The following is a 461373-nucleotide window of genomic DNA, read 5'->3' on the forward strand; positions in this document are numbered from 1 at the left end:
TATGTATACAGGCGCGTAGCGCTTCATGAAACCGACCATCAGTACGACACCCGCTGCTTCTGCCGCATCTGCAATTTGGGCTGCTTCCTCGGCATTCCAGCCCAGTGGCTTGTCTACAAAAACATGTTTTCCAGCCTTAATGCAGTCCAGTACGAGCGAAGGATGATCTGCCGCTTGTGCAATCACGACAACTCCATCACAGTCTTCCTGCTCCAGCATAGCCTTGTAATTGTCATAAGGTGTGCCGCTGCTTCCAAACTGCTGAAGTGCTGTCTTCGATCTGCTTAGATCTCTAGTCGCAATCGCCTGAATTTCAGCACCTGCCCCAATGACAGCAGGATATATATTCGTTGAAGCGTGAAAGCCCGCCCCGATAAAACACAGCTTCGCCTTGCTCATGTTAGTCCCTCCCATGTACACACTAAAATAATCCGATCCCATCGTACCATATTGCCGAAGTATATATACAGTGGCATAAAGATAAAGGACATGATTCTTAAGGAGAACAAGATAAAAAAACCTTAACAAAGATAATCCCTTATCCTTGTTAAGGCTCTGTCTGTATCACCAGCAACAATCCTTAAAAATACATTCAATTACAGGGTTCAGACATTATCTTGTGGATAACGAAGCCCATTTTTGCTCCAGCCACTGATCAAATTCAGCACCCTTGTCACCTTCATAGATGTCATAAATATCGACTCTCATCTTGTGCAGCTTCTCGCGAAAATCGTTATAGGTATGGTCGGCTGGTAAGCTTTTTTTAATCCGCACCAGAATCTTCGTCAGGCCCTTAACAAGCTCACCCTCTTTGCGCACAGGCGGCTGTACATTCTCGCCCCATTCCTGAAGTCTGCGGTAAGCGGCTTCCTGAACGGCATATACCGTATCATTATTCAAACGGTGTGTCAGCAAGTCAATCGTCTGCTGGTTCTTCCATGCACCCAGATCATTTACCGCGGCTAGGCGTGTTTTCCAATCGGAGGTTCGGTTTGCAGCTACTTTAAGCTGCTCATATACATCTGCAAATTCTTGCTGAGTTTCGTTGTTTTCCAAAATCATCTCATCCTTTTCTAAAAATCACTATATTATTGTTCATCACGATTGCCGTTTGTTAAATATAACATACTTGCAGGTCTTCTTCTAAAAAAAGATAAAAAGAAATGTATCGGACATAACATGGTCAGAAGGCATTCATTCGCCTCTGTTGTCTGCCGCTGAAAGGCATCGTAAATTCCTCCAGATATCGGGGTAGATAAACCGTATTTGGAAAAGGGGAATTTACAGAAAATCTGCACGTGCTGGTGTAAATGCATCTAGCAGAATACCGCCATCCTCCAGTGGGATACAGCCATGAAGAGTATCGGATGGAAAATGGATGCTGTCTCCTTCTTTGACAGTCTGCACTTCCTTTGTTTCGCCATTATCGATCATGAACTTAAAGCTTCCCTTTATTACATAAGTGACTTGTTCATGGACATGCTTATGCAACAGGATCTCCCCTGTTTGGGCTTTAGCAAACATCACTTTGACATACATAAGCTGGTCACTGTGGGCCAGCACTTTCCGGGTGGTATTACTGTCAACGATATCAATTTGAATATCTTGATCGTTAAAAAACATGGATAATTCCTCCTCTTTTTAAGGCACAAATGATTTAGATAAGTTATTTTGGAAAAACTCATAAATCGATTTAGTTTAAAACCAGCGAAAAATAAGCCAAAGTACTCCAGAAAGAGTAGTAAAGTCGGGATCGGCGAACGTTACCCCTTCGGCACCCAAAAAAGAAAAGAGCGGCAAGGTGAGAGCCGGCAGCAGACAGAGCAAGAATCCATTAAGACAACTGGAAATAACAGCTCCTCTGAAACCACCGCTGGAATTGCCGAATATCGCGGCTGCACCACCAGCGAGGAAGCAGGCCATGATCCCTGGCACAATGACAGGCAATCCGATAAACGGGAAAAGAAAGACGCAGGCAACGCCTGTGAAGAAGCTGACCAAGAAGCCTACCAACGCGGAATTGGGTGATTTGTCGAACAGTACCAGAACATCCACACCAGGGATTGCTCCAGGTGCGAACACTTGGGAGAAACCTTTGAAAGCGGGTACAATTTCAGTTGTGAACAGCTTAACACCTGCTTTTGCGATATACAAGCCGGCAGCAAAAATAGCTGACTGTTCGAGGATGAAGACGATATATTCTTTGCCATCAGATAATTTGCTGACATAATCAGAACCAGCAACCAGTCCAGATACCAGTAAAAGCACAAGCATCGTCAAGGTCGTTGCAACATTGGGGTCGCGCAAAAAACTGATGCGGTCATTAATTTTTACATTTTCGGTGTCATTTTCACGGTTGCCAAAAACTTTCCCTAAATAGGTACCTAGAATGTAAGAGGTCATGGAAGCATGAGCAATCGTATATTCATCCGATTTAATAATGTTTTTGCTGGCATTCCGGAGTAGGTAAGGAAACACCGCCATATAGCTCCCAATTACCAAAGAACCGACGATAATCGTAGTTAGCGAACTCAGACCCAGACCTTTCATAACGGCTGTAGCGGCAAAGCTCATAAACAAAATCAAGTGAAGAGACAAATAAATGTACTTGAACTTGGTCAGGCGTGCAAGCACGATGTTAAGGATCATGGAAAAGAGCAGAATGAGTGCAGCATCCGCCCCGATCTGATCAATGGTCAGTGCCATAATGGCTTCATTGCTTGGTACGACACCTTTAAGGTTGAAGGCATAAGAAAAAATTTGGCTGAAGTTAGTGAGAACGCCACCTAAAATTCCGCCGCCGACCTTGATCATGGTGAAGCCCATAAAAGAAAGGGTAGTTCCCGTAATGATCTCTGATACTTTCTTCCTCTGGAATATAAGGCCGAGTAATGTCACAATCGCGATAATGATGGATGGCTCCCTGATAATGCTCATAAACATTTCCATAGTGATCTCCGACTTTCTTTTATTTATTTTCCATTCTTACTAAATCGATTTAGTAATACTCGAAAAAAATTTCCCTCTCGGGAATGTAAAAAGAAGCAGAATCATTTTTTTGTGAATTAATTCACAACTCACTCCATACATTATTCGTTTAAGTTTCCATTCCTCCCCTCTCTTCAATCGCAATCATCACTAAAATCAGGACATACATAAATGAAAGGGTATTCATGACTCGAATCATAAGATCATTATAGCTCTTTATTTTCTTTTTACAATAGAATTTATAAAAACGTTTTCAAAAAGATGAAAAGGACTTATTCAATCATTCAGTTCAGTTTTTGGACAGATTCTCTGTGGTTAATGACCGGATTCATTCGGATGATTTCTGACAGCTCCTCATGATCCTGTTCTTTTTGATCAATTTTCTCCAGCAGTAGCCTGGCACTTCTTTTCCCCATTTCAAAACTCGGCTGGGAAACGGTTGTGATCGGCGGATTATAAAAAGATGCAAAGGATACATCATCTATGCCAATCAAGGAAAAATCATTAGGTATGGTCAGATGATTATTTTTTGCATAAATCAGCACCTGCTCCAAAATCATGTCATTCGTAGCAATGATTGCGGTGGGCGGATGCTCCATATGGAATAGTTGTCCAATCAGATTAGGCATTTCATCCAACCTGCCGCTTTTGATATAGTTTTCATTCACTGATATGTCATGTTTGCCCAACGTATTTCGATAACCTGACAGCCGCTCACTTCGTGTGGTGATCGCTTTTTTGCCTAAGGGGAACGTGATAATCCCAATGTTGTTATGACCATGCTCAATGAGTGCTTCAACCGCAAGCTCGCTGGCCTTTTCATTATTCAACAGCACTGTGTCTACACTGATTTCATCGATTTTTCGGTCCACAAACACGAAAGGATAGCCATTCTTGGCAAGGGAAACATATAATTTCTTGTTCTCTTCCGTCGGGAAAATGATAAGTCCATCCACTTGCCGAGCAATCATCGACTGGACATACTTTTTCTCTTTGAGCGAATCATCATCGGTATTGCAGACAATGACCTGGACATTTTCCAGTTGGCATTCATCTTCAATTGCACGCACGACTTCTGTTGTAAATCTCGATAAAATGGTTGAAGAAATAACCCCCACAATGAAGGTCTTCTTCTGCTTGAGACTACGTGCCACCTCATTAGGTATATAACTGAGATCCTCAATCGCTTGCTCGATCTTCTTCTTAGTGTTTTCACTCATATAGTTGTATCTCTTTTGCAGAAACTGCGAAACTGTACTCTTCGACACCCCGGCACGTTCTGCAACTTCCTTCATCGTTGTTACCATAATTACCCTCCTTTCTTTTTCTGCATGTCAGGCGTATTAATTTTCAAATATATATATTCTGCAACCTGTATGTAAAGTGAATTTCACTTTATTATATACCTTCTTTTACAGCAGGAAAATATAATAAATGAGGAGTTAGAGCGTGCCCTCCACCTCATATATAACCGCCCCCACAAATGCTGGACACTTAGCTTAACCATCCGTTGTTACGAATCTATTGAATTCGAACGAAATCTTAGAAATATACGAATTTTATGAACTTGTTTGATGGAAGATTTGAACATAAAATGAGAATGTAATCGGTTACAATTTCTTTTAAATAAAGGAGGAAGCAGAATTATGAAGAAAAAAGGACTGAAAAAAACATTTTTCATCATTACCTCCCTCGTAATGGGCTTCACACTGTATGGCTATACTCCCGCTTCAGTAGATGCAGCCAGTGTGAAAGGATATTATCACACCCAAGGAAACAAGATTGTAGACGAATCCGGGAAAGAAGCGGCATTTAATGGCCTGAACTGGTTCGGTCTGGAAACTCCTAATTACACCTTGCATGGACTGTGGAGCCGCTCAATGGACGACATGCTGGATCAGGTGAAGAAAGAAGGCTACAATCTGATTCGTCTGCCTTACAGCAATCAGTTATTCGATTCCAGTTCCCGTCCAGACAGTATTGATTATCACAAAAACCCTGACCTGGTCGGATTAACTCCGATTCAAATTATGGACAAGCTGATCGAAAAAGCTGGACAACGCGGTATTCAGATTATCCTTGACCGTCACCGTCCAAGCTCAGGTGGGCAATCCGAGCTGTGGTACACATCCCAGTACCCTGAGTCTCGCTGGATTAGCGACTGGAAAATGTTGGCTGATCGTTATAAAAACAATCCTACCGTCATTGGTGCGGATTTACACAATGAGCCACACGGTCAAGCAAGCTGGGGCACAGGCAATGCCTCCACAGACTGGCGTCTGGCGGCACAACGTGCAGGGAATGCGATTCTGTCCGTGAATCCGAATTGGCTGATTCTCGTAGAAGGTGTAGACCACAATGTACAAGGCAACAATAGCCAATACTGGTGGGGTGGCAACCTGACAGGTGTAGCCAACTATCCTGTCGTTCTGGACGTACCGAATCGTGTCGTATATTCTCCTCATGATTACGGCCCTGGTGTGTCTTCGCAGCCATGGTTCAACGACCCGGCCTTCCCGTCCAACCTGCCAGCGATCTGGGATCAAACCTGGGGCTACATCAGCAAGCAAAACATAGCTCCGGTGCTGGTCGGTGAATTCGGCGGTCGTAATGTTGATTTGTCTACTACTGAGGGGAAATGGCAAAATGCACTCGTAGACTATATTGGTGCCAACAACCTGTACTTTACGTACTGGTCCCTGAATCCGAATAGCGGCGACACAGGCGGTCTGCTGCTGGACGACTGGGTTACCTGGAATCGTCCGAAGCAGGATATGCTGAGCCGGATTATGAAGCCTGTTGTTTTCGTAGCAGAACAAGTGAAAGCAACCGCCGAATAGGCACAGGGCTTCACTTCACTTATTGAAAAAGCCGATTTTCCTCCTTCAGGCCAGATTATGCTGGGCTATGAAGATGTGGAGAAACGGCTTTTTTTTGTGATACCTGCAAACCTCCAGGATTACACTCCACGTGTGTACATGTTTTCCTCCCCTTCTTGACGCCTTCTATCCAGTTTTATACATTGTAAATTTCCCATCGAATGGGGCATTTTGTAAACTAAATCTCTCTTTTAACCGATAAATACATATGTTGGATTTGAACTCAGGAAGGAAGATTTCATGTGATTGTTTGGAAGGGTTTTGGTATTTTAAACATCGTTGTTCCAGGGATTTTATTTGTTATAGTCGGGAGTTTAGTATCCGCTCTAGGGCTTGACTCCATAGATTCCCGGCTACCGATGGCTTTTGTGTTCATTATGTCGGGGGTTATTATCTGGTACTTGGGAAAAGCGCTTAACGCCGACTCGGACAAAGTGCTAGTTGATATGGAAACGGGGCAACGCTATCGAATGGGAACCCAGCACAGTCTGTTTTTTATCCCCATGCATTATTGGGGCCCTGCCGGTCTAGCGATCGGATTTATTTTAATCGTTGCATCGATATTTATATAACGTTGATTGCAAACATGGGCTATCCCGAACACCACAATGCGAGTCAGTTGCTCCCATTGTGGTCTTTTTCCTTTTCGCAGGTCAATTATGATCAGATACCACCATGATTTACCTGTAGGCCAATGAATTTGGGGCAGGCAGGTGAAAACCTAGCTCATATTTCGCCCCAGCTGCTCCACCTTGCTCAGCCAATCGTTGCGCTGCTGATCCGATAATTTATTCATGAGATCAATCGCAGTAGAATGCACCGGTTTGACACCACATAGATGCAGCGTGGAATCCTTCATCATCCGATGTCCAGGCTGTCCCTGGAAAAATCGGTAGTACCAATGCGGACCGTCCATCGTTGTAATGAGGCGGGCCGTTCTTCCTTTTAGAAGCTTGTCAGGCAGGGGTTTTCCTTTTTGATACTTAAACGCAAATCCCGGCATAAAGGTACGGTCAATGAATCCTTTCATTAATGCAGGCAAGCTGCCCCACCAGATCGGAAAGACAAAAACGAGATGTTCTGCCCATTTAATCGACTCCTGTGCTTGGATCAAATCAGGTTCCAGCGGTAATTTATTACGATATCCACCTAGTAGATTTGGATTAAAGTCCAACGCGGATAGCTGCAACAAACGAACCTCGGCCCCTGCAGCCTTCGCTCCTTTTACATAGGATTGAGCCAGCGCTTCCCCATAACTGCCAGCGACCGGATTCCCTTGAATCACCAATATTTTTTTAGACATATAAACCACTTCCTACCTTCATATTATGATTTTAGTTAGAAAACACTAACTTTATATTTAAAAAGAAAAGGTCACTACTGACCTTTACTTAATAAAGCAGTTAAACGTTGTTTGACCTCTGTTGCAAATGGAACCAACTGCTGTGGAAGTTCACCTTCCAGGCTGGACACGGACAAGCGTGTAATGGCTCCAATGATGAGCACACCGGATAGCAGAGCATCCTGCTTCGGCAGTTCACCTTGTTGAATCCCCTGTTCGATGAATTCAGTCAACGCCTCCAGCGGCTGACGCACATTCTGGCTCTGACTTGCTTCAACATACAGCTCATGGTGCTGTGATAGTAGAAGCAAACCATACTGGTCCTCATCATGCATATCCAGCACTTCATCCACCAGTTGATGGAAACGACTAACGAAGTTCCCACTCTGCTTGCGATAGAAGTCAATTAATGTGGTGTAGCTATTACAATATTGCCCGAATACTTCCAAGGCCATCGCATCTTTACTCTTAAAATGCTTATAAATCGCGGCATCCGTCACACCAGCAGCCTCTCCAATTTCTTTGACTGAAATCCCGTCAATTCCTTTGGTTGCAAATAAGCACATTGCTGCCTGCAGAATATCTTTCTTTTTGCTGTCTACATGTGTTTTCTTATTCATAAGATTATAGTAAGTGATAACTAACTAAAATGCAAATTATATTTATGCAGGCTCATTCTGTCTTCATACTTTCATTTGAAATATATTGAATTAAACCTAAAAACCATGTTTTATAAGCGATTAATCATAAATACCCTAAATAATACGTGCATCATCCCATTTTATTCATATAAAAAAGATATGTAACCGAATAAAACGGGCGCTAGGACAGGTGGGACTAATTATGCTTGAGGTGCATGCAGTCACCCAGCAGGGAAAAGACTCAGGCAGTCTTGGATATGGAGCGACGAGCACATTTCCCCGCTGCAAAAAGTCGTGCAAGCCATCCATGACCAAGGCCCCAAAGCCGATCTTCAGCTTTGGCGTGTCGGTCGCAAAGGCTCGTTGCCCCAAGAAACAGCTGTATCTGCCTCTGGGTTGCCTCACCGCAAACAGTATCATCCACTGGATCGCACACTAAATTGGACAATTTCCACAATAATAGGTGTGCCGGAGAGAATTGCCTCTCCTTCGTTAAGACGAATCGTCAGCGATGAAGGTGTTAGGCTATACAATGTGCTTTCTTGTATCATTCCATTAATGTATAGATTGGCATAACTGTTACTTCCGACATTAAACCGCTGAAAAGCCTCCTGCACACCATCTACAGAAAATTGATCCGCCATAATCGTGACTGAAGAATCAATCTGGTCAGGAGCAAAATAAAAATACCGCTCAGCCGTAGGAACAATTTCAATATTTGAAATGTCAGCTGCCGGGCCGGTTGGCCCTGTTATACCTCGGGCTCCAGTAGGACCAGCTATGCCCTGCGCTCCAGTAGGGCCGGGTACTCCTGTTGCACCTGGACTTCCTTGGACTCCAGCCGGACCTGGCACTCCTGGCGCTCCCTGTGTTCCTGCTGGACCCTGTATTCCTGGTATTCCTTGGATTCCCGGTGTTCCCGCAGTTCCCGGTATGCCTTGTGCTCCTGCTAAACCTGGAATACCTTGTACCCCTGTCAAACCGGGAATGCCTTGTGCTCCTGCCGAACCCGGTGCAGCTCGCTTTACCGTCTGGCCCATTCTTCTCCTCCGCTTGCTAGGAGTATTTCTATACCGACGTTGCATGATTAGCTTTGAATGCTTTTTGGCATGGAACCCCGTTTTTGTTCTACCTTTGAATGGATAATTTGTTTTACATTTTTTACGTTTGTTGATCTTGTAATGTACGGTCCTCTTTCCTAGCCTCCTTAGTGATGAATCGCGTCTCCTCATACCAGCTGTATACACCTCCTTCTCACATGCTTATTTATGTAGTGTATGCACATCCCCCTTTAGGGTTTTAGGCATTCGTACCATATAGAGATTTGCAAGTATTCTATTCCATCTATGTTTGTAGCAGAATAAGGCCTTCTCCTTTTACCCTATTATTAACAAAAAGGTTAATATGCCGTTACCGAATAGGTTAAAAAATCATTTATTAATTAAGAGCCAGTAAAATGGTTCATACCACAAAGAAAGGAGATAAGAACCATGCCAATCATAAAACCTGTATATACAGCAGTAGCTACTGCTCCCGTAGCAACTGGTGGTGCCGTAACCACGACTGTAACCCCAGCCGTGACTCGTTTTTTTGCAACAATTACAGCCGGGATGATCGGCGCAACAACAACAACTGTTCCTGCCGCAAGCTTTGTTGATGACGCAGATGCTCCAGTTGTTGCTCTGCCGACATTAGCGGCTACGGATTCTGCTAATTATTATATTAATGGAGTGATTCAGCAGAGTTCCTTATTCACCCTAAGCACGGCAAGTCTGGTCATTGACTCCGTAGATATTACACCAGGTGTCCCTGTTGTCATAGAAATATCCGACTTTAGCGGCACGACCTCTACTATCACAACTCAGCCTACCATCTCTGCGCCTACGGTCACTATTATCACTTAACACTTTTCATATTTTTGATTCAAGATGGACTGAACGGTCATTCACGCTGTACATTACCCCGTATAAGCTAGAAAAGACCGATTCAGATGTCGATATCTGAATCGGTCTTTTAAATTATATAATCGTTTTCAAATGACTGGCTACTGTATGATTAAGGCAAAATAGCAAAGGAGCGCACCGGAAATCCGGGGGAATCTTGAATGCTCGGAACGATATTATATATGACCGCGCCCGTCGGGGATAGCTTGTCCAAATTCGTCAGCACCTCAACCTGATAACGATCTTGCTCCAATATGTAATATTCCCCTACCAGCTTGCCAGCTTTGCGATAGGCTACAGAGGAATCGGTATCTAGCGTTTCATGCCCAATGGCAGCCACATTCCGTTCTTCTACCAAAAAGCGCAGCGCCTCCAGCGACCAGCCCGGGCAGTGTGCATCTCCGGCGTCGTCCTTGTTCGAGAAGGCATCGGAATCAGGCCATCGTTTGCTCCAATCACTGCGAAAAGCGACAAAGGACTGATCAGCAATGCGTCCATGCTCTTTCTCAAAGTCCAAAATATCCGCAACCGTAAGTTCATAATCAGAATTGGCTGCAACGGCTGCTGAACGGTCAATGACAACTAGCGGCAAAACCAGCTCCTTCAACGAAAGCTCATGCAAGTACCGTTTGCCCTTCACAAAATGAACGGGTGCGTCAATATGAGTCCCATACTGACCGGGAAAGCAGTATTGTTTTACAAAAAAGCCATCATCGTGGGTAAACAGGGTATCCACCTGAACATTATCGAATACTGGAAAATGAGGGATTTCAGGATAAAAAGCGTGGGACAAATCCACCCACTCTTTTTGCTTCAACAACTTCAAGATATCTGCTAAATGCTCTGCCATGATGCCCATTCCTCCTCAGCTTTATTACAAGCCATTTTACCTGAGGATTCTTCAAAAATCTATAAATCGAAATGCAATCGTTAACATTATGGCAAAAATACAAAAACAATTCCATATATTCATATATACATTTCCTATTCCATGTGATTGTTAACGTTTTCATTATTACATACACGTCTTGATTGGAAAAAGAAGGGGTCTATTGAATTATATAAAAAATTCGACAAAAATTTTAGTATGTAACTTTTATTATATTAACAAATACTGGAACACAAAGTATGATAGAAAATGTAGAAACCACAGGAGCACCCGGGACTCCCTTCGTTCATCTACTCTATTAATCCAATATACGGAGGTATTTTATGAAAAAGAGATTTTCACTCGGAATCGCGGCAGCTCTGCTGTTCACTACCCTGTCCCCTCTTGGTGCACCTGCTCATGCAGCCAGCGATATTGGTAAAGAAACGCTTGGCAGCAAAAACGGTTGGGCAGCCTTTTCTACAGGCACAACAGGTGGAGCTACGGCGACTACCTCCAATATTTTCACCGTAACGAATCGCAAGCAACTTGTCGATGCTTTGGGCAAAAACAGCAATAGTACGCCTAAAATCATTTATGTCAAAGGCACGATCAACGCCAACGTCGATGACAATAATAAACCGTTGGGATTGAACGACTACAAGGACTCTAAATATGAGTTTGACGCCTACCTCAAAGCGTATGACCCGTCCACATGGGGTAAAAAGGCCCCGTCTGGCACATTGGAAAAGGCACGTGAGGCTTCACAAAAAAATCAGGCCAGTCGTGTCGTCATTGAAATTCCGTCCAATACTACGATTGTCGGTCTGGGAAGCGACGCGGTCATTAATGGCGCAAACTTCCAACTAAAAAAAGGGACAGACAACGTTATTATCCGTAATATCGAATTCCAGGATGCCTACGATTATTTTCCTCAGTGGGACCCAACGGACGGCAGTACAGGCAATTGGAATTCGGAATATGACAGCATTACAGTTAACGGCGCCACACATGTATGGGTAGACCACAATACCTTCAATGATGGGTCTCACCCCGATAGCCAAAATGGCACCTTTTACGGCCAAGAATACCAGCATCATGATGGACTTCTCGATGTGATTAACCAAGGCGATCTGGTTACTGTTTCTTACAATCATTTTTACGATCATGATAAATCATCGATTATTGGCAACAGCGACAGTAAAACAGCAGATGAAGGGGCTTTACGTGTAACTCTGCATCACAACTATTATGAAAACACGGTACAACGCACACCACGCGTGCGGTATGGACAAGTCCATCTGTACAACAATTACTATACTGGTGATGTAAAACGCTCCGAATATCCTTCACTGTATATATGGGGCGCAGGTAAATCCTCCAAAATCTTCGCCGAAAACAATGTCATTGACGTTGCCGGTTTAACTGCAGCTAAAATCGTGACTGTCTTTGGAGGAACTGCCCTGTCAGATACGGGCACAATCCTGAATGGACAAGCTGTTAACGCAGGCTCCAGCGCGGGTCTTAGCTCCTCTGTAGGCTGGAAACCATCGCTGAACGATAAAATCTCCCCATCCGCCAGTGTGAAGGCAGAAGTCACTTCCCAAGCCGGTTCCGGTAAGCTGTAAGCACTGCCCGCTAACACAAATAACCACAGGCGCCTACAGCCTGCGATTTTACACCAAAAAGGCTGTTTCCTCCGTAGAATGATTCCACACGGAGAGAACAGCCCTTTTTTTATTTTTCATTTGTTTAATTACAAATATAACACGCCTTAACTGCCGTATTGTTCTACCAAAACCGGCTTTTCAAATGCGTTATCCAGCTTGCGAAGTTTAGCCTTTACCGCTTCTGGTGGCTCAACCTCAGGCGCATCTGGATGCAGCAACCATGATTTCACAAAGTGCGTATCGGATAATTGAAAGAGTGGAGGCTCTTTCTCAAAGTCAATTTTCATAGCATAAGAACTGCGGGCTGCAAAAGCATCCCCTACAGGTGGGTGAAGCAGATCCGGAGGTGTTCCCGGAATAGCTGCCAGCTTCTGACCATGGCTGTCCAAACTTGGCATAGAAGCGAGAAGGCCCCATGTATATGGATGTTTCGGGTTATAGAAAATTTCATTAACCGTACCTGTTTCCACGATTTGTCCTGCGTACATAACGGCAACGCGATCAGCCATCTTCGCCACAACACCGAGGTCATGAGTAATAAAGATGATGGAAGTATCGATCTTTTTCTGAAGATCCTTCATCAGCTCCAAAATTTGAGCTTGAATCGTTACGTCCAACGCAGTCGTCGGCTCATCGGCGATCAGAAGTTTCGGATTAGCAGCCAATGCCATCGCAATGACGACACGCTGACGCATACCACCACTAAATTCATGCGGATATTGGTTAAAACGCTGTTCAGGATGTGGAATACCTACCAGATTCAGCAACTCAATACCCCGCTTGTGAGCAGCATCCTTGGATATTTTTTCATGCTTGAAAAGCACTTCCGTGATCTGCTTGCCCACTTTCATCGTCGGGTTAAGCGAAGTCATTGGGTCCTGAGAAATCAGGCCAATTTCCTTACCACGAATTTTTTGCATCTGCTTCTCTGTTTTATTAATCAGTTCTTGTCCGTCAAACATAATTTGACCCTTTTGATAAATGCCCGGAGGGGTCGGAATCAACTTCATAACAGCTTGTGAGGTTACGCTTTTGCCTGAGCCGGATTCGCCCACAATCGCCAGCGTCTCTCCTTTATTGACATGAAAGTTTACGCCACGAATGGCCTGCACTAGTCCCTGACGGGTCTTGAAAGATATCGTTAAGTCCTTCACTTCCAAAAGGCGGTTCATCTCATCACTCTTTCATTTATTATTCATCACTATTATTGACCACTATCTAAAAAAACGACGTCCATGAGTCAAGGTATATACGATTAATTTTACTCAGTTTAGTACCTACCAGTCAAGCTATATCTAAAATATCATCAAAAACCTTTCACACAATGTTATATAAATGGAATGTTTGTCCGAAAAAACGATCATTTTTAACCATTTCTGTACTCATTTATAACATGCGCTGGATATAGCTGAAGCGTGCTCCACCCCATGGCGAACGTGTGCAGAGTAGTTCTCCGTTCAATCGGGTAGCAATTTGACGACAAATAGCCAATCCAAGACCTGTGGCACCATTCGAGCCCGCATAGAATCTTCCAAATACCTCGGCTGCCTCTTGTTCAGTCAGCCCTTCCCCATCATCATCCACATGCATAACCCATACAACCTCCGGTGTTGTCCCTGTCTCCAAATGAATGACAACCTCCGTAGAGGTGTGCCGAACTGCATTTTGCAACAAATTCAATATCATACGGAACAATTGCTCGGCCGGAACGGCCACATGCAGGCCCTCTCCCTCCACTCGAAGCGAGATAGAACGTTCAGCAGCCACCGGCATTAATAGATGAACAGCATCCTCCGCCATGCTTCTAAGATCAACCAGAGAGACAGGCCATTCTTCATTCAGCGCCTCCAACCTCGATAGCTGCAGCAGCTTTTCCACCATATCAATTAACCGCTGGGACTGCACTTTGATGATACTTAGCCCCTCGTCCTGGGATACCACTTGATCCTGAATGGCATATACATAGCCTTGAATCGACATTAACGGTGTCCTTAGCTCGTGAGATACATTTTGCAGGAATTCAATTTGACCGTGGTGATGGTGCTGAATACGGGCGGACATGGAATGAAAGGTACCGATCAGCTCGCAAATCTCACTTTTATCCGCCTGCGGAAAATCACTATCCTGCGGCTGATTCGGTTCGTAGTTGCCTACCGCCTCCTTCAATCGTTTGAGCGGACGCACCAGACGTGAGACAACCATCAGACCAATGACGAGAATCACCAAAAAACCCGCGATGATAGACAGTAATGTGGTTCTCATTAACGGTACATACAGTGCTCGTAAAGAAGATAAGGGTGAGTATACAAAAATACGAAAAGGTTGTCCGGGCAATTCTTCATTCGTAAACAGTACCTTTTTACCTTGAAGCACAGCCACCCCTTCATGTGTAGCGGTCAGATCCTGGGCAGACGGATGAACCGATGCAAAAAATCCTTGGCGGATCAAAAGCAAATGCTCTATCTTTTTGCCTTCCATTCCAGAGACGCTTGAGTCGATGATGCGGTTATCCGTGCTTAAAATAAAGTAATCAGCAGATAAAAGCACGCCCTTGATAACATAGTTAAATTCAGCATTATCCAGTCGATCAAAGCCTCCGTCGCTCATAATATGGACGGCTTTGCGCGCCTGCTCATGAAGCTTGGATTTGGCCTGATTCACCAGAATGTCGTCGATAAGCCTGATGAATAAGACCACCGTAATACAGACGGTAATAAGCATGGCGATGGTCAGGGAAAGCAGTATTTTAGCTCTCATCGTACGCATGGTTACAACTCCTGAACCGTTGCTTTATATCCGAAACCCCATACGGTGTTAATGACGAGCGTAGAGTGATATTCAGCTAACTTTTTACGAATCCGCTTGACCAAATCATCCACGACTCTCACATCACCTATAAAATCATAGCTCCACACCTGCTGAATCAGATGTTCCCTGCCGAAAGGTCTTTCCAGATGATTCGCAAGAAACAACAGCAGGTCGAATTCACGTGAGGTCAAATTTAGCTCTTGTCCGTCCACTGTGACTTTACGAAAGTCAGCAAAAATACACAGATTGCCCGCATGGCATATATCTGCGCTTTCTGCCGCTTGCCTATCGTCTGATGCAGACATTCCGGCCTTGCTCAGTCTCAGCATCGCTTTGACCCTTCCTACCAACTCCCTTGGATTAAAGGGTTTGGTCAAAAAATCGCTGCATCCCAGCTCCAGCCCGTGAATACGGTCGTTTTCTTCTCCACGGGCAGAGATCATAATGATCGGCATTTCCGTAAACTCGCGAAGCTGAGTCAGTAGAGAAAGCCCATCAATGCCAGGCATCATAATATCAAGAACGAGACAATCCGGACGGTTCGTACGGATATGCTCTACCAGTGTTTTACCACTGGAAAAGGAAGTGACCTCGTAGGATTCTTTTTTCAAATATTCAGATATTAATTGCAGAATGAACACATCGTCATCCACTACTACTATTTTTGTCATGACCTTAACCCCTTGCCGTTGTTCTGGATGCTTCCATCCTCTCTTTAAGCTTAACAGAAGCCCAGCAGAATAGACAAAAGACGGGTATACCGTTCCCGGTCCCGTCTTTCTTATCATGAATCGCTGCTGTATATGCCAGGCGAGCTGAATGCTAACTACATATCAGTCTTATTTCTTGGTTGTTACTGTTTTTGGAGCTGTTTTGACTGTTTTTGGAGCTGCTTTGGCTGGAACTGCTTTTTTAACTGGAGCTTTGTGGGTCACTTTTTTAGCTACGACATGATGTGCACGAGTTTTATGAGTTGTTGCTTTGTGTTTAACAACATTATGTTTTTTTGCATGATGTTTAACTGTACGATGCTGCACTTTCACTGCTTTTGTTTTGTGGCTTGCCACTTTTTTCGCAACGGATTTTTTGGCAGGGGCTTTCTTCGCTTTGGTTGTTGTTTTATGAGCTGTTGTAGCTTTTTTAACGGGTGCTTTCACCACAGGTGTTTTCGTCACAGGTGATTTTGCCGGTGTTTTGGTAGCCGGAGTCGTAACCGCAGGAGCTTTGATTGCTGGTGCAGTGCTCGCTGGAGTCGTTGTTGCTGTAGCGGCGAATGCGCTGCTTGCTCCTCCCAATACACTTACTACGGTTAATACGGCTGCTGCATTTTTAGTCCATTTTTTCATGATTGAATCAACTCTCCTTTAAAGTATCTTTAGCTTATCAGGAGAATTCGGGATAATTGTGGAGCAAATGTGTGAAAAGTATATGAAAAAGCGTGCAGCCCTGTATTTAGAAAATACATGAGTCTGCACGCTATGAGTTTTACAATAACCATCTTCACTAACCAATGGCGATCCAGGAAATAATACCGTAGTTATGCGCGGTTTCGTTCCACTTGGTTACGACGATCACTGCTCCATTCGGCGTCTGAGATTTCAGCGTCGCATGAAAGAGAGGGTGGTTCGTCATCGCTACCAACGTGTAGTCCGGGTTTACAAAAGGCTCCCCGAATACAATGGTCACTTCCGTCTCTCCTTCACTGCCTTTCAAAAGAAACGGCGCTCTGCCAAACTGCTGCAATGCTGGCTGATTCGCACAAGTACGGACCGGAGTGATGCTCAAATGCTCCGGCTTCACTGCGTTCAGCTCCAGCTCACGTGAGCCTACCGAGCCTTCCACCAGATGATGACCTTCAATGCTCTGCTCTGCCACATGATGGCTTTGTACCGCAGCCGCTTGCAGATGCTCTGGTCCCACGGCTTCTGGGCTCAGCACCTCGCTGTCGACGGCCTGAGCTTTCAGATGGCTGCGAGATACACTGTTTGCCTGAAGTCTGTCGCCACTGACGCCTTCCTCTGGCAAAAGTCCCGAGAGATGTATATCTGTGGACAGCTGAGCCAGTGTCACCGAGCCCGGCTTTAGGTGATGCGAATCAATAACTTCCTCTCCAATGTGGTGGCTTGCAATAGCCTCCTCAGCCACATGGCGGGACTGTACCGTTCCATCTGCCAGCTTGCTGGACGTCACCGCTCCTTCCTGTATAGCATCCTCAGCCACTGCCTGCCAGCCTACATGCTGTGGCTGAATAGCCCCTGCCTGCAGATGCTCCGACTGGACTGAATCCAGCGCGATATGCCTGGACTGCACCACGCCTTCTGCCAGTGCGGACCCTTGGATCGCCCCATCGGCCAAATGCTGAGCGTGTACGGCATGCTCCGTCAAATGGACGGAGTTTACGCTGGCTTCTGCCAGATTCGAAGCACGCACCGCCCGAAGCGCAAGCTTCTCAGCGTTCACGCTGCCTGCCTGGAGCGCGTGAACCGATACACTCCCGGGCGCAATATGCCGGGTCATCACTGCCGAAGCCTGCAAATGAGCAGAGGTGACGGATTCCGGAGCCAGATGGCTCGACTGGACGGCCTCTTCTGCCAAATGATTGGCTTGCACCGCTTCGTCCGTAATATGCCACGGCTGGACCGAATGAGGAGATATTTTGGCAGCAGTCACGCCATCATCCGCCAGTTTGCCGGACGTAACCGACTCATCCTGCAAAGCATCAGTTGATATTGCTTGGGATGCGATATGCACACCCTGAATGGTTCCAAGGTGTAGATGGTGCGGCTGAATGGACTCCGGTGCGATATGCACGGACTTCACTGCCCCCTCTGCCAGCGCTCTGTCCTGTACTGCGCCAGGTGCCAAATGTCGGGGGTATACGGCATGCTCAGACAACTGTGAAGGACCGACGCTTCCTTCCGCGAGATTCGTCGCTTGCACCGAGCGTGCCGCCAGCTTTTCCGAGGTGATGCTTTCTGCTTGAAGCGCGCGACCTGACACACTGTCAACGGCCAGATGTCTCGCAAACACCGAGGAAGCCTGTAAATGATCAGAGGTGACGGATTCCGGAGCCAAATGGTTCGACTGGATGGACTCTTCTGCCAAATGATTGGCTTGCACCGCTTCGTCTGTAATGTGCCACGGCTGGACCGAGTGGGCAGACAGCTTGGCGGCAGTCACGCTCTCATCCGCCAATTTGTCGGACGTAACAGATTCATTCTGCAAAGCATCGGTCGATATCGCCTGTGAGGCGATATGCACACCCTGAATGGTTCCCATTTGCAGATGATGCGACTGGATGGACTCCGGTGCGATATGCACGGACTTTACTACCCCTTCTGCTAGCGCTCTGTCCTGTACTGCGCCAGGTGCCAAATGCCGGGGGTGTACGGCATGCTCAGACAACTGTGAAGGACCGACGCTTCCTTCCGCGAGATTCGTCGCTTGCACCGAGCGTGCCGCCAGCTTTTCCGAGGTGATGCTTTCTGCTTGAAGCGCACGACCTGACACACTGTCAACGGCCAGATGTCTCGCAAACACCGAGGAAGCCTGTAAATGATCAGAGGTGACGGATTCCGAGGCCAAATGGTTCGACTGGACGGCCTCTTCTGCCAAATGATTGGCTTGCACCGCTTCGTCTGTAATGTGCCACGGCTGGACCGAGTGGGCAGACAGCTTGGCGGCAGTCACGCCCTCATCCGCCAATTTGTCGGACGTAACGGACTCATCCTGCAAAGCATCGGTCGATATCGCCTGTGAGGCGATATGCACACCCTGAATGGTCCCCGTTTGCAGATGATGCGACTGGATGGACTCCGGTGCGATATGCACAGACTTTACTGCCCCTTCTGCCAGCGCTCTGTCCTGTACTGCGCCGGGTGCCAAATGCCGGGGGTGTATCGCCTGCGTGGACAGATGTGAAGGGCCGACGCTTCCTTCCGCGAGATTTAACGCTCGCACCGAGTGTGCCGCCAGCTTTTCCGAGGTGACGCTTTCTGTTTGAAGCGCACTACTGGATACGCTATCCGAGGCCAGATGGCTCGCAAGCACCGCCGAAGCCTGCAAATGGGCAGAGCTGACGGATTCCAGGGCCAAATGGTTGGACTGGACAGCCTCTTCTGCCAAATGATTGGCTTGCACCGCTTCGTCTGTGATGTGCCACGACTGGACTGAGTGGGCAGACAGTTTGGCGGCAGTCACGCCTTCATCCGCCAATTTGTCGGACGTAACGGACTCATTCTGCAAAGCATCAGTCGATATCGCCTGTGAGGAGATATGCAAATCCTGAATGGTTCCCGTTTGCAGATGATGCGACTGGATGGACTCCGGTGCGATATGCACGGATTTCACTGCCCCTTCTGCCAGCGCTCTGTCCTGTACTGCACCCGTTGCCAAGTGCCGGGTGTGTATCGCTTGCGTGGACAGATGTGGAGGGCCAACGCTGCCTTCCGCGAGATGCGTCGCTTGCACCGAGTGTGCCGCCAGCTTTTCTGAGGTGATGCTTTCTGCTTGAAGCGCACTACTGGATACGCTATCCGGGGCCAGATGGCTCGCAAGCACCGCTGAAGCCTGCAAATGGGCAGAGGTGACCGATTCCTGGGCCAGATGATTGGACTGAACGGCTTCTTCTGCCAAATGTTTGGCTTGCACCGCTTCGTCTGTAATGTGCCACGGCTGGACCGAGTGGGCAGACAGCTTGGCGGCAGTCACGCCCTTATCCGCCAGTTTGTCGGACGTAACGGACTCATCCTGCAAAGCATCGGTCGATATGGACTGTGATGCGATGTGCTCTCCCTGAATGGTTCCAATTTGCAGATGATGTGGCTGGATGGATTCCGGTGCGATGTGCACGGACTTCACTGCACCCTCTGCCAGTGCTCTATCCTGTACTGCTCCAGCTGCCAGATGCCGAGTGTGCACCGTTTGCGCAGAAAGATGTGAAGGGCCGATGCTGCCTTCCGCGAGGTTCATTCCTTGTACCGAGCGCGCTGCCAGCTTTTCCGAGGTGACGCTTTCCGCTTGAAGCGCACGACCTGACACACTATCCGGGGCCAAATGTCTCGTGAGCACCGAGGAAGCCTGTAGATGCACCGAGGTGACCGCTCCTGCAGCCAGATGTGCCGAATCCACGGCCGCCACAGCCAAATGGTTGCTTTGTACAGCTTCGTCCATAATATGTCCGGACTGCACGGCATGGGCAGACAGTTTCGTGGGAGTTACGCTTCCCTCCGACAGTTTGGCAGAGGTGACCGATTCATCCTGTAAAGCCGGAGTCGCTATAGCCTGCAATGCGATATGCTCTCCCTGAATGACCCCGCTTTGCAAGTGCTCCGATTGGATGGATTCGGGCGCAAGATGTGCAGACTTCACAGCATTCTGGGCTAATTCCGTCTCCTGTACTGCTCCTGCTGCCAAATGCCGAGTGTGTACGGCTTGCGCAGCCAAATGTCCGGGACCCACGCTATTTTCCGCCAGATTGGGAGCCTGCACAGCACGGGCTGCTAGCTTCTCAGAGGTGACACTTTCCGACTGAAGCGCATGACCGGATACACTATTGGGGGCGAGGTGTTTGGTTTGGACCGATGCAGATTGCAAATGATTAGAGGTGACGGATTCCGGAGCGAGATGATTCGCCTCCACCGCTTCAACAGCCAGATGGTTACTCTGCACTGCTTTATCCGTAATATGCCACGGCTGCACGGAGCGAGCAGACAACTTAGAGGAAGTGACACTACCCTCAGCTAACTTAGGAGCCGTAATCGCCAAATCATTGATTTTATCCGTGGCCACACTTTCCGGCGATAGTTTCAGCGAAGTAACAGCATGATCCTGCAAATGATGGGAGTACACCGCTCCGCTGGCCAAATGCGCGGTTTGAACAGCGCCTTCACCTAGTATTTCCGCGGTAACGGACTGTTCTTGCAAAGCCGAGGTTCCAACACTGTCTTCCCCAAGATGTTTGCTCAAAACAGAACTCTGGGCCAGATGGGCCGAATCGACGGATTGAGCCTGCAATGCCTTTCCACCCACACTGTTGTCGGCAAGGTGGTTTTCACGAATTCCCCCCGTTGCAATGTGTACGTGTGTAATGGCTTGAGAGGCAATCTTATTTCCGGTTACCGCCCCTGTGGCAATTTTAGGTTCTGTCACTGCTTCGTCAGCGATTTTGTCAGACTTAATCGCGCTCGAAGCAATGTGATTTTCCTTGACAGCCTGATTCGCCACATGGTGTTCCAGAACTGCTCCCTTCCCTAATTTCTCGCTCGTCACAGCCCCGGAATGCAAATGTTGCTCCGTAACCGCCTCCGATGCAATATGATCCTTTCGAATGATTTCGGACTGGAGGTGTACGGAAGAGACTGCCTCCGGAGAAATTTGTGGACCTTGTATGGCAGCTGTAGCAATATGTCTGGTAAGTACCGCCTCATCGGCAATTTTGTGTGGTAATATGCTCTGATCCGATATCTTGGATGAAGTGACGGATTGATCGACAATTTGCAATGAGCCTACAGACTGATCTGCCAGTTTATTGGACTGAATACTCCGATCCGCCAGGTGACGGGCTGTTACTTGGCCCGTTCCAAGCTGCTCTTCCCCAATGGAGCCAGGACTCAGATGCTTTCTTTCAATCGCTCCAGCCTGAATATGCGAACTGGTAACTGCCTCCGACTCCAGATGACGCCCGCTGACAACACCTTCCTCCAATTGTTCCTTGCCCACAATTCCATTGGATAGCTGCTTGCGATTAATCGAACCGGGGGCCAGATGCCTTGCATGAACGGCATGCTCGGTCAGGTGTGCACTCTCAATGCTGCCAGCTTGGATTTTAGCCGCATCCACAGCCCCATCCCGCAGTTTGGAAGTGGTCACAGATTGATCGCCCAGCTTGGAGCTATCGACAGCTTCATTAGCCAAATTGTTCGATTGAATCGTACCACTGCGAATTTTATCAGATGTAACCGCCTGATCTTGAAGCATATCTGAAGACACGATCCATTGCTTGAAGTGACGGCTCTCAATGGAGCCATTCGCAATATGATCGCCGCTGATAATCTTATCAGCCAGCTTTTCTGGAGTGATGCTGCCATCTCGCAGTTTTTCACCACCGATGGAGCGATCCTGCAATTTACTGCCTGCCACCGATGCGTCCGACAGATGTTCCACCGTAATGGAGTCCGGGGCAATCTTTGAAGAAGTCACAGCACCGTCGGCTATCTTAATCGTTTGAACGGCATAATCCGCCAGAGATTCCGTGTGGATACTCTCTTGCTTCAGCTTGCTGGAATCTATGGAAGCGGGAGCGATCTTCTCACCCGTTACAGCGAGATCGCTCAAATCGTCTGTATAAATGAAAGCGTTGTTTATATGCGGAGCCTTCTTATTGCTCAGAATTTCCTCCACATCAATTGGATCAGGTTCTGGCTCTGGCTCTGGCTCCGGCTCTGCTTCTAGCTCTGGGGGTTCCTCCATCGACACTTGAGTCTCCTCTGCATCCGCAAATTCAACCTCCGTCTCATGCGAAGCCTCGACTTCAGGTTCGACAACAGTCTGTAACTCCGGCTCCTCTTTGGTTGGGGGAGGCGGAGAAGCAACTTGATGAAGTCTTGCTTCTGTCTCCCTCTCCGCAGGCTGTGGCTTCACGCGATGTATCATACTTAATTCATTCATATCCGGGTCAATTACACTATAGAGCGGCTTTTTGTTTCTTATGGTTTTGCGGCTCTTATTCTTCAAGCAACTCTCTCCCTTCTCATATTTATCGTTACAGCATCATATGCAGGCACTTAGGCACTTGCCACCCCGTGCAAGGATACACTTTTGGGTAAAAAGGATACTTACTAAAATCCACGTTTGAAAAAAAATAGTTAAAAGTTAAAATAGTAAGGGTGAAGATCGCTACAAGAAGAGAGGAATTACAATAACATGATTATCAAACCAAGAACACGTGGCTTTATCTGCACCACTGCTCATCCGGTGGGCTGTGCCCAACATGTTCAGGAGCAAATTGACTATGTACAGGCCCGTCCTGCTATCCAGGGACCCCGTAATGTACTTGTGATTGGGGCATCTGCCGGATATGGGTTGGCTTCTCGCATTACTGCCGCCTTCGGTGCGCGTGCCAATACAATTGGTGTATATCGCCCTAGTAATGCTACCGCCACACGTACAGCATCGGCAGGGTGGTACAATTCTGCTGCATTTGAAAAAGCTGCTCAGGAAGCTGGGCTTAAATCCTTAAGCGTGACGGGAGATGCCTTCTCAGATGAGGTCAAAGCCAAAACGGTGGAAGCCATTCGCGAAGAACTGGGACAAGTCGATCTGGTGGTTTACAGTGTCGCTTCAGGTCGCCGTACAAATCCCCGCACAGGCGAAACGTTTAATTCCGTGCTCAAACCTATTGGTAAGCCTTACACAAACAAGACCGTTAACTTCCACACCGGGGAAGTCAGCAGCGTGACGCTCGAGCCCGCAACAGAAGAAGAAGTACAAGGAACTGTAGAGGTTATGGGCGGTGAGGACTGGAAATTGTGGATTGACGCCTTGCGTGCCGGCGGTGTACTCGCCGATACTGCAACAACCTTCTCTTTTTCGTACATCGGGTCAGATATTACACAAGCCATCTACAGAGAGGGCAGTATCGGAAGTGCAAAGGATCATCTGGAGGAGACAGCACGTCAGCTGAACGATCAGCTGAAAGTTACAGGCGGACGCGCCTTCGTCGCAGTCACCAAAGGACTCGTTACCCAATCTAGCTCCGCTATCCCTGTCGTTCCTCTGTATATTTCTGCTTTATATAAGGTAATGAAGGAAAAAGGGCTGCATGAAGGGTGCGTAGAACAGAGCTACCGCCTGTTTGCTGAGCGTTTGTATGCACCAGAAATCCCTGTAGATGAAGAAGGACGTATTCGCATTGATGATTGGGAACTGCGCGAAGACGTACAGGCAGAGGTTGAGAAAATATGGGAGGCGCTGACAACCAACAATATCTACGAATTGTCAGATCTTGAAGGATATCGTCACGAATTTTTCCAACTGTTCGGCTTTGAGTTCGAGGGTGTAGACTATGATGCTGACATTGATCCCATCGTAAATATTCCCAACGTGCGCTAAGCCTTTAATACCGTCATTATGTCAGAAAAACAAACAAAAGCTGTTCTCCAACAGAGAAACATTTCGTTCTGCTTGGAGGACAGCTTTTGTTTTTTAATTAAAAGGGACACTTGTGTCCGCTCTGAATTGCAAAATGAAGCAAACATTGCAATTTTAAAATTCATTTGATATTGTACAAGTAGGCATAGCAAAGTCCCTCTTCCTAACAAGAGGGTAAACACAGTTGGACAAGTCCTACCTTGACTGACCGTGATTTTATTTGCTCAGCCCACCACATCCATATAAGGAGGTGTACAACATGGCAAAAGACGTTCTGTGTGAAGTCAATTCATGTACGCACTGGGCCCAAGAGAATAAATGCAGCGCTAGCTCCATTTACATCGTAAGCAACAGACCTGAAGACACTCACAAGTCTGAAGAAACAGACTGCAAAACCTTCGAAGCCAAGTAAATCTTTGATTTCAAGCCTAGTTTTATAATGAAGGAGCCCATGCCCGGGTTCCTTCTTTCTTATGATATTCTAACAATAATGATAATTATTATCAAGTCCTTTTTCGGTACAGAAAAACGCTATTCGCTTGTATACAATCATTTCTCTGCTACTTTATAAATCCAAGCCGACAAGGACACTGCTGTTCTCTCTAAAGACAAAAAAAAAGAAGCGTCGCTCTGAACGATTCGCTTCTTGTGCTTGACCTTTTGTAATTGTTCTTGCTTGGTCGGCTTCACTCGTATGTGCTGTGAAATCTCGCCATAATGGTCATTCGTTTTGCGGCTTTGTGCCGCGCAATAGATTCCAGCGCGTTTTGCCTTGCTCAGCGCTTTTTGTGTTTGAGTACGTGCCATACGGCTTCACTCTCCTTCATTGGACTCCTTTTATCATAGCATCCAATCGTCAAATCGTGAATGGTTTGTCTGACTCAAGCATTCTTCAATTGATTAAATGTCTGAAAAAATATCCGGATCGCCACTGGAGGCCGCTACAATAAAAACAATAACTATAAAAATGATGATCAGTGTATAAATCAGTGTACCGATAATACTACATACCAATCCAGCAATGGCCATACCTCTGCCTTGCTCGCCATGACGGTTAATTTCCTTCAAGGAAAGACTGGACAAAATAATACCCACAATTCCGATAATCAACCCGATATAGGGAATGACAACAGATAAAATCCCGAGCACCATCGAGGCAACAGCTTTACTATTCGTAGGTGGAACTACTGGGGGCGGGTTAAATGGGGCGTTATAATCGTTCGTCTCCTGAAAAGGATCGGAAGATCGAGGCTCCTTGTACAAATCACTCATCTGTTAAATTCAACTCCAATAAGTAAAATAGCAATTATATAAGTTCTAGGGTACCACAATCTTACAAATCAGGACAGTACTTATTTGGAATTTTTAAATTAGAACGTTAAAAAGAAGAAACCTAGCGATATTAGCACTTTTTGAGGTAACCGGGCATACAGTATTTTACCTGTTACAGATCAATTGCGCTCCATGAGAGCATCCTACCAAGGAGGTCGGAGCTATGCTATATCGTGCAACATCCCGCAGAAAGGGCTCGCCTCACAAACGTTTAAATGCAAACACACTTAGGATAATATCCGCTGCCATGCTGCCATTTTACAAAGCTATTGCAACTCGCCGTGCTTTTGCAGTTCAATGGTCACGAGCTGTCGTTCAGGGCAACTTGGATCGGATGAAATCCCTTCTCTGCTCAGTAGCGCCATTTGCCGCCAAACAAGGCTTAGGCACGAATGGCATCGGCTACTTTATTTCCTTTTTAGCTCAGCCACCGATGCTCTATTATACGAATGGAACGACGATTCCACCGGGGACTGTGCAGTTTACGTTTGAGCCGAGAGTTCATCGCGCCATTGCAAAAGCCGTTTTTCCGCTGTATCGCGAATTGGCACGCAATCCATGTTTTGCTTCTGCCATTGCCAAAGCGATCAACAGACAAGACCAGCGTGCAGTTCATGTCATGATCCGTAGTTTGATTCCATCCTCTGCGCTGAAATCCGTACAAATTGAGGATGATGGCTTTGCATTGCTTTTTAAGTATCCCTTTAGTAAGTACCCATATCGCAATCTGCTCTTTCGGGAGTTCACTTAAAAAGGTCGCTACTAGCGTTCTTGCTTGAGTTCTCCAATGAGCTCTTTCCCCAGTTGTATAGCCATATCTGTCAGCACTCGGATTTCATCCTTGGTTGCATGATCCAAATGTGCCCCGCAGCAAATGGCAAAATTGCCTGCAAACTCTTTTCGCAAGCGAACTGCAATTTCTTCGGTAATATAAAACTCCTTGTGATTTTGCAATTGCACAGTTTGAATAGGCTCGAGTCTGGCCCCTGCTGTAATCGTTCCCAAATGAGGCTGATCACCGCCTGAAATGAGTACAATGATATCTTCCCCCATAAAATAGGCATCCAGCACAAGACGGATACGTCCGCTTTCTTTTTGCAAATGAATCAATAGGATCCTCTCCTGCTAAAAAAATATTATTGTGAAACGATTCACTTTATAGAGTTCTACTCATTGTACCGCTTCTTGAACGGTTCGACAATTTAAAAATGGCCCACAGCAGCCTCTATAAACCGTGGCTTGCTGTGGGCCTTCATTGTTATTCTAAAAGAAGCATTTCCTTTCCTACTGGCTGTTAACGGATCGTGATCGTATGCACAGTCTTACCACTTGCGCCGTCATTATCCGTTACCGTTAGCTCTACGGTATACGTTCCAGCTGTGGTGAATTTATGCTTCACCTTGGAACCGACCGCCGTATCGCCATCGCCAAAATTCCAGCTGTAACTAACGATCTCACCGTCTACATCACGGGAAGCTTTGGCGTTAAATTGTACATTTTTGTTCTTCTTAGCTGATTCATTAGCCTGAATAATGGCTACCGGCTTCTCATTGGATGGATTCGGATCAGGGTTCTGTCCTCCACCATTGGCTACATACAATCTTCCCAGTGCCTCCGTCTCCACTTCATTTCCCGCTGCATCCCTTACCCGGATCACGATGACTCCGCCTTCCAGATTCAGAGAAGATGAAGTGAAATAAGTACCTTCATAGTGGCCTGACGAAGTTTCATTTAATGGAATATCGTTGCGGCCCAAAGTGGACAGGTTGAAAGGCAGCTCCACATGGAAGGACGCCTCCAAACCGGATGCACTGTCAAAGGATACTCGTACCGGCTGCCCTGGAGTAATACGCACATCCTCAGCAGGGCTAATGTTTTCAAGCTTCGGCAGAGCTGTATCGACATACACCGAGCGCGTAACACTTGTTTCGTTTTCGGCAAGATCCTTGGCCGTCACCGTAATTTGATTTTCACCTTCGTTGATAAGCAACCGCTTGTTAAAGCTGCCGTCACTTCCAAATTCAGCGGGCTCACCATTAATCGTCAATTCGGTGAGGAACTCGTCATACACGGTACCGACTACACTGACTACACCCGCGTTTGTACGGGCCCCTTCATCAGGTGAAGTCAGGATCAGACCCGGTTTAGTCTGATCGAGTGTCACAACCACCGTTTCGGAACGATCCGTTAATTTGCCGTATACCGCTGCTTGAACACTTAGCGGATTAGCTCCTGGTTGAAGATCAACCGACAAACTGAAGTGGCGATCCTTCACTTTCGTTGTGCCAGCCAGCTCCTTACCGTTAAAGAGCTGAATATCGGCTCCTTCTGCCGGGGAAGTTCCTGTTACGGTAATCGACTCTTCCTGCGTATACGTAGCCTTCGTAGGAGTCGTAATCGTTGGAGCATTCACCGGATATCTGACGATAGCCCGGATCATGTAATTCCCTTCCTCCTCAGGTGATTGGCTCCATGCGCCACTTACACCTTGCCAGCTGCGAAGTGCATTCGGGCCACTCTCATCTGTAGCAAGACCCGGCGACTGTGTGCCTACAGCAGACTGTGTATATACGATGTAGAAGTCACCTTGAACCGTCACCGGTTCTGGAAGCTGCACTGTCGTCCATTGTGACTCATCCCGCACGGCAGTCCCGTCGAATGGACCAGCCAATAATCGTCCAGGCGCTCCTGCCGCACCAGAGGCGTCATAGACAGAATATTGGAATGCCGTTCCTCCCGGATTCGGGAAGGCAGAGTTCCAGAACAAAAGCGATGCTCCTGTCACTTGAGCCACTTCCGATTCAGGCGTCATTCTGACTGCCCATGAATTGCCTGCCGCGTTAAAGGCTCTGGCATTTTCTCCTGTCCCGTCATCGTAGGCGATGCCTCCCTGGAACCCGATGAAAGGTTTCAACGTGACATCCGCTTCCACGCTACCATTCGGAGGAGCAATAACGGATACACTGTCGCTATAATAATTCTCAGCTGAAATGGACAATGTGTATGTTCCTTCCAGCACGTCTAGCGTAAATTCTCCAGCCTCATTCGTCTCTACCGGAGCAATACGTGCATCCTCCAGCACCAACACTTTCGCTTTTTGGATCGGTTCACCGGATTGCTTGTCGGTAATGACCCCGTGAATCGTACCGTGAGGTATGGCCTGAAGGCTAAAGTTTGCTCTAATGACTTTGTTATTCTCAATCGTGACTGCTTTCGTTTGAGGCACATAACCATAGGCTTCAGCCTTCAGCGTATAGTCGCCCGCTACATGGGTGAAGCTGTATTTGCCCGTGGTCGGATCCGTTTTCACCGAACGTCCGGTTTCCAATACCGTAACCGTAGCGCTGGCTGGAAGACTGTCGAGCCCGATACGTCCACTATCCACCGTTGTTTCTGCCGGCTTCACTTTCTCCTGGAATTCACTCTTTTCAGTGCTTGTAATTTTGTACAGTGGGAATTGTTCTTCCGCCTTTTCCAGCTTGATATTCGACTCAGGTACGATGTCCTTGGTCACTGTCGCAGCTGGAATACCCAACACACGGAAATCGTCAATGTACCAGCCGTTCTTGTTCACACTGTTATCCGATTTCAAACGGAAGCGAATTTGGATCTCATTGCCGGTGTAGCTATCCAGATTGTAATAAACCGGAGTCCACTTTTTCCCATTCGTATTGTGAGAGAACTTGCCCAGCTCGCTCCACGTGTCGCCATTGTTTTTGGACACTTCCACATAACCGTAATCATAGCCGGCCTCAATTTCAAACCAGTGATTGAAGGTCAGTGTTGCATTGCGTACAGCCTGTAAATTAATTTTTGGAGAAACCAGCGAAAATTCAGCTCCGTTCTCATAATTGCTATCAAGATCGGTTGCCCATACATTTGGTCTGGACACTGCGCTTTCTGGTCCTACTTCCTTCGGAATGCCACGTTCCCACTCATCCTTGGTACCGGAATGAGTCCAGCCATTATCCGAGCTGCCGTCAAAATGATCGCTATACAGCGTATCCGGCACGTCTACTCTCAGAGAAGCCTCATTCGACTTGATTCCTTCATTGCCACTATAATCCTCAGCCGCCACTGCATAATGATAGGTCGCTCCACCGACCGTGATGGTATCTGTGAGTGTCAGTGCTGAGGTTGTACCGATGGAAGTATAATTTTTGCCTGATTGGGTAGAACGATACACCTTGTACTGCTTCACATCATCATCGGAGGAAGCATTCCAGGCCAGTGTGACGTTGCCCACAGTATCGGCTTCAGCAGTCAAATTGCTCGGCGCAGCAGGTGCAACGGTGTCTGGCTCCTGAATTGACAGATCGTCAATATACCAGCCATCTTTCACAACCGTATTGTCACTCGTAAAGTTGAAGAGGAGGTATACCTTTTGACCCGCGAATGCCCGCAAATCAAGATATTGTGTTTTCCAGCCGTTGCTGGTGCCAGTAAACGATAATACCTGCTCAAACGCATTCTGATTGTTTGTGGTTGCTACGTATACTTTGCCGAAATCAGAATTGTTTTCAAGATCGTACCAATGCTTGAAGCTGACCAGTGCCCCTTTTGAGCTCTCGGTCAGATCAATCGGAGGGGCCATAAAATAACTGTTGGAGTTGGCCTGATATTGGCCTTCGAGATTAGTCGCGATGACCTTTGTACCCGAATGTGCGCTTTTAGGGCCGCTTGTCGGAGTTCCCCATTTCCAAACACTGCCCTGTCCACCGATATTAATACCGGCAATGTCTTTTTCAAAGTCTTGTGTGTAGCCTGGTTTTACGCCTTTGGAGATTTTAACCTTGTATACTTCAGTTTCAAATCCGTTATTACCGTAATCATTTACACGAATATAGTATTCCAGACCAGCGCTGTCCACCAAAAAAGTCGGGATGGACGCTTGATATGTACCATCTTTGCTGTCGCCGGAGGTCCGTTCCAACGGAATATATACATAGTTTGACGTACCTGCTGTTTTGGCAAATGCCTCAACGGCCGTCACGCCGACATCATCCGTTACATGAGCAGTCAGAGGTATATCAATACCCTCGAATGCCGCTGCGGGCGGTGTATGCTCGAGAACAGGTGCTTCCAGATCGTCGCCACCCGTTACAACTTTACCAGACACGGAGCCCAGACCTTGCATGACCGAACCGACTGCATCCAGCGCATTAATGACACCATGTCCGTAGCCATTGTTTGGCGAAGTAGGATATGTGCTGTCCGTGCGCGGTGTAGCTGTGTTCATCAAAATTTCCTCAAGCTGGTCTACGGTAAGAGAATGATTCGCTTGCAGCAACAGAGCTGCAAGGGCCGCAACATGAGGTCCGGCCATAGAAGTACCGTTATATCCGCCTTTATAGCCGCCACCAGCGACAGATGACCGGATATTAACACCCGGTGCGGAAACTTCGGGCTTCACCTCACCATAAGGTGATGGTCCTAACAAGGAGAAGCTGGCTAGATTATCATTGATATCGGTGGCTCCAGTAGCGAAGGATTCCGGATAGTTCGCCGGATTGGCTACCGAAGCAGGTCCGCCCGGATTGGAAAGAGAGGTATTACCTGCGGAGAATTCAGGGAAGATTTGAGCATCCCGCCATGCCTGAACCACAGGCCGGAACCATTCATCAAGACCCGGTCCGCCTCCCCACGAGTTGTTCACTACGTCTGGAGCAAGCTCGGGATGAAGATTCCCTTGGGCATCTTTTGGCGCAAGCAGCCATTGACCGCCATCCAGTATAATCGCATCCGTCGTTTCCGGATTAAAAATCCGAACCGCAATCCACTTCGCACCAGGTGCAACGCCAACTCGGTTCGTTCCGTTTTCCTCAGAGCCGACCATCGTGCCCATCGTATGTGTACCATGGGAATCGTCTTCCTGATCGACCGGAAGCGTTGCATGACTATGCGGATCGTACCAGCTCAGCTCGGGATTCACGACATTGCCTGCCGCGTCCAGACCCCGCCATTTGCGATGAAGGGCCGGATGTGTATAATCTACACCTGTATCCAGATTGGCGACCACGATTCCGGTTCCGTCGATTCCTTTTTCCCACACTTGTGGTGCGTTAATATGGGATATGTTCCATTCCACCGTAGATGGGTCTACATCGTTCTTACCTGCATTGCCAGGCTTAGCCGATGTTTTGCCATCGTCCTTCTCCAGCTCTACAGCTTTCTCTACCGTCGTAGACTTCGCTGCGGCTGCTGTCACTGTTTTAGCTGTTTCAGCCGTTTTGGCATTTGCTCCCTCTGCTTGCTTGTCAACCGTCACCTTTTGCAGATAACGCGTTTCATTCGGCAAGACTTTATCGACCTCAGGCAGCTGCGAAATATGATCCAGCACCTCCTTGGTGCTTGTTACAGCCAATGCATTGACAATAAAAAAGCTTTTATATTCCTTCACTCCGCCGCTCTCTGATTGCTTATCCAAATAATTTTCAAGCCCATATTGGGTTCTTGAAGCCGTTTCACGCAGAGAACTGATCACATGGCTGCGTGCAGCCATTTTGGCAGCGGAAGGTGTTATTTTCTCAAGTGAGGCCTTTTGAAGAGCATTTTTGGAAACCTTGTTGGTGTCTACCTGTTCTTTTAATTTGACCAGATAGGTAACATAGTTATTCTCCTCAAACTGTTTGGTCAGTTTCGGGGATACCTTCGCGGTCGTGACCTTATGCGAGGCGGATTTCAGCTCCAGCTTGGAGCCATCTGGTGTGTTATTCGCCAAAGCGGGTTGAACAAAGGAAAAGGCCATTAGCAAAGATAGTCCGATAGATAGTGGTTTCTTGAATCGTTTAGGTTTAATCAATTACTTCTCCACTCCTTTTACTAGGTTTAATGTTTCTGGAATAACCTGTACAGAGTAAGACCTCATACCTTACACATCAAACACACGGGTTGCGCAACACGATGTGGTTGGCGACCACCTCCTTCATAGAATATAGAGGCACAAAAATATTTGGCTGTTCATAGGTAGCAGTACTTCATAGGTGAGTTTGCAATCCCAATAGAAAAGCGATGAATTCAGTAGAAACCAAGGAGAAAAAGCAGGAGAAATTCGAAGAAAAACATGTTATATCATTACATTTTATATTAAAAATTGATATATAATCATATATTATGGAATAGTATAAAGTTATCAAAACAGATATACAAGTCATTTTTTTGCATTTTTCTTGAAATTCTATGACTTTTATATTCTTTTATGTACGAAAACCCCTTTTTGCGGCTACGTAATAGTGCATTACACGGTTAATAGGTGTATGCAATCTCTGTACAAGCCGCTCAAAGGGATATTCGGGGGTCTTTCTTAATCCTATCTTTCGCTCTATATCTTGTTCATTGGAAGTCGCTTATAGGATTTTTGCAAAATCCTCACTTAAGTACGGAGTTCACCGCAGCAAGCGCGTCGATCAGACCATATCCGTAACCATTGTTCGGTGAAGTCCGATACTGGCTATCTGTCAGCGGCGTCGCTGTTTTTGAAATAACATCCTCCAGTTGATCCACAGTCAAAGATGGCTTGGCCTGAAGCAGTAATGCCGCTAATCCAGCAGTATGCGGGCCTGCCATAGAAGTACCGTTCCATCCCCCCTCATACACTCCGCCCGGTACAGAAGAACGGATGTTTACACCAGGAGCCGAAATTTCAGGCTTCACTTCGCCATAAGGAGAAGGACCGCGCAGCGAGAAGCTGGCTAGCTTGTTGTTTACGTCCGTGGCTCCTGTCGCATAAGCTTCCGGTAGATTCGCCGGATTGGCTACAGACCCAGGTCCGCCCGGATTGGACAATGTTGTGTTGCCAGCGGAGAACTCAGGGAAAATCTGAGCCGCTCTCCACGCCTTGGTGACTGGACGATACCATTCATCCAGGCCAGGTCCACCGCCCCAAGAGTTATTCACCACATCCGGTGCAAGCTCAGGGTGCTTTTTACCGTTTTTATCTACAGGAGCAAGAATCCACTGTCCACCGTCCAGTAAGATGGAGTCGGTGGTATCTGGATTGAATACTCGAACCGCAATCCATTTGGCGCCGGGAGCAACACCGATTTCATTCGTACCGTTGCTGTCCGAGCCAACGCTCGTCCCCATCGTATGTGTACCATGTCCATTTGAATCAGTTGGCAGCGATGCTCCATTAACCGCATCATACCAGCTCAGTTCTGGATTAACGACCTGGCCGGAAGCGTTCAGACCACGCCATTTTCTTTTCAGTGCCGGATGAGTATATTCAACGCCTGTATCCAGATTGGCGACAACAATGCCTTTGCCGTCAATGCCTTTGGCCCAAACCTGTGGTGCTTTGATTTTAGAAATATTCCACTCGACACGGCTTGGCGTTACAGCATCCTTATACACGGATTCTTCCACCGATTTTTGCGCATTCTCTTCCGTCACAGCCGTATCTACAGCGGCTTGATCTGCAACCGCTTGGTCAGCTGTAGATTCCTCAACTACGGGCTGGGCATCCTTATCTATTTCTACCTTTTGCAGTTCCCGCTTTTCATCCGGTAAAATTTTGTCGATCTCAGGAAGTGTGGCGAGATTATCCATGACCTCTTTGGTGCTGGTTACCGTAAATGCGTTCACGATAAAGTAACTCTTGTATTTTTTGACGTTTCCGTTATTGACTTCCTTCTTTAAGTATTCTTCCACGGATTGTTGCGTTTTTTCTGCTGTATCCATGAGAGAGTTCACAACCGTTGTACGTACAGAAAGCTTAGCAGCAGCGGGTGAAATTTGCTCTGCAGAGGCCTTTTGGAAAGCATGCTTGGCAACTGACTCCGTATCCACCTGATCCTTCAATTTAACCAGATAGGTGACATACTCACTGGCACTGAATTGTTGGTTCAGCTTGGCTGAAACCTTGGCGGAAATGGTTGATCCTCCTGCTGAGGTGGTTGTGCTGGAATCTCCATATACCGGAGAAATTAGAGAAAAAGCAAGAAGAGCGGTAAAACTGACCGACAGCGTCTTTTTGATATTTTTCGACTTAATCAATACTTTCCATCTCCCTTTACTTGGTTTTTTTAATTCTCAAGGACAGCCTCCGAGGAGCTACGTCAAAAGCTCACAAAATAGCCTCTGGTACTCACCTCCTTTAAAAAATATAGATTCCGCTGGGGTGAAATCCATAGGTCATCATTCTGAGGTGAATAACCCTTGGTGCAGACCGCAAAGAACGAGCATCGGGTAGGAACAGGTGGACAAGTTTGAAAATAGTAAGTGAAAAAAATGAAGAAAAAGGTAGGGTAAGAAACTAGAAGTGATCGAGGAGGTTGATAAGCAAGTATTAAAATACAATTTAAAACAAAAGAATGAAACATATGGTATCTTTTGAATCTAGTATAGTGTCATAAAATCAGATATTCAAGCATTTTTTTGAATTTTATTCCTTTTTTTCTTTAAGAAGAGAAAAATCTCTTCCATTTTCGAAGCAAATGCAAGTCTTCATTGTGCACTTGGTTTCGGAGATTAGAAGAGATTTTTCGGCATTCAGCAACAAATTTAAAAGAGTGTTATCTGCCGCTATTTACTGGTAAGGGAACCGAAATGGCTCCGTCTGGAAAGGAAGATTTGGTTTGCTGCGATCTGCGGCACAGACTCGTACATTCTCGGAAAGCCATTTGCCTGCATCCACAGCAATGATCCTGATTCACCAGCGCAAGGGCAGCCGTAAGGGCCTCTCCTGTATGTTCGAAAAAATGCTTTTGTCCAATCATGTCGTAGCATCCGGTTTTCTGTAGTAATGCCAGCGGTTGAGGCTGGAGTCCGGAAACAAGCACCGTCCCGCCAGACTTCCGGTATTTCTGAATTAATGCGGTAAAGTTACCTTCTCCCGTCATATCCATAAAAGGGACCTTTCCCATACGCAACAACAAAATCCCTTGTAGGTGGTCAGTCTGACCTCCCACACCTGAGTTTTCCAATACCGAAGCTGCACCGAAAAATAGAGGGCCTTCCACATTGTAAATAGCCACCTGTGGACAATCATGCTGATCTGTGACCATATGCGCGCCTACTTTTTCATGTTTTACAGAAGGATCAGGAAGCACCTTGTCTACTGAAAGTGTATTGCTCATACGTTTAACAAACAATACAACCGCCAGAATTAAACCCACCTCCACAGCCGTTGTCAGCGTCGTAAAAACCGTCAGCAAAAAGGTGACAACCAGTACGATAGAATCCGCTGTCCGCGTTTTGAGAATGTGCGCAAAATGCTTGCGCTCACTCATATTCCACGCTACTACCATCAGCACCGGAGCCATACTGGCCAACGGAATATTAGATGCATAAGGTGCAAAAAGCACCAGAATGAGGAGCACCACGAACCCATGTACGATGCCTGACATAGGAGAAACAGCACCGTTACGGATATTTGTGGCAGTGCGGGCAATTGCACCTGTCGCAGGAATACCGCCGAACAGCGGTGTCAGCAAATTAGCAATCCCTTGTCCAACCAGTTCACGATTGCTGTTATGCCGAGCTCCCGTCATACCGTCAGCTACCACCGCTGAAAGCAGAGATTCAATAGCTCCCAGCATTGCAATAACAAGTGCTGGCGGCAAGAGTTTCACGATCAAATCCCACGTCATCACAGGAATATGTAGCTCAGGTAAAGATGCTGGAATTGCGCCATACGCAGATCCAATGGTAGCCACCTGCCCTGGAAAAAGTAAAGCTGCCACCAGCGTTGACAAGAGTAGGCCAACCAGTGAGCCGGGTATCTTGGGCCATTTTTTTGGCACCAAAATAAGCGCGGCAAGACAGATACAAGCCGTCAGGATACTATATACATTCAGTGAAGGAAGTCGATGGATGAGCTCTGCCATGGAAGGCAGAAAAGTTTCATGCCGCTCTACCCCGCGCAAGCCGAGAAAGTTAGCAATCTGACCGCTAAATATCGTCACGGCAATTCCGGCCGTAAAGCCAATTGTTACTGGCTTAGGAATAAACTTAATCAGTGCCCCCAGCCTTAGCACACCCATTAAAATGAGCATAATGCCCGCCATAAAACCGGCTATGAGTAGGTTCTCATAACCGTATTGCATGACAATAGCCAGCAAAATCGGAATAAATGCACCTGTAGGTCCTCCGATCTGGAATTTGGACCCTCCCAGCAGCGAAACCAAAATTCCCGCAACAATGGTCGTATACAGCCCATATTCCGGCTTTACTCCTGATGCAATGGCAAACGCCATACCGAGCGGAATCGCCACAATCGCTACAATACTTCCGGAAATTAGATCCTTTCGCAAAGCCCCTGCGTTATAGCCTTCGAACCTTCCTATCCACTTCATTCCTATAACCCTTCTTTTCTGTAATAGCATTACTTCTCGTTACGTATACCTTCCAGCAACGAGATAGCTTCGACCAAATGATTGTCAAAAATCCGCCGCGCCACCGCAAGCAGCTCCGTCAAAAGCGGATCACGTAGTGAATACACAACCGATGTACCTTCCTTGAAGCTGTTCACCAAATTTTTGGCCCGTAAAACGGCCAATTGCTGCGATACGGCAGAACCTTCGGAACCGAGCGCAGTCTGCAGCTCGTTCACATTCCGTTCTCCTTCACTCAGCACCTCCAAAATGCGGATGCGCAGAGGGTGAGCCAATGCTTTGAAAAAGTCGGCCTTAAATTTCTGGAGATCTCCTTCCATGCCTGCTCCGTCCCCCTCACAGAATTGTCCTATAAACGATCAACAATATCTGAATATTTGAATATTCAGTACAATAACAGCTTTGGGCCAATTGAACTATGATGTTACTCACACTTCACCATGAGTAAAGTCACATTCTCCCACACTTCTACCTTTCAGGGGTTGACAGCTTCCACAGGTTTCCATTAACATAGCAATTAACTTTAAGAAAAGGGGGCCGACAGACATGACCGAGCTTTATATGATAACGACAGACAGGCAGCACGATACAACCACATATTTGAGTTTTTGTCTCATCGGCCCCGTTCGGGCGACATGATGGGCGATATCACGCTGTCTGACGGCGTGATTAGCCAGGCTTTTTTATTTTCTTATGCTATTGGAAGAACAAGTTATTTTACGTATTTATGATGTGTTGATCATAAAATGTAATGACACTTTCGGTGCAGGAAGCCGTAGACGACAAGTCTGCGGTTTTTTTTGTTTTTTAAATCTTTTTATGCAAGTATTTATGAATTTACATGAAGAAGGGAACTCCCCATTTATATGAATATACAACATACAACCAACTCGTCCTTGCATGAAGGACCATACAGCCATCTGATGAAGCTTCCAGCAGGTGATCTAACCGTATATGCTTCTCAGCAACTTTTCTCCTCACTAGATTACAAGGTGTTCGAGATGGCTAATAACAATTTACAAATTCCAGGTATCCGCTATATGGGATACACACCAGATGTACATGTAGGCGTCGGAACCTGCATCGGTACGACTGCTGTATGGGGAATGGAGGACGGCTATGTATCTCCCTCCATCGTTGGCAGTGATATTGGCTGCGGCATGCGCGTACACCTGACCAATCTGCACAAGGATGCTTTGAAGGAAACCAAGCTACGCCGCAAGCTGGTCAAAACCATCGACAAATACTTGCCCATGGAAGCCCACCAGCGCGGGCATTATTCGGATATCCGACTGGAGCATATTGTACGCAAGGGTCTACACGGCTTACCCAACAAATATATTCCGGACAGCTACACTCCTAAGAAATCCACCTCACTCACCCATGTAGAGCACAGTAAGTTCTCCTTTGACGAGGAGGTGCTGAATCTTGTCGAAGACCGTACATGGCATCGGGCTCACCGACAGCTCGGCACACTGGGTGGAGGCAATCATTTCGTCGAAATTCAGGCGATTGAAATCGCGGAGGAAAACCGCGAAACAGCTGAAGCGTGGGGTATGTTCGACGGTCAGGTGGCTGTGATGATTCATTCTGGATCGCGGGCTTGGGGTGGAGCAGTCAGCCAGGCAAGTTCATCTGCTATTGCCAAGACGATGAGCCGTCTCGGACTCGGTACCTCCGATCCAAGACTGGTATTCGCACCGCTGGACCATCCCGAGGCTGCACATTATGTCGATATGATGTATTCGGCGCTAAATTATGCCGTGGTGAACCGACATCTCATCGCATACTCGGTGCGTGAAGCCTTCCGCGATGTCTTTGGTACAAAGTGCGAGTTGCGTACTTTATACGATCTAATGCACAATTATGCTTGGAAGGAATCCCATCCGGATCACGGCAGCGTGTTTGTGCATCGTAAAGGTGCTACGCGTGCTCTTCCAGCAGGACACCCCGACAATCCGCGGCCTTATCAGGCGACAGGGCATCCGGCCCTGATCCCCGGCTCTATGGGGACAGCCTCTTATATTATGGTAGGTTTACCGGGCGGTCAGGATAACTTCCACTCCATTTGTCATGGAGCAGGCCGTATTCGTTCGCGTTCTGCGACCAAACGACTCGTCAGTGTGGACGATTTTGCAGGGGCCCTGGGTGTAGGGACAGACGACGAAATTGTGGTCAATCAGGCATCACTGGAAAGCATTATCGACGAATCTCCGCAAGCCTACAAAAATGTAGATGATATTATCGAAAGTGTCACCGGGGCAGGACTCGCAGCAGTTGTAGCCAAATGCAAGCCGCTAGCCGCCCTGAAAGGAGCCAAATAATTTGAGTATAGACATCCCAGCTATTTACGAATTTGATGAACGTACAGATGGGCGCATTACCGGTTATGCCGCTTATGCCCGTCTGATCGACGGTATCAGTGAAGCACTCTATAACCGCTACGGCGTAAAATACGTGCTGTATGCCAGCGATGATCCCAATATTGAGTATTGGGATTTACTGGAGGAGGACATTCGTGCAGGCAGTCCCGATCTGGAGCATGTAGCACGGGTCTTCGATCGTCTGGAGGAACGCACCATCCAGTATGACGATGACGGGCCGACTCCTGAATATGGCGTGCATCTGTCGATGCGTAATAATGTATTCGCCTATCCCAAGTGGGGCATCGCGCTGGCGCGAGTTCCCTTTTTCCGTGAGAATGGCGTGTACAATGAAGATTACGTATTTGCGATAGGCGACCAAGAGCTGCAAGGCTTCCTCGCGGGAGTACGCGGTCGTGAACGTAAGCAGAATATGAAGCGTGTCACCGTTTTTACCGACACAAGCCGTGGACTTTCTCGGCAGGCAGAGCCGATAACCCGCGCAATTACGCGGGATGACGTGATTTTGAAAGCGGAAATAAAACGGGATATTTTCCGATCACTCGATCAGTTTTTTGAAGCGGATCGTACCTTCTATCAGACTTATAACATTCCTTACAAGCGTGGTATTCTGCTATACGGCCATCCGGGCAACGGTAAAACAACACTTGTAAAATCAATTGCCAGCAGTGTACCGGGTCCGGCAGCCTACTGGCAAATTACGGAGTATACAACCAGTGAATCGGTCAAAGAGGTGTTCGAGGCGGCTACTCGCCTGGCTCCGATGGTACTGGTTATTGAGGACATTGATTCCATGCCTCAGGAGGTGCGTTCTTTTTTCCTGAATACCCTCGACGGTGCTACATCCAAGGAGGGCATCTTCCTGATCGGAACGACCAATTATCCCGAAAAAATCGACCCAGGTCTGATGAACCGGGCAGGGCGTTTCGACCGGGCTTATGAAATCAGTTTGCCTGACGAAGCGCTGCGACTGGCGTATCTCAAGCTGCGCAACTTCCTTGTTTTTGCAGGGGAAACAGGTACACAGAAGGCGGCAGCCATGACTGACGGGTTTTCGCTGGCACAGCTCGGAGAACTGTATGTCAGCACTGCTCTGGAGTGGCATGAGCAGGGAAAAGCCGATATTGAACTGATTATCAAAGGTATGCGAGGCGAGCTCGATAAGAGCCGTAAGCAGGACTGGTTAAAAAATGTGGCCGAAGGACGAGTCGGGTTCTTCTGAGTTATCCTTTCATTGCCTTATCAAGAAATTTATGTTACGTTGATAAATAATAAAGTATCGAAAGGGTGACCTTAAGCCAATGATCTACTAATCCTATTCTACCGAAGAAAAAAATCGTAATCTTACGAATTTTCTGGATAGGATTAGTGTAGGCTTTGGGTATTAACGATAAGAGCATTGCTTCTTTGACGGGAGCAGTGTATCTTCTTGTTCGTATGCCTACCTCCTATCCAGAAACCAATGGATAAGGAGGTTTTTTGCATGAAAAGAATACTTGGAATTCTAATGATTAATATCTTCATCGTTATGGTGGGCGTTGGTTTAATTACCCCCATCCTGCCAGAACTGATCATTGAGTTTGGAGCCAGTGGACGGGCGATCGGTTTATTGGTAGCAGCCTATGGCATGACACAATTCCTGCTCTCTCCCCTGACTGGACAGCTGTCTGATCGATATGGGAGAAAGGCATTCATCGTCGTAGGTGTCATTGTTTTTGCTGTGGCTAAATTTATCTTTGCTATTGGAGATGAGCTGTGGATGCTGTATACCTCAAGACTTCTGGAAGGAATGGCAGCAGCCCTGATTGTTCCACCCATGATGGCATATGTAGCGGATATTACAACAACCGAAGAACGCGCCAAAGGAAATAGCCTGCTAGCCGCAGCCATGTCATTCGGATTTGTTATTGGACCTGGACTGGGTGGTCTTCTTGCAGGATATGGAACGAGAGTGCCGCTTTACGCAGCGACAGGTGCTGCTATGGTTGCTGTTATTTTTTCAGTGTTTTGTTTGCCTGAAAGTTTATCGAAAGAGCAAATGAAAGCAGCACGGGCAAGAATGATTCAGAAAGAATCTATTTACAAACAATACGCGAGATCGTTGAAGTCAAAATATACGATGCTCTTTGTACTTGTCCTGGTGATGACCTTTGGACTCGCTAATTTTGAATCTGTTCTTGGTTTATATGTAACGAACCGCTTCCAATTCTCACCTCAAAATATTGCTGTCATTCTGACCGCAGGTGCTGTGATCGGAGTCGGTATGCAAGCATTAGTTGTTGCTAAAATAATCAATAAGTTTGGTGAACAAAGGGTGATCAAAGGATCGCTTCTTTTCACCTCAGTTGCTTATATTTTATTTCTCTTAGCCAAAAATTTTTGGAGTATCTTCCTTGTCACTTCCCTTATTTTCTTTGCCACAGCTATGCTTCGTCCAGCTCTTAATACACAATTATCGAAGATGGCCGGGAATGAGCAAGGATATGTAGCGGGTATGAATAATGCCTATATGAGTGTCGGGAATATTTTAGGCCCTACTCTTGCGGGATTTTTGTTTGATGCAAATCTGTTCGCTCCATTCATAGCAGGCTGTTGTATTCTGTTGATTACTTTTTTGCTTACATTAAAATTGAAATAAAAGAGGACAACTGATGAGCAAAAGGCAGCTACGGGTGCGAGGCTTATTTTTCAATGCCCGGCTGTAGCTGCCTTTTTATTCAGTCTAAACGCTTATTTTAATAAATACTGTAATTCCCTTTATTCCGCTTCCCCGCTCAGACGATTCAAAAACTGAATAGCCCGTGGACTGGTGGGCTGCTCCAGAACCTCATGCGGCGTACCCTGCTCAACGATTACACCCTGATCCATCAAAATCACATGGTCCGCGACCTCAGCTGCAAATTTCATTTCGTGGGTGACAATGACCATGGTCATCCCTTCGGCAGCCAGTTGCTTCATGACCTTAAGCACCTCGCCTACCAACTCGGGATCAAGCGCAGAGGTCGGCTCGTCGAACAATAGTACCTCAGGTTCGACCGCCATTGCCCGGGCAATACCGACCCGTTGCTGCTGTCCTCCCGATAACTGATGCGGATAAGATTCCGCTTTATCAGCCAACCCCACTTTTTTAAGCAACTCCAATGCACGTTTGCGCGCCTCATCCTTGCTCTTTTTCTGAACCGTGACTTGGCCCTCCATCACATTTTGTACTGCTGTCATATGCGGGAAGAGATTGTAGGCTTGAAATACCATCCCTGTCCGCTTGCGCAGCGCCAAAATGTTTTCTTGCCGGAGCTTCGTTCCTTTCGCAAAATTCAGTACAATATCCCCTACTTGGATCTCTCCTTGGTCAGGAATTTCCAGCAAATTCAAGCAGCGTAAAAGCGTTGTTTTACCAGAACCTGAAGGACCGATGATAACAAGCACTTTCCCCTTACCCAACGTCACGTCAACACCCTTAAGCACTTCCAGCGAGCCGAACGATTTGTGTATATTCCGAATTTGGATCACCGGTACAATCTCCTTTATCTGACGGAAAAACGGCCTAGTCGCTTCTCCAGGTAATTTTGCAGCACAGTCAAAATGGTGCTAAACAGTAGGTAAATAATCCCCGCCTCGGTATACACCAATAGCGGTTCGTATGTGGTAGCTACAATCTGGTTAGCCGTTCTGAACATTTCCACATAAGTGATGGTCGCAGCCAGTGAGGTATCCTTCACTAAGCTGATGAATGAATTAGCCAACGGAGGTACGGACACACGGGATGCTTGCGGAAGCACGATACGCCGCAATACTTGCCAGCGCGTCATACCCAGAGAGTATCCCGCCTCCCATTGGCCTTCCTGAATGGATATGATAGCCGCACGCATAATTTCAGAGCTATAAGCCCCTACGCTGAGGGTAAAGCCGATCACTGAAGCAATAAACGGGTCCAGTGTAATACCCACGGAAGGTAAACCATAGAAAATAATATACAATTGCACCAGCAAAGGAGTTCCTCGAATCACCCAGACATAGAAGCCGAAAATCAGCTTGAGTATTCTCCATTTGGACAGCCGGGCCAACGCTGTAATCAGCGCCAGCACGAGTCCCAGAGCAAAGGAGATAAGCGTGAGCGGAATCGTAAAAGAAACCCCTGCTTTTAGCAGAGGCAATAATGAATCGATAATGATTTGTATTTGACGATCATCCATTGTACAGACATCCTTTGAAAAGATAGGTTTGAGAAGATTCGGTTCGACTTGGCGAACGTTTGGTCTTCATTTATTATTTGGATACGTCAGCTCCAAAATATTTCTCGGAAATTTTCAGGTACGTACCATCAGCCTTCATATCAGCCAGCGCTTTGTTTACTTCCTTGATCAAATCTTCGCTGCCTTTATTGAATACAGCTGCGCTGTGTGAAGCATCTGGAGATTCGTCCACCTTTTTGATGGGTGCGTCAGGCTTTTGCTTTTTCAGATCGAGATAGGATAATCCATCATTGACGGTCGCATCCACCCGTTTGGAAGTGAGGAGGTCGATGGCTTGGTTGAATCCCTCTGTTGCCACAATTTCCGCACCGTTGCTTTTCGCGATTTGAGTCAGGTTACTGGTCAGGGACTGCCCAGCCTTTTTTCCTTTTAGATCAGCAAATTTCTGGATGTCTGTATTGTCTTCGCTTACGATCAGAACTGCCTTGGAGACAATGTACGGATCGGAAAAATCATATTTTTGCTTACGCTCATCTGTAATGGATACTTCATTAAAAACCGTGTCAAACCGCTTGGAGTTCAACCCTGCGAATATGCCATCCCATTGCGTCTCGATAAACTCCGGTTGCACCCCCAGGCGTTTACTCACTTCAGTCGCAATATCGACATCGAAGCCTGTCAGCTTACCAGCAGCATCATGGTAGGTAAACGGAGCATAGGTACCTTCCGTGCCAATTCTTAGCTTGCCGCTTGCTTTTACAGATTCAAGAGTAGCTGTAGCAGTAGTATCTGCTTTTCCATTATTAGATCCGTTATCTCCGGTAGATGCATTATTGGTACTGGCGCCTTTATCGTTGTTACCGCAGGCCGAAACCAGCAATGCCATCACGATGAGTACAATCGGCAAAAAACTAAATTTTTTCATGGTATCCACACTCTTTCCCTTTTTCTTGATAACCTAGCACGCGGCTGGTCATTGAATAGTACATCATTCATTTTCACGCGTCAATGCTTTTATCCAATAATCCCTATGCAAAAGGTAAGTTATATATCTTTGCAGCCTAAAGTTATTCTAGGTTGACTCTTTCATTGGCAGGCTATTCATTACAACTCCCCTCACAGCAACTTTTTTTCTGTACCCTTACGTTAGAGATTTCGTATAATAGGTTTTAATATGCAGTTAAATATTTACCGGAGTGTGATCATGGATACCCAAAATTCAACCTTATCCTCTACATCACCTGAAGGAAGTCACTCGGCCTGGGCTACCTTCACTTCACCTTTAAAACAATCCAAAGCGTTCACCTTGTTGTGGCTTGGACATTGGATCGCAATGTTGGGGAGCTCAGTCACCACAGTCATTTTGCCACTGGTTATCTATTCCCTAACAGGCTCGACTACTATCATGGGACTGGCGATGACTGTTTATATGCTGCCTAACGTACTTATTCTGCCTTTCGCAGGAATGATCGTGGACAGAATTGACCGAATTCGTCTCCTTCTGTTTACGAATATCGCCCGGTTTGGACTGATGTTCATTGCGGCGGTGCTGATGTTTACAGGCGGGATGAAATTGCCGGTTCTATTCGTTGGCCTAGCGTTGTACGGATTGATGGACGGTATCTTTAATCCTGCTTATTCTGCCTTACGCGCACAGGTGTTCACACCGGACATACGTAATGCAGCTAACGCGCTTAGTCAGATCAGTATACAAGCCGTCCGTCTACTTGGCCCTCCGTTAGGAGGCTTCATTGTATCTTTTTCCTCACCGGGTGTCGGCTTTGGACTGGATTCCATCGCTTATCTGATATCTTTTGCCTGTTTTTGGATGCTGAGCGCTCATTTGGCCTCCATCATCGGCAAAGGTCAGGTAGATCCAGAACAGCAAGATCAGGGTGGACAGCATTTTCTCAAGGATTTTATCGCAGGCTTTATCATTCTCAAAAGCCACCCCTGGCTATGGATTACGATTCTTGCCTTTTCCTTCATTAATATTTGTTATTCAGGCATTATCGCTGTACTCATTCCGTGGCTGTTCAAGGTTCATCATGGCTACAATCCAGTCGTATACGGCATTGCGATGGCAAGTAGCGGCATTGGCGCCATGCTAGGGGCCTTTGTGTATGGATCACGCAAACATTGGAAGCATCGCGGTCTGCTCGCATACTTAGGAGCTTTTGTCAGCGGCCTTGCTTTACTACTGTTGTCTGTAGTCACTTGGATGCCAGGACTGATTATGAGCATGATGCTCGAAGGATTTGGCATTATGATATTTGCGATTATCTGGGAGACAAGCCTTCAGGAATTAGTCCCAGCCGAGTCTTTTGGACGTGTAGCTAGTCTGGATCTAATGTTTTCCTTTGCCCTGCTCCCTGTCGGCTATCTGGCCGTAGGTGCTGTAGCGGATAAGCTTGGTGGTATGTTCACAATTGGCATGTTTGCAACCATCGGCATGTGTATCGTGCTTGGCGTTCTAAGTGTTCCTCATATCAGGCGTTTTCAATAGGAAAAATTCGTCACTTTTCCTCAAAAAAAGCTGCTCCCACAGGTTCATTTTCGAACCTTGCGGAAGCAGCTTCTTTCCATTTTTAGCCTTGTGCCCCATAGGGGCTAGTCTATTCAATAATTCGTAAAGTTACCCTCTACTCCGTCCAACGGAACGGAAGATCAAGCTTACAATCACGACCAGCACAATCGCACCAATTAATGCAGGAACGATGTAGAACGATCCGATTTCAGGACCCCAGTTTCCCAGAATCAAGCTACCCAACCATGCGCCGATAAAACCAGCGATGATGTTACCTATCACGCCACCCGGAACATCACGACCTGCAATAATTCCTGCCAACCAACCAATAATACCACCAACAATCAATGCCCATAACCAACTCATTTTGCGTCACCTCGTTTAAGTTTTTATCGTTGTGTTCTATTATTAACCACTCGAACTCCTTTTGAACACACAAAAGACGATTGGTTAATATTACCACATAACGGAACACTGATTTAGGGACTTGATACCATCTTACGTGCCTCTACGACTATTTATACCCCTTGTGTGAAAAGTGTGTCTCATATGCGTTTATCCTTGTATTCCTGCTTTTTTTGTGCCATCCTCACATTATGGCTTCATTAATGTCACTTCATGCATAAGTTACAAAAATAACAGATTTTAAGGAGTGACCCCAACTGGAGTGTCGAGTAGGATGTGCCGCGTGCTGTATTGCCATTACGATTTCTTCCCCTATTCCCGGCATGCCAGATGGAAAACCAGCTGGTGTTCCTTGCCCTCAGCTCACTTCCGATTACCGTTGCCGATTGTTTGGCAAACCCGAGCGCCCAGTTGTATGCAGTGGATTCCATGCTGATGAGGATACGTGTGGAAGCACTAATGAAAGAGCATTTGAACTGCTGAGAAAGCTGGAGGAGTCAACTTTACCGGGTAAAGCTTAAGGAGAAGTTCATTCTATATGAAGGAGAATTTTAATTATGAATGTTATTGAAAAAAGAATTGCCGAATTAAAGCAATATCGGCCCGATCTTACCGCCCCGAAGGATATCGATTTATTCTGGGCCAAAACATTGGAAGAAGTACACACCAAACCTGTACGTGCGTTCAAAGCTCCCGTAGAAACACCTTATCCTCATATCCTTGCCTACCGGGTTACTTTTGAGGGTGTCGATGATACGCCTCTGCATGCCTGGTATGTACGCCCCCGATTTGCCGGAGATCAAAAGCTGCCGTGTATCGTTCTGTTTCATGGCTATACAGGCGGAAAAGGCTATCCTGAAGATTATTCCTCTTGGCTCATGCTTGGCTTTGCTGTATTGGCAGTAGATGTACGTGGTCAGGGAGGAGAAACGGGAGACCGTCTGGGTGATCCTCACGGTACGGTTAAAGGCTGGGTAACGAAAGGAATATTGGACAAGGATACCTGCTACTACAAAACGATTACAACCGATGCCCTTAGAGCCGTAGATTGGGTAGCGGAGCAGTCGGATGTTGATTCGGCTAAAATCGCAATCAGTGGCGCCAGTCAGGGCGGCGGACTTTCATTAATGGTGGCTGCGCTCAGCGATAAAGCTGCCATTACGGTCGCGGATATCCCCAATATGTGTCATATGGATTTTGGTATGATGAATTCTACCAGTTCACTGACGGAAGCAGCTGAATTCGTCAACCGATTTCCGGAGCATTTGGAGCAGGTACTACATACATTAAGTTATTTTGATGTGATGAATCTTGCTCATCGCATTCGTACCCCGATCATGGTATCGGTAGGGTTCAAGGATACTGTGTGTATGCCAGAGACGATTTTCGCCGCTTATAACCGTATTGAATCACCGAAAACGATTGAAATTTATCCGTTTACCGGACATTGGGTTGAAGGCTTTCAAAGACGCAAAACGGCAGAATTTTTAGTTCAGCATTTTTCATAATTCCTCCGGTGCACAAAAAAAGAACACCACGCATCAAACTGCGTAATGTTCTTTTCTACTGTATCGGGGCCAGTTCCGCTTACGCTAGACAAACTCCTCGACACTTCACACTAAAAAATCTTCTAAGATTACGATGCAGCTCGCTGTTCTGCTGCCGAATCCCCTGTCCATTTTCGCACCCAAACAAAATCCATAATCATCAGACCAAACGGGATGAAGGAGGCAAACATAATAAAAAGAGGCCGCCGTATAGACCAGTGCAGTGCTGTTTTTCCATAGATTAAAGCAACGAGGAGCAACAAAAAGCTCACCCGGTATATGTTACCAATCACCATAACCGCCTGAGTCATGCCCGCAGCTTGCAGCGGCTGGTGGGTGAATAGTATCGCCAAATAAGCTATAGCTTGAAGCCAAAGCATGAGTCGGACACGCCCCAAAGGTGTTCTTAACACAAATTCAATCCCCTCTCCATAAGCAAGGATGTTCTCTCATCCTTTACACATCCTTTATTATAACGAAAAGGTCCCCAAACTCCAACCTATCCATTTTTGAATTTTGACCTAATGAGTTGTGTCTGATACAGTTGTGTAAGAGGTGATTATAAATGCTTAAACTGGGTATACTGGACCAGTCTCATATTCCTGAAGGCGGTACTGCTCAGGATGCATTATCCAATACAACAGATTTAGCGCGTGAAGCTGATCAACTGGGATATAGCCGTTATTGGGTATCCGAACATCATGCGTCCAAAACACTAGCGCACTCCAGCCCTGAGGTGCTGATTGCGCATTTGGCTGCTCACACATCACACATTCGTGTGGGTTCAGGCGGTATTATGCTGCCACACTACAGCGCGTATAAAGTCGCCGAAAACTTCCGCTTGCTGGAGGCACTCCATCCAGGACGCATCGACCTGGGAATAGGGCGTGCTCCCGGTAGTTTACCGCTGGCTACTCGTGCCCTGCAGGAAGGCAAGTACCAATCTGTCGAACAATATCCACAGCAGATTCTCGATTTAATCGACTACTTTCATGATTCGGTGCCTGACAATCATCGATTTGCCGGTCTTCATGCCTCCCCGATGATATCGACCGTCCCTGAATTATGGTTGCTCGGCTCCAGTGGAGAAAGCGCTAGATTGGCTGCGATGATGGGTGCCTCCTATGCCTTTGCCCAATTTTTTGGGACTCCAGGTGGTGTAGAAGCTACCGCACGTTACCACGAGCAATTCCAGCCTTCGATCCTGGGTGATAAGCCCCATTCCATGGCGGCAGTTACGGTGGCCTGCGCGGAAACCGAAGAGGAAGCTGAGCAGCTGGCGTCCAGTGCTAGTTTGTATTTCCTTTTGCTCATGCAAGGTAAAGAAATGAGTTCTCTTCCGTCAGTGAAAACAGCAATGTCCTATCCGTACACGGAGTTGGATCGTGAGCGGCTGCGTCAATCCGCAGCATGGCGTGTTGTTGGTACCCCTGAACAGTGTAAGGAACAGCTGCTAAGACTGGCTGAGCAGTATCGTACCGATGAGTTGCTGATCGTTTCATCCATACATGACTTTGATAAACGTGTTCAGTCCTACCGTCTGCTGGCCAAAGCTTTTGATTTGGTATAGACACAGTTGAACGGAGGCTGAGCTTCAGAAACATAAAAACCCCCGCCTGCCTATAATGGCAACAGCGGGGGTTTGTCGTATGAGAGGGGTTCATTGGAACCACCCACTCTGCACTATGGAAGTAATTCAAGCACCACAAAAGTCGAACATCGTCTGGTACTTTGGTAGTATATATACCGAAACTAAAGTGTTAGTCGTTACCTTCTAAAGTTCCAGTCCTCATATACCAAAGGCGCATATTCTATACTCCAAACCTGGGAAATCTTCCACCCAAAAGTCCCATATCTTTACTCGTTCCGATAAAGTTAGTAACGATTAAATTCTAAGGCTCTATCCCCCAAACCAGCTTACCCTGCTGATATACAGTGCCATGGTCCCAGTCTGCGAATGCTGTTTGGGTAGCACCATAGGAGTAATCGTTGGTCTCATCAAAATTGCTCCAATTTGCAGCATGAATCCGGGGTTGAATTTCTCCGCTTTCCCCTCCGGGCTGAATCGTTCCCGCTCCATCTGTGAAAGAGATCTCCATATATTTATCAGCCTTAGCCTTTGGATTCGGCAATGTTACAAATGTTGCTTTTACCTTTTCATTGCCAATCCTGGCCCAGTCTACAAAAAACTGCTGAGCTTGTTTGCTTTCATCTGTGTAATAGTAGCGAATTTTTAGATCACTCAACTTCACAGCTGTTTTCCCTGTATTTTTGATATTAAATTCAGGACGGATTGCGTTATCCTTGGCGTTCGTGTCACCGGTGCGATACTGAAGCACAATCCCTTGATCGTTACTGCCTGGTGTACTTCCTCCGTTACCGTTATCGCCGCCGTTGTTGCCACCACCGTTATTACCGCCAGTGTTGCCGCCATCTCCGCCGTTATTCCCACCGTTGTTTCCGCCTCCACCATTGTTGCTGGAGCCTTCCAGAATCGCCTGTTTTACGAATTTGCCGGAAGCGGACAATTGTGAATCAGGCCATCCGCCCTTACGGTCAGCACCAGGCAACAGCGCAGCAGAGGTCTCATTTTTATCTGCCAGCGACCAGTTAGCCCAACTGATTCCACGGCTTGCCAGAAAATCAGTCCATACTTTGGATTCATTCAGGAACGGACCACCGTTACCCGAAGCATCGCTTGTACCCCACTCGGTAGCAAATATGCCCACGCCTTTGTTCAGCGCATAATCGACCCGATCGCGCAAGTACTGTCCATGCGTACCCGCATAGAAATGTACGGTATACATTGTATTCTTGTCTGGAAGTGGATGGTCTGCTGCATCATGTACATCCTGACTCCATGTGCCTGTTCCTACAATAATAATATTGTCCGGGTCCTTAGCACGAATAACCTGAGATACCTCAGACGCATAAGGTCGGATTTGATTGTTCCAGTTCACATTCCCATTCGGCTCATTGGCAAGCTCATAGATTACATTAGGCAAATGGCCGTACTGAGTCGAAAATTCATTAAAGAAAGCTTTGGCTTCATTTTTATGAATGTTCGGATCGCCATCTGAGAGAATGTGCCAGTCAATAATGACGTACAAGCCCAGTTTCTGTGCTGCCTCAATCGCTTCCTTCACTTTATTTTTCAAAGAAGGATTGGCGATATAACCATCTTCTTCAGTGTACAGTGCAACCCGGAATACGGAAATGCCCCAATCGTCCCGTAGCCATTTCATAGAGTCCTGATTTACCAGATCCCCAAACCATTGGACGCCGTGAGAGCTAATACCTTTGAGTTGTACAGGTTTACCGTTTTTATCCACCAGTTTACCATTCTTTACTGAAAGTTGTCCGTAACGTTCCACAGGGGTCGTCCCAGCAGCCTCTGCTGTTTGCGTATTCCAGTTGAATCCGTTCGTTAACGTTAACAGTAATACTGCTGTTAGCATCACCGCTACTCTTTTTGCGATCCTTGGCAGGATCCATTGCCCATTCATCATTTACACATTCCTTCCTTTTTAAAAAGTAGATGAGACTTATCAGTACGTTGTTCTCCGCTCTTTTGCCCCCTCCTTCATACAACAAGAGGATCAGGTCCAAACATAGATGTCACTTACCTGTATATGGATGATACTACTATTATAGTTAGTTTCATGTTACATTTCGACTTTATGATAGAAAATGAACAGGAAGTCACGGTTTTGGGATGAGTTCTGCTTAGTTGGCTACTATGGAGTACTAAAGGGACAAAAGACTCATTTGCCAATTGAAAAATTTGGAGAATTTTAGTTGTTTAATAAAAAAAGACTGCTTCCCGATGCTTTAGCTCGGTATAGCAGTCTTATAGATGATCTTATATGTGATCGAATAATGTTACAAATATCGTCTTAACGTATGATCTCCCTATTACCCCTGAGCGGTTGCTTGAGGTTCTTTGGTCGTCTGATCTTCCTTCATATCGCCGCCATCCGTCGCTTGATCTGTCAGTACAGTCTCAGATGAGTTACCTATTACCTTGTCTATAAGTTGCAGCCAAGGTTCTTCACTACCTCCACAGCTCTCAATATCACCGAGCAGGGACTCTAGCGTGGTTCCTTCTTCTGGCAAATCAATAACTAAACTGTCTTCGTCAACTTGGATGGTGCAGCAGGTTTTCATTGTAAATCCCTCGCTTAATTCATATTTGAGCATGCAGTAAGCTAGCTCAGATGGGATGAACTCCCATGGATTCCGGGATAAGCCCTTTGAATCCGTCTGAAATTATAAACCTAATGCACATCAATTGCAATGAACAAACCTTGAATTTTTAAGAATTAGCGAGTGTTACAGAATGGATATCTAAATGAAGTGTTCGCGACAGTAATTTTGGATATATAGAGAATCATTTCAAACACTCAGCGAGCTCCGTAAATATCACCCCAAGCGCATAAGCCCCCGCATCTGGATAACCGAGGCTTCTCTCTCCGACCGTTCCGGCACGACCCATGCGCGCCACGATGTCTTCCGTCTTTTTGGCCCCTGATACAGCGGCTTGAGCACCACTTACAAAGGCTGCCTTCACATCAAAATCTAATTTTACGCTCTCCAACCAGCTATCCGCACATGGCACTAATGCATCTATAAGCGTTTTATCGCCAACGACGGCTCCTCTGCCGAAAGAACGTTCGCCTGTCGATTGTATGCCTTGCACCGCAGCCTGCATCATATCCGCGAATTCGGAAACGGTGAGTTCGGTTCGTTCGCCCGCAGATCGTGCCGCTGCGCGAAATGCTGAACCCCAGATCGGACCCGAAGCGCCACCGCAATATTCCATGATGACGAGCGAGCATGAATGAAGAAAGGCTCCCATCGTCAAAGAATCTTGATTCAGGATGTCTCTCCATTCCCGTTTCAGCTGACGAAATCCCTTAGCAACGCTCATGCCAAAGTCGCCGTCGCCTGCATGAGAGTCAAGATCGCAGAAAGGTACCTCATTCTTGATGATAACCTCGCTCATCTTATCGACTAAATAGATAAGATTGTTCAACGTAACTTTGTTGTTCTCAATAACCGCGAAGGCAGGGTCCGTTTCCACCTCAAAGGGTACTTGCCGCTTTTCGTCTGCTACAGTTGAAATATCCGTGAATACGACATGATCAACAGGTCCAGCCACCTTGAACGCAGGTGCGTTGCTTTCATGGGAAAGGAGCGTTTTCAGTTCGTTGTCCAGCTTCATGATGGAAACCGAGATGCCTGCCATATCGATACTCGTCATATAATTGTTGACAAAAGTGCGATCAATCTTAATCCCCTTCGCTGCTAGTTCGCGAGTGACCGAATGGTTGAAGAGGTACAGTTCTTGCAGAGGCGTACCGCCGAAACCATTGATCAACAGGGCGATTTCTCCGCTGAATCCAGTTTCAATCTGCATGTCTCGAAGGAGATCGGTTACCATTCTGCCTGCCAACGTATCCGCATCCGTCAGCTTCTCACGGCTGGTCCCAGGCTCGCCGTGAATGCCGACGCCGTACTCGATTTCATCATGCCCGAGCTCTAATGTTGGCGTGCCCTTCGCCGGCACGGTACACGAAGTCAATGCGAATCCGATACTGCGTACATTCGCAGCGGCTTTCTCGGCCACTGCTTTAACTTCCGCCAGACTCCGGCCCTCTTCCGCCGCTGCACCCGCGATCTTATGGACGAGTACCGTTCCCGCCACCCCGCGCCGTCCGACCGTATATAGGCTGTCTTCTACAGCGATGTCGTCTTCAACCTTTACATAGTCCACTTCCAGACCGTCTTCAGTGGCCAGATGGGCGCCGTTTCTAAAGTTCATAATATCGCCGCTGTAATTTTTAATAATCAGCAGCGCACCTTTTTTCCCGGTTGTCGCTCGGATGGCCTGATATACTTGAATTTGTGAGGGAGAGGCGAAGACATCACCGCAGACCGCGGCATCGAGCATCCCTTTTCCAACAAAGCCGGCGTGGGCGGGCTCATGACCACTGCCACCGCCGCTGATGAGCGTTACTTTCTCCGCGTTCAATTCCTTTTTTTTGAGCACTTTGTATTTTGGCAGAAATTCCAGCTCGGGATGCGCGAGCGCAATACCGCTGCACATCTCAAGGACCAAATTTTCCGCACGGTTGATGACCTTTTTCATGCTACTTTACCTCCGCTTTGTACTGGCTCCCGATACGGTCGGCCGCAGCGATTGCCGCTGCAACCTGCTCCACTGTGACCGGAAACGGCATGGAATGAATCGATTCCTCCAGAATGCAGGCCTTTACAGCTACTTCCATGAGTTCTTCCTGGCTGATATGATCGACGCCAATATCGGCCAAGCAGACCGGTAAACCGACGGCTAAACAGAAATCAAGTACCTGATGTAATTCTTCCGTCGGTGCGTTTTCGAGCACCAGCTGTGCGATCGTGCCGAATGCAACTTTCTCTCCATGATAATAATGATGCGTGCCTTCCAAAATCGTGAGTCCATCATGAATCGCATGGGCCGCCGCAAGTCCGCCGCTCTCGAATCCGAGGCCTGAGAGTAAAATATTAGTTTCAATGATATTTTCGAGTGCTTGCGTAACTTGGTTTTCATCACATGCCGCTTTTGCTTTGGTACCGTCTTTCAACAGCATTTCATAACATAGCGTTGCAAGTGCAATCGCCGCATTTGTACCTACTGCTGGCGCACACTGTCCTTCGCGTACTCCGTTAGGCAGTCCGGCATTGACCCTGGAGTAAGAACGGGAGGTCGCACGGGCTTCAAAGTAAGTCGACAGTGCATCACCCATGCCTGATACGAGAAATCGGGTTGGTGCATTAGAGATTACGGTGGTGTCGACTAATACGACATTCGGACTTTGCTTAAAATAGGCGTAATCGTCGAAAGCACCTTCCGGGGTGTAAAGAACGGCCGAGTGACTTGTCGGTGCATCCGTCGCAGCAATCGTCGGACAGATGATAAGCGCTTCCCCTTGGGCCACGCATTTCGCCGCGTCGATCGCTTTCCCACCGCCGAGACCTACGATACAATCGCATCCATTCGCAGTAGCAATTTCCTGAAGTCTAGACACTTCCTGTCTGGAACACTCACCCATAAAACCGCTTTCAATAAAGGTCACGTTATATTTATCCAAAGTGGAATCAAGCTTATCTTTTACCCGCGCCACATCGGCAGGATGCGCAATCAGTAAAGCGGATTTGCCGAAGGTGCTCACATAGTAACCCAAATTCAACAATTCGTTTTCACCTTGTACATATTTGCTTGGGCTGATAAAAGCTTTTCTCATCTATAATTCCTCCTTATGATTGTGTTGGCTTCGTTCTGATTAAAACTATAACCGAACCATGTAAACTTTACATTGGAGGAATCAAGGAATATATTATAATCTACAATCGTATTTTTTTGCACTGAAGATCACAAATTGTACTTTTTTGTTATCGCTTACAGGATAATTTACCATTAAGGGATGAGAATCTTGATACGTGAACATTTGAGCATCCAGAAAATCTTTGATTTGAAAAAGTGGGAGCAGTTGCAGGATTCATTAGCATCCGTTACCAAATTAGCCATTCTCACCGTCGATTATAAAGGGAATCCCGTAACTAGCCACAGCCAATGCCAATCGTTCTGCAAGAAGGTTCGCCAGGATGAGAGTCTCCTTCCCTACTGCCAAAAATGTGACTCTCGCGGTGGACTTGAAGCGGTGCGTTCCAACAAACCTTATATTTATCTCTGTCATTATGACATCGTCGACATCGCGGTACCGATCATTATTGACGATAAGTACATCGGCGCCGTCATGGCAGGTCAGGTCCGCTTAGCCGATCCTTCGAGCGCCTTACAGCTGGAGCAAATCCTCACGTCAAAAAATGAAAAACTGTACAGTTCCAAATGGGAGGAACTTAAGAACGACTACGCCGATCTGCCATCCATGACCTATCAGGAAATTCAGACGATCTCCAACATGTTATCCTTATTGTGTAATTATATTGTTGAAGAAGCCATGAACAAAAATCTTCTCGCAGAAATGTTCGAGAAGGCGTCGGCCACACAGTCCACTCTGCAGTTGTCCGAGATCCTTCCTGGCTACTCGCTGGAGCATATCGAAAGCCTTAAGAAAGAAATGAATAATTTCTTAGCAGATGCCTATCTGAATTCCTCAGGAGATGTGAATATTCCGTGCGGAAATCCCGTACTAAAACCCGCCTTTGAATATATTTTTCAGCACAAGGGTGAAACTTTTTCTCTCAAAGCCATGGCTGACTTGTGCCACATTAGCCCAAGCTATTTTAGTCGGCTGTTTGCCAAGGAAACGGGGGAGAACTTTTCCAGCTATCTTTCCCGCCTGAAGATTAAATGGGCGAAGCAATTGCTTGAAGCTACAGATATTCCTGTATCTCAGATCAGTAGCGAGCTCGGCTTCAATGAGCCAGGGTATTTCATTAAAATATTCAAAAAGTATGAAGGCACAACGCCCGCGGTGTACCGAAAGTATTACAAGGGATAAAATAAACGAAAAACAGATGATTCACGGGTCTAAGGTCACCATGATCATCTGTTCATGTAAATTAGTTCTGCTCAGCTACTTATGTCCTGGTGTGCTTCTCAAGCTGCAAGAGATGGTGATTTGCGCTCAATCACCATACCCTTTTTATCAGCAATTTTATGTTGGATTGTTTTTTTATCTTTACTGTAGTGTTTCTGACTGATCCTGAACGTTCGTTTCATTGTGCACGGATTCCGATTTTTTCTTGCGAAATAATTTGGCGAAAAACTTGCCTATTACACCAAACATACCTGCACAAGCAGCACCAATAAGTATGATAACCTTAATTCCTGCGCCCTTAAAAAAAGCAATGAGTAATGCCAACAAGCCTACCTTTTTAGCTACTGCCAAGCCTGCTCCTCCCAAAATCAATCCGGTCAGGCCGTATTCGGAAATTTTGTCCGTTGAAGCATTAAAATCCTCGTACCGCTCACCTGATTTGACTGTCAGCTTGGGTAATATGTTCTCATTCAAAAACTTCTTATCTGCGTCCAAATGCGCAGGATCGGACACTAATATTGCAGAGATATAACCCTGACGAGTGAGCAAGCGAACATTATAATTGATCAGCTTTTCCTTGTTCCCATCCTCCGCCAGCATAGACCAGGTTAGATTATGGGTCGCTTCATTATAAAAAGGCTCCACATCCCAACCCGTAACATACAGGCGATCACTTTCCGCTTTTTCCTTGTTACTCTCTTCCGTACCCTCTTTATAATTATCTAGAATGGCATCCGCATCGATGTCTTCTTTTTCATAGTAATCCCCATAAGTTTCCTCTGTAATTGTATGAAATGAGTCTTTAGCTCCATTAAGTCGATTAAAGCTATACTTTATCCCTCCAAATTCCCTTAAAAAGTTAGCCGCACAAGGGAAAAGTCGGTAAATTTAACCATATGTTTATTGTAAATCGTTAATGAAATCTAAAAAGGTCTGCTGTCCAGCTACTTGAGATTGAGCACAATTACTTCTACTATCGCCATTTCTTCTCCATGTAGTTGCTCTCCACTTTTATTTTGGGCATACAGAAAAAAAGCTTATTCCTTCATTGATTCATAACGGAATAAGCTTTAAAAGTTTATTAAAACTGAAGTTATTTGTTGCTTAGTTGACTTTGTTAAACACTTAGCTTTATTCCTCACTAATTACCTTTAGCTCTTTACTCTCACATAAATTATTCATAGCTTCATATATATTATTGCCAAATTTCCAAATATAATAATCGTCCATGATACCGTATACTTTCCCAGTCTTAGACATAAACATAGTTGCATTATCGTCATATGCCAATCCGATCACAACTAGCTCTTCTCCAATTATCGTTTCATGCCTGCTATAGTGTTTCCTTTCAATTCCTTCCCTTAAAAATTCAGGACCTATCTGAAAGTCATCTGATTCGTCACTAGGCACTGAATACTCTAGTCCTCCGAAATGTTCAAATGCCTCTTTAGCAGGATTAAATACTTCAAATCCTTTTTTTTCTAAAAAGTTTATTGTTGAGCTGATCTCTACTTTTCTTTCGGGATACCAACCAGCATCCTTTAAAATAACAATAGTTCTTTGTGAAAAAGTCATATGTTAACCTCACTCAGTTTATTTATCATTTAAATTACCATTATCAACCATAAAGTCCTTGAATGTTTCCTTGCATTTTTTAAGTATCTAGTGCTTAATAAATGTTATCTCCGAACTCATAAAATGAATATTCATTTTCCCTACATAAAACACTATAATTAGAAATAAATATTATTAATTTTGTACTATGCGCCTTGTCTAACTACAAGTTTTGTTTATACTGTATATTTACTGACAACTCTCGCAGCAACACTCTAAAAGCCTCAGTCTATGAAAGTATGCCTTTATCCATTTTCGCAACTTTCGCTACTAAATTGTAATCGATTATTTCTCTGCTACTTCTAGCTTTTGATACGGTTTGCAAAAAAAGACTTACCTCAACTCAAATTTCGAGTGGAGTAAGTCTGTGGCTAAGTTATTAGCTTTTATTAATCGTATTAATTCAGTATATTCTACTTTCGTGGTAGTACGTAGGCTATTTTATATTTGATCTACAGTACTATAAATTAATCCTCAGGAAATAAATTAGGGAATTTATCTTGGTCTAGATATTCCTTGTTAAAATAAACTTCTAACATTTCATAAAAATCGAAACCTATAAAAACAATATACATAAATTCATATGAACCAGCAAAATAAAATTTATCTGAGTCTGAAATATAAATATCGAGTGTACTTCTAGGAAAGAAACCTAAAGGTGTCAACTTATTTCTTCAAATTCTTTTAACTCTTCGAATTCTTTTAACTCTTCGAATGTTACCTCGCCTTCACTTGGATCAAGTATTAAAGATGTATAATAATTCGAGCCTTTGGATGGTAATTTCAAATTTATACCTCCAAATTCCCCCAATATATTTAATGCTAAGGGATTTGGCGTAATATTGTACTTTTGATACATGTCCTTATAAAGTGATATATCAATTTTCCTTCCTTCATACCAACCATTTTCCTTGAAGTAATTTTTAATCTTTTCGCTCTTAAACATGTTTCCCTCCATTATTTATTTTTCCCCTATTTATTTTTCCCCAAAATACAATTCAAATAAATCATCCATAGTGCCTTCAAACGGCACTATTCTTGATCTTGGTTCATACAACTCTCCACAATTATCGCAAGGCGGTTTAAATTTATATAGGCTTTCTACACCTTTCTTACCTGAAACCTTATTAGAAAATGTTGAAATATGCAAATCCTCTAGATTTGATCCCTTTACCATCAGATGATTGGCTGTATTAAACTCAGCGCAGTTCTTATCTATCTTACGTAGTAGGTTAGCACAGGAATTTCTTTCCTCAGCCTTTCTGCCCCGATTTCCCACTAAATCTAATATCATTGCTGCCTATTCTTCTATCAAGAGCAACAACTGAACAATCGAATTTATTTCCATTGCTTTCTTTAGAGCCTTACTTTGAATCTATATGAACTTTGACAAGATTTTTTTAGCAAGCTCATTCGCTTCTCCTTGCAAAATTTATAATTTATGACCTTGTATAAGTCTTCTGCACATCCGTCTGTGCGCGTGGTCCTGTGCATATCATTAACGTGTGGAACCGATGGAACAGAAGCCCCGTTTGCCATTTAAATTACTGACCAAATTTACTATCAGCCTACTCCTGTATATATTGTTGCAGTTTTATTTAATAAACTGCAACAAAGCGAACATAACAAAAAACAGGCCAATCATGGTTGTATCTGACCATATGACCTGTCCAACGTAACGCTATAGCGTAAAATAGGGTATACTTTTTTTCAGCTTTTCTGTGCGTATATCTAAATTCGTGATTAATTGGGTTATGTTGTAAACAACATAAGGTTAAGCGGTTCATTGAGCACCGAATAACCTTTTCTCGTGCTGCCAAAGTCTTTCATAGATGACTGATCTTTATTATTCTATTTCTTCCGGTTTCCTAGATAAACAAAGAGTGTCTAGCGCCTCCAAAATGTTATCTCCGAACTTAAATAATGAATACCCGTTTTTTCCAAAGACCTTCCCTGATTTCGAGATAAACATTATTAAATTCCCACGGTATGCCTCTCCAACTACAACAAGTGGCTCTTTCACTCGCGCCTCAAATTCCTCAAAGTCTTCTTTTTCATAGTAATCCCCAACAGCTTCTTCAGGGCTAAAATGAAAGGTTTCCAAACTTCCATCCGGATGCTTAAATTTATATTCAACTCCACCAAATAGACTTAATGCTTCAATAACTGGATTAAATACTTGATACCCCATTGCCTCTAAAAATTTTACTGTCTCGGTTAAATCAACCTTATTATTTGGATTCCATCCTGCTTGTAGCAGTATTTCTCTCGTTTCATCTGATAAGTTCCACATAAGCAGCCTCCTATTTATTCAAAAATACTATTCATGAAAGTCATTAATAAAATCGAAAAATGTCTTCTGACAGTTTCTACATGGCGGTTTGTAGTAGCTTTTGTCTGCTAGCATCACCAGTCCCATCAACCTTTTTGGCCGCACTCTCTTCCATTTCCTTCATGACCTTGTTGTAATTCTTCTGCATATCCGTCTGTGGAAGTGGTCTGCTGTCCATCTTATTAACGTGCGGAACTGGCGCTCCGTTGGCTGTGGCCAACTTCCCGGGGCTGAGGCCGTCTCCCATTTTACTCAGTTGCTCATTGAACTTCTGACCCAGTTTACTGCCGGTCTGCTCCAGTTTGGTTACAGCTTTGCCAAAGCCTGCCCCGACTGCATCTACACCTTTGCTAATCCATTGCGGTGTAACTTTGCTGCCTACTTTTTCAGCGAATCCGCCAATGGCCTTGCCTACTTTGGAATCCAGTACGCCCACGGTGACAAAGCCCAGTCCTGCGTCTTTTGCTACTGAGCCCCAGTTGATCTTTTCACCACTTAGCACCTGACTCGCAAGATTTTCCGCGGCATTTGTTACACCGCCGATCGCTGCTTTTCTTAGCAACGTTCCTCCTACACCGAGTGGACCAAAGATCGCTCCAGACACTGCCCCGATTCCCGCTTCTTTTAAGCCGGTCAGGGCATAGTCACTAAAGTCGCTCACTTCCCCTCGGGCGATATCCGATGCCGCTAAACTCGCTACGCCCAAGCCGCCCGCCAGTAGCGCTCCTCCAGCTACCGCCGCAATGACCACCGTACCCGCTCCAAGCGTCGCTACCGTAATGGTTGCTACCACGTCCACGGCTGCCAGCCAAGCCTCTCAAAATATTCATCCCCAGCTTGCCCCAATTAAACGGCTCAGGGGGTGGCTCGCCTTCCTTCGGTTCATCATCAAACGGCGGGTATGCAGTTCGGTCGCTTCCGTCCGCCCAGACATTTCTTCCCAGCACATGGTATTCGTTTTCTACCGAAAGCCCCGTGCTTCCTCCCGTCTGGTACGCCCTGAGCGTTGCAATTCTGCTGCTTGTTTACGCAACTCCCTGGCTTGCTGACAGTAACCACGAATTCCCTCCATAATTTGCTCGTATGCTGCTCGTGCCTGAGTAGTCAGTCCTACCTGTTTAACTTCTTGTTCACGTTTTGCCATTCTATTCAGCTCCTTATCTCATTCTCTGCATAGAAAAAAGCTCAGTCCTACTCATATTTCAAGTGGGAAAGAGCTTTTGAAAGTTTATTAAGTATGTTTGTCAAGTTGTTTAGTGTTTGGTTTGTTGGTTGTATTGTACGATGTTGTTGTTAGGTCTGTAAATGAGTTTATACATCACCACATTTCTTCATATTCTTCAACCTTAATAGACCAATACCCTTCGTTATTTTCCATTGCTTCGGGATCAATTTTCTCAAACTTATTCCGTACCGCTGATCCATACGTATTACATTCTTCTACTACTTTCAAATTATACTTTTTAGCTTCTTGAAAAAAAATCAGATGGAACAAGAAAAAGGTTTTTAAATCACGATTCAGAAGAACTATACCATTTTCTGATTCTTTCACTACCTTTCCACTACCTAAATGCACATAAATTCCATTACTCGTATAATCATGTGGTCTAAAAATACCTACTTGAATGTATGTTTCATCAGAAAAAACATAAGTTTTAAATTCTTCTAAGTCAAAAAAAGTAAAACCTAGAAAATTATACGGAACACCTATCTCACTCATAAAAAGGGCATCACTCTTTATAATACCTCGCTTAATAAGACCATCGTAGTCATATATACGGAAATCATTATAATATTTTTTAATATTCTCCACATTATATTCCATAGTTGCTTCCCTCACTAACTAATCCCAAATAGTTGTTTTAGTGCCTGCTTAAGTTTTTTATTTCCTTTATTCCGAGATTTTTGATCTCCATATTCAAAACTATATGTCACTTCCGCATTCGGGTACTCTTTAGATAACAATTGCTTGCAGTTATGTCCATCCAAGATACACGGCTCCCTTTCCGAATAAATCCGTTTAACTTGGTCAGGGCTTATTCCCTCTTTCTTCATTATGTCATCAAATATTTTCTCTGAATGTGTGATCTTTTCAATTGTCTCTTCTCCTACAACAATTTCTTCTCGTGTACTAACAATTTGGTATCTCTTGACTGCTACGTTCACTTCAACTTCAGCTATTAATACATTCTGCCCACCTGTAATATTATTGTCAATACGAAATTGCTGAGCAGCTTTACTTAAATCATCACTTCCATATTCAACTTGTTTAACATTGAGTACACCTGTAATTCCACTCGAACCATCTTTACCCGTCCCATCAACCTTTTTCGCCGCGCTCTCTTCCATTTCCTTCATGACCTTGTTGTAATTCTTCTGCACATCCGTCTGTGGAAGTGGTCCGCTGTCCATCTTATTAACGTGCGGAACTGGCGCTCCGTTGGCTGTGGCCAACTTCCCGGGGCTGAGGCCGTCTGCCATTTTACTTAGTTGCTCATTGAACTTCTGACCCAGTTTACTGCCGGACTGCTCCAGCTTGGTTAGAGCTTTGCCAAAGCCTGCCCCGACTGCATCTACACCTTTGCTAATCCATTGCGGTGTAACCTTGCTGCCTACCTTTTCCGCGAATCCGCCGATGGCCTTGCCTACTTTGGAATCCAGTACGCCTACGGTGACAAAACCTAGTCCTGCGTCTTTTGCTACTGAGCCCCAGTTGATCTTTTCACCACTTAGCACCTGACTCGCCAGATTTTCCGCGGCATTTGTCACACCGCCGATCGCTGCTTTTCTCAGCAACGTTCCTCCTACACCGAGTGGACCAAAGATCGCTCCAGACACTGCCCCGATCCCCGCTTCTTTTAAGCCGGTCAGGGCATAGTCACTAAAGTCGCTCACTTCCCCTCGGGCGATATCCGATGCCGCCAAACTCGCTACGCCCAAACCACCCGCCAGCAGTGCTCCTCCGGCTACCGCCGCAATGACCACTGTACCTGCTCCAAGCGTCGCTACCGTAATGGCTGCTACCACGGCTACGGCTGCGACAACCGCCAAACCGCCCAAAATATTCATCCCCAGCTTGCCCCAGTTAAACGGTTCAGGGGGTGGCGGCGGTGGAGGTGGCTGCCCTTCCTTCGGCTCATCGTCGAACGGCGGGTACGCGGTTCGGTCGCTACCGTCCGCCCATACATTTCCTCCCAACACGTGGTATTCGTTCTCTACCGAAAGTCCCGTGCTTCCTCCCGTCTGGTACGCCATGACCTGACTGGTTCCGTCAATAATGATTTTCTTCGGCGTATTCAGAATGATTTCCTGCTCTGCTTCTAGTGTTAGCTTTTTGGGACTAGTTATTTCAATCCCAGTAGCATCGTCCAGACTCATCTGCAATGTCCCACCCGGATCACCCATGATATGGATGCGACCCGGTGCCATTTTCAGCTCACTTCCATGCTCCGTACCAAAATATCGATCATTGGGATTACTCGTTTTCGCGCAACCGTCTCCATTTGTACGAACCGCACCCAAAATCATTGCTCTGGAACCAGACGCATCTGGAAAATACAGACTTGCCTGTGTTCCCACCTTCGGCATACTGTACATCGCACTTCCCGTTGGGGGAGCGAATGGATACCAATGCGGCTCGGATACCCCATCATCCTTATCAATCGTCAGCCGCAGCTTCACTTCCTCTCCCCGAACCGCGAGAACCTCTCCTTCCAGTGAAATCCCGATTGTTTTGGGATTGGGGATGAAATCACTGCGAATGCCCTCCGCGCGGGCCAACACATAACTGAATAGCAAATGCCCCTTTTCCATGCGGCTTCGCAATTCAGTTACAATCATTGTTTTCTGGCGAAATTGCACCTCGTCTCCAAGAGCATACCGTTCTCCGCTTTCGATCTCGTATTTGAAAAAGTCGGTATCATGTAGCCCGGCTGACGTTCCGCCTGCCCACTGATAGCCCTTTAAATCTTTACTTGCCGTATAAGGCGTATCCTTCCGAATCGTTCGTTGGGTGCCAGCAGGCATGCCGAAATACAGCTTCGGCGCTGCGGACTCCCATATGTCGCTGACCACCACTGTATGTAAACGGCTCGCCATCCGTTTCATAAGCTCCCAGTCGGTTTCATCATATTGTAAAATGGCTTCGCCTACCGACTGCTCTCCGGTCTGGAACAAGACATCACTTTGCTCATAGCCTTGAGCAAGCTTGTGCACTAACTGTCTATATGTTTGTTTTTCCTCAGGAAAAGACCGCTTTCTTTTGACAATATCCAGCTCAAATGAGCCACTGATTCCTTCCAGTGTAAGTGTATATACTCCATTATGGTTCTCAACTTCCACCGTATGGACGACACCCTTAAACAAGCTGATTTCTTCTTGTCCATTCTGCGCATACACATGTAGCTGATCCTCTGAGGTCGCATCTAGCGCAGCCGTGGCATGACTCGACTCCTTACAAATGCCTGTGAGTGTAATACGCCCATGCTCACTCGGCTTCCACTCGATCTGAACATCCTTTAAGACCTGAATGGGGTAGGGGGAATCTATTCGAATCTGATCATATCCTATCATGTTTTCAAACCTCCCTTCCAGCTACTCCTCCTGCTGGCCATTCGTATGAAATTCGATAAATCCATGATATAAACAAGTCTGAAATGAAGAGGTCGTCAAGGCTGGCTGGCCTTCCACCTTTGTCTGTTCTTTTGTGTTTTTCCACTTATCCGTCAGCATCGGCAGGCATGGCTTTCCTGAGATTGTGGAGCCATCTTCGGCGATCAGATATATAGTTTCGGCACTCGGCTGTTCCGGACTGTTACAAATTCCAAAATGAGGGACATTTTCAGGAGAATAATCTCCTTCATTCATCATGGGTTTACCATTAACAAAAGCCCCGTGGCTGTTCGGCAAGTTGATCTTTCGAGGATGGGTCCCGCAAGTGCAACGCATACAGGCCCCCCGTACGACATAATACTCATTGTCTGACATGTGCCCTTTCCCTCCCTATTTCACCTCGACTTGCTCCAAAGCGATCCCTGTGTAATCACGCCGCAATATACTTTCCGCCACGTCTAAACGGACGATGATCATCGGGATAGCACTCTCCTGGATTGTAAATATCTTGTGGCTCCGAATAGCATCTGCTTGTAATACCAGCTTTCGAAACACACTTTGATCCAAATTCCATTCACTTTCCGGATGTACAGCTGTGAGCCGCTCCACAAAAGGAATATAGTAATTCTTCTGTATCCTCTGTTCGATCTGAGTAAGTATCGTTAATTTCATAGGCAGCTCCGGCACATAGGCCTGGACAAGACGCTTTAAAGCATCTGAAATAAGAGGAATGGGACCTTCTAGATAATCAATAAAAATACTTTCTGCATCTGCCTTCACGTGAAACATCAATGGCTTGACAATATCCTCCGGCTGCAAATCATACAGCTTCCACGGATCAATCGTTTCCATCACCTTTTGTAGCGTAGGAACATTGGTATACCGCACATCCTGCTTTAAGAGGAAATAATCCATGAAGATTCCCCCTCTCGTGTCTCGGCTCCCTCACTATGCGTAAAACGGCACAATATTTCGCTATCATCTCGATACTCTCCGGCAAATATCGTGCATATGTCAGCTTTCGGCAACCTTTCTAGTGAAGGGGAAGCAACGAAGGCGGGCATCTGACTTTTCAGAAACTCAACGGTGAGCAGATGGTATTTAACCGCTTCAATTTGTTGAATTTGCTCAATATCCATCGTCGTAATCTTACGGGCATAATCGGACTTGAGCTTTTCCAGCTTAGCCATGCGATTGAACAGAGGCTCGAAAACAAAGTTTGCCGACCATTCCACAGCGCATTCAGCCTCATCCAGAAACCAATTCTCATCATAGGCGTCTATACGATAAACCGCTCTATTTTTCATAACACGGGTTCTGAGCAAGGAGATATAAATATATCGAATATCCCCCTTGCGACCTTGCTCGTGCTGAAGGGTAGCGAGCTGGCATAGCGACTCTAAAGCTGCTAAAAGCTCCTCTTCAATGGCTTGCTGCCGTGCCAGAAAGTTGTTTTCAATAAGTGCCAAATCATGTAGCCATTCCGTAAATACGTGCTTTTCCAGCAAATCCTGCAACGCAGCATCCCGATCCATGAGCTTCATTCAATGTTCACCTTACCCCCGGTTAATCTCACATCGTCCATGATGTCGAGTTTGGCTCCGGATTGAATAAAACTTACGCCTTCTTTCCCCTCCATAATAATTTTCGCTCCCCCTGTAATTTGGATATCTTCCTGAGCAGACAGGGTTATTTTTTTGTTACTATTAATTTCAATCCCGCCTTCATCCGTGAGACGCATGAGCATTTGCCCACTGTTGATAATTTCTACTGCACCAGGCTTGAAAACGACTTGTTTGCCGTACTTGGTGCTGATACTTTTGACCGCAGGATCACTCCTTTTAACCGGATCAGAGGAGGCAAGATCGACAGAACTGGCGGCAAAAGCATGCTGCTCCCGTTCATCCGGAAAGTACAGACGAATTTGATCCCCTGCTTCTGGCATAACATACCAGCCGCTGCCATCAGGAGAAGAATAAACCGTAGAATAGGGAAACCACATAGCCCCGGATGCAGTCGAGTCTTGATCAATTTCCAGCTTGATTTTCACTTTTTCTTTGGAAATATCAATCACCTTGCCAAACAGAGAGGCTCCTGACAGATCATAGGCATAGACGGTTGGGCATTTTAACCCATGTGCATCTCGTAAAATGTAACGATTCACGATCAGATTTCCTTCTGTGGTCGTTTCCGCCTTGGCTATGTAAAGAGTTCTTTTATGAAAAATGACGGAACTACCGAGTTCTAGCACTTTGTTGCTGGTCACTTCATAGCTCAAGCTGTTAGACTCGCCATATTCCGGCAGTCCGTTGCGGGACATGAGCTTGTGCTCCTTCAAGTCTTTTTTTATGGAATAGTTATGTTCGTTCAGCGGTTGAGGGGCACTAGAATGGGGGACACCAATCACATATTTCAGTCCTTGTTGCATCGTAATTGGAATTAAAGCAGCATGTAGCCGAGAAGCAATTCTTTTGACAAAAGCCCAGTCCGTTTCATTGTATTGCACTAATAATTCACCGATAGCTGCGCCATGAGAAGCCTCATCAATCACTTCTGCATCAGTATATGAACTTGTAACATGCGAAAACAGTTTGTTATACGACTCTCCTGTTTTTTGGAATGAACGACGTTTAGGGCGAATGTCCATCATTAAGGTTTCACTGCTAGCCTCAATCGTAAGCTCGCGTACTCCGTTTACAGCTTTTACAGCAATATTCGTGACAATTCCCTGAAAAAACCGGATCTCCTTGCCTTCACTCTTTAAAAAGACTTCGATGTGCTCATCTTCATCCGCTTTTTCTACGTATTGATCCAGCTTGTCCTCCGAAACAATTCCACGTATGCAGAAGCTCACATGTTCGTTTAACTGTTTAATGAGATGGATACTTAATACACGCTGAAACTGATAAGGGGCCACCTGAACATCTGCTGTGGTGTAAATGGGGTTACTCATTCATATCCCTCCTTTTCTGCCTCGTCAACCGTTTGAATGGTACGAATCATCTGTAGGGCGACATCCCGCCATTCAGCATACTGCTTATACGGACAACAAAATGTTCCCATGACCGTCTTTCCTTCCAGCTCAAAGTAGAACATATTGTGGTAGATCGGCTGGTCCAGCGCAGGACTTTTAAAGTCAAAATAGCCAATCTGCTTACCATGTATCTCTTCTATTTTTTCTTCATAAAATACGTGGGCAGGATTCATATTTTTCATCATGGCCTTCATGCCAGAAGTGAGCTGCTCCACCCATTCATCTTGTAACGTCTGGTCCACCCGATTCAGGGTAACATCCACACTGCCCAAGTCATTCGTCAAAATCATTTCTGGACGTTGCTCATGAGGATATTTGATCTTTTGTAAATGCTTGGGCATTGGAGTAAAGATAGAGGGGACATGCATTTTCAGCCGATCCTCAAAAAAAGATCGCTCTTCAAACACATAGGATTGACCGTTAATGATTATGGGTCCTGCTAAAATATTGTTAGACCTCTTCAGCTTCTCCATCTCACGGAGCCGATCCAAAATCTTTTCATCCTCATATTTCATAATGCACACTCCTCTACCTGATTTTCTAATCCACAATCATCCGTCCTGCTCCGCCGCCCTGCCAACGGCCTGCTGTTCGTTTTCCACGTCCGGCGCCTTCTAGAATAAGAACTAGCTGTCTATGCAACTGAGCATGAGAATAATCTCTGTATTCCGCACCATTTCGGTTTGCAATGTAATGCTGGATAGATTCTCTGTCCACGGCTTCCAGGTTCAGGCACATAAGCGCAAACATACAATCCATCGGATCTGTGGCACCACTTTTAAGCAGTTCGGATGCGAAGTAGCGCATCGTTTCCGGGCGCAATGTACTCTGCTTCAAACCCGCAAAAGGAGCATAAATATCGCTCCATGTATTGAATTCGGTAGCCATGTCAGCAAAATCCTGATAATCCGAGCGAAGCACGGCTCCATCTTTGAGCTTGAATCGGCCTAGCTCCATCTCATCCAGACCGATCTCTGCCTCATCCTCCAGCACGATATCTGCATGATGGGCTGTGAAATCCGGGCGATCTGTTTGTTCCAAAAAAAGCAGCTTCAACACCGATAGCCGCCCCGTGGCCGTATACGGTACTTCCTGCTCCTGCTCCAGCAGATATAGTCTGTCCTTGTGCTTCACGATGCCTCTACCAATGGTCAGCGTGTATTCCCCGACAGTCACGTTCATTCCGGTAATAATGCCATCCGAAAAATCCTGATACCGGATATCCAGAAAACTGCGCGGGTAATCTCGCAGGTTCTCTAGCATCTCGGTTTTAAGAATACGGCCCTTCTCAAACTTCGGAACGATATGCGTTAACATGGTGCTCCCCTCCTTTCTCTATTCTTCTTTATTTAGGGGAACAGATAGCCGATTCACACCGGGTGCAGGAGGCGGAACAGGAACTGCATCATCGATGGGTTGAGCTTTACTTACTCCAAGTAATCCAGTAAATAGGCGAATATTCTTTTCTAAAAATCTGCGTATATCCATCGTGCTCCCCCTGATTGAAAACTACGGTTCATAATAATCTTAGAATCTATTTATCCACCTTTACATCCCGGCTCCCCGTTGAGCCTGCTCACGAAGGATATAGTCCAGCTCGCGTTTGTCCACAACATAGGTACGGGCGATTAGATCGTGGAGGGCCTGTTTTCTCGCCGTAAAGGCTGCCATGATAAAGCCGACGAACAAAATGATGACCGATATAAGCTTACTCCAGTAGCGGGCACTTGCACGTCCAAAGCTGAGCTTGTGATTAAACTCATCTACCACAACGATGCCGAGAGCCAGCTTGCCCACCGTGGCTTTGCATTTGGATGATTCCATAAGCGCATAATATAGCCATATAGCCCCCCAATTCAGCAAGGTCTGTCCTATTGTTTTCATTGTAAAAATATAAGGCGATCCGTCTGAGACCAAAGAGCTTTCTGCTGGAGAGGGTACCCAATCCCCTAAGGCCCGAATTACAATCCAGATCAATCCAATTATTAAAAATACAAACCAAAGAATAAGACTATCGATGATATAAGCTAAGGTGCGTTTCCAAAAACCCGCATACAGCATGCTGTCCCCTCCAAATGTGTTTACTTTTCTTATTCAATTATTTCGTGCCGTCAAAGAAATCCAGCTCGGAGAGATCATTTTCGAAGGCAAAAAAGCGTTTGGGTCCTAGATGCAGCAATTCATCTCGACGGGTAATCGGGACTACATAAAAGCCCCATCGGCTATCCCCGACAAAAACAAAATATTTCGTTTCCTCATTGCGGATGGAGTCCGTATCATCTTGCGGGATATCCCGCCCATACAACACGGCAATTTCCTCATACGGCATGGGTTCAAAAGCTTCTGGCCGACTACGATACACATGGCGCTGACGCAGCTTGCCACCGTCGGCCGTCAGGAAGAACTCCACCTCAGCCGCATGGGACGGCCGGGAAATAGAACCGCGTACCCGGTTGCTCTCCAAACTCGCAATCAGCTCCTTCTCGCGTCCCGTATGTGTCCATGCGCTGACCGTATACGGAATAGCCGGAATATGATTGGTAATGACAGGCTCAATCGTGCCCATTTTTTTAGCGTTCAGGTAACGGATAGCCCCGCGCAGACAGGCCATTTTCAACTCAGGTACCCGGCTGAGGTCCTCTGCCTTTTGACGAAACTCAATACTGCGCCCTGGTACAAATTCCTTGAGTGCTTCGCGAAATACGTCAATCCGGCAGGACTGCCCGGTTAGCTTGATAATCGAATAATCCTGCAAGCGCCCCTCCAGATAAAAATCATCCAGAAACTTGCGCACAATATTGTAGATGTCTGCCTTAAGAAGTTGCTGTATCTCCCGAATGTTAAACACCACATCAGGCAAACCATATTCATCACGAAACCGTCCGTTCTCGATGACTGAAACCAGCCAACGATCCATCACTGCAATGTTCAGGTCGCTTTCAGCAGATAATACCTGCTCGGATTCGAAGCGGCTGCGCAAGATCCCCGTACGTAGAAAAAATTCCTTTTTCATATTTTCTGCCGCGCTCCACAACAGATGAAAATTACTCAGTACCCGCTGATATTCATCCCGTGTAGCATGCTCATACTGTTTGAACGCGGTAGGCAAGATGGCCTCTGCCTCACGGTAGCGTTCCTCCAGTCCCGCATATACAGCATCTACACCAAACTCATCCACATGACGGTACAAATCTCCCGAAGGAATACCGATCAGGGCATCAATATCGGTGTCAGGCAAACGAGTCTCCGCAGCATAATAACCTGCAAATACAATTTTCATAAACTGCATAATCCGATACGTCAGATTGTTTCCGCCAAAATTGGTATCCCCATTTTCATACGTTGTGTGAATATCCAGCTTGTAAGCAATACGTCCGTCCTCAATTCGGAATCGGCAGGAAGACAAATCTGTCGTGCCTCCACCACAATCAATGACAAGTGCCTGGTACTCCTCACCGTCCGCAAAAGTCCCTCGTTCCATCTGGTCTGCCAGCGTGTTGTACAGCACCGCCAGCCCTTCGTCCAACGCATCCTCCGCTTCAATCCGGTAATCAGGCAAAATATCGCTAAACATCTCTATAAACTGGGGCTGCAGCTTGACCGGAGCAGAAAAGTGCAGATTGCGGAACCGACACTTAAATTGCTGCTCGGCTGTAGCAATCACATAACGGATAAAAGCAGCTAAAATTTCGCTGCGGGAGGCAGTTGCTGTATTCCCCTCGGAATCCATTAATTCCTCGATTCGCTTGTAGTCGTTGACCCAACGCTTGATTCCCCGTAATACTGTCGCACGGCTGCCTGCCACGTCAGATCCACGTAGTGCATCCTCCCCAAATACATAAAGGATATGTTCTGGATTGGAGCAGTCTGCGACGCGAATAGCAGTCGGCAATACTTCGATCCAGTCGCCTTCTGCCCCTTCTGGGCCGGGGAATGACACATAATTGATGGCGTTCAGCCTTACCGTGCTGCTCATACCTGTATCAGGGGCCGTAACGTAGGAACTATCCAAATAAGCACCTGCTGTGGTGTTAGAGGTGCCAAAATCAATCGCAAGTACCGCATCTGTAGTTTCCGTGCCTCGAATGATCAGCTCTGCCACCGGAACCCGGTGACCTTGAAGCTTCAGCGGCAGCATTGGCTTATCTCCATAGTAGAGGTTATAAAAATATTCTGATTCCTGTCTTCGCAGAAATAGCAGGCTATAACTATGATTGGACGTCTCTCGCAGTTCAACGTCGCGATGACGAGAAAGATAATATACGCCTGTTCGTCCCTCATCCTTCACCAAATTCAAAACACCGCACAGTTCTCCTGTCGCATTCACCAGCAGCACATTAGATGAGCTCAGCCAGGGCAAATCGGATTCGATCCGGTAGTTGTCCATGCGACCTGTGCGTACACCCTGATACAGCGTGATTTTAGCGGGAACCCGGATACCGCTGCTCTCCTGCCGACGGTCGTTCCAGTTTCGCTGTAGAGCCGATTCCATGCGTTCAAAACCGCCAGGGTTCGGCCTTGTGATGAGTAAATGCTCTTCCGCGCTCCGAAAACGCAAAATCACGCGAATCAATTCTTCACGTGCCAGGCGATTGGCAAAGCCCTCGACCAGTCGTTCCTTATCGCATATTCCGCGTAACTGAAAGGTCGTCATTTGTTCCAATTCCGCCCGCGTGTATTTCGCCGTGAAGCGTATGCTTTTTCGATCGGTGAGCGGGTCTAGCAACCTGTATGTATAGGGTCCGTTCATCGTTCACATGTCCTTTCTTAGCCATTTAGCCTTAATAGAGGGCGATAGCGTCTATTTTCATCGTAGGATCTTCCTCTAAAATGCCGAAATGACTTGTCCAATACAATTCCGTCGTAAAACGTGCCGGAAGAAACAAATCCAGAATCAAATCCACTTTAATCCGTGACAACGGTGTCTCCTCTTGGCCGATATAGATGAGCAGTTCGTCTTTTTCCTCACAATTGGTGTAAATGATTGAGCGATGAAAGACGCGCCGCATCGTTTCTTTTAGCAGATGTACGGCTTCTCCCGTCTCATACAGGCGCAGCAGTCCTTCAGCAATCGCGTCCTGATCCTCACGGTTTAATTGTCCAAAGCCTTCCTTTACCTTCGGGCCAAAAATGCCCTCTGCAATATCACGCCGAACAAACCGGATATGGTACTCCCGCCGATTCATCCCTTGATACAAGTCCATTTCCGCCAGAAAATGCATCATAATATCAAATAGCGATTCTCTCAGCTCCAGATACTCTTCAGCATCCGGTGGAAACAGATCCCGAAAAATAGAATAAAAGCGGTAGTACGGATTTATTTCCACTACCTGCTCCAAATGGGAAGTATTCAACTCTGCCAGACTAAGCTCCATATACGGAGAGTAGCTGACAGCGGGTACGAAGCGGAATTTATCTACATCCAGCCCCTGTTCCCTCGCGCGCATGAGCAAATCCCAGACGTAATTCACACCCATTCTCCTTCACACTTGTACTCCGGAAAATACATCTGCACTTCCGATACCAGAAAGCTCATTAAATCGGATAAAATATAAGCAGGCGCGGTGGGCAAAACATCGTCAGAACCACGCCTGAACCCCAAACGCATGATCTGCTTGCCTTCCTCTGTCCGTACGTTATCGCTGACAAACGGATTTAATGGATACGTCTGGGTTTTGGTTAACAGGTTGCTTACATCATTTCTCCCTGCACCTCCCCAGATGTCCACACGTTCCAGCTCCAGCCCCTGCGCTGCTTCAAACGAGTTTACGATGCGCATGATTTCCGCTTTGGCACGGACAATCACGGCCTGTTTTCCTGCATAGCGGCCCAAAAAGCTGTCCTGTCGCCGATTGGACAATAACGGATAAGTCAGACGACTAAGTCTCGTTGTAACAGGCTTCGTAACCTTCAACACATTCCATTCGCCAGACTTATCACGTGGTGTGACAATCGTCAGTTCCTCTTCTGTACGCTTGATATACCGGATATCACCTTCAGTCCCGTCAATCAAATAACCATGCTCAGGACCTGTTTTTCGCAAAGGCAGCACATGCTCATAATTCACACGATCCATAGCGGGTATAGGAAAACCGCTGTTCTTTAGAGATAGCCTTTCAATGTTCCAAAGAGGAAAAACGTCGCCCTTCTTAAAAACATCGAATTCCTCCAATGAAATTGTAATTTCATGAATTTCTTCATGGGCAGCCGGCTCGCCGTCTCCACCAATCAATACACAGTCCACAAACTTATAAGCGTATGGGTGATTAATTGTTTTCCACGGCATGCCATTTTGCATAAAGGTATGATATAACTGCTCAATCTCCAAAATATAAGAACGGTTATGCTCCAAACGAAAACGAATCGGATAATTGCCGGTTTCCGTGACCAACATTCCTGAGAAAATTCGCTTGCTGCGCACCAGCGCTGAGATTCGTTCTGTCTCCATCTCAAGAAAAAGCGTAAACAGCGGCATCGCACCGCCTTCGCGTACCACCTCTGCCACACGGCTGATGTCCATCTGCTTTTCTTCCGTATCAGACGGTAACACAGGATATAAAAATTCATGAATCGGGTCATAGTCCTCACGCGATGTCAATGACACGTACACATCAATCTTTTCTTCCGTATTCTCAATTTCCTCAAATACCCGCCGTTCTAGCTGGCGGGTCATTTCTTCCTGATATTCGACGAGGTTCATAAATACCCCCGCCATCATATTTTTCAGTAAACGTCTCTGCTCTAAATCGTCCATCTTGCTCAAACGGTCTTGTACCAGCTCTTTCACGACGTCTCACTCCTTTCCGGCTCCAGCTTCATTGAACATGAAAAACTTAACTTCCGTTCGCAGCAGCCCGATCTTGGTTCTCTGAATCAGACGCCCCTGCTGCTTTAGAAGCAGAATCAGCAGTTCCTTGCTCTTTGTTGGTATCCACCTTGGCCGAAGGGGCAGTTCCATCGCCTGTGCTCATGCTCTTTGCAGCCGAAGAGGCTTCCTTCTTCGCAGGTGTAGTTCCCGCTGAAGCCGTTGGCGCAGCCTTCGTTTGCGATTCTGCAGCAGGGATTGCAGCAGCGGAAGATGAAGCTCCACCCGCTGCGTCCCCTGCGTCCGTGTCGTTCAACGCTCCGTCAGACAATCCCAATGCAGCAGGAAGCTGACCGTTTTTCTGCTGCTCCGCGCTCTGCTTTTCTTCCGCCTTGGCTATGCTCCGCTCCAATGCCAGAACACTTTCGAGCTTATCGATCTCCTGATAAATTTCCTGTGCCCCGCTATAGGCATCAATGGCCCCTTCATAATCGAGATCCTTCATCATCCGATCCCCTTTGGCCTGAAGTTTTCCAGCTTGAATCTCCTTGAGCTGCTGCTGAATAGCTGTCAATTTATCGTTGGCCTCGGTAATTTTCTTCTCCAGTTCTTTTTGCGCGGACGTATAACCGGATTCCATCGCAGCCTTGTTTGCTTTCTTGTATAGCTTAAGCGCATTCGTGTAATCGCCGCCCTGAAATTTTAAATCTCCGTCCTTCATCCAGCTCGCTGTCTCGGTATAGCTGTCCAATTGATCGATTTTATGCTCAATATCCTTCACATTAAACGGTGGATATAGCCCGGCGCTTTTCCGTGCTTTCTCGTAACTGGCTTCAGCTTTGGTAAAGTCCGCCTTTTCCACGTAGCCGTCTCCGTCCACCAGCAATTGAGATAGTTTCTGTTCGGCTGTATACAGTCGCTTATGAATCTTATCGTTAATTTTAACCGCCGCGTTTTTCGCTTCGCTGTAGGACTTAAGCGCCTTCGCATAATCTCCTGTCCTTGCATAATCGTCTGCGGCTTGGGCTGATTCGATCATCGTTTCCAGTGCAGCTGCCTTATTCGCAGCCATACGAGCCAGCGTAATCCATGCTCCCCCGCCCACAACAATAAAGACAAGCAACGCAATCAAAATCCGTTTGATCAGCTTACGGCGGTTTTTAGGCTTTTCCTGAAAAACTTTATTTACATAAATGGCCGCTGCCGTGTAATTATTCACCGTCCGGTGCTGTTTGCTTAGCAGAACCTCTTCCAATGTATCCGTCAGCATGACCGGGTCCTTCGCTTCCTCTAGTGCTCCCAGCATTTCCGCCAACTCGACGTCCTCCCACATCCCTGACGTAGCGAGCAGGATTACATCTCCATCTGCAAGCTGCGTCTTTTTGGCGTAATGGGCATGAACTCCATTGGGATTTCCCAAGTATTCCAGCAGATTGCCTCGTTCCTCATGTGTGCTGGTCGCTTCGTCTGGAATGCGTCCATCATCTGCCAATGACTGAGCCAGGCTATGATCCTTACTGCGAAAATTAAGCCTTCCATTGCGAAAATGATATAGTCGCACATTACCGCACGAAACATACACCATTTTGTTGTAGTTGGTCACTACCATCAGCAGACTGGCTTTGAGCCGAACACGACGGCTTTCAAATTGCAGCCAATCCTGCGCTTCACGCAGATCTCTCATCAAGCGCCGTTTGGACATGGAAGGCTTCTCCATGAAGTTTTCCAGCACCGTTTTGACAACCATTTCTGCGCTGCGCAGCTCCTGATCCGAATCCAGACCGTCTGCGAGGACATAACAGGCCATGTCGTCCGTCTCCATGAATGCAAAATAGTCCCGGTTGTCTATGTAAGAGCCCGCTTCCGACACAAAGGCGGTACTAAAATCGCTGTTGTCCTTGCGCATCGCTACCCCCGTCTTTCTTGTTTCATCCTATCGCCAAAATAAGTACTGTTGCATTATCCTGACTTTTAAAGCCCTTATCATTAATGGCGTCGATCATGGCATCCGCTGTTTCCTGTGGTGTTCCACCCTTGCGCATAATCTCTTCCAGTTCAATCTCCGTCAGCGCCTCCTGAATGCCATCGCTGCACAGCAGCACATGATCGCCCGAATACAGACGAATCGGTGCACTACCCAGCTCCATGCTCTCAAAGCCCTCATAGCCCAAGTAGTTGACCAGTTGATTACGCACTGGACTCGTTTTGGCTTCCTCCGAGGTCATTTGTCCAGCAAGCACTCGTTCCTCCAGCAGTGTTTCCGCTGTATGCTTGGAATTGACTGTTTGGAAATGACCATTACGGTAAATCGTAATCAGGCTGTCGCCCACCGCTCCGTAATACAGCTGATAACCGCACACAATGACCGCAGCCAGCGTCGTTCCTCCGCCCTGTCCATTCAAATTTTGCAAAATGCCGCGATTGCTTTGAGTTGCCGCCTCTGCAAAATATCCGTTCAAATTCGTTGCATCTTCCAGCTTGGCAAACGCCTTCGTAAAAGTCGTCACAGCCAAGGTACTGGACATACGTCCATTGGCCAGTCCGCTAATACCGTCTGCGACAACAGCCAGCGTACCGACAGGTGTCGTCATACTGGAGAAATAATCATCCTGCTCGCTCCGGCTCCCGATCGTTTGACCATTTCCGATCTCAATTCCACTCACGGTACGGCTGCCGGAAATTCGCGTCAGTCGTATACGGATCATGAGCAGAACAGCGAATAGTACCGCAGCTCCACTTACAACAAAATAAGGCTGCATATCGTTACCTCCCTGCACCATTGCCCAATTCCGTCCTAGTTTTCGTTATCCCACTCAAAATGGGCGCCACACAGCGGGATAAAGATAAATTTGCTGTGTCCCAGCTGAATCACGTCATAGGCAGCCAGCTCTGCTGGTGAATATACCGCCTCGTTATTGTGGTACGCCAAACCTGATGAATCGCCTGGCAGCAAGTAAAAGTTACGTTTCTTCGGATCATAAACAATAACCGCATGATTTCTGCGGGAAATCGTGTTGTCCCCGATAATGCGGACATGCATTTCCTCTGCGCGCCCGATAAAGTTTTTCTCCGCCATAATGCGATAGTCCTGACCCACCTGTGCTCCTTCGATACATACCAGCCATCCAGTTACCGGATGAATGCCCACCGTCTCACCCAAATACGGCATTGTTTTGTCATTATCTCCTGCGACGTTTGTTTTCGCCGCTGGCTCCGCGCTCTTGGGTGCAGCTATATTTACTACCGTGTTGCAATAAGGACACGTATTTCCGTGCTTTCGTGTACTGAACATGTGTCCGTTCGGGCATCTTGTCAAACTCATAGTCGGTTCCTTCCCCCATTGTCATAATTGTCTTTTCAGCGATCTAAGGATTTTGCAGCATCCTCATCTATTTAACGAGCAGTCTCGTATTGGCAATATATAATAAGTCACCTGAGTAAATCCGGTATGGCTCACCGCTTTCCAACTTCTTGGTTACACTTTCGTTGGCAGACCGCAAGCCTGTACCATTACCGGAATCCACATCCTCCACAAACCAGTCGCTGTTCACCCGGTTAAGTACCGCATGCTCCACACTTACCAGGGAGGCATAGTCTGTACCTACCAAATCAATATCCGCCTCTGAACGTGACGTTGTTTTACCGATTAAGAGCGACGTTTCGCCTTCGATATACCATTCTTTAATGGACTCGCCCTCTTCATCAATCAACACCAGCTTGGCAATCCGATGACGTTGTGCCTTTGGCTTGGCCACGGGTACAACGGACACCAGATTGCGCAATATGTATACAAGCACGCCGATTCCAATACCTATCGCGACCACGGTTTTCAAACCGCTGTAGCCTGTACGATTAAACACATAAAAGGCGATCGCCAGCATCAGCCCGAACATGGCAACATCTATGATGAAAACCCATCTGTTCTGCGCCGTTTTCACTGCTTGCTTCCCCCATTTCTATCCTGAAATCATCACTTTTTACGAATACCGAAAAATTGGTTAAACATCGCTGAGGTATCCGTCGGATCACCGGTTTTTTTCGTTTTTTTCCCTGGTGAGCCCTCCTTCGTTTTCGGATGAAAACCAAAAAATTGCTCAAAATCAGTTCCTATATCAGCTGGATTGAATCCTTTGGCTGCCGTACGCGCACCGCCGGAGGATGCAGCCCCTCTGCCTCTCTCTCGCTGTTCCCCGCCAGCTCCCTCAGTTTTTCGGATGAGCTCGGCATCGTATGCCTGCCGCAATGCTTCGTCACGCAAGGTATTGTAAGCCTCGTGAATTAGCTTGAACTTGCGCGTTGCTTCCTCGCTTCCCTGGTTGGTATCAGGATGATACTTTTTGGCCAGTTTACGGTAAGCCTGCTTAATCTCTGCCTCCGAAGCATCCCGGCTGACACCGAGCAGCTCATAGTAGTTGGTCATTGTGTGATGTTCCCCTCTCCGAAAAAAATAAATATTAAGAGACCCGTAGGCCTCTTAATATTTATCCACCCTGCACTTGTGTGCCGGGTGAGTGTGTGTTTAAGCTGCACTTAACGTGAAGACGTTAAGCTTAAACCGGATATCCGCCGTCGATTGTAGCCAGCTCGGTTTTGTCTTTCTTTTGTTTGATGTAGAGTGTAAATGCACCTACACCTTCTGTGTCGCCGAAGTGCTCGTTGTAGTCTACAACGAAAGCATTCGGGAAGTGGATTTTACGCACAACTTGATCAGCTGCGATAACTTCCAGTGTTACTTTACGGTAGCTGTCTGCTTTTTCAGCAGGAACCAGAGACCACAGAGCCAGTTTCAGCGTGTCATCCGCGCTGTCACCGTCTACTGCTGTGATGATTTTGCCGCTGATGCGCAGCGTGGAGCCTACGTCAGTGGAGCGTGCATTGGAATCGTCCGGTGTATCGGTGTCATAAATAACCGTTTGGATGTTATCCAAGCCCAGCTCGATTGTTTCTTGTCCTTCTACTTTCAATCTGAATCCCATGTGTGTTGCCTCCTTGAAATTAGGTAATATGATGGCGGGAGATGCAGAGCTTCTCCGCGATTTATGTATAAAGGCGGTTCTGGATAGAAACGCCTCTAACATCTTTCGTAGTGCTCGGATCATGATTTGACCGAGCTGGTTCCCTTAGTGATCATGACTTCCAGGTTCTTCACATTACCGTTGAAGACCAGATCGATATGGCACATATTGCTTTTCTCATCAATAATGAAGCTCATATCGTCTCCGTCCTGAATGATCGAGTTAACAGATCCTCTGCTGCTCAGCCACTTGCTCTTCTGACTGCTCGGATTGTTACTGAAGAAGCGGACGATATTTTCGTGTTTGAAGTCCCCTGTCTGGTAGCGCAAAATACGTTCAATGTACGTGCTGACCAGCGTCTTGTAGATGGAGTCAAAGCCGTCCTCGGACATCGCCATGCTTCTCGCCTTGTAGACGGTAATCCGGCGGATATCCTTGTCCTGAATCTGAGCATTCTCCGACGAGAATACAAAGCCGAAGTTTTTACGGTTGATGGCATCCTTGATCGTGTTGGTGAAACCGGTGATTTCCTTGGCCATCGTCGTCACCGTGCGCAGACTGTTGTCTCCCGCTTCAATGTCGAAGCGTACGCCAGGGAAGTTCTTATTGACCGTTTTGAACGTCTCACGCAGGTATTCAGGACACTGATAGGAAGCGACCAAGCCGGCGGCAACATAGGCTGCACCCACATAAACGCCCTCGATCCACAGCTTGAGAATATCCTCTTTCTCCTTAGAGAGCTGTACACCGTCTTCGGTCTGTAGCATTTTGCTGTCGATAATGACACCCGATTTGTCCTTCGGAATAATCGTAAAGTTCGGTACACAAGGAATGGCAAATTCGCTATATTCTCTGCGAACGAGACTGGCACATTTATCGACATATTTGTCGATACCTGCTGTCGCCATACTGTTGAAAGTCGTTTCTTCACCGGATTCAAAGTTAAAGAACATTTGAATTTTGTAATCCTTCACGACTTGCAGCAGCATCGAGAGCGATTCCATAGAATTTCCGCCCTGCTTAACGACCTTCTCGTTACCCTTGAAGCGTTCACGTGAAACTTTTACCTTACCGGCTGCTTCCAGCTCGACGGATGGAACGATACCGAACCAGATCGTGTCGCTGAATTCATTCTTAGCATTCACAGTGTTCAGGTATGTTTCCAGGCGCGGGATATTGCTGCTTTTCACCAGCATGTCCAGCTTGTTGTTCGCCACCAGCATTGTCGGCAGCATGCCTTTGCTCTTCGTTGCATATTGATCGAAGAACATTTTGACACCGAGAATTTTCTCCACAAGCGGCTTAACCGCCTTTACGAAATCGTCCTTGGCATTTTTATAGAACTCCAGATACGTGTTGTAGTTTTGAACTTCAACCGCTGTATCCACCTTGGTCTGAACTGCCGGCAGTGGCACAAACGTGCGAACCACCAAATCCTTGACATAGTCAGAAGGCGTATCTGTGATGGAGTTATAATCCTCTTCGAATACTTGGGAGAGATCGCCAGTGCTGTTCTCATCCAATAACATCAGCTCAGTACTGTCGCTCTTCGGCGCTTCAATAATTTTCAGTTCGCCGCTTTCCCCAATGGAGAGCATACCCACCTGAATCAGCTCGCCGGAGTTTTCCTCTTGGGCGCCACCGAGCAGAAGGCGGGTTTTGATGTCCTCAATTGCCAGTGGGAGCATAGCCATAACATTGTTATAGTTCTGACTCGCTTCCTCGAACATTCCATTCAGCTTGTCACCCATGTCGAGTTTCTTTGGATCGCCATCATCCAGCTTGTCGTATTCACCATACATATAGTGAATCTCTTTGCGGACTTGACGAATATCATCCATGACCTTTTTCGGTGAAATCATATCCAGCAGATTTTCAAATTTGAAATCTACATTGGTGATTCCTTGACTGCGCTTGGTATCGATGAGCGTAAACAACATTTTCAGAAAGTCATTACTTTGATTTACACGAATTTCAGAAATGCTATCCTCATCAATTCCCTCTGGCTTTTTAAGGGTGTAGACGACTTTTTGATTGGCCGCGTTAAAAAACGAATACACGGTTGGTGAAAACTTATCCAAAAATTCGTCAAAGCTGCGCACCAGAAGGTGCTGATTAATTTCCTTGATCTTTTCATCGCTCAAGCTGTCAATACCCTTCACATCACCTACAATGGTGATCAGGTCCAGCTTTTCCGGGTTAATCTCTTCAAAAAGCATTGTACGGTTGGTTTGATAAATGATTTCCATCGCTGTCGGCAAATGAATAAAGTATGAGTTATAGGTCCATTGCTCCATATACGGACACGGGATGTCCAATTTGAAACGGACGAATACTCATTTTTAGTTCTTTTGCCTCCTCCCCCCTACTTAACATTTAAATTCGTCAAAGGATTGAGCTTATACCACATTTACGGTACAGGCATGTAACCTCGAAAATCGGTCCGAAGCGTTATTCGGCTTTTAACGGCAAAGCATACAAATGAGATGTTTTTCAAATTCAAAAGTCAGATAACACAGAAATTTTAAATTTATGATTTCGTATTCCTAACTTCAATCCCAATTTTTGCCGTTGATACGAGAGCTATCATACAAAGTACCCTTCAGTTTTGTCAATTTCTGTAGTCTCAGATTGAAACAGGGCATTTTGACTCATTTTATGCGTGAATACGTAATTTTCATGATATGTTAGACCTGTTTCTTCAGGGAAATATTCACAAATGGAACTCAATTACCGATAGAAGTCCATTGGATATTTCTGATAAGCGTAAAAGAATCAAATTCATGGCTAATGTGAGGGTTATCAGCTGTTTTGATCCTTTATCCCTTATATCCCAAGGATTAGGAGAGTTGATCCCCCCATGTTGGTCTCGACGATGGAGGAGCTTATGTTCAGAATAAGGAAACTAGGGATTATCGTTTTTATGACTTTTGTACTATTTTTACAAATGGGCTTAAACGGGGTCATTTGCACTGTAAATCAGGCTAATGCAGCATCTTTAGGTGCTGTTCCGATCGAGGGTTATGATGCCGTTTTTGTATTGGATACCAGTTATTCCATGAGGGATACTGACCCTGAGGGCATTGCTGCCGAAGTCATCAATATGTTTATGGATTTGAGTGATGCAGACCGTACGCGCGTCGGATTTGTTGCCTACAATCACCATGTGGTCGCCTCAAAACCACTGACCTCGATTGCCGTGGCAGCGCAAAAATCCCAGATCCAGCAGGAAATCAGAATGCTAAACCGTTCCGGTTATACGGATTTGGGACTTGGGTTGCGCAAAGGCTCGGAGCTACTAGCGGCAGGAGCATCCCAAGGGCGTCAGCCTTTTATGATTCTATTGTCAGATGGAGAGACTGATTTTGGTGCCTCCTCTGGTTCCCGATCTAAAGGTGACTCCAATAACGATGTGTCCTCTGTCATCAAATCTGCACAGACCAAGGGATATCCGGTGTACACGATTGGTCTGAACCATGATGGCACAGTGAACCGACAAGAACTCGAACGGATCGCTTCTCAAACGGGTGGAGCTTCTTTTATTACGAGTAGTGCCGAGGATCTGCCGGAAATTCTGAACCGTATTTTCGCCAGTCAAATTCGCTCCAAGCTCGTTCCAATTGCTGCAATTACGACCACTGGCGAGATGCAAGAATTAACTGTAACTCTACCCGATTCTAGTATGGAGGAAGCCAATCTGGTGCTTTTGTCGGAGCATCCCCTTCTGGAAACACAGCTATATTCCAATTCAGAAAATGTCCGCAGGTACAAGTCGAGCCGATATGCGATTTTAAAAATCGAGCATCCACAGGCAGGTAAAGTGAAGTTGAAACTACGGGGCATACGCGGGGATTTGGTAAAAATCAATTTACTTGGCAGCTATCGACTGGAAGCCGAAGCTACCATGGGAGGAAAGCAAGCAACGGCAACTCATGGCGACAAGCCTGTGCAGTTGCTGAAAGGTCAAGCCACACCGTTTCAAGCTCAGCTCCTGTTACCCGACAGTCAAAAGCTTACGGATGAAGCCGTATATACGTCTCTCCAAGCCCATATTATAGTTACTCCAAAGGGGGGCACAGCCAAAAAGGTGCCTATGACCTATAAGTCAGGAGCCTTCCATACCGAATATGCGTTCCCTCAAACCGGGGATTATACATGGCAGCTATCCCTGGATAGTCCGCAATGGTACCGTAAGGGAACTGTACATAAAGTTCACGCGGCCAATGCAGCGCCACAAGTCTTGAAAGACCTGACGATTCGCCTGGTAAAAGAAGACGGCGATTCCCGTCGAAGTTTATCGGATTTTATCATTGACCCGAATCATGACAAGCTGAACTATAAGCTGGATTCAGAAGCCTCTGGGGATGCGGTCCATGCTGAGATTAACGGTAATGATCTGCTGCTATCCGAGCTCCACACAGGTGACACTCAGCTAAAGATTACCGCTACCGATCCGGAAGGCGCATCCAGCAGCGCTACACTAACCGTTTCCGTACAATCCCGGTATACAGCCATTAAATGGACGGTAGCCATCAGTATCGTGGTAGCCGCTCTTCTGTATTGGTTCTTGCGGCCGAAGCCGCAGTTTGCCGGAAGAATCGAAGGATATTTTCTCGCAACAGCAAGCGGACAGGAGATTCCGGTAAAATCTTGGCCGCTCACCTCCTTTCCGGGTCGTAAGGTCAGCTTACAGGAGTTGTTCCGTACGCTTGACGTTCACGAACCGTTGCCAGAAGCGGAACGGATTCTATTTTCCGCAGGCAAAAAAGGGAGCCTAATCGTGAAACATGATACACGCTGTGCCTTACAGCATGGAAAGATCAGATTAGCCCGCAACAAAAAAGCGGTCATGGAGTACAGCGACAAACTGTACATTACATTCGAGGATGGTGTGACTGAAATCGAGCTGCGATACAAAGCGATTAAACCGAATACTTCAGTGTACACCGACCATATCCAAGCTCCGACAGGATAATGTCCGTCACAACGTAAAAAAAGAGAAGCACCGTCTCTTACGATTAACGAACCGTAAGAGTAGGGCGCTTCCCTTTTTTTATCCAATATTCCGCACGTAGTGCGGCTTTAAACCATCGAAGTGAGCGGCAACGCTTGTTAGCCTGTACCTCCAGACCACGCCGAATGACATACGGCAGCAGAGAAAGTCCCGCATTTTCAATCTGAATCCGCTCGGAATGATCTGCAAACAATCGGCCTGGCACATCTGGCGGAGGTGTTCCTTTTCGGCAATAATACAGCGTGGCGGCCAAACTATAGATATCCGATACAGGCCCCTGCTGCGAACGATTAGAGTAAAATTCCAGCGGAGAATAGCCCGCCGTGGTGAAGATCGGATGCTCTTTACCTTCAAAATGCACAGCCGAACCAAAATCAATCAGCTTGATGTTGCCATTTTCCCCAATCATAATGTTGCCCGGCTTAATATCCCGATGAATAATTCCTTTGTCATGAATGTACTCCATGGCATCAATTAAAGGTAGCAGCGTATGGTACAAAAAAGTGGGATCATACGTTGGCACAGCCTCTTCTTTCATCATTCGATCCAGTGTCTTGCCTGCACAGTATTCCATGACCAGATAGGCAGTTCCATTTTCCTCAAAGTGATCTATATAACCGACAATTCCCGGATGACTTAACTCCTTCAACATTTGCCCTTCACGCAAAAAATAATGCATAAACTCCACGTATTTGGATTGCATAGAAGCACCGCAAGTGACCGTTTTTCGATCCATCCCCCGCAAAGCCAGTGCATTCGGAAAAAATTCCTTCACAATGACCTTTTCTCGGTTATCCAACAGCCTTGCCGTATACACGATGGCCAGCTCACTGCGGGACAAGGCGCTTCGAATTTGATATGTATTTCGCAGCTTCGTATTGCGGGCAAGCAGATTCCCGCTTGTATCCACGATCATGACTCGTCCTCCTGTCAGGTTCTTAGCTTATGTCTTTTGTATATATCGGCTTATTACACATCTTTTTATTATACCGTAAAATAGATTATTGGAAAAACAAATAACCTGCCATAATCTCCCTTAGAGAAATGATGACAGGTCTTTTGGCATTCATCTGGTTCTTTTTTCTCAAATCGTTTAACCCAGTTTCGTTCCAGGCTTCATGCTGCGCACACTGTTGGTATTTTTCTTCCGTTCACTGCGCAGTTTGCCTTTGCCTTGTTCTGGAGTGCGAATGGTGAGGGCAATCAGGAACGATACGACACACAGCACAGCAATCGTGGTAAAGGTCGGGATGAATCCACCGAGCAAGGCTGCGATAAATGACCCCGCCAGCGCACCGAGGCCAAAGCCTTGATACACAATACCATAGTTTTTGCTTTGATTTTTCAGGCCGAAGAAATCAGCTACGATGGCAGGAAAGACTGTAATGTTGCCGCCGAAGCAAAAAGCAATTCCTGCTACACAGGCAAAGAACAAACCATAATTCAGCGGTACCAGACTCAGCACTGTAACTGCGACCGCCGTTGTTAATAGAGCACCCGCTACTACTTTCAGACGACCTACTTTATCCGATAGCGCACCTAAAATGATCCGACCCGCCGTGTTGAAAATAGCGACCATAGCGACCGCATTAGCGGCTGTTGCTACATCTAGACCAGCCATCCGTACGCCGATATCCTTGACTACTCCAATCAGGTATAGACCACTCATACAAGCGGTAAAGAACATTACGAACAGCAGGTATGCCTGCTTGGTGCGCAGCATTTCTTTAACGGTGTAGTCCCGCTGTACAACCCCATTTTGTACCGAAGGCTTGTTCACGACTACAGCTTCTCTTACCAGGAAAGAACCACCCACAATCATGATCAGCACGATCATTCCCCAATATAAAAACGCTTGTGATACGCCAACGGACTGAATCAACGAACCATTAATATACTTGAATATAAGACTGCCTGTTCCATATGCACCAACCGAAATACCGGAAATAAGTCCTTTTTTCTCAGGAAACCACTTAATCAGATTCGACAATGATGTAATATATGCCGTTCCATCCGCAAAACCTACGACAATACCCGCCAAAATGTAAAGCAGGGACAGCGATGTTACCTGCGAACTGAGCATAAGCCCTGCTCCTAACACGACACCTGCACACAAAATCAAACGACGTAGTCCCCATTTATCCTGTAGTTTGCCTGCGAATAATGTAGCAAACGCCAGTGCAAAACTGGTAATTGAAAATGTAATGGCAACCGAACTGAGGTTCCAGCCAAAGCGGTCCACCAACGGTTGATTAAATAAACTCCATGTGTAAATGGTTCCTAATCCCATCTGGACAATTATCGTTCCAAGCACGACAAGCCAACGATTTCCGCTGTTTTTTTTCATATAAATCTCCTCTTTTCATTCCGGCTCTACAGCGTCAGTTTGTTATCATGATAACCGGGAATCCAGTACGCTTTGCGCCTGTGGAGGAGCAAGTCTGTAAGGATTCTCTCTACATCGATTATTATAACCCTGCATGTTAGCCAGAAATCGTTTGAGGAATGAAATGCACATATAGCGGAATGAAATGCCTTTAAAGTCGCATAATTTGCCGAAATTCCTTGGCTTTACTACGGCTCACCGGAATCTCTGCTTCTAGTCCACGCAAACGCAGGAGATACGTATGGTTGAACCAAGGTACAATTTCACGGATCTGCGATAGATTCACCGTGTATGAACGGTGACAGCGGAAAAAGTCCTGCTGCGGCAGCCGGGCATGAAATTCCGAAATGCTCATCGGCATCGTATATTCTTCGTGCCTTGTAAAGACACGGGTCACCTTTTCCTGCGCACACGCATAGTAAATATCGTTCGCATCCGTTACGATGATTTTGTCATTTTTCAGCAGATTAATACGACCTGGCGCAGCAACTGTGCTGGCTTCAGCAGCTCGGGGTTGCGCCGTCTGGACAGGCTCCTGTATTGGAACGTTCTGCTGCTCATAAGCATTTTCCAGCTTACGCAGCATAGATGCGATCCTTTTTTCATCATATGGTTTGAGGATGTAATCGAACGCCTCCAGCTCAAAGGCTTGCGCCGCATGTTCTTTATAGGCGGTCGTAAAAATAATATAGGGCTTTTTGGCAAATTTGCTAATGTTCTGTGCCAGTAGCATCCCGTCCAATGAAGGAATGTTAATGTCCAGAAAGATCGCGTCCGTCTCCTGATCTTGCAGAAACCGAAACACATCTAGCCCATCCTCGAAACTATCGGTCACCTCAATGTTGCTATGAGTCTGAATAAGATACTCCAGCTCTTCACGCGCCGGAAGCTCGTCTTCTACAATTATGGCCTTCATGACTTCTCCTTTGGTATGTCAAAATAAACTTTGGTGCCCGGTTCATGCTTCAGAATAATAACTCCTTCACCGTACATAAGCTTGAGTCGTCTGTGCACATTGTACAAGCCGATCTGTTTAGCCGGAACCCGATCATGATACAGGTTATCCACAACATCATCCCGTATACCTACCCCGGTATCTGCTACAGAAATGCGCACCTTTTCTCCACGATCCTTTACAGAAATGGTTACTGTACCTGATCCTTTTTTCTTGAGAATTCCATGATTAATCGCATTCTCAACCAGGGGCTGGATAATAAGACTTGGAATACGCACAGACACCTCATCCATTACATACTCTACCTGAAGTCGGTTGCCGAAGCGTGCTTTTTCAATTTCTACGTAATCAGACACCTGCTGAAGCTCCTTATGAATTTCGATCAAATCATCATTCAGTTCCAAATTATAGCGCAGATAGCCCGATAAATTAATGATCAGCTCTCGTGCCTTATCCGGCTTGGTGCGTGTCGTAGAGGCAATGGCGTTCAGCGCGTTAAACAGAAAATGGGGATTAATTTTCGTTTGGAGCGCCTTTAGCTCGGCTTTATTCGCGGCTTCCTTAATTTGCTCCACACGTGACACTTCCATTAACGTGGAAATGATTTGAGACAAGCCAATCGCCATCGTCTGCAACGGATACGTGATTTTATAAGCTTTGCGATAATAAATCTTCAACGTGCCGGTTACTTCTCCGCGCTCCTCTAACGGGATAATGAGCAGAGACTGGATTTGGGGTGTTTTATCGTCTGCAATATGGTTGCGGATCGTGATTTTACCGCTGCGGATCGTCGTTTTAGTCACATCGCTAATGATCTCATCTCCGATGTGATAACGCTCTTCGCCAAAACCGACATAGGCCAGCACATCTCTGGTATCCGTAATCGCCACCGCGTCTGCCTTGATATCTTCTTTTATGATCGAACAAATGGTGTGTAAGGATTCCGCATTAATGGAGCGGAAATAAGGCAACGTCTTATTGGCAATGTCCAGTGCCAGCTTGGCCTGTCTGGCCGCGATATTCTCCTTTTCCCCCTCCACACTCTGGATCAACAGAACGATTAAACCGATACTGACTTCTCCGATAATCATCGGTAGACCAATCTTGGAAACGATGTCCACTCCAAGGTTATGGGGTTGTGCCATCACCAGAATGAGCAGCATCGTCAATGCTTCGCAGACCATACCTGCGGCGATACCGACTAGCCATCTCTTGGAACGGTTGACCCGGCGGCCGATGTATCCTGACACCACACCTGCCAAAATACTCGTAATCAGACACGGAATCGAGGTCACTCCCCCGATATCAATTAGATAACGATGGATACCTGATACAATACCTGTAACGATCCCAACCCATGGTCCGAACAAAATACCGCCCGCCATAATTGCAATGATTCGAACGTTAACAAGCGAACCTTCTACTTCAATCCCGGTGTAGGTGCCGAACAGCGCAAACATACAAAAGATCAATGTTAATATGGCCAGCTCTGCCGGAGAATGGCTGTTCTTTTGCAAGGTTTCCTTAAACCGCGGGATACGTGTAATAAAAAATAAACAAATCAGTAACAACGCTGCGCGCTCAAATAGCTGCATCAGCATTTCCAACAAGGCGTTCACCTGCGTTCCTCCCAAATAAAAACGGATATGCCTACATAAGTTGTGTTAATTATTCACATATTTCAGTACTCACCCTGCCATTACGGGCATGGATGCTAGCCTTCCCACCAATCGGATATGTAAACTGCGGCGTAGTATGACCAAAATCAGCATCTGCAATCACTGGAATGGAGGCCAATTCTCTTTTCGAGCTAATGATTTGCCGCAGCAATTCTTCTGTCATATGCAACGCCTGCTGAAATCGTCCTATGATGATCCCCTTAACCTGATCAAATCCAGGCTGGTGCAACAGTGATTGCAAATCCCGGTCAAACGTAGCGGGAGAGCTTTCGTAATCATCCTCAACAAATAGAATGCTTCCTTCCAGACTCGGCATATACGGAGTCCCCTGCAACAAATTCAGGGTACACAAGTTTCCCCCCACAATCGTACCCGTTGCTTCACCTTCATGAATCGCATACGGACCCGCATTGCGGTAAAAGCTTCTTTGATCCTGATCTAGATACCAAGTATCGTCACTCCACTCCGACGAAGACTGGATTTGAATGCTGCCCTCTTCCAACATCAACCTTTGAAAATACGCCGTCGTATAATCATTTCCTCGCAACATGGCAAACGTCAAAAAATGAGGTCCTGCATACGTGATAAGCCCCGTTTTTGCATAAATCGCATGGCTTAACGCTGTTATATCCGAATAACCACATAATCGTTTAGGATGAGCTCCAATCAGTTCATAGTCAAGATGGGTAAGGAGCTGATTGGCATTATAGCCCCCAATTGAAGTCAGGATGCCCTTTACCTTTGGATCGACAAAAGCTTCGTGCAAGTCTGCGACTCTGGACTCTATCGAGGAAGATGTAAAATCATCATTTTCCAGCACATGTTGCGAAAAACTCACTTTAAACCCTAGCTCCTCCAGTCGTTGCTGGGCAATCAAGCGATTTTCCTCAGAAACGATCGACAAGCTTCTGGACGGCGAAAGAATACGTATCTCGTCTCCAACTTTTAATTTGGGTGCTTGCTTTCCTATGATCATGGTCATCCCCCCTTAGTTACAAAGCATTTAAACTGCCACAAATTATACCATCAACTTCCATCTAATTATAGCTTCTAGAAATCCCATCTTCATTTCCCTTCTTCAAACACAGTAAAAAACCGGAGAGTACCGCTAGATAGCGATAATCCCCGGATCTCTAGTTCGATAATGAAGCATTTCGGTTATTTGCTTTTGCTGATTTCGGTAGGAATGTTGTCCTCCTTCTGATCATGTACCAATTCTTTTAATTGGATAATCAACGCCTCCAGCTCACTAAACCCGGTCACCATATTGGAGGTTATATTTCGTTGCTCCTCTACTCCAGCCAAAATTTGTTCTGACGCTGCACTCGCTTGTTCCGTTACACTTGAAAATTCCGTCATTTCTTGAACAACCTGAGATGAGTATTGCTGCATGCTATTCGTACTGTTTTCCACATCTACGGCCTGCTGCAACACTTTATTGGCATTTTGCAGGATATCCTCCAGTACAATTTCGGTCGAATGTGCCGATTCCATACTTTGCTGTAGCCTTTGCTGTCCCATGTCAAATTGACTTACGACAGAATCCATCTGAGTTCTCAGTTGAGCCAAGATACCTTCCATCGCTACCGAGGTGTTCCCTACCATTTCAGCCAAATTACGCACTTCTCCAGCTACGATGGCAAATCCTTTTCCATGCTCTCCCGCTCTGGCGGCCTCAATGGATGCATTCAAGGACAGCAAATTAGTTTGTTTTGAGATTTGAGTAATATCTTTAAGCATGGCAGACATGCTATCACTTTGTACTTTAAACTCGTCCAGTTCTTCTTTGGTACGACTCATGACCTGACCCAAATCCTTGATTTGAGACGTTAATGCCAGCAGTTGACTACTCCCTCTGTCCCCGGCATTTTTCGTATCTTCGGAAAGCTGCTTCAGTTCTCGGGAATGATCAGCTACCTCTCGCACGTGCTGGTCAGATTGGGCCAAGTTATCCGTAACCTCGGTGATATTCGAAGCTTGCATTTCTACCCCTTTGGCAACCTCCTGAAACCCGATAGCGACTTCATTCGTCACGCTGCCCGTAGCATCCACTTGATTCCTGAATCGTTCTGTAAAGCTATGCAATCCAGCCACTGCTTGTTTAACTTGCTCAAACAGAAATTCAATTCGTTGCCTTGTAGCATCGATATCTTTATTTTGCTCTTCACTTTTCTTAAACTGCTTTTGATTTAATACCGATACCACTAACAGTAGCAAACCAATGAGTAAAACAATAATAAACTCATGCACATAGCGCAAAGAACCGGTAGCTGGGGGAACTGGGGGCGTACCGATTGTTATTTGCACAAAAATATTACAGAGATTTAAGGTCATAGCTACCAGAAAATATCGGTAAGACGGATACAGCAAAAACAAAGAGCAAATTAATATGGTGGTCACTACCTCGACGCTAGATAAGTTCAAAAATATACACATTAATACGCTAAAAAACGTAGTAATCCACGGAATAAGGCGGATTCCTTTCTTTTTCATATTCAGGATCGTTAAAACTGCCGCGACTACAAATCCTACACCATTAGATACCCACATCGAGGGATTAGATAATGCCGGGACGATGCCGCTCAAGGCCATAATCCAAAAAATAATGATCACCAATTTGTTTCTTTGCCACAACAATTCACTCGTTCTGTCCATGATTGTGTACGCGCTCCTTAGATATATATTAGGTATTTATAAAATAAAAATGTAAATGCCATACTTTATATATCGTCATATCAGAACACGTAGTGAATGAAAATCGTACAAACACTCCACATTCCCTTTAATCGCCAAATTACAACAGGACAACTTTTAAAGGGAAAGAGTATGTAATCGTAAATAAATGAATGAATGCAAAAAATCGCCCCCTAGCAGGGAGCGATTTTGAATTCATTTTTGATGATCTTCGCAATTGGAAAAGGTTCATATACCAACTGACAACATTAGGATTCCTTGTTTTCGGAAGCCTCTTTAGCGCCTTCGGTTGCCGCTGCATCACCTTCCACAGCAGCATTTTCCACTTCAACTGCACGCGGAACGATAATAGAAGCAAGCAGTTCTTCTTCAGGGACGTGCAGTGTTACTCCTTTAGGGAGTTTCAAGTCGCTAGCGCTCAGCTTGTCGCCAACATCCAGTGCGGATACATCCACCTCAATGGTAGATGGTAAATCAGCCGGAAGACCTTCGACTTCTACTTCCGTTTCCTGAACTTGCAGAATACCGCCTGTTTTTGTACCTACAGGTGTACCCTGATAATCAATAGAAACACGCACGCGAAGCGGTTTGTTTTTGGCAATTTTCAAAAAATCGGCATGCAACCACTGATTGTCACGCTGTTGATAATCTTTAATAATAACTGGAATGGTTTCTCCACCCTCTACAGTGAGGTTAAACACCTCTGAACGTCCGGTTCTGACTACTTTATTAAATTCCTTGGCATCGACATGTACAGGGGTTCCTTCAAGCTCAGAGCCGTAAACCACAGCTGGAATCCGTCCTTTTAACCTCAATTCACGAATAGCCGAACCCTTCTTCTCTGTTCTCGGCTGGGCGGTCAGTTGAATACTTCCTCCATTAGAACTCATGATATACAACCTCCTTCAGGTTACCTTACAAATGATTTTCCTCCAAGAAACTTGCCTGTTTACCAGTCGTACTACAGGATATAAGCCAGCAAGCTGGCAAAACTAAACAAGTCCATAATTCTATTTTACCCCTTTTTTCTGAAACTGACACACGTTTGCATAAAAAAGTAGCATTTCTCGAAATGATCGAAAAATGCTACTTTCGTGTATATAGCGACCAAGCATACAAGTCTATCCGGCCCGATTATCATTTACCAGTAGCAAATATTCTTCTCTGCCACTATGAATCAATACCTGCATCACAGACTGGTTCGGGTCTATATCAATATATCGATCTGCCTCAACATCCTTGGCATCCCAGTGATTAAGCCGGACAATGTAGCCGATTCGCTGTATATCAGGAGCCACCTGAATACGCGCTACTGCACGACCATCATCCAAATCACGGAATTCGACATGTCCGTCGCGGTGCCCCGTTCCCCATACCCATACGTTCCAGCCAGTGTATTGCCGATCCGCACGCTCGTAGATCAGTTCAATCGTGCGAAATGGGGCGACTTCACTATCTTTTCCAAGCTGGACATCTGTCAACGCTATGGCTGTACCTGCAATTTCTTGATCTGTCCCTTCATCCGAGTCTTCCAATTCGTTCTCCGCCTGACGATTAGCCTGATCTTGTTCAGTCACAAATGAGACTCGTGCAGGTTCTTCCTGATCATATAACACCATCATCGACCAGCGTGATACGGTTACACGATGGCCTACGACTTCATACCGTGTCTCATTACCAGCCCCGTGTGCGTCCACGACCACATGCCAACGATCCGATTCCGCAGGCAATGCTATCGTCTGCTCTGCATCCGAGCCGTTATAAATCACCACAATATGATTCCAGGCATCACCGTTAGCATGGTGCCTCAAAGCAAAAGCCACCACATGCCCACTGCTTTGCAGCACTTCCATGTGCTGCTCCACCAGCTCACGATGATCCATTCGGAATGCCGGGTGGCTGCGTCGCAAAGCAATTAAGCCTTGGTAGTAATCAAACACTGGGCGAAACCTCGCCTTGTTATCCCAACGGATGGCATTGACTACATCTGAGCTTCGGTAGCTATTATGGTCTCCACATTTGGAGCGCAGCAGTTCATCCCCTGCATGAATAAAAGGAATACCTTGAGATGTGAGTACCATGCCGTTAGCTAACAGGGACTTGCGTACGGTTTCGTCCTCTAGCAAGTTATTTTCATCCAGTTCCCAATACGGGTCTGCTTCGGCAACAGCTTGTTCAGGTGTCCTCCCATCCTGTGGCTTCCCCTGCTCCCATTGTGGAAAACGACAGTGCTCCCGCAATTTTCTTACCGTCAAAATTTTATCCCACAGATTGAGATTATCGTGGGCAGTTACATAATTGACGGTCTCCGATGGCTGAGCTGTGAAATCATGAATCGCCCCAAAAGCACCTTTGAGCACCTGTTCCTCCTGATGTTCTGCACCTGTGGCAAACCCGCTCCCAGTACCGTCGCTATCCCCCTTAATAGCAGAACGGTAGTTGTCGTTAAAAACAGCAAAGCCTTTGTCCCGTTGCGTTCCTTTTAGCGTAAGCAAGGGTTGCGGAGATTCTCCTCCCGTCCAAGGCTCACCATAGATAAGCAGATCCGAACGCACTTCAGAGCGAAGTTCTTGCGTAAGCTGCACCACGGTTGGGGTATCAATCAGACCCATCAGATCAAATCGAAAGCCGTCTATATGATATTCCTCTGCCCAATAGCGTAGTGAATCCTTGATATACTTGCGCACCATCGGACGTTCGGTTGCCACCTCATTACCTACCCCTGATCCATTGGTGAGCTGCCCTTGTTCATCTGTACGGTAATAATATCCAGGTACAACAGGCTCAAATGGCCCCTGTTCCACCGAATAAGTATGGTTGTACACAACGTCCATAATGACACCGATGCCGGCAGTATGCAAAGACTGTACCAGCAGTTTCAGCTCTCGTATGCGTGTCTTCGGATCAGCCGGATTGGAAGAATAAGACCCCTCCGGCACATTATAATGCTGCGGATCATAGCCCCAGTTATATTCAGTATCTAATTCCGCAAAGTCATTTACCGTATGAAAATCAGCTACTGGAAGCAAATGAACATGTGTAATGCCCAGCTCCAGCAGATGATCCAGCCCGATGCTGTTCCCCTCAGTATCCTTCAATCCCGTATACGTAAAGGCCTCAAACCGTCCCTGAGCAGCAAATAAGTCTTTTTTCCCCGTATTAAAATGGGTATCCATCGAAAAATCACGTACATGAAGCTCATAGAGAATGGCATCTGTCGGCCGCTTAAGTGTAGGCCCCACATCCAATTCCCATCCGTCCGGGTTGGTTTGAGCCAAATCAATGATCGCTGTACGCTGCCCGTTGGCTGATACCCCTGTGGCATATGGATCGGCAGCATAATGAATGGTGTTGTCCGCCCACTCCAGCCTGTACATGTAATAATATTTGTTCCAGTTCCCTTCCAGCTCTATAGACCATACACCTTGATCATCACGGCTCATGAGAAATTCCTGACCACCGCTGTGCTCCTGAACGTTCCCCTCCTGATCGTACACCCCCGCATCGTTATACAACGCTATATGGACCTGCTGCGCAGTCGGTGCCCATACCTTGAACTTGCTGCCCACAGGCGTATAAGTAAGACCCAAATCATAGCCTTCATATATGGGATATGTTGTGTGCTCAAGCTCTTTGAGCTGATTGAAATCTGACATTCCTGTTCACCACCCATTTCTGTACATCGGCATACAGCCTCTGTTCATCCATCATTTATGATGTTTATGACTTGTCAATATACCTCAGGATTTTGTAAAATCTTCACCTAATAGGCTATCAAAATAAGACAAGCTTGAAAAGCTGGATGATTTAAATAAGGATGACGCTTCCATTTCAACGCACACTCCATTTTATGACAAAACCATGAACAGGCTACAGCTTTTGCCCTCAAGCATAACAATAATTTCCTAGATTTCATCACTTATCGCTAAATAAGTACGTTAAAAAACACGTTAGAAAAGTCAGGACAATCTACGGTTATCCATTTCAAAAATATCGTCTGCAATCCGCATGGTAGAACTTCGGTGCGAAACAAGGACAACCGTTTTATCTTGCTGCTGTTCCTTTAACGATTTTAAAATAATCGCCTCGTTCAGGCTGTCCAAATTGCTGGTAGGCTCGTCGAGCAGTAAGAGAGGCGCATTATGGACAAAGGCTCTCGCCAACCCCAAGCGTTGGCGTTCTCCACCGGACAGCCTGTCCCCCAATTCTCCAACTCGGCTGTCATACCCTTGAGGCAAGGTCATAATAAAATCGTGCACTGATGCCTTACGTGCTGCTTCCACAACCTGCTCATGCGTTGCATCAGGCTTTCCGATTTTGATATTAGCTGCAATTGAATCATCAAACAGGAACGTATGCTGGTCTACATAGCTCTGTAAGCCTCTCAAATGTCGGGTTCCAATTTCCTTCAAATCGTGCCCGGATAGCAAAATTCCACCTTGCTGCGGGTCCCTAAATCGCATCAGCAACTTTAGCAGCGTAGACTTGCCAGAGCCGCTTTTACCCTGAATGCCTAAAATCCGCTTATGCGGTATCGTGAGACTTACATCATTCAGCACCGTTTGACCATCGTATGCAAAAGTCACCTTGTCTACTTGTGCCCCAGTAAAGGCAACACTCATCCCTTCGATATTTTCCTCTACCTCCGGGGTTTCCTCCAATAGACTCAACACTCGTTCCCCGCTAGCCAGCGTTTGAAGCAAATTGTTGGACAAATTGCTCAGTGCGACGACAGGACCAAATGAACTAAACAGGGCAATGACAGAAATTAGCATACCTGTAAAGTCAACGTGACCATTAGACATACCGTACAATCCAGCCAGCAGCATCAAGAATGAGAATCCAACTACAGCCGCATCTGTGATGGCTCTTGTGATACCTTCATGATGCTTCAAGTCCTTCTGCTTGGCATCCAATTGATCCGTACGACGGTTAATCTCATTCAAACGTTGTTCTCCTTGCCCATATTGCACAATTTCCTTCATACCCCGTAAGCTGTCCAAAAAATAACTGCTCAGCTTGCCAAAGCTACTTCGGTATTCCATCCCCTGACGTTTGCCCATACGTGACGTGAGTAAAGGAATAAATAAACCGACAGTTAGGTAAGCAAGCGCAGCAAGCCAGCCTAATAGAGGCTCATAAGAACCGATAAAAAACACCATGAGTAGTGAAGTGATGATGCCGATCATAACAGGCGCTATCGTATGCGCATAAAATACTTCCAGTAGCTCAATATCACTCGTAATGAGTGAAATCAGATTCCCCTTGTCCTTGCCTTCCAATTTGGCTGGAGCGAGTCTGCGCAGGGCTTGAAGTACCTTATCACGCAGTACAGCCAGCAGCTTGAAAGCGAGATAATGACCACTCATTTGCTCGCCATAACGAAATACGCCGCGTAGTACGGCACAAACCACGATCGCCGTCAGCAAAAACGACATGGTGTAGCCTGTCGTGATGCCCGTTGCTGTAAGCAGAGCTAGGGCTCCAAACACTATAATGCCAATAGCACAAACAAAACCAAGCACTCCTGTAACAATCGTGATGAGTAGCACAGGTAAAAGAGGTCCCGCCAATACCAATAATTGGCCCATGATCCGTAATCCATGTCTACGCATATACAGCCCCTCCTTTTACAAACTGCTCTACCCGGTGTTGACTGAGATACATCTCCGCATAATGTCCCTGCTGGCTCAACAGCTCATGATGCGTTCCCGATTCTGCCACCAAACCGTTTTGCAGCACATAGATACAGTCGGATTGAACTACATTTTCCAGTCTGTGAGAGATAAGAATCACTGTTTTTTGACCTGCCAGCGCATGTATAACCTCCATAATGCCTTCCTCACTTTCACTGTCAATGTTAGAGGTGGCCTCGTCAAAAATGTACACACGACTATCATGCAGCAATGCTCTGGCTAGTGCTAGCCGTTGGCGCTGTCCTCCTGACAGATTTGCCCCTTGCTCCTCCAGTTCTGCTTCCAGTCCTCCTTCTGAAAGGATAAAATCATACAGCTTCACTTGTCGCAAAGCTTCCAGCATTTGTTGCTCATCCGCGTGCTCATTGCCCATTTTTAAATTTGCTTCCACTGTGCCTTTAAAAATATAGCTGTTAAAACCGATCCAGGTCATGTGACGCATGCGGCTTCCTTCTGAAATATCGGTAAGCTCTTTTTCTCCAATCGTCAGACTTCCTCGATACCCCTCGTGATGCCCAACGATCAATCCGGCTACCGTACTTTTACCAGAGCCTGATTCCCCAACAATTGAAACAAAGCTGCCCTGGGGAATATCCATGGATATATTTCGTAAGGTATCTCTTTCGTCGTAGGCGAAACTCACCTGTTCCAGTCGAATATCTGTGTTTTCTATGCTTTCTTGTCCTTGTATAAGATCCTCAGTACTCAACATTTGAAATATTTTGTCGCTTGCTGCCATTCCGTTCATAGCGATATGAAAGTAAGAACCCAGCAGACGCAGAGGAATGAAAAATTCTGCCGACAGCAAAACAATGATGATTGCTCCCGCCAAGCCAATATGGCCTGAAGAATATTCGCTTACCGCGACCAGTACACCCGCAGCGGCACCACCAAATGCGATAAGATCCATAATGGCCACGGAGTTAAGCTGCATAGTCAGCACTTTCATCGTCATTTTGCGAAAATCCTCCGCTGCTGTGTTCATTTCCTGATGTTTATCCTGGTCTGTTCCGTACATTTTGAGCGTAGTCAGACCTTGTACATTCTCCAAAAAGCTGTGGCCCAGATTGACGTAACTGCCCCAATATTTCCGAAAAAGCTTTTTAGCCATCCTCATAATGACAATGATCGACACTGGAATTAAGGGAACGCAGATCAACAGTATAATGGCTGCTTTGAAGCTGACAAAAGAGAGGGTGATGAATAACGTTACGGGGGCAAGCAGACTGTAAAATAGCTGAGGCATGTATCTACCGAAATAGGTTTCAAGCTGCTCTACCCCTTCTACAGCAACCTGTATAACCCCCGAGGTGGAGGTATGATCTGTATATGCGGGTCCCATTTTGAGCAACTTGCCGTAAATTTGCGAGCGCAGCGTTTTTTTAGCATTTACCGAAGCACGATAGGATAACATACTGGCTGCATAATTGCTCAGACAGCGAACTGCAATAGCAGTAATAACAATGACCGTCATAGATAGAATCAGCTTGCGAGTCACTTGTCCTTCCCATGCCTGCTGCATAACAAAGGCCATAGACAACACAGCGGCTATACTCCCCAAAAGACCGATCCACTGCACAAGCACACCCAAGACGATATATTTCCGAGAATGTTCCACTAGACCGAGCAGACGGCTGTCGACCATTTTAGACCTTTTTTTCGGAGTAGGGGCAAGTGAAGATGAAGGCGTTATTTCTGCTGCAGCGTTTCTCACTGTTCCGATTCGGAATATAAAGTAATAATATTTAAAAAGGATGACCAAGACGATGAGCGTTCTGCCCCACACATTAGGGGTGAAAATAAAGCCTGTAATCAGCATCGCTGACGCTAAGCCCAATGTGGTGATTTTCGTAGACAGCTTCAACGACCTTGTTTGAACAAAACTCTCTAGATGCTTTTGGTACAGAGCGGTATTCGAAAACCACTGGTGAATCCTTTCGGACCCCCGCATAAAGAAAAAGGTCGCTAGCAGCAGAAACGGTGTAGTCGGTAGCAACGGTAGCACTACACCAATAACTCCAAGCGCCAAAAATAAAAACCCTAAGGTAATATAGATCGGTTTCACTATAATCCTCCCTAATAGTTATAATAGTAATGATTTCATTTTATAGATAATGATAATCATTATCAATATAAACAATTTAAGCAGGTTGTTATGTGATGTAAATCACGCATATAAAAATCCTCTTGAAGCACATCTCTACAGAACACGTTAGTGTTGATGTCGATGCTTTGTCTTCAAGAGGATTTCCGAGAATAGATGTTGATAATTCGTTGTTTTATGAATTTATAATATCATATTGCTCCAATATCTGCCGATGTAACGGGTGATCTGCGGTTATGGAAGTATAACGTGTCAGCGCCACACCCAGTCCTTCAATGCGGATCACCTGCTGAAGCTCGACTGCCTCGGGGTCCTCCGTAATATCAAATTTACAGGCAGCAGCCATTCCTAACGCCAGATGATCCGTCGGGATGCCATACTCCTGCGCTTGCAGCGCGGGACGTACAAGACGGTCATTGGGAGACAGCTTGCGCAACGGTGAACGTCCGACCCGAGTAACATCGTCTGTCAGATTAGGGTTGCGGAAGCGATCCAAAATTTTAGAGATGTACTTCTTATGCTCCCCTTGATCCAAACCGAAGCGCTTCACAAGCACTGCTCCTGTCTCCTCCAGTGACCCTTGTATCGAATCCACCACCTTGCTATCCTTCATGGCCTCCTGGATGGTAGCATAACCTGCGGTATAACCAAGATAGGCTGCCACGCAATGCCCCGTATTCACCGTGAACAGCTTTCGTTCAATGTAAGGCTCTAGATCCTGCACGTACAGGATGCCTTCGATTTCTTCATGCTCAGGTGCCATTTGTGAACGATCCACCACCCACTCGTAAAAAGGCTCTACCTGCACATGTAACGGGTCCTCGTGGTGTTGGATCGGCACAATCCGGTCTACAGCAGCATTGGGGAAATATACCGAAGCCTCTGCCTTGGCACGAGTCGCCTCATCCAGTAGCGCAAAAACATGCTCTTTCAGTTGGGCGCTGCCTCCGATTGCATTTTCGCAAGCAATCACATGCAGCGGGCCTGCCCCTCGCTCCACCCGCCGCGCTATTCCCTCGGCAATACCTGCTGCAATATGCCTGAGGATGCTAACCCCTACCGCGGTCGTTACCAGATCAGCATGGTCTACCGCATCCGCTACAGCGGATGCATCTCTGCCGTCAATCGCCGTTACATTCGTGACCAGCTCCGTATCCTTTGTATCATTGGCTAGCTCTACGGTGTATTGTTTACGACGACGTAACTCGGATACAAGGGTGTCGTTGACATCTGAAAAGACAACCTCATAGCCTGCACGCGACAGAATCAATCCGATAAAGCCGCGACCAATATTTCCTGCTCCAAAGTGGACGGCTCTCATAGCTCCATCTCACTTTCGAACAGATCTATAATTTCCTGTGGGGTCACCGCGTTGCGAAGTTTATCCATATTTTCTTCCTCCGCACACACCACAGCGATACTCGTCAAAATCTCCATATGATCGCCGCCTTGTGCTGCAATGCCGATTACCATGTATGCTTTTTCTTCCCCAAAATCTATGCCTTGTGGAAACTGAACGATGGAGATGCCTGTGGATTGAATAAGCATCTTGGATTCCTTGGTGCCATGTGGAATAGCCAACCCGTTCCCGATATAGGTGGACACGATCTCCTCGCGTTCCAGCATCTTGTCAATGTACTCACTTGAAATATGTCCTGCATCCAGCAGGATTTGTCCAGCCATACGAATCGCCTCATATTTGTCTTTGGCGGTTGCGTTCATTTTTACTTTGTCTATCGTCATAATACTCACGGTAGGTTCCTCCCTGTCCCTAATTTACTGTGGAAAAATTCAGCTAGCTCACTCGATATATAATTGACAATATGATCCCTGCTACCGTGTTCCAGTAGCGTAACCATGTCTTCCTGCAAGAGTAATGCACTAATCTCGCTCAATACCTCCAAGCTTTCTCTCGGCAGCTCACGAGGTCCCAACATGAGCAGCACGCATTCTACCTGTTCGCCTGTATCCGCCAACAGCGGCTCTGCCAGCTTATACAAGGTAAGCGAAGGCTTGCGAATATAGTGGCTGCGCGTATGAACTAAAGCAATGGAGGTATCAGAGATCACCTGACTACCTTGGCGCTCTCTTTCCATGAGCTGTGCAGCAACCGCAGAAGGCTCTGTCACATTCCCCCGCCCCGCCTCCAACATGCATATAGCCTCTACGGTCGCCGCCATATCCATCCCCTGATTTTCCAGCGGATACACTTGAAATTGCTGTACAATGTGTACAATTTCCTCAAGACTTTTCCGCAGACCGGTAAGCCACTCTATATCCTGACCAGGCTGAACAGCCTGTTCCTGCTGATGGTCATTGGGATGATTGAGTGTAATATGCTGGATGAATTGACGCAGGCGATCACTCTCCTCCTGCGTCAGCAACGGGCTGATCTTAAGATACCGATCCGGTTCAAGCGGTAGCTCTACTGTCGAAATGATCAGATCATAATCCTCCTTGGGAATCCGCGCCGCCTCGTACCATGAAGCCCTATCCACAATTTTGATCTGTGGGAGCTCTTTGGCGAGCCTTGTTGCCAAAAGTCTGGATGATCCAATACCGCTCGTGCAGACTACGATGGCCCGCACCTCCCGCCGCAATTGTCGTAGCCGCTCCAGCGAAGCGCCAAAATGCATGACGAGAAATCCGATCTCTTCATCTGGTACTTTCATTTCTGTCATGTCCGCCGCAGCCTTTTTCACTGAGTCGAATAAGCTGCTGTAATCCTTGCGGATTTGCTGAAGGAGGGGGTTACGAATCGACCTGCCTTCCTTCAAACGTTTGAACACCGGGGCCATATGGGCAATCAGTCCTTCACGCAGAACACGGTCCTCTTCCAATGGCGTGCCTGTCTCTTCCTCCACACGACGAATCAACTCATGAACCGACTCCAACAGTACGAGATCATCCAACGGCAGTAGTCGGGTAGAGTGATCCTCGGCATCACGAAATAGCAGCTTGAGATAAGATCGTTCCGGCTCTGGAAATTCAATATCCAGCGCCTCTGACAACTCCGTGCATATGCGTTCCACCATAGCTGTGCGAAGCATGATATTTTCATCTGAATCTGTTTTTAAATACGAGAGAAGAGGATCTATAACATACCCGAGTCGCAGACGTACCAGCGAAACGCAAATTTGAATCAGCAGCTCCATGTATTTGCTTTCCACCATGTTTTCCAACCATTTTTCATGGGGCTGCCAGAGGGCCTTTTCCACAATCAGCAGGTTATCTCTGCCAATCATCTCCAGCAACTTGTCGGCGACACGGGTTACAGAACGAAGTTCTTCCCGGGCTGAAAACAGATCGGATTCATCCAAATATTCGAGAGCCAGCTCGGAAATCGCCCGTCTTTTGTCTGTCTCCCGTCCTGTAATCTCGACCCCGTACCCCCGTCTGCGCACAAGCATGAGTCCACGTTCCTCAATCCAGTCTTGCAATTCGTCTAGATCATGACTGACCGTAGTTACCGCGACTTTCAGATCTGAAGCCAGTGCCAACAGCTTGATCGGCTCCCGTGTATCCAGCAGCATGCAGAGAACCACGATCTTTCTCTCCTCAGCCGAATATTCGTCTGACTTCGTATGCAGCAATTGTTTTCGCAGGCATACAAGCTGAGCTGGATCAGCATCTATACAGATACCGATCCCTGACTTTTTCTCCAGCTTCACCTCATGAGCTGCCAGCCAATGCTCGACTGCGCCCAGTTCCCGATGAACCGTCCTTGTGCTGACATTGATCTTCGTGGCAATTTCTCCGGCTGTAACCTCTTTGGACTGCTCCAGAAGATATTCCACGATGTCACGTTGTCGTTTCGTAATATTCATAAGCGCATACCGTTCCTTCCCAAGCTCATCCCTCCAGCAGGAGACGTACATTGCATACAGTCCGCCTGACTTCGATGGGGATTAAGAATCGGATTTCAGACGTTCAACCAGCGCTTCGTATTCAGGACTCTTCAGAAAATTGTCAATGGAAATGTGCTCAGCTTTCGGAGCTACTGTTTTAGCCCGGTCTGTCAACGTTTTTTGCGTAATGACAATATCCGCATCCTGTGGAATTTCACTGATTGCCGTATTCGTAACTGTTACGCCTACACCCGCCTGCTTCATTTTTTTGCGTAAAATCGAGGCGCCCATAGCGCTTGAGCCCATACCTGCATCACAGGAAAAGACGATCTTGTTCACTTCGGATTTATCCTTGAGCGTTCGAGCTGCGGCAATCTCAGCAGCACGTTCAGATTCGTGATTATCTTCCATTACAGTGGCGTTAGCACTTGCACTCTTGCTTTGATTTTTCATATCTTTCAGGCGGGATGCAGCTTCCTCCAGCCCCTCTTCTTTTTGCTTACTAGTCTTGAGTAACACTGCGGCAACAGCAAAGGATACGACCGCAGCAGCGATCACCCCGCTCAGCATTGGCAAATATCCGCCTTTTGGCGTCATTAGAAAATAGGCGATGATGCTGCCCGGTGAAGGAGCAGCAACCAGTCCGGCACCTGTCAACATAAAACAGAAGGTTCCCACAACGCCCCCAGCTATAGCAGCAAGAATCAAAATCGGCTTCATCAAAATATAAGGGAAATAAATTTCATGAATCCCGCCGAAAAAATGAATGATGACCGCTCCAGGAGCCGATGACTTCGCAGAGCCTTTGCCGAACAGGCAGTAGGCTAGCAAAATACCGAGCCCCGGCCCAGGGTTGGATTCCAGCATAAACAGTACGGATTTTCCTGTTCTTGCAGCTTCCTCTAACGCAATCGGACTCAATACTCCGTGATTCAGCGCGTTGTTTAAAAATAATACTTTTCCGGGCTCAATAATGAGGTTGACAAGCGGCAATAGCCCTGCGTTCACGAGGAACTGTACCCCTGCCGACAACACTTGACTGATCATTTGTACAATCGGGCCAATCGCCACATGGGCAAGCAGCGCTAGAATGGCACCGATAATTCCGGCCGAAAAGTTATTGACCAGCATTTCAAAGCCTGATCTGACTTTGCCTTCAATGGCCTTGTCGAACTTCTTCAATATCCACGCAGCCAGCGGACCAGCTACCATCGCGCCCAGGAACATCGGGATATCGGCTCCCACTATGACACCCATCGTCATAATGGCACCAATCACACCTCCACGCTGTCCGTGAATCATCGTGCCCCCTGTATAACCGATCAGTAACGGCAACAAATAATTTTTCATCGGGTCAACCAATTGTGCAAAACCTTCATTCGGGAACCATCCGGTCGGAATAAAGAGTGCCGTAATCAGCCCCCACGCAATAAATGCTCCCATATTGGGCATAACCATACCGCTAAGAAAACGGCCAAAACGCTGTACGGCGACACGAGTGCCTCCTTTTGAACTTGGCTTTGCGTCCAATGTACTCATATTCAAATCCTCCTTGTAGGTAAGCATCACTACCTTTTCTTAAAATTCATACTAAATGACAGCGCTATCTTCATCAACGAAATGAAAACGTACTTTCGTCATGAACGTTGATGACAACATTTAAATTTAAATTATCCGGGAAGGTATTATACCTGCATAATTCTTCTTAATATGACCTGTAGCTATAGAAATTAGTCGAAAAACCGTGCTGGATTATGTATGATTCTTATATGGGGACAACCCTCTAAATCAGAATAAAACACGTAATTACGTTTGCAAAAAGACAAAAAAATAGCCGCTACGTCAAATCATAGCGACTATTTTATACAAAAATCGAGCAGACAAATAACCCTCTTACTCCATACTACAATGCTCCATTATTGCTCATCGGAAATCAACTGCTCATACTGATCCGCAGACAGTAGCTTGCCCAAGGCTTCCTCCACATCTTTATCCATCTCTACTTCGATCATCCAACCTTTTTCATAGGGAGATTCATTCACTAGCTCAGGTGTACTTTCCAGCGTTTCATTCACTTTTAGTATGGTTCCCGTCACCGGAGCAAAAAGGTCGGATACTGTCTTCACCGATTCAATCGTACCGATCTCCGCTCCCTGCTCAATCGTTGCTCCCGCCTCAGGTAATTCTACAAAAACAATATCACCCAGTTGATGCTGTGCAAAGTCTGTAATACCAATTCGTACCGTTCCATTCTCTGTCCGCTGAACCCACTCATGTTCGTCTGTATACCAAAGTTGCTGCTTTACTTCACCCATTCTGTTCCCCTCACTTCCATATGAATAAAATCGCTTTTGCTCACCTGTATTAGACAGGTTAAGATTATGACAACAAGAACACTCATGTCAATAATACTAACAAAAATACTTCATATCACCTCATATAGCGTACTATATAAAAAATTATAACTTATAACAAACGCTTACATATCCTTATTTATATATTAAATGTTTTTTCTATTGTTTTAGATGACATTTTTATTGACATTTTGAATGAATTTGCGTATTAATGGGTTATAGCAAATGCTTTGGGAAACACCCCGACAACTGCAAACGCGGATGAACGCGGAGGGAGAGACTGCCAAAAAGATTCGCATAGCTGTTGCCGCTTGTGAGACATAAGTGCACGCGAATCGGATCAGGTTGTTATCTGCAAAGCCAGGTAATATACCGTTGATCCCGAAGGTAGCGCCGAAGGAGTAAACCTGCATTGCAGGTGAATCTCTCAGGCAAAAGGACCTCTGCCGGACGCATCTCTGGAGAGCATTCGCTATTGGAGCGGATCACCCAAGGGGAAACCCGGTACATACCGGGGTAACTTTCTGGTATCAAGGACAGAGCTGAAAAAAAGAGTGTAGACTGCCGTCTATACGTTTTTTTCGGCCTGTCTTTTTTTGTTTAGCCGATCACACCGGATAGGAGTGGAATAATGACTAATTTGCGAAAAACACCGCTATATTCGTCCTACGGGACGCAGTCTGGGGTTCGTTGCATTGACTTTGGCGGCTGGGAGCTCCCGGTTCAGTTTAGCGGCATTCAAAAGGAGCATGAGGCCGTCCGGCAACGTGCGGGTTTATTCGATGTATCGCATATGGGCGAATTTTTGGTTGAAGGCAAAGAAGCCGAAGCTTTTCTGCAAAGGGTGACCACGAATGATGTCAGCCAGTTGGAACCAGGTCAGGCACAATATTCACTCCTGTGTTACCCCGATGGAGGGGTAGTAGACGACCTACTTGTTTACTGCAAAGGACCGGAACGCTACATGCTCGTTGTGAACGCATCCAACATCGATAAGGATTGGGATTGGCTAATTCGCCATATGCCTGCATCCGTTCACATGGAGAATGTGTCTGATGCGATAGCATTGCTAGCGTTGCAAGGACCGGAGGCAGCACGTATTGCCGCAGCCGTGGCAGATACGGACATTACGAATCTGGCATCTTTCCGCTTCCATGAGAATGTGCCATTGTTCGGAGCAAAAGCACTGGTCTCACGAACCGGATATACGGGCGAAGACGGTTTTGAATTTTATATACCTGCTGCGGAAGCACCAGCCGTATGGGAGGGTTTGCTTCGTTCCGGTGAGTCGTATGGGCTGATTCCCGCTGGACTTGGTGCTCGGGATACACTACGCTTTGAGGCACGATTGCCGCTGTACGGTCAGGAGTTATCTGCCACGATTTCACCACTCGAAGCTAGTCTAGGTTTCTTCGTCAAGCTGAATAAAGGAGATTTTATCGGTAGAGAAGCACTGCAACGTCAGAAAGAACAAGGGATTCCTCGCAAATTGATCGGGCTGGAAATGATTGATCGCGGTATCCCTCGCGCCCATTACCCGGTATTCGCAGAAGGACAACGCATCGGTGAGGTCACAACGGGGACTCAGTCGCCCACCTTGAAGCGTAATCTGGGCCTCGCCTTGGTGGACAGTCGTTTTAGCGCCCTCTCCACACCGTTGGAGGTTGAGATTCGTGGCAAACGCCTGCGTGCCGAGGTGGTGGCAGCACCCTTTTATAAACGCCCGCGCTGATCTTAAACTCTTTTTATTTCTATAAAGCAAATATGTCAGATATGAACTTCTTGGTTTTTCATCTCACACACTTTTTTATTAGCTAATTTACGATCTAAAATCTTGCTTTTCGAAAGGAGTCAGAACCTATGAAGCAGCATCGTTATCTCCCTATGACTGAACAGGATCAAACCGAAATGCTGCGTGTGGTGGGTGTATCATCTATTGATGATTTATTCAGTGACATTCCAGAGGCCATTCGATATCAAGGGGAACTGCCTCTCTCTTCTCGACTCGATGAGAAAGCCTTAACCCGCCACTTGGCCGAGCTGGCCGGACACAACGCCAATACAGACACACATGCCAGCTTCCTTGGCGCAGGAATTTATGATCATCATATTCCGTCCGTCATCCAGCACATCACTTCACGCTCGGAATTCTATACAGCCTACACCCCCTATCAGCCGGAAGTAAGCCAAGGCGAGCTACAAGCCATTTTCGAGTTTCAGTCGTATATTTGCGAATTGACGGGCATGGCTGTAGCTAATGCCAGCATGTACGACGGAGCGACTGCACTGGCGGAAGCGGGCTCACTGTCCGCCGCAGCTACCCGCCGTAAACAGCTTATCGTATCAAGGTCCGTCCATCCGGAGGCACGTCAGGTATTGGCAGCCTATGCACGCGGATTGGATTTGGACATCGTGGAAATCGGCTGTTCGGACGGCGTAACGGATGCTGATGCGCTAGCGGCGGCCGTATCGGAACAGACCGCGGCTGTTTTGGTCCAAAGCCCCAACTTTTTCGGAGCCGTGGAAAACCTGAAGCCGATGGCTGACCTCATCCATGCGCACAAAGGTCTTTTGGTCGTCAGTGCCAATCCACTGGCACTTGGCTTGCTGGAAACACCCGGCAAACAGGGCGCGGATATTGTGGTAGGAGATGCGCAGCCACTTGGCATCTCCTCTTCTCTCGGCGGTCCGACCTGTGGATACTTTGCCGTTTCTCAGGCCCATATGCGCCGTATCCCCGGCCGTATTGTGGGTCAGACCACAGACCGCAACGGTAAACGCGGCTTCGTGCTGACCTTGCAAGCGCGGGAACAGCATATCCGCCGCGAAAAGGCCACCTCTAACATTTGCTCCAACCAAGCGTTGCTAGCTTTATCTGCATCTGTATACTTGTCTGTCATGGGTAGACAGGGGATCAAGGAAGTAGCCGAGCTAAATTTGCATAAAAGCCGTTATGCTTTAGAGCAATTGCTGAGCTTGAAGGGCGTAACTGCCTCGTTTAACGCACCAACCTTTAATGAGTTTGCCCTTAGACTGCCTGAGGGTACGGATATGAGCAAACTCCAGGCCGAGCTGCTAGCTGCTGGATTTATCGCTGGCTACGATTTGGGCCGGGACTATGAGGAACTTGCTGGTCACATGTTGATTGCCGTGACGGAGCAAAGGACCAAAGAAGAGATTGACCAATTTGTACACACCTTGGGGGGATTGCTATGACACGCACCGGACAGGATCAGAAACAAGGGCTGTTGAAGGAACACGATCAAGCGCTCATTTTTGAATTGAGCCGTCCGGGTCGCATCGCCTATTCCCTTCCCGAGTGCGACGTTCCCCGTCGCCCGGTGGCAGAGCTTTTGCCAGATTATGCGCTGCGCAGCGAACCTGCGGCATTACCCGAGGTATACGAAGTAGACGTTATTCGGCATTATACTGCCTTGTCCCGGCGCAATTTCGGCGTGGACAACGGATTTTATCCGCTCGGCTCCTGTACGATGAAATACAATCCGAAAGTGAATGAGGATGTCGCCCGATATACAGGCTTCGCCAAAATCCATCCATATCAGCCCGAGGAGAGCATCCAGGGTGCCATGGAGCTGCTGTATACGCTCCAAAATGATTTGGCTGCGTTAACTGGCATGGATGCCGTCACGCTTCAGCCCGCCGCGGGCGCCCATGGCGAATGGACCGGGCTGATGATGATTCGCTCATACCACGAAGCACGTGGTGAGCGACGTACCAAGGTGCTCGTGCCGGATTCCTCGCACGGAACGAACCCCGCCAGCGCAACCGTCGCGGGCTTCGAAACAGTCACCCTTCCCTCCACCCCTGAGGGGCTGGTGGATCTGGATGCGTTACGTCAAGCCGTAGGCAACGACACCGCGGCGCTCATGCTGACCAATCCGAACACGCTTGGGCTGTTCGAGAAGCAAATCACTGACATTGCTGCCATCGTGCATGAAGCGGGTGGTCTGGTTTACTATGACGGGGCAAACTCCAACGCCATCATGGGGATTACCCGTCCCGGAGATATGGGCTTCGATGTAGTGCATCTCAATTTGCACAAAACGATGAGTACCCCGCACGGCGGCGGTGGCCCCGGCGCTGGGCCTGTCGGCGTAAAGCAACGGCTCATCCCTTATTTGCCCAAGCCGCTTGTCGTACGGGATCCGCAGGGGGTGTACCACTGGGACCGGGAACAGGGAGATTCTATTGGACGGGTTAAAGCCTTTTACGGCAACTTCGGTATTCTCGTTCGTGCCTATGCCTATATCCGTAGCTACGGTCCTGACGGCTTAAAGCGTGTATCGGAATGCGCTGTGCTCAATGCCAATTACATGATGCATCGGCTCGCTCCACATTTTGACCTGCCCTACCCTGGACATTGCAAACACGAATTTGTCATGTCAGGGCGAGGCTTGAAAAAATTTGGAGTGCGTACGCTTGATGTAGCCAAACGGCTGCTTGATTTCGGCTACCATCCGCCTACAATTTATTTCCCTCTGAATGTAGAGGAATGCATCATGATCGAGCCCACGGAGACGGAAAGTAAGGAAACACTTGATGCTTTTGTCGACACTATGATTCATATTGCGCGGGAAGCAGAAGAGAACCCTGAGCTGGTGCTCAATGCACCATATACTACTCCAGTCACACGATTGGACGAAACTACCGCAGCTCGCAAACCTGTACTGAATTGCTCATGCAGTTAAAAACAAATTCTACTTAAAGCATGCAAAAAAGCCGGTATCTATTAGATACCGGCTGCTGTATGTACACAGCAATTTTTTTGTTGGAAAAAGATATAACCTTTGAAATGTAATACCCTTCCTTAACCTTCGATGCTTTGAACCAATTCAACAACCTGTTCTGCTGTTTGCATGTCCAGAGCTTTTGTAGCCAGTTTTTCCATGTCCGCACGGGACAACTTGGAGATTTGACTACGTGCTGGCAGAATGGAAGTTGCACTCATACTGAACTCATCAAGTCCCAGACCCAGCAGCAACGGAATTGCTGTTGTATCTCCTGCCATTTCGCCACACATACCAACCCAACGCCCTTCACGGTGAGCGGCATCAATAACCATTTTCACCAGACGCAGAATGGATGGATTGTATGGTTGATACAGGTAAGAAACCCGCTCGTTCATGCGATCCGCTGCCATTGTGTATTGAATCAGATCGTTTGTACCGATACTGAAGAAATCCACTTCTTTTGCGAATTGGTCAGCCAATACCGCTGTAGAAGGAATTTCTACCATGATGCCCAGCTGAATTTCTTCAGATACGGATACACCCTCGGTTACCAACTTTTCCTTTTCTTCCAACAAAACAGCTTTAGCTTCACGGAATTCGTTCAGCGTAGCAATCATTGGGAACATGATGCGCAGGTTACCATGCACACTCGCACGCAACAAAGCACGCAATTGAGTGCGGAAAATATCCTGGCGATCCAGACACAGACGAATAGCACGGAATCCAAGGAACGGATTCATTTCTTTTGGCAGGTCCAGATAAGGAAGTTCTTTGTCGCCACCGATATCCAAAGTACGGACTACAACCGGTTTACCTTCCATTCTTTCCAGAACGGTTTTGTACGCCGTATACTGTACTTCTTCGGATGGAAGCTTATCGCGTCCCATGTACAAGAACTCCGTACGGTACAAGCCAACGCCTTCACCACCGTTGTCCAGAACACCAGCTACATCATTAGGCGTACCAATATTGGCTGCCAGTTCGACATGGACACCATCGACAGAAACCGTAGCTTCGCCGCGCAGCTTACGCCACTCTTCGCGTTGCTTGTCGTATGCCACCTGTTTAGCACGGTATTCCGCAACAATCTCTTCGGTAGGGTTCACGAATACGTGACCATCCAAACCATCAACGATAATCAAATCACCGCTTTTAGCTTGAGACAATATATTTTTCGTTCCCACAACTGCAGGAATTTCAAGTGAGCGAGCCATAATAGCCGAATGCGAAGTACGTCCGCCGATGTTCGTTGCAAAACCTTTAACAAATTCACGGTTCAGCTGAGCTGTGTCGGAAGGTGTCAAATCTTCTGCAAGCACAATCGTTTCTTCGGCAATTTCTGCAGGACTAACAAAATGAACACCAAGCAGGTGATTCAGGATCCGCTTGGTTACATCACGCATGTCCGATGCGCGTTCTTGCAAATAGGCACTTTTCATGTTTTCAAACATGGAAATGAACTGTGTAGCTACTTCATTCAAAGCATAGTCAGCATTAAGCTGCTCGTCTCTGATTTTAGCTTTAACCGGATCGATCAATTCAGGATCATTCAGGATGAGCAGGTGAGATGCAAAAATTTCTGCTTTTTTCTCTCCCAGCTCCTGAAGCGTTTTCTCCTTAATCGATTCCAATTCGGTTTGAGATTGTGCCAAAGCCGCATCCAATCTCGCGATTTCAGCTTCAACATCACCAACCGCGCGTCTCTCTACAGCGTAATTCGGATGCTCCAAGATAAACGCCCGGGCAATGGCTATGCCTGCCGAAGCGGCAATCCCGGAAATTTTAAGCATGAACTTCGCCCAGCCCTTCGTTAACGATTACATTTTCAAGAGCTTTCAGTGCTTCGGCAGCTTCAGCGCCTTCGCAGATAATGTTAATAGTATCGCCTTGTTCCAGACCCAGGGACAATACACCCAGAATGGATTTCAAAGTTACTTTTTTACCGTTAGCTTCGGCAAAAGATTCAGCACCGCTGAATTTGTTAGCTGTATTTACCAGCGCAGTTGCAGGACGTGCATGGATACCGTCTTCATCCGTAATTCTAAAAGTTGTTTGCATAATTTGTTCCTCCCACTTTCCTAAAGATAATATTTGTTTACACGCAGTATACCAGATCATTGATCAGACGGCCTAAGCCGCCTAATCAACTAATCCGAAACACATAGAGTTTATTTTATCGTAATTATACCATCTTCGCCAGCCTTCAATACTCCAGTTTTGTTTAAAGTTACCGAAGAACCTTCTGGAAGGTTAGTAAAAATGACAGGTGAGATGATGGATTTAGCGTTTGCCTTCACGTATTCCAGGTCTACTTTCATAATAGGCTGGCCAGCTGACACAAGATCGCCTTCGTTCACCAAAACGTCAAATCCTTGGCCTTTAAGCTTCACAGTATTCACCCCGATATGAACAAGCACTTCTTTACCGCCATCGGATTGAATACCAATCGCATGCTTGCTTGGGAATACATTGAATACTTTACCATAAACAGGGGACACAATCGTTCCATCATTTGGCACGACCGCAAAACCGTCACCTGTCATACGTTCTGCAAATACCGGATCGGGAACCGTCGAGATATCAACCAATTCGCCGTTAACAGGCATTACAATATCTTCTACAATAATGGTTTGTTGTTCTTCTCCAGCTTCCTTCTCCTCTTGTGGAGCAGGTTGCGCCGGAGCTGGTGCAGGTGTACGTCCAGCCATGATATCAGCCATTTGAGATTTAATGGTGTCGGAACGTGTACCGAAAATTGCCTGTACGTTGTTACCGACTTCAAGGACACCCGATGCGCCAAGTTGTTTCAGACGAGCTTTGTCAACGTTCGATTTCTCATTAACCTCGATCCGAAGACGTGTGATACAAGCATCCAGATGCTTGATATTCGATGAACCACCGAAAGCTGCCAAAATGTTGTGCGGGAGCTCATCACTACTACCGACTGCTGCGCCATCCACATTATCTGTAGCTTCTTCACGTCCTGGTGTTTTCAAGTTGAACTTCCGTATGATGAACCGGAATCCGAAGTAGTAAATAACTGCCAAAATCAGACCGACGATAATTACATACCACCAAGGCGTACGGGTTGGAATAATCCCGAAAATCAGGAAGTCAATAAATCCGCCTGAGAAGGTCATACCGATTTTGACATGTAAAATTTGCATGGTCATAAATGACAGACCTGCGAATATACAGTGTACTGCAAACAGCAGTGGAGCTACGAACAGGAAGGAAAATTCCAGTGGCTCCGTAATACCTGTCAAGAACGAAGTCAATGCTGCTGAACCCATAATACCTGCTACATATTTTTTGTGTTCTGGTCTTGCTTCATGGTACATTGCAAGCGCTGCTGCCGGCAAACCGAACATCATGAATGGGAATTTACCCACTTGGAACGTACTTGCTGTCAACGCCACTCCGTCGCGAAGCTGGCTGAAGAAGATCTGCTGGTCACCGTGAACGGTTTGACCTGCCTTGTTAACATATTCACCAAACTCAAACCAGAACGGTGAATACCAGATGTGATGCAAACCAAATGGAATCAGCGCGCGTTCGATAACACCGAACAGGAACGCCGACAAAGTCGGGTTGGAATACACCATAAAGTGAGATACTGCGTTAAGTCCTTGTTGAACTGGAGGCCAGATCAGAACCAGTGCAAGTCCGACAATCAGTGAGGATACCGCCGTTGCAATTGGAACGAAACGCTTACCCGCGAAAAAGCCCAGATACGATGGAAGCTCAATTTTGAAAAAGCGGTTGTACATGGCCGCGGCCAGTATACCGATGATTATCCCGCCGAACACCCCGGTTTGAAGCGTTGGAATCCCCAACACGTTTGCATAACCCGGTATTTTTTGAGCAATCAGACCAGGTGTGACACCCACGGCTGTACCCAGAGTAATGTTCATAACGAGGTAACCGATGATGGCAGCCAAACCTGCTACACCCTCACCGCCCGCCAGACCGACGGCTACGCCGACTGCGAACAACAGTGCCAGATTATCAAAAACGATTTGTCCGGCATTCATCATGATCGTCGCTACCGATTGAACCCAGCCCGCATTTAATGCCGGAATGTACTGGAGAAAATCAGGATTGACCAGCATGTTACCGATACCCAATAAAAGCCCCGCAGCTGGCAAAATCGCTACAGGAAGCATTAATGCTTTACCGACACGCTGTAAAACGCCGAAAAGCTTTTTAAACATACCTTCCACATCCTTCTCTGAAATTTAGAACAGAGGCAAAACAACAAAAAAGGCATGAGCCGATTTAAGTATGTTTGAAAACAACCTTGGGATATAGCTTGCCCCAGTAGGCTGTAAACAATCATAACTTAAAACAACTCATGCCTGATCGAATCAGTAACACGTTTAATGTTCAGTTGTTGTCTTCCTCATTGCAAAATTGATTATAGCACCCCGCTAAATGCGAGGCAATACTTTTTTATTCCGGTTTTATCACTTTTGTTGCTCCCCCTGCTCTTTGCGTTGGGACAACCGCTGCAGATGCATTGTCAAATAACTAACTTCAGCTGGATACACAGATTTACGGAGTCTTTTCTCCATAATTTTCGTGAGCTTCCAGGCCAGCATATACATTTCCGGGTACTCCTCATTCAAAAGCTTGTCCAATCGATAAATCTCCTGCACAATTTCTCCCCGGCGCACACGTTCAATCGCAAACCTCAGATGAGTCAGCAGTCGAGAATAATCAAGAGATTGGAGAGGAATACGATAATCCAGTGTGGTCTCGACAACCTGAACCATATCCGCAATCAGACGAGAATCCTTCCTCACCTCGGAGATATGCTGGTTTGTCATGGCGCTATAAATATGCAGGGCCACGAATCCGATTTCATCTTCTCCCAGATCTACATCCATCTTATCCCTGATTAGAGCAACAGCCTGCTCAGCCATCTTGTACTCCTGAGGATATATTTCCCTAGTCTCATACAAAAACGGATTATGAATCGTAATTCCCTGTTTATGACGGTTGATGGAAAAAGCGATATGGTCAGTTAAAGCAATCAGTATGTGCTCATTTAGAGGCTTCTTTGCTTGAAGCTGAACAAGATGAAGTACCTCACCGATGACCTCAATGAGCTTTTCATCCAGCTCAGGAAGCAACCGTTTGTATTGCTCCTGTTCTTCATGGCTTTTTAATATAAATAATTTTTCAACTGAATCCAACGGCATAAGATCACCGGGTCTGCGATTGAAACCGATTCCTTTTCCAATCACAACAACCTCATCATGCTCGGGATGCATCCCTATAATCACATTGTTATTCAGCGCTTTGGCCACTTTTAGGCTGCTCACATCCGCACCTCTTTTATCAGAACCTTGATCCTAAGAATTATAGCATGAAGCTCAGAGGAATCCACGTTAAAGTACCAAATATTCGGCTAAAGGTCAATAAAAAGAAAACGCTTTTCATCACATTGCCGGGAAATGCTGTGATGAAAAGCGGTCTTTTGGTTAGGGGTAGATGCTCCCTAAAGACTTACCGTTATTCTTTATCTGTTAGTGCTGCCTCCACCGAGGCTGGAAGATGCTGCTTATTCCCTTCACCGGAGGACGGCACGGAATGAAGGCCTTTTTTCCCAGTCGTCAGCCCCTTGATTAACTGCTCCACATCAATGCCGGATACACTCTTCAGCATCTCAGGTGCCGTAGCCATCAGTTCGGTGACATAATTGCTGACACGCGCTGCTCCTTCTCCTTTTCCCGTATCAACTACGGTGAGTTTATCAATGGACGCAATCGGTTCGGCAATACGTCCAGCCAGATCAGGCAACATTTTTACGATAATATCGAGCACGGCGGCCTCTCCAAACTTCTGGAACGCCTCCGCCAGTTTTTCCTTGGCCTCCGCTTCTGCAAGTCCACGCAAACGGATGACATCTGCGTCTGCCGTACCTTTGGCGCGTTCGGCATCCGCTTCTGCTTGCCCGTTTAGACGTTTTTGTTCAGCTGACGCTTTAGCCTGTGTCTCAATCGAGTATTGCAGCGATTCAGCCTCACGCATTTTACGCGATTTATCTGCTTCCGCCGCTTGCTCGACCGCATACCGATCAGCTTCTGCCTTCTTTTTCACTTCCGCATCATATTGCTTTTCACGTACCTGTATTTCCTTGGATTGAAGATCAATTTCCCGTTCTTTGCGCACCAGCTCGACTTTCATCTGCTCCTCGACAGCAGTCTGCTTGGCACGGGCCTCCTGAATGTGATAAGCCTGATCGGCTTCTGCCTTCGCTGTATCCTGTTCTTTCTTAAACGAAGCCACTTTCAGTTCCTTCTCCTTGGCTGCCTCCGCAATGTTGGTATCCCGCAGCAGTTCGGCCTTCTGGCCTTCCTGTTCCGCACGCGCCTTCTGAATCCGGGCATCCCGCACAGCCTCGGCTTCTGCAATCTCAGCATCCCGTTTCACAGCGGCAATTCTCGGCTTACCAAGCGCATCCAGATATCCGTGCTTATCACGCACATCTTTGATGGTGAATGAAACGATTTGCAAGCCCATCTTTTTCAGATCACGAGCAGCCACGCCCTGTACTTCCTGCGCAAACCGATCCCGATTACGATAAACTTCTTCCACTGTCATCGAACCGAGGATTGCGCGCAAATGTCCCTCCAGCACTTCCTGAGCCTCTCCCCTAAGAGCCTCCAGTGGCTTCCCGATGAACTGCTCGGCTGCTGTAGCTACATCCTCAATAGAACTGCCGACCTTGATGATCGCCACACCATCCGCAATCACAGGAACTCCTTGTTCCGTATACACTTCCGGTGTGGTTACGTCCAGTTTATGGGACAACAGAGAGATGAATTCGGACTGCTGAAAAATAGGCCAAATGAAGGCCCCCCCGCCGCGTACAATTTTAATTTTTCGTCCAGAGTCATCCTCGGAAATATTTTTATTTCCTAGAAAAGAACCCGTCACGATCATTCCTTCATCCGGCCCTACCGTTTTGTAACGGGCCCAAAAAGCGATCCCTAATATAACGATAACGATGACAACAATCCCAGGGACCAACACAATATCTTGCAAATTTGACACTCCCGATCACGCTCCCTTCAAGTTAAGCGAATGCGCCGTCTATGTGTCCAGGTACGCTACGCGGACGACGCCCTCTGCGACCTCAACCACGACGATACGGGTTCCCGCAGCAAGCGGTTTGTGATCGAAGCTAGATGCTGTATGTATGGTGTTGCCTGCACCCAAACGGATCATAACCTCCCCGTAACCAACCTCAGGTACAGGAATGGTGACCTCACCGATCCGGCCAGTCAGCTCACGCATGGAGAAGCCGCTGGATACCTCCGAATTCGCCATGGGTTTGATAAACGCAAAGAACACGAGTATTCCGATGACAAACGCAATCCCTAAAGCAAGCACGACGACCCACCCCATGCTCAGCCCAGTATACTTTGTCAGCAGTACTCCAGCTCCGCCAAAAGCGGTCATGGCTCCAAGTAAAACGACAGGTCTGAACCAATCGAGGCCCGGTAGCTCCAATGCACCATCCAGCCAACCACCGAGTACATCTCCAATCAGCACACTGACTACGGTAAAGATAGCGCCCCCTGCCAATAACCACCAAAATATGGTTTCCATGCGACTCCTCCTTCCATGTACCTTTTCAGTCTGGTTTCCAGTCTATAACTATGTTTACGTATTCAACCTTAAAAAGTTTCAAAATTTTCCTCCAAAATCCCAAATCAAACCCAAAAAAGCACGTTCGTACGTCTAATGACGCACAAACGTGCTTAAAATGATACAAATGTCAGTTTACAGAGATGCTTTGTAAATTTCGACTACATCTTCGCGATTGAGCTTATTAAAGCCACCAAAAGATCCAAATTTCACAGCTTTATCAGCCATAACATCGATTTGGGACGCATCAATATCGTAATCAGCCAGACGGCTTGGTGCACCAATCGAGTTCCAGAAATCACGCAGCGCCTGAATACCTTCCAGCGCCACTTCTTCATCACTCTTGCCTTCTGGGTTTACATGGAACACATTGACGGCCAGTTGTTTGAAGCGTTCAGGCTTCACATGCAGATTGTGTTTCATCCAGTTCGGGAACAGAATAGCCAGTCCTCCACCATGTGGAATATCATAAACAGCAGACACAGCATGTTCGATATTGTGAGTAGCCCAGTCACCTGTCAGCCCCATGTTTAGGAAGCCGTTCAGCGCCATCGTACCACAATACATAATCGTTTCACGTAGCTCGTAGTTTTCCAGATCGTTGACCAGACCTGGAGCCGCATCCATGACCGTACGCAAAATCGTTTCGCACCAGCCAAGTTGGACCGGAGTATTGGATTCCAAATGGAAATAATGCTCCAGTGTATGTGACATCATATCTACGATTCCGTAAACGGTTTGATTTTGTGGCAGTGAGTATGTGTTCACAGGATCAAGAATAGAAAACGCAGGGAACGCAAATACGCTGCCCCAGCCCAATTTTTCCTGTGTTTTTTCATTTGTAATAACAGAACCCGCATTCATTTCAGAACCGGTAGCTGCCATGGTCAAAACCGTACCTAGTGGCAATGCTGCCTGTGGTGCCGCTTTACGCTCTGCAAAATCCCACATGTCGCCATCATATTTTGCACCAACAGCAATGGCTTTGGAGCAATCCAGCACACTACCACCGCCTACAGCCAGAACGAGGTCGATTTGATGTGTTTTACACAATTCAACGCCTTTATGTACTGTAGATAAGCGAGGATTCGGTTCTACACCAGCCAGTTCCGTTACCTCTGCACCGATTTCACCAAGCAAACTTATTACATTATCGTACAAACCGCTGCGCTTAATGCTGCCGCCGCCATATACAAGCAGTACACGTTTACCATATTTAGGAACTTCACGCTTGAGAGCCTCCAATTGTCCTTTACCGAAGATCAATTGTGTAGGATTATAAAATTCGAATGCTTTCATCGCAAACGCTCGCCTCCAATAGTTCTAAAGTTTAATGTTAAGAAACTACTCTATTATAACCTTTTCGGTTACAGGAAACAAATCTGCTTTATTTTCAGAAAAAAACCACACTCCTTGAGGAGCATGGTTCCATGTCATATCTTGGGAGGGTTCTCGTAGAGTATTATGTGCTGCGCAAGCAATTTTATTCTCCCAAAGTATATCCCAATTGTTTCATAAAACGACCAAAGGCCTGATGACCGGACGGATTTCGTTTATACACTCCTGCATGCTCTAAAATTTCACTGAATTTCAGTCCAACCTCATTTTGTACGGTACGAACAGCCGTCTCCTTGTCAGGCAAACGACCGAACCGGGTGTTTAACTGATAAATCCAGTCTGCATGCTTAAACAGTGGATGTCCTTCCTGCTGCATAGCCACAGCCAGCTTGTCATCCCCACACAAAATATCTGCAATTCCATCCAGTTCATCCTTGAGCCGCCCCGGTAATATGGCAAGTCCCATAACTTCGATCAGACCGATATTTTCCTTCTTGATGTGATGCATCTCGCGGTGAGGATGGAAAATACCTTCCGGATACTCTTCACTCGTTCGGTTGTTACGCAGTACGAGATCCATCTGGTACCTGCCTTCGGCATCACGGCGCACAATCGGCGTCACGGTATTATGCGGAATCGTTTCCCCTTCCTGCTCTGTATGAGAGAGGACATCAGCTACAGGATCACTATAAGCTTTCCAGGCTTCAAAAGCAGCATTTCCCGCTTCCAACAACGCCTCGGCATCTGTTGACGTAAAACGGATGACCGACATCGGCCAGTTTACAATCCCTGCTGTAACCTGCGGGAACGCTTCATTATGGTATTCGCCATCCACACCCGCTTTTTCAATTGGGAATGTATGACGACCACCCTGAAAATGATCATGGGTCAGAATCGATCCGCCGACAATCGGCAGATCCGCATTGGAGCCAATAAAATAATGCGGAAACGCTTTCGTAAAGGCCAGCAATCGGCGCAGTGTATCCTTCGTAAGCTTCATCGGTACATGATCATGATGGAACACAATGCAGTGCTCGTTGTAATACACATAGGGTGAATATTGAAAAAACCACGGTTCCCCATTCAATTCCACCGGAATGATGCGCAAATTTTGACGGGACGGATGATTTACTCTTCCTGCATATCCGACGTTTTCACGGCATAATTGACACTTGGGATAAACAGGCGGCGGCAAAAGCTTCGCCATCGCAATTTCCTTGGGACTTTTTTCTGGCTTGGACAAATTAATCGTGATTTCCATATCTCCGTAAGATGTCGACTGATTCCAGTACACATTGCTGGCAACCCGATCCATTCGAATGTAGTTCGAATCGATGGATAATTGATAAAAAGCATCTGTCGCCGCCTCTATGCCACGTTCAGCCTCCGTTTGATGAAAGTCACGGATGACTTCAGACGGTCTCGCCATCAGCAGTCCCATGATTTTGGAATCAAGCAAATCGCGATACGTATCTGTGTTTTCAGGGATAAGTCCTATGGCAAAACCATAATCTATCAATACATTAAGCACAGGCTGGAGAGCTTCGGGGGCCATAACGCCCCCTGCTTCCCCACCTGAATAAGGCTCCGAAAACCCAAACTGCTCCAACAGCAGATTACGGCTGTAATCTGTATCTTGCGGACCGATCAAGCCCTTGTTTTGTGCGAATGCAACCAGTTGCTCCACCGCATATAGAGCCGATTGCTGCACAGTTTCGTCGATGTCATGGGCCAGATGCCGGGAAAGTTCCCGGCCTTGGCCTTTATCTGCGGATTGGCGCTCGCTCATATGTCATCGTCTCCCGTCTATTCGTCGCCGTAGCCGTGAGGGTGCGACTGATGCCATCCCCATGCTCCGCTAATAATATCCTCTAGTTGGGTACGTGCTGGACTCCAGCCCAACACCGAACGAGCCTTGTCAGAAGATGCAACCAATATCGCTGGATCGCCTGCGCGGCGTGGCTCTGTCACAACTGGAATGTCGAGTCCAGTGACCTTGCGTGCCGTCTCAATAACTTCTTTCACAGAGAAGCCCTGTCCATTGCCCAAGTTGAATACGTTGCTGTCATTGCCTTCGCGCAAGTAATTTACTGCACGCACATGAGCATCCGCCAGGTCACTCACGTGAATGTAATCCCGAACACACGTGCCGTCAGGTGTCGCATAATCCTCACCAAACACAGCGATGTGTGGACGCTGTTTCAAGGCTGTCTGGAGCACTAACGGGATCAGATGGCTTTCTGGTCGGTGATCTTCACCGATCTTGCCGCTCTCATGCGCACCAGCCGCATTAAAATACCGTAAAGACACATATTTGATGCCTAAAACTTTGTCAAACCACGACATCATGCGCTCCATCATCAGCTTTGTTTCACCATACACGTTGGTTGGCTCTGTACGGTCACCCTCTTCAATCGGCACCTTTTCCGGTTCGCCGTAGGTAGCCGCAGTAGAGGAAAACACGATTCGGCGCACTCCAGCATCCTTCATTGCCTCCAGCAAGCTCAGCGTGCCAAATACATTGTTGTCGTAATATTTACCAGGATTTTGCATACTTTCTCCAACCAGCGAGTTGGCTGCAAAATGGATAACTGCATCGATACTATTTTCTGAGAACAATTTGGACAGTAGTTCTTTATCCCTCAAATCCCCTTCATACAACTTGCCTCCAAGCAATGCTGCTTTGTGCCCGGTTTGCAAATTATCCAGTACCACAACTTCTTCTCCCAGATCCAACAGTTCTGCTACGGTATGTGAACCGATATATCCAGCTCCACCTGTGACTAAAATGGCCATGTTATTCGTCCTCCTTCAGTTCTTTAACTCCGTCTCCTGCCTTGCATACATAAAAGCTGGCTTCCAGCCCTGTGCGGGTCTGATAAGCTTCGCCGACTTCCTTCACAAAACGTTCCACATCGTTCTCATGAACCAATGAAACCGTACAACCTCCAAATCCGGCTCCTGTCATACGAGCACCCAGCGTGCCAGGAATGCGCCGTGCTTCTTCAACCATGACGTCCAGCTCCGTGCAGCTGACCTCATACAAATCGCGTAATGAATCATGAGAAGCATTCATTAACTGACCAAAAGCTGCAAGTTCATTCGCCGCGAGAGCATCAACAGAGGCCAACACACGAGCGTTTTCCTCCACCACATGCTGTGCCCGCCGACGCACTGTTTGGTCCGCGATGTGATGCTGGAGCTCTCCGAAACGTGCCTCATCCAGCTGAGCGAGGTATTCCAGTGACGGCTCCTGCTGCTGCAAAATGGACAGTGCTTCGGCACATTGACTACGACGCTCGTTATAGGCCGAGTCCACCAAACCGCGACGCTTGTTTGTATTGCCGATCACCAACTTGTAATCTCCCGTGCGGAATGGCACTTTACGGTAATCCAACGTATCGCACATCAGTAGAATTGCATGATCAGCTGCTCCGTTCGCTACAGCGAACTGGTCCATAATGCCGCAATTGACACCTACATAATTGTTTTCTGCCCGCTGGGACAACAAAGCGATTTCGACCGTATCTGTTTTCTGTTTTTCGATCGTGAGGAACGCGTATCCTGTAACAACCTCAATGGAGGCTGAGGAGGATAATCCAGCGCCATTGGGTATTTCTCCGTGAAAGAGCAGGTCATATCCGTTAGACGGATAAACTCCCTTATCAGCTAGCTCCACCAGCACACCCACCGGATAGTCCACCCACTCATCCGTTTTTGTTTTACCTATTTCTCCGCGGGAGATAGATACTTCATACGACAGGTTTGTTGAAGCAAAATGAATTTCATCATCATTGCGCGCACGAAGGATTAGCGTCGTTCCGAATTCCAGCGCAGCCGGGAGTACATAACCACCGTTATAGTCGATATGCTCTCCAATCAGATTGACACGTCCAGGTGCATGAAATATCCGCAGTTCATTGCTGCTTTCACCATATTTTTCAATAAAATGTTTCTTTAATTCAGTAGAGTTCATATCCGCATCCACCTCATATACCGTTAGTAAAGGCCCTCCTGATTTCCCTGTAACATCTTAATCAGGTTGACATCTCTTATGATTTCAGTATAAATGAAAGCGTCACACGATGTAATGCATCCATGTGTTTAAGCTATGGATAAATGTGACTTGGATATGTACAATGTAAGTATACCGCATCCGCTAAACCATTCACAAATGCAGGAAGGATGACCCTATTTTGCAAGCGCATTCATATAGTTATGCCGTTGCCTCTAATCCGGTGTTTTATGAAAATAGCCCGCTGCATGTGCTTTTTGCAGGAGAGAGCCAAACCAAATCCGGTCATGCCGTGGGGCCGAAAATCTATGATTACTATCTGCTACACTTTGTAGAATCGGGCAGAGGTATCTTCCGAACGGAACAGCACACATATCAGCTTGAAGAAAACGATTTTTTCCTTATTCATCCCGGTCAGCTGGTGAGCTATACCTCTGATGAAGAGAAACCGTGGCGTTATCGTTGGTCTGCGTTTACCGGGCACCATACTGAGCAGGTGGTGCAGGAGGCCGGGCTACGTGTTCACCAGCCTGTCTTTCATGCTTCCGATCAAAGTCCCATCCCCGGTTATTTGGAGCAAATGCAATTGGCCTTTTATAGCAGAAAATCTAGTTCTCATCTATCAGCCTTGGGCTATTTGTATCTGATTATGGGGGAAGCAGGCAATTACCTGAGTGACTGGACTGATCCGTCCGGGGCGGATTCGCAAATTCAACGTACAGTCAAGCAGATGGTGCAATATATGTCCACTCAGTACGCACATCCCGTTTCCATTGAGCAAATGTCTGAAGGACTTGGTTATAATCGTGCATATTTGTCACGGATATTCAAAAAGGAAACGGGCATCTCCCCCGTCACCTATCTGCTTAAGCTAAGAATCGACAAATCACGTCAACTGCTGCGTGAGCGTCCTGAATTATCGGTAGAGCAAGTGGCCGCTTCGGTCGGACTAACCGATGCCTTATATTTCTCACGTCAATTCAAGCGCTTCTGCGGTCAGTCTCCAACCGAGTACCGAAGCAAGGTTAAGCAATACCCACAGTCGTAAAGCAGGCTTAAACAGCCCGCATCCTTCAAACGGATGCGGGCTGTTGGTTATATATTGTATAAAAGGATTCGAAATTAGGCCGATGACTACAGATTAACTTTCACCATTAGGCTGTGCCGCCGTCCTGTCAGTTCCCGGCATTCAGAATCGAATCAATTCGATCCAGTTCCTCCTGAGAAAAGTCCAGATTGGATAAGGTAGCAACATTTTCTTCAATTTGGCTTACACGGCTTGCCCCAATCAAGACAGAGGTCAGACGTTCGCCGCGCAGAGCCCAGGCCAGCGAGAATTGAGCCAAACTTTGTCCGCGTGCAGCAGCCATCTGATTCAAGGCGCGTACCTTGCGAAGTGTCTCTGGCGTTACATGGTTCTCATTCAGGAAAACCGATGTACTCGCTGCACGTGAATCCTCGGGGATTCCGTTCAAATATTTATTGGTCAGCAATCCCTGAGCCAGCGGGCAAAAGGCAATGCTGCCTACCCCGTTTTCGTCCAGTACATCTTGTAATCCGCTTTCAATCCAGCGGTCGAGCAAGGAGTATTTCGGCTGATGAATCAGAAGCGGTGTTCCCAGCTCCTTCAGAATGCGAGCTGCTTCTGCTGTTTGCTCCGCACTATAATTGGACACACCCACATACAGCGCTTTGCCGGATCGTACGATATGATCCAGTGCTCCCATCGTTTCTTCCAGCGGCGTATTAGGATCAAATCGGTGAGAGTAGAATATATCGACATAGTCCAGCCCCATCCGCTTCAGGCTCTGATCCAGACTGGATATCATATACTTGCGAGATCCCCAGTCACCATAAGGCCCTGCCCACATATTGTAGCCCGCTTTGGTGGAGATGACCAACTCATCCCGGTACGGTTTCATATCACTGGCTAAGACTTGTCCAAAAAATTCCTCAGCTGATCCCGCAGGAGGGCCATAGTTATTAGCTAAATCAAAATGCGTAATTCCTAGATCAAAGGAGCGGGTAATCATGCTACGGCCATTCTCCGCGTTGTTAATCCCGCCAAAATTGTGCCACAAGCCCAGCGAAATAGCCGGCAGTTTTAGACCTGATCTCCCTGTACGGTTATATTTCATACTTTCATAACGATCTTCGCCAGCTAAATAAACCATGCTATCCCAGCCTCTCTCGAAACATTGTAATGTCCATCACAACATCATCATAGCGCTTTTATCCAGGCGTTGACAAGAAAACGATTACAGACCTAATTGATGAGCAATTTTTTCCATAACTTTACCGATTGGATCGGTGATCAAAAGATCCGCCTTATGATCATACGAGGTGGGATCTGTATTCAGCAGCACCGTATGTTTACCACGAAAATAAGTAATCAAGCCCGCAGCAGGATGTACTGTCAGCGACGTTCCTCCAATTAACAGCAAATCAGCCTGCGAAATAGCCTGAACGGATTGAATAATGGTATCCTGATTCAGCTCCTCCTCATATAAAACGACATCCGGTTTGATAATTCCTCCATCTATCGGACATTTGGGTACAACCTCAGAGCTGTTCATCACTTCATCTAGATTGTAAAAGCGTCCGCATTCCATACAGTGGTTGCGATGCACCGAGCCATGAAGTTCTAGTACATTCACACTACCTGCCGCCTGATGTAATCCGTCAATATTTTGTGTCACAACCGCTTTTAGACGGCCTTGCTTTTCCAATGACGCGAGGAAATGATGACAACCATTCGGCTCCGCATCGGGATGCAGCATTTTGCTACGATAGAAGTCGAAGAACACTTCAGGATGCTTCACAAAAAATGAACGGCTAAGCATAACCTCAGGGGAATAAGGCAATTTCTCCTCACTTTGATACAGGCCTGCTGCCGAACGAAAATCCGGAATACCGCTTTCCGTCGATGTCCCTGCTCCGCCGAAAAAAACAATATTCTGCGATTGCTGTATCCATTCCGCCAACGTATTAACTTTCATACCCTACGCACCTCCAGCTCTTCATATCCACGAACAACCTTATCCGCATCCAGCAAATGACCAGAACGTTCTGCTTCTGGCGCAAATCCAATAGTGAGCCGTACTCCGGCACGCTTGCCCATCTGCATATCCCCATTGCTGTCTCCGATGACTACCACGTCCGCCGGCGACAATCCTAGTAACGCGCAGGCTTTTTCAGCCATTTCCGGGTCAGGCTTGCCGTATGTAACCCTATCATGTCCGATAATCTCGTCAAAATAGGATGTCAGCCCCATCCACTCCAAATGCTCCTGTGCAGCCTCTGTACTGTCAGAGGTCACAACCGCCAGCTTCAGCCCGGCATGGCGGCTTTGCTCAAGCAACGTCCGCAACCCTGGAAACACCTTCGCTGCCCGATGTCGCCGAATATCAGCCATCGCCGTTTTATTAAAGTCGCGGACAAGCCGCACAGCTTCATTCCACGGTACACCAGCATTATAAAGCTGCCAAGCCAGTACCCCCGTACTTTCGTCCACCGTCCCCATGGCCAGCGGGCCAGAAGGGTCGTAACCGATCACACGTCCCTCTTGATCGTGAACAGTACCTAGAACGGTACCTTTTTCCACCGTAAAACCGGCACCCGCCACGGTAAGATGCTGCTCCATCATATCCAGTATAGAACGAGCCCAGGGGCCCCACAACTGAATAAAATCCAGCAACGTTCCATCTTTATCCAATAAAATACCACGGCATGGGTACCGCTCCCCCTGCACGATCAGCTCAGACATGCAGCACACCTCCTTTACTGATTCTTAGAAGCCACATCCACACTCTCTTTCATCCAGTCCTGTAAAGCCGTTACCGTCTGATTCCATTGCTCGGCAGCGCTAATTTTTGCAGGATTATCCCCTTTTTGGACACCATAACTGCCGAATTGGGCATGATTTCCCCCTTCGACTGTAAAATACAGCGTGTTGGCTGGTAAATAAGTTCTTCCACTTTGGACATTTTCCATCTGGACGACTCCATCATCACTTCCCAGTAGAGAAATAACGGGCAGATTTTTATCCTTTAAATTACCCTTGTTATCCGGGTAGGAGGCGAGGAAAAATACACCTTTGACCTGATCAGGATGTGCAGCTGCATATCGGGCCGCCATCACACCGCCTAACGAATGGCCTCCAATAACAAACGCTTCTTTCGGATATGCCTTTAGCACTTCATTCGCTAAATCCGGGGAGATCAATGCAAGGTTCAGTGGCATTTTTGCAATGATCACATGATGACCCTTTTCCGCCAGACGGCGTGCCAAGGGCGCATAACTTTCGGGCTTCACCAACGCCCCTGGATACAAAATGACTCCGGCTCCGCTTCTTTTTACAGGCTCAAAACCAACCCAATGTTCTTGTTCATTTACTTTCACAGCATCCGCTACTTCAGCTAATGCAGCAGCAGCCGTCTCGTCAGGCTGATAAGGCGTAAATACCTTCCATGCTCCCCACCCTGCGATCAGTACAATGACAATCAGGATGCCTAAGAGAATTTTCCATATTTTCCGAGGACCACGTGTCCCATATGAATTGTATGATCTTCTTGTTCTTCTTCTCATTGTAAAAGTTCCTTTCGCCTTTCGTACCTCGTAATTCGTAATTTGAATATAAAATGTACCGCTGTATTCATCAGCGTAACTAGCCTTGTTAGGGTAACATCGTTGCACATACAGGGTCAAATCAGCATACATTTCCACGTCTTAGCCCATCTTTGTCCGGTGTTCAAGCTTTCGCCACACAATAAGGTTATGATAACGCTTACTATTGTGAATAAAATCACAATGATAAAGTCCAGAGTATCGTACCTTGTTCCTTGTAAAGAATTATTTTTTAAATAGTTTAGTCGGCAGAAGCCGTTCGGAGGGAAACACATGACGACAAGCCATGATGTACAAGGGGAAAGCTTCTTTCTCAATTTGCGATTTCTGTTGATCATATGCGTATTTGCAGGGAATGCTCTGGAGCCTCTAGTCGGTTCACTTCATATTGCCCAACAATGGTTCAGCTGGATATTCATGTTTCATATGCCGTTGTTTGTACTCGTTACAGGCTACTTTGCCCAAACTTCTTTGACCGGATCAGCAGGCCGAAAAGTTCTGCTTCAGATCGGTATGCAATATCTTATTTTTCAATCGCTCTATTCGATCTTGGATGTTGCACTCTTCCACGTTCCCCATATCCATCATTCGTTCTTTGCTCCTTATCTGCTACTCTGGTTCCTTGCCAGCCATATCTGTTGGAGACTGCTGATGCTGTCTTTTCAGAAAATACCACCTGTCCTCCAATTGGGTATATCCGTGCTGCTGGGTATCCTCGTCGGGTATCTCCCTGTGGATGGTATATGGCTGAGCGTATGCAGAACCTTTGTTTATTTGCCTTACTTTGTAGCAGGTTATCATTTGAATTATGCAGACGTTCGACGGTTCTTCACAGCTCCAGTCCGCATAATCGCTGGCGTTGTATCTCTTCTGCTTATGGTACTGGCGGGAACGTCGTATTTCGGCATCCCAGCAGGCTGGCTGTATGGCAACATGACTTACGGTGAATTGGGCCATACCGAATGGTACGCAGGAATTTACCGCATCGGCATTTATGGAGTTCAATGGATAGCATCCATGGCGTTCCTAAGCTTTGTTCCAGCTGTCACAGGACGTATAACCGAGATGGGGAGACGGACACTATATGTCTTTTTACTCCATGGTTTGATCGTCCGTACCGTCGTTGCAAAGGGAGTCTACGAATATATAGATACTCCAGTGGAAGTCATGTTGATTGTAGTGTGTGCTGCAGGTCTGTGCTGTATGTTGACCATGCCTTGGGTTCGAACTGCAACACGACCTCTGATTGAGCCACAGGTAGAGTGGATGCTAAAGCCAGCTCCTTATCCTTTTAGACGGTCCGCGTAATCTTTTTATCCATTTTTTATTTAACATTGAACACGCGACAACCCACTCACAGACGAACATGTAAGCGAGTCTACCCCCTCTTTACTCCACTTGGAGCCTGTTTCATACAGGCGTGATGTGGTAAGTAAAGGATGCGCGCAACAAAAAACAACTTTTTTATTAAGGAGTGATTTGTAATGGCACGTAATCAAAATCAGGGGAAAATGAGTCGCGAAGAAGCAGGTCGTATGGGTGGAGAAGCTACTTCCAAGAAGCACAATAAGGAATTTTATCAGGAGATTGGTAAAAAGGGCGGGGAAGCAACCGCAAACTCTCACGATAAAGAATTTTATCAGGAAATCGGCAAAAAAGGCGGCGATGCTACAGCTGAGTCGCATGACAAAAATTTCTACAGAGACATCGGTCGTAAAGGCGGCAGAAATTAAGGTGTAATATCATATTCCGCCCTCCTTTAACATAAAACAAGCTTGAGCCCATCCGCTTTATTGCAGAATGGGCTCTTTCATATTTTAACTGATACGCAAACATGTCAGTATACATATTTCTAATAGAATCAAATTCTAACTCTTCTAAATGCAATATATAGACAAATAAAACTGCTCATGTCTATATATTGTTGATTACAGAACCCTACTATTACTTTTTCAAAATCTTCATATATGTAGAAAAAAGCTCACATCTATGATAGACTCTTTAGAAAACATCTGCGCTATTACGGCGTCCATTGAACGCCATACTATTTTTATACTTTGGGGGGAAACCAGCATCATGACAGCTAAGACGAAAATGCGTTCCGATATGATTAAAAAAGGCTTTGACCGCGCTCCTCACCGCAGCTTGCTGCGCGCAGCGGGTGTCAAGGAAGAAGATTTTGACAAACCGTTTATTGCGGTATGCAACTCGTATATTGATATCGTACCGGGCCACGTCCATTTGCAGGAATTTGGCAAAATTGTCAAGCAAGCCATTCGTGAAGCAGGCGGTGTACCTTTCGAGTTTAACACCATCGGTGTAGATGACGGCATTGCTATGGGACACATCGGTATGCGTTATTCTCTGCCAAGCCGCGAAATTATAGCTGACTCTCTGGAAACTGTCGTTTCCGCTCACTGGTTTGACGGCATGGTTTGTATTCCTAACTGTGATAAAATTACCCCTGGCATGATGATGGGCGCATTGCGCGTTAACATTCCAACTATTTTCGTCAGCGGCGGTCCTATGAAAGCTGGTAAAGACAAGAACGGACGCTCTATTTCCCTGACCTCCGTCTTCGAAGGCGTAGGTGCATATCAGGCTGGTAAAATCGACGATCAAAGCTTGCTTGAATTAGAACAATATGGCTGTCCGACATGTGGCTCCTGTTCAGGGATGTTCACAGCGAATTCCATGAACTGTCTCGCAGAAGCAATGGGTCTGGCTATGCCGGGTAACGGCACCATTCTCGCAGTAGCAGAAGAACGTAAAGAATTCGTTAAACAATCTGCACGCCAATTAATGGAATTGATTAAGTTGGATCTTAAACCACGTGATATCGTGACTAAAGAGGCTATTGATAATGCATTTGCATTGGATATGGCAATGGGCGGTTCCACGAATACAGTATTGCATACATTGGCACTTGCCCATGAAGCAGAAGTTGACTACCCTATCGAACGTATTAATGAAGTCGCAAACCGCGTACCTCATTTGTCCAAATTGGCACCTGCTTCCGACTATCATATTGAGGATGTCCATAATGCAGGCGGCGTAAGCGCAGTGCTGAATGAATTGTTGAAGAAACCGGGCGCACTGCATGGAGACTGTATTACTGTGACCGGAAAAACCATTCGTGAAAACGTAGAAGGTCAGGAAATTCTGGATACTAACGTCATCCATAAACTGGACAACCCTTATTCTGAACGTGGCGGCCTAGCTGTATTATTCGGTAATCTGGCACCGCAAGGCTCCATCATTAAAGTCGGTGCAGTTGATCCTTCGGTTGGTGGTTATCACAAAGGTCCTGCTATCTGCTTTGATTCACAGGAAGATGCACTGGCAGGTATCGCCAACGGTAAAATTAATGAAGGACACGTTGTTGTTATCCGTTATGAAGGTCCAAAGGGCGGACCTGGTATGCCTGAAATGCTCGCTCCAACTTCACAAATCGTGGGCATGGGGCTTGGTGCCAAGGTGGGTCTGATTACAGACGGACGATTCTCAGGTGCTTCCCGCGGTATCTCCATCGGTCATATTTCCCCTGAAGCCGCAGAAGGCGGACCTATCGCTTTTGTTGAGGACGGCGATATCATCGAGCTGGACTTAAACAATCGTAAGATTGAGCTCCACATTACGGACGAAGAATTTGAACGTCGTCGCGCCAACTGGAAAGGCTTTGAGCCGAAGGTAAAAACGGGTTACCTGGCACGTTATTCCAAGCTGGTAACGAACGCAAGTAACGGCGGAATTATGAAAATCTAAATGCGTTGCCAAGATAGGATTACTTTATAAACAGCTAAAAGTCCTCTCGACCCTAACAAAGGATCGAGAGGATTTTTTTATTAGGTCATTAGGTTTAGCCTATTCAGTCATTTCGCTGTTGAGTGTATGGACATCATCTCGCTGTGCTGTTTGCTCAAGAGCTTCGTCTGAGCGGTGTAAGCCTCCCTGATGAAAACGGTCAAACAAGGTATCCATTGGCATCACAATCAGTTTCGGTACCATTACATCTTTTTTTTCACTCAATTGCTCTGAACCCAAAGGATGGATAACACGAAATAACAGCTTTAGATATACAGTGGACACATGCTTAAACAGTCCTTTGGGAAGCTCCCGAACTTGAAATCCCAACTTCTCTGGTCCCCGATGAATCATACTTACTGCGTATATCGCCTTTACACCCTTCATTTCAGAATCATGTACAATGCGTTGGGCCAGATCAGGAAGTTGTTTTTTTACAATCCGAATTAATTGAATAGCTAGATGTACCATCGACTTTGCCGTCGAACCCAATTGAAATAACTTTCTATTATCAAAATGAAGCTCAATTATCGGGTCCCCTTTTTCTAACCACCTGCTGTTCTCCATATTTACATTTGGCCCATGATAGATACGGCGACGATAATAAAAGATCGTATCCTCCTTGCTTACGGGACGAAGACGAAACAAAACATGGAATAGCCGCTCATACTGGAGCCATCCAAATACCAGCGTTCTTTTTAACCAGCCCGTACTGGACATCTCGGAGGCAGTAGGTTTATTGACAGACTGACGGCAAAACAATGTATCCACCCGTACGCTGCGTAATTGTCGTTCTTGGGCGACCCTCAGCAACTTCTCCAGTGCGATTAGCATATTCTGGGGCGCTTCCACGTCTGCCCCCAATGTCGTACCACAGTCATGGAGCAGCATCACCTCGCCACCCCTCAGCTTTTTGAGCATTCTCTCCGCTAATTGTTTCGCTCCGATGCTGGCCTTCCAGTCCCCGAACATGGAGGACCATAATACGATTCGACGACCATGGGTGTTGGAAATATCAAAAAAGTTCACTATCCCCCAAGGTGGGCGATAAAAGGTCGTTCCCTCGCCAGTTACTCGACGAATGACTGACTCTGTCTGAGCAATTTGTCTTCTGACGGTAACAGGCCTCATAAGCCAATTCGATTTGTGCACATAATTATGAATACCGATTAGATGACCTTCATCATGCATGCGTTTCAGAAGCTCAGGGTGTTTTTCTGCATTTATCCCAACAACAAAAAAAGTAGCCTTGGCATCAAAACGCTTCAGTAAATCAAGCAGCTGTGATGTATACACTGGATCAGGGCCATCATCAAAGGTGAGTGCATATTCTTGCTCACTTTTGCCGCGCCTGAACACCCGGAAACCAAATATACGACTAACCAGCGCCGGAATAAAAGCATAAAAAGTTGAAATGTAAAACATCCATAACAGCAAAGTCTGCACGTTTTATCCCCACTTTTCTATTCTGAACTCCCCAAGCAGGCTTCCTGAGGAAAACTCACTTACTTATATATTATCACAATGAAGCAAACATGCCGAGATTTCGCTATTGCATATGGTCAGCATTGAGGTCCAATTTAGTGTACAATAAATAAAAATCTAAAAGGAGTCGTTGTATACATATGCTTCCCTTGTACAAAAAATATTGGCGTACCGTTTTTGATATCGGTTTGATCGTATTAACCGTGTATTTAATTATGTTCGTATCCAGCAAACTGTATCAACTTGCCGCACCTGTGTTCCTTTCGTTCGTCGTGTTCTGGTGCATTGAACCTGCTGCCCGTTATTTTCATCGGAAAGGAATGAAAAAGCCTTTTGCCTCCGCACTCTCCGTATTGCTATTTATCATCCTCTTACTTGCTATTTTTTTCGGATTGGGCCTGATTCTGGTTACGCAATTTACGAAAGTCGCGCAAAACCTCCCACAATATACTCAGATTATCCAAGCGGAATTCACGCGATATCTTCATCTTTCTCAAGATAAAATCGCTGCTTTACCTCCGAGTGTTACTGAACGTGTGAATGATTATTTTGCGACTGCCACCACCATTGCTACGAAGTGGGCACAGCTAGGATTATCCTTTTTCATACAGTTCCTCAGTTCTTTCACTGTTTTTATGGGCAACTTTGCCATTGCCATCATTTTAGCGTTCTTTTTAAGTATGGAAATTAATCTTTGGAAGGGCATTGCTCGTAGTAAAACACCCAAGACACTAAAAACTGCTTACCTTTTTCTAAAAAATCACGTACTTAAAGCTATCTCCGCTTTTCTCAAGGCTCAAGCTCTACTGGTAGGGATTACCTTTGTTCTCGTATTTATAGGTTTACTCATTTTGCAAGTGGATAATGCCCTCTCATTGGCGCTCGTGGCAGCTTTGTTTGATATTCTGCCCTTGCTGGGTGTGCCTGTTATTTTTATTCCGTGGGCCGTGTATCTGTTCATCACAGGCAATACCGGCCTGGCTGTAGGCCTGCTTATTGTCATGGCTGTGACGGTGATCGTCCGCCAGCTGGCAGAGCCTAAAATCACTGGTAATTCCATCGGTGTTTCATCTGCCTATCTGATGCTTTCCTTTGCCATTATATCGTTGTCCATCTTTGGACTGGCCGGATTAATCCTGTCTCCCATTCTGATCATTTTGCTCAAGGAATTGTGGCAGCAAGGCTATCTGCAGAAATGGATTCGGTTTCCGACAGAGGAATTTGACGAGCCCCCGTTTATCGTAAAAATCCAGGAGGAAGATCGTGAAGCTACTCGTGGTACTCAAGAGGATTGAGCTAACAGATCCATTACTTGACCAAACAGTGCTGTAGCTTGATTTGCAGAATGTGTTGAAGCATTTTGCACAAGGACGGCGACCGCATAACGAGGCCGCTCTATCGGACCATAGCCTATAAACCACTGGTGATTGATAGGTTGACCGTTCTTTAAAGCTTGGGCCGTACCCGATTTGCCGGCCAGAATCCATGATTTATTACGCAAGGAGGCACCAGTTCCCTGTGTCACAACCTTTTCCATTGCTTCACGAAGCGTGCGAGCCGTCGATGTGTGAATCGAGCGGCTGCCCTCGGGTGAAGATGCAGCATGAGCAGGTAGTTCCAGTAAGGTGCTACCGTCTGCGTAGCTAATGCGTTTGACAATGCGTGGTGCATGTACTTGACCCTCGTGCAGCAAGGTGACGATGAGATTGGCAGCTTGGAGAGGCGTTACCAGCACATCGCGCTGACCGATAGCTGTCTGTACACGTACGCCCGGATCATACGCGTTCGTATGGGAGCCGAATACGGCTCCCTTTTCTTCTTGATCCAGCGGTCTGAATTGAGGTAGTCCTGCAAGATTCCGCTCCTGCCAGCCCACAGTTCGGCTCAATCCCAGTGCAGAGGCTGTGGCCTGAATTTGCTCAGGATTAAGCCGTTCGCCGAGATGAGCGAATACACTATTACAGGATACGGCAAGCCCTTCCTCCAGGTTCAGGGTACCGTGTCCTTCTTTTTTCCAGCAAGCCAAACCGTACTTGCCATAAGTTCCATGACAATGGAATTGTTCCTGCGGTTGGACAACACCTGATTCAAGTGCAGCAGCAGCCGTAACCAACTTAAAAATGGATCCAGGCGTTATCGCCTTGAGGGCACGATTAGACCAGTCTGTTTTTTTCTGCGGATCAACATGCCCGGGATTATAAAAAGGGCGAGACACCATCGCCAGTACATCCGCGTTGCCTGCATCGAGCACTACCACCGCCCCTTCTGCCAAATGACTAGATTCCGTCAGCTTTTCAATCTGTTCCTGTATAGGTAGATCAATTGTAGTCTGCACTTGTAAAGGATAGTGACCATTGGATGGAGCACTGACACGCAACGGTATATGAGTCAATGGACGACGCTGCGCATCTACAAATCGGGAGACGAACGTTTCACCGACGCCGCTCAGCAGCGGCTCCAGCGTTCTTTCCAGCCCGGCTGCCCCCATCGGCAGTTCACTCGCTCGGTCGGCACGTTCATACAGAAAGCCAAGCCATTGCCTGCCATTGGGCAAATCCCTGTAACGTTTCGCATAAGGTACAAGCTCAATAAGCGAAGGGGCTAGCTTCAGCAGCTTGCCTGCTTCATTCGGATTGATTTGTACGGGCTCTCCGCGCCCATCTCGCCATATGAGCGGGGATTGCAGCCCTTTCCATCGTGTCAGTAGTTGCTTTTTATTCGTACGCAGTAGCTTGGCCAGTTCTTCGCCATGTAAAGCCGCTTTGCCATCTACATCGGGAAAAAGCACTGGCGCCCATACGACTCCGCCAGTCAAGGGTTGCCCATGCCGGTCCGTAAACTGTCCACGTCCAGAGTCGATAGAAATGCCCTCCTGTCGCTGACGTGCTGACATTTCCTTAAGCGAATGCCCCCCATAGACGGACATATGAATGCCCGCTGTCCCCTGAATCCAAGCCAGTCGGAATAATAAAATCAGCAGTAGCGCCATCACCCCCAAGCCCATATATGCAATTCGACGTTTTCGTATGAAACTGCTACCACGCCTCGGCACACCCATCCTTCTTTCATCTTTTTTCCAGTAGTATGTCCTGTAGTTGAAAAAGAAAACCCACTCAACTTTTAACGTGAATGGGTTTCCGAATTTATTTGTATCTTGTGATGTCTGCTTCTGGGCTCCAATTTAAAAACTCGTCTAACGAATAAAAAACCGTAATAAAAATGGTAATGGCCAGTACAACCCAAGCTACCTTTGTGTTTGTATTCATCTTTTGCTTTCCTTCTTGAGGGATTTTTAAGCACATCTACTAATAAAAAGTACAAAACCACGGAGATCAGTGACAATCCTGATTTCCATGGTTTTGTTATATCTACACCGTAAACCGCGAAAGCTGTTCCTTCAAGTTCACTGATACTCCTTCCAGCTTATCCGACAAACCTACCAGTTGATTACCAATATTAGCCTGTTCAGTGCTGAGCGAAGCGACTTCCTGCGAAGTAGCTGAGGATTGCTCGGCTACCGCACTTACATTGGTCATTGCCTCGGACAAAGTGGTCTGCGATTCACTCAGATGATGAATGGAGGCAGTGACCGTTCCCAATCGTAGCGCGAACTCTCCCATTTGCTGCTGAACCGATTGGAAAATGTCCGTTGTTTCCTGCACGGCTCCCATCTGTTCCCGGAACAGCGGGTACACCTCAGATAATGCCTGTACCGTTTCATTCATTTCATTGACGATGTTGTTAGTAATGCCTGTAGCCGTACGAATAGCTTGACGTGATTGTTCAGCCAACTGCCGAACCTCATTAGCTACCACCATAAAACCACGCCCAGCCGTCCCCGCTCGTGCTGCTTCAATCGTCGCATTCAGTGATAGAATGTTCGTTTGTTTAGCAATATCCTGTAATACGTCCAGCACCTTAAAGACATCGGAAGTTGTCTTCTTCAGTTCATCTACTTTGCCCACCAGAGCATGCGTAGTTTCTTCCGTAACCTTAGTCTTGCTCAATAGATTTTTCAGCTGAATGGTCCCTTGTTCACTGGATTGTTCAACTTCTTGTGCGACCAGACTCATTTCATGATTGGAAGCCATAACCGTATCCATTTGCTGAGATATATTCCCGGTAAGTCCGCTGCCACGTTCAGCCTCTGTTGCCAAACTGGCGGCGCCATGAGCAATCTCTTCCGTTGCTGCTGCAATTTCTTTGGCTGAAATGGCTGTCTTCTTCGAGGCATCGCCTAGTTCCGTCGCTGTATTCAGAACCTCCTGAGCTGAGGCATTCGTCTGTTCTACCAGCAATGTAATTTGCTCCATCATCGTATCAAAGCTTTCTGACAACTGCCCAATTTCATCCTGAGCCTTATAGTTCGTTCGGATTTGCAAGTTGCCTTTGGCGCCTTCGACCATTAAATCCTTCAGATGTGTCAATGGACGAGCCACGAGACGCACGATCCACAGGCCAATGAACAATGCAATGAGTGCAGCCACTGCGGCAAATATCCAGGTTGTAGTTAGTATCCCCTTAGCGTCTTTCACCAGCTCAGATACAGGTACTACACCCACGAGAATCCACTTGGAAGTTCCCAGTGTATTATGAACCGCAAGCACACTTTGCTTTTTGCCGTCTGCTTCCTGCTCCATAATTTGATTTCCTTCGATCCCTTCAAGCTTGGACACGTAATCCAGCTTTGTCTTTCCTCCTGCCAAGCCCTCATTGTTAGAACCTACAAACTCACCCTTGTCTGTCACAAGACTAATCATACTGCCTGAACCCAAATTAATACCTTTTAACTCGTCCTCCACCGCACTGGACTTTAAATCCATAACCAGAACATAAGTCCCTCCCAACCCGGACATGCTGTTCATGGAGCGTGCCAGACGAAAGGTCTTGCTACCATTGTCATTCACCTGCGTAGGTAGCCAAACAATTCCTTTGTTTTTCAAAATATCCTTAAACCACTCTTCCTGCCGTACATCCTTTTGTGTTCCGGTGCCCATAGCAGCTAAATTGGTTTCTTCCGGGTACAAGTACATTGAATCAATCGCTTTATTCGTAAAAGCAAGATTCGTTAGCTTCTTATTCACTTCGCCCATAGCAACAAAAGATGCAAAGGGATTTTTATCTTGCTTTACTGCCTTTTGCAACTGATCACTTAATTCAGTATCGAAAAATACCTGTGTCGACGTGTCTTGAAAGCGCTCTAGAATAATATCAAGCTTTTCTGAAGTTTGCTGGACGGTCTGCTGATAAGCCGTAGCTGCATTTTGCTCAATCGTACTTTTAGCCTTGTAGTATGAGAGCATCCCCAAGCTGACCACAAATAACATAATTGCCGCAAAAAAGATCAGAAACAACTTCATTCCAACCGAACGTATCGGATTATAGTTTTTGACCAAATGCATGAAATCTTTACTGTACCTTTCCGGCTTAAGTAAACGCTTTAAATTGTGTGTACCTTTACGAGTTGCCTTAGCTACCCAGGGGGCAACCTTCGAAGACACCGCAACCTTTTGTTCCTCTTTATCCGTTGTCACTTTACTGCCTTTCAAACCCTGCATTTGATCCGTTTTCTTGGGTTGCCTTTTTGCTGTATTCCCCTCTTTTTTCCGTAAACCCATTTCTCTCACCTACCACCATATAATTAGTTTCTAATTCCACGTCATCCATTATGTATCTATTATCTATATAACTTCTATCGGAACTATTCGACAAGGAATGTAGCTTTCCTTTGAGTATCAACTAAATTTTGTGAAACTTTTTTCCTAGAAAACTATTCAAAAAAAAGCCTCTCCAACCGATAGGAGAGGCTTTTGAATCTTTTCACCTGTGACTTAAGGCTTATTTACTTCTTTTTACGCATCATATCAAAATACGATACGGGCTGATCTACCTTCATTCTAATTCGTTGAAGCGGGTGACGAGCAGCATCCAATTCGTTGCCTTCCTCATCCCAGATCGTTCCGACCGTTTGTTTAAAGAATGTTCCGTTCGGACCGAAAAATTCGATTTCATGCCCTGGTTTAAAATGGTTCCGTTGTTGAATGGTTGCAATGCCACTCGCGGCATCGTAGTCCATGACCAGTCCGGCAAAATCATAAGGGACTGCCTTTTCTTCCGGCTCATAAATATGATCTTCATGATCCGGTGTATCGTAGAAAAACCCTGTATTCAACGGACGATTGGCTGCCTTGTTAATTTCTTCAATCCATTCTGGTTTGAGCACATAATTTTCAGGATCTGCCATGTAGGAATCAATCGCTTGACGATAGACATTCACGACGGTAGCCACATAGTGAATGGACTTCATACGTCCCTCCACTTTAAAGCTGTCTACACCTACATCAATCAGATCAGGGACATTTTCAATCATACACAGATCCTTGGAACCCATAGAAAAGGCATTATCGCTCTCTTCGAACAGTGGAAGCTGGTTAACACCAAGCTGGAACTGTTTCAGTGCATTGCTCTCCTGTGCCTCTTCCTCAGATATCCAAACCTCACCTGGGCGGGCATCCTCAAACAAATCGTATTTCCAGCGGCAAGACTGACAACATCCTCCACGATTGGAATCACGGTCTGTAAAGTGATTGGACAACACGCAGCGGCCGGAAAATGAAGAGCACATCGCACCATGGACGAATGCTTCGATTTCGATGTCCACATGCTTTTTAATTTCTTCGATTTCCTCCAGACTGGTCTCACGTCCCAGTACCACACGCGGTAGTCCCTCGTTTTTCCAAAACTTTACCGCTTGCCAGTTCAGTGTGGACTGCTGTGTACTCAAATGCACTTCCAATCCAGGAACAGCACGCAATGCCACGGATACAATAGCCGGATCAGCGACGATAACGGCATGAATTCCTGCCTCGTACAGATTGCGCAAGTATTCTTCGATTCCGGCAATATCCTCATTGTGGGCATAGATATTGGTGGCTACAAGCACCTTAGCACCGTACTTGTTAGCAAATTCTACACCTTCGCGCATTTCTTCAAAACTGAAATTATCGGCGTTAGAACGCAGACCATATTTTTGTCCACCAATATATACAGCATCCGCACCATAGTGAACGGCAAACTTCAGCTTTTCCAGATTTCCGGCAGGAGCCAATAGCTCCGGCTTATCCAGACGATTCCGTTTACCTATATATTTTCTCGTTTTGGTTATCGTCCCCATGACGTTCCCCCCTCTGTGAATTCATTTTAAAATTAATAAACCTGCTCTTTATAGAAAAATCCGAAGGAAAGTTCCCGTTCCGGATCTTGAAGACGGCGAACTTCATCCAGCCAGCTTTCATCATAAGCATAAGCATCCGGGTCAGCTGTATAATTATCTATGGCTTTACGATAAGCACGAACAACCGCCTCATTGTAAGCCGTAGGTTTCAATAAGCCCTCGATCTTAAAACTATGCACGCCCGCCTCCATCAGAATATGCAGGTCCTCCATGATACAAAAATCATCTGAACTCATAATATGTGTCCCATTAATATCCTCGTAGATGGGGAACTTCTCTTCCTTCCGCTCTGCTTCAATCAGAAACAAGCCGCGCCCTCTACCCAAATCGCCTTCCACATTACGTCCCTGGTGCAGCATATAACTTTGAACAAGCTTACGCTTGGAGTGATAAATATTGGTCATGCCATGTACCTGAACCTGTGCTTCTATGTTCAACTTTGGTATCATTTCGGTAATTTCATCCATACTGAGCTCACGAGCCAAAATGACCCGAGAAGCTCCTTTTTCACCCCAATAGTTGGCGGTTGCGAAGTTGGTGGAGATCATCTCACCGTTCCAGAACAGCTTAAGATGCGGGGCGTACTCCTTCACGGCCATGAGCACTGCGGGATCATTAAACTCAATGGCGTCTATGCCGCATCCAGCTAGGGTCTGCACATATTCGGGAAGGAGCGGCAATAGCTCGTTCGTCATCAAATTCGTCATGGATACGTATACCTGCGCCGTATGCTTCCGTGCCTCTTCCACCACTTCACGGATTTGGTCCGGTGTAAAATGTCCCGGCAGCCGCATTCCAAAGCGGTCATCTCCAATAAGTAATGCAGTAGCTCCAGCCTCCAGCATATGGCGGGCATCCTCCGGAGAGCTGGCAGTTGCCAGTAGTTCGGGTTTGTAAGCCATAGGCTCACCTCCTAATTTGTCTTACGGTTACTTACCTGAATGTTATGCAAATGTTCTTTATACGTTTTGGCAAACAAATGTTCATGTGTCCCATCTTTTTTGGTCACGTAAAACAAATAATCTGTAGCTTTCGGCTGTAAAGCCGCTATCACTGATTTCAGACTGGGACTTGCAATCGGCCCTGGTGGAAGTCCCTGATGCATATACGTATTATAAGGGCTTTCCACAGCCAAATCCTTGTAATACAGCCGTTCCTTTTGCTTATCCAGCATATATTGAACTGTAGCATCAATTTCCAGCTTCTTATCCTGTTTGAGTCGGTTATAAATGACGCCAGCTACTACAGACCGCTCATCTTCCACAACCACTTCGCGCTCTACGAGAGAAGCAACTGTCAGCAGTTGATGCAGCGTTTCACCCCGTTGTTTTAGCTTGGCATCCAAATCAGAAACAGTCTCCAGCCGTTTTTGCGTCTGTTCTAGCATCGCCTGTATAATATCTTTGGCCGTACTACCCTTTTTCAGCTCATAGGTTTCCGGGAAAAGATAGCCCTCCAGCGCATAGCGAAGCCCCGCCTGCTTTGGAATGTCCCGCACTAGCGCGACGTCAAAAGCGGACGGATCGTTGGCCAGCTGCAAAAATTGCTGCCGGTCTGCCAGTCCTTCCTTTTGCAGCTTATCAGCCATCTGTCTAATCGTAAAACCTTCCGGGATTGTAAAACGAATCATTTCCTCTTTGACAACATCTCCAGCCGATAACTTAGTAATCAACTGATCAAAGGTTGCGCCAGGCTTCGCCTCATATTTTCCGGCCTGAAATCCGCTTCCTTGCTGTTTGAATTTTACATAAGCCTTAAACACGAGCGCATTACGTATAAGTCCCTTTTGCTCCAGCGTATCTGCAATAGCCGATGTTCCTGTTCCCTGCACCACCGTAAAAGCAACGGGTTGTGTTTGGGGCTGAACAGGCTGCATGGCATTCCAGATATAGAGGGCTGCACCTCCTGCTATAATGATAAGCAGTAGAAATAACGTAAACATCCTTGTCCTTCGCTTCACATCCACCCAACTCCTTCACAGCCAAAAAGGGCGGACTGGTCCGCCCTTTCAGGTTTGATCTCATCGTTATCCAGACTTACAGTTCTTCCGGCAACGTACATTCGTCGTACAGCTCGGAAATATCTTCCCACTCATCATCATCTTCAATGGTGGTGATGGAGATTTCGCCGTCTGTGGATGAGCTTACATGGTAAAGTTCATGTTCGCCAACAGCAGCCCCAGGTCTACGCAATACGGCGTACCGTTGCTCACCTACCTTGAACTCTGCTTCCAATTCCATGCGAATCGCATGGCCCTGTTCATCCTGCAGCTCTACATCGCCGTCGAACGTTTCCTTCAAATCAGAGGTCCAACTCAGGTCTTCACGTGAATAGCTCGTCATTTCCCGTCTTCCTCTTCATCTTCTTCTACAAATGTATTAAAGGTCTCTTCGACGATTTCCCATTCGGCATCGTCTTGGATCACAAACAATTTAATATCATCGCCTTCTTCCTCGTAACGGAAGGCGTACACATCGGACTCATCAGCTTCAGGGTCCACTGGCGCAACCATCATGTACTTCGCTTCGGAACCATCTACCTCAAACTTCATAATGACCTCGAACTCTTCCTCGTTGCCCTCGTCATCGGCAATATAAATAATTTCCGGCTCTTCTTCCATACCCACTTGATTTTCAGCCATTACGAAATCCCCCTCACCTTGTACTGTGTGCGTCCAAATAGTTTTGCAAGATCAGGCTTGCGGCCAGTTTATCTACCACCTGCTTGCGTTTTTTTCGGCTGACGTCGGCCTCCAGAAGCGTACGCTCCGCCGAACGCGTCGTCAGCCGTTCATCCCAAAGGTGAACGGGTAAACCCAGTAACTCCTTGAGTCGGTTCGCAAACTCGATGCAAATCTCACCGCGTGGACCCACGGTTCCGTTCATGTTTTTTGGCAAACCTACAACAACCTCGCCCACCTCATTGTCACGAACTAAATTTGCAATTTTACCGAACTCACTGTCGTCACCGCGTCGTTCTATGACTTCCAATCCTTGGGCGGTCCAGCCGAAGGCATCACTTACGGCGACCCCAATTCGGCGATCCCCGTAATCCAATCCCATTACTTTCATGCCTGTCTCCTAACGGTGCTTGGCGAGATAGAAACGAACCAACTCTTCAATCAACTCATCGCGCTCTTTTTTACGTACCAGGCTTCTGGCATTATTATGCCGTGGCACATAAGCCGGATCACCGGATAGCAAATAGCCGACGATTTGATTGATCGGATTGTATTCTTTTTCCACCAGCGCATCATATACGGTCAACAAAATCTCCTGAGCAGAAGCTTCCTTCTCATCTGCCTTGACATTAAATTTGACCGTTTTGTCCATGGAATCCATTGTTGACACCTCGCTTCCACAAAACATGTGTACATGTTTATGCCAGCTTATTCTTTTACATCATACCATAAGCAAAGCCCTACAAGGAAATATCTAAGCCCGTTTTTTCCCAAAAATCCGCAAAAATTATCGAACTTTATCCTTGTGAGGCTGCCGACACCAGTTCATGCGCACGTTGAAGTGCTTCGTCCAGCTTGCTGGCATCCTTACCACCGGCTTGCGCCATGTCAGGTCGTCCGCCACCACCGCCACCGCATACGGCAGCAATTTCTTTCACGAGCTTGCCTGCATGAAGTCCAGCCTTGGTATGCTCTGCCGGAACTGCTACGACAAAATTAACTTTGTCGTCCATTGCAGCGCCGAGCACCAGCACAGCAGCCGGAAGTTTCCCTTTCAGTTCATCAGCAATCGCACGCAACGCATCCATGCTGGAAGCCTGCACGCGTGCAGCCAACAGCTGCACCCCGCCTACTTGCACGACCTGATCGGTCAGCTGGCCCGCCTCAATAACGCTCAGCTTGCTTTGCAGCGATTCATTTTCACGACTGAGGTCTTTAATTTGTTGCTGCAAAGATTCGATACGCTTTGGCACCTCAGACAGCTTGGATTTTACAAGCCCAGCCGAAACCTTCAACAGCTCTAATTGACCTTCCATATATTCAAAGCCAAAACGTCCGGTCACCGCTTCGATACGACGTACACCTGATCCAATGCCGCTCTCGCTGACAAGCTTGAACAAGCCAATTTGCGAAGTATTGCTGACATGACAGCCACCGCATAGTTCAATGCTGTAATCGCCTACCTTAACGACCCGTACGATATCTCCATACTTTTCACCGAACAGCGCCATTGCTCCGAGAGCCTTGGCTTCATCAATCGGTTTCAATTCAATATTAACGTCCAGTTGGCTCCAGATGGCACGGTTTACACGCAGTTCAATATCCGCCAGCTCTTCTGGTGTAATGCTTCCAAAATGGGAGAAGTCAAAACGCAGACGCCCAGGCTCAACCAAAGAACCCGCCTGATTGACATGGTCACCCAGCACTTCTTTAAGCGCTTTGTGAAGCAAATGTGTAGCCGTATGGTTTTTCTCAATTTCTCCACGTGAAGCTTGATCTACTTCTGCTTTCACCGTATCGCCCACGTTCAACTCACCGGCTTCTACAACAACCTGATGCACATGCTGACCTTGTGGCGCCTTAAACAGCCCTTCGACCTTCGCAGTTACCGTACCTCCACGCAGCAAGCCTTGGTCACTGACTTGTCCTCCGCTTTCGGCATAGAAAGGAGTCACATCCAGCACGACCTGACAAGACTGCCCTTCACTAACACTGTCCACCAGTACATCTTCATATACAATCGCCACTATTTTAGACTCAGTTACGAGGTCATTATATCCAACAAATTCACTTTTAACCGCCAGATCGGACAAAGCTCCGCCCTGAATCTTCATGCTCGCGCTGTCCTGATGAGCATCACGGGCACGTTTTCGTTGCTCCTGCATCGCTTCATCAAAGCCCTCACGGTCTACTTTCAAGCCCTGCTCGTTCGCATAATCCTCTGTGAGATCGAATGGGAACCCGTACGTATCATACAGTTTGAAAGCATCTGCTCCGCTAATGACATTGCGACCTTCGGCCTTCGCCTGAGCACTGATATCGGACAAAATTGCCAATCCATCTGTCAGTGTTTCATGGAAGCGTTCCTCTTCCGTTTTGATCACTTTGATGATGAAATCACGCTTGTCCACTACCTCAGGGTAATACACACCCATGACATCCCCAACGGTTTCCACCAGCTCAAACATAAATGGACGGTTCATGCCCAGCATTTTTCCATAGCGCACAGCCCGGCGCAGCAAACGGCGAATCACGTAACCCCGTCCTTCATTAGAAGGCAGCACACCGTCACCAATTGCAAAAGCTACGGTGCGGACATGGTCAGCAATAACCTTAAGAGCCACGTCACTGTCCACATTTTCGTTATATTTTACTCCCGCCATCGCCGCTGTTTTTTGGATTAGTGGCTGGAAGATATCCGTATCAAAGTTGGAATCCACATTTTGCAAAATGGATGCAAAACGCTCTAATCCAGCCCCTGTATCAATATTTTTGTTTGGAAGCGGCGTATAGCTACCGTCTTTGTTATGGTTGAATTGTGAGAATACGAGGTTCCACACTTCCAGATAACGCTCATTTTCTCCCCCCGGATACATTCCAGGGTCCGTCATGTCGCTGCCGTAGGCTTCGCCACGATCATAAAAGATTTCCGTACAAGGTCCACAAGGGCCTTCACCGATATCCCAGAAGTTATCTTCCAATTTGATGATACGCTCGGCAGGAAGTCCAACTTTTTCGTTCCACAGCTTGTACGCTTCCTCATCCTCAGGATACACAGTTACAGCCAGACGTTCCGGATCAAAACCAATCCATTTTGGATCCGTCAGAAACTCCCATGCCCATGTAATGACTTCTTCCTTAAAATAGTCACCAATGGAAAAGTTGCCGAGCATTTCGAAAAAAGTGTGATGACGGCGCGTTTTGCCGACATTCTCAATGTCGTTCGTCCGGATACATTTTTGCGAATTGGCAATACGTGGATTTTCTGGCTTCACACGTCCGTCAAAATAAGGCTTAAGCGGTGCCATACCCGCATTAATCCACAGCAGGGAAGGATCTTTATGTGGAACAAGCGGCGCGCTTGGTTCAATCACATGTCCCTTGCTTTCAAAAAACTCCAGCCATTTGGAGCGGATTTCACTAGCTTTCATATAAGTAGCCTCCTAATTATGGTGTCACTGGTTCCTGGCACAGGCCATAAAAAAACAGAAAAACGCCCCTGAACGGATCAGGGACGATTGTATCGCGGTACCACCCTGGTTAACGCCGTCCCCTCTGTACGAAATGCCCATGCGCAAGCTGCACACCAACATTTGCTTAACGGACGATCGATCGCCTTGTTTTCACTGGTAACGGGAGCATCCCGGCGGGTTCAGCCCGCACTTCGAAATGAGCTTTCCCTACTGGATAAACACATTTAAACATACTCAACTCAGTATATCCGTGTCATTTAGCCGTGTCAACGCGATTTCAGACAAGATACATACGGTGTATGGACAAAATCAGATTGTTTTCCGCTTCACGTAATAAGCAAAAAAATGCTGAAGTCCTACCTTTAAAACTGCCATCACGGGAACCGCTAAAATCAAGCCGGTAATTCCCGCAATTTCCCCACCCACTAGCAGAGCGAAAATAATGGCTATCGGATGCAGATGCAACGTTCGTCCCACCACCTGGGGAGAAATGACATTGCTCTCCAACACTTGAATACAGGTGTTAACGACCACGACCAAAAGCACCATTTTTAAGGAGACCGTAGAAGCCATGACTACTGCCGGAGCGGCTCCCAAAAAGGGGCCCAAATACGGAACGATGTTAAAAATCGCAACCACTCCTGCCAGCAACAGCGCATAAGGCATGCCAATGAGCATATATCCGAGATAAGCCATCACTCCAATAATGACGCATACCAGTAATTGTCCCCTGACATAGTTGCCAAGCGCCTGATCAATTTCCTTAAGTACCGTTACAATCGCCTTGCGACGAGAACGCGGGAGGTAAGACACAATCGTCCGCTCGAACACATCAAAATCCTTCAAAATATAAAAAATGAGAAACGGTACAATGAACACATTGAACAGCATATTGATCATCCCGCCGATGTTATCCATAAAGTTAGAAATCCCTGTTGCCATCCGATTCTCTAGTTGGAAAAACCATTGATTCATACCCGTTCGCACCCCTTGGGGCAAAATGCCGCTATCCATATTCGTCATTAATCCTTGTGCATGCATGGTCAGCTCAGGCAGATGCTCATTCAGCTCATCCAGTTGTTCAATGAACATCGGAATCAGGTTCATCAGAATCACAACGAGACTGGCTAAAAACACAGCATAGATGAGCAGCACAGCTACGCTTCGAGGCACCTTGCGACCGCCCAGCATACTGACAACCGGATTAAGTACATAGGAGATGATCATCGCTACCGCAAACGGAGCAATGATTGTTTTCAGAAATTCATACAAATGCAAAAACAAAGGTCGCAGCAGCCAGATAAAATATAGAATGACAAGTCCCAGCAGCGTCCATATTCCGTACCGGAACAGTCTACTTTTCGTTAATTGCTCCATTTCGTGCCCCCTTACTGGACTAGCCTCCTTTAAGTATATGCCTGTACCTCTACTTTAATCCTTCCCGCGAGTCTGGAATGCCCCATAGATTACCATTGTAAAAAAATGATGAAAACGGATGAAAACAATTAACAAAGTCATTCCATCTGACGATATAAGTACAAAGCACTACTTTAAGTTTTCACATTTCTGAAACATCGGGGGTCGTTACATGAACTTAAAAATCAAGCTTATTCTCCTTTTCACTTGCATTGTTATCGTTGCAGCTGGGCCATTGTCGATCATTAGCATGACAAGCGTTAAAAATCAGGCCAATCATGATATCCAAGAGCTTATGAACAGCAAAACCTCCGAAACCGTCAATCAGCTCGACGGATGGATAGGTGGTAATGCCAAAATTATTGAAACATTGGCTGCAGGTCTGGAATCCAGCGATATTTCATCAGATGCCAAAGCCGTATCTCTGAAGGCAGCTTTTCAAAACTATAAAGATCAAAATATTTCCAATATTTACGCAGGCTTTGAAGATGGAGCCTACTGGGATGGATCTGGCTGGTTTGAAGCAGGTTATGATCCTCGCGCTCGACCGTGGTACAAGGATGCCAAAACCAAGGGAGAAATGTATTACTCGTCCCCATACATTGATGCAAATAGTACGAATTTCACCATTTCTATTGCGAAGCCTCTCAAAAATTCGAATGGCTCCGTCACTGGTGTGGTCAGCGAGGATATAATGCTCAACGATATGACAAAAATAATTAAAAGCATAGACTTGAACGGATTGGGCTACGCATTTTTGATTGACCAAAATGGAGCCGTGATCGCGCACCCAGACAACAAGCTGGCTGGCAAAAACCTCAAGGACAATCCCGAGTTGGGTTCATCAACCGCGGCCCTGCTGAGCGCAGCTTCGGGAGAAACAGACTATAGCTATAATGGTAGTGACCGTCAGCTTTATTTTAAAAAGATGCCTAGCACAGGCTGGATTGTAGGGTTGTCCATTTCCAAAGATATTGCTTTTCAGGAGTATTACTCCACTCGTAATATGTTGATTATAACGGTTGCTATCATCTTGGTTGTCGCTATGCTGCTGGCGATCTGGGCGGCAAACAACTTTATTAAGCCGATTCGCAGACTCCAAGCGAATGTCAAACGTATAGCTGAAGGCGATATGACCGCTCGTGTGGATGTTAAAGGTAAAGATGAAATTGCCAGCCTGGGGACAGATTTTAATATCATGTCTGATAATCTCTCTCACCTGTTGCGCAAGGTATCAGATACGGCGGGCGATGTCAGCTCAGCTTCCCATGATATGCATCAGCACGCTAAGGATACTGGAACCATCGCGTCACAAATCTCCAGTGCAGTTCAGGAGCTTGCCCAAGGAGCGAGCGATCAGGCTGAAGCTGTATATTCCGGCTCTGAGAAGCTGACTCACATGACAGGCTCCATCGACCAGATTGGCGAAAGTGTTAAACGGACCCAAACTGCCGTTTTCGAAACAGATTCTGCCGTGCTTGCAGGGTATGAAACAGCAGAACGTCAAGCGAAACTGGCCGCCGAGTCCAGACAAACGACGACTGCGGCAGGAGAAGCCGTAGATTCGCTCGCGCTGAAAACTCAGGATATTGAGCGGCTGGCCGGGGCCATCCACGATATCGCCGCACAAACAAACCTGCTGGCCCTCAATGCATCCATCGAAGCGGCACGGGCCGGAGAACACGGACGAGGTTTTGCCGTCGTCGCGGGAGAAGTGAGAAAGCTGGCTGAGCAAGCGGGCAGTTCCAGTGACAGTATCATGAGTAAGCTGGAAGAAATTAAAATTGCAGGAGTACAAAGCGCGGAGGAAATGAAGAAGGCTCTTGCTGTAACTGTAGAACAGGAGCATGCTGCCATTGCAACGAGACAGGCGTTTGAATCCATTCGTGGGGCTTCTCAGCATATGCTTGCCCAAATTGAGGACGTTACCGCCGCTACAGATCATCTCCGTGTGAATGCTGGACATATTTCCGATGTCATTTCCAGCGTTGTCGCTGTTTCTGAACAAAGTGCAGCATCTACAGAGGAAGTGGCTTCCTCTGTGCAAGAACAAGGTCATGCCATGAACAATATTGCCGACCTTTCTGCCAAACTCGATTCTCATGCAGATCTTTTATTGGAAGAGGTCAAACGCTTTAAATTGTAGAACTAACCATCTTCACAAAAACGGTATACAAAAGAGGGTGCCCCAGCCAATATGGCCGTTCGGGGCACCCTCTTCGTTGTTTTTATCAAGCATTATCCAACCTACTAAGCGTATGTAGATCACACCTCTTAGCAAGCAGCCTGTCCACTTTCGGTGTCAAGCTTAGGAAGAAGCATGAATTTGCGGCAAGTCCTGTTGTGCCATCTCATCTCCAAAGAATAGGTCGTCCAGCGAACTGAGCGTTCCATCCTCTTCCACTTGGTAGACAGACATTTTTTCACCATTCACCTGAAGTTCGATAAAGCATCCCCAGCAATAAAATTGATGGGAGCCGATTTTGCCGATATCTTTGGAATTACAATTCGGACATCTCAATAAACTCACCCTATCCATTAACAGAATATATGGCTTTTTCCAGACGCTGCTCGCTTAACGGGGGAACCATAACAGCATTTTCCCCGATGGACATATCTTCGGTGCAGGGCAGCCATTTCCGCCCCTCTATAATATCCGATACAAAACCATCGCTGATTTCCAAGCCTATTATGTTATTGCCCATTTCCTGGTCAAAATAAACATCCGAGATGTGCCCGAGCATAAGCCCTTCCTCTGTTAGCACGGATAGATCCTTCAGTTTACCGGGTCCAAGCAAGTACGTATGTTGTATATCATGGGCCTCCGTTTTACGGACAGCCTGCTGATTGCGAATCATGATCGCATCCTCACCGTAAGCAACGATGTCATCCCAAGCAACCATTTTCACGTGAGAAGAAAAAAGCCCTTTTCCTTCCAACTCGATCCCTGTGATCCGCCAATCAGCTGTCACCATAAAGTCATGTATTTTACCAATCTGCTTCCCGTCCTCCACATCGAAAACGGCAAGTCCGATCATATCTTGAAGCTTCATATATAGGGTACCTCCTCATTCTGCAATCCGAACGAAGGTGCGGTCCTTTTCCTACATGCCTGTCAGACCTTGCTTCCGTTCATGCAATGAAATGGAAAACCGCCCCTCCCTTCTTATTAAAATGCGGAGAAATCCCTAGTACCTAGTACGCAGCCGCTTCCATATGGTTTCAATTTTCTTGGCCGTGTATTCCATTTCTTCCGTAGTATTACCCAAACCGAAGCTAAACCGAATCGCTGAATGTAAAACATCTTCAGGAAGATCCATCGCCTGCAATACATGCGATAGCTCTAGAGATCCGGAAGTACAGGCTGATCCGCTTGCTACTGCGATTCCTTCCATGTCAAGGTTCATCAGCATGGTCTCTGTACCAATGGCCGGAAAGCTAACATTAAGGACATTAGGTAAAGAATGATCAGGATCACCGTTAATTACAAAATTTTGGCTACCCAGAGTGTCTTCCAACCCTTTAAGCAGTGTCTGGCGAAGAACCGTATCGTGCACCCCACGCTCCTCAATGGAAGCATTAGCTAGAGTTGCGGCTTTAGCCAGACCCGCAATACCGGCGATGTTTTCTGTCCCGGCACGGCGTTTCTTTTCCTGAAGTCCCCCATGCATTAGCGGCTGAATGCGTGTACCTTGGCGGATATATAATGCACCCACGCCTTGCGGTCCGTTAATCTTATGACCCGATACACTAAGTAAGTCAATCGGGAGATTCCGGCAGTCGATGGATATATGACCGTAAGCTTGAACCGCATCTACATGGAATACAATGCCATGTTCTCTCGCAATCTGCCCTACTTCTGAGATCGGCTGAATGACGCCAACCTCATTGTTGGCATACATCATGCTGATCAAAAAAGTGTCCGGACGAATGGCAGCCTCGATATCCGCAGGGTTCACGCGTCCAAAACCGTTGACCGGGACATAAGTCACCTCATACCCCGCTTTTTCCAGCTCATCACAAGCATGAAGCACTGCGTGATGTTCAACCGCGGTTGTAATCATATGCCCGGAAGTACGGCCGTCTGCCGTAGCCGTCCCAAACAGGGCCAGATTATCGCTTTCTGTCCCTCCGCTCGTAAATATAATTTCTTCAGGCTTGCAGCCCAAAGAGGCCGCAACGGCATCCCGAGCAGCGCTGACGGTGCGCTTGGCATCGCGGCCAAAGGCATGAACGCTCGAAGCGTTGCCATATTGGCCGGTCATGATGTCCATCATAGTCTGCGCAACCTCAGGATGCATAGGAGTCGATGCGGCATGATCCAGATAAATTCTGTTCATGTTAATCCACCTCAAATATAGAACATGTAATTGTCCAATTCATCATGTTCTTGGTATGTGATCAAGTCCTTAAGTGTAGTAGAATCCAACACTTCAGCGATGCTGTCACGAATCCGCAGCCACAGCTGACGTTTTGCCGGATCGTCTTCTTCCGTGAAATCTACCGGAGATATCGGACCTTCCAGTACACGAATGATGTCTCCCGCTGTTACTCCTGCCGGTTCATTCGCCAAAATATAACCGCCGTAAGCACCACGGATACTTTTTACCAAACCTGCATTACGCAAAGGCGCGATGAGCTGTTCCAGATAATGCTCTGACAACTGATTTTTTTCGGCAATACTTTTCAAAGAAGTTGGACCTTCGCCAAACCTGGCTGCAAGTTCCATCATAATGGTCAGGCCATAACGGCCCTTCGTTGATATTTTCAATTGTGCCACCTCACTTATAGTAACAATTCCGTTAAACACGCGGAATAACTGGTGTTGTAAACCTCTCTATTCCGATCCTAACCCTCAGCTTATGTTAACATATTAGGGCAGGTAAAGGGAAACATTACGGTAACAATCTTAAAAAAAGTTGCTTTCGAGCGATTTGGAACAGCTTTAGCCCATTTTATATAGCTTTCTTCCATCGTTCGCCGTGTCGTTTGATCGTCCAAACATCGTATCTTATTATCGTTTATGTTACAATAGGTGGGTTCTACAACAATATTGAAAGAATTGGGTGATGACCATGGCTAAAGCCAATCATGAAACCCGTGTCGTCGTCGGGATGTCCGGTGGCGTCGACTCATCCGTTACCGCGCTGCTGCTGAAGGAGCAGGGCTATGACGTAATCGGCATCTTCATGAAAAACTGGGATGACACGGATGAATTTGGCCGTTGTACGGCTGAGGAGGATGCGGAGGATGTGCGCCGTGTCTGTGAACAGATCGACATTCCTTACTATACCGTCAATTTTGAGAAAGAATACTTCGATAAAGTATTCTCCTATTTTCTTGATGAATATAAAGCTGGACGCACACCCAACCCGGATGTCATGTGTAACCGTGAAATTAAATTCGGCGAGTTTCTAAATAAAGCGCTGGATTTGGGAGCAGATTATGTTGCTACTGGACATTATGCACGGGTTGTGGAAGAAGACGGCCACTTTACTTTGCTGCGAGGTGTGGATAGCAACAAGGATCAGACTTATTTCCTAAATGCATTAAGCCAAACACAGTTGTCCCGAGCGATGTTTCCCATCGGTCATCTGCCGAAACCAGAAGTACGTAAAATTGCGGAAGCTGCGGGACTGTATACGGCCAAGAAGAAAGACAGCACAGGCGTATGCTTTATCGGCGAGCGTAATTTCAAGGAGTTTCTGAGTGGATATCTGCCTGCAAAAGGTGGAGACATGGTGGATATCGCTACTGGTGAAGTCAAAGGACGTCACGATGGTCTGATGTACTATACACTGGGTCAACGACAAGGCTTGGGCATTGGCGGATCGGGTTCAGGCGAACCGTGGTTTGTAGCGGATAAGGATCTGGAGAAGAATATTCTGTATGTGGTACAAGGTGATCGTCACCACAGTCTGTATTCTACCAGCCTGATTGCAACGGACGTGAACTGGATTGAAGGCGCAGATACTCGTCCGACCAGCGAATTCCGTTGCACAGCCAAGTTCCGTTATCGCCAACCTGATCAGCAAGTAACTTTACAATGGCTTGCGGATGGAACCGTGCATGTCATATTCGATGTACATCAAAAGGCCATTACGCCTGGACAAGCTGTTGTATTTTACGACGGGGAACGCTGTCTGGGTGGCGGAACCATTGATAAGGTTGAAAAACTTCAGCCTGAAACAGTTTAAATAAAATGACCATTTTGCATTGATATAGCAGGGAATTAAAAAAGTCGTCTCTCCAGATTTGGGAGGCGACTTTTTTAATGAAAGATGTTTTTAGTAATGGCTTGTAAAGAATTGATAATCTGCTCTTTATGATGTCTGTCATGCTGGACAAACATTCCTTGCAAAAAATTTTCCATGGTGTATGCACGTCCCTTTTTTAATCCATTGGTATGCTTCCCATTTAAAATAGGAACCGTCATATTTAAATAAGATCGCTACAATGGACTTCTAACTTCTTCCCTATGTAATCCTTTTCGAATTAACTTGAAAGACCATTAATACATAAGGAACTTTTGATAACATCCTCATTTGGGTATATGATGTAGACAAGATCATACTTCAATTGAAAAGGAGCGTGCCTTTATGTCTGATTCATTAGGAATGCTGACACCGGGTAAAAAAGTTTCTTTGAAAGAATGGGACCCCAAGGATACGAAGAATATCAAAAATAAAGAAGAAATCCGACTGGAAACAGATCAATTGAAGGAACGCTTCACGGAATTACAAAGCAAATTATTTACAGAGAAAAAACAATCCGTTTTGTTTGTATTTCAGGGTATGGATTGCAGCGGCAAAGATGGCGTCATCAAACAGGTATTTTCCAACCTTAACCCTGCGGGGGTGACTGTCCACAGCTTTAAATCACCTACGGCTGAGGAATTAAGTCATGATTTCTTGTGGCGTGCTCATAGCGTTACCCCAGGACGTGGATATATTGCAGCATTTAACCGTTCTTATTACGAGGATGTGCTGATTACACGTGTTCACGGACAGATATCCGATAAGCAGGCCAAACGGAATATTAAGCATATCAAGCATTTTGAACAGTTGTTGCTGGATAATGGTGTAAAGGTGGTTAAAATCTTTTTACATATTTCAAAGCAATTTCAGTTAGAAAAGCTGATCGACCGAATTGAAAAGCCTCACAAAAACTGGAAACTCGATCCAAGTGACTTGCAGGAACGAAAATTTTGGAAGCAATATACCCAGTATTATGAGGATGTATTAGAGCTAAGCGCAACCAAACAAGCTCCTTGGTATGTCGTTCCTTCAGACAACCGTTGGTATAGGGATTATACTGTGCTACGGATTGCCGTCCAAACGCTGGAGGAAATGAAGTTGTCTGATCCTGATCCAAGACCTGAACTTGAATCCCTTTTACCTGAATTGTACAAAGAACGAGATAAAAAATAGCTGTATAGGTACAGCACTAAGCTTCCGAAACCTTATCACGGCTGAAAATGCCTTGAGTACGGGATTGGAAGCTTTTTATTGCATTTTTACGTGTTATTTCGAAAATGTATAAAGCTTAACTGACTCTGTACCCGATAGCCGCAGCTACAACTCCTACCACGACAGAGGACAGTACATACGTAGCCATGCGTCGGTATTCTTTACGCTCCACCAGTTGAAGAGATTCATAGCCAAATGTGGAAAAGGTGGTGTAGCCGCCACAAAAGCCTGTTCCTAGCAGCATCCAGAGTGCAGGAGACAAATGGTTTTGCGTAAACTCGCCATAGAGCCAGCCTAGCAGCAATGAACCGCTGACGTTAATGATCCACGTCCCCCACGGAAATGCGGTACCAAACCTCTTTCCGGCCCACATGCCAAGCCCGTATCTCGCCAGTGTACCCACGATACCGCCTGCCGCTGCCCACCAGATCATAAGCGTTCCTCCTTGGGAGCAGCCTGCGTCATTTTTGAACCTAGGCGGATACCTGTCCATGTCAAAAACAGCCCTCCGCCTACGCTAAGCAGCAGGTACAACACAGCCGTCAGCATACGATCGTGAACCGTGAGGCGGACAGCATCCACTGCAAAGGTGGAAAAGGTGGTAAAGCCCCCTGTAAAGCCTGTTCCGATGGCAAGTCGCAATCGCGGCTTGATCCGCCATGATCGCAAGGTTACCGTAAAGAACCAACCAAGAAACAGGCAGCCGATCCAATTGATTAGCAGCACACCAAGTGGAAAATCCGCACCCGCCGCAGGCAACAGCGATTGCAGGCCATAACGGGTAGAGGTTCCAAGCGCTCCGCCCGCGGCAACGAATAGCACGTCTTTCATCTTCTTATCCCCTTCTTCGCTCTTGCACGATCATGGTGTAACGTGACGATTTCGTACACACTCTGTATATGAAGTCGTACATATATATTAAGACTGGGAATCCCGCCACCGCTGGTTTTGCCTGATTTTGGATTCATTCCCCTGCTCAGTAGCCTGGTAGAAGGTTTGGTCTGCTATCGAATCGGGCAAATATTGCTGCTTCACATAATGATTCGGATAATTATGTGGATATTGATAGCCAACATGACCGAGCTTTTCCGAGCCTTTGTAGTGTGCGTCACGCAAATGGAGTGGCACCTCGGCCGATTTGATATCGTCCATAGCCGACATGGCCCGTGAAATCGCTGTATATACGGCATTCGATTTTGGGCTTTCCACGGCAAACAAAATGGCCTGTGCAATGTTCAGTTTGGCCTCGGGCCAGCCGTTATTGCGATAAGCTTCAAGCGCACTCACCGCTTGCACCATTGCCTGCGGGTTCGCCAGGCCAATGTCCTCACTGCTCGCCGCGATGAGGCGGCGGATAAAGGTCATCGGGTCCATGCCGAGCTTTTCTACGGCGTACAGGAACCAGAATAGCGCGGCGTCGCTAGAGCCGCGAATGCTTTTGTGAAAGGCCGACAGCACGTCATACTGCGTGGATTCATCTGCTTTGACAATCGGGCGGCGAATGGATTCCTCTGCGACTTCCAGTGTCACGTGAATCGTGCCGTCTGCCAGCGGAGGCGTCGTGAGCGCCGCCAGTTCTAGCGCGTTCAAAGCGCGGCGGATATCACCGTTCGCCATGGACGCGATGTGAGCCAGTGCAGCTTCATCTACCTGAAGCTGCATGTAGCCGAGCCCTTTGTCCGCATCGCTCAAGGCGCGGCGCATAGCAGCCAGCGAATGCTCCTGCGTTAGCGCTTCAAGCTGGAACAGCGTAGAACGGCTCATTAAAGCGCCGTTGACGTAGTGAAAGGGATTTTCAGTCGTGGCGCCAATAAACACGATCGTGCCCTTTTCCACCGCAGGCAACAGTGCATCCTGACGTGAACTGTTAAACCGATGTACCTCGTCGAGAAACAAAATAGTTTTTTTGCCATACATCGATTTATTCGTCTGTGCACGGTCAATGACTTCTCTTACGTCTTTCACAGATGCTTCTACAGCATTCAGACGTACAAAATCGCCTTGCGTGTGTTGCGAGATGATATGTGCCAGCGTTGTTTTGCCGCACCCCGGTGGTCCGTACAACAAAATAGAAGAGACCTGATCTGCCTCTATAGCTCTTCGCAGCAGCTTACCCGGACCCACAACATGCTCCTGTCCAATATATTCATCCAGCGAAGTCGGACGCAAGCGATCCGCAAGCAACCGATTGCTTGGCGTTGACTCTTGGGAATATGAAAATAAGTCCATTTCATTCACTTCCTTATGGTTTATGAACGAACACTTTCTCTTTTTCTTCGAAAACCTACTATATTATGTTCGCTCATACGGTTAAAAATCATGAAAATTCAAGTCATCTATAATCCTGATACAGTGTAAACCGCCTCTTATTCTACCATATCCGTTAACAAGTTGCAGATAGCATGGTCACGGCACAGCTGTAGATCTCCAAGTCAGTCGCCCACAAAAAAAGAAAGAACAGCCTTAGACGAAAGATGAATTTCGTGGCTGTTCTTCGACTGACATGACTTCCTAATTTCCATCACTAAGATAAACAGTAAACAAAAAGGAATACAACAACTCAGGCGATGCTTTACAACGCTTTTCTGTTTACTCCGTCTGTGCCTGTACGTAACTAGGAAGTGAGCCATCATGCAATAGCCACAGCTCATGCAGCGCACGGGTACATCCTACATACAGCAGCTTGGCATCCCATGCCCGTTCTCCATAATGCTCATGGTCGGCATCCGCCACAATAACTGCATCGAACTCCAGACCTTTGGATAGGTACACAGGCAGTACCGACAATCCGCCTTCATATTGCTTTTTACCACCGTCAATCAAATTCACATCCAACCCCGCGCTTGTGAAAACCTCATGTAGCTCCACAGCCTCTTTTAAGGTACGGGTCAGCACAGAAACAGTACGATACTCCTTGGAGGACAGCTCTTTTAGAGCGGTGAGCAAACTCTGCTTACGCACCGATGAGTCGTAAGACATCGTACGCACCGGATCGCCACTACGAAATACCGGAACTGCCGTAATACCGCCGCGAACTCCCTGCTCCAAAATTGTGTTTGCAAATTCTATAATTTCCAAGGTTGATCTATAGCTCCGCGTAAGTGCAAAATACCCTGTATGTTCCGGCGCAAAAAGAGAACTCATTTCCTCCCACGCATGTACGCCACGGTATTCATGAATGCCCTGCGATAAATCGCCCAGTATAGTGAAGGAATGCCCTTTCACGAACAAATCCAGCAATGCGATATGAAAAGGTGAAAAATCCTGCGCTTCATCAATGACCACATGGTCAAAACGTTGAGATGACTCTACCTCATGAATCAGCACGTGAAGATACACTAACGCAGTCAGATCTTCTTCACGGATAATCTGTTTTCGCAGGTCCGACTGTGTGGTCTTAAAAATAGCAGTCGGCAGAGAAGCCTTCATCTCCGCAGCCGTATCTGCGGGTAACCCTTTAGCTGCCTGAAAAAGCTGCTTATAGAGCGTCAGTGTGTCATATTGTGGCCATTTTTTAGCATATGCCTTTTCCCGTGTCCCTGCCTTTTTCTTGCGTTCCTTGAGCGCTGCCGCCGAAGGCGACTTTTTCAGTTCCATTTCAATCCAGCGGTGCACTCTTGCCAGCACACGCTCCTTCCGCTTCGCGAGCGGATAAGGCTTATATTCCTCATTAAACCAATTCAAAATCTCAGCTTGTTGCAGCACCGCTCCATCCCATGGTGAAAAATCCCCCTCGGGCACGGAGATGGGCTCCAGTCGTTCAACAAAAGCTTGAAGCAACTCCATAAAGTGAACCGAGCCCTTGAATCTTCCCGGCGCCTCATCCATGGATTCCTTTCTCAGACTGCCACTCTCAAACCAATAAGATAATGTTTCGGCAGGATCAGCCAAAGGTAAATCCAAACCCAATAAGTCCAGTGCCCAGTCTGCAAATGTACTTTGCTGAATATTCCCGACCCCCAGCTCTGGAAGTACATCTGAAATATAGTCAAGGAACATATGGTTTGGTGCGAAAATTACCATTTTGTCCGCTGATACCTGATCCTTGTATTGATACAGCAAAAATGCGAGACGATGCAGCGCTACCGTCGTCTTGCCACTACCCGCTACCCCCTGAATAACGAGGGCTGTATTTTTGGCCGCGCGGATGATCTGATCCTGCTCCGCCTGAATGGTAGACACGATATCCCGTAAACGGTTATCCTTGTTTTCTCCCAAACGATAAACGAGAAACTCATCAGAAACGGCAGGCTCGTCGCTTTCACGATTATATGTATCGGCTACCCGTTCCAGGATTTTTTTCCGAATGACAACATTACGCTTCAGATAGACCAAGCCCTCAATGGTTCCCTCAGGAGCTTCGTAAGACGCGGTTTCTTCACCACCTGTAAACGAATAAAACAAGCTGGCAATCGGTGCACGCCAATCAATCACCAGCGGATACGCTGACGTTTCTTCACGCTCCACTCCAATTTTACCGATATAAAGTGGCTTCCGCTGCCCTCTGCCACGCTCGTCAAAATCCATACGACCAAAATAAGGCTCCTGTGAGCTTTTGGCCAAAGCCTGACGTTTTTCCTCCCGTGCCGATTCCAGCACTTGCTCCGTAAAATCATGCCCGGTGTACACCGGCGTATTGCGAAGCCGTTCCAATCTCCGATCAATTTCCTCCATAGCAAGCGACAGCCTATGCTGTTCTTCTTGATAGGCACTTTGAAACTCATTCTCCATTTCAGTTACCTCCTAAGAATATCAAGTCTCGATTTCTGCATCGCATTCACTTGCTCCGACACAAAAAAAGGAAAGTAAGCGTAACACATTTAACCATAAAAATCCAACCTTATTTCCTAATACGCCTTTTTCCCTATTCTTTTACAAAAGTATGGAGCTTTGCGGCACCAGTGGAGCGTGTGATTTGAATCCGAAGAAGCGGAGCGATCGGAGGATCAAATCACACGCGAAGCGGCCTCTAATACTCCATACTTCTTTCCCCCATCTCCACAAACTGCTTTTGAGCCAGCTCACGGTACACCTGATGGGACTCTAATAACTCAGTATGAGTTCCTGCACCGGTCACCTTGCCCTTGTCCAACACGATAATCTGATCGGAGTGAACCACTGTAGACAAACGATGAGCAATGACAATCGTCGTGCGTCCTTCCATCAAGTTCGCTAGGGCCTTCTGTACCTCATGCTCAGATGAGCTGTCCAGACTAGATGTAGCCTCATCCAGCATGAGAATGTCAGGGCTACGAAGAAGCGCACGCGCAATAGCGATCCGTTGACGCTGCCCTCCAGACAGCTTCATTCCCCGTTCTCCCACCTCAGTGTTGTAGCCTTGAGGTAGATCCATAATAAATGTATCCGCATACGCCATCGTGGCTGCTCGTCTCACTTCTTCCAAGTCAGCTTCGCGCCCCAAGCCATATGTAATGTTATCTCTGACCGTTCCGGTCATCATTGAGCTTTCCTGCGATACATAACCAATTTTGGAGCGCCAGGAGGAAAGTGTATATGACGATATCGGTTCGTCTCCATAACGAATTTCCCCTGTATCCGGCACATAAAAGCGTTCCAACAATGAAAACAAGGTGGACTTCCCACTTCCACTCGGTCCCACGAATGCTGTCGTCCGGTTAGCCGGGATGACCAAGTTCGCATTATGAAGGACCTCTTCACCTTCAGTATAGGAAAAGGCAACATCACGAAGTATAATATCTCTGCTCTCTTTTGCCGCTTCCTGCTTCAACTCGAGCGGTTCCTCTTCATGATCTAAAATCGTCTGAATCCGTTCAGTAGCCCCAACCACCTTTTGTAGTCGTGAATACAGGGTCGTGAATTGTGCCATCGGTGTGATCACCTGAAACAGCAGCAAAATAAAAGCCACCAAATCCCCAGCGGTCAGCACACCCGATGCGACACGAACACCACCAACACCCAATATAATGACCAGCACTGCAGTCAACAAGAAGGTAGAAATGGGACCTACAAGAGCTAGGATGCGTGACTCTTGCAAACCGAAGCGGAACATCCGGTAAATACGATCCTCACCGGCCTGAGCCTCTCTGCTTTCGGTTCCGTAGGCCTTCACCAGTCTGATTTCGCCGATAACCTGACTCAACACTGAGGTCAGATCTGCCATCTCATCCTGCTGTTTTTTGGAGATACGGTACATTTTTCTGCCTACAGGAAATAAAATCAGGGCTGTTAGCGGAACAATAGCCATAATAATGAGCGTCATCACCCAATCCAGATAAAATAACAATGCAATACCACCAATAATTGCAATCACATTAGAAATCAGATTGACTAGATACTCCGTAATTAAGTTCATAATCAGGCTTGTATCATTGGTGACACGACTCATCGTATCTCCTGACCGATTTCGATCAAAGTAAGGGATAGGTAGAGATAAGATTTTATGCCATAAGCGTTTGCGCAAATTAGCCACAATCTTATGCCCAGCATAGTTCAACATATAGATAGAAACCGCCGAAGCCACCGCTTGAAGCACAAAAGCGCCAAGCAGACCAACAATGACCATACGGTTTAATGAAGAAAAGGTCAAGCCATCAATCAACCCTTTGGTCATCATGGGTACGATTAAACCAGCAGTGGTCTGAATCAGCGTCAGAATCAGGGCGATGATCAGAATGGCCTTGGGCGGATGCGCACTCGCAATCAATTTGATAAACCGCCCCATGCCAGCCTTATCGGGTCTTTTACCCGGCTTTTCCTTCATCCGGTCCTCCTGCTCATCTCGGTGTATATGATGTTCTTTTTCCATATACCATCAACCTCGCTTCCTGTCTGACCATTCTTGTTCAAACAACAACACCCGCGCTCTGCGCGGGTATGAACAGTACAATCTATCTTCGAGTTTACTACACCAGAGAATGAAGCACAAAGTTAGCCACAAATAGTACAGAAATGATATATAATGCGACAGGCACTTCCTTGCCCCGTCCTGCTGCCAGCTTGGCTACGGGGTATGCAATAAAACCAAATGCCATCCCGTCTACAATACTGTAAGTAAAGGGCATCATTACCATGATCAGAAATGCAGGAAACGCTTCAGTAAAATCACTGAAATCCATCTCTCGCACATTTTGCACCATTAGACCCCCAATGATGATCAACACGGGCGCAATGGCACTGTCAGGAATATAAGCCAACAGTGGAATAAAGAAAAACGTCGCCCCGAATAAAATAGCAGTTACCAGCGGTGTCATTCCCGAGCGTCCCCCCGCTGCAATACCAGCCGTCGATTCCGCAGCGGCTACCGCCGGACTGCTGCCCAAAATACCGGCAAAGATATTGGTTACAGCCAACACACGCAAGCTGTTTTTAAATAAATCCGGTCTTCCGATCATGTTGGTTTGTGCAGTAATCATACCAATATTCTCGAATAGTACAATGAGTAGGAGCAAAAAGACAGCGATCCAAAAAGCTACCGAGACAATGCCTGAAAAGGAAAGCTCTCCAAACAATTGCCCATACTGTCGCACCGTTTCAGAGGTTCGTACCGTGCTTGTAGGCTCTACAGCTCCCAGTATATAAGCAAGCCCAGTTCCCGCCAAAATGCTAATTAGTAAACCTCCCTGAACGTTACGCACAAACAATACAATAGCGAGCAGCAACGTTACACAAGCCGTAATTACCTTGGGATCATTAAAATGGCCAATAGCCACAAAAGTCGTCTGATGAGCAATCACGATGCCGCTTTTTTGCAATCCGATAAAGGTTAAAAACAAACCAATGCCTACCGTAATTCCGTGCTGCAAATTATGGGGAATCGCTTGGCTAATCAGCTTGTACAATGATGTAAAGGCCACAATGGCGAATAAGATCCCTGTGATGGCAACCACCATCAACGCTTCCTGCCAACTCAGCTTCATAGAATGCACGAGCGTATAAGTGAAAAAGGCATTAATCCCCATACCTGGTACAACGACCATTGGAGATTTCCCACCAAAAGCCATAAGCAGGCAGCCAATCATTGATGTCAGCAGTGTCCCGAGCATTGCCCCTTGGAGGGGAATCCCGGCATCTGCCAAAATAGTTGCATTAACCATAACAATGTATACAACGGAAAAATAAGAAATGGCCCCAGCGGCTAATTCCTTTTTCCAATGATGCTCGGGCTTGAAACCGAGACTTCTGGACCACAGTCCATCCTTCATACCAAAACCCTCCAGCAAGTTGTTCAATCTGTTTGCAGTAAGCTGCGCTTTTTCAAAACAAAAAAGAGCTGTAGCAACTGTGACACAAAGGATGTGATGCACAGAACTACAGGTCTTAAAGTGAATACATACTGATGTAAATCTACGAATGAACTGCCATGCTATTTTTGCAACTTACACACCAGCATGTTCTAACAAATCCTTCACGGCTACACTAACCATGATCAGTCCTGCTACCGGAGGTACAAATGCATTGCTTGCAGGCGGCTGCTTCGCCTTCCGGATTTCAGGTGCGTTTGCAGGTACAATTTTTTTTGTAATTTCTTCACGTGGCTTCATTGGTTCTTCATCGGAGAATACAACCTTGACGCCTTTGGTAATACCTTCCTTGCGCAACTTGGTGCGGATGACACGGGCAATCGGGTCCATTCTCGTCTGGGAAATATCTGCAACTTGAAAACGACTCGGATCCATTTTGTTCGCAGCCCCCATACTGGAGATCATCGGAATCCCCCGTTTCAGGCATTCCTTAATCAAATGAATTTTGTAAATAATCGTATCCGAAGCATCCAGCACATAATCCAGTTCGTACTTGAACAGCTCCTCATATGTTTCTTCCGTATAAAACATGTTCAGTGCAATTGCTTCACATTCAGGATTAATCAGCTTCACACGCTCTACCATCAGATCAGCCTTTTTTTGGCCTACCGTCGTTGTCAACGCATGTATCTGGCGATTAATATTGGTGATATCTACAACATCTTTATCAATCAAAATGATACGTCCAACACCCGTGCGCGCCAGCGCTTCCACTGCAATCGAACCGACACCGCCGATACCAAGCACGGCCACTGTGCTATTTTTCATAACCTCTAGACCTTCAGTTCCAATGGCCAATTCCGTTCGTGAAAATTGATGCAACAATATGGTATATCCTCCCTCACTGATTTAAACTCTATGCCTGAACTCCAGCATACAAACCACGAACCCATTATCCATATGAGGGTAACGGGTTCATGGCATTCTATAAGCTATCTCATGCCAATGGATGGCACTTGCAAACGTCTTAAGCTTTAGGAGCAACAGGCTTCGGAGCAATACGGATATGAAGCTGTTCCAATTGAGCTTGATCTACTTCGGCTGGTGCATCCATAAGCAGGTCTGTCGCACTAGCTGTTTTCGGGAATGCAATCGTTTCGCGCAGGTTTGTACGACCTGCAAGCAACATCACGAGGCGGTCAAAACCGAAGGCAATACCACCATGTGGAGGCGTACCATATTCGAACGCATCCAACAGATAGCCGAATTTATCAGTAACTTCTTCCGGCGCCAGGTTGAGAGCTTTGAACATTTTCTCCTGAACATCACGTTTGTAAATCCGCATCGAGCCGCCGCCCACTTCGTAGCCGTTCAGTACGATGTCATAGGCTTGAGCACGAACTTGACCTGGATCGGTATCCAAGAGGCCAAGGTCTTCGTCCTTCGGACGGGTGAACGGATGGTGTTCCGCCACATAACGTTTTTGTTCTTCGTCATAGCCGAGAAGCGGGAAGTCTACAACCCAGGCAAATTTGAATTTGTTATCGTCGATCAGTCCCAAATGACGGCCAATTTTCAGACGAAGTGCGCCCAATACATCAGCAACTACCTTTTTATTATCCGCAGAGAAGAGTAACAGATCGCCTTCTTCGGCTCCTGTGCGCTCCTTCAATGCTTCGATTTCTTCCGGTGTGAAGAATTTAACGATAGGCCCCTTGAATTCGCCTTCCTTCACTTGAATCCAAGCCAAGCCTTTAGCTCCATAGCGTGCAGCGTAAGGACCCAGGTCATCAATCTCCTTACGACTCCAAGTGCCACATCCTTTGGCATTGAGGACTTTTACTTCGCCACCCTTTTCAATTACGGAAGCGAATACTTTTACACCACTAGTTGCCACGATATCATTGACTTTAATCAACTCAAGGCCAAAACGCAGGTCCGGCTTGTCCGAGCCGTATTTGTCCATCGCATCAGCATGTGTAATCCGTTGGAACGGTGTTTCCAGTTCTACCCCAACGGTTTCTTTGAACAATTTCACCATAAGACGCTCCATCATTGGCAGCAAGTCATCCTGTTGCATGAAGGAGGTCTCGATGTCGACCTGCGTAAATTCAGGCTGACGGTCAGCACGCAAATCTTCATCACGGAAACAACGTGCAATTTGGTAGTAGCGCTCCAGGCCACCCACCATCAGCAATTGCTTGTACAGTTGTGGCGATTGCGGCAAGGCGAAAAACTCACCTTCATGCACCCGGCTAGGTACCAGATAATCACGTGCGCCCTCTGGGGAGCTTTTCGTCAAAATTGGTGTTTCCACCTCGACGAACTCTTCTCCGTCCAGGAAGTCACGGAATATTTTTGCTGCTTTGGAGCGCAGTTTCAACGTCTGGTACATTTCCGGACGACGCAGGTCCAAATAACGGTATTTCAAACGCAGAGACTCGTCCACTTCTACACCATTTTCAATGAAGAACGGAGGTGTTTTGGAAGCATTTAATACTTCAATTTCAGTGACACGCACTTCAATTTCACCTGTAGGCAGATTCGGGTTAATGGTTTCTGCATCACGCTTAACAATAGTACCGGTAACCTCAAGCACGTATTCACTACGAACACGATCCGCAATTTGCAGTGCGTCACCGGAATATGCCGGATTAAACACAATTTGTACAATTCCGCTACGGTCACGCAGGTCAATAAAAAGTACGCCCCCCAAATCACGACGGGTTTGTACCCAACCGTTCAATGTAACTGTTTCTCCGATATGCGCATGGGTCAATGCGCCGCACTCATGACTCCTTTTCATAATACACACTCCTGTTTATGTTTAGTAGTTAATGCTATATGACAACCAGAAGAAGCTCCACTGATTGATGTTACATCATTTTGCTTATCCTAATTCTTCCACCAGCTGATCCAGCTTAACGGTACGCTGCTCGCCAGTTTCCATGTTTTTCAGTGCAATTTCACCTTGAACCAGCTCATCCTCACCCAGAATCGCAGTATACCTTGCTTTAAAGCGATCGGCTGATTTCATCTGTGCCTTCATTTTACGCCCCAGATAATCTCGTTCTGCGGAAAATCCGGCTTGACGCAACTTGAATAGTTGTTTGGTCACTTCTGTTTCTGCTGCTTCTCCCAATGCTACCATATAGATATCTAACGGCTTGGCTTCGTTCAGTTTGACACCTTGATGTTCCAGGATCAGCTGAATTCGCTCCAGTCCAATGCCAAAACCAATGCCCGGCTGATCCGGTCCGCCCAAATCTCCAACCAATCCGTTGTAGCGGCCGCCTCCACCGATCGTATCTATGGCACCAATTCCTTCAGCTTTGAATTCGAACGCTGTCAACGTATAATAATCCAGCCCCCGTACCAAACGCGGGTTAACTGTATATTCCACGCCCATGGCATCCAAATTTTGCTTCACTTTCTCAAAGTGTGTGCGAGATTCCTCGTCCAAGCTATCCAAAATCGAAGGTGCACCTCCAAATTTGTCCTGGTCATCTTTGCTATCCAGCACTCGCAGCGGATTACGCTCAATGCGTGCTTGGCTCTCCTTGGTCAACGTATCCTTAATTGGCATCAAGAAGTCCACCAGATGCTGACGATAAGCTGCCCGGCTGGCTGCATTACCGACGGAGTTAATCTCCACCTGTACTCCTTTCAAGCCCAGCTCACGGCAGAATTGATACCCGAAAGCAATAACTTCTGCATCCAACGCCGGATCGACCGCACCAAATGCTTCAATTCCAAATTGGTGAAACTGGCGCTGACGCCCAGCCTGTGGACGCTCATACCGGAACATCGGGCCGATATAATACAGCTTAGTTACATCCGGCTCCCCGTACAGTTTGTTCTCCACATAGGAGCGGACAACCCCTGCTGTTCCTTCCGGACGCAAAGTCATGCTGCGCTTCCCTTTATCCTCAAAAGTATACATTTCTTTTTCCACCACATCCGTCGTTTCACCCACACCTCGAACGAACAAATTCGTTTGTTCGAACATTGGCGTACGAATCTCTCGGTAATTAAAGCGGCGGCTAATCTCACGGGCTTTTTCCTCGACAACTTGCCACTTTTCCACACTGCCCGGCAGCAAATCCTGTGTTCCTGTCGGTTTTTGAAAGGCCATTAACGTATCCCCCCATCGTTGTATTTCGTATTGTGCACTTTCTTCTTGCTCCACTTTCAATATAAAACAAAAAATCCCTCGTCCTGTTAACATTAACAGGGACGAGGGATTGTCGTTTACAATCACCCGTGGTACCACCCACATTCCGGAGTTTGCCCAGACAACCAGCATAAGAATCACTCATTGCCCGTCAGCATTATGCTGACTCCGCTCATACGTATAACGCCCGTAACGCGCAGTACGGCTATTATGCAGGACCATCCACTGTAGGCACAGTTGCAATGCACTTTCAGTAGGGTTTCCTCAATTGTTCGCCGCCTGTTCTCGGGGAGGTCATTCATCCGCTCATCAAGGGAATTTTTACAGCCTGGAAATTCCTCTCTGCGCTTGTGGGTTCGGAGTACTTGGTCCCGTCATCAAATCATTTTTCATTATTTTATGATTTTAATGAACCGCTTCGACAAAGTCAAGACATTCTCCCTATAATCGGACAAATAAGGCTTATAAAAAGAAAATAACCTGCGGAAACGGTCCGCAGGTTCAAAAGATATATCAAAAGGGGGTCATGCTGTTATTATAAACAACGAATATTAAGGAATGATGTTTTGAATATTACAATTGTATTACAGTCACTCTTTTGCGGCTAAATCCCTCAAGTATCGACAATCTTGTGGCGCGCTCTCAGCTTTAATCCAACTGCGATACATATCCACGATTGGAACGTAGCTTATAAATGACCTCATCATAATCGGCGTCATTCACCTTTGCTGATAATACATACCGCAATTCATCTTGATCACCGTTAATATACACATCTGTCGCACGGAGCAACCCTCCATCATGATTCGTTGTTCCGTTCCGATCTTCATCCAGATCCCTTTGGGCTGAGCCAGAGTTAATCTGGTCATCCTTCGCATCTGGTAGAATATTCTCGCCATAAGCACCCGCCGCAGGGATTGCCGCACCCGCAGAGCCTCCTGTGCTCACAGAGCCTGTATTGTTATAGGGGACCAGCGGAATTAAAACTCTCGTCTCCCGGCCGAGCGTATCACCCAAAGCACCTACTTCCAAATGTTCGGTTCTATAAGCTTGAAGCGAAGCTCTGGCACCCTCAGCTTCATCTTCTGTGCGAAAATAAGCCTGAATCTGTTTTGCCATATCAAATCCTCCTCGTTTGGGAATTGTACTGGCATTAATCTAAGAAAATATTTGCGTTCAAATTACAATACTTTTAATAACTCACGCACAAAGGCTGGCTCATCCTTAGGGGTCCGAGACGTAATAAAGTTACCGTCCACAACCGCCTCTCGATCCTCAAAATGAGCACCCGCATTAATCAAGTCATCTTTCAATGGAGGATAAGCTGTAATCGTCCGGCCTTGTAACAAATCAGCACTCGCCAAAATTTGTGGCCCGTGACAGATAGCGCCTATCGTTTTTTTGGACTCATTAATTTCAGTCACAAATTTCAGAACATTTGCATCCAGTCGTAGATTTTCCGGGGAGGATCCGCCGGGAATAACAACTGCATCATAATCACTTGATTTCACATCTGCAATGGCTTTTTCAATAGTGTAGCTTGCTTTACCTTGCTTACCGCTCACTTTCTCACCTTGCTTCAGCCCAACAATATCTGCCTCATGTCCAGCCTTTTTTAATTCATCATAAGGTACCTTCATTTCAGAATCTTCAAATTGGTCAGCCAATAAAAATGCAATTTTACTCATTAATGTTCAGATCTCCTTTCCGGTTATCCTCAAAACAAGTTTAAAATTAAGTTTGTTTGTCTACCACGCTTTGTTATTACCCGCTTGATCAGTTTTTATAACAATTCGCAGCGGTGGAAAAGAAAAAGGAGCCTTTCGGCTCCTGCACTAATTCAATGCTACATATTTTATTTTTGACCTCTTTGTGCTGCTTTCGGGTAGCACCTCATTAACGCTCCATTTAACCCGATGTTACCTGCGCGGCAAAGCACCGCGTCCCGGCTTGTCGATGGCTGTTGCAACATGCTGCAATAACGTATCAGCATTACGAGTAAGGTTGATTGCCTCCTGCATACTACCGGGAAAAAGCAGCACAGTGCTTCGATGCCCATCCATTTTTGGGGTTTGACGCATAGCTTCGTTTCTCCTGTCACCCTTAGGCTATCCGCCTGGCTAATCACCAATCGGGATGACATTATGGTCCCTCTAAACAGCTATTTTATTCTACCCGAATCATACCCATAAACGCACAGCTACGAACGTTCGCTATCCAAAATCAGTGTCACTGGGCCCCAGTTCGTCAATGAAACATCCATCATAGCCCCAAAAATTCCCGTTTCTACCTCCAGCCCCTTGGCTCGAAGCTGACTGTTGAAGAAATCATACAGCTTCTCCGCTTCCTCAGGTTTGGCCGCCCCCATAAAGTTAGGCCTTCTTCCTTTACGGCAGTCACCATACAACGTAAATTGAGAGACAGACAAAATGGCTCCACCGACATCCAGAACGCTGTCATTCATTTTACCTTCAGCATCCTCAAATATACGTAATCCCGCTGTTTTATCCGCCAAATAAACGGCATCGGCTGCTGTATCTCCCTGACCAATACCAACCAGCAGCATTAATCCGGTTCCAATCTTGCCGACCACCTTTTGATTCACCGTTACCTGAGCGTCTTTACAGCGCTGAATAATGATCTTCATCGCCTATCCGATATCTCCTTTAACCTTCCCTTTTAAAAGGTGCTCATAGCCGTATTACGGCTCTTTTAGCCGCCTATGGGTCTTTATACCCAAGATGTGTTACAAAGGCTATAAACCTATCTGTACGCTTAATAAGGTTATTGCATAATCCGATGCACAGTGTATACATCCTTCACCCGTTTAATCCGTTCGACAACAGAATGCAAATGATCCGTGTTGCGAATGAGAATTGTGATGTGAATCATCGCCATTTTATTTTTATCTGTACGACCTGTAACGGCCGAGAAGCTGGTTTTGTTCTCAGAAATGGCCTGAAGCACTTCATTCAGCAAACCGTTGCGATCATGCCCGGTAATCTCAATATCAACACTGTAATTGACTTCCGCTGCTTCTTCCCACTCCACTTCAATTACACGCGCCTGGTCTTCGCCCGTACCCGAAGGAATATTCGGGCAATCCGTCCGGTGAACGGATACGCCGCGTCCACGTGTTACATAGCCGATGATGTCATCTCCCGGTACGGGATTACAACATCGTGCAAAACGAACGAGTAAATTATCGACGCCTCTGACGCTGACACCGTTGGTCGGTGTTTTTTTTCGTTCGCCCTGCGGCTTGTACTCCTTGACCTCGGTCGTCAATTCGATCAACCGTGCCTCTTCTTGTTCCTTACGCAGCTTCTCTGTCAACCGTGTACAGACCTGCGCTGCGGTTATACCACCAAAGCCAATCGCAGACAGCATATCTTCGGAATCGTTAAAAGAGAACTTCTGTGCCACTTCCTGAAGCTTGTCGTCGCTCATCCACACCGATGGCTCGATATCACGTTTTCTTAGCTCACGTTCCAGATTTTCGCGGCCTTTTTCAACATTCTCCTCACGCTTTTCTTTCTTGAACCATTGTTTGATTTTACTGCGCGCGTGAGAGGACTGAGCAATTTTGAGCCAGTCCTGACTAGGTCCATAAGAATGCTTGGACGTCATAATTTCGACAATATCACCGGTTTTAAGCCGATAATCCAAAGGTACGATTCTTCCATTTACCTTAGAGCCAATCGTTCGATTGCCAACTTCGGTATGAATACGGAAAGCAAAGTCCAGCGGAACGGATCCGGCCGGCAACTCAATGACCTCACCCTTAGGAGTAAACACAAACACAAGGTCTGAGAAAAAGTCCATTTTGAGCGATTCCACAAATTCCGACGCATCCTTCGCCTCATTTTGCAGCTCCAGGATTTCTCGAAAAAAGGTGATTTTATCCTCAAAGTTAGTGTTGTTTGCTCCGTTGCCTTCTTTATAGGCCCAATGGGCCGCAATCCCGAATTCAGCGGTACGGTGCATATCCACTGTGCGAATTTGTACCTCGGTAGGCTCCCCGTTGGGACCTACTACTGTCGTATGAAGGGACTGATACATATTGGCCTTAGGCATAGCGATATAATCTTTAAACCGCCCCGGCATTGGCTTCCACAACGTATGGATAATCCCCAGTGTGGCGTAACAGTCTTTAATGTTATCCACAATAATTCGAATCGCCAGCAAATCATATATTTCATTGAATTGTTTGTTCTTCGTCGTCATTTTTTTAAACACACTGTAAATATGTTTAGGGCGTCCGGACAGATCAGCCTGAATGCCCATCTCTTCTAGCTTCTCTCTGATACGCTGTATGACATTATCAATAAACTGCTCCCGCTCGGCCCGCTTCTTATGCATCAAATTAGCGATGCGATAATACTGCTGAGGATTCAGATAGCGTAGAGCAATATCTTCCATTTCCCATTTAATAGCTGAAATACCCAGTCGATTCGCAACCGGACAGAAAATCTCCAACGTTTCATAAGCAATCCGACGCTGGCTTTCCTCTGACTGATATTTCAAAGTACGCATGTTATGCAGACGATCTGCTAACTTAATGACGATGACACGAATGTCCTGCGCCATAGCAATAAACATTTTTCGATAATTTTCGTTCTGTTGTTCTTCCTTGGAACGGAACTGGATACGCTCCAGCTTCGTCAGACCATCGACAAGCATCGCACATGTATCGCCAAAATGCTCGCGAATCTGCGCCAAAGACACCGTCGTATCCTCCACAACGTCATGTAAAAGAGCGGCGATAATGGAGATGGTATCCATCTGCATATTAACGACGATATCAGCAACCGCAAGCGGATGCAGAATATAAGGTTCACCGGACTTACGAGTCTGGCCGGAATGGGCCTGCTCGGCAAAATCATAGGCGTCCCTGATGCGGATAAGATCTGCTTCTCTGGTATAGGCCCCGGCCTTTTTAAGTAATTGCTCTATCCCCATTCTGCTCTATTCCGTGTCCTTTCTATGCAAAATGGAACCCGCCGATCAATGTCGCGCAAAGGTTCCCTTTTAAAAGTGATTTCCTACAATTATGACGGTTAGCACGTCGCACGTCAACTATTACAGGTTTGGCATTGTCGCATTATTCTGTCACACATGGATAAGTAAAATGAGGATTGTTGACGAAATGAAACGAATTATATTGAAAAAATTACGAAAAGTAATTAATGTATATAAGAATAATTGAAAGAACTAAGGAGTGAACTGCGTTGCAACGCGAAATTCAAGTTAATGAAAAGCTATCGGCAGGACCCGGGTTCCTGCTCAGCGTACAGCATTTGTTTGCCATGTTTGGCAGCACTGTGCTGGTGCCGAATATTTTCGGCGTCGATCCCGGCATGATTTTGCTAATGAACGGTATTGGCACATTGTTGTACATATGGATCTGCCGCGGCAAAATTCCCGCCTATCTCGGCTCCAGCTTCGCTTTTATCGCTCCCGTCAGTCTTGTGCTTAAAAACAATCCCGGCGGCAACGGCTATGCTATGGCTCTCGGTGCTTTCATCGTTACAGGTATTATTTTCTGCCTCGTCGCACTGGTAATCAAATATGCCGGAACCCGTTGGCTGGACGTCGTTTTTCCTCCAGCTGTTATGGGCTCCATCGTAGCCTTAATCGGTCTAGAACTGGTTCCGGTTGCAGCAGGCATGGCAGGCATTATCAATGCCGATCCTACTAAAGCCTGGACTCCAGATCCCAAAACGATTACTCTTTCGCTCGTTACACTCGGGGTCACTGTTCTGGGTGCAGTGTTGTTTCGCGGGTTTGCCAAAATCATTCATATTCTGATCGGTATCGTAGTGGGCTATGTGCTTGCTTATTTTATGGGCATGGTCAATACACAGGCCATTGCAGACGCTCCTTTTTTCGGACATCCTGCAATTACCACTCCAGTTTTTAATACCTCTGCTATGCTGACGATTCTTCCTGTTGCTCTGGTTGTCATCGTAGAGCATATTGGTCACTTACTTGTGACTAGCAACATTGTCGGGCGCGAGTTGTCCAAAGATCCTGGTCTCCATCGCTCACTGCTGGGTAACGGTATTTCCACCGTCATTTCCGGTTTTGTCGGTTCTACACCTAATACGACTTATGGTGAAAATATTGGTGTCATGGCATTAACTAAAGTGTACTCTGTATGGGTCATTGGCGGAGCGGCTGTCATTGCCATCTTGCTGTCCTTCTCAGGCACGTTCTCAGCGATTGTTTCTAATATTCCAGCTCCAGTTATGGGCGGCGTATCCTTACTATTATTCGGTGTCATCGCTGCCTCCGGTCTAAGAATCTTCGTTGAGCAAAAGGTGGATTTCGCCAAGCCAACCAACATGCTGCTTGCGACCATCGTGCTTGTTGTCGGAATCAGTGGTACTACGCTCACTTGGGGTGCTGTAACCTTGAAAGGTATGGCATTGGCTACAATCATCGGCATCATCCTCAGCTTGTTCTTCAAGCTGATTGACGTGCTCGGCTGGTCCAACGATAAATCGCAGGAACCTTTAACCGAGAAAATACCAGATTGATATCTGTTTTTAAACTTTGAAACGCCGCTCCATGTTAGTTATGGGTCAACACGCTCAGAATGTATAGACAAGCGTGTAAAGATCCATATCTCATGGAGCGGCGTTTTTTTATGCACGGCCTTTTTAAAATAGATACTCCTTCATCCATCTTCAGAGCACCCCATCCAAGTTAGTTGCAATAACCGCTTAGACCCTCGATAAGCAACGAGCAGCATTTTTGACTTATTTCCGTATCTAGCTTCTGCTTAGCAAAAAATAAAACAAAAACTAATTGAAATCAGTATGACCACTATGCTCCTTATGACCACCTCTGCTCCTTTTTTTATTGTTCATAGACATTTACGAAATTTTTTCATACCTATTTTCCAACAAAGAAACAAAATAGTCCGATGGAGCAACTCTTTAGATAAAGAGATGTTCCATCGGACTATTTAGGCGATCCGCACATAATTATTTCCCGGGAAACCCGGGTTTCAAAATACTTAATACGTAATCAGGGTGAATACATCTACATCAGTCAGTTTCGCCCGACCGTTTAAGTCAGACAGCTCAATAAGAAAAGCAGCCCCTGCCACATTACCACCAAGCTGGCGTACCAAGTTCACGGATGTAGCAATAGTTCCACCTGTAGCAAGCAGGTCATCAGCAATCAAAACATTTTGGCCTGGCTCTATAGCATCCTTATGCATCGCCAGCGTATCTTTACCATACTCCAAACCGTATGCTTCCTCAATGGTTTCCCCAGGGAGCTTGCCACTTTTACGGATGGGAATAAAACCAACACCAAGCGCATAAGCCAAAGGAGCACCAACAACGAACCCACGTGCTTCTGGCCCTGCAATCAAATCAATTTTCAAATCCGATACCAGTTCCTTCATATCGTTGATAGCCTTGCGGTATAGTTCACCATTTTTCATCAGGGTCGTAATGTCCTTAAAACTAATCCCTGGTTGTGGAAAATCGGAAATCACCCGAATATATTCTTTGTAGTCCAACTTAGTTCCTCCTACTGTAAACTTCAAATTAGTATATACATTTTACAACATAAATTGCGAAATAGTATCTCAAGACGCGCCCTTCATAAGCGACATAATCCAGCTCGTCATCTGGGTAGTGTCCGCATCCAACAAGTACTTCTCCATCTCAGCCATATTATACAATTCCTGATAGCGTGGAGAAGCTGTTAAATCCCGCTTAGGCGGATTGGATACAAAACAGAATTGACCATCTGTACGCGTCATAAACTCAAGTTCTTCGAAGATGTCCAATACTTTGGATAACATGCGTACTGAACAGGAGCACTGTCGGCTAAGAGCAGGCAGCATTGCTTTTTCATCAATAGGCTGTGTCCCCATTCGGGAAAGCACAACGTAAATACGCTTGAACAGCTCTCTGTCGGGGCTTACGAGTCGACCGCCACGCTCACTGACCGAATGAAGAAGAAATACGTTCTCTACATTCTCAAAGGTAGACCATAATGCCTGAAACTGATCCGGTGTATCCGGCGGCTCTAGTACGAACAGCGACTTTACAGAGTGCTGTGCATCTCTTTGACCATCACTGGGAATAACGCTGCCATCTTTATCGTACAACCATAAGGATTCAGCATCCACGGAACCCGAGGGACGAAGCCTAGATGACGGGTGGATCAACACCGCAACGTCTTTCTTTCTTTCCTCTATGCGTGGATGAAAGATCTTGAGTCCCCGCTCTAATTCGGCAAAAGGGTCCGACACTCCACGATAATCAAAAATTTGCGGCTCCTGCACTCGAATGTCCTGCATCATTAGCTGGAGAGACCTTTTACCGTTCCATTCGTTAATTGACAATTCACCCAGCAGATCTATCTCCGTTTGTTGCTGTAAAAAATCAGCCAAATCGCCACGACGGAAGGCAATCGCGTCCAGCGATAAACCGTTCTGCTCCAGCAAGAGCTTCACATGATTTTTCTCACGTCCCATTTTACGAGCTTCACGCAATTGCAGTCCCTGTAATACGAATCGTGGAGAAGGATTCCCCATACCAAAAGGCTGAAGCAACTCCAGTTCTTCAACCACTTGCAAAGATACCTCGTCCAAACGACAGACCATATCAGCTTCAGCTACAGGAATGAGATCTTCTGGTGTCAGAATGGAACCCGCATAGCGGTTCAGCTGCTCTTCAAACAATTCCAGATTGTCACGGGACAGCGTCATACCCGCAGCCGAAGGATGACCCCCAAAATGCTCCATAAGCTCATGGCTGTCCGTAAGAGCACTGTAAATATCCAATGCAGGAATAGAACGGGCAGAACCTTTGCACATGCCTGTCTCAGCATCTATACCAAGAATAATGGTCGGTCGATAATAACGATCCAATAGCTTGGATGCCACAATTCCGACAACGCCGACATTCCAGCCTTCACCAGCCAACACAATAACTGACGGTAGCTTGCCTCCATTCAGTTTGGATGCCAATTGTTGCTCGGCTTGCTCCACAATACGTTCGACCACCTGTTGACGCTCACGATTGAGCAGGTCCAGCGCATGCGCAAGTTGATCTGCTTCTTCCTCTTTTTCTGTCGTCAGCAGAGAAACTGCTCGTCCCGCATGATCCAAGCGCCCGCTGGCATTAATCCGCGGAGCCAATGCAAATGCGATGTTGACTGAAGTCACTTTAGATATATCCACGCCCGCTACATGGAGCAACGCACGAATACCCGGAAATGCAGAGTTTCTCATGGATTGAATCCCTCTGCGTACCATCGTCCGATTTTCACCATGTAGTGGCATCAGATCGGCTACCGTGCCGATAGCGGCGATTTCAAACCATTCCTCCGGCACCTCACCCAACAGCGCCTGGGCGAGCTTCAGGGCAACACCAACACCTGCAAGACCTTTAAATGGGTATGGGCAACCGGGTAGCTTCGGATTAATCAAAGTATATGCCTCGGGAAGTACAGCAGGCGGCTCATGATGATCCGTCACAATAACATCTATCCCCAAGGAAGTTGCATAAATAATTTGCTCTACTGCACTAATTCCCGTATCTACCGTAATGACCAGCGTAACTCCCTGCTGATGAGCCCAATCAAGGGCATGATTATGCAGACCATATCCCTCATTAGAACGATGGGGAATATAAATATCATAGGAAGCCTTCAGAAAACGCATGAGCTGAATCATCAATGATGTACTGGATACGCCGTCCGCATCATAATCGCCATAGATTAATATATGCTCGCCACGTTCCAGAGCCTGGCGAATTCTCGGCACGGCTTCTTTCATACCAAGAAGCAGAAAAGGGTCGTGTACATCGTCCACACTTCCGTACAAAAAGCGGTTTGCTTCCCCGGCGGTAGTGACGCCCCGGTTCACTAAAAGCCGGGACAACAATGGTGAAATCCCCAGTTCTTCTGTCAACAGCTGAGCCGCTTCCAGGTTAGCCTCTGGGGTCTTCCATCTGTACTGCGAATGAAGCAATCCTATTCACCTTTCTTTCATAGTCGTCTGCCCTATTGAAGCAACGACGACACATCATTATCTGGCAGTTCATGATTGGATTTGTAAGGATATCCGGCTTGATAAGAAATGAACTGCATTTGTACATGGGTCACCTGTGGAAAACGGGCTAACAGTAAATTTTTTGCTCGATCGGCAATTTCCTGCGCTTCCTGTACCGTAATCCGCGGGTTCACACTTATCGTTACATCCACTGTTATGAAATGGCCTGTTTCCTGGGCATGTAAGTGTTCAACCGTTACAATACCATACACCCGTTGAATCGTCTCCATAAAGCGTCGGGAGTCTTCCTCCTGCAAGGGCTGTGCAGGAACCTGGTAAGCGGTATTCATTACCATCAAATATCCTTTACGCAGCACCAGACAGGCTACCAGCAAAGCTGCGGTTGGATCAAGATATAATAATGCAGGCCATTCCATTGCTTCGCCAGTCATTGCACCAATCATGCCGATCAATGCAATCAACGATGCATACAGCGAGTAACGTTCATGGTTAGCGTACCGATCTGCTTCCGCTTTATGACCATGTTTAATCGAGTAGCGATATTGAAACTGAAATAGCGCTTCTCTCAACACCAACGCAATAAATACGGTAATTAATGCATACAGACCGGGAGCCTGCGGTTCCGAACTGCTTAATGAACGAACCGCCGAGATAGCTAGCTGAAGACCGCTCATCAGCACTAAAATAGCCAGCACCACAGATATGACCGTCCGAACCTTTTCACCGTTCCGCAACCGTGCCAGCATTCCGTGCCCTGTAGCACCCTTGGAAAACAGAAGCTCCTGCAAACGGGAAGCACTATCCGCAGCCGTGTGCAGTGCATCCCCCAACAACGCCTTGCTGTTTGCAGCATAACCGACGGTTCCCTTTAGAACAGCCAGCGCGAGATTACCTACAATCCCGCTCAACGCCGCAGTTTCCAATGATCGGCTGCGTTCGCTATTCACAACGTTTCCCCCTCAATCCTGAACTAACCCTTTCCCAATAAAGCTCATTCTAAAATAACCGAATTTCTCAAAACCAAAAACCATTCACATTTAAGTGCCACTACTGTGCCTTACTCAAGGTAAATCTCAAAACCTTAGAAAACCGCGCCCAAGCAGACGCGGCTTTCTCTTTAATTTATACTACTGGTATTTGCGTAACTTAAGACTTTGCAGTTTTGACCGCGCCCCCGCCAGTTGTCGGGGATTTTTGTTTTCCTTTCAATGCCACCCACAGCGGGCTGGCAATGAAAATGGAGGAATAAGCACCAAATAACAAACCAATGACCATTGCAAGTGAGAACATACGGATCGATTCGCCGCCAAATATGAACAAACATACGGAGGCAATAAACACCGTAAACACGGTTGCAAGTGAACGAGTCATTGTCTGCGCAATACTGTGATCAACTACCTGCTCTAAGTCGTCTCTGGACTTCTTCTTCGCAAATCGTAGATTTTCCCGAATACGGTCAAAAATAACGACGGTGTCATTAATGGAGAAACCAACAATCGTTAGAATTGCCGTAATAAAGGTCAAATCCACCTCAAGCCGGAAAATCGAGAAAATACTGATAACGAGGAAGGCATCATGCAACAACGAAACGATGGCTGCAATGGCAAACCGCCATTCAAACCGGATCGAAATATAGACCGCGATGGCTACACATGCTAGCAAAATCGCCCATATTGCATTCCGCTCCAGTTCTTGTGCCATTTCCGTATCTACTGTATTGACCTCAAAGGAAGCCTTTGGATCAAGCTCTTTATTAAAGGAAGTCTTAAAGTCATTCACTTGCTGATCCGTCAAAACCTGTGAGAAGCGAATGCCGAAACGCTCTTTTCCCGGTGTATAATCCACCTCTTTACCGATCTTCTGCTTGTCCAGCAAAGTTTGAATCTGTTCCTGCGTAACGACTTTAGTCAAATTGACATCCACATTGGAACCGGAACGAAAGTCTACCCCGTAATTCAAGCCGAATATCGACAAGCTCAGAATACCAAGCAGTGTGATAATAATCGAGAACGTGTAAAACCACTTGCTCATCTTGATATATTTATAGTCCCAATTAAAGCGCACTAATATCACTCTCCTTCACACCAAAATACTTGGGCTTCTTCACAGCATCCGCTTTAACCAGCAGATTGAGCAAGAAGCGGGAGAAGAAGATATTCGTCAAGATACTGGTGACAATATCAACGATAAGCACCAGAGCGAAACCTCTAACGGAGCCTGTTCCGAGACCAAACATAACCGCTGCCGCTATAATTGTCGTAATATTGGCATCCATAACGGTACGGAACGAAGCCTTACTACCTGCGATAACGGAAGAACGAATCGTTTTGCCCGTCTTGATTTCTTCTTTAATCCGTTCATACGTAATAATATTGGCATCGACTGCCATCCCGATCCCGAGCACGAAGGCGGCGATACCTGGGAGCGTGAGCACGAATCCACCCAAGTAGAAGATCGCAAGCACCAGCCAAGTATGAACGATGAGACAAAAACTGGCCACTAATCCTGGTATACGGAACATCGCAATCATAAATACCAGAATAATGATTGAGCCGATCAACCCAGCACGAATCGTCTGATCCAGTGACAATTGACCCAGCGTAGCACCTACACTCTGAGAATATTTTTCCGTCAGTTTGAGCGGAAGGGCACCCAGATTAATCGTATCCGCCAGTTTATTCGCTTCATCACGAGTGTAGCTACCTGTGATTGACGCGCTACCGTCCGTTAATTCCCCACGTACTGTAGGTGCAGACAGCAATTCCTGATCCAGGAAAATAGCTAATTCTTTATTCAGAAGTCGCTTTGTGATTTCTGCAAATTTAGCTTTGTCCTTCACTTTGATACTAATCTCAGGTTGATTCAGCTGGTCATAGCCTACAACAGCGCCATTCTCCACAAAATCATTACCGCGGAGCTCAATTTTGCTGTATTGGCCTGGCTTTTTAGCATCTGCTGCCGTTGCACTGCGGAACGTTAATTCTGCAGGCTTTTTCAGCATGGAGCGGACTTCTGCCTCATTAGTGACACCAGCAAGCCGCACGCGAATTCGGTTGCTTCCCTCTGTTGTTACTTCCGGCTCAGTCGTACCGAGCGCATTAATCCGTCTCTCCAGACTTTGAGCTGTTTGTATAAGAGACTGTCTGGTTACACTCTGCCCGGCTTCCAAAGGCTGGGCTTCATATAAAATCTCAAAGCCTCCCTTTAAATCGAGGCCTAATTTTAAACTGTTCAGTAGGCCCGGGCTTGTCCCGATCATAACACCAGTAGTTATGAGCACGACCACGATGAAACTTAGAATTCTCTTCATTCCGTCCCATGTTCCCCTTTCATTCTCAATATTCCTATTATAGCTACCCCTCAAAAAGCAGTCAATTTGAACGCAAAAAAAGACCCCCTTCTATTCGAAAGTGGAGCCCCGTAATGCGGACATAGTCAAATAGTTCATAAAGCTCGTCGCTTTAAGGGAAAGTATATCGTTAACGAGCTTGTGCAGCGGAGGGATACCCTCCTTTTCATATTTATGGCTGACGCAATTCCACACGTCCTTACTTGTGACATGCTCATAGCCTACGAGAATCAACTCGTCCGCCTTACTTTGACAGAGCATCTCAATTGCGTCATCCCAATCCTGCTCATCCAGCTCTTCCATACCCACGATGGCCGTTCCTCCTCCCAGCGACTACCGGTTCCGCAGATCAGCAATTAGCGGGGTTATTGACTGCTTTGTAGAACATTTCTGTCCTGATCCTGGAAAACCCTTCTTTTCGTTGAAAATAGCCTTAAATCAACAATATATGCATTCATTTCGCTCGTCAATAGCAGAATTCACCACTCTCCCTCTTGTTGTCTAAATCACTTTGTTTCTGAACGGAAAAGCTTGTCATGAAGATGGACAGGTCCAGCATATCTTCTAAAGTAATGTATAGACGCAGAATTACATTTTGGGGAAGAGGGAGTTGCGATTGAAAAAGCAGACATTCATCCATGGAGCAATTATTTTATTGGCAGCAGGAATTATCAACCGGATACTAGGTTTTATTCCCCGAATCGCACTCCCGCGTATCATCGGCCCCGAAGGAGTTGGCTTGTACCAACAGGGGTATCCCTTTTTTATCGTTCTGGTGACGCTTATTACAGGGGGAATCCCTCTTGCGGTAGCCAAGCTAGTAGCCGAAGCCGAAACGGCGGGACAGCCCGAAATGTCGCGGCGTATTTTGCACACCAGCCTGCGCTTCACCATTACACTCAGTCTGATCGCCATGGTGCTCTGTCTTGTGTTCGCGCCTTGGATCACAAGCCATCTCCTGACCGACAGCCGCGTGTATTATACATTCGTGAGCATGAGCCCAATGATAGTCATTGTAGCTGTTTCCTCAGCTTATAGGGGCTATTTTCAGGGAAAGCAAAATATGATTCCTTCTGCCACCTCCTCCATTGCGGAGACCGTTATGCGCATTTTTTGTGTCATTTGGTTTGCTTACTTGTTACTTCCCCATGGGGTAGCCTACGCTGCTGCAGGTGCCATGCTCGGTGCTCTGGCGGGCGAATTCATTGGCATGATTGTGCTGCTATGGCAATACGTGTGTAACCATCGAAAAGATCGCATCCTTCAGCCAAAGTCGCCTATCCCCTCCTCTGAGGTTCAACCCGAGCAATCATCCGTTTTGTCACGTCTTATGTCTATATCCATTCCCGTTACTGCTGGAAGGCTTGTTGGTTCCTTATCCTATTTGCTTGAATCTATCTTGTGCATGCGTAGCCTCGCCGTAGCAGGCATTGCAACTGGCGTGGCAACCGCACAATATGGAGCCATGCAGGGCATGGTCATTCCTGTATTATTACTACCTGGGGTTCTTACCAGTTCGCTAGCAGTTTCACTCGTTCCTTCGTTATCCGAAGCAGCAGCCAAGGGGCATATTACAGCCATTCACAAACGTCTACATCAATCGCTTCGGCTCGCTTTGGTTGCAGGAGCCCCCTTTGCCGTAATCATGTATGTTTTGGCAGAACCTCTGTGTCTGCTACTCTATAATAATGGCGATATTGCAGGCATGCTGAAGCTCATGGCACCTTTTGCTCTTTTTATGTACATTCAGGCCCCGCTTCAGGCAGCACTTCAGGCATTAGACCGTCCTGGAAGTGCCTTATTAAATACCTTTATCGGAGCCGTTATCAAAATTGCGCTAATCGTCTGGCTTGCTTCCCAACCTCAGTACGGTATCTACGGAGCTGTCATCGCCATTTGTATTAACAGTGCCATTGTTACACTCCTTCATGGCTTCAGTGTCAGCAGACTGCTTCGCTTCCGCGTACGTTTGCTCGATTTCTGGAAGACCGGGATAGGTATGATCATCATGGCAGCAGCAGTATTATATACCTACAGACATCTAACGATGTTCAACCAAATGTGGCTTCAGTTTATTTTTGCCGCAGGTTTGGGAATTATACTGTACCTTTTCCTAATGACCTTGATCAAAATGATTGATTGGGACAACCTTACACGCATTCCAATCCTGAGAAGATGGTTTAAAGCATAGGAAATCTAATCCGAAGATTTTCCATAGGCCGGTGGTGTAATATACACATCACCTCTATGGTTAACCGAGCATAAAAAAACATCCTTAAAATCTTTGTGTCCCTTTGCTTGAATCTGATTTTTAAGCCAAAAACGGTTCATATCCATCCGTTCCAAATTTCGATCCAGCACCTTGCCATCCATGATTAATGGAATAGGCAGTCCCTCATATCTAAACTTTCCACCGATTTGTGGAGAAGGATGGACCTTATTCACCTGTTGCTCTTTGTTTATCAAATCTGTTCCGTTTAATTCTTGCTTCATTTTTCCGTGTTCCACTCCATCGTTATCATCCTTACCTATAACCGTTAGCTTACCTGTCGTTTCCAAAATAACATATTCGACTTCGTCCAGACTTTCTATATTTTGTTCACGAAGTTGTAACAGCAAGTCATCTAAATTGTAACGTTGTTTCACCATTTCGTCCTTGTTTAATTGTCCATTGGAGTACAATACACTGGGCCTACCATCAAATAGTAAGCGCAGTCGCCGACTTTTCAGACTAAAAAATGAAATCCCGATTTGCAAAATTAACAGCACTCCTAAAGGAATCAGCCCTTCATAAAGTGGACGTTTTATATCCTCCAGGCTGAATACAGCAATTTCTGCAATCATAATCGATATGACGAGATCGAAAACAGACAATTTGCCGATCTCCCTTTTACCCATCAAGCGCATCACCAGATATACAATAAAATACATGAGCAGCGTCCGAAAAATATGAGCAAAAATATCGTGACTCAATATGTTCGCCTCCTCCCCTGTACTTGCAATAAGACATTAGTCGTTCATTGTACACGTATTCTGACCGTTCCTCACTTGGCTCATACAAAAAACAAAAGGCTAAATTATTGAAATAAAGAGAAAGACTGCTTGCGACTTGGTACTAAGCAGGGAGGCTTGGCCATAGAATGATAATAGTTCAAACCTTGGTACAGGAGGAATTATCCATGGAGCTCATTCGCCGCTGGTGTTCGTTTCGTCTGGCCCATCCCATTTTATCCGGCTTATTTTATGCTTTTGCATGGATGCTGCTTGGCGCATTGATTCTTTCACTACTCTTGTGGCTGACACAGATGCAGGAACAGGACTTATCATTGTATACGTATATCGTCCACGCATTCGCCATGCTATCTGGCGGCTTCGTCGCCGGTAAAAGATCCACAAACAAAGGCTGGTATCAAGGCGGTATTACAGGCATCCTGTATGGACTAATCGTTCTTCTGGTCGGTTTTCTGGCATTGGATGCGGGCATGAACGGCAAGGACCTGTTACACTTAGCTTTCGCGTTTGTCATAGGTGCAGGTGGTGGGATGTTTGGCATTAATCTCAGCAAGTAATCAAAATGTTTGTATCCATGTAATAAAACAACACAAAAAAACCGAGCCTCCTCAAAGGCTCGGTTTTTGCATAACGGTCAGAAGCATTTTACGATTTGGAAACAACTTCCTCAGATGCCGTGTCTTTTGCAATCGCATTACTAATTGCACTGCGGTCAAAGGTCAGCTTCGTGACATCATTCACACGCAAAACTACTACATCATCCGTAATCTCCACAATTGTACCGTGAAGACCTCCGATCGTAATTACTTTATCTCCCTTTTTCAAAGCTTGAAGCATCGTTTGACGCTGCTTTTGTTTTTTCTGATTCGGGCGAATCAGCAAGAAATAGAAGATTACAAACATCAGAGCCAGTGGCCAGATCATTTGAAAAAGTCCGCCAGTTCCACCGGGTGCAGTAGCGGCTGTAGCAAAATGAAACATGTTAAATCCCCCTTTCGTATACTCTCCCTAAAACTTAAAAGCCTTTATCATTATCATGAAGACCGTACTGCTCAAAAAATTCATCTCGGAAATCAAGCAGCCTGTCATCCATAATCGCTTGTCTGACATTACGCATCAATTGTATTAAGAAATGCAAGTTATGATACGTTGTCAGTCGGAGCCCGAAGGTTTCATCCGCTTTAATCAAATGCCGCAAGTAAGCACGTGAATAATTGCGACAGGTATAACAATCACAAGCGGGATCGAGCGGGCCAAAATCACTTGCATATTGGGCATTGCGAACGACAAGACGACCTTGGCTGGTCATCGTTGTCCCGTTGCGAGCAATTCGCGTTGGAAGTACACAATCAAACATATCCACACCACGGATAGCGCCTTCAATCAAGGCATCTGGAGAACCTACACCCATCAAATATCTTGGCTTGTTGGTGGGAAGCAGAGGCAGCGTGTAATCTAGCACTTCATACATCAAATGCTTCGGTTCACCTACGCTCAGTCCACCAATAGCATACCCCGGGAAATCCATGGAAGTCAAATCCGCAGCGCTTTGCTTACGCAGATCTTCATGCATGCCTCCTTGAACAATGGCAAACAGCCCTTGATCATGAGGACGCGCGTGTGCCTCCAAACAACGCTCAGCCCAACGGCTGGTACGTTCCAGTGACTTTTTCACATACTCATATTCAGCCGGAAATGGCGGGCATTCATCGAAGGCCATCATAATATCTGAGCCAAGCGAGTTTTGTATTTCCATCGCCACTTCAGGCGAAAGAAACTTCTTATCTCCATTTAAATGAGAGCGAAAATGAACACCCTCCTCTGAAATCTTGCGCATTTCACTTAAGGAAAACACCTGGAATCCACCGCTGTCCGTTAAAATAGGGCGATCCCAATTCATAAACTTGTGTAGTCCACCTGCTTCACGAATAATATCGTGGCCAGGACGAAGAAACAAATGGTACGTGTTACTCAAAATAATTTGAGCATCCATCGCTTTCAGTTCCTCAGGACTCATCGTTTTAACAGTAGCTTGAGTTCCCACAGGCATAAAGGTTGGTGTCTCAATAACTCCATGAGGTGTGTGTACACGCCCAAGACGGGCTCCCGATTGCTTGCAGGTTTTAATATGTTCGTATCTTATTGCTGGTGCCATATTTTCTCTACCATCCTTAATTAATAAATGAACATTGCGTCCCCGAAGCTGAAAAACCGATATTGTCGGTCAATCGCCTCCTGGTAAGCATGCATAATATTCTCCCTGCCCGCCAGTGCGCTGACCAGCATAACCAAGGTGGATTTAGGCAAATGAAAATTCGTAATCATCGCATCCACCACACGGAATTCATAGCCTGGATAAATAAAAATCTGTGTCCAGCCACTACTGGCCTCTAATACTCCATCTAGGAATTTATTGCCCACCGTTTCCAGCGTTCGGCAACTGGTCGTCCCCACCGCCACGACTCTTCCGCCGCGCGCCTTGGTTTCATTGAGTACATCCGCTGTTTCCTGTGACAATGAATAGTATTCTTCATGCATCACATGTTCTTCAATCGTATCCACAGACATCGGTCTGAACGTCCCTAAGCCAACATGAAGTGTGATAAAGGCAACGGTAACGCCCTTCTTTTTAATCTGGTCCAGCAATTCTTCTGTAAAGTGCAGCCCTGCCGTTGGAGCCGCAGCAGAACCTTCATGCCGAGCATAAACTGTCTGATAACGCTCGCGGTCATCCAGTTGTTCCTTGATATACGGCGGAAGCGGCATCTGCCCCAGACGGTCCAAGATCTCCTGGAAAATACCGTCATATGAAAATGAAAGTACCCTTCCGCCCATATCTCCTTCTTCCTCAATTACTGCTTTCAGCTCATCACCGAAAACGATAACAGCACCCTTTTTCAGCTTTTTACCGGGTTTCACCAGTGCTTCCCATCGATCCCCTTGCAGTTGCTTAAGCAGCAAAACCTCAGCCTTAGCTCCCGTGTCTTCCTTGATGCCAAACAAGCGTGCAGGAATCACTCTCGTATCGTTTAACACCAGCGTATCCCCTGGTTGAAGATACTGCACAATATCCGAAAACGTATGATGACCCACTTCACCATTATTTTTGTTTAACGTCAGTAATCTGGAAGCACTCCGATCAAGCAAAGGTGTCTGTGCAATTAATGTTTCAGGCAGTTCAAAATCGTAGTCGTTTACATTCATATATTGGTCAGTCCTTAACTATATCCACATTTTTGTAATAGTGTTGCAAAATTTTCTTGTAATCATACCCCTGCTCGGCCAAACCGTTGGCACCCCATTGGGATAAGCCCAAACCATGACCATTTCCTTTACCTGTAAAAATAAAGCTTTGTGTTTTGTCAATGACCCGTGCATGACGATCTTCATTCATGACGATCACCCCGTTACCACTTGAAGTACTACTGCCAGATGCGGACAGGATTTGAGTGCCTTGTGTACCACTTACATGAGAAGTAGCCCCATCAGCGCCTAATACAGTATAACTTCCGGTACTCGCAATATCAAACAGTGTGCTTGGGAGTCCGCCCATCGCTGAGCGAAACATATCTGGATATTTCACTTTCAAAGGGGATCCGTCCGCTTCAACCTCCAACACTCGCCCTGATGGACCACGTTTGGTGACATCAAGGTGATTAATAGAGGAAGGCACTGTGCCCGTGACTTTCCCTTGCAGGGATTTAGCAAGCTGAGCTGACGTAAAGGGCCCCCGCACCCATGCATAGTCTCCGGACTGAGGCACCTTTTCTAATACAATTATCTCTTCGCCCGGCTGCGCCTTGGCTATTGGTGTAACTGTCGATTGGATTTGGGGAATAGGACGCACATTTGTATTTTCCGCAGTGACGGTGATTTTGTCTAACCCCGCTTCTGTGACACCCTCCAGTTCCTTAGCATTATCCTCACGAATATAACCTGTTTTGCCACTGGAGAGAAGTACATGATACCATTCCTGTGCTCCTTTTTGTGCCGAGGTATCCCCCGAGCTGTCTACGCTGGCAAAGGCTTCGCCACCACTGTTCCACACCTCGGAAGCATCTGCTGTCACACCGCCCGCATTAGATGAGAATACAGCTTCGACCACTTTGCCGCCACTTTTAATGACTTCACCAGCTGTTGCATCTACAGCCTCATTGACATTGGCATGTTCCGAGCTCTTACCGTTGTAAGCCTGGCTTAACGTGCCATCTACTACATTGCCGATCTGAAACCGATTGCCTTGGGCAAGCGCGTAGCTACGAGCCGCTACCGCTTGAGCCTTGAGCGCTTCATCTGGCCATGAGGAATAGACCTCCGCTCCTACCACAGAATACAAATACTGCTCCAAAGGAACTTCGTTCACAAGCGCCAGCTGGCCTGACGTCATGCCGATCTCCATCTCGCCGCGATATGTACGCTGGGATCTTTCGACCACTTGTATTCCATTATTACCGCCGTTAACAATTACCTTGCTATTATCAGAACCACTTAGCATGTAATGAGACATCACCTGCGAGCCAGTCGTAACTCCTGCTTCCTGTCTTATAATGAGGCCGGTTTGAGTAGCATTAACTTTAGACAGCGTGAGTCTCGGCTGCTTGCTCTCCAGTTCTGTTTTCAAAGCCGACAGCTTGCTGTCATTACTTTCTTCTCCAACCCATACAGCATACTGGCCTCTTGATTGAATCACAGTAAAAGCATCAAAGCCCGCCGCAGCAATTGTCGTTCGAACGAGATTAGCTTCCTGCTCGCTTCCGTAGCTTCCTGTGGACCAATGCTTGTTTCCCTTAACCTCGGGCTGCGCTCCGGTTGCGGAGGAAATCCGCTGTACAGCAGCCTGCGCAGACTGTTCACTAGCATATATTCCCGCGTACACTTGATACACAGAGCTACCATTTTTTGAACCGATAAAAACCGTAGGTTTATCATTAGTCTTTTGCAGGGCTTGGGCCGCTTTTATCGCCGCTGCTTCATTTCCTTCAAGTACCTTCACCCGATAGCTGTCTACACTAAAACGAACCGTACTGTCTGGCAGTCCCATCCAAGTTTGAAAACTGCCTCCACTGTTCTGTCCAACACTCAGACCTCCTGATGATTTCAAGGTTACAGCGGGAACTGTCGCTTTATATTTGCTACCTAGATCCGCAAAAATCACTACACGAATATCCTCTTGGGCGGCAGCAGCGTGAACGCCCGAAGACCAAGGTATGCACACTGTAGCTGATACCATAATCGCTGCTGCTCGTTTGGCCCGGCCCATCCATGCACCGAAAATACTTTTTCGGTTAAATGCTTCTCCACTCATTTCTGGCTCCCCCAATCTAGCTGTCTAGCACTTATATTGCGTAATTTATCGGGATCTCGACCCTTGTCTGTCCCTTTAGATACATCGGCGGAATAAACCAAAATATGAACCCGCTCGAATCTTACTTACATTCTCACTTCCCTCAATCATCCGTCAGCCGATATCGTATTCACCATACTTGCGTGTAACCATGCAATGATTTTTTTAAAAGTGCATCATGTTTCCTAATCACCGTGGATCCGTTGGCATTGGGATTCCAAGGTGGCCATATGCCGCCGGAGTCACTGTTCGCCCCCGAGGCGTTCTTTGTAAAAGGCCAATTTGTAACAAATAGGGCTCGTATACATCCTCAATTGTCTGGCTCTCCTCACCAATGGTTGCAGCAATTGTGTCCAATCCTACAGGCCCGCCCCGGAATGAATGAATCATGGCCTTAAGCATTTTATGATCAATTTCATCAAGTCCGAGTGGATCTATTTGAAGCCTCTTTAGCGCCTCTGCAGCTAACTCAGAATGAATAATACCGTCTCCAGCAACCTGGGCAAAATCACGCACCCTTTTTAACAGTCGGTTGGCAATACGCGGTGTCCCCCGTGAACGCAATGCGATTTCCTCTGCCGCATCCCCGACAATTTCAATCTCCATAATATCCGCGTTCCTGGACACGATGTAAGCCAGCTCGTCTGTCGTATAAAACTCTAATCGACTAATAACACCAAACCGATCACGCAATGGCGCAGAGAGCAGCCCAGCGCGCGTAGTGGCCCCTATAAGGGTAAAGGGTGGCAAATCCAGACGGACCGAGCGTGCACTCGGGCCTTTACCAATCATAATGTCCAGCGCAAAATCCTCCATTGCAGGATACATGACTTCTTCCACCGTACGATGAAGGCGATGAATCTCATCAATGAACAAAACATCACCCTCTTGAAGATTGGTCAGCAATGCTGCCAAATCTCCCGGTCTTTCAATTGCAGGACCTGAAGTTGTACGCATATTAACCCCCAACTCATTGGCGATAATGTTAGCAAGAGTTGTTTTACCCAACCCCGGCGGTCCGTACAACAGTACATGGTCCAACGCTTCTTTACGCATTTTGGCCGCTTCAATATATACTTTCAGATTTTCCTTAACCTGATTTTGCCCGATATATTCATTTAGATAACGGGGGCGAAGGCTTAGCTCCGCCGTCTGGTCTTCCATCATCAAATTGGCGGAAATAATCCGGTCATCCATATTCCATCGCTCCTCTTTTCACCAGACATTTGTTAACGGACATCAGCGTCCTATCCGGCAAACAACAGTTGCAAAGCCCGCTTCATCAAAATATCAGCAGATTCATCAGGTTTCGCATCTTTCTTCATTCTGCTCCATACCTTATCCAACTCAGCATCAGTGTAACCCAGCGCCTTGAGCGCCTCACGGGCCTCGCCCCAATATGAACCTTCGCCTTCTTCTACGACAGGCTCAGCAAACAATCCGGTTGCCATCCCCAACGAGCCAATACCGTCGAGCTTATCTTTCAAATCCAGAATCATACGTTGTGCCGTTTTTTTACCGATCCCCGGTAACTTGGTGAGAAATGTGATATTCTCCTGATAAATCGCCGTTACCACATGAGCAGGCGTACCGCCTCCTAAAATACCAAGCGCAACACGCGGTCCAATACCAGATACATCAATCAGTTTACGGAACAGCTGCTGCTCCTCACGGGTCGCAAAACCGAACAGTAAAATAGCATCTTCCCTTACATGATGGTGAATGTAAATGACCACTGAACCTTCAGTTTTGGCGAACTCGTAAGGATTCGGACAAAATACCCGGTACCCTACACCCTGCACATCTAAAACGACATATTCATTTTCCAAATGGGCCACAGAACCACGCAAGAAATCTATCATTTTCGCAATACCTCATTTAATTTTGAATTTAGTCCATAAGAATGCGCATGACAAATAGCCACCGCCAAAGCATCCGCTACATCGTCCGGTTTGGGCACAACTTGAAGCTTTAGAAACATTCTAACCATTTCTTGTACCTGTTTCTTCTCAGCCTTACCATACCCTACAATAGCCTGCTTTACCTGCATCGGCGTGTATTCACCTATAGGCAAATTACGTTGTTTTGCAGCTAGTACCAGCACCCCACGTGCCTGACTTACAGACATAGCGGTTGTAACGTTGCGATTAAAAAAGAGCTTTTCCAGTGCTACCGCATCAGGCTTATATTTATCTATTAATTGCAACATGCCTTCATACACATGAAGCAGCCTTTCTTCTTCCGGTGTATGGGCCTCCGTCTGGATGCAGCCATACTGTACAGGAACTACCTTGCTGCCAATCTTGTCTACAAATCCGAAGCCCACAATGGCAATGCCCGGATCAATTCCTAAAAAACGCAAAAAAATCTCTCCCCTATCGCTCAAACATGGCGTAACTAAACAATAGCCAGACGTTACCCTTAATATAATCATGGCCAAATACCATATAAAGCGAACATATGTGTCGTTCTTTTCATTATAACAAAACTTTGTATCTAATAGAGGAAAAAATTTAAACGTGAGTAAAAACATAAAAAGAGACGCTTCAAGCCTCACCTCATGGGCAATGCCTAACGTCTCCGTAGTTGTAATCAATAGTGTTGCTTTAATACCCTTTGTGTTCGCTCCACGGCAAAGTCACTAAAAGTGGAGATTACACTGTTATACTCATTTATATCCTGAACACGGATCCCCTGCTGAAGTTGTTTATACACCCCTTCTGGCAAGGCCGTCTCCATGGAACCCACATCCAATTGAAAAAAAGTGCGGATAACTTTTTCTCTTTTAGGTAGCCCTTCATACAATGTAAGCTGGCCGTCAGTGCTCAAACCCATGTATCCACGCTCTTTGCATGACTCTGACAAGTCTTCCACCCTGCGCTCCAGCCACACCTCTCCTTTGGTATTAAGTCGCCCCTTCCAATCGGAATGTTGCTTCAGTAAGGTCTCTAGCTGCTGTGAACTTAGTGTTCCCAAGGAAAGTGTTTCCGTACCACACACGTAGGTGGTTAATAGACGGGTCTTCCTGCTTATACCGGAAGCACGAATACTTTGCAGTAGTTGCATCTGTGAGGAGTGATCTTCAGTTGGGCTCAGATGTGAAGCCTCCTCCATGCTCTCCTCAGCCATGACGGTAGTAGCGAGTGGCTGTGACAACATAGCCTGCAAATAATTCGAAAACAGAATACCCAACCCTGCCAGCAAACAAGCCGCACCAAAAATGCTACAAGCCCACACTGTTCTTCTCCACTGTTTCCAGCGCCGTTTCATCTGTTTTTTCCAACTTAATCGCTTCACAGTAATCCCTTCCGTCCCACTTTTTGTGTTAGTGTGACCTGACGATTACTGATTTATACAAAAAGATATGAATATAACAAAAAAGCCGCTGCTTCCAGCGACTTTCCTTTTGAATCGGGATGACACGATTTGAACATGCGACCCCCTGGTCCCAAACCAGGTGCTCTACCAAGCTGAGCTACATCCCGAAATAGATGCCGGTGAGAGGACTCGAACCTCCACGGTTTCCCTCACGATTTTGAGTCGCGCGCGTCTGCCAATTCCGCCACACCGGCTTATGAAGTTAATGGCGCGCCCTGAGAGATTCGAACTCCCGGCCTTTTGATTCGTAGTCAAACGCTCTATCCAGCTGAGCTAAGGGCGCAAATATGGAGCGGACGACGGGAATCGAACCCGCGACCCTCGCCTTGGCAAGGCGATGCTCTACCGCTGAGCCACGTCCGCAATATCATTATATCCATGACATATAAGTTCATGAATGGTGAGCCATGAAGGACTCGAACCTTCGACACCCTGATTAAAAGTCAGGTGCTCTACCAACTGAGCTAATGGCTCCCAACAGGGTAATATAACTTTGTGAAAATGGCGGAACTGACGGGATTCGAACCCGCGATCTCCTGCGTGACAGGCAGGCATGTTAGGCCTCTACACCACAGTTCCATAGCAGTTTACATTCAAAAGTTAATTGGTTGCGGGGGCAGGATTTGAACCTGCGACCTTCGGGTTATGAGCCCGACGAGCTACCGAACTGCTCCACCCCGCGATAATATTAGGGACTGCTATTTAAATAAATGGTGGAGGCTGAGGGGCTCGAACCCCCGACCCTCTGCTTGTAAGGCAGATGCTCTCCCAGCTGAGCTAAGCCTCCATACTACTTATGACCCGTAGGGGATTCGAACCCCTGTTACCTCCGTGAAAGGGAGGTGTCTTAACCCCTTGACCAACGGGCCATACAATAAAATAATTATGGCGGAGAGAGAGGGATTCGAACCCTCGAGACGCTTTTGGCGCCTACACGATTTCCAATCGTGCTCCTTCGGCCAACTCGGACACCTCTCCATATGGCTCCCCGAACAGGACTCGAACCTGTGACAACTCGATTAACAGTCGAGTGCTCTACCAACTGAGCTATCAGGGAATATTAATCATAAAGCTCTGCTTGGCGACGTCCTACTCTCCCAGGACCCTGCGGTCCAAGTACCATCGGCGCTGGAGGGCTTAACGGTCGTGTTCGGGATGGGTACGTGTGGAACCCCTCCGCTATCGCCACCAAACATGAATTTACATCGTAAATTCTATCGTACGGTTATTCGCTTCATCACATATCGTGTGAATGAATAGCCATGCGCTTGTCGTATGTCACTTGTACATACCTTCAAGGTTACACCCTGAAAACTGGATCCGAAACTCATTGCGTTTTATTCTTAGGATAAGCCCTCGACCGATTAGTATTGGTCAGCTCCATGCATTACTGCACTTCCACCCCCAACCTATCTACCTCGTCGTCTTCAAGGGGTCTTACTAATTGGGAAATCTCATCTTGAGGGGGGCTTCACGCTTAGATGCTTTCAGCGCTTATCCCTTCCGTACATAGCTACCCAGCGGTGCTCCTGGCGGAACAACTGGTACACCAGCGGTACGTCCATCCCGGTCCTCTCGTACTAAGGACAGCTCCTCTCAAATTTCCTACGCCCACGACAGATAGGGACCGAACTGTCTCACGACGTTCTGAACCCAGCTCGCGTACCGCTTTAATGGGCGAACAGCCCAACCCTTGGGACCTACTTCAGCCCCAGGATGCGATGAGCCGACATCGAGGTGCCAAACCTCCCCGTCGATGTGGACTCTTGGGGGAGATAAGCCTGTTATCCCCAGGGTAGCTTTTATCCGTTGAGCGATGGCCCTTCCATGCGGTACCACCGGATCACTAAGCCCGACTTTCGTCCCTGCTCGACTTGTAGGTCTCGCAGTCAAGCTCCCTTCTGCCTTTGCACTCTTCGAATGATTTCCAACCATTCTGAGGGAACCTTGGGGCGCCTCCGTTACTCTTTAGGAGGCGACCGCCCCAGTCAAACTGCCCACCTGACACTGTCCTCGCACCGGATCACGGTACCAAGTTAGAACCTAGATACGATCAGGGTGGTATCCCAAGGATGCCTCCTCTCAAGCTGGCGCTCAAGATTCAACGGCTCCCACCTATCCTGTACAGATCGTACCCAAATTCAATATCAAGCTGCAGTAAAGCTCCATGGGGTCTTTCCGTCTTGTCGCGGGTAACCTGCATCTTCACAGGTATTAAAATTTCACCGGATCTCTCGTTGAGACAGCGCCCAAGTCGTTACGCCATTCGTGCGGGTCAGAATTTACCTGACAAGGAATTTCGCTACCTTAGGACCGTTATAGTTACGGCCGCCGTTTACTGGGGCTTCGGTTCATAGCTTCGCCCGAAGGCTTACCACTCCCCTTAACCTTCCAGCACCGGGCAGGCGTCAGCCCGTATACTTCGCCTTGCGGCTTCGCACAGACCTGTGTTTTTGCTAAACAGTCGCTTGGGCCTTTTCACTGCGGCCCCCTCGGGCTATTCACCCTACCGAGGCACCCCTTCTCCCGAAGTTACGGGGTCATTTTGCCGAGTTCCTTAACGAGAGTTCTTCCGCGCGCCTTAGAATTCTCTTCTCGCCTACCTGTGTCGGTTTGCGGTACGGGCACCTTCTCCTGGCTAGAGGCTTTTCTTGGCAGTCTGAGATCATGACCTTCGCTACTACAATTTTCGCTCCCCATCACAGCCCAGCCTTACGATGTGCGGATTTGCCTACACACCAGCCTCACTGCTTAGACGGACATCCATCAGTCCGCGTCACTACCCTACTGCGTCACCCCATCGCTCATAACGGATTACGGTGGTACAGGAATTTCGACCTGTTGTCCTTCGACTACGCCTATCGGCCTCGCCTTAGGTCCCGACTTACCCTGAGCGGACGAACCTTCCTCAGGAACCCTTAGGCTTTCGGCGGATCTGATTCTCACAGATCTTTTCGTTACTCATACCGGCATTCTCACTTGAATGCAGTCCAGCGCTCCTTACGGTACACCTTCAACCCGCATTCAACGCTCCCCTACCCCTGATGCAAGCATCAAGCCATAGCTTCGGTGGTGTGTTTAGCCCCGTTACATTTTCGGCGCAGAGTCACTCGACCAGTGAGCTATTACGCACTCTTTCAATGGTGGCTGCTTCTAAGCCAACATCCTGGTTGTCTGTGCAACTCCACATCCTTTCCCACTTAACACACACTTGGGGACCTTAGCTGATGGTCTGGGCTGTTTCCCTTTCGACAATGGATCTTAGCACTCACTGTCTGACTCCCGGAACTAAATCTATGGCATTCGGAGTTTGACTGAGCTTGGTAACCCTTGCGGGCCCCGCACCCAATCAGTGCTCTACCTCCACGATTCTTTTTTCCGAGGCTAGCCCTAAAGCTATTTCGGGGAGAACCAGCTATCTCCGGGTTCGATTGGAATTTCTCCGCTACCCCCACCTCATCCCCGCATTTTTCAACATGCGTGGGTTCGGGCCTCCAGTGCGTGTTACCGCACCTTCACCCTGGACAGGGGTAGATCACCCGGTTTCGGGTCTACGTCCACGTACTCAAGTCGCCCTATTCAGACTCGCTTTCGCTGCGGCTTCAGCTCTTCACCTTAACCTTGCACGGGAACGTAACTCGCCGGTTCATTCTACAAAAGGCACGCCATCACCCATAGATCGGGCTCTGACTTCTTGTAAGCACACGGTTTCAGGATCTATTTCACTCCCCTTCCGGGGTGCTTTTCACCTTTCCCTCACGGTACTGCTTCACTATCGGTCGCCAGGGAGTATTTAGCCTTGGCAGATGGTCCTGCCGGATTCATACGGGGTTTCACGTGCCCCGCACTACTCGGGATCCGTCTCGGAGAGAACAAGTTTTGAACTACAGGGCTTTTACCTTCTCTGGCGGGCCTTTCCAGACCTCTTCATCTAACCGGTTCCTTTGTAACTCCATGTGAGACGTCCCACAACCCCAAGGAGCAAGCTCCTTGGTTTGGGCTAATCCGCGTTCGCTCGCCGCTACTGACGGAATCACTATTGTTTTCTCTTCCTCAGGGTACTTAGATGTTTCAGTTCCCCTGGTCTGCCTCTATTCTGCCTATGTATTCAGCAGAAAGTGACTGTCGATGAAGACAGCCGGGTTTCCCCATTCGGACATCCCCGGATCAAAGCTTGCTTACAGCTCCCCGAGGCTTTATCGTTGTTCGCCACGTCCTTCGTCGGCTCCTGGCGCCTAGGCATCCTCCGTGTGCTCTTTGTAGCTTAACCTAGTATTTACATGGTAAATACGATTTGCTTTGAATTTCGGTTCAACACAAATATGTGAATAAAATTCAAGGCAGCTACCTTTATTTCACTTGTTTACACAAGATCAGCTTAAAGGAATATTCTAAAACGCAATTTCGTTTCGGTATCCAGTTTTCAAGGTGCAATACAGTTTCATCGAAACTGTAGCCTGTGTGAATATCGGTCTAACTCAAACGAGTAGATGATATTCATGCAGTATGTTGAGAGTTTGAGCTCTCAAAACTGAGCAACGAGTGAGTAAGTTAAGGATATTCATTTCATTCACACGAACGTGATGAACCAAATTGAATACCCGGTCGCAGGTACATGTACCTGCTGATTTGAATGTTTCCATTGCAGGAAACGATTCTCCATAGAAAGGAGGTGATCCAGCCGCACCTTCCGATACGGCTACCTTGTTACGACTTCACCCCAATCATCTACCCCACCTTCGGCGGCTGGCTCCCTTGCGGGTTACCCCACCGACTTCGGGTGTTGTAAACTCTCGTGGTGTGACGGGCGGTGTGTACAAGACCCGGGAACGTATTCACCGCGGCATGCTGATCCGCGATTACTAGCAATTCCGACTTCATGTAGGCGAGTTGCAGCCTACAATCCGAACTGAGACCGGCTTTTCTAGGATTGGCTCCACCTCGCGATTTCGCTTCCCGTTGTACCGGCCATTGTAGTACGTGTGTAGCCCAGGTCATAAGGGGCATGATGATTTGACGTCATCCCCACCTTCCTCCGGTTTGTCACCGGCAGTCTGCTTAGAGTGCCCAGCTTGACCTGCTGGCAACTAAGCATAAGGGTTGCGCTCGTTGCGGGACTTAACCCAACATCTCACGACACGAGCTGACGACAACCATGCACCACCTGTCTCCTCTGTCCCGAAGGAAAGGTCTATCTCTAGACCGGTCAGAGGGATGTCAAGACCTGGTAAGGTTCTTCGCGTTGCTTCGAATTAAACCACATACTCCACTGCTTGTGCGGGTCCCCGTCAATTCCTTTGAGTTTCAGTCTTGCGACCGTACTCCCCAGGCGGAATGCTTAATGTGTTAACTTCGGCACCAAGGGTATCGAAACCCCTAACACCTAGCATTCATCGTTTACGGCGTGGACTACCAGGGTATCTAATCCTGTTTGCTCCCCACGCTTTCGCGCCTCAGCGTCAGTTACAGCCCAGAGAGTCGCCTTCGCCACTGGTGTTCCTCCACATATCTACGCATTTCACCGCTACACGTGGAATTCCACTCTCCTCTTCTGCACTCAAGCTCCCCAGTTTCCAGTGCGACCCGAAGTTGAGCCTCGGGATTAAACACCAGACTTAAAGAGCCGCCTGCGCGCGCTTTACGCCCAATAATTCCGGACAACGCTTGCCCCCTACGTATTACCGCGGCTGCTGGCACGTAGTTAGCCGGGGCTTTCTTCTCAGGTACCGTCACTCTTGTAGCAGTTACTCTACAAGACGTTCTTCCCTGGCAACAGAGCTTTACGATCCGAAAACCTTCATCACTCACGCGGCGTTGCTCCGTCAGGCTTTCGCCCATTGCGGAAGATTCCCTACTGCTGCCTCCCGTAGGAGTCTGGGCCGTGTCTCAGTCCCAGTGTGGCCGATCACCCTCTCAGGTCGGCTACGCATCGTCGCCTTGGTAGGCCTTTACCCCACCAACTAGCTAATGCGCCGCAGGCCCATCCACAAGTGACAGATTGCTCCGTCTTTCCTCCTTCTCCCATGCAGGAAAAGGATGTATCGGGTATTAGCTACCGTTTCCGGTAGTTATCCCTGTCTTGTGGGCAGGTTGCCTACGTGTTACTCACCCGTCCGCCGCTAGGTTATGTAGAAGCAAGCTTCTACATAACCCCGCTCGACTTGCATGTATTAGGCACGCCGCCAGCGTTCGTCCTGAGCCAGGATCAAACTCTCCATTAAAGACCAACCGAAGTTGGTTTATAGAAAGAGCGATAAGCTCATTTTGAAACTGACGAGATAAAATATCTCTTGTTTGATTTCGCGAACAAAATCATTTTACTCACTCGTTGTTCAGTTTTCAAAGATCAAACCTGCATAATGTCTCGCTTTGTTTCACCACCGCATCTCAGCGGCGACTTAAATAATATATCATGTTTTCTACGTCTTTGCAACACTTTTTTTCAAGAGAATTTTTTAATCAATTCTGCTTTGTTTTTGTGTTGCTAACTATCTTGTAAAAGACAGCTATAAGAATATACCACATAAATATGCTAAATAGCAACACCTTTTTTTGAATTCTTTTTTCATCTTTAAATCACTGCATTTAAATAAAGAGACCATTATTCCCACAAGCAGAATAACAGTCTCTTTAACATTCATTTCTTTCTCTTAATGAATAATAAAGCCGGGGCACTACTAGGAGGTCCCTCTCTTTTTACATTTAGCCACGTCAGTCCTTAATCCATGGATTTTTACGCGAACGAGCATTATAGGATGAGGAACGGGGTTCTCCTCCACTTGAATTATGGGATTTTTGCTTCTTATTGCTAGCATTTTTACTGGAAACCTTGGCTTTGGACGTCTCTTCTTTGGATGTACTGCCAGAACCGTCTTTTGATTTACCTTTACGCACGCTACGATCCTTTGGTTTAGAAGAAGAAATAACTTCATTTTGGGATGCAATAGTCAGATTGTTACCCATCTCCTGCGTTCCTGGAATTGCTGGTGCCGACTGGACATTCTCTTCCCGGCATCCACAGTCTGGCATAAACATATAGGGGGTTGTATATCCCTCTAATGGATACATAGGTGCATTCCCATGCGCAAACGGATGATAAGGGGAATTCGCAGATTGTTGTCCTTGTAGCTGGCTATAGTTGGACACGTTTCCACCCGTAGGCAAACCATATTGAGGTCCTCCCCATGCCTGGCTCCATTGACTGCCCTGGACTGTACTCTCTGGATACTGCTGTGGATGCCCTTGATGGATAAATGGAGGATAGACAGGGTAGGATGCATTTTCAGACGCCTCATGACTCGGATAATATCCGGGGGCGCAGCAATCTGAGTAGGCAGGATAAGGTGTTGGATGGGCATTTATGGGTGATGTCTGCACAGGCCCCCAGCACCATGGATGCTCACAGTCATGATGATAGCCCTGATCAGAAACTACAGTAGGAGAAGCATATTCTGCTAAGGAGGTATTTATAGGCGCATTCCCCGAAGTTTGTGGAGACCCAATCCCCGGATACCACGAGTTCGGCATTGCATTTATTTGTGGGCTATAATCAAATGTCGGCTGTTGTATCGACCACTCGGAATTTACCATCGGCTCCGATTTTGTGCAGCCGCAAAATTTTTCAGCTACAGGTTGCTTCACAACAGTTGTAGGAAGCTGTGGCTTAGATGCAATCGGTTGGGTAACTATGGGCTGCATTTGAGGTGGAGCAGGTGGAGTAACTATGGGCTGCATTTGAGGTGGAGCAGGATTTACGGGTGCCATAGGAACTTCAGGCAGTTTTAATTCAGGAAGCTTAGGAGGATTCACTGTTTCTTTTGGCTGTGTCATCTCTTCTTTAGGGCTAGGCATATTCTCCTGCTTAGGCTGCGTCAACTCCGCCTTGGGCTGGGTAAGTTCTTGCTTGGTTGGGGATTCAGGTTTAGGCTGTGTCATCTCTTCTTTGACTGCGGTATTTTTTTTATTCTCAGTAAAATCAGACGCCTCTTCTTTGTAGTGTGGAATATTAACTGTTTCTCCAACCAGAAGTGCGTTCGGGTTTTTAAGCTGGGAATTGGCATCAATAATTAGCTTAAGCGGTACATTCCACGCCTTGGACAACTTCCACAATGAATCTCCTTGCTTAACCTTGTGTTGATATACCGTTGACGGCTGTGTTTCCATCGTAACAGGGTCTGTTGGAATTTTAATTTTCTCGCCGATGCTCAACTGATTAGGGTCTGCCAATTGGGGATTGGCGGCAATAACTTTCTCCAGCGTCACATTATACTTCTGTGCCAGCAAGTACAGAGTGTCACCTTTTTTGACGATGTGTATTTTCACAGGTCACAAACCTCCTAGACTTTCGTTCGGGCGGGATAAACGCCCGGCTTCTGTTATTACATCCTATGCACCTCCCGGGCGAATGACCCCATACAAACAAAAAAATCCTCTCAACCGAATACTCTCACGAGCATTCAGCTAAAAGGATTCGGTTTTATTTTAGTCCTGCCACACTTTGTAGCCATCCTTATCCACGATCTTCCGGAACTCAGCCAAAAGCTCCAAAGTCACTGGGCCAGCAACGCCGGAGCCGATCGTACGACCATCCACTTCATAAGCTGCAATAACTTCTGCTGCAGTTCCTGTAAAAAACACCTCGTCCGCAACATATACATCATGCAGTGTAAAAGGTTGTTCCTTAAGGGGGTATCCAAGCTTAGCACACAAATCGATAATAGCATTACGAGTAATCCCTTCAAGCGCTCCCAAATAGCAAGGAGGTGTATATAACACTCCGTTTTTGACAATGAAAATGTTGTCCGCAGAGCCTTCCGTCACATACCCTTGGGAATTGAGCATAATAGCCTCACCTACACCAGCATAGTTAGACTGGATCTTCACGAGGATATTGTTGAGATAGTTCAATGATTTAATCTTCGGATTCAAAGCATCTGGGATGTTGCGACGCTGAGAGACAGAAATTGTCTTCAGGCCAGTCAAGTAAGCTTCTTCCGGGTAAATGGCGAGCTGTTCCACGATAATGATGACACTCGCCTTCGCACAACGAAGAGGATCTAAACCTAGATTCCCTGCACCTCGGGATACAATCAGACGGATATATCCGTTACGCATTTCGTTAAGACGAATCGTTTCAGCCATTGCTTCCAACATTTCATCAGGAGACAACGGAATGTTTAACTGAATGGATTTCGCAGAATCATACAGACGCTCCAAGTGCTCCTTACATTTAAAAATATTCCCGTTATAAATACGAATGCCCTCAAATATACCGTCTCCGTACAAGAATCCATGATCATATACGGAAACCTTTGCATTTTCCTTAGTCACATGCTGCCCATCCAGATAGATCCATTGTTCTGCCATTAAAACCACACCTCCGATTAATGTTCCTTTAAAATAGGTTCGATCGCTGCTTCAACATACTTGTAGCTTGGATAAGAGCCAAGAATGCGTACATGGCACCCCAAAGCCTCGATCTCTGCAAAGGCTGCCGGAAGCAGAACGGAATGCAGAGATTCCAAAACTTCAATGTAAAAATAATAATTCCCCAATTGCTTTTTGGTCGGACGCGATTCAATACGGGACAGATTTAACCTGCGCCATGCAAATGCGGATAAAACCTGATGCAGCGCTCCAGGGAAATCCTGCGGCGGCGTGACCAAAATACTGGTTCGTTGACCTTCAGGCGTGCCCGGGAGACTTATAGGTTGATGGCCGATCAAGACAAAGCGGGTAAAGTTGTTATCGTGATCCGTTACTTTGCTGGCCAAAATATCCAATCCGTGTTTGGCAGCCGCAAGCTTGGTTCCGAGAGCGGTCCAGCCTTTACCGGGGTTATATTTAACAATTTCGACGGCTTCTGCCGTACTTCCTGCACTCTCCAGCTCGGCCTGAGGAGCGGAAGCCTGTATGAATTCTTTACACTGGGGAAGCGCTACAGGATGAGACATAATTTTGACCACTTTGCTCAAATCCAGCTTGTCCAAATCCTTCGTAAATTCACTACGATGTCCAATAAGATTTTGAATTGAAGGATATACCCATTCCGCCTGCATTTGAATGTCTACTTCATGTACAAGCCAATCCATATGCAAACTTACAGAGCCATCAATCGTATTTTCAATGGGAATTACACTATAGTCTGCCTGTCCCTTGTCTACTGCCTGAAATACGTCCGCAATATGCTTGTAAAACAGTAATTCATGGGGCGTATCTCCTAACAAATACTTAATCGCTTCATGAGAAACGGTCCCCTCAGGAAGAAGTGCAATTCGTTTCATATCGTAAGTTCCCCTTTAATCATATCCATAAAAGGGAGTGTATTCCCTTCTGTATATACTTTAACTCCTTCACTCTCAGGGCGCAATTTTAAAACAGAAGCAGTGATCCCCTCTTTGTTCATGGTATCCGTTAAATACTGCTCCAGCTCCGCTTTCCGATTCACCCGTTGATCCGTCAATGCCAGCAGCGTCGGTCCAGCCCCACTGAGAGCCACACCCAAGGCACCATAATGGTGCGCATCCCGCAGGATCTCTGTCATACCCGGCACAAGCGCCGCACGGTAAGGCTGATGAAGCTGATCACGCATCGCTTCGGCAATTAAATCGGTTCTTCCCGACGCCAATGCTGCTACTAGCATGGAAGCATGACTTATATTATATACGGCATCCTTCAATGATACATGCGCGGGTAGAACCTCTCTGGCTTTCGACGTGGATAGCTGAAAATCTGGAATAACTACCATAACCTCCAAATTAGCATCCGGTTCAAGTCGTAAATGCCTAGCATGCTCGCCATCCCACATCGCTGTAATAATACCACCAAACAGGGAAGCTCCAACATTATCCGGATGTTTTTCAATGGCGCTTGCCATATCGAACAGTTTGGAATCCGGCAGAGGTGAGCCAATCAACGTATTGGCAGCGACCAAGGCGCCCACAATGGCAGAAGCACTACTGCCCAAACCACGAGTGAGTGGAATATCCGAGTACATCGAAATATCGAGCTCAGGTACAGATACACCTGCTTCCCGAAAAACCATTTGTGCTACCTTGAAAATCAGATTAGTTTTATCTTGGGGAACACCATTCATTTCATTTCCGTATAAATGAAAAGCCGTCTGTTCGGCCTCCTTCATTTCAATCCATGCATATAAGGACAATGCCATGCCCAATGTATCAAAGCCGGGACCCAAGTTGGCCGTACTCGCAGGCACACGCACTCTTGCTGTTTTTAAAACGGTCATACAGACAATTCCTCCTGCTTTTATTGACTATCCCTCTACTCGATATACGCTCTTGATGCGACGGATGACGTCCAAAGTTTCAAAATGCTCCAAAACCTTTTTCATACTCGCTTTACTGGCTAAATGAGTCACGATAATAATTTCAGCATCGGGGTTAATCTCATTCGGTTGCTGCACAACAGATGCCAGACTGACATCAAATTCAGCAAATACTTGCGTAATCCGTGCCAACACCCCTGCTTTATCATCCACATGCAGAAGCACGAAGTTTTTGAAATACACATCTTCATCGTTACTAATTTTTTTGGGATTGTAAGGAACGATGGCTTTAAGCCCATTGACACCAAGTTTGAGATTTTTCACTACAGCTACTAAATCGGCTACAACCGATGTTGCCGTCGGCATTTCACCTGCACCCGCACCATAAAACATGGTTTCACCCACTGCTTCACCATGCACATACACTGCGTTGAATACCCCGTTCACCGAAGCCAATGGATGCTGCTTGCGTACCATAGTCGGCTGAACGTTAATCGTAAATTCATCACCTTGGCGCTCTGCAATGCCGAGCAATTTCATTTCATATCCTAGTTTTTTAGCAAAAGCAATATCTTCACTGGTTACCTTTGAAATGCCGCTGACACTTACATCCTTGAGCTCTACATTAGAGCGGAAACCAAGCGTGCCGAGAATTGCCATTTTACGAGCTGCATCCAGTCCTTCCACGTCTGAGGTCGGATCCGATTCAGCATACCCAAGCTCCTGCGCTTCCTTGAGAACTTCCTCGTACGAGGCCCCTTCCTGACTCATTTTTGTTAAAATAAAGTTTGTCGTACCGTTCACAATCCCCATAATGCGGGTAATGCGATCGGAGGAGAAGCCTTCAATTAATGTACGAATGATCGGGATACCACCTGCTACACTAGCTTCATAAAAAATATCACACTGCTTTTCCTGCGCCTTTGCTAATACTTCAGAACCGTGCAAAGCCATTAAGTCCTTATTTGCTGTTACGATGTGTTTCCCCCGCTCCAGCGCTTCAAGAATGTACTCCTTCGTCTGATCAACGCCGCCCATGACTTCAATAATTACATCAATTTCAGGGTCCCGAATAACTTCCCATGGGTCCTCAGTAAGCTTGGCTGTCTCCACTTCAATAGAACGATATTTTTCTATGTTTTTTACAGCTATTTTTTCAATGATGATCGGTGAACCGACTTGTCTGCTCAAGTCTTCCTGATTGCCTTCTACGATTCGAACGACTCCCGTTCCAACCGTCCCCAAACCTAACAATCCTACTTTGACCGGTTTCATCCATTCCCCTCCCGCGAACTTATGTCTAATGAACTGTACTGCCTTAACCCTGCCCAATCAGGCGAACACGTTTAACTCCAGAGATATCTTCCAAGCCCTCAAGTAGAACACCCAACTCTTCACTGAGTCTGGACATTTCTACCGAGATGACTACGTTGGCTCTGCCTTGCAGTGGAATACTTTGCTGGATCGTCAACACATTGCCTCCGAAATCAGCCACTCTGCCAAGCACCCTGGACAACATTCCGGATTGATGCTCTAAATCAATAGAGATATTGACAATTCGCTCACGCTCCAGCTGGTTAACCAAATGTATGCCATCCTTATATTTATAAAAGGCGCTCCGGCTTAGCCCAACTTGCTCCACGGCATCATGCACGGTTTTAACATCTCCTGAAGCCAGCAGCAGTTTCACCTGTATGGTCTTAACAATAGCTTCAGGCAAAATATCTTCCCGTACCAAGTAATAGCGCTCTTTCAAGAACGTCCTCTCCTCAAAGACTTATGTTTTTGTATAGAGGACATTATATCGAAACTCTTGAAAATCGGCAAGCAAACAATGCAAAAAACGGCTACTGCCTTCTATAGAGTTTCCTATAGTACAGTAACCGTTCAGGTTTTAGACCTTTATTTGAAATTTAGTAGTAGCTGCTGCCTTCAACAAATTCGAACTCGAAATCAGCAATGCGTACAGATGTACCATCTTTGGCGCCGCGCTTGCGTAACTCAGCATCCACACCCATATGGCGTAACGTTCTTGCTAATTTCAAAATGGCATCATGCGAGTTCAACTGCATGCGCTTCATCATGCGCTCAATTTTAGGGCTCTGCACCACGAATGTGTCGTTTTCACGCACAATTGTAAAGCCATCGTCTTCTGCTGTATCCAGCTTAAATACCTTACGTTCATTGACTTCTGCTACTTCCTCAACAACCGGCTCGTCCGGTATTTGATCCAGCAAATCAGCAGCCCGGTAGAGCAGTTCCTTCACACCTTGACGTGTCAGTGAGGAAATAGGCATGATTTCAAGATCAGGACGTATAGAAGCAATCTGCTCTTTGAAGTGAGTCAGGTTTTCTTCCGCCTCCGGCATATCCATTTTATTGGCCGCCACAATTTGTGGACGCTCAGCCAATGTTGCATTATATTGCTTCAATTCGTCGTTAATTTTAGTCCAATCTTCAAACGGATCACGTCCTTCGGAGCCCGCCATATCCACGACATGGATAATAATACGCGTCCGCTCAATGTGCCGCAGAAATTCATGTCCCAGCCCAATACCTTCATGAGCTCCTTCAATCAAACCAGGCAAATCCGCCATCACAAAGTTACGATGATCCCCCACATCCACAACGCCCAAATTCGGAGTAATCGTTGTAAAGTGGTATGCCCCAATTTTCGGTTTTGCGGAAGATACAACCGACAACAAGGTAGACTTCCCTACACTAGGGAACCCGACCAAACCTACGTCAGCCATTACTTTTAACTCAAGCGTGATATAACGTTCTTGTCCCTCTGCGCCGTTCTCAGCCAACTCAGGCGCTGGATTATTCGGTGTAGCAAAACGGATGTTCCCGCGTCCTCCGCGTCCTCCTTTAGCTACGACGACTTGTTGACCATGACGTGTCATATCTGCTACTACTTCACCAGTATCATCATCTATGATGACCGTTCCCGGTGGTATACGTACGATCATGTGCTCCGCATTGGCTCCGTGTTGGCTTTTGTTACGACCTTTCACTCCACGCTGGGCTTTAAAATGACGTTGGTACCGAAAATCCATCAAGGTACGCAAACCCTCATCTACACGGAAAATTACGTCTCCACCATTCCCTCCGTCACCACCACCTGGGCCACCTTCAGGAACGTATTTCTCACGGCGAAACGCAATTAATCCGTCCCCACCGTCACCGCCTTTAACAAAAATCTTCGCTTTATCTACAAACATGGTTACACCTTCCTTATGTCTGGCACTGCATCCGAATTTGAAGCATTTCGCCCGTAGGGAGCTTCTCTGTTCGAATGCGTTCACTTCCGAGTACGGATCTGACCCGCTTCAGGATATTCAAATCCGCAGGTATGTCACTTCCTTCAAAACGGACGATAACATCATTCTGATCCATACCGAAAAAAAGTGTCAATCTGCGCACTTCTCCCCAGGACGACCGGCCCCCGCCATATTGATACGCACGCACCGTTTCTATGACGGCCGAGGCAAGCGACTCGCCGTCTTCGGGAGACATGACAGCGTCTAACTTTAACTGCTCCTCAACCTGTACCGACAACTGTAAATTACCGGCGTTCACGCGAAAAGACTGCAAATAAAACACCAGTGAGGGAATACCCAACTTAGATATTTTACTGTCTTCCGCCACGCGCCCTTTTATTGTTTCCACATAAGCAACAGATTTATCATGCTTATTCATACGAATATATCCATAAAGCACCTGCAAGTCATTCATCCAGTCATGCCGATGATGGTTAAGCATTGAAATCGCTGTACGCTCAAAAGAACGCAAAGCAGCTTTCCGCTCATACTCGACCTGTCTTTGCGTATACCACATACCAAAGCATGCAGCAACTACAGACCATACTGCTAATAAGATAATCGTTAATACTTCAGGATAGAGCAGTGAAAAAACCAAAGGAATCAGAATGGAACCCAACGCCAGATAAGGCGCTCTTATCCGCTGGAACATGGCTTCTCTCCGTTCTGCGAAATTAAATGGATTATTAAAGAACCTTAATCCAGTATAGCACAGACTAACTTTCCAGTTCATTACCATCATGCAAAAAAGCCTCCGACAAAAGTGCCGGAGGCTTTTCAGCGTGTCTAAGCCGCTATTAAGCTTCTACAGTAGCTGCTACTGGAGCAACGTCGATCGGGTAGATGCTCACCTTTTTGCGATCACGGCCCCAACGTTCGAACTTCACAACGCCGTCCACTTTCGCGAACAGAGTGTCGTCCTTACCGATGCCCACGTTCGTGCCCGGGTGAATTTTCGTTCCGCGTTGACGAACCAGGATGCTACCGCCGGTAACTGCTTGACCGTCAGCACGTTTCACTCCAAGACGTTTCGATCTACTGTCACGTCCGTTCTTTGTGGAACCTACACCTTTTTTCGATGCGAATAATTGAAGATCCAATGTCAATTTCAACATGATGTCTACCTCCTTCTTTGATTATTTTCTATTTGAATATACTTACCGTATGATTCAGCAATACTTGTCAGCATAATCACCATGGACTCCAGCAACAGTTGAACCTGTGCGTTCGCATCATGATAACTTTCAGGAGAAAGATACGCACTTAAAAAGCCGTTTTCCATTTCCGTTTCCATCTCAACGTCCGTAAGAGCTCCAATCGAATTGACAGTTCCTACCGTTACCGCTGAAACGCCAGCACATACGATATCCTCGCCAGATTTAGCGAAATTCGCATGCCCTTTAACGGAAAACCCCTGTATGCTGCCATCCTCCAGTCGTGTAATACGCACGATAATCACTTATCGCACCCTCTTACGCTTGGATTTTTTCAATCGTCACTTTCGTGTACGGTTGACGATGACCTTGCTTCACATGGTAGTTCTTTTTAGGTTTGTATTTGTATACGATGACCTTTTGACCTTGACCATGCTTCTCAACTTTAGCTGTTACAGAAGCTCCAGAAAGAAGCGGTGTACCTGCTGTCAAGCCATTGTCGCCGGACACTGCCAGAACACGATCGAACGTTACAGTTTCACCATCATTAGCTTCCAACTTCTCGATGAACAATACGTCGCCCTCTTGAACTTTGTATTGCTTACCACCTGTTTCGATAATTGCGTACATTTGCTTGCACCTCCTTATGTCTCAGACTCGCCTAATAGCAGGTGACAGATTCCCTTAGGATACTGTACTTCAGTACCTGATTGGAGCGGTTACAGCATGTGCAGCCAATCTTACGCATCACACATACTAAATGATTGTAGCACAAGCTTTGTACACATTCAACCTTTAGTTTTAAAATGATTTTTGGTTTCGCACCGCTCTACACGAGCGTCTTTTCCTCACGCACTTTTTTACGGGTCATTTCCAGCAAACCTAACCGCGTCCAACCGACAACATAAGATTTGGTCCGATCCTTCTTCAATCTTGCTTCCAGCACAGAGGATACTTCCCGACGATTCTCCTCTTGTTCCATGTCAATAAAATCAATGATGATGATACCACCAATATCACGCACACGTACCAGGCGGGCAATCTCTTCGGCTGCTTCAATGTTAGTCTGGGTCACCGTCTCTTCCAGATTACTGCCTCCCGTAAACTTCCCCGTATTCACATCAATGACGGTTAATGCCTCCGTATGATCAATGACAATATAACCGCCGCCCTGCAACCATACCTTTCGCGCAAAATCGCGTTCCAGCTGCTCATGAATGCCATAAGCTTTAAAAATTGTTTCTTCTGCACCACGAAATATACTTACATGAGCTTTCGCAGGACCAATCTGTTGCAGCATTATTTCTGCGTCCTTTGCTTGCTCTTCACTGTCAATAACCAGTTCATCCTGTTCAGGTGTAAACACATCCCTAATCAATCGCTGAACGATACTTAAATCCCGATGTAATTCGCACGGAGCCGAGTGTTCACCAGCTTTACGCTGAATAGCCGCCCACTGCTTACGCAATTGATTTAAATCATTTTCAATCGCCTCTATACTCATGTCTTCCGAAACGGTACGGATTATGAGTCCTTCCTCACTTGTGCGTAGCTGCTCTCCCATTGCTTTCAAACGGGTACGTTCGCCCTCACGTTCGATCTTCTTGGATACGGCCACATAATCAGCACGGGGCATATATACGATCCAGCGACCCGGAAGTGAAAAATGAGTGGTGACCCTGGCTCCCTTGCTACCAACAGCCTCTTTTAATACCTGCACTACAATTTCCTGCCCCACCTTTAACACTTCTGAAATGGATGGCTTTACCTCCGGCTGCTTGTCCAAATGAGCATGAAGTACGTCATCTACATACAAAAAGGCATTCTTTCGCTGTCCAATGTCAACAAAGGCGGCTTGCATACCTGGTAGCACATTGACCACCCTCGCTTTGAAAAAAGAACCTAGAATTCCCCGTTTTCGCGGTAGTTCAGCCGCATATTCAACCAATCGTCCCTCTTCCAACAGCGCCATTTGGGTCATCTGCTGCTGGCATTGTACAATCATTTGCTTCATGGTTTTTCAACCTCTCTGGATACAGCCTCTTCCTTAACTCATAAAACATTATTTGGGCTTGGGTTCTCCACCATCTGGCGGGCGTGTCGCAAAATAAGAGCGAATAAGACGTTGCTCCGGCAGTACGGCTACAATCCGTCCCTGTTCATTCATAACATAAACCATATGATACCGATCTCTTCTGAAAAGACGCAAAATAGGCTCCAAATGTTTCACTGGCAGGGATACAATAGGTAAGGCAATACTCCCCTTAGCTACTTCGCGGTAAAAAAGCTCGTCCCTCCCCAGCAAAAACCGTATAAAACGGTAAGGGATATTCCGATAATCCACAATATTAGAATAAAGCAAAAAAATCCCTACCGCCAGCAGATTTAAATGCATAGGTCCATTTTGCCTTAACAACGGTGAAATACCATACATACAAAATAGCAGACTCGTTACGATACTGGCTCTAAAAGTCCACACTAATGTGCGGTGATAAGAACAAGATAAGCTAATCAATGACTGTAATATTTTCCCACCATCAAGTGGTAAAATGGGCAGCAAATTAAACAGTGCAATAACTGCATTCCCCTGAATTATATAATTTACATAATCATACTCCAGCCCACTCACATTTCTGAACCACAAAAGGATGATGATCATGATTCCGTTTTGCAGGGGCCCCGCTAGCGCAATGACAATCTCCTTCCACGCATTGAGCTTCCCCTGATCCTCAATGACCGCCACTCCTCCAAAGGGTAACATCTGTATGGAAAGCACCCGCGCGCCCAACAACGAAGCAGCTGTCGCATGACCTAGCTCATGAATAAACACCAATGTAAATAAAGTTATGATCTCGATAAAATGTCCAGTTAATATAGAGGTCAGCATAACCAATACAAACAGTGGATGTAATGATAAGGTCACCCCTCGGACATTAATCAAGGGCTACCACTTCCGACGGGTCAATGTATTGATCCCCTCTCTGAACTGCCAAAAACAAAGTTGCCGCCTCGCTGCCACTGTGACTTGCTGGCAGTACACCGATCTCATCTCCCTCCTGAACCCAGTCGTTCACTTTTAAGGTAGAGCGGGAAAGCCTTCCGTAAGTTGCTGTGATACCGCCAGTGTGTCGAACTGTAACCGAAATCCCGCTTTTGGGATGATTTAATATGTCTAATACTCGTCCTGCATCTATACTTTTAACAGCGATTGCCCCGTTGTCGGTAACATTCGGCGTAATTTCTACTCCTTTAAGGCTCAGTACAAAAGGCTGTGTTATGTTGCCTTCGATCGGTGGAGATCCCTTTCGACTTGCATCAACCTTGTGCGTTTCATGCTCCTCGCCAAAAATCGGCAAAAAGGAAGGAGCTCCGTCAAAATAAGTTTCATACCATTGTCCGACGGCTGCAAAATCCATATCCTTATTCAAGGCATCCGCAATAAACATTCTCAAATTCACTGCATAGGGAATATCCCAACGAAACATTCCCCATACCATTCCAAATAACACCGTTGCTATGACTGATCTTCGCCAAAAGGAAGTCCAAAAAGACGGACCACGATTCGTCCCAAAAGATTGCTGCCAGCGTTGCCGCTCATTTTTCCACTCAGTTTCTGGGTCTCTGGGCGAGTTGGCACTGACTATAGGCATCGACTTCATATCTTTATCCCCGTGCCTGTTCTGATATATGCCAGAGGGATACGTCTCCGCTTTGCTTCCCGCGATTAGCTGCTGTATACGTTCTTCTCTGCGCTGCTTGATTCCGGAATTTTTATTCATCCTGTTCAGCCCCCTCAGCGAGGTATGTTTGATACATCTTATGAGGACGGGCTTCAACTTATGTTGTCCGGTTAGGGAATACGCACCTAAAAATCAAAAAAAACCGGCGCTCGTGCACCGGTTATGTTTTGTATTTATGATATTTATGTAGTGACCCTAAATTTTGAGAAACTGTATTATGGAAATTAAAAAAACAAACCAAAAACACTTAAATAAGATTACTACTTATTTAAGTGTCTAGTATTACAAATGAATACTACTACAGCTCCTACCTTAGAACCAATGGAAAATCACGTAGGAAGTGTAGAAGCAATTTACCAGTCATAACTTCCTGTTTTCCTCATCCACCCATACCAAAAAACTTCTTAAAGCGTGTCATCACGCTTTTCTTCTGGTCCAGCTGCATGAGGGGCACTGTATCGCCCAAAATCCGTCTCGCAATGTTACGGTAAGCAATCGCAGCCTGTGAATCTGGATTCATAACGGTAGGCTCCCCTGTATTAGCTGCTTTAATTACCATTTCATCATCCGGCACAATCCCAATAAGGTCTATGCTAAGCACTTGTAAAATCCCGTCAATATCCAGCATATCTCCGGATTTAACCATGCTATTGCGAATGCGGTTAACCACCAACTTGGGTGATATCACATGTGAGCTTTCCAGTAAACCAATTACCCGGTCTGCATCGCGTACGGCTGCATTTTCCGGAGTGGTCACAACAATGGCCTGATCCGCTCCGGCAATGGCATTTTTAAAGCCTTGTTCAATACCCGCAGGGCAGTCGATCAATATATATTCAAAATCCTTTTTAAGCTCCAAAATAATATCCTTAACCTGCTCCGGCGTAACAGCACTCTTGTCCTTGGTTTGAGCGGCTGGCAGCATATACAGCTCCTCAAAACGCTTGTCCTTAACCAGTGCCTGATTTAAACGGCAACGACCTTCCGCTACATCAACAAGGTCGTAAATAATCCGGTTTTCCAGACCCATCACAACGTCTAGATTACGCAAACCGATATCCGTATCAACCAAACATACCTTTTTGCCGAGCAGTGCAAGCGCTGTTCCTATATTGGCTGACGTCGTCGTTTTGCCGACGCCGCCTTTTCCTGAAGTGACGACGATAGCCTCTCCCATGTGCTACACCCCTTTGAACACGTTAAAATCGCGGCCCAGACGCACAATATTGCTCATTTTATCTATTTGCATAGCGCCATCCTTGAGATACGCAAATTCCATACCGGATTCACGTGTCTCCCATTCGTCTGGTGGACGGCTGATCATTTCGGAAATTCGCAGCTGTGTCGGTGCAAAATAGGAAGCCGCAATAATCGCTTCACTATTTCCCTCCATCCCTGCATGCGCCATGCCTCGCAAAGCGCCGAGGACATAAATATCACCAGTACATGTTATAATTCCACCCGGGTTTACATCTCCCAAAAAGAGTAGGTTCCCATTGTGATGAAGCACTTGACCAGAACGGATAATCCCTGTCACCGTGTGAATAGGGGGCTTTCCCTGCACTTCCACAGGCAGTCCAGGTGATTCTACAGACCTGATGAGCAGATTCCCCTTCTGCTTCAAAATCTCCAGAATACTTTCCTTCTGTTCCTCTGTCACTTCTCGGCTTCCCAGCTTAATATCCACATGAATGATCGGGCCTGTTAAAATATTTTGATGACTGTGCTCCAGCTTAAAACGCAGCTCACCCAGCAAATCCTCAAACTCGCATTGATCGTCCAGCAGGAATACCAGGCCATCTTTGATGCCTTTAATCGTGACATGATTCGATTTCACCGCCATTAGCCTGTCCCTCCTATCTCAATCATTTCGTCCCCGGGACGTCAAATCCCTGCTAACCCGGACAAAATGTGTGTAAAAAGACCTAGACAGCCTCTTCCTTTTTCACACGGGTACCCAAACGCTGCAATTGCTTGCGAACTGGGACATAAATGATGAGGGCGAACAGAAAATGGATAAATAAATCAGGAATCATATACTGAGCAAGTGCCCAATTGAAAGTCTGATGATTCAGCTGGAACAACTGATCAATAGCAAATAGCATAGAATCCAGCAGGAAACTACCAATCAACACGGCTGCCATCATAATGGGCATCTGCGCACGTCGAGCTGTAAAAACAAGCCCCAATAAGTATGCAGACAACCCCATTGCAAAAGAATAAGGTCCAATGATAAACCCGTAGAACACTACATCATGAATAAGTCCAAAAACAATACCTAGCACCAATGCTGTATGACGGCTGTAATACACAGACACAAACAAGATCACGACATACACAAAATTCGGAACCATTCTTGAATGCCAACTATCCGGAAGAAGCCATGGAAGAATCGTCCCTTCAGCTATAAACAGTACAAACAGCAGCAGTATTAGAACCTGACCGCGCATCTTCATTATTCCGGTACCTCAGGAGTGTAGAGGATGAGCAATTCTTTCCAATCCACAAAGCTGGCTGCCGGTTTAATAATCGCTGTCCGTGTTTTGCCAAACTCTCCAACCTGAATCTTCTCTACCGTTCCAATCATTAGGTTTTTGCGGAATTTCCCGCCTGCGCCAGACGTAATAATCTGATCACCCTTTGCGATTGGATCTTTTTCCTCAATGCGAGTCATTTGAAATCTGTTCGTACCCGGATCATAGCTTTCAATCATACCAAACGATTGATTTTCCTTGCCCAAGACTGTCGCTGCAATGGCATAAGAATTCGGATTTTTAGGATCCAATGTAGTCAACAGTGTAACGGTGGACGTAAAATTCCCCGTTTGACTAATGACTCCTACAAATCCTTCAAGCGAACTGACTTCCTGACCAACCTTCGCTCCGTCCTTCTCACCAATATCGATCACAAGCGTTTTGGAATCATTGCTGACACTGTTCACTTGAGCAACACGATAATCATAATTATTCTTCGCCTTTTGCGTTTGGGTGAACTTCAGTTCATTCTGCAGTCTGGCATTTGTTTCAACATAATTATGGGTCTGAATCTGGTCACGAGTCAGCTTTGCTACAGCAATTTTTAACCGTTCATTTTCTTCGTAGATGCTGCGCATATTTCCGATATCTTCAAAGAAGCCCGCTATTGCTGAAGCGGGCCTGTAAAAGATACCTTGCACAAAGCCAATTGAATCTCTGGCGAACTTCTCGGGCCAGGTTAAGGAATTTCTCTGTCCAAGTGTAATCCCCATAAGGGCAATAAACAGAACGATTCCGATCAATAGAACAAATAGTCTTTTATTGCCAAACAGCTTAAACAGTTCCTACACCCCCGATTCAACGTTTGGAACGGACGGCAGAACTGCTGCGCGATTTGAACAAATGAATATTTTCCAGCGCTCTGCCTGTACCGATTGCCACACAATCCAGAGGATTTTCCGCTACGATCACCGGCATTCCGGTTTCACCTGCCAACAGCTTGTCCAGATTACGCAGAAGTGCTCCACCACCAGTAAGTACGATTCCTCTATCCATGATGTCCGCTGCCAACTCGGGAGGGCATTTTTCCAGTGTTACTTTGACCGCATCCACGATTGCATTGACTGTATCCGATAACGCTTCGCTAATTTCATCAGAAGTAATCGTGATCGTCTTCGGCAAACCTGTTACCAGATCACGTCCGCGGATTTCTGAGGTTTCCACTTGCTCTAATGGCATAGCTGAACCAACTTCCATTTTCAGTTGCTCTGAAGTCCGTTCACCAATCATCAGATTGTATTGGCGCTTCACGTATTGGATGATGGACTCGTCCATTTCATCGCCAGCCACACGCACGGAGCGGCTTGTTACAATCCCGCCCAGGGAAATGACTGCCACTTCGGTTGTACCTCCACCGATATCGACAACCATACTGCCTGTAGGCTCCCATACAGGAAGATCAGCGCCAATTGCTGCTGCAAACGGCTCCTCTATCGTATATGCCTCTCTTGCGCCTGCTTGCTTCGTCGCATCTTCAACAGCACGCTGCTCCACCGCAGTAATGCCTGAAGGCACACAAACCATCACGTTCGGATGGCGCGGAAACAAAGAGCGTTGTGCTTGCGCCTGACGGATAAAATATTTGATCATCGTTGCTGTCGTATCAAAATCAGCAATGACACCGTCCTTCATCGGACGAATCGCACGTATATTTCCCGGTGTGCGACCGATCATTTTTTTCGCAGATTCACCAACAGCCTCAATGGTTTTTGTATCTGTACGCAAAGCGACTACAGATGGTTCACGAACCACAATTCCTTTACCTCTTACGTATACAAGCGTGTTTGCCGTCCCCAAGTCTATTCCCAAATCTTTTGTAAAGCCACCCAGCATGATGTAATCTCCTTTTCTCTTCCCTGAAATCTGTTATCCATGTATAAACGGTTTATTCAGGCCGGATTATCCGGTCGTATTTAAATGTTTGATTTAAATATTATATTATATCAGACCTTGTTCCTTCAAACTTACAAAGGTCCCGTCCCCGATCACAATATGATCAAGCACGTCGATACCTACGATGTTGCCCGCTTCCATCAGGCGGCGAGTCAACTGGACATCCTCCGGGCTTGGCTTCGGATCACCGCTCGGATGGTTATGAGCGCAAATGATTGAAGCGCTGCTGCATTTGATTGCTGCCCGAAATACTTCACGAGGATGCACGATGGCAGAATTCAGGCTACCCATAGATAGTGTTTCCTGAGCAATGACATGATTTTTAGTGTTAAGGAACAAGCATACAAAATGCTCTTTCTGCAAATAACGAAGCTGCTCAAACAGCAGATCAGCCACATCCCGCGGGCAACTAATCACCGGGGTCTCCAAATGGCGAGACAATGCTAATCGACGCCCCAGTTCGATACCCGCTTTTAGCTGTATCGCTTTAGCATCCCCAATGCCCTTAATCTGGGTCAACTCGCTCAAGCTCATATCCACCAGTTGACGCAAATTTCCTGCCTGCTGCAAAATACGCTGCGCTAAATGCACCGAAGACTCATTTTGCGTTCCTGTACGCAGCAATATTGCCAGCAACTCCGCGTTGCTTAAGGCATCCGCCCCATATGTCATCATGCGCTCTCTTGGTCGTTCTTCATGGGGGAGGTCGCGAAGCATCAGTATTGGCGACTCCAGCATATGTTTATCCCCTTTATGGACGCAACACATTCACTCCAAAATCGGACAGCATGTCCGACAGCAAGGAAAGCGGCAATCCTACGACGTTAAAATAACAACCCTGAATAGATTCCACCAGCGTAGCACCCATGCCTTGAATGCCATACGCTCCTGCTTTGTCAGACGGTTCACCAGTATTCACGTATGCCACAATTTGCTCTTGACTCAGAGGCTTCATTGTAACCTCCGTTTGGCGATGTCTGACAAGCATTTCGCCGGTTCCGGTATGTATGCAGGCTACCCCGGTGTACACACGGTGTGTCCTTCCCTGCAATGCAGTCAGCATGCGAACCGCGTCCGCATGGTCGGCAGGCTTGCCCAATACCGAACCATCCAGCACGACAATGGTATCACTGCCAATCACCAGTCCGGCTTCCTTCGACTGAGCGGCAGTGTTCACGACCGCTTCGGCTTTGCGTGCCGCAAGGGTCTCCACGATTTGCTGAGGCGTCCAGCTCTCAGGCGTGCTCTCATCCGCATGACTCGGCACCACCTCAAAGGGGAATCTCAAAAATGCGAGCAATTCCTTCCTTCTTGGTGAAGTCGATGCCAGAATAATGCGGGGCGTAATTTTCCCGTCCATAAGGGAAGCTCCTTTTCATCAGTTAGAGCCTGCGGTACAGCCAGAACGCGGCAATGATGCCGATCAGACTAAGCAGGCTCAATTCAAAATTTATCGTTATGTTGTAGCTGATAATATCCAGGTCCGCTCTCGGCGACCAAGATATCCTAGTGGGGTGGGTCAGAAAGGAAAGGAACTTGATCGATTGAAGAGCTTTGGCAATCCATGCACCCAAGAGCCAACCGAGCAACAAAAACAGTATAAGCATTCCTACATTTTTTTTCATCCTGATCTTCCCTCGCCATTTTTTGACACCTTCATTATTATACGGTGATTTGTACTGCAATACAAACAGAAATCCGGCATGGGGAACTATTTCCAGTTCCTTGCCGGAAAATATGGTTAGCTTATTGTTTTATGAATTGGATAAATTCCCTCTCACGCAAAACATATTCCATCATGGAGGATTGAATCTCCCAAATGTGTTCCTTGGCTGTGTTCTTGTTATATTCCCCAATTGCAGAGATCGCACTGTTCATCGCCTTTTCAAGTGAGGTTGCGGAGACAGCCGCTTCCTTCGAAAGCCCAGTGGGAAGTGCAGTGATATTTTGTGTCCACTGCTGATGCAGGTCGTTCAGCTCCTTCATGTCGGAGGCTGGCACCGTATTCGCACCTCCTTCTCCGAGCAAGGTTGAGGAAAGTCCGCTCAACTTACCCACCAATGAACTGCTTAACTGAAAAAAGCTAGTGAGTTTATCACCTTCGCCTCCGTAAGCTGCTTTTTCGAATCCAGGCAATTCAAGCTCACGAACATACAAATCGACTCCTTGTGTTTTCAACTGATTGCTGAGCAACTTGGCTTGCTCCCTATCCGGCGATATTCCTGCATATACCCGGTTTTGGTCCTCGGTATCCCCTCCTGCTGCAATGCCTGCCTTCAACAGTTCTTCTTTTGCTTGTAAGGCCCGTTCTGGAGTGCTGAAAACCCCATATTGCAGCAAATAGTAGGTTTGTGGAGGTACCTGAGCCTCTATGACAGTGACAGGGACAGAGTTCTCTTTTGCAGATATTGCATCCACACCAACAGATTCTTTAAAGACCGGTACAGCCTCCTCTACTGAAGGATCTGATCCCGGGACCATGCCTCCTCCGTTAAACAGTAACAACATAATATATCCAAACATGCCTCCAGTCACCAGCGCGCTGGCTACAGAGCCAACCAGTTTCCATCTTGAAGGGTGGGGCGGACGCTTTCTGTACTCTTGGACAGAATGATAAGCTTCCTCATCCTCTTCCAGGCTATCTGGTAGAACTTCCGCATCTGACCAGGAAGCCGCCGAACGGCCAAAGGGGTCCTCCCATCCCTCTTGTACTCTTAATGTTGGAGCAAAACGCCGACTTGAAATGCGTTTGTTCAGATCCTCAGGCTCGTTGATCTCTGATTCTTGCGTAGCTACAGTATTTTTCTTCATTCCTCTGTTCCGTTCCGTTCCTTTATGCGAGTTATCAGTTTCACGCTGTTCGTTCGTAATCGACTCGTTTTTGTACGGAAGCACCTGTAGCTTATCCTCCCGGCTTGTCTCCGGCAACTGTTGGTCGAACCGGAATGTCATCTTGGTCTTGTTCATGGATGCACTCCCTCCTTGTCCCATACTTCCTCATAGTCTGTTGTATGAGTCAAGCTAAGAATATATACCCCAGCATTACAAAAAAAGGGTATCCCGAAACACAGTCGTGTTCGGAATACCCTCGAATAAATGTAATTCATTGGCGTAACGGCTCATTTTTATACGTATTACACTTGCTGTCCGCGAAGATGGCGCGCTAACGCGTCACCTGCTTTCCAGATATCTCCCGCTCCCATCGTCAGCACAAGATCACCCGGCTGTAAGCGATCTTTCAACTCCTCGATCACAGCTTCTTTGGTCGGCAAATAGATTGCATTCGCATTGCTGTTTTGGACGATTAAATCCACGAGCTTGGAAGAATGCACGCCTTCAATCTGTTTTTCTCCCGCTGGTGAATAAATATCGGTAATTATCACTTCACTAGCCTCGCTAAACGCGCGGCTGAACGCATCGAGCAGGAAAAAGGTGCGGCTATAGCGTTGCGGCTGGAATACAGCAATAATACGTTTGCCAGTCGCTCTCGCTGCGCTAATCGTAGCCTCAATCTCTGTTGGGTGATGCGCATAGTCATCAATAATCAGTATGTCATTGCTTTCACCTAGTACTTGAAAACGACGCTTCGCGCCGTGAAATTCCACAATTGTCGCAGCGATTTGATCGAATGGAATCCCTGCTTCCAAACATGAAATCACAGTCGCCATCGCATTATACATGTTATGTTTACCCGGCACTGATAGTTCGATCGTTCCGAGTGCTGTTCCCTTGCGGCTCATAGTGAAGCTTAATCGACGGTCACCTAATTGGATATCTGTCGCCATATAATCCGCTTCATGCTCCACTCCATAAGTAATGACCCGAGTCTGGAGTTGAGGCAGCATTTCCCGGATGTTCTGATCATCTGCGCATACAATAGCCGCCCCATCCGGTCGAATTTGACTCAAAAACTGTACATAGGCACTTTTCAGACGATTAAAGTCGCCATCGTAATTTTCCAAATGATCCGCTTCAATATTGGTTACGATGCCTTGCCAAGGATGATATTGCAGGAAAGAACCATCACTCTCATCCGCCTCAGCAACGACAAACTCGCTTTTACCTGCTTTGGCATTCGTTCCCAAATTCGTGATTTCGCCGCCAATAATATACGTTGGATCAACGTTACATCTCTCCATAACCAGAGCGATCATGGAAGAGGTTGTCGTTTTACCGTGCGCACCCGCAACAGCTATTCCCTTACGTTCGTTAAGCAAGCGAGCCAGCATCTGCGAACGGTGCAGAGTTGGAATATTCAATTCCTCCGCTGCCACCCGCTCCACATTGTCACGTGACAATGCTGTTGAATAGACGACGATATCCGCGCCTGCAATATGCTCAGGCGTGTGTCCAATATATATTTTTGCGCCTTTTGCCGCCAGTTTTTCTGTCAGCTCCTGTGATGCCACATCTGAGCCAGTCACGGTATAACCCATCTCCAGCATGACCCGAGCAATCGCGCTCATCCCGTATCCGCCGATACCGATAAAATGAACATGTTCCGAAGTAATCAACAAATTTCACCAACCTTTTTCCGAATCGGTTTGATACATAAGGGTAGCCCGTACATCCGCAATAAGGTACAGCGTGCCGGACACCACCCCCAGATCTTCCGCTTCCGTATGTGACTGAAGCAGGCCAAGAGCCTTTTTCCAGTCACCTTCTACAATTATTTTTAAATCCGTTTTGGCATAAGACGGCCGCAGCTTCTCCACGAGATGAGCCAATTCAGCGGCATTCATTTTGCGGCGAAAATCGGGCTCGGTCAGGATAAGCGTATCCACTAGTGGCAGTATATGCTGCAAGTATGCTTCATGATGCTTGTTTGACAGCATCCCCATCATTAAAACCAATTTTTTGTACGAATACACTTGAGGAAGACTCTTGGCCAGCGTCTGTGCTCCTTCTGGATTATGAGCTCCATCAAGGACAATCCTCGGCGAGGCACTGACTTGTTCGAGACGCCCTGCCCAGGCAGTTTGCCTAAAGCCCTCCAGCAGTTCTGCATCATCCAACACAAAAGCCATATACTGACGTAGGACCTCAAGTGCCATCATAGCTCCTGCCGCATTAGAACATTGGTGCTCGCCTAACAACGTGATGTCAATTTCCATATGTCGGAAGGGCCCCGCGAATGAAAAGGTCTGAGCTGTTTCATCCCCATTTAGCCGTTCATACGTAAACTGTTCTCCTGCCAGGTACAAGGTAGCTCCTTGCTTTGCCGCCGTTTCACGTATGACCTGAATAGCCTCGGGTTGGGAAACACAACTGACGACAGGTACACCCGGTTTGATGATACCAGCCTTTTCCCTTGCAATCTGTTCGAGCGTATCTCCCAAAATATCCGTATGATCATAGCCGACATTCGTAATAACCGAGACGATTGGACTCACGATATTAGTTACATCCATCCTTCCCCCGAGACCTGTCTCCCATACCACAACATCTGGGAAAGATACCGTAGCATAGTATAAAATAGCCAACGCTGTCGATACCTCAAACATCGTAGGTGATCCCAATTCACTATCTGCGATTTCTTTCACCAACGGATACAAGCGATTGGCAAGCAAAACCAGCGTTTCATCGGGAATATCGGTCCCATTGAATTGAAAACGGTTCGTAAATCGGGTGATGTACGGAGATGTAAAAGTTCCGACATCGTACCCACATTTCAGTAGCACAGAGGTCAGAAAGGCACAAGTCGAGCCTTTACCGTTGGTTCCCGCAATATGCACAAACTTCAGATGTCGTTGCGGATCACCCAACTTACTCATTAGCTGTTCAATTCGTTCCAATCCGGGTCTGATGCCAAACGGAATCAAGCCGTTAATCCATTCCACTGCTTCATCATAGCTTTGTAAAGGAGCCGTATCTCCGCCCCTGATCGTATCTGACATCCTCTTCACCTTCAGGTCATTTTATTGTGAGTGAAATTATCCCTTGAGTTCTTCAATACGTGCGATAACTTTAGCGCGCTTATCTGAGTAATCGGCTTGCTTGGCCTTTTCTTCCTCGATGACTTTAGCTGGTGCCTTCGCCACAAAGCCTTGGTTAGATAACTTTTTCTCCACGCGCTCCACTTCACTGTTCAAATGCTGAAGTTCTTTTTCCAGTCTGCTAATTTCCTGGGCAATATCAAGCAGTCCGGCCAGCGGCAGGTATAGCTCTGCGCCGCTAACTATAGATGTCATCGCTTTATCTGGAACGGTGAATTCTAATCCTGCGTCGAATTCAGACGTATTACAGAATCTACGTACATATTCCCCATTGCGGTTAATGATATCGAGAACGGCTTGATCGCCGGGTTTTATGAGTAATTCAATTTTCTTACTCATCGGCACGTTGACTTCAGCGCGGATATTGCGTACAGCGCGAATTACGTCGATCAGCAAATTCATTTCAGCGACTGCATCCTTATCCTCAAAAGCCGGATCATAAACAGGCCAAGCGGCCAGTGTAATCGTTTCTCCCTCATGCGGGAGATGCTGCCATATTTCCTCAGAGATAAACGGCATGAACGGATGAATCATGCGCAGCGTCCGATCCAATACATATGCAAGTACGGATTGCGTTTTCTTTTTCGCCTCTGCATTGTCGCCATATAGGGAAAGCTTCGCAAACTCAATGTACCAGTCGCACAAATCATCCCAAATAAAGTTATACAGAAGGCGGCCTGTCTCGCCAAATTCATAAGCATCTATTAGACGCGTGATGTCGCGTGAAGTTTCGTTTAGACGATGCAGGATCCAACGATCAGCGGTGCTCAAGTCACCAGTAATGTCTATATCTGCCGAAGTGACGCCTTCCAGATTCATCAGCGCAAAGCGTGACGCATTCCAGATTTTATTGGCAAAGTTACGGGCCTGCTCCACCCGCTCCCAGCGGAAACGAAGGTCTTGCCCAGGCGTGCTACTGGTGGAGATCATATAACGCATGGCATCGGTACCATATTGGTCAATCACGTCGAGCGGATCAACACCGTTGCCGAGGGATTTGGACATTTTTCTACCGTCCGCATCACGAACCAACCCGTGCATAAGTACGTCCTTGAACGGAATCTCTTCCGTAAACTCCAGCGCGGTAAAAATCATACGCGATACCCAGAAATAAATAATGTCATAGCCTGTAACCAAGACATTAGTCGGATAGTAGCGTTTGAGGTCCTCTGTCTGCTCAGGCCAGCCCAGTGTCGAAAACGGCCACAAAGCCGAGCTGAACCAAGTATCCAGCACATCCTCATCCTGTTTTAGCTTTCTGCCAGCGTACTCAGGCAAAGTTGTAGGGTCCTCCGCCGATACAATAACTTCTCCGGTTTCCTCATCGTACCAAGCCGGAATACGGTGTCCCCACCATAATTGACGGGAAATACACCAGTCACGCACATTTTCAATCCAATGCAGATAAGTACGTTCAAAGCGATCCGGTACAAAGTTTACCCCGTTGCCAGCCTTCTGCACTTCAATCGCTTTAGCTGCCAGAGGCTTCATTTCCACAAACCATTGTGTGGACAGATAAGGTTCTACAACTACACCTGTACGCTCACTGTGGCCTACTTGGTGTACGTGCTCTTCAATACGAATCAGTACGCCTTGCTCTTTCAGATCAGCGACGATTTGCTTACGGCAATCGCTACGATCAAGGCCCTGATATTTGCCTGCTTCGGCATTCATCGTTCCCGTTTCATCCATCACCGTAATTTGTGGCAGCTGGTGACGTTGTCCCATTTCAAAGTCATTCGGGTCGTGAGCCGGTGTAATTTTAACCGCGCCGCTACCGAAATCTTTATCAACGTAGTCATCCGCAATGACCGGAATTTCCCGTCCGATGATTGGGAGCACAAGCGTTTTGCCAATCATTTGCTTGTAGCGTTCATCTTCCGGGTGTACAGCTACTGCTGTATCGCCCAGCATCGTTTCAGGACGTGTAGTAGCTACCGTAATAAATCCACTACCGTCTTTCAGTGGATATTGCAGGTGATACAGATTTCCGTTCACCTCTTTGTATTCCACCTCAATGTCCGATAATGCAGTACGTGCAGCGGGGTCCCAGTTAATGATGCGTTTACCGCGATAAATCAGCCCCTTCTTGTACAGTGTAACGAATACCTCGCGTACCGCTTGGGACAGTCCCTCATCCAACGTAAAACGCTCACGAGAATAATCGAGAGAAAAGCCCATCTTTTCCCATTGATTGTGGATGTTATCCAGATAAAGTTCCTTCCACTCCCACACTTTCTCCAAAAACTTCTCGCGGCCCAAATCATAACGTGTCAGGCCTTCTTCACGCAGCTTTTGTTCTACCTTTGTTTGGGTAGCAATACCCGCATGGTCTGCCCCTGGCAACCACAAGGCATCATAACCCTGCATCCGCTTGGCGCGAATAATAATATCCTGCAAAGTAAAGTCAAGAGCATGTCCAATATGCAACATACCTGTAACATTCGGTGGTGGAATAACGATTGTAAAAGGCTCTGCCTCTGGATGTTGCCCGGCGCGGAAATAGCCCTTTTCCATCCACGTTTTGTACCATTTTTGTTCTGCTGATTTTGGATCGTACGTTGTTGGCATTTCCAAGGTTGTCTTGTTGTCTTGTTCTGACATATCAGGATACCTCCATGATTTTTCAATTGGCAAATAAAAAAAGCCCTTCATCCTCAAAGGACGAAAGGCTGTTCTCTCGCGGTACCACCTTTGTTTCACCCCTAGTGTATGTATCCACTGATCCATTACACATGGTGTGACACTTTATGCAGATAACGGTTGCGGACCGGCCTTATTCTACCGTGAACCTCTTATCTTCCGTAGGAATTAAATGAGGAACCGTTCAAACAGGCGACTCCCGGGTGACTTCGGCCAGTAGCTTCCTGCGGAACCTCACAGCGCTGCAATTCCACTCTCTGAAGGGCTTGCTGCCTACTCTTCCCGATCTCAGTCTTTCAATAACTATACCACATCATACATTTCCCATTGACTATAGTCAACACCCGCTGTGCATTTTTCAGCAACCGGATCAAGGGATGTACAATACCTGTCCTTCTTCCACATGATGCTCCGCCAATCTGTTATACAGTTGAAGCTCACGTGTGCTGAGCTGATAACGGTCAGCTATGGTTTCCAGTGTATCCTCGCGCTGTACAATGCATAAGCGCACCTTGCGAAAAGGTGTTTCATCTTGTGTATGAAAAAAAAGGTTCTTCCACTTGGCATTCTCCCGTTCTTCTTCGGCTTTCTGATCCTGATCCTGCGGCTCCTGCTCCAATTGCTGCTGGTATTCGGCTTCCTTCACCGAACGGCTGGATTGGAGCAATGATGAGTAGACAACCGGGTCTGGCTCGTCTGCCCCTTCATCCTTTTTACTGTTAAGCGCCACACGCATCTCTGGCTTATCCTCAGTAAAGGTGTCATGGGCCTCGTGGTTCACCTGTTCTGACGCTTCAGGCCTGAAGTCGAAGTTATCTACTTGACTCTCCTCCAACTGTGGCTCCAGATAGACCTCGGACTCCGTGGCAGGATGCGGTTCATTCAACAAAGGGTCATATACTGCATTGGGAGATGCGGAAGATACTTTAGGTTCATTCCCCCCTGTCCATGCTTCCTCTTGCTGAAATCCCCACACTTCCGGAGACCCATGCTCATGCTTGACCTCTGGAGAGCTGTCTTCAACTGCTTTACCCGTCCAAGGCTCATAGAATCGGTTAGGATCTACTGCCGACTCATAAGCTTGCTGTTCCGACGATGCCTTCTGTTCTCCTTGGCCCTCAGACAGCTGTTCCCATGAAACGGACTCCTGTTGTGCTGGCACTCTGTAGGAGGTTTCAGGGTCTGTAACGTAATCGGAGGTCGAGTCATTGGTAGAATAGGCCTCTGCATGGCGATGCTCTCCATCGGCGGAATGGGATTGAACCGGTTGCTCAGGTGCATGCACTACGGTGAATTCCTCATCCAGCCAGACCGCCGTCTCCTCCGCGTGCGAGCTTTCCACGCCATGCAAAGAAAGAACACCTGTAATGTTTAGACTACGTAAAGAGAGCAGGTCCACATCAAAATTTTCAATCTCGACAGAGATATCTTCCAATCTCCCTACGCGGTTTAGCGGAATGGTAATTTCCACAGGGATCAAATGATGAAGCTCGCTCGTAATCTGTTCAGGTGTGCGGTACACGCCCTCCAGCAGCAAATGCCCTCGCAAAGCGGCATGGTCGCCGTGGGTTACAACCTGAATGCGTGGCAGAAGCTCAATTTCCTCCAACTCAGCAATCCCGGCAGCTTCCTCCGTCAAATGAATGCGTTCATAAATATCAAAACGCAAGCCTTGCGGCTGATCATTCTGTTGTTTGTTCAAGGATGGCATCCTCCTTTGGGCAGTCTCCGCACATCCTCTGACTTCTGGTCAGGCGCACGGAAACTCCATATTGCAAACCGTTTCTAGGTTCAAGTATATGCGCCAAAATAGAAGGCATGCCATCTTTTATAGCTGTTTGTGCAGCTTTTGAAAATCATCCGGCCAAGCATCCTCCACCGTAATTGTTTCGCCACTCAGCGGATGACAGAAGGTAAGACGCTCTCCGTGCAGCGCCTGCCTGCCAAAATCAGTAGCCCGACCCCCGTATAATACATCCCCAAGCAACGGGTAGCCAGCATGACTAAGATGTACGCGAATCTGGTGCGTCCGGCCTGTCTCCAGCGTCAGATATACGAGACTCACTGCACTTAAACCGCTTCCCCATACTTCCCCAAGTTCAATATGGGTAACCGCCTTCTGCCCAGTCGGAGATACACGGCGGCGCTGCTTATGATGCCTGTCCTTGCCAATAGGCCAATCCAACGTTCGCAGCGATGGAGGTACTTTCCCTCGTACCAAAGCTACATACCTGCGGCCGATATCCTTAGCTCTCATTTGCTCGTCCAGCTTGAGCAACGCAAATTCATTTTTGGCATACAGCACTGGGCCCGTCGTATCCACATCCAGACGATGTACATGCCGTACCGCCGCATGTATGCCATTCATCTCATAGTAGGATGCGACAGCATGATCCAACGTCAGCGGACCATCCTGCACAGCGCCGTCCGGATGTACTGCCATACCTGCTGGTTTATGCACTACCAGGCAAAAATCATCTTCATACAGTACCTTCAAATCATACCAACGAGGGGTGATGCCAAAGTTCATTACAGGAAAAAGGGCCAGCCGCAGCCGGTCCCCTGTAAGTTCAATCTCTTTTTCATGACGCAGTCTGCGCCACAGCTTTTCCGGTAATTCCAAACGATTCAGCAACCACTGATCTACAGCATCAGCGCTGTTTTTTTCCCCGTCTGTGACTTCCCGTCCTGGCGTGACTTCCAGCCACGGTCCTCTTCTTTTCCAGCCACCTTGCCAGCTCATAGACGTTTGAGCGCGCGATAGTTCGCCTCAATGGTAGCATCAATATCCTCTACCGTATGCACGCCCGACACAAACATACCCTCAAATTGAGATGGTGCCACACTAACTCCCTCATTCACCATTTCAGTAAAGTAACGGCGGAAGTGGTCCTGATTACTCGTTTTAGCTGTGTCAAAATTGACAACCTTTTCTTCTGTAAAAAATGGACAAACCATAGAACCCACGCGATTGATCGTGACAGGGATACCCAGCTCGCTCGCATTACGTTCGAATCCGGCTTGAAGCCTTGCTGCCCGCTCTTCCAGACGTTCGTATACTTCTGGCGTCAGCAATTTAAGTGTCGAATAACCTGCTGCCATAGCCAGCGGATTTCCGCTAAGCGTACCCGCTTGATATATTGGTCCCGATGGAGCAATCTGCTCCAGAATATCGCGACGTCCGCCGTAAGCACCTACAGGGAGTCCACCACCAATCACTTTACCCAGACAGGTAAGATCCGGCGTCACACCAAAGCGACCTTGAGCCGAATGAAGTCCAACCCGGAATCCAGTCATTACTTCATCAAAAATCAGCAGACTTCCGTACTGCTGGGTTACCTCACGCAAACCTTCCAAAAATCCAGGCTGTGGCGGTACAACGCCCATATTGCCTGCTACTGGCTCGACAATAATTGCGGCAATCTCTTCGCCAAATTTCTCAAAAGCTAGCTTCACCGAAGCCAAATCATTATAAGGGACGGTGATTGTATGGGTGGCCACGACTTCAGGTACACCCGGACTATCGGGCAAGCCTAAGGTCGCAACACCAGAGCCTGCTTTAATCAGCAAGCTGTCCGCATGACCGTGATATGATCCCTCAAATTTAAGAATTTTACTACGGCTCGTAAATCCGCGTGCGAGTCGAATCGCACTCATAGTCGCCTCAGTTCCGGAGTTAACCATACGTACAATATCCATGGAAGGAACACGTTCACAAACGAGCTTGGCCATTTCAGTTTCTGCCAACGTTGGTGCGCCGAAGCTGGTTCCTTTTACAACAGCAGCCTGTAAAGCTTTAACCACTTCGGGATGTGCATGCCCCATAATAAGCGGTCCCCATGAACATACATAGTCTAAATAGGATTGACCATCAATATCATATACGCGCGATCCTTCGCCATGGTCGATATATACAGGTGTAATCCCAACAGATTTAAAAGCCCGTACCGGGCTGTTTACGCCACCCGGAATGTATTGTTTTGCCTCATCGAAGGCTACTTTGGAGTTCGTATCCTTGCGCACTGTTCGTTGTTCATCGATCAATCTGACCACTCCTATCTTCTGAAAATAGACTTATTGCTTCAACCATCTTGCCGCATCCTTGGCCGAATAGGTAATAATCATATCTGCACCCGCACGCTTCATGCTTGTCAAAATCTCTAGCACCATTGCTTTTTCATCAATCCAGCCTTGAAGAGCTGCTGCCTTGACCATGGCATATTCACCACTAACGTTGTAAGCCACCATAGGCAGATCAAATTGATCCTTAATCGTGCGCATCACGTCCAGGTAAGAAAGAGAAGGCTTCACCATCAGCATATCCGCACCCTCCAGCACATCAGATTCCGCTTCTCGCAATGCTTCACGTGCATTAGCAGGATCCATCTGATAGGATTTACGGTCACCAAACTGCGGTGCAGAATCAGCAGCTTCCCGGAAAGGACCATAAAAAGCAGACGCATATTTGACGGAATACGACATAATCGGAATATGTGAAAAGCCTTCTAGATCCAGCCCCTGCCGAATCGCCTGTACAAAACCGTCCATCATATTAGATGGCGCGATAATATCCGCACCAGCTCTGGCCTGAGAAACGGCTGTACGTACCAGCACCTTCAGAGATTCATCATTCAATACTTCACCGCATACCTCACCATCATGCTCATGCATGTGTACCATACCGCAGTGTCCATGGTCCGTAAACTCACACAAACAAGTATCAGCCACAACCAGCAGTTCGGGATAACGAGACTTGATCAAACGAGTTGCTTCCTGAACAATACCATCGTCCACAAAAGCCGAAGTCCCTACACTGTCTTTTGTTTCCGGTATGCCAAACAGGAGCACGGCGGGAATGCCAAGCTCACTAATCTCTTTCAGTTCTTCCTCCAGCCGATCCAGAGAAAAACGGTATACACCTGGCATAGAGCTAATTTCCTGTTTCACTCCAGTGCCAAATGTTACGTAAATCGGTTGGATAAAATCAGCGGGATTCAATACCGTCTCACGCACCATACTGCGGATTGCAGCTGACTGGCGCAAACGACGATGTCTAGTAAAAGGAACACTCATGAATACAAACCTCCATTTTTTATACATTCATTAGCAAAAACAAAAAATTATAATGTCATAAGAGTACTTGATCGTTTCCAGTCACATAACGATTGAATCAGACTTTCAATGGTTGCCTTCTCTGACATAAAACTCACAGTCAAACCGGCTTGGGTAGCTGTCTCACCGGTCAAAGGACCGATCACAGCAATCGTAACTCCCTCCAGCAGCGACAACGGATCATGGATCCCCATTTGTCTGAGCGCTTCCAGAAAAAAGGTGACGGTTGAGGAACTCGTAAACGTAATCGCGTGAATGGCACGTTCCTCAAGCAGCTTGAGGAGCTCGTCATCCTGTGTGTTGGCTGCCAGCACCGTTTGATACAAATCAGCCTCGGTCACATGAAGGCCCATCTCCCTCAGCTTTTCTGGCAGCCACGACCGAGCTAGATCACCCCTTGGGAGAAATACATTCTGCCCTGCCTGCAAATCCTGCTCAAACCCTTCGAGCAAGCCCTCTGCCTGAAAAGGGCCTTCGATCTGTTCTGCCGCAATTCCGTGCGTCCGAAGCGCGGCTGCTGTAGCCGGTCCGACTGCGGCAATACGCGCTTTGAACAACGCGCGTACGTCCTTGCCCTGTTCCTTTAAGTGCGTGAAAAAGTATTCCACTCCATTAACGCTGGTAAAAAACACCCAATCATATTCAGGCAGTCGTGCAAATGCCTCTTTAATTTCCTGTTTGGTTGGCTCGTCCGAAGGGGCGACAGTCTGAATAACTGGAAATTCATAAGGCTCGCCACCAAGCTCTTCAATCCGGTGAACCAGACTGCTGGCCTGCGCACGCGCGCGAGTAACTAAAATCCGCTTGCCAAACAAAGGCATGTCCTCAGCCCATTTTAACTGTTCACGTTGATTGACCACTTCTCCGACAACGATGACGGCGGGAGGCTGAAAATTCGCGGCCTTCACCTTAGCTTCAATATCCGCCAGCGTACCCACCAGCGTATCCTGCTCGGCGCGGGTCCCCCAACGGATCAAGGCAACAGGAGTATCTGACGGCTTGCCGTGTTTTATGAGCTGTTCACTGATATAGCCGATCTTTGCTACACCCATCATAAAGATCAGTGTGCCCGTTGCGTTCGTCACTTTATCCCAATGAATACTTTTGTCGAGTTTATCCGGACTTTCATGACCTGTAATGATAGAAAGCGATGAGGCCATATCTCGGTGTGTGACTGGAATGCCCGCATAGGCGGGCACACTGATCGCTGATGTGATGCCGGGTATAATTTCATAGGAAATACCGTGTTTACGCAATAGCCCAGCTTCCTCGCCGACTCGTCCAAATATAGTGGGGTCTCCCCCTTTAAGACGAACAACTGTTTTGCCCTCCAAGGCCAAATCCACCAGCAGCTGATTAATTTCCTCTTGCTTCATGGTGTGACGATCTGGCAACTTGCCGACATATATTTTTTGGGCACCTGGCTTCATCAGTCCCAAGAGGCGTGGGCTTGCCAGCCTGTCGTACACAATGACATCGCCCAATTGAATGCATTCCCAACCCTTGACCGTAATTAATCTTGCGTCTCCGGGTCCTGCACCTACCAAATATACTTTTCCTGCCATGCTATCATCCCCTCACCTGCGCCAGAATCTGTTCCGCTCCTTTGGCTATCAAACTGGCCGCCACCGCTTCTCCCAGCTTTTGCGGATCATTTCCCTGGAGCGTTTCCTTCAAAATAAACTCGCCATCTGGCGATCCTACCATGCCCGTGAGGCTGATTTCTTGACCAGCCCAGACCGCATGAGCCCCGATCGGCACTTGACATCCCCCATTTAACACGCCCAGAAAGGTTCGTTCTGCCGCAACGGTAGCCGAGGTATCCCGGTCGTTGTAAAGGCGCAGCAAGGCCAATAGCTCTTCGTCGCTCGCACGACATTCAATACCCAGCGCTCCCTGCCCAACCGCCGGCAAACAGTCTTCTTCCGGTATATAGGACGTAATTCGCTCTTTCCAGCCCATCCGATGCAAGCCTGCTGCCGCCAAAATGATAGCGTCAAAACCTTCCGTCTCCAGCTTTTTCAGACGGGAATCAATATTACCACGCACAGGCTCCAATTGTAGATCAGGTCGCATGGACTTGATTTGACTGGCTCTGCGCAGGCTGCTCGTGCCCACCTTTGCCCCTTGAGGCAAATCCTCCAGGCTCTTGGCGCCCAATGTGATCAGGCAATCACGTGGATCCTCACGGCGCGGCACAGCGCCGTTGACAAGCCCTTCCGGTAATTCGGAAGGCATATCCTTCATACTATGTACTGCCATATCAATCTCACCAGCCAGCATGGCCTGTTCAATTTCTTTGACAAAAAGCCCTTTGCCACCCACTTTGGACAAGGTTACATCCAATATTCGATCACCCTTGGTCAGGATTTTCTTCACGACAAATTGCAAATCCATTCCATGCTCCGCGCACAGCGCGTTCAAATCTTCAATGACATGCCCGGTCTGAGTTAACGCCAGCGCACTCTGTCTGCTGCCTACCACAATTGTTCGCATGTTATTCCTCCTGATTTTGCGCAATCCATAGGTCTATTTCTTTTTCGGTCCAAGCCATAAATTCATGACGGCGTATTTGATCCAAAATTCCGCTACTCGCCAAGCGCCTCAGTAGTTTGGTCCTTTGCTGTGGAGAACTTATCTTATGTTTGATGATCTGTCGCATATCGTGCATGAAATCCAGATATGGCTCGTATTCGCTACCAAACAACGTATCCAAAGCTGATGTAATATCAGCGGTCACAGCAGGGCCAGCCCCTTCTGTGGAAATACTAATCGTCAATCTTCCTCGTCGAATGATACCCGGCGTTATAAAGTCTCCATCTTCCGATCGATCCGCCACATTTACCAGTATACCCCTTTGTCTGGCCTCATGCGCAACCTCATAATTCACTTCTCTCTGGTTCGTCGCCGCATATACAAGAAAGGCTCCCTGGAGGTCACCCTCGCGATATACGCGATTTACCCAGTGGAGCTGCTTGTGATCCGCCAGAACCTGTAAATCCGGCGTTATATTCGGGCTAATGACGGTAATGAATGCCCCACTTTCCATCATCCCCTTTACCTTTCGTTCCGCAATCCTACCGCCACCTACAACACAACAGATCCTATTCTTACAATTCAACGAAATCGGGACAAAATGCTGCAAAAGGCTTTTCACTCTCCCGTCCACTGATGAAATACAGACCAGGAATTCAGCAAAAAATTAAGAATCAATAGCGTGTAGCCCACCAATGCCCACTTTGCCATCACAAGCCCTGAACGCTGATTCAATCTTTTGCTCACTAAAAATACAATATACACGCACAAGGCAATCGCTGTCATCAGCACCTTGGTATCGAGCAAGAGACGCCAGCGTTCCTCGGCAATAATAGAAATAACGGCAACTACAATAGAGACTCCCAGCAAAGGAGTACCAATCAACAGCGCCATATGCGTATACCGATCCATCATTTCCAGACTCGGCAGGCGCCTGATCGTGTCATTCCATTTCTTTACTTTCAATTTACGATGCAAAAACAGATATAACCCCGAAAATACAGCCGCTACCGTCATTGCTACAAAACCAAGATTAGCCAGCGCAATATGAATCAGGAGCAGCCCATGCACTGTATGCCAATTTCCAAGCGGGTTGTCGAGAGGCTTCATCCATATATTGTTGAGCACTAGCACTGCAAAACTAATAATATTAAGCAGCAATACCGCAAATTCGGATCGCTGATAACGTGTCAGAATCAAAGAAATCAGTACCAAAATAACTGAGAACAGAAATAGAAAATCATAGGTCACGAAAATAGGAAGATGCCCTTCATTCCAGGTTCTTATCCCCATATAAGCAAGCTGGAGCACCAGAACGACAACAAGAAGCCCTGTACCTGTCCGTTTAGCATTCGCATTGCGACGAATCCCATCCGAGAATACAAACAGAAGGCTCAGGGCAAAAACATAAATCATTGAATCATATATAAGCATGCCTGAAGCCACGTCTGTTCACCCACCTTTACAGGCTGGCCGGCGCAAACGACGCTGGCAAAGCCTGAGCCTGAACGGTCTTTTCATGAACACCGGCTTCCGGTTTCATTAACGCAGATGCATCGCTTTTATCTACTTTCTGAGCGGCGTCATCCAAACGATCCTCCAGAGCAAAAATGTGGCTAAACATGTCTAGGGCCTCATTTCCCTGCTTTTGGACAGCCAGTTCCTTTACCCGATTGATCGGATCATGCATCATCTGATTCAGCATACTCTTCGTCAAGCGGCTAATCACTTTGCGTTGCCGTTCATCCAGCTCGGGAAGCTTATTGAACAAGCTTTCCAACGTATCCTGATGTACAGACTCCGCTTTTTCCTGTAATGCACGAATCACCGGACGCACTCCCATCGTTTTCAACCATTGATAAAACTCGCTAAGCTCATCTTCGATCATATGCTCGATTTTTGTAGCTTCGGTACGGCGCATTTCCAAATTGCTCTCCACGATCCCTTCCAGATCATCAATATCGTACAGGAAAACATTCTGTAATTCACCAATAGCCGGGTCGAGATCACGCGGAACCGCAATATCAATCATAAACAAAGGACGGGACTGTCGACGTTTCATACTTGCTTCAACCCGAGTCCGATCCAGAATATAACCCTGGGCACCTGTCGAGCTAATAACAATATCCACATCCGCCAACCGATTCATGCCTTCCTCCATCGTAACCGGCGTTCCATGAAACTTGGAGGCAAGGTCTTCCGCACGGGACAAGGTTCGGTTTGCTACAATAACCTCGGCTGCTCCGCCGCTGTACAAATGCTTAACAGTAAGCTCGCTCATTTTACCAGCACCGAGAATCAGTACCTTTTTATCGGTAAACATCCCGAAAATCCGTTTGCCCAGCTCAACTGCTGCATAGCTGACAGATACGGCACTTTCTCCAATAGACGTCTCCGAATGGGCACGCTTGCCCAATGTGACGGCCTGCTTAAACAACATATTAAACCACGTTGCCGTAATTTTCTGGGATTGAGCCTGAAGAAAAGCGTTCTTTACCTGTCCCAAAATTTGTGTTTCTCCGATTACCATAGAATCAAGACCACAAGTCACACGGAACAAATGCCGAATCGCCTGCTCGTCCTCATATATATATAAATGTTGTGTAAATTGATCACGCGGAATGCCAAACCATTGCTCCATAAAACTGCGTATAAAATAACCGCACATGTGAAGGCGGTCCACCACAACATATATTTCAGTCCGATTGCAGGTTGCGACAACTACGCCTTCCAACACACTTTTGGTAAGTTTGAGTTGTTCCAGCGCTTTTGGCAAATCTTGTTCTGCAAATGTAAAACGCTCTCTGACTTCCACAGGCGCCGTACGATAATTCAACCCAACAACGACGATGTGCATTGCAAATTCACCTGCCTAAACTGTAATAAGAATAACCACTGTTATCATAAACTATGTTAATTATATCACAGAAGTCCGAATCTCCTCCGGCTGTTTTATGAATTGTTTATGAAAATTGGATGGCTTTCATGAACATCTAGCACGTTCTGTATGATTTGATTTAGTGTAAACCACTTTTAAAACAAATAACCATGGAAATGTTCCATGGTTATAATATAGGACGCACAAATGGCTCCATAAAGAACGATTTACACTAACTCGGCCAGCTTGCACTCCGGTGATTCCACCTGAAGTTCTCCCAAGCCGCGAATCAGCTTCTTCGCATATGTTTTTTTCGGTTTTAGAACGGATACCAGGTAATCAATAGCCAGCTGCGGATCGACAGTCTCACCGCAAGTATAACAATCAATAGCGGCAAATCCTCTCTCAGGATACGTATGAATAGAGAGATGACTCTCCGACAACAGTACAAGCACGGTAGCTCCCTGTGGTTCGAATTGCTTGGATTGAACGGACATCACCGTTGCTCCGCAAGCTTCAGCTGCTTCAACTAATTGAGCCTCCAAAAGCTGCGCATCATTCAGCAATTCAAACTCAACACCCCAAGTATCTACGGCAACGTGTCTTCCGAAAGTTGAGTACTCCAATTCCATCTTTCGGTTCCCCCTTCCTAGGAATAAAATGTTTGAAAAAATTTCATCCGCTAGGACCTACGTCATTCACTTCCCGAGGGAATAACCTCTCGCAACATTCAATGTCCTGAGTGAATCCTGGTTCCTATATTCATTTTCAACGAGATTAAAAATAACATCTATGTGCAGCAAATGCAATCATTTTTTTGGAATAAAAAAGCCCCTTTCGGTAAAGAAAGGGACTACACTGCATAACGATTCATTCCATATATTCATGCCTTATTAAGCTTCAAGTGCAAATAATTTCGAGCAACTCATTCGAAGCTTGTGGTCAATCTGTTCCAACTCCGAGAAAGTGCGCGCCAAATTCCGCTGGTCAAGCAACGAATTAATGAGATGATATACGTCTGATATTTCATTTTCGACGTTCTGATGCTGAAAAAGCTGTTGCAGTTCCTGTACCGTATTTTTATATTCAAATACCAGCTTAGAGCCTGCGGCATTCTTCTCCATAATTTTACGAACCGTACCTTCATTATAAAAATACACCATAGTGAATCCTTGATACATTCGGTAAACGATGCCTTCACCCTTAAAACGAACAAAAAGTTTGCGTATAAATAGGGTTAGTTGCGGATGAATTAAGCGGCAAGTCAATTCACACACTAATGCTCCCTCTTTGGCTTCAAAAAACAAATGAACTTCCTCACCCGCACTATGCTCCAGAACGATTTCCTGACTTCCGTTATCCAGAACTTTAATGTGGTAATGCACCTGCGGATCATCCACTGCCCGCAAAAATTCGTCCATTTGAGTTTCCGACAAGGTCAATGTGGTTTTAACATACTCTGTGGCTAACCGCTGAGCCATACCAATCTCCTCAATTCTTTCCTGAACCTATAAGTTTAAGCTTTATGCTTTATGCTTTATTATACATCAGACCTACAGTGCTTTTCTTGCACATCAATCATAAATTTCCGCCATACATCGAAAAAAACAGAAAATAATGAGGTTGAGACTGCATTATCCTCCATATACACTCACTTTTCTGCTTAAAGTCCACGAGTTCCTTTAGTTATTATATATTATTCCTACCATTTTAGTAAGCTTATTTTCCCGAAGCCCGAATCATGAAAAAAGGACGCCCTTAAGGACGTCCCTAGCCTTACAATTCCGTCTGCTCTTCGTCGTCATTCTCTATATAGCTGGAGATGACAGACCACAGCTCTTCCTTGCCCATACCTTCTTCGGATGAAAAGGGGATAAACAATCCCCCGGGAAGTATTCCGAGTTCCTGCTTGATTACTTTATAATGCTTTTCTCGTCGCGTTTTAGGGATTTTATCTGCCTTCGTGCCTACAACACATACGGGAAGCCCATTATGACGCAGCCAATCATACATCATGATATCATCCTTGGACGGCGGATGGCGTAAATCTACCATTTGAAGCACCAGTTTGAGTGGCTCACGCTCCAGCAAATAAGACTCAATCATCTGCCCCCAAGCCTTGCGGGACGTTTTGGATACTTTGGCGTAACCGTAACCGGGAAAATCGACAAAATAAAGATCATCATTAATCCGGTAATAATTGAGTTGCTGGGTTTTACCTGGCGTAGAACTGGTACGCGCCAAATTCTTACGGTTAATCAACCGATTAATCAGTGAAGACTTTCCTACATTGGAGCGCCCCGCCAGAGCAATCTCTGGCAAAGCGTCCACAGGAAACTGATCGGGACCAACCGCACTTATTATAAATTCTGCTTTTGTTACTTTCATTGTGTCCTTAATTCCTCTCTAATGTACCCTTGCCTGCTCAACCAAAGCATGCTTTAGCACCTGATCCATATGGGCAACGGGGACAAATTCAACATCCTGCCGGATACTGTCGGGAATATCCTTCAAATCCCGTTCATTATCTTTGGGAAGCAGAATTTTTTTGTAGCCTGCCCGATGGGCAGCCAGCGACTTCTCTTTCAAACCACCAATCGGCAATACACGACCACGCAGAGTAATTTCGCCCGTCATAGCCACATCTTTGGATACATGACGGTTGGTCAAAGCTGAAATTAATGCGGTAGCAATAGTAATTCCCGCAGATGGGCCATCCTTCGGAATCGCCCCCTCAGGAATATGAATGTGGATATCATTTTTCTCATAAAAGTCCAGTTCAATGCCCAGATCAACTGCTTTCGAACGAGTGTAGCTGAATGCCGCCTGTGCAGATTCCTTCATAACGTCTCCCAGTTTACCCGTAAGAATCAGTTTACCGCTACCAGGTACGACCGTCACTTCAATCATCAATGTTTCACCACCGACTTCTGTCCATGCCAAGCCTGTAACCGTACCGATCTGATCCTCCAGTTCTGCAACACCGTAACGGAATTTAGCGATACCTAGATAATCCTTCAGATTATCCGGTGTGATTTGAATCGGGCCTTCGCCACCAGATACAACTGACTTCGCCGCCTTGCGGCACAGAGAAGCCATTTGCTGCTCAAGATTCCGTACACCGGATTCACGGGTATATTCGCGAATGACACGCAGTAGCGTATCCTCCCCGATAACCAGTTGTTCCTCGTCCAAGCCATGCTCTCTCTTCTGCTTGGGCAATAAATACCGATTGGCGATTTCCAGCTTCTCCAGTTCGGTGTAGCCAGGAATATATAATGTCTCCATGCGGTCCATTAGCGGACGCGGGATGTTGTGCGCAGCATTGGCTGTCGTTACAAACATCACATTGGACAGATCAAACGGCAGCTCGACAAAATGGTCACTGAACGTATTGTTTTGTTCAGGATCAAGCACTTCAAGCAATGCCGCCGATGGATCCCCTCGAAAATCGGAAGCCATTTTATCAATCTCATCCAGCAAAAATACCGGATTAGACGTTCCTGCGGTCTTCATCCCTTGAATGATCCGCCCTGGCATCGCGCCAACATAAGTCCGGCGGTGACCACGGATTTCCGCTTCATCCCGCACACCTCCGAGAGAGATGCGAACAAATTCCCGACCCATGGATTTGGCAATCGAACGGGCCAACGAGGTCTTGCCGACCCCTGGCGGACCTACAAGACACAGAATCGGTCCCTTAATGGTCTTCACTAGCTTACGTACAGCCAAATACTCCAATACACGCTCCTTGGGTTTATCCAGTCCGTAGTGGTCGTTATTGAGTACCTCTTCAGCTTTGACGATATCCAGATCATCATCGGTAAACTTGTTCCATGGCAAGCTTAACAACCAATCAACATAATTACGGATGACGCCACCCTCGGCAGAGCTTGCTGGCATTTTTTCCAGACGGTCGATTTCCTTTTCAACCTTCTCCTTCACCGGAACAGGCAACTCCAGTTCACTTAGCTGGTTGCGTAGTTCTTCAACTTCTCCTGCGCGACCTTCCTTCTCACCAAGTTCCTTCTGAATTGCCTTCATTTGTTCACGCAGATAATACTCCTTCTGCGTCTTTTCCATCTGCTTCTTCACACGCTGGTTGATTTTACGTTCCAGCTCCAGTACTTCACGCTCATTGTTCAAAATATCCAGAAGCTTCTCCAGACGCTGAGTAACGTCGATCGTCTCCAGTATATCCTGCTTTTCCTTAATTTTGAGCGTCAGGTGACTTGTGATCACGTCTGCAAGCCGTCCTGGCTCCTCAATATCGGATACCGCAGCGAGAGTCTCTGGTGTTACCTTTTTGGACAAGTTGATATAATGCTCGAACTGAGTTAATACAGTGCGCATAAGCGCATCCGTCTCAGGCTGTACGTTTTCTGCCTCGTGCAGCTCCTTCGCCATTACCTCGTAATATTCTTCATTGTCCGTATATTGAATAATCTCGGCGCGTTCCAGCCCTTCCACCAATACTCGAATGGTTCCATTAGGAAGCTTGAGCATCTGACGTACCTTGGCTACCGTGCCGACTCGAAAGATGTCCTCTTGTGTGGGTTCTTCAATATTTACTTCTGATTGAGAACACAGGAGAATCAAATTGTCTTCAACCATCGCTTTTTCCAAAGCCTTGACCGATTTTTCCCGGCCCACATCGAGATGCAGAACCATGCTCGGGTAGACCAGAAGCCCTCTTAAAGGCAGCAAAGGAAAACGACGACCTTTTGTCTTGGTGGGTCCCATCGCTTTCGCACCTCCAGTGATTCTCAGGTTCCGGATTTTACAATCCTCACGTTGCTATCTTTCATATTTTATCAAATGTTTTATGAAAAAACCAATGAAAGGGTGGTTTATCAGCAAGATCCTGTATCTGATATCGTCCCGTTATGCGTTCCATCAGCCTGTAACAAGGAAGATTGGGATGGGCGAAAAGTCTCAATTGGCGCATGCACAGGCAAATCCGACGTCATCTCTTCCCCAAACACATGTCGGAACACTTCGGTAACCGACTGTACGGGGATGACTTTTAAACCCTCAATGCTATCAAAAAGAGCTTGCCAGTTATCCTGCGGAATGATCACTTTTTTGGCTCCCGCCTGAAAAGCGGCTTCAACCTTGGCTAATACACCACCAATCGGTTTGACACGACCATGGATGCTAACTTCGCCAGTCATAGCAATTTCATGATCCACCGGAATTCCCCGCATCGCGGAAGCAATAGCTGTTGCCATCGCAATTCCTGCGGACGGGCCATCTACCGGCGTACCCCCGGGGAAATTGATATGCAGGTCGTAATTCGACGGAGCCAATCCGAGCGTACGCAAAACGGTCAGAACATTTTCCACAGAACCTTTAGCCATGCTCTTACGGCGCAGTGTGCGGGACCCACCTCCGATTTCTTCCTCATCCACGACTCCTGTAATATTATAGTTTCCCTTTCCCTCGGGAACCGGAACCGCGGTAACTTCAATTTCCAGCAGCATTCCCATGTTCGGACCGTATACAGCTAAACCATTAACAAATCCGATTTGCGGCAAGCCCGGTATTTTTCGGTCAGGACGCGGCTGAATTTGACTGCTGCCCGCCACCCATTCCACGTCGGAAGCATTGAGACGTTCCCTTTTCTCGGTAAGTGCCAAACCAGCAGCAAGCTGGATCATATTGACCGCCTCCCGACCGTTCGTTGCGTAACGCTGTACAACTTCTACCGCCTCAGGACAAGGACCAAAGCCTAGCTTGTGGACAGCGTCCTCAGCAATACGGGCAATCTCCTGTGGCTGCAAGGCACGGAAATAAATTTCCATGCACCGGGAGCGAATCGCAGGTGGCAGTTCATGCGGCGAACGGGTCGTTGCACCTACCAAACGAAAATCCGCTGGCAAACCGTTTTGGAATATATCGTGGATATAAGCAGGAGTATGCGAATCTTCCGAGTTGTAATATGCACTTTCCAAAAATACCTTGCGATCCTCCAGCACTTTCAACAGTTTATTCATCTGCGTTGGATGCAGCTCACCAATCTCATCAATGAACAGCATACCCCCATGTGCCTTCGTTACAGCTCCAGGCTTAGGCTGCGGTATACCCGCCACCCCCATCGCTCCTGCCCCTTGATAGATTGGATCATGTACTGAACCTATCAGCGGGTCCGCAATACCGCGCTCGTCAAAGCGGGCCGTCGTAGCATCGATCTCCGTGAATTTGGCATCTCCCTTGAACGGGGAGGACAGATTCTTCTTAGCCTCTTCAAGCACTACGCGTGCAGCAGCCGTCTTCCCTACACCAGGCGGGCCATAAATAATGACATGCTGCGGATTCGCACTACATAACGCAGCCTTGAGCGCGCGCAATCCGTCCTTCTGACCCACGATATCCTGTAATGTGGCAGGACGTGTGCGTTCAGCCAATGGTTTAGTAAGTGAAATTGAACGCAATTTGCGTAGCTTATCTAATTCCTTCCGGGATTCTCGATCCACCGCACTACGGTTCGTTTTCTGGCTCCGCAGGAGGTTCCAGAAATACAGACCAATAACAATCCCGAAAAACATTTGCACCAATAACAAAATCATAGTCAAGTCCATCGTATTTCCTCCGTTTCTCATCTCAGCAATTTGAAAAATGCCGCTCTATGAAAAACAGTATTTCCTTTTCCGCGATAGCTAAACGGCGGTTTTCAAAAGATCAGAGAGAAATACAAAAACACCGCGAAGAACAGTTCTGTAGCAGAGCTGCTCTCCACGGCGTATAAATGATGACAATAGATTATGACTATGCCTCTTTATAATAACTGCTTTTGCCTACACCTTCTCGGCGGTATGACGTTCTTCACGTCCAGGGATTTTCCCTGTTTCCTCATATGCCTTGACGATGATATCAATTTCTTTTTTCAATTCCTCGACCATATCAGCCTCAGGTACTTTGCGAATCATTTTTCCATAACGGAACAAAAGGCCTTCACCGCGCGCTCCGGCAATTCCGATATCAGCTTCCTTCGCTTCACCCGGGCCATTCACTGCACAACCCAGTACTGATACTTTAATCGGTACCTTGAGTTTTGCAATGTAGTCTTCTACCTCGTTAGCAATAGAGAACAGATCAATATCCAGACGTCCGCAAGTCGGACAAGAAATCAGTGTAGCTGCGTTTGTGATCAATCCAAACGTCTTGAGCAACTCACGTGCTACCTTCACTTCTTCCACCGGATCGGCGCTGAGCGAAATACGCATTGTGGAGCCGATGCCTGATGCCAGCAAAGCGCCCATACCTGCCGCGCTTTTAACCGTACCCGTAAAGAGTGTCCCAGCTTCGGTAATACCCAGATGGAGCGGATATTTAATAATTTCAGCTGCCTTCGTGTAAGCGGCAATCGCCATAGGAACATCAGACGCCTTCAATGACACGATAATGTCATGGAAATCAAGCTCTTCCAGTATCCCGATATGATACAGTGCGCTTTCTACCATCGCTTCTGGCGTAGGGTAGCCATACTTATCAAGTAAATGCTGTTCCAACGACCCGGCGTTCACACCAATCCGAATTGGAATCCCTTTTTCCTTACATGCCTTAACGACAGCTTCCACTTTTTCACGTCGTCCAATGTTACCTGGATTAATGCGAACCTTATCAATTCCATTTTCAATTGCCCGTAGAGCCAGCTTGTGATTAAAGTGAATATCTGCAACCAGCGGAATATGAATCCGTTTTTTTATTTCCTTAATGGCTGCGGCAGCTTCCTCATTGTTGACGGTAACCCGCACCAGTTGACATCCGGCTTCTTCCAAACGAAGAATCTCGGCTACAGTTGCTTCCACATCTGCTGTTTTGGTTGTACACATGCTTTGGATGATGACTTCATTGCTGCCGCCAATCGTCAGATTCCCGACTTTTACGGGACGTGTGTCTTGTCTTAAGAACATGTACTTTTCTCTCCCATTAACGCCAAACCTCCACCCCCTAAAACCTCATACAGGTTTAGTGAAGTGGAGATCCGGCTTCTCATGTTTTAGAGATCGCGAAGTATCAATCCTTAGGCGCTCTCTTCTTGTTTTTTATCCTTATCTGTACCACCGAGTTCCGGTGCGATTTTATCTTTTACAACCTGCTCATTGATGACGCAAGTAGTGATATCATCACGGGAAGGAACCTCATACATCACATCCAGCATAATGCCTTCAATGATCGCACGAAGACCACGGGCACCCGTGTTACGCTTGATCGCTTCACGGGCAATGGCTTCCAGAGCATCTTGCTTAAACTCCAAAGTAACATTATCCAGTTCAAGCATCTTCTGATACTGCTTGACTAACGCATTTTTCGGCTCAGACAAAATACGAACCAATGTGTTCTCATCAAGCGGCTCCAGCGTAGAAATAACCGGCAAACGTCCTACAAACTCCGGAATCAGACCGAATTTCAAAAGATCCTCAGGCAATACCATTGAAGTATATTCGCCTGGTTTCAGATCTTTTTGTTCGCTAGTAGCGTTAAAGCCGATGACCTTTTTACCGATACGGCGTTTAATCATTTGCTCCAGACCATCAAAGGCACCACCGCAAATGAACAGGATATTCGTGGTGTCAATTTGAATGAACTCTTGATGTGGATGCTTGCGACCGCCTTGCGGAGGCACAGAAGCAACCGTTCCTTCCAAAATTTTAAGCAACGCCTGCTGTACACCTTCACCCGATACGTCACGCGTAATGGACGGGTTTTCGGATTTGCGGGCTACTTTATCAATTTCGTCAATGTAGATAATGCCGCGTTCGGCTTTTTCCACATCATAATCGGCAGCTTGAATCAGTTTCAGCAAAATATTTTCAACGTCTTCACCCACATAACCTGCTTCCGTAAGGGAAGTGGCATCTGCGATAGCAAAAGGAACGTTCAAAATTTTAGCCATGGTTTGCGCAAGCAACGTTTTACCCGAACCTGTAGGTCCAAGCATCAAAATGTTACTTTTTTGCAGTTCCACATCATCAATTTTGTTTTGAGTATTAATACGTTTGTAGTGATTATATACCGCTACAGACAACGATTTTTTCGCTTGATCCTGACCAATGACATATTGGTCCAGAATGTCACGGATTTGCATTGGTTTCGGAATGTCTTTCAGATCTACTTCTTCTTCATGACCCAATTCCTCTTCTACAATCTCCGTGCATAACTCAATGCATTCGTCACATATATATACGCCCGGTCCAGCAACAAGCTTGCGAACCTGATCCTGAGATTTACCGCAGAAAGAACATTTCAATTGTCCTTTTTCATCATTAAATTTAAACATAGAGCCACCCCTTTACAGATTAATCGGTTTAGACAGCACCTGGTCAATGATACCGTATGCTTTTGCCTCTTCCGCTTCCATGAAGAAATCCCGGTCAGTATCACGTTCGATTTTTTCGAGGGGCTGACCCGTACGCTCTACATAGATTTGATTCAGCTTAGCACGTGTTTTGATAATCCAGTCCGCATGAATCAGCATATCGGAGGCTTGCCCCTGAATGCCACCGAGCGGCTGATGGATCATGACTTCACTGTTGGTAAGTGCGTATCTCTTGCCTGGTGCACCCGCTGTTAGCAGCAACGAACCCATACTTGCAGCCATGCCTACACAGATCGTCGATACGTCCGGCTTAATGAATTGCATTGTATCATATATACCCATGCCCGCAGTTACAGAACCGCCTGGCGAGTTAATGTACAAATTAATATCCTTCTCTGGATCTTCCGCAGAAAGGAACAATAGCTGTGCAATGACGAGATTGGCGACATCGTCATCAATCGGGCCACTTAGGAAAATAATACGATCCTTAAGCAACCGCGAGTAAATATCGTAAGATCGTTCTCCTCGATTCGTTTGTTCCACAACCATAGGGACGAGACTCATCACGACCAACCTCTTTTCTTTATTAAAATGAACACCTGTATTCATCCGCTTCCTTATGTCCCATTAAAACGGAAGCAGCAAGCATGAAACGTGAACACCTTACAAAATATTTTAACATGTTCAGAGTCTCGTGTCATATTTGCATGCGCTCATATATGCAGTGCGGGCTGTTTAAAGTACACTCTGCCGAGACCTTCTCATATTTAACCATGTTTCGTATGTATGTGCAAATATACGGTAGTGACTTATGTAAAACAAGAAAACACGACTCACAGCACTTTCCATAAACGACTAAAATTTGGGTTACCAAAGGTAAAAATAAGGCACGTAACTTTCACTACGTGCCTTATCCCTATCTAATTGCTACGTTGCAGCTTGTTACAGCATACTCCGTATATTTATCGTCTGAATTATTCAGCAGCTTCAACTGACGCTTCTACTTCTTTGCTGTTTTCCACCAACAAAGCAATTGTTTTGCGCAGTGAAATTTCTTCTTTCAGGTTAGCGAACGAGCCGTTACCTTCCAGAATGCTGCGGATTTCCTCAACTGAACGTTTGTAAGCTTCAGCCATGTTTTTCAGTTCTTCATCAATTTCCGCTTCGGAAACTTCGATGTTTTCTGCTTTAGCCACTTGCTCCAGCACGAGGTTGTTACGTACGCGCTTCTCAGCATCAGCTTTCATTTGCTCTTCCAGGTCTTCCTTGCTTTGACCAGAGAATCCGAGGAACATTTCAAGGTTCATACCTTGGCTACGCAAACGGTTGTCGAAATCGCGAACCATGTTTTGCACTTCGCTCTTCACCATTGCTTCAGGAATGTCGATTGTTGCATTCTCAGCAACTTTCTCCACTACAGCACCCTCACGGGCTGCTTTAGCTTCGTTTTCCTTACGATCCAACAATTGCTTTTTCAAGTCTTCCTTGAATTCAGCCAGTGTGTCAAATTCGCTTACATCTTTAGCAAATTCATCGTCCAGTTCAGGAAGAACTTTGCGTTTCAGTTCGTGAACTTTCACTTTGAATACCGCTTGTTTGCCAGCGAGGTCAGCAGAATGGTAGTTCTCAGGGAACGTTACTTCAACGTCCTTGGAATCGCCAGTGTGCAAACCAACCACTTGCTCTTCAAAACCAGGGATAAATGTGTTAGAGCCCAGTTCCAAAGAATACTTCTCAGCTTGTCCACCTTCGAACGGTACACCGTCCACGGAACCGTCGAAGTCAATAATAGCTGTATCACCGGATTGAGCAGCATCTTCATCAACGACAACCAATTCAGCATGACGTTGTTGCAGGCGCTCCAGTTCTTGAGCTAATTCTTCGTCGCTTACTTCGAGTTTGCTTACAGGCACTTCTACGCCTTTGTAATCGCCCAAAGTCACTTCAGGTTTAACAGTAACCTTCGCTTTGAACTTGAAAGATTCGCCTTTAGCAAATTGATCAATTTCAACGTCAGGGCTGTCAACCGGGAAGATGTCCGTTTGCTCTACAGCTTGGCTGTAAGCTTCTGGCAACAGGATGTCAATTGCATCCTGGTACAGACTTTCAATACCATAGCGTTTTTCAAAAATAGGACGTGGTACTTTACCTTTACGGAATCCTGGTACACTTACTTGTTTTGCCACTTTATTAAAAGCTTTGTCGAGTGCAGCGGCTACACGATCCGCGTCAACCTCAACTTCAAGAACCCCAAGGTTCTTCTCTATTTTCTCCCAAGTTGCTTTCATTTTATGCTTTCCCCTCCAACAAAATCTTCACTTAGTTTTCATTACAATCAACGCACACAAAATAACCACTATAGTATATCTAACATTACTGTCTTTTTCAAGAGCAGCCCTTTGAATGCTTCACAGGTAAACGTTTCCGGTCATTAAGGAGTGTTCATTCCCGCCGCTACAAATAGTCGCATCGACCGATACGCCTGCTCAAAACGGAAGCGCAACGCATCTGTAATGCCATATATAGCACGGGTTTCTTCCTCATTATTATTTCCGTTCAAACTTTCCGAAACTGTCTGATGGAGTGCTGCAGCCCAAATATCTGGCATTCCGTCCTCTTCCACCAACATTGATCTATAATCTTTCGTACCGTATACCGCCATCACAAACTGTGACCACAGCTCCTGTGCAAAATAGAATAGTGTAGGCTCGTGCACCTCAGTCTGATCGGCCACCCGTTCCAAAATACGCATAATCGACTCTGGAAAATCACCTGGCTGTAACGGAACCGTTTCAATGTCGATTTCCGCTTGTTCATCACCCCGTTTGATTTCTATCGTCCCTTCCGTTCCGCGTCTTCGCATGGTCTGTAGAACACGGAATTGAAGTAAAGGATGGATTTCCCGTTCCGTAATCCAGCGAAGCAAGGCATCATCGATTTCTGGCAGTTCCAGATAGGACAACTGCTCCAATGCTAAAATCGTCTGTTCGGATAAGGGTTCATCCATAGCCATCCGCAACAGCTTGTTGCCGTAGCCTGCATCCTGCTCCTGCTTAAAGCGTGCATGACGGCGAGCTAACTCTACTTCACTGACTTCTTCTTCCACAGCGTCCGTTACCGCCCCGCTGTCAGCGTACTGTGGAAATGCAGCTTCCAGCCATTGTAATAGAGCGTTCCATTCATCGTATTGCTTCTGCTCCTGTCCCTGACACTGCATTAAAAAACGCAGCATCGCCATCGCCTCTCCGTAACGTTCGTTTTCAAGCATCACAGTAAGTTGAATTTGATAATAGTCCAGTGTCTTCGGAAACAATACAATATTATTTTCTTTTGTCGTCACCTTGGAGTCCTTTATTCAAGGCACCCCCTCTCCTTCGCAAGCTCAAGTATTTGTAGATTATATGAGAAACAGTAGCCGAAGTCCAACCACTCGTCTTACACATATTCACCTGTATTCTAACATACCCTTTTATAAGGCAAAAAAAACTACGTCTACTCAGAATTTATGCAGTATAAAGCTTAAATAAGCGATATATGCAAAATAAGACTTGAATTTCTTTTATCCATATGATATATTAATATTCGCTTGAATTTTATGTCCCAGTAGCTCAGCTGGATAGAGCAACGGCCTTCTAAGCCGTCGGTCGGGGGTTCGAATCCCTCCTGGGACGTCATAACAAGAAGCTTCCATAATGGAGGCTTTTTTTGTTCTCATGAGATAAACCACGGGGGAACGTCGGACCATCGGCATCGTTAGCCTATACTTCGCAGTCGACCCCATAGGGAGAGTATCTCTCTTGATAAATTACACCAAAAAAAAGCTTCCGCAAGGGAGCTTTTTTTCATTATAAATAATGTAGAAAGATTATTCTGCCCAACGCTACTTTAGGCGCTGGTTTTAAGTCTCTACTCTTTCAAAAAAACGCAGAAATTGCTATCATCTATCATGTTGCACCATTTTTAAGTGAAGGAGGTAGACTGACTCCCTTGACTACGAATAAACTGCAAAAGTCGCGGGAAATTCATCGTTTTCTTGCCACTTTGCTTTCCATATTAGGTACTGGATTGGGTATGTTTTATCTCGCCATTCCTTCCTATATGATTGGAGGAGCGGCTCTTATCATCACACAGGGAATTCTGATCTATTTTACAATGTTCTCTCTCGGATACCTGCTTATTATCTCGGGACCGTTGGCCATTCTTTTTCACATTTTAGGCATTGTTTTTACAGTACGATCTTTTCAAATTCCACACCATGCGGAGAGAGCGCCGACGGTTGCATCCTTGCCTTCCAAATGGCGCACTTTACTCAGTCTCGCTTTGGGAGCTACACTTCTACTTCTTGCAGTCACAATGAAATACGTAGATATTATCGAGCCTTTTACAAAAACAGGTGAAAATAAACGCAACGTAGCCGCAGAATCAGAGCAATATCTGGAGCAGAAATACGGAGAGGACTTTCAAATTCAAAATATTAGCTATCATAGTATTCCCTTCACTGAATATACCATGGAGGCGATCTCTAATCGTCATCCTTCCGTCCTCTTTAACATGACTAAGCGTCCTTATGAGGATGTCCCATTTAGAGAAAATTATCTTAACGCCCTTTGGGAGAGTCAACTGGACATGAAGCTCAAACCCGTTATACAAAAGCTATACGATGATTCAGCCGCTGTTCATTCTGGAGTGCAAGAAGGGAACACGGATAAAATGATCAAAGAATACAACGATTTTAAACTGAATCCCAAAGCGGTCGGCGATCAGTATATTCGTATAATTGTATTCGAGGATCTAACTGACTCAGGATTGCCATTGGAAAAAGAACGAGTATTACAAACCGCGAAAGTTCTCAAGACAGTGTTGGCCGGAAATAAAGCCTCATTAGATATCGAATACTTCCCTTCGACTATGAATACCAAACAAAACCTTAAGGCAATAGAAATAAACGATTATATGTTTGGTCAGGACCATTTTGATGAAAAGACCTATGAAGTCCAGATAGAAGACATTTATAAACTTATGTCAACAAAGGATATACAAATCACATCGCTTGACCGCGTGAATTAGCAAGGAGATTAATCAAATGAAATTAATATCTTGGAATGTAAATGGCTTAAGAGCCTGTGTGACCAAAGGGTTTTATACTTATCTAAAAGAAACAAATGCCGATATTTTTTGCGTACAGGAAACGAAGCTTCAAGAAGGTCAAATCCTCATGGAGAACATGGAGGAATACACACAATACTGGAATTATGCTGAGAAAAAAGGATATTCCGGCACGGCTATTTTCACCAAAATCAAGCCGCTCTCTGTGCATTATGGACTTGAAGAAAATGAAGAACCGGAGGGCCGAACCATTACTTTGGAATTCGAAAAATTTTATCTCGTCAATGTGTACACACCAAATACCAAACGGGACTTATCCCGACTGCCCTACAGACTGGAATGGGAAGACCGTTTTCGCAGCTACCTGCAACAACTGGATGCTTTGAAGCCTGTCATCGTTTGTGGAGACTTGAACGTAGCTCATCAGGAGATCGACCTCAAAAATGCCAAAGCTAACTACGGAAATGCCGGATTTACGCCTGAGGAACGGGAACGCATGTCACAGCTACTAGACGCCGGATTTATAGATACCTTTAGATACTTTTATCCTGACCGGACGGATGTTTATTCCTGGTGGTCCTACATGCCAAAGGTGAGAGAAAGGAATATCGGCTGGCGGATTGATTACTTCCTCGTCTCGGAGAGACTTCGTCCGCTATTGATGGATGCGAGCATTGATTGTCATATTACAGGCAGTGACCACTGCCCTGTGATATTGGAATTGCAAGATATTTCAGCATAGGCCCCCCCTGCCTGGCACAAGGATTTATGAAGTCTTAAAAAGCCGTCATGCTCTGTTATTGCAGCATGACGGCTTTAATTAATGGAGCTATTTCCCCAAATATACCTCGATACGGGAAATCAACCGCTCTCTCACATCTTGCGCCTCTTTTTGATCTAATACAGCCTGGCTTATCGTCTTCTTTTCGCCACTGGCGTAATGCAGTACATACTGGGTCACTATGCATTCCGGTGCATAAGTATCCTTGCGATCCTTATTTAAATAAGTCACCTGGCAGCTTCCGAGAAAACAGAAAGATAGCTCACCTGTAGCTGTGAACAGCCAGCCTGGCAGCTTGGGCTCCAGTCTCAAGGATAGGCCCCTATGATCATAGCCAAACGGTTGCCCGCCGGTCATCATCCATATCCACATATGAATAAATTCTGCCGTAGATCCGCTCAGCCTCGCAATATATCCCGTTCCATGCAAACTTGCATCAGGATTAGCCATACTAGCAATAAAGGAGCTGTTCTCCAGCGTGCTTCTTCCGTAGACCTCTGGGTCCATAAAAGGCGGTAACGCTTTTTTAATGTCTGAAAAAAATTCAGTGTATAGACCCGCCCTTAAGCATTCAAGTAAATATTTGTATTCCATATGCATAAATATAGATTCATTTTCCAGCCAACCCGGTGTAAAAGCTCTGGAACGACCAAGTTCGAACGGCTGCCCCGCCAGACTTTCATTCACCTTATACATGCCCAGCTTCCTGTCGTAAAGTCCACTCTGCCTGATTTGCCGATACAGCTTCTGCCCATTTACAATGTCACCAACCACTTTCATAGCCCGGGTCGGTCCCTCCAGAAAATATGGTGTATCCTTACGTTCGAAGGAATGTATGTTTACGAGCTTGCCCCCGCAGCCATCCTCCTGTACCTCGAATTCTCTGGCTTCATAATAAAAGAAGGTTGGGTATATCCCCTCACCGATAAGCAGAGCCTTATCCATCCCCTGTTGGAGCTTACGTTCAGCCTGGCGCAAAAACACCAGCACATCATCAAACGCTAGTGGTGTTTCTACCCCTTCAAATCCAAAACGAACTGTTTCTCGATACGCTTCTCTAGCATCCGAAATTCGTGACCAGAAGCTGTAATCCTTGCTTTCATTCCTGTAATCAGCCTCATCAGAAGCGTGGTAGTATTCCTCCATTGTGAGCCTCAGCTGTTGGATTAACTTAGCAACTTCTCGCGGCAACCGTAGCACAGAATCGCCCGAAAGCTTCACCTGTGCATGTATTAAAAATCTTACGAGTCGCTGTAATTCACACAGTTCACTGAATCCAGAAGCAAACAGCCCCGGAAGTCCGTTCATGGAATCATTCCATCCCGGCTTGCCCGCCTCCATCTCAATTCCCAAGCCCTCCGGGTCCAGCGTGGACAGCTTGATGGCTGCCAATGACAGCAGCTTTTCATATAAATTGGACTTATAAATCTCTCCGCTTCCATGTTCGGTTCGAACCCAATGAACATCGCGATCCCGGGCGTGCAGCTGAGCTTCTTTCTCCTTGCTCTCTACGACCGCCCCGTACTGACGGATACGTCCGTCCTTCATCTGCACGTATTTGTTTCGACGTGGCTGTACCCATGCCGGACTGTCGTAATACATGTACTCTCGGGTCGCGAGCAAGAGTTCCTCTTGTTTGTCCGGATAAATACTTAGATAACTTTCGATTAGATCCATGTTATAAGTCCAATGGTCGATCCAAAAACCTTCACCAAAATCAGCCTCATAGCATTGTTCGGAATGCTTGAGAGCTTCGGTTACAAACGTCTCAACCGTTTGCTTTAGCGCGATGTTGTCATGAATGATATGTTGAATCAACTCACCCGGGGTGAACGACGATTGGAAAAAAGCACGCAAAGACGAATGATCTGCCACCTCCACCTGTCCTAGCAACGGTTCCAGCTCTCGTATTTGAAAGCTACACCCCTTTACAACAAGCGGATTATAGCCGTCTGGCTGAATCAGGCTCATAAACAAACGGATATTGAAATCTCCTATGCTGGGGTTAAACCACACATCATTTCTCCGGTTCTGGTTCGCATCTCGAAAATTACCATTTCCTTGAGAATAATATCCCGCCTGGAGCTTAAAGAAATTATAGTCCCGTTCCAGATCCCCATGCTTGCGCGAAAATACATGGTATACAAATGGTTGCTCGGTGCCGTTGTCCAGCAGCAATGGATAACCCCCGCGTAACAGGTTATCCAGATAGTTCTGACGGCAGTATTCGTCAAATAACGGAATGGATGTCCGCGTTGCCATTTCATCCGTCAACTCTTCGATCAACGCTTTGGCTTCCTCCGCCTTCCGCTCAACATAAGACATGGTTGCAATTTCCGTAATCCGTTCATTGATAGAGTGAATATCATTCACATGCCCAATGATCGTACAGTGATTGACGGCAGTACCTGCCGCTAGTCGTGCTGTGTAGCCGCTAAACCCACAAGGCACTTTATTCGTCGTCACAGGCTGCTGTGAAACCAAGTCTTCGACGCGTGTTTGGATAAAGCGATCCGGGAAGGTCAGTGCCGTATTTTCACCAAATATTACGGACGGATCGACAATTGGACTCAATAGCCTGGTCTTGCCCTCCTCCTCCACAAAGCTGTACATAAAATGTCCCGCTTCAATTTGATGAATCTCACTTGTATCTGCTGTACTTCCACGTACCTTATAGTAAGGAATGCTATTGTTGAGATTATACACATCCATCCAGCTTTTCAGTGTATGTCCAAGCTCCTTGTATGCCGCATTATCAATACCAAAGGGCAGTACGGCAGGCATGCCGTCCAGCACCTCCAGTTCAAGCTCTTGAGCGGAATGATTGACAATCTCCACCTTGCGCACCAAAGCAGCGTAACTTTCATGAGGAAGTGTGAAATATTGCACACGCACCTCAAGCCCTGTGTCTGGATTAGAGCTGTGTATTTCCAGCATATGGCGGGATATCAGCATTTTTTGCTGTTCACGCTCCACAGGATGCACAGCCGAAAATGGCTCCACATAGCTCCACTCCCCCTGCATCTTCACCTTTAAAAACGTTCGAAAGCCATGTATCGGCACAAGACTATAGCTGCGGTTGGCCGGAAAAAACTCCATGATTGCTCCATTCTTATCCTCTACACCAAAGCTTGCGATTCCTTGCCCACGATTAACATAATACGCCCACAGAGGAATCCCCTGAACCCCAGCAATACCGGGTAGAAAACTGGAAAAGGGCTTGGCCTGCGCATAATTCTCAATCACAAAACGTCCTTGATTGTCAAAATAATACTGCTGCATCGTATCCCCCTTTTCTATTTAAAACCCGTTATTCACCATCACTTGTTTGAACCACAGCGCACTTTGTTTGGGAGTCCGTTCCTGTGTGTCGTAATTGATGTGTATAATACCGAAACGTTTGCTGTATCCCCAGGCCCATTCAAAGTTATCGAGGAATGACCAGACAAAATAGCCCTTAAGATGACCTCCCTCCCCAATAAAGCGATGGCATGCCTTTAAATGTTCCTCAATGTAATACTGACGTCCAATGTCCTCAATCTTTCCATTCACCAGTTCGTCCTTCATCGCTGCTCCGTTTTCCGTAATCAGGATGGGTAACCCCTTGGTAAAATCCTTCTCAATCCGCGTTAGCAGCTTATAAAAGGATTCAGGGTGAATCTCCCATCCCATATCCGTTACCGGTTCCTCTATGGAAACCTGCTCGACCTGAAGCAACGAAGCGTCTGTAATCGCTCGAATGATGCTGCGGGCGTAGTAGTTGATGCCCAAAAAATCCCCTGGCTGCTGAATCAGCTCCATATCACCAGGCTGTACAAAATCCAATCCGTTCAAGCGCGCCCCGTACCATTCCACCATATCCTCAGGGTATTTCCCGTTAAACAATGGCTCGGCAAACCAACGATTAATAAAGCCATCCCGCCGGACAGCAGCGGCTACATCTTCGGGGTGTGCAGAGGCTGCATCGACATGCTCCATGTTCAGCGTAATACCGATGTTGCCCGTCAGGCCCTTTTCCTTGTGTAAATTCATGGCTATCCCGTGACACATCAGAATATGATGAGCGGCAGTAAAGGCTTCCCTCCAGTTCTCGTGGCCGGGGGCATGCTCGCCTGTACCATAGCCCAAAATAGAGGCGCAGTAGGGCTCATTTATCGTATTCCACCAGCTTATACGCTGTCCAAATCGATCCATGATTACAGAGGCATACGTTTTAAAATGTTGGGTAATCTCTCGCTGCGTCCAACCGCCCTCGTCCTCAATCCACTGCGGTAGATCCCAATGATACAGCGTCAGCATTGGAATTAGCCCGGCCGACTCAATCTCATCCAGCAGACGCTCATAGAAAAGTAGCCCCTGTTCGTTAACCACACCGGGTGCGGGAATAATGCGCGGCCAGGCCACGGAAAAACGGTAATGTAAAAAGCCAAGTTGCTTCATTAATTGCACGTCTTCCTTAAAGCGGTGAAAATGGTCACAAGCCACATCTCCGCAGTCCCCTCCTATCACCTTCCCGGGTGCTCGACAGAAAGTATCCCAAATAGAAGGCGTTCTCCCTTCCTCATCCGCGCCACCTTCAATTTGATAAGAAGAGGTCGAAGTTCCCCACATAAACGTGGTGGGGAATGTATAGGTATTCTCACTCATACTCGGTATCATCCTTTCAGGTATCAAGACTTCACAGCTCCGGCCATTGCACCGCCGACAATAAAGCGCTGGAGGAAAATATACAAAATCACGAGCGGTAGTGTAACAATCAGAATGCCGCAAGCGAGCAGCGGCCAGTTGTTCATGTATTGTCCGTAGAAGGAGAACAATCCCTTGGTCACTGGCTGATAAGCAGGATCAGACAAATAAATAGTAGGACCTATAATGTCATTCCACGCCCCAATAGCTGTCAAAATAATGCCTGTCGCCAACACTGGCTTCATCAGCGGGACAAGAATCGTAAACAAATATCGTGAATATCCGCACCCGTCCATTGCAGCCGCTTCATCCAGCTCTCGGGAGACAGACTTGATATACCCTACAAACATCAGGAAGGCGATGCCGGTACCTGTTGTTTTCAGTAAGATAAAACCAAGCTGTGTATTGTAAAGTCCCAGACTATTAATAAGAGCAAATTGCGGAATCAGAGGATTCGGGAGATACATAGATATCAGGAAAAACACATAAAAGAAGGTACTGAACTTAACGTATCCCCGTGCCAACGGAAAAGCTGCGAACACGGATATAATCAGTGTTAATAACGTAGATACGCCTGTATACAAAATGCTATTCCACATGTATTGAGAGAAGTTCCCTTTCTCCCAAGCATCCATGAAATTTTCCAAATGTAGACTCTTGGCTAGAGCTACAGGATTCATCAAATACTCACTTTGAGTCTTCATGGATACATTAAAAAGGTAAAAAAGAGGGAACACATATAACGAAAGCATGAGCAGTACGATGATGTAGCTCAGTATTTTGGTCCCTTTGGTACTGCTCATTACATTTCCACCTCTCTTCTACGTAAGTAATACAAGGCAATCATCGATACTGTAAATACGAACACGAACTGGATCATAGCAACTGCGGAAGCAAGACCGTAATCTGACGTTCCAGTACCAAAGGCTGTTGCATATACATCAAACGCCAGGGTTGTTGTGTTGAATTTACCACCTGTCAGCACATAAATAATGTCAAAGGTCTGCAAGGCGCCGATAATGGACAGCAGCATATTGACGGTAAAGGACGGTGCAATCATCGGAAAGGTAATATTTTTGAACGCTTTCCATCCAGAGGCACCGTCCATATACCCTGCTTCATATAAGTCACTGGGGATAGATTGGAGTCCGGCTAAGAAAATAGTCATCGAGTAACCCATATACATCCAAATTTGCACAAAAATAATCAACTCAAATGCAATATTGTAATCCCCGAAGAAGTTAGAGCTCGTTCCAAAAAAGTTCATCAAGGCTTGCGCAGGACCCCCAAGCGGATTGGCAAGCAGCTGCCAGATCAGGCCGGATACCGTTACCCCGAGTACAACAGGGAGGAAAAATACAGAGCGATATAACATATCCCCTTTAAGCTTTTTATTAATCAGGACGGCCATGAACAGCCCTACCGCATTTTGAATTACAACCACCGCTACGGCAAAATACAAGGAACGTCCTATAGAAGCGAGACGATCTCCAGAATCGGAGGAGGTGAAGAAAGTTGTGTAATTCTCGAATCCGATAAAACTCCATGTCTGTCCCGGAACCCCGGTAGCATCTGTAAAGGAAAAAAGCACCGTTACCATAGAGGGTCCAAAACCAAGAAGCAAATAGAGCAGAACCGGTATACCCAGCAAAAGATAGGGCATTATCCGGGCCGCACCCTTTCCGAAGGGATACATGTGCCTCACACCTTTTTACATTATTTAAGGTCTTGCAGTTGCCCAATTGTTTTCCTGTAAAATCTATGCATTATTTAGGAGCAGCCGCATCCCAGTCAGCCTGAGATTTCTGAGCAAGTTCCAAAGGCGTCTTTATCGGACCAGCAGGAGCCAAGAATTCTGCATGTGCACTGGCATCCTTAACGTATTGCCCAGCATTCTTACGGTTGATAAACAACTGATCCCAAGAGAGCTTGAAGTTTTCAAGTGACGGCTGAATTTCAGCAACAAAATCACTTTTTATCTTCACATCAGGCTGTGTTGGCAAAAATCCAGCAACGTTCACGAAATCGGTATAGTTCTGCTTCTCAGAAAGCATTTCAAGCCATTTAATCGCATATTCCTTATTCGGTGATTTTTCCAGAACCATCCATGTCATATCGTATTTTCCTGCTAGATTTTTATTTTTGGCAGGATCATTACTACCTGGAATCGGGAAATATCCAAATTTCATCTCTGGATTGGCTGTCTGAATCGTAGTTGCATCCCATGTACCATCCGCAATCATGGCCACACGACCTGAAGCAAACAAGCTTGGCAAGGTTCCATAGTCAATCCCCATAAATCCACTAATGGCGTTGTTCATCAAAATTTGTGATTTTTCCAAAACCTCGAGCTGGACGGGGTCTGTCAGCTTCGTCTTACCTGTCCACAACCCTTTGATATATTCCAGCTGATCATCATGGATAGAGGCTTGAAGCCCTTGGACAGCAAGGTTAATAGGCCATACATCCTTACCGCCAAAACCAAGCGGTTCTACGCCATTATCCTTGAGCACCTTCATCACATTCACCAGTTCGTCCCATGTCGTTGGCACAGTAAGATTATATTTTTCAAAAATCTCTTTGTTGTAAAACAGACCTGTCAGGGCCACCTTTCCCATGTTTACACCGTATACTTTGTCGTTGTAGGTCATGGCATTTTTGACATCTGTAGGATTATAGTTTTTGATAAAAGCTTGATCCGACAGATCTGCAATGAGTCCTCCCTCAATCCACTGCTTCCACATCGGATCAGCTGCTCCCTTAGACCATTCCTGCGGTGCGCCTACGAAGCTGAATTTCAAAGGAATAATGTCTGCATCACCGGTTGAACCAGCATTCATACGCGTTTGCATCAGTTGATCATAAGTTGAATCAGCAGGAACCGTCGTATACTCCACCTGAACATCGGGATACTTCTCTTCAAACTTTTTATTAAATTCCTTTATATAGTTATTAATATTTTCTTGCTGCCAATGAATAATCTTTAACGTGACCTTTTTATTCCCGTTCTGTCCAGCTTCACCACCTTTGCCGCAAGCAGCCAATACCACTATTAAAGCGGTTACAACAAGTAAAGAAAAACACTTTTTCAGCATTGCAAAATTCCCCCTATACTCTTAGAATAAATGCATTCACTTTTACGAAAGCGGTTTAGTTAATTACAGCTACTATTATGTATCGGATAGCCTGTATTTGTAAATAGAGAATTGTAAATTATCAAATAAAACATAAATCACCGTTATTACTCCTTGAAATATTAGGCAATATCCTTTATTCACACTGTTGACTCACTTCTATGAGGTAGCATAGAATACGAGTAATCATTAAGTTTGAAAAGAAAAGTCAATTTAACTAAATCAGTTTAGTTACGGAGGATTCCATGAATATAAAAACAATAGCTAACATGGCAGGCGTTTCAGTGGCAACGGTTTCGAAAATCATTAACAATTACACAGACATCAGTGAGGAAACCCGACAGCGGGTACTTAAAATCATGGAGGAAACAGGCTATAGACCCTCCTCCTCGGCCAAAACGCTTGCTACCAAAAAATCTAATCTGGTAGGCGTTATATTTGCCGGCAAGCTGAATGTTGATTTTAGTCATCCTTTTTTTGTAGATATCATTAATGTCTTCAAAAAACAGATTGGCTTGCTCGGTTACGATCTGCTATTTTTCTCAAATGAGAAATTTCTGGATAATGGAGAGGACTATTTGGCTCGCTCGAAATATTTTTCAGTGGACGGGTGCATTATTATTGCTGGAGATGAGGTGGAGAAGAGTGTTTTTGATCTCGACGCCAGCCCTATCCCCTGCATCGGTGTCGATATTGAGCTAACCGGAGCTAGTTCCTGCTATATCATGTCTGACAATCAGAAGATTTCAATGAAGGTTGTTGAGCACTTTTACATGAATGGATACCGCGAAATGGGTTTTATAGGCATTGAACGCCCCTCCTTAGTTATTAAAGAGAGAGAGGATGCCTTTATCGCTTCACTAAAACGGTTTAGTCTTGATGTTAGACCTGAATGGGTCGTGTATGGTAAGGACTACGCGGCAGAAGATGGATACCAGGTCGCGAAGGCGTGGATACAGCAAGGAAATTTACCAAAAGCTATTTTTGCAGCTACCGACCTGCTTGCTTTTGGTGCCGTACGTGCTTTCAAGGAAAGCGGCTTGAGGGTACCCGAGGATATTGCTGTGGTGGGATGTGATGATATAGAAGCCTGTCGTTATACCGAACCTCCACTGACGACTGTAAAACAAGACAAGCAAAAAATAGGCCGTCTAGCCGCTATGGTGCTGTTTGACCTGATGAATAAACAAATGGATACGAAATGTATTAAAGTAGAGCCGGAACTAGTCATTCGTAGCTCCTGCGGAGCCCGGCAACATTGGAACCATACGAAGGTCAAGAGTTAGCACATGCCTTAAAAAAGATGACTCCTGATAAATTTAGAAGTCATCTTTTTGCAGTTTAATATTCAGAGACCCATCGCTTAATCTATTACTTGTAGGCCATCGTCGCCTTCACAGCCTTTTTCCAGCCTTCATACAAGCTTTCACGTGTTGATTCATCCATATCCGGGGCAAAAGAGGTTTCCACCCTCACCCGCTTGCGAAGTTCATCCGTGCTCTTCCAATATCCAATAGCCAAACCTGCCAGACATGCAGCCCCCAGTGCCGTCGTCTCATGGATAACTGGCCGCTCCACTGTTGCATCCAGAATATCGCTCTGGAATTGCATCAGAAAATTGTTCAATACAGCTCCTCCATCCACCCGCAGCGTCTTCACTGCAATACCTGAATCAATCTCCATGGCTGTAAGCACATCCTTGGTCTGATAAGCGAGTGACTCCAATGTGGCGCGGATAAAATGCTCCTTCGTGGTCCCGCGTGTCAGGCCGAACATCGCTCCGCGCACCTCGCTATCCCAGTAGGGGCTGCCCAGTCCGACAAAAGCGGGTACAAGATACACTCCTTCTGTAGACGAAACACGGGCGGCATAAGGCTCACTGTCCTTCGCTTCACGGAACATGCGCAGCCCGTCTCGCAGCCACTGGATCGCCGACCCCGCTACAAACACACTCCCCTCGAGTGCGTATTGCACTTTGCCTTCCTCCAGTCCCCAAGCGATGGTCGTAATCAGGCCGTGCTTGGATTCAACAGGCTGATCCCCCGTATTCATCAGCATGAAGCAGCCTGTGCCGTAAGTATTTTTGATCATCCCTTTTTCGTAACATGCCTGACCAAACAAAGCTGCCTGCTGGTCACCTGCTGCACCGGCGATTGGTACATTCTGACCAAAGAAATGATAATCCACGGTGTGCGCATATACCTCGGAAGAAGGTCTCACCTCAGGTAGCATGATTTTCGGAACACCCAGAATGTCCAGCAGCTCTTCGTCCCACTTTAGTTCATAAATGTTGTACATCAGCGTCCTAGCTGCATTGGAGTAGTCTGTTACATGTGCCGTTCCGCCGGATAATTTCCAGATCAGCCACGAGTCAATCGTACCGAATAACAGGTCACCTCGTTCTGCCTTTTCCCGAGCGCCCTCCACATGGTCCAGTATCCACTTTACTTTAGTGCCTGAAAAATACGGGTCGATCAACAGCCCTGTTTTGCTGTGAAACAGCTCCTCGTGCCCTTGCCGCTTCAATTCTTCACAGATGTCCGAGGTTTGGCGTGATTGCCATACGAGTACGTTATACACAGGCACTCCTGTATTTTTGTCCCACACAGCCACCGATTCTCGCTGATTGGTAATGCCGATGGCAGCCACTTGATTTGCTTTTACACCGGATTCGGAAAGACAGGAGGCAATGACTCCGAGAATAGAGCTCCAGATTTCATTCGCATTCTGCTCTACCCAGCCGGGATGAGGAAAATATTGCGGAAATTCTCGCTGAGCCGAGTACACTACATCTCCTTCGCTATTGAACAAAATCGCTCTTGAGCTTGTCGTTCCCTGATCTAGTGACAGAATATATTTTCCCATTGTTCATCTCTCCCCGTGTAAATCCATCGTTTTTACGCTGTAAGTTTGTGATCCGTTTTATGATTTTTATAAGTACGACTCATACGGAAGGTAATCAAAAGTACAATCACGATGATCCCTAGTAAAATCCAGAAAGCCGGAGTCACACTCCCCTTAAAAACAGCCTGATAAAATAGCCCTGCGAAAGATCCACCCAACAGCGGCCCTACAATGGGCACCCAGGCATATTTCCAATTGGATGCTCCCTTACCGGGAATCGGTAGTAAATAATGCATCAGACGCGGCCCAAAATCTCTCGCTGGATTGATGGCATAGCCCGTTGTGCCTCCAAAGGATAAACCGATACTGACAACCAAAAAACCCACAATCAGCGGTTTCAAGCCCCCTGTAAATGAATTGGCACCAAATGACTGCAGAGCAAGAACAAAGATGAAAGTACCTATCATTTCACTAAGCACGTTGGCAAACGGATGATCAATAGCCGGTCCTGTCGCAAATACACTGAGTTTGGTTGCTGTGTCCTCCGTCTCTTTCCAGTGAGGCCAATAATGCAAAACGACGATTATCGCACCCGCCATGGCCCCGAGAAGCTGAGCCACAATATAGCCGGGAACGTCCTGCCATGGAAAAATGCCCTGAAATGCCAACGCCAGTGTCACTGCCGGATTCAAATGCGCTCCGCTGATTTCACCCACTGCATACACCCCAATAGCAACCGCGAGCCCCCATCCCATTCCAATCACAATCCAGCCGGAAGCGTGAGCAAATGACTTTTTCAGAGACACCCCTGCGCACACTCCGCCACCTAGGGCAATAAGAATCATTGTCCCTATGAATTCGGCTGCGTATGGAGACATACAACCTACCTCCTCAATAGATCATCCGATTTCGATCGCTTTCATCGCGCAAAAAAAGAAAAGCCATCACAAACCAACCCTGTGCTGTACCATGGGTGTCTGCGTGGCTCTCTTGTCTCCGTCACGATTATTAACTTAAATTTGATACTATATAAGCATGTAAGCGATGTCAACTACGGATTTACGTCTTTTCATAGCTTAAAATAATCGTTGACCATGTTAGTTTCTCCGATTTATGATGTAAAAAAATGGTTTAATGTAAGGGTTTCAGGATGAATACGACACTCCCAAACTCGATGAAGAAGGGAAGAATGTTATGCTGAAATTTCTGCAAAAAATCGGCAAGTCGTTAATGCTTCCAGTAGCCACTCTACCCGCCGCAGGGATTTTACAAGGATTAGCACTGATTAATTATGAAACGGATATACCACTTGGTCCCGGAGTTGGCGGATTTCTGAATCATTATGTCACTCCTTTTCTGAACGAGGGGGCGGGGGCCATCTTCGGTAACCTTGCGCTCATTTTCTCCATCGGTGTTGCCATTGGTCTGGCAGGCGACGCAGTAGCCGCATTATCGGCAGTCATTGCCTATATGGTGCTGACCCGTATTTTGGCGGCAGTGCCGGGTATATTTGCATATATTCCAGACGACGTCAAGCTGGACATGGGCGTATTGGGTGGTATTTTTATCGGTGGATGGTCTGCTTTTCTGTTTAAAAAATATCACAATATTCAGCTCCCAGATTGGCTTGGCTTCTTCTCGGGCAAACGTTTTGTCCCCATGATCACCGCCTTTACGACCATGATTCTGGCCATTCTGCTCGGTATGATCTGGAGTCCGATACAAGATGGGATTGCAGTCTTCGGCAACTGGATTGTCGGCTTTGGCGGAATCGGATCAATGATATTCATGATTGCCAATCGGCTGCTGATCCCGCTCGGTTTGCATCATGTGTTGAACTCGATCGCATGGTTTCAAATTGGTGACTACACCAATGCTGCCGGTGAGGTCGTTCATGGTGACCTGACGCGTTTTTTCGCAGGCGATACATCGGCGGGTATATTCATGTCCGGCTTCTTCCCCATTATGATGTTCGCTCTCCCAGCAGCAGCCCTCGCATTCATCCATACGGCCAAACCGGAAAAACGTAAAGCCGTCGCTTCCATTTTCATCGGTTCTGCACTGGCATCGTTCCTGACCGGAATTACCGAGCCCCTCGAATTTTCGTTTATGTTCATTGCACCATTGCTTTACGGCGTTCATGCTCTGCTGACAGGCCTGAGCGGCCTGGTCGTATACCTATTGGATGTCAAACTCGGCTTTTCTTTTTCAGCAGGACTCATTGACTATCTGGTCAATATGAAACTCTCCACCCACCCATTGCGAATGATCCCGGTTGGGCTTGTCTTTGCCCTCATCTATTACTTTCTGTTCCGATTTATCATTCTCAAATTCAACCTAAAAACTCCTGGGCGTGAAGATGATGTAGAAGACAGTCTCCTGTCTGAGGTTAACGAAACTATACCCGATGGAAAGGCAAGCACCACATCCGATACTCAGTCCAGTCAGGCAGGCAGAATACTAACCTATCTCGGCGGTTCAGACAATATCCAAAGCATTGATGCCTGCATCACACGGCTGCGTCTTGTCGTCAAAGACGACAAAGCGGTTAATGATCAAGCTCTCAAGCAGCTCGGAGCGTCGGGAATCATCAGGCTTGGTAACGGTACCCTGCAGGTTATTTTCGGGACTCGGTCCGAAATTCTGAAAGATGAAATACAGCGATTGATGTAAGTAAGTTCAGGTTCACAAAAAGGGTATCTCTTCAATCATCGAGATACCCTTTGGGGTTGCCGTCAATACGCCAATAACTTAGATACGCCTAAATTATGATGTCATATATGCGTTGTTATCTGTATTATTTCTTTTAGGCATTTATCTTAGATCGGTGCTTTGCGCTCTTTTTTGTTTCAACAATAACCATTCACGACATACCTTTACCTTTATCTGCGCAAAGGCATAGACGATGCCGAAGGAGCATGCTACAGTCGTCAGATAAACCAAAAGCAGTGCCACAAATAAAGGAAGCTGACTTACCAAATCACCGACCAAGCGCAGCACGATGACCAAAATAAATACGTTCGCTGTAAAGGCCCGGTACGCATAAGTAGATAACCATTTGTAATAGGGAAGTGAACGGGAATTTACGCTGATCAAATGTCTTGCCAGCATGTAAATCAGGAAAATCACTACCAAGCTGTACAAGGTCATGGACGGCTTCAGATAAATCAGATTTCCGAAGGACATATCCTCAAATCCAAAACCGAAAAATTCGTGATTTGTCCAAATGAGAATAAGAAGCATTACCGGAATGAGTATGAACTGAATCCGGCGAAGCACTCCGTCGAACTGTTTCTTATATACCCAAGCGATTCCACCTAGTAAAGCATAAATAAAATAACTAACGAAAAAGCGGTCAAGGTAACGCAGACTAATCGCATATGCTCCTTGGAATACGAAGGTATCGTACATCCATAGCCACGCTCCGAAGATCACGAAGCTCACAATAAGCAGCGGAATGACCCGCTTAGGCTTAGCCAAGTATTTGTAGCAGATGAAAATAAGGACTGGCATCAGCAATTGAAATTGCAACATCATCACCGTGTACCAAAACTGTGATGATGCATTACCGAGCACAAATGACTCGATGAGCGTCCGGAATGATGCAACGTGCTGATTAACCTGAATTTCCGGGAAGAAAATTAAGCCAGCCGCTGCCCACAGTAAATAAGGGATCACGAGCTCCCCGAATTTTTCCTTGTAAAAATGGGATACCTTCGTATGCTGATTATTTTTCACCATCCCATATACAATGGCAAAAATAAAGACTGGCGCAGTATACTTTACTATATTGAAAATGACGCCTAATAAGGCTAGGTTATCGTTAGTGTGTGCATACTTCAGAAACATCCCCAGAACGCTTTGCAAGATCGCTCCGCTGACGGCAAACACCTTTAAGATGTCGCTCTCATTAATATTAATATTCCGCTCTTCAGTGTTTTCCATAATACGCACTTCCCCTTTGACAGCTTTCCTGAAGCCAAATGGTCGTGCATTCCTCCCTTTTTCCGTTGATTATAGCTCCTTATTGCCAAGGATTACGAACGAGCTTGGGACCCGAAGAAGTTCGCAGCACCACAGTGCTGGCCCGTCTCTCAAGAATTTCGCGCAGGACGTAGGCACCGTCTCTTGTCTCCAATTGAATGTCAATTCGAACACCCAGATGCTCCAACTTGTGCACAAGTCTTTCAGCTACTGCATAATCAATAACCTCTGAACCATCTATAACAAGGTCAAGATCACTCGTTTCCTTCACAGTCGGGTATTGCGTTACTATTTCGAATCCTGCGCTCCCCGCTGGCCCCCAGCGCCAATCCGCCATCATTTCTGCTAACAAGTCCATCAACTGAAGGACAGGCTGCTGCCGTCTCTCTGTAGGCAAGGAGTTCCACATCTGACGTTTCACTATCGCATAGGGAGACACGAGCTGGAACACCCCCTTCGGGTCCAGGAATGCAGCTTCCCGTTGATTTCGCTCCTGTCCACGTACTCCGACGGGAATACAACCATCCGCCGACGGATCGGCTCGGCGAACGACCACAAAGGGGGTCCGCCTCAGCGAGGCGGTTACCCACTCCTTGTCTTCATATAAGGAGAGATATTTCAAATTGGACACTTTAATCAGATCATGTGGATGGATTACCATTGCTCCAAAAGCGCATCTCGAACGCCACGGGTTGCAGTCCGCCCACCCGCCATAGCTTCCTTAGTCTGCAATCGGAAGCTAAGGTCGCGGGGCGCTCCTTTTGTACTCTCGATTGCCTCGGAAACGGTCTTTTCCACGATGGCTACATCACTACTCTGTGGATCGTCTGCATGGATACCGCTCAGCATCTGATATAATGCCCCCAGAGTACTGTAGCTACGAACATCGTAGGCCATAGCTGGAACTTTCTTGGTAGCTTCTTCAAGCTCGGCAATCGTCCGCTTGGTAATCCGAGCAGCAGAAGCCTTGGACATGGCCTGAATATTGACCTTGCTGTCATCCAGTGCGATCAAACGATTCGATTGCAGCCCATGCGCGAGGAAGCCCCCGGAAATCGCGTTACCGACAATCACACCGATGACGGGATGGCCTTCTAATCTAGCGGTTGCGTAAGCATCTGCACTTGCAGCCAGGGCAAGACTGATACCGACCATTTCTTCCTTATAGCCATAGGCTTGACTGGGTACATCAATGATGGCAATGATCGGACGTTTGGTTTCTTTTTTCTCATCTTGACGGATTGCGTCCCTGATGATTTGAGCCACCGTCCAGCCTTCAAGCATACCAACCTCACCGTTTCTGACACGCGGGAATCGGTTGGAGGCATTCGGAACAATGGCGATATATCTGCACAGTTGTCCGTGCTTATCCACGTCTGCCGCAAGCACTGAAGGAACATCGCTGATTGGGTGAGCAATGCCCGTCAAGCGGGAGAACCAGCGATAACCTCTACTATCCGACATGTCGGCCGCACCCTCTTTTGCCAGCGGGACAGGCTGCTGCACAGGCTGTATCTGCGTGTAAAATTCGCGATAGCGCTCAGGTGTCCAAGCTTCTGTAGGATCAAGAGTGTTTAACAGGGTCAGATAGAAATCGATTTGCTCTGTTTTAGCAGGCTTCGCCGGTGCCTTGAGCGCAGTATCAATCGCTTCGACAACTGCATCCGTCGTATCTTCCACCATTTCGTCAATCAATCCGGTTTGGAAGCGCTGGTTAGCTCCGATTGTGTTCCAAATCAAGGCTTTGTCGCTTGCATCGAACTCCATGACCCCTGCTTCCTGCTCAATGACCTCCGGCCCGTTCAGACCGAGGCGCGCTTTCTTCGTAGCAATCAGAGTGGTAAACAATTCTGCAGTAATGGACATTCCCCCAAATGCCCCTACGCGGCCCGGGATCAGTCCGATAACAGGAACGTATTTACGCAGGGCAACGATCTGGGTAGCAATCTCCGAAATCGACAACAATCCATAGTTCGCTTCCTGTAGCCGAACACCCCCTGTATCGAAGATCATGACGGGATATAGTTTGTTCCCTCTCTTATTCTCTTCCAGTGCCAGTTCGAGCGCTCCGGAAATTTTGGCCCCGCTGACTTCTCCAATCCCCCCTCCTTGAAAAGCGCCTTCCATCGAAATGATCAAGACCTTCTGTTTGTGTATTTCGCCAAGAGCCAGAATAATCCCGTCGTCGCTCTGAGGAACAATGCCTTGCGGCTCTAGGTGGGGGGATTGGATTTTGTCTAACGGCCCAAGTATCTCACGGAAAGTCCCTTCGTCCAGCAGCGCTTTAGCTCTCTCGCGTCCATTCAGCTCCACAAAACTATTCTGCATAATCCAGCACCTCCAGCACTTGCGTAAATCTAAGCATTACTACACCCGGAGTAGCTCCGAAGTCATGAACTGTAATATTGGCAGTAATCGGATAACGGTTAAAAAAACGGGTCAGAACATTCTCCCATACTTGTTCAAATCCTTCACTGCCTGTTAAAATGCTGACGTTGGTGGTCTGGCCTTTTACAGGCTCTACAATAATCTCCAAATCTCCCGAACCGACAACACCTATATGTGCCGGCTTACAGATGGGCTTCGTAGTCTGGTATTGAAACTGTAATTTTTCCATCCTTCAGAAACACCTCCAATTAAAGTATCAATCGATTAGAAATAATGTGGCAGCTAGCAGATCGGCACTACCTCCGGGTGAGAGTTGTCTAACATTACAATACTCGGACAAGCGGTAGAGCAGCTTTCTGCCCGACTGGGTTCTTAATCCATCTGCTGCAAGGAAGGCTGCGGCCATACTCTGAATCGCCATCAGATCCGTCAACTGACCGCGGTGTAGGATGCAGGTATCATCCACACATGCCACCAAGGCCAATAAAGCTTCTAAGCGTGCTTCGACCTCTGTCTTCCCACAAGCCCTAGCGCGCAGCAAAGCAGGTAAAGCTTCGTCCCGGATGTGCGGAAAGCCTAGCTTCGCTTCTTCCTCTGCCCCCACTACCGCGTATTTCTTCTTAACCGTTCGTCCATTCGTCTGCTGCATCGGACGGTACCGGTCATGGAACGATGCAATTCTTCCTGCAATGCTCATAATCTGATGTGGGTCCCGCTCCCTTGGAAAGGCTGCCCGTGCACTTGTTAAAAGCCCAAGGGCCCAAATGGCACCCTTATGTGTATTGACACCGTTCGTTGCACTGAGCATCACCTTCTCGCCCTCCCGCCCGATTAGAGCGATCTGCTCACGCAAAGTCTGGTCCACCGGGTGAAGGTATGACACAATGGCTATTTCCCGAAACGTATCCTCCAATGCTCTTGCGGATGCAAGCATAAGATCGATGGACATATCAGTATGAGAGCCATTGTCTCTGGCATCGACAAGTCCAGGCTTGGGCGTAAGAAGAGCCTCTTCCATCAGTGCCTTTACAGCTTTGGCAGCCAGAGAAGCCGCGAAAGCTGAATGATTCATCGTGAGCATGGCTTTAAGACCAGCTCCGGAATTTAGCCGGTGGATCATACAATCCGTCTGACCAATCTACGAGATCGTTAATCGTCTGTGCTGCCAGCATCGAGCGCTTGGCTTGTCTGCGCATGATCCCAAGATCCTCCGGATAGGCCACGATCCCTCTGTCACGCAACAGGCTTGCATCGCTTTCATTACTTTCCATTCCTAAAGGTGTTACGCCTCCGATTGCCGCGAGAGCCTTCTTTCTCTCCTCTATGCTGTCCGTCTTGTAGAGGTATGCAATGCCTTCCTCGGTAAGGACGTGGGTGACATCATCCCCGTAAATCATGATTGGCGTAATGGCGAGACCAGATTCATCCTTCACCTTGATGGCATCTAGCGAATCTACAAATACTGGCTTTTTGTTGGCACCGTATGTTTCAACCATCTGCACGACCAATTTCCGGCCTTTGGAGAGTTCCGTCGGGCGCTCGATCATGTCAAGCCAGGCAGGAGTCGCATGTCGCCGCCCCCGAGGATCATGCCCCATATTCGGCGCTCCTCCAAAACCGGACAATCTGCCGGAAGTAACGGTAGACGAATTACCTGCACAGTCCATTTGTAGCGTTGATCCGATAAACATATCTACAGCGAACTGGCCTGCAACCTGACACATCGCGCGGTTGGAGCGCATAGATCCGTCCTTGCCGACGAAGAACACATCTGAACGAGCCGCAATGTATTTCTCCATACCGACCTCGCCTCCAAAGCTGTGAATGCTTTCGACCCAACCCGATTCAATCGCCGGAATCAAAGTTGGATGCGGATTCAGGGCCCAGTGCTTGGCAATCTTCCCTTTCAGGCCAAGCTGTTCACCATAGGTCGGCAGCAAAAGCTCAATCGCTGCAGTATTAAAGCCAATGCCGTGATTAAGCGACTGCACCTGATGTTTTCCATAAATACCCTTGATCGCCATCATGCCCATCAGGATTTGCAGTTCAGTAATATTCTGCGGATCACGGGTAAACAGTGCTTCCAGTGCGTACGGTTTTTCGGCCTGTACAATGACGTCGACCCAGGACGCTGGAATATCGGTTCGCGGTAGCTCATCCACGATTTCGTTAACCTGCACGATTACGATCCCATCCTTGAAAGCCGCTGCTTCCACGATCGTCGGAGTTTCTTCCGTATTGTTTCCGGTATACAGATTGCCCTCGCGATCTGATTTGTCTGCCGCTACCAGCACCACATCTGGAATAAGGTCAATGAAGAGACGTCCGAACAATTCCAAATACGTATGGATGTCACCGAGCTTAAGTATCCCGTCATCAATCATTTGCGCAACACGCAGGCTTTGGGAGCCACTGTAGGAGAAGTCCAGCTTCCCGGCGATGCCCTTCTCGAAAATATCCAAATGTTCGGGTCTTGAAATGCTGGACATAATCATATGCAAATCATGCACTTTGCCAGGATCGACTTCCAGCAGCTTCTGGGAAAGGAAAGACGCTTGCTTCTGGTTATCTCCTTCCAGGACGACCTTCGCGCCTGGATCAATTAGCGCCTCCATCAGGTCGACAATTCGGGAGGAGTCGATGTATTTTCCGTCGAGCCACTTTTCCACCTTTCCTAACTTTTCCTGCTTTTTATCACGTTTTTGTGACCAGGATCGCAGTACTTTATTCATTCTTCTTGCTCCTTCCATTTTCTAATCAGATACTGAGTCGCTTCCAGACCGATCTCGTCCACGGCCATTTGCCGGGTATCCTTGTGGGCTTGCTTGACAAGTCTGGAAAGAGTATGACCCGGCGGCATCTCGATGAAACAGTCAGCTCCCGATTCGACGCAGACAGCCGCCATATCCATCCACCGAACGGGATATGCTACGTTTAGTGCAAGGTCCTCCGCGATTTTTTCCTTGGCTTTCGTCTTTCTGCCCGTATGATTCACCAAATATGGTATTTGAGCGTCCCGCAAAGAAAAAGTGTGTATTTTCAGCAATAGCTTATTGGCTACCTCTGACATCAGCAGGGAGTGTGAAGGAATCGGAACCTTCAGAAACGCCGTTTTAGCGGTCCCAAGCTCTTTCACATGCATAAATGCTTTATTTAACCCTACCAATGATCCGGATACGACGATTTGCTGCTCTGCGTTTATATTCGAGAGGTAGACTGGCGTCGCCTCACTATGGGAGAGAAGCACGGCTTGTTGAACCTCGGCCTGCGTAAGCCCAATAATCACACCCATTCCATAGCCTTCAGGAAAGGTTTCTTCCATCAACCGGGCACGGAGCCATACGATCCGAAGCGCATCCTCGAACGAGAGAACTCCCGCGATGACCGCCGCAGGAAATGCACCAATGGAATGCCCTGCCACGAATTGGGGCCGGATACCCTGCTCGATCAACCGGTAGGCTATTGCCGTCTCCTTAACGAAGAGTGCCATCTGAATCCAGACCGTTGAGCCCATAGCCTCCTCATCATCACGCAGTTCAGTTCCGATGATACTTGTTGCCTTTTTCACATACTCGGGTACATCTTGGAGCATTCCAGGAACCTGTGACCCCTGGCCGGGAAATGTAAAAACGATGTTCAGAATCTCACCACCTTTAGCGGATTCATTTTCTTTACATTGTTAATTGTAAGAAGTGAGTAAATACCTGTAAAATATATATATTCACATATGATCGATAACCTAGTGGTTATAAAGGAGATTTTTCACTATGGATTATTTGCAGCTTAAGTATTTTCAAGTGACCTCGAAGTATGAGCATGTCACACGTGCCGCGAACGAGTTGTTTATCTCACAGCCTGCCTTAAGTAAAATGATTAGAAACCTGGAGACGGAATTGGGTGTGCAGCTATTTGACCGCGAAGGAAAACATATCGTGCTGAATGAATATGGCAAGAAGTTCCTGAAAAGAGTGAACCAGTCGCTATCAGCGCTAGAGCAAGGCGTATCCGAAGTCAAAGAAATGAAGAACGAAAAGGTAGAGGTCATCACGTTATACGTCGCTGTCGGCTCTATGCTATTGCCCAACCTTGTCGGCAAGTTTCGCGATCTCTATCCTCAAATTAGATTCAACCTGACCCAGCACCCTGCGAAGATGAAGAAAGGACCGGCGTACGATTTTGCGATTACGTCCGAAGAGTTGGCGGACAACGAGCATGCGATCCTGCTGGAGGAGGAAATTTTGCTTGGCGTACCAAAATCTCACCCTCTGAGCGTTCAGGACACCGTATTCCTGAAAGATCTAGAGCATGAGAAGTTTATCAGCCTTACACCTGGTAATTCGCTTAGGAAAACAACGGACCTCTTTTTTACTCACATCCCTTTTGAACCCAACATCGTCTTTGAAAGTGATGATCCGGCTACGGTAAGAGGGTTGATTCAAACAGGACTTGGCATCTCCTTTATTCCTTCTATCCTGTGGAGGAACGTCGTAACCGAAGACATTAAGCTGCTTCAAATCAGGGAGCCTCGATGTACGCGAACAATCTATCTGTCCTTTCCTACTGGGGAACTGCACACCGATATAGAGAAATCGTTCTTCGAATTCATCATTAGATTTTTCCAAGATATTGCTCAGCATTGACGATTTAGATACCTTTTGACATAATATCTGCCTTATTGTTTTATCATTCTTCGGATTAGTAAGATCAATATCTTTAGAGTATTTAATTTCTATACATGCTTTGTTTCAATTTTTTTGTTTTTGGTTAAGTCAATGCACATAAATGGGTAACAGCTTCATATGATGGAGCTAAACCATTTACAACTTGTTTAGCAGGCAGATTATCTCAGACAGCAAGGAGGGAAATGATGTGAAAACAGTACAATGGCTGGTATTATGTCTTGCTTTTCTCACGATGTTCAGTGCTTGTAGTGGACCCTCGTTCTCTGAAAGTCAATCATCTGAAACTAATTTGTCAAACGGAAAAAAGATAACGCTTACATTGTGGTACTGGAACCGTTCCATTGACGATGAACTACTCGCCCAGGCGGAAAAACAATTTCCCAACATTGAATTAAAAACTCAAAAAATAGGCGGTGACTTCAAAGCCAAACTGAAGACAACGCTCGCAGCTCGTTCCGGTGAACCAGACATCGTAGCTCTGAACGATTGGATGGTGGAGCTGTTCCCCAGTGCGGATCGTTTTTATGACTTAAGGGAACTCGGAGCAGACCGCTTAAAGGATCAATATTTGGAATGGAAATGGAATCAGGGGATCACTCCTGATGGTAAAATGATCGCATTTCCCATGGATACAGGACCTACCGCCCTCTTCTACCGAAGTGATCTGTTTGAACAAGCAGGCTTGCCTAGTGATCCTGAAAAGGTTAGTGCCTCCATTCGCACATGGGATGATTACATGGCGGCCGGAGAACAACTTCGCCAGAAATTCGGAAGCCGTTCATTTTTGGCTGACAATATTGTAAACGTTTACAATCAGGTACTCGCTCAGCATACAAACCTTTACTTCAAGCCAGATGGCAGCTATATCGGCAATCAATCTCCTGACATCCGTCTGGGCTGGAAAACCGCTGTCGATTTCCACAAGAAGCATCTGCTCGCCAATGCGGATGGCTGGACTCCCGAATGGAACGCTTCAGTCAATAACGGCAAAATCGCCTCTTTTGTAGGGGCTATCTGGATGAAGCAAGTTCTCACAGAGGCCGCGCCGGATACAGCGGGTAAATGGAGAGTCGCCCGTGCTCCTGGAGGAGACGGCAACCTGGGTGGTTCTTTCATTTCTATCCTCAAATCCAGCAAACATCCCAAAGAAGCCTTTGAAGTGCTGACCTGGCTGCAAAACCCGGAACACCAGCTGGAAGCCTACCACAAAATCGGACTGTTCCCGTCCACTCCCGGCGTCTATAACGATCCTATCATGGGGACACCCGAGCCTTTCTTTGGTGGTCAGGCCACCGGACTCATCTTTGCCACCTCCGCACGTAATGTGAAAAGCAGCTATTTCGGCGAGCGCTATCCTGTCATCCACGGCATTGTGACCCGTCGTCTTGCTAATGTCGCCAAGCAGGATGCCAATTCCGATGCATTATGGACGGAAACAATGGATCGAATCGAACGGGAATTACAGCGGTAAAAACAAAATTCAAAAAAGGCGTGTGGACATTATGCTGAGAGAAATCTGGAAGCACCGTGCCGTTTATGCTGCGATCTCGCCGTTTTATCTACTGTTTGGCATCTTTGGACTGTTTCCGATTGGTTTTTCATTATATCTAGCGTTTCACAAATGGGACGGGATCGGAGACATGACCTACAACGGCTGGGGCAACTTTCGCTACCTTGTAACAGATCATGAATTTTGGCAGGCTGTAGGCAACACCTTTGTGATCTGGGTGTATGCAACGATTCCGATGCTATTCTTCGCACTGATTATTGCCTTTCTGCTTTATGCCCCTTTTGTGAAAATGCGTACCTTATGGCGAGTCGGATTCTTCCTGCCAAATGTGACGTCTATTGTAGCTGTTGCCATCATATTCGGTGCCTTATTTGCCAACAATTTTGGATTTCTTAACTACCTTCTGCAACTCATGGGGCTACCCATGGTTCAATGGCTGAATGTGCCCTGGGGTATCCAAATCGCCATTTCTTCTATGGTCGTATGGAGATGGATGGGCTATAACTCAATCATCTATCTGGCTGGACTCCAGAGTATTCCGCATGTGCTGTATGAGGCCGCCAAAATAGACGGGGCAACCGGAGCGCAAGCTTTTTTCCGCATCACTATCCCCATGCTACGCCCAGTCATTCTGTTTACGGTGATTACGTCCACCATCGGCGGTATGCAGCTCTTCACCGAGCCACAGGTCCTGGTCGGTAATGACGGCGGTTCCGGGGCAAGTGGCATGACCATCGTTTTATACCTGTATCGCGAGTCGTTCATTAACAACTATTTTGGATATGGTGCAGCCGTCGGATGGGGCATGTTCCTCATCATTGCTCTATTCTCCATCATAAACTGGAAACTCGTTCAAGGTAAAAAATAACGATGGGAAGGAGCTTCACAACATGATGCAGACACGCGCAAAATCCTTTGTTTTATATGCCGGATTGTTGGTGGGAATCATTCTGTCGATGTTTCCATTTTACTGGCTGATCGTCATGGCAACCCGTACAACCTCAGACATCTATCGTTTTCCACCACAATTGTGGTTTGGCAGCCACTTCTTGGATAACATAACGAGAGTATTACAACAGATTAATTTTGCCGGAGCCTTTTTTAATACCCTTTTTGTAGCCGGTTCTGTTACCCTATTGGTTCTGTTTTTCGATTCACTAGCAGGTTTTGCATTCGCCAAGTTTGATTTTCCGGGCAAAAAAGTGCTATTTATCGTTCTGCTAGCTACGATGATGGTCCCTTCACAACTTTCGCTTGTCCCCTCCTTTGTCATGATGGCCTCCTTTGGATGGGTAGGTACGTTCAAAGCGCTTATCATCCCGGGGATGGTAAATGCCTTCGGCATTTTCTGGATTCGTCAATATGCGGAAGAATCCATTCCAAAGGAACTGCTGGATGCGGGCCGGATGGACGGATGCAGCTTTTTTCGACTGTACTTGAATGTAGCACTGCCTATTCTACGTCCTGCGTTCGCTTTTCTCGGCGCATTTACCTTTATAGGAGCCTGGAATGATTATTTATGGCCGCTAATCGTCTTAACGGATGAACGTAAATTCACGCTCCAGATTGCACTGTCACAATTGAACGGGATTTACAATACGGATTATGCGATGGTCATTGCGGGCACCCTGCTGGCTGTACTGCCACTTATTATTTTATTTCTTTTCATTAGCCGCCAGTTTATTTCCGATCTTGCCGCCGGAGCGGTCAAAGATTAGATTTACTTGAATTCCCTTATTCATTTCATGTATAATAGCTAATCGTCATTTCAAATAGCTTACATGATGAAGTTAGGTATCCAACAGGCAATCAGGTTAAGCGATTTACGATTTGAACATGAACTATGAACTATGAACTGAGGGAAACTTACCAGATGAACAAATTCACATATTATAACCCCACCAAATTAATTTTTGGAGACAATCAAATTGAAGAACTCCAGCAGGAACTGCTGAATTACGGCAAAAACATTTTGCTGGTATATGGAGGCGGAAGTGTCAAACGAAATGGTCTATATGACCAGGTATTAAACGCGTTAGAACCGCTACATCTGAACATTCATGAATTGTCCGGCGTAGAACCGAATCCGCGCTTGTCCACCGTTAAGAAGGGTATCGACATTTGCCGAAATGAAAAAATCGACTTCTTACTTGCTGTAGGCGGTGGAAGCGTTATTGATTGCACCAAAGCCATCGCAGCAGGGGCTGAATATGACGGCGATGTGTGGGATATTATCAACAAAAAGCACATGCCGACCCAGGCTCTGCCATTCGGCACCATCCTCACACTCGCCGCCACCGGTTCAGAAATGAATCCGGATTCTGTTATCACCAACTGGGAAACGAACGAAAAATACGTATGGGGCAGCGCGGTAACGCATCCGAAATTCTCGATTCTGGACCCAAAAAACACCTTCTCTGTGCCACGTGATCAGACGGTATATGGCATGGTGGATATGATGAGCCATGTGTTTGAACAATATTTTCACAATGTTAAAAATACACCGTTGCAAGATCGTATGTGCTTTTCCGTGTTGCAAACCGTGATCGAAACTGCACCTAAGCTGCTGGAGGATTTGCACAACTACGAGCATCGTGAAACGATTTTATATGCCGGAACGATTGCCCTTAACGGAACACTACAAATGGGCTACTTCGGGGACTGGGCTTCGCATACGATTGAACATGCATTATCCGCTGTATATGATATTCCTCATGCTGGCGGTCTGGCGATCCTGTTCCCCAACTGGATGAGACATACGGTGGATCAGGATGCTGCACGCATGAAGCGGCTGATGCTCAGCATGTTTGATTTAGATACCACTGGTAAAACGGATAAGGAAATTGCTTTGGAGGGGATTGATCGCCTGAGTGCATTCTGGACAAGTCTCGGTGCCCCTTCCACCCTGGCCGATTACAATATTAATGATGAGCAATTGGAAAAAGTCGCAAACATTGCAGCCCGTGAAATGGAATACGGAGGCTTCGGTAATTATAAAAAGCTGAACCAAGAAGATATTTCAGCTATTTTGCACGCATCGTTATAACATTCAAAAGGGAGTGTCCTCAAGCCTGTGATGACTGAGGGCACTCCCTTTTGGAATTTATGAATTAACCGTTTGTCCTTTTTCTTCTACTTGGATAGCTGCCCCTACACTGGCACCTGCAAGAATGCCCTTTTTCTTACTAGAATTCAGAGAATCCATATAGGTTCGGGTTTCTGCGACTACAATTCCTGATAAGCCGAGCAGGGCAATCAGGTTCGGGAAAGCCATCATTGCGTTAAAGATATCTGCCAGCAGCCAAATCGCATCCAGTTTAATGAACGCGCCCCCGGCAACCAGTAGGATGAACAGATAGCGGTATGGCTTAATCCACTTGACCCCAAGCAAATATTCAACACAGCGTTCCCCGTAATAGTTCCAGCCGAGCATGGTGGTGAACGCAAACATAATCAGAATGATTGTGAGCAGTTCTGCCCCCAGCGGGAATGCGCTGGAAAATGCTTGCTGAGTCATCAGGCCCGCATCGGTAGGCCCGCTCCACACACCACTAACCAGTAGCGTCAACCCGGTCATCACACAAATAACCATCGTATCAATAAACACGCCTGTCATGGAAATTAGCCCTTGCTCCGCAGGCCATTTGGTTTTGGCAGCTGCGGCTGCAATCGGTGCGCTTCCCAATCCGGCCTCATTGGCAAAAATACCTCTGGCTACCCCACTTCGCATCGCCAGCATAATCGTAGCTCCGGCAAATCCGCCCGTTGCAGATGTAGTTGAAAATGCCGAATGGAGCACCAGCGCAATTGCGGCAGGTAGTTGGTCAGCAAACCGAATCAGTACGATGAGACAGATCAGTACGTACAAGCCTGTTTTAAAAGGAACGACCTTCGTCGATACCTTGGCAATGCTTTTGAGTCCTCCAATAGTAACAAGTCCTGTAAGGATAGCAATAATCAGTGCCGTTACAATGGGCGGAACGCCAAAACTGTTTTCGGTCGAAGATACAATCGCTTTGACCTGCGGAAACGTTCCAATCCCGAACAACGCTACCAGCATGCCCGAAAAAGCAAACAGCATCGCCAGCGGTTTAAAACGGCGTCCCAGACCTTTCTCAATATAATACATCGGGCCGCCGGAAAATTGCCCATTCCGATCCTTCACCCGGTATTTTACCGCAAGTACACCTTCCGCATATTTCGTCGCCATCCCAAAAAAGGCTGCAACGACCATCCAGAACAAGGCACCCGGCCCGCCCAGCTTAATGGCTGTCGCTACGCCGACAATACTTCCTGTGCCAACTGTAGCCGCCAACGCTGTACTCAAAGCCGCAAAACTACTTACATCCCCGCTGCCTTCATTCGGGGCCTTACCGATCAGCTTGATCGCCAGGGGCAGGCGGAATACCTGCAGCATCTTCAAACGTATGGTCAGCCACAACCCCGTTCCCATGACAAGAATGATGAGAGGCGCCCCCCATATCCAACTGCTAATCGCTTCTAACACATGTACCAAATTCATTTCAACCCGCTCCTCCAGCATATTAGAAAACAAAAAAGAGTCAAATCCGCTGATTCGACTCCTGGAGAGGTTAAAGGCACGAAAAAATACAACCATCTTGCGCAGGTTTCTGCCTCTAATAGCTTATAAAAAAGCCTAGGGCATTCCCTGTCACAGGTTATTCGCGTCTCTGTCCTTTTGCCTGAGAGTTTAAGCAGATGTTCTCTGCGGTGCACCTTCGGCGCCCAATTAAGGGTCTCTCCAGAGTTCTGTCCGTTTACGGTCCCCGCTTGTTGCTGTAATCAGCCTAAGCACCTGAGAGTTTTGCCCCTTCGGTCGGAACTTTCGTTCCATCTCCCGCAAACATCAACCAGACATATGAAATTTTTATTTATTATACAGAAAACTTTCAGTTTATTACAAGTGAAAAGTTTGTGAAACCCTCTGAAATATTATTATTGTGTCTATCAAAAAAGCGGGTACAGCAGATTGCATCCTTAGGATGTCCTCTGCTATACCCGCCCGAGAAAATTTGGAATTACAATTCTTCACCATTGGTTGCTATCACATTTTTATACCAGTTAAATGAGTCCTTTTTGGAGCGTTTGAGCGTTCCGTTACCGTCATCATCCAGATCGACGTAAATAAATCCGTAGCGCTTGGACATTTCGGAAGTAGACATGCTCACAAGGTCGATAGGACCCCAGCTGGTGTAACCAAGCAGATCAACACCGTCGGCAATTGCTTCCTTCATTTGAACAATATGCTGACGCAAGTAATCAATACGATATGTGTCATGCACAGATCCGTCTTCTTCTACCTTATCATAAGCACCTAGGCCATTTTCCACGATGAACAGCGGCTTTTGGTAGCGGTCATATAACGTGTTCAGCGTAACACGCAGACCGATCGGATCAATTTGCCATCCCCAGTCAGAGGACTGTAAATATGGATTTTTCACGCCGCCAATCAGGTTTCCTGCTGCTTTCTCGCCTTCTGGACCTGCAGATACGGTCAAGGTCATGTAGTAGCTGAATGAGATATAATCGACCGTGTTATTTTTTAAAATTTCGGCATCGCCTGGTTCTGTGTGTATAACAACATTATTTTCTTCAAAATAACGATCCATGTAGTTGGAATATTCCCCACGGGCATGCACATCCGTAAAGAACAGGTTCATCTGATTTTCATGCTGGGCTTTCAGTATATCCTGTGGGTTACACGTATGTGGGTAGCTTTCCAAACGAGCCAGCATACAGCCGATTTGAGAGCCCGGGATGATCTCATGTCCTCGTTTTGTCGCCAGTGCACTAGCTACAAATTGATGATGCAGTGCTTGGTATATCGCTTGCTGCTTGTTTTCTACGCGGTCAATGACCACCCCGCCACCAGTAAACGGACTCATGGTCATTACATTGATTTCATTAAAAGTCAGCCAGTATTTTACTTTATCCTTATAACGCGTGAACACAGTTTCGGCATAATTTACGTAGTGCTGTATAACTTCACGACCCAGCCAGCCATTATACTTCTGAGTCAAACCCAGCGGTGTCTCATAATGTGACAATGTTACCAGCGGTTCAATACCATATTTGCGCAGCTCATCAAATACATTATCGTAGAATTGCAGTCCCGCTTCATTCGGCTCGGCATCATAGCCATTCGGGAAAATCCGCGACCAGTTGATGGACATACGAAATACCTTAAAGCCCATTTCCGCGAACAATGCAATATCTTCTTTGTAGTGGTGGAAGAAGTCCACACCTTCACGTTTTGGAAAACGGGCATTGACTTTGCCTGCCAAAATGTCTTCGAGTCGCTCGGACGAAATCTCCATAGCATGATCGTTCTTGCGCTCTGCTTTGGGTACATAGGCAACCATGTCCGCACTGGACAATCCTTTTCCATCTACGTCAAAAGCACCTTCCAATTGGTTGGCTGCGGTTGCCCCGCCCCACAAGAAGTTTTTCGGAAATCCTTTTAGCGTCTTCGTCATGGTATAAAAACCTCTTTCCGTATTTAAGATTTTTACTTTGGTCAAGTAATCCCATCAAGTGCTGCAAATGTGAATCAATACCTAACGGTAACCGTTCTTCCTTTGAAAAGGATTGACAGATGCTTTAAAATAGACGTAATGCCTTCATAAGCATCCTAATCGTTGTAACGCGTTTCATGTCAAGTATTTTTTTCTTATGTGAGGAGAAGCATCATGTCGAATCTTGATCAAATTGCAAAACTGGCGGGCTTTTCCAAAGCTACGGTATCCAGAGTATTAAATCAGTCACCCCATGTCAGTCACGAAACAAGAACTAAGATTTTAAAAATCATGCAGGAATTGGATTATGTTCCTAATCGGAATGCCATTTCTCTATCCAAGGGTCAGACGCTTCAGATCGGTATCATTACTTCAACTATTAATGAAATTGTTCTGGCTTTTCTGGACAGCTTTGTGGAAGTAGCCGGCCAGTATGAATTCCAAACCATTATTTATACTTCGGGAGAAGACAAAAAGAAAGAGCTTCAAGCCTTTGAGGATTTAAAAAGAAAAAGAGTCGATGCGCTGGTCATCATTTCCTGCGTGAATGACACTGATTTTTTGAGTACCTATTGCAAATATGGCCCGATCGTTTCGTGGCAACGAATGGAGCATACCGATATTCGCTCCGTCGCTATGGATCAGTATGAAGGATATATGTTAGCGCTAAAACATTTGATACAAAAAGGCTATACTCGTATAGCCAATGCTTTTGGTCGTCCGAGCAGCATCAATACCCATAGCAGACAACGAGCCTACGAACAGATCATGAGTGAGCACAATCTTCCAGTGTTGCAACACTGGAATCACTCTTCTATTTATAATATCCGTGATGGCGAACAGGTCGTACGGGATTTGTTACAGCGTCGGGAAGAATTCCCAGAGGCTATTTTATGTGCTAACGATTATGTAGCAGTGGGCATTCTCTGCGAAGCACGCAGACAACGGCTGAACGTACCGGAAGATCTGGCGATTGTCGGATTCGATAACACGGAGCTGGCGCATACGATGGGGATTACAACGATTCAAAATCCCATCATGGCTCAAGCACAAAATGCTTTTTTCATGCTTTCCCCTCAGCTGATTGGACGCCAAATGGAGCTTCATTCGCTAGAGTACTGCCTCATTGAACGTACGACCACGTAAGGTAACGATTTACTTGCAAATTAGGCAAAAGGGCCTTGATATGAAATATTTTTTGTCGAATCAGAATAAAATATGTTGAAATCGCTTTTTTTTGTGCTACAATAGCACTATATCGAAGGATTGTGACCGGTGATGCGGGCAATGCCTGAGTTCAATTGAGTGCTATTGCTAACAATAGTGTTGAATTGTGCTTAGGCATTTTTTATTGGTAAAGGATGGGAGGGGGAACTTCAATGATTATTGAGAAGGTGCTCAATAACAACGTCCTATTGACTAAAAACGATAAAGGCAAAGAGGTCATCGTGATGGGAAGAGGTATTTCCTTCAAAAAGGTGGCTGGCGATCAAGTCGATGATGATAAAATAGATAAGATTTTCATGTTAAATGAAAACGAGTTCACGGCTAAACTAACTGAGCTGCTGAACGATATTCCAGTGTCTCATCTGGAGGTAGTGAGTGAAATCGTAAAGCATGCAACGGAAGTACTGGATACGGAGTTAAGCGATAATATTTATTTAACGTTGACCGACCATATTCATTTTGCCATACAACGGCAAGAAAAAGGACTGGCACTCCAAAACGCGATGCTGTATGAAATTAAACGCTTCTACAAAAAAGAATTTGCAGTTGGACTGGATGCTCTTCAAAAAATTGAAAATACGCTCGGAGTAAAATTGGGCGAAGATGAAGCAGGATTTATTGCATTGCATATGGTGAATGCACGGATCGACGGTAACGAAATGAAATCTACACTGAAAATGACCGAGATTGTCCAACATATATTGAACATTATTACGTATCATTACGGAATTGTGCTGGATGAGTCTTCTTTTAGCTATTCGAGATTTTTGACACATTTGCAATATTTTGCGATGCGAGTGATTCGCAAAGAAGTCATTCACAGTGGTGAAGAATTTTTGTACAACCAGGTGAAGCAGACGTATACCGAAGCTTTTGCTTGTGCCCAAAAGATCAATGAGTATCTGGAAAAAACATACGATCAATATTTAAGCAAGGATGAATACGTATATCTAACTATCCATATTCATCGGGTAACTGAGCGTAATAACATATAAGATTAACAACTTCATATCCTCATCGTTCATGGATTGTGACTGGTAAGGCAGGCAAAACCTAAACTGATGGTGAAATCGACGTTCCTCTATAGGAGAGTGCGTAGTTTTCACCACGAGTTTAGGTTTTTCTTGTTTACAAGTTTAAAAAGGTGCACGCCGGCGCATCTTAGCAACAGATGTAAACAGTAAATCCTATCAGTAGCAAGAATAACCCATAAGGAGTTCTGAACATGAGTGATAAAGAACTATCTAAAAAAATAGTGACCCTCGTTGGTGGCGAAGAGAATGTCAATTCGGTATTCCATTGCGCTACACGCTTGAGATTTAAATTAAATGATCGTACAAAAGCAAACAAAGCCGCACTGGAAGCAACCCCTGGTGTCATTACAGTAGTGGAAAGCAGCGGCCAGTTTCAAGTGGTCATCGGTAACAATGTAGGTCAAGTGTTTGAGCATATGATGGCAGAAACGAATTTGCAGGATGCAGACAATCCCAATGCCAAAAAGGAAGAATCTTCCGAAAAAACGAATTTTCTTGGCAAAGCGGTCGATATCATTTCCAGCATTTTTTCTCCCATTCTTGGTGCTCTTGCCGGGGCAGGTTTGCTTAAAGGGCTACTGGCGTTAATTTTATCTTTTCAATGGATTAATGATAAAAGCGGTACGTACCTGATCCTAAGTGCAGCTTCCGACAGTGTTTTCTATTTTCTACCTGTGTTTTTGGCTATTACATCGTCCCGTAAATTTAAGACAAACACCTTTGTATCGGTGGCAATCGCTGGAGCTCTGGTCTATCCAGCAGTTATAACGGCGGTAAGCAACCCAGAAAGATTGGCGTTTTTAGGTATTCCGATCATTCTGATTAATTACAGTTCCAGTGTCATTCCAATTATTCTCGCGGTCTGGGTTCAGTCCTATGTGGAGCGCTGGTTCAATTCCTTTATCCATCAATCGGTTAAAAACATTATCGTGCCGATGCTTTCGCTCCTGGTCGTTATTCCGTTAACATTTCTGGCCTTTGGTCCAGTAGGTAACCTGATCAGTCAGGGCTTGGCAAACGGTTTTACATGGGTATACAATTTAAGCCCACTAATTGCCGGGGCTGTTGCCGGGGCATTCTGGCAAGTGTTTGTTATTTTCGGCGTACACTGGGGCTTCGTTCCGGTCATGCTGTCGAATATTGCAACATTGGGCTATGACACGATGCTTCCGATGCTTACAGCAGCCGTACTTTCTCAGGCTGGTGCAACATTGGGGGTATTCCTGAAATCCCGGAACACTCAGATGAAGGCTTTGGCAGGTTCCTCTACGCTGGCCGCTATTTTCGGGATTACAGAACCAACAATTTATGGCATAACTTTGAAATTGAAAAAGCCGTTCATTTATGCTTGTATTTCCGGGGCAATCGGCGGGGCGATTATCGCTTCTGGCGGAGCGCACGCACAATCCTTTGCATTACCGGGTCTACTGGCGTTGCCGACTTATTTCGGACCTGGATTCTTGTGGGTAGTCATCGGTTTGCTCGTTGCCTTTGTACTTGCAGTTGTATTGGTTATGATTTTGGGCTTTGATGATCCAAAAGAAGAAACTGCAAAAACAGAAGCTGCACCCGTAAAGAAAGAAGTGGCAATCGAGAAAGAAATTCTCGTAAGCCCACTGCAAGGTAAAGTATTGCCTTTGGAACAATCTTCTGATGTTGCTTTTGCTTCAGGTGCTATGGGGAAAGGAATCCTCATTGATCCTACAGAGGGTGTGCTGACATCTCCTGTCAATGGAACGATTACGACAGTATTCCCGACCGGACATGCCATCGGTATTACTTCCAATGACGGAGCAGAAATTCTGATTCACGTGGGTGTTAATACAGTGAAGCTGAAAGGACAATTCTTTGACAAGCGCGTCAAGGAAGGCGATATAGTTAAGCAAGGACAACTGTTGCTTGAATTTGATATCGAGCAAATTAAGGCAGCAGGCTATACTACGGCTACGCCGATTATCGTAACAAATTCCGCTCAATACCTGGATGTGTTGAACACAATGGAAACTGAAGTGAAGCGTGAGGATTACTTGTTGACTGTTGTGGTCTAACGTTTAACTTTCAGACTAGAGCATTTTGCATAAATCCCAGGAGCGTTTTCAAATCAGCAGTATATAGATCGAAACGCTTTAGTTCGTCTATATACTGTACTTACAAGCGTTGGGAATCGAATTATGCAAAATGCTGATTAAAGAAGCTTTCCCCATGGAAAGCTTCTTTTTTTATACATAATGAGACAAGTGTTACAGCGAAAAATGGAAATATCATTTATTGTAAGTGTAAGAATGTAAAAAAAGGAGGATTTCTGTGAAAAAAGGATATATCGCCGGGTTAAGTGTCATTGTGTTGCTTATCATTGGTATCGCTATTTCAGCTGTAGTTAAATTTCAAGACCTAGAGCAGGTTGTTCTACAAAAAGACAAAGAAATCCAAGCGAGCAAAAGCAATTACCCAGAAATATATGACCACTTGAATGCGGTTACATTTGATGGTTTTAAGAGTTTGATTCAACAGGATCAAAGTGTATTTGTCTATGTCGGCAGACCGAGTTGTGGCGACTGCAATCGGTTTGAGCCTAACTTTAACAAGATGATCGAACAGTATAATCTAGGCTCTAAAATTACTTTTTTGAACGTTCACAAAATCCATAAGGACAAGCCCCAATGGAATAAATTCAAAGAGGATTACAACGTTAAATACACCCCCACCATTGCAGAATTCAGAAACGGCAAGCTGGTTGATAAAATAGAATGGACGCCTAAAAGAGACCTCAGTACAGACGCTGTAAAAGAGTGGCTGACCTCCAAGAAACTTATTTTATAAGTCTCTTTTCTATCCATTTCATTACGCACACAAAGAACTGTTTATGCAAAAAAAGGTATTCATTCGTGTAGCGCATGAATACCTTTTTTAGGAATGTACAGGTCATCTAAGCTCTAATAAAAAATAGTTCCTACTACTCTTCACTGCCTTCTGATAAACCTCGTTCGTATCTATCAGTCCCTATATTGTAGACACTTCATAGAGTATGATCGTCAATCGAATCAGGAAATTCATATCGGATAATATCCGTTTCGGATACGATATGTCCGATTTGTGACTCAATGAATTCTAAATCTCCCTCTACTGCCCCTATAAAATGCTTTGTACCGGGTTCTATGACGATGACCTCACCAGGGCTGACTGTCTGTGTCACGCCATTGATAGAGACACTCCCGGTTCCAGAAACTATAGTCCAAACTTCTTTACGAAACTGATGCTCATGATAGCTGATAAATCTCCCATTTGAAATGACCACGCGTTTGGTCACTGTCTGCAATCCACTTGCCGCCTGTTGATGGGATAATACGGTTTGCTTTCCCCAGAAGCGCTCCTCAAAACGCGGGCCGATTTCAATTTCTGCCACCATATCCTTAATTCCTGTTGACGACTGTCGATCCGTAACCAGCACGCCATCTGGACCAGCAACGACAATAATGTCTGGAACATTCCAGATGCTAACCGGAATCTCCAGTTCATTGATGATATGCGAGTCATGTGAAGCTTCTGAAATATATCCCGGGCCACTCAGCTTCGAACTTACTTCCCGTACCAAAGAATCCCATGTGCCCAAGTCTCTCCATTCTCCATGATATGGGAGCACAGAGAGCTTATGAGTATGCTCTACTACCGCAATATCGAAGCTAGTTTTAGGCAAGTCTGCATAATTTGTCGAAAGAGATTCATAGTCGGCTGGTATACCCATTTGCTTCAGAATATCCAACAAAAAGCCTAGTCTAAAAGCAAACACCCCGCAATTCCATAAGGCCCCTTCACGGATCAACGCTTCTGAACGGATCAGATCCGGCTTTTCTACAAATGAACTAACCCTATAATATGGCTGGTCAAGTGAAGGAGAGGCTGAAGGCACGATATATCCGTATTTATCTGAGGGTTCCGTTGGGGCAGCCCCCATTAATGCGATATGGCTTCCTGATTGCTCTAATATCGAAGGAAGCCTACGCAGATGCTCGAAAAATTCATCCCCCGCATACCCGTCCACAGGCATGACCCCTACGATCTCATCGCGTGATGCGCCTGCAATGTCATGCAAGTAGGCCGTAGCCAGGGAAATGGCCGGGAAGGTATCCCGTTGAGTCGGCTCCTCAATCACTACAGCATCTCCGCCAATTTGCCCCCGAATCAGCTCGGCCTGAGTTCCACTCGTTGAAAAATAGGCCTCATCTGCCAAATTCGCCTCATCTAATTGCCTCCATATTCGTTGAAGCATACTTTCCGGCCGTTCGTCGTGACGTAGTATGGAAAGAAACTGCTTGGGGCGGTTCACATTGGATAAGGGCCATAGACGTTTACCCGAACCTCCAGATAATAAAATCATTCGCAAAGATGCAACCTTCTTCCTCTAAATTAATATTTTTCTTTCATTATAGGACTGTTCGATTTTCGCATTTCTGCCGAATACATAAGTATGTATTATCGTGGAAAATACATACTTATGCAATGTAATTGTATCTTTATCCGTACAGGAGATGTCAGTCATGCCCATAAAAATACTCATCATTGAAGATCAAAAAAGTTTGGCAGATATGATTGCTCTTCATCTGCAGGAGGAAGGCTATCATACCGAACTTATCTATGACTCTAAACTTGCAATTCCTACACTTATGCGTTTTAAGCCCGATATTATTGTGACCGCTCTAATGTTTTCCGGTAAAGTCGAATGTGCGCTGATCAGCCAAATCCGTCAATTTACTACGGTCCCTATGCTGGTCATCTCTAATAACACCCTGCTGAATATAAGAATAAAGGCTCTGGACGACGGAGCAGATGACTTCTTATGCAAACCATTCAGCCTGATAGAGTTAAATGCCCGCATCAAAGCCCTGCTGCGCCGCTGCGGCCCCAACATGCCCATTGAATCGCAAACGGTAACTCAAAAGCTTAAAAAGGTAAGAGTGTGGGTGAATGATTACCGTCATAGCCTGTTAGTCGATGACCAAGAAATAGAAGTCACTCAAATTGAATTTTCCATTATAAAAGAGATGTCCTGCAATCCAGGTAAAGTCTTTACCCGCAGCGAGCTGATGGATCGGATCAAAGGCGGAGATGGCGCTTATCTGGATCGTACCATCGACGTACATATTTCCAGCCTTCGCAAAAAAATAGAACGTGACCCTAAAAATCCTCAGCATATCCGTACCGTCTGGGGCAGAGGCTACAAATATGAGATGTAGCCGTATCATGGCTACCCATTTCCCCACTGAGCAGCTTGCTTTTTATGAAAGATTTCGCTTCTTCCATCGCCGATAAGGAAGAAAACAAGCTGCTCCACCCAGTATCCCTATGAGGAACAGTACCCAGCCGAAACGGTAGGCGGAAGCCAGAATAACGACGACTTTCCCGTTCCCGTTACCATTGGTAATGAATCCGGTAGTCACTCCATTGACGGACAGACGGGCTCGCTGATTTTCGCTACCTAGCCTGAACTCCCACAGTGGATTGGGTGATTCGGTCTCCCGGATCAGCACCTGTTCATGCGTTGGATTATATAGCGTAAAACTGCGTTCCATGGAATTTTCACGAGTTGCCTGAATGCTCTCCGATGCATGTGGAGCCATAAAAAAGGTATCCATATCCGATCCCTCAAACAACGTAAACTGATCCACTGTAATCATGGCTTGATAAGGGATGATGGAATATTGCTTCATTTGAAATAAGCCTGACTGCTTCTTGTGCGCATGCGCCAAAATCTGAAACTGCATCAAGGCAGTTCCTGCCGGAGCCTTCACAATTTGATCATAATGATTCCATTGTTCCTTATCTCTCTCCTCCACCTCATCAATATAGGAGGTTTGGAGAACCTGGGACGCTTTATTCAAAAAAATGACCTTCATATGCCGACTTCCAATTTGTTCTGATCGCGCATCCAACTGAACGGCATACTCTTGCAGCGGCTCTGCCTTCATTTTCTTGGACGCATAAATATTCCAGTCACAGGAATAGCTAGGTGCGTAACGGATAGAGAGTCCTTCGTCCTTGATTGACAGATTCGTCTGCCCAGGTCGAATATCCGCCACACATCCGACATCCGTCGTGCTCAATGATTCCTTCGTATCCTCCCCCGGCATCACCGTCACTTCCTGCGCAGCCATTCGATGAATATCTCCAAAACGGCTCAATGACGGCACCTGACTATCCAGCACAAGGGTTAAGCGATACTTCCCCTTGGTTAGGAACAGATTTTTAAATTCGACTCGGCCGTAGTCATTCAGCAGACCGGGAATTTGTATGATTTTCTTGGCAAAACCATCCTGATCGGGCACCGTTTCAATAACCTGCTTTTCAGATAAAGAGGTCGCGGGTAGCCGCTTATACGACTCCTTCGTACGAATCGTTCTGGTCAGCACCTTTCCCGTCTCTTCATTCGTCCACTTCATCGTTAATGACCCCTGGTACCCAGCGGGGAGATTAGCCAAAATAGCTGTGGCATAGGTTCCCGTTTTGGCGACTTCCACATCCCTGCTTAACGTCCCCTTCTGATAGCTGATCCCCCGCCCCATACTAAGTCTTGGTAAAGCACGTTCCGTCTGTACATTCCCTTGTGCGTTAAAATCGCTCTCTGCCTCCAAGGTGAAAAAAAGCTTGCCCCGCTTCAATGCCTGCTCCACTGGAAAAGATAGCTGATCTAGCTGATCCACAGGGACAATCGCAAATTGATTGATCGCATTAAAGCCTTGCAGGTTATTAACCGTGACTGGAGTATCTCCTTTTGGAAAAACATGTTCTCCCAGATCCACCCATTGAAATTGGTTTAAACCATCATCCTGAGTCTTGATACTAACCACTTTGTCCGGCAGTGTGACTTGTAATTTTCCGCCTGCCTTATTCATAAACACTCTAGCATATACATGCGAGGTTTGAGGTTGATCCAGTTTTTTGTGCATCGTAAACGTATTAGGCTTGCTATATTGCCCCAAATCACGCAGCTGGATATCATGAATCCACCAGTAATTTTTTTGCTGTGGACGCTGTAGGGTTAACAAATCCATTCGCATCCAATAGCTACCGGGCGGCGACACGTATTCCCCGTAAAATTTCACACTGTCAAAATTATATCCCTCCGAAGGCGCCACGACATAGCTAACCCCCAGTTCACGCATTTGCTTATCGTAAAATCTCATTTTCACATGCATTTTGTTCGTTCCGCGACCGGAAACAGTAATTTGGAACTGATACGGATTATTTTCCTTGGCTTCCAGCAAACCCGATCTAGCGACCTGCCATATATTACTCGGGTCTCCCTTCATAATTTCGCCGTGCAGAGTTGGCACATCATTCAATTCCTCACGGGGATTAGCCTGCACACTGAACAACTGCGGATTATCCGGCTTGAAGAAGGTTTCGGTCCGCAACATGGAATCAAAGTCCACGACCGTCTTCCCTTCGATACTGCTCATCTGATACGGGGCCACATCCAGCTTCTTACTGGCAAAGGTGACCGCAATCCCTGCATCCATTTCCATATCGAACGGAAAGTTCCGTATATTTTGGGAGGATAAATACCATAACCAATCGTTAGTCGAGGCAAAGGTTTTGGACCATTTTAAAAAGGCATTACCATCCTCAATGGCATCAAAAGGGCGTAAGTAATCCTCGGCTGGAAGCTGTGACAACAACAAGTCATTAAAGGACGCCGCTTCCACATAATCCCCTTTGTTAATCATCTGGATGGTTTTTAGCTCAGGCTTTAACGCACTGAACAGCACCCCAAAGCGGCTAAAATCAAAACCAGGCAGATGACTGTAGCTCTCCAGTCGGCTAAAACCGTAAGGTGTTACAATTTTACTCGCAAGGATGTTCATATAGGGCGGTGTCTGATCGAGATTGAATATGGAAAATAGCCCGTTCTGGTACGTACGTTTCAGCCCGGTCTGACCTTCCAGCTGAGACAGGTGGAAATCCTGCCGCTTCTCCTGCCCCACATATTCATCATGGTAGACCAACTGATTGACCCCAAAGGTAGAGAACAGCCAGCCTAATCGGGAGCTTAATCCGTTGTCCATGACATACTGCAGAAAATTCATATAGTATGTAATGCCGGGATCATTCCCCTCATGATGAAAGATCGTATTTTTAGGAGAAGAGTATACCTGAAAATCTCCGGTTGCCTTTTCGTTTGCGGTCTTCCCTTTATTCCATTTGGGCGTGGCTACTCCGTTATAGCTCTGAATCATATTGTCAGCAATCGGAAAGTATAATGCCTTGCTATCGAAACGATCCGGGTCAGTCAGCTTTTCAGCCATTTGACCATAAGCCTCCGGCACTTGTACCGGCTTGTAGTACCCCTCAATGAACTGAGTACGCAAGGGAGCAAAATATATCCCCAGGCACAAAACGACAATAACTACCGCCAGCTTTTTATATACCCGCTGCAACGGGGATGATCCGAACCATTCCATAAATTGAATAACACCGAAGGTCAGCAACACCCCGAAATTAAGGGCAATCAGTCCAATAAATTTGTTAGGATCACGGAAAACCGAACCAATCACAGGGGTTTTCGTAACCAAAATGACAAACCACTTGGCAATGGATGGAAACGTCGTCCCAGTAGCTGCAACCAGAAACAGCAGCGTAAGTAGCGAGAAGATCAGAATGATCGGATTTTTATGTGAACGTGTCACCATCGCATACCCGATCAATAGCAACAAAAACCCCCCTCCTACATAAAACATGACAGGCAGTGAGGACAAGGAAAACATGGGCCACCAATAGCTCAGTAAATAACCCACATTATATAAACTGCTGTTGCGGCTGAACAGAGACAACGTATCCACGACGTTAATATTATGCTGAGACGCTTGAGCGTCCATCAACATGCTACCGACATATAGAGACAACCAATAAAAACTGAGCAGACCGAAAAACACGCCAAAAATGATCCCTTTACGCAAAAAATTGCCGTATAACGGCTGCAAATAGGTGCGACCGGCCTTACGATGGGTCCAGGTCAACTTGATCAATAGCAACATGGTGAACAATCCCAAATAAATCATACCGAAGAAAAAATAATGAATTGCCGCAGCACTAACGGTGAATACCGCAGCCAACAGGAACAGGTCGATCCAGTTTCGCTGATACAACTTGTGGGGATGATAGTTTTTAATTTGTTGAATTTGAAACTTGGGGTCCACCGCACTGAAAAAGAATCGCAGCATTAACGGAAACAAGCTATATCCACAGAGCAAATAAATATGCTGAATGCGGAAAATAACCCACGGATTCAGCGCATAAAACAACGAGCCGACCATGATGGCAAAAATACGGGTCTTCGTAAAGCTTGGTGAATAATACACGCTAACCAGACGCTTGGCAAAGGCATACATCGAAAATGCCGAAACAAATAACAAGCCTGTAATAAACGACTTGAGCAAGACCGGGCCGCTTTCGTCAAATAAGAGTGACAGTCCATAGAAGGGCAAGATGTACAGGATACGTGGAGCATTGAACAAGGTCGAGGTAGACCATCGCTCGTTCCATACTCCGGTTATTTCCTCCAGATACCGATGAGAGGTGGCTCCAAAAGCAATGTCGCTAAACACAATTTGCCCTGGTCCATAGATGGGTGCAAGATATGCAACAATCGCAATCAGCATCAACATCATTGCCGCCATATCGTAGCGGTAGCGAAATATCCATTTTTTCATGCTTGTCCCCCTCTCTTGAACTTCTCGTATATCTGTCGGTTATCTTGGGCCTATCTCCTCAAACGAACGATTGCCTGCAAGCCCTGATCGGTATTACGCAGCTTTAAACGACCGCCTATGGTCTTCAGGTATGCATCCATATGATACAGGCTGAACGCATGCTCCTGGGAGTTTTGGGAATAGTCTGGCTGGAAATAGCTCCAACGCATTTTATCATCAATCCCGCCGCCCGTGTCTTCAATGTTAATAATAATTTCTCCTTCTTCCAGCCGTGAACTAACCTTAAGCACTTGAGATTGCCGCTTGGACCGCAGACCTGTTCGGCCCTTTTCCTGATTCTCAGGCTGCTCTCCACCTTGGCCCATGGCCTGAACTGCATTTTCCAGCAGCCCCTGAATCGTTTTGTACAGCATGGGTGCTTGTGCTGCAATCGATGGAACAGGCTCTTGCCGCAAGATCACTTGAATGTTCTTCATGTTCAATGAACGGTTCGCCCATTTCAGCGACTCAGACAATACTTCATTCATATCTGTAAAGCTAATTCCACTATTATCATGCATCTTCTCTTCCAGCTCATCGCGCAAGCTACGGACTCCCGTCAGTAACTCTCCCAGTGAGGATTCCTGTCTGAGACGACCCTGGATGAAATTTTCATTCAACTCGCGAAAATACTCCAGTTCCTCATGAGAGGCTCCTTTTCCCTGACTGGAAGCCGCTTCAAAACGGTTTGCTAGATCATGATAAAATCCCAGCAGCTTCAAATCATCACCGCCTGTGAGACGGCTAGTCTGCTCTTGCAGCTCTTGTAGCTGCTGCTCAATCGTCTGCATTAACGGCAAATAATACGTGTCCTGCTGCTGTCGCATATCTTCATCTCGCCGTTGGTCACGCACCTGATTGTTCACGATGGCATCCTTTACAATCCTTTTGCGGAACTGTACGAGCATGGCCCACAGAATGAACAATATCAGAACCATGACCATCCACAATTGTTTGCGGAAGGAGCTGATTCGCTGTGCTGTATCCTCGCTTACATCCTTAACCGATATGTAAAGGGCCTCTTCCCCAATCCGGCTGAATCCTATTCCGTGTTTCTCACCGTCATCTTCAATGACACCTGTATTGCCCTCCAGCAGCCTACGGGTTACGCCCGTGATGTCCGTTCGGTTAATATCCGAAGTACTTCGGGAAGCTACGACCTTAAATTGACCGTTATAAAATAAAGTCTCATGCTGGTTAACCGGTTTACTTTTAATAATCCCGCTGAGCATATCAGCGTCAACCGTGCGCACCATAAAACCGCCCATCTGCGCTCCTTGAATCCTGCATGCTATATACTGGGCAGGCTGATGATCCTCTGTCACAAAAGAGCTTACTGCACAACCATTTTGCAGCCATTTAATCTGCTGGACCGCACTTTTCATCTCACGATTGTCTCGCCCGACCATCACATGATACTGCTCATCCAGCACATAAAAGGCCCCGCCGCTTTCACGCTTAAACCCTTCAGGATACTGGCGTGTTCCCTGATTCAGCATATCTCTGCCCAGACTGGACGACAGCTCCTTCAGTTCAGTCTGCCATGCGGCATAACGCTCGGTTATGCTGCTGGAAAGTTCCTGTACCTCATACTGGAGCTGCTCGTTCTGAATCTCCGCCAAGTGACCACTGAATTGCCGCACAACAAACCATTGAAGCACAGCGGCCAAGAACAATGTCACACCCAGAACGATCAGGTACAGGATCAGCTTTTGCCAACCTGGTTTCAACAAAGCCCATTGCTTCATGCTTCCCTGTCCCCTCCATTCTGTTCAAGACGGCTCAAAATAGCCTGCATCAGGCATTCCAGCTCGTAGCTGACCAGCGGTAGCCGTGCGCACAGCAACCGGGGAGTACGGCGCTGGAGTGCAGCAAACCTCGCAGCGGTTTCCGTTGCCCCGTCCGTCAGTAGGATCAACTCACATGTTTTTGCGATATATAAGCGATCCAGCTCTTCCTCGCCGTATTCTCGCAGATCAACAACGTAAATATCATGACGATCGTCCATATGCTGAAGTGCGCTGGAGACAGCCAGGGTCACTCCTGTATGCCGTGCAGCATGATACTGATGAAGGAGACGCATACCTTTTTCCCAGAGGGCATGTTCAGCCGAATCAAATCGTTCACAAAAAAGACGCAATGCCCGTTCTGTATTGACATCTTTCAAAAATGCCAAAACGCTGATATTATACATGTAGTTCCTCATTTCTTACTTCCTGATTGGAGTTGCGCAGTTCTTATGACACCCCAAAACATTCTATTTGTTGACGACAGCCCTATGGTTCTGTCCCTGCTTGAACGGACCTTGACGCAAGAAGCATTCACCTTACATACCGCTCACACGCCCAAAGAAGCCTTACAAGTGCTGGAACAGCACCCGATTGATGTGGTAGTTTCCGATCTGCTCATGCCTGGTCTGGATGGGATTACCTTCCTTCGCATGATTAAGAAGGATTATCCACATATCGTACGAATTATTTTGTCTGGTCACCTGCATACGCAGTCCATTTTATCGGCGATTAACCAAGTCGGTGTGTTCCGTTTTTTGACGAAACCGCTGGAGCTGGATGATGATACGCTAAAAAAAATACTGTATGAGGCGCTTGATCAGGCCAAACTCAACCGAAACAGCCTACATGCAGACCAGAACGTAGCTTCCAACCTGTCAGTTTTTATAGACAGCATTTTGAATGCACCGTACCGACCCTATGTGCTGCTGAATGAACAAGATATCGTAACCGCTGTACACATTGCACTCGCTGAGCTGTATCCTGTCGGCTGCTCACTACGTCATCCTGACGGCGAAGGTATTCAGTTAACCACGCATTCATTATATATACCGTATGAGGAGTCGGAATCTTCCGATCCCGACTTATACACGCTGGATACACTGACCCTCGGCCATTCATCGTTACGCCTTATCCGCCTTAGCGAGATCGCCTGAGTGACGGGTGCCGCCCTTTAACACGGCGGCTACCCCAATCACAGTCAGGCATACATACATCCACAACATCCCCATCGTCAGCAAGGGGTGACGGATATAGTTTTTCAAATTCCCCCATGTATACAGCACCGGACGGAAGAAGTACCAACGTTCCAGCGCTTTTCGCAATCCGCCCTCTTCAGATGACATCGTACGATCCATCACCGAAAAGTAGTAGGCTTTTTTACGTAATACATCGTGCAGATACACCTGTTTTTCATCATGGTATACCCGTGTAAATACCGCCCGACGAATGACTCCGCCAGACTCTATATAACGCAAGGTCGGCTGTATTTCTTCAAAAGCAATTTGCTCCGCATTAAACCCGCCCGTCGATTCGTAAGCGCTCATTCGCCAGAAGCGTGCGGCTTCAATGGAGCGTTTTCCCAAGGTTTCACCCGCATTGTTAATCACATTTCGCTCAAAAACTTTCACTTTGGAAAAAAAATTATTTGCTTCCGAATACGCCTCTTCCGGAACGACCAAGGCGCCAATATCCTGATGATCGTCAAAAAAGTCAATGCTCTGCTGAATCAGATGTTCGGCTAAAATCATATCGGAATCCAATACAAATATGTATTCGGCACCCAAGCGTTTCGCTTCCTCAACCGCCCTGACCCTAGCGACTCCCCGCTCCCCATGGGGAAGCTCCAATACCGTTACGGGTACTGAACTCCCTACCGACAGCATACGAATCGTCTCAACGGTCCGGTCATTGGAGCCATCATCAGCAATTACAATATGCAGATCCTTGTAATTTTGCCCCATACAGCTTCGCAAACAAGGCTCTATCGTCCGTTCATTGTTGTACGTGGAGAAGAGAATGACCACTTTGTCCACTCTGTTCCGCCTCCTCTACCCAATCTTCCATCAACTGCTCAAACGCAGCAGCCGTATGATCAAAATGGAATCTTAACGCATATTGATACGCCCGCTCACGGATGGCCATGTAATCTTCGCCGCCCTTTGCTGCTCTTTCCATTTGTTCAGATAATCCTCGGATGTCGCCGTGAAAGCATAGATACCCGCTCTTCCCAAAATCCGTTGCATCCACCAGACCCGGTGAATTGCTGACAATGCTAGGGGTTCCAACGGCTGCCGCTTCGGTAATCGTCAAACCCCAGCCTTCACGTAAGGAAGGAAATACGAGCGCGTGGGCACGACTCATCAGCTCCAGCTTATGCTCTGCTGAAACAAATCCGTAAAAGGTAATATCGGCTTGCGATTGCCCCTGTTCATCCGGTTCTCCGTATGTCAAACCATACTGTTTCATAATCGGCACTAATTGTTCTGCCACATAGGTTTTATCGGTTTTTCCGGCAATCCATAACATAGCCTGAGGGAACTTTTCCTTGAGCTGCCCAAAGGCCTCAACGACCAGATCAATACCTTTATATTTGACGAAGCGCCCAGCATACATGAAGGTCGGATTAGGCTCCTTCGTTAAAAATTGTTCGCGCGGCCAATGATCAAACTCAATGCCTTCCGGTAAAAGATGAACACGATCCGGGTGAAAGCCCAGCTTAAGCAGATCATATCGGGTAGACGGAGATACCGTAAGCGTCCGATCCTTACGAGCCAGCTTAAGCATCAAGGGCTCCATATGAAACCCAATAACATTTAGCGGGAATTTGGCGTTCTCAAACCATATTTCCCTTGTTAGTTGATGTATGAAAAAGATCCTCTTGGATGCCTCCACCCAAAACCGGGTAAAGAATTGATGCGTATTCGCCTGGTTAATCACATAATCGATCTTCCCTCGATGACGACGGTAATAGCGCATCGCATAATAAATAACACTGTATATGTTCCCTTTTCGAATATACGTAATACCGTCAATAATTTCATGCTCAGGCATCCCCTCAAATTGGGGTGAAAAATGAATGAACTGGAAACGTCCTTGCTGTGAGCGTTTAAGCATTTCATGGGTAAAAATTTCTGCTCCCCCGCTTTTAGGTGAACGAATGTCACGCCAGGAAAGCAATAGAACTACGGTTTTACCGTCCTGTTCATGTATGGTATTCATGGGGTAAATCCCCCTTTATCTTTATTTTGAACAAATGCACATAGGCGTCTATCACAAAGTAGAGAGCCATAACCCCGTAAACTATGAACTCAGATAGCAAAAAATCTACCGGATCTGTGTGGGCAATATGAAAGGCTACTAATAAAGCCGCGGCTCCTGCCATCAGACTGAACATAAATTTTCGTCTGCCCACCAATACGTGCACATGCACAAAAAACAGCACGATGGAAAATAGCCAGTACACCCATCCTCCCCATGGAATATAGGCCTCGGCCGATTGGTAAGAGGCTCCGAATAATATGGGAATAGAGGAAGGGAACACAAAGGTCGTGCCCACATATACACAGATTGCAGCTATAGCCATTAAACCGGCATAGACGGCAATCAACTTGCCCAAAGCTTGGCGGTCATGCCCCTGCGCACCGATCTTTGGAATAAAGGCAGCAATTAGACTATACGAAACGTAATAGACCAACTGGCTGTACTTCAGCGCAATGGCATAGCTGCTGGCCTGCTCAGGAAAGTAATGCTGTACATACAACATGTCGATGGAGATACAAAACAAAATGAATAAATTCGTCATAAGGCTATCGGTGAAATCCTGACCCAATGATTTCCATAGCCCAGAAGGGATATGTTCTCCACTGTATGTGAATAAGGACAAGCCACGAGCCGAAACGATCCAGCCGTGGAGCAGCGACAGCAACATTCCTCCACAGCTTGCTAACAGTAGGGCTTCCAGCTTTAACCCCAGTGCAGCCAGAACAAAAAACAGGCTCAGCTTCCCTAATACCTCAATGTAATAGTTCACATTGAGCGCCAACATGCGTTCCCTGCCCTGTAAATCTCCGCGGCACGAACTTACAAGAATATGCAGTCCGATCAAGCCATACAGCATGAACAGCGGGCCGGATTCGACGCCTAATAGCGAACGCAGTAACGGATGAAAGATGAGTAAAATGATCATGGCAAGCACGGTTAGCACCAGAGGTGCTTTGAGTAATAAAGAACCGAGCGGTAAGCTTCGTAGCGCAAGCTTTTGGTCTCCCTTAGAGACCAGTTTGGCGGTTAATAGCTGGATGGATAAACCCAAAACGGATAAAAGTGCAAAAAGTGCCAGCAGCGCATTCGCCTGGCCATAAGCTTGTCCGGTAAGATACCAACTCGCTGCAATGTGGAAGAAAAAATTAAATCCGTTAAGCAGCACATTAAAGAGAGGGAACATCAACGATCGCAATCGGTTGTTCACGTTGTTATCTCACCCGCCGATCCAGTCGCCAAATATCAATGATGGAGCGTAAAAAACGAATAGAATCCTTCCAGACATGAATGTGCGATCCATCGCGGTCAATACATTTGACGGGTAATTGCAGCACACGAAGCTGGAGTCGCTTGGCAATAAACATCATTTCTAGATCCAGCGCCAGTCCGAGCTGTTCCTTTAAATGCGGAAACATCCGTTTTACTGCAACCGAACTCATCACTTTAAGCCCAGTCTGCGAATCTACCACACCTGTTGGTAAAAAAGGACGGGAAATGACCCGCTTACCAAAGCTGACAACAGATCGCAATAAAGATCGATTCTCGGCGGTCATATCCTTGGTTCCGATCACGACATCATAATAGCCCTGCTGAACAACATTAATCATTCTGGCAATATCCTCAATAAAAAAGGAGTCGTCCGCATCCACAAATACGTAGTAATCCGCACCTATGGTCCGCATCCCTTCCAGATACGTCCCTGCCTTACGTGTATTGCGTCCCAATTCCCTTGTTTGAAGCAGCGGGCTAAGATTCTGATTAATCCTGTTTACGGACAAGTCCGTTGCTGCCTCCAGCGCTTTAATCAAGGCATTGGTACCATCGTGGCTGCCATCATCAATGAGATAAATCGAACCTTCAATAATATGGCTGCGGATAAAGGCTTGCAGTCGTTCAGCAAAGGTTTTGACATGAACAAAACGTTGCTCTTCGTTATATACAGACAAGATAAATGCAATATGTTGGCTTTTGGTCGAATACTCGGGATAGAGCAAGCTTTGTATTTCCGAAAGCATTTCTTCGGTGTCATTGGCTTGCCAAAATAGCAGCCGCAAACGGCCTACTCCGGTGATTTGCACCATATGCTGATCACTGAACGGAATTGTTACATCCGTCACCAGTAACAATGGCATTTGCGGAAATTGGCTACGGATCTGATTGGCTTTCCGCACCGCCTGCCCCGGCTCCCTATAATCAATCAGGCAACAACATGCGTTCTCGTAGACTGAAGCTGCCTCCGTGTCCTCGCACTGTATATATTGGTAAAAACAAATCACATTGGGATAATCAATAGCCCTGTCGTTATCGCTAAAAATGGCTATAGGTCCCTGCACACAAACCTCTCCTTTTCCTCCGAATAGTTCTATTTTGTTGAAAAAGAATTAAGAATGTTTGCTTATAGGAGTTAAATTAATGTCCAAATACTTCATATTTCCTTAACAAAATAGCTGACACTCCATGATATATAAGGATATAAGAGAAGAAAAACTGATTTTCATATTTGATAAAAACAGAGTATTTAGACCTGATTCATTAGAACCAAAACCATCAGAATAAGTTAGCGCATCCATATCGAAAATTAGTTCTTTTAGATCAACAGAAGGAAGAATATATGGTTATTTTGTCATAGATAAATAGAAGAATAAAACAGATTCGCACGTCCATACTATGGACAACATGTCATCTTGAGGATTTTGCAAAAATCCGATAAGCGACTTTCAATGAACAAGATATAGATCGAAATGGTTTAGTTCGTCTATATCTTGCACTTCGGAGCGACTGAAATCGAATTTTGTGAAATCCTTACCATATGTAAATGAAGAGAAGGAAGGTCTTTCTATGGAAGCATTTTATGTCAATCGCGATGGGTCATTATCTACTCCATTACGGGGAAAGGATGTGTTGGCAAATCCTCTTTTGAACAAAGGTGTCGCTTTTACAGAAGAAGAACGCAAAGAGCTGGGTTTGGAAGGAATCCTTCCTCCAACCGTCCTTTCATTGGAGAAACAGAGCGTACGGGCATATCAGCAGTTTCTCGCACAACCCACCATGCTGCGTAAAAATGCTTCTCTCAACGACCTTCACAACCGAAATGTCGTACTCTACTACCGGCTGCTAACCGATCATTTGAGTGAAATGCTGCCCGTAGTCTACACGCCGACCGTAGGAACCGCGATTCAAGAATATAGTCACGAGTACAACCGCCCTGGAGGCGTATATTTGTCGATAGATAACCCGAACGGTATTGGACAAGCATTCCATAATTCTGGTTTGAGCGGCCATGATGTGGATCTGATTGTCGTGACAGATTCCGAAAGTATTTTGGGGATTGGTGACTGGGGCGTCGGGGGGATTAACATTGCTATTGGCAAGCTTGCAGTATATACGGCTGCGGCAGGCATTCATCCTGGGCGGGTGCTGCCAATTGTACTGGATGTAGGCACGAATAATGAAAAGCTGCTGAATGATCCACTGTACATCGGAAACCGCCATAAACGAGTTCGCGGAGAAGCCTATAACCAGTTTATTGATACTTTTATCAGCAAAACGTTAGCGCAATTCCCGAAGGCGCTTTTACATTGGGAAGATGTGGGTAGCGTAAATGCGCGCCATATTATAGGAAAATACGGTCAAAGCATACTCACCTTCAACGATGATATACAAGGTACAGGAGCAGTGACCCTGGCTGCGATTCTTTCGGCGGTGGGTGTCACCAAGACTCCGCTGCGTGAACAAAAAATACTTGTTTTCGGCCCAGGGGCTGCAGGGATCGGTAACGCTGATCAAATTCGGGGCGCTATGATCGAGGATGGCCTTTCCGTAGATGATTCATTCAAGTCCTTTTGGGCCTTTGATTATCGCGGGCTGTTAACGGAAGATATGGAAGACGTATTGGAGTATCAGAAACCGTATGTGCGCAAAAAGGATGAAGTCAGCTCATGGACCCGGTCGGGTGACGGCAAAATACCGCTACTGGAGGTCATCCGTCAGGTGAAGCCTACGATATTGATTGGAACTTCCGGTGTAGCAGGTGCCTTTTCTGAAGAGATCATCAAGGAGATGGCAAAGCATGTAGAACGCCCGATCATTATGCCCATGTCCAATCCTACAAACCTTGCAGAAGCAGTACCCGAGGATTTGATCCGGTGGACAGATGGCAGAGCACTGATCGCAACCGGAAGTCCTTTTGAGCCCGTTACCTATAACGATACAAATTTTGAGATTGGACAGGCGAACAATGCCTTTGTTTTTCCGGGACTGGGTCTGGGTGCGATTGTGGTTAAAGCCAAAAGGATTACCCCTGCGATGTTTACAGCGGCAGCAGTTGCTGTTGCCAATGGTGTAGATTCGAATACGCCTGGCGGTGCGCTACTCCCTCATATCCGAAAATTACGCGAAGTTTCGTACGCTGTTGCGATTGCGGTTGCAAAAGCCGCGATTCAGGATCAGGTAGCGCAGGCGCACATTTCAGATGTGGAACAAGCTATACAAGATGCAATGTGGAAACCGAAATATGCCAAGGTCAAAGCAGTGGAAAGTGTAATTCATCACCCTCACTAAGCCCAAAATACCTAACTAGAGGAAATTTAATATTTTGTACACTATGTTTGACATAGCATATGAACGAATGTACAGTAATAGTCAAAAGAATAGAAGTCCACTAGGGGAGCCACTATGGCTGAGACAAGAGCGTATCTTGGACCCTTTGAACCTGATCTAGTTCGTACTAGCGTAGGAAAGTGGAGCCTTCGTATATAAGGTTTCAAGCGTTTTTTGCGTATTGGGCCTATTGTTGAAGCCGCTCCATTTTTCCGGGGCGGCTTTTTAGCGTTGTTCCGGAATTATATTCTTACAGGACTTCTTGCTCTTCAATTTAATGGAGGTGGGGAAATTGAGTTTTACACAAGAACTCCGTCGGCAGGCGGACGGCATTTTTCAAGCGATTTTTGAGCATCCCTTTGTGAGAGGTATTGCTGAAGGAAGTTTGACAAGGGGACAGCTGATTCACTATGTAAAACAGGACTTTGAATATTTGAACGCCTACATGCGGATATACGGCATCGCAATCTCCAAATGCACGAATCGGGAGGACATGGCTGTATTTAATGAACAAATCTCTTTTATTCTGCACAGCGAGGTTCATCCGCATCAAAATTTCTGTGCTGTCGCAGGGGTGAGCTATGAAGAGTTGCAGGGATATCCGCTCGCTCCGTCGGCTCATCACTATATCCGTCACATGCTGACGGTTGCGCATGAGGGCAGCCTGGGCGAGATCTTGGCTGTGCTGCTGCCATGTATGTGGACGTATGCCGAGATTGGTCGCAGGCTGCTGGATGAAGTAAAGCCGGATGAGTCTCATCCGTTCTATGAATGGATGGGCTTCTATGGAGACCAGCTTGATGATACAACACTCAAGTTCCGAGAACGTGTAGATGCTTGGGCGGAAGGCGCAACGGCTGCTGAGCGAGAGCGGATGATTGAGCATTTTATACTGAGCTGCCAGCTGGAATATAAGTTCTGGGACATGGCCTATAAGCAGGAAGAATGGCCGGTCCAGATACAGGCAGCGGTCTTGGAATAGTCAGCCTGGCAATTCGATGCGTGAAGTACAGTTAATGCCCTGTTGAACCACCAACTATAGAGAGGATAATCATTATGAGTACATGGGAAAAAAGTTATTCGGATCTCCTGACGAAGGTACAAAACAGCAAACCCCTCGTTCACAATATGACCAATGTGGTAGTCACTAACTTTACGGCCAACGGCCTGTATGCATTGGGCGCCTCCCCGGTGATGGCCTATGCACCCGAGGAAGTAGCAGACATGGCAAAAATAGCGGGAGCCGTCGTGTTAAACATCGGTACGCTGAACCGCGAACTGGTGGATGCCATGATCATTGCTGGACAATCGGCGAATGCACACGGTGTTCCGGTCCTGCTAGATCCGGTCGGTGCGGGAGCAACGAGCTTTAGAACTGAGTCGGCACTGCGAATCCTGAGAAAAGTCAAAATCTCATTGGTGCGGGGCAATGCAGCCGAAGTCGCGCATATTGTTGGAGAAGCGCGTGAGATTAAAGGCGTAGATGCTGGTGACAGTGCTGACAGCGGAAATGTCGATCTGGCAATTCGGGCTGCTCGAACGCTCAATACAATGGTTGTCATTACTGGAAAAGAGGACGTCATCACCGATGGGGCCGAAGTACGAATGATTAGCGGTGGAGACGCGCTGCTCACGAAGGTAACCGGAGCAGGCTGCCTGCTGACCTCTGTGTTAGGTGCCTTTGCAGCTGTTGAACCCAACCTGCTGCTCGCAGGTACAGCAGGCTTGGCATTTTACGGTGCAGCAGCTTCCCGAGCCGCAGCACGTACCGCAGAGCTGGGGCCCGGCAGCTTCCAGATTGCCTTTCTCGACGAGCTCGCCAAACTACATACAGGTTCGCTAGAGGGGCATGTCACTGTCCGTGAAGCCGGAACAACCACAGCAGGTGGTGCGCGATGACAGACGTTCGTGTACCCAGAGCACTGACGATTGCCGGTTCGGACAGTGGCGGCGGGGCCGGGATTCAAGCCGATCTCAAAACCTTTCAGGAGCTTGGCGTTTACGGCATGTCGGCTATTACGGCCATTACCGTACAGAATACTTTAGGGGTCCACGGCGTATATCCGCTGCCACAGGAAGCAACAGCGGAACAGATCGAAGCTGTAGGATTAGACCTTGGAGTGGATGCCCTGAAGACTGGCATGCTGTTTAATGCGGGCATCATCCGTCTTGTGAGCAAGCAGATTCGAAAGTTCGGCTGGAAAAAGGTCGTCGTCGATCCCGTGATGATTGCCAAGGGAGGCGCTGAACTGCTGCAACTGGAAGCGGTGCAGGCTTTGAAGGACGACCTGCTACCCTTGGCCCTGGTCGTTACACCGAATATCCCGGAGGCAGAAGCCCTGACAGGGATCAGTATCCATACGATGGAGGATCGCCGCGAGGCTGCGAGACATATTAGCAGTATGGGATCAAAATTCGTTGTGATCAAGGGTGGCCACGCTGACGAGAGCGAGAGCAGCGAACAGATTGTGGACCTACTCTTTGACGGAACCGCCTTTACAGAGCTGAGCGGCAAGCGAGTACGGACTGTTCATACACACGGAACAGGATGCACCTTCTCAGCAGCGATTACCGCGGAATTAGGGAAAGGGATGTCTGTACCGGAGGCTATCTCGAATGGCAAAGCCTTCATCCAGGCAGCGATTGAGGAACCTTTGCAGCTTGGACAAGGACATGGACCCACCAATCATTGGGCCTTCCGCCGTCGTCAGGAGATGCTGCTATGAACGGCAGAATGTTGTCAGAGGTGGTGCGCCGCCAGCTACAGATGTACCTGGTGCTTGGAAGCGTGAATTGCCTCGCGGAACCAGGCTGGGTCGTGCAAGAGGCTCTGGCTGGCGGCGCAACCATGGTCCAGTTCCGGGAAAAGGGTCTTGGCGCGTTAACGGGCGTTCCTATGTTCGAACTTGCGTGCCAGCTACAGGAACTGTGCCGTCACGCTGGTGTCCCCTTCATCATCAATGACGATGTGGAGCTAGCTCTTGAAATCGACGCCGACGGTGTTCACATCGGTCAAGACGATGAATACGCCGAATCCGTCCGCGAGCGAATCGGAAATCGAATTTTAGGCGTCTCTGCCCATACCATTGAGGAAGCACGTCGAGCCATCCTGCAAGGTGCTGATTATCTCGGCGTCGGACCCATCTATCCCACCATCTCGAAAGATGATGCCCATGCCGTACAGGGACCGGCAATTTTATATGAGATGCGTAAAGCGGGAATTGATGTGCCGATTGTTGGGATCGGAGGTATTACAGTGGACCGTGTTGAGGAAGTCGCACGTGCAGGTGCAGATGGTGTGGCGGTGATTTCAGCCGTGACACAGTCAGAACAGGTTAGAGGTGCGGTCAAGGAATTAAAGAAAAATATGGTATCATTTCTCAATGATCCGATCTACATGTTTGATAATGATTCAACAGATCATCCAGCTTTTTAGATTGTTCTATTACTTTGGGATGTGTTAAAAATCCATACTTTTTCTGGACCTGGTACAGTTTCTTCCTAGCTCGTTCGACACAAAGTAAAGTCACACCTTGGTTCATCAGCATGATCCCTCCTATATGTCATATTTTATGACAAAAAGACGTTTTTTGGATTTTCGAATGATGCGCCTAACAAAAAAAGAACATCCCAAAAGTTTGCATAAACAAAGATGCCCCTAAATCCACGTTAAAAGAGCCTCCGTTTCCACTAATTAAGTGGAACAGAGGCCCTTTTCATAAAAAGATCCAATGAATACAGAGCATACATGCCAATTCTGACCTAGAGATTAACCTTATTTTGTTGGCTCTCTAATAGTCGCTGAACTCCCCAAACTTGAACTAGTCGGTGAGAATTGTCTTTGTTTCTAGCCGTTTAAGCACCTCCAATTTGTACGTGAGGCGTTATTCTTTGATTTTGGTTATGCGACTGAACAGGCATTGCTAAAATAAACAAGAAGCTAGCTGCGATGACCAGCAGAATCATTTTTTTCAACATTGTCTAACCACACCTTTTCTAATAGTTTGAAATACTCTTCCCTTGTTTCGGGAAGCGCATGTGCTTGGAAATGTGCAAAAAGCCCTGTACAGTTTATAAAATAAGTCTCATTGTTTAGTAGGTGGGCTTTTACCAGTGCATATATTAAGTGTTTAAAGCCATCATTGTACATTCCCCGCCTTAAATAGTAATAAGCCAGTTCGTAACCAAACCATGCAAAATAATCCGGCATCACTTGTTGGGTGTACATATCAGTAGATTGTGATAGCAGAGCAAAAGAATTAATCTCCACTTCAAAACGTGAAAGGATATCATTGATATCTATTGCATATCGGTTAGCAGCAATCATAACGTTCAGCAACTTGGATAGCTTTTCATTCTCGGTAGTGATTGATGTGGATGCAATATATTCAACATAATGAGGAAGCACATTGGTATCTCCAGATAGGAGTCTATTTACAAACGTATTACCTTCTGCCCAATGCTTGAACAAGTTGACCCAGTGTTGGGTTTCCTGGTCTGTCTCGATCACCCAATCTAAATCAGTGTAGGCGTACGTAAATTGTAATGCTTGCTGATAATCGCCTTGCGCTTCACAGACACTCGCACACAGTAAATCAGCATAGGTAATGTACACAAACATCGGGCGACTCAGCCTCTGTTCAGACTCCTCCCACTCTCGCTTTTTCTGTTGATGTTTCAAAGAATATTGGATCTCCGCTTTGGCTCTCATTTTTCGAGCAGTTGCATCGAGCTTGTCCCATTCACGCAGAGAACGATACACATTCGCCAAATCTTTTAACGCATCGAGTTGATCTATTTCATTCAGACGTTCCACAAAGGGTTCAAATCGTGTAGCCGCCTTGAGATTTCGGATCTGATTGTTCCCTACCTGAATGGTAAACAGACGATACTGACAGACAGCCAAGCGTTCAGAGTGCTGGTACTTCTCGCCTTCCGCAATCCCTTCGTAGAGCAACAATGCAGCATTGTGCTGACCTTGTGCGAATAATTTTTCTGCTGCATCAAATAACTTTGGGGAATATAGAAGGTTGTCCATAATATGTCCCACTACAAGCTGGATAGCATCCAACTTGTCCAGTTCCGCACAGCGAAACAACAACGGCTCAATTCGCCTCCAATCCGGGGAGCGCTCAATGATGTAGTTATCTATGTATAGTTCGTAAAAAAAACCCTCTGGTAGTCCCATAGCCCAAGTGATTCGATCTAACTGATGTATCGCAACAGGACGATGCTTGGCAATCCAATTATTAAGTGTTCTTTGATGAACACCTGAATATTCGGCAAATTGTGCCAGCGTCAAATTATTTTCCCCTAAATAATCCTCTAACTTCGCCAAAATCGTAGGTGTATGTCCCAAGTCATAACCACCCTTCATACAAAAAATCCAAATTTTATACTTTCACCTCAAATTATTCACCAATTATTAACATGTGTCAACATTTTTCTTCCATTATTCCTACTATATAAACTTGAATATGGTAATTAATAACCACTAACATGAAGTCCCTTTTGGAATCAGGTGGTCGCTCGTTCTACTAATTTGAATTCCAGATGATGTATCGTTTCATCCAGCCCTTCAAGGGCATTGCAAATCATAATGAACGCATTCTCCGCTTGCTTGTCTATCGGGTAATGAATCGTTGTTAAATCAAGCAAATGCGAGATTTCGGTGTTATCAAAGCCTACTACTGCAAAATCCCTTGGTACAGAAACACCGAGTCTCCGTGCTTCAGTCAAAAGACCTGCTGCCAAATAATCGGTAGAACAGGCAAAGGCATCCGGTCTATCTGTTTGTTCTCGTTCTGCCCACCAATGAGCTATTTGTTCACCAGCTTCTATTGAATTTAAATCATAAAAATGCGGGAAGGCCTCAGCATCCAAATCATATTTTTCGCAAAAGTCATGATAAGCTCGAATGCGTTCTTTTGTGTTCAACCCCCGCATGCTGCCGTACACATTCACAATTTTCCGATATCCTCGGGCGTACAAATGTTCCAACGCCATCGTATAGCCCTGATACTGATCCATAAATACAGACGGGATTGCCTCAATGTTTACACGCTGCCAGGTCACAATCGGACCATATTTTGTATAATGCTCAATCACACTCCACTCATTAACACGAATCATACAGACCAAGGCGTCCAGTTGCTTTCTCCGCAACATTTCCAGCGCCTCAAGTTCTCGCTCCTTCTCCCCATTCGTAATAAACAGCGCTATATTAAAGCCATGCTCCTGAGCATACATTGTAAATCCACGCACAAATAAACCCAATGAATCATTAAAAGAAAGTGAAATAATCCCTATGAGCTTGGTCATGCCTTTTTTTAAAGATACCGCATTTAAATTAGGAACATAATCCAGTCGTTCTATGACCTCCTGCACACGCTGTCTTGTCGGTTCACTTACGTACGGATGGTTGTTAATGACACGGGACACCGTAGCCGAGGATACACCTGCCAGCTTTGCAATTTCATGAATATTCGCCATTTTTCTCACCTCGTTCTTTCTATTTTAGCATGTTCGTGTTCAGCATGTTCGTAGTGCCCGCCCTATAATTGTCACCTTCCCAAAATAAGTTTTTTAAAAGCGCTTGACCTGTAATGCATTACAGGGATTACAGTGAATTTGTGCTTAAGAAAGCGGTTAAAAAACATACTTAGGAGGCACTAACCATGAAAAAAGGCATAAAGATTGCAACCATTGGCGGAGGTTCCAGTTATACACCAGAATTAGTAGAAGGCTTCATCAAACGTTATGCAGAGCTTCCCATTCGGGAATTGTGGCTGGTAGATATTGAGGCAGGACGTGAAAAACTGGAGATTGTAGGCGCTATGGCCAAACGGATGGTGAAGGCCGCAGGCATTGATTGTGAGGTACATTTGACCCTGGATCGTCGGGAAGCGTTGAAGGACGCCGATTTTGTAACGACCCAATTTCGGGTAGGCTTGCTGGAAGCCCGGATTAAGGATGAAAGTATTCCGTTAAAACATGGCATGATCGGTCAGGAGACCAATGGTGCCGGCGGAATGTTCAAAGCGTTTCGCACCATACCCGTTATCCTCAGTATCGTCGAAGATATGAAAGAACTGTGTCCGAATGCATGGTTGATTAATTTTACCAACCCTGCGGGTATGGTCACCGAAGCCGTGCTTCGTTATGGTCAGTGGGATAAAGTCATCGGATTATGTAATGTTCCAATCGGCGCGATCAAGAGTGCATCAGCTGTGCTGGACAAACCGGAAGAAGAGCTGTTCTTTAAATTTGCAGGGATTAACCACCTTCATTGGCACAAAGTTTATGACAAAACAGGAGCCGAATTAACAGAGCAAGTCATTGAAGGACTGTACGCTCCTGGCGCAAAACCGGAGAAGGTCGTTGAAAATATTAGAAACATGCGCTTCCTGTATGATCAAGTTCGTCAATTGAAAATGCTGCCTTGTCCTTACCATCGGTATTACTATATGACGGATAACATGCTCAAGGAAGAATTAGAGGAAGCCAAAAACGAAGGAACTCGGGGTCAAGTGGTCAAACGTCTGGAAGAAAGTCTGTTTGAATTGTATAAAGATCCGAATCTGGATTACAAACCAGAGGAACTATCCAAACGCGGCGGTGCGCATTACAGCGATGCAGCCTGTGAGATCATTAATTCCATTTATAACAACAAAGGCACATTGATGGTGGTTAGTACACGTAACAATGGTGCGATTGATGATGTTCCTTATGATAGCGCCATCGAAGTGACCAGTGTCATTCGCGCCCATGGTGCCGAACCTGTCAACTTTGGCAAATTCCCACCTGCACAGCGGGGCTTGCTGCAAGTGATGAAGGCAATGGAAGAGCTGACGATTGAAGCGGCGGTCACCGGTGACTATGCAACAGCACTGCAAGCCTTCACCCTGAATCCGCTCGTACCAAGCGGGGACATTGCTCAAACCGTACTGGATGAATTGCTAGAAGCACACAAAGAGCATCTACCTCAATTCTTTGCTCATAAGGAGAAGGCGACGGTATAAAGCTAGCAGCAATCATCCTGCTGGAACACAAAAAAGCTTCCTACATGTAGGAAGCTTTTTGCTATACGTCCCAGGAGTACTTGCTGGGACGTTGGTGTTATTGGGTTTGTACTTGGCTTGACAATCCGTCATTAAGCTTATTGATAAATTTGTTAGACTTTTTAAAGTATGATCTCCGTTGAAAAAGCAATAACCGCTTTCCCCGTAATTTGAACTAATACGGGTTTTCCCTGTTCCTTTTTCACATGAACATGCATTGTTCCCTCTCTTTTGATTGCCTCACCTTGTAAAATATCAAAATCAAAAGACTGCTCATTCTCATTTTGCAAAATGTTATAGTGTACCAAATAGGCTCCAAGCGGTCCGTTTGCATTTCCTGTCACCGGGTCTTCAGCTATTCCAATTGCAGGAGCAAACATTCTTCCGTGAACCAATATATCCTCTTGTGGATTTAATGTAAAAACATAATATCCATTACATCCAATATGCTTGCTAATTTCTGTAAGCTTCTGCAAATCAGGTTTCAAACTATGTAGTATTTCATTGGAGTAAATCGGAACCATTACCTTAGAATGACCTGTTGAAGATATTGCAACTGGATATTCCATGCAAATATCTTTACAAGAAATACCTAACGCATTTGCAATCTGACTTCTTATTTCATCATTTAAAGGCTCTGATACAGAAGGTTCTCCCTGTGTCATTACAATAGAATAGTCATCTTCATACTTTATAACATCAACAGGCAATATACCTGCTTTTGTTTTTTGAATAATTCTTCCAGTTTCAGCTTTTCTCTCAATTGAATAAATATAATGCGCTGCTACTGTTGCATGACCACAAATTGGAACCTCTGTTGTTGGAGTAAAAAATCTTACTTCAACATCATAATTTGAAGAATCTGTTTCAAAAATAAATGCAGTTTCCGAATTATTTAATTCTCTTGCAATTCTCTGCATCTGCTCATCTGTAAGTCCATTTGCATTTGGAACAACCCCAGCAGGGTTACCATGAAATCTATTTTTTGTAAATGAGTCTACTTGATATATTCTATATTTTTTCATAATTTCGCCTCTATAAATACTAGTTTGTCTGTCTGTTAAATCTGATATTAACATACTTTTTAGGCAGTTTCACTTAAATTAAAAGATATAATATGGCCCTTTAATAAAAACGAACTGATCCTTATTATAGAATCGCGCTCTTTTATGGAAGATTGTGATTAAACTAAAGCCGCAGTTAGCTGAAATGGTCTTCTCAATCCTTATCTAAAAGTGGAATAAATCTTTTATGATTATAGATACTTTTAGATTCTGCCACGCCTGTTGAATAACCAAAATAAGTAACTCAATTCATGAAACAAGAGGTGCACTGAAGAAGAACGCGCTGAATCTGAATCAGCCATTCAACAGGTAGTTTTGAAGAAGAAATAGACGAGAAAATCGCGCAAAGGAAAGAACGGCATGTTGGGGCCATGAAGTCTGAGCAGCAACAAATAGCCAATTGAGCAGGACATAGACGATTAGAGCACAGAATAATTGCCCATAGACCGCATTTTCAGTCGTACCAAACAGCGTTGGAATATTCAAATGTTGCTTGATCCAACGAAAGAAGACTTCAATCTGCCATCGAGCCTTATAGATCTGTGCGATTTGTTCTGCGGTCACCTGCATTAAATCGGTAACCACCCGAATTTCCCGACCTTCAAAATCCCGAAACATCACCACACGATGACGTTGTCTGGAACGACACTGAGGGGTTCCCAACTGGCAAGTGATATCCCGAATGACGGATGAATCTGGCTTCATAAGGCGACGTAGCGCATGAGGCTTTTCCAAATGGACGTTGTCGCGAAGCCGAATGACAAACGATTGTCCATGGGTTTTGAAGTGATCCAGACGCTCCAGTTTCCCATAAGCACGGTCCATCACCAAAATGTAGTCCGGTTGAGCCAACGCTTCACTCATGGGGCCATCATGCTTGGAGCCCAGCGTTTCGACCACCTGAAGGGGTTGCCCATTTTCTGCTCGTAAAGCGACTTGAAGTTTAATACCTGCACGCTCCCCGTGATAAGGAGCCCAAGGCAAACGCGTTTTTCCCACCGTCATCGCGGTTGAATCTATGAGTAATAATTCTTTTGGGAAAGTCAGTTTCCGACGTGCTTCCCGGTTACATTTGTAAACAAGTAGATGGAAAAGTTCCTTAAATACGGAAAACGAGACTTCGGCGGCTTTGGTTGAAAAGCGTGAGTAGTGGACGACGGGCAAGCCACAGAGAGCCGCATAATCTACGCTGGATCGATAGCTACCCCATTGTTCCAACGCAGCCATGCACCAGTATTGGAGTAAATGGTACACCGTAAACTTGCGGGCTTTGTCTTCATAACCTATTAACTTCACAACCCCTTGAACTTCTTCAGGAGTCAGCATGGATTGAAGGATAGATGTAATCGTGATAGAATTTTTCATGAGATCGTCTTCTTTCGGATTCGTTTGGATGGTACCAACGATTCTATAGAAAAGACGATCTTTTTTCTACCATTTTGTGGTTATTCAACAGGCGTGCTACTATATAAAGGTATTAGTTTACTGTATGTTTCGGAGCGGCTTGGTCACGCCTCATTAGATATCACTACCTCTACATATGCCCACCTTATGAAAGAGCTACGTGAACAGGATTCAAAACAAACAACAGACATTTTTGAACGTTTATATAGCGTGTAAAAATCGTGTGTATAATTTGAGTAAACAGGTGTATTAATCACACCTTTTTCTAACGTTTTCTATCGTAACCCCAATAAAAGAAAAAACGCCCCAAACCCTTATATATCAAGGATTTGAAGCATTTTTAATTTCGTTCAAACTTTACATATCTGAACGCTTCGACGTCCCAGGAGGGATTCGAACCCCCGACCGACGGCTTAGAAGGCCGTTGCTCTATCCAGCTGAGCTACTGGGACAAGATGGTGATCAATAAAACCTTATGTATTCAGCGCATTGATTATTATATCACAATTCGGCCAACTGTCAAAAGCATTTTTTTATGATACAGGGAAGCTGGCTGCAAAAGGAATCATTTGGACGCTAACGGGGTATTATGTACAAAGAACCATGCATAAAGGAGGGGTTAATCCGTGAGAGGTCTTTTGTCGTCACTTTGTTATTTCAGCATTTTCTTCGCACCTTTTCTAGTGCCTGTCATTGTGTGGATTGCAGTACGGGACGAATATGTTCAGGGACATGCAAAAAAGGCTATTTTATCGCATATTTTTCCCATTATTGCGGCAATTCCGCTAGTGTATTTTATTATTACGGCGAATCATGCAGGTTCAGTGATCGGGTTTGTACTTCTATTCGTAGTGGTCTATCTCGGGGTTTTTGTTTATAACATCTACAAAGGGATTATGACGCTGCGTGAAGCGGCTTAGTTCAAAAAGAAGCCTCCTGCATACCGCAAATTTGGCGGGATACGGAGGCTTCTTTAGGGTCATTTTTGATGAGTTGCTGTTGCTATTTAGTTCAATGGCTGCTTATTTATTCCCAAAGCGTTTAGGACTTTTCCGTACTTCATGTCTTACGTTTTTCTCCAATACTTCTTCCGCGAACTCATTGTTATGAATATAACTGCTGCCTTTGTTTTTCTTATACTTCGCTTTGCCGTCTATGATTTCCCCCTCCTTTCACGCTGATCCGGCGATGGCGCCGGGGCCCAAATCAACAAAAGCCGAGGCATAGCACACCATATCCTCATGCCCCGAACTCCTTGGCGAACTCTGTGCTGAGCTGCCCATAGGAGAGCAATTCTTTTTTAAACTTCTCTCGCTCCTCACCAGCAGTAATGTGTGTAGAGTCGGTAAAAGCCTTGTCTGTCACTTCCTCAAATGCCGAATGCAGATTATTGTCGTACCAATCCAGCTCCAGATCGGCGTCATTGCGGATGATCCGTACCATGTCATAGTCATGCTGACCATCCGTCTGATCCTTGGCCGTGATATAGACCAGCAATTCCGGGTCATCTGCGGCACCGGGCCGCACCTCTACCTCAGCACAGCGCACTCCGTCAAGTTCAGTGAAGCGGCGTATTTTGGCATCCTTGATGTAGTACATGGTCTCCCTCCTTCCTTGCGAGTAGACGGGTTTCCCCATCTGTAGTTTTCGGAACGGACAGACATTTTATGCTTCTTTTCGGCATATATACTGATGAACTGGGGATTTAGTTTTTGATTCATTCCAACACTGGATGAACACGACAAAGAGAGGATGAACAGACATGTGCGGAATTACAGGTTTCATACAGTGGAACGGAGACTTAATGCATCAATCTGAGCTGCTGCTGAATATGACACAAACGCTCTCCGATCGCGGACCGGATGCTGCGGGTACCTGGATATCCAACCCGTGTGCCTTCGGACACCGAAGACTGAGCGTAATGGACCCGGAAAATGGCGCTCAGCCCATGATCCGGCAGCTGGAGGATATCACTTATACGATTGTATATAACGGGGAAATATATAACGCGCCTGAGCTGAAAAAAGAGCTGCAACAGCGTGGGCATTTTTTCCGTACACAATGCGACACGGAGGTGCTGCTCGAATCCTATATCGAATGGGGCCCTGAATGTGTGGATCGGTTAAACGGCATTTTTGCGTTTGCGGTCTGGGATAGCGAGCGGGAGCAGGTATTTCTGGCACGGGATCGGCTGGGAGTGAAGCCGCTATTTTATAGCCAAACCGAAGAAGTATTCGTATTTGGCTCAGAACCCAAAGCACTGCTTCAGCATCCAGCAGTAGAAGCAGCAGTGGACGCCGAGGGATTGGCCGAAATTTTTATCATTGGGCCTGCACGTACCCCCGGACACGGCGTCTATTCGTCCATGAAGGAGCTACGTCCCGGGCATACGCTAACCTACACCCGCGACGGCGTGCGCATTCAAGCCTACTGGAAGTTGGAAAGCATTGCGCATGAGGATAACACCGAAGAAACGGCACTCAAGGTACGAGAACTGTTGCTGGATACGGTGGAGCGGCAGCTCATTTCGGATGTTCCAGTGTGCACCTTATTGTCTGGCGGGCTGGATTCAAGCGCTCTATCCGCATTAGCTGTCGATTATTACAACCGTACCGGGCAAGGACAAGTTCATACGTATTCGGTCGATTATGTGGATAACGACAAGCATTTTAAAGCCCATGCGTTTCAACCCGGAGCCGATGCCCCCTGGATTCAGCGGATGGTGGATGAATTAGGGACAAATCATCACTGGATTGAATTCGATACGCCAGAAGTCGTAGCAGCTCTGAACAACTCCACACTAACGCGGGATTTACCCGGCATGGCGGACGTGGATTCGTCGCTGTATCTCTTTTGCCGGGAGATTAAAAAAGGAGCCACGGTCGCTATTTCCGGCGAGGCTGCGGATGAAGTTTTTGGCGGATATCCTTGGTTCCACCGGGAAGATATGCTGAATTCGGGTACATTCCCGTGGGCAGTTGCACCCGATATGAGAGCCAGTCTGTTGTCTCCCGAGGTACGGGACTGGATCAAGCCGCTGGAGTATTTGAACGATCGCTACTCAGACGCGGTAGGAGAAGTGCCGAAGCTACCGGGGGAAACAGGAAAAGCTGCGCAAATGCGCGTCATGTCCTATTTGAACATCACCCGCTTTATGCCTACTCTACTGGATCGCAAGGATCGGATGAGTATGGGAGCCGGACTCGAAGTGCGGGTGCCGTATTGCGATCATCGATTGGTACAATATGTATGGAACATTCCGTGGAGTATCAAGATGACAGGCGGACGTGAAAAAGGTATTTTGCGCAAGGCGCTGGAGGGCGTATTGCCGGATGATGTGCTGTATCGCAAAAAAAGCCCATATCCCAAAACGCATAACCCTTCCTATCTTGAGGCTGTGAAAAAGCAGGCGTTGCAGCTGCTGGATGATTCCTCTTCCCCACTGCTCAAGCTGATCGATGCGCAAAAGGTACGCGATATTGCCGCCTCACCGGAGGCATCCACCAATCTGCCTTGGTTTGGTCAGCTGATGTCGGGTCCCCAGTTGTTTGCCTACTTGGCTCAAGTGGATAACTGGTTGCGCACTTACAAGGTAGCTATTCGATAAGCTACACTGAATGCTGGAGCAATAGAGCTTCTAAGCGGCAGCGGCAATTTTTCGCTGTGTACTATATGGGGAACAGAAAGTACCAAAAAGGCTATCCGCAGCTCATGACTGACGGATAGCCTTTTTTTTCGTTATGTGAATGGGGGGATGATTTCGCCCCTGTTACCAAGCTATGCCTGTGGATTACCCAGCTTTGTTGCCAAATCACGCAGAGCTATTCCTCGGTGACTGATAGCCTGCTTTTGTTCCAACGTCAGCTCGGCCATTGTCTTTTCAAACTCTGGCAAATAAAACAGCGGATCATACCCAAACCCGCCGCTACCGGCGGTTTCAGTAGTAATCCAGCCCTCCACGGAGCCTGTCGATTCCAACGTCTCGCCAGTCTGCGGATTATACAGAATCAAGGTACAGACGAATTGAGCCGGGCTTAGCAAAGGCTGTCCCGTATCATCACCCAGCTGCTTCGATTCCAGAACGTCGAGCAGCTTAATATTGTTTTCGTGATCGCTGGCACCTTCTCCAGCATAACGGGCAGAGTATACCCCCGGTGCACCGTCCAGCAAGTCCACACAGAGGCCGGAATCATCGGCCAGTACGGGCAATCCGAGCACATCTCCAACCGCTTTGGCTTTTTTCAGTGCATTTTCGGCAAAGGTTTTGCCATCTTCAACGACATCAGGAATGTCGGGATAATCGTACATGCTTCTGACTTCCTTGCCAAACGGCGCAAAAGCATGGGCAAATTCCCGCACCTTTCCTTTATTTTTCGTAGCGACAATGACGACCGGGCCATCCAGCCGCATTAGGCGCCAGCTCCTGTACGTCCAGCACCGATCTTATCAGCAATCGGTCCAAGCACTTCTTTTTGGCGCTCAATCATTTGCAGAATCCCTTGTTCGCCCAAGCTAAGCAGTTGATCCAATTCGTTACGGTCAAATGGGCTTTCTTCACCTGTACCTTGCAGCTCAACATATTTTCCGCTGCCAGTCATGACAAGATTCATGTCCACTTTGGCCTTGGAATCCTCTTCATAGTTCAGATCCAGCAATGCTTTTTCACCAACAACCCCTACGCTGACGGAAGCCAGGAAATCGGTAATTGGAAAAACAGGCAGCTTGTGCTGGGTGGCAATTTTATTGACCGCAATCGCCAACGCTACGAAAGAACCGGTAATTGAGGTTGTGCGTGTTCCGCCGTCCGCCTGAATGACGTCACAATCCAACGTAATCGTCCGTTCACCAAGCGCCTGCAAATTGACCACCGAACGCAACGCTCTTCCAATCAGACGCTGAATTTCCATGGTACGGCCTGTCAGCTTGCCACGCGCTGCTTCACGCTGATTACGGCTATGAGTCGCACGCGGAAGCATGGAATACTCTGCGGTTACCCAGCCTTTTCCTTGTCCCTTCATAAAGGGTGGTACGCGTTCTTCTACAGTAGCCGTGCAAATGACTTTCGTCTCGCCAACCTCTATAAAAACAGAGCCCTCCGCGTATTTATTTACTCCTGCTGTCAATTTCATCGGGCGCAGCTCATCACCGTTTCGTCCGTTAGATCTACTCATGCTTTTTCCTCCTACGTCGTATGCAACCTGTTCTTATATGTTTATTTTACCAAAGTGTGCAGGCAAAAGCACCCCAAGGACGATTCCCGCCCTTAAAGAGGGATTTCGTTAATATGTTGCGGCTTGGCTACAGGCTCTCCATAATTTTGATTATTTTGTCCAATTACGCTTTTTTCACCATTTAGTTCAATCCGAATTTTTGTTTTGACCGCATCATCTGAATTGTCTGCCGCTGTCAGCACAACCGATTCCAAAAATTCAGCAGGCACAGCTTCTCCTTTAGCAAACATATCATCTGAAAGAGATACCGTAATTACGTTGTCTTTGGAGCGTTCTACCGATTTCAGCGCCGTCTCCCCTGTCATCACTTCTTGTAACCCATCCTTGGTCTGCGGTCCTTGAATCAATTGATGCAGCGCTGACTGGACACGATCTTTTTCAGGGCTGACCAACCGTGTTACAGGTACGTAGTATTGAACTCCAGCAGGAGAAGATGAAGAGAAATACACGGTGACTGGACTGGAATCCAGGGGTGTTACGCCATGACCAATCTCCAAATTAATACCTACTGCACGCGTCAACGGATGATCCAGCGGTGTGCCGCCAACAGGCATTTCGTTCAGTTTTTTGCCATCCACCCAGATCTGTACGCTCTCAATATCGGGACGGTCGGTCAGGGTCCAGGTCAAACTCTCCATTAATTTTCGTTCTTCCTGTGGCTTATAGTTCGCGAAAGATTTATTGAACTCGACAACAGCCAGCTTGTTGTTCTTGTCCACCGTCACACTTTTCACTTCTGTACCCTCGGGTATTACACCTTTAAATCCCTCTGGTAATAATCCAGCATACGGCCCGCCCTCAACCAATGTTTCCAGCGCTGACTTGGCATCTGCCTGCACATCACCTGTAGCAATCGGTAAAGATACCGGGGCCAGCAAACCGTTATGATCTTGCAAAAAAACAGCTCTCAGTTGACCTGTACTGGCAGGTGCTTTTCCCGTTACAGCCTTAATCATCGACTGCTCTGTCGTGGACGGCGGGGGGTCAATGGATGCCGATTCGTTGCCGAAAAGGCTGCAGCCCGACAACAACAGGGGTAGGGATAGCAGTCCAGCTACAGAGGTCATACGCCATGGGTGTTTTATATTCATAAGTGAAGTTCCTCCCTAACAATTTTGTACAGATTGTACTAATATGTATACGAGCCTCACGTAAAAAATAACTACTTTTTCAGCAGACTGGACACACTGGTCATAATTGCAGTAGAAATCAGGATCTATACGAGGAGGAGAACTTCAACTTTATGGACAAGAAAAAAGCACCTTACAGCCTGAATAGTAAAAAGGTAGCCGATGCCACCCGCGAGTTGCTGCACAAGCGTGGTGTGAACCTGACTGAAATTGCAGAACTGGTCATGCTTTTACAAAAAAAATATTACCCGACCCTAACGATGGAAGAATGTATGGAGAATGTGGACAAGGTACTGATGAAGCGCGAGGTTCAAAATGCCGTGCTCACGGGCATCCAACTGGATATCCTTGCTGAACAAGGCGCTCTTCTTCCCCCATTGCAGGACATGATTGAGAATGATGAGGGATTATACGGTGTGGATGAAATTCTGGCCTTTTCCATCGTAAATGTGTACGGCAGCATTGGATTTACCAATTACGGTTATGTCGATAAGCTCAAACCGGGTGTGCTGGAACGCCTGAACGATAAAAGCCTCGGGCCGATCCATACGTTCCTGGACGACATTGTGGGCGCTATCGCAGCTTCGGCCAGCAGCCGCATCGCCCATCGCAAACAGGCAGAGCGCGAGCAGGAGCTTGGGGAAGAAAGTGCACCGAATACAACACGTTAAATAACAAACAACGCTTGGAATACAACAGATATATACAGGGTTAGAGGAGAACTAGACATGGCAAACGTAACTGAAGGATATACATTCCGTACGATGCAGGCTGACGATTATGATCAGGCCATTGACCTTTGGAATGGCTTAGACGGATTGGGATTAAGCGAGGCCGACTCACCGGAGCGGATTGCACGCTTTTTACAACGGAACGAAGGACTTAGCTTTGTCTGTGAGCATGATGGAAGCATCATAGGCACGATTTTGGCGGGTCACGATAGTCGCAGGGGGTTTCTGTATCATCTGGGTGTAGCCACAGCACATCGTGGTCAAGGGATCGCGCCCAGACTGGTGGATAAAGCGTTATCTGCTTTGCTGAGAGAAGGCATTGATAAATGTCATCTGTTTGTGATGGAGCATAACGCAGGGGGTCAACGCTTCTGGTCAGCTAACGGCTGGGAGAAACGGGATGGAATTATACTATATTCCCGAGGACTAGAACTAGGATCTAACGCTTGATCTATACAAATAGGAACACCGGGTCTGATTCAAGTCAAGCTATAAACGATCAGACCCGGTGCATAAAACTCACAGCTTATTCATTGGTATTCTAACATTTCAAGCTCAGATTACCTTTATTCATAAATTACAATCCATTTTGTGGACGCAGTGCACGTTCTACAATTCCCAGCGTGGATTGACGAGAGAAGAACCGGGACACCTGAGCTACCCAATAGTTTTGGCGACCGGAAATGATGTGACTACGCCCCTTTTCAAATGCTCTCAACGCGTTCTTCACAACGGTTTGGGGAGTTTCCCTAATTCCAATTGACGCTTCACTTGCGCCAACAATATCAAAAAACGGCGTTTCCGTTGAGCCTGGACAAAGGGCCAGAACTCTAAGCCCCCGTTTCCGATTTTCGGCCCATAGCGCTTCAGTAAAAGAAAGCACAAATGCTTTGGTTGCTCCATACACCGCCATATAAGGATCGGGCTGAAATGCAGCTGTGGAAGAAACATTGATTAATCCACCATCCCGCTTACGCAATAAATCAGGCATAAATGCATGTGTGATGTCGACTAAAGCAGCCACATTGAGCATCACTTCCTCATGCTGTCGTTCTCCTGAAACCTGCTCAAAGTATCCATAGGTGGCAAAACCCGCGTTGTTAATCAAGAGATCTACCTTTAGCTGTTGCTTTTGAACCTCCTGATGCAATGCTTGGGGTGCTCCTGGTGTGGAAAGATCCAACGCAATCACCGTTGCTTTTACGTTATATTTAGCTGAGAGTTCTTTAGCCAGTGTCTTTAATTTGGTTTCATTGCGTGCTACCAAAATGAGATTACATTTCTTAGCTGCGAGCGAATAGGCAAAGGCCTCGCCAATACCGGATGAAGCCCCTGTGATCAGAGCTATTTTATTTGCGTACATAAACATGATGACAACCTCCATAGTATTGTTGTTTTATTTAAGAAACATCGTTACCACTACTCTATAATGAACTGAAGTCATCTACTATGACGACCTCAGTACACTTCATATTTACGATGGAGATGAGGATGTTTTAAATGCTACGAGCGCATTCTTCAGTGTAAATGCATACACTCCTTGAGCCATATCTACATCTGAAAAATGACCTGCAAACTGAAGATGTATGACTCCATGTAAAGCAGACCAAAACATCCGGACAACCAGCAGCGGATCATGTTCTTTCAATGCTCCCTGCTCCATAGCGTGTATGACGGTTTGCAGGATTTGAGACAGGGCCGTTGTGGTACCCTCCAAGCTCTGTTCATCCGGCTTGAAATCAGATAATGCCCCGCCAAACATCATTTTGTAATAGGCTGAATGAAGCTGCGCAAATTCCCAGTACGCCCAGCATAGAGCTTCAAGATCAGCGAGTACGCTTTCGGTAACGGGTACTTGCTGAAAGGATTCAGCCAATAGCCGACATCCATCCAGGTACATCTCATTGGCAAGACCATCCTTACTGCCGAAAATACTGTAAATAATTTTGGTGGAACAGCTTAATTTCTGCGCAACTCGCCGCACGGTCACGGCCTCTGGCCCTTCTTCCGCAAGAAGGATACATGCGGCGTCAATGACATTTTTACGGAGCAATTGCTGCTGCTGTAGCTTCACTTCCGAATAGGTTTTATAGGGATGCGATGGCTCGGTCATGATTGAATGCACTTCCTTTTGCTTATTAAAAACTGTTGCTTGATGCTACTATAATAAATTAAAGATCTACACAAGATCTCAGGAAACATTGTTTCTGTTAAGAACCATAGTATTCTAAGCCTGAGTGTTTGTCAAATAAAAAAGAACGCAATGAGTAGGTACACTTACCGCGCTCTGGTTGAATGCTTAAAAATGAAGCTATGTTTGGCGTTCCACGATCAGTAGGCAATGCCTACCCGTGTACGGATAAATTCGTAACTCTTGCATTGACGATAGGTAAAATCAGCCGTATCCGCGGTGGTAATTTGTGAGCCACCTTCAGGCAAAAAATCTTTTTCCACGCGATAAATCCCTGTCCGCGCTCCATCCGGCAGATAGGTTGGACATACGATTGTCCAGTCTAGTGGCGATTCATGCAGCAATTCGTACACTCGCCGATGTTCCTCGGCTGCACGAGTGCTGCGTCGCCGGGTCTCGGAGGACTCGTACCGATACAGGTCCGGTTCGGTCCGGCTTTGCAAAATCCCTGCCGTTCCTACTGTAATGAGCCGGGAAATGGACTGCTCCTGCATGAGCCGGACCAGCAGGGCTATATTAACGGATAAGGTAGTCGTTCCATCCGTATTCAGCGCACTGATTACAGCCGTCGCCCCACCCTTCAGCGCTTGTGCTACGTCCTCTGCATTAGTGGCATCGCCTTGTACGATTTGCAGCTGATTCCCGTACCCGGGTGCGAAATCCTCCAGCTTATCCGGTGAACGAACAAGGACAGTAACGACATGACCGTCCTCTAATGCATAATCTAATATGTACCGTCCTACGCGTCCGGTAGCTCCCAGCAGCAGCAAATTCATAAAATCCTCTTTTCCGGCATGCATGCCGCTTGTCATGTTACTTCGTCATGTCACTTGTTGGGTAGTTTTCCGCGACTATTGACGGCAAAGGGGATAGAAGCGCGTGATTGAGTCCGTCTCGCTCATAGAGGCCCGTTCACGGCGCACCAGCTCCACCAGATGAGCCAGCGTCTCGGACATGGCAAACCTTAGCTGGTGAATACCCAGCTTGCCACCAAACATGGCAATGCACAGCTCATAGGCTGTGCTGCCCTCCGGTTGGATCAGCTGCTGGAATTTATCCAGCCGTTCTTCATGATGCGCCAGCAACGCTTGCGTCCGCTCCCGAAAATAACCAAACGGATTGCGGTGCCCCGGATATGCCCACGCTACCTCCAGCTCGCCTAGACGCTGCAAGCCGTCTACATAAGACCTCAACGGCTGGGCATCGCTGCCCGGCAGCAGACTGATATTAGGAGAAATCTGCGGCAAAACTGCGTCACCGCAGAGGATAACGCCGCTATTCGGGTCATATAAGGACACATGTCCGGGCGCATGCCCACCTGTCTCGACGGGCAGCCAACTGCGTCCACCCCATTCCAGACGAGCGTCCATTCCGGTAGGAATAACGGTAATCTCAGGCTGTGGATTCACTTGCAAATAAGCCTGCCGTATATGTAATTCCAAGGCTGACACTTGCTCCAAAGGAAAGCCATGCTGGACAAAAAAGCTGGGAAGCCTGTTCTCCATAGCGACCGTCGATTCTGGAGCGTCCCACATCATCATCGCTTCCTTATGGCTTCGAGCTGACATATGTACACGAGCCTGACTTTGCTGCTGCATCCAGCCCGCCAATCCGTAATGATCGGGGTGATGATGAGTGACCACAATGTCAGAGATATCCTCAAAGGACATCCCCAGCTGTTGGAAGACATGCGCCCATTCTGCCTCGGTGTCCATATTGCGCGGCCCCGGGTCTACAATCGTAAAACTGTGCTGTCCCTTGAGCACATAGCTATTCACCCAGCGCAGCGGAAAGGACATGGATATTTTGACCTGAAAGCCTCCGTCTATTCGCTCACACGGTGTAAGCTCTGGCATTTTCATGGCTTCCCATCCGCCTTTCTGTTTCAAGCCCGCACGCCGACAAAAATCATTCGAGGCGAAGCATCTTCGATATATTGATCTTCATTATAGCTTCCGTGCACCTGTTCTACGGATAGTCCGGCTTGCTCTAGCAATCCACGGAACTTTTCATACGGATATAGCTTCACTCGTTCATGATACACGCGCGCGGGTTCTCCCTCAGTAGGAGTCGTACCCAGAGCAGAGGCTGCCTCAGTGGCCGTAACAGATGCGGCTGACCGAATCGCAATTTGCTTTTTCACAAAGCCATCTTCAATGACCCGATGCTCCTCAATCCAATTTCCTTCATCCTCCCGTGACGAATGCGGTACCAAATGAGCGGTTACGTAAGCAGGGTTCAAATAATCTATGATAAAGCGTCCTCCCGGCTTCAACAACCGATATATTTCCTTTAGTACTTTAAGCTGCTCCTCATCCTTTTCAAAATAACCGAAGGAGGTGAACAAATTCATCACCGCGTCATAGCTTTCATCCAGCGGCACCTCTCTCATATCCCCTTGATGCCAACTTACCCGCCCTTCGGAATCAGCTGCACGAGCCTCTCTCAGCAGCACATTGGAAAGGTCCACACCTGTCACCTTATAACCTGCATCTGCGAGCGCAAGCGAATGACGTCCCATCCCACAGCATAAATCCAATACGCTGGAGCCTTGCGGTAATTTGAGCCAGGAGATCATTTTTTGCACTTCCTGATAGGCCCCCTGAAAGTCGCGATGCTTGTATACCAATAAATAATCTTCCCCAAAGCTTTGCTCGTACCATTCTGCCATATCGTTTCTCCTCCATGAACTCATTTCGCTCTATTACATACTATATTAGCTTTTTCAAACTGGAAACTCAAAAGCATTACGAATAAGGGTTTTACAAAATCCTGAACAACAAACATGTTACAATAATCGTTATTTGAATCCATTTCATAATACCTTCAGTAGCTTTAATAAAGAGTACATGATCCACCCCATTTTATCATTAAAATGATTCATGGGAACGCCTTTAGAAGTATTCATAAGAGAAAGGAGCAGCAAAGTTATGATTCAAATTGGACTTACGGGTTGGGGCGATCACGATGACTTGTATCCAACGGGCACCAAAGCTAACCAAAAACTAAGCGTCTATGGAAGCCATTTTCCGGTAGTAGAGATGGATAGTTCTTTCTATGCGGTGCAGCCCACAGATCGTATGGCACGCTGGGCGGCGGAAACCCCTGACTCTTTTTCATTTCTCGTCAAAGCCTATCAAGGCATGACTGGACATACCCGCGGCAAGCAGCCTTACTTCAAAACAATAGATGCCATGTACGAAGCACTGCATGCATCCATACAGCCTCTACGCGAAGCGGGCAAGCTTAAAGCCGTACTGTTTCAGTACCCACCCTGGTTCGACTGTACACGTGAGAATGTCGCTGTACTGCGAGACACGAAAAAAAGGATGGGAGAGGTCCCATCCGTACTTGAATTCAGACATCAAAGCTGGTTCACACCCGATTTTCGGAAACAAACGCTGGCATTCATGCGTGAAGAAGGCTGGATACACAGCGTATGCGACGAGCCGCAGGCGGGACTGGGGTCAGTTCCCATTGTGCCGTTGGCTACAGACGGTAATCTGACAATCGTACGTCTCCACGGACGGAACATATCGGGCTGGAATCAAAGCTCCGCGCCTAATTGGCGGGAGGTTCGTTATCTGTATCGGTACAATGAACAAGAGTTGACCGAATGGAGAGACAGATTGCTGGAGCTGGAGCAGCAAAGCCGTGAGGTGTGCGTTATTTTCAACAACAACTCAGGTGGAGACGCCGCTGCTAACGCCAAGCAGCTCATGACCATGCTTGGCATGGACCCTAAACCTTTTCCACCTCGCAAGCCACCCGAAGAGGATAACGGGCCGGAACAGCTTGAACTATTTTGAGGAACGGGCTGAGGGTGAGGAGTTGGAAATAGCCTCCCTGAGCTTGCGTTCGTTATCCAGTAAATGCGGGTCGTCAGGTAAATAGCGTAAAGCGGTTTGGTTATGCTCATACGAAGCGTCCAGCTTACCTGCATGGGCGTAGCAATGGCTGAGCCGCACATGAGGTAACCAGGAGTAGCATGGCAGCGGAACAGGTCGCATACCCGGAAGGTGATGCTGTTGCTCCAATGCCTTTTCATACCAGTATGCGGCAGTGCTCCATTCGTTTCGTGTGAAAAACCAGTCACCGATCATGCAGCACAAGTCTGATTGCGGTACACCGTATCGAAAGGAGCGTAACAGACTATCCAGCTGTTGCTCCGGCTTCCCGAGGTGAAGATAGCATTCCGCCGAGCGCGCACAAGCGGTAATCCTCTCCTCCCGGTAGCCGCTCGGCTCCTCCAACAGATGATTGAACGCCTCTGCCGCCTCGGCATATTCTTTACGGTCAAAACATTCATTGGCATGCAAATACAGCAGACGCCCCTCCAGCTTGCCGCTTTCGCTGATCCACCTGGCGAGAATACGTTGATTACGGAGCGTGTGGTCTTGCATTCGGCGGTGTGTGACTGCCACATCTGAATGAACGATTTGCCCTTGAGGTATCACCAAATCCTCATGCAGACGTCCCTCCCAGCGATATTGTCGCTCACGCTTCACGAGACGGATACGGCGTGAGGTGAACAACAGTTCACCCTGCTCCCCCTCTGCCAAATGAAGTGGCATTACCACTGCGTCGATATCCATAGACAAACGCTGCTTCAAGGCACGCAGGCGCTCACGCTCCGGCTCCAGCAGCACATCGTCCGCATCCAGCCACATGATGTAGGAACACGTCGCCTTATCAAACGATTCATTACGGGCGGCTGCAAAATCATCCTTCCATTCAAACGTATAAAGCCGATCCGTATAGCGGGCTGCTATCGTCTTCGTCTGATCCGTCGATCCCGTGTCCACAATGATGATTTCATCCATCAGGTCTGCGACCGAATCCAGACAGCGTGCAAGTGTCTGCTCCTCGTTCTTTACGATCATGCACAAGCTGATGGTCATTGGATGCTCAGTCATGACTTCACGTCATCCCCCCTTTACCTTTAGCTGAATCTGCCGTCGTTTTTCCGGTAGACTCGCCATCAGTATATGCACCTCTCCTTTCAGCCTGCGTCTTGTCTAGCTGTTCGGCACGTACATACCTTTCCATCGGCAAAAGTTGTTCCTCCATATGCCGGATTCGCTGTACCGCCTTGTCGAGTGCGGCCTTTCGCTGATTCATTTTGCGAACATGCTGCTGCTCCACCAGTCGAAACTGCTCCTCGTCCAGTTTCATCCACTCATTCAGACGCTCTGCCTCTGGTTTGTCCTCACGCAGTTCTTTCGACTTCTTGCGGCCTGCAAAGCACAAATATTTGTGATGCACCTCCAGCGCTTGTTCATCAAAATAAGGATACAACACACGGGAGAGGCTCCCAGCATAGTAAGTCCGCTTGTGATCATGGAACGGGTGGTATCCATAAGGTACAGACAAGACGAGCGTTCCCTTTTTATTCAACAAGCGGTAAGCATGAGCCAGCAGGGTGTCGGGATGCGCAAAATGTTCCAAAATCTCCCCTAAAATAATGGTGTCAAATCCACCGGGAGGACGCTCAAATTGTGAAATGTCCTTTAACTGAAAGTGGACTCTTCCCCGGATGGGTGCGGATTCCTGACGAAGTTCTTTTTTCGCATAAGAAATGCTGCCCTCTTCCAAATCAATAGCTGTTACCTTAAAGCCTTCTCGCCCAAGCAAAATGGACGTTATGCCCTGACTGCACCCAACATCCAGCACGGTACGCCCCTGTACATGGCGGCAAATCCAGTGAATTCTATTGCGGGTGGCTTCATGAGATTCCTCCGAATTGATCTGTCCGTAATAACGTTCGTTTACCTGATCACGGTTAGCCAACAGCGGCGCCCCCTCCATCACCGGGATGCCCCAAGATCACGACATGTCCACCTGTACAATGTGCGGTCGCATTACGTGTATCGAAGACCAGCGGGGCATGGTCGACCAGCTGTTGGTAATCCACCACAGAATGGTCTGTCGTGATGACTACGATATCTGCACTTTCCCATAGCTGAGCATTTGCCGTTCGCGATGGGATTGCTTCACCGTTCAGCTTAAAGCTCGATACATATGGGTCGGTGAAGCTCACCGAAGCTCCCATTTTTATTAGATGTTCAAACAGGACAAGAGCTGGGGATTCCCGAACATCATCAATGTCCTTTTTGTAGGCCACGCCTGCCAGAATGATTTTGGCTTTGTTTATGGCTTTACCTTTATGAGCGAGCATGGCTTCAATTCGCTCCGCAATATACAGCGGCATACGCCGATTCATGCGATCTGCCAAGTCCACGAATTCCAGTGGAAAACCATGCTGCTCGGATTTCCATGACAAGTATAGCGGATCAACCGGGATACAGTGCCCCCCGATGCCAGGTCCCGGATAAAAAGGCATATAGCCGAATGGCTTGGTTGCCGCTGCATCCAGTACCTCCCATATATTGATGCCAATTTTCTCGCAGGCGGCTGTCAGCTCATTGACCATTCCAATGTTGACGCTGCGGAACGTATTCTCGAACAGCTTGGCGGCTTCCGCCACGGTTGTCGAGCTGACTGGAACAATCTGGTCCAAAAAGGAGCCATAAAAACCCACTCCCGCTGCCAGACAATCCGGCGTGCAACCGCCGATCACCTTGGGTGTGTTGCGAATATTAAAATGAATGCTGCCCGGATCAACACGTTCCGGTGAAAAGCACACATAGAAATCCTTACCTACCGTCCAGCCCCTGCGCTGCTCTATCACCGGCCGAATCAGTTCCTCGGTCGTTCCCGGATAGGTGGTGCTTTCCAGAATCAACAGTGTTTGTCTACGCAAATGAGGTATGGCCTGATCAATAGCCGTTTCAATATAGGACGTATCCGGCTGATGTCCGTCTGTCAGCGGCGTAGGCACACAAATCACGACGATATCCGCATGCTCCAGCACCTTGATATCCGTAACTGGATGCAATTGCTGCCCGATCAGACCTTCCAATGCATCATCGCCAATGTCTATGATGTAAGACTTTCCTTGAAGCAGCTTGGCTACTTTGACAGGATCGGAATCTACACCATATACATCATAACCAGCCTGTGCCATTTCCACTGCCATGGGCAGCCCTACATAACCGAGGCCGATTACCGCAACCTTTACAGTTCCTTTAGTTATTTTTTCCATAAGCTGCAAAATACCCACCTCTTTCATCGTTACTCCATGCCTCGCAGTAGCTCAGCAATTCCAGCGCGATCCATTAACTCATCGTCCGAGCGATATTGATCGAAGCTCACTCGTTCCAAACCACCATATTGGCTCAGTAAGCGCTCGTCTGCTTGCTGGGGAAGAATAACAAAATAACGGTCATCATAGCGATACGTGTGCGGCACCTCATAGGGCGAAATCAGCACCTCATGCAGCTTTTCCCCACCACGTATACCAATCTCCTTCACTTTCAACGCAGGCTGTCCCGCCTGTTCTTTCATCACTTCTGCCAGATCTGCAATATTGCAGCCCTTCATTTTCATCACAAGGGTCTCTCCCCCAATTGCCGTGACAGAAGCCTTCAGCAGCAAGCCAATCGCCTCTCCGAGCGTGAGGAAGAAGCGTGTCATATCTGGGCTCGTCAGCGTTAATTCCTGCCCTTCCGCGATCTGGCGCTTGAACAGGGGCACGACACTTCCACTCGTCCCCAACACGTTGCCGCCGCGAATACACACAAAGCGAGTACGCTCACTTAAAGTGTTGGCGCGGATCATCAGTCTTTCACCGATCGCCTTCGTCATGCCATATACATTCACCGGGTCTACCGCCTTGTCTGTAGAGACATCAATTACCTTGGCGACTCCTTGCTCAATACTGGCGCGGATCACGTTTTCCGTACCGTGTACGTTCGTCTTGAAAGCCTCCTCTGGCTGTCTCTCACACACAGGGACATGCTTTAATGCCGCCAAATGGAACACATAGTCCACTCCGCGACATGCCTCCTGCAATGCCTGAAGGTCGCGAATATCTCCAATCATGAAATTCAGGCGAGGATCAGATTGAAATTGCCGCTGCATGGCAATCTGTGCAAATTCACCGCGTGAAAATATCCGGATTTCCGTCGGTCCCTCCTTCAGCAATTCAGCCGTTAGGCGTTGCCCCCAAGATCCCGTGCCTCCGGTCACTAGCAGTTTTTTTCCTTTAAACAATATAATCTCCTCCTGACCGTTACGAATTGGCAATGCCTGTTCCCAGAAATTCAGCCAGCACAGCATTCATTTCAATCTCTGATAGCCGATCCTTCGCCGGCACTTTTTTCACCGAAGTATTTGCGGCATGAATGACGTTCACATAGTTGCGAAGTGGAATGACCTCATGCGGCAGCTCCGTTACATATCCGTGCGTACCCTTCCCAGGAATGACGACACGGTAATCATTTAGAAAATCCTCCACTTGATAGCGAAACACATAAAAAGAAGGCGAACGGTGAAACACCGGTGCCATCTGCCCCTCAACCGCATCCCACAGGTAACCCATCTGGTTCACCAGCGCAACCGTCTCCGGTTGAAACTTGTAATCATGTAACTGTTGTACAAATGACTGGTGGTATAAATCGTCGGAATCTATTCGAGCAATGAGCAGTTCGTCCGCGCCTTCGATGTACGCATGAATTCGACGTTTACTTTCGATGCTCGTACCAAAACGGATGTGGTCGGGAATGGGCTCATGTCGGGCTAGTTCCTCTTCCACAATGTCACTGCATCCGCCCGCCAGCTTGACGACAGATAAGAAATCCGTATTTGTCTGACTGAGTAAACTACGCAGCGTAAAGGTTCTGAATATATCCAGTCGCTCGCTGATCCACTCACGTGCCAGGCGGTTGGGATTCATCCCATAGTTATTAAAATTAATTTCAATTACAATCTTGCGATTCATTGATCTTCCTCCCTTTCAACCGTCTTCTCTCAAGTTATGAAGACGCCTCTGAAACGGCACGTACAGATGCAACGAATCTTGTAAAAATAGGTAGATTCCAAAAAGAATAGTCGTTCATACAAAAACCTTTTCGCTTTCGACATATGATAGAATACAAAGTTTTTTGCTCCATCTGAAAAGTTGAACAAGCAGGAACGACAGGGAGGTAACATGTTATGACGAATCCAAGGTATCTGGAGATTGACGAGGTACTGAAACGATTGAAGCTGGCACTCGATCAGCACCAGTCCTTTTCGCTCATTCGTATTGGGGATGGTGAAAATTTGGTGTTGTCGCAGGACACCGTCTGGCCGATGGAAAAGGTATTACAGGAACGTTGGGCGGTCAAAGCCAATCTCGGTCAAAAGGGACTGTTTCTACCGAATACGGAACTACGGGACGCGGTGGCTGAGGCAGTGAGCAAAGCTAGCATTGCTGGCATTTTGCCATATGATGACGAATCTATTAAAGCACCATCCTATATGAAGCGGGAGCTGACCGATCAGGTCTTTGCTCACTATGCTCTTTCCCCCGCGCTGACCTGCCACGCCTGCCTGAATCGGTATTTGGCTGAGACACCCGCTTTCTGGGACATGCTGAAAAATCGACGCATTCTGCTGGTCACCCGGACGGCCGCTGAAGTAAAGCCTGTTCTTGAGGCCGATCCGTACAGGCTGAATATCGCGCACACGCTTGCATTTCATCAATATGAACAAATGCCTGAAACACTCCAATGGATCGCAGCACACAAAGATGACTTTGATATTGCGCTATTCTCTTGTGGTGTCAATGCAGTCGTGTTAGCACAAAAAACAGCAGAGCTAACTGGCAAAGTAGGTATAGACTTCGGCAAGGCGATTAATATCGTCATGTTCGGCAAAGCTAATTAATGAATAAAGATAACTTGTGAAAAAATACACTTAACAAGTAATCTTTGCTCCGTATATCAAAAAAGCACTAGCAAATTTCAGTTTGCTGGTGCTTTCTACTATCATATGCTGTCCTAAAGTCCGTGATTGCAAAGAATAATCCATATAAAGCCTTGAACCCTTACTTACTTGCTTAGAAATAGAATTTGAGATTTCCTGTCACTTCTTTTACAATATTACAGAAACTAGCATTCATTTAGAAATCATGAGGAGGATGTTGAAATGTCACATAACAAGAGATTGAGGACATACCCACTTACAAAAGCAAAGCATGTAAAGGTTCATGGTCGAACTACGCAAACACGTAAACCTCTTACTCTGTTTTGGACAGGCAGTGGCATTGAATTGAATATCAAAGGCTCAGAGCTGTGGATTGAAATTGAGGCCGATTACCAGGTGTATGAACCCTGGATCAATATTGTCATCAATGGGGTTCCGATGAGTCGCCTGATGGTGACCGCAGGACGGCATTGGATCTGTCTTTTGAGAGGGTTGAACCCTGACACGGTCAAAAATGTCCGTGTGGTCAAGGATGTCCAGCCTATGAGTTCGGACTCGCGCTGCTTGTTGCAAATTCATGCCCTGAAGGTTGATGGGGAATTGCTGCCAGTCACTGATAAGCCCCTCAAGGTGGAATTTATCGGTGACAGCATTACCTCGGGAGAAGGAACGATTGGAGCGAAGGAGGAGACAGACTGGGTTCCCATGCTGTTCACAGCATTACGCAATTATACAGCCATAACAGCCGAAGCACTAAATGCGGACTACCGAGTGCTATCACAAAGCGGATGGGGTGTCCTAACAAGCTGGGATAATAATCCGCATGCGAACATACCGGCATATTATGAGCAGATATGTGGTGTGCTGACCGGTGAGAGAAATGAAGCATTAGGGGCATTTTCAGATTATGATTTTACCTCATGGCAGCCGGACGTGGTCGTAGTGAATTTGGGGACTAATGACGGGGGAGCCTTTTATTCTCCGGCATGGACGGACCCAGCAAGCGGGAAAGTGTACAAGCAACGCTTGAACGAGGACGGCACATTCAATGAAGAAGATTTACAATCTTTTGAAAGCGCTATCGAACGTTTTCTTGTCAAGCTTCGGACCTGCAATCCTGCTGCCCATATTGTGTGGGCCTATGGGATGCTGGGTACTCCGATGATGCCCTCAATCTACCGAGCGGTAGACGCGTACAAGAAAAAAACGAGGGATCGGAATGTGTCTGTATTCCAACTGCCTAACACGACGGAAGAAACGATAGGATCTCGCAGCCATCCCGGACTCTCCGCCCATGCCAAAGCAGCAGATGAGTTGACAGTGTATTTGCGAGAGATTCTAAAGAAATAGAATCCGAGAAGCACAATCAACTCTGTAGAACACGCTCATAAAGGAAATTACAACAACTAGGTCATTTGTGCTCTGGGTGTTGTTGTTGAGAATTATAGCCACGAGTCTGCAGCAGATGTCTGTCTATGCTCGTGGCTAGTTAAGCTTGGGCGCAGCGGACTATCCTAGGAGAACCACGAACAGGCAGCGAGCATTTACTATAGAAATAATTACCTGATATATTTACAAAAACGGAGTCGAAGCAATGCCCGTGAATACCTCTGGACCATTACGAACAGTGGTCGATACACCAGAAATATAAGAAGAATATACTGTTTGTATTGCCCAGGGAGCAGATAGATCCTGTGCATTAAAAGCTTGCGTTTCATTAGCCCCAGTCACGCCCAGTACCCCCTCGGCGCGGTAGACTACCTCACTCGGATCATAGTCGGCTCCACGCACGATTTCAACCGCATACGTATCCCCAAGCTCACCGATTAGGCCAATGGAACCACTAAAAGTTACAATCGGACCCGGCACAAGAAAGGTCCGCAGGGTGATCAAACCGAACCGCTCCGGTATAGGACCCAGCTGTATATCGGGACCCTCACCTGTTTTTGATGAATTGGTGGAGCTTCTCATATCCAGAAAAAAACCCATACCTTATCCCTCCAAATTGCAAGATACTCCATGCTATGCAAGAAATTCTTTAGCGTATTGGACAAATTAGTAATAAATCTATCAATTCAGCTCAAAATAACCGATAGTAAATACATATGATATAAATATTAGAAATGAATATGTAGATAGAAAGCAGGGGTTTGATGAAACAACTGAGACGACTCAAAACATTAACACTACGCAAGAAATTGACAGCAGCATTTCTACTGGTCATGCTTGTTCCAAGCATTATTGTAAGTTCTTTTTCTTATCAAGCAGCATATAAACAGACGGACCGCCAATTACTCGATAGTGCGACAACTAGCGTTACCGCATCCGATCGTGCAGTTACTCAAACGATTCAAGCCAAAATCGCTGATCTCGAATATTACTCTACGACGATGACGGCTAGTGATAACAGTGCCGAAGCAGATGAAGACATCCTGAAAAGGTTACAAGTGTATTTAAAAATGCATGCGGAAGCTGTTGATATGTTTGTAGGAACTCCCGAAGGAAAACTCATTATTGGCAAAGCCGTAGGCTCCACAAACGACCCTCGTGAACGTCCGTGGTACAAACAGGCCATGGAGAAACCCGGACAAACCGTAATCAGCCCTGTCGGACTCAATACGGCTAAGGTCCCCGTTGTATATATTTCACGTACACTTCCTGACAACAGTGGTGTTCTCGGTCTTTCGCTGAACCTAAATAATTTAAAAGAAATCACAAATTTAAAAATCGGACAAAATGGCTATATTATGATATTAGATGGTACCAAACGTATCGTTACCCACCCGACAGAAGTCAGCGGAAGTACCAAAATGGGGGAAACGATACCTGAATTATTTGCCTCCAAAGAAGGTAGCTTTAGTTACGATATTAATGGCGTAGATAAACACCTGATTTTCAAAACCAATACGCTGACAGGCTGGAGAATTGCTGGAACGATGGACAAAGCAGAAACCAGTGCCTCCGCCCAACCGATTCTTATCACGACGATCATCGTGTTGGTGATTGCAGCCATCATCATTGGTGTGCTCGCAATGTGGCTAATCAGCAGTATACTTAAGCCCATCCAAAGATTACGTAATTCTATGGATGCCATCAGCCAAGGTAATCTTTCGATAAACGTGGCTACGACCAGCACAGATGAAATTGGTGAATTATCAAGATATTTTCAACAAATGGTAGATAACCTGCGTAACATGATTAAAGAAATTCAAGCGATGACAGGCAATTTGTCGGCATCCTCGCAAGAGCTTGCAGCAGGTGCAGAACAAACGACCCGGGCTATCGAGCATGTGACCATAGCCATTCAAGATGTGGCTGCAGGCAGCGAACGCCAAGTGGGCAGCGCTAAAGATAATCAGGAACGGATTAGCGGCATGGCAACAGACATTACCGCTATGACTGAAACCATGGCTGAAATGACCACTTACTCCGCACAGGCCATTCAGGCGTCGGATGCAGGCAGCGAGCATATCGGCAACAGCGTCGTTTCCATTGATGGCATTCGCACTACCGTGGAAGAACTGGATACCATCATCAGTGCTTTGAGTGACCGCTCTGGACGAATCGGAACGATTGTCACCGTCATTACGGAAATCGCCAGCCAGACTAATCTGCTCGCATTGAACGCTTCTATTGAGGCAGCACGCGCAGGGGAGCATGGCAAAGGTTTTGCTGTCGTGGCGACAGAGGTCCGCAAGCTGGCTGAAAACTCAGCTTATTCCGCACAACAAATTCGTGAACAGATTCAAGGGATACAGAGCGGTGTATCTGAAGCCCTGATCGCTATGGAATCCGCCAAGGAACGCGTAAGTGATGGTATTAATTCCATTGACCTATCCGGTCGCTCCTTCTCTCGCATCCGTAGAGCGGTAGCCAAATCAGCGAAGCAGCTCGATAACGTCGCAGCTTCTACCGCTGGAGTCGCAGATGGAACGAGTTCAGTCGTCAGCAGCATGGAGGAAATTACACGCATCGCTGAAGAAGCGGCATCCCATACGGAGACCGTGTCCGCAGCCGCAGAGGAGCAGCTCGCCTCCATGGAAGAGATCGGTTCGTCTGCCGCAGATTTGACCCGTCTGGCGGAGCAGCTTCAAGATTTACTGACACAATTCCAATTAGATGAAACAAAATAACCGTTCCAACCGATAAATACAGAGAAAGAGTCTTCACAATGAGGGAGGGTTGGAACATGGATATCGCAGCATTATCAACAGGTATGAGTCAGGCCAGCTTAGCTCAAGCCGTAAGTGTGAAGGTATTAAGTATGGCTAAGGATCAGGCCAGTGAACAAGGACAGGCTTTAGTGCAGATGATGGAAAAAAGCGTACAGCCTCATCTTGGCGGTCAACTGGACATTCGCGCATAAGTACATCCATATGCTTGGTTAAGGGCGATTCTGCTCAGGTCTGGACAGACCCGGGTAGAATCGTTTTTTTATCTCCCTATTTTTCGTTCAGCACAAAACGTAGTAAACTAGAAATATCGTCCACGACCTCGGTTCGGAGGATAGCGCAACATTCACACGATTTACATTGAAAAAGGAGGATACATAGTATATGAGTTATTCTGATTATTTTGAAAAAGCCAGAGAGCAACAACTGGGCGAGTTACAGGAGTGGTTGTCCATTCCGAGTATCTCAGCATTATCGGAGCACAAAAAGGACATTAACCAAGCAGCTGATTGGCTCGCTGCCAAACTGACTGCTGCCGGTCTGGAAAACGTTGAAATCATTCCAACCAAAGGGCACCCGCTGGTATATGCGGATCATTTGCACGCACCTGGTAAACCAACGATCCTCGTGTATGGACACTATGATGTACAACCCGTAGACCCGCTTCACCTGTGGGAAACGCCACCGTTTGAGCCATCCATCCGTGATGGAAAATTGTATGCGCGCGGAGCGACAGATGATAAAGGGCAGGTTTTCTTGCACATTAAGGCAGTTGAGGCCATTTTGAAGCAGGAAGGCACATTGCCGCTGAACATCAAATTCTGCGTTGAAGGTGAGGAAGAAGTGTCCAGTCCGAACTTGCTTGAGTTTTTGCAAACTGGAGCTGAACGTCTGGCCGCGGATGCTGTACTGGTGTCCGACACTTCCTTGATCGAAAAAGGGAAGCCTGCCATTTGCACAGGTTTGCGTGGACTATGTTCACTGGAAGTCGCCATTCACACGGCGAACACAGATCTACATTCCGGCTCTTTCGGTGGCGGCGTGCCGAATGCCCTGCATGCTCTGGTGTCCTTGCTGGCAACCCTGCATGACGACAAAGGCGGCGTAAGCGTCGAAGGATTCTACGACGATGTTGCTCCATTATCGGCAGAGATGAGAGAAGAATTCGTGAAGCAAGGCTTCAATGAGAGCAAGCTGCAACAAGATCTTGCACTTGATTCTCTCTATGGCGAAGAAGGATTCAGCTTCGTTGAGCGTGTTGGGGCACGTCCGACACTGGAGCTGAACGGCGTATACGGTGGCTTCCAAGGGGAAGGCACGAAAACGGTCATTCCAAAAGAAGCTCATGCTAAAATCACGTGCCGCTTGGTGGCTAACCAGAATCCGCAAGACATTCTGGACAAAATCGAGCGCCATTTGCGCGCCCATGTTCAGGCAGGAGCTACCCTGGATATTCAACAGGGTGAAAAAGCGAACGCCTTTAACATCGACCCGTCACACGCGTTTCTGCAAGCGGCGGCCGATGCTTTTGAGAAGGTATACGGTGTGCGTGCCCTCTTTACCAAGGATGGAGGCTCTATCCCAATCGTGGAGACCTTCTCCCGTGTGCTGACTGCCCCAGTCGTGCTGATGGGCTTCGGCTTGCCAGATGAGAACCTGCATGCGCCAAACGAGCATTTTAACTTGGACAATTTTGACAAGGGTCTGCTGACGATTGTAGAGTTTATGAAATCGGTGTAAGCACATGACAACTTCTTATGACTAAGTTACAATAGAGAGGGCGAAAGCCCTTTCTATTTTTTTTTGAGGAGCGCTACATAATATGATTATTCAGTTTATTCGTTTACGGTAATGTGAGGTACAGTTCATGAAAACTCAACCATTTTTCCGAAAATGGGTTGGGTCTATTTGGCTGTGCCTTTTTTCATTCACCAAATACGAATGAACGGGGTGCTTTTCTGTGTCCAAATGGAATAAACACGAGATGAAGGCTGACCTAATTGGAAAGCATCAACATCTCTTTAGGTGTCCTCTATGCTCTCAACCGATGCGTATGGTGGAAGGTAAAAGCCTCCTATGTACGAATCAGCATTGCTATGATCTCTCAAAATACGGGTATTTACATTTAGCCGCCCGGTCCTATAAGACTAAATATGATAAACAACTATTTTCCTCCAGAAGAATGATGTGCAATAACGGATTTTTCGATCCCTTAAATGAAGCGATAAGCAGCACTATAATGAAATTTATGAAGCCACTGTTTGATCAAAAATCACACCTTTACTTGCTCGATGCAGGTTGCGGGGAAGGCACTCATTTGAGCCACATTCAGGATAAGCTGACCTGGAAGGGAATCACTGAGCTTACAAGCGTAGGTATGGATCTGTCTAAAGAAGGTATTGTGGCCGCAGCCAAAGAATATCCTCATACCCTCTGGTGTGTTGCGGATCTGGCTCATTGTCCGTTTTCAAATCAACAATTTGACGGTGTATTCAATATTTTATCCCCTTCTAATTATGCTGAATTTACAAGAATCCTTTCGGAGGACGGCTGCGTCCTGAAGGTCATTCCCGAACAATATTATCTTCGGGAATTGAGATGCTTGTATGAACAGAAAAAGAATAAGCCTGCTTATTCGAATGACAATATATTAAGCCGATTTAAAGATCATTTTAAACTTCTATCCGCCGAACGGTTAACCTATCGTTTTATGTTAAATGCCGACCTCATGAAACCTTTGCTCCATATGACTCCCTTATCGTGGGGAGCTACGGAAGCAGACTGGCAGCAAGTGCAGGAAATAAATTTACCGTATGTCACAGTAGATTTGCTCATCTTATGCGGTAAAAAATAGAATACTAAAAAGCATTCACAGCATGGAACCATCCATGCTTCGTGAATGCTTTTTTTTTTACGTTAGTCCCGTCGCTTAAGAAAAACGGGTGTAGCGCAACAGGTGAGCTAGCCGATTGAGCCGTTCTATCTCCCGATCCAACTCATGCAGCGGCTGTCCAGCCAAAGCAGCGTTTGCTCTCAGATCCCGTAGCGGGTTCATTTTCCGACCAATGAGTTTGAGCACCGTTGCCTTCCCCATGTTATTCACCACCACATATTGCGTTAGCGGATCAAGCTCAATCCACAATACATGATGCTGTTGAAAAAACGATAATAGTTGCTTTTTTAACGCCTCCAGCTCATCAATCTCACCTGTGATTTGCGGATGATGATGAAAAGCCACATAGCCCATCACCCGCAGGTCACTTATGATTTGTTCCAAATGAAGCGTTTCGTTTATGTACACATGGTTCGTGCTCATGCGGTTTCTTGCACCATTCGTATGATCTTCCCGGATGACGTTCACCACCTGACTATCGTTATATCAAGATTTATCTTTCCCCTTTTTCACTATAGCGCAATCGGCTTTGAAAAGTCAGGACATGTACAAACCTTACGAACAAAAAAACAACCGGCTTATACGCCAGTTGTTTCCCGTTCCACAAAATACTTATTGGTCATATAATGGGCCTTGCCTCTGGAGGTATCCACCATTCCCTTTTTGTTGTCGAGAAAAACAATCTCCCGGCATTTGGTGCAGTACCACTTGGTCCGCTTAAAGGGAGATTCTGTTACATACGATGTACCACATTTGCAATCTACTTTAATTAAGGTTTCTGTTGATTTGTAAGCCTGGGACAACTCTTTTAGGCCAGTGTCCGGCTGTTGAATCGGGATAATAACCTCCTGATAGCTTGAATACTGATTATGAACTTTAAAATCAGCCACCAGTTCCGCATGCAGTCCAAAGTACTCTTTGCCGATCTCGGTTACGAATTTTTTGCCAATTCTGTAACACTCAAGCCATTCCTGTATCTGTTGATTAGACAAAGGCACTGTGCCCTTGATACCACTATTTAATGTGTAAGTCATGATGTATAAAGTATCATCTTGTCTATGTCCGTACATGAGAAGCCTCCTTATAATACACTTGATAATGTACTACAAAGCGCAAAAAACATCAATTTTATTATTTGGCAAAAGACTTAATATATCTCGGTAAGCACATAAGAGGTGTGAGTGTATGGCTAGAAAGCAACTGACAATCTGTCAGTTGCTTTGTCTTTCCACATAGTATTTGTTGGTCATGTACCACGCCTTGCCTTTATCCGTATCCACCATGCCCTTTTTACGATCTAGGAACACAATGTTATTACACTCCTTGCATGACCACTTGGTTCTTTTATGCGGTGACTCTTCTATATAGGAAGCACCACATTTACATTCTACCTGAATTAATGTTTTATACTGGCTGTACGCCTCTACCAGGGGGTCCAGCTCTACAGCTTTGCGTTCCATTACAGGCTGTATTATGGATATGTGTTCTCGCTGCTCCGAGTATTCATTATGTACCTTGAAATCTGCTACCAACTCAGGGTTTAAACCAAAATACTGTTTCCCCACAACCGTTACAAACTTGCTGCCAATTCGATATGCTTTGATCCATTCCTGCACCTGCTTACTGGTTAGGTCGACAGTTCCCTTTATACCGCTGTTCAGCGTATAAGTCATCAAGTGTTGGTTGGGTGTCATATGTCTTAACGTTCACCTCCGATCAAGAATATACCACAGGTAGCTCTAGGCAAAAGCTACTTCCTGCTACCTGAAGCAATGAGCTTTTTCTGCCTTGTGATTCTTCTTCAACACCTATATATAAAAGTATAGCTCAAAACCTGATCCATCTTCCATCCTGTCGTCATGCTGAATACTGCTTTGTAGGGATTTATATTCTTAGACTATCACCAGATGCATTTCTATCTTAGTATAACTTTGTGGTACAGTCTTATGTTTTGATCACTTCTGTTAGTTGCACTATGATCTCTAATGGTAGTTTCTTCCTTCTATATATAGTACATCATTTACACGCAAATTCCCACATATTTCAGCGGTTATTCTGTAAAACAAAAGCCTTCATCCTTTTTAAAAGGGTTACGGGACTGACCACATGGTAGAGGTTACTGCTTCCTTGCCGTCCCCCTGATTATGTTATAATAAAATAAAGCAAAAAGAGCGAGGTGAAGTCGATGAAATGGGAAGAAATTGCCGAATCACATCCGAGGCGATTTGTGTTGGTTGAGGCTATAAAAGCCAGTTCCAATAATCGCGTGCGCAATCTTGAAGACATGGCGGTTATTCAGGATTACGATAACCCGAAAGATGCTTGGAGCGGGTATAAACATTTACACAAACTGTATCCGTCACGCGAACTGTATGTGTTCCATACCAGTCGATCCGATGTCGAGGTTGTAGAAGAGTTTTTCTCAGGAGTACGGCAGCGTACATGAAGATTAACCTCCATAATGGTTTGCCAATTGTTTCCTTAACTTTGAGACATCACAACCAAACTGCTCTATTACCAAACGTATTGTTCGATACAGGGTGCGCTGCAACAGTGTTTGATACGGATTTACTAGCCCAAATCGGCATTCACATTGATTTCATCAACGGGAGAGCAAAGGGGATGTACGGGGTGGGCGGCACAAGTGAAATTTGCTACGAACAGGTAATTCCTCATCTAAAACTCGGGCATATTCAATTAGATACATTTCCAATTCAACTAAGCTCTATTCAAGAGCCGTATGGATTTGATGGCATATTAGGCATTGATTTTATGCTAAAAACAAAATTAATTGTTGACTTTGATTTAATGAACATCCACTCCCCACTTTCACCTTTAAAATAATTCCAAGCAGGTGGCCACATGTCTCTTCCTTTAAATCTGATTACCATCATGCTCAGCCCGTAGAAGTATTACTTATACCCTTGGTTTCTCCTGCGGGCTGAGCCTTTGCCCAAGGGAGCGTGATGGTAATGAAACCTAATCAAAAAAATCGGTATCGAGCTTATTTTAGGCACCACAGAAAACGTGTTATTCAGCGTAAAAAACGGCTTTCAGCACACCGGGGATGGGTCGTCAAATTTGATGGTGTATTCTCCAAAGGAAAAATCCATTGTTCCTGCTGGATGTGCAGTAATAAAACAAAACGACTGGGCTATCCCAAATCAGAGCTAGCAAGAATAGATAACTGCCAGGAACAGCTTCAGGATTATCGTTTCTAAACTAAAAAACGATCAAAACAAGCGAATGTCCATTGCTATGACACTCGCTTGTTTTACGTTTACAATAGATTTCCCAGCTTCTCTCCTCAATTTGAAATATAGAATAAACTTACTAGGTTTGATCAGCTAACATACCACAAAACAAAAGCCTTCCCGACCACCCTTCACTGTCGAAGGATCATCGAGAAGACTTTGTACCCCGCAAGGAACGAGAGGTCAGATTTTTAATTCGCCAAGCCTGATTAATTCTACGACCGCCTGTGAACGACCTTTTACGTTCAATTTTTGCATCACATTGGAAATATGGTTTCGGACCGTTTTTTCGCTAATAAATAGCTGTCCGGCGATGTCACGTGTTGTTTTGTCCTGCACGAGCAGTTCAAATACTTCACGTTCACGGTGAGTTAACAAAAACTTGTTTTTGTGGTCGTTACCCTTCGTCAATTTCACCCCTCCTTGCTCGGGTTTTGTGTGGTGTAACAAGGTTAAGGGATACAGTCAACACATTTTATGTCATGTGCTCGGGTATGGTTCAATATGCGGATAAAAATGGGCATAGGCACCTTACTTGCTGTTTTAATGATGGGTTGGACTTTGTGTCTAAATTATGTATTGACAGGCATATGGGCCAGCCTTATGATAAGAAAAACCGCGACTGATAATCATTATCAAAATAAAAATTCGATATAGATATCGCACAACAGACTATGGTTTAGGGCCAGTTTGGCCAGAAAGGGTGTTCATTGATTATGAAACTACGTTATGCCGTACCGGCCGGAGTGCTGGTCTCTTCTATTCTGTTCGCAGGTTGCGGACAAACCGGAACTGCTACTCAGCAGCCTGCCGCAACGACCAAAGATGCAGGAGCCACAACACAGACAACGACTCCTGCCGCTTCTGCCCCCAATTTTGATCAAGCGGTAACAGCTTACCGCACCTATGCTATCGAGCAATGCGATACATTTGTGAAGAAGACAGAAGAATTCACGAACGCGGTCAAAGCTGGCGAACTGGATAAAGCCAAGGCGCTATATGCCCCTGCACGTATGTACTATGAACGGATTGAACCGATTGCAGAAGCGCTGGGTGATCTTGACCCGAATATTGATGCACGTGACGGTGATGTGGATGCAGCGGATTGGCGCGGCTTTCACCGTATTGAAAAAACATTATGGGAAGAAAACACAACCAAAGGAATGGACGAGTTTTCCGACCGACTGCTGAGTGATGCCAAGCTGCTGCGTGCCAAAGTAGAAACAGTTAATATTGACGCCAGCCTGATGGTAACGGGTGCAGTCGAGTTGTTGAATGAAGTATCTACCTCGAAGGTGACGGGTGAAGAGGAGCGATATTCTCATACGGATTTGTACGATTTTGCTGCCAATGTAGAAGGCGCGCAAAAGATATATGACATTTTGAAAACAGATCTGAACCAAAAAGATGCGGCATTGGAAAGACAAATCGGTGAGCGCTTTACGGCCTTACAGCAGGAGTTGGCTCCTTTTAAAGACGGAGAAGGCTATGTATCGTATACAAAACTGAAACCGGAAGAAGTTAAAAAGCTGAGCCAAAACCTCGATGCCTTGGCAGAACCGTTGTCCCAAATGGGGAAATTGTTAGGAGTGTAATGATATGAAAGGCTTTAAGCGGCAAAAAGGGCAAGAAAAGCCGCAGTATGCGGAATCCCATAATGAACAGGCTGATCTGGTAAAAAAGGATGCGAAGCTAGTGGAAGATGAGTCGTCAGGAAAAAGCAAATCCGTATCACGCCGAGACCTATTGAAGCTGGCCGGGGTAGGTGGACTAGGCCTCCTGCTTGGCGGCGGGGGCGTGGGAGCCGTGCTGTCAGCCGGTCAACGCCTCGAAAGCATGATGACGGATGCGGATACCAAAGATGTAATCCCTTTTTACGGTAAGCATCAGGCAGGTATTGTGACTCCGGCGCAGGATTTCATCTGCTTCGCTGCTTTCGATCTAACAACCAGTGACAAGGAACAGGTGCGCAACCTTTTCAAAGCCTGGACGGAAGCAAGTGCTACAATGACTTCTGGCGTGCTGCTTGGCAACGATAATGAAAATCTCAACCTCCCTCCTTCCGATACGGGCGAGGCGGCAGGATTGTCGCCATCCCGCACGACGATCACCTTTGGTGTGGGCCCATCCTTTTTTGATGGACGATACGGCCTGGCAGGGCTTAAACCTGCCGAGTTCCGTGAGCTGCCCCGTTTTCAAGGGGATGCCCTGGAGGAGCAATGGTGCGGCGGCGATATCGGAGTGCAGGTATGTGCCAATGACTTGCAGGTAGCTTTCCATGCCCTGCGTAATTTGGCGCGTATCGCCAGAGGAACGGCGGTGCTTCGCTGGACGCAGGAAGGCTTCCAGCGAACAGCACAGGCCGATCCTGCGGGAAGCACACCACGCAATTTGCTGGGCTTCAAGGACGGTACGGGGAACCCGGACACCTCCAAGGCAGACGAGATGAATCGGCTGGTGTGGACACAGACCAGTGACGGACCAGCATGGATGGACGACGGCAGCTATATGGCTGTACGCCGTGTACGCATGCGGGTAGAGGTGTGGGATCGCTCAACATTGGGCGACCAGGAGGATACTTTTGGACGCCATCGCAGCAGCGGGGCCCCACTCGGTAAGGTCAAGGAGTTCGACAAGCTTGATCTGGCGGCCAAAAATCCGGAAGGCAAGCCAGTTACGCCTCCCACCTCTCATGTGGCTTTGGCTCATGGGGACGGGAGCATTAATATTTTGCGGAGGTCTTATTCGTATTCAAGCGGATTGGACAAGCAAACAGGGCAGTTGGATGCCGGGCTGCTGTTCATCAGCTACCAGCGTGATCTGTTCAAGCAGTTCGTTCATATTCAGGAGAAGCTTGCACGCAATGACAAGCTGAACGAATACATTGTACACAAAGGCAGTGCGGTGTTCGCCTGCTTCCCGGGTGTATCGCAAGGCGGCTACATCGGGGATACGTTATTTTAGCAGCAGGCAAGGAAGGGGATTTATATGAATCGGCGCAATAAAAGCTTGGGATGGGTGTTTGTGCTGGTGACAGCTCTGCTGCTGACCGTCACTCCGTTCATGTCCGGCTCCGGGTCGGTCGCTTTTGCACAAACGGATGCCAAAGCTGTCACCAATGATCAGCTGATGCCTGTGGTGGGCGGAGCGCTGGTGGAGGCGGGACAAGCTCAATGGACGGAAGCCTCCAAGGATCTGAAAGAATTCCGCACGCTGTGGGAGGCCGCCAAAACGAATGGCGGAGATTCAGCTCACATCGCGGCTGTAGATCAAGCACTCACCGATGCGGAGCAGACACTCGCCAGTGGCGGCGGGGAACCAGCGAAAGCTGCCTTATCCGTGCTGGCGCGCTCGGTCAATGAGTACGTCACTGCTGCCGAAGGGGACAAACCAGCCCCGGCTGGAGCCAAAGCAGCGGAAAAACTACTTCCCATGGCGAAGGGCAGTCTGGCCGCCATGCAAAAAGGCGATTGGGCTGCTGCCCGGGTGGATTACGATCGAATCGTCAAAGCCTGGTATCAGGTAGAAACACCGATTCGTTTGGACAATTTTCCGGTATACAGTTCGCTCGAAACTAAAATCAGTCTCATTCGCATCTCCATGCAAGCTGAGCCTATTCGCCAAGAACAGGCTCTTAAGGAAATGCAGGAATTAACGACTCTGCTGTCTGATTATAGTCAGGGCAAGTCTGTGAACACAGGCCAAGGAACAGATGCAGGCAATACGGCTACGGGAACGGCAAATGGTTCGGTAGCTTCTCTGACCGATGCAGTCACTTTGCTCGAATCCGCACGCCAAGATGCTGTAGCTAATCAATCAGAGCAAGCGGCTGATAAGGTAGTGCAGTTTATCGCTCTGTGGCCTTCCGTCGAAGGACATGTACAAATTTCCGATCCGACGTCTTACACTGCGATTGAAAATGAAATGACCGAAACTTCCGGATATCTGCTGTCTTCTCCACCGAATACGGACAAAGCCATTCAGACTCTTGATCAGATGCTGAACAGGCTCCGTCCGTTGACGGAAGAACGTTCTTACACTGCGTGGGATGCCGCGCTGATTTTGCTGCGTGAGGGCCTGGAGGCCATCCTCGTGCTCGCAGCTCTGCTGGCGTATGCCAAAAAAAGCGGCGAAGCCGTGGCTGGACGTTGGATATGGGCAGGAGCCGGAACGGGGCTGGTGCTGAGCGGAATTCTGGCAGTGCTGTTCACCACACTGGTGGCAGCTGCCGCATCAGGCAGCATGCGTGAGCTGCTGGAAGGTGTCACCGGGCTGGTGGCGGTCGTGCTGATGCTGACCGTGGGTAGCTGGTTGCATAGCAAATCCAACGCTGCCGCATGGAACCGCTTTGTGGAAAACAGCGTGGGCAACGCGCTGGCACGAGGAAGCCTGTGGTCGCTATTTGCGGTTTCTGCGCTCGCAATTCTGCGTGAAGGAGCCGAGACAGCTATCTTTTATGTCGGTATGGCTCCAGCCATCGAAACCTCACAATTGCTGATCGGCATTGGCTCAGCGACGATTATTCTGGTCATTCTGGCGTTTGCGATCATTAAATTCAGTGTACGATTGCCAATTCGCGCCTTTTTCCTGACTGCCACTGTACTGATTTACTATCTCGTATTCCGATTCCTGGGCGAAAGTATTCATTCGCTTCAGGTGGCCGGTAAGCTTCCGGGGCACACTGCCTCCTCGCTTCCGTCCATTAGCTGGCTGGGAATGTATCCAACTTGGGAAACATTTGTCCCACAAATCGCTGTACTGATCTTTATGGTATGGCAGCTTGTGCGTCAGGAAATGCGCAGCTCCAAGCAACAATAAGTCGATGCTACCCTACTCATCATGTAAAAAACGCCAAATCACAGGTCCGATTTATATCGGTTCCCATGAGTTTGGCGTTTTTTTACATACTTACTGCACATCCTCAGGCAACGGAATCATGCGCTGATGATGCAGCAGGTCTGTGCGGTCACCGTGTTCACGAATGACATGCACCTCCCCACGAAAATCGAGCAGCTCCGTCGGGGTAGCATGTCCTAAAAATTGTAGTGGGCTATAGCTTAATCCATAGGCACCTGCATTCGGAAAGGCAATATAATCGCCCTCGTGAATCGGAGGAAGCTGCGCTTTTTTCACAATACAATCCTCGGGTGTACAAAGCGGACCGACAATGCTTACCGTCTCAAGCTCCATGGATGCCTCTTCCAGAGGCCCTCCTATTCGGTTTGCAACCTCTTCTAATGATTGTTCGACAGCCACAGCCGTTTGAGCAGAAGCGTCTCTCTGCCCCATCCATAGGGTTGCTTCCACTTCTCGTTCTTTGGGCTCTTTCAATTCTCCCGCTTGCCTGCGCATAATTCGCACCGGGTAGTTGTCCCTAATGCGGCGTCCTCGAAAAGTAGCTGCGGCGTAGTGATTCATGCCACCATCAGCCACGACAAACTTCTCCCCCTTGGATTCCTTTGTATACAATGCTCGGCAGACATACATGCCCGATTGAGCGACCAGATACCTACCGCTTTCGATGATTAGCTTAACCCCGGGCATGCGGGTTCGGGTCTGCTCCGCGAGTGCATTCAGTCCGTCAATGACGTGATCCATATCGAGCGGTTGCTCATGAGCAAAATAAGGTACACCAAACCCGCCGCCCAAATTGACCGTATGCATTGCCACACCATACTGAGCCTGTACCCGTTCTGCCAACTGCAGCGTATTCGCAAATGAAGCTAAAATCTGATCCGATTTCAACATTTGCGTACCTGTATATACCTGAATACCTTGAAAATTGACGTGCGGGCAATCTTCCAGCACCTTAAAAAAGTGATCCAGCTGCCCTTCATCCACTCCAAAGGGGCGCGGAACACCGCCCATTTTAATCGTTGCTCCAGACAAGTCGTTATCGGGATTGATGCGAACCGCTGCCCTGACAAGCTGGCCCGCTTGGGCAGCAATGTCCTCCAGCAGACGCAGCTCCCTCACCGATTCGACATGAATACAGCCGATTCCACAGGCTACCGCCTCGTTCAGCTCGGCTACTGTTTTTCCCGGTCCGGCGTACAGCACGTCTTCCGCAGCATACCCGGCCTCCATAGCGACGAACATTTCTCCAGCCGAAGCAATCTCAACACCACAACCTAACGAGCGCAGCAACCCAGCCAAGGCTACGTTACCATTAGCCTTGAGCGCATAATGTACACGCACGGCCGGGTGCAATCGGGATAGTAACGAGCTGACATGGGCATGCAGCGCATCCCCGTCATAATAGTAAAATGGCGTCGGATGCTCGCCGAAACGCTCCAGTAAGGCTTCGTCCTTTTTATCCATCTACTGAATTCCCCTCTTCTCTTTGCCTTGATACTCAGTATTTTGCATCATTCGCTCCCCACCGCTCGAAAACACAATCATACTCATACTGCATAGATCGTCTCGCCCGAGCGTGCTGCTTCATGAATGGCTGCCAGCAGTCTGACGCGTTCAGCAGCCTCGCGAAAAGGAATGGGCTCCGCTTCTCCCCGGATGATGCTGCAAAAGGTATTCAACTGATTGACATAATAGTTCATAGGCTCGAAAACCGTTTTGGTATGCGAGGATGTCTGTGATAACACAGGCAGTGCGTCCGCATCCGTTATATTCGGCATGATATCCTTCTTTATTTCCGTCTTGAGTGTCATTTTATAAAAACCTAAATTTGCCCGAAAGCAGTCCTTTAAAGTGACTACTGCCGAATCAAAGGTCAGTACATGAGCACAGTGATAAGGGCGCTCAAATGAAAAGAGGGCAGATGCCTTCAATCCGCTCGGATAACGGGCTTGCGCACGAAATGTCCAGTCACAACCATGAGGACCATCAAAATCCGATTGACTGTGGAATTCAGCCTGCTCCAATCCAACGACGGCTTGAAGCAGCTGTAGCCAGTACACGCCCAGATCCCAAAAGCATCCCCCACCCTGCTCCGGACGAGATCTGTAATTGTCCGCATGTCCTTCTTTTGCCGGAATGCATAGACTCGTCTCTATGGAGCATAAGCGACCATAACGCCCCGATTCTACGATCCTCCGCAGCTCATGCTGCCAAGGATGGTGCTGCACCATGACTCCCTCCAGCAGGTAAGCGCTGCTCTGCTCGACTGTGGCTGCCAAGGGAGCCAGATCAGCCGTATTCAGACATAACGGTTTTTCCACCAGCACATGCTTATGAGCCCGTAGTGCTTTGCCAATCCACTCGGCATGCAAGTCGTTGCTGAGCGCAATATATACAGCGTCGATCTCCGGGTCCTTTAGCATATCCTCAGCATGCCGATAAATGACACTGACGCCAAAACGATCTGCCATTTCTCCTGCCTTGGCAACCGTGCGGTTCGCAAGCGCGGTCACGCGTGCCCCTGCAACATGTCGGATTGGTTCCAGTAACGCACGGGGAGCAATGGCAGAACAGCCAATGATCCCAAAGCGAATATCTCGCATCGCAGGTTCTTGCGCAGCCGCGGCAGCGTTCATGACCCCTGCTCCATTCCCAGTGAGCTTGCTGGCATTTGGATGCTATTCACATAGGACTCTATATAACGCGGCGTTCGACTGCGCAGCTCTACGATCCTGCGATGCATATCCTCCAGTATCTGAGCACTGCCGTCATAGGTTTGTATCCACGTATCGTACCGCATACCCAGTCCAAGCCGTTCCCATAGATCCGCATTATGCTTCTCATGCACACCAAATGGCTCCAGCATAATGAGCGGAGTAGCTGTAGCGAACGAATCGGTTAGGCTGCCACCACCTGGCTTGCTGACAATGGCCTGGACACGACATGCTTGGTCCAGCATGCTATGGTAATCCGGTCCAACCTGATACACTGTCTTCTCGCCTCTTTTCACCTCTCCGAAAGGTGGAAATGTATGCTCTCCGGCTTCATTTCGCTGCCATGTCCTCCACTGCGGGTCCATCTGAAAATAGCGTATACTGTCCCGCTGTTCATCCGGTTGATCCTGATCATACAACAGCAGGTCCAGCTCCCAGCCCGCTTCTTCCAACCGTCCAACCTTGTCGCGGTAGGTGCCCATCCCCCAACCGCCGCCATGTACGAATAAGCGGGATTGCCGTGCTTCAAACGGTACATACTCCACGGCCGGTACATCAATATAGTGGCTGACTCTATTGTTATCATTTTCAAAAAAGGTCGTTTCTCCACAGCCATCCGCAAAACGTGGGTTATGCTTGGCTAGATTTTTCCAGGAAGGAGAAGGTGTCGAATCCATATACACAATGTCCACATGCACCGACTTCGGTTCTCTGCGCTTGCGATACTCCTCCAGTACATACATCCAATGACCGGATAAGCATATAAAATACCGCCGATCTTCCTCTATCCATTGGTTCAGCAGTACTTCCATCGCTGCGAGCTCCAGTGAATTACGCATATCCTGCGGAACCTTTTGTGACATTAAGGCCACCGCAAAATTGTCATGGTAAGCTTTGCGGCTTTTGTCGACCTTGAGACGGGCCGATTCTGGCAGCACATTTTCAAATACATGAATCGCCGTATCCACGCCCAGCCTGCGAAGACCCGCTTGCAACAACAAGCCAGGGGTATAAAAGCCCAATCCGAAACCGGAACACAAAATCGTTACCTTCATAAGCTTATCCGTATTCTTACGCATGCTCATACGCCTCCCGTTTAATTCAGCACTGTAAAATGATGCTCTGCCAAAAAACGCTCCAGCTTTGTAGTCAATCGCATTTTTTCCTCATCGCTCGCAGCAACCAGTTCCAAATAAAGACGACCCTTGCCTCGTGCCCGTTCGCTTCCAGCGGTTTCTTTTTTACCATTCAAGTCCGGCTTACCCAAGCCGTTCCCTTCTGATACGCCATCGCTGGCCCCAATCCCGCTCACACGAACCTGCTTGGCAGATGATCTGCCTCCGCGTCCGGTTGCATTTCTGCTTGGCGTGCTTGTATGGCCTACAATCTTGTTCTCGCCATCTCGTCCACCTGTGTTCACATATAATGTATTGGCACCCAGAGGCATGACACCTTCTTCACGTTCACCTGTGAACAACAATCCTTCACCCTTCAGTCCTTCCAGCAGTTCTTCATAGGATAGACTGCCATCATGGGACAGCGAATAATTCGTCAGCGTGCCACGCATATTTTTCCTGGCCAGAAAGGTATCGAGCTGATGCTTGATCAAACTCATCGACTTTCTAGCATTAATTTCGATAATTGGCTCCAGCTTCCCACCACGAAGTGTCATGGAATCAATGCAAACATCGCCATAATAACCGTCTTGATACAATTGCCGTCCCACATCCTGCATCAAGCTAAAATAGCCCTCGCGCTCCAGCCGCTCCAAAAATGCCCCGTCCGGCGACAAGGATTCCCGATAGGAGAATTGAGTGTTAGCCAGCCATTGTACAGATAAGATATCGACACTTCCATCATCACCAATCGTAAATTGGCATGAAAAATCCTGCTCTTTCTCCAGAAAAGGCTCCAAAAGGAAAAGCACCTGTTTGCCTTTACGCTCCTGTCCACGCAAATACGATACGATCCGGTCCAGCATTTGTGTCGAGGTAATGTGCAGGTTTCCTTTGCCCGATACGCCAAAATCATCCTTGATTAAAAAGCTTCCATCCCGTAGCAGCTTACGTCCCGCCTCAGCAACATCTGCAAACGAAGTCACAATATAGCCCGGGTTGCGCAGACCAAGGCTGCGTTTCAGATCAGAGGAATACGTTTTGGCATTTACCTTGCGAATCGTTTCCAGCGGCGGCTGATGCAGTGTTATTCCCCAAGCACGTGCAGCCTCCTCCACATGCGGTAAACCCGCAAACGGGCTAAGCACACAGCCTTCCAGTTGAGGAAACCCCTCTCCGGCATCGGCCTTGCGACTGCCCAGCAGTTCAAATACTGATGCGGTCGACACGTTGCCTGCACGCTCCATGCCATCGGTCAAGTCCCGTTCGTTGACAGCCGGATGAAAGCCCAACTGCGCGATATACTGACGATGTACGGGCGAAATGGCATAACGGGTCAATAACGCATCTCCCGGCTGGCAAAAGCTGAACAGCAGTTCATCCATCGCTGCTACAATCGCAGAAGAAGCCCGGTCAGGCAGGGCTGGCAAGGAAGCTAACTGGGCATCCCGCCAGTAAACCTCCGCTTCGAACGTTCCCATATACAAATGACGCTGATTCGGTATCGCATTCATATGATTCGCTTCCTTTCCTGCTTCATTATTGGCCTACTACACGGTAGCGCTACTGGCTCGCGCTCGTATAATCACGTAGAGCAAACTGCCATATCAGGCGGATGATCGCCAACAGCCAGAGAGGTGCGAGAAATGCCCATACCACTAACCCGGTTTCCATTTTGCCGAGAATGAACATGGGCGGAAAATTACAAATGACAAACACCGGAAGCACGAACAAACCGATACGCTGAATCAGATTACTGTACACGGCCATCGGCACATAGTTTGTCTCGAAAATGCTGTTGGACAGCTCCGTAACGCCGTTCGTGCGGATGATCCAGAAGGCTAGCAGTTGAGGGAGCAAAAATACGGAGTATGCCGTAAGCACCCCGCATCCAAGCAGCACAGAGAACCCTCCTACAGTTTCAAAATTAAACGGCAATCCGAGTCGTTGCCAGCCGACCCCTGTCATAATTCCGCCGCCAATTACATTCGGCACGGTATAGCCCAATTCAAATTGACGCAGTGTTACCATAAATTGCAGCGATACGGGTTTAGTCATGAGCACGTCCAGTGAGCCGGTACGAATTTTGTCAGGCAGGCTTGTAAAATTACTGTAGAACAATCCACTATAAAATCCGCTCATCATCGTAAACACGCCGATATATAACAATATGGCGTCAGGAGACCAGCCATTAATATCCGTCCCAGCGCGGTATGGAACCGATGCGTACAGCAGCTTGATGAGCAAATAAGCCGTTTCAACCAGAAATGCAGTTATAAAATTAATGCGGTATTCCATCTGCGACATGACGGAAAACTGGACAAACTTCCAGTACAGTCTGATGTAGCGCCTAACGTTTCGGAAAACATTTTTCATGTTAACCCCCCACCGAGACAAAGCGTTTGACCCCGGCTTGCCACACCCAGCGTGATAGGGCCGCCAGCACTACAATCCAGAGCCATTGCACGCCAATGCCTTTAGCGGCTTCCAGCACAGTCAGCTTGCCCGTCAACGCATTCACCGGAAAAAATACGGTGTAGCTGAACGGTAGCAGACTGAACAGACGGGCCAAAACATCTCCAAAAATCGTCAGCGGAAACACGGTACCGCTAGCTACGTAAATGACAAGCGACAGCGTATAAAATAGTCCCGCCGATTCCGTCACCCAAAAGGCTATGCCGCTCAGCGCATAATAGACCACAAAATTAAGCACAAGCGCTCCTGGCAACGCCAATATGTAAAGCAGGATGTACGATAGCCCGAAGCTGATTTGTCCTTCCAGGCTAAGACATAACAGCAAAATAGCAGCCGCCAGCAGCACGACCGCAGACTGTATGACTTTGCCTCCGATAAACCGGCAAAAACGGTAAGCAAAATAATGCACAGGCTGTACCATGAATTTTGCCAGTCCACCTTCCTTGATATCTGTAGCAATTTCGTATTCAAAGCCCGTAGCAATCAGTTTTCCAGTTACTCCCGCCATGACCACATACACCAGCATTTCTGGCAAAGAATAGCCCAGCACTCTTGCTTGTCCCGAAGAACCAAATACAGCTAGCCAGAGAAAAATTTGCGTCATGATCGGCAGCATAAATCCCGCCATTTGGAGCCAATAATTAGCCCGATACTCCATTTCGTTTTGCATACCAAGCTGGAGTACCTTCACATATTTGTTATTTCGCATCGGCCAGCCTGCCCCCATCGTACAAATTGGCTATCCCCTCTTCCAGCGGGACGTCCTCAATCGTAAAATCAACGACAGGCAGTGCGTCCAAAATCTTTTTGGACCAAGCCAAGGTATCTTCTGCATCCAGCTCAAATACCGCCTCCAGCTCCGAGTTGGAGCGAAGTTTGCCGAGGCTCGCCAACGTTAGGCTGGATACGGGGGTCTCCAGTCGAACCTTGAGTAATTTACGGGCACCGATGACCTCATTCACCTTGTGTAAGTCTCCGTCATAGACCAATCTGCCCCCGCTGATAATGATGGATCTACTGCACAAATCCTCAATATCCTTCATGTAGTGGCTTGTCAGCAGGATGGTTGTCCGGTGCGTGCGGTTATAGGCTTTGAAAAACTCTCGAATCCGCCGCTGAGAAACAAGGTCCAGTCCGATGGTCGGCTCATCCAGCAAAATGACCCGTGGACGATGCAGCAGCGCGGCGATCAGTTCCATTTTCATACGCTCGCCGAGAGACAGCCGCCGAACCTGCACATGAAGCTGCTCCTCCACCCCAAGCAGGGTGACCAGTTCTTCTAGTGCCTCTTTATAACGGTTTTCATCGATTTCATAGATAAGCTTGTTCAGCTCGAATGACTCGCTTGCAGGCAAATCCCACCAGAGCTGGTTTTTCTGTCCCATTACAATGGAAAACTGACGTTTAAACTCTTTTTGTCGTTTCCACGGGGTAAAGCCAAGTACCGATGCCTCCCCGTCCGTGGGATGGAGAATGCCAGACAGCATTTTGAGCGTCGTTGTTTTGCCCGCCCCGTTTGGACCGAGAAATCCGACAATTTCGCCTTCCTCAATGCTAAAGCTGACATTTTGCACAGCCTCTTTGGTCAGCTGCTCACGCCTGAACAAGTTTTGTAACGATTTGCGCACGCCCGGCTCCTTTTTGTAGTACGTAAATGTTTTCGACAATTGCTTTAATGTAATGGACGGCAATCAATTCCCCTCCTCTTTCCTCTGTGCAGGACACCTGATGAACGTTTCTTATACGGCCGAATGCTTGGACTACTCGGCTGCTTTCTCTGCTAAAATCATCAGTTCCTCCAGCATATGCCGCTGTCTTTCAATTAAATGCAAAGCTCGTTCCGTAATTTCAGGCATCCGATGCTTGCGCAATTGAAGCCCTGTTTTGTAAATATGCAGATTAAGCTTGTGCCAATCCGCGTACAGCGCCTGTGCCAATTCAATTACATGCTGTGTTTGTGGTCCCAGCGTAGCTTGATGCAGCAGGCAATAATCAGCTGTATAATCCGTCAAATGAAGGGCACTGCCCAATCGCAGATTGTAATAGATTTCATGACAGTACGTCCGAAAATCCTGATCCTCCATGTCTGCCAACAGATGGAAGTCACCGACAAATGCCCGGTACCCCTCATCTCCCCGCTTGACCTGCTTGCCTGTCACAGCTTTCCCCGTTTGACTTTCCGACTCATTAGACGTAGGTACGCCTCTCCAGATGGCTTCGTGTCCAGTCAAATACTGTCGAATATGATGAGCACACGCAGCATGCATCTCACTTGGCGAAAGCGGGGCAGGCTGCTCCACCAGCCATGCATACTCAATAATGCCCTGCATCAGATCGTCGAGCCGGGCTGAGCCCACATAAGTCATGGCATGTCCCGAGGAATCGAGCAGGAAGCTGTCATTCACCTGTGCTGTCCGTTCTTGCAAGTCCAACCCGCACAACTCAATCACGTGGCCCCTTGGGTAATTTTTCACATATACATCGTGATAGGTTAAAGCGGTGCTCGACGTATGCAGCATGGTACCGTAGCCCGATGTGAGTACCTGCAACAGGTTGGTTTCATCGCTGACACCAGCGACCCACGGTTCCACCCGAATAACAGGTCCACCACTGGCTGCCATTTCTTGAAGCTGCTCCGGATATTTCTCAGGTCCGAAGCGCTTCAAATCTCCACCGTACTCTGCGCACATACTTCCACACAGCATGAATAGCTCGGATTCGGCCATGTTCACCCCGTACCTCCGCAATGAGGTACGCAGGGAAGAATATACACAATGTTTCCCTGGAAGAGCGTTTGCGACTTCTTCTGCACCATAGTCCACAACGGAATCATGACGAGTCTCCATATCGGATTCCTGCATCAACCTTGTCTTTTCAGCGCCCTTATGCATATTTGCCCAGCAGACGCTCGATGCCTTGCAGTGTAGATAGATGCTCCAGCACTAGATCGTCGTCCTCCATCGTAATATCAAGCTCATTTTCCAACTCTACAATTAATTCCACAGCGGATAAGGAATTCAGCCCCAAGGTTCGCAGATCCTGATCCGGAGTCAACTGTTCCAGTTCTCCCGGAGCCAGTTTCAAAATCTTTTCCAGCAAGGGTACTACATGGTATACATCTGTTTTCATTTTTGATTCCCTCCAATTTATGAGCATCCTAATCCAGCAATAATACCTTCCAATTTGTGCGCATAAGCATCAGCTTCCTGCCAGCTGTCTGCCAAAATAAGTGTGAAAATCCGGTTCACATAGCCCCGCTTCACAGGAATACCAGACAATGTACCCGCCGTATACACAAACACCCCTTCTGGACGTTCGGGCGTATAGAGCAAGCCCTCCTCCGCGAGCAACCCGCACAAGCGGCTGTAGGTGAGAGGTGTAGCGGTAACGTTGCGGTAATAACGGGATAATGTTTTATGCTGTTCTCCCAGGACGGATGACAGGAACGAAATATAGGTAGACAACGTAAATCTACCATTTATCTCAATGACTGGAACCAGCAAACCTTCTTCGTCAACAAAACCGTCAATAGAGGCCATTCCCGTATACCCAATGGAATAGAGATGCGTACCCAGCTGATAGGCGCAGCGTCTCACTTCTTCCTCCAGCGCATCGTCAATCTCAGCCGGCACTTGAGATCCGATATATACGGTGCCATCCACGTTTTGCCTTTTTAGCGAAAACATCGTCACACCACCGCCCTCGTCAATGCAGAGCTGGTAGTTCAGATCCATCTGCTTATTGTGCCAGCGCTCCACCAGCCAACCGCCGGAAGATGGCGACGAGCCGCCAAAACGCTTCATCACACTCAGCAGTGTGTCCAGCTTGGACAGCTCGTCCAGCATATACATGCCTTGTCCTGAGGCACCGTGCGGTTGCTTGATAATCAGCTTCACAGGTCCATCCGATAAGTCAGCCAGTCTGGCACACTCCCTGCGGATCGCCGATTCGTCTGCACATACAGCGCCTTCGCTGACGGCAAAACCAAGCTTTTGCGCGGTCAGGCGGCTGAATATTTTATCATTCACCTGAGCACTGACCGCGGATGGAGCACCGATCAGCTCTAGCCCGCAAAGCTCCGCAATCGCTTCCTCCTGCGGTGTGACCGCATAGGGGACGAGCCACGCTTTGGCTCCGCCGCTGCTGTGGCCTGCATCTGCAACCGTGCGCAGTCGTGCCAAAAGCGCCTCATCCGCCAGCACCAGCTCTGAAATCGGCGTTAGCGGATCAGAAGGCTCCGGCACCTCAATACGCGGCAGGCTAAAGCCCAACCGTTGGAGCATGTCCAGAAACGCCTCATCCGGCTGTTCCCGAAGTACAATGACATCCTGACTTCGACATAGCAGGAGATTCATTTCCTCCATCCGGTTTACGACTTGCTGTTCATCCCGGTCTACCATGCCCCCCTTGCGGGGGGATGGATGCCACACTTGCTCTGCGCCGATATTAAACAGCCAAATCAGGACTCCATGGTCCCGTTCATGCGCAAGCGCTTCCACAAGGTTAATAGTTTTAGTCGTCACGTCTTGTCATCATCCCTCTCTCTTCCATCCAGTAACAAACAACATCCATAGAAAACTAAATGTATTTCAGAGAGCCTGCCCCGTGCAGATACAATACGCTGCATTTGGAGCACACCGGAGTCAATCCTTCATGATTAATCTTTTGACGAGTTTTCTCATACGCATCCGAGTTCCATATCTCCTTCAGACTGTGCTCACGCATGCTTCCAATCGTGAACTCACTGAAAAATTTGCAAGGCATGACCTTCCCGTCTGGTAAAATATCTGTTCTGGAGGTGAGCGCCAAACAATGATTGGAACAACGGCTGACCATTTCCTCGCCATGTATAAATTTATCAATTTCCTCATAATCCAAACCGGGCTGATAGCGCACGCGAATGTTCCATACTCGCTCATTGATCCGCTGTAGTTCCTGCATCAGAGGATCGATGTTATCCGGGTTGATTTTATATTTGAAAGCATGCCAGCTACTAATATTTTTTTCTTCAAGTTGTCGGAGCCAGGAGAAATTATGTGTGAAATATTCATCCATTTTGAGGGAGGTCTCTTTGGAAATGTACCAGGGGAACGTCAGCAGCACCAGATCCAGCCTTTTGTCCTCCAGCATTTGCAGAAATTCGTACATCCGTCCGATCATGTTATCGTTAATGACCGCATGGACAGTTACCCGTCCCTTGTACAATCCCTGGTCGCGCAGTTCAATCAGCTTATCCATCTGCCGCATTGTTTTTTGAAAGGTGCCTTTACCGCGAATTAGATCGTGTTCTCTTTCAAAACCTTCAATCGCTATTAATAACTCCAAATTTTCGGACAAATCCAAAATCCGGTCCAAATATTTATCAATAAGTAATCCATTTGTACAAAAGGTCATTTCGCGCCGATCTTCCGCCAGCACGTCCAAAATTTCATCAAAACGCCGGTGAAACATCGGTTCGCCGCCCCACATGTACAGTCTGGACTTGGCTTCCTTGGTTTCGCTCAAAATCTGCCGGAGCATGTCCGGAGCAAGATCCATGTTTTGTTCTTCTTTATCCATTTGGTGATGGTAGCCTTCCTCGTTCCATTCAAAGCAGTGTGTACATCTCAGGTTGCAGCGGTTGGTCAGCTTAATGCCGATCGTCTGGGGCATGTCCGTTTTGAAAGTAGGGTCCTGTGTGGCGTTACGGTAAGATACAGAAGCGTTTTTCAGGTTACGCTTGATGAGCTTGAACGCTTTCTCATCAATCAGCACATTGCTTTTGGGCTGCATGCTAACACCTCGTTTAATGGATTTTCAGGCACATGTACCAAGCTGTACGTCAGACCGTCTCCATTCCCTCCAGGTGCGGCGCTTGTTCCGCATCGCTGATCCCCTGAATGTAGCTGCAAAACGCATCTACCGAGCTCAAATGCTCTAGCTCAAAGGAATCAAAATCAATCTCCACATCAAACGCATCCTCCACTTGCAGCATGAAATGAACCAACTGCAACGAATCCAGTCCGGCATCATGAATAATGTCCGAATGTCCATCCAGCTTAGCGACCAGTTCAGGATCTTCCTTAACCGCGCTGATCATTTCAATCACTTGGCTTTGCATAGCAAACTCCTCCTTGTGAATGAGATTCTGTTCGTTCCACCCAACGATGCCCTCTGCAAAGAAAGCTCCTAGAAAAATTCCTTCACTGGAACTTTATTCAATTATACTCCTCCAATGAAGAGACAAGTCAATAGGTTGTTTTGTAAGTAAAACTCGCAATATGTAAATTAATGTATGATAACTTCTACAATTTTCGCCGGCTATTTTTTCGCAAAATCTAATAAAAATTCTCCTCACATCTCTTGCATGAGCGGCAGAATTATTTTACAATACACATGAAAATGTTTTTCCTTATATTCTTCTTGTATACGATACTTTTTTTCATACAAACATTCTACAGCCAAAGGAGCACAGCTCATGTCCCCCATTCTTCATACATTAGCCCATAGACTGGAGCAGCTTCCCGTACAGGAGCGCAAGCTGGCGGAATCCATCCTGCAATCCCCGGAAGATGTGCTGCATTTGGGTATTCGGGAGCTGTCAGAGCGTTGTGGTGTGAGCGCGGCGACCGTTACGCGGTTTTGCAAATCACTACATTTTAAAGGCTATCCCGATTTCAAAATGAAGCTGGCCGCCGAGTTGTCCCACTCCAACCGTAATGGTGAAGAATCCTATCAGGATATTGTCGCCGGAAATTCACTTTCCCGAATTGTGCAGGCTATTCAGGCGAACCATACCGCATCCATTGCGGACACGACCCGACTGCTGGATTACGACAAGCTGGAGCAGGCCATTGCATGGCTGTCAGCCACGAGCCGCATTGATCTCTATGGGATGGCGACATCGTCGATTGTGGCACAGGATTTTTACCAGAAGCTCATCCGTATTGGCAAGAACAGCACTGCCTTTGCAGATTCGCATATGCAGATTACCTCTGCCTCCTCGCTCGGAGCGGGAGATGTCGCCTTCGCCGTCTCTTATTCAGGGGAAACCCAGGAGACCATTGCGGCTCTACGTTGTGCAAAGGAACAGGGGGCCAAGACATTATCCCTGACCTCCTTCGGAAACAATACGCTGGCAGGCCTTGCGGATATTGCGCTATTTTCCTCCTCATTGGAGGAAGGAATGCGACGTGGGGATATGGCCTCCCGCATCGCCCAGCTTCATATCATAGATATTCTGTTTACAGGTATGGTGAGCGCAGATTTTGACAAATATATTCCGAGATTGGAAGGTTCATATCAACAAGTGAGCAAGCTCAAAAAACAACCAGGGGGTCACTAAGATGAACATACGCATTTTGAACAGCCGTGAGGACCTGAACGCTACTGCCGCCGCTGTGATCGCCAGCTTGCTGCTATCCAAACCACAGGCCATGCTTGGCCTGGCCACCGGTAGTACGCCGATTGGCATTTACCAACATCTTGCAGATATGTACCGCAAGGGACAGGTCAGTTTTGCACGAGCCTATTCCGTGAATCTTGATGAGTATGTTGGTCTTCCCCCAGAACATCCGCAGAGCTATCGAAGCTTTATGAATGAGCACTTGTTCCAGCATATCGATATTCCGATATCCCATACACGTGTCCCTAACGGGAATGCACTGGATCTGGCAGCAGAATGTGCAGCGCACGAGCAGGCCATTCTGGACCATGGACCCGTGGATCTGCAATTGCTTGGCATTGGTCATAATGGTCATATCGGCTTTAACGAACCTGGTCACTGCTTGACTGGAGCCACACATGTTGTAGATTTGAAAGAAAGTACGCGCTCGGCGAATGCCCGATTTTTTGGCGATATAGATGCTGTACCCAGGCAAGCAGTTACGATGGGAGTAGGCACGATTCTTAAGGCGAAGCAAATTATACTGGTGGCTTTTGGTGCGGATAAGGCCGACATTATAAAGCAGGCTTTAACTGGACCTGTCACGACTGAGTGTCCGGCTTCTCTGCTGCAATGTCACCCCAACGTACTTATTTTACTGGATCAGAAAGCGGGAGGATGGTTCAATTGAAGTCAGATGAAATGAGTGGTAACGTACCCCAGCTACTGTATGGGCAAGTCGTCGTTGGGAATGACATCATTGAAAAAGGGGTTGTCGTCATTGAGGGGCAATCCATTGTATTCGCTGGTTCAGAAGAGCATTTACCCGCCGATTGGACAGCGGTAGTCTTGGCAAATCAGGAAGAAACCGCAGCGAAAACCGCAAACATTGTGCGTTTGGAAGGAGGATATCTGCTACCAGGCTTTATTGATATTCATGTTCACGGCGGTAACGGTGAGGACTTTATGGACTCCAGTTCAAGGGTGCTGGATACGATCACCTCCTTTCACGGTTCACAAGGAACGACGGCTATGCTGGCTACCACCATGACCGCGCCCAAGGAACAGATTGACCGGGTATTGAGTGAAGTTCACGCATACATGGCACTACCTATGCCCTATGCTCAGTTGGAGGGCGTACATCTGGAAGGGCCGTTCATCAGTCCGAACTGGCCTGGAGCGCAAAACCCAGAACATATCGTGCCACCGAATCTCTCATGGGTGGCAGAATGGGAGCAGCGCTATCCAGGCCTTGTTCGCCAGCTCACGCTTGCGCCCGAACGGGAAGGAGCGCTGGAACTGATTGCATGGCTGCGTAGCCATGGCATTACCGCGGCTCTCGGTCATACGGATGCTACGTATGAAGAGGTTGAACAGGCAGCGACGGCGGGGCTGAATCATGCGGTGCATGCGTTTAATGCTATGACTCCGCTGCATCATCGCAAGCCGGGAGCCGCCGGAGCCGTACTCGCTGATCCGCGCATTGAAGCAGAAATCATCGCGGACGGCATTCATGTGCATCCCGCCGCCATTTCCCTGCTCGCTAGATTAAAGCAGGATCATAATCTCATTCTCATCACAGATGCCATGTCTGCTACTGGTCTGGAAGACGGTCATTATACGCTCGGCGATTTGCCGGTGATCGTGCAGGGCGGTGTAGCACGACTGGAGGATGGCGTCACTTTGGCAGGAAGCACACTAACGATGATTGAAGGCTTCCGCTACTTGGTTCAACATGTGGGTATAAGTATTCCCGCGGCATCACAAATGGCCAGCCTGAATCCGGCTCGATCCTTGCACATTGCTGATCGTACAGGTTCGCTTGAAGCAGGTAAACAAGCAGACATCCTGTTACTGGATAGAGACTTAAAGCTGCAAGGCGTATGGATTAAAGGATTGCGCAAATAATTCAGTTATAGTTATCATTCCCCAAAACTAAAGAGCTATCCACCAGCGTATTCGCTGAGATGGATAGCTCTTTCTTTGGCATTGCACACACTTATAGGGTTTGAATTAGCGATGATTCATTGGCGCGGGCGTATGATTTTGTGGGCGTGTGGGTGCTGTATTTTCCATTGGACGGTTTGTACCAGCCGCCGGGGTCGGGAATACACGTTCAATCACATCCACCATTTCATTGCTCAAGCCTCTGATCGGATGACCATTTTGCACACTGTGTGTAAAGTCAGTGGCTTGTTTAACAAAATCCGGGTTAGCCGATACATACACCTGTTCAATCGAAGGTGCAAATTGCTTAACTTTATTCGCGATTCGGCTCTTGACTGCATCACTTGGTTCATATGCAGTTCTTGCTCCCTCGATGGTGGTGTTTCCGGTATTTGCGCGATTGTTGTCCGTCAAGCCACGCAACATACCGTACGAGCCTGTACCCATCGTACCGAATAAACCGTCATCACGACGCGCAGGTGTTCCATTCCCGGTTACTCCATTGTCTGTCATTCCAGGCGTTGTAGTATCCGTAGTACGGTTTCCTCTAGTACCATTAACGCCATTCACACTCGGTACATTCCCGTTACGTCCAATACTATTTGCACTTGGAGTACCGTCAACACTTGGAGCACCGACACCTGTTCCGTTGGCTTGGTCTTTCAAGGAAACGGCTACATAGGCATGTCGTTCACCGACCAGCACTGTCGCAGACTTTACATCCGGCATCTCGGATATACGTTTGGACAAATTGCGATCGACTTGCAGATTACGGACTGGATGTCCGGTTCGGTTGGCATTTTCATTCAATGCCATCCCATCCATACCATTGGACTTAACCCCATAACGATTGACACCATCCATACCATAACGGTTCACACCATCCATGTGATGTGTGCTTTGCGCGTTATAGCGTGTACTGTTCGTACGAACGTTATGATCGGCATTTCCGCACCCGGTCAAAGCAGCCATACTGGCGAGTAAAGCAGCAGAAATCGTAAAACTGATGACCTTCTTAGTTCCTGGCATGAACTCATCCTCCATACATTATAAAATGTGTGACGAGATTATCATGCGCTATGAATCATAGGGATATCCTGACTAAAAAATGACTAAAAAAATAAAATTTTAATGTAAATATGAAATACAATTGATGATTTACCACAAGATGGCATGTATAATAAGCTTGAAAAATACTTTATTTTACAAAGGAGGATTTTCAGTTTGAAAAAGATCACCGTTTTGATGCTCATTTTTTTGTTATCAGTTACTCTTGTCCCCGTTGGCGCTTTTGCAGGCTCCACTACACCCCAACCCCCAAAAGATCCCGCCGGAAGCTGGGCAGAAGGTCCACCACCTAATCGCGTTGATCCAGCCAAGCCCGCACTATTGTTCGTACATGGTTTGAACAGTAGCGCTGAAGTCTGGACCAAGAATGATAACGATATGCTTCAGCGCGCACGTGACGCCGGATACCAGACAGCCACCATTAATCTGTACGATACAACTGGCACATCCCAAGATATGTGGGACAATGGTAAGCTTCTGGCCGACAAAATTAAGGTCATCAGCAATCACTTTGGAAAAAAGCTTATCGTCATCGCCCACAGCAAAGGTGGAGTGGATACTCAAACCGCTCTCGTATATAACGGAGCCGCTCCTTATGTACAACGTGTCATCACCCTCAGCAGTCCTCATCATGGTTCACAACTTGCAGATCTCGCCTACAGTAGCTGGGCCGGATGGCTGGCAGATATCGTCGGGTCACAAAATCCCGGTACCTCCACTTTACAAACATCTTATATGAAGTATTTCCGAACCAAGACCGATTCACTTAGTAATGCGACTACAGTTCCATTCTTCACGTTTGCTGGTGATAACTGGTCTGGCGGCACTGCTTCCTACATACTGGGCGGACTTTACCTCTCCTCCTTTGGTAAGAATGATGGAGTGGTCACAGTCGACAACGCTAAGCTTCCCGGCGGACGTGTAGTTAAAGTCGGATCTTGGGATCATGCCAAGGTTCGCACCGGTTCTTACGTCTTCTCCCTGATCCAACCCTACCTCCAAGCGAATACTCCAGCATTGAATCAGGAAACTGAGGCACTTTCAGCATCTCCCCTGACTGCTTCTGCTTCACAATCCACCTATAGCGAGATCGATAATTCATATTTTATCCGAGGCGGCGATTATAATGGAAAAGCCTCAGAAACCCTCACTGTTGAAAATGGTGTAAAATCCATTGATCTGGACTGGATCAGCGATAAACGTGTGAGTAAACTGGAACTAACCAAGCCTGACGGTACTAGTGAAATTATTAATCTGAAAGCAGGCTATGATGACGATATTTTTGCTGGTGCCTGGCATCATAACGCCGTCATTCAAAATCCAAAACCGGGCACCTATAAACTGAACGTCACGGTTCCTGATAATGGAGCGTATCTCCTGATTGCACGTTACCAGGCTGTTCAAGTTCCTGAGCTGAAATATAATTTGAATGCAGTGGGCCCGAAGCTAAATCTGAAACCACAGGATTCCCCGAACAGTGTTACACAAGTTACCTACCAAGTTCAATATTATGGTGATCCGCAGCAAGGGGTCACTTCTACATCCAAAGGTTTGACGGTACAGCAAAAAAACGTTAACCCTACCGGACAAATTGAGCTATCCAAAGCGGACAAGCCCGGCATCTATTCTGTAACCTATGAAATTAGCGGCACCACAGAGGCTGGATATCCGTACCGCCGCACAGCTGTTCAATCCATTTATATTGATGCTGACGGCAACAAGTATGTTGACTAAATAAATCTACAACCTAAAAAGCCTGCAAACCCCCATTATAGTTGGGGCGTTTGCAGGCTTTTTTCATTACAAAACATCTTGATAGAAATAATACTTTGTAAGGCATTCGTTGTGTTCAATCCGTTGTCTGATTCCTCAGCTTATGAAGCCAATAGTAGCGGTGTATATCCATAATAAAATGAAAAAGAACACATGCCAGCATCGAGTATACACTTATCAATACTGTGGCAACTAATTGTTGTGTAGCGAATCCGAGGGAAACATTAGCTATCAGATAACCAGCCCCAGTAAATGTGGTGATAGTTACTACAGGCGCTCTTTTGTTTTTTTCCTTAAACTTTGGTTTCTTCCTATGATTTGAAGGATCTTTGAATTTCGTTAAATTATATTTTATAAAGTAATACAAGGCCACTCCATAAAGGGCAAAAGAACCTACAAAATACCATGGAGTATCCAGATCCAACATGCCATAAGCAAACTTTTGTGTCATGATCATGAAGCCAATAGAACAAACCAAACCAAATACACCACGGAATAAAACGTAATTCAACTGCAATTTGCGTGGCATGATGACCAGTACAAGGGCCCAAATGTTTATCATAACAATCGGTGGCAACAATACATAAACGTAAACTGCAATGTATGGATTTCCCACTAAGGGGATAACTAGAAACAGATCTAACAGTAATGAAACAAGAATGATGACATTGGAACGAATACTGTTGACTGGGTACATCTTCATACTTTTTTCAAAAGAAGCCCTGTTATCACTCATAAACTTATAAGCCCTCCGTTAAATAAGTAAATCTACGGATAAGGATAGCCAAGGCTATATCCATTGTCCACTTTTTACTGTCTTTAACTCTTGTTGCAGTTCTTCTATAAAATCAGTCACAATGCTTTGGACAGCATCTTCACGGGACATACGAATATACCGACTAGTCTTTTGAATGTCTTCCTCGAACAATTGAAGTATCCTACACATGGCCTCCTGATCTCCACTTCGTACTAATTTTAGCAATTGGACGAACTCAGCATCCGAAATAACTCTTTGAGCATTTTCTTTTTCCATTTATTCACCGCCTGTTGGGATAGCTTTAACTCTTTTGCAATCTGTGCTTCGGTTTTGTCTAGTATGTAAAGGTCAAAGATGATCATTTTTCCGATCTCAGAAGATAGAGAGTTGATAAGCTGTAGTGTGTACATATTAGAGTTTGAATATTCTGTAAAAGATGGGGCGCTGACGGCTTCGTTCTTTTCCATTACAAATTCATGATTGGTTTGTACCCGAGCACGATACTGGATTCTCCAGGCAATGCGGTACAGCTTCTTTCGATATTGTTCCACCAATGTTAGCTGAGACTTATCCATTGTAAATCACCCTTTCTCTTTGGATTTGACTTTTTCTAAATCCTCATACTATAGGGTAATTTGCAAACCTATTTTACAACCAAAACAGAACATTTGTTCTTATTTATTATACTATTTTTACATGCAGTTGTATATGGTTCTTTTAATTTACCTTCCTTTATATATGGCTAAAAAGGAGGGAATACATTGCAAATGGATGATGCTCTTTCTCTGGTTACCAACGTAGGCTTTCCGGCTGGACTTTGTTTTATTTTGTTGCGGCACATCCTGCACACGATGGAAGAAAAGCTGGATAAGCTGGATCTCTCACTTCATGAGCTAATTCAGGTTATCCAAGATTTAAACGACAATAACAGCTCTTCTTCCAAAAGCAGCAAACCTGACGAATAACGAACACAAAGAAGCTCCAGACGACGATCATCCGCCGTTGGAGCCTCTTTGTGCAGCTAATTTAATTTCTAATGATTATTTTCCAGTCTGAGCTTGGTCGGGGCCATTCTGTTCAGTACGGTTCACGTCAGATACTGACAGACCATAAGCCCAGTTACTTTGTGGCGGCACAACCCATACGGTATCTGGATCATCGTTAAGCGTCCAGCCCTGATAGACCAGCTGGGAATCATCCTTACCCAGCGATATACTCAGCGTAAAGCGGTGAACAGGCTTGCTCAGCTCGGAGGCTTTGCGCAAGGCCTGACTGCTAGCCAGGTTTTTGATTTGCTGCGAGAGGGAAGTCGCCGTGTCATTGGCTACTGACTTTCCGTTCAGTGTCCAAGATGTGGAAGCACTGTCTCCGGTTCCGCTGTTACCGGAGGATTTGAGCATCCATGAAGCATTTTGGCCTTCCCACTCTATTCCGCTCAGCTTGGTATCGTCCCAATCGAACGGCGTTGTATCTATAAAATCATCAGCACCCAGCAACAACCCTGAAAGTGTATCTATAGGTACAGAAGCTATCTCTTTTTTGTCTGATAATACATAAACAGCATCTCCGGAAGGCAACGTTTCACCGAAGGCAAAGGTACGAACGTCGCCCTTCTTGGTCTTAATCTCAATCTGATCATGGGTAGCGCTGATCCCATATTTGGCTACGTCTGTAGGGGAAGATTCCACCACTTCACCCAACTTTACATTTTGAATCGCTGCTAGCCAATTGTCTATTGTATATTGGTTTAGCGGGTAAGTCCGTGGCTTGCTCATACTCCATTGACCATCATGTTGTTCAAGTTCCACCGACTTGCCGTCCTTTCCTGTGATCGCGAAAGACGTAATATTCTCTTGCGTAAGCTGAACCAGCTGGCGAGCCGCCGGCGCTTGTTCACGAAAGAAGTTTTGGCTCTTTGCATAGATTATACCCGCTCCCAATACAACTAACAGTAGCACTGTGGGTATCCATTTTCTCATGCTCTTCTTCGCCTCCACCATAATAAGATTCCGATGACCGCGAACAGCAACGGCAATCCGATGACAGATATGGTCAATATCGTTTTTGCTTGTGCAGGAGTCAAGTAAGCTACCTTATAATCCTGCTCCTGACGAGGACGAATGGTAAGCCCATCAGAATGTTCCTGCACATAATTCAGACTGTTCAGCACAAAGTCTCGATTGCCTCCTGTGTTGATCTCAGTGTCGCTTAAAAGGGCAGACGTTCCGAGAATAACGGCTTTGGGCTTGCCGTCTTTCCCTTCTACCGCATAACCGAGATTCAGCGGCCCCTGCGGGTCCTTGTCATCCTTCTGCGTTTCGTTGTTCAGCAGCCCTTGGATATTCGTTTCGCCATAGCTGGCTGCAGAAGATTTCATCAAAAGCGTCGTCTTCCAATCCTTCTGCTCTCCTGCCTGCAAAGCAATAGACAGTGAAAGAACCGGGTACAGATTGGAAGCCGCCAACTTGTCGGTGATCGCATGACTGCCGAAGGTAGGAACCGTCCATAGAGGTCCAAGTGTATTCGTCTGTTCCTGATCCACCACGATGGCATGAGTGTCCTTCACTCCATAATCAGCCGCTAATGCATCAAGGTTTTTCCAATCGGACCCCATGTTCGGGTGAAAGCCTAGTGCCATAAAAAGCTTTCCGCCATCATTCAGATACGTACGAATACTCTTCAGTTCCGTTGCACTGATATCACGTTCTGGTCCGACAATAGCCAATACAGACGCATCTTTGGGCACGCTCCCCGCCTGATTGAGCTGAACTTCCTCTGTTTTCACATTATCTTGTGACAGTGAGCTACTTAATTCAGTCATTTGGGACAATGGGATTTCCTCATGTCCAGTTAGAAAGGCTACTTTCCCTTGACGGGTAGATGATAATCCCAACAGTCCACTAGTCAGCTTTTCTTCCCCGGTAAATTGGTATGCCCCTTCGCCACTCCCCTGAGCTTGCGTAAATAGACTCCCAATATCTATAACCCGCTTCTTATCCCCCTGCACCAACACAATAGACGCTGCAGTAACACCATATTGCTTGGCCAGTATCGGTTCCTGATTCAGATCGTATTGCTCGACCTTGAGCTTGTTGTTACGCTTGGCGTATTCATTCAGCATATCCGTAACATCCCGGTTCAGCTTCTGATTTTGTGAAGTGGATACGGTAAAAGCAATGAGCCGTACGTCTTCCTTTACACCCTGGATGGTCGTCAACGTTTGGTCAGACAGCGTATACTGCTTGCCTGCCGTCAGATCCAGTTGAAAGCCACCTAACGACCGCAGAAATAACGTCAATAAAATAAAAATCCCTACAGCAGCAATCGATAGTACCACACTATTGGTATGACCCAGCCATTTTTTCATATTCATTACCTCCACCGTTTCCGTTCAACCACTTGGATGCTGAATAGCAAAAAGAGCACCGCCACCGTCACGTAGTACATCACATCGGCTCCATTCAGCAATCCTTTGGTGAAACTGTCAAACCGTGCGGTTAGTGAAAAAGGTTCCAGCCATTGCTGTACCGCCGCAGATGCACCCGTCTGTCCACCAAACGAATCCAGCATCCAGAACACAAGTAAAATAATAAAACTGACGACCGCCGACATCATCTGATGCTGTGAAAGCGTCGAAGCGAATAAGCCGATCGCCATCATGGCTGCGCCAAGCATGAACAGACCGATCACAGATGTTAATACCAGCGTCCAATCCAGCTTCCCATAAAAGGACATCACGACCGGATACGCTAGACTGCACAGCACTAATATGAGCAACATGCCCAGCGACGCCAAAAATTTACCTACGATCATTTCCGTCACACTCACAGGTGAGGTAAGCAGCAGTTCATCTGTACCTTGCCTGAATTCCTCCGCAACCAGCCTCATCGTGAGCAATGGGACGACGAACACCAGCATGGACAAGGTGTCACCGAGTACCAGCCGATAGTCCAGGATGCTAGGCTGATACATAACAAAATTTGTATAAAAAAGTAACCCCGTCAGCAGCATGTACACCGCAAGCGCAAAATACGTCGTTGGTGTCCACAGATAGGCTTGCAGCTCTTTTTGACAGACCGCGAACAAACGCCTCATGACCGATTACCTCCTGTATCCTTATCTTTTTCAGCCTTATCGTCGCTGGACGCAGCTTCTCCATGCTCCACCGTGATGGCCGTAGGTGCTGCAGTATCCGAGGAATGTAGGTCTTGTACTGCTGGATCGCTGACCTGACCTTCTTCCGTCTCGCGGGTCGTTAACTGCTGGAAGATATTTTCCAAGCTAAGACTTTCTTTTTTCATCTCCAAAATCGGAAGTTTCGCATCAGACAGCACATAAAATAGTTCTTCGCGAAAATCCTCACCGGAGGCTCCTGTGAGTAGCAATCCGGTCATATCTGGCTCTGCGGCAGTCAGATTCGTGTTCGCTGTAGGCAGCGTAACCGCCGAAGATTCAACCTCTACTTTTCCCCAAGTACGCAGGACATCCAGCACCTGCTCACGCTTGCCTTTAACCTCCACCTTCACCTTGAATCCATCTTCCATCGAACCGCCGAGCGCGTCAGGGCGCCCATCCATGACCAGTTTCCCTTCATGGATGATGAGAACACGATTACACAAAGCATCCACCTCAGGCAATATATGCGTACTTAGCAATACCGTATGATTTTCGCCAATCTCCTGAATGAGCTGACGAATCTCCAAAATCTGATTGGGGTCCAAACCTGAGGTCGGTTCATCCAGTACCAATAAATCCGGGTTATGAATAATCGCACCTGCCAGTCCCAAGCGCTGTTTATATCCTTTGGACAAACTGCGGACTAATTGTTTTTCCCGCCCATTCAGTCCTAGCCTGGAAATCATCTCCGAAATACGCAGCTTCTGCTCTCTCGCAGGCACGTCCCGAATACTAGCTACAAACTTTAAATAGGATCTTACGGACATATCCTCATACAAAGGGGGACTCTCCGGCAGATAACCGATTTTGGAACGGGCCTGTCTGCCCTTATCCTGAATCGGGATACCGTCAATCGTAATCACTCCCTCGTTGGGTTGAAGATACCCTGTAATCATGCGCATCGTCGTCGTTTTACCCGCACCATTCGGCCCCAGGAAACCAACAATTTCACCGCGCTGCATTTCAAAATCCAGCTTATGTACCCCCCGGTTGCCCTCATACCACTTGCTCACCTGCTGCACTTTGAGCACATGTTCCACCCTTTCTTTTATCGTAATCTTCTCCCTGCTGCTCCCCTACTTCCCTCCCACCTAAAATGTTGCATGAGTAGCGGGTAGCAGCGAAGCGGAGGATTTGAAGCTGGAGAAGCGCCAGCGTTCGCCTTTGCTGTAGGATTCTTACCTTTACATGTCTTACTTAATCACAAAAAATCCCACGGCAACAGCGATCGGAAGCCCAAAGCCTTCGCGGAGCGGTCTCCTCGCACCTTATGCTACACTTTTAAATTCTAATAATAATCCCCCACATATAACTCCAGCTTAACGTCACTTAAATAGAAGCTTAAAATAATGTGTCTGAAATGTGAACACAAAAATACACATCTGCCCTCGGAAACTTGTACGGTTCGCTAGGATATGGATTCGCATCTACTATCATTACAACGTGTGAAGGGAGTGTATAAAAGCGATGAGTGTATTGTTTACCAATCTAGTTTCTAACGGCGACTTCGAGATCGGATCAACCCTTTTTTGGAGCTCTGTCAATGTGACTGTCACTAACTTATCTGTAAAAAAGACAAACTTTTATAGTGCGATCCTGGCAGGAGGCGCAGTAGATGCATCTCTTTCCCAGGTCGTTTTTGCTGCACCAGGCGAAAGCTATACATTAAGCCTTTCAGCTGCAAAAGTAGGAAGCCTGTCCAGTCCTCAAGTTAACATATTTCTGTATTACTATGACGCAACCTTTAGCTTCCTTGGCACGGGGCTAACTACCTATTTGAGCTCAGGCACATTGCCAGACGCTGTGAACGGAACATGGCAAAGCCTATATGAAGTAACGGCTCCTGTTCCAGCCAACGCAGCCTATGCCTTTTTGGTTATTAGTAAAAATGCCTTGGCTAACACTGCTGATGTAGCCATTGATTCTATTGCTCTTGTTAAAGCAAGTGCAGCTGGAGCTGTAGGACCAGCCGGACCTGTCGGGCCTACGGGCGCTACGGGCGACACTGGTGTTACTGGACCTGTCGGGCCTACGGGCGCCACGGGTGACACTGGTGTTACTGGACCTGTCGGACCTACTGGTGCCACGGGTGACACAGGTGTTACTGGACCTGTCGGACCTACTGGTGCCACAGGTGACACAGGTGCTACCGGACCTGTCGGGCCTACGGGAGCCACGGGCGACACAGGTGCTACCGGACCTGTCGGGCCCACGGGCGCTACGGGTGACACTGGTGTTACTGGACCTGTCGGACCTACTGGTGCCACGGGTGACACAGGTGCTACCGGACCTGTCGGACCTACAGGCGCCACGGGGGACACTGGTGTTACCGGACCTGCTGGACCAATCGGACCGATCGGGCCTATTGGCGACACAGGCGCTACTGGACCTGTCGGACCTACGGGCGACACGGGACCTACAGGGCCGACTGGACCTACCGGACCATTCGGCCTTGGATTTACCGGACCTGTCGGGCCTACTGGCGCCACAGGCGACACTGGTGCTACTGGCCCTGTCGGACCTACTGGTGCCACGGGTGATACAGGTGCTACCGGACCTGCTGGACCTACTGGTGCCACGGGCGACATTGGCGTTACCGGATCTATCGGGCCTACTGGCGCTACAGGCGACACTGGTGTTACTGGACCTATCGGACCTACTGGCGCCACTGGCGACACAGGTGCTACCGGACCTGTCGGACCTACGGGCGCCACGGGCGACACTGGTGTTACTGGATCTGTCGGACCTACAGGGCCGACTGGACCGATTGGACCAACAGGAGACACAGGCCCAGAAGGACCGATTGGACCTACCGGACCTACAGGGCCGACTGGACCTACGGGGCCTACCGGACTCTAACCTCCTTTTTCTGTCACATCATTTTTAAGCGATGTACCATACCTTATCGACAAAGCCGCACAGCATGTTAAGGCTTTGTCATCCATGCCCTGCCGCGATTGCGGCAGGGCTTCTATAAATCAGACCTCTTTTAAATCCAACTTTATGTTTGATCGGAATCCTTAAATGGTTCCCAAAGGAGTGATGCTCAATTGATCAGTATCAGCCTGTGCATGATCGTCAAAAATGATCAACATACCATTGGCCGTTGCCTGGAATCGGTCCATCATATTGTGGATGAGATCAATATCGTGGACACAGGTTCACAGGATCGGACCATTGACATATGTCGCAACTTTACAGATCGAATTTTTCCATTTGAATGGGTAGATCATTTTGCCCTTGCACGTAACTATTCGTTTGAGCAAGCTACGCAGGAGTACATTCTCTGGCTTGATGCCGATGATATTTTGAAGGAGCAGGATGCCGTCAAGCTGCTTGAGCTGAAGCAAACCCTTGATTCCTCAGCCGTACCAACCGTCGATTCCGTGTCTATGAATTATCATTATGGCTTTGATGATCATGGCAATGTCACCCTACATTTTCGCCGAAACCGCTTGATCCGAAGGTCAGCCGGGTTCCGTTGGCATGGAGCCGTGCATGAGTACCTCGCCGTTGACGGGAATATTCAACATGCCGATATCGCCATAACTCACACTAGAACACACACGGCCTCTCCAGGGCGAAACCTGCGAATTTATGAGAAATTGCTCTCCCAAGGTCATGTCTTCTCTCCTCGTGACCTTTACTATTACGCTAACGAGTTAAGAGACAATAAAAGATATGAGCAGGCCGTGCAGACTTACCGGGATTTTCTGGACACCGGACAATGCTGGGTAGAGGACGCGATTAGTGCATGTAGCAAAATGGCTGACTGCCTGCAACAACTGGGCAAGCTGGAGCAAAGTATTACCGCGGCTCTCCATAGTTTGACCTTCGATACACCCAGGGCAGATCTATGCTGTCGGATAGGTCATTATTTTTTGCATAAAAATGAGATCACCAAAGCTATTTATTGGTACGACATGGCTACCACTCTCAATCCTCCCGACACGATGGGCCCAGTACAGGACGCGTACCAAACGTGGTTTCCTCATATCCAGCTATGCATTTGCCATTTTCGGCTGAAGGATTACACACGTGCGAATTGGCACAACGAGCAAGCTGCCACGTATATTCCCAACGACCCGCATATCCTGCATAATCGACAATTTTTCAGCTCAATCCTGAATCCTCCCCAATAAAGTGTCCCCCATACCCCCCTCAATCTTTTAGTAAGTCAAAGGAGGAGCAAGCGGAATGCATCAATCGAATCGGTACAAGATAGCTGTCTATGCCATTAGCAAAAATGAAGCCCGATTCGCCAAACGATGGATGCACAGCATGCGTGAAGCCGATGTTGTCATTGTAGCGGACACCGGCTCTACAGACGATACCGTTTCTCTGCTACGCGAAGCGGGTGCAGAGGTGCATCGTATCCAGGTAACTCCTTGGCGTTTTGACAAGGCTCGCAATGAGTCCCTACGGCTGGTCCCTGACGATATAGATATTTGTGTCTGTACGGATCTGGACGAAGTCTGGGAGGAAGGTTGGCGGTCGCGGCTGGAACGCAACTGGAGGGAAGGAACTACCCGGATGCTATATGCCTTTACACATGGACAGCCTGGGCAAGATACCGTTTATACATGGTTCTGGAAAGAAAAAATACACACTCGTCACGGTTACCGCTGGGTACGCCCGGTTCACGAGGTGCTTGAATATATCGGGAAGGGTGAAGAACGCAGCATCCGATCCGACCAGCTACGCTTGTATCATGATCCCGATCCGCACAAGTCCCGCAGCCAATACCTTCCACTGCTGGAGCAGTCTGTGCGCGAGTTTCCTGAGGATGACCGCAACATGCATTACTTGGGGCGGGAATATATGTATCATGGCCGTTGGGACGAGTGCATTGCTACACTGCAACAACATCTTGCCATGCCGCAGGCACGCTGGGCAGATGAACGCAGCGCTTCGATGCGCTTTATTTCTAGAGCCTATAAAGCAAGTGAACAATGGCAGGAGGCAACACGTTGGTTATACCGGGCTATTGCGGAAGCACCGTATTTACGTGAACCTTACACGGAAATGGCTCAGCTGGCCTATCATACACGGAACTGGCCCGCCGTCTATCATATGGTCGAAGAAGCGCTGCGTATTTCAACACGACCGGATACGTACATGCAAGAGGATTTTTGCTGGGACGCCACACTGTATGATCTTGGTGCCCTCGCTTGCTACGAGTTAGGCCTTTTACACAAAGCTTGTGAATTTGCGAGAGAAGCAACAGAGCGCTCCCCGGACGATTCTCGCCTTAGCCATAATTATGCGCTAATTCAATCTAGGCTTCCATAGAAACCCACACCCCGTCCTGTAGGTTGAATAACTTGGTATAGGAGCTTGTGATTGGCAAAGGAGGTTATTGAGATCAAAGTTCTATTTACTTTTTATATACCGAGCGGCGGCGTAGAAACCTTGAACCGCCAACGCTGTAAAGTGCTCATGCAGGACGGGATTGAATGTCATCTTCTCTATTATCAGCAAGGTACAGGGATGCAAAACCTGAACGGCGATATTCCTGTATTCATGACTTCCTCTGAAGAAGAAATTCGAATGCTGGTAATTACTAACCGCTATGATGCAATTATCGTCTCATCGGATTATCCTATGCTCCCCAGACTGCGAATGTTGGGCTATCAGGGGGTATTAATCTATGAATCGCAGGGCTTTGGTTCTCACGAAGAGGCTGCTTGGGTGGTCGCGGATGCAGTTCCGTATCTTCAGAGACATGCCAACGCGGTGCTCTTGCCCAATACAACTCATCTGGTGCAGCTATTTACCGACATGTGTCCATGGCTTAATCGTTATGTATTTCCAAACGTACTGGATACCAGCGTATTTAATTATGTACCTAACACTCCTCCAACCAATCCGATTATTGCCTGGGTTGGGCGATTGGAGCCCAACAAGAACTGGAGGCATTTTGTCGACATTTCTTACTGGATGCTGCAAAACCGTGCTGATCTTCGAATCTGGATGTTTTATGATGACACCTTGTCTCAGCCGGAGGATAAAATACAATTCGAGAACATGCTTGCTCAGCTTGGCATGTCCTCAATTATCGAGCGCTTTAAAAGCGTGCCTCATGCCAAAATGCCCCTGTATTACTCCATGATTGGCGACTCAGGCGGCTACCTGCTATCGACCTCGCTGGTGGAGGGCTTCGGCTATGCGGTTGCTGAGGCGATGGCCTGTCGTTGCCCGGTATTAAGCTCTGATTCAGACGGAGTACGAGCATTCATTGACCACAACGAAACCGGTAAATTTTATCAGCAGGGAGACATCTTGCAGGCGATACTGCAAGGACTAGACCTGATGAACAACGTACCTCAACGCGAATCTATCCGCAGAAAAGGGCTGGAGCGAATCGTTAACCTGTTGGCACCAGACAAATATGTGCGCTCCTTCCGGCAGATGATGAACACGCTGGGTGTGAGGTAACTAAAAAAACAGCTGACGACAACCCTTGTTATATACGGGTCATCGTCAGCTTTAACTTGCCTTTTATTCTTGAATATTGGAATCTATCTAATCTTTAGTAAGCGGTCTCCTGCATGAATATCCTTGGAATCTTCAACTAAGATATCCGTGTACACGGCTGTATTGGTTACAATGACGGATGTGGTAATATCATATCCTTCATCCTCTATAGCTTTGGGATCGAATCCAACCAGCTTGTCCCCTTTTTGAATCGTATCCCCTTCAGACACAAAGGAAGTGAAATGTTTTCCTTTCAAGCTGACCGTATTAATTCCAATGTGAATGAGCAGTTCAACTCCATCCTCAGAAATAAGCCCGATGGCATGCTTTGTTTTGAAAACGGTAACAATAGTTCCGTTAAACGGCGCATAGGCTACTCCTTCTTTCGGAATAATAGCGGCCCCCTGGCCCATCGCACCGCTGGAAAAAGCTTCATCTTTTACTGCGGTTAAAGGAATCAATTCACCGTGTAGAGGACTGAATACCGCTTTTTCTTCCTCTTTGTTTTCATCTGCAACCTTAATCTCAGACGCAGGTTTTACATTTTTATAACCGAAAAGATAGGTCAGAATAAATGCGACTACAAAAGCTACAACCAAAGATATGATAAAGCCGATGAAGCCTGCATCCATGCCTTTTGGATTAATGAATAGAGGGATACCAAAAATGCCGCCCGAAGCAAATCCATATGCCGTTGAGCCGAGTAAGCCTGCTGCAGCTCCTCCTATACCTCCAGCGATCGAAGCTAAAATAAACGGTTTTTTGGCGGGTAGCGTAACCCCGTAAATAGCTGGTTCAGTAACCCCCATCAAACCCGCAATTGTGGCAGAAGTGGCAATGGGTTTTAATTTAGGGTCCCGTGATTTCAAAGCGATGGCAAATGCCGCACCTGTTTGCGCAAAAGTCGTACAGAAGAGCATACCGTTAATCGGATCAAACCCATTCGTAACTACATTATTCAGGAGAATTGGAATGAATGCCCAATGCAGACCGAAGATAATGATGCCCTGCCAGAACCCGGCCAGAACGAGGCCAGCTACAGCCGGACTTAACTGATAAATCCACATAGAGCCTTTGGCTAACCCATCGCTGATTATAGTTGCTATCGGCCCGACAACCAGAAAAACAAGCGGTGATATGATGACCAAAGTCAGAAAAGGCACTATGAACATTTTAATGGAGGCAGGTGCATACTTACTTATCATTTTTTCGACCTTAGCTGCCAAGAACGATCCAATAATGATCGGTATAACAGAAGAAGTATAATTAATCAGAACGACAGGTATAGTCAAAAAGGACAGCGCCGTTTTATCCGTAAAGGCGGAAGTAATGGTCGGGTACACCATCGCTGCTCCCAAAACGGCAGACAGATACGGGTTTCCTCCAAATTTTTTACCTGCTGAAAACCCTAGAATCACCGGAAAGAAATAAAACATAGCATCTGCTGTCGCATATAAAATTTTATACGTGCCCATCTGATCAGTCATCCAGCCCAGGGATGTGCATAAAGCCAATAGTCCTTTTAGAATCCCTACAGCAGCGAGCACACCCACAACGGGCATGAACACACCTGAAATTACATCGACAAAGCGGCTAAATAGGCTCGCTTTTTCATTTTTTTGATCGTCTTCAACCATTTGATCTCCATGCTTTACTCCCATTGTATCCAAAAGAGCTTCGTATACTTTGGGAACCTCATTTCCGATGACCACCTGAAATTGGCCACCACTTTCCACAACGGTAATGACACCGTCAATCTGCTTGATCTTTTCTTTATCTGGCAATTGATTATCCTTCAGTTTAAATCTCAATCGAGTGACACAGTGAATGACACTGTTCACATTTTCATTTCCGCCCACGGCACTTAATACTTCTTTGGCTGTTTTTTTATGATCCATCATGTTCACTCCTTCTTGGATGCGCTTTCTATTTTTCTATCCGTAGTAGCTGGATGTGCTATAACTGCGACAATTACGGCACTGATCCCAATTCAGTAGGTATATGGAATTGAGCTGCTTTTTGAAAAAGTAAATCTTAATTTCGATCACAAAATCCTTTGATTTCTGCATCCGAGATAAACTTCCATGCTTTTACATGTTTTTCCGACCAATATCCCGTTCCAATAACACCGATTTTCCACATGTTGCTTCACTCCATCCACATTCTTCTCTGTTTTTATTTCGTTCCGATGATGACAACATCACTTTCAAAGCTGTGCATGTCTAGCACCGATTGATCCTTTTGGACGGACACGTCGGTTTGGGCAAACCGCTTCCCGACTAAATCAATCGTTGTAAACTTGTAATCCTGCACGTTGATACTTAGTCGCACCTTCGTGTTAAATGGGACATACAAGATAAGGGTATTCTCGTTCCCCGCAGCTCTAATTTCCTCTGTCTTGTTTAAAACAATATCTAGCGGCTTTATGCCAATAAGGTTATACATTTCAAACAAATATTTAATAAAGGAATAATCCCACGCACCTTCAAATCGCAATGCCGCTCTCCAATCATAGGGACTATCGAATCCTTCCCCTTCTACAATGCCGAATCTCTTTCCTTTCTTGTGCCAGCTCCAAATGCCATGCGCCCCGTAGGTAATTCCCGCTCCCCCGCCTGCGAGGAGACTTTGCCATGCTGCTTTTCTGGCATCCAGTGCAGTGTATCTGCCATACACATTGCGGCTGTAACTAATTTGTTCATAACATGGCTCCCCATTAATGACAGGCCGTATATCTGACTTATGATAGAAATGTTGAGCAATCTCATGGGCTACATGTTGAAACTGGGAGTTATGTCCTGATTGATACATATAGAATCCAAGACCCTTGTGTTTCTCAAAGGCTGGAGGAATTTCTCTCAATCTCCCTTGAATATGCAGCGTAGTTAAGCTTGCAGGGCTTAATTGTTGTACAATGTCCAGTGCTTTTAAATAATAGGAATTGGCGCGTTCAGTCGGAAAATCACTATCCCCGCTAACCAGAAAAATAGGATCAAATGGAGAAAAACGGTTTACGACGTACGTTACATAAGGTTCAACGCATTCAAATGGCATTTTGTTACCCTTTTGGAACATTTCGGCCCATGTATCCGGTACATAGTTACACCACAACAGAACCAGTGCCGGAACAAATCCACGCTCTACAGCCATTTTCAACATGATTTCTGCCCGGTCAAAATAAGCTTCGTTTAATGTATGGTAGTCGAAATCCCCATTTTCCAGTAATGCAAACGGCTGTAGATTCAGATCCGATTCACTTGCGTCCCATTGTCGGAGCATGTTGATTTGCAACACATTGAAACCTTGCATCTTCCGATAGTCAAGATAATCGCTCCACTCCTCTATCGTCGCGTTGGTAAATACACTCCAAACCGTATCTGCCAAATAAAAAAAAGGTTTGTCCTCTTTTGTAAAACTTCTTTGATTTTCAGCAATGTTTAAACTCAAATGAATCACCTTTCCTTTCTTGCAACATTCACAAATCTTCCTAAACAAAAAACTAAAATAAATAACTAAATTTATATGTTTTTTCGCAAATAAACTAAATTAAAGCGCTTTACACTTGCATATTAACACTATAAATAATAAAAGGTCAACATTTTTTTCTTTTCATTTATTTAGTTTAGTTTAGTTTATAATCTAAACTTTCTTGTAGAGTAATGATATAATTTATGTAGTTTAGTTCAATAGGGGGTTCCACATTGAAAATTGATGATATTGCAAGGCTTGCAGGTGTTTCGAAATCTGCTGTCTCTCTTGCTTTTAATAACAAACCCGGAGTCAGTGAAGAAACCAAGGAGCAAATTCTAAAAATAGCCCAAGAGCATGGATATAAACCACGCACCATGAAGACAAGCAAGGAAGTCATTAAAAATCATCATGTGATACGCTTTGTGGCCTGTAAAAATACAGACATCGTAACAGAGCATTATGATTCACTTCCATTTTTCAATGAATTAATTCATCATATTACCAATCAGGTGAGAGAACATGGAAACACCTTGATTTTTTCGTCTTTTGATAGCCATAGCCTCGAAGAAGAATTATCTATTTTGGAAAAAGATCAGCCTTCTTCAGGCATACTTCTGCTTGGCACCAATTTAACTTCCGAGATTATTCATTCTATACAATCCATTCATTCCAATATCGTGATTTTAGATACCTACTTTGAACACGTCGACGCCAGTTTCGTATCTATTAACAACTATCTTGGTGGGTATCAGGCAGGCCAATATTTAATTCAGTCAGGACACAGAAAGATAGGATACGTACAATCCAGTACCAGAATTCTTAACTTTAAAAAACGAAAGGAAGGGTTTATGGCGGCTTTAGAGGAGCACAATCTTTCCATAGAAAATGGGCTTATATTTGATATGCATCCCATGCTTGTAATGTCACAGGACGCATTTAAAACAGCTATTCATGAATTGAATGAGCTACCTTCGGCCCTATTTTGCGAAAATGATTATATGGCGATCAGTGCAATTAAAACGTTTCAGGAAATGAACATTCGAGTGCCTGAACAAATTTCCGTCATGGGATTTGATAATATTCATGAGGCCAAGGTCATTAGCCCGGAACTCACAACCATTCATGTGAAAAAGGATATTTTGGCCCGAACTGCTGTAAATTTGCTTATGGAGAGGCATAACAATCATCAGGGGCATCATACTCAGGTTCTTGTGAATACAGAGGTTATTGAAAGAAGATCTTGTTTAGCCACAGAATGACCTATAATCATTGGCTTATTATTGCTTGTTCTCTCTATGATTTTAGAATAAAGCCGCCGTGTTGGCGGCCTTTTCTATCATCGGATTCCATATTAGACATTCCAATTTCTCGTCATTCGCTGAAATCTTCCTCTGTCAAATCCATATTTACGCTCGCAGCGGTTCGACTGCCGTCGGCCGCGGCAAAAATCAACTGAGAAGGCATGAAGTACGATGAATCCCCGGCAGCATATACACCGGGTATGGAGGTTCTCCCCGCTTCATCCGTCTTGATCCCGCCCGACTCCGTTCTTTCACAGCCCAAACGTTCTCCAAACGGTGCACTTCGTACAAACTGGGGAGTCACGAAGCCGCCGACCCTCGGGACTTGAGTGCCATCCGTAAATCGCACATGCTCCAGCTTTCCATTGTGACCGATGAACGCCGCAACAGGTTGCTCCATTACCACAATTCCCTTGGATTGAAGCCGTTCTTTTTGCTCATCCGACAGGGATGCATGACCGTTCGTACATACGATCAAATCCTTACTCCAGTTAAGGAGTAGTTTGGCTGTATGAAATATAGCCGCCGATTCAGAGACAAGGACAAGCGGTTGATCCCGCAACTCCCAGCCGTCGCAATAAGGGCAATTAAACAGACTTTTCCCGTATAACGGATAAAAACCTTCGATCTCGGGGAATATCTCCTTTACGCCCGTCGCTAATATCAATTTTCGCGCTTGAACGCGAAGGCCTGACGAATCAAGCACCTCAAATCCGGATTCGTTTTTCGTAATCGAAACAACCTCGGTTTGCAGATGATGGACAGACGGATAACGCAGCACTTCCTCATAAGCTACACGGCGGAACTCGGCTGGCGTTACGCCGTCTCTCGTAATAAAACCATGCGACGCATGCGTAACCGCATTTCTGGGCCGATTATTATCAATCAAAGCCACATTTCTTCTTGCCCTGCCCAGCACGAGGGCTGCATTCAATCCGGCGGGCCCTCCACCAATAATAGCGCAATCGTACAGCATAACACCCAACTCCTTTTCGAAGATATTAAAGACTCTTTATATCTGTAATAAAACCAAAAAACGCTTTACATAACTGGCAACCACCCTCTTTCTATATAAAGTCGCTTACTTTTAAACTTGCGTTTGCTTTTGCGCCAAATCGACCAATTTCGTATTTTTAAGATGTCGTTCCATTTTCTCCTCTGCTTCCCTCATTACAGTTTGAATCAGGCACTCAGATCCGTGGACAAAATCACATTCAAACAAAGAATTCGTACCTTCAATGGCATGGATAATATCCAAAAAAGTAAGATCATCTTTATGACGGGATAGGCGATAGCCTCCATTGGCTCCAGAAACGGATTCGATCATTCCAGCCTTCACAAGCCTCGTCAAAATTTTTGAAAGATAAGTTGGTGAAACATTTTGGGATTCGGCCAATTGCTGAACACCTACCGGCTTAACCGACGAATCAGCAACGAGCATGAGCATGGTGTGCAGTGCATAATTTGTAGCTTTTGTAAATTTCATAACTACACCTCAATCAAAGACTTATTGTGTCTACTATATCTCTGAATCTGCTGGTGTGTCAAGGTCATCTAGGATTTACGCTGTTGTCAACCCTTCTTTTGGTTACGCTCTAACCGTTGTATACTGTTCATCAGAACAGCTAAGAAAGGGGGCTCGTTGTGCGTATTTTTGATATTCTTCGTATATTGGTTGCTGAACAGATGGTCAATGGAGAACACTTGGCAAATGCATTAAAGGTATCTTCTCGAACGATACGAACGGATTTAAAGGAATTGGGTGCGCTGTTGTCAAAACATGGAGCAGCAGTTAAACCCCTTAAAGGAACGGGCTACAAGTTAGAGGTTCGGGACGAACAAGCATTTCATCATCTGCTGAAGCAATTAAAGGATTATGAAAATAATGTACCCTATCCATTAGCGAATTCTTCTGAAGCCAGAAATCGTTTTTTAATGAAAAAGCTGCTGCTTACCAATGCATATGTCAAACTTGATGATTTAGCCGAGATCCTGTATGTTAGTCGATCTACTTTACAGAATGACCTCAAAGAACTACGCAAGTTATTGGCAACTTACGGACTTTCCCTGGAGAATAGACCCTATCATGGTATTCGAGTCAAAGGTAATGAGGCCAGGCTGCGTTATTGCATTTCCGACTATATATTTAATAGGATAGATGAAATAGGCAACCAGCAGATGTCCCCCCCTCCTCTGATCTCTAACGAAGAGATGGAATTCATAAGAGAAGTGATTCTGGATCGTATTGAGATCAATGATATTCAGCTGTCGGACATTGCCCTGAACAATCTGGTCATTCATATTGCTATAGCATGTAAGCGTATTCGCGAAGAAAGGTATGTTTCGTATTATCCTCAGGAGATGAAAAAAATCGAAGCGCAAAAAGAGTTTAGGGTGGCGACTGAGATCGTATCCGCCTTGGAACAAAACATGAAGTACTCCTTTCCACTTGTTGAAGTTGCGTACATTGCTGTTCACCTGTTGGGTATAAGGACCGTCGTTAGTGCCCGTATGGATGAAGTGGAGATTAAAAAGATCATTGATAAAGATATCTACGAACTGACTATTGAAATACTGGACCAAATTGATCAGCAGTTGAAAATGAACATTCAAAACGATCAAGAATTGCTGATTGCTTTTTGCCTTCACCTCAAACCGGTAATTAACCGCTATCAATACGGAATGAATTTGCGTAATCCTATGCTGGATGAAATCAAAGCCAATTACCCGCTTGCCTTTGAAGCAGGTATCATTGCTGCGGAAGTCATCAAGCAGCGGCTTCATATACACATCGAGGAAAATGAAATTGGGTATTTAGCCATTCATATCGGAGTCGCGATGGAAAGAAAGAAAATGGAGGACGCGCCCAAAAGATGTATGATCGTATGTGCTTCTGGACTCGGTAGCGCTAAGCTGCTGTATTACAAGCTTCAATCGGTCTTCGGTTCCAGGTTGGATATCGTGGGAACCACTGAATTTTATAAGCTGAAACAAATGCCGTTGGATACACTGGACTTTGTTATTAGCACGATCCCCATTTCAGAACCGCTTTCTATCCCCATGATCCATGTGAATACATTTTTAGGCGGTTCCGATATTACTAAAATTGAGCAAGCCATTTCTGAGACCAGACTTCCTGCTGTGCAGTATGTACGAAAAAAATTGGTCTTTCTTCAGCAGAAGTTTGAGAACAAACTCCAAGTGCTTGAATTTATAGCCGAAAAAATACACGAAGCAGATCTTGTAAAAGGCCCCCTGCTGCAATCTGTAATAGAGCGTGAAGCCGTTTCCCCCACTTCATTTGGCAACTTTGTCGCGATCCCGCATCCGATGGAACCTTTCGCAGATTCTACGTTTTGGGTCATCTGTACATTACAAAAAGCTATCGACTGGGACGGCAAGCCGGTACAATTTATTTGTATGCTCTGCATACAGCGTACTAAATCAGAAGATTTACAGACTATGTATCATATTTTGCTTGATATTTTAAATAATGAACAGCTCGTCCAGCAGCTTATTCGCTGCAAGTCGTATACAGAATTCATAGAAGTGTTGCATAAAAATTGTTGAACATGAGGAGTATGAAGAACGATTTATTTCCGTTAAGAAGAGGAAATAATGTGCGTTATGTTGAAAGCGATTCCAAATTATAATAGCTATACGAAGGGAAGATTGAAAGGAGAGAAGATCACGTGAATAATGATGAATCTACAGAGCACGACGTGAACATGGAGGACATGGATGATACAGAGATTGTATTCCAAATTATATTATACGCAGGGAATGCACGCAGCTCGGCCATGGAGGCGATTGAGCTTGCAAAGGCGGGGAAATTCCGTGAAGCCAAAGAAGAATTAGCCTCAGCAAAAAAAGAACTGGTGTCCTCCCACAAAATTCAAACCAGAATCATCCGTAAGGAAGCAGCGGGTGAAAAAACAGAGATGTCCGTCATGATGGTACATGCTCAAGATCATTTGATGAATGCCATCACCATTCGCGATATGGCCTCAGAGTTTGTAGACCTGTATGAACGCATTGATCAATTCGTACCGAAATCGTAGAGGGAGGGGCGCTATCTTATGGCTTTCAAAGACAAACTGGTTGACGGCCTCACATCGGTAGCAAATGCAATCAACAATTTTAAATATATTATAGCGATCAAATCAGCTTTTATCACATTGATGCCCGTTATTATTGTCGGTGCCTTTGCTGTACTGATTTCCAATATGGTCATGGACCCGGTCAATGGTTTGGCCCATTTTAGGCCATTCTCATTCCTGGCTGAGTACAAACCGATTTTCTCAGGCATTAACTATGCCAGCTTGAATATCCTTACCATTCTGGCTATTTTCATGATTGGTCTAGAGCTAGGAAAAATTAACGGTGAGAAAAATCTCTTCCCCGGTTTGCTTGCTTTAATCTGTTTTATCTCTGTGACACCAACCACGATAGAGTTGATGGTTAACGGTGACATGCAAAAGGTAACAGACGTCATAGCCCGTCAATTTACGGATACCAAGAGCTTGTTTTTAGGTATTTTCATAAGCATCCTATCCGTTGAGCTATACAGCAAACTGGGCAAGTCCGATAAACTAAAAATTAAAATGCCTGAGAGTGTTCCCAGCAATGTGGCCGTTTCTTTCTCGGCACTCATTCCTACCATTATTACGGTGACTGTCTTCTCAATGTTTGGATTCTTTTTTCATAAGTTTACAGGTCTCTACCTGTACGATGCCGTCTATAATGTGGTGCAAAAACCTCTGGAGACCGTAGTACAGGGACTGCCAGGTATACTGGTGCTGATGCTGGTTGCGCAAATCTTCTGGGTGATCGGTATTCACGGGAACCAAATGGTAAAGCCCATTCGTGAACCCCTGCTGCTTGGCGCGATTACCGTCAACATGACTGCTTATGAGCAAGGACTGCCCATTCCGAACATTATTACGATGCCTTTCTGGGACGTATACATGAGTATCGGTGGTTCAGGAATTACGCTGGCCCTCTTGATTTGTATTATGATCGCTTCCAAGCGTGAAGATATGAAGGAAATAACAAAGCTTTCATTGGGTCCGGGTCTGTTTAATATTAATGAGCCTGTCATTTTTGGACTTCCGATTATGCTGAATCCATTGATGGCTATCCCTTTCATTATTACTCCGCTCATCACAGGAACGATTGGTTACTTCTCGACGTTGCTTGGATTTGCAGGTAAAGCCGTCGTCATGGTTCCATGGACTACTCCGCCTATTATTAATGCCTACCTGTCTACAGGTGGAAGCATTGGCGCCGTCGTAACTCAGATCATTTGTATTGTGGTAGCCATTATCATTTATTTCCCATTCGTCAAAATTGCCAACAAGCGAACGGCTGAATAATGCGTTACTATAGAAATACATCAATTAATTGAAAACGTATTCTTTATACAATGAAAAGGAGAAACATGTCATGGCTAAACATACGATACAAATTCCGTCGAATTTCATCATGGGTGCAGCGGCTTCCGCTTGGCAGACAGAGGGCTGGAGCGGTAAAAAAGAAGGTCAGGACTCATACCTAGACCAATGGTACAAATATGACCGCTATGTCTGGCACAATGGATATGGACCCGCGGTTGCAACCGACTTTTATAATCGCTATACCGAAGATATTGCGCTGATGAAGCAGATTGGCTTAACCCATTATCGTACTTCTATTAATTGGTCCCGCTTCTTAACGGATTATGAGAATGTAGTGGTGGATGAAACGTATGCGGATTATATGGGCCGGGTCATTGATGAGCTGATTGCAAGCGGAGTCGAGCCGATGATTTGTCTAGAACACTATGAGGTACCCGCCTATTTGCTGGACAAATATGAGGGCTGGTCTTCCAAGCATGTGGTGGAGCTGTTTGTAAAATATGCGGAGAAAGTGTTTGAACGGTACGGCGATCGGGTCAAGCACTGGTTTACGTTTAATGAGCCCATTGTTGTACAGACTCGTGTCTATCTAGATGCCCTTCGCTATCCCTATGAACAAAATACGCGGAAGTGGATGCAATGGAACTATAATAAAACGCTGGCTACCGCGAAATGCGTACAGCTTTTCAAAGCAAAAAACTATAGTCAGCAAGGGGCTAAAATAGGCGTTATTCTGAATCCCGAAGTCACTTATGCCCGATCAAGCGCCCCTCATGACCAGTATGCGGCACATGTGTATGATTTATTTTACAATCGAGTATTTCTGGACCCGCTTATTAAAGGCGAATACCCGCAAGAATTGTTCGATCTCATGGGCAAGCATGATATTACATTTGAAGCTACAGCGGAAGAACTGGCAGTCATTAAGGAAAATACCGTTGACTACGTCGGGATCAATCTCTATTATCCCCATCGGGTAAAAGCACAGAGTAAAGCGTGGAACGAAAACACCCCCTTTCACCCCTCTTACTACTATGAGCATTTTGATCTTCCGGGTAAAAGAATGAACAAGTCACGGGGCTGGGAGATTTATCCGAAAATCATTTACGATATGGGAATGCGTATCAAGAACGAATATCACAATATCGAGTGGTTTGTCGCGGAAAATGGTATGGGCATTGAGAATGAAGCTGCTTTCAAAAATGAGGAACACATTATTCAGGACGACTATCGTATTGACTTTATAACTGAGCATTTATACTACACATTACAAGCTGTAGAAGCGGGCTCCAACTGTACAGGTTATATGCTGTGGGCCTTTACAGACAACGTTTCTCCCATGAATGCTTTTAAAAATCGCTATGGACTGGTGGAAATTAACCTTGACAATGATCGAAGTCGGCATTTGAAGAAATCCGGCTACTGGTATCAAGCCGCTATCAAGGAACGCTCATTCATTGCTGATCTGGATGAAGAGTATAAATAGTTAAAAATGAATTCTGGAGGCGCTCAAATATGAAAAAAATTATTTTGGCATGTGCTGCGGGTATGTCCACATCCATTTTGGTTTCTAAAATGAAAAAAGAAGCAACAGCAAGATCCATAGAGCTGAACATCGAAGCCATCCCCGAAAGCACCATCAAGGAAGAGCTAGAAGCCGTTACAGATTCTGTGATTGCTATTTTGCTCGGACCTCAAGTGCGGATGCGTAAAAAGGCAGTAACCGAAATTGCAGCTCCCTATGGTATCCCTGTAGATGTCATTGACACGTTGGCTTATGGTAGAGGAAACGGTGCAGCTGTCCTAGATCAAGCCTTGAAGCTGGCTGGCGAGAACATCTAATTGCTATTCAAATGAAAAAGAGGCTGAGAGTTACCTCAGTCTCTTTCTTGAGTTGCGCGCTCTTTATCAAGACATACCTTCTTTGCCTGAACCCATACTGCTCACATACGTTTCCTGTAAACCGGCAGAAATGCCGTATAGCGGTTCCCAACGAAGCCAATGTCTGGCGACTGCGTTACTAAGACAGCTATGGTGAATGTCTCCCGCTCGCGCTGGTGAATACACAGGGCGGACAGACGAACCGTGCAGCTTTAGTAAATCGTAGGCCAGTCGATTAATGGACGTCGTTCGTCCTGTACTTACATGTACTGTACGTTGGTCCGCTGCATGGATAGCCGCCATATTCGCTCGAACTACATCCTTGACGTACACAAAGTCTCGGGTTTGTGTCCCATCGCCGTGAATGAGCAAGGGACTTCCTTTTTTCAGCCGCTCCATAAAGAGAGCGACTACACCACCCTCTCCCTTCGCGGCCTGACCGGGACCATACACATTTCCATAACGCAAAATCGTATAGTTCATACCGTACAGCCGATAAAAAAGTCGAATATACGATTCTGCGGTCAGCTTGGACAGTCCGTAGCCTGAAATGGGCTCCACGGGATCGTCTTCCTGTATACATTGCTTTTGCAACTCTCCATATACACCGGACGTGGATGCAAATATAAATTTCGACACACTCGCTTCATGACAAGCCTGCAACAAATGAATCGTCCCCAGCACATTCACATCCGCGTCCTCATCGGGTCGATGGATGGATTGCTGCACATCCGCCTGTGCGGCCAAGTGAAACACAATATCCGGGCTTTCCCGAATCAGCAGCGTCCTAGCTTCAGAGCTGCGAATATCCGCAATATGCATGACCGCGCGCGGGTCCACATTTGCCATATTCCCGGTCGTCAGATTATCCAGCACATGCACTCTGATGCCCGAATCAGCAAGCGCACGTACCAGCTGAGAACCAATAAATCCGGCTCCCCCGGTGACCAAAGCCTTCACTAGCTCACCCTCCTTTTGTACCGAAGCATATGACTTCCCTTCGCATCATGTTATGCGACTCCCTATAGCTTGGCGCAGGCACAAGCACAGTCCGAAGACAATCTATAATGTGTCTCTAGAATCTCAGCACCTCAGACATGCAGTCTCACGTTTTCCAGCATATAACGCCACATCTCATCCTGACCGTTCCATATATCCTCAGGTGGCAGCTCCACTGAAACCAGCCGCTCCAACCCCCAGTCCAGCTCCGTCACACCATCAGTCCCTGTATAATCCACGTATAACAAGCGAAAATCATGTGTAATCCTCTGTAATAACACATCATGTAGTTCCACCGCTTGCTCCCGACTACCCCCGAGACGAACCAGTAGCAGACGGGACGCAAGCGCGAATTGGTCCAGTAGACGTGCAATGCGGCGATCAAGCGTCGTTTTGAATGCAGGGTAGGAAGTCAGCTGCTCCGATGTATTCTGGCTAACCGGAAAATGGTGTGCTGCTGTAATCCCATAGGATGCATCCTCAACCATGAAGTTATGCTCGCCGTAATCATGCCCCGTGACACGTAGACTATCAACATCCATAAAATCGGCAAAACGGGCGTCCAGCAAGCGACTGATCTGTGACAAGTTACCGGAAATCATCCAGTCCAGCGGACCCGCATAGGGACGCAGTCCGTTTTTATCCAGCTGAATGGAAGGCAAGCAATGTCCACCCAAACTGAATACAGCATCATAATCCCCCTGCAACCGCTCAAGCACGACGCCCTCCCCTTTCCGAAGACAAGGTCATCCCTTTAAAAAGGGTACGCCAGTGCGGATCACTCTTGTAATTCCATACATCGGCAAAAGGCATTTCCACCGAGCATACATGCGGAAGCTGCCAATCCACCTCCGTCAACTCCGTTACGCCGGAACAATTCACCACCAACAAACGAAATTCATTCGCTACCATGCCCGACAAAATACGTTCCAGTTCCTCTACTTCTTCATAGGTTCCCAGCATACGGACGAACAAGCTGCGCTTCGCCATCTGTGTTTTTGCAAAAAAACGTTCGATACGACGGTCTATCTTTTCCTTGAACTCGGGATAGGTCACCAGATCTGAGGACGTATTGCGTTCCTGCGGAAAATCATGTACCGAGATCACATTATAAGCGATATCTCTGACCATATAATTCAGTTGGCTCGTACCAACGACACTTAAATTAGGCAAATCCATAAATCCGGCAAACCGATTTTCAAGCAAGCGGTTCACATCGGACAGCGTGTCAGACATCATCCAATCCAGTACCCCGGCAAACGGCCGCAAACGGTTCTTTTCCAATTGAATGGCAGGTGTACAGTTTTGTCCCAGACTGAAGACCGCTTCATATTCCCCTGCCAGCTGTGCGAGTCTCATAGCCGCGCCTCCTTTTTTAATACGACCCTTCCCTCAGATCCTGCTTGGCCCTTCTTCTGTAGTCGAAAAGGGACTTCAGGCCGTAGTTTGTTCCACTCTACATTACATGCACAGCACGGCGAAAAGGGTTGGACACCGATGCGCTTTTTGTCAAAGAGGCGTACAACTATCCAGTCCAATCCCGGCTATTTTTCATATCATATTAAGGCTGGTAACCTAACGGAATTCAAGGAGGCATCATCATATGTCCGTGTTTCTTTTAACCGTCGATCACCATCTCGCTTACCACAGCGCCCACATACAAAGCTGCCATGTGACCCTTTTCAATCGTGAAAAGAGAGCCGTCGATGTGTTGCTGGAAATGGGAAATGACAGTGGCGTTTTCCGACGGCAGCTCCTTCGATTGAACCCTTCTCCCGAAGCTGGCTCCGTGCTAGAACTCAAGGATATGGAGACCGCCCAAAATCCTTTTTACCTGCGAGTGGTAACGAGTATTTACAATCCGGAAACGCTGTTTATCCTGGCTGAATTTTTGGAAAACGGGAACATTGTCGCTAAGCGTACAGCCAGTCATTTTACCGTGACACCCTAATGAACGGGCAGAGGAGGAAGAAGGTATGTTGAAATATTCAGTTCAAAACAAAGCTGAGCCAGACACATATGCACTGCCTTTTCAGGTCACCGAACAGGAGAGCGTGCTCTCTACATTAATCATTCCTGCAAGTGAATCTGAAGGACGTATTGTCATTGAAGTCTCTTTGGCATGGGAAAATCCGCTGCTCAACTGGGATATCGGGGAGTTGGACATTCGATTGCGTCGCAATGATGAGCGGGGACCTATGCTGGATTGGTTGCAGGATTCCTGTTATCAGGAGGGATTTGCAGAGTTAAGCTATGAGGAAACAGGAGAACAGGCAGAGCCTTATGTATACTGCTTGACCGTACAATCAGCTGACCGCCGTGCTGTTGTTACGGGGCCGCTCATAATTCGAGGCTCAGTTTATGAAGATTGACAAAAACCTGTTGGACAATGAACTGGAATAAACTAAAGGCAGGTGGGAGTTTTAAGCCCGACCTGCCTTTTTATAGGGTCTGTGCCTTCATGGTGCGGATTGTTTCAGACGTTCCAAAATGTCAGCGTCTGGCAGCTTATAATCTTCCGGCAACGAAGTATTAATTCGGTTCCATATTGCGTAATCGACCTTCAGATCCGGGTGCGACTGCTGGATTTCAAAAATACGGTTGTACAAGTCTCCAACGACAGGAAAAGTCATGCTCTGCCTCCTAACTGTTGAATCAACGTACTCAACGTACTTGATTCAGCGCTTGCCCATAAATATTCACGAGTCGCTCAATCATAACATCCAGAGACCAATGCGCGGTCCCCCATGCTTTGGCATGTTTCCCCATAGCTATCCGCACTTCATCCTGAGCCAGCAAATGCTGCAAATGAGCTGCCAGTGCCTCCACATCGCCAACCGGGGAGACCAGTCCGGTGTGTTCATGCTTCACCATTTCCGGCAGTCCGCCCGCATCCGATACCACTGCCGGAAGCCCCATAATCTGCGCCTCCATGACCGAAAACGGCTGATTATCCTGTATGCTCGGATGGACAAAAAGGTCCGCCAGTTGTAAAAGAGCAGGTACATCTTCACGATGCCCCAGAAAAACCACGTCTTCTGCTAGCCCTAGCTCCTTCGCCTGTGTTTGAAGCTCTTCCCTTTTATCTCCCTCCCCGACAATCCAGCAAACCCAATCCGTACGACTTGCTTTCAGCAGGCCAAGAGCGCTCATTAAATAATGCAGCCCTTTGATATAGACCAGCCGTGAAGGACAAATCATAACTTTTTTCCCCTCAGGTCGTACTATGTCCGTTCCCCGGGCATGGACTTCCCAGAAGTGCTCGGTATCCAATCCGTATTGGAAAGTAGCAATCTGCTGCTCAGGCACTTCGAACTCACGCACAAGCGTCTTTTTCATCCATTCTGTAGACGTAATGGTAATATCCGCGGATAGAGCGCCATAGTGCTCCAGCGCCCAATAATATTTCCACATCAACGTCTCTCGGTAACCCTCCTCATGATCCCTCTCCAGAGCCATCATGACTTCACGAGCCAGCGAGCCATGAATATTCGCTACCAACGCACTGTCCTTACGTTTGACCCGACTTAGAGCACGCGTCGCAATGACATCTTGCGTGTGAATAACATCATACTGCTCAACCCCGAAATACGCCGCTGCCAGCTCCATACAGTATCGATCCTTTTCCACCGTCTGCACCCATGAATCCAAATGTAATACAGGGACAGCCGATTCATTCAACTTCGTATGCAGCAGGGGCAGCAGTTGATCCTTCAGCAGCTCTCTATCTTCAAAAACAATATGGTATTTAGGTGTATCCGGTCCGTTCCCCATCAAGTCTACTGTGTGACCCAGTAGCTCCAGCCTCCGTTTAATTTGCAGCATAAAGGGCCATACGCCACCCAAATGAGGAATCGGCCAGTACGTAGCCAACAAAATTTTCAAAACAGCCTCACCTCCTCTGTCTCGTACGCTGAGCTACATTCCGTTGCTTCCGTAAATTTGCTGGAAACCCGATAACGCATCTGTCCAGACCGCAAAAAATCCATTATTCGGCACGATCGTTACATCAATAAAATTACCAATCGTAACGACTGGAACAGGACTAATCCCGTTAGGATTAAAGGAGCTGTCTGTTATTCTGAGGTTCGTAAATGTATTCCCTCCGTTCGTTGATTCGGCCACAAATACGTCTAATAAAGAGGTCGTTATTTGATTGGTATAATATACGATCTTAATCACACCGGTCACAGGTGAAACATCAATAGCCGGGAAAAAATGCTGTGCCCCTGCACTAGCCCCTGTCACAGATTGCGGCGCAGTCCAGCTTAATCCACCATCCACCGAACGGGCGAGCAGCACATCCGCATACCCTGCCCGATTATCCTGCCAGACCGCATAAAGTGTTCCCTGATTCGGGCTAGTAGAGCGATCCACCGCAATGTTGGCCATCGGCAGCACATTGAAGCCAAACCCGGGCACGGGCAACGGACTCGGAACCGGGACAACAGAAGATACAGGCAGCGAAGAACTGAATGCTGTCCCCCCATTGAAGGACACAATGACCTGATATTGGTTAACCGGATTAGTTACAATGTACCCGACATAAATCACCCCAGTAATGCTCACGGTGATTTCCCCCCGCGTGATCTGATTAGAGCCAGCGGTGAGCACCACGGGTGTATCCCACGTGATCCCTCCATCCTGCGAACGCTGGAAAAACATGACTGATCCGCCAAAAAAGTCTGGATTGTACTGATGCGTATAACATAAATAGATGTTTCCGGTATAGGAGCTGACCTGAGAAGTATCAAATTTCACGCCGACCTCAACATTATTGACAAATGTCCCATACCCCCGCTGGGCAATCACGGGCGGATCAAATGTATTACCGTTGTCTCTGGATACATAGGTAGCGATAGTACCGCTCAAGCCGTCTGCGGTAAATACGTGACAGGCTATGACAAACAAGTTGGGAAAACCGTAGCTGACGCTATGGGATTCCGCCCCTACATAGCCGGCTGGCAGCGGTAAAATCTGCTGTGTGAAGGAGACACCGCCGTTACCTGAACGGTATACTGCTGTCAACGGCGGCCCTGTCGTAAAATCGATAGCCGCAGACACAATGGTACCGTCAAGCAGGTTGAAAGCTACACTCGGCTCCTGCGCCAGCCTTCCATTAGGCGTGAGCTGTACGTTCGGCATCAGGCTTCACCTCCCGGTACACCAGCAAAAATCGTCAGGCTGCCTGTACGCGTATCCGTCCAGACGGAAATGTAACTATTCGGCGGTACGATGGCGACATCAATATAGTCGCCGATCAGCTCTGATTCGCCTCCACCGACATTCGGATTAAAGGAGGTCGTTGTGAGACGACTGTTCGTAAAGGTGTTGCCTCCATCTGACGATTGGGCGGTGAACACATCCAGATTAAAGCCGTCCAGGCGATTGGTATAGTACACGACAACGACCAATCCCGTCTTAGGCGACACCGAAATCGCAGGAAAGAAATTTTGCGAGCCGGGCGGGCTGTCCGTCACGATGATCGGAGCACTCCAGGTACCGCCAAAATCGCTTGATTTGGACAATAAAATATTGCTGTATCCCTGACCAAAATCCTGCCAAACGGCATATAGCGTATTTGTTGTGGAAGGCACACCCGAGCAGTCCGCGGCCAAGCTAGGGAAATTCAATATCCGAAAGTCATAACCAGGAACGGGCAAAGGATTGGGCACCAGCGTTATATTGGACACAAGAATATCCCCGCTGAAAGTTGCCCCTCCATCAAAGGAGCGCCGGATAAAGAAAGCCGGTGTCTGCGGCCCTGTACGAATCCAACTGACATATACACTGCCATATTTGTCGACCGCAGGCTCAGGCCGCTCCGTGGAGGATTGGATATTGGAAAGCAATAACGGTCGATCCCAGGTCAATCCTCCATCCGTAGAACGCTGGTAAAAGGCCGCAGACCGGGCATTAAACTCTACGTTGTATTGGCGGTTATACGTAACGTAGACGTGCCCTAAATAGGGACTTGCTCCTGCATTATCCGTCGTAATATTGGTCCAGTCATTATTAATGTAATCTCCATAGCCCGGGTTAATGACCACTGGAGGATCAAAGGTGGCACCATCGTCCGTAGAGCGATAGACCACAACAGCCCCGTTCTCATTTCCTGGAAACACATGTGCGGATATGATGAAAATATTCGGGAACAGATAGGCTACCATTCCTGCCTCGGCTCCTGTATATCCCGGTGGAATTGGCAGTAAAGTATCAGTCCAGTTCGCCCCGGCGTCCAAGGAACGATACAGTCCAATGAGTGGGGGCCCACTACTAAAGTCAACAGCGACAGCTACAACGATATTCGGATTCAACAAATTAACGGCGACACTGGGCTCAAATTTGGGCAAACCGCTGGGTGTTACCTGAAAATTAAAGGGCATCGTGAGCATTCCCTTCATTATATAAATGGACATGCCTGAAGTGTTTCTATCAAAATGTACTTTTTTCAGCTCAGTCTACAGACAACCATACAAGCTTTCTTTTCAATAGATTCATAGTATAGAAGCATCCCTTCAGGGGTTTTCCAATATTCTGTTTTTTGAGAGGATGATTCGATTGGCTTTTACAACCGGATATATGACCAACACTAGAGATTTTGGTACTGCCTGCTCCAATGTTGTTGTGAATTTGGTTAATGAGGACACAGTAAATGCGGCAACTGTGACCATCCAAATTTTTTTCTCGCTTGTACCGGATACCAAGATCCCCTTGTACGTGACATCGATTAACGTACCTGCAAACTCCATTGCCCGACGTACCTTCTTTGTGCAAGGGGTACTTGCCTATGAGGTACAATACAACGTAGTCTCCGCTGCACCTGCCAATGTTGTGCTTTCCAACTTTGGACTGGATCAGTTTGGTAATGTTGTACAGGAGCATCGTGTTCTTCAGTCGGAGCTGACCACAATCCCGGCGCTGTCTCCTGTTATTTAAAGTTGCCCTGCTCCAGTGCTTGATGCAATCTGTGGGTGTAATACACGTAATTCCATTCCGGCGGTACGGACTGAACCCCTCGGCCGCTGCCGATGGTTGAGTGGTCATCTGTATAGTAGGAAAAGGCATGTGTACCCTGTAATGGGCGCAACAAATCCGTCAGATACAGCAAATCCGTCACGGCAATATATGGTTTGACACCGAAGCATACAACAAAGCGGGTTGTTGTTTCACCAATAGCCTGAACCAGTGCTTCCTGGACCGAATAATGCTGACGTGGCGTTACGATTAACCGAGGATCGAGCATCATCGACAGGAAAGCGGCGGCTCCCTGTTCTGGCGTTAAATCCAGCAACCGTACCACACAATTGCTGTAGTGCTGCTCCAGCAGATTATCCAGCAATGATTCAGCTTGAGCCATATCCGTGACAGGCATTAAAATCGTCATTTCAAGTGGGATGCCCCGACGTGCTCTCGCCTCATGCTTGGCGATTTGGAATGCGTGCCGCCAGCGTCGGTGCTCCTTCTGGCTGTGCAGGCCGGCCGATACACTAAATGTGGAATTCACCCGGTAATCCATCAGGATCTCCGGGATGAATTTCATGCTGCACGTCTCGGTCAGCCGCAGCCAGTAATCATAATCCTCAACTGGTTGCAGCCGATAGCTGCCGATTTGACGGGCATATTTGCTTTTGTACATAAATGAAACCCCGACAATGCTGGCATTCAGCAATTCATGATGCGGCTGGCCTTGGTACCGGATCAAAGCTTGCTGATGCTGCTCGTCATACAACGGGTTCCCACATGCGTCAACCTGGCGGAAAGTAGAAAACACAAGGCCGAGTGAGTCCGGTCCCTGCTCCAGCTCCTGCCGCAATCGTTCAATAAAGGAAAAATTATAAACATTGTCGCTGGATACCCAGGTCACATACTTGATCGCAGGATCTTTAAACAACTCATCGAATCCTCGATTAAGGGCGTGGGATACTCCTTTGTTCTGAGGGAGTGTAACCAACTGAACGCGCGGGTCTCCCATTGCTGCGTGGAGCGCTGGTCCCACCATTTCCGGCGCTCCGTCAATAACAATGATGAAGCGAAATGCCCTGTAGCTCTGGGCTAGTACGGATGAGATCGCAGCTTGCAGATAGCCGATATCCTGTTTGTACAGTGGCATAACAATCCCCGTATCTACCATATCAATCCCCCCTGACAGACTTTCGGCTTCATGAGGATAAACCGCTCAATACCTGACTGAAGCGATCTCGATAACGCGCTTGGGTTATGTTGTACTCCCGCTCCACAGCGGGCCAATGTTTTTTGGTTCCCATTTCATCATGCCAGCGGTAGTTAACCAAGGACTCGTTCAGAAAAGGAAATGGATATCCCGCTATCATTACTCGGTACCACATATCCAGATCATGTGTGTACGGTAGCAGTTCATCAAACAAACCGATATGTGCAAACAGCTCCTTTTTAAACATAACCGTGCATCCATTAACCGGATTTCCTTGCTGAAAAAAACGGTAAAACTCCGTCATAGACGGAAACACGGCGGCTGCCTGGTAGCTTGTGACTTGGCTGTATTGATTGATGAAATTGAAATTGGTGTGGGAGATGTACGCACCGTTTTCCACCATAAAAGAAACCTGATTATTAATTTTGTCCCTATGATAGGTATCGTCGGAGCTGAGCCACGCAATATATTCCCCGCTGGCATGTCGGATACCATGATTCAGGGCGCTGGCTGTTCCACCGTTGGATTTGCCCAAATAATGTATATACGGAAGATAGGCCTGAAGCATATCAACATGTTCCGTGGACCCGTCATCGACGACAATAATCTCGAGGGGCCCATAAGTTTGCTCTAGTGCACTTTGCAAAGCCTGATCCACATAGGCACAGTTATAAAAGGGAATGACGATTGTTACTTTTGGTCTCATATCGTTCCTTCCTTTCCAGCTCGGCGGTATTGAATCATATCCTCCAGAGATTGCCCCAGCTGTATGGTCGGCTTCCAGCCCATATCCTCCAGCTCTTTCGCACGATATGCCTCGGTGGATGCTGACTCTTCCACATCCCCCCATTGTATGGGAATAGATGTTTTGGCCAGCGCAACCATACGTTCCACGATATTGCCCAGTTCCACAATGCGGCCTGTGCAGACCGAGTAAACTTGGCCTGGCACCCCCTGTTCCAATAGCACACCGTATGCGCGAACGGCATCACGAACGTCGAGGAAATCACGTTGCGCATGTCGGGAAGATACCCGGAACGGGGCAGTTTCAGTTACGGACTGCCCCTCCAGACGTTCCGTCTGAACGATATACCCCGCGAGTAATGCACAAAATCCGGTAGATGGACCCGGACCGATCAAGTTGCAAGGCTCTGCCAGCATAACGGATTGTTCGAACAGCGCGCCCCACGAGAGCGCGACTGCCTCTTGAAGGCTTTTGCTAAGGCTGTATGGATGAGTTGGATGATACGGAGCCTGCAAAGCCGTCTTTAGCCGAGAGCCCGCCACGACAATTCTGGCTTTGGGGAAAGGTCGCAGTACATCGAGCAGATACAGGGTGGACAGTACATTGGATTCCATGTATAGCAAGGGACTCTGCCAAGATTCAGGGACGGAATTTTTACCACCCAGGTGAAGCACATAATCCGGTGCAATCTGTCTAATGACTTCGCCCAGACGTTTCTTGTCGAGCAAGTCACACACATAAGGCGTAATACATTTACGTGTCTCCGCCTCTGGACTGTTATTTTCATCATCGCGAGCCAATAAGATCAGTTCTGAGACGGAAGCGACAGTGCGAGTCAGCGCCGCTACCTCCCAGCCGAGCTTTGCAAAATGGCGGCAGGCATGCATCCCGGTATAGCCCGCCGCTCCAGTAATGACTATGACAGGCCGACGTTGTTCCGCTGTGCTTCCGTCCATTCCAGCAGCTCCTTCAGCATGATGCTGTAGTGAGGAACATCGTAGAGCAGATCGGCCCGGGTAGAACGAAGCGTCCGGTCCTGCACCGGCTCATCTTTCGGCACGATCCGAATATCCTCCCTATTCCAGATGTCTTTGAACAGCAGCAGCAAACCATGCTTGCTGATCGGTTCAGGGTGAACCAGATGAATGAGTCCGTCCAGCGGCTCATTCATCTGCACCTGTATCGCCTTCGCTAATTCCAGCGTCGTAACCCCGTTCCAAAAGACCCGGCGATACCCGTTAACGTCTCCGCTCTGCTGCAAGAACCAGTGCAGCAGACCAATGCCTCCCGGCCGAATTTCCGGCCCGATAATGGAGGTACGGATAGTCAAATGTCCTGCTGCCTTTACTTCTCCGAGTATTTTCGTCAAAGCATAGGCACTTGTCCCATCGGGTTGATCCGTCTCTTTATATAAACCTGGTACCCGATTTCCCTCGAATACGCAATCCGTGCTGATATGAATCAGTCGGGCACCGATACTGTCCGCTGTTCGCCGGAGAAGATGTGGCAGCAATCCATTGATTTGGTATGCTGCGATCTGATTCTCCCCGGCATGCTGATTCAGTACGCCTACCGCGTTAATAATAACGTCTGGCCGTACACTCCGTACCAGCTGCTCCACCATAAAGCTGTCCTTTACATCCAGCAGCAGACCGCCTTTATTTTCGGGATCACGGGTGGTGTAGAACACGTTATACCCGCTCTGGGTTTGGAAATACTTAACCAGAACATGGCCCGCCATGCCGTTACCACCCAAAATAAGCAGCTTCATTTGATGAACCCCCCGCTTTGGAGAATGCTGCGAATCTCCTCTTTGGACATCAAATTGAACTCCGAGCTAAAGCTGCTGAACGACACCGGAGGGCACTGAGTATAGCGGTCCTTTAATTGAGGAATATTCAGCGTTGGGAGAATAACCAAATATTGCTCGTCATAGACTACCGTCGTCAGGCTTTCAAAGTCACTCATCAGAATTTCATGAATTTTCTCGCCGGGACGCACACCTTTTTCTACAATTTCTACGTTTTCCACACCTGAATCCTCAATGAGCACCTCAGCCAAATCCACAATACGGCAGGTTGGCATGGTCATAATAAAAATTTCCCCGCCGACACTTTCCACCGAGGCTTTGAACAGGAGACTGATCGCATCACGCAAGGTCAGGAAGAAGCGGGTCATGTTCATATCTGTGATCGAAACCTTACCCTTTTGGCGAATCTGGCTTTGGAACAGATGCACCACGCTTCCGTTTGTGCCCAAAACATTACCGCCGCGCACCGTCACGAAACGTGTATCGCTATTCAGCAGATTGGCGTAAACAATCAGTTTTTCTCCAATCGCCTTCGTCATGCCATAAAAATTAGACGGATTTGCGGCCTTGTCAGTCGATATATAAATGACTTTCTTTACCTGATTGGCAACAGCGGCCTCGATCACGTTTTGGGTGCCTACGACATTGGTTTTGAGTGCCTCATAGGGCTGATCCTCACAGACGGGAACGTGCTTGAGCGCTGCCAAATGAAATACATAGTCCACTCCTTGACAAGCGGTAGTCAGCGCATCCTTATCCCGAATATCTCCAATACAGAAGCTGAGTCGTTCATCCTCAAACTGCCTGTTCATGGCAACCTGACTGGATTCTCCACGTGAAAAGATAATGACCTCTTTGGGGTTACGCGGCAGTAACTGGGCAACCAGCTCATGCCCCCAGGAGCCGGTACCGCCGGTAACCAAGATACGTTGGTTTTCAAACATGCCGTTTCCCTCCAAGCAGAAATTTAACTACCTTATCCGACACATCTTCCGCCAGATAGCCCGCAGGACATTGCCACTTATGGGTCATCCCGGTCATTATGGCTACCGCGTTTGCTATAACCTCGCCATCAAGACCAGACACGATATTGCTGCCGCAATCTACCGTTTCCGGCCGTTCGGTCGTCCGGCGCATCGTAACCGTCGGTACCCCCATGACACAGCATTCTTCCTGTACGGTACCACTGTCCGTCAAAGCGCAGCGGGCATGCCGCTCCAGCAGAACGAAGTCAAAAAAACCGAACGGTTCGTGAAATTCCACTAGCGGGTCAAGCTGGATCGGCGGATGGCTTGCGATTCGGGCGGCAGTGCGGGGATGAATACTGCAAATGACCCGCTGCCCGAACTGCTGGGCTACCCGGTTAAGACCATCTAAAATAGCCAGCAAATGCGGTGGATGGTCGACATTTTCAGCTCTGTGGGCAGTGACCAGGAAATATTCTCCCGGCGACAGTCCCAACTTTTTCAAAATTCCACTGCCCGATACCTCTTTCTTATAGTGCTGCATCACTTCGTAGATCGGATTTCCAGTCAGTATAATTCGTTGACTTGGAAAGCCTTCGCGTAGTAGGTGCTGCTTGCTTTGCTCCGTATAAGGCATATTAATGCTGGATATTGCATCAATGACACGCCGATTCTTCTCCTCCGGCACATCCAGATCATAACAGCGGTTCCCCGCCTCCATATGCACGACCGGGTAACCCATACGTTCCGCAAGCAAGGCACATAAGGCGCTGTTCGTATCACCGAGCAATAACACATGATCAGGGCGTTCCTTGTTTAAAATATCCTCCATCTGCGAGTACATGACGGACAACTGTTTGCCCAGTGTCCCCGCTTTCTCCTGAAGTACATAATCCGGGGCACGCAGTCCCAGCTCGCGAAAGAACTGCCCGCTCAGGCTTTCGGTGTAATTTTGGCCCGTATGCACAAGCACATGTTCATCTGCATGGCGGTCCAGCTTCGGAATGATCAGGCTGAGCCGTATAATTTCCGGTCTTGTGCCGAGCACGGTCAATATTTTCATGGTTTTGGAACCCACCTTTGCTGTCGTTGTTTCATTGAATTGTGGCGTTCAATGAATGATAGCCATCCAGCAGACTGGCTGTGCTCCAGCTTAACGTTCATCTCAACGGTCCGGCGTAGATTCACCCGGACCGTTGTTTTGTATGCTGTCCAGCCTTGAGTGTGACTCGCTTCTGCTTGTGCGCGTTGTGCCGTCGTGACCGGTGCTTGAATTTCCGCTTGAGCTTCTGTCTGGACTTGGTTTTCGGATAAAGTCCCTTCGACAACGGGGACCCGTGAATTTTCTTGAGGCGACTCTTGCCGCCGCTTCTCTTATACCTGCGATTCCGCAATCTGGTACGCTTGCGGCCCTTTGGCCATCTCGCCCGAACACTACGCTTGCCGCGGAGCAATTCGGGCGGTGACTCAGGTAAAGGGGATGGTGGTTGTGGCAAGCCCTGAATGGCTGCATATTCGATTGGCGGCAGACCCAGCACAGGCAGTTGACACACCACCGATTCGGGAAATTCTCGAATCGTGCTGGTATATCCCTCCGGTATAGCAGTGACCTGACGCAGTCCTTCGCCTTCCCTCGTCCATACTGGTCCACCTGGCTGCTGAATCAACGGGAACCAATGCGGATGATGACATACCCATTGACTGACCATGAGGTGTAGACTGCTTCGGTAGGAATCAGGTCCGTATACACGTGTAGCCGCACTGTTGTTACGCACACCAATCCGTTCCACTTCCTCGGGATGATCGAGCAGATAGCTCACTTTTTGCGCCAGCATGTCGCTGTTGCCCGGCTCTACCAAAAAATCTGTATTTCCCGTCGCCTCCATCAATTCCACAAGTCCACCCTGCGCAAAGGCTACCACGGGCTTACCGTAAACTAGCCCTTCCAGGGCGGTCAGGCCAAAGCCTTCCTCCACCATACTTGGGATCACAACAATATCCATTGCGCTATAGGCCGTTGACACGGATTCCTCGAATGAATTGAACTGGAAGCGGCGGCTATAACGAGATTGGCGGATTAAAGAGACACATTTTACGTAATATTCCGAGTCCACCGAGCTGCCGATGATCCAGAAACGACACCGCGAATTGGTTTCGCACAGCTTTAGAGCCATTTGGACAAAAGGTAACAGCCCTTTGGCTTCGTAGATAAAGGAAGAAATATAACCAATGCAAATATGAAAATCCCGCAGCCCCAGTTTTTCACGTTTCCTTCTCCGTTCCAGCACATGCTCTTTGGGAGACGGCATATCCATATCCCGGCAGGGAGACAACACCGTATGCGGACGTGTCAGTCCCCCACCATGCAAAGGACGCATTACAGCTTGCGAAATGCCGATGACCCATTGGCTATAGCGATCTATGATAGAAACAGAAACGGGCGTATACGCATTCTGGTTAATGACCTCGGTTATTTTCCAGATCACTGGAATATTAAGCTCTTGGGCAGCCATTGCAGGCATGACGTTCACACAGGTATTGACCAGCACCACATCAGGTCGAGCATGCCGAAGCATTTGGAACAACGGTGCATACGCCACATGGGTCCGCAAATTCTCCGCATCTTGCGCCAATCCCTCATATGGGGTATACATGCCATGCAGCATGAACAGGTTCTGTGTCAGAACGGTGATTCCGCGCTTGCGGGCCATTGAGGTCAGCCGCCCTTCACCAGGCGTTACGAGAATACAATCGAAGTACGTACGCATGTCTAGACAAAATTGCAATAACAGTTTCTCTGCCCCCGTAATACTGCGGACGTTGCTAACATGGCTGAATAGCATCATTTTCGGCTTGATCGGAGTTCACCTCCTTTAAAATAGCAACCATCGGACGTGTGAATCACCTTATGGAAATATGACCGATAACAGTTGGTCAATCCGGTGACCATAGGTGTGCTCCCGCAGGGTTCGTTCCAGAGCACGCAGGGCAATCTCATGGCGCTCTTTTTCATGCGTTAAATAAAACTCAACCTTCTCCAGCAGTTCCTGCTGAGAGCTGTAGGTCTCTATCTCTTCCCCCGGCTTGTAAAAACGAGCCAGATCATCTCTTGTATCTGTCAGTTGCAACGTGCCACTGGCAGAAATTTCAAACGTGCGCGGGTTGGGCGAAGCCCCTGGAATTTTCAGTGAGTTGTTGTTCACCGAATCATCCTGATGGGAACGATGAAGATTAATTACGATTTTGCTGCCGTTATACGAATCATTGGTCTCGACCGGAGACATCCAGCGACCCAGCTCAATTTTGTCACCATACGACTGATAATCCGGGAGACGATCCCACCAGATTCCGTTGATTTTAATGTTACGGGCCATGAGCTGAGGCATAATCGGATTGAAGAAATAGATGCGGTTCCAGTAGGCTGAGCCTGTAAACCCAATCTCACGTCGTACCGAAGCGGGCGAGCTGAGTGGGAAATAGTGAGTCAGAAATGCCCCAAAGGGCAAATAGTGCACAGACGTGCAACCCAACTGACGGTACAGCTCCAGGCAGTTCATTTCTAACGTGAACACATAATCATAATTCGTAACGATTTTGGTCGTCGTGTCGGTGTAATACGGATCGTCCGTTAGCCAGATGGCGGTGGGGATGCCCAACTGGCGTACCGCAGTAACCTGCTCCAACGGAAGATCCATTCCATCCAGTGCCAGCATCAGATTCGGACGGAGCTGAGCGGCAATATCTCCTACCGGCTGACGTGGGTCTGTTACGGTAACCTGAGCCGTCATGCTTTGCAACGTGGTAATGACCGCCTCATCCAGCGGAGAATACGGAAGGCCTTTGCCGGAGACGACATACAGTACATGGATTTGTCGAAAAGGGAAAACTGCTTTCATCCGCCCAACAATTGCGTTAGCACGTCCGCGCAGATATCCTTCGTCGTATCCGTCATGCACTCCCGCAATTCTCCCCCTTTCCCAGGAGGCTGCCGCCGTCTGGTGAACAGCCGGGTCATACGGTCCTGTCGTAGATATCGTCATCACTTTCACTCCTCACTGTTTATGGTGTTTACTTTAGGCCATCGCCTTGTCCAGCAGTTCTTCCATGCGATTGGAGTACATATGCTTTTGCATAGTCGTGTGCAATGCGCGCCAGGCCATGCGTTCGCGTTCCCAGTCATGCTTGAGATAGTAGTCCAGCTTCACTTTCAGCTCCTCTGCTCCAGAGAAGGTTTCAATGTCATAGCCTGGTCGGTAATAACGGCTCAAATCCTTCCGAATATCCGTCATTTGAAGCGTGCCGCAAGCAGAAATTTCGTATGTCCGAGGATTGATGGACTCCGCTGAAAGCTGGTGTGTATTCCGATTATCCAGTCCGGGGTCTGTCGGGCGGTGCATATTGATGACAATTTTGGAGCCGTTATAATATTGAGCGGTCTCTTCCGGCTCCATAAAACCTGGACGGATAAAGCGTTCCAGCACATCCCGCCGGGTCAGCCGATCCCAGTGCCCACCTACGATCAGCACTCTTTTGTCCGCCAAGAAGGGAGCAAGGTAGTCGAACAGCTTCACACGGTTCCAGAAGGCATTTCCAATGAAGCAAATATCATGCTGATGTTCCCGCTCTACCCGCCGGGGATAAAAGATACGAGTTGACGCAGCCAGCGGCAAATAGTGAACCCTCGTTACTCCCTGATCGCGATAAAACGGCAGGCAAGAAATTTCGTGCGTAAATACGACATCGTAGGATTGACAAATCAACGCCGTATCCTCCGTAAAGTAAGGATCATCTACAAACCATATGGCCGTCCGAATGCCTAGGGCTCGTATTTGCTGTACCTGCTCCAGATGATCCGCCGGAAAAACATGCAGCCCGTTCATGACCAGCACGAGGTCTGGACGTTGAGCCTCGGCGTCAGCTAGCATCGTAGCAGGCGTACCGATGGCGCATGAGCTGCATATTTGGCCTAATGCCTCTTGCACACCTGTGTCTATAGCTGCGAAACCTTGCGGAATATATAACACTTTCAAATGACGAACAGCAGGCTGTATTGCCACGACCTGTGACAGAGCAGCCGTGCAACCGCCCATTCTGCGTCCTTCCCGATAGCCGCATCGGTACGCTTCGCGTTCATTTCCGCTTTGTTGATCGTTCACATCCTTCACCCTGTCCTGTTATAGGATAAACTTCTGTCACTCCTAAACTATATGCGGAGGGGTCAAACGCATCATGGACGACTGCCACTGCCCGGACAAAATTGGCGTTTGCCCGTCCAACTGCCGAACCGCAAATAACCCCAAAGCTGTTAGCTTCGGGGGAGAACAGTAATAGATGATTTGCACAGTTTACTGAGCTTTGTAAGCGAGCTGGTGTCCATCTTCATAACCTTTGGCAAAGCCTGAATTGAAACCCTCGTTGTAAGCTGCATCATATCCCTGCTGAAATGCCTGCGGATCATGCTCCAATACAACAGTCCCGGGCTGTGGATTGTCCGCAGAAGGGGCTGCCGCCGGGTTAGCTTGAGGTTTTTTCCGCCGCCGCAAAAGAGGATGTCTTCTACGTGCAGAATGAAGTCCTCTTTTACGGCGTCTTAGAGCAAGGAGACGTCTTCTTCTCCGTTTTAATCTCCGCATGCTGGAACGCCGGGCATCTTTACGTCTTTTGCGGGCTTTGTCCCGAGTGGCGCGTTCCCACCTTGTACTCATTTTCATTCCTCCTTTGCTTTCTCGTGGTGGTTTCATTTTTCTGAACAGGCACATGGAGCCACGGCTTAGTCGGTTTCCCATATACCTGTCGTCTTAATGGAATACCCGCCAACATTTGCGTGATTTCTCCCTGGTAGTTGCTGAGTATACGAATGGTTTCTTCCAGACGGGTAGCCGACATATCCGCATGGGGCGTCAAGTCCGCAAGACTGGTCAGCATCCGAGCAACGGCGTGCTGGCTGGCAGCAATAGACTCCATCATATCCAGCTTGATCTCACGTTCACGCCTCATGCTCATTAGTTCATATCCCCCGAGCCCATTCCTCCCATCATCCCTTCCATGCCGCCACCCTGCTGCTCATCCTGATCCAGCAATGCTTTGAGATTGCTGCAAAGTCCAGTCTGAAGCCTCGTTAATCCCTCCAGCATTTCCACCATTTGCTCGTGAATCTCCAAAGGTCGTCCCAGCTGTTCTTCATCGGTTTCAAAGGCGTGGGGCGCCAGATGGTTCAGCGCCCAATTACGCACTTTTTCTGCTTCGACCGCCTTGGCCTCCAGAATCATAGACACATTCCGCTGCATTTTGGAGGCTGCGTCCAGCATGTGAATCATTGCTTGTTCCCTACTCATGTGTTCACTCCCTGCCCTCGGTTGTTACGTTACTCCTCTTCCGGGTATGCCGTTTCCTTCACGACACGAACGAGCATTTCAGCCATTGCTTCCTGAAGATCGGCAATACCGTTCAGATAGGCCACAATGCTTTTGTTTACTTGTCCCGAGCTGTCGAGAATGCCCGGAATTCCATCAAAACGCGGCTCCTCATCTGGCAGTTCATGTATGATCTGCGCCATGCGCACAACCACCTGACGTTCCGCATCCAACAACCTTGACATCTGCTGCTGCGAGTGCGAAATGTGGATCAGCAAATCATCTAACTCGTTATGCATAAGCCCCTCCTTTATGTGCTCCGCCGTGCGGAACGCACGAATTACCTACGGGCTTTCCGCTACTACAGCGTATGCCGCAGCGAGTAGTCGGTTCCGCCTAAAAGCGCCTATTCAGATCATTACAGATGCCCGTGCAGCACTGGTGGAGCAATAATAGGCTGCTTCTCCACCAAAGCCGACAAATCTCCGGGAGACAAAAACTGAATTCGGTAGTCCTCTGCCCGCCAGCTCATCGCAGCGTACAGGGTAAGGAACGGCCTTTTCCAGCCGTTACCGATTTGATACAGTTGCCCGCCCTCAGCATACAATACCTCGATCCATCGCTTGCGTTGAGCCGGTATATTCAGTGTGGGCAGCATGGACATGTTCTCCAGATCGGGAGCCGCCAGTAAAGGAATGGGTTCCTCTGGCGGCTCAGCTACAGGTGCATCAATGCTGCCGGAAACTGTGGCCTCCGGCTTCCCTACCAAGGGAAGCACCAACAAATCCAGCTGAGACACTCTAACAGGGCGCACATTTTCACCTCCCGCAGCACTGACTCCATGCAGATACCGCCTTCTTCCCGGCTCTAACCGAAATACTGCTCCAGACGGTCCCTGAACAACCGCTCCGATGGGATAAAAGCTTGCCGCTGATACGTGTGTTTCCTTACCTGTTGATATCTGGCCGTCCGTCTCCGCTGTACTGAATTTCAGGTTGTGGAACAGCTTATCCGCGTCCCCCCACTTTTGTACAAAAAAGGATCGGTTCCGGCTGCTTTCCTCCATTGAACCGCTTTTTTCGGTCGTTTGAGGAAAAGCATACACCGTATCCCGATCTCTTTCCTCATAATGGATAAAAGCATCTCCAGCAATTGCCATACGTATCCCCAACAAACGCACACGCAGTAGCCAATCTGCATGGGCTTCCTGAGTACTGTGGCAGCCTTCGTCCCAGTAGCCCGTTTTTTCCAGTGTCTCTCTGCGCAGCAATAAACAAAATCCGGCTAAGCTTTCGGTCTCTCGCCATGCATCCGGGTTAGGCATATTGTAGGTCATGGCAAATTGACGTGCTCCATTTTCGTTCATATAAGGAACCTCAATCTGCTGTTCTTTGAATGGACCATTCGTTACAGGCCCAACAACACCGATACGCGGATCGCTGTATAAACACGCTAACAACCGATCCAACCAGCCGGGGGTCACCATGGAGTTTTGATCCAGTACCACAATAGTTGTGCCTTTTGCCATCATCAGCCCCTGATTCAGGCTACCTATCATTTGAACATCCTTTTTTAGCAGTGCATAACGCACAGCGATGCTTTTACGGAGCAAATAGGTGGATGTCCCGTCCGTCGAGCCGCAGTCCACCACAATAATTTCGTGAGGATGGCTCGTATTCTCCTCAATACGGTGAATGCATGCACGGAGCTGTTGAAGCTGATTGCAGGACGGAATGATAATACTGACGCCTTCAAAAACCTTGCCGAACGAAGCCTGGCCCAACCTGTTGCCTTGCTCCTGACCCCTTTTATATCCTGACCAATAGCCTTTCTTTCCGAGCCGCTTGCTGTGTTTCCTTTGCATATTCAGGCGTTTCATGCCGTTCACTCCTCCGGGTGGCATTATGCCTATACTATATGCCTGGCCCGGCCGGATGGTGTTTCATTGAAATTAGGGTAGAAGTCCTTTCATTTTCACTCCAGCTTCCTGAAGGGAATCGAAGGTTCCTGCGTCGCTCCAATAGCGCCGTAAAATATCATATTCCAGCCTGCCTTCAGCGGCATAACAGTTGTTAACATCCGTGATTTCAAGCTCACCCCGTGCCGAAGGTGTAATTTGCCGGATCTTATCGAACACGGCAGTATCGTACATATAGATACCCGTAACGCAATATTTGGATTGGGGATGCTGCGGCTTTTCTTCAATCCGCGTAATGCTCTCCGGGCGCTCAGGATCAAATACGGGTACCCCGTAACGACGAGCATCTGCCACCTTTTTCAACAACACTCTGGCGCTCCCCGGGGGCTGTTGCTTGAACCGTTCGATCACAGGTCCCAAGTCTTCCTTGAACAAATTATCACCTAACAAAACAGTGAATTTCTCTTCTGCCTGCATATAGCTTCTTGCCAGTTCGAGTGCTTCCGCAATGCCGCCCGCCTTTTCTTGAATCCGGTATGTCAGTTGGACACCATAATCGCTGCCACTGCCCAAAAAATCGGTATACAGTCCGGCCGATTGTTTACCAATAATAATAAGCATATCGGTGATCCCCGCCTGTCGCAGCCTCTCGATACCATATACGATCATGGGATACTTGCCGACCGGAAGCAGATGCTTGTTGAGTAATGTAGTCAACGGATGAAGGCGCGATCCGGTTCCTCCTGCGAGAATAACCCCTTTCATATCTTCCTTCCTCCTTCGACAGCATGTTCAGTGCATACAACCCCAGCGTTTCCAGTTTCGATGAACATTCTGGGATCTATACTCCATTTCTCTATAAACAAACGATAGTTCCGCTCGATCAGCTCTTCCATCCAGGAAGTTTCCGAGCGTGAGAAGCTCGCATTCCCCTCGTGATAGACAAAACAGTCGTTGCACATGAGCAGCTTGTAGCCATGCACGCGTGCGCGTAGACAATAATCGTCATCCTCATAATGTCCGGGGCTGAACCGTTCATCCAGCAATCCGATCCGTTCCATCAGATCGCGCCGGAACAGCAAACAAAATCCGACCAACCGCTTGACCTCCTGCCATCTGGAGGGATTACTTGCATTATTCTGCTCCGCATATCTCAGACAACTGGCCAAATCTCCTTCTAATCCGTGTATCTGCTGAATACCGCTGACGTAATTCGTCACCGGTCCCACCAATCCCACTATGCTTTCGCTCTGCAATGCAGCCAACATATTCGATAGCCATCCCCGCGTAACCGTCACATCATTGTTTAAAATAACGAACTGGTCACCGGAAGCCAGCCGGAGCCCCGTATTACATGCTGCTGGAAAGCCTCTGTTTTCAGGAAGACGTATGCTGATCAGCCGCTCGGATGCGCAAAAATCATCCGTTCCGTCATTCGAAGCGTTGTCCACAACAATGATTTCATACGGTACATCTATCGTATGTGTCCGAATCGCCTCAATGCACGGCTTTAACAGATGCAGGCCGTTATAAGTCGGAATAATGATGCTCGTCAGACTCATTGTGCATTCCTCCCTTTGGCAACGTCTACCCGTGTTGGAACAGGCCCGAGCGGGGAATACCCGGCTACCTGAAACACCGCCGTCAGTGCCTCTGCATGATCACCGACGATCAACTGTTCCATAGCGTTCCCTTTGCCAACATTGAAGGTCCGCTTACGGTTTGTTTTAATGACATCGACAGCATGTACTGCCGCCACGATCATGCCATGGAGAATTGCCATGGCGTGGGCTTTTGGCGGTACGGCAAGCACGGCTGAGCCAAGCTGAGCCAGTAAACGCCGAGATAATGCATGCGGTACGGCAGTCAATGAGCTTGCTCCCAGATCCGGCCTGCGTAGTACGCGATTCAGGAATGCTTTGCACCGTGTCACGCTGTCCTGCTGGGCATAGGGCGGCAAATGTCTGCCCAGATCATTAAGCGCAACATCCGTTCCCTGATCCACCGCGTGGAGAAAAGGTAACAAATCAGATGCTGGAATCGGCAAATCTCCGTCCACGAACAGCACAATATCAGCCTGCGTCATACGCGCGCCTACTGCACGGCCAACATCATGCCCCAGTCGATCCGGCACGTTGACGAGAGTCACACTGGGATGATGTTTGGCTACGGTGGAGCGCGTGCCGTCCGTGCAGCCGTTCAATACGACAATGATATCCGTAAACGGAAGTTTTTCCAGCTCGCCCAGTACCCGGTCAATCGTTGACTCTTCATTACAGGCGCTGACCACAGCCGCTGCCGTTCCCTGTAACACAATATCTCCCGGAACTTCGCGTTCCACAGGCGGAGTCACTTCGGTCATTCCTTTCGCCCGAGGTGTGGGCTTTCTCACCCTACGGCTATGCATTGAAGTCGTCGTTCCTCGTTTTCGCTGAACACGTCTGATCCCCCAGCTCGGTTCTTCACGCTTCCCTCTGCGATACTGTCTACTCACAGTTTCACCTCGTCTCTGATCCGTTTGCGCCCCAAATCCGTATATCCCGCACGCGTTCCCAGACGCGATGTAAGCCAGGCAATGGCATCCAGATGATCCTGAACAATTACATCTGCCAGCGGGTCCTTGCCGTTCTGTTTTTTACGTGTCGCATTTATTTTACCGACAGCTATTCCATATACAGTCACCACTCGTAACCCGGAGGCGATGGACATAGCTTGAAATAAAGGAGGTTTCTCCAAGGGCTTTAGACCTATTTCCTTTAGAGCCTTTTGACTTATGGCGTGTGGAATGCCAGTCATAGATGCTCCCCCTAAATCAGCACGATTCGACAAGATATTCAATACATGCTTTGCCTCCACTACAGGATGTACGGGCGTACGTTTCACAGGTCCATGGTAATCATTCAGCACCACATCCGCCCCTGCACATATGGCGTGTATAAACGGCCGGAGTCTAACGCAGGGAATGACGATATCCCCATCCAGGAAAAGCAGGATCTGTCCGGATGCCGCCTCCGCTCCAATACGACGGCCAACATCATGTCCGAGCGGTTCCGGGAAAGAAAGTACACGAGCTCCCGCCGCTGCTGCCACCTTCGCCGTTCTATCGTGTGATCCGTTCTCAACGACGATAACCTCTGTATGTGGATGGACACGGCGCGCTTCGCGAATCACAGCTCCGATTGTTTTTTGCTCATTCATGGCCGGGATAATGACAGATACGAAAAACTTTCCCACTGATGACAGTTCAGATGGTCGCTCTTCTCCGCTCTGTGCCCCTCTCTCCGTGTCGAGTACCTCCCTCATGGCAGGGGCTACCGGATTCTTATGCATGTTCGGCATTCGTAACGGCAGCCACATCTTGGAATGATAGTAAGCGCCGGAATGCCGCCTCCGTTTGATCTTGTATCCAGCTCTTCCCTGCTTCTTCATGCTCCCGTCTCACCTCCCTTCCTGCTGTATAGATGGACAGCATGATTAGGACAGTTCAACATAACCTATGCGGTCCAAAAGCCGTGTGTAACGGCAATCGTGGAGTCTTTTCGACACAGCAATTTTCGACTTTATTTTACAAAACTTATTAATCCTATTAAATAAATGAGTTATTAGGGTCTAAAGAATCATTTTGGATAAATTTGTGACATAGATCTTCTCGTCCGTCATTCTCTGTGCTAATATCAGAGCCAGATGATGGGAGTTCAAAAAATCAACATTTGTTTTTTTTGCATAAGTCATTTTTTCCATTATCCACCATTATTCTATTTTCTTTATATACGACAGGAAAGGAGGAGTTTGTCACCTTTTTAGGCTACATGCTTCATATTGCAGTACCCTCTTTTCACGTACGCTTCATGAAAAACACTTCGGTATTTCTCTTCATGTTCCATTTTCTTCTATTCCAGACGACAACACGACCTACATAAATGGCGCAATGCCTTATTCAAGACAGGATGATTCATCCTGACATTAATCGAGGAGAGTGAATTTTTAATGAAAAAAGTATGGGTTTCGCTTCTTGGAGGAGCTATGTTATTAGGGTCTGTCGCGTCTGGTGCATCAGCGGAGAGTTCCGTTTCGGGGCCAACTCAGCTTACACCGACTTTTCACGCCGAGCAATGGAAAGCCCCTTCCTCGGTATCGGGGGACGACATTGTATGGAGCTATTTGAATCGGCAAAAGAAATCGTTACTGGGTGCGGACGACTCCAGTGTACGTGAACAATTCCGAATCGTTGATCGCACAAGCGACAAGTCCGGTGTGAGCCATTATCGGCTGAAACAGTATGTAAACGGGATTCCCGTATATGGAGCTGAACAGACTATTCATGTGGGCAAATCTGGTGAGGTCACCTCTTACTTAGGAGCGGTGGTTACTGAGGATCAGCAAGCTGAAGCTACGCAAGGTACAACTCCAAAAATCAGCGCTTCTGAAGCGGTCTACACTGCATATAAAGAAGCAGCTGCACGGATTGAAGCCCTCCCTACCTCCGACGATACGATTTCTAAAGATGTTGAGGAACAAAGCAGTGTAAGCAAAGACACTTACGCCGAAGCAGCTAACAACGAAAAAACGCTATCTACTGATAAGGACGAGCTGAGTCTTGATAAAGCATCTGCCCTGAAAGATAGCAAAATTGAAGCGGTGGAAGCAGAAAAAAGTTCCATTGCCAAAATCGCTAATCTGCAGCCAGAAGTAGATCCTAAAGCCGATCTGTACTTCTATCCTAAAGGGGATGACCTGCAGCTGGTTTATGTAACAGAAGTCAATGTTTTAGAACCTGCCCCACTGCGTACTCGCTACATTATTGATGCCAATGATGGCAGCATCGTATTCCAGTATGACATTATTAATGAAGCGACAGGCACAGGTAAAGGTGTGCTTGGTGATACCAAATCATTCACTACGACTGCTTCCGGCAGTAGCTACCAGTTAAAAGATACAACACGCGGTAACGGGGTTGTGACCTACACGGCCTCCAACCGTCAAAGCATCCCAGGTACCATTCTGACCGATGCCGATAATGTATGGAATGATCCAGCCGGCGTGGATGCCCATACGTATGCTGCCAAAACATATGATTACTATAAGGCCAAATTTGGACGCAACAGCATTGACGGACGCGGGCTGCAACTCCGTTCGACAGTCCATTACGGTAGCCGTTACAACAACGCCTTCTGGAATGGCTCCCAAATGACTTATGGAGACGGGGACGGTAGCACATTTATCGCATTCAGCGGGGACCCCGATGTGGTAGGTCATGAACTTACGCACGGTGTCACAGAGTATACTTCGAATTTGGAATATTACGGAGAGTCCGGTGCATTGAATGAGGCTTTCTCGGACGTCATCGGTAATGACATTCAGCGTAAAAATTGGCTTGTAGGCGATGATATTTATACGCCAAACATTGCAGGCGATGCTCTGCGCTCTATGTCCAATCCTACCCTGTACGATCAACCAGATCACTATTCCAACTTGTATACAGGCAGCTCCGATAACGGCGGCGTTCATACGAACAGCGGTATTATCAATAAAGCCTACTATCTGTTAGCACAAGGTGGTACTTTCCATGGCGTAACTGTAAATGGAATTGGCCGCGATGCAGCGGTTCAAATTTACTATAGTGCCTTTACGAACTACCTGACTTCTTCTTCCGACTTCTCCAACGCACGCGCTGCTGTGATCCAAGCAGCAAAAGATCAGTACGGTGCGAACTCAGCAGAAGCAACTGCAGCTGCCAAATCTTTTGACGCTGTAGGCGTAAACTAAATCATATACGCTATAATCCTCATATCCCGTCCATAGACCTTTGCCGTTGTGCAACTGTCACTTGGCCCTGACTCATACAATGGACGAAAAAATAGGGGTGCAGTGTACAAGTCTGCGCCCCTTCCCCCCTTATTTATGGCGTCCCCTCAAAGGGGCGCCCTTTTCTTGTTCATCGGGTCCCTTCGATCATTTTCGACTAAATAAGACAAATAAACAGTAAATCAGGGACTAAAGATTCATTTTGGGGTATTTTGTAAAATTAACCTTCTCGTTCGACAACCTCTGTGCTAATATCAGAGCCAAGACGATGAGATTGCAAAAAAATAAACCTTAATATTTTACATAAGGTAATTTTTATCCCATCCTCTTCACGTTTCAAAGGAGCAACAAGACTTACATATATGACGCAAGGCTTCTGCAAACAGGGTGTTTTTCACCCCAATATTAATTAGGGAGAGTGAGTATGAATTGAAAAAAGTATGGGTTTCACTTCTAGGAGGAGCTATGTTATTAGGATCTATAGCACCGGGGGCCTCCGCAGCTGAAAATTCTGTTCCCGATCCGACTCAGTTTACGCCAACATTCCAAACGGTGAACTGGAAGTCCCCTTCAACGGTAACAGGCGACAATCTGGTCTGGAGCTTTTTAAATCGACAACAAAAAACATTATTGAGTCTGGACAATACCCACATCGGTTCCCATGTGCGCGAGCAATTTCGTATCGTGGATCGTACCAGTGACAAATATGGTACAAAGCATTATCGGTTAAAACAATACGTAGACGGAATTCCCGTATTTGGAGCCGAACAGACCATCCATGTAAACAAGTCTGGTCAAATCACCTCTTATTTGGGAGCGGTCATTTCAGAAGATCAACAAGCCGATGCTAAAGAAAATACAACTCCAAAAATCAGTGCTACTGAGGCTGTATATACGGCATATGAAGATGCAGCTATACGGGTTCAATCTCTCTCTTCCTCCGTCCAAATCGTTACTGAACCTTACGAGGATACAAGTAGTGTAAGTAAAGACACTTACGAAAAAGCATCTAACAATGAATTATCAATCTCTCTTGATAAGGACTCCTTGGATTTGGATAAAGCAGCTGAACTGGAGGACAGTAAATTGGAAGCGGTAGAGCCTGCATCCTCTATCCCCAAAATTGCCAATCTGGAACCAAGCGTGGACCCTAAAGCAGAACTGTATATCTATCCCGATGGAGACTCAACACGTCTAGTCTATGTAACCGAAGTTAATACTTTACAACCCACTCTGCTGCGCACACGTTACTTTATTGACGCTAATGATGGAAAAATCGTATTCAAGTATGACATCCTTAACGAAGTGATCGGCACAGGGCGCGGTGTATTCGGTGATACCAAAACATTTGAAACAACAGCTTCGGGCAAGAAGTATCAACTAAAGGATACGACTCGTGGTAAAGGAATCCTAACTTATAACGTCCACAACACCGAGACGCTCCCCGGCACCCTGTATACAGATTCAGATAACGTATGGGAAGATCCGGCTGCGGTGGATGCCCACGCTTACGCTATCCGCACTTACGATTATTACAAGGATAGATTTGGACGCGACAGCATTGACGGGCATGGCATGGCCATCGCTTCGGCAGTCCATTACGGCGCAAAGAACTACAATAATGCCCACTGGGGCGGCACTCATATGCTTTACGGAGACGGAGACGGCACGTTATTTGCCCCTTTCAGCAGCGACCTTGAAATTGTTGCCCATGAGCTGACACACGGTGTGACCGAGCATTCATCAGGGCTCGTGTATTTCGCTGAATCTGGTGCATTAAGTGAAGCCATCTCAGATATTATAGGCAACGACATTGAGCGTACCAATTGGGACTTCGGCAAAGTCGCTTATACCCCTAATATTAAGGGCGACGCCATTCGCTCCCTTTCCGATCCTGTCAAATACGGTCAAGTCGATCACTACAGCAATCTCTATCCTGATCCTAACAACGAGGATTATGGTGGAGCCCATATTAATAGTGGCATTATTAATAAAGCCTACTATCTACTGGCACAAGGAGGCACCTTCCATGGTGTCAAGGTAGATGGAATCGGACGTGATGCAGCCGTATATATTTATTATAATGCCTTCACCAATTATCTGACTTCCACGTCTAACTTCTCCACCGCGCGTGCCGCTGTTATCCAAGCGGCCAAAGATAGTTATGGTGAAAATTCAATAGCCGTAACCTCTGCTATTAAGTCTTTTGACGCTGTAGGTGTGAGATAAGTAATAAATACAAACTTCCCCGATATTACAAGTTTTCCCCCTTCCCTCTTATGTATACGGCGTCCCACTGTGGGACGCCTTTTTCTAGTATGAAGTTGATTATTGGCAACTTATATTCCTGGCTTCTTATTATTGCCCCATCGCGATCCAAAGGACCAACCCTTCACATATCGGACCTGAGTGTATGCGTTCCACAGTAAGTACTGCTGAATACCTCTGACGTTGTGTGACGGATACCAGCACTCCCGGTATACTCGCACTGGCAGTGATTACATATTGTGTATCTATAAAAGGCTTCTCAAATATAACGCTCACTTCGCCCCTATCCGCTCGTGCGGGGAGGTGAAAAGAAATGCTCCCATATTGAGATGAAGCTATATGATCGTCAGAAGCCTCGTCACTGGTCGCTGATTCGTCGTGAATGGCATTCAAGTCTAATTCTTTCTCCGTATCGAAAGCTGGATCGATATCTTGCTCAGGCAAGACCACGCGTTGCTTTGGGCGGTGTCTTCCTTCCGCAATGTGAATACTGGTTATGGAACAATCCAGTAGCGAATCTTGCTCTGCCTGATCTTCCGTCGTAATAGACGGTATGTCGTTATCCGTCCTGTATTCCGTATCTGACTCAGGCACAGACAACAGCAGTACAGATGCTCGATTCATCTGCATCGCTTCCTCTAGCGTTTTGGGAAGCTTATGCTTCTTCCATGCCGCTTCCTCTATAGCTTGAACCGAGGTATCCTTCTCTACGGGGGCAGGGGCAGGGACCGTTTCCATCCCACGTTGGCTCGGTCTATGACTGCCGGAAGTCGAAGCCGCTTTCTCCTTGTTAACACGGGGTGAGGGAACCGCATTGGGAAGGTTACGCCGCGCTGTTCTTTTATCCTTAGGGCTATGGTTCGTACGATGGTTCATGGTGATCGCTCCTTTGGCACAGGAGTGAACCAGCGGTCGCCCCGCTTCATTCACCCGGCTGGAAATCATGGCTAATGCCTATAAGATAGCCTATGCGCGTAACAGCGCCTACGTCACTCCGTTGCGCAGTCCGTTATGATTTGTGCCCAGCGTTGTGCTGAGTGCTGCCATAAAAATCGTCTTCGTACCTCGTCAAGCCCGGCTTCTCCCATCCGTCGTCGCAAGCCAGGTTGCTGGAGCAGCCTGATGATGGCATCGGCCATTTCCTGCTCACCGTGAGACGGATACACAAGCCAGCCTGTCTCGCCGTGTTGTACAACTTCCGGAATACCGCCGATTCGTGAAGCGACCACAGGCACTCCTGCTGCCATGGCTTCCAGATTGACCAGCCCGAAGGCCTCATCCTTCACTGAAGGAACAACGGTCACATCGGCTAGCTGATATAGCGAGGCCAATGCTGGATGCGGAACATAATCTAGGAATTGCACATGCTTCCCCAACCTTAGTTTACGCATCTGCCGATGCAACGACGTCGTGTACGGCGTGAGGCGATCATGCCCGTAATAGGCACTGCCTGCAATGAGCAGCAGTACGTCCGGGCAGGTGCGGACGACATGCCGCAGGGCCTTGAGCAGTCGGTGAACGCCCTTTCCTGGCATCAGTCTGCCCGCGAATAACACGATTTGGCGGCTTGACCAGCCGAAATCGTCCAATCGCGCCGATCTGGCCGCTTCTGCTGCAGGAGTCCACCTTGGCAGGAAATCGCCAGGATGGATACCCAGCTTGTTTATGACGATGCGTTCCCTGACCGCGTCGGGACAGTCAGAAGCTACGATTGCCCCCAAATACGCACTGTTCACGATAATGCGATCCATCGATGCCAGCAGCCTACCCATCTCCTCCCGTTTGAGGTGGGGCTCCCGGATGAACGTGGTCGAATGCAAAGTCAGCACAACCCGACTATCGGGTAAAGCCTCGCGAATTGCATACGCAACTGCTGGACGGTTGTGTACATCTACTACCGCTGGTAACCATCTCTTTAAATCAGCAATCACCTCAGAAATATAACCTGCTCCCCGCTTATAACGCATGCAGGGAATTCCGTCGACATCGCCATGATCAGGTGCCTCTGCTCCCTTTATGCCATAGATCTGCGCTTGGAGCTCATGACTAGCCAACGGTACCATGTGGGCAATTACCCGCTCCACAGAACTGCTGCGGGGCGAAGGTATAACAAAGGAGCCCGGTGTAACGACTGCTACCTTCGGCCTCTGCATCACCTCACCTACTTTCTGACCCTATTCCAACACTCTTCAACAATCATCTTGTATCATATCGTCCGCCTCCCTGAAAGGTGCCTCGCTTCTAACTTTGGGCTTACCGCAAGGCTAGCGTCCATGCCTGGCCGATCTTTGATACATATGATGGACTAGAATCACAGTATGATCAGTTGGAGTGACTACAAGGAGGGCGGACATACTCATGTTGCATGTCGGCGTCATGCTCAACCCGGCAACCTACCGGGGCATTCCCGCCATGAGGACGCGATATGAATCTATCGCCAATTACGAGGACGCCGGGTTAAGCTACGAGCTCATCCCCTGCTTTCTTCGTCTGGAGGATATTCATATAGCGACCGGAACATGCCGGGCTTTTGTTAAACACGGCAACGAGTATCGGCAGATGACTCTTCCGTTGCCGCCGGTCATCCACAATCGGACTCTCTATCGGCAAAATGAAAATGCTAGCGATATCAACAAGCTTGTACAAAAGGGATTCTATATTTTTAATGAACAAAACCGTTTCCACAAAGACCATATACATGCAATTCTGCAAGAAGACCCTTTGCTACGCATCCACCTCCCCAAAACATTGCAAGGCAACCTTTCCTCCATCCATACCTTGATGGAGGAAACCGGAGATGTTGTAATTAAACCCAGTAGCGGTAGCGTAGGTAGAGGAATTATGCGTCTGCGGCATTCCCGCGGAGGCTGGACTTTGCAATGTGCTCATCCGGCTATACCTGAGCGTTGGTCCACACTACGTTTGAATGTTGGGGAACTCCCATTATTTCTACACAAACGACTGCTGCATGTGCCTCATATCGTACAGGAAACCATACCGCTTGCTTTGAACAATAATCGTCCGTTTGATGTCCGTGTGTCAGTTCAGCGCGGATATGGCGGTATCTGGGGTGTGACAGGCATGTATGCTAAAATTGCTCCTTCCCACACCTTCGTTTCCAATGTTGCACAGGGCGGTACGGCCCTTTCCCTACTGGAGGTATTATCACAAACCGAGACGGTTCAGACTTCGAACGCAGTCCGGCTGATGAATGAATTGGAGCGACTCTCGTTACAAATCGTGCACCGACTGGCACAAACCCTTCCCCGTCTCGCCGACGTCGGTCTGGATCTGGGAATTACCCATGAGGGCAAGATTGTTTTTATCGAATGCAACGGTCGTGATCAGCGCTATGGCTTCAGCCAGGCGGGCATGCACAATGTCTGGAAAGAAACATACACTCAGCCGATGGCTTACGCTCGTTGGCTTCTCGAACGGATGCCTTCGTCAGACACCGAACGTTCACCAGGCCGTCCACTGTATTGATTTACGTCACATTCTGTGTCAATATAGTTCAGAGCGGCCGGACAGGTTCCGGCCAAGACGGCTCGGAAATGAACAAGGGGGATCTGTAATGGCAAAACAGTGGCTGCGGCTCATGACGGAGCTATCATCGCGCAAGTGGGTGTGCCGGATTGTAGGCTCCTTCGCGCAAAGCGGTGCAAGCCGACTTTTTATCCCCACCTTTATACGTACGTACCAGATCCAGACGCATGAGGCGGAACAGGAATGGAAGGAATACCGTTCCCTGAACGCCTATTTTACACGCAAATTAAAAGCGGGCATGCGCCCGATTGATACGAACGCCGAGGTGATGACCAGTCCGGTGGATGCACGGATTACTTTCACTGGCCCAATTACGTCCGGCACTCTTTTGGATGTCAAAGGGCAGGACTATACGCTGGAAGAGCTTCTTAACCGCTCTCCGCGTCTTGAAAAATACACACACGGCTATGCTTTTGTACTCTATCTCAGCCCGACGGATTATCATCGCATTCATGCACCAGTATCCGGTACGCTGGTAGAAAAAGAACATCTGCGCGGCAAGGTATACCCAGTGAATGACTTCGGCTTGCAACATATGCGAGCAGTTCTTAGCCGCAATGAACGACAGATTACGTACATTGCCCATGAATATGGTGAGGTGGCGGTCGTCAAGGTTGGCGCAATGAATGTGAGTAGCATCAAATATACGGATGATAAAGCCGTCTCATGGACAAAAGGAGACGATCTCGCCTATTTCGAATTTGGATCAACTGTCGTTTTGCTAACTGAAAACGGCACGTTTGATCCAGACCCCGCATTGAAGCCGGGGGATGCGGTGAAAATGGGACAACGTCTGGGTTGCTTTCGACATGATCCCAAAGCATAAGTGAATTTACCGTAACCGTATTATAGCTACACATATGAGCATCGGGATCGGATGATGCTAAATTGCTCATAAAAAAAGGACCCGGCGTAACTGCTCGGGTCCTTTTTGGAATTTATCCTTTATATTCGTTATTCGTTAATCCCATTACGCCTAAATCCGAAACAGCTTGTCCACCGTCCATAGCATTACCGGATCTCAGACGGACTTTTCCCCGTATACTGCTTGAATTGGCGGCTGAAAAAAAAGATGTCACGATACCCCAGAGCCTCTGCCACCTCGGTCACATTCATTCCGGCATGTAGTAATAGATGCTGTGCACGCTCAATCCGCATGCTGATAATATGAGATTGCGCGGACACACCCAGCAGCTCCTTGAATTTAATCGAAAAATAACGCGGTGACAGCCCCGCCCGTGCAGCCAAATCCTCGACGCGATGAGGAAGTCCCGGATGCTGACGCACATAGTTGGCCGTTTCCCGAATGACCTCGGTGAGCTGGTTACTGGCCTGTTGCTCCTGAGGCTCCTTGCGGTCCGCACGCAGCAGATGAATCATCAGTTGTTTCAGGATCAGCTTGCCTTCCTCGTCAGCTCCGTAAGCACGCTCCAGACGTAGTCGAACGTATCTGGCAAGCATATGCTCTACCTCGAACGTTTCCTCCAGCATACGGTAGCTTGCAGGGATAAGCTTTGGCTGTTCGATAAGATCAAAATGAATATAGGTAAGTATGAGCGGCTTTTGCGGGTTATGTGTGGCACGGGTATCATCCCCCGGCTTGAACAGGAAGCAACTCCCCTTGCTTACCGGATACGACGTCCCGTTTAAGATCACTGTTCCTTCTCCGCTCCATACATAAAATAAATCATAGTTTGGCATCGGCTTCTCGCGTACCTGCCACTTCCAGCCCGGCTCGCACACAATTTTGGCGAAAGCCGACAACAGGATAAACGATGACGCAGATGTATCCAGCAAAATCTGCACCTCCTTTTGTTCATCTTTGGTTGTCCTTTATCCCGTTAATTTATAATATAAGCTCAGCGCCGTCATTAAGCAAAAAAATGCGCTTTTATGTTCTAGAGGCTTTTGCGTGACGCTTACCGTGTGTAATGCTATAATATGTAATCAAAATGACTTGGAAGGATGAAACGGGAATGAATCCACTGGCAGCGCAGTTAAACCAAAACATTCAGACAGGCAACGAGCATGTATATCAAATGCTTTCTCTTTTAGGGAAAGAAATTTATTTCCCAAAAGAAGGGATTTTGAGTCAGTCCGCAGAGGCAGGGAAGCTTGCTAAAAAGTACAACGCTACGATTGGCATTGCTACTGAAGGCAATGGTCCTATGCATTTGGAGGTCATTCAGGAGAAGCTGTCCGCTTACAATCCCAAGGATTTATACCCTTACGCTCCCCCTGCGGGCAAACCTGAACTTCGTAGTGTATGGCGTGACAAAATGCTGAAGGAAAACCCTTCATTGGCTGGGAAAAATTACGGCCTTCCCGTAGTTACGAACGCGCTGACCCACGGATTGAGCATCGTTGCCGACCTGTTCACGGATGAAGGGGACGCTGTCATTTACCCAGACAAAAACTGGGAAAACTATGAGCTGACTTTCGGTATTCGCCGTCATGGACGTTTGGTGAATTTCCCGTTGTTCACAGAGGATCAACGTTTTAATAGTGAAGGATTACGCGAGGCGCTACTGGCGCAGAAAGAATACGGCAAAGCGATTGTTGTGCTGAACTTCCCGAATAACCCGACAGGCTACACACCGGGAGTGGAAGAGGGTAAAGCGATTGTTGCTGCCATCCAGGAAGCCGCGGAAGCGGGCATCAATGTCGTAGTTGTGACGGATGACGCTTATTTTGGTCTGTTCTTCGAGGACTCCCTGCATGAATCACTATTCGGTCAGTTAGCTGGACTTCATCCGAGAATTCTACCCGTCAAAATTGACGGAGCTACCAAGGAAGAATTCGTTTGGGGCTTCCGTGTCGGATTTATTACCTTTGCTTCGGAACATCAGGATGTACTGAGCGCACTGGAACAAAAAACATTAGGGATTATTCGGGCAACGATTTCGAGCGGTCCTCACCCATCTCAAACCTTCGTCCTGGATGCCCTCAAGTCAACGGACTTTGAACAACAGAAGAAAGAAAAGTTCCAGATTATGAAGGGACGGGCTAACAAAGTCAAAGCGTTGCTCGATAGTGGAAAATACGGAGATGTATGGAGCTACTATCCTTTCAATTCGGGTTATTTTATGTGTCTCAAGCTGAACGGCTTGTCCGCTGAACGACTGCGCACACATTTGCTGGAACAATATGGGGTAGGAACAATTGCGCTGGGTGAATATGACCTCCGAATCGCATTCTCATGTATCGAGGAAGAGTATCTGGAAGACCTGTATGACATTGTTTACCGTGGCGCACAAGATTTGTTGAACACCTAATATGTAACAGATTAAATATAGCATCATTAGCGGTATGCCAGATGTTGCGCATACCGCTTTTTAATGGGCTGAACCATTGTGAATGACACTTCGAAACAAACTATCCTTCAGCAGCGAGCAAAGATTTCTGTGCGAGTGGCAGCAGGATGACTACCTCAGTTCCGACTCCGGGCTCACTCTCATAGTGTATACTTCCGTTCATGGCTTCAATGATTCGAAAGGAGACGACCGTTCCCAGTCCTGTTCCTACCTCTTTGGTTGAAAAAAACAAAGTCCCCACTCGCTCCAGGTGCTCCTGACTCATGCCTTTTCCCGTATCCCTAATATGCAGACATGCCTTCTCTTCCTGAATCGCCAGCTTTATGTATACCCTGCCTCCATCATCCGCAGCTTCGATCGCATTTTTCGTCACATGTATTAACGCCTGTAACAGCTGATTACGATCCATATGTACGTATATTTCATTCCTTAGCTCAGTATACAGTCTTACGCCTTGCTTGGTCGCCATCGGTTTCAAAAGCAAAACAATTTGTTGAACCATGCCAGACAGATCCATCAGCTCTGTGTTCCCAATCTGCGGTCTGGATAAGTTCAGATAGTCGCTAATAATTCTTTCAGCCCTATCGACCTCTGCTAGTGCCAAAGCAATATATCTGCGATTTTTCCCTTCTAGCCCTGACTGAACCATTTGCAGGAACCCTTTAACAACAGTCAACGGATTCCGTACTTCATGAGCCATAGAGGCAGCAAGTTCACCTAACGTATTCAGATGCTCAGCATATTTAACCTTCCTTCTCATTTCTTCCCGTTCCAAACTAAACTCCATCCAGAAAGAGGAGGCTCCAATGCTTAGGAATTGAATCACACCGAACCAGAGTATTGCCCGGATCAGCTCGATCTCATCCTTATCCAGCCTGCCATTGGCCCAGGAATGTATTAACAGAATTATAAGCATGGCAATATTGGTCCATATACTCATTAGCATATTCATGCCCACCCGAAGCAACATACTATTGAGCTGCATAAACTTCTTTCTCACCAAGAGAGGGCCCAAATAACACAACATCATACTGGGAAATCCTACCACAATAGACTCAGGACCTATATACATACGAGCCATCACCATCAGCGTTATATTTAGAAGTCCTGCCTTAGGACCAAAATATAAAACAGAAAGGACCAGAGGAACATATCGAAGATCCCAATATAATCCATACCAGATGTACGAAAACATAAGGCAAAGCACAGAAGACACACCCAACACCCCTCCCATAAGCAACGGGGTATGTTTCCTATGCCGATGATCTGACAAAGAGCTATATACTAATAATGGTACAAACACAAGAAATATGTTCACGAGCAGCTTATCTACCAGCATCTCGTCTTTCCCACTTTCCAAGTGATAATGACTACGTACTTCTTCTATTCTCGATAATACGTGCCTTTTCCTCTCTCCTCCCCTACATCTGATGAAAAATATAAGGCGATTCGGCAACACAACTGAGCATTGGCCCACGCAATCTGAAAATCCACTTCATAAGATACGATGTATCCTTTATCACAATGACCGAGAGGAGAATGAGCATGGGAGCAGAAGAAACAAGAGGCGGTTACGGTGGTTACGGCGCATTTACAAGCACAGGAACAATTCTGGTACTGTTCATTTTATTAGTTATCATCAGCAAAACGATCTTCATATAAGCAGACGATTATCTGCACCCACAGCTACGATAGCAGTGAGCATACAAAAAAAGGCTAATTCGCAGACAGCTCTTGCTGCTTGCGAATTAGCCTTTACTTTATTCACATAGATACACATTACACTTCTTCATCCTGACCGTCCAAACGCCATTTTTTGGCTTGAGCGCCTCGTAACAGGAACACTACTGCAACTCCCCCAAGCAGCGTGAGCAGTGTAGACAGTAGATCTTCCTTTCCTTTTGCCAGAAAAGGAAGCCACAGAACCACAGCAGCCGGCAACGTCAACCGAACAACAAAGTCGAGAAAAGACGCACGACGACTATGCGCAGGAATCGGATATAACTGAAGCCATAACGAATCCTTGTGATACTGCCTTAGTGAAGTGACCTGTACACCAATGAGGAATATGAAAAATAAATATACTGCAATCCCAATCCAGCTAGCATGGGTGATATATATAATTAACAACCCCAGAATTCCAAGCCGAATGACAATACCTGCTGGCTCTGTACGCAGGAACGTCTTAAACAGCAGGTAACGATACGCTCCCCTTCTGTTCCAAGGTATGTCACCTCCCAACCAGGACAGCCAACGACGTGGCGTCACTCTCTGCGTAAGGGCGGGCACATCGACAAACCAGCCCAAAGTGCGCATCACCCGAGCAGCCTGCATACCCTCTGTGCGAATCAGCTTTTCCCAAGCCACTAGCAGCTTGACCGGAAAACGCAGAACAAGCACGTACACCACACCGACCAATATGATAAATGGCACGCTGTGTAGTGGAGGCTGCCATAGCCATGCGGCTACCATCAGCACAGCCAACACCCACCGAAGCAGACGATAGCCTACACTCCCGCCAATCGATACCATGCGAAGCTCTTGCCAGCCGCCGTAGCTGAATAGCAGCTTTAACAGCACGAACAGTAGCAGGGTCAGTAGCAGCGGCTTAGGCGCGGTATCACTGCGAATATACAGCGGCCACACGATAATAGACAGCAATAGCAAACCGAATATTTTATACACCACACCCCGAATCCGGCTGGCCTTAAAATAATCGTGCATCGCGTGCTCCTGTGGACGGAGGAAAACAATATCCGCCGCGTTTAAATACGTACGAAAGCTCGCATGAGCAATCGGAATAGCCACAATAAGCATGATCCAGCGGATGGGCAAATCCGGTGGAGTATGCATCAGCAGCGACGTGTACCATGCGGCAAAGGCAATCAGTGCAAAGCCGAAGACCACCGCCAGACCGCTCTGAATGACATAGCCCAGATAGGGCAGCACCTGTCCCCAGAACGCTACACGTCTTTCTTTATGCAAACGTTGCAAATCCATGCTCATTCCCTGCCCTGTACCAGCTCATAAAATGCATCTTCCAGCGGCATGCCCGGCTTACCCGCCTGTGCTGTCACTTCGTCCAGCGTACCCTGTGCAATGATGGCACCCTGATGAAGTACAATGAAACGATCGCAATAATTTTCAATCGTGGACAAAATATGAGAACTGAGCAGAATGGACGAACCCGAACGCTTCATCTCTAACATAAAGTCAAGCAGGGAACGAATACCAAGCGGGTCCAAACCCAAAAAAGGCTCATCTATGACATACAACGGCGGTCCCGCTAAAAATGCGCACATAATCATCACTTTCTGGCGCATCCCTTTAGACAGGTGCATCGACATACTTCCACTTTTATCCCGCATACGGAACAAGTCCAGCATTTGATCACTGCGTGTGCGGAAATCTGCTTCGCTAACTCCGTACGCTCTGGCCGTGAATTCCATATGCTCCATCACCGTCATTTCAGGATACAGCTCTGGAGATTCAGGTACAAAAGCAATGGCTCCCTGATACTCCTCGGGATTTTCATCCTGCTTATGACCCTGCACACGAATTTCTCCGGCCTGCGGTGTCATCAGGCCCAAAATATGCTTCATGGTCGTACTTTTCCCGGCCCCGTTCAGACCGATCAATCCTACCATTTCGCCCGGTTTCACATCCAGCGAAATCTGATGCAGCACCGGGCGCTTGGCGCTATATCCGCCGGTCAGTCCGTTAATTTGCAACACAGGCTGTTGTTCCATGGCTCCCCCTCTTCTCCCTTACTCGTTCGGTTTTGATCCTTTTTCCTTCAGCCATCTTGGTGCACCCTTGTTTTTGCGATCACGCTCACGCTGTGCTTTTCCTGCTTTGGACAAGGCTGCTCCTTTGCTCTTGCCTGGAGCTGAACCGTTCGCGGAATTCCTGCCAAGACGTCCGTTTTCGGTACGAACAGGTGCCTTACGGTTTTCCGTCTGTGCTCCGTCAGACATGGATCTGGCCTCGGATGGTCTTACAGGTGCACGCTTGGCATCCGCCGGACGCGGCACAACTACTCGACCTCCATGCAACGCACGCTCTGCGATCTCAATGCCCAGTTCACGGGAGAACTTACGCATGATGAACGTTTCACGGTCGGTGACAACCGACGCCACCAATCCTTTGCGTCCCATCCGTCCTGTCCGTCCTGCACGGTGAACATAAGCTTGACTATCCGTAGCAGGGTCAAAATGAATGACCATTTCAAGTCCCTCAATATCCAGACCACGGGCTGCCACATCCGAAGCGACCAGCACTTTGAGCTTGTCCTCGCGGAATCGGGCCAACACGTTGCTACGCGTGACTTTATCCGCATCTCCATACAAGGATGCCGTAGTCAGCCCCATATGCTTGAGCTTGGCTTCAATCTCCCCGATGGCATTGGTTGTATTCACGAACACCAGCGCTTTTCTTGGATTAAAATGACGCACCAGACGGCGCAGCATATCCACTTTATCCCGTTCTTCAGATACAAAGTAATAGTGTTCCAGTCCACTGGCCGTCTTTTGGTCGGGATCAATCCCAATTTCTACGTATTCACGCATCTCCCGTTTCGCCAGCGACTGAATCTCATCGTTCAGCGTTGCGGACAGGAATACCAATTGACGATCACGTTGGGCGGTGCCCAATATGTTTGTTACATCGCCTGCTCCGCCGAGCTGGAACATCTGATCCACCTCATCAATGACAATGGCTGTAATATTGTGCATTTTCAACTTTTTCGAAGCGATGAGTTCCCGTACACGTCCTGGTGTGCCCACGACAAGCTGTGGATGATCCTTGAGCTTTTCGATTTGACGTTTGATAGCCGCCCCACCAATCAGACCGAGTACACGGATTCCGCGATGCTCTCCGTAGCGCTGACCCTCACGTACAATTTGCATGGCCAGTTCCTGGCTTGGAGCTAGTATCAGCTTTTGTGTAGCCTTTTTCTGTGGATCAATCGCTTGCAACAGCGGCAACAAATAAGCCAGTGTCTTGCCTGTGCCAGTTTGTGAACGCGCCAAAACATGCTTTCCCTTCATTATTTCCGGTATAGCCTCTGCCTGAACTGGCGAAGGCTGTGTAATTTCATGCTCAGTCAGTTTGTCCAACAGATCTTGTTCAACGCCGAGCGATTCAAAATTCAATGTCATGAAAAGGTCCAACCCCTATACGTAAATTCGTTACTCTCCATTATATGCGAAAATAGCCCTGTTACCAAATCACAAAAATAAAAGATGTCCCTCACCATAGCTAATGGCTTACGGGACATCTTTTATTTCTTATTCATCACACCATGACCCAGCCTATCGGTTAGTCTGGGAGCTAACTGATACAGCTTGAGAAAAGGAGATACCCACCGTGGCAGATTAACCTCTTCCTTGCTAAGCTCCATCGCTCTTACGATATGCCGTGCTACCTTATCAGGTTGTAGCATAAACCAGCTTACATTTCGAACATATCCTCCTGAAGGATCTGCCAGCTCAAAAAACGGTGTGTCGATCGGCCCCGGGTTAACCGTCGTTACAGTCACTCCACTCCCGCGCAGCTCTTGCCTGAGCGCATTGCTGAAACCAAGCAACGCATGCTTCGTCGCCGTGTAAGAGGACGATTTGGCTGTCCCGATTTTCCCGGCCATCGATGCTACATTGACAATCTGTCCATGGCCCCGCTCTGTCATTTGCGGCAGAAACGCCTTGATGCAGCGAACAACACCCATGTAGTTCACGTCCATCATTTGTTCAAACTCCGTCAGGTCGGTTTCATTAAAATACTCAAACTTTCCGTAGCCCGCATTGTTAAGCAATATATCGACCCGTCCGTACTGTTCCAATACTCGTGCAGCAACAGCCTCTACCTGCTCCTGGCGGGTGACGTCCAGTTGGATAAGCTCATGCCTACCGCTGATTCCCGCAGATACTTGCTTCAGTCGCTCCTGCGAGCGTGCTGTTAAAATAGGAATCGCGCCCTTTTCGCTTAACAACTGAGCGCAAAGGGCGCCAATTCCACTAGATGCACCTGTAATCACAACTATCTTGTCCTGTAGTATACTCACGGTCATCCCTCCACATTAAGGAAACTTGCTCCTTTAATATTAAGAGATCATCACCTGAATATCCAGCTCGCCGATTCCTTCCACCGTGAGCGGAATATAAAGGGCACGCTGAGGCACAAAAGTGGTCAAGTTTTCTGATTTCATGACCTGCGGAGGCGTAATATCCACGACAATTCCCTGATTGGACAAAATCGTACTGGCATTACCACTAATCATATTGCCCAATTCTGAAATTGCGCTTTTTCCCATCTCATCAATTTCAGTCAACACAAATCCGCCCATCATCGCTGATACCATACGTAGCGCCACCTGTTCATTCAGGCCGAACACAATATTTCCGCTAAGCTGTCCGGTCATCCCGATCATAATCCAGATGTGGTCGTCCACCAGCTCGACATTTTTCACACCAAGATTTCCGGGTGAAGGAGATACTTGGATCAATTGTTCAATGACCCGTCGCGCCGACTCCAAAAAAGGATTTATCACTTCTGCCTTCACGATCAAAGCGCCCCTTTACGATGGGCTTTTAGACATACAACAAAAGTCCCATTTAAATTAGAATTTTTTAATTAAATATTACTGTAAAACGCATCGATCCTCAACAAAATGCTCTCTCTATCACTTATCGACAGCTGCCCGGTAATTTTTTATAGCTAAACCACAAAAAATGTGAATAATGTCCTATATCTTTGCTTCTTACCGATTTTAGACTGATTATTTTTGAAGGATATCAGGACTTTAGTCTTTATTTCCCAATATACCACACTTTAAGGTGCTCTGCTTCGATTCATTGCCCTTCCTGCTCGAATAACCTATAATTTAATGAAATAAAGCATAACGACGGTTTTACATATGAACCTATGGATTGGCTAAAAATATTCATTCTATACAGCTGCGACAAGATTAAGAAAAGAGAGGAGGAACTTCATGAACATCAGTCAACTTGAAACACTTATCATGATTTCCAAAACAATGAGCTTCCGCAAAGCCGGAGAACTTCTCAATTTGACGCAGCCGGCGGTGTCCGCCCAAATTAAAAGTCTAGAGGATGAGTTCAAAACCATTCTGATTGACCGCAACCAGCCCGTCACCCTGACCGACCGGGGAGCTGTTTTTTTGGAACACGCCGAGCGCATATTGGAGGTTGTTGAGGAATTAAGACAAAAATTGTACGATCTAAACGAAACACCGCAGGGTCACATTGCGCTGGGTACCACAACATCCATCGCTATTCAAATTTTACCGCGCGTGCTTTCCTACTTTCAGGATCAGTTCCCTCTCATCAAAACCTCCATTCAATCCATGGCTTCCTCAATGATTTATCAGCAGGTGGAGAACGGACTTATTGATGTTGGCATCGGCTATCTGATCGAACGTAATCCCAATTTAAGCACTTCGGTTCTGTATTACGATTCCTTCGAGCTAGTCGTGTCTCCTACTCATCCGCTGGCCTCACAACCACATGCTACCATTGAAGCCCTTCGGGAAATTCCGCTTATTCTGCTCTCTCCCGATACGGTGGGACGAAAATTCGTGGACGATGTATTTAAAAAGCACCAAATCGTACCTCATGTCGTGATCGAGTTGTCCAGCAGTGAGGAAGTCAAACGGATGGTCGAAATTAATCTCGGTGCTGCCATTATTTCCAGACTGTCGGTCACTTCGGAACTGCGTGCAGGCACATTAAAAATGATCCATATTCCCGAGCTGGAAGTTAGTCATCCGGTAGGAGTGATTTATAAATCCGGCCGATATCTAAACTCAGCCATGCAGCAATTTTTAAGTGATCTGAAGGGGATGCCGGAGACGAATTTTACCAGTTCTGAATAACGTAATTCACTATGAACAACATACGCAATATAAACTTGGTTACGAAAGGAAGACAGGCTATGAAATTTGATCTGCACACCCATCATTTCCGCTGCGGTCATGCAGACGGCAACATTCGGGATTATATTGAAGCAGGTATTCAATCTGGCTTACAAGCTATTGGCATTTCGGATCATTCCCCCTTTCTATGTAGCGAACAGGATCAGGCTTTTCCTAAAATTTATATGGCTAAGTCACAGCTTGCTGAATACGTAGAAGAGGTACAACAGCTCAAAAAGGAATACGAAGGCCGTATTGACGTGCTCCTCGGATTGGAAACGGATTATTTTCCTGATTTCGCTGAATTATATCGTTCCACTCTGGCTCCTTATCCATTTGATTACCTCATTGGGTCGATTCACAATGTCGAAGGGGACAGCATTTTTAACCGTAACCGTTGGAACAAATTAAGCGACGCTCGTAAAATTGAGGTCAAACAAGCCTACTATGCGCTCATTCAGGAATCTGCGCGAAGTGGCATGTTTCAGATTTTGGGTCATATTGACGCAATGAAGGGGAACTTCCCTGCCTTTTCAGACATTCCTGCCGATACAGCTATTGATGAAACCTTGCGGGTAATTGCGGAATCCAATGTGGCGATTGAAATTAACACTTCGGGTAAAACCAAGCTGAGTGGCGGATGGTACCCGTCTGCTTCTATTTTAGAAAGAGCGCACCATTTTGGTGTGGAGGTTACTTTTGGTTCGGATGCCCATAAGCCTTCGCGGGTAGGCGATGACTGGGAAGAAGTAAAGGCACTGCTGAAGGATATCGGCTTCCGGGAATGGGTCTATTTTAAAGAAAAACGTAAAATTCCTGTGGCGCTTTAAAATTTAAGGTGGGAATTACCGCTCAAAATCATTTGATCTTACGATCGCTACTGCAATGGGATTGTTGGGGATTATAATTTATATGGTGATAATTCCATTGCAAAGGCGAACGCTTAGCAAGATTATGACATCTATGTGTGAGGAGAATTACATATGCACTTGGAAGATCCTATGGACAAGATCAAAAAGCTAAAGCATGACATCACGCGGTTTATGCTAATCTATAAATTTGCGCTCGACGAAATGGAAACCAAGATTGAAATATTAAAACAGGAATTTCAAGCATTACACGATTACAGCCCTATTGAGCATACCAAATCACGCCTTAAATCTCCTGAGAGCATCATGAACAAAATGCTTCGTAAAAATAGCGAGTTATCCCTGGATGCTGTCAAAAATCATATTAAGGATATCGCTGGCTTACGTATTACTTGCTCTTTTATTTCTGACATTTACGATGTCAGTAACATGCTTCAGAGACAGAGTGACTTGAAGGTGCTGGAAATTAAGGATTACATCAAGAATCCCAAGCCGAACGGTTACCAGAGCCTGCATTTGCTGGTTCAAGTCCCTGTATTCATGTCGGATTGTGAGGAGCTAGTCTGCGTAGAGGTGCAAATTCGAACCATTGCGATGGATTTCTGGGCCAGTCTGGAGCATAAAATCTTTTATAAGTACAACCAGTCCGTTCCCGAAAGTCTGACACGTGAATTAAAGAACGCAGCAGATTCCGCTAATGCGCTAGATCTCCAAATGGAGCGTCTACATCGTGAGATCAAGGAAATTAAAGACGCTAGAGGTGAAGAGGACTCCATAGAGGAGCTTCGAAAGATTATGATTAATAATCAGCAAATTACGGTGCCGGCCAATTTCTTGAAACTTCTAGGAGAGTAAGATTAGGCGGTGCTCCACCGCTATGTGAATGATTTGATCTTATGATCAACGGATTGCATGCTTGTTCAAAAATGAAAGAATAGAATCATTGATTAAGATCGGCTTCTCTCTAAGCATGTGCGGTCGATGACTACAACCCGGAGCAATTAGATAACGTGAGTCTTGGACCCATAAGCATAATTCCAGAAGCTGCTCTTCGGTGGCAAAATCATCATGTTCACCCGCGATAAATAATGCAGGGCACGTAATGCTGCTTAGCTCGTTACGTGTCAATTGCGGATATTGGCGCCAAACCTGTGCGCTCTGTCGCATAAACTCTTGCCAATTCCCCTGATGTGCCTCCTCATGCCGTTCCATCATTTGATGGATCATTTCATAACGTTCGTTTTTTGATGAGCCACTCCGGTTCAAATTCATCTGCCCCCACAGGACATGCGATTCCACTACAGCCTATGATCCTCCTCTTTTTACTTAATTGTTAGATGAACTATGTAAATAAACTAAGTATATGATAGATTGCAAAATGGCTCCGCACTAAGAGCACTTCATCAAAGTATGTTAAGCTCTTTTCATTCGCTCTGTACCCTTTACAGTCATTATTTCGTCTACCTTAATATCTGAGGATTTTGCAAAAAAAACAATAAGCGACTGGAATCGAATTTTGCAAAATCCTGATCTATGAAAACCATTCCGAAGGAGTGATAAAGTATGAGAAAGGTACTTGTATTGGGAGGAACGCGCTTTTTTGGCAAGAGACTGGTGGAACGTCTGCTGGAGAGTTCCGAGAACTCGGTTACCATCCTCACACGAGGCCAAACAAGTGATTCGTTTGGTGACCGCGTTCAGCGGATCTGTGCAGACCGTACCGACCCGCAGGCACTCGCAGAGGCGGTAGGTGAGCAAGTGTGGGATGTTGTTTATGATAATATTTGCTTTTCTCCAGATGAAGCCAGCGAAGCCTGCCGCATTTTTGATGCTAAAGCCAAGAGGTATATTGTGACCTCCAGCCTATCCGTCTATGATTCGAGCCCGGAAGTGCTGACAGAGAGCATCTTTGATCCTCAAACTTACCCGGTTCGCAAGGGCGGGAAAGATGATTTTACATATCAGGAGGCTAAACGGCAGGCAGAAGCAGTTTTTATGCAACAAGCTACATTCCCTGTAGTCGCTGTTCGTTTTCCGATTGTATTGGGAACAGATGATTATACGAAAAGGCTTCATTTTCATATCGAACATGTTCGTGAAGGAAGAGAAATCGGAGTACCTAATTCCGCAGCACAAATCTCATTTATTCGTTCCGATGAAGCCGCAGATTTTCTACTTTGGCTTGGTCACACTCCTTTAACAGGGCCTGTAAATGCTTGCTCCGACGGTACAGTGAGGATTGGGGAGATCATTTCGATCATTGAGCAGACAACGGGAAAACAAGCTGTGGTGAAAGAAAAAACAGCAGACGAGCACATGTCTCCATTCTGTATTACACAATCGTGGTACATGGATACGTCCAAAGCCCAGTCAGAGGGGTACTCATTTCTCTCCCTAAATGAATGGCTTCCAGAGCTGATAACCAGCCTGAACCGTTCCTAAAATCATAAAAAAAGAGGACCCGAAGCTTCGGGTCCCAGCAATATATATAATTCAAAGGGGGTCATATCTATGTTGTACCCACTCTATGTTAAAGTAACTTTGCAGTTATGTTTCATCTTTGTAACAAAATGAAATGCAAATGAGTCCAGCCAAGGCAAGAACTCCACTCACTGCCACAGAAATAGAGAATGCTCTGATATAATCTGACAGATTAGCTTCTGAAAGCGGGTGATGGAGTGAGGAAGAGAACAAGATACCGATCAGAGCGACTCCCAACGAATTAGCCAAGTACATAAAGGTCGTAAACAAGCCTGAGCCCGTTCCTGCCTCTTCAGTCGATACAGCCCCAAGGACGACATGGGCCAGTGGCGTTGTGGCCATCCCAAGACCCAGACCATATCCCCCTAGTATCATAATATTTTGAATATGACATAAATGGATTGCATCTAGATGTAAAGATCCAATGAGCAGAAAGCTACAAATTCCCATGATTAGCATACCTGATTTCAACACCTTGCTCCCCCACCTCTTTACTAGCCTGGACGACCATAATGAGGTGAGAAAAAAGCCAACACCAAGCGGCAAAAAGACCATGCTTGTGGATCGAACATTGTATTTCAAACCAGATTGTACATAATAATTTAAAATAAAGAAGAACGAAAACATACTAAGATAGATGACAATTACCGTCAATATCCCTGCGCCGAATGAACTCTTTCTAAATATAGATAGACAAATAAAAGGCGAGCCATCCTTCTTTTCTTTTCCCATTTGCGTAACTATAAAAGCAACCAGAACCAGAATGGACAACAGCAGACACCCCCATGTCCATAAAGCCCAGCCCTGCTTTTGCCCGGTTGTCAACGGATAGACAAACAGCAATAAACCAAGAAGCAACAGAAAAGCCCCACTCCAATCCATATTCGGCACGGATCTGCCATAGGATTCCGTAATAATAGGACAAAAGAGTAACACTAACAGCCCAAAGGGGACATTAAAAAAGAAAATGATGCGCCAGCCCAGGCCGAAAAGGTTCCAGTCTACCAAAAATCCACCCAGAATTAAACCAAGTGTAAACCCAACCCCAATGATAGCTCCGTAAATTGCAAATACCAGTCCCTTCTCTTTGGGAAGAAAGCTGCTTTGCATGATAGATAGAACCTGGGGTTGAATCATGGCAGCTGATATCCCTTGAAGCACACGAATCATAATGATTAACGTAGGCTGCGATACGATCCCCCCTAACAGAGCCATCAATGTAAACCCCAACACCCCGATACATAACATGCGTCTTCTACCATACATATCTCCAAGTTTGCCGCCCAATATCAAGGCCACAGCCAATCCCAGAGAATATCCCGTAAATATGAGCTGTGCCTCGGAAAAACTGGCATGCAGGTCCGCCTGCATCATCGGAAGGGCAACCTGCATCATATAGTTGTTCAGTGAAATTAATAAAGTAGGAAGTAAAATAAGAGCTAATGCGTACCAGCGACGCGAATCTACCTGCTGTACTGCTTGAGGATTAGTCATGGCTATGGCAAATTGATCTTTCATTGTAGTTCCTCCAACCTATAATGGGCATCTTTAATCTTTTCATTTCTTATCTCAACTGATAACCATTATCATCTATAAAGCAAGGAGGTCTCTACCTGCAAAGGTATTTTCTATCCCTATAGAAGGAGCACCAATAAAAAACCCTCCAAACATGATGGACATGCTTGAAGGATTGTTTCATTAAGATTTATTCGTAAATGTATCTGGATTACGTATTTTTTTGATATATTCGCTAGGATTACAACCATAATACTTTCGAAAGGTTGTCGTAAAATTACTGGCGTTGCTGTACCCAATTGAAAATGCCGTCTCTCCAATGTTTAATTGTTCAACTTCCAAGTACCAGAGAGCTTTTTCCATTCTTTGCTTACGCACCATTTCAAAAATAGTCATTCCGAATAAATGGGGGAATCCTTTCTTTAGCTTGAATTCATTAAGCCCAACCTTTCGGGCCAACGCTTGAATCGACAGGGGGTGCTCAAAATGAAGAATGACGAATTCACGAGCCTTATGGAGCTTTGATATATCTTCACGACTTATAAAATGGCTTGTCCCCCTTGTCACATGTCCATCCATCTCCCCAAACAATGCAATAAACTCCATTGCCTTACTTTCCATGTATAACCGTTTCATCGTCCCATTGTAGTTACAATGTATCATGTCATAAACACACCTGTGCATGGCGGGCGTATCCGCGTAGGCGTCAATATTCCCTTTGTAACGTTGTAACCATGTTTCTATGCTATGCTTTTCTGCAATATCTCCGGCGTAAGAAAATAGCTCTTGGGGAGAACACCTTATTTCCACCATTTGGTGGTGAACGCCTGCCTTCTTTTCCTCATAAACCAGTTCATCCTCTAAATATAAAACATTCCCGGTTAACCGATTGGTATGACTTTCTTTGCCGTTCCATTCACAGTATATTTCACCGTTTAAGCAATAGCTGAGTTCAAAGAGCGGACAAGCCTCCTGAATATGAAGCTTCATATTCTGTTCAAAGGTGAGATCCGTGACCACGATTTCCATACCTGGACGAATCCGTGTGCGAGTCATACTTCCCTTACCCATATGCGGGGGAATCGTGAGTTGTTGCTCCGATTTTTTATGAGGAATATGACCATCCACAAGCTCAGTGAATTGGTCAAATAAATGATGAATGTCTGCACTCCAAATATTCAAAGCCAATGCCAGCCCTTCTTTCCTGTTCGGTTCTAACTATAGGATAACAAAAAAAGAGGACCCGAATCATCGGGTCCCAGCAACATATATTATTCAAAAGGGGGTCATGTCTGTATTGTACCCGTCCTGTGTTAGAGTTGTTTTGCAGTTATATTTCATCTTTGTAACAAAATATTCTACTGCCATTTCTACGCATAATCCCCTTGGGTCATCGAAAATACCAATACACTCGGTACCTCGCCTGAGGGATCATAAGCACCAATTGTACGCAGCAGGCGCATCTTATTTTTAATAAGCACGCGCATGGAAGCCTGATTATCCTCTTGGCAACGACTTTCGATCCGCTTGAGCTTCAAAGATCCGAAACCAAAATTCAGCATTTCTCCTACCATTTCTGTAGCCAGCCCCTGTCCCCAAAAAGGACGATCCAAAATATAGCCCAATTGCGCCTCACCCGTTCTTTCATTCCATTGCTGAAAAGAGACGATACCGAGCAACGGTGAGGAGGTAGGCTCATTGGACTCACCAAGTAAATTGCTTTCTCCTGTATTTCTCTGATGCCATTCCACCGCAAAATGCAGGGAATCTAGTGAATCAGCAGATACTTTAATTTGCGCAACCAGACGCCGCATTCGTGTATAGACTGGCTTGCGAATTCGATTCACATATTGGATCACCAATGGATCGGATAGGATCCGTTCCAGCGCGGGATAATCCTCTGCTCTTAGCTGGCGCAATCGGACTCGACGGGCGTAAAGCTCCGGTAGCCCAAGACGAAGCATTTCTCTGGTCAGCACAATGTCCCCTCCTGCGGATGGATTGGCTTTTAGAAATGAATGTTTCCATACTTAATCCAGGTCCTGAATCCCCCGGTAAATTCCTGTGCGCAGCTCTCGAATATAATACGGCAAAGAAGGTACAGCAGCTTCCTCCGCTTGTTTTACCGCCAGTTCTATATCATAAGGTACACGTACAAAATGAATGGAGAAGGACGTAGGCTGCTCCTCTCCCATCTCCCCCTCTAAAATGCAGTAGGAAGCCTGCGTAACATCCAACGGATTCCCGACACTACCGACGTTAAAAAGTGTTTTTCCCTGAAAATGCTGGATAAAAGCATTGTGCACATCACCATATCCCACGACATCCGGAGCAAAAACAACTTTTCCATTTTCTTCTGCTAACGGATCGAACATGGCAAGCCGTTTTTCCGGCTCATCCCATGGCTGCACACGGTGATATACACTTTGCGGCGAGGCATGCACCAGACGGATACGGCGTCCGCTCATTCTGAAATCATAATGAAACGGTAACTGTGCCAAATACTGCACTCGTTCTGCCCCCAAGCGTTCGGCTTGCCAGCTAAAATTGAGATCATCCGTAATACTAACCAGCTCATCCCAATTCCCCCGCACGACCACTTCACAACGTTGACGGACAGCATCCAGAACCTCGCACGGGCTAGGCCCTTTGCCGATCAGATCCCCCAAACAAAACACACGGCTAATGCCTCGGGAAGCAATATCCTCCAGCACCGCCTCACAGGCAGGCCAATTGCCATGAATATCTGAAATGACAGCAATACGATCCATCTGAACCTCACTCCTTTGTCCGAAACGACTACATCTCTACACTACATTCGAGCCATCTTTATGTAGTTCCAACATATATGATAAAGATGAAAAAAAGATCATGGCCTATTGGCCGGATTTTAACGTAATGACACTAAGCTCCGGTCTGCACAGCACGCGAATCGGCAGATGTGTCATGCCAATGCCTCGGCTGACATACAGCGGCATTCTCTCCGTTCCCACATGAAATAATCCCTGGATGTACTTGCGTCCACCCGGAGGCGGCATCGGCGCTCCAATGACCGGCAAGCGTACCTGTCCTCCATGCGTATGCCCTGACAGTTGAAGATCAAAGGACATTTGCGCCGCCACATCTGCATAGTCCGGCTCATGCATCAGCAGGAGCTTGCATATCTCATCAGGTAGTCCGTGAATGGCACGCTGCGGATTGGGCTTGCCCATGATGTTATCCTCTAAACCGACCAAGGCTACACGCTGTCCCGCAAGCTCTACAATCGCATGCTCGTTTCTCAGCAACGTAAACCCGGTTTTCGGATACAATTCCTGTACTCCGGCTGGTAAGCCTCTATAATCATGATTGCCCAGAATAGCAAATTTGCCAAGTGTGGCGTGCATAGAAGCCATAACTGGAACAGCAGCCTTCATGGATACTGCATAGTCATCCACAATATCGCCTGTAAAACAGAGCAAATCTGGCTTCAGACCTGCTATACGGTCCGCAAGCTCGCGTAGATCCTGCTCATCCATGTGAAAACCCAAGTGCACATCACTAAAATGTACGACCCTGATTCCGTCAAAAGCAGACGGAAGACGAGGGAGAAACAAGTTGAAGCGTGTAATTTCCAAATGATTAGGCTCCCATAAGGAAGCATATCCTCCAGCCAGAAGCGCGGTTCCGGCTGTGGCTAAAGCCGCTTTTTTCAAAAAATGGCGGCGCGAAGGATTGGCTGGTTCATTTGAAATGGAACGCCGCGAAGAACCGGGAGGGATAGCGGACCCCTGATGCGGGCCATCCTGACTCTCGCGGCGGGTGTGCGGCGTCTTCTCCATATGCATTCCCCCCTGCAATCTATTCCTTGATCTCACTTTTTAGAAATTCTTACTGTCCAGAAGCTTTAGCGGTAGTTGGACAACCACTGCTCCGCATAGTCTACCAAATCACGTTGCCTCGCGAAAAAACATGAAGCCTCCCCAATGTTCACCCGCGTAAAGGCTGAGGGACAGTCCCGTTCAAAATCAAGTCCCAGCTTCTCAAAGTCATCTGAGGTAATATTAAAATCCTGAAAAGATACCCACGCTTTTGCTCCATCCACCATCATAGGAGCTTGATGCGTGATCACTTCTCGTCCATTATAGGCTGTTCGATATTCCGCCAAATGCAAGGACGTGTTGCTGTCATGTTCGCAGCCCAACAGCAGTACATAGGCATCTGCATCATACAGCTTTGCCAAGGGCGAATGCTCACCCAGCCCAAAATCAAGCTCATGCGCTTCCAGCAAGTCTGAAGCAGCAGGTCCACGTGCCGCCAGAGAAACATGCGGATGTCCGCTGCGCTTGGTTCCTGGCAGACCACGGAACGTTTCTACAATGACGCCCATCCCTCCGGTCAGCGTCCAGGCCGGATCATAAGCGGGCATTTCCTCGCGTACCAGTTCCCACCATGACTCATCCAGAGGCGGGTTCATCCAAGTCGAGGGATCAGTCAAGTCATGAGACTGTGTCGGCATTACCAGCGTCCCTTCCGGACCAACCGCTTCGGTTAGCGCGGCAAGAATGGCTGAGGCCCCGCCTGGAACAAAGCGTCCAAAGCTGCGCATCGACGAGTGAACAAGCAATGTCATGCCGCTCCGAACTCCCAGATCCTTTAATCCCTTCATTACATCCGACCTAGTGACAGGTCGATTCGTTATCGGTTGCACAGTCACCTGTCCAGCCTCCTTTTCACCAAAAACGATACACAATACCATAATTATACCATAACTGCTATCCCGCGCTCCTTTCTCCATGTTACCCTCCATCATTCCTGAGCGCAAAAAAACAGGCTTTCTCCAGTTTGAGAAAAAGCCTGTTTGTGCATAACCTATTCGCTGTCTAGTGCTATACAGTCAGCCAGCGCTTGAACATATGCTTGGTCGTTTCCTTGTTCATTTCGGCAATAGAAGTTGTCAACGGAATGCCTTTCGGGCAAGAGCGTACGCAGTTTTGCGAGTTCCCGCACCCTTCCAGCCCGTCGTCCGTCATCAACGCCTCCAGCCGCTCTTCCTGATTCATTTCCCCTGTCGGATGGCTGTTGAACAGGCGAACCTGAGATATCGCCGCAGGTCCGATGAACGTCGTCTTCTCGTTGACGTTCGGGCAAGCTTCCAGACAGACACCGCAGGTCATGCACTTGGACAGCTCATACGCCCACTGACGCTTTTTCTCTGCCATTCTAGGACCAGGGCCCAGATCGTAGGTACCGTCAATCGGAATCCACGCTTTGACCTTCTTGAGCGCATTAAACATCCGGCTGCGGTCGATGACCAAATCCCGAACTACCGGGAACGTGCTCATCGGCGCGATCGTAATCGGCTGCTCCAGCTTATCGACGAGCGCCGCACAGGCCTGACGCGGCTTGCCGTTAATCACCATGGAGCATGCTCCGCATACTTCCTCCAGGCAATTCGACTCCCAGCACACCGGAGCCGTCTCTTTACCGTGGCTGTCCACCGGGTTACGCTGAATTTCCATCAGCGCGCTAATCACATTCATCCCCGGACGATAAGCCAATTCGAATTCTTCCGTATAGGAACTGGTTTTAGGATCAGCTTGACGGGTCACAACGAACTTCACTGTTTTATTCGACTTCACTGCTTGCTCCGACATCTAAATACACTCCCTTCCGTTATTTGTTCTTGGAATAATCCCGAATACGCGGCTTGATCAGCGAAACATCCACCGCTTCATACGAGATTTGTGGTCCTTCCGGTGTCCAGTCCGCAATCGTCGTTTTCAGGAAATCCTCATCGTTGCGATCCGGGAAGTCTGGTTTGTAATGGGCCCCGCGGCTTTCGTTGCGCAACAGCGCACCTTTGGTCATCGCTTCGGCCAGCTCCATCATATTCCACAGTTGCCGTGTAAACGCCGCACCCGCATTGTTCCAGCGCGAAGCGTCATTGATGTTAATGTTAGAGTAACGCTCCTTCAGCTCCTTGATCTTGTGGATCGTAGCTTCCAGCTTGTCATTATAACGAACCACAGTCATGTTGTTCGTCATCCACTCGCCCAGCTCTTTATGAAGAACATAAGCATTTTCTTTTCCGTCCATATGCAAAATACGCTCATACTTCTCCGTCTGCTGATGAACTGCCGCATCAAATACGGAAGTAGCTATATCCTGTGCAGATTTTTTCAAGCCTTTGATATATTCCACAGCCTTAGGTCCAGCTACCATCCCGCCGTAAATGGCTGACAGCAACGAGTTCGCACCCAAACGGTTCGCACCATGATATTGGAATTCACACTCACCAGCCGCGAACAAGCCCGGTATATTCGTCATCTGATTGTAATCGACCCACATGCCGCCCATTGAATAATGAACAGCCGGGAATATTTTCATCGGGATTTTGCGCGGATCGTCACCGACGAATTTTTCATAGATTTCAATAATTCCGCCCAGCTTTACATCCAGCTCTTTCGGGTCCTTGTGGGACAGATCGAGGTAGACCATGTTCTCGCCATTAATACCCAGTCCATCATCAACGCATACACTGAATATTTCACGTGTTGCAATATCGCGAGGGACCAGATTTCCGTAAGCCGGATACTTTTCTTCGAGGAAATACCATGGCTTACCGTCCTTATACGTCCAAATACGACCGCCTTCTCCCCGTGCCGACTCGGACATGAGACGCAGCTTGTCATCCCCTGGTATAGCCGTCGGATGAATCTGGATAAACTCACCGTTCGCATAGCGTACGCCTTGCTGATACACCGCACCAGCAGCTGTGCCCGTATTAATGACGGAATTCGTGGTTTTACCAAAAATAATCCCGGGGCCACCAGACGCCAAAATAACTGCATCCGCTGCAAAAGTCTTCACTTCCATCGTACGCAAATCCTGCCCGCAAATCCCTCGGCAGATGCCTTCATCATCCAGTACAGCCTGTAAAAACTCCCAGTTTTCATACTTGGTCACCAAACCAGCAGATTCCCAGCGCCGTACCTGCTCATCGAGAGCGTACAGAAGCTGCTGTCCTGTCGTCGCGCCAGCAAAGGCGGTCCGATGATGCTGGGTACCGCCGAAGCGGCGGAAGTCCAGCAGTCCTTCCGGTGTCCGGTTAAACATGACGCCCATGCGGTCCATGAGATGAATGATCCCTGGAGCCGCTTCGCACATCGCTTTTACCGGAGGCTGGTTGGCCAGAAAGTCCCCGCCATAGACCGAATCATCAAAGTGAATCCAGGGTGAGTCTCCCTCACCCTTGGTATTTACCGCACCATTGATGCCGCCTTGAGCACAAACGGAGTGGGACCTTTTGACCGGAACCAAAGAAAATAAATGAACGTGAACTCCCGCCTCTGCCGCCTTGATCGTAGCCATTAGACCTGCCAGACCGCCGCCCACGACAATAATGTTGGATGCTGCCATTTCTGCTCACTCCTTTTTTTCAGGATTTTAACCAAATCCCCTTTTACGTTTAAAAATAGAATCTCAACACGATGTATAATGGATATGACTCATTTACAGTAGCTGTTTAAAAGCGCTGCATTGCACCAAGGCAGTTGCCGTTTCCTGAAATTCCGCGCTGCGGAATGCAAGCAGGGAAGCGATGAAGCCGATAGACACCACCACGAACAGGGTCATACAGATATAAGAAGATACTTTTTGCGCACGTGGTCCCACAGTAATCCCCCAACTGACCATAAATGCCCACAGTCCGTTAGCAAAGTGAAAGGATGCCGAAACGACACTGATTAAATACAAAATGAAATAAACCGGGTTCGTCACGATGCCATGCATAACGCCGCCTAGCTCCTCATGAGTTACTTTACCCAGAGCTACCTGAAAGCGTGTGTCGTATACGTGCCAGATAATAAATACAAATGTAATGACGCCAGAAATACGCTGGAACAGAAAGCGCCAGTTACGTGAATAGCCGAACCTTTTGACATTCGGGTCAGCCTGATAAGCGATATACAAGCCATAAATCCCGTGGAACAGTAATGGCAAGTAGATGAATAACGTTTCTAGCACAATAACCAGCGGCAAACCATTCAGGAAGGCCACGCTGCGATTAAATCCTTCCTTGCCGCCCTCCACCGCTGTGAAATTCGTCACCAAATGCTCAACAAAAAATAGAGCCAACGGAATGACGCCAAGAAGCGAATGCAGCTTTCTGGAATAAAATCCTCTCATCTAGGTCATGCTCCCTTCTCCCAATAATAGCGTTTTCAATAGTAATATAACATATAAAATGACAGTTCCCGACAGGAAATGTCCAACAAGGTGTCCCTTATTAGGAAAAACAAAAGTGTGAACATCTTGTGTCGCTTTCATGTTACTCCTTTTCAGCTTATAATGGAATTGCAATATACGTATTAATTATTATGTCTTTTTTGCATATAGAGAGGAAGTGGATGATTTGTTTGAGGATTTGAACGCTTTTGCCGTCATTGTCGAGCAGTCCAGCCTGAATAAAGCCTCCAAACTGCTGAATCTGTCCCAACCTGCCCTGTCTCGCAAAATTGCCAAGCTGGAGGAAGAGCTGGGTGTGAATCTCTTTGATCGTCGGGGCAAACGGCTCGAAATTACGTCCACTGGCCGATTTGTTTATACATTCGCACTAGAGCAACGGCAACGACAGCTTCGCTTTTTACAAAAGCTGTCCCAGCACAAAAATGAAGCCCAGAGTATGCTTACACTCGGCGCAAGCCTCACAACACTCCAAACGACGCTGCCTACCCTCGTCGAAGCTTTCATGAGCAAGCATCCTCAAACCGAGCTGAAGCTGCTCACCGGTAAAACCCATGAAATCGTCGCCTTTGTACGTGATAAAAAAGCAGACGCCGGTATTGTCGGGTCTGCCATTCATGAAGCTGGACTGCGTTGCATTCCGCTATTTGATGATCATTTGGAGCTTGTTGTTCCCATTGGACATGAATTAACCGTCAAGACAGGAACGGCCTCGATGAAAGACCTGCAAGGATTGCCGATGATTATTTTCTCCAAAGGAACCTGGTATCGCAGTCTGACGGATGACTTATTCCAGCGCAGCGGCATCATGCCGGATATCCGCATGGAAATCGACTCCTTCGAGGCAATTGTACGCCTGCTTCCAACCTGTAAGGCTTCCGCCTTGCTACCCAAATCCTATTTGCGCAGCGAACTATTACGGGATAATGGACTCACTGCATTATACTTGCCCGATTTGAAGGAGACACGCCGAACGACCTCCCTCATTTACTCGGAGACGACCGATCTCGGTCCGACAGCACGACGCTGGATTAGCGAGACACGTGCGTCGTTTGCAGGCTACCGTATGGTGTAGAGGGTTTAGCCCTCTTCATTGACATTAACAACCTCATCCTCAAAGCGACCGATATTGTCATTCGAGCCGATGATGACCATAATATCGTCTGCTTTTAGCCGATCCATAGCCGTCGGTGCGATCAGGATACCGTTCGCCGTATGAAGCGCCACGACACTACAACCAAAGCGAGTACGGGCATTTAGCTCTGCTAGCGTTTTTCCATTCAGACATGCAGGTACATTGAGTTCCACAATACTGTATTCTTTGGACAACTCCAAATAATCGAGCAAATTAGGCGTGACTAGCTGATGAGCCACCCGGATACCCATATCCCGTTCTGGATAAATGATCCGGTCCACACCGAGCTTCTCTAACGCACGCCCGTGCAGCACAGATATGGCTTTGGCTACGACTTTTTTCACACCCAGCTCCTTCAGCAAAATGGCGGTCAGGATGCTTACCTGAATGTCATCACCAATAGCAACAATGCCGCAATCGAAATTACGGATGCCCAGTGATCGCAATGAGTCTTCATCGGTAGCGTCCGCCACGACAGTATGTGTCAACATCTCACTCATACTGTCCACCACATCCTCATTCCGGTCAATGCCTAGCACCTCGCACCCCATATCCACCAATTGCAAAGCCAGGCTTGAGCCAAACCGCCCCAAGCCAATAACTACAAACTGCTGCGTTTTCATATCTACTCGAAAACTCCCTTATCTGAATCAATTTCATAAATGAGGATTTTACAAAAATCCTGAAATAATTAAACCAACGAAATGAATATGAAATGATTCATCCTATAATCATTTTGCCTTCCGGATGACGATATAATTCTTTACCCTTTTTCGGCCCCAGTGCATAAGCTAGCGTGAGTGGCCCCAGTCTACCTGCAAACATCGTCAGGGTAATCACCAGCTTGCCTATGACTGTCAAATCAGGTGTAAGCCCTATCGACAGCCCCACCGTACCAAACGCAGACACCGTCTCGAACAAGATCATCAAAAAATGATGATCTTCGGTTGCCGACAAAATCATGGTCACCCCGATCACGAACAGCAGCCCCAGCAGTGTAATGGTCAAAGCCTTGTAAATTCGTCCCTGCGCAAGTCGGTACCTGAACAGCACAATATCTTCACGCCCCCGTAGCATCGAAATCACGGCTCCAATGAGCAGCGCGAATGTTGTGGTCTTAATCCCGCCTCCAGTAGAGCCAGGAGAAGCCCCGATAAACATGAGTATGATGATAAAAAACTGCGTAGCCTGCCGCAAGCCTCCAATGTCCAGCGTATTGGCACCTGCGGTACGGGGGGTAACGGACTGGAATAAAGATCCCAGCAGTTTACCACCCCAATCAAGCGAGCCAAGAGTCTTTGGATTCGTAAATTCAAATACAAAAATCACGAGCGTGCCGACTACAATCATAGCGCCCGTCATGCTGAGTACCACCTTAGTATGCAAGGACAGTCTCTTGCGCTTGCGATATTCTGCCAGATCCGACATCACTACAAAACCAATGCCGCCTGAAATAATCAGGAACATAGCTGTAAAATTAACAATCGGATCATATACATAACCTGTCAGGCTGCGAAAGTGCCCGAATAAGTCAAAACCAGCATTGTTAAACATGGAGATGGCATGCCAAATCCCAAAATAAATCGCCCTGCCTACAGGCATATCAAACGACCAGCGAATCGCAAATATTGCAGCACATACGCCCTCAATGACCAGCGAGTACAGCAGCACCTTACGAATCAATCCGACAATTCCTTCGACAGAGGTCTGATTCATCGCTTCCTGTAAAATGAGGCGCTCCCGTAAGGAAATCCGACGTTTGAACACCAGCGCGATCAAGGTAGCCATAGTCATAAAGCCCAGGCCGCCGATCTGAATGAGCGCAGCGATAACAACTTGACCAAAGGTTGTAAAAAAGGTCCCCGTATCCTTTACGACAAGCCCTGTAACACAGGTCGCGGAAGCGGCAGTAAACAAAGCGTCTATAAACGCAAGTGGCTTTCCTGTTGTATTGGAGATCGGCAGCATTAACAATAAACTACCTATTAGAATGATAATGGCAAAGCCCGCAACGAATATCTGCGGTGGAGAAAGCCGGAGCCAGCTTGCATTGGGATTCATCTATTCATCACTTCTCTCCTAATCCTTAAAACTATAAAAACAGTGATTTAATACGGTGTAAGCCCGCTACGCGTTCCATTTGATCTTCCGATCGTCGTTGCCCCTAATTTTTTTGATTTTTCCAAACCTTTAGTAACTATAATTAGCATTCCCTGAATACAGGAAGAATGCATGTCAAGCACTACTCTGCCCCCTGTGCTATTGGCGGGCAGCAGCGAAGGAAGCAGAATTGTTCTGAAGAAGCGAAGCGTTTGCCTTTATCTCCGGATTTTAACCATTAAAGGGGTTATACAATCAAAAAATCCGGGGATAACAGCAATCGGAAGAATAATCTGCACCCGCAGCGGTCTAACCAATCCAAACACTTTTATACGCACAAAAATAGACACCGGAAAACCGAGTGCCTGACTTGGTTCCTGCTCATAGCCTACGAGGTTAGCTGACGGATTCGGGCAGCACAGTATGCCCTATTTACACATCCAATCCAGCAGGATCAGCTGTAAAATTCACCCCAGTAACATGGTTCCCCCGTTTTCTCATAGAAATTCGGCTTAACTGTATATCATTACCTATGTATTTTATAGGCATTGCCTCAAGATTATAATCCTTCTATATCCAGATCACAAAACCGATTTCGCCGAAAAAACGTGAAATTGGCTTTATTTTGCGAATGGGCATCGTTTAATCGCAGCTTATCTTATTTTATTGGAACTTTAAAGTGCTTTCACTCTATTTTCATGAATATCGCTGGTCTGTTGGCGGGAACCTGTGCAGTATGATATCTTTAATGGATGTTCTTATTTACAGATTAAGGAGGAAACTCATGAATCCTATCGGGAAACCGGTCGTGCTCACGGCCAACTTCAAAAAATTAGGCTTGCTGGGCGGGATTGGCCTGATTTGCTTTTTTATCTTTCAATTGCTTATTCCCTCGCTTAGCAATCCGAGTCCAGAATCAGTAATGAACGCAAAGGTCATCAGCAAACAAGAAGCGGTCATACACGCATTGGACTTTGCCCGCTCCGAGTTGGGCTATACTGAATCACAGCCAGAGGAGCCTGTCGTGACCTATCAGGCCGAAACAGATTTGTACGGTTATTTATCTAGAGAAAAACTGCTTCAACAGTACGACCGTACATGGAAGAAAAATTACCCTTACGAAACCTTTCGGGTTGATCTGCCTGAATCCTCAGCGAAAAGCAAACTGCAAATTCATGTGGATTTATCCACTGGGAAGGTCGTTAGCTTTAAACGGATCACCTCCAGTACCAATTACACACAGGCTGATATTTCTACGGATGAAGAAGCACGTAACAGGCTTATACGTGTAGCTGAGGACGGCATGACGCTTGAAGCCAAGGAGCAGGCGGCCGCAGTATGGGTCAAGCGCTTTGGCTTTAAGCCGTCGGACTTGAAGCTCGCCACCACTGAAAAAGAAGGTGGATTAAAGTATACCGTAGACGATAAAAAAATCGGCGCCTCGGTACTTACACTGGCTTTTACTTTCGAAGACGGTGATGTTCGCTCCTTCTCTCAAAGCTTTTCGGCCCCGTCGTCCTATACCGATTATATCGAAAAGCAAACATTTTGGGCGAATTGGATGACCTATGCGGGTTATGCCCTATTTAGCTTTGTGCTGGGTGTTCTTGCCATTGTGTATGCGTCACTCACCCGACGACATACTTCATTTGTACGCGGCATTGTTCTGTCCGTTATATACTTTATTGCAAGTATAGCTGGGACAATGAACATGCTGCCTTTATTGCAAGCAGAAGCAGGCGGTAAGGGCATGCTTATATTTCTTATGGTGTTCCAGATTGGTGTTACCTTCTTCATGGCAGTAGCGCTCTACTTCTCCTTGGTCGGCGGTGACGGACTTATGCGTCAGGTTGGACTGAATGCATGGCCGCGTGCGAAAGAGCCGGGCTACGGGCTGTATGTGCTTCGCAGTATGTATGTTGGCTACTTGTGGGCCTTTATTTTACTCGGGGTACAATCCATCTTATTCTTTATACTGGAGCGCACATTTAATACATTCTCCACAACAGATGCCACGCAATCCCCTTACAATATGGCTTATCCATGGTTACTGCCGATTATGGCCTGGATGGCAGGTATTGGAGAAGAGACTGTCTACCGTCTGTTTGGTATTCCGATGGTCAAAAAAATAGTGAAAAACACTTTTGTTGCTTGTCTGATCACCACGCTGATTTGGGCACTGGGACATACACTTTATCCGATCTATCCGGTGATTTCCAGACCTATTGAGCTGACTTTTCTTGGCTTGCTGTTCAGTTTTGTGTTCCTGCGTTACGGTTTTATTGCCGCCATGTTCAGCCACGTTATTTTTGACAGCATTCTAATGGGGCTTAGTGTAATGAGTCTGGGAGACACTGTGAATGTGAGCGCTGGTCTATTCTGGATCTTACTTCCAGCCATTGTGGGTTACATCATTTATTGGTTTAGTCCTAAAAAGCCAAATCGAATTATGTTTGAACCTATTAAAAAAGAGGAGCCGTATTCTACGACTCCTCCTCCCGAAGGGCAGCTATAATCTGACGCGCAAGCTTATCCCCAATAGAGAGAGGCCGGAATTCTTCAACGCTGGCCTCTCTTATTTTTTTGAGTGATCCAAAATGCTTGAGCAGTAACTTACGCCGTTTCTCGCCGATGCCTGGAATAGAGTCCAGCCGGGAAGTTACCATAGATTTGCCGCGTTGCTCGCGGTGGAACGTGATGGCAAAACGGTGAACCTCGTCCTGAATCCGTTGCAGCAGATAAAATTCTTCGCTATTGCGTGCAAGTGTCACGGCCTCAGAGGACTCTCCCACTAATAGTTGGGAAGTTCTATGTTTGGCATCCTTCACCAGACCACACACAGGAATGAACAAACCCAGCTCATTTTGCAGTACATCGGTCGCCGCCTTAATTTGTCCACGTCCACCATCCACAACGATCAAGTCGGGACGTTCCAGATTTTCCTTAAGCACACGTTCATATCTACGCCGAATAACCTCACGCATCGTTTCATAATCATCGGGTCCCTGCACAGAACGGATCTTATATTTTCGATACTCCTTCTTGGCAGGCTTGCCATCAATAAACACGATCATGGCGGAGACTGGATCGGAACCCTGGATGTTGGAGTTATCAAACGCCTCCACCCGGTGCAAGCTATCCAGCCCAATGGCACGTCCGAGATTGCTTGCAGCTTTGGATGTCCGTTCCTCATCCCGCTCGATCAGCTTAAACTTCTCATCCAAAGCAACACGTGCATTTTCCGTCGCCATGCCTGTCATTTGCTTTTTCAGTCCACGCTGCGGTACAAGTACCTTAACATCCAACCATTCAGCCAGAGCGAGAGCCGCCGTAGCTGGGTCCTCCAGTCCACCGGATAGTTGGGTTTCTGTTTCCTTTATCTCTGCATCTTGGTCACCAACTTGACCTTGATTCGTTGCTACTGCATAAGCTGCTCGTTCTTCAGCCACCAGCAATGAGTCAGCAGAATGCTCTGTCTCCGTTTGTATCGCTTTCTCATCTGTCTGTCCAGTAACATCGGCTAGAGGTGCACTGTGGAGTGCAGTTTCTGCCGCAACCGGTTGATCGACATTGACCTGTTCTGCCTGCATCAGCTTAGGAGAATCCGGCAGCAATATTTCCTGCGGCACTGCTGGGTTGTCACTATAATATTGCGTCACATAGGACATAAAATCACTGTAAGCCTCACCGTAGAAAGGAAAAGTCGACATATGGCGCTCGATCATTTTACCTTTGCGGACATATAGGATTTGTACACACATCCAGCCCTTATCTACTGAAAAACCGAATACATCTCGATCCTTCGCATCCGATGTGGTGATTTTCTGCTTTTCCATCATCGCGTCGATGCTGATAATCTGATCTCGCAACTCCTTGGCCCGCTCAAAGTACAATTCCTCTGCGGCCTCCTGCATTTTACGCTGAAGATCCTTTTTAATTTCCTCATGTCCCCCGCTCAAAAAGGAACCAATCTCCTGACCAATCTGCTCATACGTTTCCTTCTCGACCTCTTTCACACAAGGCCCCAAACATTGATGCATGTGATAATACAGACACACTTCCTTGGGCATCACACCACACTTGCGTAAGGGATACATGCGATCCAGCAGCTTTTTCGTCTGATGTGCCGCGTAGGCATTGGGGTACGGTCCAAAATATTTTGCTTTATCTTTCAGAACGCGACGGGTCACCTCCAGCTTGGGGTGTGCCTCGTTCGTAATTTTCAAATACGGAAAGGTTTTATCATCCTTCAACAGCACGTTATAGCGCGGCTGGTGCTTTTTAATGAGGTTGCACTCCAGAATGAGCGCCTCCATATTACTACCTGTAACGATATATTCAAAATCACGGATATCGGAAACCAATCGCTGCGTCTTGCCGTTATGGCTACCTGTAAAATAGGAACGGACCCGGTTTTTCAACACTTTGGCCTTGCCGACATAAATGATGGTGCCTTCGCTGTTCTTCATCAGGTAACAGCCTGATGCATCCGGCAGTAACGCTAATTTGTGCCGTATGTTTTCCAGCGCCTTCTCCTGATTCTGCAAGTCCTCCGCATAAGGTTTCATTCGCCCGGTTCCTCCTTCCATTCTTAATGACTGCTCAACTAACTACTTATAATATATAGGAATAATACACAAAAACGCCCCCGGTATTTACAACCGGAGGCATTGACCTTTCATGGCCGCTCCACCAAGCCCCCGCGAGAGCATGGGTCACATGCGATGATTATTGGTGTTTAGTAAGCATGCTTTTCAGCGCTTCTTTGGAGTTCAGACCTACCACTTTATCAACAGGCTGTCCGTCTTTGAAAACGATCAGGGTAGGAATACTCATCACGCCGAAACGGGAAGCAGACTCTGGATTTTCATCCACGTTCACCTTCGCGATTTTGACGCTGTCGCCAACTTCTGTGGACAGATCCTCCAGAATGGGAGCGATCATTTTGCAAGGACCGCACCATGGCGCCCAAAAATCAACCAAAACGGTTCCTGTGCCTTCGACTTCTGCGTTGAAGGATTGATCGGACACGTTAACAATTGCCATTGTATGTTCCTCCTTTATAGAAAAGTCAAGATTATTATAACCTGTAATGTCTGTTTCGACACCTTTTAATTATATCACAATAGTCTTTTAATTGTAAGATATCAAAATAGCAGACGGATAAACGCTTACCCCCGCTGATTTTTTCCCTTTACGGTAATGACATCTACAAAAGGACGAATCCGGTCCATCAAGCGTTGTCCTTTGTACATTTCCTCTCCGTCCTTGCTCGTAAAGCTGAGATGCTTCTCCAGCCCCTGCAACGAATAATTGGAAGTATAAAAAGTAGGTTTGCGGTTCATTCGGTAATTCAAAATGGAACCCATCACATGGTCCCGTACCCACGGGCTTAAATTTTCGGCACCAATATCGTCAAATACGAGCAGATCACAATTTTTGAGCATTTCGGTCGTTTCCTTCAGCTTCTGTCCATCCTGAATCATGGACTTTAAGTCCTCCACAAAATCAGGCATATACACGATCACACCGTTCAGACCCGACAGAGCCAGCTCGTGCAATAGATAGCCCATCAAAAAAGTTTTACCCGTACCAAACGTACCTTCCAGATACAGTCCTTTTTTGGATAGACCCTGACTTTTCGTTTCTTCAATGTAACGGAATAGCTGTGTGACGGCAGGCATACGTTGTGAATCTTTGCGCGCAATCTCAAGAGCGTTATATCCCTCCAGAAGTGCCCGTTCATCCACATAAAAGCTTTTAATTCTCTGACGCACCCGTTGTTCATGTTGGGAAGCAACCAACTTCGCACATGGGGTCCGAATGTCCACGATTTCGGCTGTTCCATTCGGATATTCCACGCCCAGCTTACAAAAGTGGCCCTGAAAATCGTTAGGACACTGTTCCAGCCCCGGACAATTGTCGCAATTTCGACGATCCCGGGCATACTGAAAGAGCATGCTCATGTTGAGTCGCAATTGTGTTTCGTCCACATCAGGATGCGCAGCACAAAACTCCTGCACGAGCGGATCATTTAGAACTTGATCGGCTACATTGCGAGTGCGCTGGCGAAACGAAGGGTTCTGCATCTGCTGTAGCAAATCGCCCAGTGATTCCAAGAACGCTCCTCCTTTCTAAAATGTGCAGAGTTATGGGGGGAGACGCTTCGCGGATGGATCATTCTTACGATCGCTGTTGCCACCAGATTTTTTCTATCGTAATAGAAATTTAAAGGTGAAAATCCGGTGGCAAAGGCGAACGCTATCGCTTCTCCAGAACGATTTCATCCGCTCCGCTACTGACCGCCATAAAGTCGACATCTATTTGAATTGGCTTCGCTTAATAGTTTCATAAAACCTAAAATTCACTAGACTTTTTTCTGTTTTCCGGATTGCATTCGTTCGGCCAGACGCAGCAGTTCATCCAATTCTTCCTCAGATACAGACTCCTCGGAAGGGTGATCCTGAACGATTGGAATGGATGGCTTGGCTGGCCCGTTATTTTTGGCATATGCGCGGGATCGGCCGCCGGAAGGAGAAGCAGAGGACTGTTTTCCTTTTACCTTGGCTTGATCCCTTATATATTGAACGGCTTTTTCGTAAGTGTTTACCTGCTTAAGCAGCATGTTGGAAGCAACGGCCTCGACAAAGTTTCGGTTAATTCGCTGATCGCTCCCCGATACGAGCAGTGACATCAAATAATGGATCAGCACATTGATGACTTCACCGGGCAGCTTATAGCTGATATCAATTTTCTCAAATATATCCAGCAGGTTACCGGGAACCGTGCCGGGGAAAAAGGTTTGCAGCAAACGGCGATAAGGCTCGTTGCGCAACATCATATTATATTGGTGAATGTCACACTTGGCTGTGAATTGTGGTGGAACCTCCACATAAAATTCCATTTCCACAGCCTGTTCTGCAGGCGGCTCTTCAGGTGTGGAAGCTTCCCTCTGGCGCAAGGCGACCACTTTGGCGGCCTGTACCTGCTGTTCCTCCTGACGCTTCCGATCCTGTCTGGAGTGCTGACTAGCCCGAAGCTGAAGCTCGTCAAGCAACAAGTCGCCTGCTTCGGTAAAAATACCATCCTCATCCAGCAAGCGACTAATATCCTGTACAGAAAGGTCAAATTTGCGAACAACGTAATTGACCATGCCTAACTGCTCGTGTTCAAACCGGAGACGCTCCACGTGCTTGCGATTGGCAGATTCACGCGGAAAACGGAGAATAATATCTGCATAATTCAATGCTTCCTCCGATTCTGACGCTAGTGGTCCAGTCTGACGGCTAGTGGACACCTCGGACAGCGCCTGTTCCAGTTCGTAATCTATAACATGGGTATTCAATTCAAATAACTCGTAGAAAGGAATCGAAATATTTTCTTTATTATAGGAAGATTGCGACCATTCGCTAGATTCCCTACTCCACAACGATTCTCTCAGAGAAAGCACTGCAAACTTACCGATTTTGTCTCTCAACAAAAGGGTGAGATGCTGCGTTCTGAAAAATTCAGCAGGTGCGAGCGGCGGCTGCATCTCATATTCATACATATAGTCGTCCGTTTCGGGTGCATACAGCCTGGACGTCTGTAATAGACCGACGGCCTCCAGCTTGGAGGTCTGTTCAATCAAATACTTGCGTCCCTTCTCACTCGGCTCCAGTCCCAGTGTCAGAAAAAGGCGACGCTGCTGTTCCAACGGCGAATAACCGACTTGTCCTACTGGCACATGCTGGAACAACAGTCGATACAGACTGACCGCAAATGCGCCTACCATCGGCTGATAGACGCTTCCCAGCATCAATTCATCCAGTGCGCTCAAGCCAAATTCCCGATAAACGCAGTAGCGGTGGTTCTCAGTATAGTGCAGCAGGTTTTTCATCCGCATTCCAACATTCTTCCTTTCCTGACATAACGGTCTCCAAGATGTTTTTCTATTCTATCATACTTGCCTTCTCGTGGGACCAACAAAATAAGGGCAATTGTTCTCCTTTTTGGCAGCCGTATTCGTCTGAGTTCTACTTTTTTCGAGAATACTAACTATTTTAAGACTTTGTGACCTGCATCATGGTAAAAATAAAATTCTTCACACTTCTTTCATTGGTGAAAAGCTTTACTTTGAGCTACAATATAATGGTTAAGCATCACGTATTGGATACAGGAATGATATAAGGAAGTACACATATTTCGGCTGAGCCGATTATCATTTACAGACGTAAAGGAGTGTAGATCGTGAGTCAACATCAACCTCAACAAACCCCAGCAACACCCAACGAAGTAGCCTCCACACTGGAAGGCTGGTATGCGCTTCACGATTTCCGGTCCATCAACTGGACAGCATGGAAGACCGCAGACGATGAAGAGCGCGCCGGAGCACTGGACGAGCTTCAAGAGTTTATGAAGGAATGGAACGTTACCGAGGAAGCGGGTCTGGGCAGTTCAGCTGTCTATACTGTTGTCGGACAAAAGGCTGATTTTGTCATGATGCACCTGCGGGAAACGCTGGAAGACCTCAATAAGCTGGAAAATGACTTTAACAAAACAACCTTCGCCAAATATACAACCAAAACCTATTCTTATGTGAGTGTGGTGGAACTAAGTAATTATTTGAGCAAGGATGAAGATCCCATGCAAAATCCACAAATTGTCGCACGCTTGAAGCCTGTACTAAACAAGGCCCGTTATATTTGCTTCTATCCAATGAACAAAAAACGTGATCTGGACGATAACTGGTACATGCTTTCGATGGACGAGCGTCGCACCTTGATGCGTAGCCACGGCTTAATTGGACGCAGCTATGCTGGCAAAGTAAAGCAAATCATTTCCGGTTCCGTCGGCTTTGACGATTGGGAATGGGGCGTAACACTGTTCTCCGATGACGCACTTCAGTTCAAGAAGCTAATCTACGAAATGCGTTTTGATGAAGTCAGTGCTCGTTACGGTGAATTTGGCTCCTTCTATGTCGGCAGTGTGTTAAATGAAGAGACATTTGAAGACATGTTGAAGCTGTAAACCATAAGCGTCGGAACTATGTCGCAACATACAATCAAGGATTTCGTGAACTCCCACTTTCGGGACGACGGAATCCTTTTTTATATACCTTGATGCGCCAGCTTTCTTTTCTCCAAAGCGATCAGAATAGAGATAATAAGCAGCAAACCACTTAGTAAGATCAAAAAGCCTCCCAATTCGGGAATAAAATATTTTAAGCTTCCACCTTTAAAGCCCATACCTCTCAAAAACTTGAAATGCCAGGTCAATGGGAGAATGTTACTTACATATTGCAGCGATGGAGGCAGCATAGCCACTGGCAATTGAGCGCCGCTCAGTAAAAACGAAGGCAGTATAATTAGCATGAGGCGTGGGGAAGCTTTTCCAGGATTGGCCGCATTCCACCCTAAAGCCATCGCAAACAAACCCAACGTAATCGTGTACAGGAGAAATGGAATACTGAGCTGCCATACATTCGCTTCAAAGCGTAGTCCGCCAATTTGCTTGAGCAAACCAATGGACAGGTAAAAGGACACACATCCTACTAACGCATACGGCAACACCCTAAGAATCAAGCTATACGAATGCTGAAGCTCCTCTTTTAATCTTCCTTGCTCCCGCAATCGCGGGACAATTGTCAGTACAGTAGCACCAATTAGTGAAATCATGACCGTATTAATGAACCCCATAACCGAGGTCATCAAAGTAGCATTGGTAGGATTATATAACAGGCGCTGCTGAAGCAGCATATTGGAAGTAAGCCCTGTAACCTGACTGTCACTCATTCCCATACCCTTTAATCCACCACCAGCCAGTATCGCATTTTCCGTCGCCATGATCTCTGTGACTGCCGAGCGTAGATTTCCAGTAGCCTGACCTACCGTATTATCTACATAAAAACCGATGTTGCTCTGAACTCCTTTAATCCTATTTTCCTCCAACCCAGCTGGAAGGTAAATCACCGCAAAAAACTTTTCATTATATAAAAGTAAATTCGGATCGGTTTCGTTCTCTTGCACATGGCGTACATCAATATACTGCGATGCATCTAATTTATTAATAAGCTGTCGGCTATAACTGCTATGATCTAAATCGACTACAGCTACAGAGGCATCGTTAAGCTGATTATTTTTAAAAACAAATCCAAAGGCAACAGCTACAACGATAGGAACGAGCAGCATAATAAAAACCATTTTGCCGCTGATCATCAGCTTCCATTCTTCTATAAACGCCTTCATTTCGTCACAACCTCTACCGTCATTCCAGGTAATAATTCAGATGTTCGCTGGACATCCACCCGTATTTGGAAGGAGCTGATATCCGACAGACCTTTGTCCCGACTCATTCTCATGTTGGTATACTGAGGGGCAGAAGTAATGTACCTCACCTTGCCTTGGACATCTTTATCTAAAGCTACAACGTGCGAAGTCACATTTCCCCCAGCTTTAAACTGTGATATGGAATCCTCGCCCACATAAATATCGTAGTATAGCTGATTGGTTTCAATAACGGCGCCCGTTGCCCCCGTAGAAACGATCTCTCCCATTTTAGGTACAATACGCGACACCTTACCATCTGTGGATGCCTTCAGCACCATACGTCCACGCTGCAATTCCAAAGTTTTGAGTT

The 461373-nt window shown here is 46.9% G+C and carries 398 protein-coding genes, 13 tRNA genes, 3 rRNA genes, 3 pseudogenes, 5 riboswitches and 1 other annotated feature (2 of these 423 only partly in view); of the genes and pseudogenes, 101 read left to right on the forward strand and 316 right to left on the reverse strand.

The genetic code is table 11. The annotated features are described in order from the left end of the window. From ACUUJN_RS19285 to ACUUJN_RS19305, 5 genes are all read right to left on the reverse strand, one after another. Positions 1-399, reverse strand: the start of a protein-coding gene (locus ACUUJN_RS19285; protein WP_484668821.1) for a Gfo/Idh/MocA family protein. The gene continues 594 nt to the left of window position 1, outside the view; only the first 399 of its 993 coding nucleotides appear in the window; its start codon is at positions 397-399; its stop codon lies beyond the left edge, outside the window. Between the two features lie 213 nt (positions 400-612). Further along, entirely contained in the window at positions 613-1056 is a 444-nt protein-coding gene (locus tag ACUUJN_RS19290; protein WP_028542207.1) for a HEAT repeat domain-containing protein, read from the reverse strand. Positions 1057-1281: 225 nt separating this feature from the next. Beyond that, on the reverse strand, positions 1282-1623 hold the full coding sequence (locus ACUUJN_RS19295) for a cupin domain-containing protein (RefSeq protein WP_023989787.1): 342 nt from the start codon (positions 1621-1623) through the stop codon (positions 1282-1284). A gap of 75 nt (positions 1624-1698) precedes the next feature. Further along, positions 1699-2943 (reverse strand): PTS ascorbate transporter subunit IIC, encoded by a 1245-nt coding sequence (gene ulaA / locus ACUUJN_RS19300; RefSeq protein WP_226887745.1) that lies wholly within the window; start codon positions 2941-2943, stop codon positions 1699-1701. A gap of 329 nt (positions 2944-3272) precedes the next feature. Further along, complete coding sequence (locus tag ACUUJN_RS19305) at positions 3273-4295, reverse strand: substrate-binding domain-containing protein (RefSeq protein ID WP_160789122.1); 1023 nt, start codon at positions 4293-4295, stop codon at positions 3273-3275. A gap of 339 nt (positions 4296-4634) precedes the next feature. Here ACUUJN_RS19305 and ACUUJN_RS19310 point away from each other — a divergent pair, with 339 nt between their 5' ends. Further along, positions 4635-5828 (forward strand): glycoside hydrolase family 5 protein, encoded by a 1194-nt coding sequence (locus ACUUJN_RS19310; RefSeq protein WP_484668822.1) that lies wholly within the window; start codon positions 4635-4637, stop codon positions 5826-5828. Between the two features lie 281 nt (positions 5829-6109). Then, the gene (locus ACUUJN_RS19315; protein WP_484668823.1) at positions 6110-6439 is read left to right on the forward strand and encodes a hypothetical protein; all 330 of its coding nucleotides are present in this window, start codon (positions 6110-6112) and stop codon (positions 6437-6439) included. A gap of 149 nt (positions 6440-6588) precedes the next feature. Here the strand turns inward: ACUUJN_RS19315 and ACUUJN_RS19320 are convergent, their stop codons facing one another. The 3 genes from ACUUJN_RS19320 to ACUUJN_RS19330 all read right to left on the reverse strand — a co-directional run bounded on the left by ACUUJN_RS19320 (position 6589) and on the right by ACUUJN_RS19330 (position 8890). Next, positions 6589-7170: an NAD(P)H-dependent oxidoreductase gene (locus tag ACUUJN_RS19320; protein WP_025723258.1), complete on the reverse strand. Its 582-nt coding sequence runs from the start codon at positions 7168-7170 to the stop codon at positions 6589-6591. A 74-nt stretch (positions 7171-7244) separates the two neighbouring features. Then, entirely contained in the window at positions 7245-7829 is a 585-nt protein-coding gene (locus ACUUJN_RS19325; RefSeq protein ID WP_209943277.1) for a TetR/AcrR family transcriptional regulator, read from the reverse strand. A 437-nt stretch (positions 7830-8266) separates the two neighbouring features. Further along, positions 8267-8890 carry a DUF4183 domain-containing protein gene (locus ACUUJN_RS19330; RefSeq protein WP_484668824.1) on the reverse strand — a complete coding sequence of 208 codons (624 nt, stop codon included), beginning with the start codon at positions 8888-8890 and terminating at the stop codon, positions 8267-8269. A 450-nt stretch (positions 8891-9340) separates the two neighbouring features. Here ACUUJN_RS19330 and ACUUJN_RS19335 point away from each other — a divergent pair, with 450 nt between their 5' ends. Then, a complete protein-coding gene (locus ACUUJN_RS19335; RefSeq protein ID WP_484668825.1) occupies positions 9341-9754 on the forward strand; it encodes a DUF4183 domain-containing protein in 414 nt (137 codons plus the stop codon). Positions 9755-9905: 151 nt separating this feature from the next. Here ACUUJN_RS19335 and ACUUJN_RS19340 read toward each other — a convergent pair whose 3' ends face one another. Next, positions 9906-10643: a cyclase family protein gene (locus ACUUJN_RS19340; protein WP_484668826.1), complete on the reverse strand. Its 738-nt coding sequence runs from the start codon at positions 10641-10643 to the stop codon at positions 9906-9908. A 362-nt stretch (positions 10644-11005) separates the two neighbouring features. Between ACUUJN_RS19340 and ACUUJN_RS19345 the strand changes: the two genes are divergently transcribed. After that, entirely contained in the window at positions 11006-12289 is a 1284-nt protein-coding gene (locus tag ACUUJN_RS19345) for a pectate lyase family protein (protein ID WP_484668827.1), read from the forward strand. Positions 12290-12435: 146 nt separating this feature from the next. On the opposite strand, the gene ACUUJN_RS19350 is transcribed toward ACUUJN_RS19345, so the two are convergent. The 5 genes from ACUUJN_RS19350 to ACUUJN_RS19370 all read right to left on the reverse strand — a co-directional run bounded on the left by ACUUJN_RS19350 (position 12436) and on the right by ACUUJN_RS19370 (position 22873). After that, positions 12436-13503 carry an ABC transporter ATP-binding protein gene (locus tag ACUUJN_RS19350; RefSeq protein ID WP_484668828.1) on the reverse strand — a complete coding sequence of 356 codons (1068 nt, stop codon included), beginning with the start codon at positions 13501-13503 and terminating at the stop codon, positions 12436-12438. Positions 13504-13717: 214 nt separating this feature from the next. Then, complete coding sequence (locus ACUUJN_RS19355) at positions 13718-15097, reverse strand: sensor histidine kinase (RefSeq protein ID WP_484668829.1); 1380 nt, start codon at positions 15095-15097, stop codon at positions 13718-13720. Positions 15098-15099: 2 nt separating this feature from the next. Then, on the reverse strand, positions 15100-15810 hold the full coding sequence (locus tag ACUUJN_RS19360) for a response regulator transcription factor (RefSeq protein WP_023989808.1): 711 nt from the start codon (positions 15808-15810) through the stop codon (positions 15100-15102). Positions 15811-15978: 168 nt separating this feature from the next. After that, complete coding sequence (locus tag ACUUJN_RS19365) at positions 15979-16485, reverse strand: hypothetical protein (protein WP_023989809.1); 507 nt, start codon at positions 16483-16485, stop codon at positions 15979-15981. A 157-nt stretch (positions 16486-16642) separates the two neighbouring features. Next, a complete protein-coding gene (locus ACUUJN_RS19370) occupies positions 16643-22873 on the reverse strand; it encodes a WIAG-tail domain (protein ID WP_484668830.1) in 6231 nt (2076 codons plus the stop codon). A gap of 189 nt (positions 22874-23062) precedes the next feature. Between ACUUJN_RS19370 and fabV the strand changes: the two genes are divergently transcribed. Then, on the forward strand, positions 23063-24250 hold the full coding sequence (gene fabV / locus ACUUJN_RS19375) for an enoyl-ACP reductase FabV (protein ID WP_076295845.1): 1188 nt from the start codon (positions 23063-23065) through the stop codon (positions 24248-24250). A gap of 298 nt (positions 24251-24548) precedes the next feature. Continuing rightward, positions 24549-24701 (forward strand): DUF1540 domain-containing protein, encoded by a 153-nt coding sequence (locus ACUUJN_RS19380; RefSeq protein WP_023989813.1) that lies wholly within the window; start codon positions 24549-24551, stop codon positions 24699-24701. Between the two features lie 137 nt (positions 24702-24838). Here the strand turns inward: ACUUJN_RS19380 and ACUUJN_RS19385 are convergent, their stop codons facing one another. Both ACUUJN_RS19385 and ACUUJN_RS19390 read right to left on the reverse strand, forming a co-directional pair. Further along, complete coding sequence (locus ACUUJN_RS19385) at positions 24839-25096, reverse strand: hypothetical protein (RefSeq protein ID WP_071558396.1); 258 nt, start codon at positions 25094-25096, stop codon at positions 24839-24841. Between the two features lie 93 nt (positions 25097-25189). Continuing rightward, on the reverse strand, positions 25190-25561 hold the full coding sequence (locus ACUUJN_RS19390) for a DUF4190 domain-containing protein (protein ID WP_025720792.1): 372 nt from the start codon (positions 25559-25561) through the stop codon (positions 25190-25192). A gap of 223 nt (positions 25562-25784) precedes the next feature. On the opposite strand from ACUUJN_RS19390, the gene ACUUJN_RS19395 reads away from it, so the two are divergent. Further along, entirely contained in the window at positions 25785-26372 is a 588-nt protein-coding gene (locus tag ACUUJN_RS19395) for a hypothetical protein (RefSeq protein ID WP_484668831.1), read from the forward strand. Positions 26373-26383: 11 nt separating this feature from the next. Here ACUUJN_RS19395 and lpdD read toward each other — a convergent pair whose 3' ends face one another. From lpdD to ACUUJN_RS19420, 5 genes are all read right to left on the reverse strand, one after another. Further along, positions 26384-26731, reverse strand: coding sequence for a prenylated flavin chaperone LpdD (gene lpdD / locus ACUUJN_RS19400; protein WP_279835801.1), 348 nt, complete (start codon positions 26729-26731; stop codon positions 26384-26386). A 184-nt stretch (positions 26732-26915) separates the two neighbouring features. Beyond that, entirely contained in the window at positions 26916-32423 is a 5508-nt protein-coding gene (locus ACUUJN_RS19405) for a S8 family serine peptidase (RefSeq protein WP_484668832.1), read from the reverse strand. A 566-nt stretch (positions 32424-32989) separates the two neighbouring features. Then, positions 32990-34615, reverse strand: a complete 1626-nt coding sequence (locus tag ACUUJN_RS19410) for a S8 family serine peptidase (RefSeq protein ID WP_484668833.1) — start codon at positions 34613-34615, stop codon at positions 32990-32992. A 518-nt stretch (positions 34616-35133) separates the two neighbouring features. Further along, positions 35134-36915 (reverse strand): SulP family inorganic anion transporter, encoded by a 1782-nt coding sequence (locus ACUUJN_RS19415; protein ID WP_023989820.1) that lies wholly within the window; start codon positions 36913-36915, stop codon positions 35134-35136. 29 nt (positions 36916-36944) lie between these two features. Continuing rightward, complete coding sequence (locus ACUUJN_RS19420; protein WP_013311437.1) at positions 36945-37274, reverse strand: ArsR/SmtB family transcription factor; 330 nt, start codon at positions 37272-37274, stop codon at positions 36945-36947. 546 nt (positions 37275-37820) lie between these two features. On the opposite strand from ACUUJN_RS19420, the gene ACUUJN_RS19425 reads away from it, so the two are divergent. The 3 genes from ACUUJN_RS19425 to ACUUJN_RS19435 all read left to right on the forward strand — a co-directional run bounded on the left by ACUUJN_RS19425 (position 37821) and on the right by ACUUJN_RS19435 (position 41976). Further along, the gene (locus ACUUJN_RS19425) at positions 37821-39278 is read left to right on the forward strand and encodes an RtcB family protein (protein WP_076157571.1); all 1458 of its coding nucleotides are present in this window, start codon (positions 37821-37823) and stop codon (positions 39276-39278) included. Position 39279: 1 nt separating this feature from the next. Continuing rightward, positions 39280-40560, forward strand: coding sequence for an AAA family ATPase (locus tag ACUUJN_RS19430; protein WP_023989822.1), 1281 nt, complete (start codon positions 39280-39282; stop codon positions 40558-40560). Positions 40561-40821: 261 nt separating this feature from the next. Further along, the gene (locus ACUUJN_RS19435) at positions 40822-41976 is read left to right on the forward strand and encodes an MFS transporter (RefSeq protein WP_071558391.1); all 1155 of its coding nucleotides are present in this window, start codon (positions 40822-40824) and stop codon (positions 41974-41976) included. A gap of 119 nt (positions 41977-42095) precedes the next feature. Here the strand turns inward: ACUUJN_RS19435 and ACUUJN_RS19440 are convergent, their stop codons facing one another. From ACUUJN_RS19440 to ACUUJN_RS19450, 3 genes are all read right to left on the reverse strand, one after another. Continuing rightward, a complete protein-coding gene (locus ACUUJN_RS19440) occupies positions 42096-42848 on the reverse strand; it encodes an amino acid ABC transporter ATP-binding protein (RefSeq protein ID WP_028542489.1) in 753 nt (250 codons plus the stop codon). Between the two features lie 14 nt (positions 42849-42862). Next, on the reverse strand, positions 42863-43531 hold the full coding sequence (locus tag ACUUJN_RS19445; RefSeq protein ID WP_028542488.1) for an amino acid ABC transporter permease: 669 nt from the start codon (positions 43529-43531) through the stop codon (positions 42863-42865). A 73-nt stretch (positions 43532-43604) separates the two neighbouring features. Continuing rightward, on the reverse strand, positions 43605-44456 hold the full coding sequence (locus ACUUJN_RS19450) for an amino acid ABC transporter substrate-binding protein (protein ID WP_023989826.1): 852 nt from the start codon (positions 44454-44456) through the stop codon (positions 43605-43607). Positions 44457-44735: 279 nt separating this feature from the next. On the opposite strand from ACUUJN_RS19450, the gene ACUUJN_RS19455 reads away from it, so the two are divergent. Next, positions 44736-46037 carry an MFS transporter gene (locus ACUUJN_RS19455; protein ID WP_053325926.1) on the forward strand — a complete coding sequence of 434 codons (1302 nt, stop codon included), beginning with the start codon at positions 44736-44738 and terminating at the stop codon, positions 46035-46037. A 129-nt stretch (positions 46038-46166) separates the two neighbouring features. Here ACUUJN_RS19455 and ACUUJN_RS19460 read toward each other — a convergent pair whose 3' ends face one another. Beyond that, positions 46167-46424 (reverse strand): GlsB/YeaQ/YmgE family stress response membrane protein, encoded by a 258-nt coding sequence (locus ACUUJN_RS19460; protein WP_023989828.1) that lies wholly within the window; start codon positions 46422-46424, stop codon positions 46167-46169. 296 nt (positions 46425-46720) lie between these two features. Between ACUUJN_RS19460 and ACUUJN_RS19465 the strand changes: the two genes are divergently transcribed. Continuing rightward, a complete protein-coding gene (locus ACUUJN_RS19465) occupies positions 46721-46984 on the forward strand; it encodes a YkgJ family cysteine cluster protein (protein ID WP_341057763.1) in 264 nt (87 codons plus the stop codon). A 36-nt stretch (positions 46985-47020) separates the two neighbouring features. Then, positions 47021-47971, forward strand: coding sequence for an acetylxylan esterase (locus ACUUJN_RS19470; RefSeq protein ID WP_053325927.1), 951 nt, complete (start codon positions 47021-47023; stop codon positions 47969-47971). Between the two features lie 128 nt (positions 47972-48099). Here the strand turns inward: ACUUJN_RS19470 and ACUUJN_RS19475 are convergent, their stop codons facing one another. Further along, positions 48100-48423: a DUF3817 domain-containing protein gene (locus ACUUJN_RS19475; protein WP_053325928.1), complete on the reverse strand. Its 324-nt coding sequence runs from the start codon at positions 48421-48423 to the stop codon at positions 48100-48102. Between the two features lie 152 nt (positions 48424-48575). On the opposite strand from ACUUJN_RS19475, the gene ACUUJN_RS19480 reads away from it, so the two are divergent. After that, positions 48576-49580 carry an LLM class flavin-dependent oxidoreductase gene (locus tag ACUUJN_RS19480; RefSeq protein ID WP_484668834.1) on the forward strand — a complete coding sequence of 335 codons (1005 nt, stop codon included), beginning with the start codon at positions 48576-48578 and terminating at the stop codon, positions 49578-49580. Positions 49581-49902: 322 nt separating this feature from the next. Here the strand turns inward: ACUUJN_RS19480 and ACUUJN_RS19485 are convergent, their stop codons facing one another. The 4 genes from ACUUJN_RS19485 to ACUUJN_RS19500 all read right to left on the reverse strand — a co-directional run bounded on the left by ACUUJN_RS19485 (position 49903) and on the right by ACUUJN_RS19500 (position 55296). Further along, positions 49903-51519, reverse strand: coding sequence for a cellulase family glycosylhydrolase (locus ACUUJN_RS19485; protein WP_023989832.1), 1617 nt, complete (start codon positions 51517-51519; stop codon positions 49903-49905). Positions 51520-51925: 406 nt separating this feature from the next. Next, positions 51926-52177 carry a hypothetical protein gene (locus ACUUJN_RS19490; protein WP_025723818.1) on the reverse strand — a complete coding sequence of 84 codons (252 nt, stop codon included), beginning with the start codon at positions 52175-52177 and terminating at the stop codon, positions 51926-51928. A 223-nt stretch (positions 52178-52400) separates the two neighbouring features. After that, complete coding sequence (dhaK, locus tag ACUUJN_RS19495) at positions 52401-54161, reverse strand: dihydroxyacetone kinase subunit DhaK (RefSeq protein ID WP_076295849.1); 1761 nt, start codon at positions 54159-54161, stop codon at positions 52401-52403. A gap of 1 nt (position 54162) precedes the next feature. Further along, a complete protein-coding gene (locus tag ACUUJN_RS19500) occupies positions 54163-55296 on the reverse strand; it encodes a glycerol dehydrogenase (protein WP_484668835.1) in 1134 nt (377 codons plus the stop codon). A gap of 189 nt (positions 55297-55485) precedes the next feature. On the opposite strand from ACUUJN_RS19500, the gene ACUUJN_RS19505 reads away from it, so the two are divergent. Further along, positions 55486-56517: a PocR ligand-binding domain-containing protein gene (locus ACUUJN_RS19505; RefSeq protein ID WP_209943305.1), complete on the forward strand. Its 1032-nt coding sequence runs from the start codon at positions 55486-55488 to the stop codon at positions 56515-56517. Between the two features lie 180 nt (positions 56518-56697). On the opposite strand, the pseudogene ACUUJN_RS19510 reads toward ACUUJN_RS19505, so the two are convergent. The 27 genes and pseudogenes from ACUUJN_RS19510 to ACUUJN_RS19640 all read right to left on the reverse strand — a co-directional run. Next, a pseudogene (locus tag ACUUJN_RS19510) lies at positions 56698-57312 on the reverse strand (DUF2167 domain-containing protein); the annotation flags it as partial. Between the two features lie 375 nt (positions 57313-57687). Then, positions 57688-58131 carry an SUKH-3 domain-containing protein gene (locus tag ACUUJN_RS19515; RefSeq protein ID WP_484668836.1) on the reverse strand — a complete coding sequence of 148 codons (444 nt, stop codon included), beginning with the start codon at positions 58129-58131 and terminating at the stop codon, positions 57688-57690. Positions 58132-58831: 700 nt separating this feature from the next. Then, positions 58832-59116, reverse strand: coding sequence for an SUKH-3 domain-containing protein (locus tag ACUUJN_RS19520; RefSeq protein ID WP_484668837.1), 285 nt, complete (start codon positions 59114-59116; stop codon positions 58832-58834). 30 nt (positions 59117-59146) lie between these two features. After that, entirely contained in the window at positions 59147-59464 is a 318-nt protein-coding gene (locus tag ACUUJN_RS19525) for a hypothetical protein (protein ID WP_484668838.1), read from the reverse strand. Between the two features lie 552 nt (positions 59465-60016). Continuing rightward, positions 60017-60463: an SUKH-3 domain-containing protein gene (locus ACUUJN_RS19530; RefSeq protein ID WP_484668839.1), complete on the reverse strand. Its 447-nt coding sequence runs from the start codon at positions 60461-60463 to the stop codon at positions 60017-60019. A gap of 76 nt (positions 60464-60539) precedes the next feature. Next, the gene (locus ACUUJN_RS19535; protein WP_484668840.1) at positions 60540-61301 is read right to left on the reverse strand and encodes a hypothetical protein; all 762 of its coding nucleotides are present in this window, start codon (positions 61299-61301) and stop codon (positions 60540-60542) included. A 162-nt stretch (positions 61302-61463) separates the two neighbouring features. Then, positions 61464-61646, reverse strand: coding sequence for a hypothetical protein (locus ACUUJN_RS19540; RefSeq protein WP_484668841.1), 183 nt, complete (start codon positions 61644-61646; stop codon positions 61464-61466). A gap of 174 nt (positions 61647-61820) precedes the next feature. After that, on the reverse strand, positions 61821-62327 hold the full coding sequence (locus tag ACUUJN_RS19545; RefSeq protein WP_484668842.1) for a hypothetical protein: 507 nt from the start codon (positions 62325-62327) through the stop codon (positions 61821-61823). Positions 62328-62341: 14 nt separating this feature from the next. After that, the gene (locus ACUUJN_RS19550) at positions 62342-65074 is read right to left on the reverse strand and encodes a nucleic acid/nucleotide deaminase domain-containing protein (RefSeq protein ID WP_484668843.1); all 2733 of its coding nucleotides are present in this window, start codon (positions 65072-65074) and stop codon (positions 62342-62344) included. A gap of 21 nt (positions 65075-65095) precedes the next feature. Next, the gene (locus tag ACUUJN_RS19555; RefSeq protein ID WP_023989844.1) at positions 65096-65488 is read right to left on the reverse strand and encodes a DUF4280 domain-containing protein; all 393 of its coding nucleotides are present in this window, start codon (positions 65486-65488) and stop codon (positions 65096-65098) included. Between the two features lie 15 nt (positions 65489-65503). Further along, on the reverse strand, positions 65504-66028 hold the full coding sequence (locus ACUUJN_RS19560) for a hypothetical protein (RefSeq protein WP_484668844.1): 525 nt from the start codon (positions 66026-66028) through the stop codon (positions 65504-65506). Beyond that, positions 66010-66657 (reverse strand): hypothetical protein, encoded by a 648-nt coding sequence (locus tag ACUUJN_RS19565; protein ID WP_023989846.1) that lies wholly within the window; start codon positions 66655-66657, stop codon positions 66010-66012. The genes ACUUJN_RS19560 and ACUUJN_RS19565 overlap by 19 nt, the downstream gene beginning before the upstream one ends. Next, on the reverse strand, positions 66654-68066 hold the full coding sequence (locus ACUUJN_RS19570) for a hypothetical protein (RefSeq protein WP_023989847.1): 1413 nt from the start codon (positions 68064-68066) through the stop codon (positions 66654-66656). The genes ACUUJN_RS19565 and ACUUJN_RS19570 overlap by 4 nt, the downstream gene beginning before the upstream one ends. Then, positions 68063-68662, reverse strand: coding sequence for a hypothetical protein (locus ACUUJN_RS19575; protein WP_023989848.1), 600 nt, complete (start codon positions 68660-68662; stop codon positions 68063-68065). The genes ACUUJN_RS19570 and ACUUJN_RS19575 overlap by 4 nt, the downstream gene beginning before the upstream one ends. Positions 68663-68687: 25 nt before the next feature. Then, complete coding sequence (locus tag ACUUJN_RS19580; protein ID WP_068942036.1) at positions 68688-69464, reverse strand: DNA and RNA helicase; 777 nt, start codon at positions 69462-69464, stop codon at positions 68688-68690. Positions 69465-69482: 18 nt separating this feature from the next. Next, complete coding sequence (locus ACUUJN_RS19585; protein WP_023989850.1) at positions 69483-69635, reverse strand: hypothetical protein; 153 nt, start codon at positions 69633-69635, stop codon at positions 69483-69485. Positions 69636-69695: 60 nt separating this feature from the next. Continuing rightward, positions 69696-70208: an RDD family protein gene (locus ACUUJN_RS19590; protein WP_068942034.1), complete on the reverse strand. Its 513-nt coding sequence runs from the start codon at positions 70206-70208 to the stop codon at positions 69696-69698. Positions 70209-70245: 37 nt separating this feature from the next. Then, positions 70246-72897 carry an Hsp70 family protein gene (locus ACUUJN_RS19595; protein WP_484668845.1) on the reverse strand — a complete coding sequence of 884 codons (2652 nt, stop codon included), beginning with the start codon at positions 72895-72897 and terminating at the stop codon, positions 70246-70248. A 31-nt stretch (positions 72898-72928) separates the two neighbouring features. After that, the gene (locus ACUUJN_RS19600) at positions 72929-73618 is read right to left on the reverse strand and encodes a hypothetical protein (protein WP_028542472.1); all 690 of its coding nucleotides are present in this window, start codon (positions 73616-73618) and stop codon (positions 72929-72931) included. Further along, positions 73615-74934 (reverse strand): normocyte-binding protein, encoded by a 1320-nt coding sequence (locus ACUUJN_RS19605; protein WP_484668846.1) that lies wholly within the window; start codon positions 74932-74934, stop codon positions 73615-73617. The genes ACUUJN_RS19600 and ACUUJN_RS19605 overlap by 4 nt, the downstream gene beginning before the upstream one ends. 46 nt (positions 74935-74980) lie before the next feature. Further along, a complete protein-coding gene (locus ACUUJN_RS19610; RefSeq protein ID WP_028542471.1) occupies positions 74981-76858 on the reverse strand; it encodes a serine/threonine protein phosphatase in 1878 nt (625 codons plus the stop codon). A gap of 22 nt (positions 76859-76880) precedes the next feature. Then, positions 76881-77711, reverse strand: coding sequence for a PP2C family protein-serine/threonine phosphatase (locus ACUUJN_RS19615; RefSeq protein ID WP_023989856.1), 831 nt, complete (start codon positions 77709-77711; stop codon positions 76881-76883). Between the two features lie 35 nt (positions 77712-77746). Beyond that, on the reverse strand, positions 77747-78274 hold the full coding sequence (locus ACUUJN_RS19620; RefSeq protein ID WP_028542470.1) for an FHA domain-containing protein: 528 nt from the start codon (positions 78272-78274) through the stop codon (positions 77747-77749). Between the two features lie 67 nt (positions 78275-78341). Beyond that, the gene (locus ACUUJN_RS19625; protein ID WP_028542469.1) at positions 78342-78890 is read right to left on the reverse strand and encodes an FHA domain-containing protein; all 549 of its coding nucleotides are present in this window, start codon (positions 78888-78890) and stop codon (positions 78342-78344) included. Positions 78891-78922: 32 nt separating this feature from the next. Continuing rightward, positions 78923-79372, reverse strand: coding sequence for a J domain-containing protein (locus tag ACUUJN_RS19630; protein WP_023989859.1), 450 nt, complete (start codon positions 79370-79372; stop codon positions 78923-78925). A gap of 130 nt (positions 79373-79502) precedes the next feature. After that, on the reverse strand, positions 79503-79928 hold the full coding sequence (locus ACUUJN_RS19635) for a hypothetical protein (RefSeq protein ID WP_013311475.1): 426 nt from the start codon (positions 79926-79928) through the stop codon (positions 79503-79505). Between the two features lie 119 nt (positions 79929-80047). Then, on the reverse strand, positions 80048-82216 hold the full coding sequence (locus ACUUJN_RS19640; protein WP_023989860.1) for a hypothetical protein: 2169 nt from the start codon (positions 82214-82216) through the stop codon (positions 80048-80050). Between the two features lie 638 nt (positions 82217-82854). Between ACUUJN_RS19640 and ACUUJN_RS19645 the strand changes: the two genes are divergently transcribed. After that, on the forward strand, positions 82855-84942 hold the full coding sequence (locus ACUUJN_RS19645; protein ID WP_484668847.1) for a VWA domain-containing protein: 2088 nt from the start codon (positions 82855-82857) through the stop codon (positions 84940-84942). Positions 84943-84985: 43 nt separating this feature from the next. Here the strand turns inward: ACUUJN_RS19645 and ACUUJN_RS19650 are convergent, their stop codons facing one another. The 15 genes from ACUUJN_RS19650 to gcvH form a co-directional block, all read right to left on the reverse strand. Then, positions 84986-85897, reverse strand: coding sequence for a serine/threonine protein kinase (locus ACUUJN_RS19650; protein WP_013311478.1), 912 nt, complete (start codon positions 85895-85897; stop codon positions 84986-84988). 177 nt (positions 85898-86074) lie between these two features. Then, on the reverse strand, positions 86075-87328 hold the full coding sequence (locus tag ACUUJN_RS19655; RefSeq protein ID WP_484668848.1) for an L-lactate MFS transporter: 1254 nt from the start codon (positions 87326-87328) through the stop codon (positions 86075-86077). Between the two features lie 190 nt (positions 87329-87518). Further along, a complete protein-coding gene (locus ACUUJN_RS19660; RefSeq protein ID WP_013311480.1) occupies positions 87519-88283 on the reverse strand; it encodes a LytR/AlgR family response regulator transcription factor in 765 nt (254 codons plus the stop codon). Then, complete coding sequence (locus ACUUJN_RS19665) at positions 88280-89941, reverse strand: LytS/YhcK type 5TM receptor domain-containing protein (RefSeq protein WP_484668849.1); 1662 nt, start codon at positions 89939-89941, stop codon at positions 88280-88282. Before ACUUJN_RS19665 ends, ACUUJN_RS19660 begins: the two co-directional genes overlap by 4 nt. A gap of 49 nt (positions 89942-89990) precedes the next feature. Next, a complete protein-coding gene (locus tag ACUUJN_RS19670) occupies positions 89991-90977 on the reverse strand; it encodes a S66 family peptidase (RefSeq protein ID WP_484668850.1) in 987 nt (328 codons plus the stop codon). A gap of 182 nt (positions 90978-91159) precedes the next feature. After that, positions 91160-92656 (reverse strand): methyl-accepting chemotaxis protein, encoded by a 1497-nt coding sequence (locus ACUUJN_RS19675; protein WP_484668851.1) that lies wholly within the window; start codon positions 92654-92656, stop codon positions 91160-91162. 287 nt (positions 92657-92943) lie between these two features. After that, positions 92944-93585 (reverse strand): 50S ribosomal protein L25, encoded by a 642-nt coding sequence (locus tag ACUUJN_RS19680; protein ID WP_028542463.1) that lies wholly within the window; start codon positions 93583-93585, stop codon positions 92944-92946. A 231-nt stretch (positions 93586-93816) separates the two neighbouring features. Further along, complete coding sequence (pulA, locus tag ACUUJN_RS19685; protein ID WP_484668852.1) at positions 93817-96351, reverse strand: type I pullulanase; 2535 nt, start codon at positions 96349-96351, stop codon at positions 93817-93819. A gap of 303 nt (positions 96352-96654) precedes the next feature. After that, the gene (locus ACUUJN_RS19690) at positions 96655-98310 is read right to left on the reverse strand and encodes an amino acid ABC transporter ATP-binding/permease protein (protein ID WP_028542461.1); all 1656 of its coding nucleotides are present in this window, start codon (positions 98308-98310) and stop codon (positions 96655-96657) included. Further along, positions 98303-100456 carry a DUF454 family protein gene (locus ACUUJN_RS19695; protein WP_484668853.1) on the reverse strand — a complete coding sequence of 718 codons (2154 nt, stop codon included), beginning with the start codon at positions 100454-100456 and terminating at the stop codon, positions 98303-98305. The genes ACUUJN_RS19690 and ACUUJN_RS19695 overlap by 8 nt, the downstream gene beginning before the upstream one ends. A 214-nt stretch (positions 100457-100670) precedes the next feature. Then, positions 100671-101816, reverse strand: coding sequence for a mannitol-1-phosphate 5-dehydrogenase (locus tag ACUUJN_RS19700; RefSeq protein ID WP_028542459.1), 1146 nt, complete (start codon positions 101814-101816; stop codon positions 100671-100673). Next, positions 101813-102247, reverse strand: coding sequence for a PTS mannitol transporter subunit IIA (locus ACUUJN_RS19705; RefSeq protein ID WP_028542458.1), 435 nt, complete (start codon positions 102245-102247; stop codon positions 101813-101815). Before ACUUJN_RS19705 ends, ACUUJN_RS19700 begins: the two co-directional genes overlap by 4 nt. Next, on the reverse strand, positions 102244-104322 hold the full coding sequence (locus tag ACUUJN_RS19710) for a BglG family transcription antiterminator (RefSeq protein ID WP_484668854.1): 2079 nt from the start codon (positions 104320-104322) through the stop codon (positions 102244-102246). Before ACUUJN_RS19710 ends, ACUUJN_RS19705 begins: the two co-directional genes overlap by 4 nt. A gap of 81 nt (positions 104323-104403) precedes the next feature. Then, positions 104404-105882 carry a PTS mannitol transporter subunit IIBC gene (locus ACUUJN_RS19715; protein ID WP_028542456.1) on the reverse strand — a complete coding sequence of 493 codons (1479 nt, stop codon included), beginning with the start codon at positions 105880-105882 and terminating at the stop codon, positions 104404-104406. A gap of 377 nt (positions 105883-106259) precedes the next feature. Further along, positions 106260-106658: a glycine cleavage system protein GcvH gene (gcvH, locus tag ACUUJN_RS19720; RefSeq protein ID WP_023989876.1), complete on the reverse strand. Its 399-nt coding sequence runs from the start codon at positions 106656-106658 to the stop codon at positions 106260-106262. A 393-nt stretch (positions 106659-107051) separates the two neighbouring features. Beyond that, positions 107052-107150, forward strand: a riboswitch (glycine riboswitch). 178 nt (positions 107151-107328) lie between these two features. Here gcvH and gcvT point away from each other — a divergent pair. The 3 genes from gcvT (at position 107329) to gcvPB (ending at position 111406) form a co-directional block, all read left to right on the forward strand. Next, on the forward strand, positions 107329-108429 hold the full coding sequence (gene gcvT, locus ACUUJN_RS19725; protein WP_071558375.1) for a glycine cleavage system aminomethyltransferase GcvT: 1101 nt from the start codon (positions 107329-107331) through the stop codon (positions 108427-108429). A 128-nt stretch (positions 108430-108557) separates the two neighbouring features. Next, entirely contained in the window at positions 108558-109913 is a 1356-nt protein-coding gene (gcvPA, locus tag ACUUJN_RS19730; protein WP_028542454.1) for an aminomethyl-transferring glycine dehydrogenase subunit GcvPA, read from the forward strand. After that, complete coding sequence (gcvPB, locus tag ACUUJN_RS19735) at positions 109910-111406, forward strand: aminomethyl-transferring glycine dehydrogenase subunit GcvPB (protein WP_103744872.1); 1497 nt, start codon at positions 109910-109912, stop codon at positions 111404-111406. The genes gcvPA and gcvPB overlap by 4 nt, the downstream gene beginning before the upstream one ends. Positions 111407-111525: 119 nt before the next feature. Here gcvPB and ptsP read toward each other — a convergent pair whose 3' ends face one another. The 10 genes from ptsP to ACUUJN_RS19785 form a co-directional block, all read right to left on the reverse strand. Then, the gene (gene ptsP / locus ACUUJN_RS19740) at positions 111526-113238 is read right to left on the reverse strand and encodes a phosphoenolpyruvate--protein phosphotransferase (RefSeq protein WP_023989880.1); all 1713 of its coding nucleotides are present in this window, start codon (positions 113236-113238) and stop codon (positions 111526-111528) included. After that, positions 113231-113506, reverse strand: coding sequence for an HPr family phosphocarrier protein (locus ACUUJN_RS19745; protein WP_013372579.1), 276 nt, complete (start codon positions 113504-113506; stop codon positions 113231-113233). Before ACUUJN_RS19745 ends, ptsP begins: the two co-directional genes overlap by 8 nt. 110 nt (positions 113507-113616) lie before the next feature. Next, on the reverse strand, positions 113617-115662 hold the full coding sequence (gene ptsG, locus ACUUJN_RS19750; protein WP_023989881.1) for a glucose-specific PTS transporter subunit IIBC: 2046 nt from the start codon (positions 115660-115662) through the stop codon (positions 113617-113619). 252 nt (positions 115663-115914) lie between these two features. Beyond that, a complete protein-coding gene (glcT, locus tag ACUUJN_RS19755) occupies positions 115915-116775 on the reverse strand; it encodes a glucose PTS transporter transcription antiterminator GlcT (protein ID WP_023989882.1) in 861 nt (286 codons plus the stop codon). A 190-nt stretch (positions 116776-116965) separates the two neighbouring features. Next, a complete protein-coding gene (gene floT / locus ACUUJN_RS19760) occupies positions 116966-118501 on the reverse strand; it encodes a flotillin lipid rafts scaffold protein FloT (protein ID WP_028542452.1) in 1536 nt (511 codons plus the stop codon). Positions 118502-118549: 48 nt separating this feature from the next. Next, a complete protein-coding gene (locus ACUUJN_RS19765; RefSeq protein ID WP_023989884.1) occupies positions 118550-119068 on the reverse strand; it encodes an NfeD family membrane protein in 519 nt (172 codons plus the stop codon). A 174-nt stretch (positions 119069-119242) separates the two neighbouring features. Then, positions 119243-120406, reverse strand: coding sequence for an iron-containing alcohol dehydrogenase (locus ACUUJN_RS19770; RefSeq protein ID WP_028542451.1), 1164 nt, complete (start codon positions 120404-120406; stop codon positions 119243-119245). Positions 120407-120590: 184 nt separating this feature from the next. Beyond that, the gene (locus tag ACUUJN_RS19775; protein WP_316244099.1) at positions 120591-122234 is read right to left on the reverse strand and encodes a UDP-glucose--hexose-1-phosphate uridylyltransferase; all 1644 of its coding nucleotides are present in this window, start codon (positions 122232-122234) and stop codon (positions 120591-120593) included. Positions 122235-122251: 17 nt separating this feature from the next. Beyond that, positions 122252-123241 carry a UDP-glucose 4-epimerase GalE gene (gene galE / locus ACUUJN_RS19780; protein ID WP_023989887.1) on the reverse strand — a complete coding sequence of 330 codons (990 nt, stop codon included), beginning with the start codon at positions 123239-123241 and terminating at the stop codon, positions 122252-122254. Between the two features lies 1 nt (position 123242). Then, positions 123243-124421, reverse strand: a complete 1179-nt coding sequence (locus tag ACUUJN_RS19785) for a galactokinase (RefSeq protein ID WP_069079963.1) — start codon at positions 124419-124421, stop codon at positions 123243-123245. A gap of 220 nt (positions 124422-124641) precedes the next feature. Between ACUUJN_RS19785 and ACUUJN_RS19790 the strand changes: the two genes are divergently transcribed. Further along, positions 124642-125508, forward strand: coding sequence for an AraC family transcriptional regulator (locus tag ACUUJN_RS19790; RefSeq protein WP_023989889.1), 867 nt, complete (start codon positions 124642-124644; stop codon positions 125506-125508). A gap of 127 nt (positions 125509-125635) precedes the next feature. Here the strand turns inward: ACUUJN_RS19790 and mgrA are convergent, their stop codons facing one another. From mgrA to ACUUJN_RS19810, 4 genes are all read right to left on the reverse strand, one after another. Beyond that, a complete protein-coding gene (gene mgrA, locus ACUUJN_RS19795) occupies positions 125636-126634 on the reverse strand; it encodes an L-glyceraldehyde 3-phosphate reductase (RefSeq protein ID WP_068941994.1) in 999 nt (332 codons plus the stop codon). A gap of 84 nt (positions 126635-126718) precedes the next feature. Next, the gene (locus ACUUJN_RS19800) at positions 126719-127459 is read right to left on the reverse strand and encodes an NAD-dependent protein deacylase (RefSeq protein WP_338532748.1); all 741 of its coding nucleotides are present in this window, start codon (positions 127457-127459) and stop codon (positions 126719-126721) included. Continuing rightward, complete coding sequence (locus ACUUJN_RS19805; RefSeq protein WP_028542444.1) at positions 127456-128226, reverse strand: HAD family hydrolase; 771 nt, start codon at positions 128224-128226, stop codon at positions 127456-127458. The genes ACUUJN_RS19800 and ACUUJN_RS19805 overlap by 4 nt, the downstream gene beginning before the upstream one ends. A 14-nt stretch (positions 128227-128240) precedes the next feature. Beyond that, positions 128241-129047, reverse strand: a complete 807-nt coding sequence (locus tag ACUUJN_RS19810; protein WP_028542443.1) for an alpha/beta fold hydrolase — start codon at positions 129045-129047, stop codon at positions 128241-128243. 312 nt (positions 129048-129359) lie between these two features. On the opposite strand from ACUUJN_RS19810, the gene ACUUJN_RS19815 reads away from it, so the two are divergent. The 3 genes and pseudogenes from ACUUJN_RS19815 (at position 129360) to ilvD (ending at position 132851) form a co-directional block, all read left to right on the forward strand. Then, a complete protein-coding gene (locus tag ACUUJN_RS19815; protein WP_023989893.1) occupies positions 129360-130394 on the forward strand; it encodes an acyltransferase family protein in 1035 nt (344 codons plus the stop codon). A 176-nt stretch (positions 130395-130570) separates the two neighbouring features. Further along, a pseudogene (locus tag ACUUJN_RS19820) lies at positions 130571-130810 on the forward strand (KGG domain-containing protein); the annotation flags it as partial. A gap of 352 nt (positions 130811-131162) precedes the next feature. Beyond that, positions 131163-132851: a dihydroxy-acid dehydratase gene (ilvD, locus tag ACUUJN_RS19825; RefSeq protein ID WP_023989895.1), complete on the forward strand. Its 1689-nt coding sequence runs from the start codon at positions 131163-131165 to the stop codon at positions 132849-132851. Positions 132852-132950: 99 nt separating this feature from the next. Here the strand turns inward: ilvD and ACUUJN_RS19830 are convergent, their stop codons facing one another. After that, complete coding sequence (locus ACUUJN_RS19830; RefSeq protein ID WP_068941984.1) at positions 132951-134336, reverse strand: polysaccharide deacetylase family protein; 1386 nt, start codon at positions 134334-134336, stop codon at positions 132951-132953. A 179-nt stretch (positions 134337-134515) separates the two neighbouring features. Here ACUUJN_RS19830 and ACUUJN_RS19835 point away from each other — a divergent pair, with 179 nt between their 5' ends. Then, positions 134516-135670 carry an AI-2E family transporter gene (locus tag ACUUJN_RS19835; RefSeq protein ID WP_023989897.1) on the forward strand — a complete coding sequence of 385 codons (1155 nt, stop codon included), beginning with the start codon at positions 134516-134518 and terminating at the stop codon, positions 135668-135670. Here ACUUJN_RS19835 and ACUUJN_RS19840 read toward each other — a convergent pair. The 12 genes from ACUUJN_RS19840 to ACUUJN_RS19895 all read right to left on the reverse strand — a co-directional run bounded on the left by ACUUJN_RS19840 (position 135658) and on the right by ACUUJN_RS19895 (position 149139). Continuing rightward, positions 135658-137433: a peptidoglycan D,D-transpeptidase FtsI family protein gene (locus tag ACUUJN_RS19840; RefSeq protein ID WP_310167152.1), complete on the reverse strand. Its 1776-nt coding sequence runs from the start codon at positions 137431-137433 to the stop codon at positions 135658-135660. The genes ACUUJN_RS19835 and ACUUJN_RS19840 overlap by 13 nt on opposite strands. A gap of 85 nt (positions 137434-137518) precedes the next feature. Beyond that, positions 137519-137641: a hypothetical protein gene (locus ACUUJN_RS19845; protein ID WP_023989899.1), complete on the reverse strand. Its 123-nt coding sequence runs from the start codon at positions 137639-137641 to the stop codon at positions 137519-137521. Positions 137642-137743: 102 nt separating this feature from the next. After that, positions 137744-139993 (reverse strand): methyl-accepting chemotaxis protein, encoded by a 2250-nt coding sequence (locus ACUUJN_RS19850; RefSeq protein WP_069079959.1) that lies wholly within the window; start codon positions 139991-139993, stop codon positions 137744-137746. A 224-nt stretch (positions 139994-140217) separates the two neighbouring features. Further along, entirely contained in the window at positions 140218-141549 is a 1332-nt protein-coding gene (locus tag ACUUJN_RS19855; protein ID WP_013311519.1) for a peptidase U32 family protein, read from the reverse strand. 32 nt (positions 141550-141581) lie between these two features. Continuing rightward, positions 141582-142511 (reverse strand): peptidase U32 family protein, encoded by a 930-nt coding sequence (locus tag ACUUJN_RS19860; protein WP_023989901.1) that lies wholly within the window; start codon positions 142509-142511, stop codon positions 141582-141584. A gap of 11 nt (positions 142512-142522) precedes the next feature. After that, positions 142523-143551, reverse strand: a complete 1029-nt coding sequence (gene mltG / locus ACUUJN_RS19865; protein WP_076265324.1) for an endolytic transglycosylase MltG — start codon at positions 143549-143551, stop codon at positions 142523-142525. A gap of 94 nt (positions 143552-143645) precedes the next feature. Then, the gene (locus tag ACUUJN_RS19870) at positions 143646-143951 is read right to left on the reverse strand and encodes a DUF1292 domain-containing protein (RefSeq protein WP_013311522.1); all 306 of its coding nucleotides are present in this window, start codon (positions 143949-143951) and stop codon (positions 143646-143648) included. Next, entirely contained in the window at positions 143948-144250 is a 303-nt protein-coding gene (locus ACUUJN_RS19875) for a DUF1292 domain-containing protein (protein ID WP_023989904.1), read from the reverse strand. The genes ACUUJN_RS19870 and ACUUJN_RS19875 overlap by 4 nt, the downstream gene beginning before the upstream one ends. Positions 144251-144263: 13 nt before the next feature. Further along, entirely contained in the window at positions 144264-144680 is a 417-nt protein-coding gene (gene ruvX / locus ACUUJN_RS19880) for a Holliday junction resolvase RuvX (protein WP_014282932.1), read from the reverse strand. A 9-nt stretch (positions 144681-144689) separates the two neighbouring features. Further along, positions 144690-144950 (reverse strand): IreB family regulatory phosphoprotein, encoded by a 261-nt coding sequence (locus tag ACUUJN_RS19885; RefSeq protein ID WP_007431624.1) that lies wholly within the window; start codon positions 144948-144950, stop codon positions 144690-144692. Between the two features lie 136 nt (positions 144951-145086). Continuing rightward, on the reverse strand, positions 145087-147720 hold the full coding sequence (gene alaS / locus ACUUJN_RS19890; protein ID WP_484668855.1) for an alanine--tRNA ligase: 2634 nt from the start codon (positions 147718-147720) through the stop codon (positions 145087-145089). A gap of 351 nt (positions 147721-148071) precedes the next feature. Further along, entirely contained in the window at positions 148072-149139 is a 1068-nt protein-coding gene (locus tag ACUUJN_RS19895) for an AI-2E family transporter (RefSeq protein WP_023989907.1), read from the reverse strand. A gap of 211 nt (positions 149140-149350) precedes the next feature. Between ACUUJN_RS19895 and ACUUJN_RS19900 the strand changes: the two genes are divergently transcribed. Further along, positions 149351-151324, forward strand: a complete 1974-nt coding sequence (locus ACUUJN_RS19900) for a methyl-accepting chemotaxis protein (RefSeq protein ID WP_023989908.1) — start codon at positions 149351-149353, stop codon at positions 151322-151324. A gap of 162 nt (positions 151325-151486) precedes the next feature. Here the strand turns inward: ACUUJN_RS19900 and ACUUJN_RS19905 are convergent, their stop codons facing one another. From ACUUJN_RS19905 to cymR, 4 genes are all read right to left on the reverse strand, one after another. Continuing rightward, positions 151487-151699 (reverse strand): hypothetical protein, encoded by a 213-nt coding sequence (locus tag ACUUJN_RS19905; protein ID WP_013311529.1) that lies wholly within the window; start codon positions 151697-151699, stop codon positions 151487-151489. 10 nt (positions 151700-151709) lie between these two features. After that, the gene (locus tag ACUUJN_RS19910; protein WP_013311530.1) at positions 151710-152231 is read right to left on the reverse strand and encodes a PRC-barrel domain-containing protein; all 522 of its coding nucleotides are present in this window, start codon (positions 152229-152231) and stop codon (positions 151710-151712) included. Between the two features lie 135 nt (positions 152232-152366). Next, on the reverse strand, positions 152367-153518 hold the full coding sequence (locus tag ACUUJN_RS19915; RefSeq protein ID WP_053325958.1) for a cysteine desulfurase family protein: 1152 nt from the start codon (positions 153516-153518) through the stop codon (positions 152367-152369). Between the two features lie 11 nt (positions 153519-153529). Beyond that, positions 153530-153949: a cysteine metabolism transcriptional regulator CymR gene (gene cymR, locus ACUUJN_RS19920; protein WP_013311532.1), complete on the reverse strand. Its 420-nt coding sequence runs from the start codon at positions 153947-153949 to the stop codon at positions 153530-153532. A 304-nt stretch (positions 153950-154253) separates the two neighbouring features. Between cymR and mnmA the strand changes: the two genes are divergently transcribed. Both mnmA and ACUUJN_RS19930 read left to right on the forward strand, forming a co-directional pair. Beyond that, positions 154254-155375, forward strand: a complete 1122-nt coding sequence (gene mnmA, locus ACUUJN_RS19925) for a tRNA 2-thiouridine(34) synthase MnmA (protein WP_023989910.1) — start codon at positions 154254-154256, stop codon at positions 155373-155375. Positions 155376-155777: 402 nt separating this feature from the next. Beyond that, positions 155778-156608 (forward strand): PPK2 family polyphosphate kinase, encoded by an 831-nt coding sequence (locus ACUUJN_RS19930; protein WP_023989912.1) that lies wholly within the window; start codon positions 155778-155780, stop codon positions 156606-156608. A gap of 115 nt (positions 156609-156723) precedes the next feature. On the opposite strand, the gene crcB (ACUUJN_RS19935) is transcribed toward ACUUJN_RS19930, so the two are convergent. The 14 genes from crcB (ACUUJN_RS19935) to ACUUJN_RS20000 all read right to left on the reverse strand — a co-directional run bounded on the left by crcB (ACUUJN_RS19935) (position 156724) and on the right by ACUUJN_RS20000 (position 174005). Continuing rightward, on the reverse strand, positions 156724-157080 hold the full coding sequence (crcB, locus tag ACUUJN_RS19935) for a fluoride efflux transporter CrcB (protein ID WP_484668856.1): 357 nt from the start codon (positions 157078-157080) through the stop codon (positions 156724-156726). Further along, positions 157077-157478: a fluoride efflux transporter CrcB gene (gene crcB, locus ACUUJN_RS19940; protein WP_069079956.1), complete on the reverse strand. Its 402-nt coding sequence runs from the start codon at positions 157476-157478 to the stop codon at positions 157077-157079. Before crcB (ACUUJN_RS19940) ends, crcB (ACUUJN_RS19935) begins: the two co-directional genes overlap by 4 nt. 87 nt (positions 157479-157565) lie before the next feature. Continuing rightward, positions 157566-158876: a replication-associated recombination protein A gene (locus ACUUJN_RS19945; RefSeq protein ID WP_023989915.1), complete on the reverse strand. Its 1311-nt coding sequence runs from the start codon at positions 158874-158876 to the stop codon at positions 157566-157568. Between the two features lie 360 nt (positions 158877-159236). Beyond that, complete coding sequence (locus ACUUJN_RS19950; RefSeq protein WP_484668857.1) at positions 159237-161378, reverse strand: HelD family protein; 2142 nt, start codon at positions 161376-161378, stop codon at positions 159237-159239. Positions 161379-161616: 238 nt separating this feature from the next. After that, complete coding sequence (locus ACUUJN_RS19955; RefSeq protein WP_023989917.1) at positions 161617-163434, reverse strand: ABC transporter ATP-binding protein; 1818 nt, start codon at positions 163432-163434, stop codon at positions 161617-161619. 97 nt (positions 163435-163531) lie between these two features. After that, positions 163532-164830 (reverse strand): NCS2 family permease, encoded by a 1299-nt coding sequence (locus ACUUJN_RS19960; protein ID WP_023989918.1) that lies wholly within the window; start codon positions 164828-164830, stop codon positions 163532-163534. A 174-nt stretch (positions 164831-165004) separates the two neighbouring features. Then, positions 165005-165754 (reverse strand): tRNA threonylcarbamoyladenosine dehydratase, encoded by a 750-nt coding sequence (locus ACUUJN_RS19965; RefSeq protein WP_013311554.1) that lies wholly within the window; start codon positions 165752-165754, stop codon positions 165005-165007. A gap of 142 nt (positions 165755-165896) precedes the next feature. After that, positions 165897-167675, reverse strand: coding sequence for an aspartate--tRNA ligase (gene aspS / locus ACUUJN_RS19970; RefSeq protein WP_023989919.1), 1779 nt, complete (start codon positions 167673-167675; stop codon positions 165897-165899). Positions 167676-167759: 84 nt separating this feature from the next. Then, on the reverse strand, positions 167760-169004 hold the full coding sequence (gene hisS / locus ACUUJN_RS19975) for a histidine--tRNA ligase (RefSeq protein WP_023989920.1): 1245 nt from the start codon (positions 169002-169004) through the stop codon (positions 167760-167762). A 687-nt stretch (positions 169005-169691) separates the two neighbouring features. Further along, entirely contained in the window at positions 169692-170162 is a 471-nt protein-coding gene (locus tag ACUUJN_RS19980; protein ID WP_028542430.1) for a hypothetical protein, read from the reverse strand. A 62-nt stretch (positions 170163-170224) separates the two neighbouring features. Next, the gene (locus ACUUJN_RS19985) at positions 170225-170731 is read right to left on the reverse strand and encodes a type 1 glutamine amidotransferase domain-containing protein (protein WP_013311559.1); all 507 of its coding nucleotides are present in this window, start codon (positions 170729-170731) and stop codon (positions 170225-170227) included. A 231-nt stretch (positions 170732-170962) separates the two neighbouring features. Beyond that, positions 170963-171124 carry a hypothetical protein gene (locus tag ACUUJN_RS19990; RefSeq protein WP_264454652.1) on the reverse strand — a complete coding sequence of 54 codons (162 nt, stop codon included), beginning with the start codon at positions 171122-171124 and terminating at the stop codon, positions 170963-170965. Positions 171125-171243: 119 nt separating this feature from the next. Continuing rightward, positions 171244-171690: a D-aminoacyl-tRNA deacylase gene (gene dtd / locus ACUUJN_RS19995; protein ID WP_013372633.1), complete on the reverse strand. Its 447-nt coding sequence runs from the start codon at positions 171688-171690 to the stop codon at positions 171244-171246. Positions 171691-171827: 137 nt separating this feature from the next. Further along, a complete protein-coding gene (locus ACUUJN_RS20000; protein WP_025720225.1) occupies positions 171828-174005 on the reverse strand; it encodes a RelA/SpoT family protein in 2178 nt (725 codons plus the stop codon). Between the two features lie 269 nt (positions 174006-174274). Here ACUUJN_RS20000 and uraA point away from each other — a divergent pair, with 269 nt between their 5' ends. Next, positions 174275-175585 (forward strand): uracil permease, encoded by a 1311-nt coding sequence (uraA, locus tag ACUUJN_RS20005; RefSeq protein ID WP_209943391.1) that lies wholly within the window; start codon positions 174275-174277, stop codon positions 175583-175585. Between the two features lie 482 nt (positions 175586-176067). Here the strand turns inward: uraA and ACUUJN_RS20010 are convergent, their stop codons facing one another. From ACUUJN_RS20010 to ACUUJN_RS20035, 6 genes are all read right to left on the reverse strand, one after another. Then, positions 176068-176580, reverse strand: a complete 513-nt coding sequence (locus ACUUJN_RS20010; protein WP_028542428.1) for an adenine phosphoribosyltransferase — start codon at positions 176578-176580, stop codon at positions 176068-176070. Between the two features lie 69 nt (positions 176581-176649). Beyond that, entirely contained in the window at positions 176650-179046 is a 2397-nt protein-coding gene (recJ, locus tag ACUUJN_RS20015) for a single-stranded-DNA-specific exonuclease RecJ (RefSeq protein ID WP_484668858.1), read from the reverse strand. A gap of 32 nt (positions 179047-179078) precedes the next feature. Further along, positions 179079-180035 (reverse strand): cation diffusion facilitator family transporter, encoded by a 957-nt coding sequence (locus ACUUJN_RS20020; RefSeq protein WP_023989928.1) that lies wholly within the window; start codon positions 180033-180035, stop codon positions 179079-179081. Between the two features lie 199 nt (positions 180036-180234). Continuing rightward, positions 180235-181152, reverse strand: coding sequence for a protein translocase subunit SecF (secF, locus tag ACUUJN_RS20025; protein ID WP_484668859.1), 918 nt, complete (start codon positions 181150-181152; stop codon positions 180235-180237). Next, a complete protein-coding gene (gene secD, locus ACUUJN_RS20030) occupies positions 181142-182398 on the reverse strand; it encodes a protein translocase subunit SecD (RefSeq protein ID WP_023989930.1) in 1257 nt (418 codons plus the stop codon). The genes secF and secD overlap by 11 nt, the downstream gene beginning before the upstream one ends. A 90-nt stretch (positions 182399-182488) precedes the next feature. After that, complete coding sequence (locus tag ACUUJN_RS20035) at positions 182489-182746, reverse strand: post-transcriptional regulator (RefSeq protein ID WP_013311570.1); 258 nt, start codon at positions 182744-182746, stop codon at positions 182489-182491. A gap of 307 nt (positions 182747-183053) precedes the next feature. Between ACUUJN_RS20035 and spoVB the strand changes: the two genes are divergently transcribed. Further along, positions 183054-184628 (forward strand): stage V sporulation protein B, encoded by a 1575-nt coding sequence (spoVB, locus tag ACUUJN_RS20040; protein ID WP_071558356.1) that lies wholly within the window; start codon positions 183054-183056, stop codon positions 184626-184628. Between the two features lie 5 nt (positions 184629-184633). Here spoVB and ACUUJN_RS20045 read toward each other — a convergent pair whose 3' ends face one another. Then, positions 184634-185410, reverse strand: coding sequence for a YetF domain-containing protein (locus tag ACUUJN_RS20045; RefSeq protein WP_025720234.1), 777 nt, complete (start codon positions 185408-185410; stop codon positions 184634-184636). Between the two features lie 206 nt (positions 185411-185616). On the opposite strand from ACUUJN_RS20045, the gene ACUUJN_RS20050 reads away from it, so the two are divergent. Continuing rightward, positions 185617-186006, forward strand: a complete 390-nt coding sequence (locus tag ACUUJN_RS20050; protein ID WP_023989933.1) for a TIGR04086 family membrane protein — start codon at positions 185617-185619, stop codon at positions 186004-186006. Between the two features lie 88 nt (positions 186007-186094). On the opposite strand, the gene yajC is transcribed toward ACUUJN_RS20050, so the two are convergent. From yajC to ACUUJN_RS20385, 67 genes are all read right to left on the reverse strand, one after another. Further along, positions 186095-186430: a preprotein translocase subunit YajC gene (yajC, locus tag ACUUJN_RS20055; protein ID WP_023989934.1), complete on the reverse strand. Its 336-nt coding sequence runs from the start codon at positions 186428-186430 to the stop codon at positions 186095-186097. A gap of 34 nt (positions 186431-186464) precedes the next feature. Next, positions 186465-187604, reverse strand: coding sequence for a tRNA guanosine(34) transglycosylase Tgt (gene tgt / locus ACUUJN_RS20060; RefSeq protein WP_013311575.1), 1140 nt, complete (start codon positions 187602-187604; stop codon positions 186465-186467). A gap of 20 nt (positions 187605-187624) precedes the next feature. Beyond that, entirely contained in the window at positions 187625-188653 is a 1029-nt protein-coding gene (queA, locus tag ACUUJN_RS20065) for a tRNA preQ1(34) S-adenosylmethionine ribosyltransferase-isomerase QueA (RefSeq protein ID WP_028542424.1), read from the reverse strand. A gap of 7 nt (positions 188654-188660) precedes the next feature. Then, positions 188661-190754: a SpoIID/LytB domain-containing protein gene (locus ACUUJN_RS20070; protein ID WP_484668860.1), complete on the reverse strand. Its 2094-nt coding sequence runs from the start codon at positions 190752-190754 to the stop codon at positions 188661-188663. 228 nt (positions 190755-190982) lie between these two features. Continuing rightward, positions 190983-191990, reverse strand: coding sequence for a Holliday junction branch migration DNA helicase RuvB (gene ruvB / locus ACUUJN_RS20075; protein WP_484668861.1), 1008 nt, complete (start codon positions 191988-191990; stop codon positions 190983-190985). A 50-nt stretch (positions 191991-192040) separates the two neighbouring features. Beyond that, positions 192041-192655, reverse strand: a complete 615-nt coding sequence (gene ruvA, locus ACUUJN_RS20080; RefSeq protein ID WP_484668862.1) for a Holliday junction branch migration protein RuvA — start codon at positions 192653-192655, stop codon at positions 192041-192043. Next, the gene (gene ruvC / locus ACUUJN_RS20085; protein WP_013311580.1) at positions 192652-193155 is read right to left on the reverse strand and encodes a crossover junction endodeoxyribonuclease RuvC; all 504 of its coding nucleotides are present in this window, start codon (positions 193153-193155) and stop codon (positions 192652-192654) included. Before ruvC ends, ruvA begins: the two co-directional genes overlap by 4 nt. 230 nt (positions 193156-193385) lie before the next feature. Further along, positions 193386-194090 (reverse strand): BofC C-terminal domain-containing protein, encoded by a 705-nt coding sequence (locus tag ACUUJN_RS20090; RefSeq protein ID WP_316244114.1) that lies wholly within the window; start codon positions 194088-194090, stop codon positions 193386-193388. A gap of 114 nt (positions 194091-194204) precedes the next feature. Further along, a tRNA-Pro gene (locus ACUUJN_RS20095) sits at positions 194205-194278 on the reverse strand. A 7-nt stretch (positions 194279-194285) separates the two neighbouring features. Next, positions 194286-194365 (reverse strand) — tRNA-Leu (locus ACUUJN_RS20100). A 12-nt stretch (positions 194366-194377) separates the two neighbouring features. Then, positions 194378-194454, reverse strand: a tRNA-Arg gene (locus ACUUJN_RS20105). 5 nt (positions 194455-194459) lie between these two features. Further along, positions 194460-194534, reverse strand: a tRNA-Gly gene (locus ACUUJN_RS20110). A 35-nt stretch (positions 194535-194569) separates the two neighbouring features. Continuing rightward, positions 194570-194645, reverse strand: a tRNA-Lys gene (locus tag ACUUJN_RS20115). A gap of 28 nt (positions 194646-194673) precedes the next feature. After that, positions 194674-194750: transfer RNA gene (locus tag ACUUJN_RS20120), tRNA-Asp, on the reverse strand. A 26-nt stretch (positions 194751-194776) separates the two neighbouring features. Continuing rightward, positions 194777-194853: transfer RNA gene (locus tag ACUUJN_RS20125), tRNA-Met, on the reverse strand. A 29-nt stretch (positions 194854-194882) separates the two neighbouring features. After that, positions 194883-194958: transfer RNA gene (locus ACUUJN_RS20130), tRNA-Val, on the reverse strand. A 10-nt stretch (positions 194959-194968) separates the two neighbouring features. Continuing rightward, a tRNA-Glu gene (locus ACUUJN_RS20135) sits at positions 194969-195040 on the reverse strand. Between the two features lie 17 nt (positions 195041-195057). Beyond that, positions 195058-195149 (reverse strand) — tRNA-Ser (locus tag ACUUJN_RS20140). 3 nt (positions 195150-195152) lie between these two features. Continuing rightward, positions 195153-195228, reverse strand: a tRNA-Asn gene (locus tag ACUUJN_RS20145). 19 nt (positions 195229-195247) lie between these two features. Then, positions 195248-195364 (reverse strand): 5S ribosomal RNA (gene rrf, locus ACUUJN_RS20150). Between the two features lie 151 nt (positions 195365-195515). After that, a 23S ribosomal RNA gene (locus ACUUJN_RS20155) occupies positions 195516-198441 on the reverse strand. Between the two features lie 395 nt (positions 198442-198836). Further along, positions 198837-200392: ribosomal RNA gene (locus ACUUJN_RS20160) — 16S ribosomal RNA — on the reverse strand. The 16S, 23S and 5S rRNA genes sit together here with 11 tRNA genes alongside, the layout of an rRNA operon. Positions 200393-200882: 490 nt before the next feature. Continuing rightward, positions 200883-202493 (reverse strand): LysM peptidoglycan-binding domain-containing protein, encoded by a 1611-nt coding sequence (locus ACUUJN_RS20165; RefSeq protein WP_254348610.1) that lies wholly within the window; start codon positions 202491-202493, stop codon positions 200883-200885. Positions 202494-202652: 159 nt separating this feature from the next. Next, a complete protein-coding gene (ilvE, locus tag ACUUJN_RS20170; RefSeq protein ID WP_069079914.1) occupies positions 202653-203537 on the reverse strand; it encodes a branched-chain-amino-acid transaminase in 885 nt (294 codons plus the stop codon). A 17-nt stretch (positions 203538-203554) separates the two neighbouring features. After that, positions 203555-204454, reverse strand: coding sequence for a prephenate dehydratase (gene pheA / locus ACUUJN_RS20175; protein ID WP_075154645.1), 900 nt, complete (start codon positions 204452-204454; stop codon positions 203555-203557). Beyond that, on the reverse strand, positions 204451-205419 hold the full coding sequence (gene thrB, locus ACUUJN_RS20180) for a homoserine kinase (RefSeq protein ID WP_075154646.1): 969 nt from the start codon (positions 205417-205419) through the stop codon (positions 204451-204453). Before thrB ends, pheA begins: the two co-directional genes overlap by 4 nt. 27 nt (positions 205420-205446) lie before the next feature. Next, positions 205447-206733: a homoserine dehydrogenase gene (locus ACUUJN_RS20185; RefSeq protein WP_484668863.1), complete on the reverse strand. Its 1287-nt coding sequence runs from the start codon at positions 206731-206733 to the stop codon at positions 205447-205449. A 43-nt stretch (positions 206734-206776) separates the two neighbouring features. Then, positions 206777-207214, reverse strand: a complete 438-nt coding sequence (locus tag ACUUJN_RS20190) for an ACT domain-containing protein (protein ID WP_013311587.1) — start codon at positions 207212-207214, stop codon at positions 206777-206779. A 157-nt stretch (positions 207215-207371) separates the two neighbouring features. Further along, positions 207372-208682, reverse strand: a complete 1311-nt coding sequence (gene obgE, locus ACUUJN_RS20195) for a GTPase ObgE (protein WP_023989945.1) — start codon at positions 208680-208682, stop codon at positions 207372-207374. 13 nt (positions 208683-208695) lie between these two features. Further along, a complete protein-coding gene (locus tag ACUUJN_RS20200; RefSeq protein ID WP_013311589.1) occupies positions 208696-209433 on the reverse strand; it encodes a Spo0B domain-containing protein in 738 nt (245 codons plus the stop codon). Positions 209434-209578: 145 nt separating this feature from the next. Next, the gene (rpmA, locus tag ACUUJN_RS20205; RefSeq protein WP_013311590.1) at positions 209579-209896 is read right to left on the reverse strand and encodes a 50S ribosomal protein L27; all 318 of its coding nucleotides are present in this window, start codon (positions 209894-209896) and stop codon (positions 209579-209581) included. A gap of 5 nt (positions 209897-209901) precedes the next feature. Then, complete coding sequence (locus ACUUJN_RS20210; protein ID WP_013311591.1) at positions 209902-210240, reverse strand: ribosomal-processing cysteine protease Prp; 339 nt, start codon at positions 210238-210240, stop codon at positions 209902-209904. 13 nt (positions 210241-210253) lie between these two features. Beyond that, on the reverse strand, positions 210254-210565 hold the full coding sequence (gene rplU, locus ACUUJN_RS20215) for a 50S ribosomal protein L21 (protein ID WP_013311592.1): 312 nt from the start codon (positions 210563-210565) through the stop codon (positions 210254-210256). 13 nt (positions 210566-210578) lie between these two features. Beyond that, positions 210579-210666: a sequence feature (ribosomal protein L21 leader region), on the reverse strand. Between the two features lie 98 nt (positions 210667-210764). Beyond that, positions 210765-211949 carry an Rne/Rng family ribonuclease gene (locus ACUUJN_RS20220; RefSeq protein ID WP_023989948.1) on the reverse strand — a complete coding sequence of 395 codons (1185 nt, stop codon included), beginning with the start codon at positions 211947-211949 and terminating at the stop codon, positions 210765-210767. 48 nt (positions 211950-211997) lie between these two features. Continuing rightward, on the reverse strand, positions 211998-212876 hold the full coding sequence (locus ACUUJN_RS20225; RefSeq protein ID WP_023989949.1) for a M50 family metallopeptidase: 879 nt from the start codon (positions 212874-212876) through the stop codon (positions 211998-212000). After that, a complete protein-coding gene (locus ACUUJN_RS20230; protein ID WP_023989950.1) occupies positions 212869-213714 on the reverse strand; it encodes a peptidoglycan DD-metalloendopeptidase family protein in 846 nt (281 codons plus the stop codon). The genes ACUUJN_RS20225 and ACUUJN_RS20230 overlap by 8 nt, the downstream gene beginning before the upstream one ends. Positions 213715-214054: 340 nt before the next feature. Further along, positions 214055-214852 (reverse strand): septum site-determining protein MinD, encoded by a 798-nt coding sequence (gene minD, locus ACUUJN_RS20235; protein WP_013311596.1) that lies wholly within the window; start codon positions 214850-214852, stop codon positions 214055-214057. A 3-nt stretch (positions 214853-214855) separates the two neighbouring features. Further along, positions 214856-215518: a septum site-determining protein MinC gene (gene minC / locus ACUUJN_RS20240; RefSeq protein ID WP_013311597.1), complete on the reverse strand. Its 663-nt coding sequence runs from the start codon at positions 215516-215518 to the stop codon at positions 214856-214858. Positions 215519-215600: 82 nt separating this feature from the next. After that, positions 215601-216131 (reverse strand): rod shape-determining protein MreD, encoded by a 531-nt coding sequence (gene mreD / locus ACUUJN_RS20245; protein ID WP_023989951.1) that lies wholly within the window; start codon positions 216129-216131, stop codon positions 215601-215603. Continuing rightward, the gene (mreC, locus tag ACUUJN_RS20250; protein ID WP_023989952.1) at positions 216131-216952 is read right to left on the reverse strand and encodes a rod shape-determining protein MreC; all 822 of its coding nucleotides are present in this window, start codon (positions 216950-216952) and stop codon (positions 216131-216133) included. The genes mreD and mreC overlap by 1 nt, the downstream gene beginning before the upstream one ends. Before the next feature lie 55 nt (positions 216953-217007). Further along, complete coding sequence (locus ACUUJN_RS20255) at positions 217008-218042, reverse strand: rod shape-determining protein (RefSeq protein ID WP_013311600.1); 1035 nt, start codon at positions 218040-218042, stop codon at positions 217008-217010. Between the two features lie 105 nt (positions 218043-218147). Then, the gene (gene radC / locus ACUUJN_RS20260; RefSeq protein WP_025722728.1) at positions 218148-218840 is read right to left on the reverse strand and encodes a RadC family protein; all 693 of its coding nucleotides are present in this window, start codon (positions 218838-218840) and stop codon (positions 218148-218150) included. Positions 218841-218853: 13 nt separating this feature from the next. Further along, the gene (locus ACUUJN_RS20265; RefSeq protein WP_053325966.1) at positions 218854-219462 is read right to left on the reverse strand and encodes a Maf family protein; all 609 of its coding nucleotides are present in this window, start codon (positions 219460-219462) and stop codon (positions 218854-218856) included. Between the two features lie 22 nt (positions 219463-219484). Further along, positions 219485-219727, reverse strand: a complete 243-nt coding sequence (locus ACUUJN_RS20270; RefSeq protein WP_023989955.1) for a DUF4321 domain-containing protein — start codon at positions 219725-219727, stop codon at positions 219485-219487. A gap of 121 nt (positions 219728-219848) precedes the next feature. Further along, complete coding sequence (locus ACUUJN_RS20275; RefSeq protein WP_484668864.1) at positions 219849-221069, reverse strand: SPOR domain-containing protein; 1221 nt, start codon at positions 221067-221069, stop codon at positions 219849-219851. A 167-nt stretch (positions 221070-221236) separates the two neighbouring features. Beyond that, the gene (gene murC, locus ACUUJN_RS20280) at positions 221237-222616 is read right to left on the reverse strand and encodes a UDP-N-acetylmuramate--L-alanine ligase (RefSeq protein WP_013311605.1); all 1380 of its coding nucleotides are present in this window, start codon (positions 222614-222616) and stop codon (positions 221237-221239) included. 6 nt (positions 222617-222622) lie between these two features. Beyond that, on the reverse strand, positions 222623-223999 hold the full coding sequence (locus tag ACUUJN_RS20285) for a bifunctional folylpolyglutamate synthase/dihydrofolate synthase (protein ID WP_068941681.1): 1377 nt from the start codon (positions 223997-223999) through the stop codon (positions 222623-222625). A gap of 36 nt (positions 224000-224035) precedes the next feature. Then, the gene (locus tag ACUUJN_RS20290; RefSeq protein WP_023989958.1) at positions 224036-226702 is read right to left on the reverse strand and encodes a valine--tRNA ligase; all 2667 of its coding nucleotides are present in this window, start codon (positions 226700-226702) and stop codon (positions 224036-224038) included. Positions 226703-227111: 409 nt separating this feature from the next. Further along, positions 227112-228443 (reverse strand): LysM peptidoglycan-binding domain-containing protein, encoded by a 1332-nt coding sequence (locus tag ACUUJN_RS20295; RefSeq protein WP_160790499.1) that lies wholly within the window; start codon positions 228441-228443, stop codon positions 227112-227114. A gap of 126 nt (positions 228444-228569) precedes the next feature. Next, complete coding sequence (locus ACUUJN_RS20300; RefSeq protein WP_484668865.1) at positions 228570-229484, reverse strand: RluA family pseudouridine synthase; 915 nt, start codon at positions 229482-229484, stop codon at positions 228570-228572. Further along, positions 229481-230785 (reverse strand): glutamate-1-semialdehyde 2,1-aminomutase, encoded by a 1305-nt coding sequence (gene hemL, locus ACUUJN_RS20305; RefSeq protein WP_071558353.1) that lies wholly within the window; start codon positions 230783-230785, stop codon positions 229481-229483. Before hemL ends, ACUUJN_RS20300 begins: the two co-directional genes overlap by 4 nt. A gap of 30 nt (positions 230786-230815) precedes the next feature. Continuing rightward, on the reverse strand, positions 230816-231814 hold the full coding sequence (hemB, locus tag ACUUJN_RS20310) for a porphobilinogen synthase (protein ID WP_023989962.1): 999 nt from the start codon (positions 231812-231814) through the stop codon (positions 230816-230818). A 47-nt stretch (positions 231815-231861) separates the two neighbouring features. Beyond that, the gene (cobA, locus tag ACUUJN_RS20315) at positions 231862-233418 is read right to left on the reverse strand and encodes a uroporphyrinogen-III C-methyltransferase (protein WP_023989963.1); all 1557 of its coding nucleotides are present in this window, start codon (positions 233416-233418) and stop codon (positions 231862-231864) included. Positions 233419-233422: 4 nt separating this feature from the next. Then, the gene (gene hemC, locus ACUUJN_RS20320) at positions 233423-234349 is read right to left on the reverse strand and encodes a hydroxymethylbilane synthase (protein ID WP_023989964.1); all 927 of its coding nucleotides are present in this window, start codon (positions 234347-234349) and stop codon (positions 233423-233425) included. Between the two features lies 1 nt (position 234350). After that, complete coding sequence (locus tag ACUUJN_RS20325) at positions 234351-234998, reverse strand: precorrin-2 dehydrogenase/sirohydrochlorin ferrochelatase family protein (protein ID WP_028541572.1); 648 nt, start codon at positions 234996-234998, stop codon at positions 234351-234353. Between the two features lie 8 nt (positions 234999-235006). Then, the gene (gene ccsA, locus ACUUJN_RS20330) at positions 235007-235834 is read right to left on the reverse strand and encodes a cytochrome c biogenesis protein CcsA (protein ID WP_023989966.1); all 828 of its coding nucleotides are present in this window, start codon (positions 235832-235834) and stop codon (positions 235007-235009) included. Between the two features lie 16 nt (positions 235835-235850). Next, on the reverse strand, positions 235851-237245 hold the full coding sequence (hemA, locus tag ACUUJN_RS20335) for a glutamyl-tRNA reductase (protein ID WP_013311616.1): 1395 nt from the start codon (positions 237243-237245) through the stop codon (positions 235851-235853). 248 nt (positions 237246-237493) lie between these two features. Continuing rightward, entirely contained in the window at positions 237494-237892 is a 399-nt protein-coding gene (gene speD, locus ACUUJN_RS20340) for an adenosylmethionine decarboxylase (RefSeq protein ID WP_053326605.1), read from the reverse strand. Positions 237893-238159: 267 nt separating this feature from the next. Continuing rightward, positions 238160-238747 carry a hypothetical protein gene (locus ACUUJN_RS20345; RefSeq protein WP_023989968.1) on the reverse strand — a complete coding sequence of 196 codons (588 nt, stop codon included), beginning with the start codon at positions 238745-238747 and terminating at the stop codon, positions 238160-238162. A 295-nt stretch (positions 238748-239042) separates the two neighbouring features. Beyond that, on the reverse strand, positions 239043-239654 hold the full coding sequence (gene yihA, locus ACUUJN_RS20350; RefSeq protein ID WP_013311619.1) for a ribosome biogenesis GTP-binding protein YihA/YsxC: 612 nt from the start codon (positions 239652-239654) through the stop codon (positions 239043-239045). Positions 239655-239672: 18 nt separating this feature from the next. Further along, a complete protein-coding gene (gene lon / locus ACUUJN_RS20355) occupies positions 239673-242009 on the reverse strand; it encodes an endopeptidase La (protein WP_023989969.1) in 2337 nt (778 codons plus the stop codon). Between the two features lie 110 nt (positions 242010-242119). Next, on the reverse strand, positions 242120-243847 hold the full coding sequence (gene lonB, locus ACUUJN_RS20360) for an ATP-dependent protease LonB (RefSeq protein WP_076160836.1): 1728 nt from the start codon (positions 243845-243847) through the stop codon (positions 242120-242122). Positions 243848-244063: 216 nt separating this feature from the next. Beyond that, the gene (ispG, locus tag ACUUJN_RS20365) at positions 244064-245182 is read right to left on the reverse strand and encodes a flavodoxin-dependent (E)-4-hydroxy-3-methylbut-2-enyl-diphosphate synthase (protein ID WP_484668866.1); all 1119 of its coding nucleotides are present in this window, start codon (positions 245180-245182) and stop codon (positions 244064-244066) included. A 110-nt stretch (positions 245183-245292) separates the two neighbouring features. Then, positions 245293-246549, reverse strand: a complete 1257-nt coding sequence (gene clpX, locus ACUUJN_RS20370; RefSeq protein WP_023989972.1) for an ATP-dependent protease ATP-binding subunit ClpX — start codon at positions 246547-246549, stop codon at positions 245293-245295. Positions 246550-246561: 12 nt separating this feature from the next. Next, positions 246562-247152 carry an ATP-dependent Clp endopeptidase proteolytic subunit ClpP gene (clpP, locus tag ACUUJN_RS20375; RefSeq protein ID WP_016324659.1) on the reverse strand — a complete coding sequence of 197 codons (591 nt, stop codon included), beginning with the start codon at positions 247150-247152 and terminating at the stop codon, positions 246562-246564. Between the two features lie 410 nt (positions 247153-247562). Continuing rightward, complete coding sequence (tig, locus tag ACUUJN_RS20380; protein ID WP_250240113.1) at positions 247563-248876, reverse strand: trigger factor; 1314 nt, start codon at positions 248874-248876, stop codon at positions 247563-247565. Positions 248877-249019: 143 nt separating this feature from the next. Then, positions 249020-249928, reverse strand: a complete 909-nt coding sequence (locus ACUUJN_RS20385; RefSeq protein ID WP_209943413.1) for a hypothetical protein — start codon at positions 249926-249928, stop codon at positions 249020-249022. 257 nt (positions 249929-250185) lie between these two features. Between ACUUJN_RS20385 and ACUUJN_RS20390 the strand changes: the two genes are divergently transcribed. From ACUUJN_RS20390 to ACUUJN_RS20400, 3 genes are all read left to right on the forward strand, one after another. After that, positions 250186-250259: transfer RNA gene (locus ACUUJN_RS20390), tRNA-Arg, on the forward strand. Positions 250260-250575: 316 nt separating this feature from the next. Continuing rightward, the gene (locus ACUUJN_RS20395; RefSeq protein WP_340857888.1) at positions 250576-251655 is read left to right on the forward strand and encodes a hypothetical protein; all 1080 of its coding nucleotides are present in this window, start codon (positions 250576-250578) and stop codon (positions 251653-251655) included. A gap of 16 nt (positions 251656-251671) precedes the next feature. Next, entirely contained in the window at positions 251672-252436 is a 765-nt protein-coding gene (locus ACUUJN_RS20400) for an exodeoxyribonuclease III (protein WP_075154650.1), read from the forward strand. A gap of 87 nt (positions 252437-252523) precedes the next feature. Here ACUUJN_RS20400 and ACUUJN_RS20405 read toward each other — a convergent pair whose 3' ends face one another. The 5 genes from ACUUJN_RS20405 to ACUUJN_RS20425 all read right to left on the reverse strand — a co-directional run bounded on the left by ACUUJN_RS20405 (position 252524) and on the right by ACUUJN_RS20425 (position 260256). Continuing rightward, positions 252524-255757, reverse strand: coding sequence for a cellobiose phosphorylase (locus ACUUJN_RS20405; RefSeq protein ID WP_484668867.1), 3234 nt, complete (start codon positions 255755-255757; stop codon positions 252524-252526). Between the two features lie 18 nt (positions 255758-255775). Beyond that, positions 255776-257122 (reverse strand): GH1 family beta-glucosidase, encoded by a 1347-nt coding sequence (locus ACUUJN_RS20410; protein ID WP_484668868.1) that lies wholly within the window; start codon positions 257120-257122, stop codon positions 255776-255778. 23 nt (positions 257123-257145) lie between these two features. Continuing rightward, on the reverse strand, positions 257146-257964 hold the full coding sequence (locus ACUUJN_RS20415) for a carbohydrate ABC transporter permease (protein ID WP_028541564.1): 819 nt from the start codon (positions 257962-257964) through the stop codon (positions 257146-257148). After that, complete coding sequence (locus ACUUJN_RS20420; protein WP_028541563.1) at positions 257964-258857, reverse strand: carbohydrate ABC transporter permease; 894 nt, start codon at positions 258855-258857, stop codon at positions 257964-257966. The genes ACUUJN_RS20415 and ACUUJN_RS20420 overlap by 1 nt, the downstream gene beginning before the upstream one ends. A 70-nt stretch (positions 258858-258927) precedes the next feature. Then, positions 258928-260256, reverse strand: a complete 1329-nt coding sequence (locus ACUUJN_RS20425; RefSeq protein WP_028541562.1) for an ABC transporter substrate-binding protein — start codon at positions 260254-260256, stop codon at positions 258928-258930. Between the two features lie 284 nt (positions 260257-260540). On the opposite strand from ACUUJN_RS20425, the gene ACUUJN_RS20430 reads away from it, so the two are divergent. Further along, positions 260541-261581, forward strand: coding sequence for a LacI family DNA-binding transcriptional regulator (locus tag ACUUJN_RS20430; protein ID WP_341163284.1), 1041 nt, complete (start codon positions 260541-260543; stop codon positions 261579-261581). Between the two features lie 85 nt (positions 261582-261666). Here the strand turns inward: ACUUJN_RS20430 and glpK are convergent, their stop codons facing one another. Next, positions 261667-263160 carry a glycerol kinase GlpK gene (gene glpK / locus ACUUJN_RS20435; protein ID WP_341062717.1) on the reverse strand — a complete coding sequence of 498 codons (1494 nt, stop codon included), beginning with the start codon at positions 263158-263160 and terminating at the stop codon, positions 261667-261669. A 32-nt stretch (positions 263161-263192) separates the two neighbouring features. Then, positions 263193-264017 carry an MIP/aquaporin family protein gene (locus ACUUJN_RS20440; protein ID WP_028541560.1) on the reverse strand — a complete coding sequence of 275 codons (825 nt, stop codon included), beginning with the start codon at positions 264015-264017 and terminating at the stop codon, positions 263193-263195. 316 nt (positions 264018-264333) lie between these two features. Here ACUUJN_RS20440 and ACUUJN_RS20445 point away from each other — a divergent pair, with 316 nt between their 5' ends. Further along, entirely contained in the window at positions 264334-265812 is a 1479-nt protein-coding gene (locus ACUUJN_RS20445; RefSeq protein WP_068941698.1) for a PTS transporter subunit EIIC, read from the forward strand. Between the two features lie 141 nt (positions 265813-265953). Here ACUUJN_RS20445 and ACUUJN_RS20450 read toward each other — a convergent pair whose 3' ends face one another. The 7 genes from ACUUJN_RS20450 to ACUUJN_RS20480 all read right to left on the reverse strand — a co-directional run bounded on the left by ACUUJN_RS20450 (position 265954) and on the right by ACUUJN_RS20480 (position 273079). Continuing rightward, a complete protein-coding gene (locus ACUUJN_RS20450; RefSeq protein ID WP_068941700.1) occupies positions 265954-267084 on the reverse strand; it encodes an acyltransferase in 1131 nt (376 codons plus the stop codon). A gap of 79 nt (positions 267085-267163) precedes the next feature. Next, on the reverse strand, positions 267164-267784 hold the full coding sequence (locus ACUUJN_RS20455; RefSeq protein WP_484668869.1) for a malonate decarboxylase holo-ACP synthase: 621 nt from the start codon (positions 267782-267784) through the stop codon (positions 267164-267166). Further along, positions 267778-269451 (reverse strand): biotin-independent malonate decarboxylase subunit beta, encoded by a 1674-nt coding sequence (gene mdcD / locus ACUUJN_RS20460; RefSeq protein ID WP_023989988.1) that lies wholly within the window; start codon positions 269449-269451, stop codon positions 267778-267780. Before mdcD ends, ACUUJN_RS20455 begins: the two co-directional genes overlap by 7 nt. Further along, positions 269441-269740: a malonate decarboxylase subunit delta gene (locus tag ACUUJN_RS20465; protein WP_023989989.1), complete on the reverse strand. Its 300-nt coding sequence runs from the start codon at positions 269738-269740 to the stop codon at positions 269441-269443. The genes mdcD and ACUUJN_RS20465 overlap by 11 nt, the downstream gene beginning before the upstream one ends. Before the next feature lie 27 nt (positions 269741-269767). Further along, positions 269768-270592, reverse strand: a complete 825-nt coding sequence (locus tag ACUUJN_RS20470; protein ID WP_023989990.1) for a triphosphoribosyl-dephospho-CoA synthase — start codon at positions 270590-270592, stop codon at positions 269768-269770. Positions 270593-270596: 4 nt separating this feature from the next. Further along, positions 270597-272243: a malonate decarboxylase subunit alpha gene (gene mdcA, locus ACUUJN_RS20475; protein WP_023989991.1), complete on the reverse strand. Its 1647-nt coding sequence runs from the start codon at positions 272241-272243 to the stop codon at positions 270597-270599. Continuing rightward, positions 272240-273079: an ACP S-malonyltransferase gene (locus ACUUJN_RS20480; RefSeq protein ID WP_226887830.1), complete on the reverse strand. Its 840-nt coding sequence runs from the start codon at positions 273077-273079 to the stop codon at positions 272240-272242. Before ACUUJN_RS20480 ends, mdcA begins: the two co-directional genes overlap by 4 nt. 199 nt (positions 273080-273278) lie before the next feature. Here ACUUJN_RS20480 and ACUUJN_RS20485 point away from each other — a divergent pair, with 199 nt between their 5' ends. The 5 genes from ACUUJN_RS20485 to ACUUJN_RS20505 all read left to right on the forward strand — a co-directional run bounded on the left by ACUUJN_RS20485 (position 273279) and on the right by ACUUJN_RS20505 (position 278749). Further along, positions 273279-274151, forward strand: coding sequence for a LysR family transcriptional regulator (locus ACUUJN_RS20485; RefSeq protein WP_023989993.1), 873 nt, complete (start codon positions 273279-273281; stop codon positions 274149-274151). 229 nt (positions 274152-274380) lie between these two features. Then, entirely contained in the window at positions 274381-275664 is a 1284-nt protein-coding gene (locus ACUUJN_RS20490; RefSeq protein ID WP_023989994.1) for an ABC transporter substrate-binding protein, read from the forward strand. A gap of 31 nt (positions 275665-275695) precedes the next feature. Further along, complete coding sequence (locus ACUUJN_RS20495) at positions 275696-276571, forward strand: carbohydrate ABC transporter permease (RefSeq protein WP_034095207.1); 876 nt, start codon at positions 275696-275698, stop codon at positions 276569-276571. Between the two features lie 22 nt (positions 276572-276593). Then, positions 276594-277421, forward strand: coding sequence for a carbohydrate ABC transporter permease (locus tag ACUUJN_RS20500; protein ID WP_023989996.1), 828 nt, complete (start codon positions 276594-276596; stop codon positions 277419-277421). 155 nt (positions 277422-277576) lie between these two features. After that, a complete protein-coding gene (locus tag ACUUJN_RS20505) occupies positions 277577-278749 on the forward strand; it encodes an iron-containing alcohol dehydrogenase (protein ID WP_053325982.1) in 1173 nt (390 codons plus the stop codon). Between the two features lie 57 nt (positions 278750-278806). On the opposite strand, the gene ACUUJN_RS20510 is transcribed toward ACUUJN_RS20505, so the two are convergent. Both ACUUJN_RS20510 and ACUUJN_RS20515 read right to left on the reverse strand, forming a co-directional pair. Continuing rightward, complete coding sequence (locus tag ACUUJN_RS20510; RefSeq protein WP_023989998.1) at positions 278807-280225, reverse strand: alanine/glycine:cation symporter family protein; 1419 nt, start codon at positions 280223-280225, stop codon at positions 278807-278809. A 159-nt stretch (positions 280226-280384) separates the two neighbouring features. Then, positions 280385-280479, reverse strand: a riboswitch (glycine riboswitch). A gap of 18 nt (positions 280480-280497) precedes the next feature. After that, positions 280498-280574: riboswitch (glycine riboswitch) on the reverse strand. Positions 280575-280742: 168 nt separating this feature from the next. Next, on the reverse strand, positions 280743-282200 hold the full coding sequence (locus ACUUJN_RS20515) for a glycoside hydrolase family 1 protein (RefSeq protein ID WP_484668870.1): 1458 nt from the start codon (positions 282198-282200) through the stop codon (positions 280743-280745). A gap of 213 nt (positions 282201-282413) precedes the next feature. Between ACUUJN_RS20515 and ACUUJN_RS20520 the strand changes: the two genes are divergently transcribed. From ACUUJN_RS20520 to ACUUJN_RS20535, 4 genes are all read left to right on the forward strand, one after another. Continuing rightward, positions 282414-283385, forward strand: coding sequence for a LacI family DNA-binding transcriptional regulator (locus ACUUJN_RS20520; RefSeq protein ID WP_023990000.1), 972 nt, complete (start codon positions 282414-282416; stop codon positions 283383-283385). Positions 283386-283618: 233 nt separating this feature from the next. Then, positions 283619-284461 (forward strand): BglG family transcription antiterminator LicT, encoded by an 843-nt coding sequence (licT, locus tag ACUUJN_RS20525; protein WP_028541551.1) that lies wholly within the window; start codon positions 283619-283621, stop codon positions 284459-284461. A gap of 230 nt (positions 284462-284691) precedes the next feature. Beyond that, complete coding sequence (locus ACUUJN_RS20530) at positions 284692-286548, forward strand: beta-glucoside-specific PTS transporter subunit IIABC (protein ID WP_484668871.1); 1857 nt, start codon at positions 284692-284694, stop codon at positions 286546-286548. Between the two features lie 256 nt (positions 286549-286804). Then, positions 286805-287320, forward strand: coding sequence for a thioredoxin family protein (locus tag ACUUJN_RS20535; RefSeq protein WP_023990003.1), 516 nt, complete (start codon positions 286805-286807; stop codon positions 287318-287320). A 196-nt stretch (positions 287321-287516) separates the two neighbouring features. On the opposite strand, the gene ACUUJN_RS20540 is transcribed toward ACUUJN_RS20535, so the two are convergent. Then, positions 287517-288875: a sugar phosphate nucleotidyltransferase gene (locus tag ACUUJN_RS20540; RefSeq protein WP_338533717.1), complete on the reverse strand. Its 1359-nt coding sequence runs from the start codon at positions 288873-288875 to the stop codon at positions 287517-287519. Positions 288876-289035: 160 nt separating this feature from the next. Between ACUUJN_RS20540 and ACUUJN_RS20545 the strand changes: the two genes are divergently transcribed. Further along, on the forward strand, positions 289036-289731 hold the full coding sequence (locus ACUUJN_RS20545; RefSeq protein ID WP_023990005.1) for a response regulator transcription factor: 696 nt from the start codon (positions 289036-289038) through the stop codon (positions 289729-289731). A 42-nt stretch (positions 289732-289773) separates the two neighbouring features. On the opposite strand, the gene ACUUJN_RS20550 is transcribed toward ACUUJN_RS20545, so the two are convergent. Genes ACUUJN_RS20550 through ACUUJN_RS20560 form a run of 3 tightly spaced genes read right to left on the reverse strand, consistent with a single transcriptional unit; the run spans position 289774 to position 296437 of the window. Next, on the reverse strand, positions 289774-294204 hold the full coding sequence (locus ACUUJN_RS20550) for a hypothetical protein (protein ID WP_484668872.1): 4431 nt from the start codon (positions 294202-294204) through the stop codon (positions 289774-289776). Between the two features lie 50 nt (positions 294205-294254). Further along, positions 294255-295991, reverse strand: coding sequence for an ATP-binding protein (locus tag ACUUJN_RS20555; RefSeq protein ID WP_023990007.1), 1737 nt, complete (start codon positions 295989-295991; stop codon positions 294255-294257). Continuing rightward, complete coding sequence (locus ACUUJN_RS20560) at positions 295988-296437, reverse strand: hypothetical protein (protein ID WP_023990008.1); 450 nt, start codon at positions 296435-296437, stop codon at positions 295988-295990. The genes ACUUJN_RS20555 and ACUUJN_RS20560 overlap by 4 nt, the downstream gene beginning before the upstream one ends. Positions 296438-296482: 45 nt before the next feature. Here ACUUJN_RS20560 and ACUUJN_RS20565 point away from each other — a divergent pair, with 45 nt between their 5' ends. Next, positions 296483-297187, forward strand: coding sequence for a response regulator (locus tag ACUUJN_RS20565; protein ID WP_023990009.1), 705 nt, complete (start codon positions 296483-296485; stop codon positions 297185-297187). Here the strand turns inward: ACUUJN_RS20565 and ACUUJN_RS20570 are convergent. The 4 genes from ACUUJN_RS20570 to ACUUJN_RS20585 are packed head-to-tail and all read right to left on the reverse strand — an operon-like array spanning position 297155 to position 301627. Next, positions 297155-298066: a glycosyltransferase gene (locus ACUUJN_RS20570; protein WP_160789922.1), complete on the reverse strand. Its 912-nt coding sequence runs from the start codon at positions 298064-298066 to the stop codon at positions 297155-297157. The genes ACUUJN_RS20565 and ACUUJN_RS20570 overlap by 33 nt on opposite strands. Beyond that, positions 298026-299252, reverse strand: coding sequence for a glycosyltransferase family 4 protein (locus tag ACUUJN_RS20575; RefSeq protein ID WP_023990011.1), 1227 nt, complete (start codon positions 299250-299252; stop codon positions 298026-298028). The genes ACUUJN_RS20570 and ACUUJN_RS20575 overlap by 41 nt, the downstream gene beginning before the upstream one ends. Beyond that, a complete protein-coding gene (locus ACUUJN_RS20580; protein ID WP_053325987.1) occupies positions 299236-300501 on the reverse strand; it encodes a polysaccharide biosynthesis protein in 1266 nt (421 codons plus the stop codon). Before ACUUJN_RS20580 ends, ACUUJN_RS20575 begins: the two co-directional genes overlap by 17 nt. Before the next feature lie 4 nt (positions 300502-300505). Continuing rightward, positions 300506-301627 (reverse strand): glycosyltransferase, encoded by a 1122-nt coding sequence (locus tag ACUUJN_RS20585; RefSeq protein WP_028541542.1) that lies wholly within the window; start codon positions 301625-301627, stop codon positions 300506-300508. Positions 301628-302132: 505 nt separating this feature from the next. Here ACUUJN_RS20585 and ACUUJN_RS20590 point away from each other — a divergent pair. The 5 genes from ACUUJN_RS20590 to thiE all read left to right on the forward strand — a co-directional run bounded on the left by ACUUJN_RS20590 (position 302133) and on the right by thiE (position 307329). Next, entirely contained in the window at positions 302133-303854 is a 1722-nt protein-coding gene (locus tag ACUUJN_RS20590; protein ID WP_023990014.1) for an NAD-dependent malic enzyme, read from the forward strand. 92 nt (positions 303855-303946) lie between these two features. Further along, a riboswitch (TPP riboswitch) is annotated at positions 303947-304049 on the forward strand. A gap of 136 nt (positions 304050-304185) precedes the next feature. Continuing rightward, complete coding sequence (tenA, locus tag ACUUJN_RS20595; RefSeq protein WP_071558338.1) at positions 304186-304875, forward strand: thiaminase II; 690 nt, start codon at positions 304186-304188, stop codon at positions 304873-304875. 74 nt (positions 304876-304949) lie between these two features. After that, entirely contained in the window at positions 304950-305792 is an 843-nt protein-coding gene (gene thiM / locus ACUUJN_RS20600) for a hydroxyethylthiazole kinase (RefSeq protein WP_484668873.1), read from the forward strand. Further along, complete coding sequence (gene thiD / locus ACUUJN_RS20605; RefSeq protein ID WP_076264934.1) at positions 305789-306619, forward strand: bifunctional hydroxymethylpyrimidine kinase/phosphomethylpyrimidine kinase; 831 nt, start codon at positions 305789-305791, stop codon at positions 306617-306619. Before thiM ends, thiD begins: the two co-directional genes overlap by 4 nt. Next, positions 306616-307329: a thiamine phosphate synthase gene (gene thiE, locus ACUUJN_RS20610; RefSeq protein WP_484669765.1), complete on the forward strand. Its 714-nt coding sequence runs from the start codon at positions 306616-306618 to the stop codon at positions 307327-307329. Before thiD ends, thiE begins: the two co-directional genes overlap by 4 nt. Here thiE and ACUUJN_RS20615 read toward each other — a convergent pair. The 3 genes from ACUUJN_RS20615 to ACUUJN_RS20625 all read right to left on the reverse strand — a co-directional run bounded on the left by ACUUJN_RS20615 (position 307274) and on the right by ACUUJN_RS20625 (position 310385). Then, complete coding sequence (locus ACUUJN_RS20615; protein WP_071558335.1) at positions 307274-307441, reverse strand: aspartyl-phosphate phosphatase Spo0E family protein; 168 nt, start codon at positions 307439-307441, stop codon at positions 307274-307276. The two genes, thiE and ACUUJN_RS20615, sit on opposite strands and share 56 nt — an antisense overlap. Positions 307442-307833: 392 nt before the next feature. Next, positions 307834-309252, reverse strand: coding sequence for a helix-turn-helix domain-containing protein (locus tag ACUUJN_RS20620; protein WP_023990020.1), 1419 nt, complete (start codon positions 309250-309252; stop codon positions 307834-307836). 158 nt (positions 309253-309410) lie between these two features. Continuing rightward, positions 309411-310385, reverse strand: a complete 975-nt coding sequence (locus ACUUJN_RS20625; protein ID WP_484668874.1) for a LacI family DNA-binding transcriptional regulator — start codon at positions 310383-310385, stop codon at positions 309411-309413. A gap of 185 nt (positions 310386-310570) precedes the next feature. Here ACUUJN_RS20625 and ACUUJN_RS20630 point away from each other — a divergent pair, with 185 nt between their 5' ends. Beyond that, the gene (locus ACUUJN_RS20630; RefSeq protein ID WP_076295598.1) at positions 310571-311914 is read left to right on the forward strand and encodes a 6-phospho-beta-glucosidase; all 1344 of its coding nucleotides are present in this window, start codon (positions 310571-310573) and stop codon (positions 311912-311914) included. A gap of 161 nt (positions 311915-312075) precedes the next feature. Here ACUUJN_RS20630 and ACUUJN_RS20635 read toward each other — a convergent pair whose 3' ends face one another. The 3 genes from ACUUJN_RS20635 to ACUUJN_RS20645 form a co-directional block, all read right to left on the reverse strand. Then, complete coding sequence (locus ACUUJN_RS20635) at positions 312076-312978, reverse strand: PhzF family isomerase (protein WP_068941727.1); 903 nt, start codon at positions 312976-312978, stop codon at positions 312076-312078. 333 nt (positions 312979-313311) lie between these two features. Further along, positions 313312-314382: an IS4 family transposase gene (locus ACUUJN_RS20640; protein WP_484668875.1), complete on the reverse strand. Its 1071-nt coding sequence runs from the start codon at positions 314380-314382 to the stop codon at positions 313312-313314. A 417-nt stretch (positions 314383-314799) separates the two neighbouring features. After that, positions 314800-314873 (reverse strand) — tRNA-Arg (locus ACUUJN_RS20645). Positions 314874-315047: 174 nt separating this feature from the next. Between ACUUJN_RS20645 and ACUUJN_RS20650 the strand changes: the two genes are divergently transcribed. Continuing rightward, positions 315048-315341, forward strand: a complete 294-nt coding sequence (locus ACUUJN_RS20650; protein ID WP_016324668.1) for a magnetosome magnetite crystal formation protein family — start codon at positions 315048-315050, stop codon at positions 315339-315341. Between the two features lie 319 nt (positions 315342-315660). Here ACUUJN_RS20650 and ACUUJN_RS20655 read toward each other — a convergent pair whose 3' ends face one another. After that, positions 315661-316020, reverse strand: a complete 360-nt coding sequence (locus ACUUJN_RS20655) for a hypothetical protein (protein WP_013311672.1) — start codon at positions 316018-316020, stop codon at positions 315661-315663. A gap of 163 nt (positions 316021-316183) precedes the next feature. Here ACUUJN_RS20655 and asnB point away from each other — a divergent pair, with 163 nt between their 5' ends. Beyond that, complete coding sequence (asnB, locus tag ACUUJN_RS20660) at positions 316184-318028, forward strand: asparagine synthase (glutamine-hydrolyzing) (protein WP_028541532.1); 1845 nt, start codon at positions 316184-316186, stop codon at positions 318026-318028. Between the two features lie 170 nt (positions 318029-318198). Here asnB and ACUUJN_RS20665 read toward each other — a convergent pair whose 3' ends face one another. The 3 genes from ACUUJN_RS20665 to ACUUJN_RS20675 form a co-directional block, all read right to left on the reverse strand. Next, positions 318199-318831 carry an XTP/dITP diphosphatase gene (locus ACUUJN_RS20665; protein WP_013311674.1) on the reverse strand — a complete coding sequence of 211 codons (633 nt, stop codon included), beginning with the start codon at positions 318829-318831 and terminating at the stop codon, positions 318199-318201. Next, positions 318831-319592, reverse strand: a complete 762-nt coding sequence (rph, locus tag ACUUJN_RS20670; RefSeq protein WP_013311675.1) for a ribonuclease PH — start codon at positions 319590-319592, stop codon at positions 318831-318833. The genes ACUUJN_RS20665 and rph overlap by 1 nt, the downstream gene beginning before the upstream one ends. 92 nt (positions 319593-319684) lie before the next feature. Then, complete coding sequence (locus ACUUJN_RS20675) at positions 319685-320743, reverse strand: GerMN domain-containing protein (protein WP_484668876.1); 1059 nt, start codon at positions 320741-320743, stop codon at positions 319685-319687. Positions 320744-320895: 152 nt separating this feature from the next. Between ACUUJN_RS20675 and ACUUJN_RS20680 the strand changes: the two genes are divergently transcribed. Further along, positions 320896-321453 (forward strand): phosphatidylglycerophosphatase A family protein, encoded by a 558-nt coding sequence (locus ACUUJN_RS20680; RefSeq protein WP_023990028.1) that lies wholly within the window; start codon positions 320896-320898, stop codon positions 321451-321453. 57 nt (positions 321454-321510) lie between these two features. Then, a complete protein-coding gene (locus ACUUJN_RS20685; RefSeq protein ID WP_484668877.1) occupies positions 321511-321963 on the forward strand; it encodes a GNAT family N-acetyltransferase in 453 nt (150 codons plus the stop codon). A gap of 127 nt (positions 321964-322090) precedes the next feature. On the opposite strand, the gene ACUUJN_RS20690 is transcribed toward ACUUJN_RS20685, so the two are convergent. The 5 genes from ACUUJN_RS20690 to ACUUJN_RS20710 form a co-directional block, all read right to left on the reverse strand. Further along, positions 322091-322882, reverse strand: a complete 792-nt coding sequence (locus tag ACUUJN_RS20690; RefSeq protein WP_023990030.1) for an SDR family NAD(P)-dependent oxidoreductase — start codon at positions 322880-322882, stop codon at positions 322091-322093. Positions 322883-322987: 105 nt separating this feature from the next. Further along, positions 322988-323626 (reverse strand): TetR/AcrR family transcriptional regulator, encoded by a 639-nt coding sequence (locus ACUUJN_RS20695; protein ID WP_023990031.1) that lies wholly within the window; start codon positions 323624-323626, stop codon positions 322988-322990. Positions 323627-323844: 218 nt separating this feature from the next. Further along, positions 323845-324480 carry an NAD(P)-dependent oxidoreductase gene (locus ACUUJN_RS20700; protein WP_023990032.1) on the reverse strand — a complete coding sequence of 212 codons (636 nt, stop codon included), beginning with the start codon at positions 324478-324480 and terminating at the stop codon, positions 323845-323847. Between the two features lie 75 nt (positions 324481-324555). Then, positions 324556-325566, reverse strand: a complete 1011-nt coding sequence (locus ACUUJN_RS20705) for an MBL fold metallo-hydrolase (protein ID WP_484668878.1) — start codon at positions 325564-325566, stop codon at positions 324556-324558. A gap of 23 nt (positions 325567-325589) precedes the next feature. Continuing rightward, the gene (locus ACUUJN_RS20710; protein WP_028541526.1) at positions 325590-326375 is read right to left on the reverse strand and encodes a class I SAM-dependent methyltransferase; all 786 of its coding nucleotides are present in this window, start codon (positions 326373-326375) and stop codon (positions 325590-325592) included. 259 nt (positions 326376-326634) lie between these two features. Between ACUUJN_RS20710 and ACUUJN_RS20715 the strand changes: the two genes are divergently transcribed. Further along, positions 326635-327513: a DUF72 domain-containing protein gene (locus ACUUJN_RS20715; RefSeq protein WP_341057159.1), complete on the forward strand. Its 879-nt coding sequence runs from the start codon at positions 326635-326637 to the stop codon at positions 327511-327513. Here ACUUJN_RS20715 and ACUUJN_RS20720 read toward each other — a convergent pair. From ACUUJN_RS20720 to ACUUJN_RS20740, 5 genes are read right to left on the reverse strand one after another with little or no spacing between them, the layout of a single operon-like run. Then, positions 327505-328620, reverse strand: a complete 1116-nt coding sequence (locus ACUUJN_RS20720) for a tetratricopeptide repeat-containing glycosyltransferase family 2 protein (RefSeq protein ID WP_076264928.1) — start codon at positions 328618-328620, stop codon at positions 327505-327507. The genes ACUUJN_RS20715 and ACUUJN_RS20720 overlap by 9 nt on opposite strands. A 4-nt stretch (positions 328621-328624) precedes the next feature. Next, positions 328625-329494 (reverse strand): class I SAM-dependent methyltransferase, encoded by an 870-nt coding sequence (locus ACUUJN_RS20725; RefSeq protein ID WP_023990037.1) that lies wholly within the window; start codon positions 329492-329494, stop codon positions 328625-328627. Next, entirely contained in the window at positions 329487-330836 is a 1350-nt protein-coding gene (locus ACUUJN_RS20730) for a nucleotide sugar dehydrogenase (protein ID WP_023990038.1), read from the reverse strand. The genes ACUUJN_RS20725 and ACUUJN_RS20730 overlap by 8 nt, the downstream gene beginning before the upstream one ends. A 2-nt stretch (positions 330837-330838) precedes the next feature. Next, the gene (locus ACUUJN_RS20735; protein ID WP_484668879.1) at positions 330839-331819 is read right to left on the reverse strand and encodes a polysaccharide biosynthesis protein; all 981 of its coding nucleotides are present in this window, start codon (positions 331817-331819) and stop codon (positions 330839-330841) included. 19 nt (positions 331820-331838) lie between these two features. Continuing rightward, positions 331839-332546, reverse strand: coding sequence for a glycosyltransferase family A protein (locus tag ACUUJN_RS20740; protein WP_484668880.1), 708 nt, complete (start codon positions 332544-332546; stop codon positions 331839-331841). A gap of 215 nt (positions 332547-332761) precedes the next feature. On the opposite strand from ACUUJN_RS20740, the gene ACUUJN_RS20745 reads away from it, so the two are divergent. Together ACUUJN_RS20745 and ACUUJN_RS20750 are read left to right on the forward strand one after the other, a co-directional pair. Further along, positions 332762-333475, forward strand: coding sequence for a GT-D fold domain-containing glycosyltransferase (locus ACUUJN_RS20745; RefSeq protein WP_023990040.1), 714 nt, complete (start codon positions 332762-332764; stop codon positions 333473-333475). Positions 333476-333736: 261 nt separating this feature from the next. Continuing rightward, positions 333737-334864 (forward strand): SGNH/GDSL hydrolase family protein, encoded by a 1128-nt coding sequence (locus tag ACUUJN_RS20750; protein ID WP_023990041.1) that lies wholly within the window; start codon positions 333737-333739, stop codon positions 334862-334864. Positions 334865-335086: 222 nt separating this feature from the next. Here the strand turns inward: ACUUJN_RS20750 and ACUUJN_RS20755 are convergent, their stop codons facing one another. Continuing rightward, positions 335087-335503, reverse strand: a complete 417-nt coding sequence (locus tag ACUUJN_RS20755) for a hypothetical protein (RefSeq protein ID WP_023990042.1) — start codon at positions 335501-335503, stop codon at positions 335087-335089. Between the two features lie 164 nt (positions 335504-335667). Here ACUUJN_RS20755 and ACUUJN_RS20760 point away from each other — a divergent pair, with 164 nt between their 5' ends. The 5 genes and pseudogenes from ACUUJN_RS20760 (at position 335668) to ACUUJN_RS20780 (ending at position 340540) form a co-directional block, all read left to right on the forward strand. Further along, positions 335668-337647 (forward strand): methyl-accepting chemotaxis protein, encoded by a 1980-nt coding sequence (locus tag ACUUJN_RS20760; RefSeq protein WP_023990043.1) that lies wholly within the window; start codon positions 335668-335670, stop codon positions 337645-337647. Between the two features lie 56 nt (positions 337648-337703). Continuing rightward, on the forward strand, positions 337704-337880 hold the full coding sequence (locus ACUUJN_RS20765) for a YjfB family protein (RefSeq protein WP_023990044.1): 177 nt from the start codon (positions 337704-337706) through the stop codon (positions 337878-337880). Positions 337881-338070: 190 nt separating this feature from the next. Beyond that, a complete protein-coding gene (locus tag ACUUJN_RS20770) occupies positions 338071-339426 on the forward strand; it encodes a dipeptidase (RefSeq protein ID WP_023990045.1) in 1356 nt (451 codons plus the stop codon). 244 nt (positions 339427-339670) lie between these two features. Further along, positions 339671-339802 (forward strand): annotated as a pseudogene (locus tag ACUUJN_RS20775) (putative RNA methyltransferase); the annotation flags it as partial. A 123-nt stretch (positions 339803-339925) separates the two neighbouring features. Beyond that, positions 339926-340540, forward strand: a complete 615-nt coding sequence (locus tag ACUUJN_RS20780) for a methyltransferase domain-containing protein (protein WP_226887829.1) — start codon at positions 339926-339928, stop codon at positions 340538-340540. A 75-nt stretch (positions 340541-340615) separates the two neighbouring features. Here the strand turns inward: ACUUJN_RS20780 and ACUUJN_RS20785 are convergent, their stop codons facing one another. The 3 genes from ACUUJN_RS20785 to ACUUJN_RS20795 all read right to left on the reverse strand — a co-directional run bounded on the left by ACUUJN_RS20785 (position 340616) and on the right by ACUUJN_RS20795 (position 342273). Continuing rightward, on the reverse strand, positions 340616-341002 hold the full coding sequence (locus tag ACUUJN_RS20785) for a hypothetical protein (RefSeq protein ID WP_202404018.1): 387 nt from the start codon (positions 341000-341002) through the stop codon (positions 340616-340618). Positions 341003-341157: 155 nt separating this feature from the next. Further along, complete coding sequence (locus tag ACUUJN_RS20790) at positions 341158-341649, reverse strand: hypothetical protein (RefSeq protein WP_013311697.1); 492 nt, start codon at positions 341647-341649, stop codon at positions 341158-341160. Positions 341650-341790: 141 nt separating this feature from the next. Further along, the gene (locus tag ACUUJN_RS20795; RefSeq protein WP_023990049.1) at positions 341791-342273 is read right to left on the reverse strand and encodes a hypothetical protein; all 483 of its coding nucleotides are present in this window, start codon (positions 342271-342273) and stop codon (positions 341791-341793) included. Between the two features lie 491 nt (positions 342274-342764). Between ACUUJN_RS20795 and ACUUJN_RS20800 the strand changes: the two genes are divergently transcribed. The 3 genes from ACUUJN_RS20800 (at position 342765) to ACUUJN_RS20810 (ending at position 343800) form a co-directional block, all read left to right on the forward strand. Beyond that, positions 342765-343025 (forward strand): hypothetical protein, encoded by a 261-nt coding sequence (locus ACUUJN_RS20800; RefSeq protein ID WP_068941750.1) that lies wholly within the window; start codon positions 342765-342767, stop codon positions 343023-343025. Next, positions 343022-343423 carry a retropepsin-like aspartic protease gene (locus ACUUJN_RS20805; RefSeq protein WP_068941752.1) on the forward strand — a complete coding sequence of 134 codons (402 nt, stop codon included), beginning with the start codon at positions 343022-343024 and terminating at the stop codon, positions 343421-343423. The genes ACUUJN_RS20800 and ACUUJN_RS20805 overlap by 4 nt, the downstream gene beginning before the upstream one ends. A 128-nt stretch (positions 343424-343551) precedes the next feature. Next, a complete protein-coding gene (locus tag ACUUJN_RS20810) occupies positions 343552-343800 on the forward strand; it encodes a hypothetical protein (protein ID WP_075154672.1) in 249 nt (82 codons plus the stop codon). A 216-nt stretch (positions 343801-344016) separates the two neighbouring features. Here ACUUJN_RS20810 and ACUUJN_RS20815 read toward each other — a convergent pair whose 3' ends face one another. Further along, the gene (locus ACUUJN_RS20815; protein WP_007431813.1) at positions 344017-344244 is read right to left on the reverse strand and encodes a helix-turn-helix domain-containing protein; all 228 of its coding nucleotides are present in this window, start codon (positions 344242-344244) and stop codon (positions 344017-344019) included. Between the two features lie 305 nt (positions 344245-344549). Between ACUUJN_RS20815 and efeO the strand changes: the two genes are divergently transcribed. Genes efeO through ACUUJN_RS20830 form a run of 3 tightly spaced genes read left to right on the forward strand, consistent with a single transcriptional unit; the run spans position 344550 to position 348651 of the window. Further along, positions 344550-345428, forward strand: coding sequence for an iron uptake system protein EfeO (gene efeO / locus ACUUJN_RS20820; protein ID WP_484668881.1), 879 nt, complete (start codon positions 344550-344552; stop codon positions 345426-345428). A 4-nt stretch (positions 345429-345432) separates the two neighbouring features. Beyond that, positions 345433-346797: an iron uptake transporter deferrochelatase/peroxidase subunit gene (efeB, locus tag ACUUJN_RS20825; protein WP_484668882.1), complete on the forward strand. Its 1365-nt coding sequence runs from the start codon at positions 345433-345435 to the stop codon at positions 346795-346797. A gap of 24 nt (positions 346798-346821) precedes the next feature. Continuing rightward, positions 346822-348651 (forward strand): FTR1 family iron permease, encoded by a 1830-nt coding sequence (locus ACUUJN_RS20830; protein ID WP_340959541.1) that lies wholly within the window; start codon positions 346822-346824, stop codon positions 348649-348651. Positions 348652-348741: 90 nt separating this feature from the next. On the opposite strand, the gene ACUUJN_RS20835 is transcribed toward ACUUJN_RS20830, so the two are convergent. The 12 genes from ACUUJN_RS20835 to ACUUJN_RS20890 all read right to left on the reverse strand — a co-directional run bounded on the left by ACUUJN_RS20835 (position 348742) and on the right by ACUUJN_RS20890 (position 361094). Then, the gene (locus ACUUJN_RS20835; RefSeq protein ID WP_053326007.1) at positions 348742-350154 is read right to left on the reverse strand and encodes a type III PLP-dependent enzyme domain-containing protein; all 1413 of its coding nucleotides are present in this window, start codon (positions 350152-350154) and stop codon (positions 348742-348744) included. A gap of 83 nt (positions 350155-350237) precedes the next feature. Continuing rightward, complete coding sequence (locus tag ACUUJN_RS20840; RefSeq protein WP_053326008.1) at positions 350238-351326, reverse strand: Gfo/Idh/MocA family protein; 1089 nt, start codon at positions 351324-351326, stop codon at positions 350238-350240. Further along, positions 351323-352483, reverse strand: a complete 1161-nt coding sequence (locus ACUUJN_RS20845) for a UDP-glucuronosyltransferase (RefSeq protein WP_484668883.1) — start codon at positions 352481-352483, stop codon at positions 351323-351325. The genes ACUUJN_RS20840 and ACUUJN_RS20845 overlap by 4 nt, the downstream gene beginning before the upstream one ends. A 17-nt stretch (positions 352484-352500) precedes the next feature. Then, positions 352501-354033, reverse strand: a complete 1533-nt coding sequence (locus ACUUJN_RS20850) for a hypothetical protein (protein ID WP_484668884.1) — start codon at positions 354031-354033, stop codon at positions 352501-352503. 49 nt (positions 354034-354082) lie between these two features. Then, positions 354083-354895: an ABC transporter permease gene (locus ACUUJN_RS20855; protein WP_023990058.1), complete on the reverse strand. Its 813-nt coding sequence runs from the start codon at positions 354893-354895 to the stop codon at positions 354083-354085. A gap of 1 nt (position 354896) precedes the next feature. Further along, the gene (locus ACUUJN_RS20860; protein ID WP_028541504.1) at positions 354897-355703 is read right to left on the reverse strand and encodes an ABC transporter permease; all 807 of its coding nucleotides are present in this window, start codon (positions 355701-355703) and stop codon (positions 354897-354899) included. After that, complete coding sequence (locus ACUUJN_RS20865; RefSeq protein ID WP_068941768.1) at positions 355693-356685, reverse strand: ABC transporter ATP-binding protein; 993 nt, start codon at positions 356683-356685, stop codon at positions 355693-355695. The genes ACUUJN_RS20860 and ACUUJN_RS20865 overlap by 11 nt, the downstream gene beginning before the upstream one ends. Positions 356686-356754: 69 nt before the next feature. Beyond that, positions 356755-357840, reverse strand: coding sequence for a hypothetical protein (locus ACUUJN_RS20870; protein WP_254348673.1), 1086 nt, complete (start codon positions 357838-357840; stop codon positions 356755-356757). Positions 357841-357877: 37 nt separating this feature from the next. Further along, positions 357878-358123 (reverse strand): acyl carrier protein, encoded by a 246-nt coding sequence (locus ACUUJN_RS20875; RefSeq protein WP_023990061.1) that lies wholly within the window; start codon positions 358121-358123, stop codon positions 357878-357880. A 17-nt stretch (positions 358124-358140) separates the two neighbouring features. Next, a complete protein-coding gene (locus ACUUJN_RS20880) occupies positions 358141-359517 on the reverse strand; it encodes a preATP grasp domain-containing protein (RefSeq protein ID WP_484668885.1) in 1377 nt (458 codons plus the stop codon). Between the two features lie 55 nt (positions 359518-359572). Further along, positions 359573-360766, reverse strand: coding sequence for a radical SAM/SPASM domain-containing protein (locus ACUUJN_RS20885; RefSeq protein WP_023990063.1), 1194 nt, complete (start codon positions 360764-360766; stop codon positions 359573-359575). Positions 360767-360815: 49 nt separating this feature from the next. After that, positions 360816-361094, reverse strand: a complete 279-nt coding sequence (locus ACUUJN_RS20890) for an acyl carrier protein (RefSeq protein WP_013311713.1) — start codon at positions 361092-361094, stop codon at positions 360816-360818. 357 nt (positions 361095-361451) lie between these two features. On the opposite strand from ACUUJN_RS20890, the gene ACUUJN_RS20895 reads away from it, so the two are divergent. Genes ACUUJN_RS20895 through nagA form a run of 3 tightly spaced genes read left to right on the forward strand, consistent with a single transcriptional unit; the run spans position 361452 to position 364265 of the window. Then, the gene (locus ACUUJN_RS20895) at positions 361452-362318 is read left to right on the forward strand and encodes a MurR/RpiR family transcriptional regulator (RefSeq protein ID WP_023990065.1); all 867 of its coding nucleotides are present in this window, start codon (positions 361452-361454) and stop codon (positions 362316-362318) included. 1 nt (position 362319) lies between these two features. Beyond that, a complete protein-coding gene (gene nagB / locus ACUUJN_RS20900) occupies positions 362320-363048 on the forward strand; it encodes a glucosamine-6-phosphate deaminase (RefSeq protein WP_484668886.1) in 729 nt (242 codons plus the stop codon). Further along, positions 363045-364265, forward strand: coding sequence for an N-acetylglucosamine-6-phosphate deacetylase (gene nagA, locus ACUUJN_RS20905; protein WP_264454624.1), 1221 nt, complete (start codon positions 363045-363047; stop codon positions 364263-364265). The genes nagB and nagA overlap by 4 nt, the downstream gene beginning before the upstream one ends. Positions 364266-364370: 105 nt before the next feature. Here nagA and ACUUJN_RS20910 read toward each other — a convergent pair whose 3' ends face one another. Beyond that, positions 364371-365333, reverse strand: a complete 963-nt coding sequence (locus tag ACUUJN_RS20910) for a YhcN/YlaJ family sporulation lipoprotein (RefSeq protein WP_028541499.1) — start codon at positions 365331-365333, stop codon at positions 364371-364373. A 195-nt stretch (positions 365334-365528) separates the two neighbouring features. Between ACUUJN_RS20910 and ACUUJN_RS20915 the strand changes: the two genes are divergently transcribed. Then, the gene (locus ACUUJN_RS20915; protein ID WP_484668887.1) at positions 365529-367106 is read left to right on the forward strand and encodes an esterase/lipase family protein; all 1578 of its coding nucleotides are present in this window, start codon (positions 365529-365531) and stop codon (positions 367104-367106) included. A 115-nt stretch (positions 367107-367221) separates the two neighbouring features. On the opposite strand, the gene ACUUJN_RS20920 is transcribed toward ACUUJN_RS20915, so the two are convergent. Genes ACUUJN_RS20920 through ACUUJN_RS20930 form a run of 3 tightly spaced genes read right to left on the reverse strand, consistent with a single transcriptional unit; the run spans position 367222 to position 368477 of the window. Then, positions 367222-367881 carry a hypothetical protein gene (locus tag ACUUJN_RS20920; RefSeq protein WP_484668888.1) on the reverse strand — a complete coding sequence of 220 codons (660 nt, stop codon included), beginning with the start codon at positions 367879-367881 and terminating at the stop codon, positions 367222-367224. Between the two features lie 54 nt (positions 367882-367935). After that, a complete protein-coding gene (locus ACUUJN_RS20925; protein WP_071642683.1) occupies positions 367936-368178 on the reverse strand; it encodes a helix-turn-helix domain-containing protein in 243 nt (80 codons plus the stop codon). Continuing rightward, positions 368121-368477, reverse strand: coding sequence for a sigma-70 family RNA polymerase sigma factor (locus ACUUJN_RS20930; RefSeq protein WP_484668889.1), 357 nt, complete (start codon positions 368475-368477; stop codon positions 368121-368123). Before ACUUJN_RS20930 ends, ACUUJN_RS20925 begins: the two co-directional genes overlap by 58 nt. Positions 368478-368663: 186 nt before the next feature. Between ACUUJN_RS20930 and ACUUJN_RS20935 the strand changes: the two genes are divergently transcribed. Next, positions 368664-368867 carry a hypothetical protein gene (locus ACUUJN_RS20935; protein ID WP_023990072.1) on the forward strand — a complete coding sequence of 68 codons (204 nt, stop codon included), beginning with the start codon at positions 368664-368666 and terminating at the stop codon, positions 368865-368867. Positions 368868-368942: 75 nt separating this feature from the next. On the opposite strand, the gene ACUUJN_RS20940 is transcribed toward ACUUJN_RS20935, so the two are convergent. The 4 genes from ACUUJN_RS20940 to ACUUJN_RS20955 are packed head-to-tail and all read right to left on the reverse strand — an operon-like array spanning position 368943 to position 373109. Continuing rightward, positions 368943-369881 carry a DUF4340 domain-containing protein gene (locus ACUUJN_RS20940; RefSeq protein WP_484668890.1) on the reverse strand — a complete coding sequence of 313 codons (939 nt, stop codon included), beginning with the start codon at positions 369879-369881 and terminating at the stop codon, positions 368943-368945. Then, on the reverse strand, positions 369878-371269 hold the full coding sequence (locus tag ACUUJN_RS20945; protein ID WP_484668891.1) for a GldG family protein: 1392 nt from the start codon (positions 371267-371269) through the stop codon (positions 369878-369880). Before ACUUJN_RS20945 ends, ACUUJN_RS20940 begins: the two co-directional genes overlap by 4 nt. A 5-nt stretch (positions 371270-371274) precedes the next feature. Further along, positions 371275-371997 carry an ABC transporter permease gene (locus tag ACUUJN_RS20950; protein ID WP_028541495.1) on the reverse strand — a complete coding sequence of 241 codons (723 nt, stop codon included), beginning with the start codon at positions 371995-371997 and terminating at the stop codon, positions 371275-371277. Beyond that, the gene (locus ACUUJN_RS20955) at positions 371994-373109 is read right to left on the reverse strand and encodes an ABC transporter ATP-binding protein (protein WP_484668892.1); all 1116 of its coding nucleotides are present in this window, start codon (positions 373107-373109) and stop codon (positions 371994-371996) included. The genes ACUUJN_RS20950 and ACUUJN_RS20955 overlap by 4 nt, the downstream gene beginning before the upstream one ends. Positions 373110-373545: 436 nt before the next feature. Between ACUUJN_RS20955 and ACUUJN_RS20960 the strand changes: the two genes are divergently transcribed. The 4 genes from ACUUJN_RS20960 (at position 373546) to ACUUJN_RS20975 (ending at position 378516) form a co-directional block, all read left to right on the forward strand. Continuing rightward, a complete protein-coding gene (locus ACUUJN_RS20960; protein WP_484668893.1) occupies positions 373546-374937 on the forward strand; it encodes an NTTRR-F1 domain in 1392 nt (463 codons plus the stop codon). A 191-nt stretch (positions 374938-375128) separates the two neighbouring features. Beyond that, complete coding sequence (locus ACUUJN_RS20965) at positions 375129-376220, forward strand: glycosyltransferase (protein WP_053326014.1); 1092 nt, start codon at positions 375129-375131, stop codon at positions 376218-376220. 55 nt (positions 376221-376275) lie between these two features. Continuing rightward, positions 376276-377370 carry a tetratricopeptide repeat-containing glycosyltransferase gene (locus ACUUJN_RS20970; RefSeq protein WP_484668894.1) on the forward strand — a complete coding sequence of 365 codons (1095 nt, stop codon included), beginning with the start codon at positions 376276-376278 and terminating at the stop codon, positions 377368-377370. Between the two features lie 51 nt (positions 377371-377421). Next, a complete protein-coding gene (locus tag ACUUJN_RS20975; protein ID WP_075154688.1) occupies positions 377422-378516 on the forward strand; it encodes a glycosyltransferase family 4 protein in 1095 nt (364 codons plus the stop codon). 83 nt (positions 378517-378599) lie between these two features. On the opposite strand, the gene ACUUJN_RS20980 is transcribed toward ACUUJN_RS20975, so the two are convergent. After that, positions 378600-380453, reverse strand: coding sequence for a beta-glucoside-specific PTS transporter subunit IIABC (locus ACUUJN_RS20980; RefSeq protein ID WP_484669766.1), 1854 nt, complete (start codon positions 380451-380453; stop codon positions 378600-378602). A gap of 277 nt (positions 380454-380730) precedes the next feature. Then, a complete protein-coding gene (locus ACUUJN_RS20985; RefSeq protein ID WP_484668895.1) occupies positions 380731-382011 on the reverse strand; it encodes a glycoside hydrolase family 140 protein in 1281 nt (426 codons plus the stop codon). A 245-nt stretch (positions 382012-382256) separates the two neighbouring features. On the opposite strand from ACUUJN_RS20985, the gene ACUUJN_RS20990 reads away from it, so the two are divergent. Then, positions 382257-383285, forward strand: coding sequence for a LacI family DNA-binding transcriptional regulator (locus ACUUJN_RS20990; protein WP_484668896.1), 1029 nt, complete (start codon positions 382257-382259; stop codon positions 383283-383285). Positions 383286-383397: 112 nt separating this feature from the next. On the opposite strand, the gene ACUUJN_RS20995 is transcribed toward ACUUJN_RS20990, so the two are convergent. Together ACUUJN_RS20995 and ACUUJN_RS21000 are read right to left on the reverse strand one after the other, a co-directional pair. Beyond that, the gene (locus tag ACUUJN_RS20995) at positions 383398-384303 is read right to left on the reverse strand and encodes an NAD(P)/FAD-dependent oxidoreductase (RefSeq protein ID WP_484668897.1); all 906 of its coding nucleotides are present in this window, start codon (positions 384301-384303) and stop codon (positions 383398-383400) included. Positions 384304-384414: 111 nt separating this feature from the next. Continuing rightward, positions 384415-384813, reverse strand: a complete 399-nt coding sequence (locus ACUUJN_RS21000) for an Rrf2 family transcriptional regulator (RefSeq protein WP_023990086.1) — start codon at positions 384811-384813, stop codon at positions 384415-384417. 158 nt (positions 384814-384971) lie between these two features. On the opposite strand from ACUUJN_RS21000, the gene ACUUJN_RS21005 reads away from it, so the two are divergent. The 5 genes from ACUUJN_RS21005 to ACUUJN_RS21025 all read left to right on the forward strand — a co-directional run bounded on the left by ACUUJN_RS21005 (position 384972) and on the right by ACUUJN_RS21025 (position 390565). Then, positions 384972-386897, forward strand: coding sequence for a BglG family transcription antiterminator (locus ACUUJN_RS21005; protein ID WP_484668898.1), 1926 nt, complete (start codon positions 384972-384974; stop codon positions 386895-386897). A 122-nt stretch (positions 386898-387019) separates the two neighbouring features. Then, entirely contained in the window at positions 387020-387388 is a 369-nt protein-coding gene (locus ACUUJN_RS21010; RefSeq protein WP_049828407.1) for a PTS lactose/cellobiose transporter subunit IIA, read from the forward strand. Between the two features lie 18 nt (positions 387389-387406). Beyond that, positions 387407-388702, forward strand: coding sequence for a PTS sugar transporter subunit IIC (locus tag ACUUJN_RS21015; protein ID WP_028541485.1), 1296 nt, complete (start codon positions 387407-387409; stop codon positions 388700-388702). Positions 388703-388772: 70 nt separating this feature from the next. Then, a complete protein-coding gene (locus ACUUJN_RS21020; RefSeq protein WP_068941793.1) occupies positions 388773-390209 on the forward strand; it encodes a glycoside hydrolase family 1 protein in 1437 nt (478 codons plus the stop codon). Between the two features lie 29 nt (positions 390210-390238). Then, on the forward strand, positions 390239-390565 hold the full coding sequence (locus ACUUJN_RS21025) for a PTS sugar transporter subunit IIB (protein WP_023990091.1): 327 nt from the start codon (positions 390239-390241) through the stop codon (positions 390563-390565). Positions 390566-390631: 66 nt separating this feature from the next. Here ACUUJN_RS21025 and ACUUJN_RS21030 read toward each other — a convergent pair whose 3' ends face one another. From ACUUJN_RS21030 to ACUUJN_RS21040, 3 genes are all read right to left on the reverse strand, one after another. Then, complete coding sequence (locus ACUUJN_RS21030) at positions 390632-391564, reverse strand: NAD-dependent epimerase/dehydratase family protein (protein ID WP_484668899.1); 933 nt, start codon at positions 391562-391564, stop codon at positions 390632-390634. A gap of 131 nt (positions 391565-391695) precedes the next feature. After that, positions 391696-392322 carry a DUF1796 family putative cysteine peptidase gene (locus ACUUJN_RS21035; protein WP_023990093.1) on the reverse strand — a complete coding sequence of 209 codons (627 nt, stop codon included), beginning with the start codon at positions 392320-392322 and terminating at the stop codon, positions 391696-391698. After that, positions 392315-392962 (reverse strand): DUF1796 family putative cysteine peptidase, encoded by a 648-nt coding sequence (locus ACUUJN_RS21040; protein ID WP_023990094.1) that lies wholly within the window; start codon positions 392960-392962, stop codon positions 392315-392317. The genes ACUUJN_RS21035 and ACUUJN_RS21040 overlap by 8 nt, the downstream gene beginning before the upstream one ends. Before the next feature lie 244 nt (positions 392963-393206). Between ACUUJN_RS21040 and ACUUJN_RS21045 the strand changes: the two genes are divergently transcribed. Together ACUUJN_RS21045 and ACUUJN_RS21050 are read left to right on the forward strand one after the other, a co-directional pair. Beyond that, a complete protein-coding gene (locus ACUUJN_RS21045; RefSeq protein ID WP_023990095.1) occupies positions 393207-393554 on the forward strand; it encodes a hypothetical protein in 348 nt (115 codons plus the stop codon). Between the two features lie 25 nt (positions 393555-393579). Then, complete coding sequence (locus tag ACUUJN_RS21050) at positions 393580-393975, forward strand: hypothetical protein (RefSeq protein WP_028541483.1); 396 nt, start codon at positions 393580-393582, stop codon at positions 393973-393975. A gap of 87 nt (positions 393976-394062) precedes the next feature. Here the strand turns inward: ACUUJN_RS21050 and ACUUJN_RS21055 are convergent, their stop codons facing one another. Genes ACUUJN_RS21055 through ACUUJN_RS21070 form a run of 4 tightly spaced genes read right to left on the reverse strand, consistent with a single transcriptional unit; the run spans position 394063 to position 397989 of the window. Beyond that, positions 394063-394236, reverse strand: coding sequence for a hypothetical protein (locus ACUUJN_RS21055; RefSeq protein ID WP_167348638.1), 174 nt, complete (start codon positions 394234-394236; stop codon positions 394063-394065). 31 nt (positions 394237-394267) lie between these two features. Continuing rightward, on the reverse strand, positions 394268-395488 hold the full coding sequence (locus ACUUJN_RS21060; protein WP_484668900.1) for a glycosyltransferase family 4 protein: 1221 nt from the start codon (positions 395486-395488) through the stop codon (positions 394268-394270). Positions 395489-395521: 33 nt separating this feature from the next. Next, positions 395522-396748, reverse strand: a complete 1227-nt coding sequence (locus ACUUJN_RS21065; protein WP_258297125.1) for a sialidase family protein — start codon at positions 396746-396748, stop codon at positions 395522-395524. Further along, positions 396748-397989, reverse strand: a complete 1242-nt coding sequence (locus ACUUJN_RS21070) for a sialidase family protein (RefSeq protein ID WP_340857810.1) — start codon at positions 397987-397989, stop codon at positions 396748-396750. The genes ACUUJN_RS21065 and ACUUJN_RS21070 overlap by 1 nt, the downstream gene beginning before the upstream one ends. Positions 397990-398155: 166 nt before the next feature. Between ACUUJN_RS21070 and ACUUJN_RS21075 the strand changes: the two genes are divergently transcribed. Then, positions 398156-398542 carry a hypothetical protein gene (locus ACUUJN_RS21075; protein ID WP_231118716.1) on the forward strand — a complete coding sequence of 129 codons (387 nt, stop codon included), beginning with the start codon at positions 398156-398158 and terminating at the stop codon, positions 398540-398542. Here the strand turns inward: ACUUJN_RS21075 and ACUUJN_RS21080 are convergent. The 18 genes from ACUUJN_RS21080 to ACUUJN_RS21165 form a co-directional block, all read right to left on the reverse strand. Next, positions 398535-399737, reverse strand: a complete 1203-nt coding sequence (locus ACUUJN_RS21080; RefSeq protein ID WP_075154698.1) for a glycosyltransferase — start codon at positions 399735-399737, stop codon at positions 398535-398537. The two genes, ACUUJN_RS21075 and ACUUJN_RS21080, sit on opposite strands and share 8 nt — an antisense overlap. 28 nt (positions 399738-399765) lie before the next feature. Next, a complete protein-coding gene (locus tag ACUUJN_RS21085; protein WP_028541477.1) occupies positions 399766-400482 on the reverse strand; it encodes a glycosyltransferase in 717 nt (238 codons plus the stop codon). Continuing rightward, a complete protein-coding gene (locus ACUUJN_RS21090) occupies positions 400479-401477 on the reverse strand; it encodes an SDR family oxidoreductase (protein ID WP_484668901.1) in 999 nt (332 codons plus the stop codon). Before ACUUJN_RS21090 ends, ACUUJN_RS21085 begins: the two co-directional genes overlap by 4 nt. Beyond that, on the reverse strand, positions 401438-402292 hold the full coding sequence (locus tag ACUUJN_RS21095; protein ID WP_484668902.1) for a dTDP-4-dehydrorhamnose reductase family protein: 855 nt from the start codon (positions 402290-402292) through the stop codon (positions 401438-401440). The genes ACUUJN_RS21090 and ACUUJN_RS21095 overlap by 40 nt, the downstream gene beginning before the upstream one ends. Then, positions 402289-403275, reverse strand: a complete 987-nt coding sequence (locus ACUUJN_RS21100; protein WP_025722608.1) for a polysaccharide biosynthesis protein — start codon at positions 403273-403275, stop codon at positions 402289-402291. Before ACUUJN_RS21100 ends, ACUUJN_RS21095 begins: the two co-directional genes overlap by 4 nt. Then, positions 403268-404359: a non-hydrolyzing UDP-N-acetylglucosamine 2-epimerase gene (gene wecB, locus ACUUJN_RS21105; protein WP_023990106.1), complete on the reverse strand. Its 1092-nt coding sequence runs from the start codon at positions 404357-404359 to the stop codon at positions 403268-403270. Before wecB ends, ACUUJN_RS21100 begins: the two co-directional genes overlap by 8 nt. A gap of 121 nt (positions 404360-404480) precedes the next feature. Further along, positions 404481-406142: a glycosyltransferase gene (locus tag ACUUJN_RS21110; protein ID WP_076295570.1), complete on the reverse strand. Its 1662-nt coding sequence runs from the start codon at positions 406140-406142 to the stop codon at positions 404481-404483. A 60-nt stretch (positions 406143-406202) separates the two neighbouring features. Then, positions 406203-407336 (reverse strand): CgeB family protein, encoded by a 1134-nt coding sequence (locus ACUUJN_RS21115; RefSeq protein WP_023990108.1) that lies wholly within the window; start codon positions 407334-407336, stop codon positions 406203-406205. Positions 407337-407369: 33 nt separating this feature from the next. Continuing rightward, positions 407370-408461 (reverse strand): CgeB family protein, encoded by a 1092-nt coding sequence (locus ACUUJN_RS21120; protein ID WP_069080654.1) that lies wholly within the window; start codon positions 408459-408461, stop codon positions 407370-407372. 180 nt (positions 408462-408641) lie between these two features. Continuing rightward, entirely contained in the window at positions 408642-409001 is a 360-nt protein-coding gene (locus tag ACUUJN_RS21125; protein WP_028541471.1) for a FliH/SctL family protein, read from the reverse strand. After that, positions 408949-409299, reverse strand: coding sequence for a hypothetical protein (locus ACUUJN_RS21130; RefSeq protein WP_013311763.1), 351 nt, complete (start codon positions 409297-409299; stop codon positions 408949-408951). The genes ACUUJN_RS21125 and ACUUJN_RS21130 overlap by 53 nt, the downstream gene beginning before the upstream one ends. Beyond that, on the reverse strand, positions 409299-409631 hold the full coding sequence (locus ACUUJN_RS21135) for an alpha-helical endospore appendage domain-containing protein (RefSeq protein WP_023990111.1): 333 nt from the start codon (positions 409629-409631) through the stop codon (positions 409299-409301). The genes ACUUJN_RS21130 and ACUUJN_RS21135 overlap by 1 nt, the downstream gene beginning before the upstream one ends. A 29-nt stretch (positions 409632-409660) precedes the next feature. Beyond that, positions 409661-409948 (reverse strand): hypothetical protein, encoded by a 288-nt coding sequence (locus tag ACUUJN_RS21140; RefSeq protein ID WP_013311765.1) that lies wholly within the window; start codon positions 409946-409948, stop codon positions 409661-409663. Positions 409949-410067: 119 nt separating this feature from the next. Continuing rightward, entirely contained in the window at positions 410068-411528 is a 1461-nt protein-coding gene (locus ACUUJN_RS21145) for a glycosyltransferase family 2 protein (protein WP_076295569.1), read from the reverse strand. Positions 411529-411600: 72 nt separating this feature from the next. Next, entirely contained in the window at positions 411601-412332 is a 732-nt protein-coding gene (locus ACUUJN_RS21150) for a sugar phosphate nucleotidyltransferase (protein WP_023990113.1), read from the reverse strand. Next, a complete protein-coding gene (locus ACUUJN_RS21155; RefSeq protein WP_023990114.1) occupies positions 412329-413129 on the reverse strand; it encodes a glycosyltransferase family 2 protein in 801 nt (266 codons plus the stop codon). Before ACUUJN_RS21155 ends, ACUUJN_RS21150 begins: the two co-directional genes overlap by 4 nt. Then, positions 413126-414061, reverse strand: coding sequence for a glycosyltransferase family 2 protein (locus ACUUJN_RS21160; protein ID WP_484668903.1), 936 nt, complete (start codon positions 414059-414061; stop codon positions 413126-413128). The genes ACUUJN_RS21155 and ACUUJN_RS21160 overlap by 4 nt, the downstream gene beginning before the upstream one ends. Then, positions 414058-414996, reverse strand: a complete 939-nt coding sequence (locus ACUUJN_RS21165; RefSeq protein ID WP_484668904.1) for a glycosyltransferase family 2 protein — start codon at positions 414994-414996, stop codon at positions 414058-414060. Before ACUUJN_RS21165 ends, ACUUJN_RS21160 begins: the two co-directional genes overlap by 4 nt. 558 nt (positions 414997-415554) lie before the next feature. Between ACUUJN_RS21165 and ACUUJN_RS21170 the strand changes: the two genes are divergently transcribed. Then, the gene (locus tag ACUUJN_RS21170) at positions 415555-417333 is read left to right on the forward strand and encodes a M4 family metallopeptidase (RefSeq protein ID WP_023990117.1); all 1779 of its coding nucleotides are present in this window, start codon (positions 415555-415557) and stop codon (positions 417331-417333) included. A gap of 468 nt (positions 417334-417801) precedes the next feature. After that, positions 417802-419601 (forward strand): M4 family metallopeptidase, encoded by a 1800-nt coding sequence (locus ACUUJN_RS21175; protein WP_430177078.1) that lies wholly within the window; start codon positions 417802-417804, stop codon positions 419599-419601. A gap of 129 nt (positions 419602-419730) precedes the next feature. Here ACUUJN_RS21175 and ACUUJN_RS21180 read toward each other — a convergent pair whose 3' ends face one another. Together ACUUJN_RS21180 and ACUUJN_RS21185 are read right to left on the reverse strand one after the other, a co-directional pair. Then, entirely contained in the window at positions 419731-420516 is a 786-nt protein-coding gene (locus ACUUJN_RS21180; protein ID WP_053326032.1) for a WIAG-tail domain, read from the reverse strand. A 113-nt stretch (positions 420517-420629) separates the two neighbouring features. Continuing rightward, on the reverse strand, positions 420630-421793 hold the full coding sequence (locus tag ACUUJN_RS21185; protein ID WP_028541465.1) for a glycosyltransferase family 4 protein: 1164 nt from the start codon (positions 421791-421793) through the stop codon (positions 420630-420632). 205 nt (positions 421794-421998) lie between these two features. Here ACUUJN_RS21185 and ACUUJN_RS21190 point away from each other — a divergent pair, with 205 nt between their 5' ends. Beyond that, positions 421999-423126, forward strand: coding sequence for a YheC/YheD family endospore coat-associated protein (locus ACUUJN_RS21190; protein ID WP_484668905.1), 1128 nt, complete (start codon positions 421999-422001; stop codon positions 423124-423126). An 88-nt stretch (positions 423127-423214) separates the two neighbouring features. Continuing rightward, a complete protein-coding gene (asd, locus tag ACUUJN_RS21195; RefSeq protein ID WP_028541464.1) occupies positions 423215-424012 on the forward strand; it encodes an archaetidylserine decarboxylase in 798 nt (265 codons plus the stop codon). 185 nt (positions 424013-424197) lie between these two features. On the opposite strand, the gene ACUUJN_RS21200 is transcribed toward asd, so the two are convergent. Beyond that, positions 424198-424983 carry a helix-turn-helix domain-containing protein gene (locus tag ACUUJN_RS21200; protein ID WP_023990123.1) on the reverse strand — a complete coding sequence of 262 codons (786 nt, stop codon included), beginning with the start codon at positions 424981-424983 and terminating at the stop codon, positions 424198-424200. A 179-nt stretch (positions 424984-425162) separates the two neighbouring features. Between ACUUJN_RS21200 and ACUUJN_RS21205 the strand changes: the two genes are divergently transcribed. After that, positions 425163-426461, forward strand: a complete 1299-nt coding sequence (locus ACUUJN_RS21205; protein ID WP_220030141.1) for an aminotransferase class I/II-fold pyridoxal phosphate-dependent enzyme — start codon at positions 425163-425165, stop codon at positions 426459-426461. 100 nt (positions 426462-426561) lie between these two features. On the opposite strand, the gene ACUUJN_RS21210 is transcribed toward ACUUJN_RS21205, so the two are convergent. Then, complete coding sequence (locus ACUUJN_RS21210; protein ID WP_484668906.1) at positions 426562-427839, reverse strand: ATP-binding protein; 1278 nt, start codon at positions 427837-427839, stop codon at positions 426562-426564. Between the two features lie 206 nt (positions 427840-428045). Between ACUUJN_RS21210 and ACUUJN_RS21215 the strand changes: the two genes are divergently transcribed. After that, positions 428046-428162 (forward strand): hypothetical protein, encoded by a 117-nt coding sequence (locus ACUUJN_RS21215; protein WP_023990126.1) that lies wholly within the window; start codon positions 428046-428048, stop codon positions 428160-428162. 117 nt (positions 428163-428279) lie between these two features. Here the strand turns inward: ACUUJN_RS21215 and ACUUJN_RS21220 are convergent, their stop codons facing one another. The 5 genes from ACUUJN_RS21220 to ACUUJN_RS21240 form a co-directional block, all read right to left on the reverse strand. Beyond that, entirely contained in the window at positions 428280-429500 is a 1221-nt protein-coding gene (locus ACUUJN_RS21220; RefSeq protein ID WP_484668907.1) for an ABC transporter permease, read from the reverse strand. A 2-nt stretch (positions 429501-429502) separates the two neighbouring features. Further along, positions 429503-430249, reverse strand: coding sequence for an ABC transporter ATP-binding protein (locus tag ACUUJN_RS21225; protein ID WP_013311782.1), 747 nt, complete (start codon positions 430247-430249; stop codon positions 429503-429505). Positions 430250-430267: 18 nt separating this feature from the next. Further along, complete coding sequence (locus ACUUJN_RS21230; RefSeq protein WP_209940357.1) at positions 430268-431659, reverse strand: DEAD/DEAH box helicase; 1392 nt, start codon at positions 431657-431659, stop codon at positions 430268-430270. A gap of 122 nt (positions 431660-431781) precedes the next feature. After that, the gene (locus tag ACUUJN_RS21235; protein WP_484668908.1) at positions 431782-432561 is read right to left on the reverse strand and encodes an SDR family NAD(P)-dependent oxidoreductase; all 780 of its coding nucleotides are present in this window, start codon (positions 432559-432561) and stop codon (positions 431782-431784) included. 39 nt (positions 432562-432600) lie between these two features. Continuing rightward, positions 432601-433059, reverse strand: coding sequence for a chemotaxis protein CheX (locus ACUUJN_RS21240; RefSeq protein ID WP_023990131.1), 459 nt, complete (start codon positions 433057-433059; stop codon positions 432601-432603). 429 nt (positions 433060-433488) lie between these two features. Between ACUUJN_RS21240 and ACUUJN_RS21245 the strand changes: the two genes are divergently transcribed. From ACUUJN_RS21245 to ACUUJN_RS21255, 3 genes are all read left to right on the forward strand, one after another. After that, a complete protein-coding gene (locus ACUUJN_RS21245) occupies positions 433489-434391 on the forward strand; it encodes a LysR family transcriptional regulator (protein WP_023990132.1) in 903 nt (300 codons plus the stop codon). Positions 434392-434450: 59 nt separating this feature from the next. Then, entirely contained in the window at positions 434451-435260 is an 810-nt protein-coding gene (locus ACUUJN_RS21250) for a histidinol-phosphatase (protein WP_340857799.1), read from the forward strand. Positions 435261-435413: 153 nt separating this feature from the next. Beyond that, the gene (locus tag ACUUJN_RS21255) at positions 435414-436154 is read left to right on the forward strand and encodes a GTP pyrophosphokinase (protein ID WP_023990134.1); all 741 of its coding nucleotides are present in this window, start codon (positions 435414-435416) and stop codon (positions 436152-436154) included. 45 nt (positions 436155-436199) lie between these two features. On the opposite strand, the gene ACUUJN_RS21260 is transcribed toward ACUUJN_RS21255, so the two are convergent. Then, positions 436200-436598, reverse strand: a complete 399-nt coding sequence (locus ACUUJN_RS21260; protein ID WP_484668909.1) for an alpha/beta fold hydrolase — start codon at positions 436596-436598, stop codon at positions 436200-436202. Between the two features lie 264 nt (positions 436599-436862). On the opposite strand from ACUUJN_RS21260, the gene ACUUJN_RS21265 reads away from it, so the two are divergent. Then, positions 436863-437741 carry an NAD-dependent epimerase/dehydratase family protein gene (locus ACUUJN_RS21265; protein WP_484668910.1) on the forward strand — a complete coding sequence of 293 codons (879 nt, stop codon included), beginning with the start codon at positions 436863-436865 and terminating at the stop codon, positions 437739-437741. 105 nt (positions 437742-437846) lie between these two features. Here ACUUJN_RS21265 and ACUUJN_RS21270 read toward each other — a convergent pair whose 3' ends face one another. From ACUUJN_RS21270 to ACUUJN_RS21310, 9 genes are all read right to left on the reverse strand, one after another. Then, complete coding sequence (locus ACUUJN_RS21270; RefSeq protein ID WP_484668911.1) at positions 437847-439298, reverse strand: MFS transporter; 1452 nt, start codon at positions 439296-439298, stop codon at positions 437847-437849. A 180-nt stretch (positions 439299-439478) separates the two neighbouring features. Then, positions 439479-440483 carry an AraC family transcriptional regulator gene (locus tag ACUUJN_RS21275; protein ID WP_484668912.1) on the reverse strand — a complete coding sequence of 335 codons (1005 nt, stop codon included), beginning with the start codon at positions 440481-440483 and terminating at the stop codon, positions 439479-439481. A 182-nt stretch (positions 440484-440665) separates the two neighbouring features. Next, positions 440666-441274, reverse strand: a complete 609-nt coding sequence (locus tag ACUUJN_RS21280; protein ID WP_068941827.1) for a GNAT family N-acetyltransferase — start codon at positions 441272-441274, stop codon at positions 440666-440668. A 51-nt stretch (positions 441275-441325) separates the two neighbouring features. Continuing rightward, entirely contained in the window at positions 441326-442066 is a 741-nt protein-coding gene (locus ACUUJN_RS21285; protein ID WP_023990140.1) for a metallophosphoesterase family protein, read from the reverse strand. A 105-nt stretch (positions 442067-442171) separates the two neighbouring features. Further along, entirely contained in the window at positions 442172-443116 is a 945-nt protein-coding gene (locus ACUUJN_RS21290) for a metallophosphoesterase (RefSeq protein WP_484668913.1), read from the reverse strand. Positions 443117-443181: 65 nt separating this feature from the next. Beyond that, on the reverse strand, positions 443182-443991 hold the full coding sequence (locus ACUUJN_RS21295) for an AAC(3) family N-acetyltransferase (protein ID WP_484669767.1): 810 nt from the start codon (positions 443989-443991) through the stop codon (positions 443182-443184). A gap of 172 nt (positions 443992-444163) precedes the next feature. Continuing rightward, positions 444164-444931: a succinate dehydrogenase iron-sulfur subunit gene (sdhB, locus tag ACUUJN_RS21300; RefSeq protein ID WP_053326044.1), complete on the reverse strand. Its 768-nt coding sequence runs from the start codon at positions 444929-444931 to the stop codon at positions 444164-444166. Between the two features lie 19 nt (positions 444932-444950). Next, positions 444951-446696: a succinate dehydrogenase flavoprotein subunit gene (gene sdhA, locus ACUUJN_RS21305; protein ID WP_061830109.1), complete on the reverse strand. Its 1746-nt coding sequence runs from the start codon at positions 446694-446696 to the stop codon at positions 444951-444953. A gap of 93 nt (positions 446697-446789) precedes the next feature. After that, positions 446790-447464 carry a succinate dehydrogenase cytochrome b558 subunit gene (locus tag ACUUJN_RS21310; RefSeq protein ID WP_023990144.1) on the reverse strand — a complete coding sequence of 225 codons (675 nt, stop codon included), beginning with the start codon at positions 447462-447464 and terminating at the stop codon, positions 446790-446792. Between the two features lie 226 nt (positions 447465-447690). Here ACUUJN_RS21310 and ACUUJN_RS21315 point away from each other — a divergent pair, with 226 nt between their 5' ends. Continuing rightward, positions 447691-448596, forward strand: a complete 906-nt coding sequence (locus ACUUJN_RS21315; RefSeq protein ID WP_028541456.1) for a LysR family transcriptional regulator — start codon at positions 447691-447693, stop codon at positions 448594-448596. Between the two features lie 5 nt (positions 448597-448601). On the opposite strand, the gene ACUUJN_RS21320 is transcribed toward ACUUJN_RS21315, so the two are convergent. Continuing rightward, positions 448602-449279: a potassium channel family protein gene (locus tag ACUUJN_RS21320; RefSeq protein ID WP_023990146.1), complete on the reverse strand. Its 678-nt coding sequence runs from the start codon at positions 449277-449279 to the stop codon at positions 448602-448604. A gap of 97 nt (positions 449280-449376) precedes the next feature. Next, on the reverse strand, positions 449377-450717 hold the full coding sequence (locus ACUUJN_RS21325) for a TrkH family potassium uptake protein (RefSeq protein ID WP_068941829.1): 1341 nt from the start codon (positions 450715-450717) through the stop codon (positions 449377-449379). A 409-nt stretch (positions 450718-451126) separates the two neighbouring features. After that, positions 451127-451279: riboswitch (cyclic di-AMP (ydaO/yuaA leader) on the reverse strand. A 261-nt stretch (positions 451280-451540) separates the two neighbouring features. Here ACUUJN_RS21325 and ACUUJN_RS21330 point away from each other — a divergent pair. Continuing rightward, a complete protein-coding gene (locus tag ACUUJN_RS21330) occupies positions 451541-453271 on the forward strand; it encodes a CPBP family intramembrane glutamic endopeptidase (protein ID WP_023990148.1) in 1731 nt (576 codons plus the stop codon). Here ACUUJN_RS21330 and uvrC read toward each other — a convergent pair. The 4 genes from uvrC to ACUUJN_RS21350 all read right to left on the reverse strand — a co-directional run bounded on the left by uvrC (position 453240) and on the right by ACUUJN_RS21350 (position 458641). Continuing rightward, positions 453240-455324 (reverse strand): excinuclease ABC subunit UvrC, encoded by a 2085-nt coding sequence (gene uvrC / locus ACUUJN_RS21335; protein ID WP_023990149.1) that lies wholly within the window; start codon positions 455322-455324, stop codon positions 453240-453242. The genes ACUUJN_RS21330 and uvrC overlap by 32 nt on opposite strands. A 160-nt stretch (positions 455325-455484) precedes the next feature. Beyond that, positions 455485-455802: a thioredoxin gene (trxA, locus tag ACUUJN_RS21340; RefSeq protein WP_010347861.1), complete on the reverse strand. Its 318-nt coding sequence runs from the start codon at positions 455800-455802 to the stop codon at positions 455485-455487. Positions 455803-455927: 125 nt separating this feature from the next. Then, the gene (gene dnaI / locus ACUUJN_RS21345; protein WP_023990150.1) at positions 455928-456875 is read right to left on the reverse strand and encodes a primosomal protein DnaI; all 948 of its coding nucleotides are present in this window, start codon (positions 456873-456875) and stop codon (positions 455928-455930) included. A gap of 248 nt (positions 456876-457123) precedes the next feature. Beyond that, positions 457124-458641 (reverse strand): replication initiation and membrane attachment family protein, encoded by a 1518-nt coding sequence (locus tag ACUUJN_RS21350; protein ID WP_028541451.1) that lies wholly within the window; start codon positions 458639-458641, stop codon positions 457124-457126. A 344-nt stretch (positions 458642-458985) separates the two neighbouring features. Between ACUUJN_RS21350 and hemQ the strand changes: the two genes are divergently transcribed. Continuing rightward, entirely contained in the window at positions 458986-459765 is a 780-nt protein-coding gene (hemQ, locus tag ACUUJN_RS21355; protein WP_023990152.1) for a hydrogen peroxide-dependent heme synthase, read from the forward strand. 80 nt (positions 459766-459845) lie between these two features. Here hemQ and ACUUJN_RS21360 read toward each other — a convergent pair whose 3' ends face one another. Beyond that, positions 459846-460982 carry an ABC transporter permease gene (locus ACUUJN_RS21360; protein WP_484668914.1) on the reverse strand — a complete coding sequence of 379 codons (1137 nt, stop codon included), beginning with the start codon at positions 460980-460982 and terminating at the stop codon, positions 459846-459848. Then, positions 460979-461373 carry the final stretch of an HlyD family secretion protein gene (locus ACUUJN_RS21365; RefSeq protein ID WP_340959573.1) on the reverse strand. Its footprint extends 943 nt past the window's final position, so the window shows 395 of its 1338 coding nt (coding positions 944-1338); its start codon lies off the right edge, out of view; the stop codon is at positions 460979-460981. Before ACUUJN_RS21365 ends, ACUUJN_RS21360 begins: the two co-directional genes overlap by 4 nt.

The sequence above is a fragment of the Paenibacillus sp. LRG-1 genome, from assembly GCF_057220305.1.

Bases quoted from the DNA above. Each gene is read 5' to 3' on its own strand.
- pheA (WP_075154645.1), bottom strand. From the start codon at position 204,454: ATGAAACGAATTGCACTTCTTCCTGAGGGGACCGTTTCTCATGAAGCG.
- ACUUJN_RS20710 (WP_028541526.1), bottom strand. From the start codon at position 326,375: ATGGCAGAATGGTACGAGCAAAGCTTTGGGGAAGATTATTTATTGGTA.
- ACUUJN_RS20695 (WP_023990031.1), bottom strand. From the start codon at position 323,626: ATGACCGAGCCATCGCATCCCTATAAAACCTATTCGGAAGTGAAGCTA.
- sdhA (WP_061830109.1), bottom strand. From the start codon at position 446,696: ATGGCAGCATCCAACATTATTGTCGTGGGCGGCGGTCTGGCAGGTCTA.
- ACUUJN_RS20410 (WP_484668868.1), bottom strand. From the start codon at position 257,122: ATGAGTGAGAATACCTATACATTCCCCACCACGTTTATGTGGGGAACT.
- ACUUJN_RS20730 (WP_023990038.1), bottom strand. From the start codon at position 330,836: ATGAAAGAGGTGGGTATTTTGCAGCTTATGGAAAAAATAACTAAAGGA.
- ACUUJN_RS20895 (WP_023990065.1), top strand. From the start codon at position 361,452: ATGTCCCCCATTCTTCATACATTAGCCCATAGACTGGAGCAGCTTCCC.
- ACUUJN_RS19560 (WP_484668844.1), bottom strand. From the start codon at position 66,028: ATGGATTATTTCCTCTTAAAGCAGGATGTGCGGTATACCAATGTTCCT.
- ACUUJN_RS19710 (WP_484668854.1), bottom strand. From the start codon at position 104,322: ATGAATATTACGAAACGACAACGTGACATCGTGGAATATCTTCTGGAG.
- ACUUJN_RS20485 (WP_023989993.1), top strand. From the start codon at position 273,279: ATGGATTATTTGCAGCTTAAGTATTTTCAAGTGACCTCGAAGTATGAG.
- ACUUJN_RS20940 (WP_484668890.1), bottom strand. From the start codon at position 369,881: ATGAGAAAATGGATACCCACAGTGCTACTGTTAGTTGTATTGGGAGCG.
- ACUUJN_RS20070 (WP_484668860.1), bottom strand. From the start codon at position 190,754: ATGAGTGGAGAAGCATTTAACCGAAAAAGTATTTTCGGTGCATGGATG.
- ACUUJN_RS19520 (WP_484668837.1), bottom strand. From the start codon at position 59,116: ATGTTTAAGAGCGAAAAGATTAAAAATTACTTCAAGGAAAATGGTTGG.
- ACUUJN_RS20755 (WP_023990042.1), bottom strand. From the start codon at position 335,503: ATGGGTTTTTTTCTGGATATGAGAAGCTCCACCAATTCATCAAAAACA.
- ACUUJN_RS20745 (WP_023990040.1), top strand. From the start codon at position 332,762: ATGACGAATCCAAGGTATCTGGAGATTGACGAGGTACTGAAACGATTG.
- mltG (WP_076265324.1), bottom strand. From the start codon at position 143,551: ATGTTTACGTTATTTCTACTGCTTATCATTATAGCAGGAGGTGCAGCC.
- mdcA (WP_023989991.1), bottom strand. From the start codon at position 272,243: ATGAATAAAGTACTGCGATCCTGGTCACAAAAACGTGATAAAAAGCAG.
- ACUUJN_RS20785 (WP_202404018.1), bottom strand. From the start codon at position 341,002: ATGAGCACGAACCATGTGTACATAAACGAAACGCTTCATTTGGAACAA.
- ACUUJN_RS19360 (WP_023989808.1), bottom strand. From the start codon at position 15,810: ATGACAAAAATAGTAGTAGTGGATGACGATGTGTTCATTCTGCAATTA.
- ACUUJN_RS19460 (WP_023989828.1), bottom strand. From the start codon at position 46,424: ATGAGTTGGTTATGGGCATTGATTGTTGGTGGTATTATTGGTTGGTTG.
- ACUUJN_RS20575 (WP_023990011.1), bottom strand. From the start codon at position 299,252: ATGAATACCATACATGAACAGGACGGTAAAACCGTAGTTCTATTGCTT.
- rph (WP_013311675.1), bottom strand. From the start codon at position 319,592: ATGAGTAGATCTAACGGACGAAACGGTGATGAGCTGCGCCCGATGAAA.
- ACUUJN_RS20430 (WP_341163284.1), top strand. From the start codon at position 260,541: ATGAATATAAAAACAATAGCTAACATGGCAGGCGTTTCAGTGGCAACG.
- ACUUJN_RS20665 (WP_013311674.1), bottom strand. From the start codon at position 318,831: ATGCGGCTGGATGGCCCGGTCGTCATTGTCGCTACGAAAAATAAAGGA.
- ACUUJN_RS19945 (WP_023989915.1), bottom strand. From the start codon at position 158,876: ATGGACTTATTTTCATATTCCCAAGAGTCAACGCCAAGCAATCGGTTG.
- thrB (WP_075154646.1), bottom strand. From the start codon at position 205,419: ATGACCGTTTTAAAAACAGCAAGAGTGCGTGTGCCTGCGAGTACGGCC.
- ACUUJN_RS19645 (WP_484668847.1), top strand. From the start codon at position 82,855: ATGTTCAGAATAAGGAAACTAGGGATTATCGTTTTTATGACTTTTGTA.
- ACUUJN_RS20495 (WP_034095207.1), top strand. From the start codon at position 275,696: ATGCTGAGAGAAATCTGGAAGCACCGTGCCGTTTATGCTGCGATCTCG.
- ACUUJN_RS21330 (WP_023990148.1), top strand. From the start codon at position 451,541: ATGAATCCTATCGGGAAACCGGTCGTGCTCACGGCCAACTTCAAAAAA.
- ACUUJN_RS21350 (WP_028541451.1), bottom strand. From the start codon at position 458,641: ATGCGGATGAAAAACCTGCTGCACTATACTGAGAACCACCGCTACTGC.
- ACUUJN_RS20675 (WP_484668876.1), bottom strand. From the start codon at position 320,743: ATGAATATAAAACACCCATGGCGTATGACCTCTGTAGCTGGACTGCTA.
- ACUUJN_RS20635 (WP_068941727.1), bottom strand. From the start codon at position 312,978: ATGAAAAAATATAGAATATATCAAGTAGACTCATTTACAAAAAATAGA.
- ACUUJN_RS19355 (WP_484668829.1), bottom strand. From the start codon at position 15,097: ATGCGTACGATGAGAGCTAAAATACTGCTTTCCCTGACCATCGCCATG.
- ACUUJN_RS20920 (WP_484668888.1), bottom strand. From the start codon at position 367,881: ATGAGTGATAACAGGGCTTCTTTTGAAAAAAGTATGAAGATGTACCCA.
- ACUUJN_RS20270 (WP_023989955.1), bottom strand. From the start codon at position 219,727: ATGAAAAAAAATGTAGGAATGCTTATACTGTTTTTGTTGCTCGGTTGG.
- ACUUJN_RS19500 (WP_484668835.1), bottom strand. From the start codon at position 55,296: ATGAGAAAAGCTTTTATCAGCCCAAGCAAATATGTACAAGGTGAAAAC.
- ACUUJN_RS19295 (WP_023989787.1), bottom strand. From the start codon at position 1,623: ATGTTTTTTAACGATCAAGATATTCAAATTGATATCGTTGACAGTAAT.
- ACUUJN_RS20450 (WP_068941700.1), bottom strand. From the start codon at position 267,084: ATGGAAAACACTGAAGAGCGGAATATTAATATTAATGAGAGCGACATC.
- ACUUJN_RS19800 (WP_338532748.1), bottom strand. From the start codon at position 127,459: ATGAAAGTTAATACGTTGGCGGAATGGATACAGCAATCGCAGAATATT.
- ACUUJN_RS20050 (WP_023989933.1), top strand. From the start codon at position 185,617: ATGGAGCTCATTCGCCGCTGGTGTTCGTTTCGTCTGGCCCATCCCATT.
- ACUUJN_RS19910 (WP_013311530.1), bottom strand. From the start codon at position 152,231: ATGAAGCTTCAAGATATGATCGGACTTGCCGTTTTCGATGTGGAGGAC.
- ACUUJN_RS19930 (WP_023989912.1), top strand. From the start codon at position 155,778: ATGTCTGATTCATTAGGAATGCTGACACCGGGTAAAAAAGTTTCTTTG.
- ACUUJN_RS19785 (WP_069079963.1), bottom strand. From the start codon at position 124,421: ATGAACTCTACTGAATTAAAGAAACATTTTATTGAAAAATATGGTGAA.
- alaS (WP_484668855.1), bottom strand. From the start codon at position 147,720: ATGAAAGCTAGTGAAATCCGCTCCAAATGGCTGGAGTTTTTTGAAAGC.
- ACUUJN_RS19675 (WP_484668851.1), bottom strand. From the start codon at position 92,656: ATGGACAGAACGAGTGAATTGTTGTGGCAAAGAAACAAATTGGTGATC.
- ACUUJN_RS19650 (WP_013311478.1), bottom strand. From the start codon at position 85,897: ATGATCGTGGATACAAGCGGGAATCTGCTTGCCCGCAATACGAAGCTG.
- mgrA (WP_068941994.1), bottom strand. From the start codon at position 126,634: ATGGTTTATTTAGCTGGCGAAGATCGTTATGAAAGTATGAAATATAAC.
- ACUUJN_RS20720 (WP_076264928.1), bottom strand. From the start codon at position 328,620: ATGACTGAGCATCCAATGACCATCAGCTTGTGCATGATCGTAAAGAAC.
- ACUUJN_RS19850 (WP_069079959.1), bottom strand. From the start codon at position 139,993: ATGGGTTTACGGAAAAAAGAGGGGAATACAGCAAAAAGGCAACCCAAG.
- ACUUJN_RS19350 (WP_484668828.1), bottom strand. From the start codon at position 13,503: ATGAACCGCCTTTTGGAAGTGAAGGACTTAACGATATCTTTCAAGACC.
- ACUUJN_RS20700 (WP_023990032.1), bottom strand. From the start codon at position 324,480: ATGAATTTGCTGCTGCTGGGAGCTACCGGACGCGTAGGACGGTACATA.
- ACUUJN_RS21245 (WP_023990132.1), top strand. From the start codon at position 433,489: ATGAACATCAGTCAACTTGAAACACTTATCATGATTTCCAAAACAATG.
- ACUUJN_RS19805 (WP_028542444.1), bottom strand. From the start codon at position 128,226: ATGTCTGAGCTGATCGTGCAGGGGGAGCGGTACCCATGCCGTGGTATT.
- ACUUJN_RS19425 (WP_076157571.1), top strand. From the start codon at position 37,821: ATGAATATACAACATACAACCAACTCGTCCTTGCATGAAGGACCATAC.
- ACUUJN_RS21250 (WP_340857799.1), top strand. From the start codon at position 434,451: ATGAAATTTGATCTGCACACCCATCATTTCCGCTGCGGTCATGCAGAC.
- ACUUJN_RS20690 (WP_023990030.1), bottom strand. From the start codon at position 322,882: ATGTTTATGTACGCAAATAAAATAGCTCTGATCACAGGGGCTTCATCC.
- ACUUJN_RS20500 (WP_023989996.1), top strand. From the start codon at position 276,594: ATGATGCAGACACGCGCAAAATCCTTTGTTTTATATGCCGGATTGTTG.
- ACUUJN_RS19860 (WP_023989901.1), bottom strand. From the start codon at position 142,511: ATGGCTTACAAACCCGAACTACTGGCAACTGCCAGCTCTCCGGAGGAT.
- ACUUJN_RS20970 (WP_484668894.1), top strand. From the start codon at position 376,276: ATGCATCAATCGAATCGGTACAAGATAGCTGTCTATGCCATTAGCAAA.
- ACUUJN_RS21325 (WP_068941829.1), bottom strand. From the start codon at position 450,717: ATGAATCCCAATGCAAGCTGGCTCCGGCTTTCTCCACCGCAGATATTC.
- ACUUJN_RS19435 (WP_071558391.1), top strand. From the start codon at position 40,822: ATGAAAAGAATACTTGGAATTCTAATGATTAATATCTTCATCGTTATG.
- ACUUJN_RS20980 (WP_484669766.1), bottom strand. From the start codon at position 380,453: ATGGATCATAAAAAAACAGCCAAAGAAGTATTAAGTGCCGTGGGCGGA.
- ACUUJN_RS19480 (WP_484668834.1), top strand. From the start codon at position 48,576: ATGCTTAAACTGGGTATACTGGACCAGTCTCATATTCCTGAAGGCGGT.
- ACUUJN_RS20845 (WP_484668883.1), bottom strand. From the start codon at position 352,483: ATGCGTAAGAATACGGATAAGCTTATGAAGGTAACGATTTTGTGTTCC.
- ACUUJN_RS20405 (WP_484668867.1), bottom strand. From the start codon at position 255,757: ATGCAGCAGTATTATTTTGACAATCAAGGACGTTTTGTGATTGAGAAT.
- ACUUJN_RS20505 (WP_053325982.1), top strand. From the start codon at position 277,577: ATGAACAAATTCACATATTATAACCCCACCAAATTAATTTTTGGAGAC.
- ACUUJN_RS20400 (WP_075154650.1), top strand. From the start codon at position 251,672: ATGAAATTAATATCTTGGAATGTAAATGGCTTAAGAGCCTGTGTGACC.
- thiM (WP_484668873.1), top strand. From the start codon at position 304,950: ATGAGTACATGGGAAAAAAGTTATTCGGATCTCCTGACGAAGGTACAA.
- ACUUJN_RS21215 (WP_023990126.1), top strand. From the start codon at position 428,046: ATGGGAGCAGAAGAAACAAGAGGCGGTTACGGTGGTTACGGCGCATTT.
- ACUUJN_RS20285 (WP_068941681.1), bottom strand. From the start codon at position 223,999: ATGTCAGATACGATCAGGGGCGGAGATACGGCTCCTTTACAAAGCTAT.
- ACUUJN_RS21025 (WP_023990091.1), top strand. From the start codon at position 390,239: ATGAAAAAAATTATTTTGGCATGTGCTGCGGGTATGTCCACATCCATT.
- ACUUJN_RS20890 (WP_013311713.1), bottom strand. From the start codon at position 361,094: ATGCAAAGCCAAGTGATTGAAATGATCAGCGCGGTTAAGGAAGATCCT.
- ACUUJN_RS20945 (WP_484668891.1), bottom strand. From the start codon at position 371,269: ATGAAAAAATGGCTGGGTCATACCAATAGTGTGGTACTATCGATTGCT.
- ACUUJN_RS20860 (WP_028541504.1), bottom strand. From the start codon at position 355,703: ATGCGAAATAACAAATATGTGAAGGTACTCCAGCTTGGTATGCAAAAC.
- ACUUJN_RS21045 (WP_023990095.1), top strand. From the start codon at position 393,207: ATGTCCGTGTTTCTTTTAACCGTCGATCACCATCTCGCTTACCACAGC.
- ACUUJN_RS19450 (WP_023989826.1), bottom strand. From the start codon at position 44,456: ATGAAAAAATTTAGTTTTTTGCCGATTGTACTCATCGTGATGGCATTG.
- ACUUJN_RS20740 (WP_484668880.1), bottom strand. From the start codon at position 332,546: ATGAATCGCAAGATTGTAATTGAAATTAATTTTAATAACTATGGGATG.
- ACUUJN_RS19845 (WP_023989899.1), bottom strand. From the start codon at position 137,641: ATGAATACAAACACAAAGGTAGCTTGGGTTGTACTGGCCATTACCATT.
- ACUUJN_RS19565 (WP_023989846.1), bottom strand. From the start codon at position 66,657: ATGAAGCTCATGGATCGGGATGCTGCGTTGCAGGATTTGCTGGAAAAG.
- ACUUJN_RS19835 (WP_023989897.1), top strand. From the start codon at position 134,516: ATGCTTCCCTTGTACAAAAAATATTGGCGTACCGTTTTTGATATCGGT.
- ACUUJN_RS19595 (WP_484668845.1), bottom strand. From the start codon at position 72,897: ATGAACGGACCCTATACATACAGGTTGCTAGACCCGCTCACCGATCGA.
- ACUUJN_RS20835 (WP_053326007.1), bottom strand. From the start codon at position 350,154: ATGGATAAAAAGGACGAAGCCTTACTGGAGCGTTTCGGCGAGCATCCG.
- ACUUJN_RS21225 (WP_013311782.1), bottom strand. From the start codon at position 430,249: ATGGAACAACAGCCTGTGTTGCAAATTAACGGACTGACCGGCGGATAT.
- ACUUJN_RS20555 (WP_023990007.1), bottom strand. From the start codon at position 295,991: ATGAAGCAATGGGCTTTGTTGAAACCAGGTTGGCAAAAGCTGATCCTG.
- ACUUJN_RS21125 (WP_028541471.1), bottom strand. From the start codon at position 409,001: ATGAGTACAAGGTGGGAACGCGCCACTCGGGACAAAGCCCGCAAAAGA.
- trxA (WP_010347861.1), bottom strand. From the start codon at position 455,802: ATGGCAATTGTTAACGTGTCCGATCAATCCTTCAACGCAGAAGTCGAA.
- ACUUJN_RS20300 (WP_484668865.1), bottom strand. From the start codon at position 229,484: ATGAGCTGGCAAGGTGGCTGGAAAAGAAGAGGACCGTGGCTGGAAGTC.
- dtd (WP_013372633.1), bottom strand. From the start codon at position 171,690: ATGAAGATCATTATTCAGCGCTGTAAAGACGCTCAGGTAACGGTGAAT.
- clpP (WP_016324659.1), bottom strand. From the start codon at position 247,152: ATGAGTCTCGTCCCTATGGTTGTGGAACAAACGAATCGAGGAGAACGA.
- ACUUJN_RS21130 (WP_013311763.1), bottom strand. From the start codon at position 409,299: ATGAGCATGAGGCGTGAACGTGAGATCAAGCTGGATATGATGGAGTCT.
- ACUUJN_RS21265 (WP_484668910.1), top strand. From the start codon at position 436,863: ATGAGAAAGGTACTTGTATTGGGAGGAACGCGCTTTTTTGGCAAGAGA.
- ACUUJN_RS20185 (WP_484668863.1), bottom strand. From the start codon at position 206,733: ATGAAACCGGTCAAAGTAGGATTGTTAGGTTTGGGGACGGTTGGAACG.
- ACUUJN_RS19950 (WP_484668857.1), bottom strand. From the start codon at position 161,378: ATGGAGAATGAGTTTCAAAGTGCCTATCAAGAAGAACAGCATAGGCTG.
- ACUUJN_RS19640 (WP_023989860.1), bottom strand. From the start codon at position 82,216: ATGGAAATCATTTATCAAACCAACCGTACAATGCTTTTTGAAGAGATT.
- ACUUJN_RS19455 (WP_053325926.1), top strand. From the start codon at position 44,736: ATGGATACCCAAAATTCAACCTTATCCTCTACATCACCTGAAGGAAGT.
- ACUUJN_RS20445 (WP_068941698.1), top strand. From the start codon at position 264,334: ATGCTGAAATTTCTGCAAAAAATCGGCAAGTCGTTAATGCTTCCAGTA.
- ACUUJN_RS20655 (WP_013311672.1), bottom strand. From the start codon at position 316,020: ATGTACTACATCAAGGATGCCAAAATACGCCGCTTCACTGAACTTGAC.
- ACUUJN_RS19335 (WP_484668825.1), top strand. From the start codon at position 9,341: ATGCCAATCATAAAACCTGTATATACAGCAGTAGCTACTGCTCCCGTA.
- ACUUJN_RS20885 (WP_023990063.1), bottom strand. From the start codon at position 360,766: ATGCAGCCCAAAAGCAATGTGCTGATTGATGAGAAAGCGTTCAAGCTC.
- ACUUJN_RS21320 (WP_023990146.1), bottom strand. From the start codon at position 449,279: ATGAAAACGCAGCAGTTTGTAGTTATTGGCTTGGGGCGGTTTGGCTCA.
- ACUUJN_RS20415 (WP_028541564.1), bottom strand. From the start codon at position 257,964: ATGAGCAGTACCAAAGGGACCAAAATACTGAGCTACATCATCGTACTG.
- ACUUJN_RS21255 (WP_023990134.1), top strand. From the start codon at position 435,414: ATGCACTTGGAAGATCCTATGGACAAGATCAAAAAGCTAAAGCATGAC.
- ACUUJN_RS20875 (WP_023990061.1), bottom strand. From the start codon at position 358,123: ATGAAAACAGATGTATACCATGTAGTACCCTTGCTGGAAAAGATTTTG.
- ACUUJN_RS20000 (WP_025720225.1), bottom strand. From the start codon at position 174,005: ATGGGGATAGAGCAATTACTTAAAAAGGCCGGGGCCTATACCAGAGAA.
- gcvPB (WP_103744872.1), top strand. From the start codon at position 109,910: ATGACACGCACCGGACAGGATCAGAAACAAGGGCTGTTGAAGGAACAC.
- cobA (WP_023989963.1), bottom strand. From the start codon at position 233,418: ATGGCAGGAAAAGTATATTTGGTAGGTGCAGGACCCGGAGACGCAAGA.
- ACUUJN_RS19990 (WP_264454652.1), bottom strand. From the start codon at position 171,124: ATGCGTCAAACCCCAAAAATGGATGGGCATCGAAGCACTGTGCTGCTT.
- ispG (WP_484668866.1), bottom strand. From the start codon at position 245,182: ATGTTCTTAAGACAAGACACACGTCCCGTAAAAGTCGGGAATCTGACG.
- ACUUJN_RS21075 (WP_231118716.1), top strand. From the start codon at position 398,156: ATGATTCGATTGGCTTTTACAACCGGATATATGACCAACACTAGAGAT.
- ACUUJN_RS21065 (WP_258297125.1), bottom strand. From the start codon at position 396,748: ATGCCGAACGTACAGCTCACGCCTAATGGAAGGCTGGCGCAGGAGCCG.
- ACUUJN_RS21360 (WP_484668914.1), bottom strand. From the start codon at position 460,982: ATGAAGGCGTTTATAGAAGAATGGAAGCTGATGATCAGCGGCAAAATG.
- ACUUJN_RS19540 (WP_484668841.1), bottom strand. From the start codon at position 61,646: ATGGCAAAACGTGAACAAGAAGTTAAACAGGTAGGACTGACTACTCAG.
- ACUUJN_RS19345 (WP_484668827.1), top strand. From the start codon at position 11,006: ATGAAAAAGAGATTTTCACTCGGAATCGCGGCAGCTCTGCTGTTCACT.
- ACUUJN_RS21155 (WP_023990114.1), bottom strand. From the start codon at position 413,129: ATGAGTCTGACGAGCATCATTATTCCGACTTATAACGGCCTGCATCTG.
- efeO (WP_484668881.1), top strand. From the start codon at position 344,550: ATGAAACTACGTTATGCCGTACCGGCCGGAGTGCTGGTCTCTTCTATT.
- ACUUJN_RS19620 (WP_028542470.1), bottom strand. From the start codon at position 78,274: ATGAGTTTGACAAGATGCCCGAACGGACACATGTTCAGTACACGAAAG.
- ACUUJN_RS20560 (WP_023990008.1), bottom strand. From the start codon at position 296,437: ATGTATAATATCAGCGTTTTGGCATTTTTGAAAGATGTCAATACAGAA.
- ruvA (WP_484668862.1), bottom strand. From the start codon at position 192,655: ATGATAGATTTCTTGCGTGGTTCTGTGGCCCATTTGGAAAATGAATAT.
- ACUUJN_RS20770 (WP_023990045.1), top strand. From the start codon at position 338,071: ATGAGTTATTCTGATTATTTTGAAAAAGCCAGAGAGCAACAACTGGGC.
- ACUUJN_RS21145 (WP_076295569.1), bottom strand. From the start codon at position 411,528: ATGAAACGCCTGAATATGCAAAGGAAACACAGCAAGCGGCTCGGAAAG.
- fabV (WP_076295845.1), top strand. From the start codon at position 23,063: ATGATTATCAAACCAAGAACACGTGGCTTTATCTGCACCACTGCTCAT.
- ACUUJN_RS20455 (WP_484668869.1), bottom strand. From the start codon at position 267,784: ATGGTAATCCATCCACATGATCTGATTAAAGTGTCCAATTTGAAATAT.
- ACUUJN_RS21205 (WP_220030141.1), top strand. From the start codon at position 425,163: ATGAATCCACTGGCAGCGCAGTTAAACCAAAACATTCAGACAGGCAAC.
- ACUUJN_RS21230 (WP_209940357.1), bottom strand. From the start codon at position 431,659: ATGACATTGAATTTTGAATCGCTCGGCGTTGAACAAGATCTGTTGGAC.
- ACUUJN_RS20705 (WP_484668878.1), bottom strand. From the start codon at position 325,566: ATGAAAATGCCAGAGCTTACACCGTGTGAGCGAATAGACGGAGGCTTT.
- ACUUJN_RS21220 (WP_484668907.1), bottom strand. From the start codon at position 429,500: ATGGATTTGCAACGTTTGCATAAAGAAAGACGTGTAGCGTTCTGGGGA.
- ACUUJN_RS19815 (WP_023989893.1), top strand. From the start codon at position 129,360: ATGACGACAAGCCATGATGTACAAGGGGAAAGCTTCTTTCTCAATTTG.
- tgt (WP_013311575.1), bottom strand. From the start codon at position 187,604: ATGGCACCAGCAATAAGATACGAACATATTAAAACCTGCAAGCAATCG.
- efeB (WP_484668882.1), top strand. From the start codon at position 345,433: ATGAAAGGCTTTAAGCGGCAAAAAGGGCAAGAAAAGCCGCAGTATGCG.
- radC (WP_025722728.1), bottom strand. From the start codon at position 218,840: ATGCTGGAGTCGCCAATACTGATGCTTCGCGACCTCCCCCATGAAGAA.
- ACUUJN_RS20520 (WP_023990000.1), top strand. From the start codon at position 282,414: ATGTCGAATCTTGATCAAATTGCAAAACTGGCGGGCTTTTCCAAAGCT.
- ACUUJN_RS19415 (WP_023989820.1), bottom strand. From the start codon at position 36,915: ATGAAGTGGATAGGAAGGTTCGAAGGCTATAACGCAGGGGCTTTGCGA.
- ACUUJN_RS20715 (WP_341057159.1), top strand. From the start codon at position 326,635: ATGATTCAAATTGGACTTACGGGTTGGGGCGATCACGATGACTTGTAT.
- ACUUJN_RS19745 (WP_013372579.1), bottom strand. From the start codon at position 113,506: ATGCAAACAACTTTTAGAATTACGGATGAAGACGGTATCCATGCACGT.
- ACUUJN_RS19470 (WP_053325927.1), top strand. From the start codon at position 47,021: ATGAATGTTATTGAAAAAAGAATTGCCGAATTAAAGCAATATCGGCCC.
- ACUUJN_RS20950 (WP_028541495.1), bottom strand. From the start codon at position 371,997: ATGAGGCGTTTGTTCGCGGTCTGTCAAAAAGAGCTGCAAGCCTATCTG.
- ACUUJN_RS20750 (WP_023990041.1), top strand. From the start codon at position 333,737: ATGTCACATAACAAGAGATTGAGGACATACCCACTTACAAAAGCAAAG.
- ACUUJN_RS20760 (WP_023990043.1), top strand. From the start codon at position 335,668: ATGAAACAACTGAGACGACTCAAAACATTAACACTACGCAAGAAATTG.
- ACUUJN_RS19530 (WP_484668839.1), bottom strand. From the start codon at position 60,463: ATGTGGAACTTATCAGATGAAACGAGAGAAATACTGCTACAAGCAGGA.
- galE (WP_023989887.1), bottom strand. From the start codon at position 123,241: ATGGCCATTTTAGTCACAGGTGGAGCTGGATATATCGGTTCACATACC.
- ACUUJN_RS19325 (WP_209943277.1), bottom strand. From the start codon at position 7,829: ATGAATAAGAAAACACATGTAGACAGCAAAAAGAAAGATATTCTGCAG.
- pulA (WP_484668852.1), bottom strand. From the start codon at position 96,351: ATGTCAGATTTCAATCAGCTCAAAGAGCTTGAGCACACAACATATCCC.
- ACUUJN_RS20850 (WP_484668884.1), bottom strand. From the start codon at position 354,033: ATGAATGCGATACCGAATCAGCGTCATTTGTATATGGGAACGTTCGAA.
- ACUUJN_RS21070 (WP_340857810.1), bottom strand. From the start codon at position 397,989: ATGCCCTTTAATTTTCAGGTAACACCCAGCGGTTTGCCCAAATTTGAG.
- nagB (WP_484668886.1), top strand. From the start codon at position 362,320: ATGAACATACGCATTTTGAACAGCCGTGAGGACCTGAACGCTACTGCC.
- ACUUJN_RS21110 (WP_076295570.1), bottom strand. From the start codon at position 406,142: ATGATGCTATTCAGCCATGTTAGCAACGTCCGCAGTATTACGGGGGCA.
- ACUUJN_RS21020 (WP_068941793.1), top strand. From the start codon at position 388,773: ATGGCTAAACATACGATACAAATTCCGTCGAATTTCATCATGGGTGCA.
- gcvPA (WP_028542454.1), top strand. From the start codon at position 108,558: ATGAAGCAGCATCGTTATCTCCCTATGACTGAACAGGATCAAACCGAA.
- ACUUJN_RS19715 (WP_028542456.1), bottom strand. From the start codon at position 105,882: ATGAGTACATTGGACGCAAAGCCAAGTTCAAAAGGAGGCACTCGTGTC.
- ACUUJN_RS19960 (WP_023989918.1), bottom strand. From the start codon at position 164,830: ATGAAGGATGGACTGTGGTCCAGAAGTCTCGGTTTCAAGCCCGAGCAT.
- ptsG (WP_023989881.1), bottom strand. From the start codon at position 115,662: ATGTTTAAAAAGCTTTTCGGCGTTTTACAGCGTGTCGGTAAAGCATTA.
- ACUUJN_RS19765 (WP_023989884.1), bottom strand. From the start codon at position 119,068: ATGGAAACCATATTTTGGTGGTTATTGGCAGGGGGCGCTATCTTTACC.
- ACUUJN_RS19575 (WP_023989848.1), bottom strand. From the start codon at position 68,662: ATGAAATATGAGGATGAAAAGATTTTGGATCGGCTCCGTGAGATGGAG.
- ACUUJN_RS19775 (WP_316244099.1), bottom strand. From the start codon at position 122,234: ATGAGCGAGCGCCAATCCGCAGATAAAGGCCAAGGCCGGGAACTTTCC.
- ACUUJN_RS19585 (WP_023989850.1), bottom strand. From the start codon at position 69,635: ATGGATATACGCAGATTTTTAGAAAAGAATATTCGCCTATTTACTGGA.
- ACUUJN_RS20765 (WP_023990044.1), top strand. From the start codon at position 337,704: ATGGATATCGCAGCATTATCAACAGGTATGAGTCAGGCCAGCTTAGCT.
- licT (WP_028541551.1), top strand. From the start codon at position 283,619: ATGATTATTGAGAAGGTGCTCAATAACAACGTCCTATTGACTAAAAAC.
- ACUUJN_RS20515 (WP_484668870.1), bottom strand. From the start codon at position 282,200: ATGACGAAGACGCTAAAAGGATTTCCGAAAAACTTCTTGTGGGGCGGG.
- ACUUJN_RS19390 (WP_025720792.1), bottom strand. From the start codon at position 25,561: ATGAGTGATTTGTACAAGGAGCCTCGATCTTCCGATCCTTTTCAGGAG.
- ACUUJN_RS20960 (WP_484668893.1), top strand. From the start codon at position 373,546: ATGAGTGTATTGTTTACCAATCTAGTTTCTAACGGCGACTTCGAGATC.
- ACUUJN_RS21040 (WP_023990094.1), bottom strand. From the start codon at position 392,962: ATGAGACTCGCACAGCTGGCAGGGGAATATGAAGCGGTCTTCAGTCTG.
- ACUUJN_RS19395 (WP_484668831.1), top strand. From the start codon at position 25,785: ATGCTATATCGTGCAACATCCCGCAGAAAGGGCTCGCCTCACAAACGT.
- ACUUJN_RS21115 (WP_023990108.1), bottom strand. From the start codon at position 407,336: ATGACGATATCTACGACAGGACCGTATGACCCGGCTGTTCACCAGACG.
- ACUUJN_RS21000 (WP_023990086.1), bottom strand. From the start codon at position 384,813: ATGAAATTTACAAAAGCTACAAATTATGCACTGCACACCATGCTCATG.
- ACUUJN_RS20290 (WP_023989958.1), bottom strand. From the start codon at position 226,702: ATGTCAGAACAAGACAACAAGACAACCTTGGAAATGCCAACAACGTAC.
- ACUUJN_RS20220 (WP_023989948.1), bottom strand. From the start codon at position 211,949: ATGAAGCAAATGATTGTACAATGCCAGCAGCAGATGACCCAAATGGCG.
- ACUUJN_RS19555 (WP_023989844.1), bottom strand. From the start codon at position 65,488: ATGTCAGACAATGAGTATTATGTCGTACGGGGGGCCTGTATGCGTTGC.
- ACUUJN_RS19385 (WP_071558396.1), bottom strand. From the start codon at position 25,096: ATGGCACGTACTCAAACACAAAAAGCGCTGAGCAAGGCAAAACGCGCT.
- ACUUJN_RS19365 (WP_023989809.1), bottom strand. From the start codon at position 16,485: ATGAAAAAATGGACTAAAAATGCAGCAGCCGTATTAACCGTAGTAAGT.
- ACUUJN_RS19525 (WP_484668838.1), bottom strand. From the start codon at position 59,464: ATGATATTAGATTTAGTGGGAAATCGGGGCAGAAAGGCTGAGGAAAGA.
- ACUUJN_RS19985 (WP_013311559.1), bottom strand. From the start codon at position 170,731: ATGAGTAAAATTGCATTTTTATTGGCTGACCAATTTGAAGATTCTGAA.
- ptsP (WP_023989880.1), bottom strand. From the start codon at position 113,238: ATGCTTAAAATTTCCGGGATTGCCGCTTCGGCAGGCATAGCCATTGCC.
- ACUUJN_RS20810 (WP_075154672.1), top strand. From the start codon at position 343,552: ATGAAACCTAATCAAAAAAATCGGTATCGAGCTTATTTTAGGCACCAC.
- ACUUJN_RS19680 (WP_028542463.1), bottom strand. From the start codon at position 93,585: ATGAGTTCTAATGGAGGAAGTATTCAACTGACCGCCCAGCCGAGAACA.
- mnmA (WP_023989910.1), top strand. From the start codon at position 154,254: ATGGCTAAAGCCAATCATGAAACCCGTGTCGTCGTCGGGATGTCCGGT.
- ACUUJN_RS19485 (WP_023989832.1), bottom strand. From the start codon at position 51,519: ATGATGAATGGGCAATGGATCCTGCCAAGGATCGCAAAAAGAGTAGCG.
- ACUUJN_RS21050 (WP_028541483.1), top strand. From the start codon at position 393,580: ATGTTGAAATATTCAGTTCAAAACAAAGCTGAGCCAGACACATATGCA.
- asnB (WP_028541532.1), top strand. From the start codon at position 316,184: ATGTGCGGAATTACAGGTTTCATACAGTGGAACGGAGACTTAATGCAT.
- gcvH (WP_023989876.1), bottom strand. From the start codon at position 106,658: ATGGGTGAAGTAAAGCAGCAACTTTGGTATACAGACGAACATGAGTGG.
- ACUUJN_RS20200 (WP_013311589.1), bottom strand. From the start codon at position 209,433: ATGTTCCAGCGGATAAGAGCGCCTTATCTGGCGTTGGGTTCCATTCTG.
- asd (WP_028541464.1), top strand. From the start codon at position 423,215: ATGGCAAAACAGTGGCTGCGGCTCATGACGGAGCTATCATCGCGCAAG.
- ACUUJN_RS20440 (WP_028541560.1), bottom strand. From the start codon at position 264,017: ATGTCTCCATACGCAGCCGAATTCATAGGGACAATGATTCTTATTGCC.
- ACUUJN_RS20910 (WP_028541499.1), bottom strand. From the start codon at position 365,333: ATGCCAGGAACTAAGAAGGTCATCAGTTTTACGATTTCTGCTGCTTTA.
- lonB (WP_076160836.1), bottom strand. From the start codon at position 243,847: ATGGACTTGACTATGATTTTGTTATTGGTGCAAATGTTTTTCGGGATT.
- ACUUJN_RS19420 (WP_013311437.1), bottom strand. From the start codon at position 37,274: ATGGAAGGAGATCTCCAGAAATTTAAGGCCGACTTTTTCAAAGCATTG.
- ACUUJN_RS20840 (WP_053326008.1), bottom strand. From the start codon at position 351,326: ATGAACGCTGCCGCGGCTGCGCAAGAACCTGCGATGCGAGATATTCGC.
- ACUUJN_RS20550 (WP_484668872.1), bottom strand. From the start codon at position 294,204: ATGAAAAAATGGATATTTCGCTACCGCTACGATATGGCGGCAATGATG.
- ACUUJN_RS20420 (WP_028541563.1), bottom strand. From the start codon at position 258,857: ATGTATCCCTTCGGAAAGGGTGCGGCCCGGATAATGCCCTATCTTTTG.
- ACUUJN_RS19445 (WP_028542488.1), bottom strand. From the start codon at position 43,531: ATGGATGATCGTCAAATACAAATCATTATCGATTCATTATTGCCTCTG.
- ACUUJN_RS20265 (WP_053325966.1), bottom strand. From the start codon at position 219,462: ATGGACGGGAAAATTACGCCCCGCATTATTCTGGCATCGACTTCACCA.
- ACUUJN_RS19895 (WP_023989907.1), bottom strand. From the start codon at position 149,139: ATGGAGCAATTAACGAAAAGTAGACTGTTCCGGTACGGAATATGGACG.
- hemA (WP_013311616.1), bottom strand. From the start codon at position 237,245: ATGCACATCGTCGTTGTTGGGTTGAATTATCGTACGGCGCCTGTGGAA.
- minD (WP_013311596.1), bottom strand. From the start codon at position 214,852: ATGGGAGAGGCTATCGTCGTCACTTCAGGAAAAGGCGGCGTCGGCAAA.
- ACUUJN_RS21135 (WP_023990111.1), bottom strand. From the start codon at position 409,631: ATGAGTAGGGAACAAGCAATGATTCACATGCTGGACGCAGCCTCCAAA.
- ruvX (WP_014282932.1), bottom strand. From the start codon at position 144,680: ATGAAAGTAATGGGATTGGATTACGGGGATCGCCGAATTGGGGTCGCC.
- ilvD (WP_023989895.1), top strand. From the start codon at position 131,163: ATGACAGCTAAGACGAAAATGCGTTCCGATATGATTAAAAAAGGCTTT.
- ACUUJN_RS20345 (WP_023989968.1), bottom strand. From the start codon at position 238,747: ATGGCTCAGCGGTTAGCCACAGAGTATGTTAAAACCACATTGACCTTG.
- hemC (WP_023989964.1), bottom strand. From the start codon at position 234,349: ATGCGAACAATTGTGGTAGGCAGCAGACAGAGTGCGCTGGCGTTAACT.
- ACUUJN_RS19885 (WP_007431624.1), bottom strand. From the start codon at position 144,950: ATGGATTCCATGGACAAAACGGTCAAATTTAATGTCAAGGCAGATGAG.
- ACUUJN_RS21080 (WP_075154698.1), bottom strand. From the start codon at position 399,737: ATGGTAGATACGGGGATTGTTATGCCACTGTACAAACAGGATATCGGC.
- ACUUJN_RS20830 (WP_340959541.1), top strand. From the start codon at position 346,822: ATGAATCGGCGCAATAAAAGCTTGGGATGGGTGTTTGTGCTGGTGACA.
- ACUUJN_RS21090 (WP_484668901.1), bottom strand. From the start codon at position 401,477: ATGGACGGAAGCACAGCGGAACAACGTCGGCCTGTCATAGTCATTACT.
- ACUUJN_RS21310 (WP_023990144.1), bottom strand. From the start codon at position 447,464: ATGAGAGGATTTTATTCCAGAAAGCTGCATTCGCTTCTTGGCGTCATT.
- yihA (WP_013311619.1), bottom strand. From the start codon at position 239,654: ATGAAAGTAACAAAAGCAGAATTTATAATAAGTGCGGTTGGTCCCGAT.
- ACUUJN_RS19840 (WP_310167152.1), bottom strand. From the start codon at position 137,433: ATGGGTGTGCCGAGGCGTGGTAGCAGTTTCATACGAAAACGTCGAATT.
- obgE (WP_023989945.1), bottom strand. From the start codon at position 208,682: ATGTTTGTAGATAAAGCGAAGATTTTTGTTAAAGGCGGTGACGGTGGG.
- ACUUJN_RS20780 (WP_226887829.1), top strand. From the start codon at position 339,926: ATGAAATTTATGAAGCCACTGTTTGATCAAAAATCACACCTTTACTTG.
- ACUUJN_RS19655 (WP_484668848.1), bottom strand. From the start codon at position 87,328: ATGAAAAAAAACAGCGGAAATCGTTGGCTTGTCGTGCTTGGAACGATA.
- ACUUJN_RS21100 (WP_025722608.1), bottom strand. From the start codon at position 403,275: ATGTTTGAAAACCAACGTATCTTGGTTACCGGCGGTACCGGCTCCTGG.
- ACUUJN_RS21095 (WP_484668902.1), bottom strand. From the start codon at position 402,292: ATGAAGCTGCTTATTTTGGGTGGTAACGGCATGGCGGGCCATGTTCTG.
- ruvB (WP_484668861.1), bottom strand. From the start codon at position 191,990: ATGGATGACCGGATTATTTCCGCCAATTTGATGATGGAAGACCAGACG.
- ACUUJN_RS20275 (WP_484668864.1), bottom strand. From the start codon at position 221,069: ATGAACAAGACCAAGATGACATTCCGGTTCGACCAACAGTTGCCGGAG.
- ACUUJN_RS20930 (WP_484668889.1), bottom strand. From the start codon at position 368,477: ATGGATAAGTCTCAGCTAACATTGGTGGAACAATATCGAAAGAAGCTG.
- hemB (WP_023989962.1), bottom strand. From the start codon at position 231,814: ATGAGTGTTCCTTTTACTAGACATCGTCGTTTGCGCCAGTCAGCTGCA.
- ACUUJN_RS19635 (WP_013311475.1), bottom strand. From the start codon at position 79,928: ATGGGATTCAGATTGAAAGTAGAAGGACAAGAAACAATCGAGCTGGGC.
- ACUUJN_RS19615 (WP_023989856.1), bottom strand. From the start codon at position 77,711: ATGCAGCCTTATTTTGTTGTAAGTGGAGCTGCGGTACTATTCGCTGTT.
- ACUUJN_RS20465 (WP_023989989.1), bottom strand. From the start codon at position 269,740: ATGGAAAAATTACAGTTTCAATACCAGACTACGAAGCCCATCTGTAAG.
- ACUUJN_RS20790 (WP_013311697.1), bottom strand. From the start codon at position 341,649: ATGTACGGACATAGACAAGATGATACTTTATACATCATGACTTACACA.
- ACUUJN_RS20590 (WP_023990014.1), top strand. From the start codon at position 302,133: ATGGAAGCATTTTATGTCAATCGCGATGGGTCATTATCTACTCCATTA.
- ACUUJN_RS19875 (WP_023989904.1), bottom strand. From the start codon at position 144,250: ATGGCTGAAAATCAAGTGGGTATGGAAGAAGAGCCGGAAATTATTTAT.
- ACUUJN_RS19670 (WP_484668850.1), bottom strand. From the start codon at position 90,977: ATGATCATAGGAAAGCAAGCACCCAAATTAAAAGTTGGAGACGAGATA.
- ACUUJN_RS19490 (WP_025723818.1), bottom strand. From the start codon at position 52,177: ATGAAAACCTGCTGCACCATCCAAGTTGACGAAGACAGTTTAGTTATT.
- ACUUJN_RS19770 (WP_028542451.1), bottom strand. From the start codon at position 120,406: ATGAAAGCATTCGAATTTTATAATCCTACACAATTGATCTTCGGTAAA.
- ilvE (WP_069079914.1), bottom strand. From the start codon at position 203,537: ATGGCAGAACAATGGATCTATCTGGATGGGCAGCATGTGACTAAGGAA.
- ACUUJN_RS21165 (WP_484668904.1), bottom strand. From the start codon at position 414,996: ATGAAGAAGCAGGGAAGAGCTGGATACAAGATCAAACGGAGGCGGCAT.
- ACUUJN_RS21285 (WP_023990140.1), bottom strand. From the start codon at position 442,066: ATGGATCGTATTGCTGTCATTTCAGATATTCATGGCAATTGGCCTGCC.
- ACUUJN_RS21210 (WP_484668906.1), bottom strand. From the start codon at position 427,839: ATGCTGGTAGATAAGCTGCTCGTGAACATATTTCTTGTGTTTGTACCA.
- ACUUJN_RS19580 (WP_068942036.1), bottom strand. From the start codon at position 69,464: ATGTTAACGCATATCGTTCCGAAGTTTGAGAAGGGCCGTATTCTTAAA.
- ACUUJN_RS21190 (WP_484668905.1), top strand. From the start codon at position 421,999: ATGTTGCATGTCGGCGTCATGCTCAACCCGGCAACCTACCGGGGCATT.
- ACUUJN_RS20615 (WP_071558335.1), bottom strand. From the start codon at position 307,441: ATGCTGATGAACCAAGGTGTGACTTTACTTTGTGTCGAACGAGCTAGG.
- ACUUJN_RS20630 (WP_076295598.1), top strand. From the start codon at position 310,571: ATGAAAAAAGGCATAAAGATTGCAACCATTGGCGGAGGTTCCAGTTAT.
- ACUUJN_RS21170 (WP_023990117.1), top strand. From the start codon at position 415,555: ATGAAAAAAGTATGGGTTTCGCTTCTTGGAGGAGCTATGTTATTAGGG.
- sdhB (WP_053326044.1), bottom strand. From the start codon at position 444,931: ATGTCGGAGCAAGCAGTGAAGTCGAATAAAACAGTGAAGTTCGTTGTG.
- ACUUJN_RS19515 (WP_484668836.1), bottom strand. From the start codon at position 58,131: ATGACTTTTTCACAAAGAACTATTGTTATTTTAAAGGATGCTGGTTGG.
- ACUUJN_RS19855 (WP_013311519.1), bottom strand. From the start codon at position 141,549: ATGGGGACGATAACCAAAACGAGAAAATATATAGGTAAACGGAATCGT.
- ACUUJN_RS19700 (WP_028542459.1), bottom strand. From the start codon at position 101,816: ATGAGAGCCGTCCACTTTGGAGCAGGAAATATTGGTCGCGGCTTTATC.
- ACUUJN_RS19610 (WP_028542471.1), bottom strand. From the start codon at position 76,858: ATGCGCAAGGACAACAGCGATTTTAGTACCGCCTTTGTGTCGGAAGCG.
- ACUUJN_RS20470 (WP_023989990.1), bottom strand. From the start codon at position 270,592: ATGCTCACGATGAATCATTCAGCTTTCGCGGCTTCTCTGGCTGCCAAA.
- lon (WP_023989969.1), bottom strand. From the start codon at position 242,009: ATGGGACCCACCAAGACAAAAGGTCGTCGTTTTCCTTTGCTGCCTTTA.
- ACUUJN_RS21055 (WP_167348638.1), bottom strand. From the start codon at position 394,236: ATGACTTTTCCTGTCGTTGGAGACTTGTACAACCGTATTTTTGAAATC.
- ACUUJN_RS19545 (WP_484668842.1), bottom strand. From the start codon at position 62,327: ATGGAATATAATGTGGAGAATATTAAAAAATATTATAATGATTTCCGT.
- ACUUJN_RS19570 (WP_023989847.1), bottom strand. From the start codon at position 68,066: ATGAGTAACCCCATTTACACCACAGCAGATGTTCAGGTGGCCCCTTAT.
- minC (WP_013311597.1), bottom strand. From the start codon at position 215,518: ATGGCGGTGAAATCGAATCATGTCACGATTAAAGGCATCAAAGATGGC.
- dhaK (WP_076295849.1), bottom strand. From the start codon at position 54,161: ATGAAAAAGGTCATCAACCGTGCGGAAAATTTGGTCCTTGAGATGTGC.
- clpX (WP_023989972.1), bottom strand. From the start codon at position 246,549: ATGTTTAAATTTAATGATGAAAAAGGACAATTGAAATGTTCTTTCTGC.
- ACUUJN_RS19980 (WP_028542430.1), bottom strand. From the start codon at position 170,162: ATGGCAAAACAGATTCAGGCTTATTTTCGCACAGAAGATGAAGCTGAG.
- ACUUJN_RS20540 (WP_338533717.1), bottom strand. From the start codon at position 288,875: ATGATTTTATTATCTGGAGGTTCGGGTAAACGTCTATGGCCCTTATCC.
- ACUUJN_RS20805 (WP_068941752.1), top strand. From the start codon at position 343,022: ATGAAGATTAACCTCCATAATGGTTTGCCAATTGTTTCCTTAACTTTG.
- ACUUJN_RS21185 (WP_028541465.1), bottom strand. From the start codon at position 421,793: ATGCAGAGGCCGAAGGTAGCAGTCGTTACACCGGGCTCCTTTGTTATA.
- ACUUJN_RS19915 (WP_053325958.1), bottom strand. From the start codon at position 153,518: ATGAACAGAATTTATCTGGATCATGCCGCATCGACTCCTATGCATCCT.
- ACUUJN_RS20230 (WP_023989950.1), bottom strand. From the start codon at position 213,714: ATGAATAAAAATTCCGGAATCAAGCAGCGCAGAGAAGAACGTATACAG.
- ACUUJN_RS20925 (WP_071642683.1), bottom strand. From the start codon at position 368,178: ATGGAAAAAGAAAATGCTCAAAGAGTTATTTCGGATGCTGAGTTCGTC.
- ACUUJN_RS19380 (WP_023989813.1), top strand. From the start codon at position 24,549: ATGGCAAAAGACGTTCTGTGTGAAGTCAATTCATGTACGCACTGGGCC.
- mdcD (WP_023989988.1), bottom strand. From the start codon at position 269,451: ATGCAGAATAGTTTTGTGGAGCTGAATGGACGCGAGAGAGCTAAAGCG.
- ACUUJN_RS20870 (WP_254348673.1), bottom strand. From the start codon at position 357,840: ATGGAGACTCGTCATGATTCCGTTGTGGACTATGGTGCAGAAGAAGTC.
- ACUUJN_RS20795 (WP_023990049.1), bottom strand. From the start codon at position 342,273: ATGACACCCAACCAACACTTGATGACTTATACGCTGAACAGCGGTATA.
- ACUUJN_RS19310 (WP_484668822.1), top strand. From the start codon at position 4,635: ATGAAGAAAAAAGGACTGAAAAAAACATTTTTCATCATTACCTCCCTC.
- mreD (WP_023989951.1), bottom strand. From the start codon at position 216,131: ATGAAGATGCGCGGTCAGGTTCTAATACTGCTGCTGTTTGTACTGTTT.
- thiE (WP_484669765.1), top strand. From the start codon at position 306,616: ATGAACGGCAGAATGTTGTCAGAGGTGGTGCGCCGCCAGCTACAGATG.
- ACUUJN_RS19900 (WP_023989908.1), top strand. From the start codon at position 149,351: ATGAACTTAAAAATCAAGCTTATTCTCCTTTTCACTTGCATTGTTATC.
- ACUUJN_RS20625 (WP_484668874.1), bottom strand. From the start codon at position 310,385: ATGGCGAATATTCATGAAATTGCAAAGCTGGCAGGTGTATCCTCGGCT.
- ACUUJN_RS20530 (WP_484668871.1), top strand. From the start codon at position 284,692: ATGAGTGATAAAGAACTATCTAAAAAAATAGTGACCCTCGTTGGTGGC.
- rpmA (WP_013311590.1), bottom strand. From the start codon at position 209,896: ATGTTGAAATTGACATTGGATCTTCAATTATTCGCATCGAAAAAAGGT.
- ACUUJN_RS20255 (WP_013311600.1), bottom strand. From the start codon at position 218,042: ATGCTGGGTGGCTTTACAAAAGATTTGGGAATAGACTTGGGGACGGCA.
- ACUUJN_RS20545 (WP_023990005.1), top strand. From the start codon at position 289,036: ATGCCCATAAAAATACTCATCATTGAAGATCAAAAAAGTTTGGCAGAT.
- ACUUJN_RS21015 (WP_028541485.1), top strand. From the start codon at position 387,407: ATGGCTTTCAAAGACAAACTGGTTGACGGCCTCACATCGGTAGCAAAT.
- rplU (WP_013311592.1), bottom strand. From the start codon at position 210,565: ATGTACGCAATTATCGAAACAGGTGGTAAGCAATACAAAGTTCAAGAG.
- ACUUJN_RS19320 (WP_025723258.1), bottom strand. From the start codon at position 7,170: ATGTCTAAAAAAATATTGGTGATTCAAGGGAATCCGGTCGCTGGCAGT.
- glpK (WP_341062717.1), bottom strand. From the start codon at position 263,160: ATGGGAAAATATATTCTGTCACTAGATCAGGGAACGACAAGCTCAAGA.
- uvrC (WP_023990149.1), bottom strand. From the start codon at position 455,324: ATGAAACCTTATGCGGAGGACTTGCAGAATCAGGAGAAGGCGCTGGAA.
- queA (WP_028542424.1), bottom strand. From the start codon at position 188,653: ATGAATGTAAACGACTACGATTTTGAACTGCCTGAAACATTAATTGCA.
- ulaA (WP_226887745.1), bottom strand. From the start codon at position 2,943: ATGTTTATGAGCATTATCAGGGAGCCATCCATCATTATCGCGATTGTG.
- ACUUJN_RS19305 (WP_160789122.1), bottom strand. From the start codon at position 4,295: ATGGTAACAACGATGAAGGAAGTTGCAGAACGTGCCGGGGTGTCGAAG.
- ACUUJN_RS20680 (WP_023990028.1), top strand. From the start codon at position 320,896: ATGGACAAGAAAAAAGCACCTTACAGCCTGAATAGTAAAAAGGTAGCC.
- ACUUJN_RS20425 (WP_028541562.1), bottom strand. From the start codon at position 260,256: ATGCTGAAAAAGTGTTTTTCTTTACTTGTTGTAACCGCTTTAATAGTG.
- thiD (WP_076264934.1), top strand. From the start codon at position 305,789: ATGACAGACGTTCGTGTACCCAGAGCACTGACGATTGCCGGTTCGGAC.
- aspS (WP_023989919.1), bottom strand. From the start codon at position 167,675: ATGAAAAGGAGTCATGAGTGCGGCGCATTGACCCATGCGCATATCGGA.
- ACUUJN_RS19590 (WP_068942034.1), bottom strand. From the start codon at position 70,208: ATGCTGTATGCGGGTTTTTGGAAACGCACCTTAGCTTATATCATCGAT.
- ACUUJN_RS19550 (WP_484668843.1), bottom strand. From the start codon at position 65,074: ATGATAGGATATGATCAGATTCGAATAGATTCCCCCTACCCCATTCAG.
- ACUUJN_RS20855 (WP_023990058.1), bottom strand. From the start codon at position 354,895: ATGAAAAATGTTTTCCGAAACGTTAGGCGCTACATCAGACTGTACTGG.
- ACUUJN_RS19810 (WP_028542443.1), bottom strand. From the start codon at position 129,047: ATGAGAAGAAGAACAAGAAGATCATACAATTCATATGGGACACGTGGT.
- tig (WP_250240113.1), bottom strand. From the start codon at position 248,876: ATGAAAGCAACTTGGGAGAAAATAGAGAAGAACCTTGGGGTTCTTGAA.
- ACUUJN_RS19870 (WP_013311522.1), bottom strand. From the start codon at position 143,951: ATGACGAGCTATTCACGTGAAGACCTGAGTTGGACCTCTGATTTGAAG.
- ACUUJN_RS21290 (WP_484668913.1), bottom strand. From the start codon at position 443,116: ATGGAGAAGACGCCGCACACCCGCCGCGAGAGTCAGGATGGCCCGCAT.
- ACUUJN_RS21085 (WP_028541477.1), bottom strand. From the start codon at position 400,482: ATGAGACCAAAAGTAACAATCGTCATTCCCTTTTATAACTGTGCCTAT.
- ACUUJN_RS21140 (WP_013311765.1), bottom strand. From the start codon at position 409,948: ATGCATAACGAGTTAGATGATTTGCTGATCCACATTTCGCACTCGCAG.
- ACUUJN_RS19660 (WP_013311480.1), bottom strand. From the start codon at position 88,283: ATGAAGGCCATAATTGTAGAAGACGAGCTTCCGGCGCGTGAAGAGCTG.
- crcB (WP_069079956.1), bottom strand. From the start codon at position 157,478: ATGAAAGACGTGCTATTCGTTGCCGCGGGCGGAGCGCTTGGAACCTCT.
- ACUUJN_RS21180 (WP_053326032.1), bottom strand. From the start codon at position 420,516: ATGAACCATCGTACGAACCATAGCCCTAAGGATAAAAGAACAGCGCGG.
- crcB (WP_484668856.1), bottom strand. From the start codon at position 157,080: ATGATCTGGTGGGCAGCGGCAGGCGGTATCGTGGGTACACTGGCGAGA.
- ACUUJN_RS19690 (WP_028542461.1), bottom strand. From the start codon at position 98,310: ATGCGTAGACATGGATTACGGATCATGGGCCAATTATTGGTATTGGCG.
- hisS (WP_023989920.1), bottom strand. From the start codon at position 169,004: ATGGCCTTTCAAAAACCGACAGGAACACAGGATTTGCTGCCGGGCAGT.
- yajC (WP_023989934.1), bottom strand. From the start codon at position 186,430: ATGTTTCATTTTGCTACAGCCGCTACTGCACCCGGTGGAACTGGCGGA.
- ACUUJN_RS19330 (WP_484668824.1), bottom strand. From the start codon at position 8,890: ATGGGCCAGACGGTAAAGCGAGCTGCACCGGGTTCGGCAGGAGCACAA.
- secD (WP_023989930.1), bottom strand. From the start codon at position 182,398: ATGAAGAGAATTCTAAGTTTCATCGTGGTCGTGCTCATAACTACTGGT.
- ACUUJN_RS21270 (WP_484668911.1), bottom strand. From the start codon at position 439,298: ATGAAAGATCAATTTGCCATAGCCATGACTAATCCTCAAGCAGTACAG.
- ACUUJN_RS20640 (WP_484668875.1), bottom strand. From the start codon at position 314,382: ATGAAAAATTCTATCACGATTACATCTATCCTTCAATCCATGCTGACT.
- ACUUJN_RS19340 (WP_484668826.1), bottom strand. From the start codon at position 10,643: ATGGCAGAGCATTTAGCAGATATCTTGAAGTTGTTGAAGCAAAAAGAG.
- wecB (WP_023990106.1), bottom strand. From the start codon at position 404,359: ATGAAAATATTGACCGTGCTCGGCACAAGACCGGAAATTATACGGCTC.
- ACUUJN_RS20565 (WP_023990009.1), top strand. From the start codon at position 296,483: ATGACACCCCAAAACATTCTATTTGTTGACGACAGCCCTATGGTTCTG.
- ACUUJN_RS20685 (WP_484668877.1), top strand. From the start codon at position 321,511: ATGGCAAACGTAACTGAAGGATATACATTCCGTACGATGCAGGCTGAC.
- gcvT (WP_071558375.1), top strand. From the start codon at position 107,329: ATGACTAATTTGCGAAAAACACCGCTATATTCGTCCTACGGGACGCAG.
- ACUUJN_RS20510 (WP_023989998.1), bottom strand. From the start codon at position 280,225: ATGAATTTGGTACATGTGTTAGAAGCGATTAGCAGTTGGATATGGGGG.
- ACUUJN_RS20800 (WP_068941750.1), top strand. From the start codon at position 342,765: ATGAAATGGGAAGAAATTGCCGAATCACATCCGAGGCGATTTGTGTTG.
- ACUUJN_RS20995 (WP_484668897.1), bottom strand. From the start codon at position 384,303: ATGCTGTACGATTGCGCTATTATTGGTGGAGGGCCCGCCGGATTGAAT.
- ACUUJN_RS21150 (WP_023990113.1), bottom strand. From the start codon at position 412,332: ATGAAAGGGGTTATTCTCGCAGGAGGAACCGGATCGCGCCTTCATCCG.
- ACUUJN_RS19630 (WP_023989859.1), bottom strand. From the start codon at position 79,372: ATGACCAACTACTATGAGCTGCTCGGTGTCAGCCGGGATGCTTCGGAG.
- ACUUJN_RS19955 (WP_023989917.1), bottom strand. From the start codon at position 163,434: ATGGAAAAAGAACATCATATACACCGAGATGAGCAGGAGGACCGGATG.